Origin of the sequence: Chitinophaga sp. sic0106, from assembly GCF_019219075.1 — a bacterium.
In the GTDB taxonomy this organism is placed as follows: Bacteria; Bacteroidota; Bacteroidia; order Chitinophagales; family Chitinophagaceae; genus Chitinophaga.
In genome coordinates this window covers 288358-665645 of sequence record NZ_JAHUWJ010000001.1, presented here as the reverse complement: position 1 = coordinate 665645, position 377288 = coordinate 288358, and the positions used below count along the sequence as shown (strand labels likewise).

At 45.9% G+C, this 377288-nt stretch carries 331 protein-coding genes and 1 tRNA gene (1 of these 332 running past the window's edge); 126 read left to right on the top strand and 206 right to left on the bottom strand.

The features are described 5' to 3' along the window. Nucleotides 1-172 precede the first annotated feature (172 nt). The 3 genes from KW844_RS02830 to KW844_RS02820 all read right to left on the bottom strand — a co-directional run bounded on the left by KW844_RS02830 (nucleotide 173) and on the right by KW844_RS02820 (nucleotide 5835). A complete protein-coding gene (locus KW844_RS02830) occupies nucleotides 173-2086 on the bottom strand; it encodes a hypothetical protein (RefSeq protein WP_218375177.1) in 1914 nt (637 codons plus the stop codon). Between the two features lie 218 nt (nucleotides 2087-2304). Next, nucleotides 2305-3387 carry a hypothetical protein gene (locus KW844_RS02825; protein ID WP_218375176.1) on the bottom strand — a complete coding sequence of 361 codons (1083 nt, stop codon included), beginning with the start codon at nucleotides 3385-3387 and terminating at the stop codon, nucleotides 2305-2307. 546 nt (nucleotides 3388-3933) lie between these two features. Beyond that, the gene (locus tag KW844_RS02820; protein WP_218375175.1) at nucleotides 3934-5835 is read right to left on the bottom strand and encodes an ABC-F family ATP-binding cassette domain-containing protein; all 1902 of its coding nucleotides are present in this window, start codon (nucleotides 5833-5835) and stop codon (nucleotides 3934-3936) included. Between the two features lie 187 nt (nucleotides 5836-6022). On the opposite strand from KW844_RS02820, the gene KW844_RS02815 reads away from it, so the two are divergent. Next, complete coding sequence (locus tag KW844_RS02815; protein ID WP_218375174.1) at nucleotides 6023-6664, top strand: acyltransferase; 642 nt, start codon at nucleotides 6023-6025, stop codon at nucleotides 6662-6664. A 60-nt stretch (nucleotides 6665-6724) separates the two neighbouring features. Continuing rightward, nucleotides 6725-8416: a DUF4091 domain-containing protein gene (locus KW844_RS02810; RefSeq protein ID WP_218375173.1), complete on the top strand. Its 1692-nt coding sequence runs from the start codon at nucleotides 6725-6727 to the stop codon at nucleotides 8414-8416. A 112-nt stretch (nucleotides 8417-8528) separates the two neighbouring features. Here the strand turns inward: KW844_RS02810 and KW844_RS02805 are convergent, their stop codons facing one another. The 17 genes from KW844_RS02805 to KW844_RS02725 form a co-directional block, all read right to left on the bottom strand. Further along, nucleotides 8529-10115, bottom strand: coding sequence for a hypothetical protein (locus KW844_RS02805; protein WP_218375172.1), 1587 nt, complete (start codon nucleotides 10113-10115; stop codon nucleotides 8529-8531). Nucleotides 10116-10318: 203 nt separating this feature from the next. Further along, complete coding sequence (locus tag KW844_RS02800; RefSeq protein WP_218375171.1) at nucleotides 10319-11392, bottom strand: mannose-1-phosphate guanylyltransferase; 1074 nt, start codon at nucleotides 11390-11392, stop codon at nucleotides 10319-10321. A gap of 11 nt (nucleotides 11393-11403) precedes the next feature. Beyond that, nucleotides 11404-12342, bottom strand: coding sequence for a GDP-L-fucose synthase (locus KW844_RS02795; RefSeq protein WP_218375170.1), 939 nt, complete (start codon nucleotides 12340-12342; stop codon nucleotides 11404-11406). Nucleotide 12343: 1 nt separating this feature from the next. Beyond that, complete coding sequence (gmd, locus tag KW844_RS02790; RefSeq protein ID WP_218375169.1) at nucleotides 12344-13456, bottom strand: GDP-mannose 4,6-dehydratase; 1113 nt, start codon at nucleotides 13454-13456, stop codon at nucleotides 12344-12346. Nucleotides 13457-13517: 61 nt separating this feature from the next. Continuing rightward, nucleotides 13518-14234, bottom strand: coding sequence for a sugar phosphate nucleotidyltransferase (locus KW844_RS02785; protein ID WP_218375168.1), 717 nt, complete (start codon nucleotides 14232-14234; stop codon nucleotides 13518-13520). Between the two features lies 1 nt (nucleotide 14235). Next, nucleotides 14236-15063: a glycosyltransferase gene (locus KW844_RS02780; protein WP_218375167.1), complete on the bottom strand. Its 828-nt coding sequence runs from the start codon at nucleotides 15061-15063 to the stop codon at nucleotides 14236-14238. Next, a complete protein-coding gene (locus tag KW844_RS02775) occupies nucleotides 15053-15610 on the bottom strand; it encodes an SIS domain-containing protein (RefSeq protein ID WP_218375166.1) in 558 nt (185 codons plus the stop codon). Before KW844_RS02775 ends, KW844_RS02780 begins: the two co-directional genes overlap by 11 nt. A 2-nt stretch (nucleotides 15611-15612) precedes the next feature. Next, nucleotides 15613-16581, bottom strand: a complete 969-nt coding sequence (locus KW844_RS02770; protein ID WP_218375165.1) for a hypothetical protein — start codon at nucleotides 16579-16581, stop codon at nucleotides 15613-15615. A gap of 1 nt (nucleotide 16582) precedes the next feature. Beyond that, entirely contained in the window at nucleotides 16583-17536 is a 954-nt protein-coding gene (locus tag KW844_RS02765) for an NAD-dependent epimerase/dehydratase family protein (RefSeq protein ID WP_218375164.1), read from the bottom strand. A 10-nt stretch (nucleotides 17537-17546) separates the two neighbouring features. Beyond that, entirely contained in the window at nucleotides 17547-18455 is a 909-nt protein-coding gene (locus KW844_RS02760; protein ID WP_218375163.1) for a glycosyltransferase family 2 protein, read from the bottom strand. Nucleotides 18456-18499: 44 nt separating this feature from the next. After that, a complete protein-coding gene (locus KW844_RS02755) occupies nucleotides 18500-19687 on the bottom strand; it encodes a hypothetical protein (RefSeq protein WP_218375162.1) in 1188 nt (395 codons plus the stop codon). Between the two features lie 18 nt (nucleotides 19688-19705). Continuing rightward, complete coding sequence (locus KW844_RS02750) at nucleotides 19706-21016, bottom strand: glycosyltransferase (protein ID WP_218375161.1); 1311 nt, start codon at nucleotides 21014-21016, stop codon at nucleotides 19706-19708. A gap of 13 nt (nucleotides 21017-21029) precedes the next feature. After that, on the bottom strand, nucleotides 21030-22271 hold the full coding sequence (locus KW844_RS02745) for an EpsG family protein (RefSeq protein ID WP_218375160.1): 1242 nt from the start codon (nucleotides 22269-22271) through the stop codon (nucleotides 21030-21032). 10 nt (nucleotides 22272-22281) lie between these two features. Beyond that, nucleotides 22282-23793 (bottom strand): oligosaccharide flippase family protein, encoded by a 1512-nt coding sequence (locus tag KW844_RS02740; RefSeq protein ID WP_218375159.1) that lies wholly within the window; start codon nucleotides 23791-23793, stop codon nucleotides 22282-22284. An 8-nt stretch (nucleotides 23794-23801) separates the two neighbouring features. Continuing rightward, nucleotides 23802-24725: an FkbM family methyltransferase gene (locus KW844_RS02735; protein ID WP_218375158.1), complete on the bottom strand. Its 924-nt coding sequence runs from the start codon at nucleotides 24723-24725 to the stop codon at nucleotides 23802-23804. Between the two features lie 45 nt (nucleotides 24726-24770). Next, nucleotides 24771-25835, bottom strand: coding sequence for a hypothetical protein (locus tag KW844_RS02730; RefSeq protein ID WP_218375157.1), 1065 nt, complete (start codon nucleotides 25833-25835; stop codon nucleotides 24771-24773). A gap of 25 nt (nucleotides 25836-25860) precedes the next feature. After that, the gene (locus KW844_RS02725) at nucleotides 25861-28347 is read right to left on the bottom strand and encodes an SLBB domain-containing protein (protein WP_218375156.1); all 2487 of its coding nucleotides are present in this window, start codon (nucleotides 28345-28347) and stop codon (nucleotides 25861-25863) included. A 513-nt stretch (nucleotides 28348-28860) separates the two neighbouring features. Between KW844_RS02725 and KW844_RS02720 the strand changes: the two genes are divergently transcribed. Continuing rightward, entirely contained in the window at nucleotides 28861-29358 is a 498-nt protein-coding gene (locus tag KW844_RS02720) for an RNA polymerase sigma factor (RefSeq protein ID WP_073084292.1), read from the top strand. Between the two features lie 12 nt (nucleotides 29359-29370). On the opposite strand, the gene KW844_RS02715 is transcribed toward KW844_RS02720, so the two are convergent. The 11 genes from KW844_RS02715 to KW844_RS02665 all read right to left on the bottom strand — a co-directional run bounded on the left by KW844_RS02715 (nucleotide 29371) and on the right by KW844_RS02665 (nucleotide 49291). After that, nucleotides 29371-30588, bottom strand: coding sequence for a sterol desaturase family protein (locus KW844_RS02715; protein ID WP_370626456.1), 1218 nt, complete (start codon nucleotides 30586-30588; stop codon nucleotides 29371-29373). A 296-nt stretch (nucleotides 30589-30884) separates the two neighbouring features. Continuing rightward, the gene (locus KW844_RS02710) at nucleotides 30885-32303 is read right to left on the bottom strand and encodes an RtcB family protein (protein ID WP_218375155.1); all 1419 of its coding nucleotides are present in this window, start codon (nucleotides 32301-32303) and stop codon (nucleotides 30885-30887) included. A gap of 18 nt (nucleotides 32304-32321) precedes the next feature. Beyond that, nucleotides 32322-33401 (bottom strand): AAA family ATPase, encoded by a 1080-nt coding sequence (locus KW844_RS02705; protein WP_218375154.1) that lies wholly within the window; start codon nucleotides 33399-33401, stop codon nucleotides 32322-32324. Nucleotides 33402-34088: 687 nt separating this feature from the next. Further along, nucleotides 34089-36326 carry a DUF3857 domain-containing protein gene (locus tag KW844_RS02700; RefSeq protein WP_218375153.1) on the bottom strand — a complete coding sequence of 746 codons (2238 nt, stop codon included), beginning with the start codon at nucleotides 36324-36326 and terminating at the stop codon, nucleotides 34089-34091. A gap of 12 nt (nucleotides 36327-36338) precedes the next feature. Continuing rightward, nucleotides 36339-38222 (bottom strand): transglutaminase family protein, encoded by a 1884-nt coding sequence (locus KW844_RS02695; protein WP_218375152.1) that lies wholly within the window; start codon nucleotides 38220-38222, stop codon nucleotides 36339-36341. A gap of 144 nt (nucleotides 38223-38366) precedes the next feature. Next, a complete protein-coding gene (locus KW844_RS02690) occupies nucleotides 38367-38933 on the bottom strand; it encodes a DinB family protein (RefSeq protein WP_218375151.1) in 567 nt (188 codons plus the stop codon). 745 nt (nucleotides 38934-39678) lie between these two features. After that, entirely contained in the window at nucleotides 39679-40761 is a 1083-nt protein-coding gene (locus KW844_RS02685; RefSeq protein ID WP_218375150.1) for a PA0069 family radical SAM protein, read from the bottom strand. A gap of 64 nt (nucleotides 40762-40825) precedes the next feature. Then, nucleotides 40826-42607: a hypothetical protein gene (locus KW844_RS02680; protein WP_218375149.1), complete on the bottom strand. Its 1782-nt coding sequence runs from the start codon at nucleotides 42605-42607 to the stop codon at nucleotides 40826-40828. Between the two features lie 97 nt (nucleotides 42608-42704). After that, complete coding sequence (locus tag KW844_RS02675; protein ID WP_218375148.1) at nucleotides 42705-44135, bottom strand: glycoside hydrolase family 125 protein; 1431 nt, start codon at nucleotides 44133-44135, stop codon at nucleotides 42705-42707. 176 nt (nucleotides 44136-44311) lie between these two features. Then, on the bottom strand, nucleotides 44312-47707 hold the full coding sequence (locus KW844_RS02670) for a methylmalonyl-CoA mutase family protein (RefSeq protein WP_218375147.1): 3396 nt from the start codon (nucleotides 47705-47707) through the stop codon (nucleotides 44312-44314). Between the two features lie 861 nt (nucleotides 47708-48568). Continuing rightward, entirely contained in the window at nucleotides 48569-49291 is a 723-nt protein-coding gene (locus tag KW844_RS02665; protein WP_245805703.1) for an NUDIX domain-containing protein, read from the bottom strand. A gap of 205 nt (nucleotides 49292-49496) precedes the next feature. Between KW844_RS02665 and ligA the strand changes: the two genes are divergently transcribed. Both ligA and KW844_RS02655 read left to right on the top strand, forming a co-directional pair. Further along, the gene (gene ligA / locus KW844_RS02660) at nucleotides 49497-51569 is read left to right on the top strand and encodes an NAD-dependent DNA ligase LigA (protein ID WP_255578128.1); all 2073 of its coding nucleotides are present in this window, start codon (nucleotides 49497-49499) and stop codon (nucleotides 51567-51569) included. 1 nt (nucleotide 51570) lies between these two features. Beyond that, entirely contained in the window at nucleotides 51571-52014 is a 444-nt protein-coding gene (locus tag KW844_RS02655) for a nucleoside deaminase (RefSeq protein ID WP_255578127.1), read from the top strand. Between the two features lie 90 nt (nucleotides 52015-52104). Here the strand turns inward: KW844_RS02655 and KW844_RS02650 are convergent, their stop codons facing one another. The 3 genes from KW844_RS02650 to KW844_RS02640 all read right to left on the bottom strand — a co-directional run bounded on the left by KW844_RS02650 (nucleotide 52105) and on the right by KW844_RS02640 (nucleotide 54420). Continuing rightward, nucleotides 52105-53040, bottom strand: a complete 936-nt coding sequence (locus KW844_RS02650; RefSeq protein WP_218375145.1) for an SPFH domain-containing protein — start codon at nucleotides 53038-53040, stop codon at nucleotides 52105-52107. Nucleotides 53041-53212: 172 nt separating this feature from the next. Then, nucleotides 53213-53422 (bottom strand): hypothetical protein, encoded by a 210-nt coding sequence (locus KW844_RS02645; protein WP_073084319.1) that lies wholly within the window; start codon nucleotides 53420-53422, stop codon nucleotides 53213-53215. A 293-nt stretch (nucleotides 53423-53715) separates the two neighbouring features. Beyond that, a complete protein-coding gene (locus KW844_RS02640; protein WP_218375144.1) occupies nucleotides 53716-54420 on the bottom strand; it encodes a LuxR C-terminal-related transcriptional regulator in 705 nt (234 codons plus the stop codon). 261 nt (nucleotides 54421-54681) lie between these two features. On the opposite strand from KW844_RS02640, the gene KW844_RS02635 reads away from it, so the two are divergent. Next, a complete protein-coding gene (locus KW844_RS02635) occupies nucleotides 54682-55284 on the top strand; it encodes a superoxide dismutase (protein WP_218375143.1) in 603 nt (200 codons plus the stop codon). Between the two features lie 93 nt (nucleotides 55285-55377). Here KW844_RS02635 and KW844_RS02630 read toward each other — a convergent pair whose 3' ends face one another. The 23 genes from KW844_RS02630 to KW844_RS02520 form a co-directional block, all read right to left on the bottom strand. Then, nucleotides 55378-56169 carry a DUF1080 domain-containing protein gene (locus tag KW844_RS02630; RefSeq protein WP_218375142.1) on the bottom strand — a complete coding sequence of 264 codons (792 nt, stop codon included), beginning with the start codon at nucleotides 56167-56169 and terminating at the stop codon, nucleotides 55378-55380. Nucleotides 56170-56188: 19 nt separating this feature from the next. Next, nucleotides 56189-57571 carry a Gfo/Idh/MocA family protein gene (locus tag KW844_RS02625; protein ID WP_218375141.1) on the bottom strand — a complete coding sequence of 461 codons (1383 nt, stop codon included), beginning with the start codon at nucleotides 57569-57571 and terminating at the stop codon, nucleotides 56189-56191. Between the two features lie 230 nt (nucleotides 57572-57801). Beyond that, entirely contained in the window at nucleotides 57802-59478 is a 1677-nt protein-coding gene (locus KW844_RS02620) for a S41 family peptidase (protein ID WP_218375140.1), read from the bottom strand. 39 nt (nucleotides 59479-59517) lie between these two features. Further along, nucleotides 59518-59748: a membrane protein insertion efficiency factor YidD gene (yidD, locus tag KW844_RS02615; protein WP_218375139.1), complete on the bottom strand. Its 231-nt coding sequence runs from the start codon at nucleotides 59746-59748 to the stop codon at nucleotides 59518-59520. Between the two features lie 19 nt (nucleotides 59749-59767). Continuing rightward, complete coding sequence (locus KW844_RS02610; RefSeq protein ID WP_218375200.1) at nucleotides 59768-60187, bottom strand: ribonuclease P protein component; 420 nt, start codon at nucleotides 60185-60187, stop codon at nucleotides 59768-59770. A gap of 23 nt (nucleotides 60188-60210) precedes the next feature. Next, nucleotides 60211-60366, bottom strand: a complete 156-nt coding sequence (gene rpmH / locus KW844_RS02605; protein WP_012788729.1) for a 50S ribosomal protein L34 — start codon at nucleotides 60364-60366, stop codon at nucleotides 60211-60213. A gap of 173 nt (nucleotides 60367-60539) precedes the next feature. After that, complete coding sequence (locus KW844_RS02600; protein ID WP_218375138.1) at nucleotides 60540-61049, bottom strand: OmpH family outer membrane protein; 510 nt, start codon at nucleotides 61047-61049, stop codon at nucleotides 60540-60542. 58 nt (nucleotides 61050-61107) lie between these two features. Continuing rightward, nucleotides 61108-61623, bottom strand: coding sequence for an OmpH family outer membrane protein (locus KW844_RS02595; RefSeq protein ID WP_218375137.1), 516 nt, complete (start codon nucleotides 61621-61623; stop codon nucleotides 61108-61110). 69 nt (nucleotides 61624-61692) lie between these two features. After that, nucleotides 61693-64452: an outer membrane protein assembly factor gene (locus KW844_RS02590; RefSeq protein ID WP_218375136.1), complete on the bottom strand. Its 2760-nt coding sequence runs from the start codon at nucleotides 64450-64452 to the stop codon at nucleotides 61693-61695. Then, the gene (locus tag KW844_RS02585) at nucleotides 64433-65194 is read right to left on the bottom strand and encodes an isoprenyl transferase (RefSeq protein WP_073084338.1); all 762 of its coding nucleotides are present in this window, start codon (nucleotides 65192-65194) and stop codon (nucleotides 64433-64435) included. Before KW844_RS02585 ends, KW844_RS02590 begins: the two co-directional genes overlap by 20 nt. Before the next feature lie 218 nt (nucleotides 65195-65412). After that, on the bottom strand, nucleotides 65413-66279 hold the full coding sequence (locus tag KW844_RS02580) for a DUF6089 family protein (protein ID WP_218375135.1): 867 nt from the start codon (nucleotides 66277-66279) through the stop codon (nucleotides 65413-65415). A gap of 71 nt (nucleotides 66280-66350) precedes the next feature. After that, complete coding sequence (locus tag KW844_RS02575; protein WP_218375134.1) at nucleotides 66351-67241, bottom strand: NAD kinase; 891 nt, start codon at nucleotides 67239-67241, stop codon at nucleotides 66351-66353. Between the two features lie 12 nt (nucleotides 67242-67253). Further along, the gene (locus KW844_RS02570) at nucleotides 67254-68666 is read right to left on the bottom strand and encodes a POTRA domain-containing protein (RefSeq protein WP_218375133.1); all 1413 of its coding nucleotides are present in this window, start codon (nucleotides 68664-68666) and stop codon (nucleotides 67254-67256) included. A gap of 54 nt (nucleotides 68667-68720) precedes the next feature. Further along, a complete protein-coding gene (locus KW844_RS02565; protein ID WP_218375132.1) occupies nucleotides 68721-69383 on the bottom strand; it encodes a CBS domain-containing protein in 663 nt (220 codons plus the stop codon). A 128-nt stretch (nucleotides 69384-69511) separates the two neighbouring features. Next, the gene (locus KW844_RS02560) at nucleotides 69512-70279 is read right to left on the bottom strand and encodes an alpha/beta fold hydrolase (protein WP_218375131.1); all 768 of its coding nucleotides are present in this window, start codon (nucleotides 70277-70279) and stop codon (nucleotides 69512-69514) included. Nucleotides 70280-70348: 69 nt separating this feature from the next. Then, nucleotides 70349-70891 (bottom strand): CvpA family protein, encoded by a 543-nt coding sequence (locus KW844_RS02555; RefSeq protein WP_218375130.1) that lies wholly within the window; start codon nucleotides 70889-70891, stop codon nucleotides 70349-70351. A gap of 134 nt (nucleotides 70892-71025) precedes the next feature. Further along, nucleotides 71026-71475 carry a GatB/YqeY domain-containing protein gene (locus tag KW844_RS02550; RefSeq protein ID WP_218375129.1) on the bottom strand — a complete coding sequence of 150 codons (450 nt, stop codon included), beginning with the start codon at nucleotides 71473-71475 and terminating at the stop codon, nucleotides 71026-71028. A 21-nt stretch (nucleotides 71476-71496) separates the two neighbouring features. After that, entirely contained in the window at nucleotides 71497-71844 is a 348-nt protein-coding gene (gene gldC / locus KW844_RS02545) for a gliding motility protein GldC (RefSeq protein WP_218375128.1), read from the bottom strand. 34 nt (nucleotides 71845-71878) lie between these two features. Next, nucleotides 71879-73012, bottom strand: coding sequence for a glycosyltransferase (locus tag KW844_RS02540; RefSeq protein ID WP_218375127.1), 1134 nt, complete (start codon nucleotides 73010-73012; stop codon nucleotides 71879-71881). 70 nt (nucleotides 73013-73082) lie between these two features. After that, entirely contained in the window at nucleotides 73083-73517 is a 435-nt protein-coding gene (locus KW844_RS02535) for a hypothetical protein (protein WP_218375126.1), read from the bottom strand. 44 nt (nucleotides 73518-73561) lie between these two features. Continuing rightward, nucleotides 73562-74692: an ABC transporter permease gene (locus tag KW844_RS02530; RefSeq protein WP_255578121.1), complete on the bottom strand. Its 1131-nt coding sequence runs from the start codon at nucleotides 74690-74692 to the stop codon at nucleotides 73562-73564. A gap of 13 nt (nucleotides 74693-74705) precedes the next feature. Further along, entirely contained in the window at nucleotides 74706-75845 is a 1140-nt protein-coding gene (locus KW844_RS02525; protein WP_218375125.1) for a glycosyltransferase, read from the bottom strand. Between the two features lie 6 nt (nucleotides 75846-75851). Further along, complete coding sequence (locus KW844_RS02520; RefSeq protein ID WP_218375124.1) at nucleotides 75852-76652, bottom strand: alpha/beta fold hydrolase; 801 nt, start codon at nucleotides 76650-76652, stop codon at nucleotides 75852-75854. Between the two features lie 166 nt (nucleotides 76653-76818). Between KW844_RS02520 and KW844_RS02515 the strand changes: the two genes are divergently transcribed. Together KW844_RS02515 and KW844_RS02510 are read left to right on the top strand one after the other, a co-directional pair. Then, nucleotides 76819-78612 carry an acyl-CoA dehydrogenase family protein gene (locus KW844_RS02515; protein ID WP_218375123.1) on the top strand — a complete coding sequence of 598 codons (1794 nt, stop codon included), beginning with the start codon at nucleotides 76819-76821 and terminating at the stop codon, nucleotides 78610-78612. Nucleotides 78613-78720: 108 nt separating this feature from the next. Then, the gene (locus KW844_RS02510) at nucleotides 78721-80457 is read left to right on the top strand and encodes an N-acetylmuramoyl-L-alanine amidase (protein ID WP_218375122.1); all 1737 of its coding nucleotides are present in this window, start codon (nucleotides 78721-78723) and stop codon (nucleotides 80455-80457) included. Nucleotides 80458-80525: 68 nt separating this feature from the next. Here the strand turns inward: KW844_RS02510 and KW844_RS02505 are convergent, their stop codons facing one another. After that, on the bottom strand, nucleotides 80526-82739 hold the full coding sequence (locus KW844_RS02505) for a transferrin receptor-like dimerization domain-containing protein (protein WP_255578120.1): 2214 nt from the start codon (nucleotides 82737-82739) through the stop codon (nucleotides 80526-80528). Between the two features lie 500 nt (nucleotides 82740-83239). Between KW844_RS02505 and KW844_RS02500 the strand changes: the two genes are divergently transcribed. Both KW844_RS02500 and KW844_RS02495 read left to right on the top strand, forming a co-directional pair. Continuing rightward, nucleotides 83240-83584, top strand: a complete 345-nt coding sequence (locus KW844_RS02500; protein ID WP_218375121.1) for a carboxymuconolactone decarboxylase family protein — start codon at nucleotides 83240-83242, stop codon at nucleotides 83582-83584. 66 nt (nucleotides 83585-83650) lie between these two features. Next, nucleotides 83651-84685, top strand: a complete 1035-nt coding sequence (locus KW844_RS02495) for a 2-oxoacid:ferredoxin oxidoreductase subunit beta (RefSeq protein WP_218375120.1) — start codon at nucleotides 83651-83653, stop codon at nucleotides 84683-84685. A gap of 148 nt (nucleotides 84686-84833) precedes the next feature. Here KW844_RS02495 and KW844_RS02490 read toward each other — a convergent pair whose 3' ends face one another. Further along, nucleotides 84834-85472, bottom strand: a complete 639-nt coding sequence (locus KW844_RS02490; protein ID WP_218375119.1) for a LysE family translocator — start codon at nucleotides 85470-85472, stop codon at nucleotides 84834-84836. Between the two features lie 30 nt (nucleotides 85473-85502). Continuing rightward, on the bottom strand, nucleotides 85503-87041 hold the full coding sequence (locus KW844_RS02485; RefSeq protein ID WP_218375118.1) for a GH3 auxin-responsive promoter family protein: 1539 nt from the start codon (nucleotides 87039-87041) through the stop codon (nucleotides 85503-85505). A gap of 114 nt (nucleotides 87042-87155) precedes the next feature. Between KW844_RS02485 and KW844_RS02480 the strand changes: the two genes are divergently transcribed. Continuing rightward, a complete protein-coding gene (locus KW844_RS02480) occupies nucleotides 87156-87926 on the top strand; it encodes an inositol monophosphatase family protein (RefSeq protein WP_218375117.1) in 771 nt (256 codons plus the stop codon). Nucleotides 87927-87928: 2 nt separating this feature from the next. Next, entirely contained in the window at nucleotides 87929-88963 is a 1035-nt protein-coding gene (thiL, locus tag KW844_RS02475) for a thiamine-phosphate kinase (protein ID WP_218375116.1), read from the top strand. 96 nt (nucleotides 88964-89059) lie between these two features. On the opposite strand, the gene KW844_RS02470 is transcribed toward thiL, so the two are convergent. The 15 genes from KW844_RS02470 to KW844_RS02400 form a co-directional block, all read right to left on the bottom strand. After that, nucleotides 89060-90724, bottom strand: a complete 1665-nt coding sequence (locus tag KW844_RS02470; RefSeq protein WP_218375115.1) for a glycosyltransferase family 39 protein — start codon at nucleotides 90722-90724, stop codon at nucleotides 89060-89062. Between the two features lie 39 nt (nucleotides 90725-90763). Next, complete coding sequence (gene nagA, locus KW844_RS02465; protein WP_218375114.1) at nucleotides 90764-91861, bottom strand: N-acetylglucosamine-6-phosphate deacetylase; 1098 nt, start codon at nucleotides 91859-91861, stop codon at nucleotides 90764-90766. 18 nt (nucleotides 91862-91879) lie between these two features. Next, nucleotides 91880-92266 carry a VOC family protein gene (locus KW844_RS02460; protein WP_218375113.1) on the bottom strand — a complete coding sequence of 129 codons (387 nt, stop codon included), beginning with the start codon at nucleotides 92264-92266 and terminating at the stop codon, nucleotides 91880-91882. Between the two features lie 9 nt (nucleotides 92267-92275). Then, a complete protein-coding gene (locus KW844_RS02455) occupies nucleotides 92276-93073 on the bottom strand; it encodes an amidohydrolase (RefSeq protein WP_218375112.1) in 798 nt (265 codons plus the stop codon). A gap of 58 nt (nucleotides 93074-93131) precedes the next feature. Further along, on the bottom strand, nucleotides 93132-93596 hold the full coding sequence (locus tag KW844_RS02450; protein ID WP_218375111.1) for a regulatory protein RecX: 465 nt from the start codon (nucleotides 93594-93596) through the stop codon (nucleotides 93132-93134). Between the two features lie 9 nt (nucleotides 93597-93605). Further along, nucleotides 93606-95951, bottom strand: a complete 2346-nt coding sequence (locus KW844_RS02445; RefSeq protein WP_218375110.1) for an ATP-dependent helicase — start codon at nucleotides 95949-95951, stop codon at nucleotides 93606-93608. A gap of 350 nt (nucleotides 95952-96301) precedes the next feature. Further along, the gene (locus tag KW844_RS02440) at nucleotides 96302-96802 is read right to left on the bottom strand and encodes an RNA polymerase sigma factor (RefSeq protein ID WP_073084385.1); all 501 of its coding nucleotides are present in this window, start codon (nucleotides 96800-96802) and stop codon (nucleotides 96302-96304) included. A gap of 278 nt (nucleotides 96803-97080) precedes the next feature. Continuing rightward, nucleotides 97081-97611: an HdeD family acid-resistance protein gene (locus tag KW844_RS02435; RefSeq protein WP_218375109.1), complete on the bottom strand. Its 531-nt coding sequence runs from the start codon at nucleotides 97609-97611 to the stop codon at nucleotides 97081-97083. A gap of 606 nt (nucleotides 97612-98217) precedes the next feature. Continuing rightward, the gene (locus KW844_RS02430; RefSeq protein WP_218375108.1) at nucleotides 98218-99744 is read right to left on the bottom strand and encodes a M28 family peptidase; all 1527 of its coding nucleotides are present in this window, start codon (nucleotides 99742-99744) and stop codon (nucleotides 98218-98220) included. A gap of 95 nt (nucleotides 99745-99839) precedes the next feature. Beyond that, nucleotides 99840-100298, bottom strand: a complete 459-nt coding sequence (rpiB, locus tag KW844_RS02425; RefSeq protein ID WP_218375107.1) for a ribose 5-phosphate isomerase B — start codon at nucleotides 100296-100298, stop codon at nucleotides 99840-99842. A 53-nt stretch (nucleotides 100299-100351) separates the two neighbouring features. Beyond that, complete coding sequence (gene tatC / locus KW844_RS02420) at nucleotides 100352-101209, bottom strand: twin-arginine translocase subunit TatC (RefSeq protein ID WP_218375106.1); 858 nt, start codon at nucleotides 101207-101209, stop codon at nucleotides 100352-100354. Nucleotides 101210-101819: 610 nt separating this feature from the next. Further along, a complete protein-coding gene (locus KW844_RS02415; RefSeq protein ID WP_218375105.1) occupies nucleotides 101820-103082 on the bottom strand; it encodes a hemolysin family protein in 1263 nt (420 codons plus the stop codon). A gap of 42 nt (nucleotides 103083-103124) precedes the next feature. Further along, a complete protein-coding gene (gmk, locus tag KW844_RS02410; RefSeq protein WP_218375104.1) occupies nucleotides 103125-103694 on the bottom strand; it encodes a guanylate kinase in 570 nt (189 codons plus the stop codon). A gap of 96 nt (nucleotides 103695-103790) precedes the next feature. After that, a complete protein-coding gene (murA, locus tag KW844_RS02405) occupies nucleotides 103791-105098 on the bottom strand; it encodes a UDP-N-acetylglucosamine 1-carboxyvinyltransferase (protein ID WP_218375103.1) in 1308 nt (435 codons plus the stop codon). Continuing rightward, entirely contained in the window at nucleotides 105098-105817 is a 720-nt protein-coding gene (locus KW844_RS02400; protein WP_218375102.1) for a DUF4290 domain-containing protein, read from the bottom strand. Before KW844_RS02400 ends, murA begins: the two co-directional genes overlap by 1 nt. A 369-nt stretch (nucleotides 105818-106186) precedes the next feature. Between KW844_RS02400 and KW844_RS02395 the strand changes: the two genes are divergently transcribed. Beyond that, nucleotides 106187-106897, top strand: a complete 711-nt coding sequence (locus KW844_RS02395; protein ID WP_218375101.1) for an alpha/beta fold hydrolase — start codon at nucleotides 106187-106189, stop codon at nucleotides 106895-106897. Here the strand turns inward: KW844_RS02395 and KW844_RS02390 are convergent, their stop codons facing one another. Both KW844_RS02390 and KW844_RS02385 read right to left on the bottom strand, forming a co-directional pair. Beyond that, nucleotides 106898-107830 carry a tryptophan 2,3-dioxygenase family protein gene (locus KW844_RS02390; protein WP_218375100.1) on the bottom strand — a complete coding sequence of 311 codons (933 nt, stop codon included), beginning with the start codon at nucleotides 107828-107830 and terminating at the stop codon, nucleotides 106898-106900. Nucleotides 107831-107890: 60 nt separating this feature from the next. After that, nucleotides 107891-108358: an Lrp/AsnC ligand binding domain-containing protein gene (locus KW844_RS02385; RefSeq protein WP_029465139.1), complete on the bottom strand. Its 468-nt coding sequence runs from the start codon at nucleotides 108356-108358 to the stop codon at nucleotides 107891-107893. Nucleotides 108359-108930: 572 nt separating this feature from the next. On the opposite strand from KW844_RS02385, the gene trmB reads away from it, so the two are divergent. From trmB to KW844_RS02350, 7 genes are all read left to right on the top strand, one after another. Further along, complete coding sequence (trmB, locus tag KW844_RS02380) at nucleotides 108931-109638, top strand: tRNA (guanosine(46)-N7)-methyltransferase TrmB (protein WP_218375099.1); 708 nt, start codon at nucleotides 108931-108933, stop codon at nucleotides 109636-109638. Then, nucleotides 109610-109807, top strand: coding sequence for a DUF5522 domain-containing protein (locus KW844_RS02375; protein ID WP_218375098.1), 198 nt, complete (start codon nucleotides 109610-109612; stop codon nucleotides 109805-109807). The genes trmB and KW844_RS02375 overlap by 29 nt, the downstream gene beginning before the upstream one ends. A 99-nt stretch (nucleotides 109808-109906) precedes the next feature. Beyond that, nucleotides 109907-110350 (top strand): IPExxxVDY family protein, encoded by a 444-nt coding sequence (locus KW844_RS02370; RefSeq protein WP_218375097.1) that lies wholly within the window; start codon nucleotides 109907-109909, stop codon nucleotides 110348-110350. 68 nt (nucleotides 110351-110418) lie between these two features. Then, on the top strand, nucleotides 110419-110649 hold the full coding sequence (locus tag KW844_RS02365; protein ID WP_218375096.1) for a 4a-hydroxytetrahydrobiopterin dehydratase: 231 nt from the start codon (nucleotides 110419-110421) through the stop codon (nucleotides 110647-110649). Nucleotides 110650-110667: 18 nt separating this feature from the next. Then, complete coding sequence (locus tag KW844_RS02360; protein WP_218375095.1) at nucleotides 110668-112755, top strand: histidine kinase; 2088 nt, start codon at nucleotides 110668-110670, stop codon at nucleotides 112753-112755. A gap of 22 nt (nucleotides 112756-112777) precedes the next feature. Next, nucleotides 112778-113533, top strand: a complete 756-nt coding sequence (locus KW844_RS02355; RefSeq protein WP_218375094.1) for a LytTR family DNA-binding domain-containing protein — start codon at nucleotides 112778-112780, stop codon at nucleotides 113531-113533. 281 nt (nucleotides 113534-113814) lie between these two features. After that, nucleotides 113815-114420: an outer membrane beta-barrel protein gene (locus tag KW844_RS02350; protein WP_218375093.1), complete on the top strand. Its 606-nt coding sequence runs from the start codon at nucleotides 113815-113817 to the stop codon at nucleotides 114418-114420. A 193-nt stretch (nucleotides 114421-114613) separates the two neighbouring features. On the opposite strand, the gene rho is transcribed toward KW844_RS02350, so the two are convergent. After that, nucleotides 114614-116344 carry a transcription termination factor Rho gene (gene rho, locus KW844_RS02345; RefSeq protein ID WP_370626461.1) on the bottom strand — a complete coding sequence of 577 codons (1731 nt, stop codon included), beginning with the start codon at nucleotides 116342-116344 and terminating at the stop codon, nucleotides 114614-114616. Between the two features lie 424 nt (nucleotides 116345-116768). On the opposite strand from rho, the gene asnS reads away from it, so the two are divergent. The 4 genes from asnS (at nucleotide 116769) to chrA (ending at nucleotide 121437) form a co-directional block, all read left to right on the top strand. Next, the gene (gene asnS, locus KW844_RS02340) at nucleotides 116769-118208 is read left to right on the top strand and encodes an asparagine--tRNA ligase (RefSeq protein WP_218375092.1); all 1440 of its coding nucleotides are present in this window, start codon (nucleotides 116769-116771) and stop codon (nucleotides 118206-118208) included. Between the two features lie 123 nt (nucleotides 118209-118331). Further along, entirely contained in the window at nucleotides 118332-118847 is a 516-nt protein-coding gene (locus KW844_RS02335; RefSeq protein ID WP_218375091.1) for a biopolymer transporter ExbD, read from the top strand. A gap of 84 nt (nucleotides 118848-118931) precedes the next feature. Beyond that, a complete protein-coding gene (locus tag KW844_RS02330) occupies nucleotides 118932-119888 on the top strand; it encodes an isopenicillin N synthase family oxygenase (protein ID WP_218375090.1) in 957 nt (318 codons plus the stop codon). Between the two features lie 355 nt (nucleotides 119889-120243). Beyond that, nucleotides 120244-121437: a chromate efflux transporter gene (gene chrA, locus KW844_RS02325; RefSeq protein ID WP_218375089.1), complete on the top strand. Its 1194-nt coding sequence runs from the start codon at nucleotides 120244-120246 to the stop codon at nucleotides 121435-121437. Here the strand turns inward: chrA and KW844_RS02320 are convergent. The 3 genes from KW844_RS02320 to KW844_RS02310 are packed head-to-tail and all read right to left on the bottom strand — an operon-like array spanning nucleotide 121432 to nucleotide 124187. Next, nucleotides 121432-122769, bottom strand: a complete 1338-nt coding sequence (locus KW844_RS02320) for a sigma-54 dependent transcriptional regulator (RefSeq protein ID WP_218375088.1) — start codon at nucleotides 122767-122769, stop codon at nucleotides 121432-121434. The genes chrA and KW844_RS02320 overlap by 6 nt on opposite strands. A gap of 42 nt (nucleotides 122770-122811) precedes the next feature. Next, entirely contained in the window at nucleotides 122812-123411 is a 600-nt protein-coding gene (locus KW844_RS02315) for a DNA polymerase ligase N-terminal domain-containing protein (protein WP_218375087.1), read from the bottom strand. Continuing rightward, nucleotides 123408-124187: a Ku protein gene (locus KW844_RS02310; protein ID WP_218375086.1), complete on the bottom strand. Its 780-nt coding sequence runs from the start codon at nucleotides 124185-124187 to the stop codon at nucleotides 123408-123410. Before KW844_RS02310 ends, KW844_RS02315 begins: the two co-directional genes overlap by 4 nt. Nucleotides 124188-124306: 119 nt before the next feature. On the opposite strand from KW844_RS02310, the gene KW844_RS02305 reads away from it, so the two are divergent. Further along, complete coding sequence (locus tag KW844_RS02305; RefSeq protein ID WP_218375085.1) at nucleotides 124307-124654, top strand: hypothetical protein; 348 nt, start codon at nucleotides 124307-124309, stop codon at nucleotides 124652-124654. Nucleotides 124655-124726: 72 nt separating this feature from the next. On the opposite strand, the gene KW844_RS02300 is transcribed toward KW844_RS02305, so the two are convergent. Then, nucleotides 124727-124930 carry a hypothetical protein gene (locus KW844_RS02300; protein ID WP_218375084.1) on the bottom strand — a complete coding sequence of 68 codons (204 nt, stop codon included), beginning with the start codon at nucleotides 124928-124930 and terminating at the stop codon, nucleotides 124727-124729. A 141-nt stretch (nucleotides 124931-125071) separates the two neighbouring features. Here KW844_RS02300 and KW844_RS02295 point away from each other — a divergent pair, with 141 nt between their 5' ends. After that, the gene (locus tag KW844_RS02295; protein ID WP_218375083.1) at nucleotides 125072-126607 is read left to right on the top strand and encodes an ATP-binding protein; all 1536 of its coding nucleotides are present in this window, start codon (nucleotides 125072-125074) and stop codon (nucleotides 126605-126607) included. Between the two features lie 60 nt (nucleotides 126608-126667). Continuing rightward, entirely contained in the window at nucleotides 126668-128107 is a 1440-nt protein-coding gene (locus KW844_RS02290) for a hybrid sensor histidine kinase/response regulator (RefSeq protein WP_218375082.1), read from the top strand. Between the two features lie 15 nt (nucleotides 128108-128122). Here the strand turns inward: KW844_RS02290 and KW844_RS02285 are convergent, their stop codons facing one another. From KW844_RS02285 to KW844_RS02275, 3 genes are all read right to left on the bottom strand, one after another. Beyond that, nucleotides 128123-129559, bottom strand: a complete 1437-nt coding sequence (locus KW844_RS02285; RefSeq protein ID WP_218375081.1) for a sigma-54 dependent transcriptional regulator — start codon at nucleotides 129557-129559, stop codon at nucleotides 128123-128125. Nucleotides 129560-129620: 61 nt separating this feature from the next. Next, nucleotides 129621-130046 carry a response regulator transcription factor gene (locus tag KW844_RS02280; protein WP_218375080.1) on the bottom strand — a complete coding sequence of 142 codons (426 nt, stop codon included), beginning with the start codon at nucleotides 130044-130046 and terminating at the stop codon, nucleotides 129621-129623. After that, nucleotides 129991-132264, bottom strand: coding sequence for a glycosyltransferase (locus KW844_RS02275; protein WP_218375079.1), 2274 nt, complete (start codon nucleotides 132262-132264; stop codon nucleotides 129991-129993). Before KW844_RS02275 ends, KW844_RS02280 begins: the two co-directional genes overlap by 56 nt. A gap of 474 nt (nucleotides 132265-132738) precedes the next feature. On the opposite strand from KW844_RS02275, the gene KW844_RS02270 reads away from it, so the two are divergent. After that, nucleotides 132739-133020: a hypothetical protein gene (locus tag KW844_RS02270; RefSeq protein ID WP_218375078.1), complete on the top strand. Its 282-nt coding sequence runs from the start codon at nucleotides 132739-132741 to the stop codon at nucleotides 133018-133020. A 114-nt stretch (nucleotides 133021-133134) separates the two neighbouring features. Here KW844_RS02270 and KW844_RS29365 read toward each other — a convergent pair whose 3' ends face one another. The 6 genes from KW844_RS29365 to KW844_RS02240 form a co-directional block, all read right to left on the bottom strand. Next, entirely contained in the window at nucleotides 133135-134163 is a 1029-nt protein-coding gene (locus tag KW844_RS29365; RefSeq protein ID WP_370626446.1) for an NAD(P)H-dependent glycerol-3-phosphate dehydrogenase, read from the bottom strand. A 97-nt stretch (nucleotides 134164-134260) separates the two neighbouring features. Next, entirely contained in the window at nucleotides 134261-135637 is a 1377-nt protein-coding gene (locus tag KW844_RS02260) for an efflux RND transporter periplasmic adaptor subunit (RefSeq protein ID WP_218375077.1), read from the bottom strand. 25 nt (nucleotides 135638-135662) lie between these two features. After that, on the bottom strand, nucleotides 135663-137114 hold the full coding sequence (locus tag KW844_RS02255) for a TolC family protein (RefSeq protein ID WP_218375076.1): 1452 nt from the start codon (nucleotides 137112-137114) through the stop codon (nucleotides 135663-135665). Between the two features lie 131 nt (nucleotides 137115-137245). Next, nucleotides 137246-137908 (bottom strand): ABC transporter ATP-binding protein, encoded by a 663-nt coding sequence (locus KW844_RS02250; protein WP_218375075.1) that lies wholly within the window; start codon nucleotides 137906-137908, stop codon nucleotides 137246-137248. 123 nt (nucleotides 137909-138031) lie between these two features. Next, nucleotides 138032-138721, bottom strand: coding sequence for an ABC transporter ATP-binding protein (locus KW844_RS02245; protein ID WP_218375074.1), 690 nt, complete (start codon nucleotides 138719-138721; stop codon nucleotides 138032-138034). Between the two features lie 35 nt (nucleotides 138722-138756). Next, nucleotides 138757-140004 (bottom strand): efflux RND transporter periplasmic adaptor subunit, encoded by a 1248-nt coding sequence (locus KW844_RS02240; protein WP_218375073.1) that lies wholly within the window; start codon nucleotides 140002-140004, stop codon nucleotides 138757-138759. 211 nt (nucleotides 140005-140215) lie between these two features. Between KW844_RS02240 and KW844_RS02235 the strand changes: the two genes are divergently transcribed. From KW844_RS02235 to KW844_RS02215, 5 genes are read left to right on the top strand one after another with little or no spacing between them, the layout of a single operon-like run. Beyond that, nucleotides 140216-141568 carry a sigma-54 dependent transcriptional regulator gene (locus tag KW844_RS02235; RefSeq protein ID WP_218375072.1) on the top strand — a complete coding sequence of 451 codons (1353 nt, stop codon included), beginning with the start codon at nucleotides 140216-140218 and terminating at the stop codon, nucleotides 141566-141568. Nucleotides 141569-141577: 9 nt separating this feature from the next. Next, nucleotides 141578-142918, top strand: a complete 1341-nt coding sequence (locus KW844_RS02230) for a PAS domain-containing sensor histidine kinase (RefSeq protein ID WP_218375071.1) — start codon at nucleotides 141578-141580, stop codon at nucleotides 142916-142918. Nucleotides 142919-142922: 4 nt separating this feature from the next. Continuing rightward, a complete protein-coding gene (locus KW844_RS02225) occupies nucleotides 142923-143636 on the top strand; it encodes a lysoplasmalogenase (RefSeq protein WP_218375070.1) in 714 nt (237 codons plus the stop codon). A gap of 40 nt (nucleotides 143637-143676) precedes the next feature. Next, entirely contained in the window at nucleotides 143677-145275 is a 1599-nt protein-coding gene (nadB, locus tag KW844_RS02220) for an L-aspartate oxidase (RefSeq protein WP_218375069.1), read from the top strand. 39 nt (nucleotides 145276-145314) lie between these two features. Next, nucleotides 145315-146205, top strand: a complete 891-nt coding sequence (locus KW844_RS02215) for a lysophospholipid acyltransferase family protein (RefSeq protein ID WP_370626443.1) — start codon at nucleotides 145315-145317, stop codon at nucleotides 146203-146205. Between the two features lie 110 nt (nucleotides 146206-146315). Here the strand turns inward: KW844_RS02215 and KW844_RS02210 are convergent, their stop codons facing one another. The 6 genes from KW844_RS02210 to KW844_RS02185 all read right to left on the bottom strand — a co-directional run bounded on the left by KW844_RS02210 (nucleotide 146316) and on the right by KW844_RS02185 (nucleotide 150908). Then, the gene (locus tag KW844_RS02210; protein WP_218375067.1) at nucleotides 146316-146690 is read right to left on the bottom strand and encodes a LysM peptidoglycan-binding domain-containing protein; all 375 of its coding nucleotides are present in this window, start codon (nucleotides 146688-146690) and stop codon (nucleotides 146316-146318) included. Nucleotides 146691-146710: 20 nt separating this feature from the next. Further along, complete coding sequence (locus KW844_RS02205) at nucleotides 146711-147196, bottom strand: BON domain-containing protein (RefSeq protein ID WP_218375066.1); 486 nt, start codon at nucleotides 147194-147196, stop codon at nucleotides 146711-146713. 247 nt (nucleotides 147197-147443) lie between these two features. Continuing rightward, nucleotides 147444-148847, bottom strand: a complete 1404-nt coding sequence (locus KW844_RS02200) for a rhodanese-like domain-containing protein (protein WP_218375065.1) — start codon at nucleotides 148845-148847, stop codon at nucleotides 147444-147446. A gap of 144 nt (nucleotides 148848-148991) precedes the next feature. Continuing rightward, nucleotides 148992-149351 (bottom strand): helix-turn-helix transcriptional regulator, encoded by a 360-nt coding sequence (locus KW844_RS02195; RefSeq protein ID WP_073084462.1) that lies wholly within the window; start codon nucleotides 149349-149351, stop codon nucleotides 148992-148994. Between the two features lie 213 nt (nucleotides 149352-149564). Then, a complete protein-coding gene (tsaB, locus tag KW844_RS02190; protein WP_218375064.1) occupies nucleotides 149565-150242 on the bottom strand; it encodes a tRNA (adenosine(37)-N6)-threonylcarbamoyltransferase complex dimerization subunit type 1 TsaB in 678 nt (225 codons plus the stop codon). Between the two features lie 3 nt (nucleotides 150243-150245). Then, nucleotides 150246-150908, bottom strand: a complete 663-nt coding sequence (locus KW844_RS02185; RefSeq protein WP_218375063.1) for a 3-hydroxyacyl-CoA dehydrogenase family protein — start codon at nucleotides 150906-150908, stop codon at nucleotides 150246-150248. Nucleotides 150909-151007: 99 nt separating this feature from the next. Between KW844_RS02185 and KW844_RS02180 the strand changes: the two genes are divergently transcribed. Beyond that, a complete protein-coding gene (locus KW844_RS02180; protein ID WP_218375062.1) occupies nucleotides 151008-151388 on the top strand; it encodes a RidA family protein in 381 nt (126 codons plus the stop codon). Between the two features lie 74 nt (nucleotides 151389-151462). Here KW844_RS02180 and KW844_RS02175 read toward each other — a convergent pair whose 3' ends face one another. The 4 genes from KW844_RS02175 to KW844_RS02160 all read right to left on the bottom strand — a co-directional run bounded on the left by KW844_RS02175 (nucleotide 151463) and on the right by KW844_RS02160 (nucleotide 156487). Then, nucleotides 151463-153133: a murein L,D-transpeptidase gene (locus KW844_RS02175; protein WP_218375061.1), complete on the bottom strand. Its 1671-nt coding sequence runs from the start codon at nucleotides 153131-153133 to the stop codon at nucleotides 151463-151465. Between the two features lie 193 nt (nucleotides 153134-153326). Further along, nucleotides 153327-154877: an Rne/Rng family ribonuclease gene (locus KW844_RS02170; RefSeq protein ID WP_218375060.1), complete on the bottom strand. Its 1551-nt coding sequence runs from the start codon at nucleotides 154875-154877 to the stop codon at nucleotides 153327-153329. 454 nt (nucleotides 154878-155331) lie between these two features. Further along, nucleotides 155332-156174, bottom strand: a complete 843-nt coding sequence (locus KW844_RS02165) for a tetratricopeptide repeat protein (RefSeq protein WP_218375059.1) — start codon at nucleotides 156172-156174, stop codon at nucleotides 155332-155334. A gap of 25 nt (nucleotides 156175-156199) precedes the next feature. Further along, a complete protein-coding gene (locus KW844_RS02160; RefSeq protein ID WP_073084475.1) occupies nucleotides 156200-156487 on the bottom strand; it encodes an HU family DNA-binding protein in 288 nt (95 codons plus the stop codon). A 221-nt stretch (nucleotides 156488-156708) separates the two neighbouring features. Here KW844_RS02160 and mutY point away from each other — a divergent pair, with 221 nt between their 5' ends. The 6 genes from mutY to KW844_RS02130 all read left to right on the top strand — a co-directional run bounded on the left by mutY (nucleotide 156709) and on the right by KW844_RS02130 (nucleotide 162560). Further along, on the top strand, nucleotides 156709-157782 hold the full coding sequence (mutY, locus tag KW844_RS02155; protein ID WP_218375058.1) for an A/G-specific adenine glycosylase: 1074 nt from the start codon (nucleotides 156709-156711) through the stop codon (nucleotides 157780-157782). Nucleotides 157783-157901: 119 nt separating this feature from the next. Next, nucleotides 157902-158363, top strand: coding sequence for a single-stranded DNA-binding protein (locus tag KW844_RS02150; RefSeq protein ID WP_218375057.1), 462 nt, complete (start codon nucleotides 157902-157904; stop codon nucleotides 158361-158363). 145 nt (nucleotides 158364-158508) lie between these two features. Continuing rightward, nucleotides 158509-159852, top strand: coding sequence for a gliding motility-associated protein GldE (gene gldE, locus KW844_RS02145; RefSeq protein ID WP_255578115.1), 1344 nt, complete (start codon nucleotides 158509-158511; stop codon nucleotides 159850-159852). A gap of 21 nt (nucleotides 159853-159873) precedes the next feature. After that, the gene (gene gldD / locus KW844_RS02140) at nucleotides 159874-160473 is read left to right on the top strand and encodes a gliding motility lipoprotein GldD (RefSeq protein ID WP_218375056.1); all 600 of its coding nucleotides are present in this window, start codon (nucleotides 159874-159876) and stop codon (nucleotides 160471-160473) included. A gap of 76 nt (nucleotides 160474-160549) precedes the next feature. Further along, complete coding sequence (locus tag KW844_RS02135) at nucleotides 160550-161119, top strand: DUF3109 family protein (RefSeq protein WP_218375055.1); 570 nt, start codon at nucleotides 160550-160552, stop codon at nucleotides 161117-161119. Between the two features lie 67 nt (nucleotides 161120-161186). Then, on the top strand, nucleotides 161187-162560 hold the full coding sequence (locus tag KW844_RS02130) for a LutB/LldF family L-lactate oxidation iron-sulfur protein (RefSeq protein ID WP_218375054.1): 1374 nt from the start codon (nucleotides 161187-161189) through the stop codon (nucleotides 162558-162560). A gap of 1 nt (nucleotide 162561) precedes the next feature. On the opposite strand, the gene KW844_RS02125 is transcribed toward KW844_RS02130, so the two are convergent. The 7 genes from KW844_RS02125 to KW844_RS02095 all read right to left on the bottom strand — a co-directional run bounded on the left by KW844_RS02125 (nucleotide 162562) and on the right by KW844_RS02095 (nucleotide 174073). Then, nucleotides 162562-163605, bottom strand: a complete 1044-nt coding sequence (locus KW844_RS02125; protein ID WP_218375053.1) for a hypothetical protein — start codon at nucleotides 163603-163605, stop codon at nucleotides 162562-162564. Further along, complete coding sequence (locus tag KW844_RS02120) at nucleotides 163598-164149, bottom strand: RNA polymerase sigma factor (protein WP_218375052.1); 552 nt, start codon at nucleotides 164147-164149, stop codon at nucleotides 163598-163600. Before KW844_RS02120 ends, KW844_RS02125 begins: the two co-directional genes overlap by 8 nt. Before the next feature lie 179 nt (nucleotides 164150-164328). Then, on the bottom strand, nucleotides 164329-165843 hold the full coding sequence (gene purH, locus KW844_RS02115; RefSeq protein WP_218375051.1) for a bifunctional phosphoribosylaminoimidazolecarboxamide formyltransferase/IMP cyclohydrolase: 1515 nt from the start codon (nucleotides 165841-165843) through the stop codon (nucleotides 164329-164331). Between the two features lie 12 nt (nucleotides 165844-165855). Continuing rightward, entirely contained in the window at nucleotides 165856-167778 is a 1923-nt protein-coding gene (locus KW844_RS02110; RefSeq protein WP_218375050.1) for a ComEC/Rec2 family competence protein, read from the bottom strand. A gap of 731 nt (nucleotides 167779-168509) precedes the next feature. Further along, nucleotides 168510-171329: a carbamoyl-phosphate synthase large subunit gene (gene carB / locus KW844_RS02105; RefSeq protein WP_218375049.1), complete on the bottom strand. Its 2820-nt coding sequence runs from the start codon at nucleotides 171327-171329 to the stop codon at nucleotides 168510-168512. Between the two features lie 827 nt (nucleotides 171330-172156). Further along, nucleotides 172157-173311 (bottom strand): MFS transporter, encoded by a 1155-nt coding sequence (locus KW844_RS02100; RefSeq protein WP_218375048.1) that lies wholly within the window; start codon nucleotides 173309-173311, stop codon nucleotides 172157-172159. 15 nt (nucleotides 173312-173326) lie between these two features. Next, nucleotides 173327-174073, bottom strand: a complete 747-nt coding sequence (locus tag KW844_RS02095) for a DeoR/GlpR family DNA-binding transcription regulator (protein WP_218375047.1) — start codon at nucleotides 174071-174073, stop codon at nucleotides 173327-173329. An 83-nt stretch (nucleotides 174074-174156) separates the two neighbouring features. Between KW844_RS02095 and KW844_RS02090 the strand changes: the two genes are divergently transcribed. Then, nucleotides 174157-174696 (top strand): 5'(3')-deoxyribonucleotidase, encoded by a 540-nt coding sequence (locus KW844_RS02090; protein WP_218375046.1) that lies wholly within the window; start codon nucleotides 174157-174159, stop codon nucleotides 174694-174696. An 18-nt stretch (nucleotides 174697-174714) separates the two neighbouring features. Here the strand turns inward: KW844_RS02090 and KW844_RS02085 are convergent, their stop codons facing one another. Beyond that, complete coding sequence (locus KW844_RS02085; protein WP_218375045.1) at nucleotides 174715-175251, bottom strand: hypothetical protein; 537 nt, start codon at nucleotides 175249-175251, stop codon at nucleotides 174715-174717. A gap of 142 nt (nucleotides 175252-175393) precedes the next feature. After that, nucleotides 175394-175999 carry a helix-turn-helix transcriptional regulator gene (locus KW844_RS02080; RefSeq protein ID WP_218375044.1) on the bottom strand — a complete coding sequence of 202 codons (606 nt, stop codon included), beginning with the start codon at nucleotides 175997-175999 and terminating at the stop codon, nucleotides 175394-175396. A 441-nt stretch (nucleotides 176000-176440) separates the two neighbouring features. Here KW844_RS02080 and KW844_RS02075 point away from each other — a divergent pair, with 441 nt between their 5' ends. The 3 genes from KW844_RS02075 to KW844_RS02065 all read left to right on the top strand — a co-directional run bounded on the left by KW844_RS02075 (nucleotide 176441) and on the right by KW844_RS02065 (nucleotide 179928). Beyond that, nucleotides 176441-176761: a hypothetical protein gene (locus tag KW844_RS02075; RefSeq protein WP_218375043.1), complete on the top strand. Its 321-nt coding sequence runs from the start codon at nucleotides 176441-176443 to the stop codon at nucleotides 176759-176761. Between the two features lie 195 nt (nucleotides 176762-176956). After that, entirely contained in the window at nucleotides 176957-178870 is a 1914-nt protein-coding gene (gene acs, locus KW844_RS02070; RefSeq protein WP_218375042.1) for an acetate--CoA ligase, read from the top strand. Nucleotides 178871-178983: 113 nt separating this feature from the next. Next, a complete protein-coding gene (locus tag KW844_RS02065) occupies nucleotides 178984-179928 on the top strand; it encodes an alpha/beta hydrolase (protein ID WP_218375041.1) in 945 nt (314 codons plus the stop codon). A 180-nt stretch (nucleotides 179929-180108) separates the two neighbouring features. Here the strand turns inward: KW844_RS02065 and KW844_RS02060 are convergent, their stop codons facing one another. From KW844_RS02060 to KW844_RS02035, 6 genes are all read right to left on the bottom strand, one after another. Then, the gene (locus KW844_RS02060; protein ID WP_218375040.1) at nucleotides 180109-180675 is read right to left on the bottom strand and encodes a murein L,D-transpeptidase family protein; all 567 of its coding nucleotides are present in this window, start codon (nucleotides 180673-180675) and stop codon (nucleotides 180109-180111) included. Nucleotides 180676-180810: 135 nt separating this feature from the next. Beyond that, nucleotides 180811-183753 (bottom strand): pitrilysin family protein, encoded by a 2943-nt coding sequence (locus tag KW844_RS02055; RefSeq protein ID WP_218375039.1) that lies wholly within the window; start codon nucleotides 183751-183753, stop codon nucleotides 180811-180813. Between the two features lie 157 nt (nucleotides 183754-183910). Continuing rightward, complete coding sequence (locus KW844_RS02050; protein ID WP_218375038.1) at nucleotides 183911-184273, bottom strand: hypothetical protein; 363 nt, start codon at nucleotides 184271-184273, stop codon at nucleotides 183911-183913. A gap of 29 nt (nucleotides 184274-184302) precedes the next feature. Continuing rightward, complete coding sequence (locus KW844_RS02045) at nucleotides 184303-185250, bottom strand: outer membrane beta-barrel protein (RefSeq protein WP_218375037.1); 948 nt, start codon at nucleotides 185248-185250, stop codon at nucleotides 184303-184305. Nucleotides 185251-185266: 16 nt separating this feature from the next. After that, nucleotides 185267-186313 (bottom strand): hypothetical protein, encoded by a 1047-nt coding sequence (locus KW844_RS02040; RefSeq protein WP_218375036.1) that lies wholly within the window; start codon nucleotides 186311-186313, stop codon nucleotides 185267-185269. Nucleotides 186314-186339: 26 nt separating this feature from the next. After that, nucleotides 186340-186825: an RNA polymerase sigma factor gene (locus KW844_RS02035; RefSeq protein ID WP_073084517.1), complete on the bottom strand. Its 486-nt coding sequence runs from the start codon at nucleotides 186823-186825 to the stop codon at nucleotides 186340-186342. A 378-nt stretch (nucleotides 186826-187203) separates the two neighbouring features. On the opposite strand from KW844_RS02035, the gene kbl reads away from it, so the two are divergent. The 8 genes from kbl (at nucleotide 187204) to KW844_RS01995 (ending at nucleotide 195302) form a co-directional block, all read left to right on the top strand. Next, a complete protein-coding gene (gene kbl / locus KW844_RS02030) occupies nucleotides 187204-188391 on the top strand; it encodes a glycine C-acetyltransferase (RefSeq protein ID WP_218375035.1) in 1188 nt (395 codons plus the stop codon). A gap of 129 nt (nucleotides 188392-188520) precedes the next feature. Next, nucleotides 188521-189327: a class D beta-lactamase gene (gene blaOXA / locus KW844_RS02025; protein ID WP_218375034.1), complete on the top strand. Its 807-nt coding sequence runs from the start codon at nucleotides 188521-188523 to the stop codon at nucleotides 189325-189327. A 281-nt stretch (nucleotides 189328-189608) separates the two neighbouring features. Continuing rightward, complete coding sequence (locus KW844_RS02020) at nucleotides 189609-190634, top strand: VWA domain-containing protein (protein ID WP_218375033.1); 1026 nt, start codon at nucleotides 189609-189611, stop codon at nucleotides 190632-190634. A 14-nt stretch (nucleotides 190635-190648) separates the two neighbouring features. Continuing rightward, complete coding sequence (locus KW844_RS02015) at nucleotides 190649-191440, top strand: tetratricopeptide repeat protein (protein ID WP_218375032.1); 792 nt, start codon at nucleotides 190649-190651, stop codon at nucleotides 191438-191440. 174 nt (nucleotides 191441-191614) lie between these two features. Beyond that, the gene (gene ispG / locus KW844_RS02010; RefSeq protein WP_218375031.1) at nucleotides 191615-193582 is read left to right on the top strand and encodes a (E)-4-hydroxy-3-methylbut-2-enyl-diphosphate synthase; all 1968 of its coding nucleotides are present in this window, start codon (nucleotides 191615-191617) and stop codon (nucleotides 193580-193582) included. Between the two features lie 72 nt (nucleotides 193583-193654). Next, nucleotides 193655-193918, top strand: a complete 264-nt coding sequence (locus KW844_RS02005) for a hypothetical protein (RefSeq protein ID WP_218375030.1) — start codon at nucleotides 193655-193657, stop codon at nucleotides 193916-193918. Between the two features lie 47 nt (nucleotides 193919-193965). Further along, nucleotides 193966-194382, top strand: coding sequence for a DsrE family protein (locus tag KW844_RS02000; protein WP_218375029.1), 417 nt, complete (start codon nucleotides 193966-193968; stop codon nucleotides 194380-194382). Nucleotides 194383-194408: 26 nt separating this feature from the next. Beyond that, a complete protein-coding gene (locus KW844_RS01995) occupies nucleotides 194409-195302 on the top strand; it encodes a LysR substrate-binding domain-containing protein (protein ID WP_218375028.1) in 894 nt (297 codons plus the stop codon). Between the two features lie 2 nt (nucleotides 195303-195304). Here KW844_RS01995 and KW844_RS01990 read toward each other — a convergent pair whose 3' ends face one another. The 6 genes from KW844_RS01990 to KW844_RS01965 all read right to left on the bottom strand — a co-directional run bounded on the left by KW844_RS01990 (nucleotide 195305) and on the right by KW844_RS01965 (nucleotide 198935). Continuing rightward, nucleotides 195305-195811 (bottom strand): GNAT family N-acetyltransferase, encoded by a 507-nt coding sequence (locus tag KW844_RS01990; protein WP_218375027.1) that lies wholly within the window; start codon nucleotides 195809-195811, stop codon nucleotides 195305-195307. Nucleotides 195812-195849: 38 nt separating this feature from the next. Then, nucleotides 195850-196599: a metal-dependent hydrolase gene (locus KW844_RS01985; protein WP_218375026.1), complete on the bottom strand. Its 750-nt coding sequence runs from the start codon at nucleotides 196597-196599 to the stop codon at nucleotides 195850-195852. 107 nt (nucleotides 196600-196706) lie between these two features. Then, nucleotides 196707-197198 carry a lipocalin family protein gene (locus KW844_RS01980; protein WP_218375025.1) on the bottom strand — a complete coding sequence of 164 codons (492 nt, stop codon included), beginning with the start codon at nucleotides 197196-197198 and terminating at the stop codon, nucleotides 196707-196709. Between the two features lie 129 nt (nucleotides 197199-197327). Continuing rightward, nucleotides 197328-197795: a hypothetical protein gene (locus tag KW844_RS01975; protein WP_218375024.1), complete on the bottom strand. Its 468-nt coding sequence runs from the start codon at nucleotides 197793-197795 to the stop codon at nucleotides 197328-197330. A gap of 103 nt (nucleotides 197796-197898) precedes the next feature. Continuing rightward, nucleotides 197899-198393 (bottom strand): hypothetical protein, encoded by a 495-nt coding sequence (locus KW844_RS01970; RefSeq protein WP_218375023.1) that lies wholly within the window; start codon nucleotides 198391-198393, stop codon nucleotides 197899-197901. Beyond that, nucleotides 198384-198935 carry an RNA polymerase sigma factor gene (locus KW844_RS01965; protein ID WP_218375022.1) on the bottom strand — a complete coding sequence of 184 codons (552 nt, stop codon included), beginning with the start codon at nucleotides 198933-198935 and terminating at the stop codon, nucleotides 198384-198386. The genes KW844_RS01970 and KW844_RS01965 overlap by 10 nt, the downstream gene beginning before the upstream one ends. Before the next feature lie 293 nt (nucleotides 198936-199228). Here KW844_RS01965 and KW844_RS01960 point away from each other — a divergent pair, with 293 nt between their 5' ends. The 3 genes from KW844_RS01960 to KW844_RS01950 all read left to right on the top strand — a co-directional run bounded on the left by KW844_RS01960 (nucleotide 199229) and on the right by KW844_RS01950 (nucleotide 202122). Continuing rightward, nucleotides 199229-200500 (top strand): acetyl-CoA hydrolase/transferase family protein, encoded by a 1272-nt coding sequence (locus KW844_RS01960; protein WP_218375021.1) that lies wholly within the window; start codon nucleotides 199229-199231, stop codon nucleotides 200498-200500. A gap of 65 nt (nucleotides 200501-200565) precedes the next feature. Continuing rightward, nucleotides 200566-201579, top strand: coding sequence for a lipid A deacylase LpxR family protein (locus KW844_RS01955; RefSeq protein WP_218375020.1), 1014 nt, complete (start codon nucleotides 200566-200568; stop codon nucleotides 201577-201579). Between the two features lie 18 nt (nucleotides 201580-201597). Next, nucleotides 201598-202122, top strand: a complete 525-nt coding sequence (locus tag KW844_RS01950) for a hypothetical protein (RefSeq protein ID WP_218375019.1) — start codon at nucleotides 201598-201600, stop codon at nucleotides 202120-202122. A gap of 3 nt (nucleotides 202123-202125) precedes the next feature. On the opposite strand, the gene KW844_RS01945 is transcribed toward KW844_RS01950, so the two are convergent. Continuing rightward, on the bottom strand, nucleotides 202126-202614 hold the full coding sequence (locus KW844_RS01945) for an SRPBCC family protein (RefSeq protein WP_255578107.1): 489 nt from the start codon (nucleotides 202612-202614) through the stop codon (nucleotides 202126-202128). 146 nt (nucleotides 202615-202760) lie between these two features. Here KW844_RS01945 and KW844_RS01940 point away from each other — a divergent pair, with 146 nt between their 5' ends. Together KW844_RS01940 and recR are read left to right on the top strand one after the other, a co-directional pair. Further along, nucleotides 202761-204239 carry an Ig-like domain-containing protein gene (locus KW844_RS01940; RefSeq protein ID WP_218375018.1) on the top strand — a complete coding sequence of 493 codons (1479 nt, stop codon included), beginning with the start codon at nucleotides 202761-202763 and terminating at the stop codon, nucleotides 204237-204239. Between the two features lie 27 nt (nucleotides 204240-204266). Next, the gene (recR, locus tag KW844_RS01935) at nucleotides 204267-204887 is read left to right on the top strand and encodes a recombination mediator RecR (protein WP_218375017.1); all 621 of its coding nucleotides are present in this window, start codon (nucleotides 204267-204269) and stop codon (nucleotides 204885-204887) included. Between the two features lie 163 nt (nucleotides 204888-205050). Here the strand turns inward: recR and KW844_RS01930 are convergent, their stop codons facing one another. After that, nucleotides 205051-205263 (bottom strand): hypothetical protein, encoded by a 213-nt coding sequence (locus KW844_RS01930; RefSeq protein WP_218375016.1) that lies wholly within the window; start codon nucleotides 205261-205263, stop codon nucleotides 205051-205053. Between the two features lie 392 nt (nucleotides 205264-205655). Between KW844_RS01930 and KW844_RS01925 the strand changes: the two genes are divergently transcribed. From KW844_RS01925 to KW844_RS01900, 6 genes are all read left to right on the top strand, one after another. Beyond that, the gene (locus KW844_RS01925; RefSeq protein WP_218375015.1) at nucleotides 205656-206672 is read left to right on the top strand and encodes a homocysteine S-methyltransferase family protein; all 1017 of its coding nucleotides are present in this window, start codon (nucleotides 205656-205658) and stop codon (nucleotides 206670-206672) included. 33 nt (nucleotides 206673-206705) lie between these two features. Continuing rightward, on the top strand, nucleotides 206706-209474 hold the full coding sequence (metH, locus tag KW844_RS01920; protein ID WP_218375014.1) for a methionine synthase: 2769 nt from the start codon (nucleotides 206706-206708) through the stop codon (nucleotides 209472-209474). Nucleotides 209475-209489: 15 nt separating this feature from the next. Further along, entirely contained in the window at nucleotides 209490-210254 is a 765-nt protein-coding gene (locus KW844_RS01915; RefSeq protein ID WP_218375013.1) for an exodeoxyribonuclease III, read from the top strand. 33 nt (nucleotides 210255-210287) lie between these two features. Then, entirely contained in the window at nucleotides 210288-210590 is a 303-nt protein-coding gene (locus tag KW844_RS01910) for a DUF4286 family protein (protein WP_218375012.1), read from the top strand. A 316-nt stretch (nucleotides 210591-210906) separates the two neighbouring features. Beyond that, a complete protein-coding gene (locus KW844_RS01905) occupies nucleotides 210907-211176 on the top strand; it encodes an HU family DNA-binding protein (protein ID WP_218375011.1) in 270 nt (89 codons plus the stop codon). 148 nt (nucleotides 211177-211324) lie between these two features. Then, entirely contained in the window at nucleotides 211325-211441 is a 117-nt protein-coding gene (locus KW844_RS01900; RefSeq protein ID WP_218375010.1) for a 30S ribosomal protein THX, read from the top strand. An 84-nt stretch (nucleotides 211442-211525) separates the two neighbouring features. Here KW844_RS01900 and pdxH read toward each other — a convergent pair whose 3' ends face one another. Further along, nucleotides 211526-212173, bottom strand: a complete 648-nt coding sequence (pdxH, locus tag KW844_RS01895) for a pyridoxamine 5'-phosphate oxidase (protein ID WP_218375009.1) — start codon at nucleotides 212171-212173, stop codon at nucleotides 211526-211528. Between the two features lie 97 nt (nucleotides 212174-212270). Here pdxH and KW844_RS01890 point away from each other — a divergent pair, with 97 nt between their 5' ends. Continuing rightward, entirely contained in the window at nucleotides 212271-213392 is a 1122-nt protein-coding gene (locus tag KW844_RS01890; protein ID WP_218375008.1) for a DUF3298 and DUF4163 domain-containing protein, read from the top strand. Between the two features lie 197 nt (nucleotides 213393-213589). On the opposite strand, the gene pyrH is transcribed toward KW844_RS01890, so the two are convergent. The 6 genes from pyrH to KW844_RS01860 form a co-directional block, all read right to left on the bottom strand. Beyond that, nucleotides 213590-214300, bottom strand: a complete 711-nt coding sequence (pyrH, locus tag KW844_RS01885) for a UMP kinase (RefSeq protein ID WP_218375007.1) — start codon at nucleotides 214298-214300, stop codon at nucleotides 213590-213592. 128 nt (nucleotides 214301-214428) lie between these two features. Further along, a complete protein-coding gene (tsf, locus tag KW844_RS01880) occupies nucleotides 214429-215253 on the bottom strand; it encodes a translation elongation factor Ts (RefSeq protein ID WP_218375006.1) in 825 nt (274 codons plus the stop codon). Nucleotides 215254-215367: 114 nt separating this feature from the next. Further along, nucleotides 215368-216339, bottom strand: a complete 972-nt coding sequence (gene rpsB / locus KW844_RS01875) for a 30S ribosomal protein S2 (protein ID WP_218375005.1) — start codon at nucleotides 216337-216339, stop codon at nucleotides 215368-215370. A gap of 80 nt (nucleotides 216340-216419) precedes the next feature. Next, complete coding sequence (rpsI, locus tag KW844_RS01870; RefSeq protein WP_218375004.1) at nucleotides 216420-216809, bottom strand: 30S ribosomal protein S9; 390 nt, start codon at nucleotides 216807-216809, stop codon at nucleotides 216420-216422. Between the two features lie 14 nt (nucleotides 216810-216823). Next, the gene (gene rplM, locus KW844_RS01865; RefSeq protein ID WP_073084569.1) at nucleotides 216824-217267 is read right to left on the bottom strand and encodes a 50S ribosomal protein L13; all 444 of its coding nucleotides are present in this window, start codon (nucleotides 217265-217267) and stop codon (nucleotides 216824-216826) included. Nucleotides 217268-217708: 441 nt separating this feature from the next. Further along, nucleotides 217709-218398, bottom strand: a complete 690-nt coding sequence (locus KW844_RS01860) for a zinc metallopeptidase (RefSeq protein WP_218375003.1) — start codon at nucleotides 218396-218398, stop codon at nucleotides 217709-217711. A gap of 548 nt (nucleotides 218399-218946) precedes the next feature. On the opposite strand from KW844_RS01860, the gene radA reads away from it, so the two are divergent. The 6 genes from radA (at nucleotide 218947) to KW844_RS01830 (ending at nucleotide 225128) form a co-directional block, all read left to right on the top strand. Further along, on the top strand, nucleotides 218947-220320 hold the full coding sequence (gene radA / locus KW844_RS01855; protein ID WP_218375002.1) for a DNA repair protein RadA: 1374 nt from the start codon (nucleotides 218947-218949) through the stop codon (nucleotides 220318-220320). Nucleotides 220321-220355: 35 nt separating this feature from the next. Continuing rightward, nucleotides 220356-221024, top strand: a complete 669-nt coding sequence (locus KW844_RS01850; RefSeq protein WP_218375001.1) for a ComF family protein — start codon at nucleotides 220356-220358, stop codon at nucleotides 221022-221024. 92 nt (nucleotides 221025-221116) lie between these two features. After that, on the top strand, nucleotides 221117-221647 hold the full coding sequence (locus KW844_RS01845; RefSeq protein ID WP_218375000.1) for a glutathione peroxidase: 531 nt from the start codon (nucleotides 221117-221119) through the stop codon (nucleotides 221645-221647). Between the two features lie 152 nt (nucleotides 221648-221799). Continuing rightward, nucleotides 221800-222312 (top strand): hypothetical protein, encoded by a 513-nt coding sequence (locus tag KW844_RS01840; RefSeq protein WP_218374999.1) that lies wholly within the window; start codon nucleotides 221800-221802, stop codon nucleotides 222310-222312. Nucleotides 222313-222341: 29 nt separating this feature from the next. Then, a complete protein-coding gene (locus tag KW844_RS01835) occupies nucleotides 222342-223478 on the top strand; it encodes a hypothetical protein (RefSeq protein ID WP_218374998.1) in 1137 nt (378 codons plus the stop codon). A 147-nt stretch (nucleotides 223479-223625) separates the two neighbouring features. Continuing rightward, nucleotides 223626-225128 carry a regulatory iron-sulfur-containing complex subunit RicT gene (locus KW844_RS01830; protein ID WP_218374997.1) on the top strand — a complete coding sequence of 501 codons (1503 nt, stop codon included), beginning with the start codon at nucleotides 223626-223628 and terminating at the stop codon, nucleotides 225126-225128. Nucleotides 225129-225315: 187 nt separating this feature from the next. Here KW844_RS01830 and KW844_RS01825 read toward each other — a convergent pair whose 3' ends face one another. Beyond that, the gene (locus KW844_RS01825; RefSeq protein WP_218374996.1) at nucleotides 225316-226368 is read right to left on the bottom strand and encodes a nucleoid-associated protein; all 1053 of its coding nucleotides are present in this window, start codon (nucleotides 226366-226368) and stop codon (nucleotides 225316-225318) included. Between the two features lie 160 nt (nucleotides 226369-226528). Between KW844_RS01825 and KW844_RS01820 the strand changes: the two genes are divergently transcribed. Next, the gene (locus KW844_RS01820) at nucleotides 226529-227413 is read left to right on the top strand and encodes an SMP-30/gluconolactonase/LRE family protein (protein WP_218374995.1); all 885 of its coding nucleotides are present in this window, start codon (nucleotides 226529-226531) and stop codon (nucleotides 227411-227413) included. Between the two features lie 77 nt (nucleotides 227414-227490). Here KW844_RS01820 and KW844_RS01815 read toward each other — a convergent pair whose 3' ends face one another. The 8 genes from KW844_RS01815 to lptB form a co-directional block, all read right to left on the bottom strand. Beyond that, nucleotides 227491-230511 (bottom strand): glycoside hydrolase domain-containing protein, encoded by a 3021-nt coding sequence (locus tag KW844_RS01815; protein ID WP_255578105.1) that lies wholly within the window; start codon nucleotides 230509-230511, stop codon nucleotides 227491-227493. Nucleotides 230512-230634: 123 nt separating this feature from the next. After that, nucleotides 230635-232125, bottom strand: coding sequence for a RagB/SusD family nutrient uptake outer membrane protein (locus tag KW844_RS01810; protein ID WP_218374994.1), 1491 nt, complete (start codon nucleotides 232123-232125; stop codon nucleotides 230635-230637). 21 nt (nucleotides 232126-232146) lie between these two features. Next, the gene (locus KW844_RS01805) at nucleotides 232147-235377 is read right to left on the bottom strand and encodes a TonB-dependent receptor (RefSeq protein ID WP_218374993.1); all 3231 of its coding nucleotides are present in this window, start codon (nucleotides 235375-235377) and stop codon (nucleotides 232147-232149) included. A 181-nt stretch (nucleotides 235378-235558) separates the two neighbouring features. After that, the gene (locus KW844_RS01800; RefSeq protein ID WP_218374992.1) at nucleotides 235559-236659 is read right to left on the bottom strand and encodes a FecR family protein; all 1101 of its coding nucleotides are present in this window, start codon (nucleotides 236657-236659) and stop codon (nucleotides 235559-235561) included. 71 nt (nucleotides 236660-236730) lie between these two features. Then, the gene (locus KW844_RS01795) at nucleotides 236731-237300 is read right to left on the bottom strand and encodes an RNA polymerase sigma-70 factor (RefSeq protein ID WP_218374991.1); all 570 of its coding nucleotides are present in this window, start codon (nucleotides 237298-237300) and stop codon (nucleotides 236731-236733) included. A gap of 125 nt (nucleotides 237301-237425) precedes the next feature. Continuing rightward, on the bottom strand, nucleotides 237426-238175 hold the full coding sequence (gene fabG / locus KW844_RS01790; RefSeq protein WP_218374990.1) for a 3-oxoacyl-[acyl-carrier-protein] reductase: 750 nt from the start codon (nucleotides 238173-238175) through the stop codon (nucleotides 237426-237428). An 18-nt stretch (nucleotides 238176-238193) separates the two neighbouring features. Then, nucleotides 238194-239696: a GH3 auxin-responsive promoter family protein gene (locus KW844_RS01785; protein WP_255578104.1), complete on the bottom strand. Its 1503-nt coding sequence runs from the start codon at nucleotides 239694-239696 to the stop codon at nucleotides 238194-238196. 52 nt (nucleotides 239697-239748) lie between these two features. Then, nucleotides 239749-240510 carry an LPS export ABC transporter ATP-binding protein gene (gene lptB, locus KW844_RS01780; RefSeq protein ID WP_218374988.1) on the bottom strand — a complete coding sequence of 254 codons (762 nt, stop codon included), beginning with the start codon at nucleotides 240508-240510 and terminating at the stop codon, nucleotides 239749-239751. 123 nt (nucleotides 240511-240633) lie between these two features. Here lptB and KW844_RS01775 point away from each other — a divergent pair, with 123 nt between their 5' ends. Beyond that, complete coding sequence (locus tag KW844_RS01775) at nucleotides 240634-241587, top strand: methylenetetrahydrofolate reductase (protein ID WP_218374987.1); 954 nt, start codon at nucleotides 240634-240636, stop codon at nucleotides 241585-241587. Nucleotides 241588-241828: 241 nt separating this feature from the next. Here KW844_RS01775 and KW844_RS01770 read toward each other — a convergent pair whose 3' ends face one another. The 4 genes from KW844_RS01770 to KW844_RS01755 form a co-directional block, all read right to left on the bottom strand. Beyond that, the gene (locus tag KW844_RS01770; RefSeq protein ID WP_218374986.1) at nucleotides 241829-242524 is read right to left on the bottom strand and encodes a porin family protein; all 696 of its coding nucleotides are present in this window, start codon (nucleotides 242522-242524) and stop codon (nucleotides 241829-241831) included. Nucleotides 242525-242703: 179 nt separating this feature from the next. Further along, nucleotides 242704-243330, bottom strand: a complete 627-nt coding sequence (locus tag KW844_RS01765; RefSeq protein WP_218374985.1) for a porin family protein — start codon at nucleotides 243328-243330, stop codon at nucleotides 242704-242706. Between the two features lie 129 nt (nucleotides 243331-243459). Beyond that, nucleotides 243460-244176 carry a porin family protein gene (locus tag KW844_RS01760; RefSeq protein ID WP_218374984.1) on the bottom strand — a complete coding sequence of 239 codons (717 nt, stop codon included), beginning with the start codon at nucleotides 244174-244176 and terminating at the stop codon, nucleotides 243460-243462. Between the two features lie 119 nt (nucleotides 244177-244295). Further along, nucleotides 244296-245696: a TlpA family protein disulfide reductase gene (locus tag KW844_RS01755; RefSeq protein WP_218374983.1), complete on the bottom strand. Its 1401-nt coding sequence runs from the start codon at nucleotides 245694-245696 to the stop codon at nucleotides 244296-244298. 63 nt (nucleotides 245697-245759) lie between these two features. On the opposite strand from KW844_RS01755, the gene rlmD reads away from it, so the two are divergent. The 10 genes from rlmD to KW844_RS01705 all read left to right on the top strand — a co-directional run bounded on the left by rlmD (nucleotide 245760) and on the right by KW844_RS01705 (nucleotide 256946). Then, nucleotides 245760-247175, top strand: a complete 1416-nt coding sequence (rlmD, locus tag KW844_RS01750) for a 23S rRNA (uracil(1939)-C(5))-methyltransferase RlmD (protein WP_218374982.1) — start codon at nucleotides 245760-245762, stop codon at nucleotides 247173-247175. 19 nt (nucleotides 247176-247194) lie between these two features. Then, a complete protein-coding gene (locus tag KW844_RS01745; RefSeq protein WP_218374981.1) occupies nucleotides 247195-248007 on the top strand; it encodes a rhomboid family intramembrane serine protease in 813 nt (270 codons plus the stop codon). Between the two features lie 54 nt (nucleotides 248008-248061). Then, the gene (locus tag KW844_RS01740) at nucleotides 248062-248994 is read left to right on the top strand and encodes a rhomboid family intramembrane serine protease (RefSeq protein WP_218374980.1); all 933 of its coding nucleotides are present in this window, start codon (nucleotides 248062-248064) and stop codon (nucleotides 248992-248994) included. Nucleotides 248995-249199: 205 nt separating this feature from the next. After that, the gene (locus KW844_RS01735) at nucleotides 249200-250288 is read left to right on the top strand and encodes an endonuclease/exonuclease/phosphatase family protein (RefSeq protein ID WP_218374979.1); all 1089 of its coding nucleotides are present in this window, start codon (nucleotides 249200-249202) and stop codon (nucleotides 250286-250288) included. Between the two features lie 32 nt (nucleotides 250289-250320). Further along, nucleotides 250321-251460: an endonuclease/exonuclease/phosphatase family protein gene (locus tag KW844_RS01730; protein ID WP_218374978.1), complete on the top strand. Its 1140-nt coding sequence runs from the start codon at nucleotides 250321-250323 to the stop codon at nucleotides 251458-251460. A 174-nt stretch (nucleotides 251461-251634) separates the two neighbouring features. Further along, on the top strand, nucleotides 251635-253137 hold the full coding sequence (cysS, locus tag KW844_RS01725; RefSeq protein ID WP_218374977.1) for a cysteine--tRNA ligase: 1503 nt from the start codon (nucleotides 251635-251637) through the stop codon (nucleotides 253135-253137). A 27-nt stretch (nucleotides 253138-253164) separates the two neighbouring features. After that, on the top strand, nucleotides 253165-254157 hold the full coding sequence (locus tag KW844_RS01720; RefSeq protein WP_218374976.1) for a M28 family peptidase: 993 nt from the start codon (nucleotides 253165-253167) through the stop codon (nucleotides 254155-254157). A gap of 74 nt (nucleotides 254158-254231) precedes the next feature. After that, nucleotides 254232-254855 carry an alpha-ketoglutarate-dependent dioxygenase AlkB gene (locus KW844_RS01715; RefSeq protein WP_218374975.1) on the top strand — a complete coding sequence of 208 codons (624 nt, stop codon included), beginning with the start codon at nucleotides 254232-254234 and terminating at the stop codon, nucleotides 254853-254855. A gap of 13 nt (nucleotides 254856-254868) precedes the next feature. Next, a complete protein-coding gene (locus tag KW844_RS01710; protein WP_218374974.1) occupies nucleotides 254869-255771 on the top strand; it encodes a hypothetical protein in 903 nt (300 codons plus the stop codon). A 110-nt stretch (nucleotides 255772-255881) separates the two neighbouring features. Next, nucleotides 255882-256946, top strand: coding sequence for an META domain-containing protein (locus tag KW844_RS01705; protein WP_218374973.1), 1065 nt, complete (start codon nucleotides 255882-255884; stop codon nucleotides 256944-256946). Between the two features lie 72 nt (nucleotides 256947-257018). On the opposite strand, the gene KW844_RS01700 is transcribed toward KW844_RS01705, so the two are convergent. The 5 genes from KW844_RS01700 to KW844_RS01680 all read right to left on the bottom strand — a co-directional run bounded on the left by KW844_RS01700 (nucleotide 257019) and on the right by KW844_RS01680 (nucleotide 263179). Continuing rightward, nucleotides 257019-257336 (bottom strand): IPT/TIG domain-containing protein, encoded by a 318-nt coding sequence (locus tag KW844_RS01700; protein WP_218374972.1) that lies wholly within the window; start codon nucleotides 257334-257336, stop codon nucleotides 257019-257021. Nucleotides 257337-257543: 207 nt separating this feature from the next. Next, complete coding sequence (locus KW844_RS01695) at nucleotides 257544-258290, bottom strand: succinate dehydrogenase/fumarate reductase iron-sulfur subunit (protein ID WP_218374971.1); 747 nt, start codon at nucleotides 258288-258290, stop codon at nucleotides 257544-257546. 24 nt (nucleotides 258291-258314) lie between these two features. Next, a complete protein-coding gene (locus KW844_RS01690) occupies nucleotides 258315-260225 on the bottom strand; it encodes a fumarate reductase/succinate dehydrogenase flavoprotein subunit (protein WP_218374970.1) in 1911 nt (636 codons plus the stop codon). Between the two features lie 6 nt (nucleotides 260226-260231). Continuing rightward, the gene (locus KW844_RS01685) at nucleotides 260232-260891 is read right to left on the bottom strand and encodes a succinate dehydrogenase cytochrome b subunit (protein WP_218374969.1); all 660 of its coding nucleotides are present in this window, start codon (nucleotides 260889-260891) and stop codon (nucleotides 260232-260234) included. A gap of 125 nt (nucleotides 260892-261016) precedes the next feature. Continuing rightward, the gene (locus KW844_RS01680; RefSeq protein WP_218374968.1) at nucleotides 261017-263179 is read right to left on the bottom strand and encodes a S46 family peptidase; all 2163 of its coding nucleotides are present in this window, start codon (nucleotides 263177-263179) and stop codon (nucleotides 261017-261019) included. Nucleotides 263180-263407: 228 nt separating this feature from the next. On the opposite strand from KW844_RS01680, the gene KW844_RS01675 reads away from it, so the two are divergent. From KW844_RS01675 to recA, 5 genes are all read left to right on the top strand, one after another. After that, nucleotides 263408-263839: a hypothetical protein gene (locus KW844_RS01675; RefSeq protein ID WP_218374967.1), complete on the top strand. Its 432-nt coding sequence runs from the start codon at nucleotides 263408-263410 to the stop codon at nucleotides 263837-263839. A 57-nt stretch (nucleotides 263840-263896) separates the two neighbouring features. After that, a complete protein-coding gene (locus KW844_RS01670) occupies nucleotides 263897-264496 on the top strand; it encodes a ribonuclease HII (RefSeq protein WP_218374966.1) in 600 nt (199 codons plus the stop codon). A gap of 57 nt (nucleotides 264497-264553) precedes the next feature. Further along, nucleotides 264554-266035: an RNA polymerase factor sigma-54 gene (gene rpoN / locus KW844_RS01665; RefSeq protein ID WP_218374965.1), complete on the top strand. Its 1482-nt coding sequence runs from the start codon at nucleotides 264554-264556 to the stop codon at nucleotides 266033-266035. 7 nt (nucleotides 266036-266042) lie between these two features. Continuing rightward, nucleotides 266043-266738, top strand: a complete 696-nt coding sequence (locus tag KW844_RS01660; protein WP_218374964.1) for a hypothetical protein — start codon at nucleotides 266043-266045, stop codon at nucleotides 266736-266738. A 538-nt stretch (nucleotides 266739-267276) separates the two neighbouring features. Then, nucleotides 267277-268290 carry a recombinase RecA gene (gene recA, locus KW844_RS01655; protein WP_218374963.1) on the top strand — a complete coding sequence of 338 codons (1014 nt, stop codon included), beginning with the start codon at nucleotides 267277-267279 and terminating at the stop codon, nucleotides 268288-268290. Nucleotides 268291-269004: 714 nt separating this feature from the next. Here the strand turns inward: recA and typA are convergent. From typA to KW844_RS01640, 3 genes are all read right to left on the bottom strand, one after another. Next, nucleotides 269005-270813 carry a translational GTPase TypA gene (gene typA / locus KW844_RS01650; RefSeq protein WP_218374962.1) on the bottom strand — a complete coding sequence of 603 codons (1809 nt, stop codon included), beginning with the start codon at nucleotides 270811-270813 and terminating at the stop codon, nucleotides 269005-269007. A 301-nt stretch (nucleotides 270814-271114) separates the two neighbouring features. Continuing rightward, nucleotides 271115-273343 (bottom strand): patatin-like phospholipase family protein, encoded by a 2229-nt coding sequence (locus tag KW844_RS01645; RefSeq protein ID WP_218374961.1) that lies wholly within the window; start codon nucleotides 273341-273343, stop codon nucleotides 271115-271117. Nucleotides 273344-273405: 62 nt separating this feature from the next. Further along, on the bottom strand, nucleotides 273406-274449 hold the full coding sequence (locus KW844_RS01640; protein WP_218374960.1) for a COX15/CtaA family protein: 1044 nt from the start codon (nucleotides 274447-274449) through the stop codon (nucleotides 273406-273408). A 176-nt stretch (nucleotides 274450-274625) separates the two neighbouring features. On the opposite strand from KW844_RS01640, the gene KW844_RS01635 reads away from it, so the two are divergent. Then, entirely contained in the window at nucleotides 274626-275069 is a 444-nt protein-coding gene (locus KW844_RS01635) for a hypothetical protein (protein WP_218374959.1), read from the top strand. A gap of 74 nt (nucleotides 275070-275143) precedes the next feature. Here KW844_RS01635 and KW844_RS01630 read toward each other — a convergent pair whose 3' ends face one another. Continuing rightward, nucleotides 275144-278131, bottom strand: coding sequence for a glycoside hydrolase family 3 N-terminal domain-containing protein (locus tag KW844_RS01630; RefSeq protein WP_218374958.1), 2988 nt, complete (start codon nucleotides 278129-278131; stop codon nucleotides 275144-275146). Between the two features lie 277 nt (nucleotides 278132-278408). Here KW844_RS01630 and KW844_RS01625 point away from each other — a divergent pair, with 277 nt between their 5' ends. The 5 genes from KW844_RS01625 (at nucleotide 278409) to KW844_RS01605 (ending at nucleotide 282459) form a co-directional block, all read left to right on the top strand. Then, nucleotides 278409-279002 carry an adenylate kinase gene (locus tag KW844_RS01625; protein ID WP_218374957.1) on the top strand — a complete coding sequence of 198 codons (594 nt, stop codon included), beginning with the start codon at nucleotides 278409-278411 and terminating at the stop codon, nucleotides 279000-279002. 162 nt (nucleotides 279003-279164) lie between these two features. Continuing rightward, a complete protein-coding gene (gene obgE / locus KW844_RS01620; RefSeq protein WP_218374956.1) occupies nucleotides 279165-280226 on the top strand; it encodes a GTPase ObgE in 1062 nt (353 codons plus the stop codon). Between the two features lie 64 nt (nucleotides 280227-280290). Then, complete coding sequence (locus tag KW844_RS01615; protein ID WP_218374955.1) at nucleotides 280291-281007, top strand: hypothetical protein; 717 nt, start codon at nucleotides 280291-280293, stop codon at nucleotides 281005-281007. A gap of 37 nt (nucleotides 281008-281044) precedes the next feature. Continuing rightward, entirely contained in the window at nucleotides 281045-281815 is a 771-nt protein-coding gene (locus KW844_RS01610) for a hypothetical protein (protein WP_218374954.1), read from the top strand. After that, nucleotides 281815-282459, top strand: a complete 645-nt coding sequence (locus KW844_RS01605) for a DUF2306 domain-containing protein (protein ID WP_218374953.1) — start codon at nucleotides 281815-281817, stop codon at nucleotides 282457-282459. The genes KW844_RS01610 and KW844_RS01605 overlap by 1 nt, the downstream gene beginning before the upstream one ends. On the opposite strand, the gene KW844_RS01600 is transcribed toward KW844_RS01605, so the two are convergent. Beyond that, on the bottom strand, nucleotides 282445-283569 hold the full coding sequence (locus KW844_RS01600; protein WP_218374952.1) for a hypothetical protein: 1125 nt from the start codon (nucleotides 283567-283569) through the stop codon (nucleotides 282445-282447). The genes KW844_RS01605 and KW844_RS01600 overlap by 15 nt on opposite strands. Before the next feature lie 138 nt (nucleotides 283570-283707). Here KW844_RS01600 and KW844_RS01595 point away from each other — a divergent pair, with 138 nt between their 5' ends. After that, entirely contained in the window at nucleotides 283708-284187 is a 480-nt protein-coding gene (locus tag KW844_RS01595) for a hypothetical protein (protein ID WP_218374951.1), read from the top strand. 52 nt (nucleotides 284188-284239) lie between these two features. Here KW844_RS01595 and KW844_RS01590 read toward each other — a convergent pair whose 3' ends face one another. Both KW844_RS01590 and KW844_RS01585 read right to left on the bottom strand, forming a co-directional pair. After that, complete coding sequence (locus KW844_RS01590) at nucleotides 284240-284872, bottom strand: N-acetyltransferase (RefSeq protein ID WP_255578102.1); 633 nt, start codon at nucleotides 284870-284872, stop codon at nucleotides 284240-284242. Nucleotides 284873-285318: 446 nt separating this feature from the next. Then, nucleotides 285319-285618 (bottom strand): YbaB/EbfC family nucleoid-associated protein, encoded by a 300-nt coding sequence (locus KW844_RS01585; protein WP_073084656.1) that lies wholly within the window; start codon nucleotides 285616-285618, stop codon nucleotides 285319-285321. Between the two features lie 79 nt (nucleotides 285619-285697). On the opposite strand from KW844_RS01585, the gene KW844_RS01580 reads away from it, so the two are divergent. Further along, nucleotides 285698-286933 carry an NAD(P)/FAD-dependent oxidoreductase gene (locus KW844_RS01580; protein ID WP_218374950.1) on the top strand — a complete coding sequence of 412 codons (1236 nt, stop codon included), beginning with the start codon at nucleotides 285698-285700 and terminating at the stop codon, nucleotides 286931-286933. 79 nt (nucleotides 286934-287012) lie between these two features. Here KW844_RS01580 and KW844_RS01575 read toward each other — a convergent pair whose 3' ends face one another. The 4 genes from KW844_RS01575 to KW844_RS01560 form a co-directional block, all read right to left on the bottom strand. Next, nucleotides 287013-287333, bottom strand: coding sequence for a Dabb family protein (locus KW844_RS01575; RefSeq protein WP_218374949.1), 321 nt, complete (start codon nucleotides 287331-287333; stop codon nucleotides 287013-287015). Nucleotides 287334-287359: 26 nt separating this feature from the next. Beyond that, nucleotides 287360-288559 (bottom strand): FtsX-like permease family protein, encoded by a 1200-nt coding sequence (locus tag KW844_RS01570; RefSeq protein WP_218374948.1) that lies wholly within the window; start codon nucleotides 288557-288559, stop codon nucleotides 287360-287362. Nucleotides 288560-288571: 12 nt separating this feature from the next. Next, nucleotides 288572-289222, bottom strand: a complete 651-nt coding sequence (locus KW844_RS01565; RefSeq protein ID WP_218374947.1) for an ATP-binding cassette domain-containing protein — start codon at nucleotides 289220-289222, stop codon at nucleotides 288572-288574. A gap of 157 nt (nucleotides 289223-289379) precedes the next feature. After that, complete coding sequence (locus KW844_RS01560) at nucleotides 289380-291191, bottom strand: DUF4836 family protein (RefSeq protein WP_218374946.1); 1812 nt, start codon at nucleotides 291189-291191, stop codon at nucleotides 289380-289382. Between the two features lie 266 nt (nucleotides 291192-291457). Here KW844_RS01560 and KW844_RS01555 point away from each other — a divergent pair, with 266 nt between their 5' ends. After that, on the top strand, nucleotides 291458-291736 hold the full coding sequence (locus KW844_RS01555) for a YciI family protein (protein ID WP_218374945.1): 279 nt from the start codon (nucleotides 291458-291460) through the stop codon (nucleotides 291734-291736). 50 nt (nucleotides 291737-291786) lie between these two features. On the opposite strand, the gene KW844_RS01550 is transcribed toward KW844_RS01555, so the two are convergent. Then, the gene (locus tag KW844_RS01550) at nucleotides 291787-292806 is read right to left on the bottom strand and encodes a GyrI-like domain-containing protein (RefSeq protein ID WP_218374944.1); all 1020 of its coding nucleotides are present in this window, start codon (nucleotides 292804-292806) and stop codon (nucleotides 291787-291789) included. A 71-nt stretch (nucleotides 292807-292877) separates the two neighbouring features. After that, nucleotides 292878-293360, bottom strand: coding sequence for a peptide-methionine (R)-S-oxide reductase MsrB (gene msrB, locus KW844_RS01545; protein ID WP_218374943.1), 483 nt, complete (start codon nucleotides 293358-293360; stop codon nucleotides 292878-292880). Between the two features lie 274 nt (nucleotides 293361-293634). On the opposite strand from msrB, the gene mutL reads away from it, so the two are divergent. Next, entirely contained in the window at nucleotides 293635-295527 is a 1893-nt protein-coding gene (mutL, locus tag KW844_RS01540; RefSeq protein ID WP_218374942.1) for a DNA mismatch repair endonuclease MutL, read from the top strand. Nucleotides 295528-295677: 150 nt separating this feature from the next. Here the strand turns inward: mutL and KW844_RS01535 are convergent, their stop codons facing one another. After that, nucleotides 295678-297129 (bottom strand): gluconokinase, encoded by a 1452-nt coding sequence (locus tag KW844_RS01535; protein WP_218374941.1) that lies wholly within the window; start codon nucleotides 297127-297129, stop codon nucleotides 295678-295680. An 80-nt stretch (nucleotides 297130-297209) separates the two neighbouring features. Here KW844_RS01535 and KW844_RS01530 point away from each other — a divergent pair, with 80 nt between their 5' ends. From KW844_RS01530 to KW844_RS01520, 3 genes are read left to right on the top strand one after another with little or no spacing between them, the layout of a single operon-like run. Beyond that, nucleotides 297210-298949, top strand: coding sequence for a GMC family oxidoreductase (locus tag KW844_RS01530; protein WP_218374940.1), 1740 nt, complete (start codon nucleotides 297210-297212; stop codon nucleotides 298947-298949). A gap of 4 nt (nucleotides 298950-298953) precedes the next feature. Beyond that, complete coding sequence (locus tag KW844_RS01525) at nucleotides 298954-299646, top strand: gluconate 2-dehydrogenase subunit 3 family protein (protein WP_218374939.1); 693 nt, start codon at nucleotides 298954-298956, stop codon at nucleotides 299644-299646. A 49-nt stretch (nucleotides 299647-299695) separates the two neighbouring features. Next, nucleotides 299696-301138, top strand: a complete 1443-nt coding sequence (locus KW844_RS01520) for a Gfo/Idh/MocA family protein (RefSeq protein WP_218374938.1) — start codon at nucleotides 299696-299698, stop codon at nucleotides 301136-301138. 77 nt (nucleotides 301139-301215) lie between these two features. On the opposite strand, the gene KW844_RS01515 is transcribed toward KW844_RS01520, so the two are convergent. Both KW844_RS01515 and KW844_RS01510 read right to left on the bottom strand, forming a co-directional pair. After that, nucleotides 301216-302970, bottom strand: coding sequence for a RagB/SusD family nutrient uptake outer membrane protein (locus KW844_RS01515; protein WP_218374937.1), 1755 nt, complete (start codon nucleotides 302968-302970; stop codon nucleotides 301216-301218). Nucleotides 302971-302980: 10 nt separating this feature from the next. Further along, the gene (locus KW844_RS01510; RefSeq protein ID WP_218374936.1) at nucleotides 302981-306043 is read right to left on the bottom strand and encodes a TonB-dependent receptor; all 3063 of its coding nucleotides are present in this window, start codon (nucleotides 306041-306043) and stop codon (nucleotides 302981-302983) included. Nucleotides 306044-306446: 403 nt separating this feature from the next. Here KW844_RS01510 and KW844_RS01505 point away from each other — a divergent pair, with 403 nt between their 5' ends. Next, a complete protein-coding gene (locus KW844_RS01505; RefSeq protein WP_218374935.1) occupies nucleotides 306447-307091 on the top strand; it encodes a hypothetical protein in 645 nt (214 codons plus the stop codon). A gap of 32 nt (nucleotides 307092-307123) precedes the next feature. On the opposite strand, the gene KW844_RS01500 is transcribed toward KW844_RS01505, so the two are convergent. From KW844_RS01500 to KW844_RS01490, 3 genes are all read right to left on the bottom strand, one after another. Further along, on the bottom strand, nucleotides 307124-308416 hold the full coding sequence (locus tag KW844_RS01500; protein WP_218374934.1) for a D-alanyl-D-alanine carboxypeptidase/D-alanyl-D-alanine-endopeptidase: 1293 nt from the start codon (nucleotides 308414-308416) through the stop codon (nucleotides 307124-307126). A gap of 87 nt (nucleotides 308417-308503) precedes the next feature. Then, the gene (locus tag KW844_RS01495) at nucleotides 308504-309850 is read right to left on the bottom strand and encodes a Gfo/Idh/MocA family protein (RefSeq protein ID WP_218374933.1); all 1347 of its coding nucleotides are present in this window, start codon (nucleotides 309848-309850) and stop codon (nucleotides 308504-308506) included. A gap of 26 nt (nucleotides 309851-309876) precedes the next feature. Further along, complete coding sequence (locus tag KW844_RS01490; protein WP_218374932.1) at nucleotides 309877-310842, bottom strand: SUMF1/EgtB/PvdO family nonheme iron enzyme; 966 nt, start codon at nucleotides 310840-310842, stop codon at nucleotides 309877-309879. Between the two features lie 174 nt (nucleotides 310843-311016). Between KW844_RS01490 and KW844_RS01485 the strand changes: the two genes are divergently transcribed. From KW844_RS01485 to KW844_RS01470, 4 genes are all read left to right on the top strand, one after another. Beyond that, the gene (locus KW844_RS01485; protein ID WP_218374931.1) at nucleotides 311017-311943 is read left to right on the top strand and encodes a hydroxypyruvate isomerase family protein; all 927 of its coding nucleotides are present in this window, start codon (nucleotides 311017-311019) and stop codon (nucleotides 311941-311943) included. Between the two features lie 93 nt (nucleotides 311944-312036). Next, nucleotides 312037-312384 carry a phage holin family protein gene (locus tag KW844_RS01480; RefSeq protein WP_218374930.1) on the top strand — a complete coding sequence of 116 codons (348 nt, stop codon included), beginning with the start codon at nucleotides 312037-312039 and terminating at the stop codon, nucleotides 312382-312384. 19 nt (nucleotides 312385-312403) lie between these two features. Beyond that, nucleotides 312404-314377, top strand: a complete 1974-nt coding sequence (locus KW844_RS01475; protein ID WP_218374929.1) for a thiamine pyrophosphate-dependent enzyme — start codon at nucleotides 312404-312406, stop codon at nucleotides 314375-314377. Between the two features lie 70 nt (nucleotides 314378-314447). Further along, nucleotides 314448-314588 carry a hypothetical protein gene (locus KW844_RS01470; RefSeq protein WP_218374928.1) on the top strand — a complete coding sequence of 47 codons (141 nt, stop codon included), beginning with the start codon at nucleotides 314448-314450 and terminating at the stop codon, nucleotides 314586-314588. Nucleotides 314589-314684: 96 nt separating this feature from the next. On the opposite strand, the gene KW844_RS01465 is transcribed toward KW844_RS01470, so the two are convergent. The 4 genes from KW844_RS01465 to KW844_RS01450 form a co-directional block, all read right to left on the bottom strand. Beyond that, nucleotides 314685-316082, bottom strand: coding sequence for a TlpA disulfide reductase family protein (locus KW844_RS01465; RefSeq protein WP_218374927.1), 1398 nt, complete (start codon nucleotides 316080-316082; stop codon nucleotides 314685-314687). Nucleotides 316083-316177: 95 nt separating this feature from the next. After that, entirely contained in the window at nucleotides 316178-316738 is a 561-nt protein-coding gene (locus tag KW844_RS01460) for an O-acetyl-ADP-ribose deacetylase (protein ID WP_255578100.1), read from the bottom strand. Continuing rightward, the gene (locus KW844_RS01455; protein ID WP_218374926.1) at nucleotides 316722-317468 is read right to left on the bottom strand and encodes an NYN domain-containing protein; all 747 of its coding nucleotides are present in this window, start codon (nucleotides 317466-317468) and stop codon (nucleotides 316722-316724) included. Before KW844_RS01455 ends, KW844_RS01460 begins: the two co-directional genes overlap by 17 nt. A 79-nt stretch (nucleotides 317469-317547) precedes the next feature. Beyond that, nucleotides 317548-318018 carry a Dps family protein gene (locus KW844_RS01450; protein WP_073082708.1) on the bottom strand — a complete coding sequence of 157 codons (471 nt, stop codon included), beginning with the start codon at nucleotides 318016-318018 and terminating at the stop codon, nucleotides 317548-317550. Nucleotides 318019-318241: 223 nt separating this feature from the next. Between KW844_RS01450 and KW844_RS01445 the strand changes: the two genes are divergently transcribed. Beyond that, the gene (locus tag KW844_RS01445; protein ID WP_255578099.1) at nucleotides 318242-319393 is read left to right on the top strand and encodes an MFS transporter; all 1152 of its coding nucleotides are present in this window, start codon (nucleotides 318242-318244) and stop codon (nucleotides 319391-319393) included. Nucleotides 319394-319487: 94 nt separating this feature from the next. Here the strand turns inward: KW844_RS01445 and rmuC are convergent, their stop codons facing one another. From rmuC to KW844_RS01420, 5 genes are all read right to left on the bottom strand, one after another. Beyond that, nucleotides 319488-320855 carry a DNA recombination protein RmuC gene (gene rmuC, locus KW844_RS01440; protein ID WP_218374924.1) on the bottom strand — a complete coding sequence of 456 codons (1368 nt, stop codon included), beginning with the start codon at nucleotides 320853-320855 and terminating at the stop codon, nucleotides 319488-319490. Between the two features lie 55 nt (nucleotides 320856-320910). Beyond that, complete coding sequence (locus KW844_RS01435) at nucleotides 320911-321411, bottom strand: hypothetical protein (protein WP_218374923.1); 501 nt, start codon at nucleotides 321409-321411, stop codon at nucleotides 320911-320913. A 183-nt stretch (nucleotides 321412-321594) separates the two neighbouring features. Then, entirely contained in the window at nucleotides 321595-322671 is a 1077-nt protein-coding gene (locus tag KW844_RS01430; RefSeq protein ID WP_218374922.1) for an iron-containing alcohol dehydrogenase family protein, read from the bottom strand. Between the two features lie 24 nt (nucleotides 322672-322695). Further along, nucleotides 322696-323421, bottom strand: a complete 726-nt coding sequence (gene kdsB / locus KW844_RS01425) for a 3-deoxy-manno-octulosonate cytidylyltransferase (RefSeq protein ID WP_218374921.1) — start codon at nucleotides 323419-323421, stop codon at nucleotides 322696-322698. Between the two features lie 70 nt (nucleotides 323422-323491). Next, the gene (locus KW844_RS01420) at nucleotides 323492-324682 is read right to left on the bottom strand and encodes a DegT/DnrJ/EryC1/StrS aminotransferase family protein (RefSeq protein WP_218374920.1); all 1191 of its coding nucleotides are present in this window, start codon (nucleotides 324680-324682) and stop codon (nucleotides 323492-323494) included. 439 nt (nucleotides 324683-325121) lie between these two features. Here KW844_RS01420 and KW844_RS01415 point away from each other — a divergent pair, with 439 nt between their 5' ends. Further along, entirely contained in the window at nucleotides 325122-325664 is a 543-nt protein-coding gene (locus KW844_RS01415; RefSeq protein WP_073082690.1) for a CAP domain-containing protein, read from the top strand. On the opposite strand, the gene KW844_RS01410 is transcribed toward KW844_RS01415, so the two are convergent. Further along, nucleotides 325665-325967 carry a hypothetical protein gene (locus tag KW844_RS01410; protein ID WP_218374919.1) on the bottom strand — a complete coding sequence of 101 codons (303 nt, stop codon included), beginning with the start codon at nucleotides 325965-325967 and terminating at the stop codon, nucleotides 325665-325667. It abuts the gene before it with no gap. A gap of 11 nt (nucleotides 325968-325978) precedes the next feature. Then, entirely contained in the window at nucleotides 325979-326602 is a 624-nt protein-coding gene (locus tag KW844_RS01405; protein ID WP_218374918.1) for a glycoside hydrolase family 25 protein, read from the bottom strand. 258 nt (nucleotides 326603-326860) lie between these two features. Between KW844_RS01405 and KW844_RS01400 the strand changes: the two genes are divergently transcribed. Together KW844_RS01400 and KW844_RS01395 are read left to right on the top strand one after the other, a co-directional pair. After that, complete coding sequence (locus KW844_RS01400) at nucleotides 326861-327886, top strand: SPASM domain-containing protein (RefSeq protein ID WP_218374917.1); 1026 nt, start codon at nucleotides 326861-326863, stop codon at nucleotides 327884-327886. 94 nt (nucleotides 327887-327980) lie between these two features. Continuing rightward, the gene (locus KW844_RS01395; RefSeq protein WP_218374916.1) at nucleotides 327981-328475 is read left to right on the top strand and encodes an energy transducer TonB; all 495 of its coding nucleotides are present in this window, start codon (nucleotides 327981-327983) and stop codon (nucleotides 328473-328475) included. Between the two features lie 82 nt (nucleotides 328476-328557). Here the strand turns inward: KW844_RS01395 and KW844_RS01390 are convergent, their stop codons facing one another. From KW844_RS01390 to KW844_RS01380, 3 genes are read right to left on the bottom strand one after another with little or no spacing between them, the layout of a single operon-like run. After that, nucleotides 328558-328917, bottom strand: a complete 360-nt coding sequence (locus KW844_RS01390) for a hypothetical protein (RefSeq protein WP_218374915.1) — start codon at nucleotides 328915-328917, stop codon at nucleotides 328558-328560. A gap of 14 nt (nucleotides 328918-328931) precedes the next feature. Beyond that, nucleotides 328932-329402, bottom strand: coding sequence for a hypothetical protein (locus tag KW844_RS01385; protein WP_218374914.1), 471 nt, complete (start codon nucleotides 329400-329402; stop codon nucleotides 328932-328934). A 24-nt stretch (nucleotides 329403-329426) separates the two neighbouring features. Further along, nucleotides 329427-329621 (bottom strand): YtxH domain-containing protein, encoded by a 195-nt coding sequence (locus KW844_RS01380; protein WP_073082676.1) that lies wholly within the window; start codon nucleotides 329619-329621, stop codon nucleotides 329427-329429. Between the two features lie 174 nt (nucleotides 329622-329795). Here KW844_RS01380 and KW844_RS01375 point away from each other — a divergent pair, with 174 nt between their 5' ends. After that, complete coding sequence (locus KW844_RS01375; RefSeq protein ID WP_218374913.1) at nucleotides 329796-330869, top strand: AI-2E family transporter; 1074 nt, start codon at nucleotides 329796-329798, stop codon at nucleotides 330867-330869. Between the two features lie 2 nt (nucleotides 330870-330871). Here KW844_RS01375 and nadD read toward each other — a convergent pair whose 3' ends face one another. From nadD to paaA, 5 genes are all read right to left on the bottom strand, one after another. Beyond that, entirely contained in the window at nucleotides 330872-331441 is a 570-nt protein-coding gene (gene nadD / locus KW844_RS01370) for a nicotinate (nicotinamide) nucleotide adenylyltransferase (protein ID WP_218374912.1), read from the bottom strand. 71 nt (nucleotides 331442-331512) lie between these two features. After that, nucleotides 331513-332004 carry a 1,2-phenylacetyl-CoA epoxidase subunit PaaD gene (gene paaD / locus KW844_RS01365; protein WP_218374911.1) on the bottom strand — a complete coding sequence of 164 codons (492 nt, stop codon included), beginning with the start codon at nucleotides 332002-332004 and terminating at the stop codon, nucleotides 331513-331515. 3 nt (nucleotides 332005-332007) lie between these two features. Beyond that, a complete protein-coding gene (paaC, locus tag KW844_RS01360; protein ID WP_255578096.1) occupies nucleotides 332008-332769 on the bottom strand; it encodes a 1,2-phenylacetyl-CoA epoxidase subunit PaaC in 762 nt (253 codons plus the stop codon). Further along, nucleotides 332759-333139: a hypothetical protein gene (locus KW844_RS01355; RefSeq protein WP_218374910.1), complete on the bottom strand. Its 381-nt coding sequence runs from the start codon at nucleotides 333137-333139 to the stop codon at nucleotides 332759-332761. The genes paaC and KW844_RS01355 overlap by 11 nt, the downstream gene beginning before the upstream one ends. A gap of 33 nt (nucleotides 333140-333172) precedes the next feature. After that, a complete protein-coding gene (gene paaA, locus KW844_RS01350; RefSeq protein WP_218374909.1) occupies nucleotides 333173-334171 on the bottom strand; it encodes a 1,2-phenylacetyl-CoA epoxidase subunit PaaA in 999 nt (332 codons plus the stop codon). A 128-nt stretch (nucleotides 334172-334299) separates the two neighbouring features. On the opposite strand from paaA, the gene KW844_RS01345 reads away from it, so the two are divergent. Both KW844_RS01345 and KW844_RS01340 read left to right on the top strand, forming a co-directional pair. Then, nucleotides 334300-334935 (top strand): hypothetical protein, encoded by a 636-nt coding sequence (locus KW844_RS01345; RefSeq protein WP_218374908.1) that lies wholly within the window; start codon nucleotides 334300-334302, stop codon nucleotides 334933-334935. Between the two features lie 78 nt (nucleotides 334936-335013). Next, nucleotides 335014-336453 (top strand): S41 family peptidase, encoded by a 1440-nt coding sequence (locus KW844_RS01340; RefSeq protein ID WP_218374907.1) that lies wholly within the window; start codon nucleotides 335014-335016, stop codon nucleotides 336451-336453. Between the two features lie 70 nt (nucleotides 336454-336523). Here KW844_RS01340 and KW844_RS01335 read toward each other — a convergent pair whose 3' ends face one another. The 4 genes from KW844_RS01335 to KW844_RS01320 all read right to left on the bottom strand — a co-directional run bounded on the left by KW844_RS01335 (nucleotide 336524) and on the right by KW844_RS01320 (nucleotide 341878). Next, nucleotides 336524-337408 carry a M28 family peptidase gene (locus tag KW844_RS01335; RefSeq protein ID WP_218374906.1) on the bottom strand — a complete coding sequence of 295 codons (885 nt, stop codon included), beginning with the start codon at nucleotides 337406-337408 and terminating at the stop codon, nucleotides 336524-336526. Between the two features lie 43 nt (nucleotides 337409-337451). Beyond that, nucleotides 337452-339584, bottom strand: a complete 2133-nt coding sequence (feoB, locus tag KW844_RS01330) for a ferrous iron transport protein B (protein WP_218374905.1) — start codon at nucleotides 339582-339584, stop codon at nucleotides 337452-337454. Between the two features lie 214 nt (nucleotides 339585-339798). Beyond that, on the bottom strand, nucleotides 339799-341505 hold the full coding sequence (locus tag KW844_RS01325) for a PspC domain-containing protein (RefSeq protein ID WP_255578094.1): 1707 nt from the start codon (nucleotides 341503-341505) through the stop codon (nucleotides 339799-339801). 34 nt (nucleotides 341506-341539) lie between these two features. Beyond that, the gene (locus KW844_RS01320; protein WP_073082650.1) at nucleotides 341540-341878 is read right to left on the bottom strand and encodes a PadR family transcriptional regulator; all 339 of its coding nucleotides are present in this window, start codon (nucleotides 341876-341878) and stop codon (nucleotides 341540-341542) included. Between the two features lie 393 nt (nucleotides 341879-342271). Between KW844_RS01320 and KW844_RS01315 the strand changes: the two genes are divergently transcribed. The 3 genes from KW844_RS01315 to KW844_RS01305 all read left to right on the top strand — a co-directional run bounded on the left by KW844_RS01315 (nucleotide 342272) and on the right by KW844_RS01305 (nucleotide 345211). Continuing rightward, on the top strand, nucleotides 342272-342565 hold the full coding sequence (locus KW844_RS01315) for a hypothetical protein (protein WP_218374904.1): 294 nt from the start codon (nucleotides 342272-342274) through the stop codon (nucleotides 342563-342565). A 254-nt stretch (nucleotides 342566-342819) separates the two neighbouring features. After that, entirely contained in the window at nucleotides 342820-344454 is a 1635-nt protein-coding gene (locus KW844_RS01310; RefSeq protein ID WP_218374903.1) for a SulP family inorganic anion transporter, read from the top strand. A gap of 85 nt (nucleotides 344455-344539) precedes the next feature. Next, nucleotides 344540-345211, top strand: coding sequence for a carbonic anhydrase family protein (locus KW844_RS01305; protein ID WP_218374902.1), 672 nt, complete (start codon nucleotides 344540-344542; stop codon nucleotides 345209-345211). A 142-nt stretch (nucleotides 345212-345353) separates the two neighbouring features. Here KW844_RS01305 and KW844_RS01300 read toward each other — a convergent pair whose 3' ends face one another. The 3 genes from KW844_RS01300 to KW844_RS01290 are packed head-to-tail and all read right to left on the bottom strand — an operon-like array spanning nucleotide 345354 to nucleotide 348564. Beyond that, nucleotides 345354-346487, bottom strand: coding sequence for a methionine aminotransferase (locus KW844_RS01300; RefSeq protein ID WP_218374901.1), 1134 nt, complete (start codon nucleotides 346485-346487; stop codon nucleotides 345354-345356). A 9-nt stretch (nucleotides 346488-346496) separates the two neighbouring features. Further along, on the bottom strand, nucleotides 346497-347588 hold the full coding sequence (locus KW844_RS01295; RefSeq protein WP_218374900.1) for a mannose-1-phosphate guanylyltransferase: 1092 nt from the start codon (nucleotides 347586-347588) through the stop codon (nucleotides 346497-346499). Nucleotide 347589: 1 nt separating this feature from the next. Continuing rightward, nucleotides 347590-348564 carry an SIS domain-containing protein gene (locus KW844_RS01290; RefSeq protein WP_218374899.1) on the bottom strand — a complete coding sequence of 325 codons (975 nt, stop codon included), beginning with the start codon at nucleotides 348562-348564 and terminating at the stop codon, nucleotides 347590-347592. Nucleotides 348565-348726: 162 nt separating this feature from the next. Here KW844_RS01290 and recQ point away from each other — a divergent pair, with 162 nt between their 5' ends. The 5 genes from recQ to KW844_RS01265 all read left to right on the top strand — a co-directional run bounded on the left by recQ (nucleotide 348727) and on the right by KW844_RS01265 (nucleotide 352726). Then, entirely contained in the window at nucleotides 348727-350925 is a 2199-nt protein-coding gene (recQ, locus tag KW844_RS01285) for a DNA helicase RecQ (protein WP_218374898.1), read from the top strand. An 18-nt stretch (nucleotides 350926-350943) separates the two neighbouring features. Beyond that, entirely contained in the window at nucleotides 350944-351711 is a 768-nt protein-coding gene (locus tag KW844_RS01280) for a DUF3050 domain-containing protein (protein WP_218374897.1), read from the top strand. Nucleotides 351712-351795: 84 nt separating this feature from the next. Continuing rightward, a tRNA-Phe gene (locus KW844_RS01275) sits at nucleotides 351796-351868 on the top strand. Between the two features lie 247 nt (nucleotides 351869-352115). Beyond that, nucleotides 352116-352328 (top strand): hypothetical protein, encoded by a 213-nt coding sequence (locus tag KW844_RS01270; RefSeq protein ID WP_218374896.1) that lies wholly within the window; start codon nucleotides 352116-352118, stop codon nucleotides 352326-352328. Nucleotides 352329-352360: 32 nt separating this feature from the next. Further along, nucleotides 352361-352726: a nuclear transport factor 2 family protein gene (locus tag KW844_RS01265; RefSeq protein WP_218374895.1), complete on the top strand. Its 366-nt coding sequence runs from the start codon at nucleotides 352361-352363 to the stop codon at nucleotides 352724-352726. A gap of 290 nt (nucleotides 352727-353016) precedes the next feature. Here KW844_RS01265 and KW844_RS01260 read toward each other — a convergent pair whose 3' ends face one another. After that, on the bottom strand, nucleotides 353017-353337 hold the full coding sequence (locus KW844_RS01260; RefSeq protein WP_218374894.1) for a hypothetical protein: 321 nt from the start codon (nucleotides 353335-353337) through the stop codon (nucleotides 353017-353019). Between the two features lie 391 nt (nucleotides 353338-353728). Here KW844_RS01260 and KW844_RS01255 point away from each other — a divergent pair, with 391 nt between their 5' ends. Beyond that, nucleotides 353729-355873, top strand: a complete 2145-nt coding sequence (locus KW844_RS01255) for an alpha-galactosidase (RefSeq protein WP_218374893.1) — start codon at nucleotides 353729-353731, stop codon at nucleotides 355871-355873. A 137-nt stretch (nucleotides 355874-356010) separates the two neighbouring features. After that, nucleotides 356011-357489, top strand: a complete 1479-nt coding sequence (cls, locus tag KW844_RS01250; RefSeq protein ID WP_218374892.1) for a cardiolipin synthase — start codon at nucleotides 356011-356013, stop codon at nucleotides 357487-357489. A 2-nt stretch (nucleotides 357490-357491) separates the two neighbouring features. Here the strand turns inward: cls and KW844_RS01245 are convergent, their stop codons facing one another. The 6 genes from KW844_RS01245 to ybeY form a co-directional block, all read right to left on the bottom strand. Then, the gene (locus KW844_RS01245; protein ID WP_218374891.1) at nucleotides 357492-357920 is read right to left on the bottom strand and encodes a hypothetical protein; all 429 of its coding nucleotides are present in this window, start codon (nucleotides 357918-357920) and stop codon (nucleotides 357492-357494) included. A 122-nt stretch (nucleotides 357921-358042) separates the two neighbouring features. Further along, nucleotides 358043-359224: a porin family protein gene (locus KW844_RS01240; RefSeq protein ID WP_218374890.1), complete on the bottom strand. Its 1182-nt coding sequence runs from the start codon at nucleotides 359222-359224 to the stop codon at nucleotides 358043-358045. Continuing rightward, complete coding sequence (locus KW844_RS01235; RefSeq protein WP_218374889.1) at nucleotides 359217-359804, bottom strand: RNA polymerase sigma factor; 588 nt, start codon at nucleotides 359802-359804, stop codon at nucleotides 359217-359219. The genes KW844_RS01240 and KW844_RS01235 overlap by 8 nt, the downstream gene beginning before the upstream one ends. Before the next feature lie 309 nt (nucleotides 359805-360113). After that, nucleotides 360114-361982: a tRNA uridine-5-carboxymethylaminomethyl(34) synthesis enzyme MnmG gene (gene mnmG, locus KW844_RS01230; RefSeq protein ID WP_218374888.1), complete on the bottom strand. Its 1869-nt coding sequence runs from the start codon at nucleotides 361980-361982 to the stop codon at nucleotides 360114-360116. 87 nt (nucleotides 361983-362069) lie between these two features. Further along, nucleotides 362070-362675, bottom strand: a complete 606-nt coding sequence (locus KW844_RS01225) for a hypothetical protein (protein ID WP_218374887.1) — start codon at nucleotides 362673-362675, stop codon at nucleotides 362070-362072. A gap of 1048 nt (nucleotides 362676-363723) precedes the next feature. Next, a complete protein-coding gene (gene ybeY / locus KW844_RS01220; RefSeq protein WP_218374886.1) occupies nucleotides 363724-364152 on the bottom strand; it encodes an rRNA maturation RNase YbeY in 429 nt (142 codons plus the stop codon). 155 nt (nucleotides 364153-364307) lie between these two features. On the opposite strand from ybeY, the gene KW844_RS01215 reads away from it, so the two are divergent. Next, nucleotides 364308-364544, top strand: a complete 237-nt coding sequence (locus KW844_RS01215; RefSeq protein WP_073082606.1) for a FeoA family protein — start codon at nucleotides 364308-364310, stop codon at nucleotides 364542-364544. Nucleotides 364545-366713: 2169 nt separating this feature from the next. Here KW844_RS01215 and nadA read toward each other — a convergent pair. Beyond that, nucleotides 366714-367721: a quinolinate synthase NadA gene (nadA, locus tag KW844_RS01210; RefSeq protein ID WP_218374885.1), complete on the bottom strand. Its 1008-nt coding sequence runs from the start codon at nucleotides 367719-367721 to the stop codon at nucleotides 366714-366716. Nucleotides 367722-368489: 768 nt separating this feature from the next. Between nadA and KW844_RS01205 the strand changes: the two genes are divergently transcribed. Further along, the gene (locus tag KW844_RS01205; protein WP_218374884.1) at nucleotides 368490-370595 is read left to right on the top strand and encodes a peptidylprolyl isomerase; all 2106 of its coding nucleotides are present in this window, start codon (nucleotides 368490-368492) and stop codon (nucleotides 370593-370595) included. 123 nt (nucleotides 370596-370718) lie between these two features. Then, entirely contained in the window at nucleotides 370719-371225 is a 507-nt protein-coding gene (locus tag KW844_RS01200) for a DUF2480 family protein (RefSeq protein ID WP_218374883.1), read from the top strand. Here the strand turns inward: KW844_RS01200 and corA are convergent. From corA to KW844_RS01185, 3 genes are all read right to left on the bottom strand, one after another. Next, entirely contained in the window at nucleotides 371222-372328 is a 1107-nt protein-coding gene (gene corA, locus KW844_RS01195) for a magnesium/cobalt transporter CorA (protein ID WP_255578093.1), read from the bottom strand. The genes KW844_RS01200 and corA overlap by 4 nt on opposite strands. 252 nt (nucleotides 372329-372580) lie before the next feature. After that, nucleotides 372581-373837 (bottom strand): DUF3472 domain-containing protein, encoded by a 1257-nt coding sequence (locus KW844_RS01190; RefSeq protein ID WP_218374881.1) that lies wholly within the window; start codon nucleotides 373835-373837, stop codon nucleotides 372581-372583. 117 nt (nucleotides 373838-373954) lie between these two features. Then, nucleotides 373955-374332 carry a septal ring lytic transglycosylase RlpA family protein gene (locus KW844_RS01185; RefSeq protein ID WP_218374880.1) on the bottom strand — a complete coding sequence of 126 codons (378 nt, stop codon included), beginning with the start codon at nucleotides 374330-374332 and terminating at the stop codon, nucleotides 373955-373957. Between the two features lie 137 nt (nucleotides 374333-374469). Here KW844_RS01185 and KW844_RS01180 point away from each other — a divergent pair, with 137 nt between their 5' ends. Then, nucleotides 374470-376206 (top strand): thiamine pyrophosphate-dependent enzyme, encoded by a 1737-nt coding sequence (locus KW844_RS01180; protein ID WP_218374879.1) that lies wholly within the window; start codon nucleotides 374470-374472, stop codon nucleotides 376204-376206. Between the two features lie 55 nt (nucleotides 376207-376261). Here KW844_RS01180 and KW844_RS01175 read toward each other — a convergent pair whose 3' ends face one another. Further along, nucleotides 376262-377288 carry the end of a BamA/TamA family outer membrane protein gene (locus KW844_RS01175; protein ID WP_218374878.1) on the bottom strand. It continues 1280 nt past the right edge of the window, so only the last 1027 of its 2307 coding nucleotides appear in the window; the start codon falls outside the window, past its right edge — the gene reads right to left on this strand; the stop codon is at nucleotides 376262-376264.

Sequence of the window (377288 nt, the reverse complement as noted above, 5' to 3'; positions counted from 1 at the left end):
TTTGCCGCCAGCTTCCTTCAGATTCCATCTTACAATGGACACCCTTGCTATTGGCTAATGCTTCCTACTACAAAGCGCATTCGGGACTTGCACCCTAGAGCTATAACACATGCCTGGCACACATAAAAAAACCAGCCTTCGAATGAAGGCTGGTTTTTGAGGAAATAGATTACTATTTGGCTATCATAACTGGTACTGTACATAGTTTACCCTGTGGGGTTGAAACCGTTACATATACCATGCCTGCGGCTCCTTTGAGAGGCACCCTTTCATGGAAACTATCTTTCACATTGAGGTAACCACGCTCGTAAATTTTCCTGCCGGCAATATCATTGATAGTTATTACCAGATTCTGTTTTTCCGGGAAGAAGGCATGGACCATTATGAAATCTGTTGCCGGATTAGGATAGATTTTCATATCCCTATTTCGGACGACTTCTTCAGGAATCCCCGTTAGTACTTGCTGTTTCCATACAAATGGTGCGCTTTCAGCGGTGAGTTTAGTACCGTCGATTGTAGCGTATATCCGTATACGTGATTTAGCGTAGTTAACACCGGTGGTGCTGCCGTATTTGAGTGGCACCTGCCAATCGAAGGCTCCAGTATTAGCGGTGTTTAGGGCAATGGTGGTCCAGGTGGCGCCGTCATCGTCGGAAATATCAATGGAGAGGAGGGCGGTGCTGATGTTTTGTGCATCCCATTTAATCTGGTAACTAACTCCCGTTTGAAGTGTATCCCCGCTAGCAGGTTTCACAACATCGAGTGAAGGGATATTTTCACTAGTTTTAATGGTGAAGCTTTTTTGTGTGGCAGAAAGTAAGTCATTGCTTTCAAAAGTGGCTACACGAAGCATGCAATTACTATTTATTTCTCCCAATGTTCTCGCAGGGAAAACCCTGGCATTTTTGATTTGAGAGGGAATCACCCACTCATATTTACCGACCAAAGCGGGTGCTTTATCGACCATTTGCCAGGTATAGCCACTATCCAGGCTTAGTTCAATCTTCACAGAATCTTCCAGGTTATAGGAAGCCCAGGTGACATTGAAGGTATTGCCACTTATCAACACTTCACTCCCCACAGGAGACTTGAGCAATAACAATGTAATATTTGAGCGGGTAGCTGCACCATCGTAACTACCTCCCATATATTTTTGTGCAACGGATACTGGTTCAGGTTGGATAATAACAGGAACAGTAGAGTCAGCGACATTCCAGGCAGTGTCCTGCACCTTAAACTGGAATGTAGTCCCAATTCCGCCATTAACAATGGTGTTATAGGCACCACGATTAGCATCTACTTTATTAGCCACCAATATCCAATTTCCGGAATCTACCTTTTTATAGATATTCACCGTATCAAGGCTTGCGGCAGACCATTTCACTGGCCATACCATTCCTACCTGCGCAGTGGTTCTGCTGGGTATAATTTTAAGAGATTTACTTCTGATGTTGAACCTGGGAGAAATGAATAAGCTATCTCCTACTGTTAATTTTATTAAAGCACTTACCGAGGTCACATTAGGAGTAATCCATTCATAAGAAGTGGGTGACAATCTAGTACCCGTATTAATATTCACCCATGTAGCACCACTATCCAGTGAATAATAAAAATGGATGGAGTCGGATGTATTTCCGACCCACGAGATAACAGTTGAAACTCCTGCTTCAACTTCAGCATTCAACATTGGTGCTTGTATGATAATGGGTTGAAAAACGTAAGTAGATGCTGTTGCATGACCATCATAAATTCCACCATAATACTTAGAAGTATTGCTGACTGGCATTCCCGATACAGGACTGGCAGGTTGAAAATCTCTAAATGTGGCTGGATTAGAAACATCTGAAATTTTAATGATAACATTTTTTCCTGCTAATGACGCTGGTACCACCCAATTAAAGTAATTCAAACTTGCTGGTATATTGTTGGCGATTACACCGGAATTACTGCCGTCATTCCAGGAGATATTCACTTTAGTAATTCCGTCATATTTCCATCTGAGTAAAACTGGCGAACCTGTTGTCCATTTATTGCTTATGCCCAAAAAATAGCCGACGCCGGATAAGAACCAATAATTGGTACCCATGTCTGTTTATCATCAATGGAATATTCAAGCCGCACATTGTTAAATTGGAATAGGCCCATCGGATGATTTGGGTACTTCCTCCTGGCCAGACTTCTCCGCCGGCAGGTGCCATTATTTGCACAGCCTGTGCCTGAACCTCTATACGCAGAAATGTTACTAGCCATGTGAGTAACAGGCTATAGCATAATTTATTCATATTTCTAGGATAAAGGTCAGGATTAGTTTTCTTGCGGTGCTGTTCTTACACCCCGGAAGCCATATCTTGGAAAGTCTATTACTTCTATCAGACCAGAAACAGTATTATCTTTCCATCCAGGCATACCCCAACCAGGTGCTGTGGTGTATGGTCCTGATTCAGATGCTGGCATGGGTAGAACACCTGTACCATGAATTTCATCCGATGCGCCGATTGCACGATTGTACAGGAAAACATACTCATACATGTTATCTGTCAAATTCATCACCCCATAATAAGCAGCACCGGAAGTTTGACGGTTGCTGGTAGGGGTAGCAAAAATACCTACCCTAAACGGGCCACTTCCCTGGTCTCCATTTAGGAATGTCTTGTTATTCACATACTCATTACCTTGGATATTCAATTTCTCTGTCCCATTCTCAACACCATTAACCTGGTAACCACTTGCAAAGCTATTGCGGTATTGACTTCCGAATGCACCTTCGTTTGGAACGGGAGCTAATGGCCCCCGACAAGCCTTTTCGAATTCAAATTCTGACATAGGACGCAGACATGCCCACACTGCAAATGGTAATGAAGTAGATTCGTTGCAAATAGCAGCTCTATCTGGCCGGGTTACGTAGTATACATTATCCTGCAAGAATATAGTATTTCTGTTGGTGAGGTTCGGATAGAAAATCCATGGTTTTCTTCTGTTAAGATTAACTGCCGAATCAGCGGGGGCAACAGAAAAGGAATTCATGAAATCTGTCAACTGACCTTGTGACAACTCATATTTCATGCAGTAGAATGCCTTATAACCCGTTGGGTAATGTGCATTTTCAATGATACCATCATTATTTGTATCCAGTCCCCTCAGCCCGTCAATTTTTGCAATGGATCCAGGTGTTCCGGGAGAGGAGGTAAAACTTTCCGAGATGGTATCAGTAACAACTATGTAATCCCGCCCACCCGCTGCGTTACGTATGGAGCCTGAGCTATTGGAACTATCCCCTGCTGCAAATGAGCCTTCTGGAATATAGACCATTTCTGTCGCAAATACTTTTACTTCAACATCACTGATAGAATTTAGTCCTTCCGTGCCATAGTTCCATGATAGTTTCACGCCCGTAATTTCGTTATTCCCGTTACCATTGCTTGTTCTATAAGCAAAAACACCCAGCCTGTCGGCAGGAAGATTTAATCTGAATGGAACGTTTCCGCCTGTAATATTATGCCCATTTGCTGCAAGCTTAGCATGTCCCCAACTGCCGTTAGAGCGCTTGTACTTTACGAATATCCAAGCGGCGTCCCAGTTAATATCATCTCTCTAGGAGTTGTCCCAAGAGAGGTCAAACTGGATTAGGACAGATTTGGCAGTTTCATCATTTGAAACCAGCGAGACTTTTTTACATTTATATTATTGGCATAACTAGTAACAGGCACAAAAAATGCTGTAAGTACCAGGATAAAAGATATAAACTTCATAGGTAAACTTTTGTTTCTACGGTATAGGCCACAAAGTTAACCATATAATAAAAATTCGTGGCTGTATCAGCAACAAATAATGCACTTCGTCCTACCGGACGAGCTTTGAGAAATAGCTATCCTGTTATTATTTCTAAGACTTTTTATCTTGTTCCTGTTGCAGCATTTATATAGCCTCGTTCCACTAAGATTCAAACTCACTTAATTCGAGCCATCTCATTCCCTTTTCATCGAGTAGCTGAAGAATTTCTCCCATTCTGCTGGTCAAGGGTTCTATCTTTTCAAAAGCGAGCTCTCCGCTGGACAACGCGTCTTCAATATTCTTCTTTTCTGCTTCTAATTTTTCGATATCCTTCTCCAGCAGCTCGAACTCTCTTTTCTCTTTAAAGGACATTTTTTTCGGCTTTTCGACAGCAGCTGTAGCGATGGTAACATTTGAAGCAGTGGGTTTTTCAATCTTTTGATTCTGCGATTTTTTACGTTCCTCTTCCCGTTCCGATTCGCGATATTGGGAATAGTTACCTGGGTAATCACGAATTTGCCCCTGCCCTTCAAAAACAAACAGGTGGTCTACCAGTTTATCCATGAAATAGCGATCGTGACTTACGATGATAATACAGCCCTGGTATTCCTGTAAAAATGACTCCAGGATGCTAAGTGTAGGCAGATCCAGGTCGTTTGTAGGTTCATCCAGCACAAGAAAATTTGGGTTTCTAAAGAGGATGGAAAGTAAATGCAGCCGTCTTTTTTCGCCTCCACTTAATTTTGAGATATAAGTATATTGTTTTTCTGCCGGAAACAGGAATAGCTCCAGAAATTGAGCAGCACTTACCTTTGTACCGTCAGCCAGAGGAAAGTTTTCAGCAATATTTCTTACGAATTCTATCACTCTCATGTCCTCTTTGATCAACAAACCTTCCTGGCTGTAATCGCCGAAAACGATGGTTTCTCCCACATTGATCTTGCCGGAATCGGGTTGTTCTTTTCCAAGCAGCATGTTGATAAAGGTAGATTTACCCACACCATTCTTACCAACTACGCCTACACGCTCACCTTTTTTGAAAGTATAATCAAATCCTTTTAGTATGTTTAGCTCACCGTAGGACTTATATACTTTCTTTAATTCAAGGATTTTTCCTCCCAGACGGGTCATTTTCACGTTCAGTTCCAGCTGTTGATCCTGTATACGTGTGGTGGCCTTTTCTTTTACTTCGTAGAAATTATCCTGACGCGCTTTTGACTTGGTGGTACGGGCTTTAGGCTGCTTGCGCATCCACTCCAGCTCTTTACGGTACAGGTTGCGCGCTTTTTCTACTGAAGCTTTATCGCTTTCCTCGCGGGCAGCTTTCTTTTCCAGGTAATTCTCGTAGTCTCCCTTATATATGAAAAGCTGCTCCTGATCAAGTTCCATTATTTCATTACAAACGCTGTCCAGGAAATAGCGATCGTGGGTTACAAGTAACAAGGTTACTTTTTCCTGATCCAGGTAATTTTCCAGCCATTCGATCATTGAAACATCCAGGTGGTTGGTAGGTTCGTCCATGATTAACAGCACATGTCTGTGCTCAAAACCGATATCGATAAGAACTTTAGCCAGCGCCACACGTTTTTGCTGACCACCGGATAGGCTACCCACTGGCTGATCTAGGCGATGAATATTGAGCTTACCAAGAATTTGCTTCACTTTGGAATCAAAATGCCAGGCATTCAACTCATCCATCTTGGCTATAGCATTCGTTAATGCATCATGGTCAGGCTCCATTCCTTCGTCAGTCAACAGTTCATATTCCTTGATTGCGTTGAGTATAGGATGACTATGATCAAAAATATTTTCTAATACATTTCTAGAAAGATCAAAATCTGCTTGCTGTTCAAGCATTACAACGGTAACGTCTTTATGAATCCAGACCTTACCTTCATCCGGGCTTTCCTTACCACATAATATCTTGAGTAATGTCGATTTACCGGAGCCATTAAGGGCTACCAGTGCTATTTTATCACCTTCTTCTATATGAAATGAAATATCCCGGAAAAGTGGTTTGGTTCCGTATGATTTTGTGAGTCCTTCTACTGTAACGTAATGCATAAGGCGAAGTTATAAGGATAATTTCAATTATCCAGCTGTCGAAAAGAAAAGCCGAAGAGCTCTGAGTTAAATTAATTTTTTTGTTATATTAGGACAGACCATGAGATTCATATTATATTTATTATCACATTTATACCATGCTCATCTTTCTGGCAATTAAGGTTGAAACTTTTTTATAAACACTTCAATGAAAAAACTAGGACTATTGTACAAAAATTGCAGAAAATCGGGTACTTCCGTTATTTCTCTTCTTATTCGTTATTGCTATTATAGAATTAGTGGCAAACTGTTGCTCCTACATCAACGAGCAATAATTAAAGGCTCTAATAACATAATAACAATGGCTCCAGTATCCGTGGGCACATCCTTTGTGGGATTTTGTCATCGTAAAGATTACACATACCTGCATATTGAAGGGCAATTATTATTCAAGGGCAAATTCGCCATAGGAAGAGGCTGCAGATTTGATATCGGTATGAATGCCAAGGTTACCATCGGGTCAAATGGATTTATCAATCCATTCACAAATATTATTATTACCGACAACCTCACAATAGGTGACGATGTTGCAATTTCTTGGAATTGCCAGATTCTGGACAATGATTTTCATGAAGTTCATTATGAAGGGAAAAAACAAAAAAGCAACAATATTGTAATTGGTAATAAGGTATGGATCGGTTCTAATGTAAGTATTTACAAAGGTGCTGTTATTCCGGATGGCTGTGTAGTGGCAGCAAATTCGGTTGTAAGAAACAGTTTCTCTGAAACAAATTGTATAATAGGGGGTAATCCAGCCAAAGTGATTAAATCAAATATTTCCTGGTCATAACAGACTATAAAGCATAGTAATTGAATAGATTGGGACTTGTCATATATAAAAAACAAAACTATGAAAAAAGCCCTTTTTGCCATAATAATTTTGGAACTGATAGCTGCACTGAACGCTAGCGATCTCTGCGCGCAGGTAGAGATTAACTATGTTGATCCTTTAATCAAGGTGTTTAAGGCAGATGTTACAGCAGCAAACATTACGCCGACACTAGATGCAGCACTTTCTGATTTTGTATCGCTCCAGTATGCAGTAAGATCAAACTATCCAGTAAAAGGCTTAAGTGCAACGGTAATAAGCCTTACCAATGGAGCAAATAAACTGACAAATTGTAAGATTAAATTTGTAGGTTATGTGAAGATTAATAATCTTGCAAAAGACCCATCCCCAGATGTGTTAAAACCTACAGACAAATTATATCCAGACCCATTGCTGGAAGCAGCAAGTATTGACATAGCACCTAATAGCACGCAACCTATTTGGGTTACAATTGCCATTCCTAATAATACAGCTCCTGGACTATACAAAGGTCAGATTAAGTTCAATGCCAGTATTAATGGGAAAGTGATTTCCAGTGTGAAAGATTTTAATATAAAAGTTTATCCTGTTTCAGTCATCAACTCAACCTTAATGATTAGTCTGAATCCATCGGTAGACAATAGTCGAATTTCTTCCATGGATAAATACAGGCAGATGAGCCGTAAAGAAGTAACAGAATACTCTCCTGAATTTTGGAGCCTGACCGAGAAAATGGCAAGGATGATGAAGGAATATCGCCAAAATATGGTATTATTTTATGTCATTCATTTGATAGATTATGGTTATTCCAACGGGAAGTATACCTTCGATTTTACTAAAATGGACAAATTAATAGGTGTCTATGAAAAGGCTGGTGTACTGACTCGTATTGAAGGAGGATATCTTGGAGGCAGAAATAACGGCTGGTGGGATGGTTTTGATCTTTTCTACTACAAATCACAAGGTGACAAAATTGTACTAAGCAGTGGCAACATTAAGAATCCAGAAGTAATTGCTTTTTACCAACAGCTCATGCCAGCACTGGTGCAGCATCTCAAAGCAAAAAATTGGATCAATAAGTATTATCAGCGATTAGTTGATGAACCCGTTGATGCCAACGCAAATTCTTATATTGAAATAGCCAAATTCATCAAGAAAATAGCACCGGAATTAAAAACAATTGAAGCAGTACAAACTACCAAAGTAACTGACTATATTAACATCAGCATCCCAGTTTTGGACTTTCTAAAGGACAATTACAATTACTACAAAAATCAAATAAATCAGGGCAAAGAAATATGGTATTATACGTGTTGGCTCCCTCAAGGTAATTATGCCAACTGGTTCATTGAAATACCACTTCTCAAAACCAGATATCTCCATTGGATTAATTTTAAATATAATCTCAAAGGTTATATACACTGGGCGTACAACAACTGGAACAATAATAGCCTCAGTGAAGGAGCAGAAACCAAATCGGGCGGATCCATTCTTCCTGCGGGGGACAGTTGGATCGTGTATCCTAAAACCGACGGTTATTTAAGTTCTATCCGTCTTGAAGCAGTAAGAGATGGAATAATTGATTATGAACTCCTGAACTTATTGAAAAAGAAGAATGCAAAGCTAGCATATCAACTTTCAGATTTACTTATTAAAAATTTTGATAGTTACAATATGGATGTAAAACAATTTAGAAACACAAGGCGCTTAATTTTAGAAGCATTGACTAAGTAGAAAATTGAACAATCTTGAAGTCTACATCGCTCATGGTTACCGTGGCTAATAACTTCGGTACCAACACATCAGTTATTTTTGTTGTACCAAAGTGATACAACTTCAAGTAGTATTAAAAATCGTAATAGAAGTGTCTAAATGTAGTCCTCAATCCTAAATTGAAAATTAAGTCAGTACTTTTACTAACATCGGTACTTAATCTTCTTGCACTCAAGGAGGTTTCTATCCTCAAATTGTATTTCGGATTCAGTACATATGCAATTGTTCCTTGTGCATATAAAAGATTGGTTCTTATTCCCTGTCCTATATAATTACCATACTCGTTTGGATGGGTAGTATAAGGCTTAGAAATATCATGTCCAAAATTGGTTTGTTCATTCGGATCATCACCATACATGGCATACTGTAATTCACCAGTAGCATACCACCTTTTATATCGGTAAGTTGCTATTCCCAAAACTTCTTGGAAGTTGGCACCTAAAGGATGCGCTAATGATTGGTTATAATGCTCATAATTAATGAGAGTACTTTTATAACTATAAGTATAAGGACGTACAGCATTATACTCCAACTGCAAATCCAGATTTTTTAACTTAAATACATCAAAAGAACGAATTCCTAATTGCCAGCTTTGTTTATTTGCCCACCAGCCGTTACCACTAAAAACTTCTTTTAACTTGAACTCATCTAATACAAGTTGCCCATAGATGGTTGTATTAGGAAATAACTTATACTTAGCATTCGCTCCAACTAATGCATTATCAGAAGATCCCTCTGAAAATTCTGCAGAACGAAGAAAAATAATTGGATTCATATAGCTCCAATCAAAACCTCTTTTCCTACCAGAAGAATCAGCATCCGGCCAAATAACTGCGTCAAACAAACCTATGGTAAATTTCTTGTTAACATTCCAATCCAGAAAATGGAACACACCCCACTTTTTGTAATAGCCGAGATCATCATAAGCAGTAGCAAAGCTTTTACTATGTTTATCCATAAATTGGGCCCACATAGCAGTGTACTGAACACTACCTAGAGTTCCTGTTAATTTTAAATATGGATAGCTAAAGGAGATATCAGATAATATTAGTGATCGATATCCATCCCCAATAAAGTTTTGTCCGTAACCAGCTGTTAAATTGAGATATTTATTGGGTGTGTATGACAGCAGCGCATTGGCATAGTTGTAGTCAAATGCTTTTCCATTACTGTAATCTTTTATACCTCCCTGTCCGGGAACTACATCATTCTTACGAATAAACTGATCTAAATAGGTAGGAAACTTACCCTGATTTTCAAAAAATGAGGACTCAAAATAAAACTTAGCCCCTATGTTGGCCTGAATAATTGCGCCTCGTGTATTTAACCATGTTGTACGACTGCCATCATGTGACTTACCAATTTGAAAGTCTGGAAGAAAGTCAATAAATACATTATAATCTGGCCTTCTAAACTCCAAAAGATGTTCCTGAAATAACTTACGGTAGATCCAGCTACGTTTGGTTGTATCCGGGTTTGTATACATTGAACTTGTATCAACATGCAGGATTGGCTTAAATGCTGTATGATGATTGGCTGAATCCATGTAAAGTTCACGGATGTTCTGGATGTTATAAGGCAATATAACTGGCAGACGCTCTTGTGCAAAGGAGGTATTGGCAAGCAATAATAAAGCTGCCAGCTTAACGAGGTATTTCATCAAGATGATTTTGAAATATGATTCAGGTTCACAAAAAACTGGTTTCACAAATATTATTTAAAGCAGTCACTGGCACATAAAACGGAACCCACGTACAGTTTTACCAAAATAATTGCGTAAAGATAATATTTTCAATCAAACGAGGTGACAGCGAGGGATAAGTATTATAAAGCATCCTGGCATTTAACCAGGATGCCAACAATCTACAGAAAATGCTCCTGATTATTGCTTTTCAATATTTCTGTTACATGCTTTATTTCCTGCTCATCACTTTTAGGATAAATCAGGAGGACATCTTCATCATCTACAATAATGTAATCATTTAGTCCTTTGATGACTCCTAATTTTCCTTGAGACAGATGAATAATGCTATTATTGGTGTCTTGCAAGTGCAGGTTTGAAGATGCATGCACGTTGTTGCCCGGCTTCTTCTCAGCTACCTCATATAGAGATGCCCAGGTACCTAAGTCGCTCCAGCCGAAATTTGCCGGAATGGTATAAACATTATTCGCCTTTTCCATTATTGCATAATCAATAGAAATATTAGGAGAGGCAGGATATTCACGATCAATAAACTCTTGTTCATTGGCTGTATTATAGTAGTTATGTCCTTTACTAAACAAGGTAAATATATCTGGTGTATGTTCTTTAAATGCAGCTAATGCAGTTTGTACACTCCAAATGAATATTCCTCCATTCCATACATATTGACCACTTGCCAGAAATTCTTTGGCTTTTTCCAACTTCGGTTTCTCTGTAAACTTATCTACTTTATGAACCCCGTCCACCTGAGCATTGTCATATTTAATATAACCATAGCCTGTATCGGGCCTTGTCGGAGATATACCCAAAGTAATCAGATAAGGGTTCTTAGCTGCTACTTCAAGACCTCGTTGTACTTTATCCAGGAATACATCCTCATACAATATGAAGTGATCTGAAGGGGCAATTACCATACAGGCGTGAGGATCTTTCGCTGCCAGCTTAAAAGTTGCATAGGCGATACAAGGTGCGGTATTATTGCGGGAAGGTTCGCAAAGAATATTTGCTTCCGGAATATCTGGCAGCTGCTGTCCTACAAGCGATTTATACTGGGTATTCGTAACAATATAAATCTGATTAGCTGACGTTAACTTCAGAAAGCGCTCGTATGTTAATTGGAGTAACGATTTACCAATGCCGAGTATATCGATGAACTGTTTTGGATAGCTATTCCGGCTCTTAGGCCAAAATCGACTTCCAACTCCACCGGCCATAATGAAAATATGAGTGTTCATGCTATGCTTCCTTATCTTATTACCCAGTTATTTTTCTTCACTTCATCGTAGACTTTAGCGATACCATCTTCCAATGCTATATTTGCCCTCCAGCCAAAACTATGTAGTTTTGTAACATCCATCAGTTTACGAGGAGTTCCATCAGGTTTGGAAGTATCAAATAAAAGTTCTCCTTCATAACCTACAATTTCCTTTATCATTCTAGCCAGATCACCAATTGAGATGTCCTCTCCTACTCCTATGTTGACTAACCCAGGCTCATTGAAATGTTGCATTAAAAAGAAACACGCATCAGCCATATCATCTGCATGCAGAAATTCTCGTTTAGGAGTTCCTGTTCCCCAAATATTTACGGTAGGCTGATTATTTACTTTTGCTTCGTGCATTTTCCTTAACATGGCCGGTAATACGTGCGAGTTATTCAGGTCGTAATTATCATTAGGACCATATAAGTTTGTAGGCATAACCGAAATAAAATTGCTGCCATATTGAGCGCGATAGGCATTACACATTTCAATCCCTGCAATTTTTGCAATGGCATAGGGTTCATTTGTCGGCTCTAAAGGTCCTGTCAGCAAGTACTCTTCTTTCAGTGGTTGAGGTGCCATTTTTGGATAAATACAGGATGAACCAAGAAACATCAGTTTTTTCACAGCACTTACATGAGCGGAGTGAATAACATTATTCTGAATCATCAGATTTTCATAAATAAATTGGCCTCTGTATGTATTATTTGCTAAAATACCTCCGACTTTAGCTGCCGCCAGAAAGACATAATCAGGCTTTTCTATTTCAAAAAAGCTTGAAACTGCTTGTTGATCACGTAAATCCAGCTCTGAGGACGTACGCAATACCAGGTTATTAAACCCTGCAGCTTGCAACCTCCTGACTATAGCCGATCCGACCATGCCTCTGTGTCCGGCAACATATATCTTGTCCTGTGGGTTCATGTTATTCAAATTGATTAAGTACTTTGTATCCATTGTCCTTCAGCAATTTTTCACGGCGGAACAGTTGAAGATCAGCCAATACCATTTCTTTTACAAGCGCAGGCAGGTCGTATTTCGGCTTCCAGCCCAATTGGGTTTGTGACTTTGTGGGATCTCCAATAAGCAATTCTACCTCTGTTGGTCGGAAATACCTTGGATCAATCGCCACTACTTCCTGCCCAATCTTTAGAGGACAATCCGCATTTGTATTTGTTTTAACATAGCCCTTTTCATCAATCCCTTCGCCCTTAAATTCGATTTCAATACCAACTTCCGAAAATGCCATAACAATAAAGTCTCTAACTGTTGTGGTAATTCCTGTAGCAATCACAAAATCCTCTGGTTTCTCCTGTTGAAGGATGAGCCACATAGCCTCAACATAATCCTTGGCATGTCCCCAATCCCGTTTCGCATCCAAATTACCCATATAAAGCTTTTCCTGCATACCAAGGGATAATTTTGCTACAGCACGTGTAATTTTTCTAGTCACAAAAGTTTCTCCTCTCAATGGGCTTTCATGATTGAAAAGAATACCATTACAAGCAAACATGTTATAGGCTTCCCTATAATTTACGGTTATCCAATATGCATACATTTTAGCCACTGCATATGGAGAGCGGGGGTAAAATGGCGTTTTTTCTGATTGGGGCACTTCCTGTACCAAACCATATAATTCGGAAGTAGATGCCTGATATATCCTTGTTTTTTCAGTTAATCCTAATATTCTAACTGCTTCAAGAATCCTTAAGGTTCCAATTCCATCAACGTCTGCCGTATATTCTGGCGCTTCAAAGCTAACCTGCACATGGCTCATTGCACCCAGATTATATATTTCATCAGGCTGTACCTGCTGAATAATGCGGATCAGATTAGTGCTATCTGTCAAGTCACCATAGTGCAACTTAAATCTTACATGTTTCTCATGGGGGTCTTGGTATATATGATCGATACGATCCGTATTAAACAGGGAACTTCTCCTTTTAATACCATGAACCTCATATCCTTTTGCCAGCAGGAATTCTGACAGGTATGCACCGTCTTGTCCTGTAATACCTGTAATTAAACAAGTTTTCATTTTTATATAATATTTTATTCAGCATTATGAATACCTACCTCCGCTGTAAGAGTTATTAAAACTACTCTTGAACGAGGCCTTCAAAAAAAGATATATTTTCTAGAGCTTTATTATAATCCTCAGGAATTCCAATATCAATAAAGAAGCCTGCTTGTGGCATTCCGTAAATATTGATTTTTGCAATGTTGGGCTCGAGAATATCTTTCTCAAGCGAAAATGCACCGCTATGACTATTAAAATATGGTTGAAGTGCAGTTTTCCCCAACATGATCAAACCTGTATTGATTAATCCTGATTTAGTTGGTTGCTTCTCAATGAATGATTCCACCCTTAACTGTTCATTTAACTTTACGACACCATATCTATCAAAGTTATGCATCTCGGTCAATGCAATGACACAATCAGCATTCTTGGAATGATAGTAAGTTTGAAGACCCGTGATATTTAGTTCAAAAAAAGTATCAGCATTTACAAGTAGGATCTCCTCCTCTTCAATCTGCTCAGTGCATAATTTGACAGCTCCTCCTGTACCTAAAGGTGTTGATTCTACAACAACTTTATAATTCAAATGAGAGAAACTTTCATCTAAAAATGCTTCAATTTGTTCATGAAGATAGCCTAAAGAGAAAACAAATTTAGTCACTCCTTCATTCTCCAAATACTTAAGCAAATAGAACAGAAACGGGGCATCACCAAGATTTGCCAAAGGTTTTGGACGATCGTTAACGACTGTGCGCAGCCTTGTCCCAAAACCACCAGCCAGAATTATTGCTACCATACTATTTTGATCTTACAAATTTCTTATAAACAGTTAATAATAGTTTATCAGGAAGGTTTCTCAATATGGTTTTAGAAACAACATGGAAATAATATACTGCATTTGAATGAAATCCGATTTTGTTAATAAAGGCGTGGCTGGCCAATTCACCTTTCAAAAACCGGGCTCCTTTCCTACGTTTGGTGAAGTCTTTACCTGTCCTGGCCTTTACCAATGCCGTTGGCATATTGGCGGCTTTATAACCTTTCACCAGAAATAAGGAAAAAAAAGCATAGTCTTCAGCAGCAGAAACCAAAGGATATCCTCCTAGTGAAAGTGCTACATCCCTTAAATATACAGTTACCGGATGGCAAAACGGGCTACGCCATTTTGCCATCTTTACTATTTCTTCATGCGATTGCGGTACTTGCCTAACTCCCAACATTTCCTTCATTTCCAGATCATACTCATCCACCGGAGCCGAGAGTAAGGCAGTTTCTGGATGCTGATGTAAAAATTCGAGTTGACGTTCAATCCTTTCCGGCAAGCAAATGTCATCCGTATCGAACCTAAATATATATTTGCCTTTCGCAGCAGCAAGCCCCACATTCAAGCATGCAGGCAGCCCCTTAGCGTCACCAGCATCAATCCATCGAAGTACTCCGGCAGGGAATGTTGTTTCATAGTAGTGTAGAATCTGAATTAGTTCTTCTGGCAAAGTACCTTCACAAACCAAAAGTATTTCGTCTGGTAAAACCGTTTGATTATATAAGCTAAGCAAGGCATCTTCAAGATATGCCGGCTTCTCTTTCCAGAATAGAGACATTAATACAGTTGACTCAACTTGCATATTCAAAACATTTCATCATAATGTGAACCCAAATCATATGGACATCTTCAGAAAGTTGCATATCATTCACTCCTGCATTAAGACTATAATCGGCCATTTCTTTCAATTTCCCTCCAGAAAATCCAGTAATACCAATAGTTATTGCCTTACTTTCTTTTGCAGTTTCCATGGCCTTAATAATATTCTTTGAGTTCCCACTTCCACTGATACCAATTACGACATCACCTTCTTCAATGAAATTCTTGAGTTGCTCGGAAAACACCACATCATACCCAACATCATTACTATATGCTAACATAGTTGGAATATTATCATTGAGACAAATGACCTTAAATCTTTTATCGCGGTTATAAGATACGCCTTTGTTTATATCGCAAGCAAAATGAGTCGCAGTAGAGCCAGATCCTCCATTTCCAAAAATGAAAATCTGCTTCCCCGTATCTCTAGCATTTTTTAATATCTCAGCCACTTCAAGTATCTCACTTTGATCCAAATTACGAAGCGTATTCTGTAATTCAGTCAGATAATTTGCTATAATATTTTTCATAATTAAAAGATTATTGTTGTACCTGAATTTTCAAATTTAAATTCCATTTCCATTAAGTGGGATAATGCATTACGAACAGCAGCTTTTTTCTGATCTGGCACGTAGAATAATAGAAATCCTCCACCTCCGGCGCCTAAGAGTTTTCCTCCGAGTGCCCCATTTTTCATAGCAAGCTCATAATTCTCATCTATATAGCTGTCTGAAATTCCTGATGCCAGTTCTTTCTTGTACATCCATCCCGTGTGTAATATCTCACCAACTGAATCAATCTTTTGAGCGATCAATTCTTCTTTAAGGGCATAAGCAAGCTTTACCATTTTATGCAGATTCTCAATTTTCCGGCTTTCCTCAATATTTGCTTTCTGTTCTTTCAGTACACTTCCGGCAGATCTCGTACGGCCAAGGTAAAACATCATGAGGTTACTTTCCAGTTGGTCTTGAATCAGTCTGGACAAGTGAATCTTTTCTATAGAAACATGATCATTGGTATGAAATTCAATAAAATTTAATCCTCCTACAGCGCAGGCATATTGATCCTGTTTCCCGATAGGTTCCTGTAAAAACTCAATTTCCACTCTACAAGCCAACTCAGCAATCTCCTGTTTATTGATATATTTTCCTTTATAGGCAGCACACAAATTAATCAATCCTGCGGCAAATGCGGAGGAAGACGCCAAGCCGGTGCCAGAAGGGATATCAGCACTACTATTGAAATCCACTCCTTTTATTTCAAAATATTTAAATATTTCTCTGATTAATGGATGCTTAATACTCTCAATATCATCTGTATATTCATTTGATGAATATTTCAGAAATATCTTTTCTTCTGCAAAATAAGGATGCATTGACAAATAGGTATACTTGTCAATAGAGGTACTGAGCACAGCTCCGCCATATCGGCTGTAATAGGATTTCAGATCACTGCCACCTCCTGCGAAGCTTATTCTAAATGGGGTACGACTAATAATCAATTTATATCGTTTTAGAGTTTATTAATTCGCGAACCGTTTGACGAACTGCCATTTCGGAGCTTAAAACAGGTTTCCAACCAGTACTTAATATTTTTTGTATGTCATATTTAAACTTCGGTACATCTCCAATCCATCCTCTATCCCCTCCGGTAAAAACTATATTCCTTTTTTCTTCCAGTTCTTCAAGAACAAGCTCAGCAATTCTTGCCACATTGATGGTGTCAATTCCTCCCACATTAAAAATGTTATATCGTTCAGAATTATGCTGTAACAAATATAATATGGCATTAACCAGGTCGCTTACATGCAGGTAAGATTTTTCCTGTTGTCCATTACCAAGTACAGTGAGTTCTTCCTTATTCTTCTTCACCTTATTGATGAAATCATAAATGACACCATGGGTACTTCTACCTCCTACCACGTTAGGAAATCTGAAAATATAAGTTTGAATACCGTAATTGTAGGAGAATGACGAGAGAAAGGCTTCAGATGCAAGCTTACCGGCCCCATAGTGAGAAATCGGGAGGAGAGGGCCAAAATCTTCATGAATGTTTTCAGTTACATCACCGTAAATCGCCGAGGTAGAAGCAAATACTATCCGCTTACAATCGTATTTGCGCATTGCTTCCAACACATTCCAGGTAGTATTAAAAGTATTATCATAGTCTATTGATGGGCTATTGTGACTAATACTAATGTCAGAATTGGCTGCAAGATGAAAAACGAGATCAAACCTATGCTTTTCGAACAAACTATCTATCAGCTGTGGGGTATTTATATCTCCGATAACCAATTCCATTCTGTTATCTGTTGATAAATGCGTCAGATTTTCTTCGGTACCAAGCATGAGATTATCCAAAGCTACAAGCTTATTTACTTCGAATGTTTTTAACACCTCGGTACAAAGGTGACTTCCAATAAAACCTGCACCTCCCGTAATTAAAATATTATGCATACGCCTAAAATTAATATTTGACAGTTAGATCAATATAGTTTTTTGCTTTTCTATAGGCAATCCCATCTCTAATCCCCCTCGCGATGTTTTTCGCATAAACACGTCCTCCTTTCAAGAATATTGGGTAATAGAATAATTTCACTAAAAATTTAAAGCCGTTCTTGATTTTCCACTGTGTAGGTACATACTTGCGACCTGCCAAAATGATAAAATTCCTGAACTGATAATAGGTGCGAAACTGTGAAGAAATTGCAATGCTAATACCTAGTAGTTTGCGATCTCCTTCCCCCAATTTGTGATTTAACACAGCTTTTTCGTGAATAAAGCATTTATACCCTTTAGCAATTGCACGCCAACACCATTCAGAATCCACACCATCTATAAATAATTCTTCTTCCATTAATCCAACCCCTTCCAAAGTTTTCAGACTAATCAATGATCCGGAGCTCATAAGCTCTGACTTTTCCATTATTCCGGACATCACATAATCACGACTATTATCACTTAATTTGTATTGCTCATTTGTATCCTTATTGAGCGAAATTGGTCCTATTACCCCAACTGGCAGATCCATTTCTACCAGTGCATCGTATCCGTTACATAGTTCTGTAATCATATCTTGGTCGGGACAACTATCCTGATCAAATTGAAAAACATATTTATACCTACCTTCAGATTTTATTTCCCGAAATCCGATATTTTGGGCCGCTGCAATACCCCTGTTGCCATTCAGCGGAATATACCTGATAGCATTGTTCGTCTTGCTATATGCTAAAAGGGATGCTGATGTTTCTGGTGTATTATCAATCAAATAAATTCTTGCTATGGTTGGTTCAATCACACTTATTACATTAAGTAAATCACTGATGACTGGATGATAAAGAACGATTACCGCTGCCAGGTCTTCTTTGAAAATCATAGCAAATTGATTATTAAAATTACCTTTTTATAATACACGGGGACCTACCTGATCTGTGCCTCTAATTGTTTACAAATTTCATCTACAGAAAACCTGAGCATCAACTTCTCCAAATTCGCCTGCTGTTCACCATAGACTTCCAAAACATCCATTTCTCTCCTGCTGATCCTGCCAATAATGTCCTTCATTTCTTCCACATTCTCACATAAAAAACCAATATTACCTGCTATCTCAAACAGGTAATTTATATATACTTGTTTCAGACAAATAATGGGTTTACCATGACAAATCGCATCCATTAAGGAACCGCTGACTCTGTAAACATAATTTTCATTATCAAATGAGAAAATCGCGTAGTCTACATCATCAATATTCTTTTCATATTCTTGCTGAGAAATAATCTGATTATTGTTCGCTATCACTTCTACATTTCCACTTAGGGAAGTGAAGCCAGGTTCCATTTTCCCAATCAGCCGAAAAATCGGTTGCGGCTTCTCTAAAGCCTGACCAAAATATTGGGCAAGTTCCATAAAAACCTCAGATCGCTTTTTTCTCATGGCGATCCCCAAATGGCCAAAGACCACCGGATCTTTAGGCTTTGAAGCATATTTTACTGTTCTGGTAATTACAGGGTGGTCGACTGCTATTACATTTTCAGCTTTCACCAAACCTGAGGCTACAAGATTTCTTTTAATAATATCAGAAAGAACTATACAACTTGTTTGCTCTCCTAATGATTTCAACATTTGCTTATATAGCCATCCTTTTAACTTATTTTTTAGTGGCAAGCCATGTTGAAAAATAAATTCTAGTTCCCCATGGAGTACAAAATAAGACCTGAACTTCTTGCGCCTCACTTTCATTGCCGAATAGAGTAGGGATGAGGCACTCAGGCATGTAAAAATCAGGATATTTTGATCAGAAGCATTTGCTCTTTTAATATATTTACTGATAAACATCCAATCACCTATCTTCTTTTTCCCCCAGGGCAACAGTTTGGTTAGCTTTCCCCCTGGCAAAGGATCTTCCTCAAACGGCTCGAAAATCAGATTCTGAATATCAGAATTTTTAGATGCGATTAGCCCTGAATGCAATTTCTCAGCAACAAATAAGACCTGCTGGTGATCATAAATCGATGCAATTATTGCAGTAAGCGAGGCATTGAACATAACGTGATTATGTCCAATTACGAGCTTATCTACCATATATATTATTCCGTTACCCTCTTTCATTATGTCAACTGAGTTTTGCTAGTCGAAATATCCCATCCAGCTTGGATTATAGTCTAAATTTCTATTTCTTTCCCTGATTTTTTTTGCCGGAATACCTGCCACCACCGCAAAATCCTGAACATCTTTAGTTACAACAGATCCCGCACAAATAACAGCACCTTTGCCAATTTTAACTCCTGGAAGAATAGTTGCCCTAGCACCAATCCAGACATAATCATCAATTATTATGTCTTGTGAGCGATAGGAAAAGTTTACTGAGTTATAGTCATGATCTCCAGTTATCATGTGAACATCTGGAGATATGGATGCCCTGGCACCAATTCGCAATTTGCCTCTTCCATCCAGAACACATCTTCTGTTTATCACCGTACCTTCTCCAATTTCGATATTATTCCCCTGAACAAAACAGTGAAGATGAATACTGCTGCCGTATCCCATTTTGATCCCCATTATCCTCTTATAGTATCCATGTCGGATAAAGTAAAAAGGAATTCTATTAATCCAATAATTAGAGAAATATTCATGAAAGAAGACCTTTATACCAAATACCATCTTTTTAAAGATCGTCCGGCTCATAACCACTCTCATGTATTTGTAGCCATAGTATGCTTGCGTTTTTAGATTCCAATCATTATACCTCTTGAGTATATATTTGCTATCCTTCAAATGTCGATAAGGATTGTCAGATACGCCATCCACTAGAAAAGCAAAAATTGTATAATCAATATGCACAAATGAGTACTCTTTCTTGAAGCACTTGTATATAAAATCAAAATCGGCAGCAATCTTCAACTCCTGCGATATTTCGAATGGATTGTTCTGCAAAATTTCTCTTTTGCAAAACAATGCTCCGTGGCGAAAGCTGGGTCCTCTCCACATTTCATCATGTGAGTGACCTATAACCAAGTCAAATAAAGCGCCATCAGCCATTACCATTTTTGCATTCCCATAAATAAGGTCATTTTCTGCAAATTCCTTTGAGTACTTATTGAGAATATCCTCAAATACATTGCTGTGCATCAGGTAGTCGCCACTATTCACAAAAATTACAAATTCACCTTTACACAGCGACACACCCTTATTCATTGCATCATATATGCCCTTATCTTTTTCACTTACCCAATTCGTGATTTTATCCTGATATTGTCTAATTATTTCAACAGTCCCATCTGTAGACCCGCCATCAATTACTATGTATTCAAAATCGTTGGATGTTTGATTGATCACGCTTAAGACGGTCTTTTCAATGAGCGCAGCAGCATTATACACTACTGTTACCACTGAAAAGGTCGGACGAGGTATGTCTTTACAAATATTCTTAGAAATCATTCCAAACAATTGTTTAATTGTTGACTCTATAAGTTAAAAATGAATAAACGTTGGATGTCATAATCCGGGATACAGAGTTCTCCATATAGGCATTAGTATAATCGGAATGCAGATACATATTTGTATATAGCAAATTTACAGTTACCATCATGATTAGATATCCTAACACTAATACCTTTCTTTCATATCTCCTTATAGGTGAATTAAGTATAAAGAAAAAACAAATCACATAAAAAGGGGAGTATAAGTTTACATAGCGCACAAAATTATGGATACTGCTGTACTGAATCAATAGCAAACAATATGATATAATAATTACATTAAACAATGTTCTGGTTTGGACAGTAGTGTGTTTCACGCTAACTGCCACCAATATGATGATAATAACAAATAGCGAAAAAACACCAAAAAGGAAATAATTAATTTTGGTAATTTGCCAGTTTGATATTTCACTATAAAAACTGGCCTTTTCCCCAAGCACTCCACCAAATAGTCCCAGAATTTTATTCAGGTCTATTAATGATAATAGGCTGCAAAAAGCGAGTACTGCAAGAAAGTATCGATTTATATACCTTGATTTTCCAACTATCATCAAGGGCACAAATATTATCACTGATGTATGCACGAGAAGTGCCAGTACAAACAACCACCAAGAATATTTTTTCCCGTTGATTTTTTTTGCAATGGCGAAAGCCGCAATACCAGTAGCGCTGCTCTGCTTTAATAATTCAACCTCCATTGTAAAAAGGCTAGTACCAAAGAGAACCAAAATCAACAAAATGAGGAATGTATTTTTTGATACTTCTCCATTAAATTTCGCAAGCTCCAGCGAAGTTAATGCAAGAAAGAAATACGAAACAGATACCCAGAACAACGGGACGACCTGGGGATTTGTTGGAAATAACTTAGCCAGCATCAGCATGACAGATTCAAATACCAGGTAAACACCGCTATCAGTAACAAAAACAGTGATCACAAAATCCTGAAAATTTCGGATTTGGGTAAACATATTAAACTGTGCCGTATAGCGGGTGATATCAGTTGGCTCATCAAGGCTGACCGACTTTGCAGTGTAGGCTATTAACCCAAATGTTAAAGCTATCAATAGAGATAAAAAGGCTAATGAAAGCCCTTTTACTTCAACTTTATAAAACAGGTAAAGGATTAAAAAACTAGTCAGTACAGGAAAAGCCATCCACATTAATGTGATTAACAAGCTCAGTTGAATTTTTGATATGTCAATTGTCTTCTCCATCTAAAACTAGTTATACTGCACGCTTAAATATTTTCCTTGGTAATTGAAAATAAAGCTCGGAAAGTGTTTTCGTTTTGAATACACCCAAAAACAGGAATATGAATACGACAAACGCCAATACTGTGTAATATAAAACCAAACTCATACTTCCACTAGCCACAACTTGGTAGCCCATCAGACTCGCTACAACTAATACAATAGCCGTCGTAATAAAAATAATATCTGATTTTTTGAATAATGTTACAGCTTGAATTTGGTTCTTTTTGTGAAAACTGAGAATAGTTATCAATGCAGACGATACCAGACTAAGCGTTACACCAATAATAACCGCGATGCCTCCAAACAGCTTACCCAGAAGGACACCCAAAATCAGGTTCGACAAGCCAAGTACAATGTGGGATATCACATTCCATTTTAAATCCCCTGTTCCCATATTAATGAAGTATGCGGGCGCGGAAGCGATATTAAAGAGCCAGCCGACAGACAACAAAATTACACTGTTTACAAAAAATGGCTGATAACTACCTATCCATAAGATAGAGACCATAGGGGAGAATATATTTAGAAAACTGAAAACGATAATTGCATTCAGTGAAATGAGATCGAATGTTTTGAAATAGAATGTGGACATATCTACTTCCCCAGTCTCATTTTTCCGTGCCACCAATGGCACAATTGCCTGATTCGCCGATACTATTAGACTTCGGACCTGCATAATAAGTCTGGAAGCCATCTCGAAGTAACCCACTAATGTCAACCCGCCAAAAGAACTCAGGCAAAATTTGGTAATAGGATCAAATAGTAAAGAGCTTATTGATATTATCTGAAAATTAAGACCATACTTAAATAATTCTTTAAATGTTGCTTTTGTAATCAAAAAAGGGAAAAAGGAGAACCCTGACAATCTCATATATACAATAACGATTGCCAAAACCAAGACAAACAATCCCTGAATTATCTGTGCATACAATACTCCTGTCAATCCAAATTTAGGAACAATGAAAAAACTCAGTATTAGAAATAAAATAGATGAAAAAATATAAATCGCAGCGCGGAGATAAATTAACTCCATACCATCCAATACGGAGAGGAAGATTGCTCCAATAGTATTGAGAATAAGAGATGCCAATGCTATCGGCAACAATTGCCTTGCTTCCGCAACAGCAGCCGGCGGTACAAAATGTTGAATATTTACCGCCACAATTGATAATAATAGCAACGCAATTAGCAGCATCAATCCACCAACAGTAACCAAACTCGTGTGAATTACTTCCACTGCCTTTTTGATATTATTATTGGCTAAATTGGCTGAGATAAACTTTACAATGCTACTTGTTATCCCTAAATTGGCCAGATTGGCAACCGAAGTAGTAGCAGCAACTAATGACCAAAGTCCGAGCTTTTCTGCCCCTAATACTTTAAGTAAATACTTGTAAAGGAAGAAATATGTTACTCCAATCAGGATTGTTTGTAATACTGACGCCAACGCATTCAATGTCAATCTCCTATTCTCTATCATCATAAGATTTTTTAGCTCAACAATCTCGCAACCTTATCTTTATGGACAAACAGCAAATTATAACATGTCAGTTGGTCTAAGGAATAATTATTCCGGATCTCATGAATTTGTAAATTTTCCTGCTCATTCAACTCTACCGGCACATAATTAAACCTAATAAGAAAATCAATAATGGTACGGGTGGCAACGGCGTCCGCGACATCAGTATCTCCTATTTCAAGTATCATCATTGGCTTAAATTCCAGTATCGTTTTCTCCAACCCTTTCAATACATTCATTTCAGCCGACTCCGCATCTATTTTAATTAATGTTATTTTGGACAAACCCAGATCTGCGATAACATTATCTACAGGAAGAGCTTTTACCCTTATCTGATGACGTCTCAATTCTTCCTCATCCATTTTTTCAAGACGAGATCCAAATAAGGAATTAAATGCAGATTTTTTTACACCGAAATCGTAAAAATTAAGCTCTTCTTCCCGCTCAAAAGCCGCATTATTAAATAGCTTAAAATTTTTGAAAGGAGCGAATTTATTTAGATTAGAGGATAATAACTGGAAAGTTGATGGCGTTGGGTCAATAGATACAACAGTTCCGCTGTCTTTCACCAGATTATTAGCCATTAGTGAGAAAAAGCCAAAATGTGCCCCTATATCTACAAAAACATCTCCTGGGGCCAATACACGCAGTAAGTAATAGCAAACTTCCTTGTCGAAATACCCATGCTTATAGATCTCACTGCTTACAACTTCCGGAATTACCACTTCCATATTCCCCCCCCAAAACGTGGTAGCTTTTACTTTTTGCGCCTTACTAAGCTTATTGCAGGTAAATGCATGTACAAACTGCACAGGCTTATTAAGCATCTTCACCCACCTGTTTTTTGCCTCAAAGGTTGTTGCATGCTGAAATTGATCAATGATTTTTTTATCCATTTGGCAATTGATAGTATTATTATACAAATAAATTTTTGAACCGGTTTAATGCGGATATTGCTTAATAACTGTTCTCAGAATGGTTATTCCTATTACCAGGAACGCTGCAAGCATGCCGCCGATCATAATTGACTTTAAAACACTTACTTTGTTAATAGGCAGCGGAGTTATAGGTTTATCAACTATCTGGATAATTGGCGTTTCCTGTAACAAACTCATCTTACTAATTTCAAGATTTTTTACAACCTCTCCGTACATTGTTTGCAAGATAATTTTATCTCTCATTTGAAGTTCGGATCCAACCATGGCTATTCTTTTTGCAGGATTAACGTTCAGATCCTGCGCAACAGCCGTAGAATAGGTTTTCTTATTGAGCATCAATTCCAGAGAATCAGCTTTAGCCTGGAGTTTATCAACATTATCTTTTGAACGGCTTACCTTGGTTTTAACATAAAACTCAATGGCTTCATATACGAGTTTTTCAATAAAAGCCTTTGAAAAGTCCTCACTTCTGGATATACACCGCGCCAAAATAAATCCGAATTTCTTATCTGGTTTTATTACTGTAAGGTTTTTTTCATTTATTGACTTATAAATTTCAAAAAGCAGACTATCCTGCTTCCTTGTGAAATTGCCCCTGTCCTGTCCGATGGGGAATTGAATATTTTTGAGTGTAGGATCTTTATCCCACTTTTGTCTCAACTGGTACGTATCCACATATAATTCTGCAAGTGAAATCTTCTTCCCATCTACTGCAACACCTGTTAAAAGCGTCTTCTCAACCATCAGCCTGGTTCCCAGAAAGGCTATAATATTTTCACCGCTAAATACTCCGCTTTCTCCTCCTGATCCAAGGTTAAAGCCCAATTGAGATGCCAATCCTGAAATGGAACCCAATGAGTTTGTTTTGGAATCCTCCATAACGAAAGTAAGGTCAGCTATATATTCCTTCTTCTTGAACTTTGCATACGTTACACCTAATACTCCACCCAACAGTATGGCAATCAAGAGGAATATGTAATTGCGTTTCACTGCAGTAACCCAACTACCAAGTAGATTGAAAAGCTCCCTGACTGAGATCTCGTTATCGTTTGCGACGGGGGTTCCCATACTATTTTGTTTCAAGGTCTTATGTTTATTTCACTGTATTAAGAATAGTCACGATTACCAATGCAACAGATGCCAAGGCACTGGCAAGTCCTACAGCCTCCCCACTAGTAAGGCCCTTACGATCTTTCCTAGCAGGGACATACACCTCCGCCCCCGGCTTTACTTTCGGATAGCTATTAAAGAATAATACTTTTTTTGTATTTTTCACCTCACCGTTTGGATATACAATGTAGCTTCTCCTTTTTAACGCCTGGGAAGTAAAACCACCAGCTCCATGAATATAATCCCTAAAGGTGTACCCATTATCAAACCTTACTTTCTTTGGAAAATATACCTCTCCAAACAATTGCACCGTCTGCAATTTCTTCGGTACCCTGATTACATCTCCTTCTTCCAGCAATAAGTCATATTTAGAGCCCGGAGATTTCAAAATCTGATCCAGATTAATCCCCAGCAACTGCTCATGACGGGAAACAGACTCTTTGACACGCGCTATATCCGCACTATCCTGCAATTTATTTATAAACACTTCCAGCTTATTTGCCAATATCAAGCTATCCCCCTCATTAATAAACGTTTTCCGCAACATCACCGCTCCTTCCGCATACGCCTCGGGCCTCAACCCTCCTGTACGCTTAATCAAATCCGAAATACGCTCTGAACGGGTATTAATAGTATAATCCCCCGGATACACCACCTCTCCGCCAATTGATATATTCGCCTGCGTTGAATAAACCGGTGACCGACGAATCGACACCTCATCAAAAGGCAACAACACAAAACCCTGTGCGGATGGATTCGAACTCAGGTCTTTATTAATATCAAAATACTGCACAATAGCTTTCACCGTATCCTGCGGGCTATACACCCCATTACGAATCCTGCGGGAAACCTCTATATGCTGCGTGGAAGCCGCGTCGTTCAAACCTCCAGCCAGTAAGATAAGATCCTCCAGGTGCATACTGTCACCATACGCGTAATAACCAGGCTTATTTACCTCACCCTCTATCCGTACCTCATACTCCTCCCGAAGATCCAGTTTCGAGTAGATCATTACGCTATCCTCTTTCTGCAACGTGATATTAGTTTTACCCGCCACAGCATCCTGCACATTGAAATTTATATACGCCGGTGTAAAGTCCGTCTGTAAACGGCGAATCAAGCCCCGCGTCAGCGAAGCCTCTTCCCTTACGCCATCCGCTCTCTTCAACAGATCAGTAATCGTCATACCCTCTTCCAGTGCATAATTTCCAGGATGGAAAACAGCGCCTGTAATGGTCACCCTATTGCTGTAACGATTCAGAATTGAATCTACCACGAAATTATCACCAGACTTCACTTTAAAATTACCCAGCTGATCAGCTGTGATATTTACCACCTCTCTCTCTTTGTTATTCACCCTGTAACCACGGATCACATCCGTATAGGCACGATCAGTATAACCGCCGGCGAACTCAATCATTCGCTGAAGCGACTCGTTCTCTTTCGCTTCAAATATAGCCGGGCGTTTTACTTCACCAGCCAGTTCTATTCTTGTCTTGTATGGGTTGATTTTTACAATGTCCTGGTCCTGGAGCACTATGTTATTGGTCAGGTCGCCGTTGGCCAGGAAGTCATATAAGTCAAAAGTTGCAGCTGGCACACCGTTACGGATCACCTGGATATTACGGAAGCTACCATTTTCATTAGGACCACCGGATACATACAGCGCATTCGCAACCGTAGCCAGGGAAGGAACCGTGTAAGAGCCAGGCTTTTCCACTTCACCAATCAGGAGTACGCGAATGCTACGGATATTTCCCAGCGATATCTGCACAAATGTGTTACCAGACTTAATTCCCGAATAAATAGTGGCTAATTGCTTTGTAATCCGGTTTTTCGCTTCCTCTATGGTTAATCCATTCACATATACGGGGCCTAAATTGGGGATTCTGATATATCCGTCCGGGGTAACCTTTAACCGATGCTGCACCTCCGAGTATCCATACACATCAATCAGTAGCTCATCGTTTGCAGCCAGCCGGTAGTTCGGGGGAGTGGCCATCCGGAGATTCGGTTCAAAAGTCAGATTCTTATTGGAAAATAACTCAGCTCCGAAAATCCGCTTCCTCCGCTTCTCCCGCTCCTTCTCCTCTTTTGTCAACTTAGGCTCGGTACTATCTTTTCCCTTATCATCCTCCTCGTCTACCTCTCTCTCCTCTGATTTAGTGGAGTCTTGCTTGGTTTTAGCCTTATTACCTGTCAACTCCTTATCCAGCCCCATCGCTTTTATCCGCTCCTTCAGCTTCGTCGCCTCCACATCCGGAATACCTTTCTGCTGCGCATAAGTATCTATATCGTCAAACGACAGGTTATTCTTCTTCATCTCAGCCACCAGCTGTCTAACCTGATCATCACTCAGATTATCCACCTTCATCTGCTTCATCTGTTCTTTGGAAAACGACGGAACCTGGGCATTCACACTATATACAACAAACAGGAACAGCTGGATCAGCAATAACTTTCTTAACATTATAATAGGATATATTATTGTTCTTTCTCGAATTCGTTCTCTTGGCTTTAATTCTTGGGCTTATCTGGCCCAAAACCAGCCAAATAAGGTGCAAATCTATATAAAATAACATATAAATGTCACTAGACAAAAAAACTGTTTAATGACCGTTATAACACTTATCAGTTGCGAATGTTCCTACTACACGCAGAATAATGCCAGAAAACCCCTTCATCTCCTAAAAAATTAATTTTAAATAGAAAATAATATAAGTTGAATCGACATATGTAAATAATTACATATACGGAAGATAATAACAAACCGTTTTGCCATATTATCCGTTAATATAGATAGAGAATCCGTGCTTATACCAAACCATGTGTCTGTTTAAGGACATCTGACTGATGTCCCTTCCGTCTTGTGAATGTGAAATTGCTGTCCCGATTTAATTGATTTTTAATGTAGTAGGTAGGAATACCCTTTTCTGTTTCGACGATTTTTGTTTAAATTAGTTAACACAAAACTTAAACGTTTATGTCATCTGTTGAATTTAACACCTTGCTGGTCGGTAACGCCGACTTCCTGAAACCCTTCGCTTATACCCTTACGAAAGACAATGAGCAGGCTAAAGACCTTTATCAGGAAACCATCTTCAGAGCCCTTACCAACCAGGACAAATATCTGGAGGGCACCAATATTAAAGCATGGTTATTTACTATCATGCGTAATATATTTATAAACAACTATCGCAAAAAATCAAAAAATCGCATGATCACAGAACCTGTCATCAGCGATTTCTTTATTAATTATCAGCGAGGCGTAGTTGGCAACAGCGCAGAAACAACCATGCGCACCAAAGATGTACACCTGGCCATGTATAAACTGCCCGTCATCTTTAAACAACCATTCCTGCTATACCTCGAAGGCTATAAATACTTCGAAATAGCAGCCATTCTCCAGGAACCTCTGGGCACCATCAAAAGTCGTATACATTTTGCCCGGAAAATCCTGAAAACACAAGTACAACGCTAAAAACCTTATTTCCTAATTTTCTATCCCCCTATAAACCAAGTTCAAATAACGCTGACGTAAGGCACCATGAAAATAAAATCCACCTGCCATTACCACCACAGCCCCCAATAACACCACCGGCTGAGGCCAGCAATAATAAACCGAGGAAACCAGTATCACAAACCGCGCATATTCAAGATAGAACACCCACCGCTTCTGTTCCAATATAGCGCCGCAGTTAATTAGAGTCGATACAATCAACATGCTTATGCACACCTGGATAAACACAGGCACATAATGCTCCAATAACAAAAAAGAAAATAATAACACCAGCGTAACCGCAATCTGCCAGATAACATAATTATTCAGCTTAGGCGTTTCCGTTACCGTGTCCTTACCAATCAAAAAACGCTCTTCCAGCACCGACCTGGCAGCAGGATCCACATTGTCCGGACGGCCGAAAACAATCCGGAACCGCCCCCCCCATGTCCGCGCATGCCGCACGGAATACACCATCTCCAACACAAAATGAAAATGCTGCCACAAAAAACTATTGCTGTTCAATGGCTTCGTTAACCCATACACCGGCGCCTCCGTTTCCTTCGTAAACGTACCAAATAACTTATCCCATATAATAAACACATCACCGTAATTCCTGTCCAAATACTGCGGATTACTCGCATGATGCACCCTGTGGTGCGACGGAGTCACCAATATATACTCCAGCACCCCCAACTTCCCTATCGTACGCGTATGTATGAAAAAAGGATACAACCCGTGCACCAGCAACATGCTCGTAATCATCCCCGGCGGAAACCCGATCACCGGCAATATTGCCCAGAAACCTGTACGCAAAAATGCCTGGAATACAGTAATCCGCGCAGATACCGTATAGTTAAACTCCTCACTCTGATGATGCACCACATGCGCACACCAAAACAATGTTACCTCATGCGCCAACCGGTGATACCAATACCACACAAAATCAGTACACAGCAATAACGCCACCCACAACAATACACTCGGTCGTATACTGAATAACGCATAATGCTCATACAAATACATGTACACAAAATAAAATAAGCCCACCGTAAAAGTATCCGCCAGCCGCTCTGCAATACCCACACTGATATTCAATACGGTATCATTAAAACGGAAATACGTTTTCCCCTGCTTCGTTGCCACCAGATACTCCAATCCTATAAATGCCAGAAATAAAGGCACCGCAAAAGCCAGATAGTTTAAATGCACTGTGTAGATTTTTGTTTTAAATAATTTCTATCGCATAGGTCAGCAAGGGTAAACAACACGCATGCACGGAATATGCCCGCGCAAACCAGAAAGTTGTGCCAGCCTCGCCTGTAGTATATTCAGTTAATTGGTGGTGGTAAACAATAACAATATTAGAGAATAAATTTCAATTATCCTACAAGTTTAGTAGACTAATAACACGAAAGGGGCATAACGCAAAACAGGCCGACACATTACATGCCGGCCCAGCGCAACCACTCCGATGGCGGTAAGAATGATTGCATATATCTGTAAACTTAATCCTCCGTAGGTCCGGGATCAGCCATCCGCACAATCTTAGGCGTAAAACGTCCAATGATATCCACCAGCTCCTGCTGCGCGGCCATCACAGTATTGATGTCCTTATAAGCCATGGGCGCCTCATCCAAACCTCCACCGATCAACGTCACACCATACTCTTTCAGCACCGTGCGCAAATCATGACCGGTAATGCTTTTCAAGGCTTTACTTCTGGACATCTGACGGCCCGCACCATGACTGGCAGAGTTTAACCCCTGCTCATAGCCACGGCCACGCACAATAAAGCCCGGCGCCGTCATAGATCCCGGAATCACCCCCAATACCCCTTCACCAGCAGGAGTAGCGCCCTTTCTATGCACAATCACGTCCTTCCCTTCATAACGCTCCTTCCAGGCAAAGTTGTGGTGATTCTCCACTCTCAATAACATATTACCACCCACTGCCTTGATCAGCCTTTTATGAATCAGGTGGTGACAGGCAGAAGCATAATCACCAGCCAGGTTCATCGCCAGCCAATACTCCTGCCCTGCTTCTGAATTCATATCCAGGTAAGCCAGGTGTTGCACCTGCTGCGGCAGCGGACATAACTCTCTCGCCAGCTTAGTGTATTCATTAGCCACCTGCGCCCCCATTCCTCTTGAACCGGAGTGCGATAACAACGCCACGTAACGGCCCGGCGGCAGATCCAATTTGTTCTCCACATCCAAAACCTCTACAATACCCCATTCCACAAAGTGGTTACCGGAACCAGATGTCCCCAATTGCAGTACCGCCTTATCTTTCAGCCGCTTCAACAGTGGGATTTCTGCAAACTCTTTACGGTCCAGCACCGCATCATCCTTATCTGCCTTTAAAATACCTCCTGCACCAAAAATCGTTTTGCTTTCCAGTTCTTTCTTAAACTTATCATATTGCCCGGTTAAAACTGTTTCAGGTAAATCAATGATGCTTAAACACATCCTGCACCCAATGTCCACACCCACCCCATAAGGAATCACGGCATTCTCCGTAGCCAGCACACCGCCAATCGGCAAGCCATATCCCTGGTGGGCATCCGGCATCAACGCTCCGGCAACTGCCACCGGCAGGTGCACTGCGCTATTCATCTGTTTTACCGCACCTTCGTCAATAAACGAAGCACCGTATACAGTGTAAGGAACGCCTTCTTCCTTCAACGGAATGATAACCGGTTGCTCCACTTCCTCCTGGTGCAGCTTCACCGCAATTTTATCAAGGGTTTCATGCGCCAGGTACAACCCTGGTGACTGCAACACCTCCAGCAACAAGGCACGTACTTCCTCTTCCGTGGAATATTTATAGTTAGTATTAATAACGTTCATGGCTACACTAATAACCGGCCCCTGCGGGTACCCAATACCTAATAACCATTTACCGTTGATCTTAAATTTTGCCATTTTATTATTTGAGGTTTCTTAATTAACTAATTCTTCTGTCAGCTGACGCCGGAAACCGATCGTACGCTGCTTCATTTCTACTGCAGTTTCCTGCGGGTTCGTAATCTCCGCCACCGTCATGGGCCTGCGGATGATCTGATCAAAGCCCAGCGAATCAGACAAACGCTGCGCCTTGTCCACCGATAACTTACCAAATTCGTATCGGGCTATCAGCCTGCCTTTGCGTAATAATGCACTGTCAACAGACCGCAAATCACTGTTAAAAGAACAGATCAACTGTACATTCAAACAATCGGACAACAAGCCATCAGACAAGTTCAGCAGATTAGATACGGATGAACTCCCCGTTATCTTCCTGTCTAATATAATGTTTTCTGCATCTTCAATCACCACCACGCAGTTAGGATTATCAATCAGCAGGTTCATAAAAGACGGACTGGTAATGCTCTCCGCCATATCCGGCGATACAAACAGTACCTTCTTCTTTATACGGCTGATCAGATAACGCAGGTAGGTGGTCTTGCCAGTACCTGGCATGCCATGCAGCAACACGATACCTTTGTCCTTATCCTTCCTGAGACGCTGCTGGATAACAGTATCCACCGCCAGGAAGTCGTCCTCGTAATACAAGGAAAGGTCCAGTTTGGTGCGCTTTATCTCCATGCTTTTCAACACAATCCGTCCTTCATAGGTGGAAATGAGATTCATTTCCTGTGGTTGCTTCTTAGCCCGCACCTTAAGCGGAGCAACACATTCAGTGACCTCTTTTATAAACTGCTGGTCACCGTCCTGCGTTAAAATTTCCATGTAGGTGGACTCCATGTAAATTATCCGGTTTTGCTTCAGCACAATGATGATCTCATCGTAATTATATTTCTTCTTCTGAGCATCATAATCCATATCGCGATAGATATCCATGATATCAGCTGCAAATTTTTCCTCCACAGTTTTAATGGCTTTTTCAATGTCCAGATTGAACACTGAATGCATACAGGGCAGGCTGTTGAAGTGGTGCAGGTAGACTTCCGTTCTGTTCAGGAAGCTGGAAGATGCGAGGTATGCACTGGGTATATTTGGGTTTCTATATGTGTTTTTCATTTCGTTTAGTCTTTTAAGTTAGATAAAGATTTACCGGAGCTTCCTGCTCCGGCAATTCATCCTTATCATGAGTGGCCTTCACTTTTTCGGCCACCTGGGGGTTAATTGGGTTAATTCAAACAGAGACGAAAAAAGAATATTTTTAGAGCAGCTACAAAATGTAAGGCAGGGCAGGATTACCCCGCCATTACAGTGTTATGTACCTCCTCAATAAGTAATACAAATAAAAAACCCGGTCCATTTTTACACGGACCGGGTTACTAACGTTAACGCATACACTACGTTACGACATACCTTGTCCGTTTAGCCTGCTTATGTGCAAAGCTATCCTCAAACGCTTGACTATAGCTGCTTACAGCTATCATCAACCATTCATGGCTCCAGAGTTCTTGTGTGATTACAGCATTGATCATCAGCAATCAGGCAATAAAAAAAGCCCGGGATTCACGGTCCCGGGCTCTGTTTATTGATACAAATATATTTATCTACCTGTAATAATAAAACGCCCGGAACCAGCCGCCAATCAGGACTCTGCCCTGCGCTGTGCTGTTTATAGGTGAATTAAAGCGTTTCATTTTTTAAAGGTTTATTGATTTAGTAATTGTTTGACGATGCAAAGATAATAGTATCTCTTTTGATATTGCAAATTTTTGACAAATTATTTTTGGAAAATTTTTGCAACGTTGTTTAAGCTTTTTTAAACAGGATTTTCTGACCAGTGAAATCAGTAGCCGCATCAATCATCTGCAACATGTTATTCCAGCTTTCCGCTTTCTCAAAAGCATGCTTGTAAACCTTTCTCACACTGAGATGCAGCTTATCTCCTGCCAACTCACCTGCAACCATAAACGAACCGCAGTCGTTGTCAACTTTCCTTGATAGCTTATCCACGCCTTCCACTTTATAACCGGCAGGTACAGCGATGTCGATACTGTATTCATAAGTACGCGCATATGGCTCATAGATATCCACCTTACGTTCACGCTGCTCAGGCTTGATCGTTAGTTGTCCGCCTATTAACCGGCCTATATCCAATATGAAACTACTGCCCGCTTTCTTTAAGAAACCTTCCAGGCTAAACTTCGTATCGTATACAAAATCCGGCTGATCATGACGCAGCGCCATGTTACGCACCTTGAAAGATGTCAGCTCCTTTGGCGCCACTTCAAACTGATCTCTTACATCACTGGTAAAAGCTTCCTTCTGTTCCTTACGTGCTTCTGCAAATGCATTCGTATACTCCTCGGCCAACGATTTATTTTTCCTGCTATCAGCAAATGCTTCCATGAAGGATTCTCTCACCCCAAGTGCTTTTCGCTCTGATTCATAATAATCTTCAAACAGCAACAGTTCACGCTGAGCCGCTGTACGTAATGCCCCCTTTACTGTTGTAGTTCTTTCTACCTGCAACTGCTCCATTTTATTATCCAGGGAGATGGTATACTGCTCCTGACGTAAATTTTCTTCGGGTTTGCTATATGGGATTTTTACCTTACTCACAAATGGTGGGTCATTCTTCCGTTGTGCACCTCCCACAGCATTCGTCACATGAGCATCCTGCCCCTCATAATCTGTTGAAAAATTATTGCAGTGCGAAAATACTCCTGCAGAAGACATATACACTGGCTTAACTGTCCTGGTTTTCAGGATAAACTCAAAGTCAGTTGGATCCAGCAATTCACCATTTTTCGGACCGTACCGGTTGGTAGCCAGCACCACATCACTCTTGATATCCAGCTCACGCAGGGTAAATGCCAGTAAGCTGATAAACAGCATGTTATTAGACTCGTGCATATTCCTGGCCAAACCCACATTGATACGGCTTTGAGGAAGCACCCTATAAAAAACCATATACCTCATCGCATAATAAACATAGTAAGGAATACTATCTTTATTTAACTTTTCATTATCCCGCTGGTATATCTTGATCATGTCGCGTACTGCATCCACATATTCAACCGGACCGCGACTACCGGCATACCTGTAAGCCTCTTTTGCCATCAGCTCTGAGGTATTGATAATATCCGCATCCTTAATATTCCTGCTGTAACCACCCGGTGGCACAGTAATCCCACCATATCCATAACCAAACGCTCCGTAGTTTATACTCATGCGGATATTGGGAATCTGCCTGTAGGGCGACATCCACAACTCCGTTGGCAGGGCAGGAAGATCCGATACGACCAGGTCAAATGTTGTTTCATCCGGATTTTTTTCAATCGCAAAATCAGGTGCGCCGTTGGCGGTTGTATACCGTAATGCAAACTTATCACTGATATCGCAATGCACACTGTATCGCTTAATAGGCTTATCATCTCCCAAAACAAAAAGTTGCTTATCGATACTTTCTCCGGTCGCCTTCATTTCCTCTACCAGTACAAAATAGTCAATGATGTCACCCACCTGAAGGTCCGGTATAGCGAGTTTACTTTTTTGTTGCTTATCCGCATCCTCTTCTGTCACCAGTTCCTCGTCTACTTTTACCTCTTTTATGCTACCATCCGGCTTAATAATTCTCACCCCAATAATACTGGTGGCTTTTGCACGGAAACCATTGAGTCTCCTGAATTTATTAAAACTAAATTGGGAATATTCTTCCAGCGCCACTTTATCATTGATCTTCACCATTTCGCGCACGGTGGTTCCATAGTAAAAATCACGTTTTACATAAAATTTGATCAGGCTGGCGGTCACATTTTTAGTGCTGAGTAATTTTACATCAATGTGTTTGGCCAGCACCACCGCTGATTGTTTTGTATCAATTTTTTTGAGGTCCGGGTTGTTGAAGGCGTCGATTTCCCAGCTCCAGACTTCGGCCCTGGCGGCGGCGGCCCGGTCGTTATACTTCTCTATCACTTTCCTGCTTTGTGCTGATGCCATTTCCGACAAGAGCATACAAAACAATCCTAATGTTAAAAATCTCATAGTAAGGGGATATTATTTTTTATTAAGGGTTACTTGTTCGAGGTAAGCTTTGTTGAGCAATTGAACATCCTCATTCCACTGTTTGAATGCTGATTTAGCCAGCCAGTGATTACGGATAATTATCTCCTTTTGATAAATCACCTTTGATCCTGTTTGTGTATAGGTGAGATGAAAAGCATACCCATCGCGGTCTATACTTAAATTAGCCGGCAACTCGGCTTTATAACCTGCCGGGATATCCAGGTCCGTTTCGTGGCGTACATGGTGTTTGAAGCTAAACAGGTAATCTGATTTACGTTTGGTGGTATCGATCGTAAAATCGTTGAGCTCCTTACGGAAGTCCATTTCAATAAACATATCATCCCCAAAACCGGCTACAGCATCCTGGTAGCGAAGGTCGTAGTTGATGCTCAGCTGCTGATTCCAGTTGTTAACATCCGAACTTTTGATATTGGTGATACCGTATTTGTTATTATCATCATTGAGAAATCGGAGCAGGGCATTATCGATTTTTTCCTTACGGGTGCCGTTTACCTGGCTGAGTATATACTCCTTGCTTTCCCCATCCCAGAGGTGCTGCACCGTGCCCACGAGTGCATTACCATCTACCCGAAGGGTACGTTTTTCTACCTCTGTATTTTGGGTATACTTACAATCCGGGATACGGTCAAGGATAAACGATTTATCATTTTCAATCAGCACCTGGCGGTTTTGTATGCGCTGTGCATATTGATTAAAGCCGATGTAAGTTTCGGTGGCATCAATAAAGTAGCGTTTGCCTTTATAGTTTACCGCACAAATCATGTGGTTATCCACGGCCATGCTGGGGGTGGAATAATCATACGCGATGTGATCTGTTCCTATCCAGCAAAGGCGGGCATCAAAGCCCAGGGCTTTCAGCAGGCCACGGGTAAGGTTGGCCATGCCTTTACAGTCGCCGTACTTATGCTGTAATACTGATTGTGCGGCTTCCGGTTTAAAACCGGCAATCCCGTCTTCAAAAGCGATGTAACGGACATTATCCTGTACCCACTGGTAAATGGCAATAATTTTGGCGGTATCGCTGCTGATGCCTTTGGTAATATCGAGGGCTTTTTGTTTGATAATACCTTCATCATCACCAATTTGTTGCACGAGTGAATGGTACCACGCATACAGATCTTCGGTTTTATTAAAGTATCTCTGGGCCCCACCTGGAGTGGTAGCAGATTTAGCGAGCATTAACAGGTGCGGATATACGTAGGACGGGCCGGGGGCCTGTGCATCTTTTTCATTAGCCGGCAGGTTGGTGGCAGTGTAGGTGTATACGTCCGCATCTTTTTTATTATCATAGGTTTTATTCAGGGAGATGTGATGGCCGCTGAAGTTCATTTCTTTCATTTCAATCTGCATCCAGCGTGGCACCACGATGGTTATTACTTTCGAAGTAACCGGATAGTACTCAGAAAAGTAGATGCTGGTGAGGTACCTGGGGTCGAAAAAAGTTTTTTCGAGTTCCACACGTGTTTCCACTCCTTTTTTTATCAAGTCCAGCTGGAGGCCACAAATTTTAGCATCCGAATAGAAGATATCATCAATGCTGTAGTTGGCAAAAACCGGCTTCACGTCTTTTCTGCGATCGTTGTCTACATACACCCTTACTTCCTCTATTTTACTCTTATCATCATAAAATTCTGCGAAGGGGATAGTGGTGCGGTATTGTTCGCATGCGTAGGCTACTTTAAGCGACTGCTTTACGTTTACGGGGTTTTCGGCATTATTGGAAACTACAAATTCATAGCGTTCCTCCTGGGATTGTATGACCACATTCTTTTCGGAATTAGTTTGGGCATAGCTGGTTAGGTTGCTAAGCAATATGCTATAGCAAATGCATAGGTATAGACAGATTTTGGCCATAAGGGTTACTGATTACTGACTAAATATATAAAAATGTTTTATGTATAAACAAATAAAAAAAAGCCGGTAGAAATTCTACCGGCTTTACAATCAGCATACCAGGGAATTAACAATAATAGATGACCTGATTGGTCGACCTAAAAGTTATATGAATACCGCGTCTTCTTCGAACTGTTTTTCCAGTCGTTGCATTTGATGGATATGACGTTCGATGTGCTTGGTAAGGAAATAGATGTATTGATAGATATCCAGTTTGCCCAGGTGGTTTACGGACATGTTGGTAAACACGAGTGTTCCTTCTCCGTTTTTGAGCAGGGATACGTTGTACCAGCATTGTGCGTATTGCTGTTTGAGCGTTGCTTTAATTTCCGCGAGACTTTTAAGGCCTTCTGGCTCCATGTGTTCGGGTCTTACCCATCCGAAGGATTTGCTGCTGATCACATCGATCTGGGCAAATTTGTCTTCATAATCGGCAGGCACTACAACGGTATAGCCGTTGCGTTTACGGTCCAGCGCGCGGCGCGTTGCTTTGTTGATGATAAGCAGGAGGAAATAGTTGGTTAACGTGATGTGTTCCAACACTTCTCTGATGCTCCATTGGTCGGCTTCCGGTTTAAAGTCCAGCAGGGCTGAATCTTTTTCAAACCATTGGTCTAACTCCCTGAAATTGGTGAGTAAAGCCTCTCTTACTACTTGGATTACGTTCCTCATGGTGTTTCGTTTTTGGGGTTATGTACATTCCCGGCTTTCAAGGTCCCGCACATAACATTTACTAAAATTGTGATTCGGTTTGGGCCAATGGCATTAAAAAGGCCTGGCTAATTACGAGCCAGGCCAAATAATGTAAGGGTGCTTACAAAATTACATACGAGGTCCGTATGGCTTTTTTAAGGCAAAGCCATCCTGTTTGCAACACGCTCGTTGCGTGGTACAATGTATATGTATAGTTATCTCTTGAATCTTTTTCAATGTCGTCATCTCTGGCTGCTTCAAAAGCAAAAGGTCCCGCGATTTACTGCGGGACCTTTGTTTATATCGTTTGATAACTTTTCTATCGTTAACAATCGGTGCAACATGCCCGCATCATACCCTTGACCTGCTTTTGCATGCAGGCCGGCGCGATAATCTTATATGTTGATAAAAGTTGCACGAGTTATGTTCAATTGAAACAAAGATAATTTTTATTTTTTATCCACATACATTTCTTTCCTACTTTTTTTGTAGAGTTAACAATTAGTTCATTAATTCTACGTTGTGGCTTTGTTTCACAGCATAAACTCAGTTGCGATATTGGCCGTTTAAACGCTTAGGTATTGAAACGGGATTAGTCCGTATACCTTTGGCGCTCAGTAAAAACCCGGCTGCAAGTCATAGACGCGCGGCACTTCCCCCTTCGCAGTAGATCTACTTTAATGGCAGCTGCATAGATCCTTCCAAAGCCCTTGCAGCTTTTGCCTCAGAATAAACTCAACTGCGATGTTGGCCGTTTAAACGCTTCCGTATTAAATTCAAACCGTTCCTGGTTCAACCCGTGCTTCTTTGTATGAATCCTGAATTGTTGTTTGATCAGTTCAGCAATGTTGCCTTCTCCCCTCATTCTCCTCCCAAATTCGCTGTCATTCACGTTGCCGCCATGCATCCCTTCAATCATGTGCCATACCTTATCTGCCCTGTCAGGGAAGTTTTTATATAGCCAGTCGTTAAAAATGATCTTCACCGCATCATTGAGCCGAACGACGGTGTAGCCGGCAAATTTCGCACCATTATTAGCCGAAGCCTCAATCAGTTTCGGAATTTCATGGTCGTTGAGACCGGGGATAATGGGTGCCGTCATCACCCCCACGGGGATTCCAACATCCGTGAGGTCCTTTACAATTTTAAGTCTTTGTGCTGCGGTAGTGGTTCGGGGTTCCATTTTTTGCCGGAGATCTTCCTGCAAGGTGGTAATGGAAACATATACACAAACGAGGTTTTGCTGGGCCAGTTGCTGCAACAGGTAACGATCCCGCAGCACCAGGGAATTTTTAGTGATAATCCCCACTGGCTGCTTGTATTCCAGGCATACTTCCAGCAACTGACGGGTAAGCCACATTTTACGTTCCACCGGCTGGTAACAGTCCGTATTGCCGGAAAGCGAAATCGGCTTCGGCACCCAGTTCTTATTATCCAGGAATTTACGCAGCAGCTCCGGTGCATTGTGCTTTACGATGATCTTACGCTCAAAGTCAAGACCTGCACTCAATCCCCAATACTGATGTGCATTACGGGCATAACAATAAATACAACCATGCTCACAGCCCTGATAGGGATTCATGGAATACCACATGCCCACATCCGGACTATCCACCTTGTTTACCAGGGTTTTGGCATGTTCTTCAAAAATCTGGGTGGGTACATCTGCCTGCCACCACTCATCAATTCCCTCCACGTGTTCCTTTACATACTCCCCTGCAAGAAACTTGTTTTTAGGATTGATCTGAGCTCCGCGGCCTTTGTAATACTGGTTTTCAGACATCCCTTCCTGGAATGGCAATGTCATACACTAAATATTTTAGTAAAGCTACTAAAATATTTAGTTATTCAATATATTTTTATCAGCGATTTTATATAATCTGCATCTGCTTCATCAGGAACGTCGCATTCTTGTTACGGGCAATGCCTTCCCTCATGCGGTAGTCGAAATACAGGTGATCGTCCTGGATGGTACTCTCAAAGCAATAATTGCGGATACGGGTAGGATAAGTATCTTCCAGGTGGCCCAGCTCCAGATCGTGCGTAGCCACCATGCCCAGGCAGGTGTAGCTGATGAAATGCTCTATCAAACTCCGTGAGCCGGTGAGCTTATCCTCGGAGTTGGTACCCTTCAGGATTTCATCCAGCAGCACAAATACCTTGCGGCCCTGCTTCAGGTGTTGTATAATATGCTGCAAACGGAGCAACTCCGCCTGGAAATACGAGGTATGACTGGCAATACTGTCTTTAATCCGCATACTGGTCATAATATGCATGGGGGTAAACTCAAACTGCTGTGCACATACCGGCGCGCCACACATCGCCAGCAGGAGGTTACTGCCTACACTTCGCAGGAAGGTACTTTTGCCTGACATATTGGAGCCGGTAATGATCAGAAAATCTGCCTTGGTGCCTATCTCCCCGTCGTTTTGTACACATTCCCCCACCGGAATCAGCGGATGTCCCAACGCCCTGGCAACAACCACCAGCTTACCTTCCTTCACAACCGGCCAGTTGAACTCCTGGTGATTGTAAGCGAAAGTAGCCAGGCTATCCCAGGCTTCCATTTGAGAAATCACATCCAGCCATTTGTTCATATCCTGACGGTGATCATGCTTCCATTTTTCCAAACGTACGATGCAGTGAACGTCATACATCAGAATGGGGTTAATCACCACTGCCACTAACAGGTTCATTCGCTGATCCAATGCCGAACTGATTTTTGCCAGCTTACGCAAGGCAGTATCTGCCTCATTGGCAACGGCCTGTTGCTCCAGCAGCAGCCTGGCATTACCGAAGGAAGCCTTTCGGACCTCCAGCAGAATGCTGTCAAACCTACTGAGAATACGCTCTTTGTGTGCCATCAGGTTGTGCTGCGCCAGGATGCGCTTCTGATACGTGATGAGATACATCCAGTTAGCACTAAAACTCAGCAGCATCCAATAGTAAGCGCCCGTAAAGGCATAAATGAAAACCGCCGCCACAAACAATACGGGCAGTCCCCATCTCAATAAATTAATTTTTTGTTTACCCAGAAACTCCAATGGCATCTGCATCCAAAGGTTAATTTCCTTTTTATCCTGATCATTCTCTTTAGCCAGTGTAGCCGTAGCCGTTAGCTGTTGCCGGAAATCTACCATGGGCGTTAATACCCGCAATGCCTCCTGCGTATCCCTTATCTGCCGGGCATCCTGTAATGGATTCCGCAGTGATTCCGCCAGTTTTCTGCTGCCGGAAAGGGTGCCGGTGCGATTAATATGCTGATAGATAGATGCCGGTCCAAATACATCCAGGTCGCCCGTAAAATCATGGCGGTCGTCTATAAACTCACTCCCATCGGCAAAACCAGCCACATTGGACATCACCAGTGCAAGTTCCTTTTCATTCAGTTCCAGTAGCACTTTAAACAGCTGCAGCTTATCCTGGCTCCTGGTGTAGCGCTTCAGCAATACCAGAAAGCCAACAATGCCTGTCAGCGTGAGCAGCAGCCAGGGCAGATTATAACCTGAACGGATATACTGAACAATCCCCCACACCGCAGCAATAAACGCCGCCAGGCGAAGCCAGGCAAGTAAGGAAGCTGTTTTTTGTTCTTTCGCTATATCTGCTTTAAAAGCATCAATCCGTTGCTGATAGATGGTTGCTACTGCCATTTGTACTGAATTATATAGAAATAAAAAGGAGCAGGAATCAAAGATATCCAAATCTTTGATCCGTTGCTCCTTTACAAAGTTATCAGGAGAATTTCGCTTAAGCGTACTGCCGCTTCAGCAACTCCGGATATTCATTACTTACTTTCAGGATCAGTTCACCAAACAAAGTATTAGCCCAGGCAAACCATTTACGGGTAAACTTCGTCGGATCATCCTTCTGGTAAGATTCATGAATGAAGCCAGTGTTGCCATCCGTATTACGGAGTGTTTTAAGGCAGGCTGCAATTTCTTCCCTGTCATGACTGGTCAATGCTTTCATAATGATACTCATCGGCCAGATATAGTTTTCACCGGTATGCGGACTACCTATCCCATCACCAAACTTACCCTGGTAGTACCATGGATGGAAAGTACTCCATACAAAATGACGGGAAGCCTGATACAGCGGATCTTCTGCAGTGGTGTAACCCAGGTATGGAATAGAGAGCAGACTCGGTACATTGGTATCGTCAATGAATAAACGATTGCCATAGCCATCTACTTCAAAACCATACATATTACCCAGTTTCGGATGCTCTACAATCGCGTAAGCCTTGATAGCACGATCCACTTCATCCGCCAGCGCAACGCATTCTTTCGCGAAAGCCGCATCTTTATAAACAACCTCACTTATTTCCGCCAGCTGACGCAGTGATACTACCGCAAACATATTGGAAGGAATCAGGAAAGGTAATACAGTAGCGTCATCAGAAGGACGGAAAATGCTTACAATCAGCCCCACCGGCAACATAGGCGAGCCGTATCCTGAATTAGGCACGGTATCCGACTGCCAGGCGGTTACACGCTGGAATTTGTAAGGCCCTTTGCCCTCTTTACGCTGCTGCTCCTTAAAGGTTTTCACGATTAAGTGAGCCGCTTTTTTATACTGCTCATCAAACACTTTCGTGTCGTTGGTATTTTTCCAGTAGTGGTAGGCCAGTCGCACCGGATAGCAGAGGGAGTCTATTTCCCACTTGCGTTCGTGCAGTTCCGGCTTCATGTCGGTAAGATCCTTTTCCCATTCGCTGCCAGTAGGGCCATCGTTAAAAGCGTTGGCATAGGGATCAATCAGGATGCATTTAGCCTGACGGTGAATAACCCCGGCAATAAGCTGCTGCAGTTTCTGATCATCTTTTACCAGCGCCAGGTACGGCCATACCTGTGCGGAAGAATCGCGCAGCCACATGGCGTTGATATCGCCTGTGATCACGAATGTATCGGATTTACCATCTACCACCTTATAATTCACAGTGGTATCCAGCGTATTAGGAAAGCAGTTTTCAAACATCCAGGCCAGTTTATTGTCGGCAATCTGTTTTTTTACTGCCACAATGGTTTTCTCCACCGCGTCGCTGGTGAACTTACGTTGTGCCATCGGCGGACGCTGAGAAGTATACCCATCCCATCCAAACACTGTTTTCGGCAATCCTAAACTTACGGCTCCTGCCAGCAGGGCGCCGCTTTTAAGAAAATCTCTCCTTGCAACCATAGCTGTTTTGTTGTTTATGAAAGTGTAAAATAGCAAAGATTTCGGGATTTGCTAAATCGATTTGCCTGAAATTTATTAAACCCGTTCCAGGCCATTTGCCGCAGGCAAATGGCCTGGAACGGGTAGGGCCGGCACTTTCGTCCCAGCCCTACCCGTTCTATATTTACAATATGGCATTACATATTTCTCCTGTACTGCCCCCCCACTTCATACAATGCGTGGGTGATCTGCCCCAGTGAGCAATGCTTCACTGTTTCCATCAGTTCCTCAAACAAGTTGCCGTTGTTTACAGCCACCTGTTTCAGCTGCTTCAGCGCAGCCTCGGCCTTCACGGCGTGGCGGTGCTGGAAGGCATCCAGGGTATTGATCTGGAAATCCTTTTCTTCGGTAGTACTACGAATTACCTCCGCAGGAATAACCGTTGGAGATCCGTTCTTATTCAGGAAGGTATTCACGCCCACAATCGGATATTCGCCGGTATGTTTGAGCGACTCATAATACATGCTCTCTTCCTGGATCTTATTACGCTGGTACATTCTTTCCATGGCACCCAGCACGCCTCCGCGCTCGGTAATGCGCTGGAACTCCGCGAGTACGGCTTCTTCTACCAGTTCTGTCAGTTCCTCAATAAAGAAAGACCCCTGTATCGGATTCTCATTTTTAGCAGTACCCAACTCACGGTTAATGATCAGCTGAATGGCCATTGCTCTCCGCACACTTTCCTCTGTAGGCGTGGTAATAGCCTCATCATAAGCGTTGGTATGAAGAGAGTTACAGTTATCGTAGATCGCGTATAACGCCTGCAGTGTAGTGCGGATATCGTTGAAATCAATTTCCTGTGCGTGCAAACTCCTGCCGCTGGTCTGAATATGATATTTCAGCTTCTGTGAGCGGTCGTTGCCCTTGTATTTATACTTGATAGCTTTAGCCCAGATACGGCGCGCCACACGGCCTATCACCGCATATTCAGGGTCCATACCATTGCTGAAGAAGAAGGAGAGATTAGGTGCAAAGTCATCGATATTCATACCGCGACTCAGATAATACTCCACATAAGTAAATCCGTTAGCCAGCGTAAACGCCAGTTGTGTAATCGGGTTGGCACCCGCTTCAGCAATGTGATAACCGGAAATACTTACAGAATAGAAGTTGCGCACTTTGGTATTGATGAAATACTCCTGTACATCGCCCATTAGCTTCAGCGCAAACTCTGTCGAGAAAATACAGGTGTTTTGTGCCTGATCTTCTTTCAGAATGTCGGCCTGCACGGTACCGCGAACGGTGCTCAGTGCATGGGCCTTTATCTTTTCATAGATCTCCTTATCCAGTACTTCTTCACCGGAAATTCCCAGCAGGGAAAGCCCCAGTCCATCATTCCCCGCAGGCAGATCACCATTATAATGTGGCAGCGGATGATCTTTAAATTTATCGCGGATAATGGCCTTTACTTTTTCAGTCAACCCATTTTCTTTGATGTATTTCTCGCACTGCTGATCGATGGCGGCATTCATGAAAAACGCCAGCAGGATGGGCGCCGGACCATTGATGGTCATGGACACAGAGGTTTTCGGATCGCAGAGGTCGAAGCCACTGTAGAGTTTTTTGGCATCATCCACCGTTGCAATGCTTACACCGGAGTTACCTATTTTACCGTAGATGTCAGGACGCACTGCCGGATCTTCTCCGTACAGGGTAACGCTGTCAAACGCGGTGGACAAGCGCTTAGCCGGCTGATCGAGCGATACGTAATGGAAACGTTTATTTGTTCTTTCCGGACCACCTTCACCTGCAAACATACGGGTAGGATCTTCTCCTTCGCGTTTCAGCGGGAATACCCCTGCTGCGTACGGGAATTCACCAGGCACATTTTCCGTGAGCTGCCAGCGAAGGATGTCGCCCCAGTCGCTGTACTTAGGTAAACTCACTTTAGGGATACGGCTATGGCTCAAACTTTCTGTGTAATTAGGCAGTTTGATCACTTTATCCCTCACCTTAAATTCATAGAATTCAGCAGTATACTGCTGCTGTAAGGCCGGCCAGTTATCGATCAGTTGCTTGCAATCCGGGTGCAGTTCTTTATGTAATTGTTGCTGAATGTCAGCCAGGGTAGCAAGTTTAGCATCATCGAGCTGCAGCTTCATTACACCGGCGATCTGGTACAGTTGTGTGGCAATTTTGCATTGCTCATTTACCCAGGTCCCGTAATCTCCGATAGCCTCTCCTATTTCGGCCAGGTAACGTACGCGTGCCGGCGGTATGATCTGGGATTTGGTGGTGGTAGCTTTCACGCTTTCATGTTCAATCTCCCCGAAAGCAACACCTGATTTTTCTACCACTTTCTCCATCACTTTTTCAAAGAGCAGGTTGATGCCGGCATCATTGAATTGCGAGGCGATGGAGCCTACCACTGGCAGCTCTTCGTCTTTGGCTGTCCAGAGGTTGTGGTTACGTTTATACTGCTTGCGCACATCGTGCAGGGCATCGAGGGCGCCGGCTTTATCGAATTTATTGATAGCGATTACATCTGCGTAATCGAGCATGTTGATTTTCTCCAGCTGTGAGGCGGCGCCGTATTCAGGCGTCATCACGTAGAGGGATACATCGCAGTAGTCAGTGATCGCAGTATCACTTTGCCCGATACCGGAAGTTTCCAGGATGATGAAGTCAAAGGCCGCTGCTTTGCAGATGTCGATGGCTTCCTGGATATGCTCACTGATGGCTTTGTCGCTTTCGCGGGTGGCCAGGGAGCGCATGTAGGCTCTCGGGTGGTGAATGGAGTTCATGCGGATACGATCTCCCAGCAAAGCCCCACCGGTTTTTTTCTTGGAGGGATCTACAGAAATGACTGCAATAGTTTTGTCGGTATGCTGGTTGATAAAGCGGCGTACCAGCTCATCTGTCACGCTACTTTTACCGGCGCCACCGGTACCGGTAATACCCAGCACAGGAATACCATCGGCGGTGGTGGTGATTTCCGCCACATCTTCACCTACGGTAACGGCTGTACGGGATTTTTTGCCGTTGAGCATAGCTACCGGCATATCGCTTTCTGCCAGAGAGATGGCTCTGGCAATGATTTTCGGGTTTTTGTCCTGCTGGAGGAGGGCAATATCTTCACCGCCTGTTCCTGCCGGCAATGGCTCAATAGGTGTATCACAGCGGCTGATCAGGTCTTCAATCATTCCTTCCAGGCCCATCTGGCGGCCATCGTCAGGGGAATATAGTCGTGCAATGCCATAGGCATGCAGTTCCTCCAGCTCTGTAGGCAGGATTGTTCCGCCGCCGCCACCGAATATTTTAATATGTCCACAGCCTTTTTCTTTTAACAGGTCGTACATGTACTTAAAAAACTCCACGTGGCCTCCCTGGTAGGATGTTACAGCAATACCCTGTGCATCTTCCTGGATGGCACAATCCACTATTTCTGCAGCAGAGCGGTTATGCCCCAGGTGAATCACCTCAGCTCCCTTTGCCTGCATGATGCGGCGCATGATATTGATAGCAGCATCATGACCATCGAATAAGGCGGCCGCCGTTACAATGCGAACCTTGTTTTTTGGTGTATACGACATATTATGATCTTGTTTAGACGCACAGGTTTGTGCGATTTGCAATTTACGTATTCTTTGGCCGGAATCATCCTGCTGTCACCGGAAGGTGGTGGGATTTCATTAATCAGCTTTCAATGGTAACGGGGAATATTAAGGGTTTATGAAACGAACCTTATGGTAGGTTAGATGATTATTAAAGAGGATTGGCTTATGAATAAAATTGTCGAAAAGGGAGATTTTTTGCCCCCTCCTGCAGGACGCGCTCAGGTTGTCCTGAAGTATAGGGTGCGGCCCGCTGGTGGCCGTGGCCAGGCTTTATCAGCATCTGCTCGTCACGATAAATCTGGTCAATTGGACTGACCGGTTGACCGGGGACTTGCCCCCTGCCGGCTTAGCATCTCCCTAAAAAAAATTCCCTTGTACGGGCAGTACAAGGGAAATTAAATGGAAAAGACACCAGGCAAAAATGCGAAGCAGCCTTTTGTTTCATAACGTGGAATTATAAAATCAACTATAGAGAAAAACTTTATTTTTAAATTAATTAATGATGTAAGAAAAATCAGATAGATACTTTTCTGATCAACAAGGATTTCTACATACTGGTCATTACAACAATTACTTTAGCGATTATCTTTTCGGCAAATATGGCATCATCAAAAACAGATGATTTCTTAGGATGTGTATATCTTACACAATCTTAATTAAATTTTTGTTAAAAACAAAGTTTTCCGAACCTTTTTTGGAAAATAAAATTGTAAAAATGACAAATTCATGCAACAGGCTCCTAAGCCTTTACAGTAAAGGATTTGAAAGAAATTTTATTTTAACGGAGATATCTCTGAAGGCCTAAGTAGGTGATAAAAAAATATCAGTTTATGGTATTTAAAAGCCAATACCCAAATAGCGCTTTTTACGCTGGTCGTACTTATCAAAATTGAATTTATATAGCTTGGCCGGACGATGAGGCACATCGGCTTCCTCCTCATTCAGGTCCATCAGCAAATCCATACTTAAAAACTTCTTGCGGAAATTTCTTCTGTCCAGTTGTACATCTAAAATGGCTTCATAAAGGTTTTGCAGCTCGCGGAGTGAGAATTTTTTAGGGAGAAGATTAAACCCGACCGGCTGTACCATCACCTGCTGCTTCAGCCGCTCATGGCAGGTATCCAGGATCTGTTTATGGTCAAACGCCATGTACTGAATATCTTTTACGCTGTGCCAGTGTAGCTCATTATTATACATCTTCAGCTCCACATGCTCTATGTTTACAAGGGAATAATAAGCCACCGTTATCACTCTCCCGGCAGGATGGCGCTGTATACCACCAAAGGTCTGCACCTGCTCCATATACACATCCTCCAGGCCGGTGCGCTCCTTCAATACCCGGTAAGCGGCTGCATCCAACTCTTCCTCAGGCCGCACAATGTCGCCCAACAGCGACCAGTTGCCCTTGAATTCCTTCAGGTCAGACTCAATTAATAATACCTTTAACTCATCATTATTAAAACCAAAGATCACACAGTCGACCGAAATGGCGACCTTGAAATAATCCTTTATTTCAACAAGGTGTGTATTGATGTTCTTGGTGGACATGGATGACATCATAGACTAACGTGGAATTACAATAAAATGCTGCTTTTCAAAAACGTAGCTTCAAATAACCTAAAAATTACCAAATTTTTGAAACTTTAAGCAGTATTTTTTCCATTAACCCAGTGCTGGCCTTCGCCAGCAGAAAAGATAAGTTTATTTTTACAGCTCAGTTAATAAGACTATGTATACAAAAGATATTGAAATAACCCTTAGCCAGATGGCCAAACAACTGCTGGCCCTCCAGCAGCAGGACCAACTGCTTCACCAATCCATTGATGAAACCCTGGAAGGCCTCCGCCGGGTAATTTCGTATAACGACTGGCGTTATTACGTGCAAAGCGATCCTGTACTCAGCGATTATGAATATGATCAGCTGTTTGCCTGGCTGAAAAAACTGGAGGGACTGCACCCTGACCTCGTTAGCGCCGACAGTCCCACCCAGCGCGTAGCCAAAGGCCTTACCAAAGAGTTTCCTACTGTGCAGCACCTCGTGCCCATGCTCAGCCTGGAGAACTCCTATAATGCAGATGACCTGATCGACTGGGACCGCAAAGCCCGCGAGGCCGCAGGCCTCCCGGAAATTGAATATTGCATCGAACCTAAATTCGATGGTGCCAGCATTTCCCTGATCTACGAAAATGATATGCTGAGTCGCGGCGCCACCCGTGGCGACGGTATTTCCGGTGACGACATCACCACCAACATCCGCCAGATACGCAGTATTCCACTGTCTGCCCGCTTTTCGCAATACGGTATCCAACAAATAGAAATACGCGGCGAAGTGCTGATTAATAAAACCACCTTCAAAGCCTTCAACGAAAAGAGGATGGCCGAAAACCAGCCACCACTGGCTAATCCAAGGAACGCCGCCTCCGGCTCACTCCGCATGGTAGATCCTGCAGAAGTAGCCAAACGCGGTCTGGAAGCCTTCCTCTATCATATGAGCTATCATACCATGGAGCCGGGCAAAGCGGAACCTGCACAGCTGGAAACACATAGCGGCACGCTGGACCTCTTATCCACACTGGGATTCAGGAGCCCGGCCAAAGAAAAGAAAGTAGTAAAAGGTGTGCAGGCAGTTATCGACTACTGCCTCTGGTTCGAAAATGAAAGAGATAATCTGCCATATGAAATCGATGGCATGGTCATTAAAGTAAACGACTACGCCCTGCAGGATAAACTGGGTATGACCACCCACCACCCCCGCTGGGCCATTGCCTATAAGTTCAAAGCCCGTCAGTCCAGCAGTAAGCTCCGCGCCGTGGAGTTCCAGGTGGGACGCACCGGTTCCATCACGCCGGTAGCTAAAATTGATCCGGTACATATCGGTGGTGTTACCGTTTCTTCGATCTCGCTGTTTAATGAAGAGGTGATCCGTGAAAAGGATCTTAAACTTGGCGACACCGTGCTGGTAGAAAGAGCCGGCGATGTAATCCCGTACATCGTGAAGTCCAACGCCGACCTGAGAGATGGTACTGAAACGGATATCGTATTCCCTACCCATTGCCCGGTATGCAACGATAAACTGTTCAAACCGGAAGGAGAAAGCGTTTGGCGCTGCATCAACATCAATTGCGAAGCCCAGGTGGTAGAACGCATCATCCACTTCGTGAGTAAAGATGCGATGGATATCAAGAGCTTTGGCGAAAGCAATGTGCGTAAGTTTTATGCACTGGGACTGATGAAAGATATTCCCGGAATTTATGAACTGGACTTTGATAAAATAGGCCAGCTGGAAGGGTTTGGGAAGAAGTCACTGACGAACCTGCAAACGGCTGTCGAACAATCAAAATCGCAACCGCTGCATCGTTTGATATTTGGACTGGGCATCCGTTATGTCGGAGAAACAACGGCCAAAACACTTGCCAATGCCGTCACCAATATCATGGACCTGGCAGAGTTTACAGAAGAACAAATATTATCACTGGAAGATATAGGACCTAAAGTGGCAGGGTCCATCAAACAATTCTTCAGTAACGCGGATAATATACACCTATTGGAAAAGCTCGCAGCCCTGGGCATTAACATGAACAACACCAAGAGTGCAGCTGCCGGCACCGGAGAGCTGAGTGGTCAAACCTTCCTGTTTACCGGCACACTCCACAAGCTCAAACGCAGCGATGCCGAAGAAATGGTGGAAGCACACGGCGGCAAAATCGTAAGTGGGGTAAGCAGTAAGCTCAACTACCTCATTGTAGGAGATGATGCCGGCAGTAAACTGGAAAAAGCAAAAAAAATCAATACTATCAGGATCTTATCTGAAGATGAATTCCTGGCAATGATACAGTAGCATGATGGATGATCAGTATTTTATGAAGCAGGCGCTCGCAGAGGCCCGCAAGGCCTTTGACGCAGGGGAAGTGCCTATTGGTGCAGTAGTGGTACTTAACGAACGTATTATTGGTCGTGGTTACAACCAGGTAGAAATGCTTAGCGACTGTACGGCACATGCGGAAATGATTGCATTAACCGCAGCCTTCAATACACTCAGCAGTAAGTACCTGATGGATGCTACCCTATACGTAACAGTAGAACCTTGCCTTATGTGCGCAGGCGCCTTATACTGGAGTAAGATCGGCCGCATTGTATACGCCGCACCAGATGATAAAAACAGTTATCGCCGCGCCACGGGTACAACATCTCCCTTTCACCCAAAAACCAAACTGGAAGAGGGCCCCGGCCGGGAAGAAAGCCTGACGCTGATGAAAACATTCTTCTCTTCCCGTAGAAAATAAACCGCACCAAACGAAACCGAATGTTGCGTCAATAAAAAAAGCCTGATGTGTATAACACATCAGGCTTTTTCTTATCAGGTTCAGGAATCCTTACTTCTTAGGAAATCCAGGATCCATCAGCTTATTCATGGCCATCATCTGTTGCATGGTTTTATCCATACCTTCAGAAGAGCCGTCGAGGAAGATCACGTTACCCTTACCGTTTTCAGCAAAGTTTTTGATCGCTTCCGTCCACATAGAAAAGAGGATAACAGAAGTATCCAGGTTAGCCTGCTGCATTTCTTTAGCGGCAAGACTCATACCTTTGGCCACCTCTTCGCGGAACAGGGCCACACCCATACCACGCAGCTGCGCTGCCTGACGTTCTGCTTCTGCTGCAATTTTGATGGCGTTACCATCTGCTTCTGCCGCCTTGGTTTTAGTGATCAGTAATGCCTGACCTTCGTTTTCAGCAGCAGCTTTCAGGTTATTGGATGCTACCACCTGCGCCATGGAGCGCATGATAGCTTCATCAAAAGTGATATCGTTCATCTGGAGATCCTGCAGGTGATAGCCCCACTCTTCCAGCGTTTGATCTATCTGCTCTTTTACGTGTTCAGTGATATCGCGGCGCAGGCCCAGCACTTCAGACTGGCGTTTGGTAGCCACGAAGCCACGGATAGAACCTTCAATAGTACGTACCAGCGCCTGCATAAAGCTGCGCTCATCCATAAATTTGAAGGCCACGTTTTTGATCGTTTCTTCCTGCTGGTTCCATACAGAATACAACAGCATCGCTTTAAAATATACGTTCGCCTGATCGATGGTGATCGCCTGGAACTCCAGCTCTACAGACCTGTTTTGGATAGATATTCTCTTGAAAACCTTTTCAATCACGGGAATTTTGAAGTTCAGACCGGGAGGAAGTGCACGATTATACTTTCCAAAGATGGTGGTTACAGCAATGGTTCCCTGCTGCACTGTCACAAAACACGACAACAGAAAAAGGACTGCCAATAGAATAATGACATACGTAACAATTTGCATAAGCTTTACAGTTTAGGTAGGGTTTGAATCCATAAATATAAGCAAATAAAATTCACCTGCCAGTCAGGGTTGGACAGCCGGTACGGGGTTATTTTGAGGATTGTTTGTTTGAAGACAAACAATGGATGAACTGAGCTTAAAAATACAACGAATGAAAATCTAAAAAGCTAAGTCAAATCCTCTGTTTTCTTCTGAAAAATATGAATACGTCATCTAATTCAATTTGTTTCAATTGATAGGCAAGCCGGGTTCTCAGATCCTCTGTTTCATCTTTTATTTTTCTATACTGATCTTTCAAACTCTCGTAACGGGCTACAATCTCTTCAGCAGAAGCCGTTTGTTCCAGCTGCAAAATGTAAAATGCTCTTTCCTCGGTTATCATAGTGATAGGGGTGTTTCAGCCAATAATCATATCTGGATGCGAATAAAACATACATAATATTATTTTACTAAATTACTGGAGAATCAAAAGCGAGCAAATACCCAACCTTGGGTATTTTTCGAACTTTTTTAGCAATGTTTAGCAAAAACGACACCGGCTTTGGAACTCTTATACTTTGGTTTTCAGAAAAATACAATTTAAATGATAAAAATTCAACAGGTATAATATTTTGTTGACATCAAATTTTATCAAGAAAAGTCTGTAAAAAACCGATACTATTTTCTCCTTATTGGCTATTGAAATCCGATCTTCCGGGCAAGTGAAACCAGCTCAGTGCTATTCCTCACCTTTAACTTCAGCCGGATATTTTTACGATGAGTTTCCACAGTATATCTACTCAGGTTTAACGTGTTTGCGATTTCTTTATTGTTTAAACCCTGTACTGCGAGGGCCAGTACATCTTTTTCTCTGGCGGTAAGTTTATTCAACAGGTTTTCATTTTGCCGGCGCAGGATTTCTGCAAGGGCATCAGAGAGGGCTGCGTTGGTATCCATGGCGCCCGACAGGTCCAGGAACGCGCAGATGATTTCTACTACCTCCCCGTTTTCATTTTGCGTAAAGGGTACTTCCAGGCCTAATAACCAGCGGTATTCGTCTTCCCCCTGCTTCTTTACTCTGACAATGCCTCCGAATTGCTGTTTATGATTCCGGAATGATTGCTGGGCCACAGCGGCCAATTTAAAGTCATCGGGATGCATGATACTTTTGAAAAAGTCCATTCCCAACCCTTCCAGTTCAGCGGGTGTGCAGCCAAATGCTTCTGCAAGGCCCTGATTACACCAGGTTATACTTTTCTTGTTGTTATCATAACTATACAACATAGCGGGTACATGATGCAGGATACCTTCCAGCCATTGCACGCGATGCCTTAATTGCTCGTTCTCCTTTTGCAAGGCGGAGAGGGAAAAGTTCTGGCCTAATTCCGAGGCTGTCTGCATACTAAACGTTTTAAACAAACAATAGGTAACTCACAACATATAGGCATATACGAAAACGCCTGTGTTACGTCCTGTTAAACCGAGTGTCTGTAAATTTAAAATAAAAAATCATATGTCCAAGTCAACCATTCATGTGATGCGAGGATTATATATTTATAATTGATAGGGGTATCAAAATTCTTAATTGATTTTTAGCCAGATAGGCAGTAAATTTGGCGACTATCTCGAAAAAAATATTATAAACCCATAAAAAACTGAGTTATGGCATTTACACTTCCGAGCTTACCTTACGCTACAGATGCGTTAGAACCACATATTGACAAACAAACTATGGAAATCCACCATGGTAAGCACCACCAGGCTTATGTTGACAACCTGAACAAAGCTGTTGCAGGTACTGAAAACGAAAATAAGTCCCTGGAAGAGCTGGTAGCCAACGCCGGCAAAATCAGCCCTGCGGTAAGAAACAACGGTGGTGGTCACTGGAACCACAGTTTCTTCTGGAACATCATTGGCCCAAACAAAGGTGGTCAGCCATCCGGTAAACTGGCAGACGCTATCAACAGCGCTTTCGGTTCTTTCGATGCTTTCAAGGAGAAATTCAACGCTGCCGGCGCTACCCGCTTCGGTTCCGGTTGGGCATGGCTCATCGTTAAAGATGGCAAACTGGAAGTTACCTCTACTCCTAACCAGGACAATCCCCTGATGGACGTAGCTGAAGTAAAAGGCACTCCTATCCTGGGTGTTGACGTTTGGGAACACGCTTACTACCTGAAATACCAGAACCGCCGTCCGGAATACCTGGCTGCTTTCTGGAATGTAGTAAACTGGGATGCAGTTACTGCACTGTTCGAAAAAGCATAAGGATACTACCTGATAAAAAAACCTCCCTGGTATCTATCAGGGAGGTTTTTTATTTTGTTTTAGGGAGATGTAAACTGCACCTGGCAGTATCCCCTACTTCAATTCTTTAATTTTCACGTTCTTAAACCAGATTTCGCTGCCATGATCCTGTAGCGCAATCATCCCCTTGGAAGCCTTGCCGTATCCGGCTGCATCTTTCCATTTACCGGTCTCCTTGCTCCTCTTCCACTCAGGACTGTTGATGGTATATTCCGCCGTTTTCTGCCCGTTCAGCCAATGTTCCACATGGCCTTTATTAACGGTGATTTTAGTATGGTTCCACTCCCCGATTGGGTTAGAAGCCGCTACCAACGGAGGGTTCATAGCGTAGTTAGCACCTGTTTTCTGCCAGTCCTCCAGCTTTTCCGGGAAGTTATTATCATCGATGATCTGGTATTCCGGACCACTCAAATAAGGTGCATCAAATTCTTCTGTAACCAGGTACAAGATACCAGAATTACCTTTGGCCGCCAGCTTCCAGTCGGCATCCAGTTCAAAGTTTTCAAACGCTTTATCACTGGTGAGGTCCGCACGCTTATCGCTTTTATCGGTGTCGCTGCCTACGCAATGCAGAATACCATTTTCCACCAGCCAGGTTTCGGTAGTTTTTCCTTTGTAGCCATGCCAGCCATCTTTGCTGGTACCGTTAAATAACAGCTGCCATCCTTCTGCCTTCTCAGCATCGGTGAGCACGTTATCGGTTGCAGATGCTGTTACCGCAGCGACTGCGGCGGTATCGGTTTTTTCCACCTTCACGGAATCAGCGCTGGAGCTATTGTTGGCTCCCCCGCAGGAAGCAGCAGTTAACACCACGGCTGATAATACGGGTACAATAAATTTTTTCATGTTCATACTATTTAATTTTTTAGCTCACTACTTTAAGGTTGTTTGGGTCCCATTTGATGATCTTGTTATTGAAATAGCTGTCGTTACACAGCAATGCAGGCGCTGCAGCGCGGAAGCCAAATAATGGATCTTCTGCTACCTTACCTTTGTTACGCATCGCATTGAACAGATTATAGAAGTGATCGAAGTGCGCCCCTTTGTAGCCCTGCTCTGCTTCATACACCAGCTTCTCCGGTGGCAGCATGGACTTACGGTCATACACATACGATTTTCCGGTATTAACATTGTTCTTAGCAGCGGTCAGCGGATCATTGTTATCCGCTTCGTTGCGGTTTTTATAAAGCGTCACCTTATCCCACTCCACCGTCATAGAGCCTTCGCTACCCACCATTCTGAGGTAGTTGGTACCACCGGTACCGTCCACGAAGTTCACGCGGAGCGACAGGTTAAACGCAGGATGAATAGCAGTTTCAGGATAGTCGAACATACCCAGCATGATATCTGGTACTTCCCTTCCATCTTTCCAGTAACGCAGCCCACCGGTAGCCATTACTTTGTCGGGCCCTATGGAGCCGGTTACGAAATGCAGGCTTGAAAACAGGTGCACGAACAGGTCGCCGGATACGCCGGTACCATAGTCACGGTAGTTACGCCAGCGGAAGAAACGTAGCGGGTCGAAATCGCGCTTAGGTGCGTTTTTCAGGTAGGCTTCCCAGTCCACCGTTTTGGTAGAGGCATCTGCAGGAATCGGGTATTGCCATGCGCCTGTTGGCGACATGCGTGCCCAGAAACCCTCTGCGTAATTGAGCTTACCAATAGCACCTTCTGCCAGCAGCTGCCTGGCTTTTTCATTACCCAGGGAGCTCATACCCTGGCTACCCACCTGGTATACCACGTTGTTACGCTTTTGCGCATCTACTACTGCCGGACCTTCTGTGATATCGTGTACCATTGGCTTTTCGCAGTAAACAGACTTTCCTTTGTTCATGGCAGCCACAGATATCTCTTTATGCCAGAAGTCAGGCGTAGCAATGATAACGGCATCGATGTCTTTACGATCCAGTATTTCATTGTAATTGCGGGTAGTGAAGATGTCATTACCCCATTTCTTTTTGGCATCGGCCAGTCGGCCATCGTACAGGTCGCAGGCTGCAATCAGCTTAACGCCCGGTACAGTAATGGCAGTGTTGGCATCTGCTGTGCCCATACCGCCGGCACCAATGAGTGCAATCTGGATCTGATCATTGGCACTGTACCTTTCGTTTAGTCGTGATAGTGATTCGATGTTCCGCTTTCTATCAGCCGCCGTAATGATGTTGGGGAGCAGTGATGCGCCTACTACCCCTTTGGCAAATTTGCTGATAAAATTCCTGCGGGAGTTTTCGTTGGAATTGACTGGCATGAGTACCCTTTTAGCTTGTTGAAAATGATGATAGCTTAAGATAGGGACAATTGCCAATACTTGCAAAGTATAGGGAGAAGTTTTACATAGGCGGTTTTTTCATCCGCCTGCGGCAGATGCAAAAACCGCGGGGATAACCGAGGCTGCCGGCCTTCAGCCAGCAGCAAAAAGGGAAGGAATCAACCGGACCCAGGCCCGGTAGATTCCTTCCCAAAAAAATATCTGCCAACTTATTTTGCCGGCGCCAGCAATTTCTTATATGCCGGCTGATCCACCAGTAATGCGATGGCTCTGTTCACTTCATTGTCTGACTGGAGGCTTTTAGCAATGCGGCCTTCCATCATGTAATACCGGTTTACGATCTCCTCTTCGAGGAGGCGTTTGATCTCTTCCTTATTTTTCAACAGGTCCTGTTTTTTGTCGTGCTTCAGCTTTTGCTCCAGCAACTCCAGGTCTTTGGACACTGCATCATAATATTTTTCTTTTTGGGCAGTGGTTTTGAAAGATTCCAGGGCATCTTCACTACGTGTTTTATAGCTATAGTCCTTGTTCTCCAGGAAACGTTCAAAATCGTCGAAATCAGCGTCAGTAAAGCTAAACGCAGTAGCAGCAGCAATTTTCGGATGGTTGTAGTAATACTGTGTACCATAGTCGAAAATGAACTGTTTACGCAACAGCGATATAGCTACCGGGCTCAGGTAGGTAGGATCTACTTTTGCGTCCGGCTCTATTCCGCCACCATCTTTCACGGTTCGGCCGCTGATGGTTTTAAACGATTTCCGCATGGAGTCGGCTACATAGTCCACACTGCCATCTTCTCCACGGTGGGAGTAGTCGATAGCCTGGATGCAGCGACCACTGGGCGTATAATATTTTGCCGTCGTTACTTTCAGTTTGGTGTTATAGGGCAAACTGCGGGTGGTTTGTACGAGTCCTTTACCATAAGAGCGCTGACCTACAACGATGCCGCGATCCAGGTCCTGCATGGAGCCTGCCACAATTTCGGAAGCGGATGCGGAAGTGCGACTGGTAAGGATTGCTAATGGAACATGTACATCAGCAGGAGCACCACTTGTTTCATAGGTACGGTCCCAGTTTTTCACTTTCCCACGTGTACTTACGATCAGTTTATTTTTATCAACGAAAGTATTGGCAACGGTCACTGCTTCATCGAGGAGGCCGCCGGGATTACCGCGCAGGTCCAGGATCACGCCTTTAATGTTCGGGTTAGTACGTTTAAGTTGTTCAAAGGCTTTACGCACCATGTCACCGGAGTTTTCGGTGAACTGGGTCATTTTGATGTATCCAATATCGTTTTTCACAAATCCTGAGTAGGATACCGGTTTCACATTAATTTCCTGTCGTGCTATCTTTTTGGTGGTGGTAGCATTGGTCAGCGGGTGGCGGAATACGATATCGAGGGTAGTACCCGGGTTCCCTTTCAGGAGCTTGCTGATACTGTCCTGCGGGATGTTTTTCATGGATTTGCCGTCCATTGATTCGATGATATCACCGGGCTTTACGTTGGCTTTATCCATAGGGCTGCCGGGATATACGTCGGTAATGCTGGTCCAGTCGCCATTAGTGTTGATGGAAGCCCCTACGCCACCATATTTGCCGGTGGCCATGTATTTAAGCTCATCGAGGTTTTCTTCGGCGATAAAGTCGGTATATGGATCCGTTTCATCCAATATAGCCTCAATCCCCTTTTGGATAGTCTTTTCCGGCGGCAGATCATCTACGTAGTAAGTATCCAGCTCGCGGTAGAAAGCGGCGAAAATATCCAGGTTTTTGACGATCAGGAAGTATTTATTGTTTTCGTCAAAGGCGAATATACCGGTAGCGGTGATCAGCAGCACCAGGATGCCGCAGATGAGTTTCTTTTTTCTGGTAAGGAAGTTACCCATAAGAAGGTTGCGATAGTTGAACAAATAGTCGATGGCGGGTTATGGCACTGGGTCATAACCGTGGCCGCCCCAGGGGTGGCATGACAAGATACGCTTTATGGTGAGATAGCCTCCTTTGAAGAGGCCATATTTTTTAAAGGCTTCGAGTCCGTAATGGGAACAGGAAGGGGTATAGCGGCATTTGGCTCCCAGCCACGGGGAGATCAGCCACTGATAAAGTTTAATGAGGAATATAAAAGGATAACCCAACCAACGCACAACACGGTTCATAAACTACTTTTATCAATAATTAGGAATGGGAGGCAGCGGTGGGAACAGGAGGTTCTCCGGTGGCTGCCAGTTTCCTTAAAATTACCGAAATTTTGCTCTGAACGGTAGAAAAGGGCTGGATATTTTTGTCGGTGTAGATCAGGAACACCGCCAGTTTGCGCGACTGTGCGGACAGCTGGTCATAGAGCTGGTGCTTTTCCAGGCGCCAGGCTTCACGGGTCAGTCGTTTGACCCGGTTTCTGTCGGTAGCATGTGGGAACCGGCGTGTAGAGGCGCTAAAGCCTACCTGTACAGGGTATTTATTTACAGGCAGTTCATCTACCGGCATATAAACCACCCTGTACGGAAAAACAGAAAACGCTTTTCCTTCCCGAAAAAGCGTTTCAATAAGTTTTCTGCTTTTTAACCTTTCTTCCTTTTTAAAAGAATAAGTTTTTATGGCAAATAGTATTTAGCTACTAATTATTTCAGCTTACGCTCGTCAGAAACAGTCAGCTTCTTACGACCTTTTGCTCTACGGGAAGCCAGTACCTTACGGCCATTAGCAGTTTCCATTCTCTTTCTGAAGCCGTGAACGCTCTTTCTGCGTCTGTTATGCGGTTGAAAAGTACGTTTCATTTCTTTTAATTGTTTTTACCTGTACTATACTAAAACTCCCGTTAAGGGAAACTGTTTTTTAAAACGGAAGGCAAAGGTAGCAGATTTTTTTTGAAATGCGAAAATTATTGCCGGAAAATAAAAATGGAATGTGGAATCAGACCACATTCCATCTTCAATATATTGATTATCAATTATTTGATACCCAGTTTAGTCTTTACAGGAACGAGGATATCGTCACCTGCAGGAGAAACCAGCAGCATACCGTTGCTGTTATCGATCACATAACCGTAACCTTTTTCTTTAGCTACATCTTCGATAGCTTTGCGGGCTTTATCGTAGATTGGTTTCAGCAGCTGAGCCTGTTTTTCCTGAATTTTGTTCTGAGAAGCTTCGCTGTAGTCCTGGATACGTTTCTGGATATCCTGCAGATCTTTAGCTTTGATCTCTTTCATATTATCAGTCATGCTTGCTGCTTTCTCATTGAATTCTGCGAGTTTCTTCTGATATTCATCATACATCGCTTTACCGTCTCCTTCGAGCGATTTAGCAAATGTTTGCAAATCAGTTTCTGCTTTTGCAGTTTCAGGCATTGCAGTTACCAGTGCCTGAGCATTGATATGCGCTATTTTAGCCTGTGCCATTGCATTTACGCTGAACAAACCGGATACTGCCACAAAAGCAATAATAACGAACTTCTTCATGATGTTGTCTGTGTTTAAAAAAATTTAAATACTTATAGTTAAAAAATAGGTGCCAGCTTTATTTCTTTACGCCGAGGGATTTGAGAATCTCGTCACTTTTATCCAGTTTAGGATCGTAAAATATAACGGTTGCGCCGCCTGACTTGTCCAGTACGAAATCAAACATTCTACCAGCTGCCAGTTTCTGCACGGCATTATATATTCTGTCCTGAATAGGCTTTACTAACTCCTCTCTCTTCTTAAACAAATCGCCCTCATAACCGAAACGTTTCTTCTGCAGGTCTTTGGCATCTTTCTCCTTCGCTACTATTTCGGCCTCTCTCTTCTGCTTTAACTCTTCGGTGAGCATTACCTGCTCCGCCTGATAAGACTTATACATCTTATCTACCTCCTGAAACTTGGCATCAATTTCTTTCTGCCATTGCTCTGCAACAGCATCCAGTTTTGTCTGCGATTCCTTATACTCAGGAATACTTTCAAGTATATATTTTGTATCTATCACACAATAGCGCTGTGCACTTGCTCCCCACGCTGCGGCCAGTATAAAGGCCATTGTAATAAATATTTTCTTCATGCTACATAGGATTTAAACTGCATCCCGGCTAGCCGGTTTAATTCATGCAATATATAATTTATTTTCTCATTATTCGGGTTCGAAACCGAGCATAAAGGTAAACTTAGCCGCGTTCTTCAGACCCTGACCAGGCTGTATCCTGTCAAATCCTATACCATAGTCAAATCCAAGTAAGCCAAACATAGGCAGGTAGAAGCGCATACCCAGACCAGCAGAGCGACGCAGCCTGAATGGATTGTAATCCTGGATATCACGATAGCCGTTTGCAGCTTCCACGAAAGCCAGACCAAAGATGGTTGAACTTGGGTTCAGACTGAAAGGATAACGCAGCTCCATCACGTACTTGTTGAATACAGTGAAACCTTCGTAACCCACCGGCTGACCGCTTTCAGGATTGATATTCGGATTGGAGGTATAATACACCGGATAACCTCTCTGGGAAATGATATCACGGTCGTAGATCGCAAAGTTACTCAAACCATCGCCCCCCAGCTCGAAGCGGCCAAATGGTGATAAGGTAGTTCTGTTATTGTAACGGCCAATATAACCGAATTTGGCAGCCACTTTCAACACGAACGTTTTATTATCACTACCCATTGGCTTGCTCAAAGGCACGTACCACTCGGCGTTGAAACGATACTTCTGATACTCGATAAGTTTGAACTGCTCCGCAATTGGCTCTGCCTTGTAGTCTTTATCAGGGTGCAGTAAGGAATACGGCGGCGTAAACTGCGCACTCAGCATAAAGTTGGAACCACTGCGCGGGAAGATCTGCTGATCCACGGAAGAACGTGCAAACTGCAGTTTCAGGTTGATGTTATTCGCATTACCTGTTGCAAAACCCGGAATACCGAAGTAGTTATAGTTCTTCAACCGATACTGCTGATAGTTCAGGGAATATTGCAGGGAGAAATAGTCATCCGGCCATTTCAACTGCTTACCCAGCGCCACAGAGGCACCCAGTACACGGAAGCTACCATTTGGCGAGGTAGTGGTATCGTTATACAGTTGTTTGTAGTAATCGTTGTAAGCATACGGGTTCTGATAGCTGCTATAGAAGCTCACACTCAGCATATTCCTTTTCTTACCACCCAGCCATGGCTCAGTGAAAGAGAAGTTGTACGAACGATATGCCTTACCGTTGGAAGAAACACGGATAGAAAGTTTCTGGCCATCACCACTTGGTAACGGGTCCCAGGTTTCTTTCCTGAAGATGTTTCTCAGGGAGAAGTTGTTGAAGGTAACACCGAGGGTACCGGTCAGACCGATATAACCACCCCAGCCCGCGGAAAGCTCCAGCTGGTCGTTTGCTTTCTCTTCTACCGTATAATCAATATCCACTGTACCATCCTGTACGTTTGGTACCGGGTTCATACCAATTTTTTCAGGGTTGAAGAAACCCAGGTTGGCAATCTCACGGTTAGAACGGATCAGATCCTGGCGGGAGAACTTCTCCCCCGGAATGGTACGCAGCTCACGGCGAATTACGTGTTCGTTGGTTTTTTCGTTACCCGCGATACGTACTTCCTTAATAGTAGCCTGCGGCCCTTCGCGCAATCTGATTTCATAATCGATGGTATCGCCATGGATCGCTGTTTCAACCGGATCAATCTGGAAGAACAGGTAACCATAGTCCATGTAGTAGCTGGTGATATCACCACCTTCCTGCGACATTTGTTTACCCAGGCGCTTTTCCAGCAGTTCCAGGTTGTAGATATCTCCTTTTTTGATACCGAGGATTTTGGTCAGGGTAGAGTCGTTATACCTTACATTCCCTTTCCAGGTAATATCCCCGAAGTAGTACTTTTTACCTTCAGAAACCTGGATATCAATATTCAGGTTTTTGCTGGCAGATTTATAGGTCGTGTCCTTTACCAGTAACGCATCCCTGTAACCATTCTTATTGTAGTAAGCGATCAGCTTACCTTTATCTTCAATGTATTTGCCTTCGTTGAATTTGGCAGAGCTAAAAAGTTTAAAGCGGAAGTACGGGTCCAGCTGGTCCAGTGCCCTGGTAGGCTGCAGGAAGCCATAAGTTTGCCAGAAGTTATCCGGCTGCGGGATGGAATCCTTGTAGAGTACTTCTCTGTCGGGGTGCAAGGTAATGTGGGTCATTTCCTTGGTACCCTTCATGCGCTTTTTCAGCTTGTTATCCGCAATATTGTAGTTATCAACGATGTTGATGTTATTGATGCGGGTTTTATTTCCTTTATCGATGGTGAAAACGATAATGGCACTGTTTACGGAGCCGCTGTCGATACGCTGATCCACGCGGATGGTAGCATTACCAAAGCCTTTATCCGCATAGTACTTATGTACAACACCGATTACATTCTGTTTAACACCTTCACTCAGCACATTTCCTTTACGAATGCCGGCTTTACCGGAGATTTCATCTGCCTCGGACTTTTTAATGCCCTTGAAAGCGAAGCTACCGATACGGGGCATTTCCACCAGGTCGATTTCCAGCCAGATCTTACCGTCCTCGATTTTGGTAACATTGATGGAAGCTCCTGCAAACAGGCGCTGTGACCATAGGCTCTGCAAAGCTTTTGCGAACTGATCGCCACCTGGGAATACCACCTTATCGCCTACATTGAGGCCGGACAGAGACAGCAGTAATGACTTATCGAGATATTGGGTACCGGTTACGGTAATATCTGCAATCTCGTACTGTTGCGGGGTACTCACATTGCTGGGGAATGTGTACTGAGGATCAGCAGGTGTTGGAGGTGGGGGTACGGTATCTTTAACTTGTGCGGATACACGGAACCCGGCGCCACAACATAATGCTATAGCCAGTAGGCCCTTAGGAAATAATTTCTTCATTCTGCTGAATTTGTTCGCTTGTTTTGCCAAAACGCCTTTCTCTGGTTTGGTAATTTAAGATGGCTTCGTAAAGATTCTCATTGCGGAAGTCGGGCCAGCGGGTGTCTGTAAAATACAGTTCCGCGTAAGCCAGTTGGTATAAAAGGAAATTACTGATCCTGCATTCTCCACTTGTACGGATCATTAATTCCGGATCAGGAAATCCGGCGGTACAGAGATATTTCTCGAATACATCGGCGGAAACTGTAGCCGGGTCCAATATACCTTTTTGTGCATCAGCTGCAATTTTTTTGGCCGCGTTCACAATTTCCCACCTGGCGCTATAGCTAAGGGCCATTATAAGAGTCAGGCCGGTATTATGGCTGGTTAGCGCAATGGCCTCCTCCATTTCCTGTTTGGCCTGGGCTGGCAACATGTCCAGGTCCCCGATCACATTCAGCCTGATATTATTTTTAGAAAGGGTATTCACCTCCTTGCGGATGGTGTTTACCAGTAATTCCATAATTCCATTCACCTCATACACCGGGCGGTCCCAGTTTTCGGTGGAGAAAGCGTACAGGGTCAGATAACCTATTCCAAGTTCTGCACAGGTCTCAACGATGTTACGCACACTTTCCACCCCTTCGTGATGCCCGTACAGCCTGTCCTGTCCCCTCTCTTTAGCCCAACGGCCATTCCCGTCCATAATTATGGCGATGTGTTTCGGTAGCCGTTGTAAGTCCAATTTATCCTTCAAACTCATTTGTGTCAGGCGTATATTAACAGATTATAACAGATTTACTAAAAGTGTGCAAAGATACAAAAATAGAGTAATGACTTTTTTAGCCAAACGCGGCAGGGGTTTTTAACGTAGTTTTAACAGCGAATACAGCACCATAGCGCATTCCAGAGAATTCGCAGGTATTGTTTGGCTGTTTAACGGGAAAGTTTGCCCGCCGGTAGAAAGCCGGGCAAAGGTATCTAAAATTTGCAGTGATAAGAGGTAAATAATATGCTAATGGAGAGCTCGATAGTTATAAACTGGTCCTTATCCCGGCTATTGCCGCGCTGGAAGCCCTTTACACCCAGCGGATCACCCACGGCACCCGACCTGTCCTGCAGCTGGTAAGCCACCGATGGCTGCCCGTTAAAGCCCGGCGGAAACGCCGAAGCCCCTGCATAAGTGGTGCTCACATCATCCAGGTAATCGGTTTCCGTATACCGGTACACCGCCTCTATGGCCACATTCACCTTCCGGGAAATATTATACTTGAAACCGCCCCCAATCAGCCAGGCATAGCTCAGCAGACTGTAAGGCTTACGCTCCGGATACACCGAGGTGCCCTGCCCTTCTGTATGTAACGGCTGTAAAAAATATTTTTGGCCGTCCAGATAAGCATAAGGATTATAGCGAAACACGCTGATCCCGCCGGTAAAATATGGTGAAAATCTTCTATCTAACGATCCCGGCTCAAACCGAAAAAAATTAAAATCTCCCTGAAAAGCCAGCTCAAAAAGATCGGTATTGAAACTCAGGTTCCTGCGCCGCTGAAATTCATTATCGTTATAAACATCGGAATAACCCAGCTGCATATACCGCCCGTGCGCCCTAACTCCCACATAATCATTGAAATACTTCCGGTAATAGATACCTACCGACGGCTTCATCGCATTCAGCGCCCTGCGTGTATTCAGGTCGCCAAAATAATGTGCCGTGCCTATCGAAACACCCAGCTCCCCCACATATTCCAATTCCTGCTGGGCAGCAACGCTTCCCGACAGGAGCAATCCCGCGGCTAACAGCCATGCAGATACGAAGTTTCCAGGATATAAAAGTTTCTTGCGCATAAATCAGTTATACTTAAACGCTACAATACAGGATTTATTTAATATGTGAGGCAGGAAATTTTTACCGGCATCTAAATCTTGATCATATTACGGGCATCAATACCCCAAAGCAGCTTATTTCGCAGGGTATGCAGGAAATTGCTGTCGTCAAGGCGTAACAGGCTGAGTTTGAACGACTCTTTTCGTATAGCCAGCTGCACATTGCTGTCGATCGTCTCCATCCTGGAATCGAGGGTACAGAGAAACTGGTCGCTGCGGCCTTCTACTTCAAAGGATATTACGTTATCGTCCGGCACTATGATAGGCCTTACGTTGAGGTTATGGGGCGCCACCGGCGTAATTACAAAGTTGCCGGCATCTGGAAATACAATCGGGCCGCCACAACTGAGGCTATACCCGGTAGAACCGGTTGGGGTGGATACAATCAGGCCATCGGCCCAATAGGTATTCAGGAATTCTCCGTTCAGGTAAGTATGAATCTTCACCATCGCGGAGGTATCTTTCTTATGAATAGTGAATTCGTTGAGTGCATAGGGGATATCGCCAAACAGCGGGATATTGGCATCCAGGTGCACCAGGCTACGGGTATCCACAATATAGGTGCGATGCAGCAGGGCCTGTACCAGGCTGTGGATCTCATCTTTACCGATGCTGGCCAGAAACCCGAGACGTCCGAAGTTGATACCGATCACAGGAATGTTTGTATCCCGGACGTAGCAAACGGTGTCCAGCAGCGTTCCATCTCCCCCTAAACTTATAAGAAAATCAATTTTACCAGGCAGTTCTTCAGCAGTGAAAAACACGTTGGGAGGTACCTCAAAACTAATGTGCTGCACCAATGTACGATAGAAAGGTTCATACAGGATCGCCGTAATTTCCGCGCGATGCAGTTCATCCAGCAATAAGCGGATATTATTAATGTCTTCTGTGATAAATCCTCGGCTATATAGTGCTACCTGCATACCTGTTATACTTTACATATCTATACTCGTGTGTAAAAATAGGCCTTTTTGCCCTAACTGGTTAAAGCTGTACTCTATACGAAGACAGGTATCGTAGAAGGAAACGATGTCGAGTCCAAACCCTCCGCTGTATAACATGCGGTTATTCAACTCACCGTTTCCGGGAAATTTTGAATAGCTGTACCCACCGTCGCCATAAGCCTTCACAAATATCCGCAGTGGTACGGTACTGAACTTCTTAGGCACTACCGGCAGGCGGAAGCGGGTGGAGAGTACTTCCTGTCGCAAGCTGGTTTTCACAATGGCGAAGCTGGTACCATCTACTACAAAATATTCGAGGCCGCGGAGGTAGTCATCCCCGTAACCCATTGCCTGTCGGTTGATGTAAGGCTGATCAGCCCCAAATTTTGCCATACTGCGCAGGCCTGTGGCCAGGTAAGTTTTGGATGCCAGCTGCCAGTATTTGGCTACGTTGAGCCGTATACGAAAATCGTTGATATCATTGAGTCCGGCGAAACCTCTTTTCCCAATCTCTCCCATGATACGCAACCCTTTGAGCGGGTATTGCCAGCTGTCGGCCTTCACATATTCCATCCGATAGGCCAGGTCCAGGTAATTTACCTTGGTGCGTCCTCCGCCGAGGTAATCGGGGTTGAGGATGGCCACGGAGTCCACTACTTTTTCATAGTTATAGGCCAGCATCACCCTGTGGCGGGTGTTGATGCCGGGGCGGTAGCTGTAGGTGAGGCCTACATTATAAAGTTGCCGCACAAAGCCATCCTGCCGGAAAAAGAGTTGTTTGTTGAAGTCGGTACTGTCGTTTACCTCCCGGTTACGGCTGTACGCAAAGGAGATGCCCAGGCCATGGCGGTAACGCTTATCTATATACGGCACTGAATAGGAAAAGGAAATCCGCTGGGTATAGCCAACCTGAATACCGGCATTGAGTTCATCATTGCGGCCGGTGAGGTTGCCCTGTGTGCCTTTGACACCTATGTTTACGCGGTCGAGACTATGGTTTTTCTCTACCCACCATTGGTTAAAGTTCCTGTCGGCCAACTTGAAAATGGGGAATGCGAAGGTGTACCATCTTTCCCAAACATCAAAAACAAGGTCAGCATGATCGCCGTCCCAGTTTTTAACATTGGCGGTAACGTTGAGGAACAGGGAGGTATTGAGGAGCTGCTTGCGGCGTTCCTCCAGTGTTTCAGCGAGATCTTTAAGGTATATCGTATCTCCCGGCACGGTACTTAATTCCCGGAGGATGATGGCGGTACGAGTTTTCTTATTCCCGGTGATGATTACATTTCTGACAATAAGATATCCCTGGTTATCAGGGGTATTACTGGCATTTTGGGCTGCCACGGGCAACACGATTCCAAGCAGGCACAATATTACCAGCATAAAGCAGCAGCGTCTCAGCATGTAGGCACAAAAAATTAATGACTAAAACCAAATATAATAAATTGGTGATGGAAATTACATGCTGATATAATTCATCAACAGATCGTAATTCTTTTTAACGAGGTCTTCTTCCTCAGTTTCAGAGAAGAGGTATTTGATGGTGTAGTTAAATCGTTCGAAAGTGGCTACCAGGGCCTGGAGATCGAGACGGTTAGTTTTGAGTAATACTTCGAGCCTGCCGGTTTGCGGGTCGGTAATGGTTTGCACGCTGAGGATGCTTACATCGTTGGATTCAGCGATGCGGGCGATTTCGCTCAGGCTGTAATCACGGGGGTCAAGATCCAGTGCGATCAGTCCACCGGGGTCTTTCACGGCGTTAAACTGCGCCAGTGCAGCCAGGAGGGTATCTTTAGAGATCAGCCCCAGGTAATCATTTTCTTTTGATACTACTGGCAGTACGGAGAGCTTAAATTCATAAAAGAGTTTAAGTGCTTCCAGGTGGTGCGCCTGTTCAGGAATAGCGGGTTTGAGGTTACCGTAAGGAGCTGCTTCCAGGAGGATATCCGGGTTATCCCAGTCCAGCACGGTATCTTCATCGATCAATGCTGCATACTTATCCTCTGCTACCAGCGGCAGTTGGGTAACGTGAAACTCGTTCATCAGCCGCAAAGCTTCCGTTCCCGCATCGTTTGGATGCAGTACAGGAATAGTGGTAGATATGAGTTCTCTGGCAATCATCGTCGTGTATTCTTAGTACAATAATAACAAAGAAAATCCCAACAGAAAAACAAATTCCATGAACAGGCCTGTAAGGACATGCTGCGATAGCAATGCACACGCACACTATTCTATACCAATAAGTTGGCCTATTTGTTCTTTAAACTATCCAAAAACTTATGCAGGATCACATTAAATTCACCGGGAACTTCCATCATAGGTGCGTGCCCGCACTTGTCTATGAACTCCAGTTGGGAGTTTGGAATTAATTTTTGGAACTCTTCACCCACCATTGGCGGAGTGATCGTATCATTGTTACCCCAGATCAGCATGGTAGGCTGCTTGATTTCACGGAGTTCTTCGCCCAGGTTATGCCGTATAGCGGATTTAGCAAGGGTGATGATCTTGATTACCTTGAGTCGGTTATTAACGATTTCGAACATTTCATCTACCAGCTCTTTGGTAGCGATGGCAGGATCATAGAAGGTAAGCTCTGCTTTCTTGCGGATGTATTCGTAGTCGCCACGTTTAGGATAGGTTTCGCCCATACCGTTTTCGAACAGGCCGGAGCTGCCGGTGAGGATCAGCGATTTCACAGGAGCTTCAGGATGTTTAAGCAGGTATACCAATGCTACGTGACCACCGAGGGAGTTACCCATCAGGTGAATGTTGGTGTAACCTCTGGCTTCTACAAACTTGTGTACATATTTAGCCAGGCCGCCAACGGATGTTTCCAGGATGTTTAAATCATACAGGGGTAGCATCGGGATCACCACCTTATTGTACTGTTTGAAATATTCGATCATGTGCGAGAAGTTACTCAACGCACCGAATAATCCATGCAATAGCAGCAGTGGTTCACCTTCTCCTTCTTCTATAAAACTAAATTTACCCTGTGTTTTGATTTCGTAATCCATTGCCTAATCTTGAGTCAATTTTACGCTAAAATAATTCTTTTTATTAATCTAAATAATCTTTGAAGAGAGTCAACTAGGTTGAATATGGTGGGCTGCTTCTTCAAAGAAAGCCTGTAATTGCGTGAACAGATCTCTGAAAAGAGGGATCACCTTTCCTATATTATCCACTGTCCACGGGCCTACTTTTTCAATATAGGGATATACTACAGACTGCAATTTAGTTTCGGGACTGAGCCAGTACAGTTGGTTGGCCATCCACAGCAAAACGCTGTAAATTATTATAAAAATGGCGCTATACAATAAAATTCCACCCAATTTATTAAGCCAGCCCAGCAAAACCAGCTCTACCACCCCCTGTAGGGCCGTGGCTCCTAATCTTACTAACAGTACTACCGCCAGAAACAGGCAAATATAACAAAGTGCAGGCAGCCAGATAAAGTGTAGGTTCCAGTGTTGTTGTACGTATAATGCTGTAACCGCGCTGAGTTTGAGTGCTACGACCATGCCCAGCACCAGACCGATCATGGAAAACACGGCAACGATCAGGCCCCGTGTAAACCCTTTGTATATCGCAAAAACCATGATAATGGCGAAAACTACGTCTATCGGCATGTGCGAAATGGTGAGGGTTTTATTAAATAATTAATTTTCTATAAAGCAGGATGACACCTTCGGCGTCATCCTACTTTTGGTATCCCCCGCTGCGCGGAGGAAACCAAAAGGTTATTTAATAAAACCTGACTATATTATTTCAATAATTCCTTTACCATAGCAGAAATAGCCTTTCCATCAGCCTTACCTGCCAGTTGCTTGGTAGCTACGCCCATCACTTTGCCCATATCAGCAGGGGAAGCAGCGCCAACTGAAGCGATAATTTCGCCCAGCGCGGCACGCAGTTCCGCTTCATCCATCTGTTTAGGCAGGAAGCGCTCAATCACCACCAGCTCCTCTTCTTCTTTCACTGCCAGGTCTTCCCTGTTCTGCTGTCTGAAGATATCGAGGGAATCACGGCGCTGTTTGGCCAGCTTCTGTAATAATTTGCTTTCTTCGGCTTCGGTAATTTCGCCGTTGCCACCTTCTGCTGTTTTAGCCAGCAGTATCGCTGCCTTAATAGCACGGAGTGCACGCAGGTCAGCTTCTTTTTTGCCCAGCATCGCAGCTTTGATTTCTGCGTTGATAGTCAGTTCTAATGACATATGGTGAATTTTATTGGGTTATTATTTTTGTTCTGCTGCCTGTTTGTCCTGGAATTTCTGGAAGAAATCCTTTGCAAACGCACGCATTTCCTCTCCCTGATCTTTGTACTGGGTTGCTCTCACATAGGTATCCGCCATGGTCATCAGGGTCTGGAAAAAGAAATCGGCCATTTCGTCTACCATCATATCTTTTGTCCACAGGTCTATACGCAGCGCCGCCTTTTCCGCAGGATCCCAGAAGGAAATCATCATCGCTTTGGCTTTGGTCATGCGTTCTTCCTTGTTATCCGTTGCGCTCCAGGCTATTGATTCAGGAATTTTGTTCTCGTCCAGTCCAACCTGGATCTGTATGGTAGATGTCTTACTCATGATTTTCAATTAAGGCCACAAAAATAGGCATCATTTAGGGATTTTGCGGCACAGGCCCTGTCATAGCCGCCCAGAGCTCCTCTGCGGCCTTTTCCCAACTGTTGAAAGCCTTCTGTGGCGGTATCCTGGTGAGCAACAGCGATCGCAGCTGCTCATCTTTGTAAATACGGCTCATTTTGTCGGACAGGTCATCCAGATCCGCCGGATCAGAGAATAACGCAGCATCTCCGGCAGCCTCCTGAGCGGCTTTTCCTTCAATAGCTACCACCGGTACCTGACATTGCTGTGCGGCGTATATCGATAAGGCCAGCCCATCCAGCCGCACGGGATATACCAGCGCATAGGCGCCACCCATAAGCCTGGCCAGCGTTTCCTGGTCAGCATCGCGTATCCAGTTTACGTCGTTGCGGAATTTATAGGATGGCAATGCCTTCTCTATTCCGGCACCGGCCGTAGTGGCTGATCCTGCAATCACCAGCTTTATGCTGGACAACTGCCGCCGCTTCAGGGCAGAAAAAGCCTTGAACAACGGCATAATATTGTTGCGGGGATGTAATCCGGCAGTCACCAGGAAATACTCGGCGCCTCCTGCAAACTCCCGTTTTACCGCTTCCCGGTCATCCCATTCCAGCGGTTTATATAAATCACTCAGGCCGATGTCAAGGACCGTAAGCCTGGAAGCCACCGAAGGGGCAAAATCCAGTACGGCCTCTTTCCCTGTTTCAGAAAGCACCGCTATGGTCCTTGCCTTCCAGAGGTAGTTCATCAGATTTTTCTTCAGGCGCTTTTGCTGGGCTACTGATTGCAAACCGGCATCCAGCAGAAACGACAGGTCCCGGATCAGCAGTGTTGCGGGTAATTTACTCCTTAGCGGCAAGGTACCGTCCAGCCCCAGGTAAAGATCCGGCTGGAAAGCCTTCATGGCCCTTGGCAACTGCCATTCCAGCCACCAGTATAAATGCCAGGCTTTGTCGCCACGCAGCGGCAACACCACCGGCGTTACGTTTGGCGGCAACTCCAATCCGGCAGGCACTGGCCCGTCGAAGAATAAAATAAACTGATGCTCCGGCTGCTGCCTGCAAAGTGTAACTATGATTTGTGTGGCCACCGCCCCGGTGTCAGCAGGTAAATCCCTGCGAAGGCAAGCGGCATTAACAGCAATTTTCATAAATAGAAAGTCTTGATCTGCCAGCTTGCAAACCTAAATCATTTTCTGCTATGGTACTAATAACTAATACCTATAGTGGCTTCTTGTTTGTAATATAGAAAATCTTTGGTGTGGCAACGTTTCCCGCATTGCCTGCTGAAGTAAGATTGATGGTAACCTTGTAGGTTTTTAATTCTTTCAGATGTTTTAAATTGACATCATAAGTGGCGGTGGTACTGTTGGCTACGGCATCCTGGTCCAGCCCGATCCCTGCCGGATCTGTTACTACATTCAGGCTGGTAATGACTCCTTTTTCCGGCATTTTGCTGTCTACCTTCACTTTAAAGGTAAAGTTGCTGTCCAGCGCCTGGTTATAGGCCCCCTCTTCTACGCCTGACAGACTGAATTTAAGCGCCTCTTCCTGCACTACAGGAGGAGTGTCTGTTCCTTTGTTCTTCTTTTTGCAAGAGGTAGCTGCCACTGCGGTCAGCAGGACAAAAGCGGGAAGATAGGTTCTCAATAACATAGCATTAGTAATATCAGTAAAATTAAAATTTTAAAACATGTAAATCAAATTTTACTTCTGACGTCGAGGGCATCCCGCAATCCATTCCCTAACAGATTGAAAGCCAATACCAGTAGCATTATTGCCACCCCGGGAGCCAGGGCTAACGCAGGGTTATGTGTGATGATGAAAGTGTAATTTTCTTTTATCATGAGGCCCCAGGAAGGTTGTGGCGGCTGTACCCCCACCCCCAGGAAACTCAATCCGGCTTCTACCACTATGGCCGTTGCAAAATTGCCGGCAGCCACCACCATCACAGGTCCCAGGATATTTGGAAGAATATGGCGGACGATGATCCGACCGTTACGGTAACCCAATGCCCTGGCAGCTTCCACAAACTCCAGCTGCTTCAGCGAAAAAATCTGGCCACGGATGATCCTGGCCACGCCCACCCACATAGTAAGGCCTACAGCTATAAACACCTGCCAGAAGCCCTTTCCCAGCGCCAGCGTGAGGGCAAATACCACCAGCAACGTAGGCATGGCCCATACCACATTTACCAGCCACATCACCAGATCATCCGTACGCCCACCATAGTAGCCGGCCACAGCACCGAGAAATACACCAATCGTAAGAGAAATAATTACCGCTATAACGCCCACGCCTAAACTCACCCGGGTGCCAATAATGAGGCGACTAAGAATATCCCTGCCGAATTTATCCGTTCCCAGCCAGTAAGTTTGGGTAAACACCTGCTGTTGAAGCACCTGCTGTTGTAAAGCTGTCCAGCTATCCCTGCGTACCGTGGGCTTCCCATACACTACCACATCCAGTGGATAAGCCTCTTCCACCGTGGTGGCCTCATCTACATAATGTTGTATAACAATTGCTGAATCTTTTATCTGGTGAGATGTAACAGGTATCCAGGTATAAGCCGACGGCTCTCCGGAAACCAACCGGCGGAAAAAGCCGGCAGGTGGCAACTCCTGGTCTTTTCGTACAGCCAGCATCGTTACCCGGAAACCCGGGCGCTGCCCCTCTACTTCCAATACCATCCTGTTTGCATCCGGGGTATGATCCGGCGCAATATAGTAGGCCAGGATGCTGACCAGCACCGACAGGCACACGATCAGCAATCCTGCCACCGCGCCCTTGTTGCGCAGCAATCGCTTGAAAGATGTTTCAGGAGCAGACAATCGAAAAATTTTATCAGTTTACCTTCCGGCCTTTCCACTGGTAGCTGCCAAACTTGCCCAGCCACCCTGCAATTACAATATAAGGAATATGAAATATTTGCCCCGGAATAAACCATACCAGCAAGCCCGACTTATTAAAGAAACTTGCCACCGGCAACAGGAAATAGAGCTCCATGGTAATTTTGAACAACAGCAGAATCAGCAGCCACGGCCACATCGCCGGCAAAAAGCAAGCGGCGATAGCCATGCCCAGCAGGCCCACATTGAAAAAATATACCAGCATCAATACCCAGGTAATGCGCTTATCCTCATATTTATCCGCCTTCGAAGACCACCTGATACGTTGATTCATAAAGCCTTTCAGCGTATCTACCGGTAACGTACGTACGATTACCTCTTCGCTCCGCAGGTACATCACCCCTTCCGGATAAGCGTTATAAATTTTATACATCAGCAGCATATCATCGCCGGAGGCGATATTATCAATGCCTTTGAAGCCACCTACATCGTAGAATGCGTCTTTTTCATAAGCCAGATTAGCGCCATTGCACATCGTTCCGGCCTCCAGCTGTGCAGCTGCGCCGGTGATGCCTTGCATGGTCATGAAATCGAGCGACTGTAACTTCTTGAAAAAATTATCTTCTTTATAAAAACTAACAGGAGCCGCTATAAACTTCGGATGCCTGTCTTCATAAAACTGTACAATCGTTTCAATCCATTTAGGTCCCATAATGCAATCCGCATCTGTGGTCACTATCAGGGTGCCATTTGCCTGTGATACGGCAATTTCAATGGCTTTCTTTTTATAGGAATTGAGTCGCTGCTGCTTATCCAGCATCTGGCTCATCTGCAACAGGCGGATATTGGCTGCGCCGGCGTTACGCACTACATCAGGCGTACCGTCCATAGAGAAATCATCAATTACGATCACCTCCAGGAGGTCGGCGGGGTAAGTTTGCTGTTTAAGTGCTTCGAGCAGGGGTGGCAGGTTATCCTCCTCATCCCTGGCCGGAATGATAACCGTAACACGCGTGGTACCCATACGGGGAACGGGTACATAGTTTTTGAGGCGCTTCCAGCCCAGGCTGTACCACAACATCAGTACACCGTAGCCCAGTGCCAGCACCACCATAAGAATCAGGAAAAAATGCATTCGGGTTTAAATATTTGATTTTATTACTTGACCTAATTGTGCCGATATCAGCTGATGCCCTTTTTCCAGCACCAGCATTTTAGCCGGAAACGTACCATCCATAAAGCGGGCGCCCAGTTCTGGCGGAATTACCCGGTCGTACTTCCCGAAGATCAGGAGTGTAGCTATCCTGTATTGCGCCAATAGTTGCCTGCATTGCTTTTGATTGGGCATCATCTTTCGGAGGTTAGTCCAGATTTCATATACCTGGATGCGCTTTTCCGGTTGATCCATCCGGTGCATCACAAACTTGTATATGCTTTCATTGAGCAATCCCAGCTTACGCCAGCCTTTTATCAACCTGAAAAAAAACTCCGGGTGGTAAGTATTATACCGGAAGATGCGATTGCCGATGCCGGTTTGTGTTACAAACAAATGCCAGGGGTTATTTCTCAGGCCATCTCCTGCCACCATTATCAAACGATCCACTTTTGCCGCCATGCCTTCCACCACACAGAGCGACAAGCGCCCTCCCATGCTGTAGCCCAGCAGAGAAAACCGCTGAAACCCGTGCTGTTCCATCAGCATGGAGATGATAGCCGTAAGATCGGCTTTTTCAAATCCACGGTTTTCCTGCCATTCCGTTTTACCATGAAGGGGCATATCAATACCGATGATGGTAAATATCTCCCCTAATTCTGCTACCAGCGGCCGGAAATGCGCAGCTGTTTCACCAAAACCATGCAGGCATATAAGCAGCTGGTTTCCATTGCCTTCGCATATTCCGTGTATACGGCTTTTTTTATATGGCAGATAAAATTCAGGCATAACCTAAAAGGGAACAATGATAAGCAAAATAATGCTGACAGCGGCTGTTAATGTTAATACAGCAGATCGTTAAGGTTGTTTTAAAACTCGGAAAAGAGGCTTTCCGGGCAGCACTTAATTCGCAATTATTTAGTTAAATTACAGAACTACCAAAAACAGTTTTATCATGGACGCAACAGTTGAAAATAAGCAAGCGCTGAAAGGCGCAGAATTTCTTGTTAAGGAAAGTGCTCCTGAAGATGTATTTACACCGGAAGATTTCTCAGAAGAGCAGTTGATGATCAAAGATATGGCCGATCAGTTTATCGTGAAGGAGGTTACACCGGTTGTAGAAAGACTGGATAAGCTGGAAGAAGGACTGATGCCGTCGTTACTGGAAAAAGCAGGTGAACAGGGCTTGCTGGGCGCTGCATTCCCTGAGGAACTGGGTGGACTGGGTAAGGACTTTGTTACCGCCACCATCATCAACGAAGGATTAGGTGCCGGTCACTCTTTCTCTGTTGCCATGGCCGCCCACACAGGTATCGGCTCACTCCCGATCCTCTACTTTGGTACCGAAGAACAAAAGCAGAAATATATTCCTAAGCTGGCCTCCGGCGAAATGAAAGGGGCCTACGCCCTCACCGAGCCAGGCTCCGGCTCCGATGCCCTCGGCGCTAAAACCACTGCCAAACTCACCGACGATGGTAAATACTACCTGCTAAACGGTCAGAAAATCTGGATCACCAACTCCGGCTTTGCAGATGTATTCACCGTTTTCGCAAAAATCGACGGCGATAAATTCACCGGCTTCATCGTAGATAAAGATACGCCCGGCTTCACCCTCGGACCGGAAGAACATAAAATGGGGATCAAAGGTTCCTCCACCCGCCAAATCTATTTCCAGGATGCAAAAGTACCTGTGGAAAACGTACTGGGCGTGATTGGTAAAGGTCACCTGATCGCCTTCAACATTCTCAATATCGGCCGCCTGAAACTCTGTGCTGCTGCACTGGGCGCCGCTAAAAAATGTATCAATACCTCCGTTAACTACGCCATCACCCGCGAACAGTTTAAACAACCGATCGCCAACTTCGGCGCTATCAAACATAAACTGGCGGAAATGGTGATCCGCACCTGGACCAGCGAAGCGGCCCTCTATCGTACCGCCCAGCTGATCGACGAAAAAGAAAAAGAACTCCTCGCCGCCGGAAAACCATTCAACGAAGCACTCCTCGGCGCAGCCGAAGAATATGCCGTTGAATGCGCCATCCTGAAAGTGAATGGCTCCGAAGTACTCGACTACGTAGTGGATGAAGGCGTACAAATACACGGTGGTAATGGCTTCAGCGATGAATACATCATCTCCAAAGCCTACCGCGACTCCCGCATCAACCGCATCTTCGAAGGTACCAACGAAATCAACAGGCTCCTCACCCTCGATATGACGCTCAAACGCGCCATGAAAGGAAAAATAGACCTGATGACGCCAGCGATGAACGTGATGAAGGAACTGATGAGCATCCCTGATTTTGGCAGCGACGATGAAACTCCTTTCAGCAAGGAAAAGAAAATGATCGCCAACTTCAAAAAAGCGATCCTCATGACCGCAGGTGCCGCCGCTCAAAAGCTCATGGCCAAACTGGAAAATGAACAGGAAGTACTCATGGATATCGCTGATATGGCCATCGAAACATTTGTGGCTGAAAGTGCCCTGCTCCGCCTCATCAAACTGAGTCAAAGCAAAGGGGAAGCAGCCGCATCGCTCGAAAAAGATATGGTACAAACCTACATCTACGACGCGGCCGACCGTATCAACAAATCCGGTAAAGACGCCATCAACGCCTTCGCCGAAGGAGATGAACAACGTATGATGCTGCTTGGCCTCAAACGCTTTACCAAAGCGGAACCGTTTAATACCAAAGATGCCCGCAGACGTATCGCTGATAAACTCATCGCAGAGAATAAATACATCTGGTAATTCAATAACGAAATATGCCCCGCCATCAACCTGCGGGGCATATTTTCAAAATAACCCCTCCTATTTGCCCCACCTTGTTATCTTTACAACTGACTTACAGACAGGTGCATGAAGCAATTAGTTACTATTTTAACCTCCATTATCGCGGTGCTGGTATTTCCAACGTTGGCGCAAAGCCAGGTCTCCATCAGATTAAACCAGCCCTCCAGAGATCAGAATAATGTTAGCAACAGTAAACAGTTTATCGCAGGAAGAACCTGCATAGGCTGCAAACTCACCATCAATAACGATAGCGTACTCGTATACCCTACCGGCACCTTCGCAGTGAAAAAGGAACTGCCCCAGGGCAAAAGCACCTTTGTGCTCAACGCACAGGACTCTACCGGTACCACCTATACGAAAACAATTACCTATTACTACAACCCTGCGCCCGCGCCAAAAGCCACGAGCACTTTTCGCATAGATTTTATTGATATCTCCCCGAAAGGAAATTTAGAACTGGTAGACGGTGATACCATCCGGGTAAAAATGAAAGGCTACCCGGGTGCAAAAGCCAGCTGGTTTAACGGTGAGTCACTTACAGAACTGCCCACCACCCAATCATCCGGCGTGGCCGGCTACTATGTTGGCTACCATGTAATCACCGAAGAAGATTCGATGCTCAACGGGAAAATAAATATCACCCTCCGCAACGGCAGCACCACCACCCTCGCCAGTCCGAACCGCTACCGGTACATGAAGCAGGACAAAATTTTCACCGGCCGCACCATCGATAATATGACCTACATCACCAGCACTACGGAAGGTGACCGCCTCGGCCCCAATAAACTCGGTTACCTGGACAAAGATGTACTACTGCAAATAGTAGGCAAACAAGGCGACTATTACAAGGTGCGACTCGCCAACAAAAAAAATGCGTATATCCCTGAGGGTTACCTCGACACTGACATCCCGCAGGAAGGCGTTCCGGTGAGCGTGATCTCCAACGCCAGCATCTGGGGCGACGATAAGTACGACTACGTACAGATAGAGCTTTCCGACAGAATGCCCTACATCTCTACCCAACAAAATGATCCCGGAAAAATTACTATTGATGTGTATGGCGCCTATGCAGAACAACGCATCAGTAACGCCCTTCAGAATGCCAGAGAAATCAGCCAGGTAACCTGGGGACAGCCGGCACCGGATGTTTTCCGGATGACGCTTTCCCTCAGACACAATGTGTGGGGATATAAAATGTATTATGAAGGCAACAAACTAACGGTGAGGATTAAACGAATTCCGGAAAACCTGGCGCTGAGTAACATGACGATTGCCATTGATCCCGGCCATGGTGGCAGTAATCCCGGCGGTACCGGCCTCGCAGGCGTAGTAGAAAAGCATATGACGCTGGCTATCTCGCTGATGCTCAAAAATGCATTTGAAAAAGAAGGGGCTAAAGTACTCATCACCCGCACTACCGACCAGTTTGTGAATAACGAAGAGCGACTGTCCTTCTACCGGCAGGTAGATCCAGATTTGTTGCTGAGCATACATTTCAACTCTTCCGCCAACCCGGTGGACGTATTTGGAACGGCCACCTATTACCGCCACACGTTTTGCGAGCCGTTTTCCACAGCTATCCACAAACGCTTGCTGGAAACAGGCTTGAGCGATTTTGGCAACAACGGAAACTTCAATTTTATCCTGAATAATCCAACGGAGTTCCCGGATGTGCTGGTGGAAACACTGTTTCTCAGCCACCCTGGCGACGAAGCGGCTATCCTGGACCCTGAGTTTCAGCAGTTGCTGATCCAGAAGATTGTGCAGGGGACAAAAGATTATGTGCAACAAGTTAGTCACTAACCTTTCATGGCGGCACCGCTGGTGCCGCCATGAAAGGTTATACGAAGGCCTTCGGTCCCTCCCCCAAATTAAAGTACCTGCTGTTGCAAATACCCTGACAACCGGTTAAGAGCCGCCGCTACAATTTTAATCTGCTCATCCGCCTCTTTCCATCTGCGCTGCTCAATTGCTTCCCTCACCCCCGGAATTGTTTTCACACCGTAACCCGTATAAAACCCGGGCGCGTACAGCGTATGCCTGTACCACGAACGGTTTGGTAGTCCGCCGGGATACAGCAGCTGCTGTTCCGCCTGATACAACGCTTTGTTCACCGCTTCACTGTTAGCGACTTGCGGACGGTTTGCCAGTTGCTGCGTCACGGAGTCCAGCCCTGCCAGTGCATTTTGCAGCGGCGAAAAATCGATGTAAGGCACCGGATCTTTGGGGGATGGCGCCGCCAGGTGCTTGGCGGTATCTGTTGCCAAACCATATTTGTTCTCGTTAATAAGCTGATTTTCCACTGCAGTAGCTTCTCTCAGGTTATTAGAGAGATCGGAGAGTTCCGATGCGTAGGTGTTGATGGTTTCATAAAGCCTTCGGAAGTCGAACGGCACATTAACGGCGTTGGCTATACGCAGTACCGTATGCCCCGCTGTTTTTGACAACGCTACCCCATATACGAAAGTGGGGTCTTTAAAGCGACGGTAATCATCATAGGAGTCGTAGATGGAATGGTATTCCCCACCGGCATCTTCGCCACCATAGCTGTAATCCAGCGATGGTACACCAAGGTGCTGCAGGAAGGAGGAGTAGTCGGAACCGGAGCCCATGGCATTGATGTTAATGCCTTGCTTCGCGAGTTTTTCTTTCTTCGCTTTGGGGGTGGTGGCTCTGAGAGCATCCAGTGCCTGCCGGCGGGCCAGCACGCTGACGTTGGTTTGTGGGTCAATGATATCGCGTCCTACTTCATTGACGAGGGTTTCCAGCGCATGGGAGCCGCTGGCGTTCATAAATCCGCGGCCGTTGTTATCGGAGTTGATGTATACCACTGCTTTTTCCTGTAGTTCTTTTGCGTGATCTTCCACCCATTCTGTAGAGCCCATCAGGCCGGGCTCTTCGCCATCCCAGGCGCAGTACACGAGGGTTCTGGCGGGTTTATTCCCTTGTTTGACCAGCTCCCCGATGGCTTTGGCTTCCTCGAGCATGGCTGCGATGCCGCTGATAGGATCTGCGGCGCCGTTTACCCAGGCATCATGGTGATTACCGCGCACAATCCATTGATCGGGGTATTTGCTGCCTTTGAGCGTAGCAACTACGTTATAACAGGGGCGTATCTGCCAGTCGAATTTCATTTTCAGGTGTACCGGTGCGGTGCCAGGGCCTATATGGTAGGTAAAGGGCAGGCCGCCGCGCCAGTCCTCAGGTGCCACGGGGCCTTCGAGGGATTGCAGCAACGGGGCTGCATCGTGGTAGCTGATGGGTATGACTGGTATTTTAAGGAGATTGGGTGCTTCTTCTTTTGTGAGTCGTTTGGCATCCGCTGTAGCGCCGATGTTGGGTGTTAGCGGGTCGCCGGGGTAAATGACCATGTCCATGATGGAGCCGCGTTGCACGCCATGCTCGCTTTTGAAGGCGCCTTTCGGATATACATCACCGCTATAGTAGCCATCATCGCGGGGATCGGAGTAGATGATACAACCGATGGCGCCGTGTTCCTGTGCTACTTTGGGTTTGATGCCTCTCCAGGAGCGGCCGTATTTGGCGATGACTATTTTGCCTTTAACGCTGATGCCTACACGCTGCAGGTAGTCATAATCTTCCGGGAGGCCGTAGTTAACGAATACCAGCCCTGCTTTCACGTCGCCGTCGGCACTCCAGCAGTTATAGGTAGGCAGCTGTCCTTGCTGGCCGGAGGTGGCGTCTTCCGGGAGGGCAGGCTCTTTCAGCAGGGCCTTATAGGGCTTGGCGCCGCCGAGTTCCAGCTCGCGTTCCTGCGGAATGGGGAACAGGACCTGGTAGGTAACCAGGGAGGCGTCCCAGCCGTAGCTGTTGAAGCGGCGTTTGATTTCTTCGGCTACTTCCTTTCCTCTGGCGGAGCTGATGTGGTGTGGCTGTGAGGCCAATTCTTTAATGGTGGCGCCTATGCTGGCGCTGCTCAGGTGCTGGTCAAACTGTGCTTCCAGGCGTAGCTGCGCCGCAGCGAGGCTGTCGGGGAAGCCGGATAGTTTCTTCGTTTGCCCGCTGGCAATGCCGCTTAGCAGCAATAAGGCCGCCATCAGTTGACTGATAGGTGATGTGGTCATAACAGATTCAGATTGTTGGAAGATGTGGGTTTTGTGTTTGATTAAGATACGAATAGTCTATTAATTTAATAGGGCTTCATTGGTTTTTGTTGGAGAATGATGCCGAAGGCATCATTTGGGAGGGTGCGCGGCACCGTCCTCTTTTGCCGCATGGCGTTGGCATCCGGGAAACCAGCCTGCTGATCGTAGGTTGTTATCTTTCATGCGGCGACAGTTAAGCTCCGGCTTTAGAAGGGTTGAACCCATCCGGGATCGTGGCGTGCTTTTCCATCCCGCTACCAGGGGCTGCTGCGGAGCCCCTGCATCAGCCGCACCGAAGGTCCGGCTGAAACGTAATTAAGAGAGGCTGTATTACTTGCTATAACTTTTAGTTATGACGCATAAACACTCGTTATAGCCCGCACAGTCTACTTAACCAGTAGATTAATCTATATTTGTAAATCCTTTCATAGCTTTAATGCCTGGAAAACAAATTTATCACATTATAAAACAGCATATATATGGGAAAAGCCATCGAGGAGTTTAATGAGTATAGAGCTAAGATGAATGACGTGATTCTGGGCAAACAGAATAAGGTGATAAACCGCTTATTTAACCTGGATACCAATACCTATGCAGAAGGCGCCTTAAGCACCAAAACAAAGGAAATGCTGGGCCTGGTGGCTTCTATGGTACTGCGCTGCGATGATTGTATCAAATACCACCTGGGTAAGTCCTACGAGCAAGGCATCACCACTGAAGAGATGTATGAAATTTTTGCAGTAGCGAATATTGTAGGCGGAACAATCGTTATCCCGCACACACGCAGAGCAGCAGAATATTGGGAAGAATTGACAGCGCAGTGATACTTATTTTCCAGCGATCTGTCGTAACTTTACATTCTATATAAAACATATATTTAATCCATTCTAATGTCAACAGCAACTATAGCTCCGCAGGCCTTAACGGCTAAAGACTTTGCCACCGACCAGGAAGTGCGCTGGTGCCCGGGCTGCGGTGACTACTCTATATTAAAACAGGTTCAAACCATCATGCCTGCACTGGGCGTGCCACGTGAAAATATTGTGATTGTATCTGGTATCGGCTGTTCTTCCCGCTTCCCTTACTACATGAACACCTACGGGATGCACTCGATCCATGGTCGCGCTACCGCCATTGCCTCCGGCTTAAAGGCTGCCCGCCCTGAACTGAGTGTATGGATCGTTACCGGCGACGGTGACGGCCTCTCCATCGGTGGTAACCATACCATTCACCTGCTGCGCCGCAACTTTGATGTGAATATCCTGCTCTTTAACAACCAGATCTATGGTTTAACAAAAGGCCAGTATTCCCCTACCTCTGAAGCTAATAAAGTTACCAAGTCCACCCCTTTCGGTAGTATCGACCATCCGTTTAACCCAATGGCACTGGCCATGGGCGCTGATGCCACCTTTATTGCCCGCAGTATGGACCGTGACCCTAAACACCTCCAGGAGATGCTGAAACGTAGCCACGCCCATAAAGGCGCTTCTTTCCTGGAAATTTACCAGAACTGTAACATCTTTAATGATGGTGCGTTTGAAGTATTTACAGAGAAGTCTACAAAAGGCGATGAAACTATCTTTGTGGAACAGGGTAAACCACTCATCTTTGGTGCCCAGAAAAACAAAGGTATCCGCTTCGACGGCCTGAAACCAGTAGTTGTAGAAATCGGTGCTGATTTTAGCGCTGATGACCTCTGGGTTCACGACGAAAACGACTTCCTGAAAGCACAACTGCTTACCCGCATGTTCGATGATCCTCGTGTAGAAGGACATTTACCACGTCCTTTCGGTGTGTTCTATCAGGCACATCGCCCTACCTACGAAGAGATCATGTCTTTCCAGCTTTCTGACGTACTCGACAGAAAAGGTCCTGGAAACCTTGATAAACTCTTCGCAGGTAATGAAACCTGGACCATCAAGTAACACTGCTTTATTTCATAATATCAAAAAGGTGCTGCGGGGATCCGCAGCACCTTTTTATTTTGATAAATTATTATCGATTTTCCCTGACACCTTCGGTGCCAGTTTTGTGATAACCGCGCTACGCGCGGAAGCCATGCCCCTGGTTTCATCAATGCCCTAACCCGGACGGATCAAGGAATATCTTGTACATCAACACCAGGCCAAATATGATCATGCTGATCCCTGATATCCTGTTCAGCCAGGTAACATTCGTTAAAGTGAGTTTATGACGGATCCTGTCGGCCACAAATACCTTCAAAATATCCATCGATACCACCATCGTCAAACAAATGCCATACATCGCAATCTTGTAGGAGGTTGCCTGACCCGCATAAGCAATACAGATGGGCAGCCAGAACAAAATAACACCCGGATTCAGGGTATTCATCAGAAACCCGGCCAGCCATATTTTCAGATAGTCGTGCGTCCGGAACATCTCCGGCTTTTCTTCACCGGTACTGATTCTCACCTTTTTAAATAGCAGAGAGTACAATCCCATACCTATTAACAGCAATCCTCCGCAGATACCAATGTAACGGTTGTATTCTGTCAGGTCGGCAATAAACGCGGTAGACAGATTTCCGATTGTCACATAAAATGCATCACTGATGGACACTCCTAAAGCAAAGGCAATACCGGCCTTGAAGCCATTATTTACGCTGTATTTGATTATAGCGAAAATTACAGGGCCCACAGAAACCGATAATACCAATCCCAGACCTAATCCTGCTATTATTGCTGCTATCATGCTTTACTTATCCTGGTGCTGATTGTATGATTACTGCTTAACGGTTTTGCCTTCCAAAAATTTTTCCCAGTCCTTCAGCTTCTCACCCTTCATCACTCTCGGGAACTTGTTCATGGCTCCCTCCTTGCCTTTGCAACGGAGGTAATCAATAAACACCTCATTAGGCAATACTTCCACAAACACATCTTTCAACGCAGATGTTCTTTCCACCGCATAGTCATCATTTACCTCCGCAAGCGTCTGATCAATGATTTCACGCACTTTGGACGCATCCACATTTATGTTGTCTGTACCTATATACCAGCGGTGTGCAAACAGGTTCTCATATGGGAACCCTGCTACCGTAAATTCTCTGATGGTAATGCCCAGCTTCTTCTGCACGGTATCGATCGCCTTGTTCATGTTATCGATACTCATATGCTCCCCGCATAGGCTGAGGAATTGCTTGGTACGGCCTACAATCACGATTTCGTGCTCCTTCACGGAAGTGAACTTCACTACGTCGCCAATAAGGTAACGCCATGCCCCTGCACAGGTAGACAGCATCACTGCGTATTCTACGTCTTCCACCACCTCATTGATCATGTAAGACTTAGGATTCGGTTTTACCTCTCCCTCTGCATCAAAGTTTTCCTCGTTAAACGGAATGAACTCATAGAAGATACCCGCGTTCAGTACCAGCTTGATACCCCTTGTCCCAGGGCGGGCCTGGAATCCGAAGGAACCTTCTGATGCCATGTACGTTTCAATAAACGTAATCGGCTTTCCGAGCAGCTTCTGGAAGCTGTCGCGGTATGGCTCAAAGGATACCCCTCCGTGAATATAAATAGCCAGGTTAGGCCATATTTCGTGGATATGCTTAACGCCGTGGTATTTGATGATTTCTTCCAGTACAATCTGTACCCAGGCAGGGACTCCACAGACGGTACCCACGTCCCACTGTCGTGCTTTACGCACAATCAGCTTAATACGCTGTTCCCAATCTGGTTTTCGGGAGATTTTACCGCCCGGTTTATAGAACCTGCGGAACCATCTTGGAATATTCTTGGCCTGAATGCCACTCATATCCCCTTCATAATAATCCCCTTTTTCGTAAAGTGAAGTAGTACCGCCCAGCATAAGAATGCCTTTTTCGTAGGATCTTGGCGGAATATTGAAGTTAGCCATGGAATACAGCTGCTTCACCCCCACTTTCTTCACCGTTTTTAACATATCCTTAGTAACCGGAATATGTTTACTGGCGGATTCAGAAGTGCCGGAACTCAGCGCGAAGTATTTAATTTTCTCGGGCCAGCTCACATTTTCTTCCCCCTCGAGGCACTTGTACCACCATTCTTTATGCATTTTGGTGTAGTTGTGCACAGGTACCTTGTCCTTATACTGCCCTATAAAGTTTGGGTTATCCAGGATGTCCTGGAACTGATAATGGCGTCCGAATTCAGTGTCTTTGGCCTTCTCCAGCAAACGATGCAACACCTGCAGCTGGTACTGCCGCGGTGTGCCTAACTTGAATGTAAACTTTTTCCTGATCCTCAGCGACCTGGAAATAAGATTTCCTATAATGGCCATTAATTTTCCTATTGAACTGCAAAAATATCGAATATTATTACGATTTGCGAATTCCCCCTTTGTGGGAGACATTTAAGCCATCACTATGTCGTAATTGATATTTACCTTTGCCGCATGTTAAAAGCAACCTTGCTCAAAGCTACTGAAGCCGGCGGAAAAATACTGCAACAATATTTTAACGGCCCTTTTGAGGTGAGCAGCAAAAGCTCCCTGAACGACCTCGTTACCGAGGCGGATAAGAAGTCTGAAAAGGCAATCATTGAAGTGATTCACAGCGCCTTTCCGGACCATTTCATCCTCTCCGAAGAGGCAGGTGTAATCCCCTCCGAATCCAATATCAAATGGATCATCGACCCTATCGACGGCACCGTAAACTTCGCAAACGGTGTACCGATCTGCTGCGTGTCTATCGGTGTGGAAAAAGACGGAGAAATGATCCTCGGTGCGGTCTATAACCCCTTCATGAACGAACTCTTCGTGGCTGAAAAAGGTAAAGGCGCCACCCTGAACGATAAACCTATCCAGGTATCCAAAAACGGCAACTTTAACCAATGCCTCCTCGTAACAGGCTTTCCCTACAAATGGGAAGAATCCCTGAATAACCCAATGGTGGTATTTGAACGCATCATCAAAATGGGACTGCCGGTGCGCCGACTCGGCTCCGCAGCGATCGACCTCTGCTGGGTAGCCTGCGGCCGGTTCGACGGGTTCTACGAACACCATCTCCAGGCATGGGACTCCGCAGCAGGTTTCCTCATCGTGGAAGAAGCAGGCGGTAAAGTAACCGACTATAACGGTGACAGATACTCCCCATACCAGAAAACAATACTGGCCACCAACGGCCATATCCATCAAGCATTGCAAGACCTCGTAAACGGGAAATAGTTATGGAACAGGAAAGAACAGAAATAAACGACCTCGGTGAATTTGGTTTAATCGACTATCTCACCCGGAATATAGAAATACAAAATGCCAGCACCGTCCTCGGCGTTGGCGACGATGCCGCCGTTATCGATCACTTCGGCAAGCAAACCGTGATCAGTACTGACATGCTCGTGGAAGGTATCCACTTCGACCTCATGTACGTACCCATGAAACACCTGGGCTATAAATCAGTGGTAGTAAACCTCTCCGATATATACGCGATGAACGCTACCCCTACCCAGATCACCATCAGCATCGCTTTCTCCAACCGCTTCTCCCTCGAAGCCCTCAACGAATTTTACGAAGGCGTGTATGCCGCCTGCGAAAAATACGGTGTGGACCTCATCGGCGGCGATACCAGCAACTCGCAGAAAGGACTGGTAATCAGCGTTACCGCCATCGGAGAAGTAACACCTGACCAGTTCGTTAAAAGGTCCACCGCTCAAAAAGGCGACCTGCTCTGCGTATCCGGCGACCTCGGCGCAGCCTACCTTGGATTGACGCTTCTTGAAAGAGAAAAGAAAATCTACCTGGAAAATCCACAACTGGCCCCAGACCTGGAAGATCAAACCTATATCATAGGCCGGCAGCTGAAACCGGAAGCCAGAAAAGATATTATCCAGTTCCTGGCAGAAAGCGATATCAAGCCAACCTCCATGATGGACATCAGCGATGGCCTCAGCTCAGAAATACTGCATATCTGCAAACAGAGCAACCTCGGTGCAGTACTGTATGAAGATAAAATTCCCATCTCCCAGGAAAGCAAGGAAATGGCCCTCAAATTTGGCCTGGACCCTACCGCCTGCGCTCTCAGTGGTGGTGAAGACTATGAACTGCTCTTTACCATGAAGCAGGAAGATTACGATAAAATCGTACTCAATGAACAAATCAGCGTAGTAGGCTATATGGCCGATATCAGCGAAGGCGCTCACATCATCACCAAAGGTGGGAACAAATTTAAACTGGTGTCACAAGGCTGGAACGCCTTCCAACAATAATTTTTTTTGCATCTGCCCGTCACCGATGACGACGGGCAAAATGCAAAAGGGGCGTGGACCGCAGGTCCACGCCCCTTTTGCATCTATAAAAAAGTTTTATTCAACGATCACCTGAATCACCTGGCTATTATGCGTTGGTGGCATAGGATCCGCAAACACACTGCATTTCAGCTGGTACTTACCTGGCTTATCCGGCATAATCACTTCCATGCTCGTCAACCGCCTGCTGATGGCCCTGGCCAAGGTCAGCTCGGTTTTAACCGGCGCATAGGCAGAATCTTTAGACGTAAATCCATAACCAATCACCGGTTCATTTTTCCAGTTAATAGGCACCGGACGATGATACCAGTTCTCCGGCGCCACTACCAGTTTGTAATGCTCGCCCCTCCTCACTTTAAGCTGCGTGGCAGCAGGTTTCAGCTGGATAAGATTATAGGAATAATAAGCAGAATCTACATAATAATCCCAGGTTCCACGTCCGCTTACCACACTGTCAGTAATAGGCAGATTAGGTCCGAAAACCACCACCTGCTTACCCCACAGCTGCGTTTCTGTATCCCAGTAATTATACTGGCTACGGCGGGAATAGCGGGAGTTCAGGCTATAGGAAAGGTTGCCGGTGTAAAACATATATTTGGACGGCAACTGGTAACTGTTCATAAACACCACAGGCCTGTCGCCCGCAGCAGCAGCCACTTTCGAAGTCCATTCCCGGTTATGGTGAATCTCTGGCCGGATTTCGGTTCCCGGCATAAAATCCCATACCATATATACCCTAACTACCAGCACCAGCAACAAGGTAGCCGGTAAGCTGTACAGGAATGCGCGCCCTTTCCAGCCTTTGCGCTTAATCGTTTGGTGGGCCAGGATCAGCACCGGCGTAAACAACATCACCGTCCAGTTAGCCTCTACCCTGCCTTTGAAGGTACTGATCATAAAAAATACCAGCACCCCGATCACCGAATACTTCAGCGCCCTTTCGAACGTATGCTGAATCGGACAAATAAACGCATAGTAAAGCACCAACCAGCCCAGCAGCGGCCCAAAGAGCAGCAGTTGCCCTGCGAGGTAATCCAGCGTAAAGCTGATATGATAATGCGATGCATTACGTTCTACCAAATGATATTGTAACGACGGGAATCCATGATTATACTGCCAGATGATGTGTGGCAGGAACAATAGCGAAGTAATAATTACCGCCACGTAGTATTTGAAAACACGCAGCAGATTGAGGTTGGAGAGCAATGTAAAGAAAACCAGCAGCACACCATGATACTTACTGTAAAACATAAGCGTCATGGAAATAGCCAGCAGTATGGTGTTCTTCCAACTTTGCTCATCCACAAACACCTTGTAAGCCCAGAAATAAAGGGCTGCAAAAAATATCAGCGGTACATCCGGCACGGCCAGCATGCCCCCTACCTGCATGGCACCCATAGAGCCAAGCATCAGGTAGAACAGCCGGTTATCCTCCCTGCTAAGCAGCTTGGCGGTAATCCATAAGGTGAGGGTATTCAGTACCACTACCAATAGCCGCACACCAAGCTCATTATGAAACAGACCGTAACCTATCTTTATCAGGAGGGCAATCATAGGCGGATGGTCGAAGTACCCCCAGTCCAGATGACGGGAGTATACCCAATAGTAGGCTTCATCGTCCCAAAGCTCTGAAAAGCAGGCCTGAAGAAGCCCCAGCACCAGCCAACCCAGTAAAAAAAGATTTCGATATTGATTTTTCCGAAGAAATTGAGGTATGCCCATGCGTTCGTTCTTATGTAAGATTTAGGGCGAAGATAAATATTAACAATAAACAGTTGTCTGCCCATTCTCCGGAATCACCAGGAACGACGCTTCGCAGCCGGGCGCAAGGCGACCAATTTTATTGGCCATACCCAGTGCTTCTGCCGGATACAGGGATGCCATCCGGATGGCTTCCCGCAGACTGCACACATCGTTATTGGCCAGATTACGCACGGCCTGCAGCATGGTAAGTCGTGAACCGGAAAGTACGCCGGTAGCACTTACGAACCGGTCTTTTTCTTTCAGGTAGATGTAAGCGCCGTCTTTATTCTCCTCCACCGCGTCCGTTATAAGGTATAACCGCCGGCCCATAATTTTTTTGCTGATACGGACCGACGCATAATCCACATGCACCCCGTCTGCCACGATACTGGCATATACTTCCGGATGGTCGTAAATAGCCCCTACCAGCCCCGGTGCCCTGCTCTCCAACGGCGACATCGCATTGAACAAATGCGTGGCATGACGGATACCATTTTCAAACGACGTATAGGCTTGCGCGTAAGTAGCGTTACTATGCCCGGCATATACGATGATGCCGGCATCCTGCAGTTGCTTTACCAGTGCGGGATCACAGCATTCCGGCGCCAGGGTAATAATCTTTACCACATCGCTGCCGTTTTCCAGTATCCAGTCAATATCTTCTTGTGTAGGTTGTTTGATATATTCGGTGAGGTGAGCACCCTTTTTGGCGGGATTGATAAACGGCCCCTCCAGATGCAGACCCAGCACCCCTTTTCCGTTTTGCTGCCAGTAGGTTCTTACCGCTCTCATGGCTTCCAGCATTATTTCGGGAGATATAGTAGCCACCGTAGGCATAATGTACGCGGCCCCACCAGCCTTACTGTATTCGTAAGTACCGGTCAGTGACTCCACGCTGGGGTACATGGAAAAAACTTCCCCGTTGCCGCCGTATATCTGTAAGTCGATCAGCGCGGGTGCCAGGTAGGCCCCATCCAGGTCAATGATTTCATGACCTTCGGGAATATCTTCGGTGGGTGTAATACTGGTAATCAGGCCGTTATCGGTTGTCACAGCGTGGTTTTTCAATACTTCTTCTCCGGTAAATATGGTAGCGTTAACGTAGGAAGTGGGCATATCTGCTGTTTTAGGAGGTTATACTTCGTATAACTCTAAAGGTAGCCCATCGGGGTCAGCAAAAAAAGTAAAACGTTGGTTTGTGTGGGGGTCAATACGGATAGGCTCTGTCACTACGCCTTTGGCGGATAAATCTTTTACAGCCGCCTCTATATCTGCTACGGCAAACGCGAGGTGGCGCAGGCCTTGTGCCTCCGGGCGACTCACGCGCGCCGGCGGATCAGGAAAGGAAAAGAGCTCGATTACATAGTGGTCGCCAATGGCCAGGTCCAGCTTATAGGAATCACGCGCTGACCGGTATACTTCCCGGATTACACGCAACCCAAGCACATCGGTATAAAATGCCTTACTACGTGCATAGTCCGAACAAATGATAGCGATGTGATGGATTCCGTTCAGTATCATACAATTAGCTTAGTCTAAGATGGTAAAAGCGTCCGCGTCTTTGAGGAAAGGAATATTTTTTCTTACGTCTTCCAGGCGCTCACGGGAAAGGGTATACGTAAATACATCCTGGTCATGTGCTTTTTCATAGAGGATCTCTCCCATAGGATCTATGAGGCTGGTATCACCGCTGTGGTAGATGTTGTTACCATCGTTACCCACACGGTTTACACCAATAGCGAAGCACTGATTTTCGATGGCGCGTGCGCGCAGCAAGGTTTTCCAGGCTGTGTTACGTCTTTCCGGCCAGTTAGCTACATATACCAGCACATCATAAGCCGGTGCGCCGGTTTCTTCCACAATGCGGTTGCGTGCCCATACCGGGAAACGCATATCGTAGCAGATATTCAGATTTATTTTCCAGCCTTTTACGGATGCAATCAGGCGCTTGTCGCCACCTTCGTAATGCTCATGCTCACCGGCATAACCGAAGAGATGGCGTTTATCATAGGTGCCGTAAGTGCCGTTTGGCAGCATCCAGATCAGGCGGTTCAGGTATTTACCATTTTCTTCGATGATCAGGCTTCCGGTAATGATGATGTTCTTTTCAGCTGCTTTTTTCTTCATCCACTGAAACGCGCTTCCGTCCATTGTCTGCGCCAGGCGCTCCGGCGCCATGCTGAATCCGGTACTAAACATCTCCGGTAAAAAAACGACTTCCGTCCGCTCTCCTATGCTGTTGATCTTTTCGTCAAACATGCGCAGGTTGGCTTCAATATCTTCCCAATGCAAGTCGGCCTGGATAAGTGTTACTTTTAAATCTGACATCGTTGAAAATTATATAGCAAATTTACTTGCTGCCTGATTAGAAACTTTTTAAATCTTGCTACTTAAAATCGGGATTATTTACGATTTGTTCAAGCGCTTCGCTGATAAGCTCCTGTTCAAAGCCCCGTTGTAACAGGTATTGCATGGTTTTATATTTCCTTTTCAGGGGAATTTCACCTTTGAGCGACTGGTATTTCTTTTCCGTTTGCTGCAATACTACCTGCAGGTAATCATCTTCATCAATTTCCTGCAATCCTTTTTTGATACAGTAAGATGATACCTGTTTCATCTTCAGGGAGGCCTGGATCTTTTTCCGGCCCCACTGTTTCATACGGAACTTGCCACCGGCGTATGCTTTGGCGAAACGCTCCTCGTTGAGGAAGTTATCCGCGATGAGTGCAGCGATGGCTTCGTCCACTTCATTACCGCGCATGCCCAGTTCCAGTGCCCTGTATTTAACTTCCGAGTGGCACCGTTCCTGGTAAGCACAGTATTGCCTTAATTTTTCCAATGCTTGCGACATCCCCGGATATTAGCGTACAATACGCAGTTTGGCATAGTTAAGCATGATTTTCTTTTCGCCGCCGCCCTTAGGGAAAACTACTGTAGCGATGCGGTTATTAGGCGCGCCTTCCATACCGGTGATGGTACCGAAACCAAATTTCTGGTGCTCTACCTGCATACCTGGTTCCATGCCTGCCGGATCATCCGGTGCAAAGCCTGGTGTAGGTACATGGGTGGAAGCTGGTCCTGCTGCTGGTTTCGGAGCTGGCCGCGGACCTGGGTTTTGTTGTGGGGCAGATGACGGAGTTGTCTTTTTCTGCATCCTGTCGAACATATTGGAACCGCCTCCGGCACCCCATCCGCCACCATTGGTGCTGCCAAAGGCATTACGGATAGCACCGCCGCCGGCGTAGCTGCGATCAATAAATTTCTCTGGCATCTCTTCCAGGAAGCGGCTGGGCTCATTCTGCACCAGGTTACCGAAGCGGTAACGGCTGTTGGCATAAGTAAGCCAGAGACGTGATTTAGCCCTGGTGATCGCCACATAAAACAGGCGTCTTTCCTCTTCCAGTTCCTCGCGGGTGTTGATAGACATGCCGCTGGGGAACAAGGTTTCTTCCAGCCCTACGGTAAATACAACCGGGAACTCCAGTCCTTTTGCCGCGTGGATGGTCATGAGTTTCACGACATCGCTGTCTTCCTTGTTTTCGTTATCCGAATCAGTGAGCAGGGTGATCTGTTGCAGATAAGAGCCCATGCTTTTATCCAGCAGCTCACCTTCTTCATCGGGAGTTTCGGTAAATTCCTTGATGGAGTTGAGGAGTTCCTGCACGTTTTCGTAACGGGCAAGGCCTTCTGTGGTTTTATCGTTGAAGAGCTCTTTTACGATGTTAGTGGATTTACCAACGTTTACGGCTACGTCATAAGCGTTATGCTTACCCAGGAGGGCCTGGAAGCTGCGGATCATGGTTACAAAACCATCGATCGCTTCGAGGGTACCACCTTTGAAACCGAATTCCCTGGCGCGTTCCAGCACTTCCCACATGGTAATATTGTGTTCATTGCTGAATACGATTGTTTTCTCGATGGTTGTTTTACCAATTCCTCTTACGGGATAGTTGATAATACGCTTGAGACTTTCTTCATCGCGGGTATTCATGGTAACGCGGAGGTAAGCCACAAAATCCTTGATTTCCTTGCGCTGGTAGAACGACAGGCCTCCGTAGATGCGGTAGGGTATGGCTTTACGGCGTAAACTTTCCTCAAAAGAGCGGCTCTGGGCGTTGGTACGGTAGAGGATTACGAAGTCGCGGTTATCATAGTGGTTACGCAATTTTTGTTCTGCAATGGTATCCGCTACGAACTTACCTTCTTCGTTATCTGTGTTGGTACGCACCAGTTTGATGGTATCGCCATCCTGGTTATCTGTCCAGAGGTTTTTCTCAATCTGTCCTTTGTTATGTGCGATTACTTCGTTCGCTACATTAAGGATAGACTTGGTACTGCGGTAGTTTTGTTCCAGTTTAACAACGCGGGCATCGTCGTAATCCTTTTCGAACTGAAGGATATTCTGGATGGTGGCGCCGCGGAAGGAGTAGATACTTTGCGCATCATCACCCACCACGCAGATATTTTCGTTTACAGCACCCAGCAGTTTGATGATTTCGTACTGAGCAGGGTTGGTATCCTGGTACTCATCGATCATGATATATTTGAATTTGTGCTGGTATTTATGAAGTACTTCCGGGAATGATTTGAGCAGCACATACATTTTGAAGAGGAGGTCATCAAAGTCCATTGCGCCGTTTTTGAAGCAGCGTTTGGCGTACATGTCATAGATTTTGCCAATCAGGGGTCTGTTGGCTCTCATATCTTCCTGTTGCACGTAGTAATCGTGCTGGTATTCTTCTGGTCCCATCAGGCTGTTTTTGGCAGCGGAGATGCGGTTGTATACGAAGTTGGGTTTATAGTGTTTATCATCAAGATTGAGTTCATTGATGATGGTTTTGAGTACGCTTTTGGCGTCGTCGGTATCGTAGATGGTAAAATCGTTGGGATAGCCGAGGCGGTGGGCTTCTGCGCGGAGGAGCCGGGCGAAAACGGAGTGGAAGGTACCGATGTAGAGGTTCCTGGCTTCGCTGCCGCCAAGGATTCTTTCCACACGTTCTTTCATTTCGCGTGCGGCTTTATTGGTAAAGGTTAGCGACAGGATGTTGAATGCGTCTACCCCGTTGCGCATGAGGTGCGCGATGCGGGTAGTCAGCACCTTTGTTTTTCCTGAGCCGGCGCCGGCTACGATCATCAGGGGCCCGTTGATGTGTAGAACTGCTTCGCGCTGCCGTTCATTCAGCTCGTCTAAATAGTTTGCCTTCATCACGAAATATGCTGTTTATTGAAATTTTTACTGTAGATCTGAAGGGTGTAAAAGTACAAAAAACCTGTGGAGAATTACGGGGTAAGTTGGGTAATGGTATAAATATGGGAGATCTGGTTCAGTATAACTGAAGCCCGCAAACAATAGTACAGCATGTGACATTCAGTTACATCTGCGTAGGGGCACAAATGTAACAGCATGACTTTCCTTTAATCAGTTTCTTGCTCACTACAGGGTTTCATAGATTGTAGCGGCGATAACATCAGGTATTGCCGAGGGTTTGCAGGCTTCCGTTACCAAAAAACCTTATATATAACTGCTTACTAGCTTTTATATTCTCTTACAAAAATTTAGTGTCTGGTTATTCTAGTTTTGAGCATTTTCCTGGCGAAGTGGATTCTGCTTTTAACTGTTCCTAATGGTTCATTGAGTATAGCTGCAATTTCATAGTACTTATAACCTTCAAAATAGAGTAAAAAAGGTTGTTTAAAGATGATGGGCAGGTTGTAAACGGCCATTTGTACATCCTTGACGCGGAGTTCGGATTCGGCGAAGTTTCCGATAGCGGAAGGCTGGTGACTGAGGAGATAGTCGCCTACGGCGCTATCCAGCAGTCTGAACTGGCGGTTTCCTCTGCGGTAATTGTTAATAAAAATGTTCCGCATGATTGTATACAACCAGGCCCGGATATTGGTGCCTGCGAGGTATTTATCGCGGTTAGACAAAGCTCTGAACAGCGTTTCCTGGTAGAGGTCTTTGGCTGACTCTGAGTCTTTGGTTAATGTAACTGCGTATGGACGCAGAAAATCGGCGTTTCCTAGTAACAAATTGTTGAATTCGGTGGATGACATAACGGTTAACTTTAAATTTTTTCGAAATACGCTACAGTAACAGCTCCACACGGAGCGGGGAGTAAAATAAAGACGGTCAGAGATGGTATCCACCGGGCTCCAAACCGGTGCTGCTGGCAGTCTTTTCAGGCCTGTCGGAAAGGAGTTATCAGCACCTGACCTTCAGCCTGATAGCAAGTGCCGTTAATCTGGTGTTCTTAGTTTCATAGTGATGCGTTTTAGTTAGAAAATATGCTTGCATATGGGGCATTCTGAAATAAGGGTAAAATCCGGTAGGTTCATCTTTTATGAAGCCTGACTGATAAGGAGATCAACATGATGCCTGTGATAATAGCATAAAAGCCGAAGATCCAGGTAAGGGTGACGGCGGCAGCCACCGGGTTGGACAATAGCAATATGCCGAAAAAAATAGTTAAAAGTCCTCCAGCGATATACCATCCTTCTCCGGTAATAACCTTTCTGAGCCTGATTGCAATAATAATCTCGAACAGTCCGGCTACAACAGCCCAGAAGGCAACCAGGTAAATCAGTGCAGTTCCTGTGGCAAAAGGATTAATGATAGTCAGGACCCCTAATATTATACCAACAATACCAGACAAAAGGAACACTCCCCAGTTCTCGGAAGTCCTCCTTGCTGCTACTGCTCCTATTACAGCGAACGTACCGGCGATGAAAAGATATGCTCCGAAGAATACTACCAGGGTGGTAAAGGTGGCTCCCGGCCATACAATAGCCAGCACCCCCAATACCAGGGCAAAAATGCCCCGAAGCAAAAAAATCCACCAATAGTCGCTATAAAAATTAGGCATGCATCCTTGTTTATGGTTTCACAATCCGCTGCAAATAATCGGTAGGTAAGCGTTTAAAGCACAATCAGACATTTTTTCGATAACAGTTGTTACAACTCAGAAAATTTAGAAAAACTCAGGTACCAGAAGCACATTCACTACTTGTTGTGTATAAAACCGTTTAAAGGGCAGCCACACTTTGGGGAATTTCTCCATGATTGTGTGCGATAACCATACGGTTCAGGTGTTTTCATATTCGGTATTTCTCTTCTTGCAGATGGGTGGGGTTATCTGATAATGATGCCACAATCCCCCCTGAAACAATAAAATACCGATTGAATAACAACAGGTTAATTAAAAATGTTTAACGGGTACCCGGACGCTCTTTAAACTAACAGACCGATACTCACTTATGACGCTAAAAACTCGCTAATAGAATTCACATACAACAAACAACATATATGTTGTTTTCTTAAGACTAGGACTCTATTATAAATTTATAAATTTTTGTTAAAATAAACAAAAACCTTTTGGGTGGCCGTTTTACATAACGTTTTTCAATTACTAACACTGACGTACATACGAAAATGAGGTTTTCAATTGGTTAATAAAGTTTGTCTTATAAGGTTATTTTTCTGACCTGTCTACTTTTAACCTGCCATCCCTGTTTGCAATCTCCCAGGCCGTGTAATATACTAGCTGCGCTCTACGCGCTAACAATTCAAATTCGATTTTCTCTACTGTGTCTCCTGGTTGGTGATAATCCGAATGTGTTCCGTTAAAATAAAAAATTACCGGAATATTTTGCTGAGCAAATTTGTAATGATCAGATCTCCTGTAAAAATCTTCTGGGTCCCCGGGGTCATTATACTTATAGTCCAGCTTAAATTGGGTAATGCGATTTGCCTCCTCATTAATCGGCCGAAGCTCCGAACTCAGCTTATCATCGCCTATGATGTAAATATAGTTAGTATCCCGTTCATGTGCAGGATCAATTCTGCCAATCATATCAATATTTAGATCGGCCACCGTGGCGGACAATGGATACAAAGGATGATTGATATAGTAACCAGAGCCCAGCAGCCCTTTTTCTTCTCCCGAAACTAACATAAACACCACACTCCTCCTGGGCCCTTTCCCCTCCTGCTTCGCTTTCGCAAATGCTGATGCAATCGCCATTACAGCAGCTGTACCAGAACCATCATCATCCGCTCCGGGATATAGCACGTTGTCCACCACCCCTAAATGATCATAATGCGCCGTCACAAAAACATACTCGTCCTTCTTGTCGCTTCCCTCCACCATTCCTACAATATTTGAAGGCTTGTAAATATTACTTTTCTTATCAAGTGTAATCTGAACAGGAACCCTAACGTGAACAGGTATACGCAAATGCCCCTTGCGGGAGTCTAACAGGCTATCATTATATGCTTTCCCCAGCAAACTTGCCGCCATAGCAGGTGTGATGTAATACAGGTTAGGACCTTCTGCAGTGGCGCCTGGCATATAAATACCCGTATGGCGCAACTTATTTTTATTCAGCAACCGGTAGTTCCTTGCATGCGGTGATATCACCAGCAATGCCCGTACACCTGCAGCACGCGCAGCCGCCAGCTTGTTATAGGTAATCCCGTAATCCCTTGGTAAACCACCCGGCACCCCTTCCCGGATTAACACTACTTTTCCCTTTACATCAATGTTTGCATAATCATTAAAGCTGGCCGTGGATATGCCATAGCCGGCAAACACAATCTGATCTGTCTGAATCGTTTCTGATTTGCTTTCGAGCAGGTCGGTAATAAAGTCCTCCCCGAAATGATAATCCGTATCCCTTACCCGAATCACCCCCTCGATCAACGTATCCTCATACATCTCATAAAATTGCTCCCAGTTGCCCGCAGCTCCTGGCTTTAAGCCCGCCTCCCGTAACTGGGTGATGATATAGGACGCTGCCTTTGCCTGCCCCTTTGTAGCCGTTTCCCGGCCCTCCATCTGCGGACTGGCCAACACCTCCAGCCAGGGCCTGATCGTGCCGGGATTGATGGTTGCGGCATATTTACCGGCAACTTCCACGGAACGCAGATCCTGCTGGGCAAAGCCAGTAAAGGAGATACAAAACAATAAACAGGTAGCGGCAACACGGATAAATTTCATGCGGAAGTACATTTAGCCTGGGATTCTTTACTATTAACAAAAAAAAGAGCCGGGAAGTTCCCGGCTCTTTAAAATACAAAATTTATAACAGCTGCCTAGAGGCAGGTCATTTTACGTACCCTGTTTTCGTGGCGGCCACCTTCAAACGGCGTATTGATAAATACGTCCACCATCTGGTTCGCTACAGCTACATCTACAAACCTGGCAGGGATGCAAAGCACGTTGGCATTGTTATGCTGCCGCGTGAGTCGTGACAACTCCTCGCCCCAGCAGATTGCCGCACGGATGCCCTGGTGCTTATTGGCTGTAATAGCCACCCCGTTGGCACTGCCGCAGATCAGGATACCGAATGCGGCTTCTTCGCGCTCCACCGCCGTGGCCACCGGATGTGCATAATCCGGGTAATCCACTGAATCTTTCGTATGCGTACCGAAATCTTTTACTTTGATGCCTTTTGCTTCGAGGAAGGAGATTACTTCTTCCTTATACTCAAAACCCGCATGATCAGCGCCTATGGCTACCGGAAGTGCAAGATTAAAAGTCAATTTTTCCATAACAAGTAATTTTTCAGATGAATGAAGTTGGCTTATCACTTACTGTTTAACAATTATGACCATTCTTCAACTTCTACTTTCTCTTCTTTATTCTCACGATCGCGCATGGCTTTCTTAGATATAAAGATACTGATTTCGTACAGGAGATATAAAGGCGTAAACACAATCAGCTGGTCTATCAGATCCGGCGGAGTAATAACCGCTGCCAGAATCAGGATCACTACCACTGCATGCCTGCGGTAGGCACGAAGGAATTTAGGTGTGATGAGACCAAACTTCGTCAGAAAAAATACCAGTACCGGCAACTCAAACAGCAAGCCCATACCCAGTACAATCTGCGACATCAGATCAAAGTAATCATCCATGAAAAACTGGTTGATCGCTTTATCTGTAATAGTATAAGACGCCAGGAAGTTGATGGTAAACGGCGCCATGAGAAAATATGCGAAAAATATTCCGAGGAAAAACTGGAACGACACCCAGAAAATAACGCCCCTGGCACCTTTCAGCTCTTTCTCTTTTAATGCCGGCTTCACAAAACGCCAGAACTCCCAGAAGATATACGGGAACGAACACACGAAACCAATCACAAATGCCAGCTTAAACTGCAGCATGATCTGGCCCACCATCTTAGAGTTCATGAACACCACCTTTACAGGCGTGATACACAAAGCATCTCCGAGATTAAAAAAATGTCCGATGGCACAAAGCGCCCTGTAAGAAGGGAAAGTGGCATTAGTAGGCCCGAAAATCACATTATCCAAAATCTCCTGCGTATAGAGAAATCCAAATATGCTGAACGCAACAATCGACAATACTGATCTAACAATATGCCAGCGAAGGTCCTCCAGGTGATCAAAGAAAGACATCTCTGCCTTATCGTTATTCTTCGAAAAAAATTTCTTTAACATGTTCTAGTATTCAATCCGGTTTGAATGCGGTGATCAAAATCAAGAGGCACAAATATAGCGGATGGATACAACAATTCGCAGAACTGTTTTACCAGTGGGATGCATCATTTCCGCAACGGATTTGCCGTTTTTCGCAGAGTTCGCAACCAGTAAAATAAAATGTAATGAAAAGTGCGAGATGAGTTAGGGCAAAAAAAAGAGCCAGCCCGAGAAGAATCAAGAGCCGGCCTTTCATCCATTGTTTGTTAACCCCAAAAAAGTTGAATTCGAGAATGTCTTTGGCTCCCAGGTCAACTACTTACCTAATTGATGGCAAGCGTTCAGAATAAGTAAGAATCTCTGGTAGCTTTATTTGTAATACAAAAATAACGAGAAATATTTTATTATCAATGTTGGAACACTTTTTTTACAACCTTTTAACAAAAATCAAATCATTGTGTTACATCATCTATAGCAAATGTATACATTCCGTGTTAAATTCCTACTACTTTTTTAAAAAACGTTTTAGCAATTATTGTTATTGTCTTGTTAACACAAATATTAGAAAAAAATATAAATAGTTTATATTTTTTTTATAAGCGGTTTTTCGGCATGCAAAAACTGCAATTTTTTAGCCTAAAATCTTCATTTTGACCATTTCTATCCTTGTGTCTGTCACATTCAGAATATCAAATTCATAGTCATCTATAATAATCCGCTCTTTAATCTTAGGAATCGTTTCGTGGTGATTAATGATATAACCCGACAAAGTTTCACTCTCATCTTCCGGAAAATCCAGTCCGTACTTCTCATTCAAGTAATCAAGTTCCAAACGGCCGGAAAAAATATATTCCTTCTCAGCAATCTGCTTTTCTACGAACTCCTCTTCGTCATGCTCGTCTTTTATCTCTCCAAAAATTTCCTCCAACACATCTTCTATAGTCACAATACCCGCAGTACCGCCAAATTCATCCACTACCCAGGCAATGCTTTTCCTTTCCTTATTAAACTTACTCAGCAAATCTATCGCACTCATAGTTTCCGGAACAGCCAGGATCGGATGAATGATAGCCTGGATATCCTTAGGCGCCTTAAACAGGTCAAGCTGGTGAATATAGCCCAGTATATTATCTATACTGCCTTCATAGATCACTATTTTCGACAGCTTGGTTTCCATGAACTTGCTCCGCGCATGCTCGATCGGGCTGGTAATTTCCAGTGCCTCAATTTCCTTTCTGGGAATCAGGCAGCCCCGGATCTTCACATGGGCGAGCGACAACGCATTTTCAAACAACTCGGTGTTCAGTTCCTGGTTTTCGCTGACATGCTGCTGCGACTGGCGGATGAAGTTTTCCACATCCACCCGGCTGAACGACTCCCTCGTTTCCAGCAGGCGTACGTTAAAGAGGTACTTCAGCATCCATTCTGCAATAGATACCAGCACATTCCCGATAATATACAACGGCTTGGCGATCATGGAAATCGGCAGCGCAAAAAAGCTCAGCAGCGCCTCCGGTCTGGACCGGAATACCGCTTTAGGTATAAAAAATCCGAGAAAAAGAATCAGCAGGGATGCCAGTAATACTTCCAGGAAGATTACCAGTGGCTGCATATTGGCGATTTCCGGTGCTGCTACCACCCCCAGCGGCTGAATTGCGCCTGCCATCATAATGCTGTAGATCACGATGGTGATCGTAAACCCTACCAGGCTGGTAGCCAGGAAACGGCTGGGATGCTCATTTAAACCGGCAAGAATTTTACCGGTAGTCCTACCCTGTTTCTTTTTGAGTTCAATACTGAGCTTATTCACATTCGCGAATGCAGACTCAATACCGGCGAAAAAGCCCGCCAGCAGTACCAGAAAGACTAAAATTATAAGTGTATAAACGTCCATCTCAACAAAAATAACAAATTAGGAAAACCAACCATCACAGGGCTATTTTATATTTAAAAAATCTTTTACCAGATTTTTTACTTCTTCATAGGCCCTATCCAACACATCATTAACAACAATTTTATCGAATTCGTGCGAAAAAGAAAGTTCGTAACGGGCTTTAGCCAGGCGTTCATCCAGGGAAGCCTGGGTTTCGGTACCACGCTCACTGAGGCGCTCACGCAGTGCATCAATGGAGGGCGGTTGTATAAAGATCGTCAGGGCTTCCTGGTGATATTTCTCTTTAATGGACAAAGCTCCCTTCACATCAATATCTACCATCGGGATCTGATCATTACTCCAAATTCGTTCCAGTTCGCTCTTCAGCGTACCGTAATATTTTCCGGCGTACACCATTTCATACTCTGCAAACGCATTTTCATCAATTTTCTGATGGAAATCGTCCGAGGTCATGAAATAATAATCTCTGCCATGCACTTCATTGGCGCGGGCTTCGCGGGTAGCGGCAGAGATAGAAAATGCCAGCTGCGGCATTTCCGCCAGTAATTTTTTTACGATAGTGGTTTTACCAGCACCGGAAGGAGCGGTAACGATAATGATCTTTTTTTCCATATTAATTTCTCGGGTACCCCAAATACAAAACCCAAAAACCAGGATTTAGTTGCTGGTATTTGGGCTCTGTTAGCAGGTATGAACTTGAAGAATTTATTAAACACGTTTGATATCGGCGCCAAGTTTCCGGAGGCGTTCGTCGATATACTGGTATCCGCGGTCAATCTGGTCGATATTCTGAATGGTGGATTTACCTTCTGCGCTGAGGGCAGCGATCAGCAGGGATACACCGGCTCTGATATCGGGGCTCGACATAGTAATCCCCCGGAGGTTGTGCTGGCGGCCAAGGCCAATCACTACCGCACGGTGTGGATCGCAGAGTACAATCTGTGCGCCCATGTCGATCAGTTTGTCTACAAAGAACAAACGGCTTTCAAACATTTTCTGATGGATCATCACACTGCCTTTTGCCTGTGTGGCCACCACCAGTACAATACTGAGGAGGTCAGGGGTAAAACCTGGCCATGGGTGATCGGAGATCGTGAGGATTGAGCCATCGAGGAAAGTCTGTATCTCATACGTTTCCTGGGAAGGTATGTAGATGTCGTTTCCACGGATTTCGAGGTTGATACCGAGCTGGCGGAATTTCTCCGGGATAATCCCCAGGTGTTCCACACCGGCATTTTTGATGGTGATCTCGCTCTGGGTCATGGCTGCAAGGCCAATGAAGGAGCCGATTTCGATCATATCCGGCAGCATCTCATGTTCGCATCCGCCGAGGTATTTCACCCCGTCGATGATCAGCATATTGGAACCGATACCCTGTATTTTGGCGCCCATGCGTACCAGCATTTTACAAAGCTGCTGGAGATAAGGCTCGCAGGCTGCGTTGTAGATGGTGGTAGTACCTTCGGCCATTACAGCTGCCATTACAATGTTGGCGGTGCCGGTAACACTTGGTTCATCCAGGAGCATATAGGTTCCTTTCAGACCTGTTGTTTCGAGCCGGAAGAAGTTATCGTCCGAATCGTATATGAATCTGGCGCCGAGGCGTTCGAATCCGATAATATGGGTATCCAGGCGGCGGCGACCAATTTTATCGCCTCCCGGTTTAGGGATAAACGCTTTTCCGAATCTTGCCAGCAACGGACCGGCGATCATAACGGAGCCGCGTAAACGGCCTGATTTCTTTTTAAACTCGGGGCTCTGCAAATAATCCAGATCGATGGCGTCAGCCTGGAATTCACAAACATCTCTACTTACACGGTTAATCTTTACACCCGCCTCACCAAGGAGTTCTATCAGGAGGTTGACATCTACAATGTCGGGGATGTTGGATATGGTTACCTTTTCAGGGGTAAGCATTACTGCACTGATGATCTGTAAAGCTTCGTTTTTGGCACCTTGAGGAACGATCTCCCCTTGCAGACGGTTGCCGCCTCTTACTTCAAAAGCACTGCTCACTACTTATTCCGGTTTTTGTTGAACTTGTTATTATGCTTGTTATTATTTCCTTTGCCTGGAGTGTTACTACCGCCTTTGAACTTCTGGTTCTGCTGGAAGTTTTTACGTTTACCGGTACTGCTGGTGCGGAAATGATCCCCACCCATTGTATTACCTGATGGCTGCGTAAATGTCGGCGTACTGGCAATAACCGAAGGTGCGCCCGGATGATATTCCAGCTGGTTGCCGGTAATAGACAGCAGTTCCGCCTTGATGGCATCATCATGCACACTCTCCTTATGCCAGTTGCCATAAGCGAGTTTCATGTAGTTGGCTACCACCTGCGTGAAACCTTCTTTTTTTTCCGGATTTTCTTCAACAATTGCTTTGTCAATCACCATTTCCAGGTTTTTTCCAAAGTGCCTGTTTCTTGGATACTTTTTAGGGTATGGCAGTCGCTCAGGTCTTGCCTTTAAGGTTTCCCTGGTAGGAATGGGGTATGGAGACTCCACCTGGAGCCCAAAGCCGGATATGTTGAAGATATGATCCCAAAGTTTATGTCTGAAATCCTCCACATTTCTGAGATGCGGATTCAGCGTACCCATCAGCTCTATGACCGCCATCGCATTGCGCTGGCGCTCCATATCGTCCTCTATGGTCAGTAGGTATTCCACCATTTTCTGGATATTCCTACCGTACTCTTTCATTATCAGGTGATTACGCGTGGTATTATATTCCATTAGTATTATTTAATAAAATTATTTGATGAGGAGACATCTTAATGAGAACAAAAGTGATTCTCAAAAGGGAAGAAGTTAATCGGCAACATCATTGCAAACATAATAAAAAAATATGAGGAACATTTCACATCCGGGCATTGTTTATAAAAGCATATCCATGTTATCCCCGGAAGCTATTTTAGGCCAATTACCTGAGTCCCTGGCGGACAGTCACGCGGAGTTCCGTGCATGTCGGCGAGGCAAGCCGGAAGACGTTGCGGTATGATTTACCCTGAGCTGTGGCCGTTACTTCTTCCGCCACCGGCATTGTTGATCCAGCAGATGATCACGGGGCCGGGTAAATTGGTTATTTTTTTCTTAGTTTTAACTATGCAGCATCAAAAGATCCCCATTCTGTTATTGCATGGCGCGCTGGGAGCGGCCTCGCAGTTCGACGCACTTACATCCACGCTGGAGCAGCATTACGACGTACATACCCTCGAATTCAGCGGACATGGCCAGCAGCCGTTTTCGGCGGAGGGCTTTAGTGTTCCTGTATTTGCAGGCGAGGTATTACGTTACCTGGAAGAGCGAAACATCGATTTTATCCACATTTTTGGCTATAGCATGGGCGGCTATGTAGCCTTGTACCTGTGCCGCCACCACCCTGAAAAGATCGGGCATGTGATGACGCTGGCCACCAAGTTTAACTGGAATGAAGCTACCGCTACCCGCGAGGTGAAGCAGCTGAACCCGGAAACAATCGAAGAAAAAGTACCGGCATTTGCCAGGGTGCTGGAGGCGAGGCATGCGGCGTCCGACTGGAAGGAAGTGGTAAATATGACGGCCCTGCTTATTGCGGAGCTGGGACATACCAACCTCCTGAAGGCCGGCGATCTGGGGCAGATAGCATCTCCCTGCCTGGTTATGATGGGTGATAAAGACGGTATGGTATCCTTTCAGGAAACTATCGAGGCTTATAAATCGCTCCCGCTGGCACAGCTGGCTATATTGCCAGATACGGTACACCCGCTGGAAAAAGCAGACGTACCGTTGCTGGCATATCATATAAAGCGTTTTACCACGCAGCAGTTCGATTGATTATTCGTCGCCCATGGCGATTTTACCCCAGTTATTCAGCTCCTCTTCTGTCCACAGTTCAGGGAAGAAAACGATCCTTTTATTTTTCGGAGGCAAATACTGCTGCCAGTTGGTACCGCCGGTGGCGGCAATATCTTCCGGTTTTTTGTGCAGGTATCTTACAGCAGACTTATAGTGCATCAGCGGCCAGCGGACGTTGATGTTAAGGTCATATTCCCGCAGGAGGGGTGCTACTTCTTCCTGTTCCTGTGGGGTGAGCTGCTTATAGCGTAATTGAATGTTATTGTCCTGGTACCGGGTGGCTGTTTTCAGGAAAGTTTCCATGTATTTCAGCTCAAACTGGCGCAGGGTAAGGGTTTTCTTGCCGCTAGCCAGTTCTGTTGCTCCGCTTCTCCAGTAGATGTTATCCAGTGCGTCTTTCAAGGCTGCGCCACGCACCTGTTCCCGCTGTGGTTCATATACCAGGTTGGGCAAGGTGGTGGAGCAGATTTCGATCAACCGGAACTGTCCGCTCTGGAAGCCGCTGGCAGGCAGCAAGGCCATCCGGAATTTCAGGAACTGCTCTTTATCCATTCCGTCTACCATGATCTCAAAGGAGCTGATCAGGCTTTTGAAATAGTTGTTGATGCGCTTGAGCTGCACTTTAAACGTGTCGGCCTTGGCCTCCGGCGCCTGGCAGATCTGTTCTATGGCCTGCAGCGTAAGTTTAAAGTACAGCTCCGTGATCTGGTGATACATAATGAATATGCTCTCATCCGGAAAGGGCGTCCGTGGGTGCTGCAGGTTTAGCAGCACATCCAGTTGAATATAGTCCCAGTAAGTAAGGTAATCCGCGTACAGAAGCCCGTCCAGGTAGGACGAGAGGTTTTGACCCATCGCGGCATATTTTTCTTCCAGCCGTTGTATTTTTTCGGCGATTTCTGTTGTAACCATGGCGAAATTTAATAATTAAGAATGAAATGGCAACTACGGCCAGCCCATCCCATATTATTATTATTCAACCACGTTGATCGTACGGTAAAAGCTTTCTTCCAGAGAAATGAGGGTTTCGGTTCTTTCGATGCCTTTTATTTTCTGTAATTCGTCGTGCAGAATACGGCGAAGCTGGGTAATATCTTTACAGATGATTTCTGCGAACATACTATAGCTACCGGTGGTGTAATTGAGGCGTACCATTTCAGGTATCTTTCTTAATTCTTTAGCTACGGTATCATACATGGAGCTTTTTTCCAGGTATATTCCAATAAAGGCGATTACATCATAGCCAATCATTTTTAAATCTACATGTAATTTAGTACCTTTAACTATACCCAGTTCTTGTAGTTTCTTCATTCTAACGTGGATAGTACCCCCGGAAACGAATAACTTTTTCCCCAGGTCTGCATACGAGATCTCTGCATTATTCATCATCTCGCTGATTATCTGCAAATCAAGTTTGTCAATATTCAAATTGTGGCTCATTTTTACAATTTGTTTTTGAATGTTTTAAAGTTATATGCAAATATTTAAAAAATATCGAAAATTCAAAAATTTTTCTTAAAAAATTTGCAAAGAATCACCAACCTCTTTAGATTTGCATCATAATCATTACACAAAACGCCGTTGAAAAGCAAAAGCAGTATTGATTATACACATATTGTGGGATGATGAAACTGGCAGACATGCCCTCTTGTCTCGGGGGTGGGGATCACAGGATAAACGTAGTATAATTGGGTTGACCACTAATCTTACTTGTACTATGGCTAACTGCCCCGTGGAGGTTCGACTCCTCCTCCTACAGCTGAATTGGTTTAAAGAGTCCGTGGGTTATGCTCACGGGCTTTTTTGCTTTTATCCCCCTCCTATTTTTCTTTTCGGGAGATATTTAAGCCCGCGGCGCTAACATCTCCCGTAACAAAAACAACCAACCGCCGCCTCACTTTCCCATTCCATGCTACATAGACGTGAAAAAACTGCCGGAATAAGGCCGCCCCTTTCCTAATCCGGGCCTCAGCTTTGTACGTGACCAACCAAATATGTATTTTTGCGCCCAAATGGGACAAAAAAAATTAGAACGCTTCGCTGAAATAGAAACTTTTCCTAATGTATTGATCTATCCCGAAGGGATGCAGGGAAAATGGCATGAATTCTTTCATAACAACAATCCGGTAACATTAGAACTGGCCTGTGGTAAAGGTGACTATACCGTAGGACTGGCCCGGCTGTTCCCGGAAAGGAATATTATGGGAGTGGACCTGAAAGGTAACCGCATCTGGAGAGGCGCCAAAACCGCCCTGGATGAGAAACTGACCAATGCGGCATTTCTGCGCACCCAAATCGATAAACTAAACAACTATTTTGCCCCCGGCGAAATAGGCGAAATATGGATCACCTTTCCTGATCCGTTCCTGCGTCAGTCGAAATCCAAAAAGCGCCTGACCCACCCGAAATTTCTGGCCTTATATCAGCCCCTGCTCGCCCCAGGCGCTACCATCAACCTGAAAACTGATTCGGAAGAACTCTATGAGTTTACCAAAGAGGTAATACAGCAGGCAGGATGTAAATTAATCGAGAACATCTCCGACGTATATGCGCTGCAGCCAGTGCCAGCACTCCTGCAAATCCAGACACATTATGAAAGGTCGCACCTGGCCGACGGCCGCACCATCCGCTTCCTCAAATTCCAGCTGCCGGAAGCTCCGCTGGACTGGCGTAATATTAAATTAGCAACTGATGAAGAAATCGCTGATAGAAAAGGTTGATTTCTATTATAACGAACAGGGCTATATGGTGTTTACAGCAAAGTTTCACCTCGACCGTGGCCACTGTTGCGGCAATGGCTGTAAACACTGCCCCTACAACTACGACCAGGTGCCGGAGCCCAAAAGGACCCTCCTGCGCAATAAAAGAAAAGAAGATCAACAGCCATAAACCACCGGAAGCGGGCGCCCCACCCGCTTCCGGTATGAAAAAATCAAAAAATAATACCCCGATTGCAACATTGCATAATTTTCCCCATTATCTTTAATTATGACGATACTTAAACTGAAGCTGGATCAGGATCAACTGGTGGAGGACTTTTTCGATAGTTCCCATTTGATTGGTATTGCCTCCTCTGCCCGGGATTACCAGCTCTGCTGGCAGATCAACCGTCATCTGCATACCAACTTCAGGGTCAACAACTCCCTGGAAATTACCCTGACTAAAAAAAACAGGTCCTACCACTTCCCCGTGCTGGATTTTCACGAGCCTACCAATGCCGTGGTTCACTATTGCTACAACAACCACTGCCAGGCCGAATTCCTGTTGCCCGAGCTCAAACAGATCCATTTCCTCTGGATGATTAAAGGCGACTACTACAAGGCGGAAGATGTGAAAAAAATTGTGGAAGAATTAAGGCACGTACCGCAGGTACAATTAGTATCTTTACTTGATATACGAGAGATCAGGAATAAGATGAACCTCATTTTTTAGACAGGACATAACCGATAATAATCTTAACCAGTCCACGTAGAAAGCCCTACGGTAAAACATTTCCGCATATGTGGGAAGAAAAAAACAATCAGTTATTCCGGAGCTTTACATTTAAGGATTTCCGGGAAGCTTTTGCCTTTATGACGAAAGTAGCACTAACGGCCGAGAAGATGGACCACCACCCCTACTGGACAAATGTGTATAACAAGGTGGAAATCTATCTGTGTACACACGATGCCGGTGATATCGTCACTGAAAAAGACCGGCAACTGGCCAACGCCATCGACCAATTATTTTAGATAATTTATTCGCTATTTGTGAAGCGCATTCTGTTATTAATGTTCCTGTGCTGTTGCACAGCGGCTATCACCTTTGCCACGAACCGGAGCGCACTGCCCGATACCTTAACAATAGAGCCCTCCGCGGCGCCTGTTGCCATAGATCTGCGTCCCTACATTGGCTCCCTTGAAGACGCCACTGGCAACCTCAGTATAGACGCAGTGCCGCAGCTGCCGTTTTATACCAACAACCAACTGTTTCATGCCGCACCACGTAACAACAGCAAGCCTAATAACTGCTGGCTTAAAATCAATATCAAAAATCCCGGCAATACCAACGCTTCCTGGCTGCTGTTTACCGGATGGCATGATTTCATGTATTGGTACCAGCAAGCCCCCGGAAAGATGCCCGGCCTCCTGATGCAAACAGGGCTGATGCTGGACCGCGGTGGCGTGGAACGCTGGAATAACTACGGATTCGTGGCTGATATTCCGCCCCACGATACCCGCACCTTTTACCTCCATATCATCAATAAATCTTTCAACGAAAACCCTTTCGTACCCACCCTGTATAACTCCGCGGCATTTGTGACGTTTCAGAGTACACAGGTAGAAGGCTACCGCCGCGAATCCGTGGTGATACTCGTTTTGCTGGGCATGCTGCTGGTCATACTCGGTATTTCGCTGATTAACTATATACAGTTGCCCGACAGATCCTACCTCTACTTTGCGATTTATGTACTGGGCCTGATTCTCTTTTTCGCACTGCGCCTGGAAAGCAAGCCTTATCAACTGTCGTTTTTCCACCGCTGGCCCATGTTGAAATACTACTGGGATATTCCGGGATTGCTGTTTTGCTTTTACCTGATGTACCTCCTTTTTGGCAACGCTTTTCTCAACCTGAAGGAGCGCTATCCCTTTATGGAAAGGATTTTCACCTGGGTGGCCGCCGTAGTGGGCGGACTAATAATCATCTGCATATACCTGATAGCCATGGAGCAATATCATCTCCCAACTATTATATATGGCTATGTATACTTTGGCACCCTGGTACCTTTACTGGCGATTTTTATTGCATTGGCAAGAAGATCACAGCATCACCCGCTAGTGAAATTTTTCCTGTTTGGCTCGGTATGCCTGTACCTGGCGTGTTTGGGCTCATTCCTGATTCACGTACGTCCGTTGGGGTTAGTGGGCGCGCTGGGAGAATTATCTGCACCAACGGTGTTGTTAATCGGCGGCATCCTGCTGCAGGCCTTCTTTGTGCTGGCAGGACTCAGTTATCGAAATAAGCTGGTGCATATGGAGCGCACCCGTACCCAGGAAATGCTGATCAAACAACTGAATAAAAACAAGGAGCTGCAACGCAAGCTGAATGAGCAACTGGAAGAACTGGTGAAAGAACAGACCACCGAAATACTCCGCAAAAAGCAGGAACTGGAGGAACAGCGCAAGATCCAGCTGGAAACAGAGTATGTTAAAAAACTCACGGAGATAGAGTTGAAAGCCATCCGCGCGCAGATAAATCCACATTTTATATTCAACTGTCTTAACTCCATACAGTTGTTTGTAATGCAGCGTGATTTTGAATTTGCACAGAAGTACCTGTCAGATTTCTCGTACCTGATCCGCAAAACGCTTGACTTCTCCCGTAGAAATTTTATATCTCTGGCAGATGAAATTACTTATCTGAATACTTATCTTGGCCTTGAAAGAATGCGCTTTGAAAACCGTATGGAATACGAGGTGGTGGTAGATCCGGAGATCGCTACTGCGGAGTTGGAAATACCAGCTATGCTACTGCAGCCCTATGTGGAAAATGCCGTGAAGCACGGTATGACCAATCCCAAACAGGTGCTCGGCAAGTTATCCATCCGGTTTACCCAAATCGAATCAGACATGTTGGAGTGTATTGTAGAAGACAATGGCATCGGTATTACCCGTGCGCGGGAGTTGCGTAGTTTGCCAAAGCATCATCAGTCGTCCGGTATGGAAATCAGCCAGAACAGGGCGGATTTGCTGAATAAGATGTACAATACCGAAATTCAGATTGAGATTATTGACAAGGCGCTGGAGCAGGAATGTAACTCCGGCACAATGATCCGGATACTGATTCCTCAACTTTAAGTGTAATCGTTAACGTTAGTATATGGTAAAAGCAGTTATTATAGACGATGAGCGCAACAGCAGGGACATTATTGCCCTGATGCTGGAAAAGTATTGTCCGTTCGTCGAAATAGCGGCTATGGCTACAGATAGCACAGATGGTATTGCCAAGATCAGGGAGCATCAGCCGCAGCTGGTATTCCTGGACCTGGAAATGCCCGATGGCACTGGTTTTGACATTCTTACTGCCACACAAGGCGAAGTGAGTTTTGAAGCGATTTTTGTGACGGCGTTTGAAAAAAAGTTTTTGCAGATAATACGGTTGAGCGAGGTGGAGTTGATTTTGAAACCGGTGGATAAAGAGAGTTTATTGCACGCGGTGAATACAGTGGTGCGGCGGGTGGAAGACAAGCAGGCAACGCAGCGTTACCAGGTGCTGATGGAAAATTTCAACAGTCAGCAAAACCATCAGTGGCAGGTGATCATTGCGGATAATAATTCCCGGGAGTGGGTGGTGTTATTGGGAGATATTGAATATTTCGAGTTGGCGGATGACAAGGCAGTTTTTTACCTCCGCACTGGCGATACCCTTTCTGCTGCCGGCACATTCAGGTATTACCTGGAATTATTTTCCGGGTTAAAGTTTTATCAGTTAAATAATTCCCAAATAGTACGTTTATCAGCGGTGGCGCGACTTTCAGGCGATGGCACCCGGGTAATATTACAGAGTGGCCGTACTTTGGAGATCTCGGAAAGAAGAAAGAAAGATTTATTAACCCGGCTTCAAGGTGAGCACTAAATCCAGTTGACACCGTCAAAAACCCCATTCCATCTATATTTCCGCTCATTACAGGGCGCTTGCAACCCTAATAATTAATGCGAGTGCGCGAAGGATACGTAACAATTTCTTAACAAAAAAATTTGGTTGAATAGTTTTTGCCCGTACATTTGACCCGCGAAACGAAAAAGTCAAATAGTCAGACAAGTATTGTATTGCAATCGACCAGGATCCGAAGCTCGGTATGTAGAAACAAAATTGAAAGGAAGCACAGTTTTAATGAATATTTAAATTAACGAAAGATGAAAAAGTTGATTGTAATTGCCGCAGCAGCTCTGTTCGGCACCCAAGTAGCAAACGCGCAAATCTCCAAAGGTGATTTCCTGGTAGGTGGTACTGCCGAAGTTAGCACCTCTTCCACTAAAACAAAAGGCGCTGATGATAAAACCACCAGCACTTCTTTCGGTATCAGCCCTAAAGTAGGTTATGCCCTGAACAGCAACTGGATGGTGGGTGTGTTTGTAGGCACTCAGTTCAGCACTGATAAAGCAGCTGATGGTACTAAAAATAAAAATTTAGCTATCGCTCCTGGTATCTTCGTTCGTAACTACCACATGCTGGGTGATTCTAAATTCGCATTCTTCGCTGAAGGTAATGCTGCTTACGGTTTCGGTAATTCCAAAGTTGATGATACTAAAATCGGCACCACTACTGCTTTCGCGGTTAACGTTCAGCCAGGTATCTCTTATTTCGTAACTAAACACTTCATGGTTGAAGGTATGTTCGGTGGTATTAACTACACCTGGGCTCAGGATAAAGCTGAAGCAACTGGCGTAAAAACCAACACCAGCTCTTTCGACTTCAAGTTCACTCAACAGTTCGCTCTGGGTGTTAACTGGTTGTTCTAGTAGTTACCTAGTGACTTTATGTGAAAATTTTATGGTAATAGAAACAGCCGTCTCATTTGAGACGGCTGTTTTGTTTTTGCATGCTATGCCTTCGGCAGATGAAAAAACGAAGTCCCTCGGGACTTCGGGAAGGAAAATAAAAAACGCCAGTGACATGCATCACTGGCGTTTTCATTTATTCTAAAAATTCCGCTTATCCATTCATGGAAATCAGGAACTCTTCGTTATTCTTGGTTCCGCGCATATGTTGCAGCATGAAGTGCATAGACTCGTCGGTATTCATATCTGCCAGGTGATTGCGGAGGATATGGATACGTTTGAGAGAGTCTTTATCCAGCAGCAGGTCATCGCGGCGGGTAGAGGAGGCTGATACATCGATAGCAGGGAAGATACGTTTGTTAGCCAGTTTACGATCCAGCAGTAACTCCATGTTACCGGTACCTTTGAACTCTTCAAAGATTACCTCATCCATTTTAGAACCAGTATCGATCAATGCGGTAGCGAGGATGGTGAGTGAACCACCATTTTCGATTTTACGTGCCGCACCAAAGAACTGTTTAGGTTTTTGCATAGCGTTAGCTTCCACACCACCACTCAGTACTTTACCGGATGCAGGTGCTACGGTGTTGTGTGCACGTGCCAGGCGGGTGATGGAATCGAGCAGGATCACTACATCGTGGCCGCATTCTACCAGGCGTTTTGCTTTCTGCAATGCGATAGCGGAAACTTTCACGTGTTTTTCTGCCGGCTCATCGAAGGTAGAAGCGATGACTTCTGCTTTTACGCTGCGTTCCATATCAGTTACCTCTTCCGGACGTTCGTCGATCAGTACTACCATCAGATAAATTTCAGGATGGTTGGTAGCGATTGCGTTGGCTACTTCTTTCAGCAGCATGGTTTTACCCACTTTCGGTTGTGCTACGATCAAACCACGTTGTCCTTTACCGATTGGTGTGAACATATCCATAATACGGGTAGAGTAGTTATTGGATGTGGTAGTGAGGCGCAGTTTTTCGAAAGGAAACAGCGGAGTGAGATAATCGAATGGTACACGGTCGCGTACTTCTTCAGGTGATTTACCATTGATGGTTTCAACTTTCAGGAGCGCGAAATATTTTTCACCTTCTTTCGGAGGGCGCACCGCACCTTTCACGGTATCACCGGTTTTGAGACCGAATAATTTTATTTGAGACGGAGATACGTAAATATCATCCGGAGAACTCAGGTAGTTATAATCAGATGAGCGGAGGAAACCATAACCATCAGGCATCATTTCCAGTACGCCTTCGCTAACAATCACGCCATCAAATTCGATATTGAATGCAGGCTCTTTTTTGTTATTGAATTTATTTTTTTGTGCAGCAGGAGCAATGGTATCAGGCTCTTCAGGCATCACGAAATCATCATCTTCATCCTGCAATTCTTCTTCCTCCTCTTCTTCTTCTTCCTCTTCCTGCACCCTTGAATTTTTTGCAGCAGGTGCAGATACTGGTTTTACCTCTTCTTCTTCTTCATCCTGCATATCTTCAGTGAAAGATGGGATAATGATATCATCGTCGTCATCGAAGGTGAGAGAAGGAATGCTGTCGAGGTCTATATCGAAGTTTTTGATTTTAGGTTTCGGAGTGGTTTCGGAGTTATCGTCGTTATCCTTGCTTTTGCCTGTGGTGGCTTTTTTTGCTGCTGGTTTCTTTGCTGCTGGTTTTTCGTCAGTGTGATGAGGTTCTTCAGCGGCGTGCTCTTCGTCTTTCTTAACAGGTTTGCGTTTGCGGGCTTTTTTCTCTTCTCCGTTTGCTGGGTTATCTGCAGAAGCCATTACAGCTTGTTTATCAAGGATCTTGTAGATAAGGTCTTGTTTATTCAGTTTTTTTGCGTTTGTAACGTCCAGCTTCTCTGCTATATCAAGCAGCTCTGGAACGAGCATGTCGTTCAATTGTAAGATGTCGTACATCATCGGAATTGTCAAATTTTAGAAGTCATATGAGGCGGGTACCACTGCATACCAACACGCACCAATTACAAATAATTGTTTTGAGTCAATAAATTTAATTTGATTATTAAATTTGATAGGGAATGTTGAGTTCAGGAACTGCTGATGAAGGTGGTAATTTGGACTTAATCAGACAGATTATAACGCAAGATTAAAACAACTTTCATAATTATCCAAAAAAATTTACCCCTCATTGGCCTCTCCTTTCCTTGTTGCCGCTAGATTGCAGCCATATTAAGTACTTTTTTAACATTTCATTGGCAAAAGCAGCCTTGCGTTTACGACGTTAATTGCAGGTAAACGGGCTATGCACTATGGATAATTCCACTTATTTTTGCAGTCCTAAAATTTATTTATTATGAGCCAAAGGGTAAAAGTTAAGCAGATCCTGGCAGACGACTGGGCTAACTATGAAGTTACAGTAAAGGGTTGGGTACGGTCATTCCGTAACAATCAGTTTATAGCTTTGAATGATGGCTCTACCAATAATAATCTCCAAGTAGTTATAGATACTGAGAATACCGATCCTGCTACGCTGAAGCGCATCACTACCGGTGCTTCCATCAGCGCGGTAGGGGAAGTAATTCCTTCCCTGGGTAAAGGCCAGCGGGTAGAGCTGAAAGCTGCTTCCCTGACCATCCTGGGCGATTGCGACCCTGAAAAATATCCTTTGCAGCTGAAAAACAGGCCCAGCCTCGAATACCTGCGTGAAATTGCTCACCTGCGTTTCCGCACCAACACATTCGGCGCTATCTTCCGCCTCCGCAGCGCACTCGCATTCGCCGTACATCAGTTCTTCCGGGATAAAGGATTCGTATACCTCCACACCCCTATCATCACTGCTTCTGACGCAGAAGGCGCCGGTGAAATGTTCCGTGTAACCACCCTGGACATGAACAAGCCCCCACGCACCGAAAGTGGCGATATAGACTTTAAGGAGGACTTCTTCGGCCGCTCCACCAACCTCACCGTTTCCGGTCAGCTGGAAGGTGAACTGGGCGCCATGGCACTGGGTGATATCTATACTTTCGGACCTACCTTCCGCGCCGAAAATTCCAACACCGCCCGCCACCTGGCTGAGTTCTGGATGATCGAACCTGAAATGGCCTTCTATGAACTGGAAGACAACATGAACCTCGCGGAAGAGTTCATCAAATCCGTGATCAGCTATGCGCTGGAAAACAACCGGGAAGACCTGGAATTCCTCGCCGGCCGCCTCGCAGAAGAAGAGAAATCAAAACCTCAGGCAGAACGTTCTGAAATGGGCCTGATCGAAAAACTTGAGTTCGTTGTGAACAACGAGTTTATGCGACTCACCTATACAGAAGCCATCAGCATCCTGAAAGACAGCAAACCTAATAAGAACAAGAAATTCCAATACCTGATCGAAGGTTGGGGCGCTGACCTCCAGAGCGAACACGAACGCTACCTGGTAGAAAAACACTTTAAAAAACCAGTTATTCTCACCGACTATCCAAAAGAAATCAAATCGTTCTACATGAAGCTGAACGCCGATGGTAAAACGGTAAGAGCAATGGATATCCTCTTCCCTGGCATCGGCGAAATCGTAGGTGGCAGCCAGCGTGAAGAAGACTACGACAAACTGGTAGCACGCATGGAAGAAATGCATGTTCCTGTAGAAGAGCTGAGCTGGTTCCTGGATACCCGCCGCTTCGGTACCGCACCGCACGCCGGCTTCGGACTGGGCTTCGAGCGACTCGTACTCTTTGTTTCCGGTATGACCAACATCAGGGACGTGATTCCTTTCCCAAGAACACCGAAGAACGCAGAATTCTAATCATAGCAACTCCCGCACTCCGCGGGAGTTTTTTTTGCCCGTTATTTATGGAATGTACCCCCCGCCGCATCTTACTGATGAAGGCGCTTTCAACCATTTTCGTTTATACTAAACTGTTATACAATGGCTGAAATGAATAACACATCCGGCAACCGCCATGAAGGCAAAAGGCGAAGCATCAAAAAATCAACCCGCGTGGATATGACGCCCATGGTGGATCTTGGCTTTCTGCTCATCACCTTCTTTATGCTCACCACCACCATGGCCCAACCAAAAACATTGAACCTGCTCATGCCGCGTACCGACGGAGAACCCATGAAGCTGGGCGAATCCAAGGCATTGACTGTAATCCTTGGCCCCAATAACCGGGTGGTATGGTACGAAGGCATGGACACCGATCCGCAAATACATCATACCTCTTTCGCCAATAAGAATGGCATAAGGGATATACTGATCAGCAAAAAGGCTGCTGTAATGGAGAAGTTCCATTCCAACGATCTCATGGTACTTATCAAGGCCGATAAAACTGCCAACTATAAAAACCTGGTTGATATCATGGATGAGATGCTGATCAATAAAATTGACCGTTATGCCGTCACCGATATCACACCGCAGGAAACTGCCTGGTTCAGCAAATAGCCATAATACCGGTCCTGCTAACCGCAGGGCCGGATTCCATGTGGTAAGGATTTGCTACCTTTACCACTCCAAAACAATAGCATTATGGCAATTACCCACTCCATTCCATCCGTGGACCTCGCGGACTTTACGTCGGGCGACGCCAGTCGCAAGGCTGCTTTTGTACAGCAATTGGGCAAGGCTTATGAAGAAGTAGGATTTGTGGCCGTTAAAAACCACGGCATTCCTGATGATCTGATCGCTGACCTGTACAAATACGTGCAGGAGTTTTTTAAACTCCCGTTCGACATAAAGCACAAATACGAAATTCCTGAACTAGCCGGCCAGCGGGGCTATACCTCTTTTGGTAAGGAGCACGCCAAAGGCTACGAGGCACCGGATTTGAAAGAGTTTTTTCAGTTCGGTCAAACTGTGGAAGATAACGATACAACCGTTGAACATTATCCGGCAAACGTACAGGTAGATGAGGTACCGGCATTCACGCCTACCTTCTTTAAAGCCTACCGCGGCTTTGAACAGTCAGGCCGCTACCTGCTGCAGGCCATCGCCCTCTACCTCGGCCTGGATGAAGATTACTTCGACAATAAAATTCATAACGGCAATTCTATTCTGAGAGCGATTCACTACCCTCCTATTAAAGAGGAACCTAAATCAGCCATCAGAGCAGAACAGCATGAAGATATCAATCTGATTACCCTGCTGGTAGGCGCTTCCGCCGACGGCCTTCAGATTCTTGATAAACAGAACAACTGGGTACCCGTTACCTCCCTGCCAGAACAGATTGTGGTAAACGTAGGTGATATGCTGCAACGGTTAACCAATAACAAACTGAAATCAACCACGCACCGTGTAGTAAACCCTCCACGCGAAATGTGGGGCACTTCCCGTTACTCCATTCCCTTCTTCCTGCATCCTAAGTCAGACATGAAGCTGGATAGCCTGGAAAGCTGTGTTACTGCTGATAACCCGCTCGCCTATACGCCCATCACCGCAGGTGAATACCTCGATGAACGCCTCCGTGAAATAGGGCTGAAAAAATAATAGCCCTGGTGCAAATGATAAAACTTAAAGCCCCGGAAAGTGTGAACCTTCCGGGACTTTAAGCTTGCATATCTGAACTGGTGTTTCCAGTCAGATCTTGGTTTTTCGAACATCCGATATGGTTATTATTGAGAGCAGGTTAACTGCCCAATAAATGCGAGGCTACACGGTTACAGATGCAAATGCACACAACGGATAAAAGGCCATAACACAATTCAACAGTGCTGGATATTACAAGGACCGTGCCTGTAATAACCCTCCTCTTTGGAATAATTAGCAACACTGTTGTATTTTGCGTTACTTTAACTATATTATACTATTGTATCGCAAAGGCTAACCACCCTTAACTAAAACTGTGATTCTACGTCATATTCCATTCCTGAAAGCAGTACTCCTGCATAGTCTCACTGCCTATGGCGGCCCACAGGGCCATCTGGCAATGATGATGAAAACATTCGTGCAACAACGCAAAGACGTTACCGAACAGGAACTGATGGAATATAACGCCTTCTGCCAGCTGCTGCCAGGAGCATCATCCTCCCAAACCCTTACCCTTATTGGTTATAAAAGAGGAGGCGTGCTACTCGCCATTTTCACCTTATTGATATGGATTACGCCGGCCTGCCTGCTGATGGGATCACTGAGTTTCCTGCTGCAATACTTTGATAAGAAAGCACTTCACACCGATATCTTCATTTACGTACAGCCGATGGCGGTAGGCTTCCTTGCCTACGGGAGCATCAAAGCTTTCAAGATCAGTATAAAAAACACAGCCACCTTTTGTATCATGATAGGTGCCATGCTGGTAGCCTGTTTCCTTAAATCACCATGGACTTTCCCGGCGCTTATCATCGGCGGCGGTATCGTTACCAACTTCAGCGACAAGCGTATCCCCGATATCGCTGAAAAGCCGAAGAAGATACAATGGGGTAACATCTGGCTGTTTGTATTGCTGTTTATCCTGGCGGGTTTTATGTCGGAGCTGGCACGTACACACGACTGGATCACCCGTCGCCCGTTTAACCTCTTTGAAAACTTTTATCGCTTCGGCAGCCTGGTATTTGGCGGTGGTGATATCCTGATCGCCATGATGCTGGAGCAGTACGTGTTTCGTGCTAAAAGCCAGTTCCTCTCCGCAGAAGAGCTGCTTACCGGAGCGGGTATCATGCGTGCCCTTCCCGGCCCCACCTTTTCCATTTCGGCTTATGTAGGGGGGATGGCCATGCGTAACCTGGGTATGGGCTACCAGTTTCTGGGCTGTATCCTGGCGCCGGTGGCGATCTTTTTGCCCAGCTTGTTACTGGTGCTGTTTTTCTTCCCGATCTGGCACAACCTGAAAAAATATGTGATCATTTACAGGGCGTTGGAAGGCATCAACGCAGTTGTGGTAGGAATTATGTGGGCCGCCACCTTTATCCTCTTCTTTGCGATACCGGCATCCCCGGTGAATATCATGGTGATGATAGCCACGCTGGCCCTGCTGCTGTTCAGCAAATTACCTTCGCCGGTAATTGTACTCACCTGTGTATTGCTGGGATGGTGGTTATAGGTTGATATTATATTCCTTGATTTTATTGTACAACGTAGTAAGACCGATGTCCAGCAGCTCTGCTGCCTTTGTTTTATTGCCTTTGACATGGGCCAGCACCCTTGCGATGTGATGCTTTTCTACTTCCGCCAGTCGCATAGAAGCCGGTGCTGTTGCATCCTGACGGAAATCAAACGGCAGTACATTCACATCCAGTGTATCTGTTTCCGTTAGTATCGCTGCTCTTTCAATGATGTTCTTCAGCTCGCGGATATTTCCTTTCCAGGAATGCTGCTGCAGCGCTTGCAGAAACGCCGGCGTCATGCCGGCAATGCGCTTGTTGAGCTTGGGCGCTACCTGATCCAGGAACCAGGCTGCCAGCAGAGGAATATCTTTCTTACGTTCGTTGAGAGATGGCAATACAATCTGGAAGGCACTTAAACGGTAAAAGAGATCAGAGCGGAAATGCCCGGCATCTATTTCATTTTCCAGGTTCCGGTTAGTTGCGGCAATCACCCGTACATCCGTGTTGGTGGGCCTGGACTCCCCAACTTTATAAAACTCCTGGGCCTCCAGTACACGCAGCATTTTAGCCTGCAGTTCCACTGGCATCTCCCCGATTTCATCCAGAAAAATAGTGCCTCCTTTAGCTTCTTCAAAAAAGCCTTTCTTGTCCTTTACCGCGCCGGTAAAGGCACCGGCCACATGACCAAACAGTTCGCTTTCCAGGATATCTTTCCCGAAGGCGCTGCAGTTAACGGCCACAAAAGGTTGCTGATTGCGGTTGCTGGACTGGTGGATAGCCTGTGCAAATACTTCCTTGCCGGCGCCCGTTTCTCCGAGGAGCAGCACGGTAAGGTCCGTCATGGCCACTTTGCGGGCAAGGGCAATGGCGTTATTGATAGCCTCGCTGTTGCCAAGGATGGTATCAAAACTATATTTTCCGTTTAATTTCTTTTCGAGATCCCGGACCCGGTATTGCAGTATTGCTTTGTCCATGGCTTTGCTTACGAGGGGGAGGATGCGATTGTTATCATCTCCCTTGGTGATGTAATCGAAAGCGCCGTTTTTGATCGCCTGCACCCCATCGGCGATATTACCGAATGCGGTGAGCACAATTATCTCAGATTGGGGATACTTACTGCGAATAGTTTGCACCAGTTCAACACCGTTACCATCCGGTAGTTTTACGTCGGAAAGCACTACCTGGATTTCTTCTTTTTCAAGCAGCTTCAATGCAGTACGTACATTGGGGGCTTCGTGCATGGTATACCCTTCCAGGGCCAGCAGCCTGCTCATCAGCTTACGCAGCTGATCTTCATCGTCGATAATCAGAATGTGACCTTTAGCCATAATGCTGCAAAGATAGCAGAAAGGCAAACGTGCGCCGTTGTCTTATTTTTTAGCTTTTGCAGCCGCTTTTTTGGGGACGGGTTTATTCTTCTCTCCCTGGTCCTTCACGCGTTGGGGCGTATAGTCCTCACTGTTATACTCATCCACTGCATATTTATCGTTATGCTTGATTAGCAACCAGGCATTTGTTTCCGCTGTTTTCATTTTCACCAGGGCAAACTCCCCTTTCAGCTTTTTGCCTTTCATGACTATTTTGAGATTACCGGCTTTAATCTCGTTCAGGGCTTGCTTGTCGAAGTTCTTGCCTTCGTCATTGAGAAGGGTAAAAGTTCCTTTATCCCAGATGTAAACGCTGCCGGCGCCATAGTTACCGGCGGGTATCACTCCCTGAAAGTCCTTATAGTCATAGGGATGATCTTCTACCTCCATGGCCAGCCGCTTATCAGCGGGATTAAGTGAAGGCCCCTTGGGGATGGCCCAGCTTTTAAGCACACCATCCACTTCCAGCCTGAAATCATAGTGCAGTCGCGACGCCTGATGACGCTGAACCACAAAAATGTGTTTACCCGCATCAGGCTTACCAGCCTGTGGCTCCGTTGTTTCCTTGAAATTTCGTTTAGCCTTATACTTTGTGAGCGTCATGATACTTTCTTTTTACCTGATTTACCCAAACTGGCCTTCAGCTGATCAAAGAGGTCGGCACTCTTGGTATGCACCACCCGCATTTTCTTCACCACAGGCTTTTTACCACTGGCCTTGGCCTTAATAATTTTCATCAGCTCGGCATTGTATTCATCTTTATAAGCAGAGATGTCAAATTTTTCCGTGTATTCCTTTACCAGGGCGGCGGCCATATCCAGCTCTTTTTTCTGCAGTTTCACGCCTGTTGGCAGGTTCAGGTCTTCGGCCGACCTTAACTCTTCTTCAAAACGCAGTTGCTGTAAGAGTAAATAGTTCTCACGGGGACGTATCACCGCCAGATGTTCCGAGGAACGCAGTACGAAACTGCTTAGACCGGCTTTCTTGGTTTTCTCCAGCGTCTGGCGGAGGAGCTCATATGCTTTTTCCCCGCCCTTGGCGGGTTCCAGGAAATACGGAGACTCAAAGTAGATGTCATCAATATCTTCTTCCTGAACAAAAGACGTTATTTCGATCACCTTACTTTTTTTGGGACTTGCTGCCTCAAAATCTTCATCTTCCAGTACAATATATTCGTCGTTATATAAATAGCCTTTAACAATTTGCTCCCAGGGCACTTCCTTACCTGTGTCTTCATTTACACGTTTGTACCGGATATGCCCCATATTTTTACTGTCCAGCATATCCAGGTTTATGTGGCTATCCTGAGTAGCGCTATACAGCTTCACCGGTATATTTACCAGTCCAAAACCAATGGCGCCTGACCAGATTGCTCTCATAACTAAAGGTTTTTGGTTATAATTTAACTAACACACAAATGGTACCATGTGTTGTATCAGGTTACCAAAGCAGGCGGCATAACTTTTGGATTTTCATTATTAACCAAAAACCCTTTTTTATGGAAAAGCCAGGCGAAATGACAACACTGACAAGAGTAATGGAAAAATTGCGTGAGAGAGGCTTTGATCATGAATTGAAACTCAGCGACCATGGCCGCATGCAAAATCCGGAATCTCAGAAGATCTATAACCCGGATGATCTGTTAATTGTCAAAACATATCGGTTTGAAGGTGACTCTGACCCTTCAGATTCTTCCATCCTGTACGTGCTGGAAGATAAGGAAGGAGACAAAAGTTATGTCCTGGATGCATATGGCGCTTACAGCAGCCATGACGGTCCGGGCTTCGATGAATTTATTCAGAAAATCCCTGTGGAAGACAGGGATGAGCAATTGTTGTTTGGATAAGCCATCACAGACCTTAAGTTACCAGGAGAGGGCGGGCACCAATGGTACCCGCCCTCTCTTGAATTTGCCTTATCAATTAGTTTGAGGATCAGCAGGCTGATGTGGCGTTTGCCGGTCCGGAATTTCCTGAGGAATGGGCCTGATTTCAGGTTGATCCGGCGGAGGTTGCATGGGCGTTGGCTCATGCTTGCCCGGCTCCTGCCTGTCCGGCGAAGGTTTTTCCGGCTGCGTAGGAATTGGTTCCTTGTTCCTGTCTGGTTTTGGATTATTTGCCATAGCTTACAGTTTTAAGGTGAACATATATTATTGAAAAATCAAAGTTCGTTCCAGCACAGTTAGTCTGCCATCACCATCGGCAGCCACCTGAGTTGTAGAAATTCGCGATACAACTGTGGAAATTGTTGCTCATCATCAGCCATGAAAACAAACGATAGTCTACCAAAAATTGCCGGAGATAGTGTATCTTCAAATGCCGTTGCAGTAACCAACAAAGACGATATGCATTTTTCCGTACACAAGAAAATACAGATTGGTTTTTTCATTGCGTTTACCGTTATCGTGACAGCGTCAATATTCTCCTATCTTGTTGCCAAAAACCTCCTGGATAATGCTGCCAGGCTTAACCACGCTATTGAAGTTTCCAAGCGACTGGAAGTAATTACCAAACAGGTCAAAGAGGCTGAGGCCGCTATCAGGGGTTTTAAACTCACCAAAGACAGCTCTTTTCTGGACCCTTCCATGAAAGACAGAAGCCTGCGAATTGAAAAAGAATACCAGATGCTGCGCAGTGTTACGGCCGACAGTAAAATACAGCAGCTGCACCTCGATACCCTTCGGCAATTACTCACCATTAAATATGAACAACTCCTGGGCAGCAATTCAGAAGTGAATATGAGCAAGGAAGAAAAAGCTACCGTGCTGGCCGGCGAAAGTGTGATGGACCGGATCGACCACACCGTGCGGGAAATGATACATATCGAGGAAAGCCAGGTACACGAAAAATCGGAACTCTTTAACTTCTTTAGTGGCCTGTGGGTGCCCATGATCTTCATATCTTCCCTGGTAGCCATTACTATCGGGATATATTCCTATATCACCCTTACAAAAGAAGTAAGACTGCAACAGCATATTGAATCGAAATTAAAATCTTACCAAAGAGATTTACAACAGAATATCACCCTCTTAAATAAAACTAATCAGGAGCTCGAACAATTTGCTTACGTAGCCTCCCATGACTTGCAGGAACCACTGCGGAAAATCTCTACTTTCTCTGACAGGCTGCAGGTGAAATACAAAGGACAGCTGCCGCCGGATGCAAGCGAACTGATAGATCGCATGGTAGCCGCAGTATCACGCATGCGTGTACTCATTAACGACCTCCTTACCTTTTCCCGGGCCGGCCGCATTATGCCCGAAAGCATTGTGCGGGTAGATATGAATGAATTGCTGAAAGAAGTCACCAGTGACCTGGAAATAACACTGGAAGAAAAAAATGCGGTGATCAGTATTGATGAGCTGCCTGCCATTGAAGGCAATCCCACCGCCTTTCATCAACTGTTTCAGAACCTCATCGCCAATGCCATCAAGTTTTCTCACCCCGACAGGCAACTGCACATAAATATCCACAATGAGGTGGTGTCCGGCGAAGACCTCGGATTCGTTAAAGAAAACCATTGGGAAGAAAAATATTGCAGGATAAGTATAGAGGATAATGGGATTGGTTTCGACCAGACTTACGCCGACAGAATCTTCCTGATTTTCCAGCGCCTGCATGGCATCAGTGAATATAGCGGAACCGGTATTGGGCTTGCGATATGCAAAAAGATTACGGACGGCCACCATGGCTTTATAATGGCCAATGGCTATCCTGATAAAGGCGCCACCTTCACGGTCATTTTACCTTTGATGCAACCGCTCAAAAATGAGGAATATGCGGAGCCACATAAAGCCTAGCATCGTTATTGCTGTAAATCTGCATGTTATCAAACGCCTGAAATATAACCTGCTACAGCGATGAGTGACTTTCCAGTTAACATACTTATGATTGATGATGATGAGGACGACTTTTTTCTTGTCAACGAACTACTTCATGACATCTCTCCAGGCCAGTACAAACTGGAATGGGCGTCTACTTTCGATAAAGGGAAAGCTGCCATTAACCGGAGAGCGCACGACGTATACCTGGTAGATTACCGGCTGGGACCATTTACCGGGTTGGACATCCTTCATTACTTTCAGGAACTGGACTTCCAGGCGCCGGTGATTATGCTTACCGGTAAAGGCGATTATGCGATTGACCGGGAAGCTATGCAGGCTGGTGCCTATGACTATCTTGTTAAGGGAGATATTACGGCTGACCTGCTGGAAAGAAGTATTCGTTATGCACTGGATGAGTACAGTCATCTGCGTACGATCGAAGAAAGTGAGAAAAAGTACTTCGGTATATTTGAAAAAGCACATGACCTTATCCTGCTGGCCGACTGTAACAAGAACATCATAGACGCCAACCCCGCGGCGTTGAGAACGCTCAGGTATGAGAAAGATGTGTTGTTGAATAAGCACCTGCGCGACTTATTTGCCAACAAGGAACAGAGCGACAATTTCATTGAACATATTTGTGAAGATGGGGAAGCTTCCCGGGAATACGACTTCAAAACCAGTGACCACCAAAAGCTGGTTGTGCAGATAAATGCAGTCATGCTTGATGAAGTAGCACAAATATTTTTATGTGTGATCCAGGATATTACGGAGAGAAAGCGGGAGGAACAGGAAAAACAACACCAGGAAAAATTCGTGATTACCGGCCGTATTGCACGTGTAATAGCTCATGAGGTGCGTAATCCACTTACCAATATACTCCTGGCCGTTAGCCAGTTTAAGGATGATGAGGCCGTATCTGCCAGTGATGATGCAATGCTGTATACGGATATTATAGAGAGAAATTGTACCCGCATTAATCAGCTGATTACGGAACTGCTGCACAGCACCCGTATGATGGAGTTACATGCATCAGCAGTGAGTCTGGACCGGTTGCTGAACAATACCCTGGCGCTTTCCAGGGATCGTATGAAACTGAATGAAATCAACCTGGAGTTGCTGTTGGAAAATGAAACAATCCAGGTGGTGGCCGATGAAGAAAAAGTGGTGATTGCGTTCCTTAATATTGTTATCAATGCGATTGAAGCCATGACGCCGGGAGAAGGCATCTTAACTATTGCCACCAAGCGTTTACAGGATAAGGCGATCATCAGGATTTCCGATAATGGCCCTGGTATCCCTGAAGAACAGCAGGGACGTTTGTTTGATCCTTTTTATACCAGCAAGGCCAAGGGCACAGGTTTGGGGCTTACCAGCACCCAAAATATCCTGCTGAATCACAAGGGCACTATCCACGTAGAAAGTGAAATGGGTAAAGGAACAGCTTTCACTATTACTTTACCCATTGCGCAATAAAACCAGTAACTGGTTTTAGTAATTTATATTAAGTAACCGCAGTTTGTTATACAGTGTTTTCCTGTCAATGTTTAACAGTTGTGCAGCCTTCGTTTTATTGTATTTCACCTCTTTCAGCACATTAATGATCTTATTGTACTCTGCTTGCAATGCTACTGATTTCAGGTCATTTTCATTGGAGAGAATAGCTGAAAACTCACCTACCATTGGCATTTCTTCTGCGGGCTGATTAAATGACTCTTTCATTTCCAGCGGGAGTGCTGCCATGGTGATTTCTTCTTTTTCCGGTGTGAGCAGGCATGCGCGGCGGATTACATTTTTAAGCTCACGGATATTACCCGGCCAGTTGTACTGGCGGAAGCATTCCCATACTTCCGGAGAAATATTGCCGCAGGTTTTATCCAGTTCTTTTTCTACCTGGCGTACGAATGCCTCTACAAACAGTGGCAGATCGGCCTGGCGTTCTCTTAATGGTGGGATGTATATGGTGAATTCGTTGAAGCGGTGGAACAAGTCTTCCCTGAACTTGCCGCGCTGTACGGATTCTGATAATTTTTCATTGGAAGCAACGATGATGCGCACATCAATAGGTATTTCCTTAAGGCTACCTACTCTTCTGATTACTTTTTCCTGGAGTACGCGGAGGAGTGCTACCTGGATATCATAAGAGAGATTGGAGATTTCGTCGAGGAAGAGGGTTCCGCCCTGCGCCTGTTCGAACGCACCGATCTTAGTATTAATAGCCCCGGTGAAGGCACCTTTTTCGTGACCGAAAAGTTCACTGGCAGCGAGTTCTTTTGACAGGCTGCCGCAGTCCAGTGCTACGAAAGGTTGCTCTGCGCGTTTGCTGTGATAGTGTATCAGGTGGGCTACTGATTCCTTACCTGTACCGGTTTCCCCGAAGATGATCACGCTGTAGTCAGTAGGTGCTACCAGTTTTATTTGTCGGATCAGCTCTTGTGAGTTAGCACTTTCTCCGTAAACGTATTTATCATTTTTATCGTTCTGGTTACGTTGCAGTAAGGTTTCGCGGGCTTCTGCCTCGTTACCGGCATCTACAGGCTGGGACGCACGTCTTTCCTGTTCTGATTCTTTATGTGCGAAAGCCTTATGCACAAGGCTAAGAATTTCATCCGGGTACAGTGGTTTGGACAGGTAGTCATATGCTCCGTTTTTCACCATTTCAACGGCTACACGTACATCAGTATAACCAGTGATGATGATTACGATGGTATTAGGATTGATCTGGCGAATATCCTGGAGCAGCTGGGCGCCGTCAGTATCTTTGAGCCGGTAATCACACAGTACAAGGTCAAAAGGTTTTTCCTTCATCATCTTGAGGGCTGATGTTCCGGTCATCGTAGTTTCAACAGCAAATCCGTGCTTGGTAAGAAACTTACTAAGCAAAGTACAGATGTTGATTTCGTCATCTATTATCAGAATATTTCTCATACTGGATTCATATAATTTTATGGGAACAGCTATCTAATTTAAATATTAAAAATCTGGACTACTAACTTTTTAACTTGCCGAGCAGTTCATCTAGGCTTTTAACGTTGAACGGCTTTGCGAGGAAAAAAGAGGCGCCGGTAGTCAATGCTTTTTGTTTCTCCATTTCATTATCATAGGCGCTGATAGTAATGATAGGCAGTGTAGGAATGATACCCTTAATTACAGGCAATGCATCCAGGCCAGAGCCATCCGGGAGGTGGATATCCAGGAACAGCAGGTCAGGCTTATAGGTTTGCAGGTACTGCATCCCGTCGCGCAGGGCATGGACATATTTTACGGAATAGCCATGCCGAACAAGACTGAGTTGCAGTAACCTGCAAATGTCAGGTTCATCGTCTATAATCAGGATATGTTGTCCTGTTTTTCTCTCCTCAGTTGAAACCGATTCTGGCCGGTTCCAGGCTGTTGTCTTGTTTCGATGTAACATACTTATGTTTATTCCATTCCTCCATTAGCAGACGGCCCATCAGGTAGCAGACAGTTGATTCTGCCCCCTGGTTTTGATTGATGTTATTTGTTTCCAAGCCATCATAGCAACCATACGTCAGGGGATTGTATACCAGCTGTTTCAGGTGGTTGTTACCTAAAAACCAGCTGAAAGCCAGTCGTGACCTCTCCAGGCAGGAAGGATCTTTTGTGATATTATAAAATGAATGAAGTGCCAGCATAGTATAGGCTACCTCGATGGGCTGCTCGCCTCCTTCGGCAATTTCCACATCTGTGCGGTGATACCATGACTTGTTGCTGATCATCTTCATGTGATTGTTATTGCAGGTTTTGTGCCAAAGGAAGTGCATGCTATCTTCGGCGGTCTTCCGGTACCTGTCGTCCCCGGTTATTTGCCATGCCATTATCATGGCTTCCGGCAATACGGCATTGCCGTATGTGAGGTAGGATTCATACCATTTCCAGGTGCCATCTGCCTCCTGGTTATAGGCCTGCTGTAACCGGAAAGCTAAGGTACGAACGATGTCTTCCGTAATATCGCTGCGGCGGTATTGGCGGAAATAATATAACCCTTTGATAGCGAATGCAATGGCACGGGGCGACTTGAGACTCTCCAGCCATTTAAGGCATGGCCTGAAGATCGAATTGAGATCCTGCAGGATATCGAAAGGCAGGAATTTATAGTTGGACATGGCATAACCGAGTGCCCATATGGTGCGTCCATTGGCATCTTCCAGGTTTACTTCATCGTTCATATCCGAGAACGACCCGTCAATGGCTACATAGTTAAGAAATTTACCGGATGGCTTTTGACAGTAGCCGATAAAATCGATGTATTTACGGCAAAGACTATATATAAAGCTACTCGGTTGCAACTCTTTCATATACATACACATGGATATCAGCGCGCGGGCGTTGTCGTCCAGGGTATAGCCTGATTCCGGGTCGGGGGTATCGTATTTGGAAAACTGGAGCATACCAAATTCGGTAGTAAGCCGGTCGATATGGTCGAGATAGGGTGCTGGCAGGTTGGGCAGCAGTGGTTTATCTTCTGCAAATACTTCGCTGATGACGCCCATATGTGCGAGTGCCACGTTTTCCCAGATGGAGCTGCGTGTTTTTTCGATAGCGTTCAGACTCATGCTATTACGCAGTTCCGGATTAGCTATGAGCTTAATAGCGGCAGCGGCCAGCTGGTCGTGATTATTGAAGTCGATGAGGCAGCCGCAGTGTTCATCCAGCATTTCCTTTGCCTGCACGAATTCCGTTGAAATAACGGCGCAACCAGCGCTCATGGCGTATACAAATGTACCACTTACTGCCTGATGCGGATCTTTAGATGTAAAGAGGTAGATATCAGTCAGGGAGAGGTAGCCCAGCAGGGCATTGAGCGACAAATAGCTGTTTATGAATCTTACATTTTTTTCGAGTCCGTATTCAGCTACCAGTTGCTCCAGGTATTCCCGGTATTTTTCGCCCTGGTGGCTGTATACCACCGGGTGCGTTTTACCGAGGATCAGATAGAGTGCGTCCGGTTCGTGCTTTACGATTTCGCGCATGGCTTTGATACCGGTTTCTATGCCTTTGTTTTCTGATAAAAGGCCAAAAGTGCTGAGGATGGTTCTGCCTTGTACGTCGTACTGTTTTTTCAGTACGTCGACGTCATCCACGATTTGTGCGTGCGTTCCATGGGGGATATGCACCACTTTGGATGCCGGTACATGGTATACCTCTTCCAGGAGTCTGGCGGAGGCTTTTGTCATCACCAGCACTTTGGCCGCAAGTGCACTGATAAGGCTTACCACCTTGGTGCATTTGGGGTCAGGATATGGTAATACGGTATGAAAGCGGATTACGAAGGGTTTATCCAGCAGGGACAGCATCCCCAGCAGGTTATGGCCATATTCGCCACCCCAGAGTCCGAATTCGTGCTCAAATACGACGAGGTCGATTTTACTGTTTGCATTTACTTCATGGGCGAAAGCCACGCAGCTGTCAATATCGAATGGGTTAAGCGTGTAAGTTACCTGAGGATTAGGGTAGGTTAACTGTTTTCCGGCTTCAAGTAAGGCGCAAACTTCGATTTCCAGTTTACCGGAAAAGCTTTTCTCCATTGCGTTGATGAGGTCTTGGGAAAAGGTAGCGATACCACATTCCCTGGGAGGAAAGGATGTAACAAATAGCAATGTTCTGGTCATGTTCCACAATTTTTTTCGTTTTACTAGATTACAGCCGTACGGTGCAATCAGTTCAAATATTAATCCATCTGTTATACCCGGTGTCCTGGCTGACCTCTTTCAAAAACTGTAGAATTTTTTCCACAAACCAGCCGCTACAACTGAGGAATTTGGTAAGCTCATTCCCTTTCTGGCAGCTTCATTTGTAAATCATTTGTTAATCCACCATATCGTTAACATCTAATTAAGGTTTGTTGTAAACATAAATATTTACTTCGTATTACAAATAGCATAACAAGCGAACAATAATTACTCAATTATAATCATTATGAAAGCATATGTTTCACATTACCGGAAGTTTGTCCGAAGGTTGATAATTTTGGTGAAGCGGAATAGCCAAAGCACCAAAATCACCATGAGAAAAGTATTATGGAAAACGAGCAACAAATTTAGCGGAGACAATTTCTTCCATTTAACTACAAAAATTGGAATTACATGCGGAATATCTCTTGTACATTCAAAGTAGATGGTGTACCCAATAAGGTGGTACTGCGAAAAGTGGCGAAAGAAAGAAGATTTCAGGCTTCCCTGAACGGAAGTACAACACCAACGGAATACATTATTTCTGATCGCACAAATGAAGTGGAATACTATGATGGTCCAATGTTGAGTGATACGTATTTTGCGAGGGTGGTATGGATTATCAAACAATATTTCCCGAACGTCAGGGCTATAATGAAAGCAGGTGCGGATAGCTATGACGATTACGAAGAATAAAGATTTCATCTATACAAAGGGTTGCTGAGTTTAGGATCTCATGCAATACCGAAAGGGAAATTTTGCGGGAGACTTCTGCCTCCCGCTTTTTTTATTTGTAAAGATGTTTGTTAACTAGATGAAGCCTTTTTCAAGGGCCATAAACACCTCCGTAGGATGCAGCTGTTGCCACAAAATAGCATACACCGCCTGGGCCACTGGCATATAAGCACCGATTTCCCGGTTCATTTCATGTAAACACTTGCTGGCATAATATCCTTCCGCAATCATATTCAGCTCCAGCTGTGCAGCCTTCACTGAATATCCCTTCCCGATCATATTTCCGAATGTACGGTTACGGCTATGTAAAGAGTAACAGGTTACCAGCAAATCCCCGAGGTAAGCGCTCGCGCTGTAGTTATGCGCTGTGCTCTCCACCCCTTCTTCCGCTGCATGTATGGTTTCATATTGCTTCAGGAAGGTTTGCATCTCCCCAAAACAATTGGTGATAAACACACTCAGGAAATTATCCCCATACTCCAACCCATGTGCAATACCGGCACCAAGCGCATAGATATTTTTCAATACTGCCGCAAGCTGCACACCAATCACATCTGTGTTCACCACCGTTTGCAGATTGCTGTTGGTGAACTTATCTGCGATGGTCTGCGCCTTATCCGGAATAACACCGGAGAAGGTGAGATACGACAGCTTTTCGTTGGCTACTTCTTCCGCATGGCAAGGGCCTGTGATCGTGAAATAGCGATCCAATGGCACCCGGAATTTCTCCGCCATATAATTGTTAATCAGGGTATTGGTACTGGGTACCAACCCCTTAATGGCGGATATCACGTCTTTATTATCAAAAGCATCCTCCGGCAAATCCCGTAAAGCATCTTCCAGGAAAGCCGATGGTACAGAAAGTATCAGCTGATCGCTTGCACCAACAATATATTCCAGATCGCTGCTCATATCCAGCAGGCTGGTATCAAAATATACAGATGTCAGGTAATGCTTGTTATGATGGCGAAGCTGCATATGCCGGATGGTATCCTCATTACGAATCCACCAGTTAATGCGGTGACCGTTGTCGGTCAGAATCTTGGCCAGCGCGGTAGACCAGCTACCACCGCCGATAATACCTATGCTTTTATCCTTACTCACTACGCGAATTTTTACGCAATGTAACGAAATTGCCACTATTGAAACTGAAGAAGCCGCACCAAAGGCGCGGCTTCCAATATGTTACAGGATATCCCCGTTACTTTTGAGTCCCCTCAAACAACTGTGTTTTTGGAACCACTTTCACCTTTTTACCGTTGGATAAAGTACGTGAAACTGCTGAATATGGTGCAGTAATAATCTCATCACCTTCTTTTAATCCGGACAGGATTTCAATGTTAGTATCGTCCTGTACACCCGTGGTGACATTGATCATTTTAACAGTCATATCTTTCTGTAATACAAAAACTACTTCATTCAACTCAGGTTTGGTGCTTTCAGAAGAACCAGGCGTAGTATTATCCTGCACCGGTTTCTTATCTCCTTTCACACTGTCCTGATCGCGGGTAGTAACTGCATTGATAGGAATAGCCAGAATGTTGTTGACGTGTCTTGTCTGGATATCAACGCTGGCACTCATGCCCGGGCGGAAAGGATAAATTTTCCGGCCTCCGTTGGTAACCGTCATAAGATCCGCATAGCTCTCCGCCAGCACGCGGATATGTACGATGTAGTTAGTCACCTGTTCAGCGCTGCTGGTAGCAGCTGTGGCGGTGGCTGCGCCCTTACTGCTGCTCGCAATCTGTGTAACTATCCCTTTAAACTTGCGGTTATTATAAGCATCTACTTCGATGATGGCAGTATCCCCGTATTTAACTTTAGGGATATCATTTTCTCCCACATCTACCTGCACCTCCATGGCGTTCATATCTGCAATGCGCAACATTTCAGTACCGGTCATTTGTGCCGTACCTACCACGCGCTCGCCTTTTTTCACGGAGAGCAGGGATACGATACCACCCATTGGCGCATTGATGGTGGTGCGACCCAGGTTTTTGTTAGCCTCAGTCAGGTTTGCCTGTGCACTGGCAACAGCAAATTTGTTACTGTTGATCTGCTGTACAGCGGCGTTATAGTCTGCCAGGGAAGCCAGGTAAGTGGCTTCCGCGGTTTCGTATTCTGATCTTGAAATTACCTTCTGTTCCAGCAGTTCCTTATTACGATTGAATGCTGCTTTATTCTGATCCAGACGGGCTTTGTAGGAATTAAGCGCCGCGGTGGTATTCGCCAGCTGGGCTTGCGACTGACTCACGGAGGCGGCAGCCTTGTCCACCATGGAGCCATAAATATCTGCGTATATGCGTGCCAGTACCTGGCCTCTTTTTACGCTGTCGCCCTCCTGTACCAGGAGGTCTGTGATTTCACCGGAAACGTCGGAGCTAACTTTTACTTCTACTTCGGGGTAAATTTTTCCACTGGCTGTTACTACTTCGATAATGTTTTTGCGGCCAGCCTTTTCTGTAGCGACTTTAATACCTTCTTCCTTACCAATAACGCCTGTTTTTTTCAGGACGACGAGTAGAACAATAAGTGAACCGAGTATGCCTATGAGCCAGTAAAGTGTCTTTTTCTTCATAAAGCAGTTTATTTCCTGAAAAGCACTACAGCGATATCTTTTGATCTCTGTAGAACTCCAGTAATTTCATTTTAAATATATAATCGTATTGTGCAGAAACCTTGTCGATCTGGGCCCTGAACAGCTTACTTTGTGTGGTAATATAGTCGATGGTATTCATCAGACCAAGGTTAAAACGTTTGGTGGCAAAATCATAGGCTTTCTGAGCTGCATCCACTCCTTTGGAAGATGCCGTGTACTTCTGCAGGGCAGCCACTGCGTTGGCATGGGCAGTGTAAATATCCTGTCTGAGCTTTTGCACATCCAGTTCCTTAGTCAGCTTAGCATTTTCTACATTCAACTGCGCTTTTCTGGTATTGGCCCTTACCTGCCAGCCATTGAAAATAGGGATGCGCAGGTTTAACTGAATAAACTGCTGGAAGTTATTACTGATTTGATCGCCAAATGGGGTCATATAGTAGGCGCTGGGAGGTATGTGTGCCCCTTCTTTCACCACCGCCTGGGTGGGCGCGCTGGCGAGGTAACCTACTGTGTCTATTGATCTTTGAACTTTTGTTATATCCAGACTTCTGAAGTTATTGGCAAAGGATGATCCCAGACCGGCAGTGAAGCCCAGCGACGGATATAATCCAGCCCTGGTGGACCTATAACTATATTCTGCTGCCTGAACTTTTGAATCGTCCGCTTTCAATAATGGATAAGTGGTAGTGGCCGCACTGTAAACCATTTCAGGCGCCATCTCACTTAAATGGGCAATTGGCATATCAAAGATGTTCTCTGGCACCTCCGGCTGAAATGGAATTTCGAAGTCCAGGTTCATATAGGCTTTCATCTGCAAAATAGATGTGATAACATTATTCTGAGCGGTTACCAGGTTCACGCTATCTGTTGCCAGCTGCGCTTCCAGGTCGGCCTGGTTACTTTCCGGAACAGATCCTGCGATAACAAGTTTCTTAGTATTTCCCAGGTTGGAGTTGGTGAGTTTTACCTGCACCTCGTTCACTTTTACCTGTTCGATATTCAACAAAATCTGTAGGAAGGCGGTGGCCACATTAAACGCGAGGTCGTTCCTGGCTTTGTCCATCAGGAAATTATTGGCGTTCAAATCAAAGGTATTGGCCTTTACCAGGTGTTGCTTCGCAAACCAGTTGAAAATATCACCTTGTACGTTGGCACTACCATTCAACGAGGTGAAGGATTGCTGCGTATAAGTATTGGTTTCAGGGCTGGGGTTACGACCTTCGTTGTATGCCCCACCTAAACTGGCATTAACAGACGGAATTCTGTTCAATTTGCTTTGCTTCAGGGTAAGCTCGGCCATACGCTTCTGTATGTCCTGTTGCCTTACTTGTATATTATGTTGCAATGCATAATCAACACAACGTTGCAAACTCCACGTATCCTGCGCTACAGCTTGTGAGATGTTAGCAAACATGAATAGTAACAGGCACCAGCCTGTATATCGGGATAATCTCATAGCATTACAAAAATATAGTAATTGTATTGATACTTTCCTCTTCTTATTGACGGAAGGTAAAATTTTAGTAGGTATGGCGACATACCTCAAAATTTGAGTGTACAACATAATCTTTTTTTATCAGATTATTATTATTGAATTATACCATCCTGTATCTGGATAATCGTGTTGCCGTAGGTGGCATTCACATCGGAGTGGGTAACCTGTACAATGGTAATCTTATCCTGTTTGTTTAGCTGGCTGAATAGCTCCATGATCACTTTAGCCTGGTCGGAATGCAGGTTGCCGGTAGGCTCATCGGCCAGGATCACCTTCGGTTCTGCCACCAGTGCGCGGGCAATACCCACGAGCTGCTGCTGCCCGCCCGAAAGCTGGCTGGGGAAAAGGTCTTTCTTAGCCACCATGTTAAAGCGGTCGAGTATATCCGCCACTTTGCTTTTCCTTTCGGATGCCGGCACGTTCTTATATAATAAAGGAGTTTCAATATTCTCGTACACCGTCAGCTCGTCGATCAGGTGGTAGGCCTGGAATACAAAACCGATGGCGCCCCTGTGCAACTGGGTGCGTTTCTTTTCATTCATACTGTCTACCCGCTCACCCTGGAAAAGGTAACTCCCGGCAGATGGTTCTTCCAGCAGTCCAAGGATATGCAGCAGCGTGGATTTACCGGAACCGGAAGGGCCCATGATCGACACAAACTCACCTTCCTGGATGGTCAGGTTGATATTCTTCAGAATTTCATTTTTTCCAAATCCTACGGGATAGTGTTTGGAGATATCTTGTAACTGTATCATAGTTTGATTTTTGCAAATTATATAGACAGAGTGTGTGGACACACTCCCTGATTACTTGTTCACTTGTTATTCTACTCGAAAATTTAACGCGATGGAATACACGCAGTTATGTAACGTACTGGCCTATACGTGGAATTGCTCCTTAATATTTTCTGTTACCACACGGCCATCAAACAGGTTGATCACCCGGTGGGCAAAACCTGCATCATACGGCGAGTGCGTAACCATGATCAGTGTAGTACCGGCATTATTCAGCTCCTGCAGTAACTTCATCACCTCTTCCCCATTGGTGGAATCGAGGTTACCGGTGGGCTCATCGGCCAGGATGAGGTTAGGCTTGGCTACCACGGCGCGGGCAATGGCCACACGCTGCTGCTGACCACCTGACAGCTGCTGTGGAAAGTGATTGCGGCGGTGCATGATATTCATGCGCTCCAGCACCTCCTCCACTTTTTGCTTACGCTCCGGCGCCGGCACCTTCAGGTACAGCAACGGCAACTCCACATTTTCGTATACGGTCAGTTCATCAATCAGGTTAAAGCTCTGGAATACGAAACCGATAGCCCCCTTCCGCAACTGGGCCCGCTGGCGCTCACTCATGCGCGCCACCTCCTTGCCCCAGAAATGATACTCCCCGTCAGTAGGATTATCCAGTAATCCAATAATGTTGAGTAAGGTCGATTTTCCGCATCCGGAAGGGCCCATGATGGCCACAAATTCGCCATCCTGGATTTCCATATTAATACCATTCAAAGCTGTTGTTTCTACTTCTTCAGTGGTAAAGAGCTTTTGTAAGTTAACGGTACGTATCATAAAAAGACTTTTATGGGATTCTGAATATAATATTACTAAAAGGCTAACACATCTTTGTTGCCAAAACTTTCATAAGAAGAAGTAATCACCTTGTCGCCAGGCTGCAACCCTTCCAGCACCTCAAAAAACAGCGGGTTTTTACGGCCCAGCGTGATGGTACGCTTAACGGCACGTTTGCCATCCTTATCAAGTACATACACCCAGTTACCACCCGTGTCGGAGAAGAAACCGCCCAGCGGCAGCAGGATCGCTTCGTTGGACTTACCCAGTACCAGCCGGATAGGGCTCGACTGCCCGCGGCGGATGCCTTCCGGTGTTTGCTTTTCAAAGGTAAGATCCGCCTGGAAACGGCCATTCTTTACCTCCGGATAAACTTTGGTCACCATCATTTCATAGCTCTTACCGTCAAACTCAAAGGTGGCCTTTAAACCGGAGAAAACCTGTGAAACATAGTGTTCATCAATATCTGCACGCAATTTAAATCCATTCAGGTCATCGATCTGACCCAGATTCTGGCCGGCAGTAATGCTGGAACCTACTTCCACATCTATGGAGGATAACTGACCATCTACCGGGGCACGTACGATCAGGCTGTTCAGGTTCTCCTTCATCAATGCCAGATTACGCTGCGTTCTTACCAGTGTACCTTCCAGCTGGGCAATCTGCCGTACGGCATTTTCGTCCTGGTATTGCTGGGATTGTTGCTGGATATCCCTTTGCTTGAGAAGTCCTTCCAGCTCAATTTTGTTTTTATTAAACTCCTGCCGTGCTACTATCTTTTCATCTACCAGCTGCTTGTTCCGGTCGTACAGATCCTGCGCGGCTGCAATCTTTGCCTCCATTTCATACATCGTTTGCTGCATGGTGAACTTCTGCTGCCGGATAGACAGGCGGGTATTCTGCAACTCATTCTGTAAACGGTATATCTCTGTCTCATGATTTACGAAGTCCATCATCAACCGCTGGTTGTCCAGCTTCAGGATAGAATCGCCAGCCTTCACCATGCTGCCGCCTTCCAGGTATTTATGACTTACATACCCTCCTTCAATGGCATCGAGGCGAATAGTTTTTAAAGGCATTACCACGGCTGTTACAGCAATGTATACATCAAAAGTTCCTTTGGTAACTGGTGAAATGGTAATTTTCTCCTTTTCAACATTAAGGGTTGCCCTGTGATCTGCAAAGATGAGGTTATATGCCAGTAACAGTACAGCTATACTGCCCACTCCTATCAGCAGGAGGCGTTTTCTGGTCCAAAATTTCTTTTCTAGTTTTCTGTCCATGATTTGTTGGAAAGTTTGATGTCCGGTAGAAGTCAATGCATATGCCAATAACATAATCATCTGTACATCAATTAATTAAAGCGCACTCCTCCCTTAAAATCTGTCCTGTTCCGCACAGCATTTGTTCACATTCGGACACTTTCAAATCTTTGCTTTCATGCGGAGAAAAATTCTTTATTATTGTAGCCAATACCCACTCAATATCACCGCTATGACCACAATGCAACAGGGGAAAATTCTTATTATAGACGATGATGCAGACGTTTTACGCGCCGCACGCCTACTTCTTAAAAGACATTTTGAACAGGTTGACTTCGAAAAGAACCCCCAGAAAATACCCTACCTGATAAGTAATTTCGACTACGACGTGATTTTGCTGGACATGAATTTTACCCGCGACCTCAGTAGTGGAAAGGAAGGCTTTGAATGGCTGGATAAGATTCTCGATATCAAACCTCAGTCAACAGTGGTATTATTTACAGCGTATGGCGACGTGGAAATGGCCGTGAGAGCCATTAAAGCCGGTGCGGCCGACTTCGTGCTCAAGCCATGGGAAAACGATAAACTCGTAGCCACTATTCAGTCGGCATACCACAAGCATATAGCCGCCACCGCCAAACCAGGTACCACCCATGCCAGCGCCGGCGGTAACCTGCTGATAGGCAAGAGCCCCGCCATGCAGGAAGTATTCGAAACAGTATCGCGTGTAGCCGGCACCGATGCCAATATCCTCATCCTCGGTGAAAACGGCACCGGCAAAGACATGCTGGCCAGGCATATCCACCAGCAATCCCACCGGAACGATAAACCCTTCGTGAGCGTGGATCTGGGCGCCATCTCCGAAAGCCTGTTTGAAAGTGAACTGTTCGGTCACGTGAAAGGTGCTTTTACCGACGCGCGCGACGACCGGAAAGGCAGGTTTGAAGAAGCCAACAGCGGTACCATCTTCCTGGATGAAATAGGAAACATTACCATCCCCTTCCAGGCTAAATTACTGACGGTATTACAGAACAGAAATGTGACCAAAGTAGGTTCCAATAAACTGGTTAATATTGATGTGCGACTGATTTGCGCCACCAACAGAAACCTGCCGCAAATGGCCACCCAGCAACAATTCCGCCAGGACCTCCTCTTCAGGATCAACACCATCGAAATACACCTGCCCCCACTACGGGAACGCACAGACGATATTGTGCCGCTGGCAGAACATTTCCTGAATATCTACCGCGATAAATATAAACGCCCTGTTAATAGTCTCAGCGACGCGCTCATCACGCAATTGCAGAAATACGAATGGCCGGGTAATATCCGTGAACTGCAACACGCCATAGAAAGGGCAGTGATCCTGTCACAAGGAAAAACCCTGCAACCGAAAGACGTATTCACCAAAAACAACCAGGCAAATGATCAGGCGGCAGACACCGGCTACAACCTGGAAGATATGGAACGAAACATCATCACACAGGCAATGAAAAAGTGCAGCGGAAACATTACAGAAGCCGCCAGGGAACTGGGACTCAGCAGAGCAGCTTTATACCGCAGGCTGGAAAAATATAACATTTAACCACACTGCATGAACAGGTTCAGTATCAACCTCTGTATACGTGTTGTGCTGCTTGCCGTAACGATTACCGCAGGGGCATGGCTATTTTTCAGATTCAGCGAAGTACTTGCCTATCTCTGTATCCCCCTGGTACTGGGTCAGATGTATGGCATCTATCATTACCTGAACCGCATCAACCGCAAGCTGACGCTGTTCCTGGAGTCTATCCGTTACCAGGATTTCTCTATCCGCTTCAGTAGCGACAATAAGCTTGGCAAAAGCTTTCAGCAGTTGAATCAACAATTCAACGAAGTGCTGGAAGCCTTCCGGCAAACACGTGCGGAAAAAGAGGCGAACCTGAAATATATCGATACCATTATTCAGCATATTAGTATCGGCGTGATTTCCTTTGATGCTGCCGGAAAAATAGAACTGATCAACCCTGCCGCCTTTCGGTTGCTCAACATTTACCGGTTGCGCAACCTGTCGGAACTGAAAGCTTCACATCCCGGGCTGGACGAGCTTTTGCTGCAATTACCCTCCGGGAATAAATCGCTGTACGCTACCAAACAACAGCAACAGTTATCCATACACGCTACTGCCCTGCGTTTGCAGGGGCGGTTGATCAAACTGATTTCTATCCAAAACATTCATGCGGAACTGCAAAAGAAGGAGCTGGATGCCTGGCAGAACCTCACTAAAATCCTGCGGCATGAAATCATGAATTCAGTAACGCCGATTGTGTCGCTCATTGGCACCATGCAGGAAATTGTAGCGTTGGACATTGCGCCGGGCGCCACTAATGCAGAGGGTATTGCTGACCTGCAGGAAGCGCTGGACACAGTGGAGAGTCGCAGCAAGGGCATTATGAACTTTGTAAACGCCTACCGTGACTATACTGCCCTTCCGGAACCTCAGTTCACGGTGATAAATATACGTTCGCTTGTAACTGCGGTGGCCAATCTGTTTCAGGCGGACCTGAAGCAGGCGGGCATTCATTTCTCTCTGGAAATTAATATTCAGCAAACAGAGATACATGCGGACATTTCCCAATTGCAGATGGTACTGATTAACCTGGTAAAAAATGCGATGGATGCCCTGGAACACACGCCAGATCCGGCTATTACCATGCAGGTGTATCAGCCGGGCACCGGCCTGCTCCACATTGAAGTGACTGACAACGGGCCAGGGATAGATGAAGCCGCCATGGAAAAGATTTTCATTCCTTTCTTCACTACAAAAAAGAAAGGATCGGGCATAGGATTAAGTCTGTCGCAACAAATTGTACAACTGCATGGCGGCCAGCTGCGGGCAAGCAGTCCCGCCACTAACGGCAACGGTTCTACGTTTTCTATCATCCTCAATATTTAACCATATGATGGCTCCCCTCTTTCGTTCCAAATGGCTATGGGTATATAGTATTATTTTACTGCTAGACGTTATATTTACTGCGCAGCAATTGCCAGTTCCCCGCTACGTTACCAAGCCATTGCTCACGGTCGTTTTGGCCATTTTCGTGTTGTCTGAAAGGGGGTACATAAAACGCAGTTATCTGATCTTTCTTTTACTCGCTTTATTTTTCTCTTTCTGGGGGGATGTATTGCTGATGTTTGACCACCAGCATCCTACCTTTTTCCTGGGCGGGCTGGGTAGTTTTTTACTGGCGCATGTGATGTACATCAGTTTCTTTTTGAAGATACGGTATAGTAATCCACCCGTGCCTTTGTGTAGGTACCTCTGGATTTTTCTGCATGCGGCATTTTTGATCGGTTTTATTATTTATTTGATGCCGGTGCTGGGCGCTCTGAAGATCCCCGTGATTATATATGCAATTACGTTAAGCATCACTGTGCAAAGCAGCCTGCATGCCTTTCACCTGAGCTGGCAGCGGGCAGGGGCCTACTGCATCACCGGGGCGGTGCTGTTCCTTATATCCGACAGCCTGATTGCGGTGGGAAAATTTATGACGCCACTGCCTGCCAACGGCGTGCTGGTGATGGTTACCTACGGCCTGGCGCAGTGGCTGCTGGTAACCGGTGCAGTGCTGTATTTCAACCCGTTATTACAGAAGAGCCACTCCTCAATTTAGGGCTATTAGCTTTCAGCTTAATTCGTACTTTTGTTGCCTTATGCAGCAAACAGATTTTCTTGTCATAGGATCGGGTATTGCAGGACTAACATATGCGCTGAAAGTATCTCAGCAGTGTCCTGACAAAAAAATAACCATCATTACCAAGAGCAGGGAGGATGAAACGAACACCAAGTATGCACAAGGTGGCGTGGCGGTAGTGAACGATCTGGAAAACGATAGTTTCGAAAAGCACATCGATGATACACTGGTAGCCGGCGACGGATTGTGCAATCCCCGCATCGTGGAGATTGTAGTAACCGAAGGACCGGAAAGGGTGAATGAAATCATTGAGTGGGGAGCCAATTTCGATAAAACTGCCAATGGCGACTTCAGCCTTGGCCGTGAAGGCGGACATTCCGTTTTCCGGGTGATCCACCACAAGGACATTACCGGAAAAGAGATAGAAAGAGCCTTGCTGGAAGCTATTCACCAGCGGCCAAATATAGAGCTGGTAACCCATTGCTTCGTGATTGATCTGATCACACAGCACCACCTGGGATTCCTGGTGACTAAGTCCACCCCGGACATTGAGTGCTACGGTGTGTATGTGCTCAACCGCAAGACGAACGAAATCGAAAAGATCTTATCCAAAATAACGCTGCTGGCTACCGGCGGAAACGGCCAGGTATACCGCAGCACTACCAACCCTACCATTGCTACCGGCGATGGCATTGGAATGGTATACCGCGCCAAGGGCCGCATTGAGAACATGGAGTTCATCCAGTTCCACCCTACGGCATTGTACCAGCCTGGTGTTAGCCCGTCATTCCTGATCACCGAAGCCGTTCGCGGCGATGGTGGCATACTCCGGAATATTCACGGCGAAGATTTTATGCATAAGTATGATCCGCGCTTGTCACTCGCGCCCCGTGATATTGTGGCCCGTGCGATCGACAGCGAAATGAAGATCACCGGTACCGAGTATGTATACCTGGATTGCAGGCATATGGATATAGAGAAGTTTGTCCATCATTTTCCGAATATCTACGAAACCTGTATAGCCGCCGGCATCGACGTGCAGCAGCAGATGATACCTGTTGCCCCTGCGGCGCATTACAGCTGTGGCGGGATCAAAACCAACGAGTGGGGCCTCACCTCTATCCGTAACCTGTATGCCTGCGGCGAATGCGCGAGCACAGGTTTGCATGGTGCCAACAGGCTGGCCTCCAACTCCCTGCTGGAAGCCATGGTATTTGCACACCGCTGCTTTATGGATGCCACCAGTAAAATCGACAGTATTCCATTCCGGGATAGTGTACCTGACTGGGATGCACGTGGCACCACGGCGCCAAAGGAAATGATTCTCATTACACAAAGCCTGAAGGAGCTGAAACAGATTATGAGCGACTATGTGGGCATTGTACGCACAGATGTGCGGTTGCAGAGAGCCATACGCCGCCTGGATATGCTCCATGAAGAAACGGAAGACTTGTACGAAAAAACAGAAGTATCTCCCCAGCTATGTGAGCTACGAAATATGATCACCGTAGGATACCTGATTGTTAAAGGTGCAGCCTTCCGCAAAGAAAGCCGTGGCCTGCATTTCAATACTGATTACCCGTACAAATGTGAACTGTTGCAGAATATAGTACTGTAAGGCAATAGCCTGGTTTTCATTACCTTTGCTATCAATTTAATGATAGGAAGCATGTACTATATACTACTGGTTATATTTTACGGAATTTCTTTGTTGCCCTTACGAGTGTTGTATCTGCTGAGTGACTTTCTTTATGTGCTGATATACCATGTAGTGGGATATAGAAAGAAGGTGGTTTTTGAGAATTTACGGCAGGCATTTCCTGATAAATCAAATGCTGAAATAACCCGCATAGCAAAAAAATACTTCCATAACCTCACGGATATGATGGTAGAAACCATCAAGCTGCTCACCATGAGCGAAAAAGAGCTGCAAAAGCGTTTCATCTGCGATCTTACGGTGCTGCGGGAGCTATATGCACAAGGCAGGAGCTGCCAGATGCACCTGGGGCATAATTTCAACTGGGAATGGGCCAATGTTTTCTGCATGCAGGGCGTGAGTTTTCCATTCCTGGTGGTGTATATGCCACTTACCAACAGAGCTGCTGACAGGCTTTTCAGGCATTTCAGGGAGAAGGCAGGGTCTATTCTGCTACCAGCCAACGATATGGGCAACAGTATTAAGCCATGGCTGGATAAACAATATCTCATTGCACTGGTGGCCGATCAAAATCCAGGGAATCCGCGCAGCTGCCTCTGGTATCCCTTCCTGAATAAAATGACGCCCTTTTACAAGGGTCCTGAAATGAGCGCCAAACGACATAATATCCCCGTGGTGTTTGCGGATATCCGGAAGCCCAAGCGTGGCTATTACAATGCTACCTTAACGCTGCAATTTGAAGATCCGGCCAATGAGCCTCCGGGTAAGATCACGGAAACTTTCGTGAGGTTCCTGGAAAAAAATATTCATGAACAGCCGGAAGTATGGGTGTGGAGCCACCGGAGGTGGAAACACCGGTATGAAGACCATCAAAAAGAAGAAACTACATAAATAATTGGGGGCTCACTAAAAACTCGCGTTTCGCGGCAAAGCACTTTAGTCAGCGTTCCTAAAACAGCAAAGGCTGCCAGTGGCACCCTTTGCTGTTTTAGGGAAAAAGTTTAAGAAGGAATCTTCAACTTCTGCCCCGGATGAATCAAATTCGGATCTTTGATCTGATCTTTATTTGCCTCAAAAATATCTTTCCAGGATACCCCCGGATAATTTTTCGCAATCTTACTCAGGTTATCGCCTGATTTTACCTCGTAGATTTTTTCTTCTGCGGCTGCATCGGTGGCTTTAAGATTCATCACCACGTCCGCGGAGCGCATTTCAGGGTCCAGTTTCTCGTAGATATCCCACAGCTGGTCTTTTACAGCGGCTGAAGTAGTGCCGTCAATGTAGAGCACATTATCCTGCTCTCTAACCTGCAGATCAGCAACACCGGCTGTTTTAGCCTGGTTTATCAGTTCCTGGTATTTGTCCTGTAAACTCATGACAAGAAGGATTTAAAGGGTTATTTAACTTTGATGTTATTCACTACTTTCTTAGGCCTGGACTCCTGTGCAGTGCGTACAATTTTTTGGAGGTCAGCTTTAGAGGCGGTGCCTTCCAGTGTAACTACGCCATCCAGAATAGTAACGGAGATACCTGAAAATCCTGCTGCTGCGTAGGCGGAGTCCAGAGAGCGTTTCAGCAGATCGTCGGGATTAATGACTACTGGTGCCGGCGCCGGTTCCGGTGCTTTCACCATAATTTTGTTGTCAACAGATTTTACGCCTTTCACATCTTTGAGTGCATCTTCCGCAGCAGCACGTGCTGCCTCATCTGATACCTCGCCGGAAAGGGTAACTACTCCGTTTTTTACATCTGCAGAAATGCCGGGGATGACACTTAGTTTTTCATTCGCTGCCTGTTGAATTTTGCTGTCAGAAGGTTTGCAGGCAAACATAAATACGCCCATGGATATGATCAGGGCAACAAGTAAGGATTTTCTCTTCATGACTGGGTGTTTTAGCCATAGAAGTTAAGGATAAACGCCCGAATGGACAATTTTTTCCGGCTATAACTTATTGTAAATCACATACAGACATGATGTTAAATTATCATGTTATTTTTTATTAAAATATAAAGCGCCAACAAATTTTCTTTCAGGCCTTCGACCCGAAAGAAAATTGGGGTTCAGCCGTCGCCGGTGGCGACGAATGAACCCCTTAAAGAGCAAGCTCCAAATATTATCAGGAAAGTTTTTAGTTCAGCGCAGGTTTTTCCTTCACTACTACCAATCCTTTTTCATCTTTCATTTTGGCATAACCGCCCTCTACGTTGCGGATATTGTGGATACCTTCTCTTTTCAGGAGGGAGCAGGCAATGATGCTGCGGTAGCCACCCTGGCAGTGTACATAGAAGTTCAGGTTATCTTCCATATCGGCCAGGTTACCCGGGTCTTTCATATCTACCAGGGAGAGGTTTACGGCATCTTTGATGTGTCCGCTCGCATATTCAGCGGGCTTACGAACGTCCATTATCACGAGGTTTTCGTCGTGCGGAAGGTCCATGGCCAGTTCATCTGGTTCTACGGTGATGATCAGGTCTTTCTGCTCACCGGCAGCTTCCCAGGCAGGGAACCCGTTTTGCAGGTAGCCAACCACGTTTTCGAAACCTACGCGCGCCATTCTCACAACTGTTTCCTCTTCTTTACCAGCAGGGGTAACCAGCACGATGTCCTGATCAAACGGGAGGAGACTACCTGCCCATTCTGCAAAGCGGCCTTCCAGACCGATGCTCACGGAACCAGGTACGAAACCGTCGCCAAATTCAGTGGCGGGGCGGGTATCCAGGATCAGTGCTCCGGCAGCAGCTTTCGCTTTCAGCCCGGCAGGCGTGAGTGGCTGCATGGCTTTTTCCATAACGGCAGTCAGCGCATCATAACCTTCCTTATTGATTTTAGCATTGATCGGGAAGTAAGAAGGAGGCGTAGAAAGGCCTGTTGTTACTTCTTCAATAAATTTAGCTTTATCGGTAGCCAGCAGCGCATAGTTGCTTTCTTTCTGTTCACCAATGGTGCTGTAGGTGTTAGGACCCAGGTTTTTGCCACAGGCAGAGCCAGGACCATGTGCCGGATAAACGATCACGTTATCAGGCAGCGCTTTGATCACATTGTTCAGCGATTCGAACAACATGCCTGCCAGCTCTTCTTTGGTAAGGTTGCCACTGAACAAATCCGGGCGACCCACATCTCCCACAAACAACGTATCGCCGGTAAACAAGGCATACGGTTGCTGCTGTGCATCAAGCAACAGGTAGCAGGTTGATTCCAGGGTATGACCAGGCGTGTGCAGCACTTTAAGTGTGAGCTCACCGATCTTGAATTCCTCGTTGTTTTTGGCAATATATGCGTTGAAGTTAGTAACCGCATCCGGACCGAAAACTATTTTAGCTCCCGTGGCTTTCGCCAGCTCCAGGTGGCCGGATACAAAGTCAGCATGAAAGTGCGTTTCAAAAATGTATTCAATGGTTGCGTTACGTTCTTTTGCCAGCTCCAGGTACACTTCAATATCCCGCAGCGGATCTATTACTACCGCTACCCCATTGGATTCAATGAAGTATGCCGCTTCTGATAAGCAGTTGGTGTATAATTGCTTTACGAACATGGTTTTTGATTTTCACAAATTTACGAATTATATGGCTGGCGTAGGTATGGATAAAATCTATACCAAAATAAAAAAGTAGCCGCATGCGGCTACTTTTTTATATAATTTTCTCTGCATAACTGGCGTGGCAGCTACACGGGATTATTAACCTACGAGTTCTTCCACAAACTTAGCCACTTCAGCAATACGTTGCTTGTTGATAGTGTAGTGAATGAACTTACCATCTCTTTCTGTAATTACGATGCCTGCTCGCCTTAAAATTGCGAGATGCTGTGATGCTACCGATTGTTCCAGACGCAATTTCACATAAATCTCAGTCACAGTCATTTTTTTATGATCCTCCAGCAGCTTAATCATCTGCTGGCGCAGCTTATGGTTGATAGCACGCAAAACCATAGCGGCTTTTTTAACGGCAATGTAATCCAATTTGATCTGGTCTTTTTCATTGTTACCTCTAGAAATAATAAGAGTATTAGAAGAGGTAGTTAATAATGTTTTTTCCATCGCATAATAGTTTTAAAAAATGATGAAATGAAAGGGATCAACGGACAGTACACACAAACAGTTAGACAACAATTGTGGTTATCGATTTATACAAAAATATAATATCTGTCACAATAAAAAAAATTTCTATACCTTATTTTTTCATATATATCCGTCAGATACGTGCAAAAAAGATGTAATTTGACAGAAACGTGACAGAATCACACGTCCGTGCTATGCTTTTTTTGGAAAAAAGAACGGTTTCAGGTAAAAAGGACTAAAATAGGCGAGGTCAGCAAAGGATTTAGCCGCATAGGCGGCCTCTGATAACAGTGACATATCACCGGCGTTCATCTCATATTCAGCAAACGCGGCATTATCCTGCGAATTCAGCAACTGGCGCCACTTTGGGCTACCATCTCCAAAGAAAATAACTTTATGCTGAGCTAACAGATCTTTATAAGAATTTTCATCCAGAATCAGTGCCTGTGGCGGCAATACCTCCACTAACCGGCTGGTATATACGCCGGTAAATACTTCCATACGGCGGGCATCCAGCATAGGACAATACAATGCGTTTGCATCCCGCTGCTGTAAAACCATTCCCTCCGCCATCATTTGCAACGTAGACACCGCTATCAGCGGCTTCTCCCAGGCATAGCACAAGCCTTTGGCAGTAGCTACTCCCACACGTAAACCCGTATACGAACCAGGGCCGGCACTTACTGCAATCGCATCTACCGCAGCAGGACTGACACCCTGCTCCTGTAGTAACTGCTGAATAAATAATACCATCGTAGCTGCATGATCGCGCTGCTCCTCACTGGCCAGGGTCTGTATCACTTTACCATCGCGGGCCAGACTCACAGACCCTCTTACTGTTGCAGTATCGATATTTATTATCAGTGCCATATTCTAAATTGCTTCGTATTCGGTTTCTAATAAGGCAGCTACTTCAAACCGGCCATCATTGGCACTTTCCTGCACTGCCTTCAACACTTCATATACATTTTTAACGCCAATGCGCTCACACCATTCAAATGGTCCTAACGGATAATTAGTACCCAGTTTCATGGAGATGTCAATGTCATGGCGGGAAGCCGTTCCTTCCTCCGCTGTCAGGTACGCTTCATTGATGATCATACATACTACACGCGGCGTAACCAATCCTACAGCATCCCCTACCACGGCGTATTCCCAGCCAAGCTGGTACATGATATTATCCAGGCGGCTGAATTGAGTTTCCTCCAGCACAGCCACTTCTGTTACCGGCATGGTAATAAAGCCGGGCAACAGGTTACATCCCATGATATTGAATCCTTGCTCAAACGCAGTATGGCTCATGGTTTCAGCCAACGATACCTTTACCGTACATGCCAGCACAGGCACTTCCGGATTACGTGCATATATGGCTGCGTTGGAAAGCCGGTCGTCAAACAGGGCATCAATCACCAGATCGAATGCCTTTACTGACAACACATCTTCCAGGTTAGTTTTCCACTGTACATTATTTTTCCCCAGTCCTTTCTCCTGCAACTCTTCATACCGCTGGGCGTCTGCAATTACCAGGATATTCATGTGTAAAATTTCAGCAAACCTAATAAAGAATCATTAAATATGATGCAACTCCCTGTGTGCCACTGGCGTTGAACCTATTTATTTTATACTTTCGCCTTCATGGAAAAGCAAATCATTAATACCCAAAATGCCCCTGCTCCTATCGGGCCATATAACCAGGCAGTGAAAGCTGGTAACACACTGTATATTTCCGGTCAGATCGCGCTGAATCCTGCTACCGGCGAATTGGTAAAAAGCGGTGTAGTGGACGAAACTCACCTTGTGATGAAGAACCTGCAGGCTATCCTTACGGAAGCAGGCATGAGCTTCGATAACGTGGTAAAAAGCACCATTTTTATTACAGATATGAACACCTTTGCGCAGATCAATGAGGTATACGGTAGTTACTTCACCGGCTCCTATCCTGCGCGCGAAACCGTGCAGGTATCAGCGTTGCCAAAGGGTGTGAATGTGGAAATTTCAGTGATTGCTGTCTTATAAGAAAAAGTCCCTTCCGCCTTCGGCGGAAGGGACTTTTTTTATTCCAGAGACCCAAGGTCTCTGGAATAAAAAAACTAGTTATTTCCAAATAAAGTCGCCGCCAGCTTGGCATCGTGGCCGTATACATCGTCTCTGAAATTCAGCCGCCCGTCGCTATCCACAAAAGCCGTGAAATACCCGATAAACACCGGCACTTTCTCTTTCAGCGTTACATATTTTTCTTTCCCTGCATTCATGGCATCGTCAATTTTCTTTTCTGTCCAGGAAGAGTCGTTTCTCAACAACCACATGGCCAGGTGCTTAGGTTCTTCCACCCTGATACAACCGTGGCTGAACGAACGTTTGTCTCTCTCAAATAAATACTTGGCAGGGGTATCATGCAGGTAAATATTGTACTCATTCGGGAACAGGAATTTAACCTTACCCAGGGAGTTTTTACCACCAGGCCGCTGACGTACGATATACGGGAAATTCCTGCCGGAGTACTTACTCCAGTTGATGGAACCCGGTGAAATTGCTTTGCCACTGGCCCCTACAATTTCCATGTTTTGTCGGGCAAGGTACGCACCACCACTACGTTTGATACCGGGCAGCACTTCTTTGGAAAGTATACCGGGAGGCACGTTCCAATATGGACTGAACACTACGTATCTCAGTTCGTTGCTGAAGATAACGGTATTTGCGCCGGGTGTTCCCACCACTACGTTACAGCTCCAGTCCAGCTTCCCATCCTTGTATACATGCATTTTAAACTCTGGAACGTTAACCAGGATATAAGTTTTAGGTGGTTCAACGGCTACCCAGCGAAGGCGTTCCATGTTCAGCAGCACCTGCCTGATACGCTGTGCTATAGGCACGTTGAGGGATTTAATAATAGCGGGAGATATTAAACCATCGTCTTTAAGGCCCATACGGATCTGGTAGTTTCGTACAGCCGTGTCCGTGGCAGCATCAAAAACGCCGGAGCTATCGTGACCTGGCAGGTCACCGTAGGCTTGCAGTCTCACTTTCACCGCAGCTATCAGCGCAGAGGAATCACCTTTTTTCAGGTTTTTTGGGGGAGATGGCAAGGTATCCCATTTCACGTGTTCGTTGACTACGGCGAGCTGTTTCAGTCGCTCGCGCAGCATTTTATATTGTGGATTTACCGGGGCGTTGGTTTCAATATTCCCTGATCCGGTGATCATGGAATCGAGCAGACTGCTCATATCCAGCTTTTTGCGGGGGATAAACCATTCCAGGTCTTTGGCATTATCGCTGGTAAGGCCTCCCCATACTTTGTTGCCGTAGCTGAAAAACTGGGAGGTCAGCATCATTTCCACGCGTGGGATTTCGCTCACGTTGGCGTTGAGGCTGGAATCGCTCAGCTCCAGGGTATCGATGAGCATACGCAGTTCAGGGGTATTTACAGCGCTGTCTTTAATACCGAAGGCTGCGTCAGTTTTCATCATATTAATGAAATTACCGGCCTGTTCAGTAAGTCCTTCTTTGTTGATCCAGGCGTAGTGATAATTCCGCTCACTGTAGAAATTTTTGATGAATTCCGCGTAGGGCTGGTAGTTAGGATGTGCGGCGATGAAGGTATTGAGCTGGTTGCTGTCGAGCGTACGCTCAATATATTCTTCCTTGCTATAGTGCACGGTATCCCTGGCTTTCAGGCGTTTGCGCTGGCCACTGTTCTGTTGACAGGCTGCAAAGGCGAGGGTAAACAGCAGGGCCATTGAGGTATAAAAACGTAGATTCATATGAGTTATGGATGTGGTTCTATGAATAAGCATGGCAATTCCGATGCCTGAATAACGGGGTGATCGATTGCGTAAATGTATGAAATTAACCGAGTTAAAGCTTCCGGGAGGTGCATGTTATAAAAATTTAAAGGGAGATGTAACGGCTACTTGTTACATCTCCCTTTAATAACTTATTGGTGCATCTGATTGTTTAGAGCTTGATCTCTTCTTCATTGGAATCGAAGAAGCGGTATTCTGTGAGGTGATAATTAGCGTCCGCTTTTACTTTGATCCATTTCTTTAGCTGGAAGTACCATTTCCACTGTTTGGAAGTGAGGAATCCTTTGGTGAGGTAAGCAAAGAGGATTGGGTGAACGTGAATGCTCAGTCCTTTGTGCTGGTGATTGATCAGGTATTGCAGGTTTTTCTCTATATCCTCCAGGATTAGCATGGAGGCGCCTATTTTACCGGTTCCTTTACAGGTAGGGCAATCTTCGGCTACGGAGATGGTCACTTCAGGTTTCACGCGCTGGCGTGTAATCTGCATGAGTCCGAACTTGGAAATAGGCAGAATGGTGTGCTTGGCCCGGTCGAGCTGCATGAATTTCTCCATTGCTTCAAAAACTGTCTTTTTATTTTCAGGCAGTTTCATATCAATGAAGTCGATGATGATGATCCCTCCGAGGTCGCGCAGGCGGAGCTGTCGGGCTATTTCAGCGGCGGCTTCCAGGTTGGATGCGAGGGCATTTTGTTCCTGGTTGTTGCTGGATGATTTATAACCGCTGTTCACATCGATTACGTGCAGGGCTTCAGTGGCTTCGATAATGAGGTAAACGCCGGAGTCGAGGTTTACGGTTTTACCGAAGGAGGCTTTCACCTGGCGGGTGATACCGAAGTTATCGAAGATAGGCGAGCCGTTATTGTAGTAGTCTACAATATTTTGTTTTTCCGGTGCTATTTTCTGGATATACGTTTTGGTATCGGTATATATGTTCTTATCGTTTATTACGATCCTATTGAAGCTCTCGTTGAGGAGGTCGCGCAGAATGCTGGTGGTTTTAGCCTGTTCGCTGAGTATTTTCTGCGGTGCCTGTCCACCTTTGAGGTTAGACTGGATATTTTTCCAGGTTTCAACCAGGGTGGTGAGGTCTTCATGTAGTTCTGCCGTTTTCTTTCCTTCGGCGGCTGTGCGTACGATAACGCCGAAATTGGGAGGCTTGATGGCTTCCACAATTTTCTGCAGTCTTTTTCTTTCTTCGGAAGAGTGGATTTTTTTAGAAACCGCTACAATATCATTAAAGGGTGTTAACACGATAAACCTTCCGGGTAGAGAAATTTCGCAGCTCAGGCGCGGGCCTTTGGAAGAAATTGGTTCTTTGAGGATCTGAACGAGTAGATTGGGTTTACCGCCCAAAACGTCAGTAATTTTACCGGTCTTAACTATTTCCGGTTCATTTTTAAATTTAGTAAAATCAAACCCTTCTGGTGTTTTATCGCCGAGAGCTTGTTGCGTAAATTTAAGAATGGAGCGGATATAGGGGCTTAGATCCGTGTAATGTAGAAAGGCGTCTTTTTCGAAGCCTACGTCGACAAATGCAGCATTTAAGCCGGGAATCAGCTTTTTAACCTTGCCCAGGTACAAATCGCCTACTGCGAAGTTAGGATTTCCGCTTTCGTGGTGTAATTCTACTAACTTTTTATCTTCCAGTAAGGCTATTTCTACCCCTGTCGGAGCCGCATTTATAATAAGTTCCTTATTCAAGCGTCCAAAATTTTAACCTTTAAAACTTCACCTTTTAGACTATGCACACGACTGTATATAACAGCTAGCTGCATACCAGATTATAGCTGACTATAAAGTTAGCTTATTTCGTCACGTACGTGATGGATTGCTTAAGGGTTCAGCGATCACTGCAGGTAGTATCCGGAGAATCAGTTGCGGGATCTATGGAAAACAACCTGCATGACTTTAGCAATTTAACAATTAAAGCTAAAATCATGCAGGATATATGAAAATTTTTATCCGATCGCCGCGCCGGGTTAAGAATACCTGTTTAGTATAAATGGCGGGAAACTGGAGTAATTATTTCTTACCTTTTTTATGCCGGTTCTTTCTCAGTCTTTTTTTACGCTTGTGAGTGGCAATTTTATGTCTTTTTCTTTTCTTACCGCAAGGCATACGCTAATACGTTTTTAGATGATTGAAAAAATAAATATTATTGAATACTTTTGATATAACTATCTACTTCTTTCTTCAGTTCCGGATCGTCCATGAACTGTTTGCTTTTCTCAAACAATTCGATTGCTTTCTTATTGTCTCCCTTGCTTCTGTAGGATTCAGCCAGTACAAAGATGACCTTTGCATTGTCCGGATGCCTTTGCATAACACCTTCCAGCCTTTCAATAGCTTTATCATATTGTCCGGATGTAATGGCAAGGTTCGCTAATGTAACCTGTGCATCAATATTATCCGGGTGTTTTGCCACTACTTCCCTGAGGTTAGCTACGCCTTTCATTGGTTCGCCACTGTTCATGTAAACCATGGCCTGTGACATTTTGAGCGTATCATTCTCCGGGCTGAGGGCAATAGCTGCATCAAACAATTGGATTGCCTGATCAGCTTCCCACTTAGCAACTGCGGGGTTGTCCGCATGCTGCAGATGAGTTAAAAATAAATTGGCTGCAAAGGTGAGGCTTTTTTCGGAATTTTCCAACTTAGCTGCTTCACCGAGATAATAAGCAGCCACCGGGGCCTCGTTGAGTGAGTCCCACGCGTTGTACAATGCCTTAAATGCGGCTATCTGCTGGGTCTTTACGTCCCCACGCACCACATTTGTTTCAATCGTGTTTACTTGAAGAAGCTTTTCAGCGGGAATACGCTTCTTAGCTGCATCGAGCAGCTCAGAAAACGCAATAGGGGCCACTTCCTGTCCGCCCTGGTTAGGAGCAGCAGTTGACATAGCTTTCTTGTCCGGTTTGGGTACCGTACGGCCAAAGGCATATAATACCACCAATAACGCTACAGCAGCACCAATAAGGAGAACTTGTGATTTTCGCATGGCCTAAATGAATTAGGCTGCGAAATTAAGAACTTTTAAGCTTCTTTACCTCAGCAACAAATTCTTTCGAAGGTTTGAATGCAGGAATAAAGTGCTCAGGGATCTCCACAGCAACGTTCTTCTTGATGTTGCGGCCAATCTTGGCGGCTCTTTTCTTGGTGATAAAACTGCCAAACCCCCGGATGTAAATGTGTTCGCCGTTTGCAAGTGCTTCTTTCACTTCCTTGAACATAGCTTCTAGCGTTACTAACACATCTACCTTGGGGATGCCGGTTTTTTCAGCAATGTTGTTAATTAAATCAGCTTTTCTCATATAAAAGCGAGAGGATTACTTTACTCTCAAAGTTAATTTAAAATTTTTAATTGCTGAATTTTAAGCAAATAAATTTTATTATTTTTTCTTATACCTCGATTGGCGATTATTTCTATTTATTTGCATCCCTGGAAAGGGTCATCAGATTTGCCTTCATAGGGTTTTCAGGCCTTCGTTTGCCATATCAATATACTAAATAATTTTATTAAAATAATATATAAATGCGTGCCGCCCGACTTTTTTTTACCGAGAAATTACTGGATTGGAACCTGGAACTTAACAATCGCTCCATGCCATGGAAAGGTGAAAAAGACCCCTACCGCATCTGGCTGTCGGAAATAATCCTTCAGCAAACCCGCGTGGAACAAGGCTGGCCCTACTACGAACGATTCATCGCCAGCTATCCCACCGTATCAGATCTCGCAGCAGCCAACGATGAAGAAGTATTCCGCCTCTGGCAGGGACTCGGCTATTATGCCCGCTGTAAAAATATGCTGGCCGCCGCCCGGGAAATTCAACAAACCTATCATGGTCAGTTTCCCAATACCCACGACCAGATAAAAGCCCTCAAAGGCATTGGCCCCTACACCGCCGCAGCCATCGTCTCCTTCGCCTTTAACCTCCCCCATGCAGTGCTCGACGGGAACGTATTCCGCGTACTCTCCCGCTTCTTCGGCATCGATACCCCTATCGACAGCACCGCCGGCAAAAAGGAATTCACCGAACTGGCCCAGGAGCTACTCCCAAAAGATAAGGCAGCCACTTATAACCAGGCACTTATGGACTTCGGCGCGGTCGTATGCAAACCCCAGCTGCCCGAATGCAACTCCTGCCCTCTTCAGAAAAAATGCGTAGCCTACCACCAACAACTCATTTCCCTGCTACCGGTAAAAACCAAAAAACTCCAGATCAAAAAAAGATATTTCAACTATATAATCGCCTCCTGGAAGGACAAAGTATACATCAGAAAACGTACAGCAGACGATATCTGGCAAAATCTACATGAATTCGTACTTATAGAGTCCACCGAAGCGGCAGACAGTACCCAGCTGCTCGCAGGAACCGATTTTCACCAGCTCTTTGGTACCGCCCATTACGAGATCACCCGCATCTCCAAACAATTCAAACAACAACTTACCCATCAAACCATTCATAGTCAATTCATTAACATAGAACTGACCCAACCAGTGGATATTCCCGGTTACCAACTAACCCCGACGGTTACACTGGATAACCTGGCATTCCCCAAAACGATTACCACCTTCCTGCAATCCAAAACAGGCCTGCTTTTATAAGACACTGCGAAGAATATTTTTTTTTTGAATTCCGATTGTAAAAAAATATTAACTTTAGTAAGGTTGTTTATTTATTAAAAGAAGAACTTTTTATCAATAGACTAAAAAAACCTACAACTATGAGAGGTGTTAATAAAGTTATCTTGATTGGCAATTTAGGCAGGGACCCGGATGTACAGTTTTTGGAAGGAAATATTGCCGTGGCCAAATTTTCGTTAGCTACCACAGAAACATTCAAAGACAGGGCAGGTAAACTCATCAGTCAAACAGAATGGCATACCGTGGTTTTATGGCGTGGACTCGCTGAATTAGCACAGAAGTACCTGCACAAAGGGAGCCTGGTCTATATTGAGGGTCGCCTGCGTACCCGCAGCTGGGAGGATAAGGAAGGCAACAAAAAATTTGCTACCGAAGTTGTAGGAGATAACCTGGTTATGCTCGATAAACGCATGGACCTCAACAGCACCGATCACCCCGTACCTCACCATAGCAGCTCAGGTTCCACCTCTGGAGAAAATTTCCCCAATAACATGGAAATTCCCCCTTCCCTGAACGAACCCGCAGACGATCTGCCTTTTTAAGTTATATTAAAAAAGTTTAAGTTTTCATCAGGACGTAATCCCGTAATCGGACATTACTTATATTTGCGTGCATGGAAAATTCCCAGTCAGGAAACACTGCCCGAATTTTCTCTATTTTTGATTCGTTACATCAAAGCTGTAAAACTTGGATATCACTCCGGCAAGCAACATATCCTATCTCTTACAAACCAACAGCGTCATCGCTACACCTAACGTCGTGGTGTTTTCGCTGGTGATTTTTGTACTACTATTACTCACCTTTATTGTTGCAGGTGCAGAAGTCGCGTTTTTTTCCCTGAACTACAAGGATCTTAACGTATTGAAAACCAGACAGAATGCCTCCGGCAAACTCATCACCAAGATGCTGGAAAAACCAAAATCACTACTGGCATCCCTTCAGACCGCCGGAATAGTGCTGGCCACCGCATTCATTCTCACCACCAACTTCCTCATCACACAAATGGAAGACCTGCAAACCCTGCCGGTAGTATCCTACGTGGTGCGCATCTCCATCATTGCCTTTATACTCCTGTTTTTTGGCCAGATACTCCCCAGAGTATGGGCCGCCCAAAACAATATACGCTTCGCCACCTATTTCGCCTGGTTTGTAAGCATCGTACACGCTACACTCGAGCCTGTCAGCGATTTCTTCGTGTCCATGAGCGGCAGCATAGAAGATAAATTCTTCCACCGCGGCGCCGGCCCTGTCAACTACCAGGAAATCGACCAGGCCATCGAAATGAGCGTGGACCCAACCGCCTCCCAGGAAGAAAAAAATATCCTGAAAGGCATTCTCAAATTCGGCAACATCACCGTAAAACAGATTATGCGTGGCCGACTCGATGTCAATGGCATCCAGTATGAACAAAGCTTCTCTGACGTAGTAGCCCGCGTGGCCGACCTCCACTATTCCAGATTACCGGTATACAAAGGCAACCTGGATAATATTGTGGGAGTTATCCACACCAAAGACCTCCTGCCCCACCTTGACAAAGACAATACCTTTGACTGGCACGAAGTGATGCGCCAGCCTTTTTTTGTTCACGGACACAAACTGATTGAAGACCTCCTGAGTGAGTTCCAGAGCAGAAGAATGCACTTTGCCGTAGTAGTGGATGAATTTGGCGGTACCTCCGGTATCGTTACACTGGAAGATATCATGGAAGAAGTAATCGGCGATATCAAAGATGAATTCGACGAAGAAGAATTCAACTACAGCAAAGTCGATAACTTCACCTACGTATTCGAAGGTAAAACCATGCTCAACGACGTTTGCCGCATCATCAACATCCCGGCCGATACCTTTGAAACCGTAAAAGGTGAAAGCGACTCTCTCGGCGGATTAATACTGGAACTCTCCGGAAAATTTCCTGATGAAAACAGCGTTATAAGCTACAGCAACTTTGATTTTACTGTACTGGAAGTTAATAAAATGCGCATCCAGAAAGTACAGGTAACCATCAGGCCCGATGCTGGAGAACAAGCATAGCCTTTAACGTACAATCGACCAATGCCAAACAAAAACCATGCATGGGTACTTTTCCTGGCAATGATACTTGCCTTTAATGCCTGTGATACCGCCTATACTCCCAAGCCCAGAGGCTACTTCCAGATTGGTTTCCCGGAAAGGAAATACAAAACCTTTGATCAGCCAGGATACCCGTATACCTTCGAATATCCGGAATATGCGACCATCATAAAGGATACCTCCTTTTTTGGGGATAAACCGGAAAATCCTTACTGGATCAATATCGAATTTCCCGGCCTCAACGGCAAAATATACCTCAGCTACAAGATCATCGGACAAGGAAATAATAACCTGCAAAAGCTGGTAGATGATGCTTTTAAAATGACTTATAAGCACACCTACAAAGCAGAATACATCGATGAAAACGCAATCAGCACACCATTTAACGTATATGGCACCTTTTACCAGGTAGGCGGCAACGCCGCCAGCGCCCAGCAGTTTTTTGTGACTGACTCTACCAGCCACTTCCTCCGCGGCGCCCTGTATTTTGATGCTGCACCAAATGCCGACTCCCTCGCACCTGTTAATAAATTCCTGAACGAAGACATGCTCCAGCTCGTAAAATCACTCCGCTGGCGCTAAAAAAGCACACAAATTCCCGTAACTTTGGGTCTGAAACTAAAACTCGCTGTATCACCATACAGTCGTACCATACCCAATGATTATTATCGACGATAAGTACATTAGTGACGAAGTAATTGAAGAGCAATTCGTATGCAACCTGTCGGCCTGCAAAGGCGCCTGTTGTGTAGCGGGCGACTGTGGCGCGCCCCTCGATAAAACTGAAGTGAAAATACTGAAGAAAATTTACCCAAAAATAAAGTCCTACCTGCGCCCCGAAGGAATCCGTGAAATTGAACATACCGGCACAAACACTGTTGATAAGGAATACGGTTACGTAACACCTATTATCGAAGGTGGTATCTGCGCGTATGCATCCATTGATGAACACGGTCATGTTGGTTGCGCCATTGAAAAGGCTTACAACGATGGTGTGGTGGACTGGAAAAAACCCGTATCCTGTCACCTCTACCCAATCCGCGTTACTAAATATGAAAGCTTTGAAGCGGTGAATTATGACCGCTGGGATATTTGTAAACCTGCCTGTAAAAACGGAAAAGCTTTACAGGTACCCGTTTATCGCTTTCTAAAAGATGCGTTGATCAGAAAATACGGCACGGAATTTTATGAAGTGCTGGATAAAATTGCTCAGAAGCAATACAAATGAGGAAATTATGAATTCATAATTCCTCCGGTATAAACTATCTTTATTACGCATTTTATCGGATATGCTTATGCACGAAACAGCGTCCACCTTTTTGGAAGAAAGCGAAAAAAAAGCGTCTGATCTAGGTCACCGGCAGACTATCAATTTCAACATAGGAAAATATAATACGGCTGTAAAGGCCGGCAAGCTTCAGTTTACCGACCTGATGGGGGCAAGGGAACGCGCCAAAAATATCAAGTGGCGCGCAATCGAGCACCTGGATAAGCACCTGGAAGAATTTGAGCTGAACATCACCCGGCGTGGCGCAAAGGTGATATGGGCTGAAACGGCCGAGCAGGTACAACAGGAAATCCTTGCCATCTGCAAAGCCAAACAATGCAAAAGCATTGTCAAAAGTAAGTCCATGGCAACGGAGGAAGTACACCTCAACTCCTTCCTGGAATCCAACAACATCGCCTGTGTAGAAACGGATTTGGGAGAATATATCCAGCAGCTCGACGGGGAACCTCCTTACCACATCGTTACACCGGCCATGCACAAAAGCAAGGAAGACGTAGCGCGACTGTTTGCGGAGAAACTGGGTACTGACCCGGGTCTGACACCGGAGCAACTCACTATGGTAGCCCGTGAAAAACTACGCCAAAAGTACCTGGACGCCGAAATCGGCATCACCGGCGCTAACTTTATCATCGCCGATACCGGTTCCATTTGTGTAACAGAAAATGAAGGAAATGCCCGTTTGAGCACGGCCTTTCCTAAAACGCATATTGTGCTGGTGGGTATAGAGAAGGTACTGCCATCTATTACCGACCTCGCACTCTTCTGGCCACTACTTGCCACTTACGGTACCGGCCAGCAGGTAACTGCCTATAACAGTATTTTCAGTGGCCCCCGCCAGGAAGGCGAGATCGATGGTCCTGATGAAATGTATGTGATCCTGATGGATAATGGTCGTACCAACATCCTCCAGGACACTACAGCCAGAGAAAGTTTATACTGTATCCGTTGCGGCTCCTGCCTCAACGCCTGCCCTGTTTACAAAAACATTGGCGGCCACACCTACGGAACTACTTACAGTGGCCCAATCGGCGCTGTGATTACTCCGCACCTGAAGGATATGGGTACTTATATGCACCTAAGCTTTGCCTCTTCTTTATGCGGGAACTGTACCGAGGTATGCCCGGTACGCATCAACCTGCATGAGCTGCTGCTGCACAACAGGCAGAAAGCCGTGGAAGAAAATTATACTTCCGGCAGTGAAAAAATGGCCTGGTTTGCCTGGAAACAAGGCTGCATGAGCAGAAAAATGATGAATATGGCTGGCGGTAAAATGAAAAACTTCCTGCTGAAGCGTTTTTTTTCCAAGAGTTGGGGAGATAACAGGGCGTTACCAGAATTCGCTCCCAAGTCCTTTAATCAGCTCTGGAAGGAAAGAAGATAATTTACGGGGTCCTGCGGAAGAGCAGTCTTACTGATACATTCGCCGGCTGGCCATTGGCAGCAGGTTTCCATTTCGGACCTTCTTTAATAATATTTATAGCTGCCTCAGTGGCGGCTATATTTTTGCCCGTAATTACGTTGATGCTGTCAATGGCTCCATTTGCTTTAACGGTAAACACCATGAATACTTCACTTCCAGCGATTGCGGTGTCAGAAGTAATCGTTTGTTTTAAAAGATATTCCTGGTAGGTTTTAAGGCCATTTTCCGGCTCCGGACCGTTCTCGCCGGTATATACCTCAGCGGCATTTTCGCGGCTAAAAGCCATTCTTTTTGCCCCCCTGCTGGCTAATTCCGCATTATTCTCTTTTGCCATCATTCTGGCACGCTGCGCACGTTGACTATCGTACATAGCCATAGCGGGCGCGGCCTGCGGCGTGTAAGCATCAGCAGCTTTTTTATCATTTGCACCCATGAGGGAGTCCGCCAGGGAAGTTACTTCCTGCTGGGTATCTGCCGTTGCATCATTTGGCGTGCTCATGGCCAGCGCCGGAGTTTCAGCCTGTTTCATGGAGGCTACCGGCGGGGGCACTGTTTTTGCGGTTTCCGGTGCTTTTACCACTTCTTTTGTGACATCTTCTTTTACGGCATCAGCTGGTGAAACTGCCGGTGCTGACTGTTCCCCGGCAGGCTGAGCCGGTACGCCTGCTATCTGCGGCTTCACTGCCGGCTCCCTGAACAGGTACCAGCCACCAGTGGCGAGCAGCAGCAATATGGCTGCGGCAGCCGCATAGCGGTAGTATAAGGGCCGGACCTTCGTTTCCGATGGAGCCACGCGTGCGTTTAGGCGGGCATGAAGCTCATCCAGGTTGAGCTGCTGCTGTGGTGCTACTGTTTCAAAGCCTTCCAGCGCCTCGGCCAGGAACGGATCGTTGAGGGCCTGGCGTTCCAGATCGTGCATAGCTTTGTCATCCAGCTCTCCTGCGAGATACTGGCGAATCAGCGCTGAACTTACTGACTGGTGGTTATATGGCTGTTGATCAGGCATGCTGGTCCATACAATTTTTAAGGTTTCGCTTTCCGTTCTGGATATAGCTTTTCACTTTGTTCATGTCGTAGCCGGTGAGGGCACTCACTTCCCGGTAGCTTTTTTCCTTGAGATAGAAAAGGTCCACACTGCGCTTTTGCTCTTCCGGCAAGGTTTCCAGACATTTTTCCATGGCCTGGAGGTTATCTTCCAGGGAGGTTCCGTTGTCATGATGCCCGATTTCTCCGTTTTCCATAACCAGGTTATCGTCGATAGATACCTGTTTGGATTCTTTGTTTTTCATGGAACGGAGTTTCATGAGGCAGTGATTGCGGGAAAGCACGTGAAGCCAGCTTTTGAAGTTCTGCACCTCGTGGACTTTGAGCTTGTCGATCAGTTCCTCGAAAATCTGCATCACTGCGTCTTTGCTGGCATCTTCATCAAAATATTTAAGACACACCCCGTATACCAGGTTCATGTAACGCTGGTAGAGAGCTGCCAGTACGTCGAGTTTGCCGGAGCGTTTGTACTCCTGAATCAAATCCGCGTCGGTGGCGTCTTTCATTATATTTTGATGAATAAACAACTGATTTATGGGTCTGTTATGGGAGCAATAATAGGATTTAATTCAGGCATAAAAAAGGGGCTGAGTTTTTTACTCAGCCCCTGGGATTTATTTTTTGAATTTCAGACGCAAACTCTTTGGTTTTGCTGGTAGCGTTCCGCGCTGCGGGGAACAGCTGCTTAGTGTCTGAAATGTCTCATACCGGTCATTACCATCACCATGTTGTTCTGTTTAGTGAACTCGATGGAGTCGTTATCACGAACGGAGCCACCTGGCTGAATTACAGCGGTGATACCTGCTTCGTGTGCAATACTTACGCAGTCATTGAATGGGAAGAATGCATCGGAAGCCATCACAGCACCTTTGAGGTCAAAGTTGAACTGTTTGGATTTTTCGATGGCATGGCGGAGGGCATCAATGCGGGAAGTTTGACCACAACCTTTACCCACCAGTTGTTTATCACGAACGAGGGCGATAGCGTTTGATTTCAGGTGTTTGCATACGATGTTGGCAAACTCCAGGTCAGCTCTTTCAGCGGCGTTGGCAGCGCGGGCGCCTACGTCGTTCCATTCTTTATAGTTACCGTTGTCAGCATCCTGCAGCAGTACACCGTTTAATACATTTTTGTAAGTGTATTTAGCTTTTACCGGCTGTTTTTGTTCCAGCAGGATACGGTTTTTCTTAGCCTGCAGCACAGTCAGGGCATCTGCGTCGAAGCCCGGAGCGATCAGAATTTCGAAGAAGATTTCGCTGATGGATTCAGCGGTTTGTTTATCGATTTGTTTGTTGGTAACCAGTACACCACCGAATGCGCTTTCTTTGTCGCCGGCGAGTGCTGCGTCCCATGCTTCCTTAATGGTAGGACGGGAAGCGATACCACAAACGTTGGTATGTTTAATAACAGCGAAAGTAGTTTCAGTGAATTCCTGAATCAGCTGGCAGGCAGCGTCTACGTCCACGATGTTGTTAAAGGAGAGTTCCTTACCATGCAGTTTGTTGAAGGTTTCATCCAGGTTGCCGTAGTAAACGCCGCGCTGGTGAGGGTTTTCGCCGTAGCGGTTTACCTGACCTTCTCTTACAGATACCTGGAAGTAGTCACCTGGCTCGTTGTTGAGGAAGTACTGGGAGATGGCTACGTCGTAGTTAGCACATACTTCAAATGCTTTAGAAGCAAAGTTTCTGCGGTCCTGGATGGAGGTAGCACCGTTGTTTTCGGTCAGTACTTTTTCCAGGTCAGCGTACTGGTCTTTAGATGCAACGATCACTACATCTTTAAAGTTTTTACCGGCTGCGCGGATGAGGGAAACACCACCTATGTCGATTTTCTCAATGATCGCCTGTTCTTCTGAGGTGTTTTTAACCGTTTCTTCGAATGGATACAGGTCTACGATTACCAGGTCAATTTCCGGAATTTCGTATTGTTTCAGCTGTTCCAGGTCCTGTGGATTTTCCCGGCGTGCCAGGATACCTCCGAAAACTTTAGGATGCAGTGTTTTAACGCGGCCGCCCAGGATAGACGGATAAGCAGTTACATCTTCAACCGCTACGCATTTAACGCCCTGCTCTTCTATAAATTTTTGAGTACCACCGGTAGAGTAAATAGTTACACCTTGTTCACCCAATTTTTTAACAATGGTCTCCAGGTTATCTTTATAGAAAACGGAGATCAGCGCTGATTTAATTTGCTTTTGCATGTATGGAAAACATTAGAAATTAATAACATAGGCTCCCTGGTCCGGAACCGAAATGAAGCGCAAAGTTAAGACGTAACAATCATTTTTCCACTGTTCAATCCTCCGCTTACTATTTCCGGTACCAATTACGAGGGTATCAAAGTCGTACAATGCCGCTATTTGCCTAATATCCACAGGGGGATTGCGTGATAATAAAATATAATTTGTTCTGAATTTTTTTACCGGGACGGTATCGGGGAGGCTGGTGGTTACGTTTACCAGCCGCTTGCCATGATGCAACGTATAGTGCTTCAAGTGATATGGCTTACTCACCGGATGCCATTGCAGATATAGCAGTACCAGTAATGTAAAGTTCAGGCAGCAGATCATGGCCAGGCGTGCCTCGCGAAACCGGTGATACCAGTATAGGGCCATGGCTGCCAGCGCGAGATAGAGCAGCACCAGCATGAGCTTATTGCAGGGGATGTTGGTAATGAGAGCCAGCGGCAACTCCCCTATCCATTTAACCAGGAGATCCATGAGCCATATTAAACCGTGCACGCCCCGGCCGAGCCAGCCGGCCAGTAACGGAACCGGTACTACCAGCAGCAATAGTATCTCCCCGTAAATAATTATGGTGGAAAGTGGTACAGCCACCAGGTTGGCCAGCAGGAACCAGGTGGGGAACTGGTGATAATAATACAGACATAGTGGTGTGGTCAGCAATTGCGCCGCCAGGGTGAGCGCTGCCATTTGCCAGAGATAGTCGAGCCATTTGTTTTTACAATGCAGACCGGCATAAATTTTTGGCTGGAAAAGGATAATGCTCAACACCGCCAGGTACGACAACTGAAAACCCGTATCCATCACCAGGTAAGGGTTTACGGCCAGCAGTATGAAAGCTGATGCTGCCAGGGAGTTGAAAATATTGCTCTTCCGGGCCAAAACGAACTGGCCCAGCGTGGTGGCGGTGAACATCACCGCCGCCCGCAGTACAGAGGCAGAAGCTCCTGTTAAAAAGGTAAATCCCCAAAGGAATAGCAGTACCAGCACGGCTTTGAGCAGATCGCCCCGCTGCCCGGCCGGTAGCCAGGATAAGGCCAGTAATAATGACGCATAGAGCAGGGACAGGTGCATGCCGGAAATGGCGATGACGTGTACAATTCCGGTGTTACTGTAATCTTTGACCAGGTCCTTGTCGAGCCCTTGCCTGTCGCCAATCAGCAAGGCTGCTGCCATGCCGGCCTCTGGTCCGGGGCCTACATAGCGGTTAAACGTGGCTGTACAAAATCCGGCGGCCCGGTGCAGAAACAGGCGGATACCATTCACCGGAGCCAGACCTACGGGGTGGTACCCACTAAACGGTATGTAAACCTGGTGATAAATTCCTCTGTCGGCACAATACCGTTGGTAGTCAAAACTACTTTCCGGCTGGTTTCGCATAGGCATGAGCGTATTGTTGGTATACAGCAGGCTCCCCCATCGTATACTGTCTTTTAGTCGCTTGTCGGCATATAGGTTTATTTTTCCTTTCGGGGAGATGATTTGGCCGTTGTGCAGAATGTATTTCAGGTGAGCTACGCCGCTGATGCTGTTTGTTTTCACTTGCGGGGGTTCGGTGATTTCGAGTTGTATGATATCTCCCTGGGTATAAAACTGCGGATAAGATGCAGGGTGATGCAGGAGGTTGGCCATATATAAACGGAACGCCCCTACGAAAAACAGGAAAAGCCAGAGTAGCAGGGCCTGCCAGGCCCGTAGCCGGAATCGCTGATCGGGCCGGAGCCGTTGATATAACCAACTGAAAATCAGCAACGGTATTACCAACAGGAACGCATATACGTTCATATCCAGATAATATTGCAGCAGTATACCTGCAGTAAAGGGTATAATCAATCTGATGAAAGGAGCTGATCCTTTGGCATCAGGACTGGATAAAGTAGATTCAAATAACATCGGTGGGTTAACAGTTTATACATTAAAGTTAGTAATCCGAAGTATGCAGAACCTGAATCAGATGTTAACTAAAACGATTTTTTACAGGGGCATATTAATATATGGGCACTTGAAAATTTTCCTGTCACTGCGTTAATAATGCACCAATGGGTCAAGATTAAAGTTTTCATAAATTACTACCAATCAATATATTTAATATTAATTATTTATTCATCTGTTATTGATTAGTTAACATCTTCTTTAAATATAATATTATTTGTAAACTGCATTACCGGTCACGCTATTTGACTTCTTCTAGAATCAATAGTCGTGTCTTTAATGGTTATTTTGAGGGAAAAGAAGGAGCCTGATCTTTATCAGGCTCTATTTTTTTTAAGGGGAAATCTGATAGTTTTTTAACATCCCGTTTCGGGAGCATCTTATAATACTTTTTTATCCTTTTTTATTTGTTTGCAAAGTGATGCCTTCGGCATCACTTAGAAAGGCCGCGCGGCCATTTCTGTTTAACAATGCAATTACATGACTCCGCAGTCAGGAAGCTTGTGATAAAGCGCAGTTACTGCCGTTTAGCAGGGACTATTTATTCTGCACAGGCATTCCTGGTTATAGGGTTGCTACCGCTATCCTATAACCGTCGCCAGACCAGCCCAAGGGCCTGGTCTGGCGCTGGGTAAAAAAAGAAAGCCCTCCAGCTGATGCTGAAGGGCTTTCCCACTTATTTAAATACCGGATTATTTGCTCAGGTACATGCTTTTCTCTTTGTAGAGCTGTCTGAAGTAAGGATCGCGCAGGTCTTTGATAAAGCGGATAGCTTCACCTGTGGATTTCATTTCAGGTCCGAGCTCTTTGTTTACACCCGGGAACTTGTTGAAGGAGAACACTGGTTCTTTGATAGCAAAGCCGGTCAGTTTTTTCTCAATCGTGAAGTCAGCCAGTTTGTTGGCGCCGATCATCACTTTGGTAGCGATATTCAGGTAAGGAACCTGGTACGCTTTGGCGATGAAAGGAGTAGTACGGGATGCGCGAGGGTTAGCCTCGATCACGTATACATTGCCATCTTTTACTGCAAACTGAATATTGATCAGACCGCGGATATTGAGTGCGCGGGCAATTTTTTCAGCGTAGTACTCCATGGTGGTCACTTCGATTGGAGTCAGGTTGAACGCTGGCAGCAACGCGTGGCTGTCACCACTGTGGATACCGGCAGGCTCAATGTGCTCCATCACGCCCATTACATGGAATTGCTCACCGTCGAAGATACCGTCGATTTCAGCTTCCTGGCAACGATCGAGGAAGTGATCGATCAGAATTTTGTTACCTGGCAGGTGACGCAGCAGGCTCAGTACTGATTCTTCCAGTTCTTCTTCGTTGATCACGATACGCATACGCTGACCACCCAATACATAAGAAGGACGCACCAGTACAGGGTATCCTACTTCTTTGGCTACATCAATCGCATCATCTGTATTGTAAGCGGTACCATACTTAGGATAAGGGATACCGAGTTCTTTCAGCATGTCGGAGAAACGACCACGGTCTTCCGCGATATCCATATTATCAAAGGAAGTACCGATGATTTTGATACCGTTTTCTTCCAGGCGTTTAGCGAGTTTCAGCGCTGTCTGGCCACCCAGCTGTACAATCACCCCTTCTGGTTTTTCCAGTTCGATGATTTCCCACAGGTGCTCCCAGAATACCGGCTCGAAGTACAGTTTATCCGCCATATCGAAATCGGTAGATACTGTTTCAGGGTTACAGTTTACCATGATTGCTTCATAACCGCAATCCTGAATGGCCTGAAGACCGTGCGTACAGCAGTAGTCGAATTCGATACCCTGACCGATCCTGTTTGGACCAGAGCCGAGTACAATGATTTTCTTTTTATCGCTGCTAACCTTGCTTTCGTTTTCAGTATCGAAAGTAGAATAGAAGTAAGGAGTTTTAGCTTCAAACTCTGCTGCGCAGGTATCTACCATTTTATAGGTACGGATGATGCTGTTCTCTTTACGTTTAGCGTAAACTTCTTCTTCTTCGCAGTTACCGAAGAGGATAGCGAGTTGTTTATCGGAGAAGCCCATTTTCTTGGCGTCGCGCAGCATGTCTACCGGAACGCTTTCGAGGTCGTGCTCTGCCAGTTGTTTTTCCAGTGTAACGATATCGTTGATCTGGTGCAGGAACCAGCGGTCGATATAAGTTTGCTGATGGATATGTTTTACAGAAACACCTTCCATGAGTGCATCCTTAATACGGAAGATGCGATCCCAGGTTGGGCGTTTCAGTTTTTCCAGGAGTTGTTCGCCTTTCAGCATGGATTTACCGTAGTAGCCGAGTCCCAGTGCATCGTTCTCGAGGCTCTGGCAGGCTTTCTGCAGCGCTTCAGGGAAAGTACGGCCGATAGCCATTACCTCACCTACTGATTTCATTTGCAGCCCTAAGGTATCATCTGCTCCTTTGAATTTATCGAAGTTCCAGCGTGGCATTTTCACGATTACGTAGTCCAGTGCTGGCTCGAAGAATGCAGAGGTAGTTCTGGTGATCTGGTTTTCCAGTTCATCCAGGGTATAACCGATAGCCAGTTTCGCTGCAATTTTAGCGATAGGGTAACCGGTAGCTTTGGAAGCCAGTGCAGAAGAGCGGCTTACGCGTGGATTGATTTCGATGGCGATCAGCTCTTCGTTTTCCGGATTGAGGGAGAACTGAACGTTACAACCACCGGCGAAGTTGCCGAGGTCGCGCATCATCATCATGGCTTTGTTACGCATGTCCTGGAAAGCGGTATCGCTCAGGGTCATGGCAGGAGCCACTGTGATGGAGTCACCAGTGTGGATACCCATTGGATCCAGGTTTTCCACCGTACAGATGATTACAACGTTGTCGTTTTTGTCGCGCAGCAATTCCAGCTCATATTCTTTCCAACCCAGTACAGCTTTTTCCACCAGGACTTCGTGAATCGGAGAAGCTTTCAGACCACGGTCGAGTGCTTCATCCAGGTCCTCTTTGCTGTGTACAAATCCGCCACCGGTACCACCCAGTGTGAAGGAAGGACGGATTACTAACGGAAATCCGATTTCCTGAGCAAACTCTTTACCTTCCAGGAAGGAGTTAGCCGTTCTGGCAGGCGCAACGGGGATACCCAGTTGTATCATCCACTGGCGGAACTGTTCTCTGTCTTCCGCTTTGTCAATGGCTTTGATATCCACCCCGATCAGGCGTACATTGAATTTTTCCCAGATACCCAGTTCATCCACTTCTTTACAAAGATTCAGCGCAGTCTGCCCACCCATTGTAGGTAATACGGCATCTATCTGGTTTTCTTCCAGGATCTGCTCAATGCTTTCCACGGTCAGTGGCAGCAAATAAACCTTATCGGCCATCATTGGATCTGTCATGATGGTCGCGGGGTTGGAATTAATCAATATCACTTTTATTCCTTCTTCGCGCAGCGAGCGTGCTGCCTGGGAACCGGAATAGTCAAATTCGCAAGCCTGACCAATAATAATAGGACCAGAACCGATAATGAGAACAGATTTGATAGATGTGTCTTTTGGCATTTGTGTAATCTATTGAAAATGAAAAACCAAATTGATCTTTCTGCCATTGATGGGAACAAAAAAATCGTGCAAAGTTACGGAGATTAGAGATTATTGCACAAAAAAATTTTTAGGAATTACTCAACCGCAATTTTATTGCAGTTATTTTATGTATTATATTACGTGTTATACTCATACATGCATAGTACCTATGTTTCTTTTTTCACAGTACATATACGATAAATACGAAGGCTGCAACTTAAGTCAAATCACCGGTACAAAAATCCAACCTGTTTCGGAGGAAGCGTTTTACATCAGACTCAACAACACCAATGCTTTCCTCAGGTTTTGCTGGGAATCAGGTGCTATGAATTATACACCTAACCGGGATCACTTTAATCGCTTTATAACCAATGATACCTGGCGGTTCCTTTCGGAGGACCAGCTAAAAAACCTTATAACTAATGAATCCACACACCTCTACCTGGAATTACCGGATAACAGATTCATGATAAATATCAAACCCATTAATATCTTTAATAAACTCTTTAGCAAACTCAGCAAAAAGGTAGTAAAATCAGGTTTACAGGAACTTGATGAAGCCTATATTATCCAAATGACCAATCCTTTTGACCTTTATAAAATAGAACAGGAATTGGTTTCGCTCGTTAAAAGACCCTATGGTCGGTGCATTAGCCTTACTACAAACCACCAGGACGCGGTAACAACGAAATTTTATTTGCATCTCCAATTTTCTGATTTCCCTGAAAACGAGGCCGACCTTGAATCATTGCTGCATACCTGCTATACAATCAGGAATAGAATCTTTGGGCAGGAAAAGTTTATCACTAAATCCTGATCCTACTCGCCAACACCGCTATCAACGCCCCCATCACCGCTATCATAGTAAACGAAACAGACAAACTGCTTACCTGCGCTACAAAACCAATCAGCGGAGGCCCGCAAAGGAAGCCCAGGTAGCCAATGGTAGAAACTGTGGCCAGCGCCATTCCGGGCGACATCAACTTCGTTGTACCTGCTGCACTATAAACTAAAGGCACTACGGAGCACACACCGAGTCCTACCAGCATAAATCCGAAAATAGCAGAGAAGAAGTAAGGGAAAATAACCGCAATCAGCAGGCCACCGGCTGTAAGCACGCCACTGGCCACCAGCATCAGCTTAGCCCCGTATTTGACACGCAGGCCATCGGCAATAAACCTGCCGGTAGCCATGGTCGTCATAAATGCAAAGGAGCTGGCCACGGCAAAGGAAGGATCAATTTTCAACACCCTGCGGAAGTAGATGATACTCCACTCAAACATAGTCCCCTCACAGATCATAGAGCAAAACGCGATGATGCCAAGCGTAAGCAGAAATTTATCCGGCCTGGCAAAGAGCGGCTGGTTAGCGGAAATATTTGTGTCTTGTTGTATGATTCGGGAAGATGTAAGCGCTACGATGGTCCACCCCATCATGGCTACAAAAAGAAAATGATAGACAGGCTCAATCCGCAGGGCCACCATGATCCAGCCAATGCCAATACCAGCCGCACCTGCGGCACTCCATAGGCCATGAAAGGATGCCATAATGGAACGACCGTACATAGCTTCTACTGCCACCGCCTGGGTATTTACCGCAATATTAGCGAGGTTTCCAAAGAAGCCGAACAGTACCAGCACGCTCATCAGCTGCCAGGGAGCTGTTGCCAATCCAAGTACAGGAAGTAGCGCTGCATAAGCAATCCCTGCATTTACCACCACCTGCCGGCTGCCGAATTTAGACACCAGCACGCCCGCCGTAGGCAGCGAGATGATAGAGCCAATGGGCAATGCCAACAGCACGGTGCCCAGCCCCGCATTACTCAGGTGCATGGACTGCTGGATATCTGCGATGCGGGATGTCCAACTGCTGAAACACAGTCCTGTCAGGAAAAACAATGCACTCACGGCAATGCGGATCGTTCGTTTGCCAGCTGCCTGTATGGATAACTCATTTATCATTTACAATCGTTGATGTTATATCACCTGGATGCCCAGACTACTATATGGTTTGAGGGAAGGTAATTCCGGGTTATCAGTCACGATGGTATCAATCCCCTGGATATCGCAAACCTTGTAAGGCTCTGCGGTGCCCATTTTATCGCTGGTAGCCAGGGCAATGGTTTTATAGGCAGATGCCACCATTTCTCTTTTCACATCGGCTTCGTTCAGGTCCAGCCCCGTTACGCCAGCCTCAGGATGCAGGGAGCAAATGCCGAGAAAGCAAAGGTCGGCTTTAATACGTTGAAACATCTTAATTGTTTCCATACCACCGGCTGTCTGGGAATCTTTTCCGATACGGCCACCTGTAAATATCAGGTCTATAGAGGGGTGATCCACCAGTTTGGCCGCAATCGGAACGCTGTTGGTAATAATGGTCGCTTTCAGGTGCATCGGCAGTATCTGCGCCAGCATGAGTGTGGAGGTGCCACCGTCGAGAATGATCGTCTGCCCGTCGTGTATGAGCGACAATGCTTTGGATGCGATGTGCTTTTTATCATCTTCGTGGTATACGATCCTTTCTTTGAATGAATATGGGTTGGGTGAGTGCGGGATGGCGCCACCGCGAACTTTAATCAGCTGGCCACTCTGTGCCAGTGCTTCCAGGTCCCGGCGCACGGTATCTTCTGATACCTGCAAATCGTTACTCAGTTCAGTCTGCAATACTTTATGATCCGCCTGCAGCTTCCTCAATATATAGTCCAGCCTTTCCTCTTTCAGCATAATCTTGCCATTTTCTGCAATATTATGAAATAATTTGCGATATTTTGCTGAATTTTGCATAAGTTTGCAGAAAACAGCAAAATATGGCAAGAATAGCAATTGATATGGACAATGTGATGGCAGACTTAACGGCGCACATGATCCATTTATATGAGCAAAAGCATGGCATAAGGGTAACGCGGGAGTCGCTCAACGGCCATCCGGATGGCGGAGGCTTTCCGATAGAAGGGGAAACGCTGAAATTTATCCATGAGGAGGGCTTTTTCCGTGGCCTGCCGGTAATGCCGGATAGCCAGGAGGTGATCCAATCGCTGATGGACAAGCATGAGGTATTTATCGTATCTGCTGCCACGGAGTTTCCTTTATCTCTTAAGGAGAAGATAGACTGGCTGGGCGAACATTTCCCTTATATCAGCTGGAGGAACGTGGTATTATGTGGTTCCAAAACCATTGTGGAAGCGGATTACATGATAGACGACCACGATAAGAACCTGCGTTATTTTAAAGGTGAGCGATTATTATTTACGGCTCCTCACAATATTTATATTAACGACTACAAGCGGGTAAACAACTGGCAGGAAGTGGCTGCATATTTTCAGTTGACGCCTGCGCTGGTAAAGTAATAGCAGTTCACACGATAGTCAGATCTGCGCTGGTTGTTTCTTTTCCAGTGCTTTCAATCTTCTTGAACATTGTTGTAGCTCCATAGATTTATCCAGGTAGGCTTCCATCCAGTTTACCTCCTGCAGCGCTGTTTTCGGATTGGTGAAATAGGCGGGATCGAGCTGTATGGCGGTCGCCAGCAGCTGCAGCTGTGCAGTGCTGAATACTTCCTGATCAGTCCACTCATATAATTCATCCGTCTTAATATTTAGGGAATTGGCTACCTGCTTTGGTTTCAGCTTATGAATAGCGAAGTAGAGCAGGAGTCGTTCACCCTGGTGGGGGGTATTTTGCTCATTCAGGGAGTCCCAGTTCAGAAACTCTTCCAGGGTGATTGGGATAACCTGGAGTAATTTCATCAGTTTCTCTGTTTTGATTTTGGGTTTAAGGAAGTTATCGTACAGTCCAGGCCGGGTGTATCCGGCAAGCTTTGCGAAGGTGGTGAGTACGAACCGTTTATCTCTTAAAATGCGCCTTAAACGTATACCATGATGGATCTCATAATGTGGTATCATAAGCTTGTAAAACTGTGTTTTTTAGTTAATTCCGGGGTACACACAGTCACACAAATATAGCTCTTTATGATTACAAGCTAACAATATATATCATTATAATTATTGACAAAAAGATATCATTTTGATACGCTGCGTATCAAAATCAGCGGGTTTTCGCAACTTTCTTAACCTCCTGGAGTTCCCGGCGTAGCTGGATTACTTCGTCCTTAAGGTTATTGTAAAGGTGGAGCAGTTCGTTATGGTCTTCGAGCAGCTTATAGTATTTCTCTCTTTGGGTCATCATTTCTTCCGTGTCGCTGTTCCGGGCTTCGTCCACTGTCCCTGGGTTTAAAAAGGCTTCCAGGCTTATGTCTACGGCTTTTGCGGCCCGTTCCAGCTCACTGGGCGAGAAAGTCTGTTTTTCGAAGAGATTGTACATGGTTCTGCGGCTCATATCCATCCGCTCTGCGAGACGGCTTCTATTGAGCCCTTTTTCGGCAATAATGGCGACCAGGCGTTCTCCATGATGCAGGTTTTTATCCTGCGCAATCAGCTGTGCGCCGTTCCAGCGCATGAACTCTTCTGTGGTGATGCCAATGATAGTGCAAAAACGCTCCAGGTTGGCTCTTTTCATATCACTTTTGCGGAGGTGATAATGCGCTATCTGGTTGGTAAATCCGGCTTTCTTTGCAAAGTCGATGACCTTGATCTTCCTTTGTTTCAGAATCTGCTTTAACCTATGCCCCATGTGTATCAGGCTCGTCTGCATCGTTAAGTTTTTTGTTTACATGACCGCCTTCCGGAACTCCCCGGAGGTAATCGCCGTATAATTTAGCAAAAAACTGCCGCATGATGATAATAAAATTATTATTTCAACAATTTCTTAATGCATAAATCACCGTTTGGCGGGGGTAACGTAAACGCTTAAACGAATAATTATGATCAAATGATTATCACTTTTAGAATGGGAACACCTATTTCGTAATGATATTTTTTGTGTCAGCAAACCACCTGACAAAATGTATACTTTTTTGAGAAATTTTGCCCGCTACAGTCAAGCACCCGCTCAATAAAACACCCTACCACACTGCATTTCAACCGACAAATATTGATTAAAAAAATGTATGAATAATTTGTTACATTCAAAAAGATTATAAATATATTTGCTTACACAATTAATATTCATTCATCCTTTGTTAAAACTAAAAATATGTTGCCCCGACTCAAACCAACCATTGAGAAGATTAAATCCACGATGCCGAAAAGCAGTAAAAATATCCTGGCGGTATTTCACGCCCGACTAACAAACGTCCCGATCACGTTTCGGGAACGTGTTTGTAAAGAATGCAAATGGAGCGTTCCTACATTCTATCGCAAAATGAGGTTGAAAGACAAACCTGATGAGCATGGAGAAATAAACTTTGCGCTTAGTAATGCAGAAAAAGAAAAAATTATTGCGGTCCTGTTCGAAGTATTACAGGATACGAACCGCTATTTTTCAAGAACACAGAAAAAAAACTCGTCAAAATGAATCTTTAATTTCTAATTAACGACACAAAAAATGAGTACCTCACATTACATTCTTGTAAGCTGAGGTTTTTTTGTTGTATAAAAATTTAATAAATAAGCCCCCTGTTTAGATTTTCTCTATCAAACTTCCAATTTTTCTTAAATTTAAAGCCCGTTAGGAAATGCTTGTACTTAACCAATTAACAATTACGGTGCTATGTCGTACCCATACCAGATTAAGAACATTGAAGAATACCAGCAGGCTTATCAACAGAGCGTAATGGACCCAGAGGGGTTCTGGGCCAACATTGCAGACCACTTTCTGTGGCGCCGCAAATGGGATAAAGTGCTGGAGTGGAATTTTAAAGACCCGGAGATTAAATGGTTCCAGGGCGGCAAAATGAACATTACTGAAAACTGCCTGGACCGCCACCTCGGTACGCTCGGCAACCAGCCGGCGATCATCTGGGAACCTAATGATCCGGAAGAAAGACATCGTATCCTCACGTATCGTGAATTATACAATAAAGTAGTACAGTTTGCCAACGTACTCAAAAACAACGGTGTTAAAAAAGGAGATCGTGTATGTATTTACATGGGCATGATTCCTGAACTCGCCATATCCGTACTGGCATGCGCCCGCATTGGTGCCATCCACTCCGTGGTATTCGGCGGCTTCTCCGCACAGTCCATCGCCGACAGAATCAAAGACGCTTCCTGCAGCCTCGTGATCACCTGCGATGGTGCCTTCCGCGGCAATAAAGATATTCCGTTGAAATCTGTTATAGATGACGCCCTCATGGGATGCCCTACCGTAGGTAAAGTAATCGTGTGCACCCGCACCCGTACCCCCGTGAGCATGCTTAAAGGCAGAGACGTTTGGTGGGAAGATGAAATCAAAGCGGTAGAAACAATGGGCAACCCACCGGTAGCCGCCGAAGAAATGGACGCAGAGGATATGCTCTTTATCCTCTACACCTCCGGCTCCACCGGCAAACCCAAAGGTGTAGTACACACCTGCGGAGGCTACATGGTTTACGCCAATTACACTTTCGTAAATACCTTCCAGTACCGGCCCGGCGAAGTGTACTTCTGTACCGCCGATATCGGCTGGATCACCGGTCATAGCTACATCATTTACGGCCCATTATCCGCCGGTGCCACCACGCTGATGTTCGAAGGGGTACCTACCTATCCTGACGCCGGCCGCCTCTGGGAAATCGTGGATAAATACCGCGTAAACACTTTGTATACCGCCCCAACAGCCATACGCAGCCTGATGGGCTTTGGCCTCGGTCCGGTAAATCATAAAAACCTCAGCTCGCTCCGTAAACTGGGCTCCGTAGGGGAACCTATCAACGAGGAAGCATGGCATTGGTTTAAAGATAACATCGGTAAAGGCAGATGCCCCATCGTAGACACCTGGTGGCAAACAGAAACCGGTGGTATCATGATCACTCCTATTGCCGGTGTGACCAAAGAAAAACCTGGCTATGCCACCCTCCCGCTCCCCGGCGTACAGCCAATACTGGTAGATGAAACCGGTAAGGAGATCAAAGGCAACGGCGTGAACGGGAACCTCTGTATCAAATTCCCATGGCCAGGTATGCTACGCACCACCTATGGCGATCATGAACGCTTCCGTAATACCTACTTCAGCACCTACGAAAACCTCTACTTCACCGGCGATGGTTGCCTCCGCGATGACGATGGTTACTACCGCATCACCGGCCGTGTAGATGATGTGCTCAACGTAAGCGGACACCGCATCGGTACCGCAGAAGTGGAAAACGCCATCAACATGCACGCAGGTGTCGTGGAAAGCGCAGTAGTCGGCTATCCTCACGATATCAAAGGTCAGGGTATATACGCTTACGTTACCATGGAAAAACTCACCCATGATGCAGAGCTTACCAAAAAAGATATCGCACAAACAGTAGCCCGCATTATCGGACCTATTGCCAAACCCGACAAAATTCAGTTTGTAAGCGGCCTTCCTAAAACCAGATCCGGCAAAATTATGCGCCGCATCCTTCGCAAGATCGCTGAAAATGATATGGACAACCTCGGTGATACCTCTACCCTCCTCGATCCTGGCGTGGTAGAAGAAATCAAACGTGGTAAACTCTAATATGCTGTTGCAGCTGCCTTAACGGGCAGCTGCTTTTTTTCCAATATACTCCTCCGCCTACCGGAGAGATTCCGCACTCCGCGCGGTGGACTGTCGACACCAACAGACATTTTATGAAACTGCTTAAACGCCTGGGATACTTACTCCTGGCCCTCTTCCTCCTCCTCAATGTGATCGCTGCGTTCCATGTATGGAAGTTTACCCATTTCTACGACGACCCAAGTCATGTTAATAAAAAGCCGGAGCAAATGGCTATCGGAGAAAAGATGCAGATGATACTGCTAGGGGTCCGTATATCCAAATCCGTTATAAAGCATTTTCCTGATACCGTTTATAAAGACGTAAATCTGAAGACTGCCAAAGGAATTCGTATCAACTCCTGGTGGATACCGGTAGCCAACCCCATTGGTAATGTCATCCTCTTCCACGGCTACAATGGCTCCAAACAGGGCCCGCTGCCGGAAGCGGCTTATTTCCGCAGCCTGGGATATAACACACTGCTGGTCGACTTCAGGGCACACGGTAACAGTGGCGGTAATACCTGTAGTATCGGGTTTTATGAAAAGGAAGAAGTCAAACTCGCCATGGAGTATGTGCAACAGCAATCTAAAAAACCAATTGTGCTCTGGGGCGTAAGCATGGGTGCTGCGGCCATTCTTAACAGTATTGCCCAATACCAGCTGCAACCGGCAAAAATCATTATAGAATGCCCGTATGCTACGCTCGTGGATGCGGTAAACAGCCGCATGCGCTCCGTACATCTGCCCACTACCCCACTTTCACAGCTCCTGACCTTTTGGGGCGGCCTTGAACAAGGCTTCTGGGGCTTTGGCATGCAGCCAGCGGCATACGCAAAAAAAGTAAGCATGCCTACGCTCTACTTCTGGGGCAAACAAGATATCCGCGTGATGCAACATGAAACAAAAACGGTATTCAACAACCTGGGCACAACAAACAAGCAACTTTATGTGATAGAGAAAGCGGGTCATGAGTCTTTCTGCCGCAAGGTGCCGGCAGAGTGGAAAAGAGAAGTTCGTAAGTTTCTGCAGCATCAATAAAAAAAGCGCGCACCATACGAGTGGAGCGCGCCCCTTCACCCGGTCATACCCGTCTATATATGTGGATTCATGGAATTTCCCCTGGTGGGAAACTATTCCATTACATGCGATCCGGAGGAGCTCTCTCAAAGTTAAGTGGCATCGCTGCCATCCGAAATCAGCATCTCCCTATATAAAAAATTATTTCCTGATTACTACGGGAGTGCCCACTTTAATGAACTCAAACAGTTCATTCACATCCCTGTTTTTCATGCTGATGCAACCGAGGGTCCAGTTGATACGGCCTTCTACATAAGCATCCGTTATGCCTGAGCCTGATTCTACACCATGAATGCCGATTCCACCACCTGGCGTTGCAGATGCAGCAATAACACCGTTGTCCTGCATGGTTCTGAACTTCTGTATACTTGCTTCATTCGGATAATCGAGCAACAAAAACCGGCTCCACAATCTGTCAATTCTTTTGCTTTGAATATGAAACGTTCCTTCAGGTGTGAGTCGGTCGCCCTCCCGGCGTTTGTCTGTCTGGTCGCGGTTTCCGAATACGACTTTATAAATCTTCCGCAAGGTTACATCTTCATACACATACATGCGGTAGTCACTCTTATCTATCAATAAAAAAATCTTATCTGCATCAATGTTTGAATTGTTTAATCGCACATTATACAGGTCATTGTTATTCACAAACCCTGTGAGCGCAAATAACGACAACAGGGCTGCGATCCAATAAAGACGGCACTTTTCCATAGGGTATCCGATAAAATGCTTTTAACGTAGGAAGACCTTTATTTATTGTGATCTGAACCGATACCGCCCAGAAAGCAGAACGGGGATAAAACGGTCTAAGACCGCTTTATCCCCGTTCCGGAAATATCATTAAGTTTAGTATCCGAAGATTTCTTCGAGAGATACTACTTTCACTTCACCCAGTTTCTTCAGATCTTCCAGGTTTACTTTTTTCTCGCTGGCCACAATGCAATAGATATATGGCTTGTTAGCAAGATTATTATCATGGAATTTCTTCACATCATCGAAATTCATTTTATCGATAGACTCGTACACTTGTTTGCGGATATCATAATCCAGACCCAGTTTTTGAGCGGCCAGGTAACTGAAAATGATGCCATCGTTGGTGATACGTTCTGTTTCAATATCCTGTTTCATGCTGAGCTTAGCGGTAGTGAGCCCCTTTTCTGAACGTGGAATTACGTTCAGCAGTTCGTTCATACCAGCAATGGCTTCATTCATTTTATCTGCCTGGCAACCTACGTAGGCAACAGTAGAATATTTCTCATTCTTCCTGTCAGGAGCTGCGTAGAAAGCGTAGGTAGAATAAGCCAGCGCTTTGGATTCGCGGATGGTCTGGAACACGATAGAACCCATGCCACCACCGAAGTAGTTATTGAACAGGTTGATGATACCTGTGTTAGCCGGATCATACTCCCCATTGTTTCTAACCCAGTTTACCTCGGACTGTACCATATCGTAATCGGCAAACAGCACCTGTGCATTGCCGGTAGCCTGTTTTGCAAATTTAGTAGCTGCCGGTGCCTGGGCAAAAGTAGCTGGTACTTTGTGGAGGCGGGTGATGTCAGCTGTAGCAGCAGCCAGTGTTTGCGGACCCCAGTAAATTACGGTGTGTTTGTAATTCATCAGGTTGTGCAGCATGTCTGTCAGCTCTTTGGAAGTAAGGCCATCCAGCTCTGCCTGCGGCAGCGTGTAGTTGAAAGGATTTTTAGCACCGTACATGGCGTAGTTGCTAAGGCCTTTCTGGATATTGCCTTTATTCAGTTTACTGTCGGTTCTTACCTTGTTCAGGCGGCTTTTCAGCGCAGCCAGTGCAGCGTCATTCGGCTGGCAGTTGGCGATGATGTGCTCAAATAAAGCAACTGCTTTATCAAAATTTTCCTGCAGACCGCTGATGGTCACTGTAGTATTTTCACTACCAGCTTGTACGTTGAAGTTACAAGCGATGTTGTAGAATTCTTTACTGATCTGATCTGCACTGTATTTATCTGTGCTGAGGAACTGCAGATAGCTGGCAGCCAGCATCAGTTTTTTATCGTTCAGGGTACCGATATCGAAGCGGTAGTAGAGGCGGAACAGTCCATTGTCTTTGTTCTGCACATACAGCACATCAGCATTACCTACTTTGCCTTTCTGAATATCTTTTTGGTAGTCGAGCCACTGTGGCTGAACCGGAGTAGCAGGCATGGCAGCAACTTTCTCCAGGAACGGCGACTGTGCTTCCCTGTTGACTTCTACCGGTGTGATAGAAGGCTTTTCTACCTTTTCGATGTTTTTGTCTTCACCTTTACGCTTATACAAAAGCACATAGTTGTTGCCCAGGTATTTGTTTGCGTAATCGATGATCTGTTGTTTGGTAACCGTGTTCATATCCGTCACGTAAGCAACATCAGAGGCCCAGTTTTTACCGCGACTTTTGATGAAACCGTCCATGATGCTGTTAGCTCGGTTGCTGTTGTTTTCAAGACCCTGGAGCTCTCCCAGCTTGGCGTTGTTTACAATTGCTTTTACAAGTGACTCATCGAACTGACCTTTTTTAAGTATATCGATCTGACCGAGCAGGAGTGCCTTTACATCTTCCAGTGACTGACCAGGTTTTGCCTTACCATTCAGCATGAGGATGGAATAATCTTTCCATTGCAGGAGGTCTGCTCCGGCTGCTAATACTTCCTGTTTTTTGTTCAGGTTGAGATCAAACAGCCCTGCTTTACCATTTTGCAGGATGGCAGACATTACGCCCAGCAGCAGGTTAGATTTGGTATCCAGGCCGCCTGGCATTCTGAAAGCGATCATTACGTTTTCAGCATCAGGACCCATCACGGTTTTAACGATTGGGGCGCTGATAGGCTTTTCAGGAGCTGGTTTGTATTCTTTAACCGGTTTAGGCTGCATGTAGCTGAAACGCTGATCGATGGCTTTGATCACATAGTCCGGATCAAAGTCGCCCGCCATTACGATGGCCATATTATTAGGCACATAGTATTCGTTGTAAAACTGGCGGATGGCTTTCAGGTTTGGATTTTTCAGATGGTCCACGGTACCGATGGTGGATTGCTGACCGTAGTTGTTGGTAGGAAACAGGGTGCTGAGCATTGTTTCATACATTTTACGGCCATCATTATCCAGGCCGCGGTTTTTCTCTTCGTATACTGCTTCCAGTTCGGTATGGAAGAGGCGGAACACCGGATCTCTGAAACGTTCTGCCTGTACGGAGAGGTATTTATCTACGGCATTGGAAGGAATATCTTCCTCGTAGATAGTTTCTTCTGTCCAGGTGTGGGCGTTAGTTCCCTGTGCGCCCATGGCGGTCATGAGTTTATCGTACTCATTGGCGATGGCGTATTTGGCGGCGATACCGGAGATGCTGTCGATCTGGTGGTATACTGCTTTACGGGCGTCGCTACCGGTGGTTTTATTGTATTTATCGTAGAGATTTTCGATCTGATCCAGGTAAGGTTTTTCCTTTGACCAGTCGAGTGTTCCGTATACCTGGGTGCCTTTGAAGAGGAGATGCTCCAGGTAGTGCGCCAGCCCGGTATGATCTTTAGGATCGTTGTTGCTACCGGCACGTGTACCGATGAGGGTCTGGATTCTTGGGTCTTTTTTGTTGACACTGAGGATAACGGTGAGTCCATTTTTCAGGGTGTAAAAACGCGCTTTCATCGGGTCGTTGGTTACATACTTATAGGTATAACCACCCGAGGAGGCACCTTTCCACTCGTATTTATCCTGCGCTCCGGCCACTGAAAATGAGCCGGCGAACGCTAATACCAGGGTTGCCTGTTTAAGAATTCTCATAAAATGATTGGTTTTTTTAAATAGCACTCAAATATAGCCGGAACTATAAAAAAAACCTGTAAATGGGGAAGATAAATATATAAACGGCAATGCGGGGCCAATTACAACCGGTTGTAATTATCCAGATGGGGGTTGTGTTGAGGGGTAAAGAGAGATGTTAGGGGTTCAGGTCGGTGGACTTATAGTTCACTGTACTGACGAACAGGGAGTCTACTTCGCTCACGGCGGCGGCGAGCAGGATATTTGTGTTTTCAGCGGGCTTTCTATGGGCGCTGGATTTAGCGGGATAGACTTTTGCCAGCTGTTTGCTACGTGCCGGCGCGGATACCACATTATGCTCCAGCGCCTGAGCGGCGGCAAAAATAGCAAGATCGTTATCTACAGGGCTTCCTGGGCTAGCCAGTGTAGGAATATTTACGTCGGGTTGCGTTCCTACACGAACGCCGAGCAATCTCTCATCACAGGAATGTACCCATGCGATACAGCCTATGCAGGCCATAAGGGCAACTAATGAACGCATAATTTCAATTTAGAATCTGGTCAAAAACATTAGAATCCATTCAATCGAAGACCGATAGAGAATGGATACTGCTGCAAACCGTAGTCATGCAGGGCGGTAAGTGCAAAATTAGCGTACAGTTTAACTGGTCCGTAACCCAGTTCACTGGCGAGTCCGAAGCGCCATTTATTCAGATTAAAGTCATCTGTTTTTCTGACTTTTCCTCTTTCATCACTTACCTGTTTTGTTCTGCCCTTCAGGAGATAACCTCCCTGTACACCGAAGCTAGCCTGAAAGGCTCGCGCGGGGCGGGCAGGGTTAGAATTGAAGTTTAGCATTAGCGGAATTGATATGTATTCAGCGAAAAGCTTGTTTTTTGAAAACTCTACACTATCACGGATGATGGTGGTAGGATAACCCGGTTCATAGCTGATATTACGGGCATATCGGTAGTTATTCATTTCCAATCCTACAGCATATAACAAGTTAAGTTTGTGTTTTGTTATATTAAGTCGTTGTTCTAACAGCCAGATATTGAAATTGATAGACTTTCCGGTGATGAGTTTGAACTCTGAGGGGGTCAGTGGCTGACTGGCTGACCTTGGAGCCATGGTGGCTAAACCTACTGCGGAGTAGCTGTAGGCATCCTTGTTGGCAACTGTCAGTTGGGAGGACTGATTTACGCCTGCGAAATAATTGGCGTAGGCGGCGCCTGTATAGTCACTTCTGTCTATATAGTTGTTAAACCCTAAATCAAATACGAAGAACCTGGTCTGCAGGTTTTTTTTGAGTTTATTTCTGGCGTAGGCGGTATCACTGTAGAACTTGTAGCTATTACGGCCTTTATCGTTCTTACTTTTAATGATAATGAGTCCTTTGATCTGAATAGTATCAGCTACAGCACCGGGGTCCTTGTATGTATCAACAGCTTTCTGTGCATGAGTTAATCCTGACCACAACAACAACAGCAACAGTGTGAGTAAACTTTTATGCTTCATATGCTATTTTCAAATATTATTTATTCCTTTTCCGGGAGAAAAATTTAGCCACATTGGTCACCTTATCCAGGATTTTACTATCGCTACCACTGACAGAGATGAGCAGTTCACCTTTAACACTTTCGGGAGCAGGCCGGCTGGCAGCCACGTTGGTACTAGCGGTGGCGGCATTAGCTGCCAAAACAGGCTCCTTTTCTGCTGGCTTATCAGCTGCGAGCGGGTGATTGGATGCTACCGCAGGCATGGTTACTGCCGATGCTTGTTTTTCAACAATTTCCTGGGATACATTTCTGGGTGGAGGCAACGGAATAGCTGCTACATCAGCTTTGCTTACCTGGCTGGCAGCGGCGGGCTGAGGTATGGCTTCCTGATGCACGGTGACGGCCTTAGGCTTTAATGCTGCTGGCGTTTTAGTGGTACTTCTTTCTGCGGAAGGAGTATTGACAGTATTTCTGTTAACTAAATCATCTTCATTGTCCAGTACGGTCGGGGCAGGTACAGGTACTGGTGAGTGCTGGGGCGTAGCGTGTGCCAGCACAGGTTTGGCAGGTTGATCGTCCACCTTGTTGAATGGCATCATCCATACCAGTACGCCTGCTACTACAGCTGCTGCGGCTCCCCACCATACAGGGGAAATACGGCGTACCGGCGTTTTAGTGGTGCGGTACAGCGAAGCCCTGTCAGGGAACACTATTTGTTCAGTTGGATCAAGTTTTGCTGCCTGGAACTGCGCCAGTGTTTTGGCTGCTTCCGGGTGTGACTGCAAGTGGCTGGTAAGTTCCAGCTGACCGGCAGTATTGAGTTCGCCATCAATATAATCCAGCATGAGGGTTTTCAGTTGCTCATCTGATCCCACTCCCCTGTACAGGGCGTGTTTGTGATCAAATACAATATCCTCGTCGGGCTCCAGCCGGATACTGTCCAGCAGTTCCAGCTCCTGCCTGATGGCCGGATGCTGCTGCAGGAATGCTTCCAGTGCAGTCCGTTCTTCCCCGCTTAGCTCGTTATCTATATAACTGAGCAGGAAAGCCTCATAATTTGATATGTTAATATCTATTGACAAACTAATTATTAGCAATTATAATAATATCAAATAACATTTTCGATTTTTACGAGGTAGTTCTTGAGATGAATCCTGGCCCTGTGCAGGTAAACTTTCACCTGGGAGGGGTTCAGATTCATGATTTCTCCTATCTCTTCATAACTATAACCCTCATAATCCTTTAACATCACCAGCGAACGCTGCACTTCACTTAGCTTAGCCAATGCCTGTGCAATCACTTCCTTGGCATTGTTGATCTTATGATCCGATATCTTCTCTTCCTCCTTAAACTGTTCTACCAGCGTGATGCGCTTCACCTTACGGACATGGTCGATCATATTGTGGTAGCCCACTGTAAACAGGTATGACTTGGCCTTTTCAAAAGGCACATCCTGGCAGTGCTTCCACAATATCTCAAATGAGTTCTGTACTACGTCCCGGGCATCTTCCGCGTTCTCTAAATTCTTGACAATGAACCGAAAGAGATTGTCCGAGTACAGATCCACACATTTATTGTACTCCTTTTCCGTCATTCAGGTGGCGCGGGATTTAGTGCTAAGTTCCGACAAATACTTCAATGCCAATCCCCGGAATCCATCCGGTTCTTTCATCCCACACCACATACAAACCACAATTTCACACATACCAGTTGCAGGGAACAGTTATAACAAACTGACTGTCTAATTCTTATATATTTAGAGAAAAAATAACTCCTTCTGTATAAGCTATTTGTATCAGTTTAATCAATTACGGCATCAATAATCATGATACTATTATGACGGAGAGCAGTAACTAAATGTTACACCTGGGTCAAACTTTTTACATCAAACTCCTGTTCTGGCCTAAACGATTGATAATCGTAATATTTTAGTGCTGCAACAAGCAATTACAAGGTTTAAACAGAAAAAAACATGAATACCAAGTTTACTGCCCGCTTACGGGAAGAACTGGACGAAATCAATAAGGCCGGTCTGTATAAAAGAGAGCGTATCATTACTTCGGAGCAGGGAGCTGAAATACAGGTTGGGGGCGAAACTGTAATTAACTTTTGCGCCAATAACTACCTGGGACTGTCATCCAGCCCGGTAGTGATCAAAGCCGCCAAAGATGCGATTGATACGCATGGATACGGCATGAGCAGTGTACGTTTCATTTGTGGTACCCAGGATATTCACCGTGAACTGGAGCAGAAAATCTCCAAATTCCTCGGCACTGAAGATACTATCTTATATGTGGCAGCATTTGATGCCAACGGTGGCGTATTTGAGCCCCTGTTTGGTGAACAGGATGCAATCATCTCCGATGCCCTGAACCATGCTTCTATTATCGACGGCGTACGCCTGTGTAAGGCACAGCGATTCCGTTATGAACATAATAATATGGCCGACCTGGAGGCAAAACTACAGGAGGCCAAAGATTGCCGCAGCCGCATCATCGTTACAGATGGTTCCTTCAGCATGGACGGTACCATTGCCCAACTGGACAAAATCTGCGACCTGGCGGATAAATACGATTCCATTGTAATGTCTGACGAGAGCCACTCTTCCGGATTCCTGGGTAAAACCGGTCGTGGTACACACGAATACCGCGGTGTAATGGGCCGGGTAGATATCATCACCGGTACCCTCGGAAAAGCCCTCGGCGGTGCTTCCGGCGGTTTTACCAGCGGGCCTAAGGAAGTGATCGACATCCTGCGCCAGCGCAGCCGTCCATACCTGTTCTCCAACTCAGTAGCGCCAAGCATTGTAGGTGCTTCCATTGCAGTACTGGATATGCTGAGCGAAACTACCGACCTGCGTGATAAACTGGAATACAACACCAAATATTTCCGCAGCAAAATGACCGAAGCCGGCTTCGACATTAAGCCAGGCGATCACCCGATTGTACCGGTAATGTTGTATGATGCTCCGCTGAGCCAGCAATTTGCTGACAAGCTGCTGAAAGAAGGCATCTATGTAATCGGCTTCTTCTTCCCGGTGGTGCCTAAAGGTCAGGCCCGCATCCGTGTACAGCTGAGTGCCGCGCACGAACAGGAACACCTCGATAAGGCGATTGCCGCATTTACCAAAGTAGGTAAAGAACTGGGTGTAATTAAATAAGGCAGGAGTTCCCATCCTCATAAATGCTGAAATTGGCGCAAGGAGTGGCAGTGATTGCCTGCACTTTGCGCCATTTGGCTTTTTGCTTTCAGCTTTATACTTACTTTTGCAGCTACCAAATATTAGATCATGATCAAAAAACTCGGCTGGGTGCTGGCAGTTGTCGTTATATCCTTGGCAGCCTGTGCTCCCAACAACGTTAAAGAAGAAAGAAGCTGGGAAAAATACTTCAGTGAATTTAAGGTAGAAGGTACCTTCATGCTCTTCAACAACAGCAACGGCGTATTCAAGGTATATAACCTGGACCGGGCCAAACAGGCATTCCTACCTGCATCTACCTTTAAAATCTTCAATTCCCTGGTAGGCCTGCAAACAGGTGTGGCGAAAGATACCACCCTCGTTATTCCATGGGATAGCGTTACCCGCGAAATGCCTGAGTGGAATAAAGATCTGACTATGGGAGAGGCCTTTCGGGTATCGGCAGTTCCTTATTACCAGGAATTAGCCCGCCGCATTGGTCAAAAAGGCATGCAACTCTGGCTCGACTCCGTGAAGTACGGTAACATGAAAATCAGCCGTATTGATACCTTCTGGCTGGACAATTCCCTGAAAATCAGCCCGGATGAACAACTGGGTCTCGTAAAGAAATTATACTTCGATCAACTGCCTTTCTCCAAAACTGCCATGAGAGAAGTGAGAGGCATGATGCTGCGCGAAAAAACTGATAAATATGAACTCTTCCACAAAACCGGCTGGGGTAGAGAAGGTAAGAAACATATTGGCTGGATGGTAGGCTGGATCGAGGAAAACAGACACCCTTCCTTCTTTGTGCTCAACATCGAGTCCGAAGATCCAAACTTCGATATGATAAAGGCACGTGCTACTATCTTACGTAATATTCTCACAGATGCAGGTTATTATAAAGGGGAGATGTAATCGCCCGTTCACTTTATATCTTTTTGTAGGGAAGGGTGCACCGTTGGTGTACCCTTCCCATTTAAGCAAGATGAGGGCGCAGAGAACCGCGCAAACGATTTTTATTACATCACCCGCCTGGGAAGGGAACCATTTTATTCAGCCCCACGTGTAAAAAGTGCCTCCGCAGAGCGTTAAAAAATACCTAAACCCGGTACCCGCCACTTGGAATACGTTACAAAAAAATTATTTTTGAGTTCTTACCTGGTTTACTACCGGTAATGAATATCTTAAAATAGAATATGTTACGATTTCAGCATAGTGAGTATTTATGGGCACTGACCCTCCTGCTGGTTCTGCAGCTGGCCTTCCTGGCTGTATCCTGGTGGAAACGCAGGTCTATCAAGCGTATTGGCGATCCTGCCCTGGTAGAAAAACTTTTTACCGGTTACTCCCGCAAACTTTTTGTGCTCAAATTTTTTCTGATATTCTTCGCTTTCTTTTTTGGTGTAATTGGCCTGGCCAACCTCCAGAAAGGCAGCCGTATGGAGAAAATCACCCGTAAAGGGGTGGATGTAATGATCGCCCTGGACGTGAGTAAAAGTATGCTGGCTACCGACGTGCAACCCGACCGCCTGACACGCGCCAAACAGCTGATTACCAAGTTGATGGATAAGCTCGAAAACGACCGTATCGGCCTGGTGGTGTTTGCCGGCAACTCCTACCTCCAGATGCCGCTGACCATCGATTATTCCGCTGCTAAAATGTACCTGAGCACCGTATCCCCGGATATGATTCCAACCCAGGGAACAGCGATCGGGCAAGCCATACAAACAGCTGATGATGCCTTCAATAAGAAAGAACGCAAGCATAAAGCCCTCATCGTGATTTCTGACGGGGAAGACCATGACGAAACCGCCGTGCAAAAAACAAAAGCAGCATTTGAAAACGGTGTAGTGATAAATACCATCGGTATCGGCTCTACCACCGGATCTCCCCTGCCCGATCCGGAAACCGGCGGCTATAAAAAAGACAGGGAAGGCAACACCGTTGTATCCAAACTCAATGAAGGTGAGCTGAAAGGCATTGCCTATGCCGGCCACGGCATCTACGAACACCTGGAAAATAACACCGATGACGTAGTAAACACCCTCGCTGCCAAAATTGACAGCATGGAACAAAAAGAGTTTGGTGAAAATATTTTCACCGATTATAACAGCTATTTCCAATATTTCCTGGGCGTAGCCCTGGCATTGTTACTGATAGAATTCTTTATTCCGGAAGTTCGCCGTAAGAAAAAAGAGGAATTGCCATCTTCCGTAGCATAACAACAACACAACACATGAAACTACAGTTAATAAAATATGGATTTATCTGCATTGCAGTGCTGACAAGCCTTACGGCAGGCGCACAGCAAAAAGGCTCCGGCAATAAATACATCCGTAAAGGCAATGAGCTGTACAGTAAACAACAATTTGCCGACGCGGAAGCCAACTACAAAAAAGCCCTGGAGCAAAACGCCCAGTCTGCCGCCGGTAACTATAACCTCGGCAACTCGCTCTATAAACAAAAAAGATACGAGGAAGCCCGTAATCAATACGCTAACAGCCTGAAACTCGCAGAAAAAAAAGATATGAAATCTGATGCCGACTATAATATCGGTAACACTTTCATGGAAGATAAAAAGTGGGAAGAAAGTATAAAGTCATACAAACAGGCGCTTAAGATAAATCCTAATGACGAGGATGCCCGTTATAACCTCGCCTACGCACAGGCTATGCTGAAAAAGCAACAGCAGCAAGGTGGCGGCGGCGATAACAAAGACAAAAACAAGGATAAAGACAAAGACAAGGACAAAAAAGATCAGAATAAAGACCAGAACAAGGACCAGAATAAGGATCAGCAGAACAAGGATAAAGACAAACAGGATAAGGACAAAGATCAGCAGAACAAAGACCAGCAGGATAAAGACAAACAAAACCAGGAACAGCAGAAACCAGAGCCACAGCCCAGCAAAATGAGCAAACAGGAAGCAGAAAGGCTCCTGCAGGCATTAGGTCAGGAGGAAAAGAAACTCCAGGATAAAACCAAGAAGGCCAAAGGGCAGGTAGTTCCAGTTGAAAAAGATTGGTAATCAATTAGCTAAAGATATATCAGAAAAATCCCTCCGCCGTTGGCGGAGGGATTTTTCTGAATAATAGGAGGGCCAACGGCCCTCCTATTATTCAGAAAAACATATTGTCCCTTTCTGCAAGGAATATTGAAGCCCACTTTCTTAACTTTGCACCAGCAAGGAAAACATAATCGCATGCAGCTTTATTGCAACTCATTAACATCCTACAAACGTCTGGACACCTTAGAGGTGAAAGTGGGAGATCTCGTGATCGGCAACCATCACCCTATCCGCATTCAGACAATGACCACCACCGATACAATGGATACGGCCGCCACTGTGGCCCAAACCATACGTTGCATCGAAGCAGGCGCCGAGCTGGTAAGGATTACAGCCCCCAGTAAAAAAGAGGCAGAAAACCTGCTGGCCATCAAAAAAGAACTTCGCCGTCAGGGTTATCATACGCCCCTCGTGGCCGATATCCACTTTACGCCCAATGCCGCGGAAATAGCCGCCCGCATTGTAGAAAAGGTGCGTATCAACCCGGGAAACTATGTAGATAAAAAGAAATTCGAAACACTGGATTATACGGATAGTGAATACCAGGAAGAGATAGACCGTATCCGGGAACGCTTTACCCCGCTGGTAAAAATCTGCCAGGAAAATGGTACAGCCATGCGTATTGGTACCAACCACGGCTCCCTCAGCGACCGGATTATGAGTCGCTACGGCGATACCCCGATGGGCATGGTAGAGAGCGCTATGGAATTCCTTCGCATTGCCGAGGATCTGAGCTACCGCAACATTGTACTGAGCATGAAAGCCAGCAATCCTCAGGTAATGGTGCAGGCTTACCGACTCCTGGTGCAAACCATGCAGCAGGAACTGGGTCACAGCTATCCGCTGCACCTGGGTGTAACAGAAGCCGGCGACGGAGAAGATGGTCGTATTAAATCGGCCATTGGTATCGGCACCTTACTGGAAGACGGCGTGGGTGATACCATCCGCGTATCCCTTACCGAAGATCCGGAATTTGAGCTGCCGGTTTGCCGCGATATCATTCAACGATATACCAATCGCAGCACTACCCCGGAAGCCACACAAACACCGCTGATACACGTGCCTTACTCTCCCTTCACTTACAAACGCAGGGATAGTGAAGCCGTTGAAAATATAGGCGCCAAACAGGTGCCGGTAGTAGTAGCCGACTACAGCAATGCTACCGCCTTACAACCTTCCGACCTTACCGCAATTGGCTACACCTACGATGAGCCCAGCGATAAATGGAATATCGCAGATGCAGCAGCAGATTATATCTACACCGCAGATCTGGTTCCTGCTTTCGGCCTGCCGGGTACCCTGCGCGTAGTGCTTAACGCCGATACCTGGAACAACCTGGCGGAGAAAGACCAGTATCTCCCATATTATAACCTGCAACAATACCTGCAGGCAAGCAAAGAAGGACAAAAAGCCAAAGAACAGTTTATTGCCATCAATTGCGACAACCTGGATACACCGGAAATTGCCTCCCTCCTGCAACTGGCCACTGATCCGCAACAAGCCGCTGCAATGGTATTCAGTGCCAGCAGTACAGGCCCTACCGCCATGGCTAATGTGCGTCGTTTCTTCACCCTGCTGCTTGAAAAAAATATAACCGTTCCCGTTATTATCCACAGCAGCAGCCAACAGGAAACAAACGACCAACACCTGATTCATCATGCTACAGAAGCCGGAGCCCTCCTGCTGGATGGTTTTGGTGATGGTATCTGGTTAACCAATCCCATTGTGGATGCAAGCCAGTATGCTACACTCAATAATGTGGCCTTTGGTATTTTACAGGCCACCCGTACCCGCATTTCAAAAACAGAATATATCTCCTGCCCTTCCTGCGGCCGCACCCTGTTTGACTTACAGGAAACCACAGCCCGCATCCGCGCGGTAACCCATCACCTGAAAGGCGTTAAAATCGCTATCATGGGATGTATCGTAAACGGACCCGGGGAAATGGCCGACGCCGACTTTGGCTATGTAGGAAGCGGCGTAGGTAAAATCACGCTGTACAGAGGCAAAGAAATAGTGAAGAAAGGGCTTAACAGCGATGTGGCAGTGGATGAACTGATAAACCTGATCAGGGACAATGGCATGTGGGTGGAGAAAAATTAAATCTCCCTTAAAAAACCCTTACAGGTATATTATTCATGAAATATTTTCTTAATTTTTATGAAACATATTTTTATGAAAAAGTTTCTGACCGGCCTGATGGCACTTATGTTGATTGTATCAGCAGCCATTGCGCAAACACCTGCCAAAGCCACTAAAAAAGAGGCCACTAAGAAAGAAGCCACCGCTGCGGCCCCGACCAAGAAAGACGGTACACCTGACAAGCGGTTCAAAGAAAACAAACAAACAGCCAAATCCGAAGGGCCTAAAAAGAAAGACGGTACTCCGGACATGCGTTACAAAACCAATAACAAAGACGCAGGCAAGAAAAAATCATAAAACACAAAAGCGCCGTTATACGGCGCTTTTGTGTTTATATTGCGATCATGAAGCAATTACTATTAGCAGCGGCAATTTGCGCGTGTAGTTTTCTGCCCGCCAAGGCCCAGCAGCCATCCACGTTTAAGGCTGTTTACCAACTCAACAGTGACGATGATAAAGTTATCCGTGCCACGTTAAGAAACATCAGCAACGCCCTGTCTGACCCACGACTACAAAATAAGTTAACCGTAGAACTGGTAGCCCATGGAAGCGGCGTAGCCGTATTCCTGAAGAGCAAGCCTTACGAACAACTGCTACAGGACCTGAAAGCCAAAGGCGTGATCCTGGTAGAGTGCGAGAATACGCTGAAGGAGCGTAATATTGCCAGGTCAGAGTTATTTCCGTTTATCCAATATACGCCCAGCGGCAACGGTGAGCTGATCATCAAACAATCGGAAGGCTGGGCCTATATTCATCCATAATAGCGGATTTTAAGTATTTTTATCACATGTTCGATTTCAGACTCAAAGTATTTCATACCGTTGCCAAGCGCCTCAGTTTTACCAAGGCGGCTGAAGAGCTTTACATTTCTCAGCCGGCTGTGACCAAGCATATCCACGAACTGGAGCAACAGTTGGGCATGGCTGTATTTGAGCGCATCGGCAATAAGATTAAACTGACCCGTGCAGGCCAGCTGGTGATGCACCATACAGAAATCATTTTTGCTGATTACCGCAACCTGGAATACGATATCAATCAGCTGAAGCATACACAGGGTGGTATGCTGCCGATAGGCGCCAGCAGCACCATTGCGCAGTACCTGATCCCGCCGCTGATGGCCAAGTTTAACCAGCGTTATCCGGATGTAAAAACTTCACTCACGAGTGGCAATACCGAACAGATTGAACAGGCACTTTTTGAAAAAAGTATACAGCTGGGGATTATAGAAGGTAGTTCTAAAAATCCCCAGTTAAAATATGTAGAGTTTGCGAAAGATGAAATTGTGCTCGTGGGCAATTCAAAGCATACTTATGGCAATGGCGAGCCTTTATCACCGGCGGAATTAAAAACCATTCCTTTACTCATGCGCGAGCATGGTTCCGGCACGTTGGAAGTGCTTACCGAAGAGTTGAAACGGCTGAAACTGAAAATCACAGATCTCAATATTGCCATGTATATGGGTAATACGGAAAGCATCAAATCCTATCTGTATCATGCGCCATGTGCGGCATTTTTATCGCTACAGGCCGTACAGCGCGAGCTGGAGGCAGGTGAGTTTGTAGTGCTGCCCATCAGGAATTTTAAACTGGTGAGAAAACTGCATTTCACCTATTTACAGGGGCAGCAGGACAAGCTGGCGCAGTTGTTTATTCGTTTTACCCGTCAGAATATTTCAGAATAGTTTTATTTTTTAGGGAGATGCCAGTACAGCATATCTCCGGACTTATATCCCAACCGCATACCCAGCTTTTGCAATACCCTTAGCGAGGCAATATTGGTAGCGTCACACTCGGCCACTATGCGGCGTACAGGCGTGTCCGTGAAAGCCCAGTTGACCAGTGCGGCGGCAGCCTCTCTCATATAACCCTGTCCCCTATACGCAGGGAGCAGGTAGTAACTGATTTCTGCCTGTCCGTTTTTATCGGGGCGACCTTTAAAGCCCACGTTCCCGATCACGGTTCTTTCTGCCCGGGTAACAATGATCCAGAACAGCCATGGAAACGCTTTGGGATCATGCTGCAGGGATTCAATAAAATACGGTATCATTTCTTTCAGGTCTTCCGGTGGCCATTCGGCGGGGATGAATGCATCCAGTTCAGTGGCGGCATGTGCATTCCCCAGGTAGATATGTGTCAGCAACGGTAGCCGGCACGGATACACCATTAGCCTGCTCGTAGTCAGGGGCAACATAGTTAGTTGGTATTACGGATAAAATATTGGCTAGTGCTTTACCACTGTTTCAGCTTGAGTCCGGAAGTCTCAAGTACTTCGCCGGGTTTCAGCTCGTGTATTTCCAGGTGCGACAGGTCTTGCGTCAGTTCTTTTAGTCGTTGGGGCGTTCCTGTTAGTGCCGGCATAGTGCCGTAATGACAGGGGATCACGTGGTTTACTTTCAGTAGTCTGGTGGCGAAAGCTGCTTCCAGCGGCCCCATGGTAAAGCGGTCGCCGATAGGAAGTATGGCAATATCCGGTTCATATATCTCCCCAATCAAGGCCATATCACCGAATACGGAGGTATCGCCGGCGTAGTATACGGATACATCGTCGCTAAGCCAGATGATGAAGCCATTGGGTTGGTGCAGGTAGCCTTGTTTGCCATCGGGCTGCGTGATGGCCGCATGGTGAAAGGCGTTGGTCATGGTAATCCTGACATCCAGCAGGGACACGGTGCCGCCGGCATTCATGCCTTCAAATACGTGGGCGGGCACGCTGTTGTTTGCCAGGTAAACTCTTACGCCCGGGTTGGCAATCACTTTGGGCGAGAGATTACGGATCATATCAATGATCTTTTTGTCCATGTGATCACCGTGGCCATGGGTGAGCAGGATCAGGTCCACCTGTTCCGGAATGGCGGTGCCGGCAGGGAGATAAGGGTTGTCGGTATACCATGGATCAATGAGGATTGTTCTTCCTTCCGGGGTAGTTATTTGAAAACTAGCATGGGCGAGGAACTTGATTTTGGTGTGCTGCGTGCTCATATAAAATGCCGGTTTTACTGCTAACCGAATATACTATTTCTAGTCCGCATAAAAAAAGCCGTTCCGGTTATAATCGGAACGGCTATACGAAATATGTAGGTATCAGATTACTGGCGCTGTAAAGTGTAGATAATGGCGGCGTTGTTGCCCTCAAAGTTTACGTTTGCTCTCCAGGTCATGGTGCTGCCGGCGCCCAGGATATCTACACGATAGCCATCGGTTACGTTTTTAGCTTTTTCGCCGGAGTAGAGTTTTTTGAACTGGAACTGCATACCGTTGGCACCTTTGAAGATGGACCATACGATTTTCTGGGAAGCGGGTGCGCAGGCGTTATCGTTGGCGCTGAGGGTGTATGAACCCATGGCGGCGTTATCTGGCAATACCCACTGGCTTCCGATGAAACATTTAGCCTCTGCCTGGTCGAAAACGGTTACTTTGGCGTTGTCAGGAATCCCTTCATATTTAACATCGGTCAGTACCCAGTTACCTTTTACAGCAGCTTTGTTAATGTCGGTGGTTACGCCTTGTTTAGGAGTGCAAGCAGATCCGATAATAGCGATCATTGCGAGCAGTACAGCAGCAAATGATAAATTTTTCATGGAGAGTGTATTTGTTTATTTTAAATGCTCTTGTGATACAACATACGGTGTCCCTATAAGGTTTAACCCGTTGAAATCGCCGGCAATTTCAGCATTTGCAATAAACGTACCAAATGAAAATGTAATGTATCAGCGGGAGGCTGGTGCGGAAGGATAATGGTTGTGGAAGATTACATCCTGCAAGCGTTGCACCTGGTTGTAGAGGTACCAGGTAGAGGCGGCCAGCGCCATGGTAGCCACAAACATGGCAATAAAGCCACATCTCCACCAGATGCTGACGGTTATCTTTCTTTTCCATCCCGGGGTGAGGTGGATATACGTATCGTTGTTGTTATTCGTATAGTTACCACCGTTATAAGGCTGATGGGTAAACGTTTCCCGGATCTCATCCAGTACCCTTGTTTTGATTGCTGGCGGCGGCTTAACGGCTTCCTCGAATACTATTGCTTCCAGGCGTAGCTCTACCGCCTCCGCTTCCAGGCGAAGGACCGGGTATATTTCCCGCAGGTAGCGGAGTTCGGCCTCCTGTTCGGGAGTCGCCAACCCAAGCAGGCACCGCTCAATGATACCACTGTCGATATATTCCTTAATATTCAAGATTTATAATATAAGTCCGTCAAGCTAACTAATAAATATATTAGTAATAATACTTACGTCTTTTAATGGTAACTGGATTCTCAAACTGAAAAAAAAATTTCAGCTATTTCGAAGCCTGGGAGATAGTAATGGAGGAGGGATGATAATACAAACCGGTTTTTTTCTGTTCTTCCTTTACCTGCGCATATTTCAGGAAATAGAAAATGGCAAAAAACAACAGGATTTTTGCCAGTAGTACCACGAAAATGAAGAACAGCCGCCAGTTTTTATGGACCGTTATCTGGTCGCCTTCTTTAGGCTGGATATTGATGAAGGTATAGTTCGGTGGAGGTTCTGCGGTAGCGCCGCCAAAGCCGGCACCAGCACCATTGGCTTCCCAACGGAAGCTTTGCATAACGCGGCCCTTTACCTCTGCCGGAGGTAATACCGCTTCGTCGAAGGCTGCTCTTTCTATCCTGCGCTCCACCATTTCGATTTCGGTTTCGAGCTCAGGATAAAGCTTTCTCATCAGCTGAAACTCTTCTGCTTCAGCCTCCGATACGAGTCCTAAGACGTAGGATTCAATGATCCCGCTTTCTATGTAAAACTTTAGTTCCAAGTGTTTGATAAGAATTTTCTGAAAGCCTTCATGGCAGCTTCCAATATTTCATTTACCTGCCCTTCTGATATCGCCATCATACGGGCTATCGTTGTTGTTGATAATCCTCTGAAATAACACAACCGGAAAACCTGTTGCTCTGCGGTGGGTAACCCTACATAAAATCGTTGTAACACTCCTTCTTCGTTTCTGACTAACTCGGCGCCGATCAGCGATCCTTCCGGTATAGCCTCCCTGATAGCCATTTCTCTTGTTTTGCGCAATAACCAGGCGAATAGCGTTTTATATCCGGAGGTCTTAAAACTGTTGATATTTTGATATACCCAGGTAAACACCCGGACCATCACATCATTGGCTCTATCTTTTACAGGAACCAACTGGAGTACTACACCATACAATGCGCCTGCATATCGGTCATAAAGAAATTCCCTGGCTGCAAGGTCCTCCAAAATAAGCCTATCTATCAGCGCTTGCTCACTTATATGTGCCAGGTCTCTCCGCAATGAATTGTAGTACCGGTTTAGATTGCTAAAATATGACATTCTAAAAGGATTTGATGCTGTTGTGTCCGCAAAATTTATACACACCTACAGCTAGAATGGACAACTGCATTTTTGAAATCCGCCAGGGTAGCCATTTTCATTATATTATCCATTTTTCAATGTATGGCATTACATCTCTCCTAACAAAAAAATGACAACCGCTCCAATAGCCAACAATTACCTGTTATTACTTGTTCCTATCTCCAAAATAGGATGCCCGCTGCACAGATATGACATTGCTCATTTTTCAGCAACCGCGGACACAATAAATTAGCCTGGTAAAATCCGAACATATGCCCTACACATCCGCTGCAGAAGCTGTAAAGCTCATACAATCCAACAACACCGTTTTTATTCATACCGCAGCAGCCACTCCCAAATTACTCGTAAAAGAAATGGCGCACCGGAGTCATGAACTACAGAATGTAAGACTGGTCAGCATTCACACGGAATGGGATGCACCCTATGCCGACGTGGAACATGTCAATTCCTTCCAGGTTGATACTTTCTTCGTGGGCAAAAACGTCCGTAAAGCAGTGAATGAGGGTCGCGCTAACTACGTCCCCATGTTCCTCAGCGAAATCCCCAAATACTTCCGCTCCATGGAACATCCCATAGACGTAGCGCTGATCACCGTTTCGCCGCCTGATAAAAACGGGTACTGCACCCTGGGCGTGTCATGCGACGTAAGCCGGTCGGCGATTGAACTGGCTCCCGTGATCATTGCTGAGATCAACCCCTCCATGCCGCGGGTCCTCGGTGATGGCGTCATTCACATCTCCCGTATCAATGCTGCTGTGGAAGCAGACTACCCCATCTACGAACAACAAATCAATGCACCCAGCCCGGCAGAACTATCCATAGGACAACATGTGGCCTCTCTTATCGACGATGGCGCCACCCTGCAAATGGGCATCGGCGGCATTCCCAACGCGGTACTCAAATGCCTGGATACCCATAAAGACCTCGGTATTCATACGGAAATGTTTTCAGATGGCATCATCGACCTGGTGGAAAAAGGAGTGATCACCGGACGCAAAAAAGCCATACAGCCAGGGCTGCTGATATCCAGCTTTGCCATCGGCTCCCGCCGGCTGTACGACTTCATGGATAATAACCTCATCGTGCGACTGCTGGACGTGGAGTACGTCAACAATCCCACTAACATCCGCAAAAATCCAAAGGTAACGGCCATTAACAGCGCTATCGAAATTGATATTTTCGGGCAGGTTTGTGCAGACTCCATCGGCATCAGGCAGTACAGCGGCGTAGGTGGACAAATGGACTTCATGCGCGGCGCAGCCCTGTCGCAAGGCGGCAAACCGATTATCGCAATTCCTTCAGCTACGTCCAAAGGCATCTCCCGCATAGTATCCAGGCTACAACCCGGCGCCAGCGTAGTAACCACCAGGGCACACGTGCACTACGTGGTAACGGAATTCGGTATCGCCTGCCTGCAGGGAAAAAACCTGAAGCAAAGAGCGCAGGAGCTGATAAATATTGCACACCCGGACCACCGGGAACAGCTATCCCGCGATGCGTTCGATATCTTCAAGATTTTTTAGCCGGCACCGGCTCAACAATGGGTAACAATAGATGGTTATTATCCGAGAGGAATAATATCTACGGAATGAAAATAACGCTACTATTGATCCTATTGATGGGCATCCCGGCTATGGCACTGGCTCAGATTACCCAAAACGCGACCCGACTCCTACGGATATACGAAGATGATGACTTTTTCAACATCTGGGGCAAGGGTACCGACCGAGCCTACAGCAACGGCACACTTATCGGTTACCGCTATATGAAAAATAAGCCAAGCCGGTTTTTGGATAAGTGGATCATGCCTAAAGCGGGCAAGCAGGCTATTAATGTGTGGGAATGGAACCTGATGCAGATTATGATCACCCCGAATATCATCAGTGATTCGACTTTTATTCCGGATGACTTTTACTACGCCGGAGCCCTGTTTGCCCGCCACGAGCTTACCTCTTACAATCCGGAAAAACGGTATAGCCTGCACTCGGAACTCCTGTTTGGCGTAATGGGCCCGTGGGCATTTGCAGAGGAAACACAGACTTTTTTCCATAACCTCATCCATTACCAAAAGCCCAATGGCTGGCAGCACCAGGTGCCAAATGCACCGCTGCTGAACTATAATTTCACTTATGAGAAAATGCTGTATGCGCCTAAGCCATTCCTTGAAATAGTAGGTAGCGCCTCAGCGCAGGCGGGTACCATGGTGGCTTCCATGCAGGCGAAAACAAACATCAGAGTAGGAAAATTCAATTCCTGGTTTGGCAACAGGGACCTGAAAATCGCTACCAGGAACAAATTCCAGGCGTATGCCTTCGGTAACCCGATGTTTAATATCGTATATTACAATGCGCTGCTGCAAGGAGGTATCTTCAAATGGCGCAATGAAGATTTTATAGACCAGTCCGGCCAGCAGGTGACGCACATGAAACATTTCACCGTGGGAATAGACTATGGCGTGGGCTTTGGCTTTAACAGATGCTCCGTCATCTACACCCAGCAAACCAGATCTGCCTGGATGAGTGGTACCGGCAAACACAGTGTGGGCAACATTTCCCTGCTGATCTCCTTATCGAAGGCACCGGTACCGCCGCCTGTTCAATAATCCGAAAAACTACTGATTATGCTTAAAACCTTTATTCCTGCTGCAATGCTGATCTTAGCGATCTCCTGTCAGAATAATCCGCAGCAACATACAGAAGATATGGACAGCACGGTTGCTACCACTCCTGACCCGATTACACAACTGGACGTAAAACCACTGTCGGGATTTTTTGTAAAGAATACAGTGAAGGTCAGCGATAGTCTTACCTTTTGGGTAATCGACAACCAGCAAAGTTTTGACAGTTTGTTTGGCGTGGCAAGAACTATGACGGACAATGTGGTAGCTCCCGACTTCGGCACCAGTGTGGTTATAGCTGCATCTATGCCGGCTACTTACTATGGTACGCAGGTATCCCTGGATTCAGCTACACTTAACACCAATACCAACAATGCAGCGTTGCACTTTTCAGCTGCCGCCAATGCGGAGAAAGGTTCCGCCGCTATTGTTCCGCTCTGGCTGGGTAGCATTCCCAAAACGGGAAAAACGGCGATCCGCCTCTATAACGGCAGCAACCTGGTTACCACCGTCACTGAAAAAGAGTAGCCCTTACATCTCCCCAAAAACTTCCGTGACTCTGGCCGTTCTGTAAAGAAACAGCTCCTCCAGTTGTTTCTTTACAAACAAGCCATGGGCAAGTGTTCCCAACACTCCCAGCGGCAATTCGTAATGTACCAGGTCGCGCATGATCACTCCACCCGGTATCGCTTCAAAATGATGTTCGTGGTGCCACATGCGGTAGGGCCCTTTACGCTGCTCATCTACAAAAAACCTTTGCGGACTTACATGGGTAATTTCTGTTACCCAGGTCAGGGGGATGCCCATGACCGGACTTACTTTGTAGGTAATGATCTGGCCGGGATAAATGCTGCCATTGTACGGTGCGGAGGTAACACGGAAACGCATATAGGAAGGCGTGATGGACACCAGGTTGCCGGGAGCTGAAAAGTAGTCCCACACCGCCTCCAGGGAGGCCGGAATGGTTTGTGTACGTGAAAGGGAATAAACTGCACCCATGAGTGATCGACTTAATTTCATTTAAGTTAATGTATTTTTCACAGGCCTATTGTATTTTTTTGAAAGACAATAAGTTATACATTTCTTTGGGTCCCCTGGAAGAAGAACCTGAAATATAATCACCGCTTTCGCGTCATTTCGTAAGTTTGCCAAATATTCTAACATTCATGAATCAACAATTCAGGAGCTGGACTTTCTGGCTGATATTGATACCGGTAGCGATTATCTTTTTTTCACGCTGTGCCAACATAGTACCGCCGGGTGGTGGTCCGAGGGACACCTTGCCTCCGGTATTACTGCAGGCGCGCCCTGCGGATTCAACCCTGCACTTCAAGGGGCAGAAAATTCAGTTTTCATTTGACGAGTATGTGGAGCTGGATAACATTAATGATAAGCTGATCGTATCCCCTACCCTGAAGCGCCAGCCAATAGCTACGGCCAAGTTGAGAACTGTGACCATCACGTTTAAGGATACACTGAAACCTAATACTACCTATACCTTCAACTTTGCGGACGGCGTGCGGGATATTAATGAGCGCAACCCGATTCCGGATTTTCAGTATGTGGTGTCCACCGGCGATTACCTGGATAGCCTGCAGATTATGGGACGCATTATCAACGCTGAAAATGGTACACTGGACAGCAGCGTGTCTGTGCTCCTGTACCAGGGCGATAGTCCGGATTCCATTGTGAGCAAGGAAAAGCCATTGTATTACGCCAAAAGTAAGAGCGACGGCACTTTCCGTTTCAAGAACCTGGCACCGGGTACTTACAAAATATTTGCTATTAAGGAAGAAGATAAAGATCTCATGTATAGCGCTGAATCGGAGCTGATCGCTTTTATAGAAAAGCCGATTACGATTACGGAGCAAAATATTTCCGATGTGAATATGCTGTTGTTTTTAGAAACCGACAGTACAATTAAAAAGGTGGACCCCATGGATTCCCTGAATGTACCTGAGCCGGTGGAAGAAACAGAGAAGGAAAGAGAAGAACGGAAGAAAAAGTTACCTAAGCTGGCTGCTACGGCCAAGCTGGAGGGCAACAAACAGGAATTGCCTTTGCCTTTGCGGATAGATTTCAATCAGCCTTTGCGGATGCTGGACAGCAACAGGATTCAGCTGTTCCAGGACTCTACCCGTGAGCAGGTGGCCTACCATTCGGCGCTGGATAGTACCAACACCAGCTGGGTGCTGCATTATCCGTGGAAGGAGAATATGACCTACCAGCTGATTATTCCTAAGGATGCCGTAAGAGATACGTCCAATCAGGCTTTGCTGAAGCCGGATACCATCAATTTTGTTACAAAGAAGCTGGTGGAATATTCTATTTTCAAGGCTGACCTGGTGGTGAGCGACAGTACCCGCGATGCGATTGCCGATACGGCCATGCATTTTGTGGTGCAGCTGGTACAGGATAAGGCCATTAAATATTCCGGCACTACGGTCAATGGTAAGTGGACCCAGGAGCTGATTACGCCGGGCGAGTATACGGTAAGAGTGTTGCTGGACGCCAATAATAACGGCAAGTGGGATCGCGGCAGTTATTTTACCGATCCTAAGCGCCAGCCGGAAAGGGTGATACTGCTGCCGGAGAAATATAACCTCAAGGCGGGCTGGAACAATATAAAAACACTGAAAATTTAGGCATACAGGATTTGCTACCTTTGTAATATGGTATTTTCATCTGCACTTATAGAGAATGCGGTTAATGAGTTTTCCAGGCTTCCGGGCATTGGGAAAAAGACGGCGCTGCGGTTGGTGCTGCACCTGCTCAAGCAGGAGCCGGCACAGGTACAGCAGTTTAGTGATTCGATTGCGAGAATGCGCGAGCAGATCAGGTTTTGTAAGGATTGTCACAACGTTTCCGATGAGGATACCTGCAGCATTTGTTTCAGCCATTCCCGTAACAAACAGGTGGTGTGTGTGGTAGAAAGCATCCGTGATGTGATGGCCATTGAAAATACGCAGCAATATAACGGACTCTACCATGTATTGGGCGGTATTATTTCGCCTTTGGATGGCGTGGGGCCGGAGCAGCTGAATATTCATTCGCTGGTGGAGCGGGTACAGCAAAAGGGGGTTACCGAGGTGATTATGGCGCTGAATCCTACTATTGAAGGCGATACAACCATTTATTACCTGAGCAGGCGCTTAAAGGATTTGCCGGTAAAGATTACTACGATTGCCCGTGGTATTGCGTTTGGTGGAGAGCTGGAGTATGCGGATGAGATGACGCTGGCGAGATCTATATCGAACAGGTTACCGTTGGAGAGCTATGTTCAGCAAAAATAACTGCTATTAATTTTTTTCGGGAGATGCCAGTGCCGCTGGTGTAGCATCTTTCAAAACAGCAAGAGGGGCACTGGTCCCTCTTGCTGTTTTGGGACAAAAAAATACGGGTGCTGAATAGCACCCGTCTTCGTTTAACCTGTAATTCCACGTTATGAAAATCATATCAGGGTTGGCTTTCGCTCAGCCCTTCAAATATTGTATGGTTGGTCACTGATTGATCTTGTTCCTTTAGCTCTTTCCAGCGCTGCATTTCGAACTTATTCAGGAAACATACCTTGAATACTTCCTGCTGATGGGAAGAGAGTTCCGTTACTGGCTGCAACCCCAACCTTGCCAGGTGTTCACGGAGTGTATGGATATGCTGTGATATCGTCATGATTGGTTAAATTTTGTTGTAATAAGATGATAAAGCGGATGACAATTAGATGAATTAGAAGCAGATACATCGGGCTGCCGGGTAGCAGCTGGAGCCTGACTGGTGGGGAGCCACGGCTGAATATTGCATTGTCTTTAAACTATCGTGTTGCATGATGCTTGATTATTACCCTACAAATATAGTAGACTTTATAGACTATTTCCAAATTTTAGTCTTAAAAATAGATAAAATCTATATCTGTACACAACAATATAAACAGTCAAGACACCTATGCAGGCATGGAAAACAGGGATAATAGTAAGGAATATAGTATATTTGCAAGGATATACAGGGTGGATTTGTTTATTGTTCCCCTGTGATTTTAAACAGTAACTAATAAACAAAATAAAGCCATGAAATCTTTACAAGACTGTGCCGATGAGCGCGTGCTCATCATCGATGGTGCAATGGGCACCATGATCCAAAGATACAAACTAACCGAGGCAGATTACAGAGGCACCCGGTTTGCAGACTATCCCAGCGACCTTAAAGGGAATAACGACCTTCTCAACCTCACCCAGCCTCAGATCATAGAAGCCATTCACAAGGAATACCTGGAAGCAGGTGCTGATATTATTGAAACCAATACGTTCAGCTGCACTACTATTGCTATGGCCGACTATGACATGCAGGAGCTGGCGTATGAGCTGAATGTGGAAGGTGCCCGTATTGCTAAGAAAGCTGCGCAGGAATACACCGCCAAAAACCCGGACAAACCTCGCTTTGTTGCCGGCGCTATTGGTCCGTTGAACAAGACATTGTCCTTATCACCGGATGTGAACAACCCCGGTTACAGATCCGTGACCTTCGACGAGGTGGTTGCTGCATACGAGGAGCAGGTCAAAGGCCTGTCAGAAGGCGGCGTAGACATTCTGCTGATCGAAACTATTTTCGATACGCTGAACTGTAAAGCGGCCATCTTCGCTATCAAAAAATATTTCCGTGAAAGTGGTAAGCCTGAGCTGCCCATCATGATATCCGGCACCATTACAGATGCTTCCGGTCGTACCCTCAGCGGTCAGACCCTGGAGGCCTTCTATATCTCTGTCATGCATGCAAATCCTTTCTCTGTAGGACTAAACTGCGCACTCGGTGGCCAGCAGATGCGTCCTTATGTGGAAGAACTGTCCAACATCGCTACCTGCAACGTTAGCTGCTACCCTAATGCGGGGCTGCCCAACGCCTTTGGTGAGTACGATGAGGAACCGGAAGATACCGCCTGTATCATTGAAGACTTTGCCGCGTCTGGTTTTGTGAATATTGTTGGAGGATGCTGTGGCACTACACCGGATCATATCCGCCATATCGCACAACATGTGAAAAGTATTAAACCACGTCAGCGACCTGTCCTGACGCACACACTGGCATAGTCATATTTTAATTCAATTCTACGAGAAGTAACAATGAGTGTAACTACTTTGAACGATACTACCACTATAGAGGGTGCAACTGTAAATGATCAGCAACGCCGGGTAATCCAGCCTTTCATGAGGCTGAGCGGACTGGAACCACTGGTAATACGCCCCGAAGCTAACTTTATCAACATCGGGGAAAGAACCAACGTAACCGGTTCCAAGAAGTTTGCCCGCCTGGTACGTGAAGGCCTTTACGAAGAAGCCTTGTCCGTAGCCCGCCAGCAGGTGGAAAGCGGCGCACAGATCCTGGACGTAAACATGGACGACGCCCTCCTGGATGGCGAAAAAGCCATGACTACCTACCTCAATCTCCTGGCTGCTGAACCAGATATCTCCCGCATCCCGGTAATGATCGACTCCAGTAAGTTCAGTGTTATTGAAGCAGGACTGAAATGCGTGCAGGGTAAATGTATTGTAAACTCCATTTCCCTCAAGGAAGGAGAAGAAAAATTCATCGAACACGCAGAAATCTGTAAAGCCTTTGGTGCTGCCGTAGTAGTAATGGCTTTCGATGAGCATGGGCAGGCAGATACGGAAGATAAAAGAGTTGAATTCAGCCACCGTGCTTATAAAATCCTCACAGAGAAAGTAAACTTCCCGCCAGAGGATATCATCTTTGACTTAAATATCTTCGCTATCGCTACCGGTATCGAAGAACACAATAACTATGCGGTGGAATTCATCAATGCCACCCGCCGCGTAAAAGAACTGATGCCACTGACTAAAGTAAGTGGTGGTGTCAGCAACGTTTCCTTCTCCTTCAGGGGTAATGAAGCTGTGCGTGAGGCCATGCACTCCGTATTCCTGTACTACGCCATCAAGGCGGGTATGGATATGGGTATCGTGAATGCCGGCGCCCTGCAGATTTATGACGACATCGAACCACAACTGAGAGACCTCTGCGAAGATGCGATCCTCAACCGCCGGGAAGATGCCACCGAACGCCTGATTGCCTTTGCGGAAACGGTTAAAGCAAAGGGTAAAGTCATCGAAAAAGACGAAAGCTGGAGACTGGGCACCGTGGAAGAACGACTCAGTCACTCCCTCGTGAATGGTATTACCGATTACATAGAAGCTGATACAGAAGAAGCAAGACTTAAATATCCACGCCCCCTCGATGTAATTGAAGGGCCGCTGATGGACGGTATGAACATCGTGGGTGACCTCTTTGGTTCCGGTAAAATGTTCCTGCCGCAGGTAGTAAAAAGTGCGCGTGTAATGAAGAAATCCGTTGCCGTGCTCACACCGTTTATCGAAGAGGAAAAACTGCGCATGCAGGCAGAACATGGCGGAGAAATCAAATCTGCCGGTAAAATCCTCCTGGCTACCGTAAAAGGTGATGTACACGATATCGGTAAAAACATCGTAGGCGTAGTCCTGGCCTGTAATGGTTATGAGATTATCGACCTGGGCGTAATGGTGCCGGCAGAAAAGATCCTGCAGACCGCCAAACAGGAACAGGTGGATATCATCGGCCTGAGTGGGCTGATCACCCCTAGTTTGGACGAAATGGTACACGTAGCCCGTGAAATGAAAAGGCAGCAATTTGAGGTGCCGCTGATCATTGGTGGTGCTACTACCAGTCGCACCCACACAGCCGTTAAAATCGCCCCTGAGTACCAGCACGGCGTAGTACACGTACTGGATGCTTCCCGTAGTGTAACGGTAACCGGTAGTTTGCTCAACAAGGCGCTTAAGAAAAACTTCCTGGGAGACCTCCATCAGGAATACAATAAACTCAACGAATCATTCCGTAATAAAAGACCGGTAAAACAATACCTGCCTTTCCCTGTTGCCCAGGAGAACAAAGTAGCCATCAACTGGGACAATTTTGCGCCTGTGCGTCCTGCGTTTACCGGCATCAGGAAGTTTGAAAATTATGATCTGGGTGAGATAGCAAAGTATATCGACTGGCAGCCGTTCTTCATCTCCTGGGAGCTACATGGGAAATTCCCTCAGATCCTGACAGATGAGGTAGTGGGCGAACAAGCCACCAACCTGTATAATGATGCGCAGGCGATGCTGCAAAAAATCATCGCTGAAAAATGGCTGGGCGCCAATGCGGTGATAGGCCTCTACCCTGCCAATACCATTGCAGCAGACACGATTCAGGTTACCCCTGAACAATCTGACATCTCTCCTGTTAAACTGGAATTCCTGCGTCAGCAAATCAAGAAAGCACCGGGGCAGCCTAACTTGTCGCTGGCCGATTTTATAGCACCTGCTGCCACCGGCAAAGAGGATTATATCGGAGGTTTTGCGGTGACTGCCGGTGTGGGTATCGAAAAATGGCTGGAGAAATTCAAGGAAGAACATGATGACTACAGCAGCATTATGCTCAAAGCCCTTGCCGACAGGCTGGCCGAAGCCTTTACAGAACTGATGCACGAGCGTGTACGTAAAGAGTTCTGGGGTTATGCCAGCGCCGAACACCTGTCAAACGAAGAGCTGATTAAAGAATCCTATATGGGTATACGCCCGGCGCCAGGCTATCCTGCTTGTCCGGAGCATACTGAAAAATACAAGCTGTTTGACCTGTTGAATGCCACTGAAAACACCGGCATTACCCTTACAGAGTCACTCGCCATGTACCCCGCAGCCAGCGTTAGCGGATGGTATTTTGCCAACCCTGAAGCCAAATATTTCGGGCTGGGTAAGATTGAAAAAGACCAGGTAGAAGACTATGCACAGCGTAAAGGCTGGACGATCGAAGAGGCGGAAAAATGGTTACGCCCTACCCTGGAATATGACATGTAAAAGCAGTACAGCATCATGCGAATTGTTTCATATAATGTGAATGGCCTGAGGTCCGCTATGACCAAGGGTTTTACAGAATGGCTTACAGAAGATCCGGCGGATATTATCTGTTTACAGGAGATAAAAGCCAACAAGGATAATGTCGACTTTGCCCAGTTTGATAAGCTGGGGTATGAGCATTACTGGTTTTCGGCGCAGAAGAAGGGTTATAGCGGGGTGGCTGTGCTCACCCGCATTAAGCCTGACAATGTACAATACGGTAATGGCAACCTGCAGAGTGATACAGAAGGGCGCTTTATCCGCCTGGATTTTGGCGACCTGACATTGATCAATACCTATATACCTTCCGGCACCAGCGGCGACGAAAGGCAGAGCTACAAGTACGCATGGCTGGAGGAGTTTTTTGCGTACCTCACTGAGCTGCGCAAAACCCGCCCAAACCTCATTGTTTGCGGGGACTACAACATTTGTCATCAGCCGATAGACATCCATGATCCGGTGAGTAACAAGAACTCCACTGGTTTCCTGCCAGAGGAAAGAGCCTGGATGGACAAGCTGTTTGCCAGTGGTTTTGTAGATACCTTCCGTCATTTCAATCCTGATCCGCATCAGTACAGCTGGTGGAGTTTCCGGGCAAATGCCAGGAATAACAACAAGGGATGGAGAATCGATTATATCAATGTAACGGCGCCGCTGAAGGAAAAGCTGAAGCATGCAGCCATCTATCAACAGGTAAAACACTCGGATCATTGTCCGGTATACCTGGAACTGGCCTTATAATATAAGGTAACTATAAGTACTTTTATCGCACACATGATCATCTACAATATTACTACGAAAGTGGCTACCGGCATACATCCTGAGTGGATGCACTGGATGCGTGAGGAGCAGATTCCTGCCATATTGAATACAGGACTTTTCCATGACTACCGCATGTGTCGGCTATTGGACCAGGATGATTCAGAAGGGCCTACCTATGCGATTCAGTACTTTACTGATAGCATGGAGAACTACAATACCTTTATGGCAGAGCATTCCGGCGCTTTGAGACAACGCGGTTACGAGCTGTTTGGCGACCAGTTTATAGCGTTTGGAACGGTAATGCAGACGATATAATGCACAACAAAACAGTAAACTTATCCACAGGAAATCCACTGTTTTCACGGGCTTAGGAGTTTGGTACAATAGTTGAAAAGACTGCTGAACAATGCTAAAAAGAGCATCAAAGTAGCTACAGCACAGCGTTTTACGAAAGTTACAATACAAATTAGATTGTAGCGTTGCAGAGGGCAATCTGCTGTAACCGTTACCAGTAGCGTTTTTCAGCCGATAAAAATTTGTATAAAAAAGTTGTAAAAAATTTGGTAATCTGATAAAACGCGCTATATTTGCTCACATCAAACATTTTTTCACTAGTTAAATCTTACTAACTATGAACAAAGCCGAATTAATCGAAGCAACTGCCAAAGCTTCTGGCATTACCAAAACCCAGGCTAACGATGCACTGGATGCCTTCACCAAAGCTGTTACTGATACCCTGAAAAAAGGTGGTAAAGTAACCCTCGTTGGTTTCGGTACTTTCTCTGTTTCTAAACGTGCAGCACGTAACGGTAGAAACCCACAAACTGGCCAGATCATCAAGATCAAAGCTAAGAAAGTTGCGAAATTCAAAGCTGGTAAAGCGCTGTCTGACAAGCTCTAATCAGTTAGCACAACTTATTCAAGCAAGGAACATCCGATGTTTCTTGCTTTTTTTTTATACAAAACCGCCAGCTGTATAGAATTTCAGCGAATTGAATTAATTTGCAGCTGTTATCAACATCATATTAATAAACTACAAATCATTTGTTATGGGTAGAGGAGATGTAAAAACCAAAAGAGGTAAAATTTCCAATAAATCTTTTGGTAAAGCAAGACCAGCAAGAACCAGAAAAGCTGCTGCCGCTAAAGCAGAAAAGAAAGCTTAGGTTTCTCGTATACGAAGTTGAAAGGCGCAAATCATCTTGGATAAGATCATTTGCGCCTTTGTATTTGTGCAATCCCGTGGCCACTTATGGCGCGAGGCGCTCTATTTTCCAGCTATTATCTGCTTGTAGCGTATAGCGGATACGGTCGTGTAACCGACTGCTCCTTCCCTGCCAAAATTCCAGTACCGTGGGCTTCACTACATATCCACCCCAGTATTCGGGCCTTACAGGCGTATTACCGGCATATTTCTCCATAAGCCGGGCTACCTCCCCCTCCAATACCGAACGGTCTGAAATCACCCTGCTTTGCGGCGACGCAATGGCCCCGATACGGCTGCCTTCGGGCCGACTATTATAATAAGCATCGCTTACCGCTGCAGGCGCCTTACTAACGGTACCAACTATACGTACTTGTCGCTCCAGCTCCCGCCAGAAGAACAGCAGTGAAACATTGGGATTGGCTGCCATTTCTTCTCCCTTTTGACTATCATAATTTGTGAAGAAGAGAAAGCCCTCCTCATCAAAACTTTTCAGTAACACAATACGTGCGGAGGGATGTCCATCCGGCGTACTGGTGGCCAGCGTCATGGCGTTAGCCTCCTCCACTTCGCCGGTAGTAGCATCATTCCACCAGCGGGAAAACTGCTGTAGCGGTGCTTTTGCAACGTCGTGTTCATCGAGGGAAGCCATGATATAATCCTTGCGGAGATCTGCTATTTTCTGATTCAGCATGGTGTAAAAGTTTAAGGGTAAATTGGCTAAAGCGCAGCTGTATACAAAGGTATGGAAGGATATGCTTAATTTTGGTCTACCTGATATAAATCATACTATGAAAAGAGTAGCCTTATTTCTAGTGCTGGGCATAGCCGTACTCCTGGCCTGCAATCCCCGCGGCGGCGGCAGCAATGCGGAAAAAGACAGTACTATTGCCACCCTCAAATTAGTGGGCACTCCCTTTTTCTATACACAGCTTAAAGGAAATGTGGATAACCATCCCATTACCATGCAGCTGCTCAAAACCACGCCAGGCATGTATCGTGGGTACTATTCCTTTGATACCAGCGGGCAGCCCATTACTATCTGGGGCAGTGGCGACTCCGGACTGGTTAAGATTTACGAGGAAAGTATTGATCCGGAAAACGAACGATTCTTTAGCGGCTCTCTGGATGATTCGGGGAATTTTAAAGGCGTATGGCATGGCAATGGCACCTCCCAGCACTTTTCCCTGGAAACGGCGATGAAAGATGCCATACCTTTTGCCGTATTGTTTGCTACTGATTCTGCAAGCTTACTGCCTGGTAATCCCCGCTCTCCGGTAGGTATGGGCAGCAACAGTATATTATGGCCACAGCCGGTGGTGACAAAAGAAATAGCTGATTTTATTGAAGGCCAGATTACCGGTTCTGCATTGCGGCAACCGCAGCAGTTCCTGCGGCGGGGAATCGACTCCTTCCTGCTGGGATATAAGACCAGCGCCGGTATTGCGGACAGCAGTGAATTAACTGACGCATCCCTTTCGGCTACCTGGAACTGGACTTCAGAGAATGAGATGAAGGTGATTCACAACAAATGGCCTTTGCTGGTCATAGAAAAATACGGCTATGCCTATACGGGCGGGGCGCATGGCAACTGGGGTTCTGCTTTTGTGACGATGGACCTGTCGAAAAAGCAGGTCGTAAAGCCGGCGGATGTCTTTAAACCGGGCTACAAGGAAGCCTTCAGTCCTTTGCTGGAAAAGGCTTTCCGGGCAAAATACCGGATAGGCAATGATGAATCGCTCCGGGATGCATTGCTGACGCCATCAATTGTACCCAATGATAATTTCATCCTGACCGACAAAGGGGTGGCGTTTGTGTATGTGCCTTATGAGATAGGCCCTTATGCGCTGGGGCAGGTGATGTTGTATATCCCGGGGGGTGAGATCAAGGATTGGTTTATCCAGCAGCAGTAAACCAGGTAATTTCCTGGAGTGGTTGCTCCGATGGCCATTCCTGGGGAAATACTGAACAGTACCTTTAAATGCCATTCCTTGCGAAGCGTGGAAGCAGCACCAGCAAAACCGAAGGTTTTGCATCTACATAAAACCAAAAAGCCGGGCAAAGGTATAATACCTTTTTACCCGGCTTTTTTAATAGTATCTGTAAGAAATTAGTGAACGAGGGTACCAACGTTTTTACCCATGATCACGTTCAGGAGGTTTCCTGGCCTGTTCATGTCGAAAACGATGATTGGCAGCTTGTTTTCCTGGCAGAGGGTAAAGGCTGTCATATCCATCACGTTCAGTGATTTCTGGTAAACTTCAGAGAAGGTAATAGTTTCGTATCTGGTGGCAGTTTTATCCTTTTCAGGATCTGCGGTATAGATACCATCCACGCGGGTACCTTTGAGGATAACGTCCGCCTGGATTTCGATAGCGCGCAGGGAAGCTGCGGTATCGGTGGTAAAGTAAGGATTGCCTGTTCCGGCACCGAAGATTACTACACGGCCTTTTTCCACGTGGCGGATGGCGCGACGGCGGATATAGGGTTCTGCGATCTGTTCCATTTTGATGGCTGATTGCAGGCGTGTGTAGAGTCCGATTTTTTCGAGGCCGCTTTGCATGGCCATTCCATTGATCACTGTAGCCAGCATGCCCATGTAGTCGCCCTGAGCTCTTTCAATACCGGTTTCTGCTTCATTCATTCCACGGTAGATGTTCCCACCTCCGATAACGATAGCTACCTGTACCCCGAGGTCAGTAACGGCTTTGATGTCGTAAGCATACTGAGTTATCACCTTAGGATCAATTCCATAATTTCCTTCACCCATGAGGGCCTCACCGCTCAGTTTGAGTAAGATTCGCTTGTACTTTGGCAACATGACGCTATAAGAATAATGTAAGAGTGTGGATTACCAGTGCAATTTCCGAAAAAATTGCTGGTCATGAAAATCTATGCGCAAAAAAAAGGAGAGAAATTGCTTTCTCTCCTTTTCCTATTCGTAAGTTATTATCCTAAAGCAACGCGTTTGAAGGCAGTTACTGTCAGACCAGCATTTACTGATTTCAGGTAATCCGCTACGGATTTGTTGTTATCCTTAACGAAGGCCTGTTGCAGCAGGGTGCTTTCTTTGAAGAATTTATTCAGTTTACCGGCAGCGATTTTTTCAGCCATTTCAGCGGTTTTGCCTTCAGCTTTAATCTGCTCGATAGCGATTTCTTTTTCGCGGGCGATGGTTTCTTCAGAAACGCCGGAAGCATCGATAGCTACCGGGTTCATTGCAGCGATTTGCATAGCTACGTCTTTACCAACTTCTTCAGCAACTGGCTGGTTGAAGCCTACGAGAACGCCCATGCGGAAGTTACCGTGGATGTAAGCAGTAACTGCTTCACCGGTAACATATTCGAATTTGTTCAGGGTGATTTTCTCACCGATTTTAGCAACCTGATCGTTTACTTTATCAGCAACGGTAGCGCCGTCCAGTGGAGCTGCGCTCAGTGCTTCAACAGTAGTGATATTGTTTGCCAGGGCCAGGTCAACGATAGACTGAGCGAATTTCACGAAGTCTTCGTTTTTAGCAACGAAGTCAGTTTCGCAACCCAGACCTACCACAACGCCGGATTTACCATCAGCAGCAGTTTTAGCGATGATAACACCTTCTTTAGTTTCGCGATCAGAACGCAGCGCAGCTACTTTCTGGCCTTTTTTACGCAGGTAGTCCACAGCTTGTTCGAAATCACCATCACTTTCTACCAGTGCTTTTCTACAATCCATCATACCAGCACCCGTTTGCTGACGCAGTTTATTAACATCAGCAGCTGTAATTGTTGCCATGAGTTATATAAAGTTTAAGAATTATTGAAATGATATTAAACTCAAATTACGAATTACGTTTTTGCGGGAGGAATCCTGCAATAGCGCAATTCGTAATTTGTATTTTAAAAAATATTATCTAGCGCCGCCACCTGGTTTGCGAGGACCGCCACCACCGGTGTTAGAAGTACGACGTTGACCACCTTGGCCACCGCCACGGTTCTGGCCACCACCACGGTTTTGACCACCGCCACGGTTCTGACCGCCGCCTTGGCCACCAGGACCACCTTGGCCACGACCGCCGCCGCCTGGTCTACGACCTCTTTCGCCTTTTTCGTCGTTGCCTTCAACTTCGAATTTGCGTGCTTTGTCGTCTGCTTCTTCTTCCTCTTCTACATCTTCAGTTTTCTCGTTAGCTCTTTCAGACAGACCTTCAGCGATTGCTGCGCAGATATAGCTGGTGATGATAGCGATAGACTTAGTAGCGTCATCGTTCGCAGGGATAGCGAAGTCAACTTTAGTAGGATCGGAGTTAGTATCCACCATACCGAAAGTAGAGATGCCCAGACGTTTTGCTTCAGCCAGAGCGATATGTTCGTGAGAGATATCTACCAGGAACAGAGCAGCTGGAACGCGTGCCAGTTGAGCGATACCACCCAGCACTTTCTCCATTTTCTCTTTATCGCGACTTAAAGTCAGACGTTCTTTTTTAGTGATATTGTCGAAAGTACCGTCAGCCAGCATTTTCTCGATGCTCTGCATTTTCTTTACAGACTTACGGATAGTAGCGAAGTTAGTCAGCATACCACCTAACCATCTTTCAGTTACGAAAGGCATGTTGATGTTACGTGCAGCGTCAGCTACGATTTCTTTCGCTTGTTTTTTAGTTGCAACGAACATGATCTTTTTACCGCTTTTTGCGATAGATTTCAGGGCAGCTGCTGCTTCCTGTAAACCTTCTACGGTTTTGTTCAGATCAATGATATGAATACCTTTCTTTTCTGCGAAAATATAAGGCAGCATTTTCGGATTCCATTTTTTCTTCAGGTGACCGAAGTGAACACCTGCCTCCAGTAACTGCTGCTGCAATGAGGTATTATTTTCCATGTTTATATTGCTCAATTAAAAGGATCAAATAATAATACTGTAGCGGATATAAAAAAGTATCCGCCAACAGCTCAGAAATATTAGCGTTTAGAGAACTGGAAGCTTCTTCTAGCTTTAGCTTTACCTGGTTTCTTACGTTCAACTGATCTTGGATCGCGTTTCAGCAAACCAGCAGCTTTCAGTGCAGGACGGAATTCGATATTCACTTCGCACAGTGCACGAGCGATACCCAATTTAATAGCTTCCGCCTGACCTTTGATACCACCACCCTGAGCGTTCACTTTCAGATCAAACTTATCAACAGCTTCGATAGTTTTTAAAGGCAGTTCTACCTGGTTTTGCAGGTATACCAGAGAAAAGTAGGATTTATAATCTTTGTCGTTGATAGTGATGTTACCGGTACCTTTGTTGATATAAACACGGGCAACCGCTTCCTTACGACGACCTATTGTATTTTTTTGCTTTTCCATGTATCAGAGAAAAATTAGAAAGTTAAAGGTTGTGGTTTCTGCGCTGCGTGAGGATGCTCAGCACCAGCATATACAAACAGTTTTTTGTACATCTTGCGACCCAGGCGGTTTTTAGGCAGCATACCTTTTACAGCTTTCTCAATCATAACCTCAGGACGACGGCGAATCAGGTTTTTAGCCAGTTCTACGCGCTGACCACCAGGGAAACCAGTGTAATGGATGTATTCTTTCTCTTCCATTTTGTTACCGGTTAAAACGATTTTTTCAGCGTTGATAACGATGATATAATCACCGCAGTCAGTATGAGGAGTATAGTAAGGTTTGTTCTTACCTCTTAAAATGGCGGCCATTTTAGCAGCAACCCTGCCAAGTGTCAGATTGGTAGCATCTACGATGTGCCAGTCACGCTTTACGTAAGCGTCGTTAGCCGATTTTGTTCTAAAACTTAATGTGTTCATTGTTGTATACGATAAAGATTACGTCTTGTAAACAATTCCCCCACAGTGAGGGAGTGCAAAGGTACATTCCCCATTCTTAATAACCATACATTTTAACCAGTTTTTTACAAGGCACCTTTGTAACTAATTGTTTTTCAATAAAAAATTTGTTTCAAAGTTATTAACAACATCATTCCGGATGGTTGATAACTTGTTTTTTTGTAATGTATGGAGATGGAAATGCAGCAGAATTTGCAGATGAGTCTGCCCGGAAGGATTATCAGTCTGATGCCTTCGGCATCAGCTGGCGATGGCCACGCTGCGGCAGCCTGGGCTCACAGCCTATAATCAGTGCCAGGGGCGCGAAGTCCCTCCCCAATGAGGCGTCATCCCAATACCTATTAAATGAAAAAGGTTGACACCACCAGGTACCAACCTCCCCTTATAAGTTTATTATCTCCCTTAGTCCCTATTCCGGGCCCCCAGGAAAATCATTAAATACTGTACAAACGTAGCAATAGATGCCAGCGCAGCTACCACATACGTCATGGCCGCCCACCAAAGGGCATTCTTTGCCTTATCATGCTCCCCGGCCGACATCACCCGGCTACTATCCAGCCAGGCCAGCGCCCTTTTGGATGCATCAAACTCCACAGGCAGCGTAATCACTGAAAATAAAGTAGTTACACCAAATAAGATCACACCAATCAATAACAACTGTGGAAAAGTATTAATTAACAGGATACCCGCCAGCAACACCCAGTTGACCAGGTTAGCACTCACCTGCACTACAGGCACCAGCTTGGAACGAAAGCCCAGCCATGGATACCGGGTCGCATGCTGCACCGCATGGCCGCACTCGTGCGCCGCCACAGCCGCCGCAGCCACATTAGCCCCGTTATATACATCCGGACTCAGATTTACCGTTTTGTCCGCCGGATTATAGTGATCCGACAAAAAACCATCCACCGATTGTACTTTTACATCGTATATCTGATTGTCTTTCAACATTTTCTCGGCTATTTCACGCCCGGTAAGCCCGGAAGAAGTGGGTATTTCGCTGAATTCATGGAAGCGCCGCTTCAGAATAAAGCCAACTAGCATACTGATCCCCACAAAAATCAGTGAAACAATCATAATTCCTGGTGTCATATGCAATTTTTTTACAGAATATTATAGGTACTAACAGGGTCAAAAAATGATCCAACTACCCTAATTTAAGATTTATTTAGCAGACACCTGTCATAGCTGCTTCATCCTTCCCCACCCACCGCTCATCAAGAAATTTAACACTGCCATATTGGCTAAATTAAATTTTTTTAGGGCAAAAACCGGCCTATTTGTCAGTACGCCAGGGAGCATACCCCAGTGAGATTTCATATGTAAAAATCCCCAACATCACCTCTATTTATCAACATTTTACGGCTTGCCAATGAAAGTAATATTGAACCAAAATAATGGTTCAAATAGCCGCTGGCAGCCACTTTATAACATTAAAAAAATACATCAAAAGTTATTCACATCGATTAAATAAACTTTTTTATTCTGAAGCCATTTAGTAATTTAGACCTGAATTTAATGGGTTAGTAAGTAGAAAGAGTCAACGGAATCTTCCGTTTGGCTCTTTTCTCATTTTAGGAAATCCCCCACTTCAATTTTTGTAAATCTCCTTACTTTGTACCCTCTCTTTATACATCGATATGAGTAAAATTAAAACAGCTTTTTTCTGTCAGAATTGTGGATACGAATCTGCAAAATGGAATGGTAAATGTCCGAGTTGCGGTCAGTGGAATACCTTCGTTGAAGAAAGAGTACAAAAAGATGCTCCTGTAAAACAGGAATGGAAAACCATTGATAACCCACTCGCACGTACGCAAAAATTTGTGAACCTCTCCGACGTGGAAGCAGTAGCAGAAAAACGCCTGCTTACTCCGGACAATGAACTCAACCGCGTGCTGGGAGGCGGTATAGTAGCGGGTTCCCTCGTTTTAGTAGGGGGAGAACCAGGCATCGGAAAATCCACCCTCTTCCTGCAAAATGCATTGCAACTGAAAGGCGTAAGAACACTTTATATCAGTGGAGAAGAAAGTGAACAGCAGATAAAAATGAGAGCAGATCGCATCAATATCTCCAACGATCAATTCTATCTGCTCACCGAAACATCTACGCAAACCATATTCGCAGAAATCAGAAAACTACAGCCGCAACTGGTGGTTGTCGACTCCATACAAACCCTGCAATCACCATTTATTGAATCCGCACCGGGCAGCGTGTCGCAGATCCGGGAAACTACGGCAGAACTGCAACGCTTTGCCAAAGAAAGCAATACCCCCGTTTTCCTCATTGGCCATATCACCAAAGATGGGGCCATTGCAGGACCTAAAGTATTGGAACACATGGTAGATACAGTGCTCCAGTTCGAAGGTGATCAGCATTACGCTTATCGGATTCTCCGTACCATAAAAAACAGATTTGGCTCTACCGCCGAACTGGGTATCTATGAAATGACCGGAACCGGATTAAGACAAGTCACCAACCCTTCTGAAATTCTGATTTCACAAAGGGAAGATCTGCTCAGCGGCGTGGCCATCTCTGCAACGATGGAAGGTATGCGTCCACTGTTGGTAGAGGTACAGGCACTCGTTACACAATCCGTTTATGGTACACCGCAGCGCACCGCTACCGGTTTTGACCTGCGCCGCCTGCAACTGCTGCTTGCCGTACTGGAAAAACGCGGTGGTTTCCACTTCGGCGTGAAAGATGTGTTCCTTAATATCGCCGGCGGTTTGCGGGTAGAAGATCCCGCGATTGACCTGGCCGTTCTTTGTGCACTACTCAGCTCTTACGAAGACATATCTCTCCCCAACAAAGTATGTTTTTCGGGAGAAGTCGGCCTAAGCGGCGAAATAAGGGCAGTTAACAGAATAGAGCAACGTATTGCAGAAGCGGAAAAACTTGGATTCGAAAAGATTTTTATCTCCCGTTATAACAAAAAAGGTATTGATTTCGCTAAATTTAATATAGAAGTAGTTGCTGTCGGACGTGTAGAAGAAGTATACCGTCAGCTTTTTTAAACCATATATCCATTCAGATGATAACCCGTTTGTTAATGCCTTTGGTAGATCTTTTCTACCCCCACTGCTGCGCGGTATGCGGCACGGACCTGGACCTCCAGTCAGAAAAAATTTGTATTGCCTGCGAGTCCGCACTTCCGGCTACCCAGTTTCACTTGTTTGCTGACAATCCGATAGAAAAAATTTTCTGGGGGAGAACTAAAGTCGCACATGCGATGGCGGCCTATTACTATTCACAGTCATCCGGTATACAACAGCTGATCCATCAGTTCAAATATAAGAACCGGAAGGACCTGGCCATTTACTTAGGACGTAAGACGGGTGTGATGCTCACCCAAACTTCATGGCTACACGAAATTGATGCAGTCATACCAGTGCCGCTATACCACAGAAAAGAAAAACAACGCGGCTATAATCAGGCAAAACTACTGGCAGCGGGAGTGGCTGACACCACCAACAAGCCACTGAATACCAGTTTATTAACAAGAGAGACCTATACGAATACCCAAACAAAGAAAGGCAGAATTGGCCGTTGGAGCAACGTGGCGGAAGTATTCCGGGCAGCACCGGCTGTACACGGAATGCACCTGCTCCTGGTAGATGACGTTATCACCACGGGCGCCACCACAGAAGCCTGCAGCAAAGCATTAACAGACGCTGGCGCTACGGTGAGCATCGCCTGCCTGGCCTATGCCTGGAGCTAAAAAAAATAAATTTTATGATAACGGATAGTTAACTTTATGGTCGAGTCTGAGCCGTTATTTTTGTTTCTGCAAATTTTCAACAACCCTGGTATATGTTTAAAGTTACATTACTCTCCATTTTCATGCTGTTCGCAGCTACTGCATCCCATCTTTATGATTTTAAAGTAGATGCTGTTGACGGTGGTAAAATTGATTTCTCCAAATACAAAGGAAAAAAAGTACTGATTGTAAACACCGCCTCCCTGTGCGGCAACACACCGCAGTACGAAAGCCTGGAAAAACTATATAAGAAATATCAGAAAAACCTCGTGATTGTTGGCTTCCCTGCCAATAACTTCGGTAGCCAGGAACCTGGCAGCAACAAAGAAATCCAGGAGTTCTGCACCAAAAAATACGCGGTAACTTTTCCGATGGCCGCAAAAATATCTGTAAAAGGTGCTGACATCCACCCGCTGTATCAGTGGTTACTGGATGAAAGTAAAGCTAAACACCTGGAGCCGGCCGCAGTAACCTGGAATTTCCAGAAGTACCTGCTGGACGAAAAAGGCAACCTGGTAGCTGTGTTTTCACCAAAAACACAACCAGATGCACCAGAGGTGATTGCAGCAATCGAGAAAAAATAATTTTCAACCTCCCCCCGAACATACACTTTTGCCATATTTAGGGTAACGAAATGTTATTACGGCTACGTATACCCGTAACCGTGTGACCTGATATTCATTCACCCCGGAGCAACTATTGCATGAAACATCTACTATTATATTTACGACCAACTATGCTATTGCTGGCCGGAGCCATAGGGGTTTCCGCATGCCAGAACGTAATCGACGAGCCTACCCTATCCTGCCCCGAAATGTTGTTTAACTTCAACACCGGGGGTAAAACCACCCCCCTGAATCTTTCCAGCAGTTTAATGTTCCGTGCGGAAACAGACAGCGGTGGCCAGAAATACGTAAGTATTGAGGGTATCAGCGACAGCATGAAAGTGATCATCAATTTATCTGATGGCCTGTATGTGGACAGTTTGCTAAGCAACGACTCCATCAAACTTAAAACATATACCTACTCCCGCAAAACTAAGGTAGAAGGTGGCCTGGTGATCATCGGCAACAGAATTCCCGGCTTCGATTACCATTTCCTGGAAACGGATACATCCAGCATCACCATTACCAGGATTAACACAAAGAAAAAAACAATCACAGGCTACTATTATTACGCCAACACCGGCAACACCGTTACCGGGCAAGGCGTATTTCAGAACACCTGTTATACCTCTTTGTCGCGCTAAGGTTTACCCCCTTTTCATTATCTTGCGGCATGCTATTTAAAGAGATCATAGGACAGTCCGCCGTAGCACATCAGCTGGTTCAATCTGTACAACAGAACCGCCTCAGTCATGCACTGATATTGCTTGCACCGGAAGGTAGCGGCGGACTTCCGCTCGGGCTGGCCTTTACACAATACCTGGTTTGTGAAAACAAGCAGCCGGAGGGTGCCTGCGGCCAATGCCCGGGATGTATCAAAGCATCACAGTACGTCCATCCCGACATTCATTTTTCCTATCCCGTAATCCCCCGCAAGGCAGGTGATAAACCGGTAAGTACAGACTATGTAAGTGAGTGGAGAGAATTTGTAACCACCAATCCATATGGTAATACCTATGACTGGCTGCAATTTATAGGGGCGGAAAATAAACAGGGTAACATCACGGCAACGGAGTGCCAGGACATTATCCGTAAGCTCAACCTCAAGAGTTTTGAGAGTGGTTATAAGATCCTGTTGATGTGGATGCCGGAATACCTGGGCAATGAAGGTAACCGGCTGCTCAAGCTGATTGAAGAGCCTCCTGTTAACACGCTTTTCATCTTTATAGCAGAAAACCAGGAGCAGATCCTGGCCACTATACTTTCCAGAACACACCTGATCAAAGTAAACCCTATTCCTAAGGAGGATATGGTAAAGTCGCTCACCGACCGCAACGTACCGGCGGCAAAGGCGCAGCAGATTGCCACCATTGCGGCGGGCAACTACCGGGAGGCGGTGTACCTCCTGCAATACTCTGACGACGACTACCATGAGTTGCTGCGCAACTGGCTTAATTACATCTTTACCGGCAACAGGGGCGCGCTGCAGGAATGGATCGAAGGTATTTCCAGCGCCAAAACCGGGCGCGAAAACCAGAAACAATTTCTCCGTTATTTCATTAACCTGCTGGAACATGCGGTGAGGTTGCAGTTTATTGACCGCAGTCAGCTGGCTTTTTCGGCGGAAGAAATGGACTTTTCTTCCAAGCTGCTGAAGCTGGCCGGCATGGAGCAGATAGAGCAGATTGTGGACCTGCTGGATAATGCCTACTATCATATTGAGCGCAACGCCAACGCCAAAATGCTGTTCCATGCGCTGTCCATCAAGCTACAATATATATTTAAAAAGAAACCTCTGCCTCAAACGTAATAACCTGGGGCGTTAGGGAGCCATATCCCCTTGTTTTCCTTATCTTTGCTGCTTTCCGTCTTTTTGTTTTTATTACAGGAATACTGTATATTAAGGGGATGGAATGACCTGAAATGCTTATTTCTAAAATTTAAACTATTTAATAATATGGCTTGTGCCGGATGTGGTACGGGTGTAGATGGTAAGCCAGCAGGATGTAAGAGTAATGGAGGATGCAGTACAGGAGGTTGTAACAGACTGAATGTGTTTGATTGGTTATCCAATATTCCACTAGCAGACAGCTTATCACCATTTGACATTATTGAAGTTAGTTTTAACAATGGAAGCCGCAAAGATTTTTACCGTAACGTAACCAGGCAGCACCTTGATAAGGGCGAAACGGTTACCGTAGAAGGAGTCAGCGGTTTTGACGTTGGAACAGTAAGCCTGACAGGTGAACTGGTAAAACTACAAATGAAAAAACGACGCGCAGAGGACACACCCGAAGTCAAAAAAGTCCTGCGTCGATCAACACACGACGACCTGCAAAGGATGAGTGATAATAAGGCCCGAGAAAAGGAGGCATTGATTAAATCAAGGGCATTAGCCCGCAGCCTGGGCCTTGAAATGAAACTTACCGAGGTCGAAATTCAGGCCGATGGCCGAAAAGCAACGTTCTTTTACACTGCCGATGATCGTGTCGATTTCCGTGAACTGATTAAGGTTTACGCCTCCGAGTTCAGGGCTAAAGTGGAGATGCGCCAGATAGGCGCCCGCCAGGAAGCCGGAAAAGTAGGAGGAATTGGTAGCTGCGGCCGCGAGTTATGCTGCTCTACCTGGCTCTCTGATTTCAAAAGCGTGAATACTACCGCCGCCCGTTATCAGAACCTTTCTATCAACCAGGCGAAGTTATCCGGACAATGTGGCCGCCTTAAATGCTGCCTCAACTACGAACTGGATACTTACATGGATGCACTGAAAGATTTCCCTGAAGATGCAGACAGTATTGAAACTGCAAACGGGGTAGCCACCTTGCAGAAACGCGATATCTTCAAAAGCCTCATGTGGTATTCCTACGAAGGAAGTAACAAGCAATATCCGCTGACCATTACCAGGGCCAAAGAAATCCGACTGCTCAACAGACAAGGCGTTAAGCCGGATGACCTGAAAGCAGTGGAGGTAGTAAATGTGCATAAACCGAAGGAAGCCGATCTCGGATTTGCAGATGTAGTAGGACAAATCAGCCTGAAGTCTCTGGAAAAAACTGTTCAGAAGCGCAAGCAGAAGGACAAAGACAAACAGAAACAACAGCAAAAAGGCGAACCGGGAAAACAGCCGCAGCAACGTCAGGAAGCACGACAAGAGCAGAAAGGACAGCAGCAGGGCCGCCCCGACAACCGCCAACAGCAGGATCGCAACAGGCAAAAGCAGGACAATAACCGTCCGCCGAAACAACAGGGAGGCCAACCTAATCAGGGAGGCAACCAACAAAACCGCCCGCCACGCGATCAGCAACAAGGCCAGGGCCGCCAGCAACAGCAAGGGCCTAAACAGGATAGAGAAGGACAAGGACAGGGACAGGGTCAGCCTCCTAAACAGGACCGCCGCCCACCCAGACATAACAAACCAAAGCCTCCCAATCCAAATAATAACAACAACAATAAATCATAAAAAAAGAACCGGCCATAAAGCCGGTTCTTTTTTTATGTATAATACGATCGTAATTTTCAGTTCAAGGTTACGCCACCGCCACACAGGCATGAAATGCGTAATCTAAAAGGCCGCCCAGACGGAGCAGCCTTTGTTAATAATTGGTTTTTGCTTATGAGAAAAATTTAAAAATCTTTATAGGGGCCTACTAGGCTTCGTTCTCAAACAAAAGCTTGTAGTAGTGCATATTTGTAGCCTCATCGAACCCGCGTTCAATCAGCTCACGATCACCATGTATATAGATATGAAAATTCCTGTCCAGCTTCAGAATACTCTTAAAGACTTTCTGTTGCTTTTTAACGGCTGGTGCAGATATTTCAAATTCATCAGGGATATCCTGTTGGAACGCTTGCTGGTACTCGTTCCGGTATTCTTTAAACGATGCGATAGCCTCAGGATGGCCTAACACTTCGTTTGCAAAGTCATCTAACTGGAAATGCTCTTTTTCCTTAAAGTATGTGGCTGATTTGTTGAGCAGATCTACCTGATCCACCCTGTTCATTTCATACTCCGTGGGCAGTTTGTTATCTATGAACTGCTTGCACATATTTACAGCCAGCTCAGTCTGATGGTAACTATCCTCTCTCCTGGTTACCTGTAAAAATGCATCTTTCCAATATACGGCCTCTGTTTGCTTTCCAGTGCTGTCCACTATACTCACTTTATAGCCATCCTCTTCCTCGGTATTAAAGATCAGGCATCCTTTGTCAAGCTTATTAATGTTGATGCCGTCTTCATAGTTTACCTGGTAATTGTCGTCTTCAAGGAAAACTTTCAAATAGGTATCCCGGTTCTCTGACTTGAAAATCCCAATGGCAGGCACTTCTTCTCCATCCACAAGACACTTGCTAAAGTAGGCTATATAGAGCTCTCCACCTTTTATTTTGGGATGGGTGGAATGTTTATATAGATGTTTGGCAATATTTACAGACTGCTCCTGAAACTCATTTTGGTCGCCAAATATACGTCGACAATATTGAAAAACTTCATTCAGCTGTAAATCTGCCTCATGAAAAAACCTGAAATACTCTGCCGACTTGGTAAATGGCTGAATAAAATAGGTGATCAACAACTGGCTGATTGTTTCGTCCTCCAGTTGCAGCGGTGCTTTGGAACAAAGCAGCATCTCCTCATTAGAAGAATTTCCTACCTTATGAATAGTCAGGTGCGCCAGATCTTTAAACTCCGAAACATGAATCATGCGGGCAAAAGTAGTAAAATACCACGCAACGGAATTTGCTATCTCCCTAAAAATCCTACCAGATAAATAAAGTGCCCGACAGCAGGGCCTTTCCTTTGATCAAGTAAAAAATATTTTTTTGGAATAGTTGTTTATTTTAATGCAGCAAAAATCCACTAAAATGAAAAAGACATACATGCTGGCACTACTCGCAGGTGGTAGCCTGTCCGCCCTCGCACAGCAACAACCGCTGTATACCGCCAGGGACCTCACCGCCGAAAAGATGTTTTCCGTAAACATCGAAGGGCCCAACTTCGATAAAGCCGGCAACTTTTATGTTGTCAACTTCCAGAAAGATGGGACCGTAGGCCTGATAGATACCAAAACCGGCGCCGGCCAGGTTTTCGTGACACTGCCCGACAGTAGTATAGGCAACTCCGTGAATTTTGACAGCAAAGGCACTATGTATCTCCCCGACTTCAAAGGACATAATGTACTTATGGTAGATATGAAGACCAAACAGGTAAGCGTATACGTACATTCCGACCAGTTCAACCAGCCAAACGACCTTTGCATCAATAAAAAAGACCAGATATTTGCTTCAGACCCGAACTGGAAAAACAGTACCGGCCAGCTCTGGCGCATAGATACCAACCGCAAACCTGTGCTGCTGGAGGCAAACATGGGCACCACCAATGGTATTGAACTTAGCCCGGACGAAAAAACCCTGTACGTAAATGAGGCCATCCAGCGCAAAGTCTGGAAATATGATGTGGATAAAAAAGGAAATATCTCCAACAAAACCCTCTTCGCCACCTTCCCCGACTACGGCTTCGATGGTATGAAATGCGACAAGGCCGGTAACCTGTACATTGCCCGATGGGGAAAAGGAACTATTGCAGTGCTATCACCAAAAGGTGAACTGATCAGGGAAGTAGCCCTTAAAGGTAAACAGTGCAGCAACCTCACCTTCGGTGATCCGGACGGGAAAACGGTGTACGTAACTTTACAAGACAGAAAATGTGTAGAAACCTTTAGGGTGGAAATCGCAGGAAAGCGTTATTAAGATATCAGGGGCATCACCCCCATAATTTTTAGTTGTTGAAAAAAAGACCGGAGGTGGCTCCTCCGGTCTTTTTCTATTTATTTTATGATCAGCAGCCAGCCCTTGCCAGGTGCCACCGGTATGGCGGCATCCTTTGCAAACACTTGTCCTTGCTGGAAATTACGTATATCCGGCGCCGTAATCACCGCCTTTGCCGGGTCGATGCCCAGCTCCTGCCAGTTGATATTCAGATGCACGGAAGTTTCCCCACCAGCCCAGCTGGCCAGGGATACCAATACCGCCCCGTTCTTACGATAGATCGTGGCCAGTACCTGTGGATTATCTGTTTTTACAGGATTACCATCTACCCAATAGCCCACCATGCGGGAACCCTGGATACCGAAATCGTCCCATACCTTCCAGATGCCACGCGGATCAGCATTGTCGGACCAAGGCATACGACTGGTCATGCCATACACCATGCCCCTCCACGGGTTTCCGCCATCCTGCAGCATTTCGCCCATGAGGCCAAACGGGATACCACTCACCTCCGTCAGGAAGAAATCAGGCCCGTTCTTTTCATAATCGAAATACTCACCAAACCAAAGCCGGTTCAGGTAAGGGAAATGCTCCATGTACAACATGGCGCTGTTCTGGAATCCATCCGACTTATTATATTGATTGGCCGAGTGCAGGTCGATAATACCAGGGTGCCCATCCTGCGTGAGTACACGCTTGATACGCTTCATGGTTACGCGGTCAAACGCCACATCATCCAGGTAAATACCGTCGATGCCCACATTTTGCACCAGCCAGTTCATGCCTTCCACATAGTAGTTATGCCAGCGGTTCATGCCACTGTTGATGATAGCAGCATCTTTAAACTCCGGCACAAACCAGGCGGCGATGTAGTCTTTGCCCACATGCTCCTGTAGCCAGGAGAAGCCACCACCCTTGCCAGGGCTGTATACTTCATGGCCCAGACTACGCAGCGGAAAGGTTTCCCAGGCGTGGTTGGACAACTCACGCACCGTATTATAGATCTTCACCTTCAGCCCTTTGCTATGTGCTGCATCAATATAGTCCTTCATTTTCTTCCATTCAATGAACGGATAGTTGATCCATGGGTTAATTTCGTTGCCATGGTGGATATTTACCACAGTAGCGCCGGTAGCCTTGATGGTATCCGGGTTGGCGTACTTATGATAGAACCGGTTGGACCACTGGAAATCGGTGTTCAGTGTATGGAACGGCGTTATCAGCAGGTTGAAATTGTAATAAAGCACCTCCCCTTTTTTCATGGTACGGGTGCCGGTATAAGCGTTAGCCAGTATGGACTTGCCTTTCAGCCCGAGGGTGATCCCGCCTTTCTGATCGTTACCCCACGAAGCAGGCAACAGTAAAGGTTTTTGCAGGTAGAAGTTAGTGTTCAGCGGGCGAACATAGTGCTCGTCACGAAGGGTAAATTGCAGCCCCGCGTTCACATCCCCTACCCAGGCGCCATCCTGGTTTTTATGTGCTACGTCCCACTTCCAGTCTACCAGCTGCGGGCGGAGCCCTCCTTTCTGATTCAGGCCCATCATGTATTTGGCCACGGTGGTATCGAAGGGAATATGGAAAGTCACATCTTTCAGGGCTACTTCTTCAGTGGCGGTTACTTTCACCACGTACTCCATATGTCCGTCAAATTCCAGGGAACCATCCACGTCCATTTGTAAGCCGGTGGTGGTGTTCACGGCATGCCAGGTAATTTTTCCATTATCGCGGGAGGTTACCTTCCAGCCCTGGCTGGTCCATTTCAGATCCTTGCCGGTAGCCGCGCCGATGAAGTGGAAGTGCAGCGGCTCGATGATCAGGTTACGGGGTTTATCCGTGGTACCGGTCATTTCCGGCGTAAAGAAAGTTTGTATCTGCGCAGGGAACCCATCTTTGTTGATACCTACCTTACGACCCAGGAAAGAGATGACACTGTCGGTCATCACAAGCGGCGTGTAAGGTGCGATCACTGCATTTTCCTGTGCCAGCGTAGAGTTCAGCCATTTGAGGCGGGTTTGCTTCCAGGGTTCGTTATACCCGCTGTTAACAGCTGTTTTAGCGGTAACGGTAAGGGTTACACGTACCGGCATAGCTGGTGCCCCTTCGGGCTGCACGGTAACGATGCCTTTGTAAACACCCGGTAGTGCGTTAGCCGGAACGTCAATACCGCACCACAGCGCCTGCACTTTGCCGGAGGCCACATCTACCATATTGGTAAAGGGCCTGGCATCGTAAGTGGTGCCGGTGGTATTGATGCAGCTCAGCTGAGCGGCCGGAATCTGTTTACCATCGGCGGTTTTCAGGTCGGAAAAGCGCACCTGTATATCTTTAAGGTCTTTACGTGCGTAAATACCCAGCTGAAAAGCATAGTACTCTCCTTTATCCGCCTGCCCCTGAAATGTCTGCGACGGCCCTTTCTGCACCCAGCGTTGGGGGATGTCGTCCGTCATTTTTACCGGAAAGGCTCTGTCCTCGGGGAATACGAGGTAACCGGCACCGGGATGTTTCAGCAGCAGCGATTTCATTTCTGCTGTGGTAGCTATTACCTCCATTGGGTAAAAGCTGTTGAACTCATCCACTGATTCCATGGCCTTCACGGTGGTGTTTGGCCTCAGGTTGTCGGGTAGTGCGTTAGTCCAGGAAGCATTAGCAGTGGGTGCAGGTGCGAGGTATACGCCTTGTGGATAGTTGGCGCGACCTTCATTTTGATACGGCAGATAGTAAATGTAGTACTCACCTTTGCCGGAGGTGGGTTCAAAAATAATGTCTCCTTGTTCACGGTTGAGCGATAGCATTTTTACGTTTGCTACCGGTTGTTTTGTTTTTGCATCCTGGATGATAATACGTTTGCCGGCTGGATTTTCATCACGGCGGCGCCAGGGGATTACCACCCTGGCAGCGTTTCCAGTTCCATTAAAAGTAACCACTACCCGTTGGTTTCCCAGGGAGTCGGCATTCCACGAATTGTTCCCGGAAGTATATTTGAGCTGCTGCGCCATAGTGGTGCCAAACAAGCCCATACTAAGTCCAGCCAGGATCAATCCTCTTTTAAGGAATAAGTGGTGAGGTTGATGATTTAGCATGAAGTATAAATTGATCTTCGAAAAATATAGAAAAAATCAGCGAATAGCTACAAAGACTGTGTAAACGGTAAAAGAGAAGGCTCCCTGCTTACGTAGGGAGCCTTTCATAGTATATGGTTATTCTTATGGGTTTTGCGCCAGGTTAGGGTTTAGTACGATATCCTGTTCGGGGATATAGTGTACTACCCTTAGGTTGGTATACTCAATTGTTTGAGGATTTACCGGGTGATAGCCGGGATAATTTCTCACCAGATTTTTGTTGTTACGGAACAGATCAAAGCAACGATGTGTTTCAAACGCAAGCTCCAGGCGGGTTTCGTCGAGCACCACGTCGAGCACGGAGGCGTAGCCTTTCAGGTCGGCGGTGGTGAAGAGTGCATTACCGCTGAGTCCTGCGCGGGTACGGATCGTGTTCACATCTTCAATGGCCTGGTTGTTATTACCCAGTTTAGCCGCTGCTTCTGCCCTGATGAGGTACATTTCTGCCAGGCGGAATACTACCGGAGAGCTGAGCGTAGGGATGTTATCCTGGTTGGAGAACTTGAGGATATACCACTTCTGCACCTGGATACCGCCGGCTTTACCACGGGTGGCGATTACCTTGTTACCATTGATATCCGTAGAGTCCTGCCCGTTAGCTTTTTTAATTACTACCGGCTGCACAAAGCTATGTCTGGCATCTTCCGGATATTTATCCAGCAGTTTGCGATAGGCTTCTGACGCATAGATTTCGCCGTAGCCAAGGCCACTTGGGGAGGTATAGTACATGGAACCGATGGACGACCAGTCTCTATCATCCTGTGCGGTATGATGGATCGCCCAGATAGTTTCCTTATTGTCTTCATTCCCTTTGGTATAATACTTCGCGAGGTCCACGGTAGGCACCAGTGAATAGTGGTTTGATCTGATCACAGAATCTGCGTAGGCATATGCTGAATCATTCTGGCCTTTGTAGAGGTATACCCTTGCCAGCATGGCCATCGCAACGTTTTTAGAAGCATAGCTGTTGCTTCTGTCTTCCGTCATCAGGTCTTTAGCTTTCTGCAAATCTGCAATCACCTGGTCGTATACTTCCTTAACTGTATTGCGTTTAGGCTTTGCCGTTATATCAGCTGTGGTGATTACCGGTACACCCAGGTTGGTTTCCGGCGATTGCTGATAAGGGCGGCCGAAAGTGCGCACCAGGCTGTGATGTACGAAGGCGCGGAGAAACAGGTTCTCCCCCATCATCTGGTCTACATCTGCGGAGGTGCCTTCTTTCATTTCTGCCAGCAGCAGGTTACAGCCGTTAATGGTCCTGTATGCTGCGCGCCAGTAGGCGGAAGTGTTGCCCTGGTTGGTCAGGTGTCCGTAAGTATAGGAGTAAAAAAGCGGGTCAGTGGTAGTACCGCTCAATGCGATATCGTCACTTGGAAACTCCCCTATCTGCCAGTAGTTACGGGTGAAATTTTCTTCTTTTAAAAGTGCATAGTTACCGTCTGTTGCGTTCTGCCAGGAAGCTGGATTTTTTACATCTTCATTTGGTACTGCATCATGCGGATCTTTTTTGAGGGAGCAAGAAGCAGCCAGCATCACCAGTGAAAGTCCTGCGAAATATTTTGATATATGCTTCATCGTAATCTCTTTTAATACCTGTTAAAAATTAATTTCCAGACCGGCAAACCATTTCCTGGCAATAGGATACTTGAAACTATTGATGCCACGATCATCCACCTCAGGGTCTATTCCTGAGAATTTGGTGAGTGTCCAGAGGTTATCGCCGCCAACAGAAATTCTTGCGTTGCCGATTTTCATGCGCTGCAGCCATTCCTGCGGAAGGGAGTAGCTCAGGTTCACGTTTCTCAGGCGCAGGTAGCTACCATCTTCCAGGAAACGGGAGGATGGCTTGTGCGAGTTATTGTTTCCGTTTAAAGTGTATTTAGGATGGGTGGCGTTATCACCTGGTTTTTCCCAACGGCTCCAGTCTTTATCCAGCTGCATCAGGTTGTATTGTGCATAGGCGCCGTCGTTATCCATCAGCTCTCTGGTGCTGTTGTAAATCTGGTTGCCGGATACAAACGTGAAGAATGCGGACAGCTGGAAATTCTTATATCCGAAGGTATTTCTGATACCGCCAAAGAATTTGGGAGATGCCGAACCTACGTTTTGTAAAGTGGCGCTGTTATAGTTACTGGTAGCGGTTCTGGTAACCTTCCCCGTTGCCGGATCAGTTGTAACCTGTTCCCACAGCGGGTTTCCGTTTGCAGGATCCACACCCAGCCATTTGCGCATATAGAAGGTACGCATGTCCTGGCCTGTTTGCAGGGCAAAGTAGCCGCTGGCAGGATCAATGATTTGTGATTGATCACCGTAGAGCGCTATTACCCGGTTTTTGTTGAAGCCGATGTTGAAATCAGTGCTCCATTTAAATTTGCCAATCAGGTTCTCTGAGTTGATAGCAATTTCCAGTCCCTTATTCCTTACCTGTCCCACGTTCATAGGAATATACGGGTAGCCGGCATTTGCTGGCAGTGGTACGTTGAACAGCAGGCCTTTGTTATCTTTTTGATAGAGTTCCACTGTAAGGTTCAGGCGGTTCCACAGTCCCAGGTCAATACCTATGTTGGTATTATAGGCTTTTTCCCAGGAGAGATTTGGTACATCTAACCTATACGGATAAACGGATGGCAAACCATTATACTGTGCAGTGGCTGCATAGGAACCAACTGCCAGGTAATCGTCGATGTTGGCATTACCTGTGGTACCGTAGCTGGCGCGCAGTTTAAGGTTGGAAATCTGTTTGATATTTTTGATGAAATTTTCTTCTGAAGCGGCCCATGAACCACCGAAGGCAAAGAAATTACCGTACTGATTATTTGCACCGAAGCGGGAGGAACCATCACGTCTGAAAGAGCCGGTGAAATAATATTTGTATGCGTAGTTATAATTAGCCTGTACAAAGTAGGAATTGAATGCACGGTCAATTTTGCTGCTTCCTATGCTTTGTGGGGTTGCGGCAGCGTCCATTACATCTCTGCCTGGAAGAATACCTTTACCGGTAGCGTCGCCGGCCTGAAAATTCACCGTCTGGAATTCAGCACCGAGCAATCCATCAATGTGGTGATCTTTTTTGATGGTATATCTTGCTTTCAGGAGGTTGGAACTAATATATGCGGCTGAATCGATATAGCCCTGATACAAGTTTCCGAGGTCATCACCCCCAGCTGATGTTCTGATATCGCCATTGTATTCTTCGCGGTAATGATATGATTCTGCGCGATTGGTGCTGCTGAATGACAACCATTTGGTGATATCATATTCCAGTTTAAACAACCCTTCGAGGGACTGTCGTTTCCTGGTATCGTAGTTATATTGCTGGTCATACAGGAAGTTGGATCTGTCCCTGTTGTACCAGGTGTCTACAAATACGGGGTTGATAGGTTTTCCATTTGCATCATATGGATTATCCCATGGGTTGTTGGTGTAGTATTGATACAGCGAACCGCCGGAATTATCGTGGTCGTTTTGCTGCGAAGCGGCAAAATTGGCGCTGATACGGAACTTATCGTTGATGTTATGGTCGAGGTTCAACCGGCCGCTGAAGCGCTCCAGTCCTGTACCTCTGAGGATACCGTCTTCTTTATAGTAGTTACCGCCGAGATAGAACTTAGTTTTTTCGCTACCACCGCTGGTGCTCAGTTCATAGTTCTGATTTGATGCGGTATGGAAGGCGAGTTTTTGCCAGTCGGTATTGAGGTTGCGGATGCTTGGGTCCATGTTGGCACCGGCGGCCTGTTGCAGGTCAAACAACTGGGCACCATTCATCAGGTGGAAGTTGCCGTTGTTGAGCTGGGCGGCGCCAATGTTGGTACGGAAGGTGGTCTGCGATTTACCTGCTTTACCTCTTTTGGTGGTGATCACCATTACACCGTTAGCGGCACGGGCACCATATAAAGTGGTGGCGGCAGCATCTTTCAAAACAGTTACTGACTCGATATCACTCGGGTTAGGCAAGCCACCGATGATACCATCCACTACGATCAGCGGTGCATTACCGGCGGTAAGGGTACCGTTACCACGGATACGGATAGATGGTGCTGCGGAAGGATCTCCGGAGCTGCTACCTACAAACACACCGGATACTTTACCCTGCAGCATTTTATCCATGCTGTTGGCGGTAACGTCTTTGAGTTTGGCGGCATTTACTACCTGTGCTGCACCAGTAAGGTTTTTAACGGTGGTGGTGGTATAACCCATCACTACTACTTCATCCAGCTTTTTAGTATCTGGCTCCAGTTTAATATTCACCTCGTTGCGGCCTTCCAGTCGGATCTTCTGCTGGATGTAGCCTATGTAGGTGACTACCAGTGTAGCATTGGCGTTAGGTGCGTTGAGTGCAAAGGTACCGTTGCCATCTGTTACGGCACCTGTGCTGCTGCCTTCCACGGTGATGGTTACACCAGGCAGTGCCTCACCTGTTTTGGCATCGGTTACTTTACCGGAGATCTTTTCTGCCACTGCTTTTGAGGCAGGCGTGATCACTACCAGGTTGTTTTCCAATACGCGATAGGTGACGTTGGTTTTGTCGAATAACATACCCAATACATCATCTATATTTTTGTTTTTTACATCGATGGTTACAGCTTTGTTGAGATCGGAGAAATCTTCGTTGTAGAAGAAGCGGTATTTGCTGCTGCCTTCTATCAGCTTGAATACATCCTTCACCCGCTTGTTATCGGCTGACAAGGATGCAATACGGTCCTGCGCATACGTGGACGCGGAAGCCTGTATAAATCCTGCGAAAATCAACAGACTCGTCATTTTCATCATAAGCAATAATTTTCGCCTGGGGCAGATAAATTCCGCCAGGTTTGAAGTGGATTTCATAAACTTGTAAAGATTTTAGTTAAACGAATTTTACGACAGCGGGTCCGTCGCAAAGACCCGGCTGCATCAGGTGATTTTCGTTGATTGGGGTAAGTCGCATTACCCCAATTTTTTTAGTTGTTCATATCGTGCATGAATATTTTTTACAGGTGATTAAATTGTTTTTCATTTTTCACTGATATTACCTGCCCGATTTCAGGGCATTTGAATACTTTTCTTTTAATAGCTGATCTACCGACACCCTAACAGTTCCCTTGTCTATCGTGTATTGGAGTGGTGCGGTTAATTTTAAAATGTTCAGTACCTGTTCCAGGGTTTCCTGGCGGAAGGTACCGCTGAATTTATAAGCCTTCAGTGCTTCGTCCTGAAAAATCACCTGTACATTGAACTTTCTTTCCATTGTGATTGCGAGTTCGGCAAAGGTTTGTGCTTCTACGATCCAGTTACCGTCTTTCCATGCGGTATATACTTCGGTATTATCCACTGCTTTCGTTGCTACCGGCGTGGTTGAATGGCTGTTATCAGGGGCCGCCGCCGGCAGTTGTTTTTCATTGTTCGTGACAGGTTTTTGATAAACGACATGGTCATGTGGCCGCATCATCATATTAAAAGGCTTGCTGGTGGCGGAGCCATCGATTTTCACTTCTCCGTCGATCAGGGTGGTGACCACTGTTTTATCTTCCGGATAGGCTTTTACGTTAAAACTTGTTCCCAGCGCCAGTATCCTCAGGTCGGCCGCCTTTACGGTAAAGGGTTTCTGAGGATTCGTATGTACCTTAAAGAAGGCTTCCCCTTCCAGTTTCACTTCGCGGCGCAGTCCATTATAGGAATGTGCGTATTGCAGTTTACTGCCGGCATTGAGCCATACTTCTGTACCGTCAGAGAGCTCAATCCTGGTGGTGGCACCTTTGGGGCTGGTGATAGTCACCAATCCATCGGTGGAGGCGGTTTTACCTTTGTACACCCAGGCCAGGACGGCACTTCCGCCAAAAATAAAAGGCAGTATAAACGAGGCGGCTATACGTATTACTTTCTTCCATCCGGCATACCATACCGGTTTGGGAGATAGCTGAGTGCTCATTTCCTGCCAGGCACTGAGGGCGTCATAATTGCCGGTACGGGCGGTTGCCAGCCACGTTTCACGCAGTTCGAGGAAGTGCAGGCGGTTAGCCGCACTGGCTTCAATCCAGTCTTCCAATTGCTGCTGTTCGGCCGCGGTAGCGTTTCCCGACAGGAACTGCGCAATCAGTTCATCCATTTCCTCGTGCGAATAGTTAGTCATAACAAGAATAAAACAGGTGTAAGACAATTCTCCTGCATGAACAGGGTGACAAGCTGAAAAAAAATTTTCAGCTACTCCTTTGGCTTCAGGACAGGGAGCAGATCATCCCGCAGTTTTTTTAGTGCGCGGGTCATTTGTGTTTTGACGGTGTTGATGGAGATGCCCATCTGCTTTGATATTTCGGGGTAGCTGAGTTGTTCGAACCGGCTTAGCCGGAAAATATCCTGGCATTGCGGCGGCAGGCGGCGGATGGCTTTTTCTACCATGCCTACCATTTCATTGTGTTCCAGTTTTTCTACTGGTGTGTGGAGACTCAGATTCATCAGGGAGGTCCGTGACTCGATTTGCTGCAATAGCTCCGAACCATAGCGCTGGCGGATTTTATCCTGCTTCAGGCAATTGAGACAATTATTTTGTACCGCTTTATACAGGTAGGCTTTTTCGGAGACTTCAATCTGCAATTCACCAAAGCGCTCCCATATTTTCAGGAAGGTTTCCTGGACAATTTCTTCTGCCAGCTCACGGCGACCCACAAAATCAAAGGCGAAAGTACAGAGCGCATCATAGTGTACCTTGAATAAATACTCAAAGTCGGTTAATTCACTACTCTCACGTCTGATATTTAAGGTTTTATGCTCCAAAGTATGGCTGGCTGGGGATTATCCCCGGTTCACTGTACGGCAAAAGATACGACACTTTGGTATAATAAAAAACGCGGACTTAGGTCCGCGTTTTTTATTAATATAACTTATCAGTCATATAGTAATTACATGCAAAGTCCACCGCAGGTGCTCAGCGTTTGTCCGGTAACGTAGCTGCTCATGTCAGAAGCCAGGAACAGGCAAACGTTGGCGATATCTTCAGGAGTACCGAAGCGGTTGAGTGGAATTTGAGAAATATAGTTGCTGGCAGCATCTCCTTCTTTGAGATAGCTGGTCATATCTGTTTCAATGAAGCCAGGAGCTACGGCGTTTACGCGGATATTGCGGGAACCCATTTCCTGTGCGATAGATTTGGTAAAGCCGATGATGCCTGCTTTAGAAGCGGCATAGCTGCTTTGGCCTGCATTACCCATGATACCGATTACAGAGCTCATGTTAATGATGGAGCCACTTTTAGCTTTCATCATCGGGCGGATTACCTGTTTGGTCATGTTGTACACGCTCTTCAGGTTGATGTTCATCACATCATCCCATTGATCAGGGCTCATACGGAGTAACAGGTTGTCTTTGGAAATACCGGCATTGTTTACACAGATATCGATCTGACCGAATTCTTTCAGTACATCTGCCACCAATGTTTCGGTTTCCTCGAATACGCCTGCGTTGGATTTATACGCTTTCGCTTTTACGCCTAAAGCGGTGAGTTTATCTTCAAGAATTTTCGCTTTCTCGTCGGAGCTTACATATGTGAAAGCTACGTTGGCGCCTTGTGCTGCAAATTTCAGTGCAATAGCCTCTCCGATACCACGGCTGGCACCAGTTACAATCGCTACTTTGTTCTCCAGTAATTTCATGTTATAGTTGATAGGTTTTTAAGCGTTCATATTTGATTTGGCAAACCGCAGGATCTCTTCGAGATAGTTACGGTCGTTGTTGAGGCGTGGCACTTTGTGCTGTCCTCCGAGCTTTCCTTTACTTTTCAGGAATTCGCAGAAGGTGCCTTGTGGCATTACATGTACCAATGGGCGTGCCAGTGCGATATCTTTATGCCTTTTAGCTTCGTAATCAGAATTAATGGTTTTAAGTGTGCCGTCAAGAACGTCGATAAAGTGTTCCATATTGTCCGGCGCCTTATCAAATTCCACGAGCCACTCGTGGCCACCGTTGCCGTTATCACTGAAATATACCGGTGCCGCCGTATAGTCGTTCACGATAGCGCCGGTAGCTTCGCTGGCCTGTGCAATGGCGGTATCAGAGTTTTCCACAATCACTTCTTCCCCGAAGGCGTTGATAAAGGATTTGGTGCGGCCGCTTACTTTAATCCGGTAAGGGAGCAATGAGGTGAACTGAACGGTGTCCCCCACCATATAGCGCCATAGGCCACCATTGGTACTGATCACCAGTGCATAGTTTTTACCCAGCTCTACTTCCTGGAGCTGCAGGGTGCGCGGCTCTTCCTTACCCAGTTCTTCCATCGGCATAAACTCGTAGAAGATGCCATGATTGAGGAACAGGAGTAATCCTTCTTCACCTATAACATCCTGTGCGGCGAAGAATCCTTCGGAGGCGTTATAGGTTTCCTGGTAGTACATCAGCGGCTTGCGGATCAGTTTTTTGAACTGTTCGCGATAGGGCGTGAAGCTCACGCCGCCGTGCATATATAATTCTATATTAGGCCATACATCGGCCAGGTTATCTGTGCCGGTGAGCTCAAATATTCTTTTGATCAGTACGATGGTCCAGGTGGGAACGCCGGCGATGCTGGTTACATTTTCATGTATAACGGCATTGGCCATACGCTCAATTTTTTCTTCCCATTCGTCCATCAGGGCGATGGAAAGGTCGGGCGTGCGGATCATGTTCCCGTAAAACGGCATGTTTTGCAGCATCACAGCGCTGAGGTCTCCGAAGTAGGAGTCGCTGTCGTCCGACAATTTATTCACCTGGTGGCTTCCGCCGATCACGAGGGATTTGCCGGTGAGCACATCTGAATCGGGGAAGTTATTATAATATAGGGTGAGTACATCTCTGCCGGAGCGGTAGTGGCACTCATCGAGGCTTTCTACGGTTACGGGAATGAATTTGCTTTTATCGGCGGTGGTACCGCTGGACTTGGCAAACCATTTTATGGGAGTATTCCAGATTACATTCTGTTGGCCTTCCATCACCCGCTGGATATAGGGTTTGATGGTATCATAGGTATGAATAGGAACAGCTTTCTTATACTCGTCGATCTTGTATATTTTGGAGAAACCGTGTTGTTTTCCGAATTCGGTATACTGAGCGGCAGAGATAAGATTCTGAAATACCTGCTGTTGCACTTGCACCGGATACTGCATGAAATGCGCGATGCGCCCCATACGTAATCTGGCCAACTGTGATATTGCAGGACTTAAAATTCGCATAATAGGATTACTGTGGAATGGTTTATTGTTTAGCTGCTTCGTCCAGGTAATTCTTACGGCGCAAAATGAAATTCTGGCCAAGATACACTTTTCTTACCTGTTCATCTTCTGCCAGGTCTTCAGCGGAGCCGGACTTCAGTATCTTCCCTTCAAACAGCAGGTATGCGCGGTCGGTGATGGACAAGGTTTCCTGTACGTTATGGTCTGTGATGAGAATACCGATATTTTTGTACTTCAGTTTGGCTACAATCGACTGAATATCTTCCACAGCTATCGGGTCAATCCCGGCAAATGGCTCATCGAGGAGTATAAATTTGGGATCTACTGCCAGTGCGCGCGCAATTTCTGTACGGCGGCGTTCACCACCGCTCAGTACATCACCCGGGCTTTTACGCACGTGTGTGAGTCGGAACTCTGACAGCAATGCTTCCAGTTTTTCTTTTTGCTCAGCTCTTTTCAGGTTGGTCATTTCCAAAACTGCCGAGATGTTATCTTCTACGCTCAGTTTACGGAATACCGAGGCTTCCTGCGGGAGGTAGCCTATACCCATCTGGGCTCTCTTATACATAGGTAATTTGGTGATATTCAAGTCGTTGAGGTAAACATTACCTTCATCTGGCTTGATCAGGCCTACTACCATGTAAAAAGATGTGGTTTTACCCGCACCGTTAGGGCCCAGGAGCCCTACGATTTCGCCCTGAGATACTTCGACAGACACGTGGTTTACCACGGTTCTGGCGCCGTATTTCTTTACAAGCTGGTCTGTATGTATTCTTAGTGCCATATTTTGAAACTTAGCAAAATTAAACAATTCATCCACTTGGCCTAGTTATAGTTATCATAAGATCAAAAAACACTATTTTAAGGGGATCAATTAATTTTGCATCCACAATATCCAGCCAATAACATGAAAGTAACTGAACATATAGCCCAGGCGAAAGATACACGCGTATCATTTGAGGTACTGCCCCCGTTGAAAGGTAAGAGTATCGACTCCATATACGACCATCTGGACCCGCTGATGGAGTTTAAACCGGCCTTTATTAACGTTACGTACCACCGCAGCGAGCATATGTTCAAGAAAAAGGCCGATGGCAGCTTCGAGAAGGTGGAAATCAGAAAACGCCCCGGTACCGTAGGTATTTGTGCGGCCCTGATGAACCACTACAATGTGGATACCGTACCACACCTCATCTGTGGCGGCTTTAGCCGGGAGGAAACAGAGAATGCGCTGATTGACCTGGCCTTCATTGGAATTGATAACGTATTGGTACTCAGAGGCGACGCCCCAAAAAATGAGTCTTTTTTTGAGCCTGATCCTCATGGCCACAGCTATGCCAGTGAATTACTCGGGCAGGTGGTGCAGATGAACAATGGCATCTACCTGGAAGATGACCTGCAAAGCGGGGTTAAAACCAATTTCTGTATTGGCGTGGCCGGCTACCCGGAAAAACATTTTGAGGCGCCTAACATGCAAACCGACCTGGCCAACCTGAAGCGGAAAGTGGACGGAGGAGCTGATTACATCGTTACCCAGATGTTTTTTGATAACCAGAAATACTTTGATTTTGTGAATAAATGCCGGGAAATCGGGATCACGGTTCCGATTATTCCAGGCCTGAAACCACTGACCTCCAAGAAGCAGCTGAATATCCTGCCCAGGATTTTCAATGTGGATATCCCTACGGAGTTCTCCAACGAGATCCTGAAATGCAAAACCGATAAGGAGGTGGAGCAGTTGGGTACAGAATGGCTGATTGCGCAATCCAGAGAGCTGAAACAATTTGGCGTGCCTATTCTCCATTATTACACCTTGGGTAAACCGAAGGTGGTGCGCGATGCCGTGGCAGCTATCATGTAGCAGCACCAATATCTTCCTAAATGAAAAATGCCATTATGTAGATACATAGTGGCATATCCCTATAACTGTCACACTTTTAATTTAACTGTCCAATGAACGGGTTTCCCTCCCCAGGGAAGCCCGTTCTGATATATTGACGCCTCCCGGAAAAGATGCCCCTACGTCTCCCTAAAAAAAATAGGACCACCCGCAGGTAGTCCTAAATAACGACGATCATTGCTCGCAACTATTTTCTGATGTGCTACCAGTCCTCCCGGTTTAATAACACACCGATAGAAATACCAAAGGACCTGTTAGTAATTTTCAGGTCATCGGATTTGTCAATGTCAAGCAAACCCAGACTGTAGTTAGCTCCTACGGTAATGTAGTTATTCATTTCCAGGGAGATAAGGGCGTTACCGCCAACGTCCCAGCGGCCTAGCTGCATGGTACTGTTGGGGACATTCGGGGACTTGGCAAAATCAATTGACTGGTAAGCATCCTGTACTAATTTACCATCATCGTAAACGGCCAGGTTATACTTTGCATTCAGGCTGTAAGCCACGTAGGGCCCTAGCCCGAAGGCTAACCTGGCATTTCCAACCGGCACCTTGTAGACTGCATTTACCGGTAGGGTAATATATTGCAGCTTTACTTTTGTGGTGGCAGTAGAGAAAGCGCCTGCCGGCGGCTTGGTAACAGGATTCAGTTTAGCACCTTTTACCTCATAGTTCACGATAGGCTGAAGGTACAATTGCCGGGTCAACGGAATGTTCACCACCAGTCCAACGTTCCAGTTATCCGCGGCCTCCGTTCCCGGAACCGCTGTTTGTGAATTGCCCGAAGTGATCGACAAATTGGAGTTTACATAGCCACCTCTCACTCCTAAACTGACCTGCGCTGATGCCACAGATACAGTCAGGCAAGCAGTTGCTACTGCTAGCGTAAAATTTTTCATGAATAGGACATTTGGGATTTAATCGTCACTATAGAAAGTTGGAACTTGAATACAAACGAAAAACTTACGCAAAGGTTTGAAATAATCTCTATAAAACGCACAAAGGCCGTTAGTATTTTTATCTACTAACGACCTTAATTAATTTTCAATTATTTTACATATAACAGATTATATAAATATTATCTGCCGCTGAATTTATAACCCAGCGAAACGCCGAAAGAAGCGTTTTTGAACTTGCGGTTATTGTCTGTATTATCAGCCGCATTTACGAATCCGAGATCACCATTCAGGCCAAAATACAAGCCCATTGGCATCTGGTAACCTATCTGCAGGGTACCACCGCAATCGAAGCGTTTTAGCTTGGCGAAGCCGGCTTCATCATCGAAAGCCCCTACATCTCCCGTAATAGTATTTTTGTAATTACCCCCTAAACCAACGGCGAAATAGGGACCTACACCCAATACGAGATTACCGTTACCTACTTCTGGGGTAAACTGGAACATGATGGGTAATTGCAGGTAGCTGAGTGATACTTTTACATCAGAATTCTTAAACTTTCCACCTTTACCGGCGTATAACAGCCCGGTACCTATGGAAAAGTCCTCGGCAATGGGTATATCCACGGTGATCCCACCTCTGAAACTGGTCAGGATCTTACTGGTTTCTTTACTGGTAAACCCGAAGGCACCGAGATTTTCATATGTTACGCTGGAAAAGTTAGGACCCGCAAGGATACCCCATTTGGCCTGACCAAAGGATATGCTGGCGATCAATAACGCAACAACCGATAACAATAACTTTTTCATCTTTTTGGGTTTTTGTTTGGTGTGCAGGCAGCAGGCAATGCCTGTACACCGGATCACTTGAGGTTTGATTTAAACAAATGCCTGATTACTTGCATGCTCTATATACAAAGCAGTGACGAAATTGTTTAACTATTTACCTCCGAAAAGATAACCTACGGAGAAGCTCAGCACCCGGTTTTTACCCTTATCGTCGGTACTATTATCCGCGCCTGACTGCAGTTTGCCAAATCCTAAACCATACTGGACAGCAATTAAAACGTTGTGGGTTTCCACCCCTACCTGTACGTTACCGCCCCAGTCAAATCTTTTCAGCTTGTCGTAACCATAGTTTGGATCTCCGCCATTAAAAGGAGTATCATCGTCCCACTTGATGTTATTGGAAACGGTGGTAATGGAGCCTGTACCGGTATTGGATTCCACTTTGTTTTTACCGGCTACCCCAAAGGCAAAGTAAGGTCCCACCCCACCAAAGATGCTGGTGTGTGCGCCCACTGGAATTTTACCCACGAAGTTTAAAGGAATTTCTATGTAAGATGGATTGGTTTTCAGACTTACATATGGATTTGCAACAGTCGGATTGTCCTTATCACCAATGTCTATTTTAGACCCTTTGGTAGAATAAAAAACGCCCGGCTGGAAGGAAAGAATTCTCGGAACTAATGGTAAGTCGGCCACAACACCAAGGTTCCATCCTGGTAGCATCTGATTGTCTTTAACGGAGCCGGAGTTATCAACGGTGATTGTACTAAGGTTTAAACCACCTTTCACACCTATCCGCGCCTGAGCCATTGCAGCAAAAGAAATACATACCGCGGCGATCGACAAAATAATCTTCTTTTTGAGCATAATGGATGTTGTTTGGTTCGATTTGCCCAAAACCAAAGACTATGCCAATAACGTTAAAATTTTGTTTAAGTAATTGATATACAATGAACTAAGAGGCCGCTTTTCAGCGGCCTCTACTATTAATTTGCAACGGTGGAAGTGGTACTTCTGGAGAGAAACTGATCTAATTGTTCCACACCTAAACGTTTCGCCACAATCTTTTTCTTTTCATCGAGCAGGTATACTACCGGTGTCGAATACACGTCGTACAGTCGCCGGTAGTTGCTGGTGGATTCAGGGTCCCATGCGTGAATCCAGCCGGTGATATGATTTTGTTTGATGAAGCCCAGCCACTCCTCTTTAGTACCTTCTGTTTTGATGCCGATCATTTTCACGCCCAGCTGCTTCCAGCGGCTGTTGTAGGCAGAATCCAGCCTTGGAATTTCTGTTTTGCAATGTCCGCAGGTTGGGTCCCAGAACACCAGCACGGTGTATTTTGCCTGTGTTTTATATAGTGAAACAGCCTTGGAAGCGGTATCCTTCAACTCCAGCGGGGCGGCCTGCTGACCGATGAGATTCGGAGCAATGGAATAGGCACGGCTTACAATTTTATTCAGCTGCTCATCATTTAGCCAGAACGCCTCTCCGGGTACGTAATATTTCTCTACGAGGTGCACAAACACTGCATCCATACCCATGTACGGTGAGGACTCATAATTATAGGTCAGCCACCAGAGCACAAACTTGAACACTTCTTTGTTCTTACGGGTACGTGCGATCATGGCATCGCAATCCGCATTGATAGAATCCGGCATGGCTACCACCAACTGGGTAAAGTACTTTTGCAGCTTGGCTTCCAGCACGGGTGTGCGCACCAGTCTGTCGGATGTGAGATCCACTTCATCCCAGTAATGGCTTTTGAAATAATGGTAGGCAAAGGAAGAGTCTTCGCTGGCAGGCTTTGGTGGCACTACCGGCTCTTTCATGGCTTTAAATATAGTAGTGAGGATGGTCCCGGGGTGTTCGGTGATGAATTTTTCCCGGTACTCATTGATTTTTTTCATCAGGGCTGCCTGGCGTTCCTGTGCTTTGGTGGTATCGGCAGTGGTTTTGGCCACTTTCATGTCCGCCTGTATAGCGCGACTTTCCGCATCCTGTTGCAGCAGAAATTTATTATAGGCTACAAAGAGATCATTATCTGGTGAGCCTTTATACGCCGTTTTGTTGACGAAGTCGCTGGTATCCAGTGATACTTCAAACGTCTGATTTTTATCGATCAGGGTTTCCAGGTAGCGTTGTTTATCCGGCATTACCAGGAGATAAATCCCCGAATTGAGGTGGGTTTTCCCTTTCAGCACCGCTACTCCTGCCGGGGATATCTCGGCGGAATCAGTCAGATAGGTACTTTTACCCATGTAATGGCCCAGGAAGAGCTTTCCCTGTTGATAATTCTTGAGTTTTACAGTCAGCTGATACCCTTGTGCCATTAGCTGGCTTTGGCATATCAGCGCAGAAACGAGCATGAATAGCAGTCTACGCATAGGATATATCTAAGTATCGGTAAAAATACCCCAAAATCTTAAAATCACTGTACCTTTGCAGCCGTGAGGAAAAAAAATGTTGTTTTAGAAAACGTACCTGTTACTGCTTATGCGGCAGAAGGTAAGGCCCTGGCCCGTATAGACGGCAAGGTGATATTCATTGAAGGCGGTGTGGTGCCCGGTGATGTGGTGGATGTACGTCTTAGCAAGAACAAAAAGGACTGGGCCGAAGGTAAAGCGGTACACTTCCACTCCTATTCTGATAAGCGGGTGACGCCTTTCTGCGAGCATTTCGGCACCTGTGGCGGCTGCAAGTGGCAAATGATGCCTTACAGCCTGCAGTTGGAATACAAGCAGCAGCAGGTGGCGGACCACCTGGCGCGCATCGGCAAACTGGAGCTGCCGGAAATGAGCCCTATCCTGGGTTCTAAATTCACCGAGCATTACCGGAATAAACTGGAGTTTACCTTCAGCAACAAAGCCTACCTGACAGACGCGGAAATCAGGGCTAACGACGGAGAAATTCCGAGAAAGCCGGCACTGGGTTTCCATGTACCAAAATTATTTGATAAAGTATTGGATATCAATACCTGCTACCTTATGCAGGAACCGGTAAACCTGATCCGTAACACCATCCGGGAATACGCGATCGCCAATGACCTCACTTTCTTCGACATCCGTCAACAGGAAGGCTGGCTGCGCAACCTGGTAGTACGTTTGTGTACCACCGGCGAAATAATGGTGAACCTGGTTATTCACTATGAGGACAAGGCCAACAGGATCGCCCTGATGGACCACCTCCTGAAAACCGTTCCGGCCATTACCACGCTGCTGTATACGGTAAACCCGAAGAAAAACGATTCTATCTTCGACCTGGAACCTAAAACCTACTTTGGTAAAGGATATGCGGAGGAAAAACTGGAAGACTTTACTTTTAAGATCGGTCCAAAATCTTTCTTCCAAACCAACACCTACCAGGGTGAAGTGTTATATAAGGTAACGCGTGACTTCGCCGGACTTACCGGTTCGGAAATTGTATATGACCTGTATTGCGGCACAGGTAGCATCGGGATTTTTGTTTCCCGCCAGGCTAAAAAGGTGGTAGGCATTGAGCTGATCAAAGAAGCGATCGACGATGCCCGCGAAAACGCCGCCATGAACAACGTGAGCAACGCTGAGTTTTATGCAGGCGATGTGGTGGACATCTGTGACGACGCCTTTTTTGCGCATCACGGACAGCCGGACGTAATTATTACCGATCCGCCACGGGCAGGCATGCACGAAAAACTGGTGAACAAATTACTGGAAATAGGTGCGCCCAAAATTGTATATGTGAGTTGTAATCCTGCTACACAGGCACGTGATCTCGCCCTGCTGGACGAGATGTACACTGTGGAAAAGGTGCAGCCTGTAGATATGTTTCCTCACACCCACCACATTGAAAACGTGGTGCTGCTGAAGAAAAGAGCGAATAAATAAAATCATAAGTTTAGCTAAGATGTATACGTTCAGGCCCAGGGGATTTCATTTGACACCGGTGATAAAAAATCTGTTGATCATTAACGCACTCGTGTGGCTGGTACAGATGACGGCGGCCTACCGGTTTTCCTACAATCTGGATGACCTGTTTGCGCTGCATTACTGGAAGTCTGAGTTGTTTAAGCCATGGCAGTTTGTTACCCACCTGTTCATGCATGCCATTAACGGACCATGGCACATTGCGGGCAATATGCTGATCCTTTGGCTCTTCGGGTCCACACTGGAGGAACGATGGGGCTCAAAACGCTTTCTGTTGTTCTATCTCATCTGTGGCCTTGGGGCAGCGATGTGTTATATGGGCTGGCTTACTTACGACTATACCAAACTAGCCAACGAAGCACAGGCATTCTTTGATCATCCTACAGCAGAAAATTTTGCCATCATCGACAAACGCTTTAACCTTGGCGGTAGTCAGTTTGACATGGATGGTTTACGCATGGCCCTCGCTAATAAAGAGCCGTGGGTTATAGAGCTGGCAAAGGCGCAGATTGAAGATTACATGCGGATAAACATCACCTATTCCTCCATGGTGGGCGCTTCCGGAGCAATTTATGGTACCTTGTTCGCCTTCGGCTACATGTATCCGAACGAATACATCACCTACTTTTTCATACCCATCCGTGCGAAATACTTTGTAGGTATTCTGATTATCGCGGAACTATACTTCCAGATTCAGAATGCCGCAGGCGACAACGTAGCGCATATCGCCCACCTTGGTGGTGCTTTGTTTGCCTACCTCCTGCTTCGCAACTGGAACCGGAAATTATTCTAACGCGCCAAGGCTTCGGTATTATGGCGTATTTTTGCAGAGAAAACATTTGATACCATGCATACCCTCGAAAAAGAGAAATTGTCGGGGCTCTCACTGGGAGCTGGAAAGAATATGGTAACGCAGTTACTGGTCATCAATCTTACGATATATATATTCCTCTTCTTTACACTGGTAATATATAAAATGGAAGATGTGGGAGAACCTCGTTTCTACCAGGACATTATTGCTTACCTCCGTGTTCCCTCCAGCCCTGCGCTGGCGCTGGCCCGCCCGTGGACGCTGTTGACCGCCATGTTTACACAGATACAGGTGGCAAGCATTTTTTCCAACATGGTGTGGTTGTGGGTATTCGGTTCCATACTGCAGCACCTCGCTGGTTACCTGCGTATAGTACCTTTATATCTTTTCGGTGGTATTGTTGCCAATATCTTCTTTGTACTGGGCATGCAGTTTATTCCGGGCTTTCAGGCATTATCTGCCGGCGGAGGCTATATGGGTGCGGCTGGTAGCGTAATGGCCATTGCCATAGGCGTCACCGTTTTTGCACCGGGTTACCGCATTTTCCCATTACTGGCCGGCGGCGGTATTCCGTTATGGATCATCACGACTATTTACCTGGCACTTACGCTGGGTACACATTTTACCACTCCGGGTGCAGTGGTTTACCTGCCAATGCTTGCTGGTGGCGCTATTGCTGGTGGCATCTACATGCAGCAGTGGAAGAAAGGAAACGACTGGGGCCGCGGTTACAACAAAATAGCATTTAGGTTTTCACATATGTTCCATCCGCCGGCACAGGCAACTATTCCTGCGGAAATGCTGAAAGCATCCGCTGGTGAAGCCAATGGTGAAGCTCCTTACAAAAAAGTAGGGAAAGTGCCAGAGCAGCGCATCAATGAAATACTTGAAAAGATTAGCGCCAACGGCATCACCTCTCTCACCGCAGATGAAAAAGAAACTTTGCTGAGAGCCAGCAAAACAGAATAGTGAAAAGCGCGGAACACGATGTGTTCCGCGCTTTTTTTTATAACGATTTCCAACCTTCAGCAGAGACGGGCTGCGCCCGTCTGATCGCGGTGAGACGGACGCAGCCCGTCTCTACTGAAATACCGGCTGTAATTAAGCGCATCAGAAATACTGGAGTTTTGAGTATTTTTATCAGATACTCAAATCCCTATATCCCAAATACCTGATGAAGACGCTTTTACGATGGGCCTTGCAGGTCATTAACATATTGCTACCCCTGGCTTTGCTGGCGAGCACTTTTCTGCCTTATATTTCCCCCGGAACCTTTTGGCCTACCGGCTTTGCGGGACTTGCCTTTCCTGGTTTACTGCTTCTTAACCTTATCATGCTCCCGGTGTGGGTGCTGCTCAGAAAAAAATACTGGCTGCTGCCCGTAACGGCTATCCTGCTGTCGGGAGGCGCCACTTTACGTACCTGGGCCTTCCATCCATTTCAGGAACATTCCCTTGAAAAAGCCAGTGGCAGCAAGGAGTTTACTGTAATGACCTACAACTCCAGCAGTATGGGGTTGCAGTCTTATAAAGAGAATAAAGCCATCCGCAGCAACGTATACAATACCGTTGTATTCGGCCAGGCGGATATCCTGTGCATGCAGGAGTTTTATACCAACGAGCACCCCGAACTTTCCCATAACATTGACAGTATCCGCAGCAAGGCAGGTTATGAGTATCACTATTTCACGAAGGATATGATACACTGGGACACCTGGCTTTACGGCATCGTGCTGTTTTCCCATCATCCGATATTGCAGGCAAGCACGATTCCCTGCGGCGCCAGCGCGGTGGGCAGCGGCAGCAGCTTTCTGCAGGCCGATGTGTTGGTATATGGGGATACCATCCGGGTAATTACCGGGCAGCTGGCCTCGTATATGCTGAACCGCCAGGACTTAGAGGAATTTATGGCTTTCCATTTCAGGGGGCTCGCGCATAAGATGCGGCAAACATTTACCTGGCGTGCGCAACAGGCGCAGCAGCTGGCCGGATTGGTGGCCGGCAGTCCTTATCCGGTGATTGTTTGTGGAGATTTTAATGACGTACCGGTTTCCTATACCTACCAAACAGTGGCGGCTTCCCTGCAGGACGCATTCCTTAAAACCGGCAACGGCTGGGGACGGACGTTATCGTATCTGTCGCCCAGTTTACGCATAGATTACATCCTTGCCTCCAGGCAATTCCGAGTACATGGTTGCGAAGCCATGCGGGTGGCTGATTCCGAGCATTTCCCTGTAATCTCCCGCCTGTCTTTGAAAAAATAGTAACTTTATACGTTCAACAAAGTACGTAGACCGTGCGATTCTTAAGACTTTTTACAAAAGGCTTTTTTGTAATATTAAATATCGCCCTGGTTTTAATATTCCTGGCAGCATGCCTGGCTCCCTATATCTCGCCGGCGTGGTTTTGGCCCATCAGTTTTCTGACGTTGGCCTTCCCGTTTTTGTTGGGATTACTGGTGTTGTTTCTTTTTGGGTGGCTGGTGTTCAACTACAAGTATGCGCTGCTTTCTTTGACAGCGTTATTCCTGGGGTGGAAATCTATCAGCGCGTTCATTGCTTTCAATATGCCGGCAGGCAACAAACCGATGCCAGCAAAGGAAAGCATTACAGTGATGAGCTACAACGTAAGTCAGTTCGGGCTTTATAAGGAGCGCGACAGCAAATATACCCGTCAGGCTATGTTTGCACTCATCAAGAAACAGGAACTGGATATTGCCTGCTTTCAGGATTTTTATACCGCTGAGCGAAAAAATGATTTTAATAACCGGGAAGATATCTCCCATGAGATGAACCTTCCCTACCGCTTTTTTTCCAGTGATTTTAACCGCAATGGTAATCAGCACTGGGGGTCTATCATTTATTCCAAATACCCTATCATTGCATCAGATAAGGTAAAAATGAGTAATGGCCCGCTGAGCGAGAGCCTCATCTACGCTGATATTGTGCGGAAAGGTGATACCATCCGGGTGATTAACATGCACCTGGAGTCGTACCGGTTTAACCAGAAGGACTACCGGGCTATCCGGAAGATCAAAAACCAGGAAGATACAGGGCTGGTAGCCACTAAAACTATTGTACAAAAGATGCGTGAGGCGTATATTCGCCGCAGTCAGCAGGCCGATATTGTGGGGGATTTTATCCGGCAAAGTCCATATCCTGTGATCGTTTGCGGTGATTTTAATGATACGCCGGCGTCTTACACTTATTTTAAAATAAGGGGAGATTTACAGGACGCTTTTTTAAAGAAAGGTATCGGTATTGGACGTACTTTCAGTGGACTGGCGCCTACCTTGCGAATCGATTATGTTTTTGTGAGTCCTTACTTTAAGGTGAATAGCTTCCGGAAGATAAATTCAGATCTCTCTGACCATTATCCCGTAATTTCCAACCTGAGTATAGCAGGAGAAAAGCCGGCAAATGCCGTAAATAAATAAGAAACAATAGATTATGAACAATATTAATATTTTTAGATCTGACCGATGTTGTTGCTGCAATATCGCTATCGCCATTCACCAGGGATAGCTCCCGCACGCAGCGCGGCACCACGTAGGATGACATCAAAGGAGTCATCTCACAAAAAAATTATGTCAGTCTACTATTTACAGCATATGTCAGAACTCAAAATATACAATTCAATACATCGTCAGAAAGAAGTATTTACACCAATAACGCCGGGCCATGTGGGTATGTATGTGTGCGGACCTACCGTTTCGGGAGAATCACACCTGGGCCATGCCCGCCCCTACATCACTTTTGATGTGGTAAACCGTTACCTGCGTTTCCTGGGTTATAAAGTTCGTTACGTTCGTAATATCACCGACGCGGGCCACTTCGAAGAAGAAGGCCGCGAGGCAGAAGATAAAATCTCCAAAAAAGCAATCCTGGAAAAGCTGGAGCCAATGGAACTGGTGCAGAAGTACACCAACCTGTACCACTGGGCCATGCTGCAGTTCAATAACCTGGAACCCAGCATTGAACCTACCGCTACCGGTCATATCATTGAGCAAATTGAAATGATCAAAACGATCATAGAAAAAGGATATGCGTATGAGGTAGATGGTAACGTGTATTTTGATGTGAAGAAATACGCTGCCAGCTACGACTACGGTATCCTGAGCGGCCGCGTACTGGAAGACATGCTGGAAACCACCCGCGAGCTGGAAGGACAGGAAGAAAAGCGCAATAAGGTAGATTTTGCCTTGTGGAAAAAAGCACCGCCTGAGCATATTATGCGCTGGCCAAGCCCATGGGGAGAAGGCTTCCCGGGATGGCATATCGAATGCTCTGCCATGAGTGCAAAATACCTCGGATCACAGTTTGATATCCACGGTGGCGGTATGGACCTGCAGTTCCCACACCATGAGTGCGAAATAGCCCAGAGCGAAATCGCCCATGGCGAACTGATGGCACGCTACTGGATGCATAACAATATGATCACCATCAATGGTCGTAAAATGGGTAAGTCGTATGGTAACACCATCACCCTTACCGAAATGTTTTCCGGCAACAATCCACAGCTGGAAAAAGGCTACAGCCCAATGGTGATCCGCTTCTTCGTACTTCAAACGCATTACCGCGGTACGCTCGACTTCTCCAACGAAGCCCTGCTGGCCGCCGAAAAAGGTTTACAGCGTTTGTGGGCCGCGTATGAAGTGCTACAAAAACTGACCTACACCGGCAACGGACAGCCCATCAACGAGGAGCTGGACAAGCAGGTACGTCAGCTCTGCGCGGAACTGCCGGAGTTCATGAATGATGATATCAATACCGCCAAAGTAATGGCCAACCTCTTTGAACTGGCGCCCGTGATCAACTCACTGAAAGGCGGCCAGATCAAAATGCATGAAATCAGTGAAGATACCTTTAACCTCATGCAGCATTCCTGGAAGACTTACCTGGTGGACATCCTGGGTATACAAATGGAAGTGCTGGGAACAGATGAGGATAAGCTGGATGGCGTGCTTCAAATGCTGATTAACATGCGTAAAGAAGCTAAAGCCCGCAAGGACTATGCTACTTCCGACAAGATCCGCAACGAGTTGCTGACAGTAGGTATCCAGTTGAAAGATGAAAAAGATGGCAGTGTTTCCTACTCCATCGTGCAGGACTAATTGAAACTATAAGAAAGTATTAAGATAATGCGTAAAGCTCTGATCGCGCTGACAGCGCTTGCCATGACGGTAGGCGCCTGTCAGCAGAATGGAAAAACTGAGGAAGGCAATAACGACAGTACAGGCGCCAGCAAAGTAGACCGTATACAAGTGCCGGTGCCGGTGTTTTCTGAGGATTCCGCCTATGCTTACACTGCAAAACAGGTGAGCTTTGGCCCAAGAATTCCTAATACGCCAGCCCAGGAAAAATGTGCAGCCTGGCTGATTGCCAGTCTGAAACAATGGGCAGATACCGTGTATGTACAGCGCACAACCGTAACAGGTCCTAAAGGAGAAAAACTGCCTTGTATTAACATTGTAGGCAGTTTCAACCCCGCAGCCAAACAGCGCGTACTATTGCTGGCACACTGGGATACCCGCCCTATTGCGGATGAAGATGCTTTTGATAAAACTAAAAAGCTCGATGGTGCCGATGATGGCGGCAGTGGCGTAGCCGTACTGCTGGAAGCGGCCAGAAATTTTAAAACACAAAGGCCTGATGCAGGTGTGGACATTTTATTAGTGGATGTAGAAGATTTCGGTGACCCTTCCAACGAAAACTCTTTCTGCCTGGGCACACAATACTGGGCTAAAAACCCGCATGTACCTGGCTACAAGGCCAACTATGGCATCCTGCTGGATATGGTAGGTGGCCGCGGTTCCCAGTTTTACATGGAAAAGGCCTCCCAGCAATATGCGCCAGGCCCTATGAGAATGTTCTGGGACGTAGCCAATCAAATCGGCTACTCTGACATCTTCCGATATGAAGACTATGGTTCCTATATTACCGATGACCATATACCGGTAAACACCATTGCCAACATTCCTACTTTTGACGTGCTGGCCTGGCAGGCCAGTGGTCAGTTTCCATCACACTGGCATACTACCAACGATAATATGAGTGTAATAGACAAACGTACACTGAAAGCGGTGGGTCAAACCATCCTTCAGGTGATCTATACACAACCTTTCTCCTACTAAAAACTTTTGCAGGTTTATAGCTCCGGAAAGGCAGATAACATATACAATGCGTAGTGGTGTCTTAATTTAGTGCTATGAGCCTGCAGGGAAGTTTATTCGGTCAGGATAACAATCAGAAACAGGAGATCAGCCTGGAAAACGGTCTCCTGGAATATTATCCGCAATTTTTTACTCCAACGGACAGCGACCGGATTTTCCAGCAGCTCATTTCTACCATTACCTGGAAGCAGGAATCCATGCGCATGTATGGGCGTGAAGTCCTGTTTCCCAGGCTGATGGCCTGGTATGGAGATGCCAATAGTTCCTATTCTTTTTCCGGTAATACTTTTGAACCTTTGCTATGGACAGCAGAGTTGTTGCTGATCAGGGACCGGGTGGCCGCCGCCGCCGGCACTACGTTTAACAGTGTATTGCTGAACTACTACCGTAGTGGCAACGACTCCATGGGCTGGCACGCAGATGATGAGCCCGAGCTGGGCATCAATCCGGTGATAGCATCCGTGAACATGGGCGCCACCAGGCGGTTCCTGCTGCGTCACCGTCACCATAAAAACCTGAAATACGAAATTGCCCTTGAACATGGCTCACTGCTGCTAATGAAAGGTCAGCTGCAACATTTCTGGGAACACCAGGTTCCTAAAACAGCCAAACCTGTAGGTCCCCGCATCAATCTTACGTTCAGATACATCTATCCATAAAACCGATACACCCATGAAGAACCTGGTTCTATTAATCGGAAATGATATCAACAACATTTCCGCCGGCCGGAGCTGGAAAGACCTGCTGCAGGATATCCTCACCTATTGCCATACCTCGGGCTGCATTGAAATGGATGATAAGAAGCCGTTTCCGCTCCTCTACGAAGAAATATTCCTGACGGCCATACGCCAGCATAACATGAAGGAAAAAGACCTGAAAACATTCATTGCAGGCAAAACAGCGGAAATCAGTCCCAACCAGCTCCACGCGGCTATCCGGGCTTTGCAACCGGAGCATATCCTCACTACCAATTACGAGTTCACGCTGGAAGGTACTACCCCTACTGATAACACCAGCCTGATCAGGGAAACCACTTTCAGCATATTCAGAAAGTACACGATGGATCATATCCATTACTGGCATATTCATGGCGACTGCCTCAATCCTATGAGCATCAACCTGGGCTTTGAGCACTATGGCGGCCAGTTACAGCTGATGCGTAATTATGTAGTAAGCGGCACCATTTATACGAATAAAGCAGTACCAAAAGCATCGCTGATCCGTAGAATCAGGCATAACGAAGTGTATTTTCATTCGTGGATAGACCTGTTTTTTACAAAGGATATACACATCTTCGGGATGTCGCTGGATTTCGTAGAGTCGGACCTGTGGTGGCTACTGACTTACAGGGCGCGGCAAAAATTTCATCACAAAACCATCAGTGTTCCTAACAACATCTATTACTATATCCCTGAGGCCTACACGGAGCGCTCCAAATTCAAATTAGACCTATTAAAGGCCAATGGCGTCACGGTGGTGAGTATGCCGGCGCCAACCAAACTGGCCTATTACCTCGGCATTATTGAAAAAATAGGGCAGAACAAATCCGTAAGGGATACCGCTATTGCACTTTAAGTCATTAAGTTGCATAAAAAACCGGCAATATCTTTGCAAAAGTGATTGAGATGTAACAAAATGCAGAACCCGAACGCTTGCATTGTTGTTAAAGTTTAAAATCTTAGTCTATGTTATTGAAATTAGCAATTGCCATGAGCACGCTCTTCTTCGCACCGGAGCCAGAGCAAAGCGGCCCCAAAACCCAGGTGATGTATGTAAAGGAAAGCAAGGCACCGTGCACGGGAGTGGCCCCCATGGAATGCTTACAGGTAAGAACGGAAAATGAATCAGAATGGTCCAACCTGTATACCAACATCCAGGGATTTAATTACCAACCCGGATATCAGTACAAACTGCTGGTAGCTGTGTCAAACATTAAAAACCCTCCTGCCGACGGCTCTTCCCTGAAATACACGTTGAAGAAGGTGATGTATAAAAAGAAAGTGGCAGTGAGCAACAGCGGCTCTCCGTTTGTGAGCGGCAAACGCTGGACACTGGTAGAAATGAACGGTTCTCCTATATCATCCGGCAAAATCTGGTTAGAGTTTGACCCATCCGGAAACCGCTACCATGGCAATGGTGGCTGTAACGGCATTGGTGGTGAGTTTAAACAGAATGCAACTGCCGGCATCGTGAGTTTTACCCGAGGCATGAGCACTATGATGGCCTGCATCGACGAAAACGACATGCGCAACGAAACTAACTTCCAACGCTCGCTGGAACAAAAAACCTATAACTACCGTGTGGAAAACGGCCGCCTGAATTTATATGGCAATGGCCGTCGCCTGTTGTCATTCAAGCAAGGAGCAGGTGAAGAAAAACCGCAGCAGCAGCCGGACGTTTGGGCTTTCATCTCCAGTAAAAGATGGAACCTGATCAAGCTGAATGAAACTACCATAAACGAACCAGGCATCTACCTGGAATTTGATCCTGCCAAAGGCCGCTATCATGGCCGCGGTGGATGCAATATTGTCAATGGAAGTTTTAAGCATACTGCGTCTTCTATTACTATGGGACCAGGAATGAGCACGCGTATGGCTTGCGGCGAAGCTATCATGAAAAGGGAGACTGAATTCATGAAAACAATCAGCGGCAAAACATACAAATTTGACGTAGCGGAACAAACACTCAACTTATACGATAAAGATAAGCTGGTGATGATCTTTGGAATGACTGATAAAGAGAAAAAATAATACCCTCGCATATTTATATAAAAATACCCTCGCCAAATGACGAGGGTATTTTTTTTGCGCCTGCCTGCTTCCTTACCTTAATGGTAAATTGGCTGCCAGCATTGCATTGGAGTTGTATTCAAACATCAATGAATTGGAAGGAGCATCTCCTACCGTTACCGTTACTGGTACTACGCCCGCTTTGTGAGGCGGAACCTGTACCAGGAGGTAGTTGTTGGATGCATAGAGCACTGCGGCCTTTACATCTCCAAATACCACAGTATTCTCCAGCTTATTGGTGCTGAAACCATTACCCTTGATCCGGATGAAGTTACCCGCATTTCCCGCGGTAGTAACTTTAGCGATAGGGTCCTTTCTTTCACTTTCCTTTTTTGGGGTGCACGCTAGCATGCATGTTAATAACAATACAAGGGGCGTCACAAACAATGTCAACTTTTTCATTCTTATTCTTTTTTGGGGTAAACAAACCCTGTTTAAAAAATCAATACCCTTTTTGGTATCGATGCGGTCGCAAAGTTACATCACCTCTGCGCATTCTATCTGCGTAGTTCCAACATAATTTAAAAAACCGTATTACTACGGGAACGACTGTATGAATTATTTTCGCAGCAGGTGCGCTTTGTTAAACTCCCAGTTCATGCGGGCAATATGCAGTACGGATATCTCCTGCGGACATTCAACCTCACAGGCTTCTGTATTCGTACAATGTCCAAACCCTTCTTCATCCATCTGGTTTACCATGTGTAATACCCTGTCCTGCGATTGCTCCTTCCCCTGCGGCAGTAAAGCCATATGCGTGATTTTAGCGCTGGTAAACAAAGCAGCACTTGAGTTCTTGCACACCGCTACACAGGCACCGCAGCCAATGCAGGCAGCTGCATCAAACGCTGCTTCTGCCAGCGGAGAAGTAATACGGGTGGTGTTTGCCTCCGGGGCCTGGCCGGTATTTACAGATACAAATCCACCGGATTGAATGATCCTGTCAAACGAAGACCGGTCCACCTTCAAATCGCATTTTACCGGGAAAGCCGTTGCCCTGAAAGGTTCTATGTAAATCTCCTCTCCATCATGAAAGCTGCGCATATGCAACTGGCAGGTAGTCGTGTTTTTTAACGGCCCATGCGGGCGGCCATTGATCATCACACCGCACTGGCCGCAAATGCCCTCCCGGCAATCATGGTCAAACTCCACCGGACGTATGCCCTGCCGCATCAGCTGCTCGTTCAGTACATCCAGCATTTCCAGGAACGACATATCTTCATTTACCTCTTTGAGCTCGTACGATTCCAGCTTTCCGGCTGAATCAGTGTTTTCCTGTCGCCATACTTTTAATCGTATATGCATACACGTTATATTTAACAGTTGAAGTTATTTATAGCTCCGCACCGTAGGTGCTACAAACTCGAAATGCAGTGGTTCCATATGCAATTTAGGCGGCTGATCATTGCCGGTCCAGCCCCAGGCGGATATAAAGGAGAAGTCTTTATCGTTGCGCAACGCCTCTCCATCGGGGGTTTGGTATTCCTCCCGGAAATGTGCTCCGCAGGACTCGTTCCTGGTCAAGGCATCGTAACACATGAGCTCTCCCAGCTCCAGGTAGTCCGCTACGCGGCCAGCCTTTTCCAGTTCCCCGTTGAGGCCGAGTCCTCCGGGTACGTGCAGGTTTTTATAGAAGTCCGTCCGCAGCTCCTTTATTTCACCTAATGCAGCCTGTAAACCGGCAGCGGAGCGGGAAAGGCCACATTTATCATATAGGATATGTCCAAGTTGGCGGTGAAAATAATCCGCGGGCTCCTTACCCTTGATTGCCATCAGCAGTTGCAGTTGTTCTTTCACCTGGCTTTCTGCTGCGTCAAATGCAGGATGTTTAATACCTATAGGTCCGGTCTTTATTTCATCTGCCAGGAAATTCGCCATGGTGTAAGGTGCAATAAAGTAACCGTCGATACTGGCTTGCAGCAGTGAATTAGCGCCAAGTCTGTTTGCCCCGTGATCAGCGAAGTTGGCTTCTCCCAAAGCATATAAACCCGGAATAGTAGTCATCAGTTCATAATCTACCCACAAACCTCCCATGGAAAAGTGCGCTGCGGGAGATATCAGCATGGGTTCCGTATAAGCGTTCACGTTAGTGATCTTCTGGTACATCCGAAACAGGTTACCATATTTTTCTTTGATCTTATCCTCCCCCTGCTCGCGGATGGCACGGGAAAAGTCGAGATACACAGCATTTTTCAACGGCCCTATCCCGTAACCTGCGTCGATACGCTCTTTGGCCGCACGGGAAGCTATATCCCTGGGGCTCAGGTTACCGAAGGCAGGATATCGTCTCTCCAGATAATAATCTCTTTCTTCCTCCGGAATCTGATTGGCAGGCCGCTGGTCGCCCTGTTTTTTTGGCACCCAGATACGGCCATCGTTGCGGAGCGATTCTGACATCAGCGTGAGCTTTGACTGGTACTCTCCCGATTGAGGCAGACTGGTAGGATGGATCTGCGTCCAGCTGGGGTTAGCCATCAGCGCACCTTTTTTATGTGCCCGCCAGATGGCGGAACCGTTGCAGCCCATGGCCAGGGTCGACAGAAAATAGATCTTCCCAAAACCGCCGGTGGCCAATACCACCGCATGTGCGCTGTGCCGCTCAATAGCACCGGTGTCCATATTCCGGATAATCACTCCTCTTGCTTTACCATCAATGACCACCAGTTCCAGCATTTCGTGGCGGGTATACAACTGCACATGCCCCTGGTGCACCTGCCGCATCAGCGCCTGGTAAGCACCCAGCAGCAACTGCTGTCCCGTTTGCCCTCTGGCATAAAAGGTTCTGGACACCTGCACGCCGCCAAAAGAGCGGTTGTTGAGGTAGCCCCCGTATTCCCGGCCGAAAGGAACACCCTGTGCCACCGCCTGATCAATGAGGTTAGCGCTGCATTCCGCCATGCGGTATACATTGGCTTCGCGTGCGCGGAAGTCGCCCCCTTTTATGGTATCATAAAACATTCTGTATACGCTGTCGCCATCATTTTTATAGTTCTTGCAGGCATTTACACCGCCTTGTGCCGCCACGCTATGGGCACGCCTGGCAGAATCCTGGAAACAGAAGCTTTTTACCTTATAGCCCATCTCACCGAGGGAGGCTGCAGCGGAGCTGCCGGCAAGGCCCGTTCCCACCACGATAATGTCCAGTTTCTTGCGGTTGGCAGGATTTACCAGTTTCGCATGTGACTTATAGTGATTCCATTTTTCCTCCAGTGGACCGGGAGGTATTTTCGCATCCAGCATGGCCAGCTATTTTAAAAAATGAACATAAACAGGAATAAAGGCAAAGCCCGCGCAAATGCCTACACTGTATACCCATCCCAGCACTTTAATCCAGCGTACATATTTGGGATGGTAGGCCCCCAGCGTGCGGGCAGCACTGAAAAAGCCGTGCAGCAGGTGATAGCAAAGTGCTACCATACATAGTACATATACGCCTACGTACCATGTCTGACTATATACTTCCGTCACCAGGGTATACAGGTCTTTATTGCCCTGCGCATCCAGTGGCAGTTGTCCGAACTTATACACATACCAGAAATCGCGGAAATGGATCACCAGGAAAATAAAAATAATGGTGCCCAGCAGGCCCATATTACGGGAGTACCATTTACTTACGCTTCCACGACGGTCATAATGATATTGCTGTTGCCGTGCACGTGTATTCGCCACCGTTATAATGATGGCATAAATCACATGGGCAATGATGCTGGCATAAAGTACCCAGGAAACAATTTTGATGAGAATGTTACCGGAAAGCAGGTGGGAGTATGCATTGAACTGGAGTTGTGAGGTTTCTCCGGGCAACAGTAATTGCAGGTTTCCCAGTAGGTGAATCACCAGAAAAAAGCAGAGGAACAGCCCTGTTAATGCCATCCAGATCTTCCTTGTCAGCGTGGTTTGAGTCATACATGGATTTTTTGTTATTACCAGTTGGCGCTGCCGTTGATAACACCATGTATCCCGAAAATGTTTGAATAAAAAAGCCCGTCCGGAACTTACCGGACGGGCATCATGCTATAAATCAGCAAAGACTATTTCACGATTTTGAGCTCATTGATGATGTTTTTAGCACCACCGAGCTTTTCGATGCACCAGAGCACATAACGCACATCTACACAGATAGTACGGTTGTAGTTGGAATCGAACTGAATTTTGTGGCTCAGCGCTTCGTAGTTACCATCGAAAGCGAGACCGATCAGCTCACCGTTACCGTTGATCACAGGGGAACCGGAGTTACCGCCGGTGATATCGTTGGTGGTGATAAAGCATACTACCACATCGTTGCGTTTAGCATCTTTATATTGACCGAAATCTTTTTTGTTGTAGAGGTCTACGTAGTTCGCAGGCAGATCAAATTCATAATCACCCGGCACATACTTTTCGATTACACCTTTCATGGTGCACACGTAGTCGTAGTTAACGGCATCGCGTGGAGAGTAAGGTTTAACCTGGCCGTAGGATACACGCATGGTGAAGTTGGCATCCGGATATCTGTTGGCGTTAGGCTGCATTTGCATGATACCTTTCAGATATTCGCGACCCAGGTCGTTGTTTTTCACTACGAACTGGTTGTACAGCGGCAGGTATTTACCGGTATAGTTTTTAACAAATGCGCTGGCGTATGCAAAAGCCGGATCAGCCTGGAGGGTTACTGCATCCGGATTTTTAACGAATGCATCCCATTTGGCATCGCTGAAAATCATGGTGTTAGCCATGAGGTTAGCGGCCCATTTGCGGTAGGTAGCATCTTCAGAGAGGCTGCCGTATTTGGAGCCCAGTTCCTGGTAGAATGCTGTTGGTTGCTGGTCTTTAGGGATGTCGTTGTAGTACAGCTGGGCGGTGGCAGCGAGGATTTTCTCATCGCTGGGTTTGTTTTCACCTTCCAGGAATGCTTTGCGTGCTTTATCAGCAGCAGCTACTGCATTTTTCACAGCATCTTTAGGTGCGTTTGGCGTCACCAGTGCTTTTTCTACCTGCAGCAGTGTGGAGGCGAAGCCGGCAACAGGAGAGCCGAGGATACCTTCGGTGAGGTAAACACGACCTTTTGCGTATGGCGTCCAGGCTTTATAGTTTGCTTCGTAGTCTTTCAGGATGCTGGCAAACTCGGGTTTGTCCTGTGCCCATTTTGCGAAGGCCGCTTCCTGTTTTCTTTTATCTTCCAGCACGTGGTATTTCTCGAGCTGTTTGGTTTCACCGTCGAAGAATTTCCAGTAGTTGGCGATACCGGCGTAGGAAGAGGCCAGTTGCAGTTTCACAGCCGGGTCTTTCTTCATTTGCTCGAACATTGCTTTCAGGCGAACGTCACGCAGGTTTACGGTATTCGGGTTTTCTACGGTATTCTTCAGTTCTACACCATAGGAGGTTTCGTAGCGGTTGGTACCACCAGGATAACCGAAAATCATGGCGTAGTCGTTTTCTTTCACTCCTTTGATAGATACCGGCAGGAAGTGCTTAGGCTTCAAAGGCACGTTGTCTTTGGAGTAAGGCGCAGGTTTACCGTTTTTGTCGGCATAAACGCGGAAGATAGAGAAGTCACCGGTGTGGCGTGGCCATTCCCAGTTGTCAGTATCACCACCAAATTTACCGATAGATTCAGGAGGGGTGCCTACCAGGCGGACGTCGGTGTAGCGTTCGTACACAAACAGCAGGTATTGGTTGGCTTTGTACATGGGTACTACTTTGGCTTCGTAACCGGTGCCGGCAGTAGCTTTTTCAATGATTTCGGCGTAACCGGTTTGTTCCTTTGCGGTTCTTTCCGCGCCGGATAAGCCTTTTACAGCTTCTTCCACTTGTTTGGTTACGTCTTCCACTTTTACCAGGAACTGAACAGACAGCATAGGGGAAGAGATCTCCTGTGATTTGTTCTGGGCGTAGAAGCCGTTTTTCAGGTAGTTGTGTTCCACGGTGCTGGCGGAGGCGATAGCGCCATAGCCGCAGTGGTGGTTAGTGAAGATCAGGCCTTCGTTGCTCACGATTTCGCCTGTACAGCCGCCGCCGAAAATGACGATGGCGTCTTTCATAGATGCTTTGTTGATGCTGTATAACTGCTCTTTCGTCAATTTGAGGCCTCTTTTCACCATGTCGTTATACGTTTGCTGCCCCAGCAAATAGGGAAGCCACATGCCCTCATCCGCTTTGGCCCATTTGAAACTTACGGCCATGAGGAGGAGCAAAACCACCAGATGTTTTCTCATAGTTTTTGCAGATTTGTTTTAAGGACCTCAAACCTATGCTTTTTTTTGTTAACCATGAAGTCAGACTGCTATGGATGGCGGATTTAGCCCTTCATGTGGTATTTAAATAAATGTGTTAAATGATCGAACAAAAAAACTGGAATATGATTTGATAAAGGGACCTTCAGCTGGCTGTGCCAGTATTCATTCACCCCCTGTGAACCAGGATAATGTAAAAACCTGTCGTATATGAAAAAATTATGGCTAGTATTTGGAATTGCGGCGCTGGCAGCCTGCCAGTCCGGTCCTTCCCAGGAGCAAAAGAAAGATTCCATCCGGTCCGACCTGCAACAGGCAGGGGAAGATGTTAAATCCGCCGCGGGCAAAACCGGAGACTACTTACAACAGCAGAAACAGGAAACGATAGATACACTGAATGCGCGGATAGCGCAGATTGACCAGGCCACGGAGGAATTAAAGAAAAAGGGAGATAAAAAAAGTAAGGAAGCCCGCCAGAAACTGGAAGAATTGAAGTTACAGATGCAGCACGAAGTGGATGATGTAAAGCAGGCCAGTGCGGAGAAATGGGACAGTACTAAGAAAGCAGCCGAGGAATTTGGGGATAAATCGGGCAAACTGTGGAGCGATTTCAAAAGGGATTTTAAAGACCTGTTTAATTAAGGAGCTTGTTCCTTCTTTTTTAATCATGTAATTTTACCCGGCTTAACAGTTTTGGATTTGCTACTAACTCGATACCAGGAATTATTTTACGAAGCCGGCTGCGATGAAGCCGGGCGCGGGTGCCTCGCAGGACCTGTATTTGCTGCGGCGGTCATACTGCCGGTGGATTTTAAACATCCGCTGCTCAATGATTCCAAGCAAATGAAGGCGGCAGACAGGGATGAACTAAGGAAAGTAATAGAAAGAGAAGCCATCAGTTATGCAGTAGCCAGTGTGGATAATGAAGAAATAGACCGGATTAATATTCTGAAAGCTTCCTTTAAAGCGATGCACCTGGCACTTGAAAAGTTAAGCAATGTGCCGGAGTATATTTTGGTAGATGGTAACAGGTTTACCCCCTATGGTACTGTACCGCATGCCTGTATTATCCAGGGAGATGGCAAGTACGCATCTATTGCGGCTGCTTCTGTTCTGGCTAAAACATACAGAGACGAGTATATGCAGCAACTACACGTAACTTACCCGCACTTTGGATGGGATTCCAACATGGGTTATCCTACCAAACAGCACCGCGAAGCCATACGGGCTTTTGGTGATACACCATACCACCGGAAATCCTTCCGATTGTTGCCGGAACAACTGGAACTCGATTTTTAGGGAGCCAATTTTAATCTAATACAATTACCAATCACTGTAAAAGGATTGGACTGAGATATGTTAAAACAGACACAACAACAGAAGTTATTACAGAAGCTGTCGCCACAGCAGATTCAGTTAATGAAGCTGCTGCAGGTACCTACTGTCAACCTGGAAGAGCGGATTAAAGAAGAACTGGAGGAAAACCCTGCACTGGAGTACGGGGAGGAAGCCCATGAGGATGAATTTAAAGAGCAGGATGAATTTGAGTCCAACGACGATGAATTTGAAGCAGACGGCAGTGAATCCGATTATGATAATATCGATATCTCAGAATATGTGAATGATGGAGATGATGAGGTGGCAGATTATAAACTCAGGGATGATAACTATCCCGACCCGGATGAGAGCAATAAAACCATTCCGGTAAGAGTAGAAACGTCTTTTCACGAGCACCTGCTTAGTCAGCTGGGCATGCTGGAACTGGACGACCGTCAGAACGCAATTGCTGAGCAGATTATTGGCAGCATTGATGATGATGGGTATTTAAGGAGAGAAGTAAGTGCGATTGTAGACGACCTTTCCTTCTCCCAAAATGTATCTACAGATGAAGAGGAAATCAAAGAGCTGATCAAAAAAATCCAGGAATTTGATCCACCGGGAGTTTGCTGTGCTGATCTGAAAGAGTGTTTACTCCTGCAACTGAAACGCAAGCCGCAGGATGATCTGGGAGTACGCACGGCCTACCTGATCCTGGAAAATTACTTCGACGAGTTTACGAAAAAGCATTACGAAAAAATACAGAAGGCGCTGAGCCTGACTGATGAAGCGCTGAAAGAGTCCATCAATCAGATTATTCGCCTGAATCCTAAGCCGGGAGGTAACTATGCGACGCTGAATAAGGCGGAAAGCTATGTACTGCCCGACTTTTTCATTATGAACAACAGCGGCAAGCTGGAATTGACGCTTAATTCCAGGAATGCTCCTGACCTCCGTATCTCCGGCGGTTACCGTGACATGCTGAGGGAGTATGACCGTGGTGATAAAAAGGACAAACGTCAGAAAGAGGCGGTGTTGTTCATCAAACAGAAAATAGATGCTGCCAAGTGGTTTATTGACGCCATCAAGCAGCGCCAGCATACCTTGTTGTCCACGATGGAGTCTATCATGGATTACCAGCGTGAGTTTTTCCTGACCGGAGATGAAACCACCATGAAACCTATGATCCTGAAAGATATTGCGGATCGTACGGGACTGGATATCTCTACGGTGAGCCGTGTGGCCAACAGCAAGTATGTGCAAACGGAATTCGGCACATTCAAACTGAAATTCTTCTTCTCTGAATCGCTGTCTACCGATAGCGGTGAGGAAGTATCCACCAGGGAGGTGAAGAAAATCCTCTCAGATCTTATTGAGGCGGAAAACAAGCGTAAGCCTTTGAGCGATGAGCATCTGACCAAGATGTTGCAGGACAAAGGGTATAACATTGCACGCAGAACCGTGGCCAAGTACAGGGAGCAGTTAAACATCCCGGTGGCCCGTTTAAGAAAAGAACTTTAATCCGATCATGAACCAGGAAGCCATACCATTACATGGAAGTAACCACCAGCCGGCGCCGGAGTTTTCGCCGCGGGCACGTGCCTTTGCGCAGGTAGTTTCTTACATTACACATCCGCTTTTCATTCCTACGCTGGTAACCTTTCTGGTTTTACAGTCGCTCCCGGAATACTTTGTAGCCTTTAAGATGTCGAGCAAGCGATTTGCGTTCGACATGCTGTATTTCAGGGTAATCATCATCAGCCTGTTTTTTCCGTTACTGACGGTGATGCTGGCGAAGATGCTGGGTTTTATATCTTCGATATACCTGAATACCCAGCGCGACAGGATCATTCCATATGTGGCGATCATTATTTATTATTTCTGGGCTTTTTACACATTTCTGGAAGAAGGTGCAGCACCAAAGTTCTACACGGCATTTTTCCTGGGCATGTTTCTCGCCATCTCTATCTCCTTCGTTACCAATAGCTTCTGGAAAACCAGTATGCATGCTACCGGATGGGGCGGGGTGATAGGATTTTTATTATCACTGATGTGGGGGATGCATATGAATGTATCCTTGCCGCTGATCATTACCTTTTTTGTGGCGGGGATGGTTGGCACGTGCCGTATGATGCTGAAGGCGCATACGCCTGCTGAGATTTACATTGGTTTTATCATTGGTATTATTACGCAGCTGGCCTCGTGCTGGATGCTGGTGATTTAATATACTCAACCCATATTCCTTGTTCTGTATTTAGCTACTAAATTAGAACAAGGAATAGAGTCGAGATGTTAGAATAGCGAATAAAATTTTTTGGGGTTTAACCTGAACAGCCCACTTGCTGTGGTTACATGTCGGTAACTTTGGATGCAAAGGCCGCAAGGCAGGCTAACAAACAACTAACAAACAGAAGGGTTAACAACAACAACTAAACTTGACAATACAAAAGTCCAGAATTTTCCATTGTGACTCAAGCGTATAACTACGCTTTTTAAAAAAGCGGTAGTATTCCCACTCTCCCATTTTCAGTCGGTTATAATTTTTTTTGAAAGATTTTTTCATTGCGCACATCCAATGCGTAATGCCGGATGATCTTTGTATTGTTGATGGGAATTAACCTGATCACAAAAAGGGATCTACTATTTTTTTTAGCAACCGAAAATAAAATGCTAAAAAATTTAGGAAAATAAAAAATAAGTTTTAATTTAGCATTCCAGTTCGTGATTTGCTTATCATTTAAATTTGTAAAAAACTAACTTATATGTCTACAGCCAATGCAGAAAAACTAAAGGCGCTTCGCCTTACAATGGACAAGATTGAGAAAGATTTCGGAAAGGGATCTGTGATGATGATGGGCGAGAAAGCGGAAGCGCCGATGGAAGTAATTTCTACCGGTTCTTTAGGCTTGGATATAGCGCTTGGAATTGGCGGTTTTCCGAAGGGCAGGATCATAGAGATCTATGGGCCAGAGTCTTCCGGTAAAACAACCGTTGCGATACATACAATAGCAGAAGCACAAAAGAAAGGTGGTATCTGCGCAATTATAGATGCGGAACATGCTTTTGACAGCAGCTATGCGAGAAGGCTGGGTGTGGATGTGGATGCACTGTTAATTTCCCAGCCGGACCATGGTGAGCAGGCATTGGAGATTGCGGATCGTCTGATTCTCTCTGGTGCGGTGGATGTAGTGGTAATTGACTCCGTTGCAGCGCTGGTTCCTAAAGGGGAGCTGGAAGGTGAAATGGGAGAAAGCAAAATGGGTCTGCAAGCCCGTCTGATGTCTCAGGCGCTGCGTAAGCTGACTGCTACCATTGCAAAAACTAACTGCTGCTGTATATTCATTAACCAGTTACGTGAAAAGATCGGTGTTATGTTTGGTAATCCAGAAACGACTACCGGTGGTAATGCACTGAAGTTCTACGCTTCTGTGAGATTGGATATCCGCCGTATGAGTCAGATTAAAGATGGTGATGAGGCGATTGGTAACCGCGTAAAAGTGAAAGTGGTGAAAAACAAAGTAGCTCCTCCTTTCCGTCAGGCTGAATTCGATATCATCTATGGTCTGGGTATTTCCAAAACCGGAGAGCTGATTGACATGGGTGTGGAATACGGCATCGTTCAGAAGAGCGGTAGCTGGTTCAGCTACGACACTAATAAGCTGGGTCAGGGCCGTGATGCAGTAAAACAGTTACTGCTCGACAATCCGGAGCTGGCAGCAGAAATTGAAGGAAAAATCAAAGCTAAACTTGCTGAACAAAAAGCAGCAGAAGCTTAATAACAAAGAAATCCACTGACAAATAATACCATAGCCTTAGTGATAAACTAAGGCTATGACAAAAATCAATGCCGCATTGCGGCCTGGGGATGCTATTGCCTGAAGTAATTGGGTATAAAGGGTAATAGATTCACTGGTAGCTGATCAGTTCTCAGACCTAAGCGTATATAAAATACAGCATAGGACCTGCTTAGACTTAAGCGCCGACTGAAGGACTAAGGACTTAAGCTTTGTTGACTTAGAATAGAAGCTGATTGATTAAGGTTATTGCTGTCAGTATTAGATAAAGATATCCGATAGCATATCAACATTGTCTGATATACCTGTACAACACCCATCCATTAACCCCAAAACGGTGTATCAGACAATATAGCTATCGAAACGAAACTGAAAATCGTTTTAGTTTTAGTAAGCATTGGGTTAGTATGCACATCCCTGCCTTTTCCTGGGCGGGGATTTTTTTTGCTGTAATGAATCTGCATTCGGGAACCTGGTTTAGATGTAAATCCATAGTGTGCGGCCCTATCGGCGGAACACTATGGATTTGGCTCCTGGACCGAAGGCATAGGAGAATAATGTATAGCGTTCGGCCCTATCGGCGGACCACTATGCCTTTGTCTCCCGGACCGAAGGCATAGGAGAATAATCCAGACCTCTGCATAAAAAAAGCCGGTGGATCACTCCACCGGCTTCGCTATAATATCAGGCTGAAAATTAAGCTTCAGCTTTATAACTCTTCGCATATTTCTTACGATCTTCCTCATCCAGCATTACTTTACGCATACGGATGTGGTTAGGCGTAACCTCGATACACTCGTCAGGCTGGATATACTCCATGCATTCTTCCAGTGTCATCAGGGTTTTAGGTGCAATGTTGGTAGCTGCATCACTTCCGCTTGCGCGCATGTTCGTCAGTTTTTTACCTTCGTTTGCATTTACAACCAGGTCACCAGGCTTGTTATTTTCACCGATGATCATACCCTTGTACACTTCTTCTCCTGGATCAACAAAGAAGAAACCACGATCCTGCAGTTTGTCCAAAGAGTAACCGGTAGTAGTACCAGCTTCCTTAGCAATCAACACACCGTTGTTACGGCCAGGGATCGCACCTTTCCAACCTTTGTACTCACTGAAACGGTGTGCCATTACAGCCTCACCAGCAGTAGCTGTCAGCATCTGCGTACGCAGACCGATCAAACCACGGGAAGGAATTTCGAATTCCAGATGCTGCATTTCGCCTTTGGTTTCCATGATCAGCATTTCACCTTTACGACGGGTAACCAGGTCGATTACCTTGCTCGCAAATTCCTGAGGAACGTCTACTACCAGGATCTCGTAAGGCTCACTTTTCTTACCGTCAATGTTCTTAACGATAACCTGTGGCTGACCTACAGTCAACTCATAACCTTCACGACGCATGGTTTCAATCAATACACCTAAGTGCAGGATACCACGGCCATATACCAGGAAGCTATCCGCATTGTCAGAATCAACAACACGCAGCGCCAGATTCTTTTCAGTTTCTTTAATCAAACGATCACGCAGGTGACGGCTGGTTACAAACTTACCATCCTTACCAAAGAACGGAGAGTTGTTAATACCGAACAGCATGTTCATAGTAGGCTCATCTACACTGATCACTGGCAGGGCTTCAGGGAACTCAGCATCAGCAATGGTATCGCCAATGTTGAAACCTTCAATACCAACCACCGCACAAATATCACCCGCAATTACTTCTGTAACTTTTCTCTTACCCAGGGCTTCGAAAATATACAACTCGCGAACTTTTTGTTTTTTGATGGTACCATCAGCCTGCATTAAGCTGATCCACTGGTTCTCAGCAATAGTACCGCGGGCAACTCTACCCACAGCAATACGACCAAGGAAAGAAGAATAATCCAGGGATGTAATCTGCATCTGAACAGTACCTTCCTCTACTTTAGGCTCCGGAACGTGTTCCAGGATACCATCCATTAAAGGAGTAATATCTTCTGACTGAGTCAGTGAACTGTTGAACCAACCATTCTTACCAGAACCGTAGAAAGTTGGGAAGTTCAGCTGCTCCTCATTTGCATCCAGGTTGAAGAACAGTTCGAATACTGCATCATGCACCTCATCAGGACGGCAGTTCTCTTTATCCACCTTGTTGATAACCACAATTGGTTTCAGATTCAGCTGCAGCGCTTTCTGAAGTACGAAACGAGTCTGAGGCATTGGTCCTTCAAAGGCATCCACCAGCAGGATCACACCATCAGCCATTTTCAATACACGCTCTACCTCACCACCAAAGTCGGCGTGGCCCGGAGTATCAATCACGTTGATTTTTGTACCCTTATATTCAACAGAAGCATTCTTACTGAAGATAGTGATACCACGCTCTCTTTCGAGATCGTTACTATCCATGATCAACTCACCGGATTCCTGATTCTCACGAAATACGTTAGTGTGATGAAGGATTTTGTCCACCAAGGTAGTCTTACCATGGTCTACGTGTGCAATAATAGCAATATTACGAATATTCATATACTTATGTCTTTAGCTATCAGCCATTAACAAATTTTCCGCTAATAGCTACAAAATGAGGCCGCAAAGGTACGAAAATGTGGCGAGAATGCAGGCGCCTCACCTTTAAATAAATGTAATCATTTGGTCACGTCGATAATTATCAGTACAAGAGCATGATTTCCAGAAGTTTATACACAACTAATTGTATATCACTCTTCTAAAAAAGCAAATACCTTTGACCAAACCATATTTAGTAGAAATTATATCGTAGTACTGCTCACCCTGCTACATGGAAGCCTACATAAAATTCATCATGCCACTACTGCAGGAGCTTTACCACATAGTCCAATGCACTCTGATTGGCAGGGTTTTCAATCGCATTGGCAATGTCCAGCTTTTCACGGCTGGTCAGGTGCCAGGATAATGCCGCGGCTTTGTCCTGGTGCTGGGGTACATACTGGAAAATCACCCGGTGAAACTTGTTCGGGAAATACCCTTCCATGTAATTGATCAGGTCATCCTGATCAAAGTCCTGCATAGCGCTCCAGTGCTGCTGCATCGTGAAAAGCGGCTCAAACAATAAATCCGGAAGATCCTTTGTTTTCTTGATGGGAGAAATATCATTCTTACGGGTATCACGCACCTGGATATACACCACGTCTGAAGTATTTTCGTTTATCCATTCCCGAAAGCTGTATAAATAACGTAGTGTTGTTTGCTGGCCAAAGTTATCCCTGATGCCTGCATCCATCACATCCACAATTGGATTGCTCGGTAAAAACGCATTTGGCAATACATATGGAAACGTAGCGCACATGCGGATAGCACTGGTAACAAGTAAACCAGGCGCATCCTGGCGGGAAAAATACTGCGTAAAATCAACCCCGTCAATATCCCTTACCTGCCTGGTGGGATATTTATACTCAGGCGCACATAAGTAGCTGATTGGCAACGGGCTAATCATCAACCGGCGACCATCAGCGTTAATTGTTGCATTCCAGATCAACATCGGAATAGTAGCCGTTTCTTCTGCCTGCTTATAATCCTGAATGATTTTATTGAGAATGTTATCGGTGTTCTGATTCAACTGTTTTTCAAAAGCATAGCCCCTGTCTTTCGCATAATGATTATTGCCAATTTTAAAAGTCCAGAAAGGCGCAATGAAATCATTAACCGCCATGGCAGTAAATACAGGATTGAGCAGGTCTTTAGATACCTTCTCCGGGTATACTAAACTTGACAGCTGCACCTGTTGCCCCTGCTGCTGGCGATAATATAACTCCCTGAAGTAAGTGGCGCCCATCATGCCACCGGAAGCCCCCGTCATTAATACGGTATGAGGCATCAAACGGCCTTGCAGCAAGCTGTCAAGCCGTTGCAATACGTGCATCGTCCAGGTGGCGCTACGACTCCCTCCCCCGCTGAAGTTCATCACGATCAATGGCGGCTTCTTATCCGCAGGAAATTTAGCCCGCCATTTCTTCAGCACTTCGAGGGTTTTTACCTTGTCGGTATCAGCTCTCTCCCTGGTAAAAAACTGCTGCAACGCTTGTGGACTATATTCCGGGCGATTCTCCTTATGCTTATAATCTAATCCGTAGGCTTTATTCCGGTTATCGATCAGGTCATGTTCCACCATCCAGTTCACGCCAAAAAGCATGACCAGCAATATGGGGATAGACCATGTTTGCAGCATATACGAAAAGGCTCCTGCTATCCCGATCAGGAACGCAAAAAATATCAGTACGCTGGCGCCGGCAGGAATTCTGAACGCATTATAATCCATCATACTGGACAGTATCACCATAAAAATCAGCGCACAGCCAACGGCGATCATCGCCGCAAAGTGATGCTGCTTCAGGATGGAATCCAGATAATGCTTATTGTAATGGTCCACTTTCCTTGCTCTTCTGATACGCCAGAAGGTAGAGAAGTAATTGTTTACCGGCAGTGCGTTCTCGTCCGGCTCCTGGGTAGGCTTAAGAATGGTGCGCAGGAAATTGCGCGGGTTCCCGAACTTCCGCTCCAGGCGGCGGCCGATATTTTTATCCGCATTAAAGAAATAGAAAAATGAAAAGAAGATAATAAACAGCACGCCACTGATAAAACCTTCTGCCAGCAGAAATATTTCCGGAATGGTGCTCAGCTCCTGGTAACGCTGATACTCCCACCCCCGATACAGCAGGCAAATCAGGAAAGCCAGCGGGATGATAGAGTTATTCAGACAATACCGGAAAAAAGGCTGGCTGGTAGTAGCCAGAAATTTAAACCTGCCGGTGTGGAGAATAAAAGTAGTGATATGCCAGCTCATAATGAAAATGCCTGTGGCAATCCCAAGGATGGCTGTACTGTAGAAATTCACCTTGCCAAGGTATTCCGGGGCCAGATATAAGGCGTCCCCTCCGAATACCTTGGCAAAACCACCATTGATGGTGCTGAATAATATCACCCAGAAGATCAATAACACCTGGTACTTCCTGAAATGCAGGAGTAACAGCTGTACAGGGAAAGAATAGTATGTTTTGATAAGCAATAACTTCACCTTCATCGGACGATAATTACAAATAAAAATACGGATTTGCAACTATGAAACCGTATTTATACCCGTAATTATGCCTTTCCCCTGCTCAGGAAGTAAGTCCATACCAGCGAGAGCAGCAGTAGCATACCCACGCCCTGATGGAGTATGGCGTACATAATAGGTATTTGCGTCTGACTATTTAAAAGTGTAAGTACCCCGAGTAATACCTGCAGTAATACTAATAATAACGGGAGATATCGGATGGCATGCAACTGGGTATGTGCAGGTACATGAGCAGATTTCAACCACCATATTACCACCAGCACAGTGATCAGGTAGGCCAGCCCTCTGTGGATAAACTGAATGGCAATTGGATTATGAATAATATCATGGAAGATGCTACCGCTGCTAAACATACCGGTTGGTACCCACGCACCATTGATGTCCGGCCAGGTGTTTGCGTTCAAGGCAGCATGCATACCCGCCATGAATGCACCGTATATCAGTTGCATTGCCACGATTCCCAGTAACCAACCGTTGAGCTTCCGTAGTGCCGGTACATGCAATATCTGCTGCTGCTTTACACTCAGGCGCATCGCGAACCAAAATACATAGCACAACAGCACCAACGCGGAAATAAAGTGAATGGCCAACCGGATATGGCTTACACGGATATCCTCGTTATTGAGGCCGCTCACCACCATGATCCAGCCAATAGCACCTTGCAGGCCCCCAAGTAAAAATAGTATCAGCATAGGATTGATCATGGACTGATCAATCTTCTTTTTAGCGACGAAATAAATAAACGGAATCAGGAAAACCACTCCCATCAGACGTGCCCAGTCGCGGTGAAACCACTCCCAGAAATAGATCTGCTTAAAGTCCGCCAGCGTGAAGTGACTATTCACCAGCTTAAACTGAGCAATCTGCTTATATCCGTCAAAGGCACGCTGCCACGCTTCCTCATTCATTGGCGGGAAAGCACCCAACAAAGGCTGCCACTCGGTGATAGACAATCCTGAACCTGTCAGACGGGTAATACCTCCTAAAAGTACCTGCACTATCAGCATGCCCACGCCTATATATAACCATATGGCCACCGGGCGATTCTTCTTTAATTGTACTGCTTCCATAAACGTTGCGAAATTAGGACAGAAATCAACACTACCTCCAATTTTCTCACATTATTTTAACAAAGGCGTAATGTTCCCTTAACGCTGCCGTCTGATCTTTGCATCAGAAAATAAAACGGCACCATTGTATTAGCTAATACCGCCCTAATTAAGCAAAACATTAAAAAAATAATGTCATGAAATTTGTTTTAGCACCCAAAGTGAGCGTGATACTGACAGCAGCTATTTTGTTTGGTACCCTCCATGCAGCCGCACAAGATAATGTGCTGGCTTTCAACAAAGTAAAATCTGATTACCGCACGGAAAACGGCTCGCCACGAGCAATAACAGCCGTTAACATGCAGCTTAATCAACAGTCAAAAGATGCACTGTTATTCAGACTATCTGTAGAAAATCCTGAAAACGAAAAGCTCATCTTATATATCAAAGACAGAAATAATTTCACGCTTCACCGCGAAGTTTTACCTGCAACTGTAAGGTATGTAGGCAGCTACAACCTTGAATCACTGGAAGATGGAGACTACTCCTTCGAAATCAGAAGTGGAAAGAACAAGATCATGGAAAAATTTGTGGAAATCCACACATCCACCGTTGTTAACCGAAATGCCTCTGTAGAATAACATGCCTGCAGCAGCAAACACAAAAGGACGCCACATACGTAGCGTCCTTTCTTTTTTATAATTCCTTTTGTTGCCTACATCATCGCTTCATAAAAAACATCCATCATTTTGCCCCTGGTATTGAGTGCAGATATTTTCGTGTTGGCGCCACCGTTAGGATACACCCGGTTGCTCAAAAAAACAAATACCAATCCGGTAGACGGGTCAGCCCATACACAGGTGCCGGTAAACCCGGTGTGCCCAAAAGTAGCACCGGTGGCGAGCCTCGAAGGATAACCTTCATGACGGCTGGCGTTATTCTTTTCTGTTTTATCGAAGCCCAGTCCCCTGCGGCTGATACTACTGCCGTAGCTGGTAAACAGCTCCACTGTTTCAGGACGCAGGTATTGTTTGTTGTTAAATGTGCCTCTGTTCAATAATAGTTGCATGAGCACCGCCAGGTCGTGTGCATCCGAAAATAAACCGGCATGCCCGGCAACTTCCCCAAACATAGCAGCAGTGGGATCATGCACATCGCCGCGCAGCAGCTGCATGCGGTAATTAGGTTCCCGCTCAGTAGGTGCTATCTGCGACAATGGAAAACGATTCCTTGGCAGAAATCCCGTCGTTTCCAGTCCTAACGGATCGTAAAAAGTATCCTGCACATACTGGTTGAGCGGTTTACCTGAAATTTCCTCTACTATCTTCCCCAAAAAAATAAAATCCAGATCACTGTAAACATAGCCCTGACGGGTATTCAGTTTACTGTCCAGGATCTTTCTCCAGAGGGTATCCTTGTAGGAGTCCATCAGGTAAAGGTTTTCGGCTACACGTGTAGTATAACCCGGACCTGTAGTACTGTGAAAAATCGTTGAATCAGGTACGCCCGCGGCATCGATTAAATCTTTGTAAAAGGGAATGTAGGCCACTAATCCTGCCTGGTGCAGCAGGATATCCCTGATCTTGAGCCCCGCCTTATCTGACCCTTGTGTAAAGGGAAGATAGGTACCTAAAGTGGCATCCAGGCTGATTTTACCTTCGTCATAAAGTTTCATGACTGAAAGGGTGGTAGCACAAACTTTCGTAACGGAAGCCACATCGTATATCGACTTAGGTGTTACGGGCTCTTTACTGTTATATTCAAAATGGCCATAGCAGCGGTTAAACACCACTTTGCCATTTTTGAGTGCCAGCACTTCACAGCCAGGTGCAGCCCCCCTGCTGATCATATCACTTGCCAGGTTATCGATACGGAGCAGCGCCTGTGGATTGAGTCCCTCCTTTTCCGGTGTGGATTCCGGCAGGGTAGTAAATTCATTCAGTTTATACGTTACCCCTGACCCGGATGGGAAAGATGGACAAACGCTTACCGGGAGCTTACCTTCTGGCGCCAGCTTTCCGAATAAAATCTCTGCGGCCACTTTCTGGGTAGTAGAGTCATCTTCGTAGGCGGCCAGCAGATGTGGCGCTTCGCAGAAATACTGCAATGCATAAGGATTTCCGAAAACCACGGTAGCAGATGGTAACTCCTGCTGCAACTGGCGGATAATCAGTCGCTCCGCCATAGTAAGGCCAAAGTTATTAGCCGGGCGGCGACTAAAATTATGCAGACTGATGATCACCGCTTTATAATCACGCTGGATTTTAGAAACGATTGGTGCAATCTGTTCTACCGTTTGGCGGCCGGTAAACACAAAAGCATCTGTACCTGGCTTCAGTGCTTTAACGGCTTCAATGAAAGGATTGCTTGCATCCGCCCCTACCGCAACCACTGCCAGTTTTTGCTGGGTCATGGCAGGCGAAAACGGAATCAGTTTATCATCATTACCCAGGAGGGTAATAGCTTTCTCAGCTATTTTCCGGCGCAGGGAATCCGTTTTAGCGTTAATATCTTCTGTGATGTTCCTTGTATCAATAATCTGAGGCTTGTTCAGGCCCAGGTTGTATTTAGCACGGAGCACCCGTTTCACACGGCTATCTACTTCACCCTGGCTGATCTGCCCTTTTTTGATGGCCTTGCGGATGGCATCCACACTACCTTTTGCAGTGGAAGGAAGGATCATAAGGTCGTTACCTGCCAATAAGGATTGCAGCGACTCCTGGCCTTTGGTGTAAAACTTCGCAATGCCTTTCATTTCCAGGGCATCCGTGATGGTGAGTCCATCAAAGCCCAGTTCTTCTCTCAGCAGTTTGGTAACGGCTTTGTAGGAGATAGATGTAGGTGTATTCGCTTTAGCATCAATGGCCGGAATATAGAGGTGACCGATCATTACTGATCCAACACCTGCTGCTATAGCGGCTCTGAAGGGATAAAGCTCCAGTGAGTCCAGCTGTTTCCGGGTTTTGTTGATAGATGGTAAATCCAGGTGGGAATCCACATTGGTATCGCCATGGCCGGGGAAGTGCTTGGCACTGGCCATTACGCCATTATCCTGCATACCCTTTATCATGGCCACCCCCATGCGTGCTACCTGGTATTTATTTTCTCCGAAGGAACGGTCGTTGATAACCGGGTTATTCGGGTTGTTGTTCACATCTATATCCGGTGCAAAGTCAATATGGATACCAATTCGCTTACATTGCTCCGCGAGCAGTTTTCCATATTCATATGCCAGCGTACTATCCTGTATAGCGCCTACCATCATATTTCTTGGCAGGGAGATGACACTGTCGAGCCGCATACCGAGCCCCCACTCTCCATCGATCGCCACCAGCAGTGGTACTTTAGAGATGGACTGATAATAATTGGTGAGGTTGGCTTCTCTTACAGGGCCTCCCTGGAAGAAGATGATGCCACCTACTTTATTATCCTGTATGTCTTTCACTACTGCGTTGATATGATCCTGTCCGAGGTTGGAGTGGGCGCGTATCATAATCAGCTGGGCAATCCTTTCATCCGGGGTAAGTGAGTTGAACACACTGTCGACCCAGGCGCTTGCCGGGTCCTGTTTGCGAATAGTGGTATTGCTATGCGTAGCTGTTTTTTTGTCTTTCTTTTTTGTCAATACCGAAGGCGGTACAGGAATCGCACTTCCGGTCAACATCAAGCCTGTAAGTCCAGCAACCAGTAATTGTTTCATCATATCCAAACTTACAAATTCTGGCGCACTAAAACCAGTGGCAATCAACTAATTATTAATATTAATTATATGTCTTTGTCCAATAAGAAGTTTATTACTAAATTAGATGTAGTGCCATTGAAGATATTTTATTGATTCCACTAGAAAATTGAATTGCATTTAGTTATTTTCAAAAAATTTTTAGATTTTTTAATCAATTGTATTTTTAATTACCAAAGCATTCAATTCTTTGTTATATTTGCAACCTTGCGTTTTTTAGTAAGTAAGATTTTTAATAAACATGGTCAATCTCATTTTATTTGGCCCTCCCGGCAGCGGCAAGGGCACACAAAGTGCTAAGATTATTGATAAATACGGACTGCTTCACCTGTCAACCGGTGATTTACTCCGCAGTGAAATAGGTAATAAAACTCCGCTGGGCTTAGAAGCTCAGAAGTTCATGGACCAGGGTTTACTGGTACCGGACGAGGTAGTAATCGGTATGATCAGTTCTAAGCTGGATGCCAATCCGGATGCACGTGGATTCATCTTTGATGGTTTCCCACGCACCACTGCGCAGGCAGAGGCTTTGGATAAACTGCTCGCATTGAAAAAAACAGCTATTTCTGTAGTACTTTCCCTGGAAGTGCCGGAAGAAGAGCTGATCAAACGTCTGCTGAACAGAGGTTTAACCTCCGGCCGCAGCGATGATGCCAATGAAGATGTGGTAAAAGCACGTATCGTGGAATACCACAACAAAACTGCCCCTGTAGCTGACCACTACGCTAAATTCGGCAAGTTTAAAAAGATTAAAGGTGATGGTAGCGTAGAAGAAATCTTCGACCTGCTGTCAAAAGAAATAGACGAACTCCTGGGGGAGAAAGTTAGCTCCTAAGGCCCTGTACCAGGAGCTTTCAAGGACTGATATACAACGCAAAGATTGTTGGTTAGCGTGATTTAGCACATGATCCTGTGCTATTTACGTAAACTTCACGATCTTTGCGTTTTATTTTGTGGTTGTATCAGGGGATACAGTCTTTTAAAATCAAGGTCAAAAGTGGAAAAAGCGAACTTCGTAGATTATATCCGTGTATTTTGTAAGTCTGGTAAAGGCGGTGCCGGCAGTATGCACTTCATGCGTACTAAATTCAATGCACAAGCTGGTCCTGACGGTGGCGACGGTGGCCGTGGAGGGCATATCATCCTCCGTGGTAACTCTCAGCTCTGGACGTTGCTCCATCTCCGCTGGCATAAAATGCTGCTGGCTGAGAACGGGGAAAACGGCAGCGGCGACAACTGTACCGGTCGTTTTGGTAAAGATGTTATCATCGAAGTCCCTTTAGGCACCCAAACCCGTGATGAAGAAACCGGCGAAGTAGAAGCTGAGATCCTCCACGACGGCCAGGAAATCGTTTGGATGCCCGGTGGCCAGGGAGGTCGCGGAAATGCCTACTTCAAATCCGCCACCAACCAAACCCCTGAATATGCCCAACCAGGCATGCCAGGCATTGAAGGCTGGAAAGTAGTAGAACTCAAAGTGCTGGCCGATGTAGGGCTGGTTGGATTCCCGAATGCCGGTAAATCCACCCTCCTTTCTACCATCACCGCCGCCAAACCTAAAGTGGCTGACTATGCCTTCACCACCCTTACCCCGCAACTGGGGATGGTAGAATACCGCGACAACAGATCCTTCTGTATCGCCGACCTGCCAGGCATCATCGAAGGCGCCCATGAAGGTAAAGGACTCGGACACCGGTTCCTGCGCCATATCGAAAGAAACTCCGTATTATTATTCCTCATTCCTGCTGATAGCGCCGACCACCGTAAAGAATTTGAAGTGCTCGTCAATGAACTGGAACAATATAATCCTGAATTGCTCGACAAACAGTTTCTGCTGGCCATCAGCAAAAGCGATATGTTGGACGATGAACTGAAAGCCGCTATATCTGCCGAACTGCCAGAAAACGTTCCACATGTATTCATCTCCTCAGTTACCAACCAGGGACTGACAGAACTGAAAGACATCCTCTGGAACGCCCTTTCCGCCGATGCCAACCGACTCCCTGATACCCAGGTACAAGCGGAAGAGGAAGAAGAGGACGAGGCCGATGCAGAGTAAAACTGTCGCAGTCAAACGAGGATATTAAAACTAAACATGTAATGGTTTAATATTCCCCCGTATCATGAAAACTTACTACCTGATGGCAGCCCTATTGCCAGCATGCTACGCCTGCCATTCACCTGCACCTCCCAAACAGGAGAGAACAGTGCAGATTGACACCATGGAACTGGTAGCTCCGCCTTCCAGCGAGGCTACCAGGGTCGCTTCTAATGAGGTATCGGTGGCCAACACCGACAGTACTACGTATATACGCTTTGGCAGCTCCTATCTGTCGCTCGACTGGCTCCAGCCCACGCCGGACCATAACGACTTTGAGCTCCGGCCCGATACGATCTACCTCACCCTGCAGCATCCGCATACCATCGAAGGGCAAATGCTCACCTTTACCTCCCCGGGTAATGCTAAAATCAGCGTATCCCAACGGTACGAAACCAGCGCCATCATTGACGGAAACCCGATCCATGTGCTTAAACACTGGCGCCACTATAAATCCGACTGGGAGCCACTAATACCCGAGGCCGATAACTTCTTCATATGTAAAAAATATACCCGCGAACAAAAAAACCAGTTCCCGGTAACCTCGCCACTGGAATTACAGCAATACGTTTTTAAGCATCTTGGAAAGGATATCAGTAGCAAAATAGCCGCTATCAGCAGCTTTCCACAAGCGCCGTGCAAAGTGGCCATCTCCCGCTACTACCTGAAAGTATCCGGGATCCTGCAGCATAGCTCTGAAAATATTAATAAACTGCTGATCATCGATGTGGCTTTTAAATAACGCGGACTTGTATATTTACTTAAATAGATTCTCCCCCATGAAAGTTTTTACACTCGCATTTATAAGTACCTGCCTGCTGCTACAGGCATGTAAATTCAATGGTAATAAAACGGACAACACCACCGTGGCCGCCGATTCCAGCAGCCAGACCTCCGACGCCGGCAGCATCAAAGGAATTTACAGCGGCGATTTTGGAGGCTCCCCGATTTACATCACCATCAACTACGCCAACGGACACCAGGTAGCAGGCTATAACATCCACAAATCGCTGCGCCGGAATCTTAAAGGGGAAATGGTGAAAAGTGGCGACCAATGGCTGCTCACCCTCAGCGAACCTGGCGATAACCAATACGATGGCAAGTTTGAAATCACCATGAGCCCGGAAAATAAAACCGGTAGCGGCAAATGGACTCCCAATGATCCGAAAGCCACCAGCCCAAAGACTTTTAAACTGAAATACCTCACCGATGTGGATCAGCTATCAGGAAATGCACCTTCCGTAGCTGGCTACTATTCCAATACTGACAGTAACAGCGAACTCACCATCAACGCCGATGGCTCCGTATCCATGCTGCTTTATACCCGCATCAACGACAGCACCTACTCCGATCAGAGTATAGCCGTTCGCGGTAGTTGGTCCTACGATAAAAATGATTCTACCAAAGTACTGATCAACTGGGTACCTACCTCCTCCTGGCCTGCTAAAACAACCTTGTTCAACTTCACGCCCTATAACGAAGAAGCAGCTATATACGGCAACGAGCTGAAAGCGGACAGTCTGGAATTCAAAATATTAATGGCGGGTTAATGCTTGCATTGAAGAAGATACTTACCGTTATAGCGGTGCTGATGATCGCATACGGCACCTGGCTCATGATTAAGCTGAGCCTGCCCTATACCACGTTCGAACGTTATACCGACTTCCTGCGCACCAAGCAGATGGCCTGGCATGTAAAGCCCTGGCGGATTAGCTTCTATATACATGTATTTGTAAGCAGTATTGTATTGCTGGCAGGACTACTGCAATTCAGCAGCTACCTCCTTCACCACTATCCAAAGCTGCACCGCAGCCTCGGCAAAACTTATGCGGTAGTGGTCATCTTTATCAGCGGGCCATCCGGACTGGTAATGGCTTTGTACGCCAACGGCGGCCCCGCGGCTAAAACAAGTTTTGTGGTACTTTCTGTATTATGGATAGGCGTTACCGTTATGGGTTGGAAACGGGCATTGCAACGCCGTTGGGAAGATCATCAGCAGTGGATGCTGCGCAGCTACGCGCTTACGTTATCCGCACTCACCCTACGCTTTTATGTATTTCTGATGGGAACATTACATATGCAGCTGCATCCGCGCACTGCATATGTAATGGTATCCTGGCTCAGCTGGACGATAAATATCCTCCTGGCCGAAATTTATATCTACTACAGCCGGCGGCGCTTAGCGCAACGCTAACGGCTCGTTGGATTTCTTCACAAAATGGCCGTCCGCCGCAATGGTGTAATATTCCTTATTTAACTCTTTCGATTCCAGCTCCTTATTTTCATTGAAACGCGTTTCTGACACCGGCTTTTCGTAGGTGATTTCAAAATCAGTCACCGTGATTTCACCGTTACCATTCACCTCCCCTACACGGTATGGATTTTCATCCAGTTTCTGACCACCTACCAGCAGCTTATCAATCAGCTTTCCTTTGTTATCATAACTTACCAGCAAATAATAAGGCCATTTATAATCTTCCAGCGCCTTGTCATCCACAGCGTAGCAAAGGGTTTTATAGGCCGTGTCTTTCCTGATAAGTCCTACGTAGTAATACAGTGATCCAGTTTCACGTTCAAACTTCACGTTTCTCATTTCGGAAACATAACGCTCATAGTCGTACGGAATACCGGTTAATTCTTTATTTGAGATGAAGGTTTTATCGAATGTAACCGGCAACTCCATCGGTTTAAAATCGCGGAGAAACATGTTCCACTGGAGTTTATCCGCATCACCGATGCCGCTGAATGCCTCGTGCACTTTCGCATTAAAGTTATAGGCGTTTTCACGCAACGATGCCAGGTCCCGGTCCTTCATGATGTTATCCATATTGGTATAGCCAAACTCAATGGCTGCTACCAGCTGCTCCAGGCTCCGTTGTGTGCTGTCGCTTTTAGCATAGGCACAGGCTTTATTATACAATAGTTTGTGCAGCGGTTTATAGTTCAGTGCTTCCGCCATGCTGTAAGCATCAATGGCTTCCAGGTTCTTTTCCGCGTCCAGGAGGGCGTTGCCTAACTCGTAATAAGTTTTGGCCTGCGGCTGTAGCAGAAGCGATGCTTTAAATAAATCTGCACCTTCCCGGTATTGCTTTTTATTGCGATAAACGTCCACTGCTTCCAGGAATTTCTTTTCGGCAGCAACTTTATTGTCATCCAGCAGTTTTGCTGCCAGCTTTACGGAGTCTTCATTGTACAGAACGGCTGCTGTGAACTGGAAATCGGCTGCCAGCTTTTTTTCCTTTGCCGATTTGCCATCACAGGCTGCTAACAGGGCTACCAATGCTATCAATGGTATATAGCGCATAAAACAGGATTTTGAATGTTAAATATAGTGAAGTCTGCCGTGCAAAAATTATATTTCAGCTTATGGAAAAATTTAGGTGCTGCATCTCTTTATTTAATAGCTTGATAAAACTATCCACTCACGAAAAACGCGACCCATATGAACCAATTACATTATCAACCCTTTACAAACGATGATGCCTATATTGTAAAATGTAATCTGGACTCCAAATACGAAGCTATCGTCATCCTGGCAAAGTATTTCCTTCTATTTACGGCCTTCGGATTTGGCTTTGTCATTTTACAGGGCAACCGGAATTCTCCTACTTACTTTTTCTCTGCTATAACGTTGGCCTTTCTTGGGTGCTTCGCCTACTTTTGGTTGCACACCATCAAAGGTTTGCGCAAAGATCTTCAAACGCGGCACAAAGTGCAGTTCACTGCCAAAGTGGTGGACAAGAAAAGTTCGCAAAAACTGGGCGTTACCTCTCACTATCTTGTGGTGGATGATAATGAGTTTGGTATTAGTAAGGTAGATGTTACCCCTGATATTTTTATGCGGATAGAAACCTGTAGTGTGCTGCGGCTCAGCGTATCGCGGTATTCAGGAACTTTCCTTGAGTGTGAGGTAAAAGAATAAAGCGGTAGTGCAAATGCACCACCGCTGTTATAGTACTTCTGGGCTGCGAACCTTATGTATAGCAGGGTTCTGATGTTTCTTCCGGCGTGAAGAGCATAGCAGTGCACAAGCACTTTTTAAAGCCCTGCGACGCCAGCACAGGATAGTTTGCACAGCTTTTACAAGCTGTCCAGAATTGAGGGTCTTGTGTTATTTCGGTATAGGTAACGGGCTCAAAGCCCAATCTGCTGTTCAGTTTCATCACTGCCAGCCCGGTAGTGATACTGAAAATTTTTGCATGCGGATATAGCTTCCGGCTTAATTCAAATATTTTCTGTTTGATGGCACTGGCTACTTTTAATCGCCGGAATGCAGGCGCTACAATCAATCCACTGTTGGATACAAAGCGGCCGTTTTCCCAGGTTTGGATATACGAAAATCCGGCCCACATACCTGTTTTGGTAAAAGCGATGACCGCTTTTCCTTCCAGCATTTTACGTTTGATATCGGCAGGGTCGCGGCGGGAAATACCCGTACCGCGGGCCTTTGCAGAGGATTCCATTTCAGCGCATATTGGCAATGCAAATGCAAGGTCCATTGCTGTGGCCAGTCTGACGACGACCTCCTCTTCTGCTTCCGGCATTGCGGAAGTAAGTGCCGGTTCATTATGACTCGCATAAGCCGGCACTTCATATTGGTTTATCATGGCTGTTATAGTTTATCAGTGCCAGTACGTAATTAATAACTGGCCAATGGCAGATAGTGCAATCAGTACTACTGCAATTACTACATATACTGTTTTGGAACCTGGTGCAGGTGGTTTAGGATGTACATGCATACGGATTGTTTTCGGGGGTAGTGCCAAATCCCGTTCCATGCCATCATAAAAAAGTAGGAAAAACCTGAAAACCCAATGCAGGGTGGGCTTTACATCTCCCTAAAAAATAAAACCAGGGAAACTAATTCCCCGGTAGTATATCATTTCAGAAAAGTATTTACAAATTCTGTAGGGTTGTGTATTCGTGTAACACAAAGAAAGGGCTTTTAACCAGGGTAGCTATAGCGAAAAGGAAAAACTACTTACGCAATAGGGAAAAAGAAAGGGATGTGCCCGTAAACGCGCACATCCCTGTAAAAATATTATGCTATCTCTTACAGTAAGCCTCCCAGCATACCGCCGGCAGCATTTTTCATTTCAGCTTCCCAGCTGTTTTCAGCAGCTTTCAGGGCTTTGTTGAGGGCAGATATCATCAGGTCTTCCAGTTCTTCTTTTCTTTCCGGCACCAGCAGTTCGGCAGCTACGTCGATGCTTTTCACCTGACGGTTACCATCCACAGCCACTTTCACTGCACCATTGCCAGCCTCCCCTTCCAGGGTAACGTTAGCCAGGCGCTCTTTTCCTTCTTTCATTTTTTGCTGGATCTGTGACAGCTTACCAAATAAATCGAACATATCTTACTAATTTTTAAGGTTGTAAAGATAAGCTATTACAGTATTCCGTATCTTACCAGCTGGTTATACTATCAGTAAAATGGAAACAAAAGTTTGTATTATAGGAGCCGGCCCCGGTGGCGCTTGCGCAGCCCTCCAGCTGGCCCAGATGGGCATCCCTTCTATTGTAGTGGATAAAGCGGTGTTCCCGAGGGACAAGGTTTGTGGCGACGGTCTTAGTGGCAAGGTGCTCACCATACTCGAACGTATTGATAAAGACATGGGGAAAAGACTCCAGCAGGCCGTTTTTAAAATGGACAGCTGGGGAGTGAAATTTGTGGCGCCAAACCGCATTGGCATGGATATCCCCTATGCGCCTAATTACCAGGATGATATGTCGAACCCAAGAGGTTTCGTGTGCAAACGCATCGACTTCGATAATTTCCTGGTAGATGAAATGAAAAGACGCCCGGAAATCACCCTCTACGAAGGTACCAGCATTGATAAATATGAACTGCAACAGGATGGATACCTCCTGTCCAATAACAGCGGCACCTTCCAGGTGAAAACGCAGCTGGTGATTGTGGCCAATGGTGCACATTCTTCCTTCACAAAGGAGGTAGCCGGTATTAAAATGGAGCCGGAGCATTATGTAGCCGGCATACGTGCCTACTACAAAGGCATTACCGGCCTTCATAAGGACAACTTCATCGAACTGCACTTCCTCAAGGAAATGCTGCCCGGCTACCTCTGGATATTCCCGCTGCCTAATGGCGAAGCCAACGTAGGCGTGGGTATGCTCAGCAACAATGCCCGCAACAACAAGATCAATCTTAAAAAATTAATGGTGGATACCCTGGCCGCCGACCCGGTGATGAAAGAAAGGTTTGCCAACGCCGAGCTGGTAGGCTCTATCGACGGTTACGGCCTACCTCTGGGTAGCAAAAAGCGCAAGCTCCACGGGGAACGCTTTGTGCTGGTGGGCGATGCAGGCTACCTCATCGATCCGTTCACCGGCGAAGGTATTGGCAACGCGCTCTACTCCGGCCGCATTGCCGCCCAGCAAGCCGCTGCTGCCATTGCCGCCAACGACTTCTCCGATAAATTCCTGGATGCCTATGATACAGACGTATACCGCATCCTGGGTCCGGAACTACAGGTGAGTACGAAACTGCAAAAACTGATTAAATATCCGTGGCTGTTTAACTGGCTCATGAAAATGGGGTCTAAAAACAAACAGCTGAAAGAGCTGATGTCATGCATGTTTCATGAGGTGGATCTGCGGAAGAAGTTGGGGAAACCTATGTTTTACGTGAAATTGTTGTTCAACAGATAAATTTTGAAATTCCCTTCGCCTGTGGCGAAGGGAATTTCAAGGCTTGGGAAGGGGCCGCTGGCACCTTCCAGGCCAAAAACTAAATAGTTTCGGAATCAAATATCACCACCTTCTCCCACAAGTGCTTGCAGTTATCAATAAAATTCAGGTGAATAGGATGTGACTGGTAGATATCATGGTCCTCCTGATGCTTAAACACACAGAGCAGGCAATAGCTATAGCTTTTATCAATTACCGGACGGTCGGTGGATGCGGGACTACCCACATTAAACACCTGGATTTCGTCGATGGTACCCAGTGAACTCACGCCCACTTCAAACTTCCTTACATCTTCTGCGCTCAGTCCCGGCTTCAGGTAGAAGTTTACCACGTGTACAAATTTCTTGTCGTTTGCTTTCATCGTTGGAATATTTAAAATCGGATTAATTACTGATCCTGTAATATGTATTTGCGCACGGTTACCAGGTTTACTATATATACCAGGGAGATGACTACTGCCGCTCCGGCAAATGTCCAGATAGCGGGCAGCGGACTCACGGCCATATCGTGCTTAGCCAGCACTACATGGGCCTGGTATTGCAGTACTACAACTATGAGCAGCGACACCACCCCAATGATAATATACAGGGGAATAAACTGCTTCAGCAAATAGCGTTGCAGCTGCCTGGGCGCCGTTCCCAGCGTAACCAGCAGCTGTATTTCCTTTTTGCAGCTGGCGATGATCAGTTGTATGAACATGCTGAACACCAGCAGGGCAAAGAATAACAGCACTAAACCAAAGAAACCGATAACTGAGACGATTGTTTGTACGATTACCCTGGTTTTACTGAATTTCAGTTTGTCCTGGTTGGTGGTATAACCGTTATCATCCAGGAACTTTACCAGGGCTGGATTTGATGGATCGGCGGTTTTAATCACGATTCTGCTGGCGGTGGAAGTGGTGCCGGCCATGCCATACTTTTCATTGGCCCAGTCCATAAAGGATGCAGGCACGAGAAAGGAAGAAATGCGATCGGAGAACCCAACGATATGGCCGGTATAGGTTTCTGAGATGAGGCCGTTGGAAATAACGATTTGCAGCGGTAGCGCTTTCACCGTTTCCTGTGAAATCTGCGGCAGGTCCTGGCTCAGGGAGAAACCGAAATTATACAGGTTCAGGAAATCATTGGGCAATATAATAGGGATGATACGGCTGCCTGGCTCCCACTTCCACTCTTCCTCTTTCACATCGATGAAGCTATCCGGTACGGATTCGAAGAACATATCCGTTGCAAAATGCAATTCGCCGGGGGCCTGCGCCACTACTTTGAATCTGCTGGAAGTAATTAACCCTGACGCCTGTACGAAGGGCTGGCGGCGGATATTGTCTATTTCTTCCTGGGAGAGCACCATTTTTTGTGGCTGCCCCATCATACTGTTAGTAACTTTTTTATTGATGACGAGGAAATCAGCAGTTTCGTTCTGGTTTTTGTCGCTGTAGAGCAGCTGGTTAAAATCAGAATTGGCCTGTAGCGCAATAAGGATCAGCACCATGGCGATGCCTAACCCCAGCGAGGCCATGATAAATCTGCCTTTACCGATCCCGGTTCGAATTATTTTTTTCAGAAGGGCAAAAAAAGCATGCATGTAAACATCAGATTAAAGCTGGTACAGCACATTGTAGTCAAAGTGCTGGTCATCGTCCAGGTCGGTTAAAATAAATCCTGCTTTACGCGCGCTGCATTCTTCAGCGATGAGCGCGGCGGCCCGGCGGGTGTTTTCTTCATCAAGGTGACTAAAGGGTTCATCCATCAGCAACCAGTCAAAGGGCTGTACGAGCGCACGTATGATGGCAATGCGCTGCCGCTCGCCGTAGGACAGTGTTTTACTGCTCTGCCGGAGCACATGGGTTACATTGAGTCGCGCAGCCATTTCCTGCACTCTTTCGGGGGTACAGTAGGGCTGCGGGGTCATGACCCGCTTCAGTTCAATATTTTCCAGGGCTGTCAGTTGTTCAAACAGGCGCAGGTCCTGGAAGATAACGCTGATCTGCTGCTGGCGCAGGAGTGCGATTTCGTTGCGGCCGTAGTCGCTCCAGGGTTTCCCGTTTACCAGTACTTTTCCCGTATAGTCGTTCCTGATATTATACAGATAATGCACCAGCGTGGTTTTGCCGGTACCAGACGGGGCTTTGATTTTCACAAAGCTACCGGGATTAAAAACGATATTTTCATTCCAGATGCCTGATTTCCGTTGTAGGATCTTATCCTTCAGGGGAACAGGCAGGAGTTGATCGAGCTGAATTTGCATGAGGCTAAGATAGTGTTTTGGGCCTGCTTTCCGCAGTGTGGGTCGGGTATAAAAGGAGGAGGCTGGGTAAAAAGCGAGTTGTTGCTTTTCATCCAGCCTCCTGTCAGAAATGTAAGGTATTACCTATGTTGATGCCGCGTTGTCCGCGGAACAATTGTTATTGGATGGCAGCAGAATCTACTGGTACCAGGTTGTACAGGCTGTCTTCTGCGGCTTGCTCTCTTTTTCTTTGCTCTTCTTTTGCTTTAGCCACCTTAGCTGCTTCTGTAGCTACTTCTACCAGTTGCACCAGGCTGTTTCTGTTCTGGTCTCTGAAGTTCAGTACTACTTCGCCGCTCTGTACATCACCGCTGATTGGTTTTGCGGAGATGGTGAGGTCTTTCAGCAGGTCTTTCGCTTTAGTTACTACTGCTTTTTCATCTTCACCTACGCTGTTCATAGGAACGGCGCTGGCCAGTTTTTCGAAGTCGAGGTAGCCATAGAGCATGCTGCCTTTTACTTTACCGTTCACAGCTTCAGGCAGTTTGATTTTGCCTTTACCGCCGAGGTATTGGCCCAGCAGTACGGAGTCGGAACCGAGGGTGATGGATTTTTCGGTCAGTGACATTGCAGGCATGGACGCGGCCATGTCAGGTGAAGCCAATACGTATTTATCACCTTCTTTCACGAACATGTTGGCCAGCAGCGGAGAGGTCATTACTTTATTGAATGCTTCCTTGTTAGCCACTTTCATGTTAAATATCCAGTTAGACTTAGGCTTATCCAGGGTATCGCCTTCGAAGTACGGGTTAGGTACGCGCTCCATTTTGAAGTCGGAAGATACATATACCAGCTGGCCATCGAAGGCGTTGAGCAGGTCGTCCATGGTGAGACCGGATTTCTGGGACAGCATCATGTTTACCATACCGTCCATACCAACGGATTTAACGATTTCACCGATCATATGAAAATCGAAAGCATAGGCGATGAAACCGGTGATGTTTTCACCTGGATATTTTTCCAGCATGTCCATATCGATTTCGCGTTTGCCGTATTTCTTAAAGATTTCCATCATTTGTTTACCGGCGTAGCTGTTGGTGTTCATTACCACTTTACCTTTTTCGAAATTGGCGGTAGCGGTGGTATAAGATCCTTCCATCAGTTTCTTGAAGTTAGCAGGCAGCATGGTGAGCATGCCGCTGTTGTAGGTAGCTTCAGAGTTGAAAAACAGGCTGATATCGGCGTTTTCTTTCAGTAATTTTTTGAAAGGTTCCAGGGAACCGGCAGTTTCAGCTTCTTTCAGGTGATAGAGGTGATCTGCTTCTGAAATCAGGACGGCTGCTTCATCGGGCAGTTCCGCAGTCACGTTGGCTACAGGGGTAGCTACGGCTTCTACTGGCGCGGCAGTATCGGCCGGGTAAGCTTCTGCGTCTACTTCAGCTGCATCTTCAGCTGGTTCGCCACCAGTACCTGGCAGGCCGTTCAGCTTGCTGGTAGGGAGGTGCATCAGGTAAAGTACAGTTTTATCGTTCCAGGTAATTAAAGCGGAGCTTTTCTTATCCCAGGTATATTTGAAGTCCTTACCGGTTTTTACTTCATAACCGGAAAGATTGGTTTTCAGGAAGTTCTCGAATTTGGTCACATCTTTCAGGGATGCGGTCGCTTCGATATAGGATTTGTTTTCGTTTACTTGCCCTCTGAAAACGAAAGAAACGAAGAAGTTGGAGGTAAGGTCGATACCTGAGTTTTTAGCATCTTCCCAAGATTTGGCGTCTTTTGCGGAGTCGCCGGATTGAGCAGCTGCCATTAGTTTGTCCATGGTGAAGCCGTTGGTCACCAGTTTTTCGCTCAGTTGTTTAGCATTCAGTTCGAATACCAGACCGGCTTCTTTGGGGATGTATTTGCTCTCTTCAGGTACTTTAGAACAGGCAGACAACATGACCGCGGCTACGCCAGCGGTTAACAACAATTTGGAGATTGTCCTTTTCATAAATGATTAAAATATATTAGATAAAATATGCACAGGCTAGAAATAGGTGGTAAGGGGAATCTGGACACATGGTTCGGGCTGCACAAATTTCAGGGACAATTGGAACCACATTCCCACTATCGTGGTATTTCATGGTCGCAAAAGTACGTATATTTTTGTAGCTTATATGTCTTATTTTTCCCAACTGCTTACAATAATTTCTTAACCGATATAGTTAATACCTTTGTTACTACTATGAAACTGATCACTAAAACCATAGAAAAACCATGTTCCTGATCTTACTACAATACATCCGTCCGGTGGCGGCTGTTGAGCACTTTATGGAGGCGCATACGGCGTTCCTCCAGAAATACTTCGAAACAGGTCAATTTATCCTGTCGGGTCGTCGCAAGCCTAAATCCGGCTCTTTGATATTATGTAAGGCATCCAGCCGAAAAGAAGTGGAAGAAATCATGAAGGAAGATCCTTTAGAAAAATTCCAGCTGGCGCTTTATGAGATCATTGAGTTTGAGCCACAAACCTACGCCACCCTGTGTGAGAAATAGGTCTGCTTTTTATCAATATCTGTCCAGGCCAACATCTCATCTTCTTTAATCTACTGCATAAAGTAAATGACTTTTGTGAGCCATTTGCTACTGTCCTTTTCAGTGCCGGGATCTGTCACATACATTTCTATCATTGGCGGAATAATTTTTTTACCCTTATCATCCGCGAAGTCCATCAGGGCTGCGTGAGCGTTTACTATCTTATCGTACGGCCCATAATAATCCACATAAAAAGCCTTGGCAGCAGGGAGTTTTATGATACTGATATCATTTCCCTTAAGCGCACTGCCTTCAGGGACGGGCACGGCTGCGGCCATATCTGTCTGGTGTTTTACGGTGTCCCAGGTAAAATATAATCCGGAAGGCACGCCAGGCTGCAGTTTTGCAGCCGTAGCGGCCTGGTAAATCTGTTGGAGGTTATTGCTGTAGAATTTAGCAATATCTTTTTGCGGGATTGTTTTACGTATAGTGGCAAACGTAGTGGCGGGATAGTTCATCTCCTTCACCGTTTCGTTTACTCCATTTGGCGCGCCCGGGCCTTTTTTATCGGACTCGGACATGCTTTTGAGGTTCAGCAATCCCTTTTCGAAATCCGACTGGATGGCGCCTTTCATGAGCCAGGTCATGAGGTTTTGCGGGCGATTATACCGCGCATCAAAGCCCCATACCACTTTGGTTTTCCCATTGGCTTCGGAGAGGTTATAAAAAACATCCGCTTCGGACTGAAATGGTTTTATAAAGGTTATTTTTTGTTGAACCGTTTTGTAAGGTTCGAGGGAGAGATGCTGGAGTTTCCCTTCGCCGATCTTCTGACCTTTCCAGGAATAAACAGCTCCAACGGTACCATCTTCGCCAACGATGGTGTAGGTAGTGGTAGAATCCATTTGCCGCCAGTTGCTCCATTCATGGAAGCGTTCAAACTTTACAATGTTATTCCATACAATGCCGGCGGGTGCATTTATTTCTGAAGTGGCTTCCACATGCATTTTGGTGGGTGCAATGAATACCAGTACAAGGAATAAGAATAGTAAAGTTCCAATAATCCAGGCGATCACCTTTAAAGCTTTCATAACTGTAAGGGGTTGATTACTATAAAAATACAGCTTTTTTAGCTAGTAATAACTCCCTGTTTTCAGCCATTTTACTGCTCCTCAGGATTTTTTTGCTGGAATTGCCTTTCGGCTTCCTGTGCCTTTTCGAAGTCAAGAATTACAGAGTTGATACAGTATCTCAGGCCTGTTGGCGGTGGGCCATCATCAAAAACATGTCCGAGGTGCGACCTGCACCGGCCACATAAAACCTCTGTGCGATGCATTCCGTGGGTATTGTCGGGCGCATAAATAACACTGTTCTTGTTTACCGGTTGAAAAAAGCTCGGCCAGCCGCAGCTACTTTCAAATTTTGCATCCGATATAAATAATGGATTTCCGCATGCTGCACAGTAATAGGTTCCCTCATCATTACTGTTCCAATACTTTCCTGTAAACGCCCATTCGGTTCCTTTTTCGCGGGCAATGTGATACACGTCGGCTGGTAATACGTCCTTCCATTCGTCATCTGTCAGGTTAACTTTCCCCGTGTCAGTACGGGAGTACAGGTCTGACTTCTTTTTTCCATCTTGCATGAAATTTCTGATTTTCGTCGTTACTGAGTTTAGCTGTTTAGATATTTGATTAACGACTGATTAACACTAAAGTTGCTATGAAATTGTAAAAACTATATTCTCAATATTATTTTTTCATGTATAAAAGTACGTATGAATGAGCTTTATGGATTGACTAAATGCCCAAATCAGCAGGATATTTAACAAAAAATACCCCTAAATCTTTCAAATACGCTGATAATCACGTGTGAGCAATAGCCCATAAATTGTTAACTTAGCGGCAAAAGGCTAGTAAGTGGCGGACATCATCAATTTATTACCAGACAATATAGCGAATCAGATAGCTGCAGGGGAAGTGATTCAAAGACCGGCATCAGCGGTTAAAGAGTTGCTGGAAAATGCAGTGGACGCAGGCGCAACAGAAATCCACCTTATCATAAAAGATGCTGGGAAGGAGTTAGTACAGGTAATCGATAACGGTGGCGGTATGAGTGAAACCGATGCCAGGATGTGCTTTGAACGTCACGCTACTTCTAAAATCCAGACCATAGAAGACCTTTTTTCCATTCGCACCATGGGTTTCCGCGGTGAAGCACTCGCTTCCATCGCAGCCGTAGCCCAGGTAGAACTCAAAACAAGGAAAAGAGGCACCGATATCGGCTCTTATATAGAAATAGATAACAGCGTAGTACGTGTTCAGGAGCCCTGCCAGACAGCAGAAGGTACCTCCATCGCCATGAAGAACCTGTTCTTCAACGTGCCCGCGCGTCGTAACTTCCTGAAATCCAACGCCGCGGAAATGCGCCATATCGTGGATGAATTCATCCGCGTAGCCATGGCATTCCCACAACTGCAGTTCACCCTCACCAGCAATAATCAGCAACTCTTCCATCTCGATAAAGGCTCGCTCAAACAGCGTATCATCGCTATCCTGGGCCAGCACTACAACGCCCGCGTGGTAAACGTGAAGGAAAGTACCGATTATATGAACGTGTACGGTTTTGTTGGCAAACCTGAAACGGCCAAGAAAACCCGGGGCGACCAGTTCTTCTTCGTTAATAACCGGTTTATTAAAAGCCATTACCTGCACCACGCAGTAATGAACGCTTTTGCTGATATCATCCCGGCAGACAGCTTCCCGCTGTATGTCCTCTTCATCGATGTGAATCCTGAACATGTGGATATCAACGTCCACCCTACCAAACAGGAAATCAAGTTTGATGACGAAAAAGTAATGTATGCCTTCGTACAGGCTGCCGTAAAGCACGCCCTGGCGCAGTTCAGCGTTACGCCTACCCTCGATTTCGACCTGGACCCAAGCATCCAGGCCCTCGATGCGGTAAGCAAACCATTTACGGAACAGCAACGCACAGAGTCCACCCACAGCCCGTTGTACAAGTCGTTTAGCCAAGCCCACCAGGCCCACGTGATCGACCGCAGCAACAGTAACCTGAAAAACTGGAAAGACCTCTACCAGCCCGCTGCCGAAAATGAATCCTACACCACCGCCTACTCCGAAGAGCCGGAAACGGAAACCCGCACCGCCATCACCTACGAGAGCGCACAGCCGGCAACCGCTTCCGCCATCGATGAGCGCTGGCAGGAGACCTCCAAAGACCTGAAAGTACCCGTACAGGTACACCAGCAATATGTGCTGTCGCAGATCAAATCAGGCTTTATCCTGATCGATCAGCACGCCGCCCATGAGCGCATCCTCTACGAACGCTATCAGCGCGCCCTGCAGGAAGCCCCCGTGGCCACCCAGCAAAGCCTGTTCCCGCAAACACTGCAGCTGCCACCGGCAGATGCGGCTATCGTAACGGAAATGCTGCCGGAACTGCAGGCACTCGGCTACGACCTGGAACCCTTTGGCAACCACACCTTCGTAGTGCGCGGCACCCCGGCTGATATCCAGACGGGCAACGACCAGGCTACCATCGAAGGCCTCCTGGAACAGTTCAAACATTTTTCCCACGAACTCAAGGTAAACAGACGTGAACACCTGATCCGCTCTATGGCACGCAACAACGCCATCCCTGCCGGAAAAGTGCTCTCCGCCCGCGAAATGCAGAACATCATCGATGAATTGTTTGCCTGCACCATGCCTAATGTGGCCCCTGGTGGTAAGTTTACCTTCATCTCATTCAAGCTCACCGATCTGGCGAGGATGTTTGAAAGAAATCAATAATATCTTCTTAAAACATAAAAAGCGGCTGGCTAAATCGGATTTAGTCAGCCGCTTTTATGTTATGCGATTACCAATGCCACCTTCGGTGTCATTGGGGTGGGCCACCCACGCGTAGCGCAGCTACTGCCGGCAAAACCGAAGGTTTTGCAGCTACACCCGCAGTAGTTGATATAAAGTTATAAACCGCTCATATTGCCGTTGATAATGACCTTGATTAGTACTATCCGGCACAAACACCAGCTGCTCCCCATCTCCCCCATTCGCTAACGGTAACCCCAGTGTGGCTGCCGCCAGTTTAATTGCCCCCAGGGCCGAGGCATCCGGGCGGTTATCCAATGTCATCTCTTTACCAAAAATATCCGCCATCAGCTGAATCCAGCCATGTGACTGCGTAAACCCACCGCTCACCGATATTTTTCGTATAGGCCCCGCCGTTTCCTCCAGGGCCATAGTAATGCTCAGCAATGCATAGCATATCCCCTCCATCACCGCGCGGGTAAAGTGTTCCGCCCCATGATGCGGACGGATGCCAATAAACGAGGCCGAAGCCCCGCTGTCCCAGATGGGTGCCCTCTCTCCCAATAAATAAGGCAAACAAATCAACGAGTCAGGAGGCAGTGCCAGCGCAGCCGGCAACAGCTCCTCCAACGGGATAGCGCCGCGCAGGAAGTCTTTCACCAGCCATTGCAGCAGCACACCACCGTTATTACTGGCGCCACCGCTGATATATACCCCGTCCGTCAGCAAATAGGTAAACAGGCGCTGCTGCTGATCCGTGGCCACCTCCGGGATGGCCATGCGCACGGCTCCACTGGTGCCGATGGTCAGCGTGGCATGTCCCGCATCCAATGCGCCACTGCCCAGCTGCGCCAGGCAGCCATCACTTCCGCCAATCACAAAAGGGGTATCGGCAGGTATCCCCAGCTCCTCCGCCACATCAGGTTTCAGCCCGCGGATGATATAGTCCGCAGGAACAGGCTTCGGCAGCTGCTCCTCCCGGATGCCCGCCGTAGCCAGCGCCGTAGCGTTCCATTGGTAAGTACGTATATCAAAAAGCCCGGTGGCAGAGGCGATGCTATGATCCATCAGCTCCTGCCCAAACAGTTCGCGGATGATATATTCTTTTATCCCCAGGAAGATGGCCGCCTGCCCAAAAATCTCCGGTGCCTCCTCCCGGAGCCAGATGAGCTTACTCAGGGGCGACATCGCATGCACCGGGGTACCGGTATGATGATATATTTCTTCTCCTAATCCAGAAGCACGCAGCATTTCAGCGTAATGCCAGCTGCGGTTATCCGCCCAAATAAGCAGCGGCGTAAGCGGATTTCCGGCACTATCCAATGGCATCATACTATGCATCGCACTGCTGAAAGATATCGCCGCCGGCGCATACCCTTGCTGCTGCACTATCTGACGAATACCATCCTTTACCGCCTGCAAAATAACAGCGGGGTTTTGCTCACTAAATCCAGGCTGCGGATGGGTAGTCGGATATGCCTGTTGAAAACTGCATTTTACTACCCCGTCAATTCCCAGCGAAATCGATTTAGTACTGCTGGTCCCGATATCTGAACCGATAATATAGTCCATGTGATCGCTCATAAAAAAACCTTCCTTTTTCCGCATTTAATTTATAGATTTAAAACCTGTGATCCATAAATAAGTCTAAAATTTCCACGCAAATGGCTTTTGAAATTAAAAAAACAGGAAAGGTCTACGATGTGTGTATCGTTGGTTCCGGTGCCGGAGGAGGCATGGCGGCCAAAATACTGTCTGAAGCAGGCCTGAAAATCGCTCTTCTGGAAGCAGGTCCCAAATATGATCCTGCGGACCCGGATCAGATGACTCAACTGAAATGGCCGTATGAATCACCACGCAGAGGAGCCAGCACTACACGTCCTTTCGGGGACTTCGATGCAGCCTATGGCGGATGGGAAATCAACGGCGAACCTTATACGAAAAAGAACGGAACCGAGTTCGACTGGTTCCGATCCCGTATGCTGGGTGGTCGTACCAACCACTGGGGACGTATATCACTGAGATTTGGTCAGCGCGACTTCAAACATAGAAGCCATGACGGCCTCGGCGACGACTGGCCTATTTCTTATGAAGATGTAGCTCCCTATTACGACCGGGTCGATAAAATGATTGGCGTATTCGGCACCAGGGAAAACCTCCCGAATGAACCGGACGGTTACTTCCTCCCGCCGCCTAAACCAAGACTCCATGAGCTGATGATCAAAAAAGCTGCCGGCAACCTGGGTATTCCCGTGATCCCGGCGCGACTCTCCATCCTCACCCGCCCGGTAAACAAAGAACGCAGCCCATGCTTCTATTGCAGCCAGTGTAACCGTGGATGCTCCGTGTATGGCGACTTCTCTTCTTCTTCTGTACTGGTGAAGCCAGCCATGAAAAGTGGTCACGTGGACCTGTATACGAACGCCATGGCCCGCGAAGTGCTGACCGACAGCTCCGGCAAGGCTACCGGCGTATTGTATGTGGATAAAACCGACCTCCAGGAATATTCCGTAAACGCAAAAGTGATTATCCTCGCAGCCAGCGCCTGCGAATCCGCCAGGCTGCTGCTCAATTCCAAATCAGCCAAGTTCCCCAACGGCCTCGCTAACGGCAGCGGTGTAGTAGGTAAATACCTGCATGACTCCACCGGCGCCTCACGCAGTGCCTTCCTGCCTCAGCTGATGGACCGTAAACGCTACAACGAAGACGGTACCGGGGGTATGCACCTGTACATTCCATGGTGGGGCGACAATAAAAAACTCGACTTCCCACGCGGCTACCACGTAGAATTCGGTGGTGGTATGCATATGCCGGGATATGGTTTCGGCTTTGGCATGGAGCGCCAGAACGGTAAGTATCCCGCAAAAGACGGTACCTCCAAAGCCGCTGGTGGCTATGGCGCAGGTCTGAAAGAAGATTACCGCCGCTTCTTCGGCGCCCAGGTAGGCTTTGCTGGTCGTGGTGAATGTATCGCCCGTGAAGAAAACTACTGCGAAATTGATCCGAACGTGGTGGATAAATTTGGTATTCCTGTACTGCGCTTCAACTACACCTGGACTGATCACGAGATCAAACAGGCCAAACACATGCAGGATACCTTCGAACAGATCATCCACGAAATGGGCGGCGTTGCCAACGGTACTAAACCAGGCGCCGATACCATGTATGGTCTCGAAAATCCTGGCCGCATCATCCACGAAGTAGGCACCACCCGTATGGGCGACGATCCGCGTACATCTGTATTAAATAAATTCAACCAGGCCCACGAATGTAAAAACCTGTTCGTAGTAGATGGTGGCTCGTTTGTTTCCCAGGCGGATAAAAATCCTACCTGGACCATCCTCGCCCTCTCCATCCGCGCATCTGAATATGTTGTGGACCAACTGAAAAAACAAAACATCTAAAACTATGGATAGAAGAAAATCCCTTAAAGCCCTTGCGCTGGGAACTTTATCTGTAAGTGCCCTGCTGTCCACCACCGGATGCGATGATAAGAAAACAGGTGCGGAAAAAGACAGCGACAAAGCCAGTACCCAGGGGTATGGCCGTACAGATGAGGAGAAACTGCGCGACAAGCAATTAAATGCAGAACCATATTTCACCGATCCGGAAATGAAAACCATCGCCGTACTGGCAGATATCATCATTCCGGCAGATGAACACTCCGGCAGTGCCACCGAAGCAGGGGTTCCCGAGTTCATCGGTTTCATCGTAAAAGATAAACCGGAACTGCAACTGCCTATGCGTGGCGGCCTCCGCTGGCTCGACGTACAGTCCGCCAAGCGTGTTAATAAATCGTTTACTGAATCAACACCTGAAGAAAGGTTAGCAATTGTTGACGATATTGCATACCCTGAAAAAGCAAAACCCGAAATGAGTCAGGGCGTTGCCTTCTTCAACCTGATGCGTAATCTTACCGCCACGGGATTCTTTACCAGCAAAATTGGTATCAAAGACCTGGGATATGTCGGTAACACCCCCAACGAATGGGATGGGGTACCTGATGATGTGCTGAAACAATATGGATTGGCCTATGACGAGAAAACCCTCGCTGAATGCCTGAAGATAGAAGACAGGACCAAGATTATGACATGGGACTAACACCCGGAAAGTGTTGCTATTATTTATAATTTAACTAATCATTCAAGTTATGCCAGAAAAAAAGAATGAGGGAAACCATGAATCCCGCAGGTCATTTCTCCGTAACGGAGCGCTCGCTGCCGCCGGTTTTATGATCGTTCCACGTCATGTGCTTGGTAGAGGTTATGTTGCTCCCAGCGACAGACTCCGCGTAGCTGCCGTAGGTGTTGGCGGTAAGGGCTACAGCGATATTACCGGCTTTGCAGAAGGTCCTGCAGATATTAATTTCCTCTGCGACGTAGACACCCGCCGTGCCGCAGACGCAGTAAAAAAATTCCCTAAAGCGAAGTTCTATACTGACTTCAGGGAAATGTTTGAAAAAGAACACAAGAACTTTGATGCGGTATCTGTATCCACACCTGACCACCAGCACGCGGTAGCCGCCATGGGCGCTATGCAGCTGGGCAAACACGTGTATGTACAGAAACCACTCACCCACGATATTTTCGAAGCCCGTAAACTAACGGAAGCGGCTAAACGCTATAAAGTGGTAACCCAAATGGGTAACCAGGGCGCCTCCGGCGATGGCGTACGCCAGCTGATGGAATGGTACAATGCAGGTGCTATCGGTGACGTACATACGGTGTATGTGTGGACCGACCGCCCGGTATGGCCACAAGGTATCCAATGGCCTAAATCCTCCGCCCCCGTTCCTTCAGAACTCAACTGGGACCTGTGGTTAGGTACGGCTCCTAAAAAAGATTACGTTGAAGGACTGGTGCCATTCAATTGGCGCGGATGGTGGGATTACGGTACCGGCGCCCTGGGCGACATGGGCTGCCACCTGATCGAACCTCCTTTCCGTGTACTCGGCCTCGGCTATCCTACATCTGTAGAAGCCAGCGTAGGTAGCGTGTATGTAGATGAATTCAAACGCGGCTATTTCCCTGAAAGCTGCCCTCCTTCTTCTCACGTAATCATGAAATTCCCTACCAAAAAAGGTAAGGAAATCACCATGCACTGGATGGATGGCGGCATTCAGCCAGAACGTCCGGAAGAGCTGGGCCCTAACGAAATGATGGGCGATGGCGGTAACGGCGTTATCTTCATCGGTACCAAAGGCAAAATGATGTGCGGTACCTACGGTAAAGACCCTAAACTGCTGCCTACCACCCGCACCCTTAAAGTAGCACAAACTATTGCACGCGTACCGGAAGGGCACTACGTACAGTGGGTAAACGCTGCTATTGCCGGCTTCGACAGCGCTAAAGCAAAAGCACTCAGCTCTCCGTTCGATATCGCTGGTCCGCTCACCGAAAGTATCCTCATGGGTAACCTCGCTATCAGAAGCTACGACGTACGCGAAGCTAAAGCTGATAACAAAGGCTTCAACTACCCTGGCCGTTATATCAAACTGCTGTGGGATGGTCCTAACATGAAGATCACCAACTTTGACCCGGCCAACCAGTTCGTCAAAAGAACTTACCGCGACGGCTGGTCACTCGGCGTGTAATGCTAATCAGATTCTCAAAATAAAAGATCCACCGCTAAGTGCGGTGGATCTTTTATTATAACCGACGCCGATGCTGATCAATACAGTGGATTCTGCTTCAGCTTATCCGTTTTCCTCAGCTCTGATGAAGGAATCGGCACAAAGTAATTCTGCTTGTTAAAAGTCCTTTCCTGCATGGTAAACACCGTGTATTTAAACGGATGCCCCGCCACAAATGAACCTCTTACATCAATACCTTTCGCGTCATCACTCATCACAGTTTCTGCATCCATCCAACGACGCAGGTCAAAGAAACGATGCTCTTCATATGCGAGCTCATATCTTCTCTCATATTTATATACTGACCATAACGCCTCCCCATCCAGAGTAGTAGCCGGCATGCCGGCACGGGTACGGATCATATTGGTATACGTACGTGCGTCACCGTAGTTTTTCAACAGCAGTGAAGCTTCCGCGCGATTCAGCAATACTTCCGCATAACGGAACCATATCCAGCTTTGGTCACCATTGAGAAACTGCGCGTCCAGGTTAATATCCATGAACTTACGCATATAATATCCGGAGAAGGTACCGTTCCAGTTTTCAATGGTGCTGTTCCTGGTGTCGAGGCCCCAAACACTGTCCGTACCGCTGGCAGACTCATACCTGCCCGTTTGAATGATGCCTATCGGATCCGTTTGGCGGGCATCTGCCGGCCGGGTTTTCCATTTGGCACCATCATAGAGGATAGTAGCGTAAAAGCGCGGATCACGGTTCTCATAAGGCTTGGCGGCCATTTGTGCATTACCCCAGGAAAACGCAGTACCATCGGCCATCTGGTAGCCACTCACAAAGTTTTCAATTGGCACGTTACCGCCCCAGTTATGATAACCGTTAGGCCCATTGTACTTATCATGACTGGTACCCAGCAGCGACTTGTCGAACAGCTTCACGAAAATCATTTCGGAATTTCCTTTGTCAAGGAATACGCGGCCATAATCGGTAGTACCATTACCAGTGGGTTTGTAGAGAGAAAAAAGCCCGGAGTTGATCACGCTATCGGCCGCTGCCTGCGCTCTCGTGGCAAAGTCGGCAGTCATATCCGTCGCGTTTTTCGTGAGGTCGGTCATTTCAGGTATGCCAGGTGCATTGTATAACTTACTGGCAGCATACAGCAGCATGCGCGATTTCAACGCAAATGCCGCGTACCGGGTAACACGACCTTTATTATCAATTTCTTCGTAATTAACTGGTAAGTATTTGGCAGCACTGTCACATTGCGACGCTATAAAGTTTACACAATCTGTAAACTTAGCACGTTCTACTGTGGAAAAGTCACTGTTCTCGCCATTGAGGTTAAACGTATAGGTAATCAGCGGTACACCCCCGAAATACTTTACCAGCATGTGATAGTACCAGCCACGCATAAAGTAAACTTCGCCGGTTAGCCGGTTGATCACATCCTGGTTAATACCCTTTACGTCCTTAATTTTTTCTAGGAACATATTACAGTTCCGGATCGTTTTATAAAACTGTCCCCAGGTAGCAAATTCACTCAGTCGCCCTACATCATCCGGCGTCATGTTTCCCTGTACCACGCGGGAGGTGTTATAGTCATGGATAAAGCGGCTTTCATCACTCATGGAGCCGAGCATCACCTCATTAAATCCAGGGCGCATCTGCACGTACAGGTCATTTACAAACGCCTGTATCAACCCCTGATCTTTCCACACATCGCTTTCTTCGAACTCGGTCAGCGGCTTCTTTTCGAGGAAGTCTTTATTACAGGAGAAAGACGTTACTGCCAGCACCGCCAGTCCGCATATATATCTGAATAATTGCAGTTTTTTCATACACTTAAGATTAGAAGGTTACGTTTAATCCCACATTGTAAATCTTGGTCTGTGGATAATACTGACCACTACCCTGCGGTGCTTCCGGATCAAATATCTTCACATTGTCGATGGTCAGCAGGTTCTGACCGGTGAAGTACACACGGAAGTTTTGGATGCCAATTCTTTTACACAAGGTGGCCGGTACGTTGTAGCCGAAGTCGAGGGTTTTCAGGCGGGCATAGTTGGTATTCCAATACCAGAAAGTGTTCTGGCGGTTTACCCAGTACTCACGGTCACGGTCGTACGCTCTTGGCCAGGCGCCATTCGGATTGTCAGCGGTCCATCTGTCTTTAACAATTGCTTCCGGGAAGTTGCCGATCAGGCCCGACTCCGTACGGATGTATTGACTGGCACCGGTAGCAGCCTGCCATAACATGGTAAAGTCAAAGTTGGCATACTTCGCCGACATGGTTAAACCATAGATCATGGTAGGGTACTGTGTTTTGTCGATACGGATTCTGTCCAGGTCATCGATTTTTTTATCATCGTTGATGTCTGCAAAAATCACATCGCCGGCACGTGCGCCGCTGAGGTGTACTGATTTATCCACTTCATCCTGTGTATGGTAGATGCCAACCGCCTTGTAATACAGCGGCGCTTCTATCTGCGCACCGGTGTATTGCTGCCAGGCTGGTACGTTAGGAGATTCCGCCCAGTAAAGGATTTTGTTTTTAGCACGGGTAGCCGTACCAATGATTTCGTAATGGAATTTTCTGATATCATTTTTGTGAGATAATACCATTTCAAATCCTTTGTTGCTCACAATACCAATGTTTTCATCCGGAAGGGTAAGACCGGTAAAATCAGGTATGGCCGCATTTCTGGGAATGAGGATGTTGGAACGTTTGGAGTAGAAATATTCCCCTTCAATAGACAGTTTATCTTTAAAGAGCTTGGTTTCCAAACCTACGTTATAGTTGTTGGCCACCTCCCAGGTAATATATGGGTTGGGTGTACGCATCTGATAAATCGATTTATTAAGATCCGTGCCGAACATCACACCACCACCGGCAAATCCGTAAGTAGTGAGGTATTGGAATGGAGGTACGTTGTCGTTACCCATCTGGCCCCAGGAACCACGGATTTTAAAGTAGCTCATCGCATGAATGTTCTCTTTCCAGAAGTTTTCATTGGAAAGCACCCATCCGGCGGATGCACCGGGGAAGAAGCCCATACGGCGGCCTTCTGGGAAGTTTTGCGTGCCATCATAGCGACCGTTGAAATCGAACAGGTACGTTTCCTTATAGTTGTAAGATATACGGCCAAAGTAGTTTCTGCGTGCATATTCAAAAGCGGAGCCGCTGTTATCTTTTTGCTTGTCGCCACCGGCAGACAGCTGATCCAGCTTATCGCTCACAAAAAACCTTCTGAATGCGCCGAAGTTATCACCGCGCAGGGTATTTTGTTCGAAGGCTGCGAATGCGCTTACATAGTGCTTTCCAAACGTGCGGGTATAGTTCAGCTTAAGGTTGACGGTGCTGCTTCTGCCTGTGTTAAATGATTCAGATAACTCAGGTGCGGACACACCTCTGGAACCCGGGATCAACGCATGGTTTGTGCTGTTGGGATCGAGTGTGTACAGTGTCCATGGCTTCACGAATGATTTACCAAACTGGAAGTTCTGGTCATACGCGAAACTACCGTCTACAAACATCCCCTGCACCCATGGTATGTTTACCACAGCAACGAAGGTTCCGTTTACCACATAGTTTTTATCACTCGTATAGCCGATAGCGTTAGTGCCTGTTACTACAGGGTTATCGCCATATTCGATATCCGGTCCTGGCTCACCGGTGGGCCAGATGGCATTTTCCGTAGGGCGGCCGCGCATCAGCGCTCTGAAAATAGATCCGGCACTGCGGGGAGGGAAGTTTCTGTCTTCCAGCCTGCCGGCCAGGTCAAAACGGAGGCGGATATAATCATTTACCACCGCATCCAGGTTAGCTCTTACGTTCTGCTGTTTGTAGTTGGTAGCACTGTTTTTATAGATACCATCCTGGAACAGGGAGCCGAGAGAAACATAATAGCTCATTTTTTCAGTACCACCGGAAAGGCTGAGATCATGACGGTTCTGGAGCGATACTTTTTTTATCGTAGCATCGTACCAGTTAGTGTTCGGATACAGCCATGGGTCGGTACCATCGCCAAACTTCTTGATTTGTTCATCTGTGTAACGGGGGGCATCACCGCCGTATGTCAGGATTTCATTCACAATCTTGGCGTAGGTGGGAGCATCCGCCATTTTAGGTAGTCGCGTTGGCGTTACAAACGATTGGTTGTAACCATAGCTTACACTGGGCTTACCGCCTTTACCGCGTTTGGTGGTCACCAGGATTACGCCGTTGGCAGCACGGCTTCCGTAGATGGCGGCAGCAGCATCTTTCAGGATGGACACGCTTTCGATATCATTCGGATTCATGCGCTCAAAGCCATCCCTGGGAAAACCATCAATCACTACCAGCGGGTTACTGTTGCCCAGGGTGCTGCGCCCGCGGATAAAGATGCGGGAACCATCGTAGCCCGGCTCACCGCTTTGGTTGACGGCGATAATACCCGGAATACGACCCACCAGGGAGTTCGAAATGTTTACGTTTGGCGACTGCTGAAGCTCCGTACCTTTTACCATGGATACGGCACCGGTTTTGGTGACCTTCTTTTGAGTACCGTAACCAACTACTACATACTCATCAAGGGTTTTCTGGCTTTCCTTGAGGATAATCGACAGTGGCTTGCCATCCACCACCTGCTCGATAGGATCATAGCCGATAAACTGGAATACCAGTACCGCCTCTTTTTTCACATCATTAATGGAGAAGTTACCTTTTTCATCCGTGGTGGCGCCGCGCTTGGTATCCTTTACCAATACGGTCACACCCGGCAACGGATTGCCGTTGATGTCTTTCACTTTTCCTCTGATGGTCAGATTAACCTGCTGCCAGGGGGAAATAGGCAGCGCGTGCGCGCTCTGCGGTTGCAAAGCCGACCCGAGAAGGCATAGCAAAGCTATCGCCTTCACATAACGTGGAACCATAAACTAAAATTTTGGGTGATAAAACTTATCGATGAACAAGCTATTTTTATCTACAAGTACAACGAATTCATCTCCCATCAATTTATTGAGAATTGAATTAATTTTTTTCTAAAAATAAGCGTACTTAAAACACTTTTGTCTAATTAAAATGCCATCTTTTATACATTACCATTTATCTCTAATTAACAACGATCTATATAAGCGCTACCAGCCTTGCATTGCAGGTAAGGGCTCGCTTTCCCCTTTTCTGACGGCGCTTCAAACGCACGTCCACACGTGAAAGTGATTGATACTGAAGCGATGCCGCAGAGAACGGCATGCCATCTACCTAAAAAAAATATTGGAATCAGTGAATAAAAACCTGGACTTAAGCGTTAATAAGATATCCTAATCTTTATTTTTCATGAAAGCCGGCCTCTATCTGGGAACCATCGTGCTAGGTGTGATGTTGCTCTTTTCCTGTAGCAAGGAAATGAGTACGGAAAATGGCGGGGTCAACTCTAAGTGTGATTATGCACCTTACACGCAAGGTTCCTCCTTCACCTATCTGAATGTGAGCACCTCGGGGGATAGTTCGGTGTATACGCTTACCGTTAACGGCGATACCACCATCAATGGCAACGTGTACCGGAAACTGGGCGACAGCACCGCATTTATGTGTTCCAACTGTACGGATGGAGTTTATACACAAATCGCATCTATCCTGAGTTTCGATGGTTATACGGCCTCAGACCTGCGGCTGACCTATCTCAAGGACTTCCTGCCAGCCGGCAGCACCTGGTCCGATACGGTGCAGGTCAGTTACAGCGGTATCAGCACCAAGGCACTCCTTCAGTATACTATTGTGCAGAAAGGCATTAACAAAATAGTTAACGGTCACGACTATACGGATGTAATAGGAGTACAGTTAGATGCCAGTGCTTCCACGGCCAGCGCTACGTTACCGGTAGGCACCGTGGCTGTAAACTACTACGCCCGCGGCATTGGGCTCATTGAGTCCGACCAAACGCAGGACACCACCCGGCTTGTCAATTTTAATATAAAATAACAGGGTTGCCATTTCAGCAACCCTGTATTTAGTTAGTAATCTTTGTAGATCTTCGTCAGCAGCTTTTCTACCGCCCTTCGCACACTCGTGGCACTTTCCTTGTTATTATTCACCAACACACTGAAAACGAGCGTTTTGTTACTCTTCGTTACCAGGTAACCACTCAGGCATACACTGCCCGTGAGCGTCCCCGTTTTCGCATGTACAAACTGCTCTTTATAATAGTTTTTCAAGGTGCCCTTCCCTCCTGTTGCAAAAATCTCCCAGAGCCGCTGCTGCGGATAGTTTTTGTACATATCCGTAAGCACGGTTACAAAGTCGCGCGGGGTAAAGAGGTTATAGCGCGACAGCCCTGAACCGTCCACCCATTGTGCATCCTGCGGCAGCGTGGTAAGGTAGTTATCTGTTACATATTTAATAAGGCGCCTTGTGTTAATGCTATCCCACAGCAAGGCACTGCTCATCATCAAAGTTTGTTCTGCAAAAAAATTATCACTGCGGTGCATCATGGGTGTGAACATGGAATCCACCGGCACGCTGCGCAGCAGTTCAAATCTACCACCGGGTGCAGTAAGCGCCACTCCAATGGGGCGGTGCAGCGTATCTTCCAGTCGCTCCTTCAGGTCGAGTATGGAACCAGTGATATAGGGTACTTCGTTGGTGGAAGCGCTTCGGTCTTTCCGGTTATATTTTATGGAGAAGTTATTATTTCGTTCATCCCTGTCCGTTAGTATTTCCGAACTGGTATCGTCTGGCAGTACGCTCAGGTTATAGATATCGGGGGTCATATAGGAACTATCGCGGTGGTGGCGGATACGGACAACGTTGCCATACATGGGCATGTCGTTCAGTTCCGGCTGGTAGTAATCGGCGTAATCGCTCCATGCCCATCCCGGGCCGAAGCGGCGGTTGGCGTTGCCGGTGCTTACAAGCCATATCTGCTTTTTGGTTTGCTGCAATAGTGCCAGTAGTGGCTGATATGGGAAGTCCGGATGCAGGAAAGTGGGATCACCGGTGCCTTTGATAAAAATGGCCGTATCATTTTCCAGGTAGCGTGCTGCCGGGAGGGAATCCCCTAATAGCTTCAGTCCTGCAAAAAGGGAAAATATTTTTGTGTTGGAGGCGGGGGAGAAATATTTTTCGTCCTGGTATTGGTACCAGTATTTGCCGGTTGCCGGCTCGTAAATAGAGATCCCGGTATGTGCATCTCTGAGTGGTGGCGACTGTAGCACCTCGGTGGCTGCCCATTTAGCGATGGCCGCCTGTTGTGCATTAGCCGTAGTGGCTAATAGTACTACTCCGCATGCAATAATGTAATTCCTCATGGCGGGAAATTACAAATTAATGCAAAGGCAGATGCCGGGAATTTGTGTGTCCTTTTCCAAACCCCGGCATCACCGTCATCATTATAATTAACCAATGTATTTTGTAATACCTGGTTTTGCATATGGATAGAAGCCATCAGTGCCCGGAACAATCGGAGGAGTGGCGTCAAATGCATATGTTTTAGGATGGAGGTCCAGACCGGAGTCCAGGGCTTTATCCCAATGCATCACCTGACCTGTATAGGTAGCCATACGACCCAGGATAGCCGACATTGTAGCCTGTGCACCTCTCAGCGCATCGGAATACTTGTATTCGCCTTTCGCAATGGCTGCAAACAGCTCATCGTGCTCGGTCTGGTATGGATTATTTTCGTTTCCTTTTTTCTCAAACTGGTAGATCACTTTGCCTTTGGCATCTACGATCTGTGCGCGGTCGCAGTAGATGCGGCCCCTGGTACCAACAATTTCTTCATCCACCTTGCTGGCAGCGGCTTTCCAGTGGCGGCACTGGCTGTTCATCACCACCCCGTCCGCATAGCGGTATTCCACATAGTGGTGGTCGTAGATTTCACCGTAGTCCTTGCCGGTACGTACAGCGCGGCCACCCATACCAGATGCGGTAGCAGGGGTATCGTTCTTGAACCAGTTACCTACGTCAATGTTGTGGATATGCTGCTCTACGATATGATCGCCACAGAGCCAGTTGAAATAATACCAGTTACGCATCTGGTATTCCATTTCTGTATACTCCGCCTTACGTGGTTTTACCCACAGGTCGCCCTGGTTCCACCATACCTGGATGGAGGTAATATCACCGATGATACCATCCTGGAAGCGTTTATACAGCTCGCGGTATGAGTTCTGGTAGCGGCGTTGCAGTCCTACTACCACATTCAGCTTTTTGGTATTGGCCACCGCAGCGGCTTCCAGTACGCGTTTTACGCCTGCCGGATCAGTAGCTACCGGTTTTTCCATAAAGATGTGTTTGCCCTGTTTCACCGCTTCTTCGAAGTGGATAGGTCTGAAACCCGGAGGGGTAGCGAGGATCACCACATCTGCGAGGGCGATGGCTTCTTTGTATGCATCAAAGCCAACGAACTTGTTCTTTTCAGGAACGGCGAGTCGGCCGGCATTATCGCCCAGCGCCTCTTTAATGTTGTCATAGCTGTCTTTCAGCCTGTCTGGGAACGCATCAGCCATGGCAACCAGCTGCACGTTTTCTTTGGTTTTGAGTGCCTGGGTGGCAGCTCCTGTGCCACGACCACCACAGCCTATCAGGGCTATTTTGATCACACCGGCATTACCGGAACCTTCTAGAGAGGTGGCTTTAGACAGAATAGGCATTGCAAGCAGGCTGCCGGCGATCATAGAAGATTGTTTTACGAAATCGCGGCGACCCTGAACGTGGAATTCTTGTGATTTTTCAGTGTCCATAAAAGGATGTTTTTTAGGTGTGAATACTAGCGGGAACCAACGTATTTATCGATCTGTTCTTCAAAAAATTTATCTGCTTCTGCCTTGGTAGGCTGTTTAACGGGGCGGACTACACGAAAACCGACAAAAGGCGCATCGGCGTTCCACCAGCGGCTTTTGGGATTTTGCGGGTCGCGGTCGTTCCACATTGGGTCCGACTTCAACCGGGCAGCGGCTCTCAGCGCTACGGCCTCATCTTCGTAAGTGCCGCCTTTGAGCAGTCGCGGTGTTTTTTTGGTAGGTACCGTCCACGGATTAGCGGCGGCAGCCTGTGCTACCCCCTGCTCATCGTATTGGTCCATGGTCCATTCCTGTACGTTGCCCAGCATATCATACAGGCCCCAGGCATTAGGTTTCAGTTGCGCTACGGGATGATATTTGCCCTCGCTGTTATCTTTATACCAGGCGTAATTTTTCAGTTGCGCGGCATCGTTGCCAAACGGATAAGTAGTTTTTGCACCGGCGCGGCAGGCATATTCCCATTCCGCTGCGGTGGGCAGGCGGTAGAAAACACCAGTTTTATAATACAGCCAGCGGCAGTACATTAATGCGCCATACTGGCTCATACTGTTGGCGGGGTAGCCACCGGCTTTCCCCATGCCCAGCGTGAGATCGATGTACGGCGGGCTAGGGCGGGTCATACCGTCCGGGATATCCGTTTGTGGCTTATCCTGGTCAGCAAACTCGTTATATTCCTCAAAGGTAACTTCGGTGGCTCCCATATAGAAGTCATCGATTTTTACGGTTTTGGCAGGTCCTTCGTCAGCTTTTCTGCCTTTTTCATTTTGCGGACTTCCTAACGTGAACGTACCTCCTTTAATGGGCACCATTTTGAAATGCACTTCAGTACCAGGTATCTTTTGATCGTACGCGGTGTATTCACTGTCCTTTTGAGCAAACGCTGGCTGACAAAGCGTTGCGCCCACTAACAAGGTCACATAAAATTGATTCATCTGAGTAGATTGGGTGTGTACGTTGTCAAGATAAAAAATGAATCGGTGGTTTCAAATTTTTTGTGATGAACGCAAAAAAAGAGGTCTTTTTTTGATTATTTTTCTTTTTGCTAGCATTTATATTCAAAACCTTTTAAATTTAAGGGTGTCCTTTTTACTTTTAATTTCATCGTTATGAAAAGACGAAATTTCCTGCAACAGGGTGCTTTGGCCGGATTATCCGCCCTCGCATTAGGAGGTGTAAGCAGCGCCGCACAGGCAGCTCCCAAAGAATCATCCACTGCAGGTAAGCCATTTAACCTGGATTATGCCCCGCACGACGGTATGTTTAAAAACAGCGGCGGCGCCGACTTCCTCGATCAGATCAAATACATGTATGATCAGGGCTTCCGCTCCATTGAAGACAATGGGTTGCTGGGCCGCGATGTAGCCATGCAGGAGAAAATCGGTAGCCTGCTCGCACAGAAAAATATGACCATGGGCGTATTTGTGGTAGATACCGGCAACAACTGGAAAACATCACTCGCCACCGGCAAACAGGAGTTTAAAGATGCCTTTGTGGCCACCTGCAAAAAGAGTGTGGAAACTGCCAAGCGCGTGAATGCCAAATGGGCTACCGTTGTTCCCGGCTATTTTGACCGCACCCTACCCATGGGCGTACAAACAGCACATGTGGTGGATGCACTGCGCCGCGGCGCCGAAATCCTGGAGCCACATGGCATCGTTATGGTGCTGGAACCCCTGAGCGATAACCCGGACCTGTTCCTCCGCACGGCAGAACAGAGCTACGAGATTTGTAAGGCAGTGAATAGTCCTTCCTGCAAAATCCTGTACGACATCTACCATATGCAAAGAAATACCGGCAACCTGATTCCGGTGATGGACCTCTGCTGGGACGAGATCGCCTACATCCAGATTGGGGATAACCCCGGCCGCAAAGAGCCAGGAACTGGTGAAATCAACTACCGCAACATCTTCAAACATCTACATCAGAAAGGTTATAAAGGTGTATGTGGTATGGAACATGGTAATTTCGGAAAAGGCGCCGAAGGTGAGCTGGCTCTCATCAAAGCCTACCGTGACGCCGACAATTTTCTGTAATTTAAATAACGTAGTACCGGATAAATGCAGTAAATTCCATTTATCCGGTGCTATTCCGGTGAATTACTAACGCCGTTATTTAAATTAATTTCTATGGGTTTCCTATTACGCATCCTTGTAAGTGCCATTGCCGCCATGTTTACCGCCTACCTGCTGAAACCGGCAGTAAAGGTAGACAGCTTCGTTACTGCGCTCATACTGGCACTGGTACTGGCTATCCTCAATGCACTCGTTAAGCCCCTGCTCGTTCTGCTGACTTTCCCCGTTACCATCGTCACTTTAGGTCTGTTTCTTTTTGTGATCAATGCATTGATCATCCTGCTCGCATCCAAGCTGGTACCTGGCTTTAAGGTAGATGGCTTCTGGTGGGCATTACTGTTCAGCATTGTGATGACCATCATCAACAGTGTGCTGATCGGCCTTGCCGGCGGCAGCAACTAATCTGCAAAACTTACCATGCATGCATTTCGACAGTTCCAACCTGAGCAGGGAACAACAATTGTCTTTCTATCAATCCCTCGTATATCCGCGACTGATAGAAGAAAAAATGCTGTTACTGCTTCGCCAGGGAAAAATAAGTAAATGGTTTTCCGGTATAGGCCAGGAGGCTATTGCCGTGGGCGCCACGCTGGCTATGCAGTCAGACGAGTGGATACTCCCGCTACATCGCAACCTGGGCGTGTTTACCACCCGTAATATGCCGCTGGAAAAGCTGTTGCTGCAATGGCAGGGACAGGTACCGGGCTATTCCAAAGGGCGGGAACGCAGCTTCCATTTTGGCGATCGTGCCCACCAGATCTGCGGTATGATCTCCCACCTGGGCCCACAGCTTGGCATTGCCGATGGTATTGCACTGGCACATAAACTCCGGAAAGACAACCGCGCTACGCTCGTATTCACCGGCGAAGGAGGCACCAGCGAAGGCGATTTCCACGAAGCGCTCAACGTGGCCGCTGTATGGGACCTCCCTGTCATCTTCCTGATAGAAAATAATGGCTATGCACTCAGTACCCCGGTTGCGGAACAATACCGCTGCACCTCCCTGGTGGAAAAGGCCGCCGGGTATGGTATGGAGGGTGTACAGGTAGATGGTAATAATTTGCTGGAAGTATTCCAAACGGTCCGCTCCGCCCGTCAGTATGCTGCAAGCCGTAACAGACCAGTGCTGATCGAAGCCCTGACTTTCCGCATGCGTGGCCACGAAGAGGCCAGCGGGACTAAATACGTACCGCCCGAGTTAATGGAAGCATGGGCCGCTAAAGACCCCATTACGCAATATGAAACCTACCTGCTGGAAGAAGGCATCCTGTCGGAAGAACGCATACACGAAATTAAGCACACCCTTAAAATACAGATAGAAGAGGCCGTGGCGGCAGGTTTACAACCACACCCCGCGCCCATCAGCACGGAGCAGGAACTAGGTGATGTTTACGCGCCGGCTCCTTCCCCACATTACCCGATAGGCACCAGCACTGAAAAGCGCTTTATAGACGCTATTTCCGAGGGCTTGCGCCAATCCATGGAAGAGTTCCCGCTGTTGATACTCATGGGTCAGGATATTGCCGGATACGGCGGCGCCTTTAAGATTACGGAAGGCTTCCTGGAGCAGTTTGGCCCGGACAGAGTAAGAAACACGCCCCTCTGCGAAAGTGCCGTAATTGGCGCTGCACTGGGCTTATCAATTCAGGGTTTTAAAAGCATGGTGGAAATGCAGTTTGCAGATTTTGTTTCCTGCGGTTTCAACCAGATTGTAAATAACCTGGCTAAAATCCATTACCGCTGGGGACAAAATGCCGATGTGGTGATCCGTATGCCTACCGGCGCAGGCGTGGGTGCCGGCCCATTTCACTCTCAAAGCAACGAAGCATGGTTTGCACATGTTCCCGGCCTCAAGGTAGTATACCCTTCCAGCCCGGAAGATGCCAAAGGCCTGCTTTGCGCTGCCATTGCGGACCCGAATCCGGTACTGTTTTTTGAACACAAAGCACTGTACCGCAGTATTTCAGGCCTGGTGCCGGATGAATATTTTACCACTGAAATCGGGAAAGCCCGCCTGGTACAATCCGGCGACGATATCACCATTATCACCTATGGCAGCGGGGTACACTGGGCCATGGAATATGCCGCCAGCCATCAACACATCAGTATCTGCCTACTGGACCTCCGCACACTGGTTCCACTGGACTACCCTGCCATTCAGCAGGCCGTGGCCGCCACCGGCCGTGTTTTGGTACTACATGAAGACACCCTCACCGGCGGCTTTGGCGCCGAAATAAGCGCCTGGATAGGCCAGCATTGCTTCCATTTGCTGGATGCCCCTGTGATCCGCTGTGCCAGCCTCGACTCCCCGGTGCCTTTCTCCACCGAACTGGAAAAAAATTTCCTCGCCAAATCCAGACTGGACGCGGATATTCAGCAGTTGATCCAATGGTAACCGAATTCTTCATTGGGAATTTGGCCCTAAAGTTCTAATTTGCATCCGGAAATAATAAACTCATTATATCATGATGACTTTCTTAGATGTAGTACACACCACTAACTTTTATAAAGTGGGTGATTTCATTGGTAGCATCGGTGCACCAGCAGCAATTATCATTTTTGCACTTATGTTTTTGATAGCGTGGGTTAAATACGCTAAGGCATAATCCCCATCGTTTTTTCACATCGCATTATAATTAAAAAGGCTACCTGAACAGGTAGCCTTTTTATTTGTATTCAAGATTTTGCTATGAGTATGGCTATTATCCTTTAGCCAGTAATTTTTCGATCAGCGCTTTCAGCTCTGGTGTAGACGGGCGGGGAGCATCGATGTTCACGATTTTACCCTGCTGGTCAAATACCATGAAACGAGGGATACCGTTGATACCGTAGAACTTCGTTACCTCGCTCCAGCCGTTCACAAAGATCTGTACACCTTTCATGTCTTTGTCTTTCACGAACTGCTTCCATTTCTCTTTATCTTTTGCCTCATCCACGGAGCAGCCAACGAAAGTTACGTTTTTACCTTCCATTTCTTCTTCCAGTTTCTGGAGGAAAGGCAGTTCTGCTTTACAAGGTCCGCACCAGGTAGCCCAAACGTCTACTACTACTACTTTACCTTTCAGGTCGTTGAATGCCACCATCTTACCGTTGGTATCCTCACCGGAGAAGTTATATCCAGCTTCACCTGCGGAGAATTTACGCACAGATTTTTCATAATCGTAATAGCGTTTCTTTTCCAGGTCAGTCACCAGGTATTTCTGGTAAGGCGCCATGGCTTCTACCAGTGCCTCAAAGGTTTTGTAACCACCGAGTGAGTTGGTGAGGTACAGGGCTTTGATGTGATCGTTGCAGATGGCGTTTACACTTTTAGCCAGCATTTCGCCCGGAGCAGGTTTAGTGGCTGGCTTTTCAGCCATGATCAGCATGCTGAAGGTGTTGTATAGGCGTACGTAATCGCCGATGTTGCCCAGGGCCATGGCGTTAGCGTCACAAAATTTCTGATCCTTCACGATAGTTTTGTAATAGGCAGGGTACTGCTCCTTTTTAGGATGCACCGAGTGCGGAATCAACAGAAAACGCATGGCTGCATACTCCACATCTGCTTCCATAGCCACTTTCATCAGGCTGCTAAAAGTTTTATTGGAAGATGTGAAGGTTTTTTTGAAAGCTTCTGCTTTAGGCACAGTTGCTTCCAGTGCAGGGAAGAAAGAGTAAAAAGTGGTAGAATCAATTTTGCTGGCAGGGCCGGTAACTGGTGCTACTACTGTGTTCCAGGCCTGCAGGGTTTTGTTTTCTACTGATCCTGTTTTTTGTACGAAGTTGTTACCATCCAGTTGCAGATTCAGCTGATCTCCTGATTTCAGGTAGATTCGGGCGCCGTTGTCTTTTGGATTGGTAGTCAGGTAATAAAATCCTTCTGTTGGTTTTTGTACGGCAAAGGCAAAGGCGTGGTCCGCGCTCACTGCTGATGTAGCAATTTCTTTGGTCATACCTTCTTCAACAGCCATGAGGGAGATTTTAGTGGCTTTGTCGTTGGTGGTAGTCCCTTGAATAATGGTGAGGGATGGAACCGGGCCTGGGCCGGCGGCGGCGCGGGCTACAGAAACAGACATGCACAGTGCTACTGGCAGGAGTCTGCATACGGTTGATTTTCTCATTGTTTAATGGTGGTTTTATGGTTTAGTATCTCAAAAATAACAAAGCAAATGCAATGTAGACACACATTGTGTCAAACGGCTGATAATCATTACTATCATTCCGGCCCTACATACTGGTGGTAATAATGGGTGGTGAAGTTGAAATTCTCTTCGTCAAAGCATACCAGGATAACCGCTGTGATACTACTTTCTTTTTCCAGGAAGTTGGCTATTGTTTCCAGCGCAATCCGGGCGGCGAGGTCTTTAGGGAAATGATAAACACCGGTACTGATGTTAGGGAAAGCCACTGTGGTAAGGTTATTGGCAGCAGCCAGCTCCAGGGAGTGCCGGTAGCAGTTGGCGAGCAAGGTGGGTTCGTTGTGCAAGCCATCCTGCCATACAGGTCCTACGGTATGGATCACATGTGCCGCTGGCAGCCGGCCGCCAGTGGTAATCACGGCTTCACCGGTTTTACATCCGCCCTGGCGGGCCACAATCTTACGGCAGTCCTCCAAAATTGCAGGACCACCGGCACGGTGAATGGCGCCATCTACTCCTCCGCCACCCATCAGGGATGAATTGGCTGCATTTACGATGGCATCTGCCTTAACGGCGGTAATATCTCCCTTAATAACACTTACCCGGTTCATATAAGTAACGTTATTTGCTACGAACATACACTAATTTACCTGTCTTATTACCGCTGTCGCGCAGGTCTATTTCAAATATAGGGAAGCTCTGGATGAGATGGATCAGTTTATTAAAGCCATAGTTGCGGGAATCGAAGTCGGGTTGTTTCTTCAGCAGCAGGTTGCCCAGCTCTCCGAGGTATGCCCAGCCATCCTCATCTGCAATATCGTTAATGCTGGTGGTCAGCAGGGTGATCACCTCCTTGTCAGCTTTGCTGATTCCCTTTGGCTTTTCTTTGGAAGACTTTGATTTCCCTTCGTCTGATTTCTTTTCTCTCACCTGCAGGATCTCCAGGTAGATGAACTTGTCGCAGGCCGATCTGAATGCACTTGGCGTTTTCTTTTCCCCCATACCGATCACGTACATTCCGGCTTCACGGAGCCTGGTGGCCAGGCGGGTAAAGTCGCTGTCGCTGGATACGAGGCAAAACCCATCTACCCTGCCGGTGTATAAAATATCCATGGCGTCTATGATCATGGCGCTGTCGGTAGCGTTTTTACCGGAGGTATAGCTGTATTGCTGAATGGGCGTGATAGCATAGTCGAGCAATACGCCCTTCCACCCTACTACGGTGGGTTTGGTCCAGTCGCCATAAATTCTTTTAAACGTTGGGTTTCCGTATTTGGCCACTTCTTCGAGCATCCCTTTTACGTTGTGATAGGGGATGTTATCGGCGTCAATCAACACGGCCAGTCGGAGGTCTGTTTTGTTATCCATACGTGTTGTATTAAAACAAAACGTGTTAGTTACGGACAATCTGGCTGTAACTAACACGTTGCTATAAATATAAAATTAGTTATTTGAGAAAGGAGCGTAGCATCCAGGCTTGTTTCTCATGTTTTTCCATGAGGCCAGTCACAAAATCGCTGGTGCCTTTATCGTTGTATTTCTGATCAAACTCATCGATCAGGCGGCGCAGGTTGCGGATAATGGTTTCATGATCATCCAGCAGTTCCTTTACCTGTGTTTTAGCGTCGTTGCTGTATTCAGACTCCAGCAGGTGGGTCAGTTTCAGCACATCTGCGTATCTGCCCAGCGCGTAGTGGCCGAGGGCGCGGATTCTTTCTGCTACTTCGTCACCGAATTCTTCCAGGGCTTCATACTGATCTTCAAAAAACAGGTGCAGGTCCCTGAAGCTGGGTCCTTCAATATTCCAGTGGCTGTTACGTGTTTTTGCATACAACACCAATTCATCAGCTAATGCTTTATTCAATTCTAAAGCAACCTCTTTGGCGTGTTCTGGTAAGATGCCAGTGTTAACTTTCATATCCTTGAATTTTTAGTTACTATAAATTTACGGTTTCTGGTGGCAGGGAAACATGAGTGTTATCATGATTTAACAACCGGTTAATATTAACAGTGGTCCCGGGGTTTTGTTCGCCTGTAGCCAGTGCTGATTTACTTTGCCAAAATTGTACCATAGTTACTAATTTTGCGGCATGGACCAGTCGTCAGGTAGGATATACAATCTGCAATTCATCTTATTATGTTTGAGTAATGCCCTTTTCTCTGCCAGTTTCAACATGATGATCCCGGAGCTGCCGGCGTATCTGACTAAGCTGGGCGGGGAAGATTACAAAGGCTATATCATTGGGGTGTTTACCTTGATGGCGGGGCTTTCCAGGCCATTCAGCGGCAAGCTCACGGATACCATTGGCCGCGTGCCGGTGATGGTGTTTGGCTCACTGATATGTGTGGTGTGCAGCTTGATGTATCCACTGGTCAGCTCCGTAGGGGCGTTCCTGTTACTTAGATTTTTTCATGGTTTCTCCACAGGATTCAAGCCTACCGGCACTTCCGCCTATGTATCCGACCTGGTACCGGCCAACCGGCGCGGTGAAGCCATGGGCATTATAGGCCTGGCTTCTATCATCGGCATGGCCATCGGGCCTGCTATTGGCGGTTGGGTGGCAGTGCAGTGGAATATTAATGTGATGTTTCAGTTGTCGGCCGCTTTTGCGCTCCTATCGGTAGTCATCCTAACCGGCGCTATGAAGGAAACACTTCCCAACAAGCAACCTTTCAGGTTTTCGCTGCTGCGTATCCACCGGGACGAGCTATTTGAGCCGCTGGTATGGGGTCCGGTAATTGTTACCTTCCTTACATTTTTCAGCTATGGCGCGGTATTAACCATCATTCCTGACTACAGTACCTATTTAGGCATCACCAATAAAGGATTGTTCTTTACTTTCTATACCGCCAGCTCAATGGGCATACGCCTGGTAGCCGGCAAGGTATCGGACAAATATGGGCGCATCCCTATCCTGAAGATCTCCGCATTGGTAATGGCCGCCTCCATGGCCATGCTGGCATTGGCGGTCAATCCGGCAATCCTGCTGGCAGCGGCCTTGCTATATGGTATGGCTACCGGGCTTAACTCCCCTGCTGTTACCGCCTGGACGGTAGATTTAAGTAACCCGATGTATAAAGGCCGTGCATTGGCGAGCATGTACATTGCCATGGAAGCCGGCATCGGGCTGGGCGCCTGGGGGTCAGCGCTGATCTATCATAATCATGCCAGCCGGTTCCCACTTACATTTTTTATTCTTGCGGGTATCACGGCAATGGCTACACTATATCTCTCCTTTTTTCACGTACCTAAAAACTATGAGGAGCAGCTGGCACGCAAGCAGGCGAATTAAGTTCTTCCAGCCAATCACCTGAAACGTTCATACACCGACCAGCCTTCGGCAGGTAAAGTAATGCGGTTTGAAAGGCCGCAAGCCTGTCAAACCGCTATTTATCGGTTCCGGACTCGAGGCTGCCATTTTCCGGAGGCGCCTCCTGGACATAAATTTCAGGCAGCTTTTTTTTGTTGTCCACACCTAGTTTGCGCATTTTTTCTGCGCGCCCAACCAGGTTGCCGCTGCCGCTGGTTAGCTTTTTCATAGCCTCATCATAGGCATCGCGGGTTTTGCCGAGATAGTTATTTACCTGGTCGAGGTCATTGACGAAGCCTACAAATTTGTCGTACAACGCCCCACCCTGCCGTACTATCTCCTGCGCATTCCTGTTTTGCTTTTCCAGCCGCCACATGTTCTCAATAACTTTGAGCGTTGCCAGCAGTGACGGTACGCTTACCAGGATAATCCGCTTGCGGAAAGCGAAATCATACAGGTCCTCCTCCGGCTGCAGGATTGCAAGCGCATAGGCCGGCTCCACAGGTATAAAGAGCAATACAAAATCAGTAGTGTTGTTGTAGAGCGACTGATAAGCCTTTGCACTCAGCTCATTCACGTGATTTTTTACCGATGCCAGGTGCTGTTTCAGGAACTGCTGCCTGGAGATATCATCTTCTGCACTGCAATATTGTTCGTAGGCTTTGAGCGACACCTTGGAATCTATAATCACGCGACGGTCTTCCGGCAGATGCAATACCATATCCGGGCGCCGCAGTTGTCCTTCGGCATCATAGCGGGAGTCCTGTGTGAAATAATGTATCCCCTTTTCCAGGCCTGATGCCTCCAATACTTTCTCCAGGATCACCTCTCCCCAGCTGCCTTGTTTTTTGGTATCTGCTTTCAGCGCATTGGTGAGATTATTAGCTTCCTTCGTAAGTGTTTGATTTAGCAATAACAGTCGCTGTAATTCCGCCCGCAATTCAGTACGCTGCGTGGTTTCAGCCACCAGTGACTGCTGAACGCTGCTACGGAAAGTATCGATTTTATCGGATAATGGTTTGAGCAGGTCATCCAGCTTGGATTGGTTTTGCTCCATGAAGTTGCCGGAAATGCGGTGCAGTAACTGGTTGGCGATATTCTCAAACTGGTGCCGGGAGTCTTCCTGCTGCTGGATCAACCGCTGGCGCTCTTCGGAAAGCTGCAGTTGCAGGTATTTATTTTGTTCCAGCAGTCGCCCCTGGTCTCCCTTTTGCAGGGCATATTCTTCGTTTAAGCGCTCCAGCTGATCCTGGGCCTCCTGCAACTGCCGCTGCCTGTCTTTGAGCGCCGATTCCAGGTAAAGCTGCTGTGACTCCAATTGTACAGCACGGTCCTGCATCTGGCGATGCTGGGATTCCAGTTGCTGCTGCCGCGACTTAGCTGCGAACAGCAGGTATATAAAAACGAGCAACACGATACCGGTTGCAATCAAAGCTGCTATCATGACAATCTTCCTCCTCTGTCAAATTTAAATGCACACTACGCATTGGATCTGCGTATTAACGGTGTTTTTTAATAAAGCCAATCTCTTCACGGGAATCATTTTCCCAGCTGATCATTTCTTCCAGGAACTTCTCGGCATACCATAAAATATAAGCCTGATCCACTTCTTCAGGCTCCGCGGTATGCAACACCGTGTTCTTGGGCCCGTCTTCTGTTATACCATCTACAAAAGGATAAGCCACCCAGGTAACTATTTGTCCGTTACGTGATTGAGAAAACGACAACAATCCACCTTTTTTCATTTTCTGAATCACCGCGTTGGGCGTCTTTTCCACGATGCCGCTGGGAACGTAATTGAACATCACATATACGGATTCCATATTCTGCCAAACCTCGTTGATGTCCACCGTCCAGTCGAACATAGGAAAGCGGGCTACCAGTTCTTTCAAAGTGGTGGAAATAAATTCTCTGGAAATAGTATGCCAGTGGTTCCTTCGCTCTTCTATTCTAAAATATACCTGCGCCAGCTCCTGGCCAAGTTTCTCGATATTATCCATGACTTTTTTATCTGAAGTTAAATTATAAAGAGGAAGGGCCGGATAAAAAGGTTTTAATCCCTTTTCATCCGGCCCTTTATAATATTGTTGGAGCATCCGGGTCGCAAAACCTTCGGTTTTGTGTCCGTACAGCATTCCGCGCTAAGCGTGGAACAGCTGGAGCTGACATCTCCCCAAAAAAAATTAAAGTCTTTCGTAGAGCTTGCGCAGGCGCTCAGGCGTCATGATTGTTTTCCAATCTTTACCCAATGCGTTTTCCCACAGTGGCGCCATGCCCAGCGATACGTTGATCATGATATCGAACTGCTCGTCGGTCAGCCCTTTACAGATGCCCTGCGGAATAATGATGTTGTGTTTCTTCACCATCAGCTTGAACTTCTCCACACCTTCAGGGTAAAACTCTTCCAGTTTATCAAACACAATACAGTTACCGATACCATGTTTAGTACCCAGCAGGTAAGCCAGGCCATAGCTCACGGCATGGGCTACACCCACCTGTGAATAGGCAATGCTCATACCACCGGCGTAGGAAGCCATCATCAGTTTTTCGTCTGCATCTGCATCCCACTGGTCTTTTTCCAGGAAGATCTCTTCACAGAGTTCCTGGGCTTTTTCACCATATGACTTACTGAAGGCGTTCAGGTAAGTACCTTCCAGGGATTCCACACAGTGAATGAAGCAGTCCATGGCAGTATAAAAACGTTGGTTAGGCTCTACGGTGCTGGTCAGTGATGGGTCCAGAACGATCTGATCAAACGGTGTGAAGTCGGAGTTCATACCCAGTTTACGGGTAGGACCTGTTAACACGCAGGTACGGCTCACTTCTGCACCAGTACCGGAAATAGTAGGAATACCCACTTTATACACACCCGCTACTTTCACAAGATCCCAGCCCTGGTAGTCGGCAGAAGAGCCGGGGTTGGTCATCATCAGCGAAACCGCTTTAGCCATATCCAATACAGAACCGCCGCCAATACCAATGATACCAGATACCTGTCCAAATTCAGCCTGCAGCTCATCGCGGATTTTATCTACGGTTTTGGTTTTAGGTTCGTCGGTTACATCGATGATTACAATCTTGTCTTTACCACGCAAAGGAACACGGGATAAAAATTCTTTCTTATCCTGGAAATACTCATCCACAAAGAAAATCATGGGAGCATCACCGTTACGTTTTGGGGCCAGGATTTCATCTAACTGATCAAAAGACCCGTTACCGTAAACCACATAGTCCACCATTTTAAAATTCCTGAATTTCATATATGCGTCTTAGTTAGTATGTTATTATAAGAGTTTTGCTGCTTTCTCCAGGTCTTCCGGCGTATCGATTTCCACGCCCATATACTCGGTCACTACCATTTTCATCGGGATACCGTTTTCGAGGTAGCGGAGACATTCAATTTTTTCTGCCAGCTCCAGTGGAGTGGGTTCCAGTTTGGTGAAGTTCATGAGGGTATCTTTTCTGAAAGCATAGATACCTATATGTTCGTAGTAAGTAGTTGGAACGTCTTTAGCGCGCGGGTAAGGAATGACGGAGCGGGAAAAGAAGAGGGCATTGAAGTTTTTATCCACTGCCACTTTCACGTAGTTAGGATCTTCGATGGATGCCTGATCGGTAAGCACCTGCATGAGCGAGGCTACCTGTACTTTCTTTCCTTCTTCCCCTTCAAATACGCGCAGTAATTTTTCCAGCGGTTCTTTCTGGGTAAAAGGCTCATCGCCCTGAACGTTTACCACGATATCATAATCCAGCAACTCCATGGCTTCAGCGATACGGTCTGTACCACATTCATGCTCTTTCTTGCTCATCACGGCTTTACCACCGTTATCCACTATTTCCCGGAAGATGATATCACTGTCGGTTACCACCATCACTTCGTCGAATACACCGGTATTAACGGTCGACTCATAAGTGCGTAGTATCACGGTTTTATCGCCCAGTTTGGCCATCATTTTTCCCGGAAAGCGGGAAGCGCCATAACGGGCAGGTATCAATGCTATTTTCTTCATACCTATATTTTTAAAGTATAAAGGCGTATCCGGGTAGCTGTTGCTGACCCGGTTACGCCTTTACTATGCATTATAATGCGCTTTTAATAGCGTTCACCATTTTCTCCACTCTTTCTTTGATCTCAGCTTCAGACCAGGAGAGGTTGATAGGCGTGGAAATATTCCTGCTGATGATAGCATCAGAAGCAGGGAATTCTTTTGTTTTATAGATTTCCATTGCCTGTTTAAGCCCTGGTGCAAATGGAGTGAGCACCTGTCCTTGTTTAAAGTGATCCCATTGGCGGATGTAGTGCCAGTTGTTATCGTAGTAGTAGAAAGCGGCTAGTCCTGCTGCCTTCATAGCTGCTGCGGCTTTGCGTGCCTGCTCTGCTTCCGGCAGGAAGAAGGACAGGAAGGTAGCGCTGTCGCCGGCAGGATCAGGTAAGCGGCGGAAAGTCAGCCCGGGAATAGCAGCCAGTGCATCTTTGAAGATTTTCTTGGTGCTGCGTTGAATATCCAGGAAGGTATCCAGCTTACGGATCTGTGCCAGTCCTACTGCGGCATGCAGTTCAGAAATACGATAGTTATAACCAATGAACGGATGCTGTTCCAGGCCGCGGTCATTACCGATGTGGTCATGGCCATGGTCTGTATATCCGTCACATTTGATATACACATCTTTATTGTTGGTAACGATACCACCGCCTTCGGCGCAGGTAATTGTTTTTACAAAGTCGAATGAGAAAGTACCCGCATCACCGATGGTGCCCAGGGCTTTGCCTTTATAGCTGGCGCCGAACGACTGGCAGGCGTCTTCGAGGAGGATGAGGTTATGTTTTTTGCAGATGGCCACCAACGCATCCATATCCGCCATGGCACCGCACATATGCACCGGCATTACTGCTTTGGTGCGTGGAGTGATAGCAGCTTCCACGGCTTTAGGATCGAGGGTGAGGGTATCATCCACATCTACGAGTACAGGGGTAGCACCTACAGAGAAAACAGATTCAAAGCTGGCAACGAAGGTGAAGGTAGGCATGATAATTTCATCACCTGCACCCAGGCCTAATGCAGCCATGGCAGTGGTGAGGGCGGCAGTACCGCTGGAGGCCAGCTGTGCATATTGCACATCCAGTTTTTTACACATTTCTGCTTCCAGCTCCCTGGCTTTCCAGATGCCATTACGGGCACCATCAAAACCATAACGCATCATGATACCTGTTTCCAGTACATCATTTACTTCTTTCCTTTCCTCGGCTCCAAAAAATTCAAATCCGGGCATAACCTGTTGATTTTAAAAATATAATTGAAATATGGTTGTTAATTGGTGCTGCAAAGTTACTATAATCAGGGTTCCCCTACACGGTATTTTCTGTTTAACTTTTGCTAAAAATTCCACATGCGTTGTAGACTGGCACTGACGGCATTAATATTCACTGGTATCTCACTGCAACTGTATGGCAGTTTACGTTAACATTAGATTTGCAAAACCTGGGATAAAACTATCATAACAACGCACTATCTTTGGGGCCTCGAAAGAGAAAAAGACCAAAATGAGTTGTGATTTACTTTTGAAAGTACTGACCACAACAGACCCCATAACCTCTGAGCAACCTCTTATAGTTTTACCCGTTTCCGCTGAAAGACGATTTTAATTTTGACACGATCCTGTTTAAAACCCGGTATCTATTTCACCATAATTTCTATTAACTGAACTGGTTATGCCCGGGAAATTTATTTGTGCTGCTATTTTGACAATTGTGATTTTCAGCAGCTGCTCCAAAACTGAAAATGAGGTTGCACCTGTTGCCCCTACACCCCCTACTGTGATTGATACAGTAACGGTACCCGAAAATCGTGTTGACCGCAAAGCGTTGTTAACATTGGTAAATGGACTTCGCAGCCGCGGCTGTAACTGTGGAGGCGTTGCGATGCCTGCTGTAGGCCCGCTCACCTGGAATGGCCTGATGGAAAAGGCGGCCTACCTGCATAGTAAAGACATGTACCTGAATAACTATTTTGACCACACTGCTCCCAATGGCAGCACGCCTGGTACCCGCCTGGATGCAGCCGGTTACCGCTGGAACACTTACGGTGAAAATATTGCCACCGGCAACATGGACGAGCAGGCAGTAGTATTGGGATGGCTCAATAGCCCCAGTCACTGCAAAAATATGATGGGTGCGAACTACACGGAGTTTGCCGTAGGCAGGTATGAGAAGGCCTGGACGATGGAACTGGGTCACCGTAACGGTGTGCAGTAGTTATGGCACTTTCTCCTTTTTGCGCCACATCTTCCAGATATAATAAATATAGGCTGTCAGGGAGATGACAAGCCAGGAGTAAAAGAATATTAAACGGCCGGGGGTCGATTCTTCCGGCACACCAAAGCCAAGGTAAAGGCCAATAAAGATATTTACCAACATCCAGAACAACCCAACAAAAACCGTTCGGATGATCTTGATAAAATACATTAGTAAATCAAGGTCAAAAGGCGGTTTCTCCTCCTGCTGAACAGGTGGCTGTGGCGCCGGCGGATTAGGTTCTGATTGCTTTTCTTCTTCCATGATACTGATAATTATGGGATGAGCATTTTAGCAAGGGCGGCACTGTCCCCTTTAAATACATTGAAATCTACCGTTGTACGGATACCGTTTACCCTACCGATATCACTATGCTGCCAGAAGATCCAGCTACGCTTGGACGCGGGCCTTTCTTTCTGGTAATAATGCGCTATCCACAATGGATAGTCATCAAATTCATCGCCAAGATACGTTTCATAAAAATGTATGTTGGTATAGATGATGGGCTTCACTTTATACGCTTTTTCCATTTCCTCCAACCATATCTTGGCCGTGCTGCGGATCACCGCAGCCGGCTGGTTATTGGACGTTTCGATGTCCAGCACCGGCGGCAGATCCCCTGATTGCAGGTCCACCACATTCTGAAAATTAATCGCCTGCTTGATAGGATCACGGGTGGAATAAAAGAAGTGATAGGCCCCACGGATCAATCCGGCCTTGCCGGCATTGTCCCAGTTGCGCTGAAATGCTTCATCCTGGCGGGTAATGCCTTCCGTAGCCTTTATAAACGCAAAGGACATACGAATTTTATCCACCTTCATCTGCTTCACCGCCTTCCAGTTAATATTCTTCTGGAATTTGGACACATCAATCCCATGAATTTTATAATTAACGGGCATGTCTATACCAAATTCATCATACCGAACGAACCTCACTTCATCTTCCTCCCTAAACCAGAAATACCAAAAGGGAACAACCACAACAGCCAGGGTCAATAGTAAAATTGTAAATATCAGCGACTTTTTTTTCACTTCGTTCGATGTTAGTTGCAGGGAATTTGGGTGTTACACCGCAATAGCTCCAGACGTAATTTTATCGCAATTATAGGCTATAATTTGATTAAAGGCCTTACTTTTACAATGGTCAAGTGAATTTTTATGCCCGATTTTAACCTGAATGATACCCTTAATCTCTTTTCCAAGTTCACTTTCAAACGTGCGCTAAATGCCGGAAAGGTGTTGGGAAGTTACTTTGCAAGTAAGTGGACCGGAAAGCCTGTTCAATGGGGGTATCCCATCTCCATATCTTTCGAACCTACCACCTCCTGCAACCTGCGCTGTCCGGAGTGCCCCAGCGGCCTGCGCGCTTTTACCCGCCCAACCGGTATGCTGCAACAGGATTTCTTCAGGGAAACGATCGACGAAATACATAAGGAACTGTTATACCTGATCTTTTATTTCCAGGGAGAACCCTACCTCAACCCGGGATTCCTGGACATGGTCAAATATGCTTCCGATAAAGGTATCTATACCGCCACTTCCACTAACGCGCACTACCTTACCGAGGCCAACGCCAAAAAAACGGTAGAAAGTGGACTCGACAGGCTTATCATCTCCATAGATGGAACTACTCAGGATGTATATACACAATACCGGGTAGGTGGCCACCTGGATAAAGTAATTCAGGGTGCTAAAAACATCGTTAAGTGGAAGAAAGAACTGAATTCCACCAAGCCATTTGTGTTCTTCCAGTTCCTGGTAGTAAAACCCAATGAACATCAGATCGAAGAAATCAAGCTGCTGGCAAAGGAAATCGGGGTGGACCAGGTAAGGTTTAAAACCGCACAGGTATATGATTATGAAGAAGGTAACCGCCTGATTCCTACTATCGATAAATATTCCCGCTACCACCGCAAGGAGGATGGCACCTACGCTATTAAGAACAAAATGGGTAACCACTGCTGGCGCCTCTGGCACTCTCCGGTGGTAACCTGGGATGGCCTGGTAGTGCCTTGCTGCTTCGATAAGGATGCACAGCACCGCCTCGGCAACCTGAAACAGGAATCCTTCAAGAAATTATGGCATAATAAAGAGTATATCCGTTTCCGTAGTGAGATACTCGAGTCCAGAAAAAACATTGATATCTGCGCTAACTGCAGCGAGGGTACGAAAGTCTGGGGGTAAAGTCTTATCAACCGGTATCATCTGCGCAGATGCCGGTTGATAAAGCAAATCTCCTTGTACTGCTTTTCTCGTATATACTTCAAACCATTGTCTTATGCGTAACCTCAAACTTCCCCTGCTTGCAAGCATGGCTATTTCATTACAATTGCACTATAATGGCTTATCGGCACAAAATAAGGCCAACTCTCAGGTATTGTTAAGAAATGAGAAGGATATAAGCAGGTTCTTGAATAAAAATATACGTTATCCAAGAAGAGCACATGAGCTTCATCTCAGTGGCATGTTAACTATTTATTATGATATTCAGACAGATGGAAGCGTCACTAATATTAATACAATCGCAAATCTGAAAGCGGCTTCTTTTTCCAGAGAAGTCGAAAGAGTGGTAAGTCTGATGAAATTCGAAAATGGAAAAGAAGAAAAAAAGTGTGTTGATATGATATTTATATCCCTTAAGGAGGACAATTCAAATTATCCTACAATTTCGAAAACAGCTGATATATCATATTGTATTGCTTATCCCACCATCATTTGTGGCTTTGGAGCACGACGTCATTTATTACCTAATCTCGTGAATTATATTCCCTGAAACCCATGTCCTGTAATCCTCAATGGACAATACACTGTTGAGTGGTAAAACAGAGAGAATGAGTAAGTGGTAATTATGGGAATTAAAACTCCGGCTCCCCATCTGGTTTCTTTTCCTTCCGGCCTTTGGCAAACTTATTAAACAGCTTTATCCCCATCTGCACCCCGAAAAATTCCAGGGCGGTGATGAGTGCACCGGTCGCAAAGTTTTTGAATTTACCGCTCTCCCACGCAAATTTGGCCACTTTTCCTGCAATTCCCAGGGCATTGGAATGTTTGCCACTACCCGGTATAATGCTGTTGAGGGCCATTTTCTTATAGTTATCACGGAAGAAGTCGACCCTGTCCAACAGAACATCTTCGAGGTCGATGGAACGCTTCCTGAGCCGGGCAACTTCCAGCTCAAGTGCATCAAAACCAGTTATTTTCTTCTTTTGGGCCATGCTGATAAGTGCTTTTATTGGTGCTCTACGGCTTCGTCATCGGGAACATGACCTGGCCGTACCGGGGCCTGAGGGTCCAACGGGGAGTTAGGCACCTTTACCTTGTCATTGATATGTACATTATCGTCCCGATCGTCGATCTCGTCGATAAGCACATTGATCAGCAATTTGGATAAAGGCCTTTCAATCAGTTGTTTCCTAAATACGATGATGGCGATAAACAACAGGATGAATATTCCTGAAGCACAGGTGAAACCGATCGTAAAGCTACCGGTTTTTTCACCTATCCAGAATGCTACCAGCATTCCCAGGAATACGATCACAAAAAAGAACAGCAGAAAAGCCATCAAAACCGAGAAGAATAATCCCAATGCCTTTGATAGCTTTCCCGCTGCCTGGAGCTTTAACAGGTCCAGCCTCGTTTCGAGGTAATCTTTGGCGACTCTGCCTGTTTGTTTAAAGTAATCGCTGAAATTTTCTTCCATGCAGTATTATTTAATCAATTGGAATTAAGCCAGCTCATTTTCGAGGGCGTCTTCAAATTGATCCTTTTTCTTTTTCCATTTATCTTTCAGCTTGTCAGCCTGGTATCTCAATTTGCCTACAAGTTCATCTTTTTTATCAGAATTGAGGAAATATCCGACTGCAACACCCACTGCAGCGCCAACGATGAAAGAAACCACGGCTTTTGAACTATTATTCATAACAAAAGTTTTTAAAAGATGAGATAATTTAAAAATCTATGTTTTCGTATGTGATGCTTCACAAACATTATTCCAAGAACAAGTGGGTATCAATTTTGTTTGGTATTAGCTGAGCGTTTGTCCCCGTGATACCTTGGTTATTTGCAGGTAAACACCCTTTAACAATCTAATAATATGAGCAATATCGACAATGGACGCCTGAAACAAATAGGCTTTATATTTCTTATCCTTTTCCTGGCAATACTCCTGTTTACAAAGCTATTTATTTATTTCCCGGGCTTCCTCGGTGCTGTAACGTTTTATGTGTTATGCCGCAAATGGATGATCCGGCTCACAGAAGTGCGCAAATGGAAGAAAAGCCTTGCCGCAACACTGCTGATGCTGCTCACCTTTCTAATTATCCTGCTGCCGGTTGGTGCCCTGGTCAATATGCTCAGCGCAAAAATTGCCTATGCCGTCAACAACTCTACTGAATTAATTACCCAGGCTAAGGCATTGAACAACAAGCTTTCTCAGGAAATTGGCTTCACCATCATTACAGATGCAAGGCTTCAAAAGTTTTCAGAAACAGCCACCTCATTTTTACCAGGGTTCCTGGGTGCCACGTTTAATACACTGACCGCCATCGCCATCTTATATTTTATCCTCTATTTCATGTTAGTAAACCTCCGTAGTATGGAGCTGGCGATCTATGAATATATCCCGTTAAAGGACGAAAATGTGGAGCTGTTGGGTAGGGAATTCAACAAGTTGGTAATTTCCAATGCTGTTGGTATTCCTTTGATTGCTATTATTCAGGGAGTGGTATCGTTAGCAGGCTATCTGATTTTTGGCGTACCGCAGCCTTTCTTCTGGTTTGTAGTTACCTGCTTTACTGCAATGCTGCCGGTAATCGGTGCTGCTGCCGTATATGTACCACTTGGGGTATACCTGCTGGCCGCCGGTAATACTTTCCAGGGCCTGGCAGTGCTCATCTATGGGTTTGCCATAGTGGGGACATCTGATAATGTTTCCAGATTTCTGCTAGCCAAACGAATTGCTAACGTACACCCGCTTATCACCATTTTTGGGGTACTGATAGGCGTAAACCTATTTGGGTTCATAGGTCTGATTTTCGGACCATTGCTAATCTCCATGTTTATCCTGCTGCTGCAGATCTATTCCAACGAGTACCTCATCAAGAAAAGATCCGCCCCTGCCGGCAGCGGACCTAAAAAAGTAACAGTTCGGAATAAAACAGATAAATAAGCTTACTTGTAATAATTATTTTCAGCGATGTAGGTGATCACATTGTCCGGCACCATAAACCGTACGGACTTTCCTTCCTTTATCCATTTTCGTATATCCGTTGCTGATATATCCAGCATAGGGGCATCCAGTACTTCCAGGCGGGCGCCATGGGTTTCTGTGATTTCGTGCCCCGGACGACGGTATACATAGATAGGATAGTTCCTTACAATATGCTGGTAATTTTTCCAGCGGGGAAGATTCTGGAAGCTGTCGCTCCCCATAATGATGCAAAACTCCTGGGTAGGAAATTTCTCCCCCAGGTATGCCAGGGTGTCTACAGTAAACGAAGGACGAGGCAGGGAAAATTCTATATTGCTTGCTCTGAGCCTGGATTCATCTTTAATGGCCAGTTCCACCAGGTGAAATCTGTCGTGCTCATTAAGAAGGGTGGAGGAAGGTTTCAGTGGGTTTTGAGGAGAAACCACCAGCCACACTTTGTCCAGATCAGTATTGTACGCAACATAATTGGCAATGATCAAATGCCCCGTGTGTATAGGATTAAAAGACCCAAAATACAAGCCTATCTTCATGTTTCATCTATAAATTTGCCAATGGCATATCAACTAATGCGTGTAAAAATAGGCATTTCCGGTAATCCTGCTTATTCCAGTGGCTTAAACTGCTCAAATATCTGTCCGCACGATTTACAAAAATGTATAGCCCGGCAAAGCGTGGAACCAAAAGGGGCCCGCAGATAAGTTTCGGTGCTGCCACAGTGCGGGCAGGGTACCTCTACAAATAAGTCCTCACTCACCTCTTCTGCCAGCCGCTTTGGGGCTGCAATTCCGAATTGCTCCAGCTTTATTTTTGCTTCTTCAGTAATCCGGTTGCTGTTCCAGGTGATGTGTTTATCCACTATAACGGTAACGGATATATGTAAATCCTTTTCCAGCTGCTGCCGGATGTTCCGCTGTATATAAGAAACAGCGGGGCAGGCTGCAAATGTTGGAATCATATGCACCTCCGCCCCGTTATCCTGTAGCACTACATCGGTGATCATGCCCAATTCTACCACGCTTAATACGGGTATTTCCGGGTCCATCACCTGTTGCAGGGAATTATAAATATTTTCTATGGTAATTTCCATTGTCATAAATTACCAGTTAGCTGCGGTATCCAGGTTAAACACCTCTCCCATCTCTTTTAATAATGGCGCCAGGTAAGGTGTATGCTGTCCGGTACGGCCGCCATAGGCAGGCGTAATCGATTCCAGCGGCGGCAGGTTCAACGATGCTTTTACCAGCACGGGATAAATCCTGTCGAGCCAGCGGCTATATAATTCCTTTTCTCCGGGATATACCTTCGCGTCTATCAACACCTGTTCATTTGCCTTACCGGGTTCAAAGATGCCGGCTGCCAGCGCAATGATTTCATTCAATGCGGTTTGCATGCGGTCATAGCTTTCTTCACCAGCTTTGCTGAGCTGCATCACCCAGGCATTTGCATGGAGGGTATGGTATTTCAATTCTCCTTTAACTTTTCTGCTCAATTGTTGCAGTGGCTCAAAACTGCTTTCCAGCATGCTTTCATACCGCACTGCCTCCGCCTGATCAAAAAGGAAATGCCGCATCAGGCTGAAGTCATACCCTGCATTAGGATATTCCACCAGGTGGCAGCATTTGTATTCATTTTCCGGGCGACAAAAAGCAAAAATATCTGCCTGGCTGCCACCCAGATTTTCTTCTATAATCCGGTACAATGCCCATGAATGACCGATCTTATCCTGCGCCATGGACGAAAAGGCAATATCTTCTTCCATAACAGGCCCCAGTCCGGTCCATTCCGAATTCCGATGCCCCATTATCAGTTCATCATCGGCCATTTTTGTGAGCAGGTCTGTTATTGCGTTATTTAACATCAGTAGTTCCTTTGGATGATTGTTTAAATTTGTTGATCTTTTCCATCACCTTAAAGCCGCTGGCATCACGATATGTTTTTTCCAGGTTGTTGGCAAACATATCCTCATCTTCCACATCAAAGGCCAGGATATCGGCACTTTTTACCACCCAGAGATTTACACATTTTTTCCTGCGGGCAAATTGTTCTTTGGCAAAGATGAGTGCCAGCTGTGGATCGGGGGCGTGCACGCAGCCTACATGTTCATGGTGCGCACCTCTTTTTTCCTGGTGAAATACTTCGTATACGTTCCAGTTCTCCCCTTCTTCTACTTTTATTACGGCGCCGGGGTCGCCGAGTTTTAATCTGTTTACACGTGGATCTAAAGACATGATTGGTTTGCTAAAATTTGGAGCTTAAAATAATCAGGCTACAGGCAGGGTATGTTTTTCCGTTGGCTTCATCAGCGCTTTACGTACCCATCGGCCATGCTCTTCTGCCCACTTCCTTACCTGGAGGCGTTCCTCGTTGCAGGGGCCGCCACCGTTGATCACCCTGAAAAATTCGTCCCAGTCCGGATCGGAATATTCCCAGCGGCCTGTTTCTGCATTTTTGCGCAACAGCGGATCAGGCAGGGTAAGCCCCAACTCCCATATCTTAGGGACATACATATCCAGGAACTGGTTACGCATATCATCGTTGCTGGCCATTTTTACCTTCCATTGCATCAGCTTCTCACTGTGCTGACTGGTTTTATCCGGAGGGCCGAAAAAGTGCATGATAGGCTTCCACCAACGGTTGAGCGCATCCTGCAGCATTTCCCGCTGTGCCGGTGTACCGGTGGCCAACTCAATAAAAGCATCGTGGCCCTGTTTAAGGTGGAAACTTTCTTCGTAGCAGATCCTCTCCAGTGCACGGCAATACGGGCCGTACGACCCTTTGGAATTAGCCACCTGGTTTACAATAGCAGCCGCATCAATGAGAAAACCGATTACGGTAACATCCGCCCAGGTTTTAGCCGGGTAATTGAATACGTTGGAGTATTTGGACTTCCCGCTCAGCAAGTCGTTGATCATGGCTTCCCGGGTTTTTCCCAGGGTTTCTGCTGCATTGTATAACAGCTGTCCATGGCCGATCTCATCCTGTACCTTGGCTATTAATGCCAGCTTGCGCTTAAATCCCGGGGCACGGGTAATCCAGGTGCCTTCAGGTAAAGCGCCAATGATCTCAGAATGAGCATGTTGTTCAATTAAACGGATAAGCTGCCGCCTGTACTCTGCCGGCATCCAGTCGCCGGGTTCTATCTTCTCTCCCCTGGCTATACGATCTTCAAATGCGGCCAGTTTCTCCGGCTCATCATGGACCTTTTCCTCCCTCACCTGTCGGTTATTGGGCTCTTCAAAAATGTATCCTCCGCCGTACATGTGCGATTGTTTTGGTTGATTCGTAAATTACGGAAAAAAGCCCGTTTTCAGCGGAAAGGGATTGTTAAAAGCGCTAATTTTAGAGGGCGGTAATACCGATGGTTTCTGTTCCTGCCATATTGTTTTTTTTGCTGCTTCTCCCCACTGCTAAAGGGATTCATAGCAATCAGCCGACAGCCGCCGGCCATACCGTTGTATCCCTGGATTTCCACTTTCAGGAGCAGCCTTCCTCCACCGATTCCGACACTATTTACTATGCGTCATACCGGAAACTTTCCTGGAGCGATTTTGCCGGTACCCCACCGTCTTCCGGACCCAGTGCAGCCGTTTCCTACACCAGCTTTTCCTACGAAGGCAGCAGCCGTGTATATAAGGATACCCTTCACATCTCCCTGTTATTACAAGTATTTTTTATAAAAAGTGCCAGCTGGGTAAAACCCGGAAATAACACCACTTACGGACTGGCGCATGAACAAATCCATTTCGATATCACCCGGTTGGTAGTAGAAAGATTTAAGCAGCGGCTAAAACAAACAGCGCTGAACCGGGATGACTATGATAGTGTTATACAATTTCAATACCTTGAAGCTTTTAGGGAAATGAACCGGCTACAGTATGCCTTTGACCGCGATACCCACAGTGGCATGAACGCAGCAGCACAGGCCTCCTGGCACGATAAGGTGACCATCGCACTGAAAAACAACGGTAACCTCCCGGAAGAATTAGGTAACGATATCAATACATTCCCGTCAGGACCGCGTTAAACTTTGACACATAATTATCGTTTAAGCTTTAGCGTTATCTATACGGAATACACCTTTCACATGCTTTAAACTTTGCATATGCAACCAAATCTTTTGTGGCGCCTGCTGACCGGCGTTACCATGATTAGCCTCCTGCTGGCCGCCTGTAGTAAGGATATGGCCAGAAACCCCAACACTGGCCGGGATTCAACTGCTATATCTACAAACGATAGTATATATAATATTTTTAAAGACATTTATTTGTGGACAGATGCTGTTCCTGACTCGGCTACTTTTAAGCCGAACAGCTACAGCAGCCCGTATACCATGTTCGACTCCCTCATTGGCTTCAAAAAGAAAAGCAATGGTGGCAACCTGGATAAATACAGCTTCCTCGACGATGGTACCACCGCAGACGTACTGCAGGGCCATGCCGGCGACCTCGGCTTCCAGATAGGCTGGCAAACCACCTCAGAGCTACGCGTGGTGTATGTATACCCAGGCTCCCCTGCGGATAAAGCCGGTATTAAAAGAGGCTGGAAGATGTCGGCCGTAAATGGCACCACTTCCTTCACCTACGGCAACCAGGCCACGGAAGATGTGCTCAACAAAGCCTTCAGCGCAGCATCCGCTAATTTTGTATTCACTAAACCGGATGGCACCACAATCACCAGCACTATCACGTCAGCGCAATACAACTTAAACCCTATCCTCTTCAGTAAAGTGTATGACCTGGGAGGAAGCAAAATCGGTTATATCGTATTCAACTCCTTCGTGGCATTGGACGTGGTTAAATCCCAATTTGAAACCATCTTCAACGATTTCAAAACAGCCGGTGTAACCAAGGTAGTAATTGACCTCCGCTACAATGGCGGCGGCTACGTTTCCACCGCAGAATATCTGGCAGGCAAACTCGCTCCGGCCTCCGTTGCTAACCAGCTGATGTATTCCACTGTTTTCAATTCCAGGGTCACCAATAAAAACTTTAATTGGTTCTTTAAAACCATGAAAGCGGTTCCGGACTATCCGGATGAGCTCTGGTCTGAAATCTTTTATTCAGAAGCCACCACCTACGCTAAAACCAATTTCGGCGCAACGGGAGGCCTCACGCTCACTAACCTGAGCTTTATCATGACTGGCAATACCGCTTCATCCAGCGAACTGCTGTTTAACGTGCTGAAACCATCCATGAATCCACATATGGTTGGTAGTACCTCTTACGGTAAGCCGGTAGGATTCATCGCGGTTACCATCGGGGCTATCGATATGTACAGTATTAACATGCAGTCTTTAAATTCCAAAAACGAGGGTGATTACTTTGATGGCTTTACACCAAACGTGCAGGCAGGCGATGACTACGCCTATGACTGGGGAAGTTTCCAGGACCCGATGCTGAGAGCTGCACTCACTGATATGGGCGTACCTGCAAGTGCACTGGGCAGAATGGCCGCTCCTGAGTCCAACAGACTGGGAAGGATTTCAAGGTTTTATAATAAGGCGAATCAGTTTAAAGGCATGATATTTCCAAAAGTGAAATAGAAGCCGGGGACTTTTAATATTTTAGGGAGAGATATAGCGCAGCCAGTGCTATATCTCTCCCTAAACTTTTTTAGTCAAGTTCCCTGATTACAGCCAGAATAGTATTTACTGCATTGAAATAGAAGGAATTATTAATTGTTTTATACTCATCGGAGGGTTTATGATAATCTTCATGATCCTCCACCCCAAAATAAATAAACGGAATCTTCACCTGGTTAAAAGCTCCCTGATCGCTCTGATTGATCCAGTTATCGGCGCCGGTACCTGGCGTATCATGCCCGATCAGCAATTTAATATTGCTGCGCGCTGCTACTTTTTCAACCGCCGGCTTCAATTCCGGGTGCACCGTTGGGCCGCAGGCATAGAGTTCATTTTTGTCGTTGTGGGCAATCATGTCCATGTTGATATTCAGCACTATATCCTGCAATGGCACCGGAGGCCGTGCCACAAAGGCTTTGGCGCCCTGCAGCCCCATTTCTTCTCCATCGGCAGCCAGGAATATCAGGGTATGCCTGGGCGGGTGTTGTTTGAAGTAACTGGCGATGGCTAATAAACCACCTATGCCGGAGGCATTATCATCTGCCCCGTTATAAATACTATCCTGCTGCTGATTAGGCCTGCCAATGCCTACGTGATCATAGTGCGCAGAAATCACGATCACTGTACTATCGCTGCCCGGAATATAGCCGTACAGGTTAGTGCCCATGATATTGGTTTCGCCACGTTTGAAATAGAAAGGATATTCGAAAGTATTGTGATAGGGTTGCAGCCCAGCTTCGCCAAATCGTTTGAGCAGGTAAAACTGCGCCTGGCGGTTGCCGGCAGTACCGGTTTTACGGCCTTCATATTTATCGTCGGCGAGGGTACTGATGTCTTTCATCAGTTGTACAGAATCTGTCTGCCCCGCCACCTGCATTGAAAACAGGATGCCGGTGCAGAAAAGGAGCCATTTCATAGTACATAACATTTACTGCAATGTACCTAATTATCGGGCAGCCTTATTTAAAAATCTGATAAACGATGAAACTGCAAATATAGGCCAGTGCGGTCATGTAGGTAAACTGGAACACCGGTATCTTCCATGACTTTGTTTCTCTTTTCACGATGGCCAGGGTACTCATACATTGCATGGCGAAGGCATAGAATATCATGAGTGATAGGCCTGTAGCCAGGGTGTATACCGGGGTGCCGTCTGGTCTTTTGGCAGATGCCATTTTCTCCCGGAGGGTGGCATTGTTATCATCCTCATTTTCTCCTACGCTGTAAAGCGTAGCCATGGTGCCCACAAACACTTCTCTGGCGGCGAAGGAGGTAATCAGGGAGATACCCATTTTCCAGTCAAAGCCCAGTGGCGCGATAGCCGGTTCGATAGCGTGACCGAGAATACCGGCATAGGAGTTAGCCAGTTTTTCGGAAGAGTATAAGTGATTGAGGCTGTCGGCCGCCGGTGAATCGGCAGGTACAGCAGCCAGTTGGGATTCATATTTCTGATGCAGGGGGTCCATGCGTTTAGCTGGTCCGTAAGAAGCCAGGAACCAGAGGATCACGGAAATCACCACGATGATTTTACCGGCATCGGTCACAAAGATCTTGGATTTCTCCAGCATGGTGATGCCCACGTTTTTCCATCTTGGCGCTCTGTACACCGGCAGCTCCATGATGAAGTAGCTTTTTTCCCGGATGCGCACAAACAGTTTCATCAACGCGGCAATAAAGATGGCCATAAAGAAACCGAGGAGATACAGGCCCATCATGGCCAGCCCCTGCAGGCTGAGGATGCCGAGGAATCGCTTATCCGGTATTACCAGGGCGATCATCATGGTATAAATTGGCAGCCTGGCGGAGCAGCTCATGAGCGGCGTTACCAGGATGGTGATAAGGCGTTCTTTCTTGTTTTCGATGGTTCTGGTGGCCATGATGGCAGGTACGGCACAGGCTACCCCACTGATCAGCGGCATTACTGATTTACCGTTAAGGCCTACCTGGCGCATGAGGCGGTCCGTCAGGAAGCTGATGCGGGCCATATAGCCGGTATCTTCCAGGATGGTGATTAACCCGAAGAGTATGGCAATTTGTGGTACGAATACAGCAAAGCCGCCAATACCGGCCAGGATGCCATTGATGAGCAGGTCTGTCACTTTATTTTCCGGTAAGGCAGATGATAGCCATCCGCCCAGGTTGCCGAAAATGGATTCAATCCAGTCCTGTGGATAGCTTGCCAGCCAGAAGATGCTCTGGAACAACAGGAACATCACTACCAGCAGGATCACATACCCCCAGAAGCGGTGCAGCAGCAGGTCGTCGATTTTTTCAGAACGCAGTTGTTTCTGTAAAGGATCGGCTTCCACCACGGTAGCTTTCATGATTTGCTTGATACGGGCGTATCGCTGCATGATTTCTTCTGCCTGTACCTTGGTTTTATTAAACTGGTGCTGCTGTACAGCTGTTTTGATCGCCTGCTTTTGTCCGCCGTTGAGGAAGCTGAGTTCATCGCTGTTAACAGCTACGTGCAGGGCGGCATAGTCACTTCTGCAAAGGGTAAATTTTTTTACCGCCTCGATGGTTTCTTTTGCCAGCGCAGTATTGTTGATAAAATCACGGGCAGGTGCAGCATAGTTTCCTTTTGCGGTTTGCTCTATGATTTTTTTAAGGTCGGTGAGACCTTTATTTTTTCTTGGGTTGATGGCCACCACCGGCACACCCAGTTCTCTTTCCAGGCCATCCAGATCGATTTCCACGCCTTTCTTGCGGGCTATATCCATCATGGTGAGGGCAATGATCACCGGCATTTTCAGGTCTATGATCTGGGAGCAGAAGAGCAGGTTGCGTTTCAGGTTGGAGGCATCTGCTACAATGATGACCATATCCGGCGCTTCGGAAGCGTTTACGTTGATCAGAACATCGTAGGTAACATATTCATCGGCACTCTTGGGATACAGGGAATAGGTACCTGGCAGGTCAATCACATTGGCCGTAAGTCCGGATGCAATGGTTGCCACACCCGTCTTTTTGTCGACCGTCACGCCCGGAAAGTTGCCTACTTTCTGGTTCAGGCCTGTAAGCGCATTAAAAAGGGAGCTTTTTCCACTATTCGGGTTTCCTACCAGCGCGATGTTTAATGAATCCTGCATTCCTTACCTATCCTGTTGTTTAATAATATGATTATTGCCGAATGCGCAAAGTTAAACATTAAAAAGCAGGGGGAATGATCCAATCGGGAAAAAAGCGATGAGTGGCAAACAAAAAGCCATGCTGTGACACGAAGTACAGCATGGCCGATAGTTTAATTTATAACACTCTTACAATCAATTTAGTAAGACTACCGTATTGATTTTCGGAGACCGTTTACGCAGGCTCCTGGGCGGTATTTGGGGCTGGCAAAGCAATGTTAAAACTGCTGTGATATTTATAGTTGGTTTCTAATGAATCTTTGTTGGCAGGGAGGGTTTTATTCTTTTCCCTGATTTCGCCGTCGGGAGCAACCTCCAGTGAGCTGCGACCATCTTCATCCTGCCATACGCGGTCATAGAAATAATCATCATCGTATTTGCTGTGGGATCTGAATGAGAAGCGGCGATATACTTCGTTATCCACATCAATGTTTTTGCCTTTAGGCACTTTGATGACCACAATTACACGCTGCACACGGTAGCGGGCGCCTTCTTTGAGGCCAAATCCGCGTGGGATGTAGAGTACAGAATCCTGTTGGGATAACTGGAACACAATATCTCCTGCGTTGACAGCGGCTTCACTGTTGGTGCGGCCTTTTGCGTAGCGCATTACTTCCACCTGGAAACTGTCCGTATTGCTTTTTTCGAGGCGTACGCGGATATCGTTGATAACGGTGGTATCTCCGGTGATGCGTACATCTTCATCGAAGATGCCGAATTCGATATCATCATCTTCGTGGTAGATATAATCTTTATCTGCCAGTTTCACGAGGAGCTTGCCAGCGGGTGGCTGTGCCACGGTGAATACTTCGGTGGTGGTAGTACTTCTGCGTAAATCTCTTACGAAGGAAGACGCCAGACCCGCGGCGGTTACCAGACCGATGATCCACAGGAAAGCCAGGGTAGGTGCTACAAAGCGGGATGTTTGTTTGGCGCCGGTGGCTTTACGTACCAGGAAGATGACCAGGGCCAGCACCGGTATACCGATGATGAGGCCTAAGCTACCCCAGAACATTACAACCTGTGTACTGTTAGCAAAAAGGAGGTGTTGCAATGGCACAAGGGCCGCGGAAGAAACGATGAGCGCAATACCTGTTACAATAAGACAGAACAGGATTACCACTGCAAAGAAAATAAAGAAGCTTTTGGTGATGGCTACAATTACTTTTCCCAACCCTCTGAAGAAGCTGAGGAAGAATCTTTCAATATCGTTACCTATTTGCCTTCCGCGGCCCTGAGAAAAATTTTTGATATCATTTCCTGCTTTGGTAAACTGGTTTTTCACATTGTGCATTTCTTCCTGCACGGTATTCTTAATGTTATTAAGATCTACCTTCTCTCCTCTCATTTCCAGCTTTTCGGCGGAGGTTTCCGCATAAGGAGCGGAAACCCACAACACGATGTATACGATGGCAGCGGCACCAAAGGAGCCGAGCACCAGTAAGGTGAATATGATACGGAATACAACAGGGTCTACATTAAAGTAAGCACCTAAGCCACCGCATACACCACTCACTACTTTATCTTCCGGATCGCGGTAGAAGCGTTTACGCGGGCGTGGACCGGCATTGGCAGCATTGGTAAAGCCTTGCTGTTGTTGTTGCTGGTCTTTGGGCGCATCTTCATCAAACTGCTCCGGGGTACCCATCGACAGTTTAACTGTTTCCACATCCGCATCAGTAATGCAATGTGCACCGTTTTTCAATTTATCGTTGAACAGCTCCGCAATACGTGCTTCGATGTCCGTCACGATCTCGTCGCCACCTTCCTCTTTCGCAAAATAGCGCTTAAGGCTGTCTAGGTACTGGCGAAGTACCTCGTAGGCACTATCCTCGATGGGAATAAGTCTGCCGGACAGGTTTATGTTAATAATCTTTTTCATTTCTTTTGGGTTTAGGTCTTAGGTAAAAGGTTGATTAAATGGTACTACTATTTTGTGTGAGCTGGTGAACGGCATTGGCCAGTTCGTTCCAGGTGCTTTCCAGTTCCTTATAAAAGAGTTCTCCTTTTTCGGTCATGGAAAAATATTTACGAGGGGGTCCGGAGCTACTTTCTACCCAGCGGTAGGTAAGCAATTCCGCGTTTTTGAGTCTTGTCAGCAAAGGATAAAGTGTTCCCTCCAGAATATCCAGCTTCGCTTCTTTCATCTTCTCTATTATATCTGATGGGTAAGCTTCTCCCTGCTTGATAATGGACAAGATGCAAAACTCCAGCACGCCCTTTCTCATCTGTGATTGTGTGTTGTCGATGTTCATGGCAAGTGAGCTTTAATAATTATTAATGGTGGTTGTGATAGCTATTTCAACTTTACGATACAAACATACGACTTTTACACTACTATGCAATACACAATACCATGGAAAACAAAATAACTTGTTATAAATATTACCTCTACTTGTACTATAAACCCATGCTGGGTTTACATCTCCCCAGATATATATAGAATATTATTAATTCAATTAATTAGGATGAGCGGTAATATAATAGGGATGAAAATCTGTTAAAACGCTTTAACATTTTTTTAATGGATTAGTGATATTATTTCTCAACTCCCTAATTTACATTTGTATTGGACGTAAACACATGTATTGAACAATTAGCAGAAGAAGTGAATTATAGATAATTCCTTCATAGCTTTGACTTTTAAGATGAAAAGGGCGATTGGTATATTCCTATTGACACTGATGGTGTCACAATTCCTTCCGATAAAGGAGGTAGGGAAAATACTGTTCAATAATCAGATTGTAGAAGAACATCCAGTGGAAGGTGGCGACCATTTAAAACTCGCCAAGGAACTCAAATTCTGCCATCATGCAGATGACCTCCTGCGAGGGAATCTGCTACTGGAAGTTAAACTGAACCGCTTTCATTCCAACGAAGATATTCCCAGCAGTCCTGCCCAGGAAATACACTGCCCCCCTCCAAATGGCATCCTTGCCTGATTATAATTCATAGTACAACAACACTGTACACGCACGCTATCGTACAGTCTTAACCGAACATTTTTATTTAACGCTCATTTGTCGCTACGCGGACACGTGTGTCCATACATGTACCATTCAACGTACCTGTGTGTATCACCGATAATCAAGTCCGTTCTATGTAGCTCATTATTCCTGTAGGTAATCTTCCACGGTTGCAGTACTCGCGTATTGCTATCCGGAAGCGTGATTCCTAAAGTGAAAAATCTAATGCCATGAACAAACAGACTTCCATCTTCTCAAATATAAAAGGCGACCTCTCTGCGGGTCTTGTGGTTTTTCTCATCGCTGTACCCCTTTGTCTGGGTATAGCCCTGGCATCCGGTGCGCCCCTGTTCTCCGGTATGATCGCCGGTATCATTGGTGGTATCGTGATCGGCTTCTTTAGTGGTTCCAACCTTAGTGTGAGCGGACCCGCAGCCGGTTTGACCGCCGTAGTACTCGCCGCTATTACCAAACTGGGTGCATTCGATATTTTCCTGTTGAGTATAGTGATTGCCGGTGCCATTCAGCTGACCTTCGGCCTGCTGAAAGCCGGAACGGTGGCCAACTACTTCCCGTCGAACGTTATCACGGGGATGCTGACCGCCATCGGTATCATCATTATTATGAAACAGCTGCCATACGCCTTTGGCTACGACAAAAGCAGTGAAAGCACCTATGAGTTCATAGACGCTGAAAACACGCTGCTTGCCGCTTTGAACCATATCAGCCTAGGGGCTACCATTATAACCATCCTTTCGATTTTAATTATTCTGTATTGGAGCAAATTACCCAAAGTCAGCGTCGTGCCGGCGCCACTGGTAGCCGTAATCGCAGGTATCCTGCTAAATATGGCCTTCTCAGGTAGCGCCGTGCTGGCATTGGGCGACAACCACCTGGTAAGATTACCGGTTCCGGAAAGTTTTAATGACTTCCTCGGACAATTTACCTTGCCAAGATTTTCCGCCATTACTAATAAGGAAGTATGGATCACTGCCGCAACTGTAGCAATTGTGGCATCCATAGAAACCTTGCTGAACGTAGAAGCTACCGATAAACTGGACCCACTGAAACGCTATACCTCTCCTAACCGTGAGCTGAAAGCCCAGGGTATTGGTAATATCATCAGTGGTTTGATCGGTGGTTTGCCTATCACTTCAGTAATCGTACGCTCCAGCGCTAACATCAACGCAGGCGGTCGCACTAAGGTAGCAACCATGACGCACGGTATTTTACTCCTGGTTTGTACTGCGCTGATCGCACCTTTCCTGAACATGATCCCGCTGGCTACACTGGCCGCCGTACTGCTGGTAACAGGTTATAAGCTTTGTAAAATTTCCATTTTCAAGGAAATGTTCAAAAACGGTAAATACCAATGGGTGCCTTTCGTGGTAACCGTGGTGGCCATCGTGTTTACTGACCTGCTGATTGGTATTGCCCTGGGTATGGCAGTAAGCGTACTCGCCATCCTGCGTGGTAATATCAAAAGCTCTTACTACTTCAGAAAAGAGAAATATCAGTCCGGCGATAGCATCAGACTGGAACTGGCACAGGAAGTTTCCTTCCTCAATAAAGCCAGCATCCTGCTGACACTGGATCACCTCCCTGCTAATACTACCGTCATCATCGATGCTAATAAAACAGCGTATATCGATTTCGATGTTTTGCAGACCATCAGGGAGTTTAAAGAAATCAAAGCACCTCAGAAAAATATTCAGGTGGTGCTCACAGGATTCAAAGATGTTTACAAGATTCAGAACTCTCCTTCTCTGACCAATGAGCAGCAGACCCGCATCACTAACGGGCACGTGCACACGATCGCGTCAGGCAATCATAACGATTTACTGAAGGAATTACAACTGAACTAAAATGATGCATAATGATGATAGGAGAAAACACGGAAGCCATGCCCTTCATCATTGATTATTAACAAACTAATTAAAAGTGAAAAAAATGAAAACACTCAATAAAGAAGCACAGGCAAATATTACTCCACAGCAGGCATTGGAATTACTGAAAGCCGGTAACCTCCGCTTTGTGGAAAACCTGGGTATCAACCGTAACCTCCTGCAAATGATGAACGATACTTCCAACGGCCAGTGGCCAATGGCGGCCATCGTAAGCTGCATGGATTCCCGCACCTCCGCCGAACTGATCTTTGATCAGGGCCTGGGCGATATCTTCAGCATTCGCCTGGCAGGTAATGTGATTTCTGAAAATGTACTGGGAAGCCTGGAATACGCCTGCAAAGTAGCCGGTTCCAAATTCATCGTGGTACTGGGCCATACTAAATGTGGTGCCATCAAAGGTGCGTGCGACCACGTAGAACTGGGCAACCTCACGGCTTTGTTGGGTAAGATTACTCCTGCTGTATTTGCCGTTAAAAATGTACCTGGTGAAAGAAATTCACATAACCATGAGTTTGTGGAAGCTGTATCCAGACTGCACGTAGAACGTTCTGTACAGGCCATCATGGAACAAAGCCTGATCCTGCGCGATATGATCCTGAAAGGTGAAATTGGCATTATCGGCGCTTCCTATGATGTAGAAACCGGCCTGGTTTCCTTTATGGATCATACACTGATCCTGGAAGGAAAGTATGAGCAGGAAGCAGTAGCAGTGTAAACCACACTGCCTTTTATATACAAAGAGGAATGTCTGTGTTCAAATAAGAATGGAGGCGTTAGTAACCGGTTCGGATAATCTTATTAGGGGTGATTGTCCGACAGGTTATTAACTGCCTCCTCTTCTATTATAAATACTTGAATTAAATCTTTGCCAGGCGCGCGGCAGCCGCCTCGAGCGTCTCTTGTTTCTTTGCAAAACAGAATCTTACCACATGATCATCTTTCCCGTTTTCATAAAATGCAGAAACGGGAATAGCTGCCACGCCAAACTCGCGCGTAATTCTCTTTGCGAACTCCTTATCTCCCTCATCTGAAATTCTGTCGTATTTCATCAGCTGAAAATAACTGCCTTTGCTGGCCAGCGGCGTGAATCGCGTATGGTGCATCAGTTCCAGGAAGTAATCTCTTTTCTGTTGATAGAAAGCAGGTAATTCCAGGTAATGGGAAGGTGTTTCGAGAAAGTTTGCCAGTCCGTATTGCATGGGAGTGTTGACAGAAAAGCACAGGAACTGATGTACTTTTCTATACTCCTGCATGAGGTGCTTAGGTGCAATACAGTAGCCCATTTTCCAGCCTGTATTATGGAATACCTTTCCGAAAGAAAACGTCACAAAGCTGTTGCGGAAGATATTGGGGTAGCGCAGGATGCTGTGGTGCAACTCACCGTCGTATACCAGGTGTTCATACACCTCATCTGATAATACCAGCAGGTCAAATTCCGCCACCAGTTTCTCCAGTTCTGCAATATCATTTTCCTGTAAAATACTGCCGGTAGGATTATGGGGAGTATTCACCATAATCATGCGGGTTTTAGGGGTGATTTTATTTCTCACCTCTTCCCAGTTGATACGGTAATCCGGGAATGAAAGCGGTATCAGCACCGGCTTTCCGCCATTTACCAATACATTGGGAATATAGCTGTCGTATGCAGGTTCAAAGATAATTACTTCATCACCCGGACGGATATACGCTGCTATTGCGGTAAAGATGGCGTAAGTACCTCCGGGTGTAATGGTAATTTCTGAATCCGGATCTACCTTTTGCTGGTAAAGGCTTTCCACCTTACCGGCAATGGCGCTGCGCAGTTGCATTAGGCCAGGCATCGGTGCATACTGGTTATGCCCTTGCTGCATGGCTTCGTTTACAAATGCTTTGAGCTCATCACTGCAATCAAAATCAGGGAATCCCTGCGAAAGGTTGATGGCTTTATTTTCTGCGGCCAGGGCCGACATAACAGAAAAGATCGTGGTGCCTACGTTGGGCAGCTTAGACATAGTGTTTGCTTATAAAAACTTTTCGCCTTTGTTTCTCTTGATTTCTGCCACATAATCCTTGATCTGCTGTTCGTGATCCTTTTTGGCGATCAGCAGTACATCAGGTGTATCAATCACGATCATTTCATCCAGCCCTTGCAGCAATACCAACTTTTCATTAGGAACCTTAACCATACATTTGGTAGCGTCAATCACCACAACATTCTTTCCTTGTACGGCATTTCCGAGGTAATCTTTTTCAATATTTTCGTAAGCGGAGGCCCACGTTCCCAGGTCGCTCCAGCCAAAATTGGCGGGGATTACATATACATTATCCGCTTTTTCCATGATACCATAATCTATGGAGATGTTGGTGCATTGCGGATATACTTTTTCTATCGCTTCTTTTTCTTCTGCAGTGTTGAGGTATGGTGTACTGGCCTCAAACAATTCGTCAATTTCTGGCAGGTATTTTTTGAAAGCGGCGAGGATGGTTTTTACATTCCATAAAAAGATGCCGGCGTTCCAGAGGAAGTCGCCACTTTGAATGAATGTTTTCGCCAGTTCCAGGTTCGGCTTTTCTGTAAATGTTTTTACCGGGTATACATCATCGGCCACCTGCTGTGGTTCAAACTGTATATAGCCATAGCCGGTGTCGGGGCGGGTAGGCTTGATACCGAGTGTGAGCAGTGCGCTGTGCTTTTGCACAAACAGCAGTGCGTTGAGGCAGGCATTGGTAAAGGCTGTTGGGTCCATGATCAGGTGATCTGCCGGGGCACAAATGAAATTAGCCAATGGGTCCTGCTTATTTATTTTATGGGAGATGTAAGCCACGCAGGGGGCGGTATTCTTCCGGGAAGGTTCACTTACGATGTTAGCCAGCGGCAGCTCCGGTAATTGCTCGGCAACTTTGGAGGTATACTGGTGATGGGTAACAACATAAATATTTCCTTTCGGAATAAATTGGGCAAATCTTTCATAAGTCCACTGTAAGAGCGTTTTCCCCGTATTCAGGATGTCGAGGAATTGCTTGGGATTATCAGTACGACTATGGGGCCAAAAACGACTTCCAATGCCACCTGCCATTATTGCCACATAAAAGTGGCTGTTAAGTTGTGTCATTTTATATAATTCCTTCTCTGATTAAATCATGTAAATGTATGATACCACAGTAGTTGTCCCCATCCATAGCCAGCAGCTGTGTGATATCATTATTGCGCATCATTTCCAGGGCGTTGATAGCCAGCTCATCCTGCTGAATAGTTTTAGGGTGGCTGGACATGATATCCCTGGCGGTAACTTGCGCCGTGTGTACATTTTTCTCCAGCATTCTGCGCAAATCCCCATCGGTGATAATACCGCAGAGCTTTCCCTGGTTATCCAGCACAGCAGTTACGCCCAGCATTTTGGAGGAAATCTCTACAATTACATCTCTCAAAGAACTGGTCAACAATACCTTAGGTGCTTCATGCAGTTTGCAGAGATCCTGTACTTTAAGATATAATTTTTTTCCTAATGCTCCGCCCGGGTGGAACTTGGCAAAATCAGCAGCGGTAAAACCGTGCCATTCAATCAGGCAAACTGCCAGGGCATCTCCCATTACCAGCTGTGCGGTGGTGCTGGTGGTAGGTGCCAGGTTATTGGGGCAGGCCTCCTGGGTAACGGTGGTATTTAACACGTAATCGGCTTCTGTGGCTAAAAAAGAGGTGGTATTACCCACCATAGCCACCAGGATGTTACCAAAGTTTTTGACCAGAGGTACCAGTACTTTAATTTCAGCAGAAGTCCCGCTTTTGGAGATACACATTACTATATCTTCCTGGCGGATCATGCCAAGGTCCCCGTGAATGGCATCAGCGGCGTGCATAAACAGCGCCGGTGTACCTGTAGAATTCAGGGTAGCAACTATTTTTTGGCCAATAATTGCACTTTTTCCGATACCTGTTACTACGAGGCGACCGGTGCAGGTGGCAATCAATTCCACCACCTTTTCAAAATCTGCATCTATAAACTGCTGCAAATCATTGATAGCTGATGCTTCCACTGCTATTGTGCGTTTGGCAACCTGACCTATATCTATAGTTAAATTCCTTTTCATGACGATTTACAAATTTATCATTTTTTACCCAGCGAGGGAACTCTACTTATTTAATATTGCCCGTCCGCACTTTTTTAAGTAACTTCGTGTCCCCTAAAAAACATATAAACTAAATTTGTCATTTGTTAGTTCTTTAGAGTTTACCGTATAAAATGAAATGCAATGGCTGTTGTTAAGGAAAGTTTGATGGATGCATTACGCGAACATTTCGGGTTCGATTCCTTTAAAGGAAATCAGGAAATCATTATAAATAGCATCCTGTCTGGCAAAGATACATTTGTGATCATGCCAACCGGTGGAGGAAAGTCGTTATGTTACCAGTTGCCAGCTCTGATGAGTCCTGGCTGCGCACTCATTGTTTCCCCCCTTATTGCTTTAATGAAAAACCAGGTAGACCTGATTCGAGGTTACAGCAGTAAGGATAACGTGGCGCATTTTCTAAACTCTACCCTTTCGAAGGCGCAGATCAAGAAAGTACGGACGGACCTGCTTTCCGGCAAAACTAAAATGCTGTACGTAGCACCGGAAACGCTGACCAAACAGGAAAATCTGGATTTTTTCAGGGATCTTGAAATCTCATTCATCGCGGTGGATGAGGCACACTGTATTTCTGAATGGGGGCATGATTTCAGACCGGAATACCGCCGGCTGAAGGAAATGATCGAACAAATATCCGATAACCTGCCAATCATCGCACTGACGGCTACTGCCACTCCTAAAGTACAGAGCGATATTGTCAAAAACCTCGGCCTTAATACACCGAACATCTTTATATCTTCCTTTAACCGCCCTAACCTCTACTATGAGATCCGGCAGAAACGTAAGAAAGATGTTACCATCAAGGAAATTGTAAAATACATCCACCAGCATAAAGGCAAAAGCGGTATCATCTATACCCTGAACCGCAAAACCACAGAAGAACTGGCCGACATGCTGGTAGCCAACAATATTAAGGCAGTAGCCTATCATGCCGGCCTGGACCCTACAACCAGGGCGCAGCGCCAGGATATGTTCCTCCATGAAGATGTGGAAGTGATCGTAGCTACGATCGCATTCGGTATGGGTATCGATAAGCCGGACGTGCGCTTTGTAATACACTATAACATTCCAAAAAGCCTGGAAAACTATTACCAGGAAACAGGACGTGCTGGTCGCGACGGCCTCGAGGGCAACTGTATCTGCTTTTACTCCCATCAGGATGTGCAGAAACTGGAGCACCTCATGCGTGATAAACCATTGAGCGAGCGTGAAATGGGTGCCCAGCTGATCAACGAAACCGTTGCCTATGCTGAAAGCGCTGTTTGCCGCCGCAAGGTGATCCTCCACTACTTCGGAGAAAAATATGAAACCGAAGATTGCGGACAGTGCGATAACTGCCGTAATCCTAAGGAGAAGATTGAGGTGAAGAACCGCGTTGTGATAGCTTTAAAGGCGATTCAGGCACTGGAAGAGCGCTTTGGTTCCGACTATGTGGTAAATATCATCACAGGCAAAACAGGCCCTCAAATTGCCACCTATCGCCACGATCAGCTCGAAATCTTCGGAGAAGGAAAAGAATTTGATGCACACTTCTGGAATTCACTGCTCCGTCAGATGATGCTGGAAGGATTGATTGACAAAGATATTGAAGAGTACGGCCTTCTGAAAGTAACAGAAAAAGGAATCAAATTCCTGAAGAAGCCTTATTCCATCATGGTGGCACTCAATCATCAGTTTGATGAAGAACACAGCGACGAAGAGGATGAAGCAACTGCCCAGCAGGCATCCGCCGATCCGGTATTGTTTGAACTGCTGAAAGAACTGCGCAAGAAAGTATCCAAAGAAAGAAATCTCCCGCCATTTGTAATTTTCCTGGAAACATCCCTGGAAGATATGGCTACCCAATACCCGACCACTGTTCAGGAACTGGAAAAAATCCAGGGCGTGAGCAAGGGAAAAGCCATGCGCTACGGTAAAAAATTCGTAGACGTTATCGCCAAATACGTAGAAGAAAACGATATCACCAAACCGGATGATTTCGTCATGAAAAGCGTGGTGAATAAAAGCGGCCTGAAAGTATTTATCATTCAGAATATCGATAAAAAAATCCCGCTGGAAACCATTGCCAAAAACAAAGAGCTTACTATTCCAAAACTGCTGGACGAAATGGAAACTATCGTAGCCAGCGGCACCAAACTGAATGTGGATTATTGCCTGGACGAAGAGCTGGACGACTATGCACAGGACGAAATCATGGAATACTTCAAAGGTTGTGAAACTTCCAGTCTGGCCCTTGCCCGCGAGGAGCTGATTGAAAACGACTACACCCTGGAGCAGCTGAAACTGATGCGTATTAAATTCCTGGTAGAGTACGGGAACTAAGTATATCGAAACCACCTTATGAGCATAACAAAGATTCAGGAAACTATTGCTCCTGCCAGAGCGCAGGTAGTTGCACACCCGCTTTATGCACAATTACAATCGCTGGATGATGTCCGCACATTCATGCAATACCATGTATTTGCAGTGTGGGATTTTATGTCGCTCCTGAAGGGACTGCAACAGCAACTCACCTGTGTAGATGTACCTTGGGTGCCAAAGGGCAGTGCTGCCACCCGCTACCTGATCAATGAAATTGTGACGGGAGAAGAAAGTGATGTAGATATGGACGGTAACCGTTGCAGCCATTTCGAACTATACGAAAAGGCCATGCAACAAGCCGGTGCAGATACTTCCGGCATACAGTCGCTGATCAATGGTGCATTGGCAGGCAACAATATAAAAGACAGTATTGCAGCCGCTGAATTACCGGAGGGAGTAAAAGGTTTTCTCCGTTTTACATTTGAGGTGATCGCTTCCGGGAAGGCACACATCATGGCTGCTGTATTTACTTTTGGCAGGGAAGACCTTATCCCGGATATGTTTTATGCACTCGTAAAAGAGCTGGATAAAAAATTCCCGGGCAAGCTGACTACTTTCATTTATTATCTGGAAAGACATATTGAAGTAGATGGTGATCATCACAGTCAATTAGCGATGCAGATGGTGCAGGAGCTTTGCGGCAACGATGAGCAAAAATGGAATGAAGCTGCTCAATACGCCCAGCAGTCGCTGGTTTGGCGGCATCAGTTGTGGTCTGCCATCCTCGATGAAAAAGTTTTTTTATAGCATTTTGAAAAAAAATTTTGCAGAATCAATTTTTATTGTACTTTTGCAATCCCATCACACGAGAGGGACACAAAATAAAAAGATGGTGCGGTAGCTCAGTCGGTAGAGCAAAGGACTGAAAATCCTTGTGTCGGCGGTTCGATCCCGCCTCACACCACTCAGAAAAAGGTCATCGAAAGATGACCTTTTGTGTTTTCAGACCTTTCTTGGCGGCCGGTTTGGGTCCGTATTATTAATCCCCCATATATTCAACATGATCCATACTCCCCGCTTTTCCATTATATCAATTACCTGAAAATTCAATCCTTAAAAAATTTTGCAGCTTTTTTGAAATAGTTGTCACGTTTTAATCCCGCCGTTTGTCTTGCTATCATAACAATCATAAACAATAAAAACCCTGATACATGAAACCAAACGAGCACCACAAAAGAGCCTTTATCATCTGGCTGGCCATCTATCCTTTGATAACGATATTAACGATGTCATTGGGAGAATACCTGATCCACCTTCCTTTATATATCAGAACCCTGATCATGACTGTCATCGCTGTACCGTTGATGTTTTATGGTCTCGTTCCTTTACTGAATAAACTTTTCCGCAACTGGTTAAACAACTAAGCAACAAACACTCACCATAAAAAAGATTTAAAATGTCAAAGAATATAGAACAAGCCATCATCAACTTCGTAAAAGGCGGCGACAACAGCGATGTAGCATTATTAGACAAAGTACTGCACAAAGACTTCCGGGTTACCAACAATGGTTTTATGGGAACGCCGGGCGTAACCATTATCGGAAAGGAAAAATACCTGCAGAATATTCGTGACGGGATCTTCGGTGGTCTGCCGAGGAAAATGGTGATTGAATCAATAGATGAAAGTGGCACCATTGCCATGGTAAAACTACGCCTGGAAAGCGCGGAAAACTATTTTGTTTCCTATAATTCTTTGGTACTGGATACAGATAATGAATGGCGGCTGGTCAATAACCTGGCTGTGGTAGAAGGAAAGAAATAAGGAAATATCACAGACAATAATTCCCCTACCCGGCCAGTTGCCCTGGCCGGGTTTACATCTCCCCATAAAACTCAATCCGGTACTCACTCATAAAACAAAACATCCCCTACCGGAAGTATAAACCACCTCCGGCATCTCATCTCTCCCAAATAATCCCATAAAAACCAGCTCCAATGCCCTAAAATCAGACAAATACCTCCCCGCCTCTTGGGTATACCCAAAAAGGAAAACAATTCATTTTAGCCGCTTTAAACGCGTTTTCATGTTAAAGCGACCTAACGGAACCGCTACTACGAAGACAGTACCTGCCTGATCAGCTCACGCAGCTCCTCTGCCCGCTGGTCCAGTCTTACCTGCGATCCCATCACCAGAGTTTCATTCACATGAATCACCCCCTGCTTTACCAGCCCCTCAAAAGCCGCCACCGCTGATGGCGCCAACACCTCCCTGGTGACATAATTGCTCGTCATCACCAGATAATGAATATTAAGGCCGGACCGGTTCAGCTCCCGAATAATCTCCCCAATGGCATGCGGACCCTCCTGGTACATCACCAGATTCAGCACCAGGTGCATCTCCTTTCCGCCATGACGGCGGATGAAACGCCTCATGTACCGAAGGTAATCGCGGGTCGGTAACCGATAGTTATGCACGTTTAAAACGGCAAATAATTCCTCCCGGAACCCGGCGCACCGGATCGGCCCCTTGAATGGGAAAAAACTTGACCGCTGGAAAATTCTGTGAGCGGCGTCATAAATGCCACTATGTGGCATGCTCACCAACGCAAATAGCTTTTGTCGGGTAACAAACATGGTCTTATGGTTATTATTAAGGGTTCCTTTTTGCAATTAACACCTTATGTACTAGCGATTTGTTTACTGGTTGTTAACAAACTCTTCTTTATTGAGGGAATTTCCACTATCCCTCTAAAATCAATCACCCCTTCCTTTTCTTTTATTTGTATTTTGTACGCTTATAATCTCCCGTTAGAAAAAAATACGCATGAAGAAACTACTCTTTCTGGTGCTGATACTCACATCCGGCAGCAGCTATGCACAACGACAGCTCATACGCATTGCCACCAGCAACGTTAGCCTGCTCTATTCCACCAACAACCAGGGACGGCTCATCCAGCAATACCTCGGTTCAAAACTGCTACCTGAAAGCGCCGATACAACCATCCGCTCCACACAGGAAGCCTATGTAACAGCCGGACTAGAAAGCCTGCTGGAACCCGCCATCCGCATGGTTCATAACGATGGCAACCCCTCCCTGGAATTACGTTACGTATCCCACCAGGTCAACAAGCCGGATGATAACACTACCCATACCACCATCTCCTTAAAAGATCCCGTATACCCGGTAGACGTTATACTCCATTTCGAAAGCTTTTATAAGGAAGATGTAATAAAAGCATGGGCAGAAATCAAACACCAGGAAAAGAAAGCCCTCCGCCTGACCAACTACTCCAGCGCTATGCTGCATTTCAATGCAGAAAAATATTACCTCACCCAATTTCATGGCGATTGGGCCAGCGAAGCTAAAATGGAAGAACAACCACTTACCGCCGGTATGAAAATACTGGATAGTAAGTTGGGGAGTCGCGCCAACATGTATATGTCGCCCATGTTCCTCCTCTCCCTCGATAAAGCCGCCGCAGAAAACAGTGGCGATGTGCTCGCAGGTACACTCGCCTGGACGGGTAACTTCCGCTTCGCTTTTGAAATAGATCAGCTCAATGCCCTGCATGTAAATGCCGGCATCAATCCGTATGCTTCCGACTACCTCCTGCAGCCTAAAGAGGTGTTTACCACGCCGGCATTCATCTTCACCTGGTCTAATACCGGTAAAGGCGCTGCCAGCCGTAATCTCCATCACTGGGCTGTTAAATACGGTATCCTGGATGGTCATACCCCCCGCCTTACACTGCTCAATAACTGGGAGGCTACCGGTATGGACTTCAACCAGGAACGCCTCACCGAATTATTCAGCGGCGCGGCCAAACTCGGTGTGGATATGTTCCTCCTCGATGATGGCTGGTTTGCTAATAAATACCCTCGGAATGCGGATAACGCAGGCCTGGGCGACTGGGAACCCAACAAAACCAAACTCCCCGACGGGCTGGGCTACCTCGTGAAAGCTGCTGAAAAACAAGGTGTTAAATTCGGTATCTGGCTGGAGCCTGAAATGGTGAATCCTAAAAGCGAACTCTATACACAACATCCGGATTGGATACTGCGCCTGCCTAACCGAGGCGAACATTACTACCGCAACCAGATGGTACTGGATCTTACCAACCCGGCAGTGCAGGACTTCGTATACGGCATTGTAGATAAAACCATGTCCCAAAATCCAGGTATCGCCTACATCAAATGGGATTGTAACCGTATGATGACCAATACCTACAGCCCTTACCTGAAAGAAAATCAGTCGCAGCTGTTCGTGGATTTTGTACGTGGATTCTATAAAGTAATGGACCGCGTCAGAGCTAAATATCCACACCTGCCAATTATGCTGTGCTCCGGTGGTGGCGGCCGCACAGATTATGGGGCTATGAAGTACTTCACCGAATTCTGGCCAAGTGATAACACCGATGGCCTGGAACGTATTTATATACAGTATGGCTACAGCCATTTCTTCCCGTCCATTACCATGGCAGCACACGTAACCAACTGGGGAAAGCAATCCCTGAAATTCAGGACAGACGTGGCTATGATGGGCAAGCTAGGGTATGATATAAAAGTAGATGCCTTCACTGATAAAGAAATGCAATTCAGTCAGCAAGCTGTAAAAACGTATAACCGTATACGTGATATCATATGGTATGGTGATCTTTATCGCATTATTTCTCCTTATGAAGAAGAAAGAGCCGTGTTTCAATATGTAGATACATACAAGAAAAAAGCGATTGTGTTTAACTACCTCATGAACGTACGCAGAAAAGAAGTATTTGCCAACGTAAAGCTGCAGGGACTGGATCCTCAGCAGTTCTACACGGTGAAAGAAATAAACCTCCTTCCGGGCACTAATTCTAATCTGAAATTCAATCAAACTTATAGCGGCGATTACCTGATGACCGTGGGATTAAATTTGGTTCCACGTGCCACTGCCCTAACCAGTAATATTCTTGAAATAAACGCGCGCTAACGTTGATGCGTATACTATTGCCAGTCTCCCGTCCCACCAGGCCGGGAGACTGGTTGTTTATAGCCCTGATACAACATAAGTAAGCCTGAACTGTTATAAATAATGGGTTTTGTATCTTCATACCCTATTACATAAATATGCAACAACTTTATTCGTTCATATACGGGTTTAACTGGCATCCATATTTGAAATTGGGTAGTACTATTTTCTTAACACTTTCCCTGCTGGGTGTGGTATTTACTATTCTGCTGGAAAACAGAAATCCTGTAAAAGCTATTGCATACATACTCCTCCTCGTTTTTGTACCGGTGTTAGGGCTCATCATCTATTACTATCTCGGCCGCGATTTCAGGAAGAAGAGAAGGTTTACCTTAAAAGGCAGTAAAGATGAAGTGTTGTTTGAAAGCTACATGCATTCGCAACGGAGCGAAATCCAGCGCATGCAAATGCAGCTCAGGCAGGAACAGGGTAAAAAGCAGGAGCTTTCTGCGATGCTGCTTAATACGAAACAATCTATTCTCACAAAAAATAATGAAGTAACAGTACTGGTAAACGGCGAAGAAAAATTTCCCGAAGTATTTAGTGCACTGCGTGCGGCCAAACATCATATTCATATCGAATACTACATCATCACAGATGATGAAGTGGGTAGGGAAATGCTGGCCATTCTGCTGGAGAAGCTACAGCAAGGGGTTATTGTACGTTTCATCTACGATGATATGGGTTCCAACCACATCGGTAAAATTCCGAAAGTACTCAGTGAACATGGTGCCGAAGTCTACGTTTTTTCTCCGGTACTGATCAACTTTTATGTAAATGCCAACTATCGCAATCACCGGAAAATTATAGTGGTGGATGGTATCACCGGTTTTGTAGGTGGTATTAATCTGGATGACCGATATCTCAATGATGGTAAACATCCGCTGTACTGGCGGGATACACATCTGAAAATTGTGGGTGATGCGGTAAACATGCTACAACTGCAGTTTCTGATGAGTTACCGGTATGTGAGTAAAAAAGTATTTTCATTTGAGCATCCTTATTTTCAGCGTTCGGTAATGCGGGATACCTGCTTTACTGACATTGTGGCCAGTGCACCGGATTCCGACTGGCCTATGTCTATGAATACGATAGTGATGGCTATAAACCTGGCACAGCGTCGTATCCGGATTACCAATCCATATTTTATACCAACGGATCAGATTTTGTCGGCCTTACAGCTGGCAGCACTCGCTGGCAAACAGGTGGAGCTGATACTGCCTTATCGCGGCGATTCATTTATCGTACAACATGCTGCCTTATCTTACATGAAACCTTTGTTGGAAGCGGGTGTGAAGGTTTATTTCTATACACGTGGTTTTATTCACGCCAAAACAATGGTGATTGATGATAATCTGTCGTGGGTAAGCTCTGTAAATCTCGATAACAGAAGTTTTTATCTCAATTGCGAAATCGGGGCGCTGATTTATGATGAAACAGTGGCTACAAAACTGAATCGTGTTTTTGACGAGGATCTGTTGAATGCCTCGCCTGTCCAGGAAACGCGCTGGAACAGAAGAAATACCATGAAACGCTTCCTGGACAGTGCGTGCAGACTCCTGGCGCCATTACTATAGCACTAGTATTTTTCATCTTCAAAATCATCTTCGTCTTCAATCAGATCGTCATTGGTTTCTTCGAGGTCTTCGTGCCTGTCGCCACCAATGCTGTAGATGTTATTTTCCTCATCTTCACTACCGATTTCTTCTTCTTCATCGTCCAGGTCTGATCCGGGTATATCGAGGTCGTCACCAGTTTTATCCTGGCGCCATGTTTCCTCCTGCTCATCGCTTTTGGGTCTTTTTTCCCCTTTTTTAGGCGTTATTTCGCTGTTATGCCGGAAGGAGCGGGTAACCTCGTCCATATCCAGATCCACTTCATTATCGCGGTTATCGCGGTTCATAATATCCTCACTGGCGGGGTATTCCGGATACCCTGGAAATTCTTCCTGTTCTTTATCTTTCTTTTTGTCGGTGTTTTTGGGAGGATTATTTTTCTTGTTAGCCATATCAGTTATTTTTTAATAAAGGGTAAATATTCATGCCTGTTGGCATATATCTCCTGTTAAAAAATAACAATATAGAGCGTGCTTTGTTCATGCCCCGCAGTGGTGGCGGTTTTAGCCGGTTTTTACTTTTTACGGCCGGTAAGGGTAAGTTGAAGTGTAACACCGGAGGAGTACAATTTCACCTGTCCTGCTCCTACCCCGGAAAGTGGAATTTTTGCATAGGGTTGCACACCGAGTATGAGTCTGTTTCCTACTGGTTGTTGATATAAGGCGCCAACGTTTAGTACTGCGAGGTAGTGTTTGTTTTCGTTGGTGATTACATTTTCCTTATCGTAACTGGGGTTATTATATCGGTAGTTGTACTTTTCTTTTAGCATGAAATAGCTGCTGGCGCCGGCAGTGGCGCTCAGGCTGAAATTTTTCTTTTTGAGAAAAGCGTAGTTCAGGTTTAGCGGAACTTCCAGCACATTACAGTCTGCGTCTATTTTTCTGAGGTAGTTGTTATAAGGTCCCTTGTAATCTTGTGGGGTGGCGCCATAGAGTTTTTTGCTGTAGGTAATACCGGTAGATACAAACCATTTGGGTTTAAAATAGTAGTGTAAAACTATGCCTGCATTAAATCCTAATCTGGCATACCGGAATGAAGATGCTACGTTAAAATCTGGTCCGGCGGAAAGGCCTGCATATAATCTGTTAAATGATTCTTTCTGTTTTTGTTTTAGGGAGATGGTATAGGCTGTGATACCTGATTTTACTGGTATTTTAACAGTATTATTAATTTTCGTGTAGTCGTTTACGTTATAAACTGAATTAAGTGTATTAAATGCTGCGGATGTGGTATTTTCTGTGGTTGATAAATAGTTGTTTCCGGCAGTAAAAAATGTTTTTTCATTTTTTGTTTCGGCAGATGTTAGTGTTACTTTTTCGGGGATGGCTTGTATGGGTTTAATATCGGCTTTTGTAGCGGATGGGGTGTTTATAACGATGGCAGGGTCAGTGATGGGGTGCATGGGTTTATTGCCTGTAATTGCAGTGGTTGGGGTGTTTAAAACCGTGGTGGAGTCGGTGATTGACGACGTTGCAACGATGTTATCATTGTTGTGTTGGGGTTGTTTGAGTAACAGGAATACGACTGCGATCGTAACAGCGCATAGTGGCAGGATGATCCACCACCACATGGGTGGTTTATCATCGTCTTTGTCTTTATTCAGCAAGTTTTCCATTTGATTCCAGGCTTCCTGGTCAAATGGAAAATCAGCTTCCTGCAGCTTTTTACGGATACTATTTTCGAAGTTGTCATTCATTGTTAAACAGGGATATATCGGCGCCAATACCGTTTTCGTTTGTGGTGGTGGCTACGTTCAGTATTTTCTCTTTCAGTATTTTCTTTGCTTTAAAGAGATTAGATTTTGACGTTCCTTCTGAGATGCCGAGCATACGTGCTATTTCCTGGTGCTGGAAACCATCCATAACGTACAGGTTAAATACTGTTCTGTAGGAAGGTGGTAGTGCCTGTACGAGTTGGAGTAGTTCGTTGTAACTAAGTTTATCTACTATGCTGTCTGCTATACTAAGTTCTACGCCTGCGGATATTTCTTCCGTGAAGGCTATTTTCTTTTGTTTCCTCAGGTAGTCGATCGCGGTATTCACGATTATTTTTGCGAGCCAGGATTTAAAGGAGCGGTTGGTATCGAAAGTCTGGACATGCTGAAATACTTTCAGAAATGCATCATTGAGTATTTCGATCGCTTCTTCTCTTTGGTGTGCATAACGCATAGCGATGCTCATAGCATAGCCGAAAAAATTTCGGTACAGTGCTTCCTGGCTACTGCGATTTTTTTTGCAGCAGCCGGCAATGAGCTCATTAATAGTTGAATCGTGCACGAATATTTTTTAGGCCGGCAGTTAGCGGATCAATATTCCGGAACTTTTGATAAATAGATACGAGTAAAAAGCTAAAGAGGTTGCTTTCGCTTAAAAAATAGTCCAATCACCTAATTTAGTATTTTAAGCCCATTTCTGACACTCATACTCTTTTTGAATACAAACATTCAACCCATAACAGATCCTCCAAATTTGCCCGGTTTCTGAAGGCCGATTTTCAGCTATTTTGACTAATTTTTTCCTGTTTGGACAAAAAAAAGGCAGCCGGGTGAGCGGCTACCTTTTTTTGAGATATGTTGCGTTTAATAATTATCTGCCCATGTATACCATGAGGATTTGTACATCGCTCGGATTTACGCCGCTGATTCGGCTGGCTTGTCCGAGTGTGCGTGGACGGATTTTATTAAATTTCTGTTTTGCTTCGGCGGACAGTGAAACCAGTTTTCCGTAGTCGAATGAATCCGGGATAATCAGGTCTTCGAGCTGACTCATTTTTTGTACGAGTTCATTTTCTTTTTCGATATACACTTCGTACTTCACTTGGATTTCTGCTTCTTCCAAAATTTCGTTATCGAATCCTTCGAGTGCTTTTGCGATTTTAGGCACTTCGTTTTTCATGGACAAAATATCCAGGCCTGGGCGCAATAGAATCTGGTGGGCTCTTTGTTTTTGAGTGAGCGGCGCAGATGATTTAGACTGGAGTAATCCATCTATTTCAGCTGGTTCAACAGAGAGTTCTTTAAGGATGGTTTTGATTTTTTCCACACCTTCTTTTTTCTGTTGTACGCGGGCCATTCTTTCTTCGGAGGCCAGTCCCATTTTATAGCTTCTTTCTGTGAGTCGGAGATCAGCGTTATCCTGGCGGAGCAGGGTACGGAATTCGGCTCTGGAAGTAAACATACGGTAAGGCTCTTCGGTACCTTTGTTGATGAGGTCATCGATGAGTACACCGATATAGGCTTCACTTCTTTTCAATACAAAGGGATCCTGTTCGGTGGCTTTCAGGTGTGCGTTGATACCCGCCATTAATCCCTGGCAGGCAGCTTCTTCATACCCGGTGGTACCGTTAATTTGTCCCGCAAAAAACAGGTTCTGTACCTGTTTTGTTTCCAGGGAAAACTGCAGCTGGGTTGGTGGGAAATAGTCGTATTCGATGGCATATCCCGGGCGGAACATGCGTACGTTTTCGAAACCTGGTACCATTCGCAGTGCTTTCATTTGTACATCTTCGGGCAGGGAGGTGGAGAAACCATTTACATAGATTTCAACGGTATCCCATCCTTCTGGTTCTACAAACAGCTGGTGTCTTTCCCGTTCTGCAAAGCGGTTGATTTTATCTTCAATGCTTGGGCAGTAACGAGGTCCTGTTCCCTGGATACGACCTTGGAACATGGGAGATCTGTCGAACCCGGTGCGCAGCATTTCATGTACTGCTTCACTGGTATAAGTGATCCAGCAGCTACGTTGTTGCTCGGGTTTTATTTTAGGTATATCGAGGTAAGAGAAGCCGGTGATTTCGTCATCTCCTTTCTGCTCTTCCATTTTGGAATAATCAAGGCTACGGCCATCGATTCTTGGAGGTGTTCCGGTTTTCAGGCGGTCGCTTTCAAAGCCCAGGGATACCAGTTGTTCTGTAATACCGGTTGCAGCAGTTTCCGCTACGCGGCCTCCGCCAAACTGTTTTTCACCTATATGAATAACTCCGTTGAGGAAAGTTCCGTTGGTAAGTACTACCGCTTTAGCTTGAATTTCATGTCCTAGCCCGGTAATAACACCATGGCATCTACCGTCTTTTACGAGCAGTCCTTTTACCATGTCCTGGTAGAAATCCACATTTGGTGTTTTCTCCAGGGCTTCTCTCCACTTAGCAGCAAAGAGCATGCGGTCATTCTGCGTTCTTGGGCTCCACATGGCGGGGCCTTTAGAACGGTTGAGCATGCGAAACTGTATCATGGATTGATCCGTGATTATGCCTGAATAACCACCCAAGGCATCAATTTCACGCACGATCTGTCCTTTGGCTATACCACCCATGGCAGGGTTACAGCTCATCTGGGCGATCGTCTGCATATTCATGGTAACAAGCAGCACCTTTGAGCCCATATTGGCAGCAGCGGCAGCCGCTTCACAACCTGCGTGCCCTGCACCTACAACTATTATATCGTATGAAGGAAACATATTAAAATTGAAAGTGCAAAATTACATAGAAGTAGGGAGATTGTGTCCATAAAATGCAATGTTCCACGTGGAACATTAAAAAGATGGCTAATGGCAAAAGGAAATCAATACAAAATCATGCATTAAACAGTAGTCGATGTTCTCCTTCAGGGTTTGGATGCCATCCAATACACGAGCTTCTTCCTCATCCTCCTCGGTAGTGGCTACGATATGTTCCTGGGAGATTTTTACATGTAAGAGCTCCTTCTGAAGTTGCAATAAGTCAGCATACATCAGGAGACCGGAAAGAGGCCAGTCATTTGATAACGGTAATCCTACATCCAGTCTGCCATTTAAAAGCACTTCCTCTATCCCCATATCCACTTTAAAATCCTCCAGGAGAATCTGGTTGATCAAATCTGTTTCATAATGCAGCACGAGCTTTTCACTTTTACCTAAAGGTTTCCCTAAATAATCAATCAGCGTTATAAGCGCATGCCAGTAACTGGTGGTATCCCTGGTATCAGGTGCCTGGCCATGCACAATATGTTGAAGCGCTGTATCTGTACCCACCTCCGTTGGCAAATCCAGATTAACATACCGTTGAAATGTATCCGTTTGCCGGATCTGATTTAATAATGCAATATCCCTGGAGCCGATCGCATTGTTTAATTGCCTGTAGTTGATAGCGTAGGAGAAAATAAAGTATCCCATAAAGTGTTTAAGCATTGAGGGTTCTGGTTCCTGGTTTTTCTGGTCACAACTTCACATTTATCCGGTTTACTAATATAATAATAAAGGTGCGTTGATGGATCATTCGTAGCACTATTTAATGTGAGGGGTAGTACATGCATGAGAGGGTGTTAAAGGAGAAAATGGGTAAATCTCCTGATTCTGTACTAAGAATACTTTCTTAAAGTCAACATAATTATCTCCAGGTAATCGCAGCGCTGTAAACCAAATTTTCAATCTTATGGTTGGATTCTCAGTGCCGCTTAAATATAATAGATTCGATCTTGCATAGTCTATGTGTTGGAAATAGGTATTGGCCAAATGGAGCACGTTACACCTAATTAACAGTCGTAGGGTAGGTCACCTGGCAGCTTTATTGAATAGGTTCAAAATTGCGTGAATTCCTGACAGCGCTATTGATCTAAATACGGTTGGGTAGTTACTTCAAAATCTTGCAGGAGATATTGGCAGTGCTTTAGATTTAAATTCTGTTGGGCTGCATCTCTTAAATAAATAGATTCAATCTTGCATGGGTTTCTGGCAGCGGTTTAAATATAATTTCGGTTGGGCTCCACCTTGTAAATAAATAGGTTCAAACTTGCATGAGTTCCTGGCGGCGATATAAAAATAAATTTGGTTGGGCAGCACCTGTTAAATAGTTAGGTTCGAGCTTGGGTAAATTCCTAACAGTGCCTTAGATCCAATTTGAAGTCCTGGTATTCGGACAGTATCTCTGGGTATAGATAGGTTTGATACTGCATAAATTACCCTGGTGATTCCAGGAATAAATAGGTTTGAATATATCGCAATACATAGGCAAGCATCCATTCGTTTTACAGACTACTATTTCTTCTCCAACCAAAATAGTCCCCCTATCCCGGGAAGCTGTTGGTGTTAATCCTTTGAGCACCTTGTTTGCCAATGAAACCTAGGTCACCCTTTACAAAACCCTAATAAAAAATGTTCCACGTGAAACATTCGGGTTTTAAAAACGCCAGAATGTTCCACGTGGAACATCAAATTCCTTTATCTACTTCTCAGTAAAATATAATTTCAGATTCTCCTCCTCCTTATCTCTCATTAACTGCTCTTCTTTCTTAGTTTTATCCTTGTATCCACAAAGATGCAAGGCTCCATGCAAAATCACCCTGTGCAGCTCATGTTCTTCCGTTACACCAAACTTAGCAGCATTATCCACTACCCTGTCGATGCTAACATAGATTTCACCTTCTGTTACAGCTGGATCTTCCGACATTTCAAAAGTCACGATGTCTGTATAGGTATCATGATTGAGGAATTGCTTATTAATTTCCAGTAAATAATCGTCGCTGCAGAAGATATAGTGCAAGCCGTTGAGTCCCTGACCTTCCCTCTTGAACAGATCTTTTAGAAATGCTTTTAGTTTAGTCCTGTTTTTTAGTCCAAGCTTCACTTCGTGTGCTGTAAATTGTATTGCCATAACCCACTGTTAAAATTGATGTAAAAGTAAAATGAAAATCGCAACTGGGAATGTTTCTTTTTGCATATTGCAGGTTCAGGGCTAACTTTGTCCTGTAGTCCTTGTGAATAATTCCCCATGCTCAATCATAATATAAACGGACCAATTGTCAGATAATGAAAAATGCCATTATTAAATTGTCCTCACTTGCTACAGGTAAAAGTGCAGTGATAATAGAATTTGAAAAAGACGATCTTCATATCAAACTGATGGAAATGGGTTGCGTACCCGGTGAAACAGTAAAAATTGAGAAGGTTGCGCCACTCGGAGATCCAATTTCAATCATGGTAGCTGGTTACAATTTATCGCTCCGAAAAACAGAAGCAGATCATATTTGGGTAGAGGAAATATAAATCCTCTACCTTTTTTTCTACCCTAAAGTTGTCAGTTTCTCCTTTATTTCTACCCCATTTCTCCTATAGCTAATAATTTTTCCGGTCATTTACATTTCATCTCCCTAAAAAAAAATTTGAAAATCAGGTTAACCACAGAATAACCAGCTTATTCACACGCTTGGAGAAAAAATTTTGAAAAATTTGAGAATAAATGTTGATAAGATGCTGAATTTCTGCAGGTTTTTATGTGTAATCCTGGTTGGGGTATAAATATTCTCAACTAATTGTGAACAAGTGCCCTGCTAGAAGGAAAAAAGAAAAAAAATTTGAAATTATTGAGCTGAAATCCACAATTGGTAGCAAAATCTCGTGAAAAAAATAAAAAAAAAGGAATTTATTGACATTTGTGCCTGCAAAACTGTCAATTTTTCTCAAAAATAATTCCCACACACGTCAAAATGGGGAAAACTACCGCAGAAAGAATTGAAATTCTAGAAAAAGGGAAAAAAAATTTCAAAAATCAACACAATTATCAACAATTGTGAAGAATCCCGCTGATTTTTCAGAAATTTTATTAAAAATCAGTCCATTGTCCACACTTTTTGTGCAAAAACCTGTCAAAAAGAAAGAAATTCCTTGAATTTTGGAATTATTAATAACGGAGAAAAAAAATTTAAGAAAAATTGGACCTTTTTCCACATTTCAGCAACAAAAAAATCAAAAAAAATTTTTTTAAGCACCCAACCAGTATTTTATCCCCCAATAACGCCTCATCATACATCTTGAGCAACGAAAAATAAAAAATATTGCTACCAGAATTAATTCTGGCACTGCCCCCCTCCCATATACCGGGACTTTCTATTCCATTCAATTCTCAGGCCTTTCCTAATCAATTCTCCATAGCGTCAACTGCATCTCCACAGGGTAACCAAAGGAAAACATTAAAAATAAGAACCTCAGGACGAAGCCAACGCCTTTAGAAAATAACAGATTGTCCATACACCGGCATCGGACCAAATATCTCATTCTCAGCCTGCTCACAGGCCGCTGAGAATGAGATAAAATTAGACTGGTTCCAACACGATGCTAAGCAGAAAAAAATATCGGATTCTCAGCGCCTTACCAGCGCGCTGAGAATTGCACGAAAAAAAATCACCTGCCCACTCCCCGGAACAGAATACATTCTCAGCCCCTTACTATAGCCGCGACATTTAAAAATTCACAAAAAACATTGGGATATGCCGCGATTAAGGAATTCATTAAATTCTCAAGCCCCTCTTTTTTAAAATCAGCGTAAAAGCAAAAAAATTTTGGAAATACAGCACTTATTCACAAAAATGTGGATAAAGCTGCCGCTCTGATGTAATATTATTATTGAAATCAGAAAAACATAGCTTGACATTCGTGCAGAATATAAAAACATGGGGTAACCAAAGGAATTTTTGAAATATTTCACTCAGAACGCATTCATTTAGAAGCCCTTTACACTCTCATAAATATTTATCCGGAAACACACCCTAAATAATTTACAAATATCTAATTCTCAATGCATTACCCTCCTTCTGAGAATTGCGTATATAAAATAATACTGAGGGTATGCCAGCTACAAAAAATATTTTTAATTCTCAGCGCCTTCATTTTCAAATTTTTCTCTGAAAATGAGTTAAAAAGTAATGACTGTTGATAACTGTGGATAACTGCGTTAATAACAGAAAATTGAATTGAAAGGCCCTAGGATACAGTTCCGGAAAAATCCTTGAGGGGTATGGCGTAAACTGAATATACATGCAATTCTCAGGCGACTCCCAGGAAATCTTCTTTACAGTGCGACAATGAATTCTCTTTGTCCAGTATCTAAAATCATTATGAAAATTGGATTCTCACGACACAAATCACGCTGTGAGAATTGAATAAAAAATTATTTTCTGCGGTAAGCCTTGATCGATTTTGAATATTAAATTCTCACGGCACTCATTTTTGAGTTTCGTTTCATTTTTTAACATCGCTTGTGTAAAAGTATGTGCAGATTCGGGTTAACCTGTGAAATCACTGGGGAAAGAAAAAGAAGAAATTTATACAATGGCCTTTCTAACTTATTGATAATTAATATTTTTTTCGTACAAAAAAGAAAACCCGTGTAATGTGATTACACGGGTTTTAAAAATGTGAATAATGTTGATAACTCTATTATAAACCGGCAGCCGCACTTATCTCCAGCATACGCTCAATCGGTTTTAAAGCAGCCTTCCGTAAATTTTCATCCATGGTGATTTCCGGGGTTTCATATTCCATACACAAGTAGAGTTTTTCTAATGTGTTTAATTTCATATGCGGACAATCGTTACAAGCACAAGCATTGTTTGGCGGAGCCGGAATAAAAGTTTTGCCTGGATTGTCTTTTTGCATCTGATGGAGAATACCGGTTTCTGTAACCACGATATATTCCTGGGCATCGTCCTTTTGTGTGAATTTCAGTATCCCTGTAGTAGACCCAACGTAATCCGCAACCTCCAATACAGCTGGTTCACACTCCGGATGCGCCACTATCTTGGCTTTCGGGTGACGAACCTTCAATTTCATGATTTTTTCCAGGGAGAAGATCTCGTGTACCATGCAGGCACCGTTCCACAAAACCATCTCTCTACCCGTTTTTTTGACCAAATAAGCCCCTAAATTCCTGTCGGGGGCAAAAATGATCGGCTGGTCCTTGGGGACGCTTTCGATGATTTTTTCGGCATTAGACGAGGTGCAGATGATATCGCTGAGCGCTTTCATACCTGCAGAACAGTTCACATAGGAAATCACAATGTGATCCGGGTATTTATCGCGAAACTTCTTAAACAGCTCTGGTGGTGCACTGTCCGCCAGTGAACATCCCGCCTTCAGATCAGGTAACAGGACTTTTTTCTGTGGACTGAGAATTTTTGCAGTCTCCGCCATGAAATGTACCCCGGCAAACACGATTATGTCCGCATCAGTTTTTGCTGCCGCCTGAGCCAGGCCCAGACTGTCCCCAATGTAATCCGCAATATCCTGGATATCCGGCTCCTGGTAGTAGTGCGCCAGGATGATGGCATTTTTGCGTTTTTTCAAATCTTCGATCGCTGCAAACAAATCCAGAGATGGGTCCACCGGTATATCCAAAAATCCGTTGTGTTGCAAATTTTTTTTTGCGGTGGCAAAATCTATAATCATGACTATATATCTATTTAAATATTTAAAAAGAAAAGCCCACTACTATTAGGGCTGTGGATATGTGGAAATTAAATTTTTAGCCTTGATACAAATGTAGTTGTTATTCCTTTTGCCTTCATTATCCACATCAAAATTAACACCCTCTTTCCGCGCTACTACTGAATTCTGTTACTTTCATCCACATACGTGGATAACCTCCGCCGTGTAAATCTTTTCTCTATACACCCTATTAGGAAATTGTTAAAAGATGACGTTAACAATCCACAATCCACATTTTTAAAAACCAAGGGAAACTTTCGGCATAAAAACAAAATTAGTTTTACCTGTGGACAAAGGCACCTTTTCCCACCAAATTTTGGGTTTTACAGGGGTTTTTACACATCAATTGTGGAAAAAAAACACGCGGGAATGAAAAACCTCCAAAAGTAAACAACAAGCTGTTCTATCCTATTTTATTCACAAAATCATGTGGATTGCATTTTTCCACTTTTTCACATTTGTGAATAAGCCGACGACCCTTTTGGAAGTCTGCTGCTGCAAAAATATAGCGCCCAGCGTGCTTATCAAAGTATTTCACCACTTCAGAAAACAGGGCCGCCAAAATGTGCTTTATTGTGGAAAACCTGTTAATGAATAGCAGTACATAAAAGTGTTATAAGTAGCTCAAATCCTTTGCTGTATTGCGTTTCAACATAAAAAATACTCTTTTGCAGTTACAACTATTTTATTCTATTTTTGCTTTCCTTAAAAATGTAGACTATATAATATATGTCAGTAATTCAGAAAATCAGGGACAAGTATGCCGTAGTTATCATCGTGGTGATCTGCGTGGCGATTGTCAGTTTCCTGTTGCAGGATGCCTTTTTTGGCAGAAATTCCGTTGGTGGCCGGTCCACGTCCGTTGGTAAAGTTAATGGCGAAGAACTTCAGTATGCTGATTATCAGCGTCGGATCTCCGATTATGAAAATAACGTGCGCCAGCAAATGGGCAACGTTAGTCTGACTGAAGAAGATCGTCAACGTATCCGTGAACAAGTTTGGAACCAATTCCTGACTGAAGAAATTTTAAAAGGACAATATAGCAAACTGGGCCTCCAGGTAACTGATGCTGAAGTGGTAGACCAATTCACCGGCGCTAACCCTAACCCAATTGTAATGCAGCAGTTCGGCCGCGATGGTCAGCTGGATCGCGCACAAATGCAGCAAGCTATCTCCCAGGGCAGTGCTAACCCACAGATCCGTGAAGCACTGCACCAAATGCAGGCACAGATCGCTCAGTACCAACTGCAGCGCAAATATCTGACCCTGGTAAGACAAGGTATATATTATCCAACCTGGTTAGCTAAGCAACAACAGGAAGATAACAGCCAGATGGCTAATATCTCTTATGTAAACGTTCCTTACGCTACTATCTCTGATTCTACTGTATCTGTATCTGATGCAGAACTGAACAGCTATATCCAGCAACACAAGAAAATGTTCCAGGTGGAAGAATCCCGCAAACTGGAATACGTTTCTTTTGATGCTATCCCTTCCGGTACTGATACCGCCAATGCGCTGCAACAGCTGATGATCCTGAAAACGGAACTGGATACTGTCAGCAACACAGATATTGCTGGTTTCATCAACCGTAACTCCGATTCTAAATTCTTCGATGGTTATATCGCTAAGAGCGAAGCAAAATTCCCAATGAAAGATTCTATCGTGGATCTGCCAGTGGGTGGCGTATTCGGCCCTTATTATGATAATCACCTGATCTCTTTCGCGAAAATGGTAGATCGTAAGATGATGCCAGACAGCGTGAAAGTGCGTCACATCCTCATCGCTGAGAATCCTAACGCCGGCGTTACTGATTCAGTAGCTAAAGGTCGTGCAGACAGCATCCTGGCCGCAGTAAAAGGCGGTGCAGCTTTCGCTGAGCTGGTGGCTAAATTCTCTGATGATAACGGCAGCAAAGCCAACAATGGTGAATATGAACTGACTCCTTCTACCGCCAGCCAATTCCCTGCTGAGTTTAAAGACTTCGCGCTGGAAGGCCCTACCGGTGAATTTAAGGTGATTAAAACCCAGATCGGTTACCATGTTATGCAGGTGGTAGAAAAGAAAAATATCGGTCCTGCTATCAAAGTAGCTTACCTGGCTAAACCAGTAGAAGCAAGCAAGGAAACCAATAACACTGCGTACTCCGCAGCCAGCGATTTCTCCGCTAAAGCACGTACCAACACCGCATTCAATAAAACCATTCAGGAAGGTAAACTGGTAAAACGTATTGCCGACAACGTTCGTCCTATGGACTTCGTTATTCCTGGACTGGGTCAGTCCCGCGAACTGGTTCGTTGGGCATATGATGCTAATAAAGGCGATGTAAGCTCTGTGTTTACACTGGATGATAAATATGTAGTAGCTGTACTGTCAACTGTACGCGCTGAAGGTACCGCTCCACTGGAAGATGTACGTCAGCTGGTTGAAGCAGAAGTGAAAAAAGGTAAGAAAGCAGCTCAGATCATTGCCAAACTGGGTACACCTGCTTCCCTGGATGCCGCAGCGAAAGCCTCCTCTCAGCCTGTGCTGAAAGCGGAAGCTGTTTCCTTCTCTACTCCATTCATCGCTTCCCTTGGTTTCGAACCACGCGTAGCTGGTGCAGCTTTCAACAAAAGCTGGGGTACCAAAGCCGTTTCTGCTCCAATTGAAGGCAACAGCGGTGTATACGTAATCAAAGTAGACGGCTACCAGCCTTCCGGCCAGCCAGCTCAGGATATTCCTTCCCTGCAGGCTGCTTATGAACAGAGCGTTACCTCCATGCTGGATAACCAACTGTTCATGGTGCTGAAAAAACTGAGCAGCGTGAAAGACACCCGCTCTAAACTCTTCTAAGAGATACATTTTTAACTGACATAAGGGAAAACGCCTCCGCCAACAGCGGGGGCGTTTTTGTGTTGGTATGGTGACAATTAACGTGAGCGCTATTTCGTAAATTTGTACTCTAAATGCGGAAAAATGGAAGAAATCGTAAATAAAGTAGCACAGAGCGGAATCGAAACAATAGACCTGGAACAGTTTTATCCACAGGGAGAAATTGTGATTTTTGACCTAAAACCCTTCCTTTTCATGGAAATGATCCTGAAAGAGAAGGATTTCAGGGCCGCTTTGCAGTCGCACGACTGGGAACAGTACCGTGGAAAAAACGTGGGAATTGTTTGTAGCGTGGATACCGTGATCCCTATGTGGGCCTATATGTTAGTAATGACCAACCTGGAACCGGTAGCTGCCTATGCTGCATTTGGGAATGCCGAGTTTATATACAGCACCCTGTATCTGCGCAACCTTAATGCCATTAACCTGACGGACTTTACCGATAAACGTATTGTGATAAAAGGATGTGGGGATAAGCGTGTTAGCGAGGTGGCCTTTGCAGAAATCACCCGTTTGCTGCGCCCGGTAGTAAAAAGCATCATGTATGGCGAACCTTGTTCCACCGTGCCGATCTATAAAAAGAAAGCCTAGAACCAGCCCCGCTTTCTGAACAGCCAGATCATAAACAGCAGCATAAATCCCATTGCACCGAGGGTAATAAAATAGCCATTCTGGGTGTGGATTTCGGGCATGTTATCGAAATTCATCCCGTAAATGCCTGCGAGTAGCGTCAGTGGTGCCATCAGGGTGGTAACCACTGCCAGCACTTTCATGATCTCATTCAACTTGAGATTTAATTGTGTATGATACATTTCCTGCAGGTTCAGCACCATCTCCCGGTAAGTTTCGGCCAGCTCCGTACATTGTACAATGTGGTCAAATACATCCTTGAAGTATTTCGTATCTCTGTCTTCCAGCACGTCACTTTCACTTTTCATAAATCCGTTTACCAGTTCACGCACCGGTACTATGGAGCGTTTGAACAACAGGACTTCCCTTCTTAAAAAATTGATCCGCGCCATAGTTTTGGTATTCGGATAGTGTTGCACGAGGTCTTCCATCAGCTCAATCCTTTCTCCCAGCTTATCCAGTACCACAAAGTAGTTATCCACAATAATGTCAATTAAGGAATAACAGAGGTAATCGGAAGAACCGTTGCGTATACGGGAAGTGGCTATACGTAGTTTTTCACGGATAGGATCAAACAGGTCCCTGGTAGGATCATCCTGGAAAGAGATCACATAATTTTTTCCCAGCACAATGCTTACCTGCTCCTGTTCTATGGCGGATGATTCCGCGTTATAGTACATCATGGGGAGTAGGCAAAACAGTTGTTCTCCTATTTCATCCATTTTTGCACGCTGCCCTACGCTGATAATATCTTCCTCCAGCAACGGGTGTATCATAAAGCAGGAGGCAATGGCGTGCACCTCTTCTTTTTTGATCCCATCCACATTGATCCACGTAATATTTTCGGAAACCATGTAGGGATATGTTTCGGATACCGACTTCAGGGTTTTTTCTTCCAGGCTATTCGGGCTGTAATTGAATACGGTAATTCGTGATTCGGCTACCGGCGTCCTCATGGCAGTAGGAACGGCTGGATTATAGTTCATAATCCGCCGCTTTTTTACTTTGAATGGGTTTAATACATCCAGTACCTGAGGAATAGGCAGTATTTTCTTATTGGCCATATTCAATTGCCTTGTTTTGTTGGTGGAAGATCCAAATTCTACGCCTAAATTAAGATTTTGTTTTGTTGATAATTTATTCCGAAAAATGAAACCAGGAAAGGTAGGTTAAAAAATAACCTGCTCCTTGTAAGCCTATAGACTAAATAGGATAATTTGTGTGAAAAAATCCCCGGCTGTACTACCAGGCGGGGATTCTGAAAATGGCCACAGGCATAGCATCTAATAATTTCTTACGCCTGCGGCCATCAATAATTAGAATTTAGGGAGATGAATATCTGGCTGCTGGCCAGTTGCCGGGCGGGTGAACATGTCCCCGTACTGCGCATTGGCAGGTTTAAAGCCACTATTCCACAAGTAGAACCAGCCATTTTCGGAACCACCGCCAAAGTCTATACGATCTTTTGCCTTGGCAGTAGCATCGTTGGTAAACTTAGCCTGTGTGAGTTCTATCCATTCACCGGTATCGGTTTTGATCCAATGATTACCAAAGTAGCCCTTGCGGCCCAGGTGCCCGTTTTCAAAGGAGAAATTTTCCAGGAAAGAATACAGGTGCCCCATGTACTTCCCATCTTTAGGCGCCCTGAAGCTGGCAATCAGTTTCCATTCCTTGTGCTCCGGCACATAGAAGTAAGCGGTATAGGTAGTATGTGTTCCTTCAGGTACGCTGTGCATCAGGAAGCGATAGGTATCACCGGCTTTCCAGTTATACACCCAGTGGCTATGACCACCGGTGCCCTCACCGCCGAAGCCACTGGCATCCACGCTGTCGCCTTTAGCGAGTAGCACCACCTGATCTTCATACTTTACTTTATCCCTGGATTCCGGCTCTCCGCCTGCATCCCAAACGGAAAAGATAATACGTCTTTCTGTTGGAGAGTTCACCTGCATCCCGAAATAACCTCTGTGGAAACCGCAAGACATGAAGTAGGTGCCGAGTTTATCTTCGCCTGCGGGCACTTTTATCTCTCCATAAAACCACTCTACATTTTTACCGGCAGGCACGGGATAGCCCAGATGCACAGAGGCTGCTCTGCGCCAGGGTTTCGGATTATATTGAATATCCTTTACCGCGGTGCCTTCCAGATTAACGGACTTCACATCTGCATAAACATTTCCCTTTTTTTCTATGCCCCTCAATGAAACACAATAGAAGCCAGGGGTTTTGATCTTCGTTTCAAGGGCCGGTATTTTCGTATAGTCGCCACTGTTGTTAAGCGTAACCGTTTTCTCTACCCCGTTTACTTTCACACCAATTTTACTTTCACCGTCCGCTTTGGCTGTCAGCGCTACTTTGAGCATGCCAGGAGTGGCCACGTGAAAATAAAAATTGACGGTATTATCTTTATCGGTCCAGCCTACCACGCCATTGCGCTGGCTGATTTTTACATGTTCTTCTTCGGGATCAGCGTAGGCTGTAAAGCCGGGTAAGTCGGCCTGTGGAGTTTGTGCATAAACACCAGGGGTGGCAGCCGCCATCAGCAGTGCCAGCAATAACCAATTCTTTTTCATTGTTCTTTCGATTGATATACAGCAAATAAAAGCGCTGCCGGCGCTAAATGCAATTTCATTCATCAAAAATTACAATGGAATGAGAAATTGACAGGATGCTACGCATGCGCTGTAGGCTTACCCTTTCCTCTTTTTGTATTTGATTTCTACTGTGGCAACACCGGTGCTGATCATACCCAGCTTCCTGGCGGCTTTCCTGGAGAGATCAATGATGCGGCCTTTTGCGAAAGGTCCCCTGTCGTTGACGCGGACTTTCACCGTTTTTCCATTTGCCAGGTTGGTCACCTTTAAGCGGGTGCCAAACGGGAGGCTGGGGTGAGCAGCCGTCATGGCGTTTTGGTGAAATGTTTCACCACTGGCGGTTTTACGACCATCAAATTTATCAGCATAGTAAGATGCTTTACCGGATTGCGTTACTTTTTTGCTACAGGCAGTGCAGCAAAGCAACATACCTGCCATGGCAATAAACGCAATCTGTTTTATCGTAGTGAACATGCAGTAGTATTAGGTTTTCGCCGGATAAAAATAATAAAAAAAAGTAATGTTCTGATAATAAGTCCCGGCCGAACAATGCGGCCGGCCCGGCGTTTTCCATTATAAAAGGAATCCAATCTGTAAAACCTTCAAATTATATGGGAAAATTAGTTGCCGACCAGATAGTAGACATGCTGGCAAATGCCGGTGTACAACGGATTTATGCAGTAACTGGCGATAGCCTCAATCATATCAACGATGCCGTGCGCCGCGATGGGCGCATCAAGTGGATACACGTGCGGCACGAGGAAGCGGGCGCCTACGCAGCAGGTGCTGATGCGCAGCTGCTGGGAATCGGCTGCTGTGCCGGTAGCAGCGGCCCCGGACACGTACACCTGATCAACGGGTTGTACGATGCCCATCGCTCCGGTGCTCCGGTGATAGCATTAGCATCTACCTGTGCCACCACCGAATTTGGCAGTGGCTATTTCCAGGAAACGAATACCATCAAACTGTTTGACGACTGCAGCTGCTACAACCAGGTAGCCACCACGCCAGAACAGGCACCGCGTATGCTCCAGGCAGCACTGCAACACGCGGTACATCGCAAAGGTGTAGCTGTACTCGGACTTCCCGGCGATGTAGCCGCTTCGGATGCAGTGGAGATTACCACCTCCACCAGGTTGTATCACCCCAAACCGATTATCCGTCCTGCTGAGGAGGAGTTAAATGCTTTAAAAGAGATATTGGATAACGCCGGTAAAATTGCCATCTATTGCGGCATTGGCGCCAGCGCGGCACATGATGAGGTAGTACAACTGTCCAATGTGCTGAAAGCGCCCGTAGCCTATTCATTTCGTGCTAAAATGGGTATTCAGTATAACAACCCTAATGAGGTAGGCATGACGGGGCTGCTGGGCATCGCCTCCGCTTATAAAAGCCTGCACGAAGCGGATGTGGTGTTGCTGCTTGGTACTGACTTCCCCTACACACCTTTCATACCCGACAATAAAAAATTAGTGCAGATAGATTTACAGCCGGAACGCCTCGGTCGCCGCGCTGATCTGGAACTGGGCCTCTGTGGAGATATCAAGGACACGTTAACAGCATTGCTCCCACTGCTGAAGGAAAAAACAGACCGCGAGTTCCTGGACGCCATGCGGGAATTTCACCAGGAAGTAGATAAAAAGCTCCAGACCTACGTAACAGACCAGGGCAAGGAAGAAGCCATCAGCCCGGAGTACATCGCAACATTAATCGATCAGAAAGCCGCTACCGACGCTATTTTCACCGTTGATACCGGCATGACCAACGTTTGGGCAGCCCGATATCTGCATGCCACCGGCGAACGGGTATTGTTAGGCTCCTTTAACCATGGCTCCATGGCCAATGCCCTGCCACAAGCGCTTGGCGCAGCACTCGCCGCCCCCGGCCGCGAAGTATATGCCCTCTGCGGCGATGGTGGTATTACCATGACCCTGGGCGACCTCATGACCATCAAACAGTATAACCTCCCCGTGAAAGTAATTGTGTTCAACAACCGCTCCCTGGGCATGGTAAAACTGGAAATGGAAGTGGCTGGCCTGCCCGACTGGCAAACAGACATGATAAATCCTGATTTTGCGGCTGTAGCCGCAGCCATGGGTTTCCATGCCTTCTCCATACATAAGCCGGAAGAAGCGGATCAGATAATGACAACTGTTATTAACACGAAAGGTCCGGTGCTGGTGAATGTATTTACCAACCCCAGCTCTCTGGCCATGCCGCCAAAAGTAGAGTTCGGACAAATGAAAGGATTCGCACTATGGATGGGGAAACTAATTCTGAGCGGCAGGTACGAAGATGTTTTTGATGCCGTAAAATCTAACTATAAACACCTGAAAGACGTGTTATAAATTCAATAAACGTGTATTCGTAAGCGTTATAACGCTTACGAATACACGCAAAATACTAGAACGGATATCCGATCGCGATATTCAATATCAGATTTTTCTTTCTCCAGTCGGGATCTCCTATTTTGATATCATCTAATACCCAACGCTCTCCTTCCGGGTTGTATGGTACACGCAGCGGGAATGCGAGGTCAAAACGCACCACCACAATCGAGGCATCAATTCTTAAACCGACACCGGCGCCCACTGCTATATCCTTGTAGAAGGTTTTTAGTTTAAACTGTGCGCCAGGTTTCAATGGCTCCTCACGTTGTAACCAGATATTACCCGCGTCCACAAACGCAGCAAAGTTGAATACACTCGCAATATGTAAACGAACCTCTGAGTTAAACTCCAGCTTAATATCACCCGCTTCATTTGCTAATAAAGAGGAGGAGTCTACCTGTGGATTGTGATAAGAGCCCGGACCCAGCGTACGCGCACGGAAGGCACGGATACTACTGCTACCACCTGTGAAATATTGTTTCACAAAAGGCAGCGAGTTGCTGATACCGGTAATACTGTTGCCATAAGGGATACCATAACCCATATACAGGCGGTTAATCCATTGTTTGCCCTTTCCTAACTGCCAGTAGTAGCGGCCTTCCAGCGTAAGTCGCTCGTATTGTGCAAATGGATTTTTAAAGATATTCTTTGTAGTATCACCAGATTTAGGAATAATCAAACCGGCAATATTACCAGATACGTCGAGGTTGGCGCTGGCATAAAAACTATGCACGCGGTTGGGCGCCTGGTTATTGTAAGTAATGGTATAATTTCCTCCTAAAATGAACTGCTTGGAAATAGCGGCACGCTGACTAGGGTCATTGGCGAGTATACTGTCGTAGGCAGGTGTTGTTTTGGTAGGCAATACGTAGGTAATCGCTACCGGTGCAAAGGAGTGCGACAGATAAGGCGTACGTTGCCAGAGGTATTGTAACTGCACCGTATAGGCGTTAAGGTTATACAAGTCGGAGCGACTGTACAAATCATAACTGGCACTTATACGGGTACGCGGTACATAAGGTGTTCGCAGGTTAAGGCCA

Bases quoted from the DNA above. Each gene is read 5' to 3' on its own strand.
- KW844_RS02830 (WP_218375177.1), bottom strand. From the start codon at position 2,086: ATGGGTACCAATTATTGGTTCTTATCCGGCGTCGGCTATTTTTTGGGC.
- KW844_RS02820 (WP_218375175.1), bottom strand. From the start codon at position 5,835: ATGCATTACGTTACAGTAGAAGGACTCACAAAATCATACGGAACCAAA.
- KW844_RS02815 (WP_218375174.1), top strand. From the start codon at position 6,023: ATGAAAAAACTAGGACTATTGTACAAAAATTGCAGAAAATCGGGTACT.
- KW844_RS02810 (WP_218375173.1), top strand. From the start codon at position 6,725: ATGAAAAAAGCCCTTTTTGCCATAATAATTTTGGAACTGATAGCTGCA.
- KW844_RS02805 (WP_218375172.1), bottom strand. From the start codon at position 10,115: ATGAAATACCTCGTTAAGCTGGCAGCTTTATTATTGCTTGCCAATACC.
- KW844_RS02800 (WP_218375171.1), bottom strand. From the start codon at position 11,392: ATGAACACTCATATTTTCATTATGGCCGGTGGAGTTGGAAGTCGATTT.
- KW844_RS02795 (WP_218375170.1), bottom strand. From the start codon at position 12,342: ATGAACCCACAGGACAAGATATATGTTGCCGGACACAGAGGCATGGTC.
- gmd (WP_218375169.1), bottom strand. From the start codon at position 13,456: ATGAAAACTTGTTTAATTACAGGTATTACAGGACAAGACGGTGCATAC.
- KW844_RS02785 (WP_218375168.1), bottom strand. From the start codon at position 14,234: ATGGTAGCAATAATTCTGGCTGGTGGTTTTGGGACAAGGCTGCGCACA.
- KW844_RS02780 (WP_218375167.1), bottom strand. From the start codon at position 15,063: ATGCAAGTTGAGTCAACTGTATTAATGTCTCTATTCTGGAAAGAGAAG.
- KW844_RS02775 (WP_218375166.1), bottom strand. From the start codon at position 15,610: ATGAAAAATATTATAGCAAATTATCTGACTGAATTACAGAATACGCTT.
- KW844_RS02765 (WP_218375164.1), bottom strand. From the start codon at position 17,536: ATGCATAATATTTTAATTACGGGAGGTGCAGGTTTTATTGGAAGTCAC.
- KW844_RS02760 (WP_218375163.1), bottom strand. From the start codon at position 18,455: ATGATTTTCAAAGAAGACCTGGCAGCGGTAATCGTTCTTTATCATCCA.
- KW844_RS02755 (WP_218375162.1), bottom strand. From the start codon at position 19,687: ATGAAAGAGGGTAACGGAATAATATATATGGTAGATAAGCTCGTAATT.
- KW844_RS02750 (WP_218375161.1), bottom strand. From the start codon at position 21,016: ATGATTTCTAAGAATATTTGTAAAGACATACCTCGTCCGACCTTTTCA.
- KW844_RS02745 (WP_218375160.1), bottom strand. From the start codon at position 22,271: ATGGAGAAGACAATTGACATATCAAAAATTCAACTGAGCTTGTTAATC.
- KW844_RS02740 (WP_218375159.1), bottom strand. From the start codon at position 23,793: ATGATGATAGAGAATAGGAGATTGACATTGAATGCGTTGGCGTCAGTA.
- KW844_RS02735 (WP_218375158.1), bottom strand. From the start codon at position 24,725: ATGGATAAAAAAATCATTGATCAATTTCAGCATGCAACAACCTTTGAG.
- KW844_RS02730 (WP_218375157.1), bottom strand. From the start codon at position 25,835: ATGGGAACCCCCGTCGCAAACGATAACGAGATCTCAGTCAGGGAGCTT.
- KW844_RS02725 (WP_218375156.1), bottom strand. From the start codon at position 28,347: ATGTTAAGAAAGTTATTGCTGATCCAGCTGTTCCTGTTTGTTGTATAT.
- KW844_RS02720 (WP_073084292.1), top strand. From the start codon at position 28,861: ATGTCATCTGTTGAATTTAACACCTTGCTGGTCGGTAACGCCGACTTC.
- KW844_RS02710 (WP_218375155.1), bottom strand. From the start codon at position 32,303: ATGGCAAAATTTAAGATCAACGGTAAATGGTTATTAGGTATTGGGTAC.
- KW844_RS02705 (WP_218375154.1), bottom strand. From the start codon at position 33,401: ATGAAAAACACATATAGAAACCCAAATATACCCAGTGCATACCTCGCA.
- KW844_RS02700 (WP_218375153.1), bottom strand. From the start codon at position 36,326: ATGAGATTTTTAACATTAGGATTGTTTTGTATGCTCTTGTCGGAAATG.
- KW844_RS02695 (WP_218375152.1), bottom strand. From the start codon at position 38,222: ATGGCCAAAATCTGTCTATACCTATGCATTTGCTATAGCATATTGCTT.
- KW844_RS02690 (WP_218375151.1), bottom strand. From the start codon at position 38,933: ATGAGGAACGTAATCCAAGTAGTAAGAGAGGCTTTACTCACCAATTTC.
- KW844_RS02685 (WP_218375150.1), bottom strand. From the start codon at position 40,761: ATGACATTGCCATTCCAGGAAGGGATGTCTGAAAACCAGTATTACAAA.
- KW844_RS02680 (WP_218375149.1), bottom strand. From the start codon at position 42,607: ATGGCAGTAGCAACCATCTATCAGCAACGGATTGATGCTTTTAAAGCA.
- KW844_RS02675 (WP_218375148.1), bottom strand. From the start codon at position 44,135: ATGGTTGCAAGGAGAGATTTTCTTAAAAGCGGCGCCCTGCTGGCAGGA.
- KW844_RS02670 (WP_218375147.1), bottom strand. From the start codon at position 47,707: ATGTCGTATACACCAAAAAACAAGGTTCGCATTGTAACGGCGGCCGCC.
- KW844_RS02665 (WP_245805703.1), bottom strand. From the start codon at position 49,291: ATGATGTCATCCATGTCCACCAAGAACATCAATACACACCTTGTTGAA.
- ligA (WP_255578128.1), top strand. From the start codon at position 49,497: ATGGCCAAACAACTGCTGGCCCTCCAGCAGCAGGACCAACTGCTTCAC.
- KW844_RS02655 (WP_255578127.1), top strand. From the start codon at position 51,571: ATGATGGATGATCAGTATTTTATGAAGCAGGCGCTCGCAGAGGCCCGC.
- KW844_RS02650 (WP_218375145.1), bottom strand. From the start codon at position 53,040: ATGCAAATTGTTACGTATGTCATTATTCTATTGGCAGTCCTTTTTCTG.
- KW844_RS02645 (WP_073084319.1), bottom strand. From the start codon at position 53,422: ATGATAACCGAGGAAAGAGCATTTTACATTTTGCAGCTGGAACAAACG.
- KW844_RS02640 (WP_218375144.1), bottom strand. From the start codon at position 54,420: ATGCAGACAGCCTCGGAATTAGGCCAGAACTTTTCCCTCTCCGCCTTG.
- KW844_RS02635 (WP_218375143.1), top strand. From the start codon at position 54,682: ATGGCATTTACACTTCCGAGCTTACCTTACGCTACAGATGCGTTAGAA.
- KW844_RS02630 (WP_218375142.1), bottom strand. From the start codon at position 56,169: ATGAAAAAATTTATTGTACCCGTATTATCAGCCGTGGTGTTAACTGCT.
- KW844_RS02625 (WP_218375141.1), bottom strand. From the start codon at position 57,571: ATGCCAGTCAATTCCAACGAAAACTCCCGCAGGAATTTTATCAGCAAA.
- KW844_RS02620 (WP_218375140.1), bottom strand. From the start codon at position 59,478: ATGGGTAACTTCCTTACCAGAAAAAAGAAACTCATCTGCGGCATCCTG.
- yidD (WP_218375139.1), bottom strand. From the start codon at position 59,748: ATGAACCGTGTTGTGCGTTGGTTGGGTTATCCTTTTATATTCCTCATT.
- rpmH (WP_012788729.1), bottom strand. From the start codon at position 60,366: ATGAAACGTACTTTTCAACCGCATAACAGACGCAGAAAGAGCGTTCAC.
- KW844_RS02600 (WP_218375138.1), bottom strand. From the start codon at position 61,049: ATGAAGAAGTTCGTTATTATTGCTTTTGTGGCAGTATCCGGTTTGTTC.
- KW844_RS02595 (WP_218375137.1), bottom strand. From the start codon at position 61,623: ATGAAGAAAATATTTATTACAATGGCCTTTATACTGGCCGCAGCGTGG.
- KW844_RS02590 (WP_218375136.1), bottom strand. From the start codon at position 64,452: ATGAAGAAATTATTTCCTAAGGGCCTACTGGCTATAGCATTATGTTGT.
- KW844_RS02585 (WP_073084338.1), bottom strand. From the start codon at position 65,194: ATGAGTTTGAAGGATAAATTGGACTTACAACGGCTACCGAAACACATC.
- KW844_RS02580 (WP_218375135.1), bottom strand. From the start codon at position 66,279: ATGCGCAAGAAACTTTTATATCCTGGAAACTTCGTATCTGCATGGCTG.
- KW844_RS02575 (WP_218375134.1), bottom strand. From the start codon at position 67,241: ATGCAGGTAGCACTATATAGCCGAGGATTTATCACAGAAGACATTAAT.
- KW844_RS02570 (WP_218375133.1), bottom strand. From the start codon at position 68,666: ATGCTGAGACGCTGCTGCTTTATGCTGGTAATATTGTGCCTGCTTGGA.
- KW844_RS02565 (WP_218375132.1), bottom strand. From the start codon at position 69,383: ATGATTGCCAGAGAACTCATATCTACCACTATTCCTGTACTGCATCCA.
- KW844_RS02560 (WP_218375131.1), bottom strand. From the start codon at position 70,279: ATGGATTACGAAATCAAAACACAGGGTAAATTTAGTTTTATAGAAGAA.
- KW844_RS02555 (WP_218375130.1), bottom strand. From the start codon at position 70,891: ATGCCGATAGACGTAGTTTTCGCCATTATCATGGTTTTTGCGATATAC.
- KW844_RS02550 (WP_218375129.1), bottom strand. From the start codon at position 71,475: ATGTCATTAGAACTGACTATCAACGCAGAAATCAAAGCTGCGATGCTG.
- gldC (WP_218375128.1), bottom strand. From the start codon at position 71,844: ATGAGTAAGACATCTACCATACAGATCCAGGTTGGACTGGACGAGAAC.
- KW844_RS02540 (WP_218375127.1), bottom strand. From the start codon at position 73,012: ATGAAAATTGCTGTTAATGCCGCTTGCCTTCGCAGGGATTTACCTGCT.
- KW844_RS02535 (WP_218375126.1), bottom strand. From the start codon at position 73,517: ATGTTATTGAGAACCTATCTTCCCGCTTTTGTCCTGCTGACCGCAGTG.
- KW844_RS02525 (WP_218375125.1), bottom strand. From the start codon at position 75,845: ATGCATTTTTTCCTGATTCTTATGGTGGTGCTGGCACTGGGCTACGGT.
- KW844_RS02520 (WP_218375124.1), bottom strand. From the start codon at position 76,652: ATGCCTGAATTTTATCTGCCATATAAAAAAAGCCGTATACACGGAATA.
- KW844_RS02515 (WP_218375123.1), top strand. From the start codon at position 76,819: ATGGACGCAACAGTTGAAAATAAGCAAGCGCTGAAAGGCGCAGAATTT.
- KW844_RS02510 (WP_218375122.1), top strand. From the start codon at position 78,721: ATGAAGCAATTAGTTACTATTTTAACCTCCATTATCGCGGTGCTGGTA.
- KW844_RS02505 (WP_255578120.1), bottom strand. From the start codon at position 82,739: ATGACCACATCACCTATCAGTCAACTGATGGCGGCCTTATTGCTGCTA.
- KW844_RS02500 (WP_218375121.1), top strand. From the start codon at position 83,240: ATGGGAAAAGCCATCGAGGAGTTTAATGAGTATAGAGCTAAGATGAAT.
- KW844_RS02495 (WP_218375120.1), top strand. From the start codon at position 83,651: ATGTCAACAGCAACTATAGCTCCGCAGGCCTTAACGGCTAAAGACTTT.
- KW844_RS02490 (WP_218375119.1), bottom strand. From the start codon at position 85,472: ATGATAGCAGCAATAATAGCAGGATTAGGTCTGGGATTGGTATTATCG.
- KW844_RS02485 (WP_218375118.1), bottom strand. From the start codon at position 87,041: ATGGCCATTATAGGAAATCTTATTTCCAGGTCGCTGAGGATCAGGAAA.
- KW844_RS02480 (WP_218375117.1), top strand. From the start codon at position 87,156: ATGTTAAAAGCAACCTTGCTCAAAGCTACTGAAGCCGGCGGAAAAATA.
- thiL (WP_218375116.1), top strand. From the start codon at position 87,929: ATGGAACAGGAAAGAACAGAAATAAACGACCTCGGTGAATTTGGTTTA.
- KW844_RS02470 (WP_218375115.1), bottom strand. From the start codon at position 90,724: ATGGGCATACCTCAATTTCTTCGGAAAAATCAATATCGAAATCTTTTT.
- nagA (WP_218375114.1), bottom strand. From the start codon at position 91,861: ATGCCCACTTCCTACGTTAACGCTACCATATTTACCGGAGAAGAAGTA.
- KW844_RS02460 (WP_218375113.1), bottom strand. From the start codon at position 92,266: ATGATACTGAACGGAATCCATCACATCGCTATCATTTGTTCGGACTAT.
- KW844_RS02455 (WP_218375112.1), bottom strand. From the start codon at position 93,073: ATGTCAGATTTAAAAGTAACACTTATCCAGGCCGACTTGCATTGGGAA.
- KW844_RS02450 (WP_218375111.1), bottom strand. From the start codon at position 93,596: ATGTCGCAAGCATTGGAAAAATTAAGGCAATACTGTGCTTACCAGGAA.
- KW844_RS02445 (WP_218375110.1), bottom strand. From the start codon at position 95,951: ATGAAGGCAAACTATTTAGACGAGCTGAATGAACGGCAGCGCGAAGCA.
- KW844_RS02440 (WP_073084385.1), bottom strand. From the start codon at position 96,802: ATGTCATCCACCGAATTCAACAATTTGTTACTAGGAAACGCCGATTTT.
- KW844_RS02435 (WP_218375109.1), bottom strand. From the start codon at position 97,611: ATGCCTAATTTTTATAGCGACTATTGGTGGATTTTTTTGCTTCGGGGC.
- KW844_RS02430 (WP_218375108.1), bottom strand. From the start codon at position 99,744: ATGAAATTTATCCGTGTTGCCGCTACCTGTTTATTGTTTTGTATCTCC.
- rpiB (WP_218375107.1), bottom strand. From the start codon at position 100,298: ATGGAAAAATTGACTTTTAATCTTGCACTTCCGGTAGCCATAGGCGCT.
- tatC (WP_218375106.1), bottom strand. From the start codon at position 101,209: ATGTTAAAGAAATTTTTTTCGAAGAATAACGATAAGGCAGAGATGTCT.
- KW844_RS02415 (WP_218375105.1), bottom strand. From the start codon at position 103,082: ATGGACGTTTATACACTTATAATTTTAGTCTTTCTGGTACTGCTGGCG.
- gmk (WP_218375104.1), bottom strand. From the start codon at position 103,694: ATGGAAAAAAAGATCATTATCGTTACCGCTCCTTCCGGTGCTGGTAAA.
- KW844_RS02400 (WP_218375102.1), bottom strand. From the start codon at position 105,817: ATGGAATATAATACCACGCGTAATCACCTGATAATGAAAGAGTACGGT.
- KW844_RS02395 (WP_218375101.1), top strand. From the start codon at position 106,187: ATGCAGCATCAAAAGATCCCCATTCTGTTATTGCATGGCGCGCTGGGA.
- KW844_RS02390 (WP_218375100.1), bottom strand. From the start codon at position 107,830: ATGGTTACAACAGAAATCGCCGAAAAAATACAACGGCTGGAAGAAAAA.
- KW844_RS02385 (WP_029465139.1), bottom strand. From the start codon at position 108,358: ATGAGCCACAATTTGAATATTGACAAACTTGATTTGCAGATAATCAGC.
- trmB (WP_218375099.1), top strand. From the start codon at position 108,931: ATGGGACAAAAAAAATTAGAACGCTTCGCTGAAATAGAAACTTTTCCT.
- KW844_RS02375 (WP_218375098.1), top strand. From the start codon at position 109,610: ATGAAGAAATCGCTGATAGAAAAGGTTGATTTCTATTATAACGAACAG.
- KW844_RS02370 (WP_218375097.1), top strand. From the start codon at position 109,907: ATGACGATACTTAAACTGAAGCTGGATCAGGATCAACTGGTGGAGGAC.
- KW844_RS02365 (WP_218375096.1), top strand. From the start codon at position 110,419: ATGTGGGAAGAAAAAAACAATCAGTTATTCCGGAGCTTTACATTTAAG.
- KW844_RS02355 (WP_218375094.1), top strand. From the start codon at position 112,778: ATGGTAAAAGCAGTTATTATAGACGATGAGCGCAACAGCAGGGACATT.
- KW844_RS02350 (WP_218375093.1), top strand. From the start codon at position 113,815: ATGAAAAAGTTGATTGTAATTGCCGCAGCAGCTCTGTTCGGCACCCAA.
- rho (WP_370626461.1), bottom strand. From the start codon at position 116,344: ATGCTCGTTCCAGAGCTGCTTGATATAGCAGAGAAGCTGGACGTTACA.
- asnS (WP_218375092.1), top strand. From the start codon at position 116,769: ATGAGCCAAAGGGTAAAAGTTAAGCAGATCCTGGCAGACGACTGGGCT.
- KW844_RS02335 (WP_218375091.1), top strand. From the start codon at position 118,332: ATGGCTGAAATGAATAACACATCCGGCAACCGCCATGAAGGCAAAAGG.
- KW844_RS02330 (WP_218375090.1), top strand. From the start codon at position 118,932: ATGGCAATTACCCACTCCATTCCATCCGTGGACCTCGCGGACTTTACG.
- KW844_RS02320 (WP_218375088.1), bottom strand. From the start codon at position 122,769: ATGGCTAAAGGTCACATTCTGATTATCGACGATGAAGATCAGCTGCGT.
- KW844_RS02315 (WP_218375087.1), bottom strand. From the start codon at position 123,411: ATGACGCTCACAAAGTATAAGGCTAAACGAAATTTCAAGGAAACAACG.
- KW844_RS02310 (WP_218375086.1), bottom strand. From the start codon at position 124,187: ATGAGAGCAATCTGGTCAGGCGCCATTGGTTTTGGACTGGTAAATATA.
- KW844_RS02305 (WP_218375085.1), top strand. From the start codon at position 124,307: ATGGAAAAGCCAGGCGAAATGACAACACTGACAAGAGTAATGGAAAAA.
- KW844_RS02300 (WP_218375084.1), bottom strand. From the start codon at position 124,930: ATGGCAAATAATCCAAAACCAGACAGGAACAAGGAACCAATTCCTACG.
- KW844_RS02295 (WP_218375083.1), top strand. From the start codon at position 125,072: ATGAAAACAAACGATAGTCTACCAAAAATTGCCGGAGATAGTGTATCT.
- KW844_RS02290 (WP_218375082.1), top strand. From the start codon at position 126,668: ATGAGTGACTTTCCAGTTAACATACTTATGATTGATGATGATGAGGAC.
- KW844_RS02285 (WP_218375081.1), bottom strand. From the start codon at position 129,559: ATGAGAAATATTCTGATAATAGATGACGAAATCAACATCTGTACTTTG.
- KW844_RS02280 (WP_218375080.1), bottom strand. From the start codon at position 130,046: ATGTTACATCGAAACAAGACAACAGCCTGGAACCGGCCAGAATCGGTT.
- KW844_RS02275 (WP_218375079.1), bottom strand. From the start codon at position 132,264: ATGACCAGAACATTGCTATTTGTTACATCCTTTCCTCCCAGGGAATGT.
- KW844_RS02270 (WP_218375078.1), top strand. From the start codon at position 132,739: ATGCGGAATATCTCTTGTACATTCAAAGTAGATGGTGTACCCAATAAG.
- KW844_RS02260 (WP_218375077.1), bottom strand. From the start codon at position 135,637: ATGAAGAAAAAGACACTTTACTGGCTCATAGGCATACTCGGTTCACTT.
- KW844_RS02255 (WP_218375076.1), bottom strand. From the start codon at position 137,114: ATGAGATTATCCCGATATACAGGCTGGTGCCTGTTACTATTCATGTTT.
- KW844_RS02250 (WP_218375075.1), bottom strand. From the start codon at position 137,908: ATGATACAGTTACAAGATATCTCCAAACACTATCCCGTAGGATTTGGA.
- KW844_RS02245 (WP_218375074.1), bottom strand. From the start codon at position 138,721: ATGATACGTACCGTTAACTTACAAAAGCTCTTTACCACTGAAGAAGTA.
- KW844_RS02240 (WP_218375073.1), bottom strand. From the start codon at position 140,004: ATGGACAGAAAACTAGAAAAGAAATTTTGGACCAGAAAACGCCTCCTG.
- KW844_RS02235 (WP_218375072.1), top strand. From the start codon at position 140,216: ATGACCACAATGCAACAGGGGAAAATTCTTATTATAGACGATGATGCA.
- KW844_RS02230 (WP_218375071.1), top strand. From the start codon at position 141,578: ATGAACAGGTTCAGTATCAACCTCTGTATACGTGTTGTGCTGCTTGCC.
- KW844_RS02225 (WP_218375070.1), top strand. From the start codon at position 142,923: ATGATGGCTCCCCTCTTTCGTTCCAAATGGCTATGGGTATATAGTATT.
- nadB (WP_218375069.1), top strand. From the start codon at position 143,677: ATGCAGCAAACAGATTTTCTTGTCATAGGATCGGGTATTGCAGGACTA.
- KW844_RS02215 (WP_370626443.1), top strand. From the start codon at position 145,315: ATGATAGGAAGCATGTACTATATACTACTGGTTATATTTTACGGAATT.
- KW844_RS02210 (WP_218375067.1), bottom strand. From the start codon at position 146,690: ATGAGTTTACAGGACAAATACCAGGAACTGATAAACCAGGCTAAAACA.
- KW844_RS02205 (WP_218375066.1), bottom strand. From the start codon at position 147,196: ATGAAGAGAAAATCCTTACTTGTTGCCCTGATCATATCCATGGGCGTA.
- KW844_RS02200 (WP_218375065.1), bottom strand. From the start codon at position 148,847: ATGTTCGTAAAGCAATTATACACCAACTGCTTATCAGAAGCGGCATAC.
- KW844_RS02195 (WP_073084462.1), bottom strand. From the start codon at position 149,351: ATGGAAAAAACATTATTAACTACCTCTTCTAATACTCTTATTATTTCT.
- tsaB (WP_218375064.1), bottom strand. From the start codon at position 150,242: ATGGCACTGATAATAAATATCGATACTGCAACAGTAAGAGGGTCTGTG.
- KW844_RS02185 (WP_218375063.1), bottom strand. From the start codon at position 150,908: ATGAATATCCTGGTAATTGCAGACGCCCAGCGGTATGAAGAGTTGCAG.
- KW844_RS02180 (WP_218375062.1), top strand. From the start codon at position 151,008: ATGGAAAAGCAAATCATTAATACCCAAAATGCCCCTGCTCCTATCGGG.
- KW844_RS02175 (WP_218375061.1), bottom strand. From the start codon at position 153,133: ATGAATCTACGTTTTTATACCTCAATGGCCCTGCTGTTTACCCTCGCC.
- KW844_RS02165 (WP_218375059.1), bottom strand. From the start codon at position 156,174: ATGCGAAAATCACAAGTTCTCCTTATTGGTGCTGCTGTAGCGTTATTG.
- KW844_RS02160 (WP_073084475.1), bottom strand. From the start codon at position 156,487: ATGAGAAAAGCTGATTTAATTAACAACATTGCTGAAAAAACCGGCATC.
- mutY (WP_218375058.1), top strand. From the start codon at position 156,709: ATGCGTGCCGCCCGACTTTTTTTTACCGAGAAATTACTGGATTGGAAC.
- KW844_RS02150 (WP_218375057.1), top strand. From the start codon at position 157,902: ATGAGAGGTGTTAATAAAGTTATCTTGATTGGCAATTTAGGCAGGGAC.
- gldD (WP_218375056.1), top strand. From the start codon at position 159,874: ATGCCAAACAAAAACCATGCATGGGTACTTTTCCTGGCAATGATACTT.
- KW844_RS02135 (WP_218375055.1), top strand. From the start codon at position 160,550: ATGATTATTATCGACGATAAGTACATTAGTGACGAAGTAATTGAAGAG.
- KW844_RS02130 (WP_218375054.1), top strand. From the start codon at position 161,187: ATGCACGAAACAGCGTCCACCTTTTTGGAAGAAAGCGAAAAAAAAGCG.
- KW844_RS02125 (WP_218375053.1), bottom strand. From the start codon at position 163,605: ATGCCTGATCAACAGCCATATAACCACCAGTCAGTAAGTTCAGCGCTG.
- KW844_RS02120 (WP_218375052.1), bottom strand. From the start codon at position 164,149: ATGAAAGACGCCACCGACGCGGATTTGATTCAGGAGTACAAACGCTCC.
- purH (WP_218375051.1), bottom strand. From the start codon at position 165,843: ATGCAAAAGCAAATTAAATCAGCGCTGATCTCCGTTTTCTATAAAGAT.
- KW844_RS02110 (WP_218375050.1), bottom strand. From the start codon at position 167,778: ATGTTATTTGAATCTACTTTATCCAGTCCTGATGCCAAAGGATCAGCT.
- carB (WP_218375049.1), bottom strand. From the start codon at position 171,329: ATGCCAAAAGACACATCTATCAAATCTGTTCTCATTATCGGTTCTGGT.
- KW844_RS02100 (WP_218375048.1), bottom strand. From the start codon at position 173,311: ATGATAAATGAGTTATCCATACAGGCAGCTGGCAAACGAACGATCCGC.
- KW844_RS02095 (WP_218375047.1), bottom strand. From the start codon at position 174,073: ATGCTGAAAGAGGAAAGGCTGGACTATATATTGAGGAAGCTGCAGGCG.
- KW844_RS02090 (WP_218375046.1), top strand. From the start codon at position 174,157: ATGGCAAGAATAGCAATTGATATGGACAATGTGATGGCAGACTTAACG.
- KW844_RS02085 (WP_218375045.1), bottom strand. From the start codon at position 175,251: ATGATACCACATTATGAGATCCATCATGGTATACGTTTAAGGCGCATT.
- KW844_RS02080 (WP_218375044.1), bottom strand. From the start codon at position 175,999: ATGCAGACGAGCCTGATACACATGGGGCATAGGTTAAAGCAGATTCTG.
- KW844_RS02075 (WP_218375043.1), top strand. From the start codon at position 176,441: ATGTTGCCCCGACTCAAACCAACCATTGAGAAGATTAAATCCACGATG.
- acs (WP_218375042.1), top strand. From the start codon at position 176,957: ATGTCGTACCCATACCAGATTAAGAACATTGAAGAATACCAGCAGGCT.
- KW844_RS02065 (WP_218375041.1), top strand. From the start codon at position 178,984: ATGAAACTGCTTAAACGCCTGGGATACTTACTCCTGGCCCTCTTCCTC.
- KW844_RS02060 (WP_218375040.1), bottom strand. From the start codon at position 180,675: ATGGAAAAGTGCCGTCTTTATTGGATCGCAGCCCTGTTGTCGTTATTT.
- KW844_RS02055 (WP_218375039.1), bottom strand. From the start codon at position 183,753: ATGAGAATTCTTAAACAGGCAACCCTGGTATTAGCGTTCGCCGGCTCA.
- KW844_RS02050 (WP_218375038.1), bottom strand. From the start codon at position 184,273: ATGCGTTCATTAGTTGCCCTTATGGCCTGCATAGGCTGTATCGCATGG.
- KW844_RS02045 (WP_218375037.1), bottom strand. From the start codon at position 185,250: ATGAAGCATAAAAGTTTACTCACACTGTTGCTGTTGTTGTTGTGGTCA.
- KW844_RS02035 (WP_073084517.1), bottom strand. From the start codon at position 186,825: ATGACGGAAAAGGAGTACAATAAATGTGTGGATCTGTACTCGGACAAT.
- kbl (WP_218375035.1), top strand. From the start codon at position 187,204: ATGAATACCAAGTTTACTGCCCGCTTACGGGAAGAACTGGACGAAATC.
- blaOXA (WP_218375034.1), top strand. From the start codon at position 188,521: ATGATCAAAAAACTCGGCTGGGTGCTGGCAGTTGTCGTTATATCCTTG.
- KW844_RS02020 (WP_218375033.1), top strand. From the start codon at position 189,609: ATGTTACGATTTCAGCATAGTGAGTATTTATGGGCACTGACCCTCCTG.
- KW844_RS02015 (WP_218375032.1), top strand. From the start codon at position 190,649: ATGAAACTACAGTTAATAAAATATGGATTTATCTGCATTGCAGTGCTG.
- ispG (WP_218375031.1), top strand. From the start codon at position 191,615: ATGCAGCTTTATTGCAACTCATTAACATCCTACAAACGTCTGGACACC.
- KW844_RS02005 (WP_218375030.1), top strand. From the start codon at position 193,655: ATGAAAAAGTTTCTGACCGGCCTGATGGCACTTATGTTGATTGTATCA.
- KW844_RS02000 (WP_218375029.1), top strand. From the start codon at position 193,966: ATGAAGCAATTACTATTAGCAGCGGCAATTTGCGCGTGTAGTTTTCTG.
- KW844_RS01995 (WP_218375028.1), top strand. From the start codon at position 194,409: ATGTTCGATTTCAGACTCAAAGTATTTCATACCGTTGCCAAGCGCCTC.
- KW844_RS01990 (WP_218375027.1), bottom strand. From the start codon at position 195,811: ATGTTGCCCCTGACTACGAGCAGGCTAATGGTGTATCCGTGCCGGCTA.
- KW844_RS01985 (WP_218375026.1), bottom strand. From the start codon at position 196,599: ATGAGCACGCAGCACACCAAAATCAAGTTCCTCGCCCATGCTAGTTTT.
- KW844_RS01980 (WP_218375025.1), bottom strand. From the start codon at position 197,198: ATGAAAAATTTATCATTTGCTGCTGTACTGCTCGCAATGATCGCTATT.
- KW844_RS01965 (WP_218375022.1), bottom strand. From the start codon at position 198,935: ATGTCATATTTTAGCAATCTAAACCGGTACTACAATTCATTGCGGAGA.
- KW844_RS01960 (WP_218375021.1), top strand. From the start codon at position 199,229: ATGCCCTACACATCCGCTGCAGAAGCTGTAAAGCTCATACAATCCAAC.
- KW844_RS01955 (WP_218375020.1), top strand. From the start codon at position 200,566: ATGAAAATAACGCTACTATTGATCCTATTGATGGGCATCCCGGCTATG.
- KW844_RS01950 (WP_218375019.1), top strand. From the start codon at position 201,598: ATGCTTAAAACCTTTATTCCTGCTGCAATGCTGATCTTAGCGATCTCC.
- KW844_RS01945 (WP_255578107.1), bottom strand. From the start codon at position 202,614: ATGAAATTAAGTCGATCACTCATGGGTGCAGTTTATTCCCTTTCACGT.
- KW844_RS01940 (WP_218375018.1), top strand. From the start codon at position 202,761: ATGAATCAACAATTCAGGAGCTGGACTTTCTGGCTGATATTGATACCG.
- recR (WP_218375017.1), top strand. From the start codon at position 204,267: ATGGTATTTTCATCTGCACTTATAGAGAATGCGGTTAATGAGTTTTCC.
- KW844_RS01930 (WP_218375016.1), bottom strand. From the start codon at position 205,263: ATGACGATATCACAGCATATCCATACACTCCGTGAACACCTGGCAAGG.
- KW844_RS01925 (WP_218375015.1), top strand. From the start codon at position 205,656: ATGAAATCTTTACAAGACTGTGCCGATGAGCGCGTGCTCATCATCGAT.
- metH (WP_218375014.1), top strand. From the start codon at position 206,706: ATGAGTGTAACTACTTTGAACGATACTACCACTATAGAGGGTGCAACT.
- KW844_RS01915 (WP_218375013.1), top strand. From the start codon at position 209,490: ATGCGAATTGTTTCATATAATGTGAATGGCCTGAGGTCCGCTATGACC.
- KW844_RS01910 (WP_218375012.1), top strand. From the start codon at position 210,288: ATGATCATCTACAATATTACTACGAAAGTGGCTACCGGCATACATCCT.
- KW844_RS01905 (WP_218375011.1), top strand. From the start codon at position 210,907: ATGAACAAAGCCGAATTAATCGAAGCAACTGCCAAAGCTTCTGGCATT.
- KW844_RS01900 (WP_218375010.1), top strand. From the start codon at position 211,325: ATGGGTAGAGGAGATGTAAAAACCAAAAGAGGTAAAATTTCCAATAAA.
- pdxH (WP_218375009.1), bottom strand. From the start codon at position 212,173: ATGCTGAATCAGAAAATAGCAGATCTCCGCAAGGATTATATCATGGCT.
- KW844_RS01890 (WP_218375008.1), top strand. From the start codon at position 212,271: ATGAAAAGAGTAGCCTTATTTCTAGTGCTGGGCATAGCCGTACTCCTG.
- pyrH (WP_218375007.1), bottom strand. From the start codon at position 214,300: ATGTTGCCAAAGTACAAGCGAATCTTACTCAAACTGAGCGGTGAGGCC.
- tsf (WP_218375006.1), bottom strand. From the start codon at position 215,253: ATGGCAACAATTACAGCTGCTGATGTTAATAAACTGCGTCAGCAAACG.
- rpsB (WP_218375005.1), bottom strand. From the start codon at position 216,339: ATGGAAAATAATACCTCATTGCAGCAGCAGTTACTGGAGGCAGGTGTT.
- rpsI (WP_218375004.1), bottom strand. From the start codon at position 216,809: ATGGAAAAGCAAAAAAATACAATAGGTCGTCGTAAGGAAGCGGTTGCC.
- rplM (WP_073084569.1), bottom strand. From the start codon at position 217,267: ATGAACACATTAAGTTTTAGAACAAAATCGGCTAACGACGCTTACGTA.
- KW844_RS01860 (WP_218375003.1), bottom strand. From the start codon at position 218,398: ATGACACCAGGAATTATGATTGTTTCACTGATTTTTGTGGGGATCAGT.
- radA (WP_218375002.1), top strand. From the start codon at position 218,947: ATGAGTAAAATTAAAACAGCTTTTTTCTGTCAGAATTGTGGATACGAA.
- KW844_RS01850 (WP_218375001.1), top strand. From the start codon at position 220,356: ATGCCTTTGGTAGATCTTTTCTACCCCCACTGCTGCGCGGTATGCGGC.
- KW844_RS01845 (WP_218375000.1), top strand. From the start codon at position 221,117: ATGTTTAAAGTTACATTACTCTCCATTTTCATGCTGTTCGCAGCTACT.
- KW844_RS01840 (WP_218374999.1), top strand. From the start codon at position 221,800: ATGCTATTGCTGGCCGGAGCCATAGGGGTTTCCGCATGCCAGAACGTA.
- KW844_RS01835 (WP_218374998.1), top strand. From the start codon at position 222,342: ATGCTATTTAAAGAGATCATAGGACAGTCCGCCGTAGCACATCAGCTG.
- KW844_RS01830 (WP_218374997.1), top strand. From the start codon at position 223,626: ATGGCTTGTGCCGGATGTGGTACGGGTGTAGATGGTAAGCCAGCAGGA.
- KW844_RS01825 (WP_218374996.1), bottom strand. From the start codon at position 226,368: ATGATTCATGTTTCGGAGTTTAAAGATCTGGCGCACCTGACTATTCAT.
- KW844_RS01820 (WP_218374995.1), top strand. From the start codon at position 226,529: ATGAAAAAGACATACATGCTGGCACTACTCGCAGGTGGTAGCCTGTCC.
- KW844_RS01815 (WP_255578105.1), bottom strand. From the start codon at position 230,511: ATGCTAAATCATCAACCTCACCACTTATTCCTTAAAAGAGGATTGATC.
- KW844_RS01810 (WP_218374994.1), bottom strand. From the start codon at position 232,125: ATGAAGCATATATCAAAATATTTCGCAGGACTTTCACTGGTGATGCTG.
- KW844_RS01805 (WP_218374993.1), bottom strand. From the start codon at position 235,377: ATGAAATCCACTTCAAACCTGGCGGAATTTATCTGCCCCAGGCGAAAA.
- KW844_RS01800 (WP_218374992.1), bottom strand. From the start codon at position 236,659: ATGACTAACTATTCGCACGAGGAAATGGATGAACTGATTGCGCAGTTC.
- fabG (WP_218374990.1), bottom strand. From the start codon at position 238,175: ATGAAATTACTGGAGAACAAAGTAGCGATTGTAACTGGTGCCAGCCGT.
- lptB (WP_218374988.1), bottom strand. From the start codon at position 240,510: ATGGCACTAAGAATACATACAGACCAGCTTGTAAAGAAATACGGCGCC.
- KW844_RS01775 (WP_218374987.1), top strand. From the start codon at position 240,634: ATGAAAGTAACTGAACATATAGCCCAGGCGAAAGATACACGCGTATCA.
- KW844_RS01770 (WP_218374986.1), bottom strand. From the start codon at position 242,524: ATGAAAAATTTTACGCTAGCAGTAGCAACTGCTTGCCTGACTGTATCT.
- KW844_RS01765 (WP_218374985.1), bottom strand. From the start codon at position 243,330: ATGAAAAAGTTATTGTTATCGGTTGTTGCGTTATTGATCGCCAGCATA.
- KW844_RS01760 (WP_218374984.1), bottom strand. From the start codon at position 244,176: ATGCTCAAAAAGAAGATTATTTTGTCGATCGCCGCGGTATGTATTTCT.
- KW844_RS01755 (WP_218374983.1), bottom strand. From the start codon at position 245,696: ATGCGTAGACTGCTATTCATGCTCGTTTCTGCGCTGATATGCCAAAGC.
- KW844_RS01745 (WP_218374981.1), top strand. From the start codon at position 247,195: ATGTATACGTTCAGGCCCAGGGGATTTCATTTGACACCGGTGATAAAA.
- KW844_RS01740 (WP_218374980.1), top strand. From the start codon at position 248,062: ATGCATACCCTCGAAAAAGAGAAATTGTCGGGGCTCTCACTGGGAGCT.
- KW844_RS01735 (WP_218374979.1), top strand. From the start codon at position 249,200: ATGAAGACGCTTTTACGATGGGCCTTGCAGGTCATTAACATATTGCTA.
- cysS (WP_218374977.1), top strand. From the start codon at position 251,635: ATGTCAGAACTCAAAATATACAATTCAATACATCGTCAGAAAGAAGTA.
- KW844_RS01720 (WP_218374976.1), top strand. From the start codon at position 253,165: ATGCGTAAAGCTCTGATCGCGCTGACAGCGCTTGCCATGACGGTAGGC.
- KW844_RS01715 (WP_218374975.1), top strand. From the start codon at position 254,232: ATGAGCCTGCAGGGAAGTTTATTCGGTCAGGATAACAATCAGAAACAG.
- KW844_RS01710 (WP_218374974.1), top strand. From the start codon at position 254,869: ATGAAGAACCTGGTTCTATTAATCGGAAATGATATCAACAACATTTCC.
- KW844_RS01705 (WP_218374973.1), top strand. From the start codon at position 255,882: ATGTTATTGAAATTAGCAATTGCCATGAGCACGCTCTTCTTCGCACCG.
- KW844_RS01700 (WP_218374972.1), bottom strand. From the start codon at position 257,336: ATGCTAGCGTGCACCCCAAAAAAGGAAAGTGAAAGAAAGGACCCTATC.
- KW844_RS01695 (WP_218374971.1), bottom strand. From the start codon at position 258,290: ATGCATATACGATTAAAAGTATGGCGACAGGAAAACACTGATTCAGCC.
- KW844_RS01690 (WP_218374970.1), bottom strand. From the start codon at position 260,225: ATGCTGGATGCGAAAATACCTCCCGGTCCACTGGAGGAAAAATGGAAT.
- KW844_RS01685 (WP_218374969.1), bottom strand. From the start codon at position 260,891: ATGACTCAAACCACGCTGACAAGGAAGATCTGGATGGCATTAACAGGG.
- KW844_RS01680 (WP_218374968.1), bottom strand. From the start codon at position 263,179: ATGAGAAAACATCTGGTGGTTTTGCTCCTCCTCATGGCCGTAAGTTTC.
- KW844_RS01675 (WP_218374967.1), top strand. From the start codon at position 263,408: ATGAAAAAATTATGGCTAGTATTTGGAATTGCGGCGCTGGCAGCCTGC.
- rpoN (WP_218374965.1), top strand. From the start codon at position 264,554: ATGTTAAAACAGACACAACAACAGAAGTTATTACAGAAGCTGTCGCCA.
- KW844_RS01660 (WP_218374964.1), top strand. From the start codon at position 266,043: ATGAACCAGGAAGCCATACCATTACATGGAAGTAACCACCAGCCGGCG.
- recA (WP_218374963.1), top strand. From the start codon at position 267,277: ATGTCTACAGCCAATGCAGAAAAACTAAAGGCGCTTCGCCTTACAATG.
- typA (WP_218374962.1), bottom strand. From the start codon at position 270,813: ATGAATATTCGTAATATTGCTATTATTGCACACGTAGACCATGGTAAG.
- KW844_RS01645 (WP_218374961.1), bottom strand. From the start codon at position 273,343: ATGAAGGTGAAGTTATTGCTTATCAAAACATACTATTCTTTCCCTGTA.
- KW844_RS01640 (WP_218374960.1), bottom strand. From the start codon at position 274,449: ATGGAAGCAGTACAATTAAAGAAGAATCGCCCGGTGGCCATATGGTTA.
- KW844_RS01635 (WP_218374959.1), top strand. From the start codon at position 274,626: ATGAAATTTGTTTTAGCACCCAAAGTGAGCGTGATACTGACAGCAGCT.
- KW844_RS01630 (WP_218374958.1), bottom strand. From the start codon at position 278,131: ATGATGAAACAATTACTGGTTGCTGGACTTACAGGCTTGATGTTGACC.
- KW844_RS01625 (WP_218374957.1), top strand. From the start codon at position 278,409: ATGGTCAATCTCATTTTATTTGGCCCTCCCGGCAGCGGCAAGGGCACA.
- KW844_RS01615 (WP_218374955.1), top strand. From the start codon at position 280,291: ATGAAAACTTACTACCTGATGGCAGCCCTATTGCCAGCATGCTACGCC.
- KW844_RS01610 (WP_218374954.1), top strand. From the start codon at position 281,045: ATGAAAGTTTTTACACTCGCATTTATAAGTACCTGCCTGCTGCTACAG.
- KW844_RS01605 (WP_218374953.1), top strand. From the start codon at position 281,815: ATGCTTGCATTGAAGAAGATACTTACCGTTATAGCGGTGCTGATGATC.
- KW844_RS01600 (WP_218374952.1), bottom strand. From the start codon at position 283,569: ATGCGCTATATACCATTGATAGCATTGGTAGCCCTGTTAGCAGCCTGT.
- KW844_RS01595 (WP_218374951.1), top strand. From the start codon at position 283,708: ATGAACCAATTACATTATCAACCCTTTACAAACGATGATGCCTATATT.
- KW844_RS01590 (WP_255578102.1), bottom strand. From the start codon at position 284,872: ATGATAAACCAATATGAAGTGCCGGCTTATGCGAGTCATAATGAACCG.
- KW844_RS01585 (WP_073084656.1), bottom strand. From the start codon at position 285,618: ATGTTCGATTTATTTGGTAAGCTGTCACAGATCCAGCAAAAAATGAAA.
- KW844_RS01580 (WP_218374950.1), top strand. From the start codon at position 285,698: ATGGAAACAAAAGTTTGTATTATAGGAGCCGGCCCCGGTGGCGCTTGC.
- KW844_RS01575 (WP_218374949.1), bottom strand. From the start codon at position 287,333: ATGAAAGCAAACGACAAGAAATTTGTACACGTGGTAAACTTCTACCTG.
- KW844_RS01570 (WP_218374948.1), bottom strand. From the start codon at position 288,559: ATGCATGCTTTTTTTGCCCTTCTGAAAAAAATAATTCGAACCGGGATC.
- KW844_RS01565 (WP_218374947.1), bottom strand. From the start codon at position 289,222: ATGCAAATTCAGCTCGATCAACTCCTGCCTGTTCCCCTGAAGGATAAG.
- KW844_RS01560 (WP_218374946.1), bottom strand. From the start codon at position 291,191: ATGAAAAGGACAATCTCCAAATTGTTGTTAACCGCTGGCGTAGCCGCG.
- KW844_RS01555 (WP_218374945.1), top strand. From the start codon at position 291,458: ATGTTCCTGATCTTACTACAATACATCCGTCCGGTGGCGGCTGTTGAG.
- KW844_RS01550 (WP_218374944.1), bottom strand. From the start codon at position 292,806: ATGAAAGCTTTAAAGGTGATCGCCTGGATTATTGGAACTTTACTATTC.
- msrB (WP_218374943.1), bottom strand. From the start codon at position 293,360: ATGCAAGATGGAAAAAAGAAGTCAGACCTGTACTCCCGTACTGACACG.
- KW844_RS01535 (WP_218374941.1), bottom strand. From the start codon at position 297,129: ATGAGCGATCACATGGACTATATTATCGGTTCAGATATCGGGACCAGC.
- KW844_RS01530 (WP_218374940.1), top strand. From the start codon at position 297,210: ATGGCTTTTGAAATTAAAAAAACAGGAAAGGTCTACGATGTGTGTATC.
- KW844_RS01525 (WP_218374939.1), top strand. From the start codon at position 298,954: ATGGATAGAAGAAAATCCCTTAAAGCCCTTGCGCTGGGAACTTTATCT.
- KW844_RS01520 (WP_218374938.1), top strand. From the start codon at position 299,696: ATGCCAGAAAAAAAGAATGAGGGAAACCATGAATCCCGCAGGTCATTT.
- KW844_RS01515 (WP_218374937.1), bottom strand. From the start codon at position 302,970: ATGAAAAAACTGCAATTATTCAGATATATATGCGGACTGGCGGTGCTG.
- KW844_RS01510 (WP_218374936.1), bottom strand. From the start codon at position 306,043: ATGGTTCCACGTTATGTGAAGGCGATAGCTTTGCTATGCCTTCTCGGG.
- KW844_RS01505 (WP_218374935.1), top strand. From the start codon at position 306,447: ATGAAAGCCGGCCTCTATCTGGGAACCATCGTGCTAGGTGTGATGTTG.
- KW844_RS01500 (WP_218374934.1), bottom strand. From the start codon at position 308,416: ATGAGGAATTACATTATTGCATGCGGAGTAGTACTATTAGCCACTACG.
- KW844_RS01495 (WP_218374933.1), bottom strand. From the start codon at position 309,850: ATGGACACTGAAAAATCACAAGAATTCCACGTTCAGGGTCGCCGCGAT.
- KW844_RS01490 (WP_218374932.1), bottom strand. From the start codon at position 310,842: ATGAATCAATTTTATGTGACCTTGTTAGTGGGCGCAACGCTTTGTCAG.
- KW844_RS01485 (WP_218374931.1), top strand. From the start codon at position 311,017: ATGAAAAGACGAAATTTCCTGCAACAGGGTGCTTTGGCCGGATTATCC.
- KW844_RS01480 (WP_218374930.1), top strand. From the start codon at position 312,037: ATGGGTTTCCTATTACGCATCCTTGTAAGTGCCATTGCCGCCATGTTT.
- KW844_RS01475 (WP_218374929.1), top strand. From the start codon at position 312,404: ATGCATTTCGACAGTTCCAACCTGAGCAGGGAACAACAATTGTCTTTC.
- KW844_RS01470 (WP_218374928.1), top strand. From the start codon at position 314,448: ATGATGACTTTCTTAGATGTAGTACACACCACTAACTTTTATAAAGTG.
- KW844_RS01465 (WP_218374927.1), bottom strand. From the start codon at position 316,082: ATGAGAAAATCAACCGTATGCAGACTCCTGCCAGTAGCACTGTGCATG.
- KW844_RS01460 (WP_255578100.1), bottom strand. From the start codon at position 316,738: ATGTTCGTAGCAAATAACGTTACTTATATGAACCGGGTAAGTGTTATT.
- KW844_RS01455 (WP_218374926.1), bottom strand. From the start codon at position 317,468: ATGGATAACAAAACAGACCTCCGACTGGCCGTGTTGATTGACGCCGAT.
- KW844_RS01450 (WP_073082708.1), bottom strand. From the start codon at position 318,018: ATGAAAGTTAACACTGGCATCTTACCAGAACACGCCAAAGAGGTTGCT.
- rmuC (WP_218374924.1), bottom strand. From the start codon at position 320,855: ATGATAGCAGCTTTGATTGCAACCGGTATCGTGTTGCTCGTTTTTATA.
- KW844_RS01435 (WP_218374923.1), bottom strand. From the start codon at position 321,411: ATGGATAATATCGAGAAACTTGGCCAGGAGCTGGCGCAGGTATATTTT.
- KW844_RS01430 (WP_218374922.1), bottom strand. From the start codon at position 322,671: ATGAAATTCAGGAATTTTAAAATGGTGGACTATGTGGTTTACGGTAAC.
- kdsB (WP_218374921.1), bottom strand. From the start codon at position 323,421: ATGAAGAAAATAGCATTGATACCTGCCCGTTATGGCGCTTCCCGCTTT.
- KW844_RS01420 (WP_218374920.1), bottom strand. From the start codon at position 324,682: ATGCCCGGATTTGAATTTTTTGGAGCCGAGGAAAGGAAAGAAGTAAAT.
- KW844_RS01415 (WP_073082690.1), top strand. From the start codon at position 325,122: ATGCCCGGGAAATTTATTTGTGCTGCTATTTTGACAATTGTGATTTTC.
- KW844_RS01410 (WP_218374919.1), bottom strand. From the start codon at position 325,967: ATGGAAGAAGAAAAGCAATCAGAACCTAATCCGCCGGCGCCACAGCCA.
- KW844_RS01405 (WP_218374918.1), bottom strand. From the start codon at position 326,602: ATGCCCGTTAATTATAAAATTCATGGGATTGATGTGTCCAAATTCCAG.
- KW844_RS01400 (WP_218374917.1), top strand. From the start codon at position 326,861: ATGCCCGATTTTAACCTGAATGATACCCTTAATCTCTTTTCCAAGTTC.
- KW844_RS01395 (WP_218374916.1), top strand. From the start codon at position 327,981: ATGCGTAACCTCAAACTTCCCCTGCTTGCAAGCATGGCTATTTCATTA.
- KW844_RS01390 (WP_218374915.1), bottom strand. From the start codon at position 328,917: ATGGCCCAAAAGAAGAAAATAACTGGTTTTGATGCACTTGAGCTGGAA.
- KW844_RS01385 (WP_218374914.1), bottom strand. From the start codon at position 329,402: ATGGAAGAAAATTTCAGCGATTACTTTAAACAAACAGGCAGAGTCGCC.
- KW844_RS01380 (WP_073082676.1), bottom strand. From the start codon at position 329,621: ATGAATAATAGTTCAAAAGCCGTGGTTTCTTTCATCGTTGGCGCTGCA.
- KW844_RS01375 (WP_218374913.1), top strand. From the start codon at position 329,796: ATGAGCAATATCGACAATGGACGCCTGAAACAAATAGGCTTTATATTT.
- nadD (WP_218374912.1), bottom strand. From the start codon at position 331,441: ATGAAGATAGGCTTGTATTTTGGGTCTTTTAATCCTATACACACGGGG.
- paaD (WP_218374911.1), bottom strand. From the start codon at position 332,004: ATGACAATGGAAATTACCATAGAAAATATTTATAATTCCCTGCAACAG.
- paaC (WP_255578096.1), bottom strand. From the start codon at position 332,769: ATGTTAAATAACGCAATAACAGACCTGCTCACAAAAATGGCCGATGAT.
- KW844_RS01355 (WP_218374910.1), bottom strand. From the start codon at position 333,139: ATGTCTTTAGATCCACGTGTAAACAGATTAAAACTCGGCGACCCCGGC.
- paaA (WP_218374909.1), bottom strand. From the start codon at position 334,171: ATGTACGGCGGAGGATACATTTTTGAAGAGCCCAATAACCGACAGGTG.
- KW844_RS01340 (WP_218374907.1), top strand. From the start codon at position 335,014: ATGCAACCAAATCTTTTGTGGCGCCTGCTGACCGGCGTTACCATGATT.
- KW844_RS01335 (WP_218374906.1), bottom strand. From the start codon at position 337,408: ATGAAATGGCTCCTTTTCTGCACCGGCATCCTGTTTTCAATGCAGGTG.
- feoB (WP_218374905.1), bottom strand. From the start codon at position 339,584: ATGCAGGATTCATTAAACATCGCGCTGGTAGGAAACCCGAATAGTGGA.
- KW844_RS01325 (WP_255578094.1), bottom strand. From the start codon at position 341,505: ATGAAAAAGATTATTAACATAAACCTGTCCGGCAGACTTATTCCCATC.
- KW844_RS01320 (WP_073082650.1), bottom strand. From the start codon at position 341,878: ATGAACATCGACAACACACAATCACAGATGAGAAAGGGCGTGCTGGAG.
- KW844_RS01315 (WP_218374904.1), top strand. From the start codon at position 342,272: ATGAAAAGGGCGATTGGTATATTCCTATTGACACTGATGGTGTCACAA.
- KW844_RS01310 (WP_218374903.1), top strand. From the start codon at position 342,820: ATGAACAAACAGACTTCCATCTTCTCAAATATAAAAGGCGACCTCTCT.
- KW844_RS01305 (WP_218374902.1), top strand. From the start codon at position 344,540: ATGAAAACACTCAATAAAGAAGCACAGGCAAATATTACTCCACAGCAG.
- KW844_RS01300 (WP_218374901.1), bottom strand. From the start codon at position 346,487: ATGTCTAAGCTGCCCAACGTAGGCACCACGATCTTTTCTGTTATGTCG.
- KW844_RS01295 (WP_218374900.1), bottom strand. From the start codon at position 347,588: ATGACACAACTTAACAGCCACTTTTATGTGGCAATAATGGCAGGTGGC.
- KW844_RS01290 (WP_218374899.1), bottom strand. From the start codon at position 348,564: ATGAAAAGGAATTTAACTATAGATATAGGTCAGGTTGCCAAACGCACA.
- recQ (WP_218374898.1), top strand. From the start codon at position 348,727: ATGGCTGTTGTTAAGGAAAGTTTGATGGATGCATTACGCGAACATTTC.
- KW844_RS01280 (WP_218374897.1), top strand. From the start codon at position 350,944: ATGAGCATAACAAAGATTCAGGAAACTATTGCTCCTGCCAGAGCGCAG.
- KW844_RS01270 (WP_218374896.1), top strand. From the start codon at position 352,116: ATGAAACCAAACGAGCACCACAAAAGAGCCTTTATCATCTGGCTGGCC.
- KW844_RS01265 (WP_218374895.1), top strand. From the start codon at position 352,361: ATGTCAAAGAATATAGAACAAGCCATCATCAACTTCGTAAAAGGCGGC.
- KW844_RS01260 (WP_218374894.1), bottom strand. From the start codon at position 353,337: ATGAGGCGTTTCATCCGCCGTCATGGCGGAAAGGAGATGCACCTGGTG.
- KW844_RS01255 (WP_218374893.1), top strand. From the start codon at position 353,729: ATGAAGAAACTACTCTTTCTGGTGCTGATACTCACATCCGGCAGCAGC.
- cls (WP_218374892.1), top strand. From the start codon at position 356,011: ATGCAACAACTTTATTCGTTCATATACGGGTTTAACTGGCATCCATAT.
- KW844_RS01245 (WP_218374891.1), bottom strand. From the start codon at position 357,920: ATGGCTAACAAGAAAAATAATCCTCCCAAAAACACCGACAAAAAGAAA.
- KW844_RS01240 (WP_218374890.1), bottom strand. From the start codon at position 359,224: ATGAATGACAACTTCGAAAATAGTATCCGTAAAAAGCTGCAGGAAGCT.
- mnmG (WP_218374888.1), bottom strand. From the start codon at position 361,982: ATGTTTCCTTCATACGATATAATAGTTGTAGGTGCAGGGCACGCAGGT.
- KW844_RS01225 (WP_218374887.1), bottom strand. From the start codon at position 362,675: ATGGGATACTTTATTTTCTCCTACGCTATCAACTACAGGCAATTAAAC.
- ybeY (WP_218374886.1), bottom strand. From the start codon at position 364,152: ATGGCAATACAATTTACAGCACACGAAGTGAAGCTTGGACTAAAAAAC.
- KW844_RS01215 (WP_073082606.1), top strand. From the start codon at position 364,308: ATGAAAAATGCCATTATTAAATTGTCCTCACTTGCTACAGGTAAAAGT.
- nadA (WP_218374885.1), bottom strand. From the start codon at position 367,721: ATGATTATAGATTTTGCCACCGCAAAAAAAAATTTGCAACACAACGGA.
- KW844_RS01205 (WP_218374884.1), top strand. From the start codon at position 368,490: ATGTCAGTAATTCAGAAAATCAGGGACAAGTATGCCGTAGTTATCATC.
- KW844_RS01200 (WP_218374883.1), top strand. From the start codon at position 370,719: ATGGAAGAAATCGTAAATAAAGTAGCACAGAGCGGAATCGAAACAATA.
- corA (WP_255578093.1), bottom strand. From the start codon at position 372,328: ATGGCCAATAAGAAAATACTGCCTATTCCTCAGGTACTGGATGTATTA.
- KW844_RS01190 (WP_218374881.1), bottom strand. From the start codon at position 373,837: ATGAAAAAGAATTGGTTATTGCTGGCACTGCTGATGGCGGCTGCCACC.
- KW844_RS01185 (WP_218374880.1), bottom strand. From the start codon at position 374,332: ATGTTCACTACGATAAAACAGATTGCGTTTATTGCCATGGCAGGTATG.
- KW844_RS01180 (WP_218374879.1), top strand. From the start codon at position 374,470: ATGGGAAAATTAGTTGCCGACCAGATAGTAGACATGCTGGCAAATGCC.